This is a genomic window from Burkholderia sp. L-4, assembly GCF_056856535.1.
In genome coordinates this window covers 2,943,318-3,393,870 of record NZ_JBXEOX010000001.1, presented here as the reverse complement: position 1 = coordinate 3,393,870, position 450,553 = coordinate 2,943,318, and the positions used below count along the sequence as shown (strand labels likewise).

Below are 450,553 nucleotides of genomic sequence, written 5' to 3'. Positions count from 1 at the left end.
GAACGGCAGTTCCTGCAGCTGGCGATACGCTGCGTCGGCGAGTTCCTTGCGGCCGTAGCCGACGTTCACGCACCACAGGCCGGCCATCCCGTCGATCACCTTGTTGCCGTCCGAATCCCACAGGTAGACGCCGTCGGCCTTCACGATCACGCGGCTGCCGGCGCGGTTCAGCGCGCCCATGTCCGAGAACGGGTGGATATGGTGCGCGGCGTCGAGCGCGCGGTATTCGGCGGTCGAGCGTGCCTGCGTCGCGCGCGGCGCGGCGGCCGGCGCGGCCGGCTGGATCCAGGCAGATTCGTTGCGGTAAGTCATGTTTCCTCCGTGATTCCGTATTCGGTTGCGCGCACGTTCAGACGTGCAGCAGCAGATGGCGGCGTTCCCACGAGCTGATCACGCGGAAGAACGCTTCGTATTCGGTTTCCTTCAACGCGAAATACGCCTTCAGGAACTTGTGGCCGAGGATCTCGCCGAGCGGTTCGCACGCGGCCATCAGCGTCAGCCCTTCCTCGAGGTTGCGCGGCAGCTGGTACGGCAGGTCGTAGCCGTCGCTGACGAGCGGCTCGGTCGGCTCCAGGCGCTGCGTCATGCCGAGATAGCCGGCCGCGAGCGTCGCGGCGAGCGCGAGGTACGGGTTGCAGTCGACGCCCGGGATGCGGTTCTCGATGCGCCGTGCCGACGGGCCCGAGTGCGGGATGCGGAAGCCGACCGTGCGGTTGTCGTAGCCCCACTGCACGTTGATCGGCGCGGCCATGAAGCGCGACAGGCGGCGGTACGAGTTGATGTACGGCGCGAAGATCGGCATCAGCGCCGGCGTGTACTTCTGCAGGCCCGCGAGGTAGTTGTAGAACATCGACGTCGCGCCGCCGGTTTCCGGCGACGTGAACAGGTTCTGGCCCGTTTCCTCGTCGACGATGCTCTGGTGCACGTGCATCGCCGAACCCGGTTCGTCCTCCATCGGCTTGGCCATGAAGGTCGCGTACATGTTGTGACGCAGCGCGGCCTCGCGCACCGTGCGCTTGAACAGGAACACCTGGTCGGCCAGCGACAGCGCGTCGCCGTGCATGAAGTTGATCTCCATCTGCGCGGCGCCGACTTCGTGGATCAGCGTGTCGATGTCGAGGTTCTGCGATTCGCAGTACTCGTAGATGTCCTCGAACAGCGGATCGAACTCATTGACGGCCTCGATCGAATACGACTGGCGGCCCGTTTCGGGGCGGCCCGTGCGGCCGACCGGCGGACGCAGCGGCAGGTCCGGGTCCTTGTTCATGTCGACGAGATAGAACTCGAGCTCCGGCGCGACGACGGGTTTCCAGCCCTTCGCCTTGTACAGGTCGAGCACGCGGCGCAGCACGTAGCGCGGCGAGATCTCGACCGGCGAGCCGTCGAAGTGCACGCAGTCGTGGATCACCTGCGCGGTCGGGTCGACGGCCCACGGGATCAGGCGGATCGTCGACGTGTCGGGCACGCACACCATGTCGGGGTCGGTCACGCCGGTCAGCGAGCCGTCTTCCGGATATTCGCCGGTGACGGTCTGCACCATCACGGCCTGCGGCAGGCGCATCGATTCGCCGGACGTGAACTTGTTGCGCGGCGTGATCTTGCCGCGCGCGATGCCGGCCATGTCGGGGATGATCGCTTCGATCTCGGTGATCCGGTGCTGCTTCAGGAAATCTTCGATGTCTTGCATGTCTGTTCTCGTGGGTTTGGGGCGGCGCGCTCAGGCGAGCGCGGCGGCGGCCATGGCGCGCGTGCGGGCAGTGCGGCGGGCGCGGCAGGCATCGCCGAAGGCGCGGAAGATCGCGCTCGACAGCGGGTCCTGCGCATGGCGCCATTCGGGGTGCCATTGCACGGCGAGGGCGAAAGCCGGTGCGTCGACGACGCTGACGGCCTCGATCAGGCCGTCCGGCGCGACGGCTTCGACGGCGAGGCCGGAGCCGAGCTGCGCGATGCCCTGCTTGTGCAGCGAGTTCACGTGCACTTCGTCGCGGCCGCCGGCGAGTGCATGCAACCGGCCGCCGGGCGTCAGGCGCACGACGTGCGCGGGGCCGTATTGCGTGTCCATCGGCGCGTCGTCGTCCTCGCGGTGATCGGCGAGGCCCGGCACTTCATGCACGCGCTGGTGCAGCGTGCCGCCGCAGACGACGTTCAGCTCCTGGAAGCCGCGGCAGACGGCGAGCACGGGTACGCCCGCGGCGATCGCCGCGCGCAGCAGCGGCAGCGTCGTCGCGTCGCGTGCCGGGTCGTGCTTCGTGCCGGGCGCGCTCGGTTCGCCGCCGTACCGGTGCGGCTCGACGTTCGAATAGCTGCCGGTAAACAGCAGCCCGTCGACCGTGGCGAGCACGTCGTCGACCGACTGGCGCTCGCCGATTGCAGGCAGCACCATCGCGAACGAGTGCGCGCCGTCGACGATCGCGGCGACGTATTTGTCGCCGACCGTGTGCGACGCGTGTGCGCCGATTTGCGTGAGGTCGGCGGTGATGCCGACGAGGGGTTTCCTTTCCATGACGTCTATCAGCTATCCAGAGGGTTGTTGCGTGCGGCTCGCCGGACGGCGCGAAACGCGGGCGTGCAACAGCCCCGCAGCCTGGCGCAAGGCGCAAGGCCGCTGGTGAATGGGCGCAACGGGATGGCGTGGCGATCCGCGCTGCGCGCGACGATCAGGCCGTCGTTCGTTTCATTGCGACACGCGACGCGGCAACGAATGCGCGAACGCGTTCCGTCACCGCACGGACCATGCGGTTGGCGAATCAGCGGATGAAACGAACGGCGTAAAGAAAGGAGAGGCGCTACGGCAGCAGCGACGCCACTTCGTCGGTATCGACGGCGACGAATGCGCGTGCGGATACGGCGTTGTGGCGCCGAACGGAACGACGAGACAGGATGGTGTAGATCGACAGATGCTGCAGGCGAGGACTATGCCAGCCGCAACTGCCATCGGAAGGGGATGCCGCGCTGCGCGAACTTCGCGCCACGCTACGATCCCACCTCACCAGAGGGCCACGGACTCTCACGATTACACTCGACTGGGTTGTTGAAAGTATTGAACACCCGATCTTTTCAACGCGCTGGGCGTTTAAAATAATCAAGGCGCCGGTTATGCGTCATTTACATTGATGGGCATCAATTTTTGCGTTGCAATAACGCTTTTTGCTGCCTGTGAAAACAAAATGACGCTGACCTGAGAGCCAGCATATACGAGCCAAAAACGGCGTCAAATGTTTTTTAACGGTCCTGCATCAGGGCTTTCCCGAGCAGTGCGAACAAAAGATTCGCAAACGGAATAGTCGGCGAGGTGTTCATTATTTCGAACGCCTTTCAGGGTTTTCCCCGCTGATCTGCGGCATAAAGTGATTAGAATATTCAACGGCTGTCCACTGCGTCGTTTCACTTTGTCATCGCACCTATCGTGTCCGAAACCGAATCGATGTCCACCGAAGTCGCCGAGCGCCTGCGCTTCGTGCGCAACAAGCATGGCCTGTCGCAGCGCGAACTCGCGAAGCGGGCCGGCGTGACCAACGGCACGATCTCGCTGATCGAACAGGGGCGCGTGAGCCCGTCGGTCGGATCGCTGAAGAAGTTGCTCGAATGCATACCGATGAGTCTGGCGGAGTTCTTCACGTTCGAGCTCGTCGAGTCGCGCTCGGTCGTGTCGCGTCGTGACGAGATGCCGAACCTCGGCAACGACACGCTCGCGTTTCATCTGGTCGGCGCGAGCGTGAAGGACCGCAACATGTGCATCCTGCGCGAGATCTATCAGCCGCACGCCGACACGGGCCCCGAGATGCTCGTGCATGCGGGGCACGAGGGCGGTGTCGTCGTGTCGGGCCGGCTCGAGCTGACCGTCGACGGCGCGACGTGGCTGCTCGACCCCGGAGACGGCTACTACTTCGAAAGCCGTTTGCCGCACCGTTTTCGCAATCCCAGCTCGGAACTGATCTGCGAGGTCGTCTCGGCCAATTCGCCGGCGACCTTCTGACCGCGCGTCATCGCATTCGCTGCAGGCCGGCCGCGCGTCAGGTGCGCGGCGCACCGCGAATGTCACAACATTGAGGCATCCTGATGAACAAGTTGACTTTGGCTGACTGGCAGGACAAGGCGGCGTCGCTCCGGATCGAAGGGCGCGCATTCATCGACGGCGCGTCGCGCGACGCGCACGGCGGCAAGACGTTCGACTGCGTGAGCCCGATCGACGGCCGCGTGCTCGCGAAGGTCGCCGACTGCGGCGAAGCCGACGTGAACGCAGCCGTCGCGGCGGCACGCCGGGCGTTCGACGCAGGCGTATGGGCCGGCCTGAACCCGCGCGCACGCAAGGCCGTGCTGCTGCGCTGGGCCGCGCTGATGCGCGAGCATCTCGACGAACTGTCGCTGCTCGAGACGCTCGACGCGGGCAAGCCGATCGGCGACACGACGACGGTCGACGTGCCGGGCGCCGCGTACTGCGTCGAATGGTTCGCGGAAGCGATCGACAAGGTCGGCGGCGAGGTCGCGCCGGCCGATCATCATCTGGTCGGTCTCGTCACGCGCGAGCCGGTCGGCGTGGTGGCGGCCGTCGTGCCGTGGAATTTCCCGATCCTGATGGCCGCGTGGAAATTCGGCCCCGCGCTCGCGGCCGGCAACAGCGTCGTGCTGAAGCCGTCGGAGAAATCGCCGCTGACCGCGATCCGCGTCGCGCAGCTCGCGTTCGAAGCCGGCATCCCGGCCGGCGTGTTCAACGTCGTGCCGGGCGCGGGCGAACCGGGCAAGCTGCTCGCGCTGCATCGCGACGTCGACTGCATCGCGTTCACGGGCTCGACGGCCGTCGGCAAGCTGATCATGCAGTACGCGGCGCAGTCGAACCTGAAGCGCGCATGGCTCGAGCTCGGCGGCAAGTCGCCGAACATCGTGCTGCCCGATTGCCCCGATCTCGACCGTGCCGCGCAAACGGCGGCCGGCGCGATCTTCTACAACATGGGCGAGATGTGTACGGCCGGGTCGCGGCTGCTCGTGCATCGCGACATCAAGGACGCCTTCATCGAGAAGCTCGTCGCGGCCGCCCGCGCGTACGTGCCGGGCAACCCGCTCGACCCGTCGGTGTCGATGGGCGCGATCGTCGACGGCATCCAGCTCGAACGCGTGCTCGGATACATCGAGGCGGGGCGCGGCGAAGGCCGGCTCGTCACGGGCGGGGCGCGCGTGAAGGAGGAGACGGGCGGCTTCTACGTCGAGCCGACGGTGTTCGAGGTGAAGCCCGATGCGAAGATCGCGCGCGAGGAAATCTTCGGGCCCGTGCTGTCGGTGATCGTGTTCGACGACGTCGACGAGGCCGTGCGGATCGCGAACGACACCGAATACGGGCTGGCCGCGGCCGTGTGGACGTCGAACCTGACGACCGCGCACGACGTGTCGCGCCGGCTGCGTGCGGGTACCGTGTGGGTGAACTGCTACGACGAGGGCGGCGACATGAACTTCCCGTTCGGCGGCTACAAGCAGTCGGGCAACGGCCGCGACAAGTCGCTGCACGCGCTCGAGAAATACACCGAGCTGAAGTCGACGCTGATCCGGCTGCGCTGACGCGCTGCCGCGTGCGGGCGCATCGCCGTGCGGCGGTGCGCCCGCCTTTACGAGGGCGCGTCAGGCGGCGCGCAGCGCGGGATGGAAGCCGGCGGCCTCGATGATCGACTGCACGCGCTCGGCGCCTTGCGCCGATTCGACCTTGACGATTTTCGCCGCGACGTCGATGTCGAGCTTCGCGGCGGGATCGGCGGCCGTCACCGCACGCGTGATCGCATTGGCGCAGCCGCCGCAGGTCATGTCCTGCACTTCGAATTCCATCGTGTTCTCCTGAGTGGACGATTGACGAACACCGTCAGCATGAAGTTTGCCATGGTGGGAAGGTCAAGCACTGTGTGCAGGATACCGCGCGGCCGATGGATGACGCGTCGGGCGGTGGTCGGACGAATCGGCGCGGCGCCGCGCATGCCGGTCGGTGTTTGGCCCGATTGACCGTGGCCGCGCGGCGTCGCGCGTCGGGAAAAGCCTTTCCGGACAACATGCCGTGAAACGATACGGAGCATTATTTCCATATTGGAAGCGTGGGCATTCATTGTGGAAATGCGAATCGCTCTTAGTATCGATTCCCCTCAAGATCCGTTCTCCGTTTCCGACCATGAATCGTTTTGCTTTCGGCTTCGCGCTGGCCCTGCTGGGCGCATCGGCAACGTCCGCATTCGCTGCCGACGACGTCGTCAACCTGACCCTGAAGGACCACAAGTTTTCGCCCGATGGCGTGACGATCCCCGCCGGCAAGAAGGTGAAATTCGTCGTGAAGAACCTCGACGCGACGCCCGCGGAATTCGAGAGCGACGACTTCAAGGCGGAGAAGGTCGTGCCGGCCGGCAAGTCGGTCGAGATCCTCGTCGGGCCGCTGAAGGCGGGCACCTACGAGTTCCACGACGAGTATCACGAAGCGCAGTCGAAGACGCACCTGACCGTCAAGTAAGCGGAAACCGACATGTTGTCGACTGCCCTGATCGTCTTTCGTGAAGTGCTCGAGGCCGCGCTGGTGGTCTCGATCGTGATGGCCGCCACGAAGGGCGTGCCGCGGCGCGGCTGGTGGGTGAGCGGCGGGCTGGTCGGCGGCGTGATCGGCGCCGGCCTGATCGCGGCGTTCGCCGACGTGATCTCGCAATGGGCGTCCGGCATGGGGCAGGAAGTCTTCAACGCGGGCGTGATGTTCGTCGCGACGCTGATGCTGGCGTGGCACTGCATCTGGATGAGCCGGCACGGCCGCGAGATGGCGCTGCACATGGGCGAAGTCGGCCGGGCCGTCGCGGCCGGCCGCCGGCCGCTGACGGGTCTCGCCATCGTGGTCGGTGTCGCGGTGCTGCGCGAAGGCTCCGAGGCCGTGCTGTTCCTCTACGGGATCGCGGCGGGCGATCCGGGACAGACGCCGCAGATGATCGTCGGCGGGCTGCTCGGCGTGCTCGGCGGCGCCGGGCTCGGCTATGCGATGTATGCGGGCCTGCTGCAGATTCCGCTGAAGCGCCTGTTCTCCGTCACCAATGCGCTGATCGTGCTGCTCGCGGCGGGGATGGCGAGCCAGTGCGTCGGCTTCCTGCTGGCCGCGGGGCTCGTGCCGTCGTGGGGCGACGCGATCTGGGACACGTCGTGGCTGCTCAAGGAGTCGAGCATCGTCGGCAAGGCGCTGCATACGCTGATCGGCTATACCGCGCGTCCGGCGGGCATCCAGATCGCCGCGTACGTCGCGACGCTGGCGGCGATCCTCGTGCTGGCCCGGCTCGTCGGCCGGCCGCGGCAGGTGGCGAGGCCGCCGCGCGCGACCGCCTGAGCGTTGCTGGTTCGAATGAAAGAAGGGGCGTCGTCGACGCCCCTTCTTTCATGTGCGCTGCGTGAGCGCCGCGACCGTCACGGCACGCGTACGGTGGCGCGGCCGGTCAGCGGTGGCTGTCGATCCAGGCGCGGGCCCATTCGAGCCCCGCTTCGCGCGCCTCGTCCTCGGTATCGAAGACGCCGAGCACGCCGGATGCCTCGACCAGCTTGTTGTTCTGCGTGATCGTGCCGCTCGCCGCGAAGCGGTCGGGCTGCATGATCTCCTCCTGCTGCAGGATCGCATGGCCCCAGATCTGGTAGCCGTGGTAGGTTTGCGCTTCCATTATCGAGTCACCTCCGCGGCGCGGCCCTGCGTGCCGACCTGCAGCACGTTGCCGTCCGGCGTGTATTGACGCGGGATGTTGGAGAAGCCCAGCGCGTGCGTCTCGTCGGAGCCGGCCGGGTGCATCACCGTGAGGCGGCCCGGCGCGGGTTGTGCGACGGGGCGCGGCGCGGCCGGCGTTTCGGTCGCGGTGGCGGCCGGGTGATGCGGGCCGGCTTTCACGGCTTGCGCGACACGGCGCTTGTGCGGCTTCGCGGGGGCTTTCGGCGTGACGCTCGCGTGCTTCTCCGCGCTCTTGCCGGTACGCGCGTCGGCGCCCGTGCGCGCGGCCGGCGTACGGGCCGCCGGATGTCGTGCCTCGGGCGGGTTCCAGACCTCGACGTAATGCTCGGCGGCCCAGCCCGTCGACGCGAACGTCAGCGCCAGCAATCCGCATCCAATCAGTCTTACCATTGTCTCTCCGTCTTCGACCTGGCCGAATGGCCTGCTTCGCACCGCGGCGCGATGGGGGGGCCCGGCGCGGGCCATCCCGGTCGTCCTGCGTTACTCCACCGTCACCGATTTCGCGAGGTTCCGCGGTTTGTCGACGTCGGTGCCGCGCGCGCACGCGGTGTGATATGCGAGCAGCTGCAGCGGCACGACGTGCAGGATCGGCGACAGCTGCCCGTAGTGTTCCGGCATCCGGATCACGTGCAGGCCGTCGTCGTTGACGATCTGCGTATCGGCATCGGCGAACACGTACAGCTCGCCGCCGCGCGCGCGCACTTCCTGCATGTTCGACTTCAGTTTCTCGAGCAGTGTGTCGTTCGGCGCGACCGTGACGACCGGCATCGCTTCCGTGACGAGCGCGAGCGGCCCGTGCTTCAGTTCGCCGGCCGGATAGGCCTCGGCGTGGATGTACGAGATTTCCTTCAGCTTCAGCGCGCCTTCCAGCGCGATCGGGTAGTGCAGCCCGCGGCCGAGGAACAGCGCGTTTTCCTTGCGCGCGAACTCCTCCGACCACGCGATGATCTGCGGCTCGAGCGCGAGCACGCTGTTCAGCGCGGCCGGCAGGTGGCGCAGCTCCTTCAGGAATTGCGCTTCCTGCGCGGCGTCGACGTGCCCGCGGAGCTTGCCGAGCGTCGCGGCCAGCACGAACAGCGCGACGAGCTGCGTCGTGAACGCCTTCGTCGATGCGACGCCGATCTCGGTGCCCGCATGCGTGAGGAACTGCATTTCCGTCAGGCGCACCATCGCGCTCGTCGCGACGTTGCACACCGCGAGCGTGTGCGTGTGGCCGAGCGACTGCGCGTGCTTGAGCGCCGCGAGCGTGTCGGCCGTCTCGCCCGACTGCGAGATCACGAGCACGAGCTGGCGCGGGTTCGGCACCGATTCGCGGTAGCGGTATTCGCTCGCGATCTCGACCTGCGTCGGGATCTTCGCGATCGATTCGAGCCAGTACTTCGCGGTGAGGCCCGAGTAGTAGCTCGTGCCGCAGGCGAGGATCAGCAGGCTGTCGATCTCCGCGAACGCGGCGGGCGCGGCGTCGCCGAACAGCGTCGCGTCGAAGGCTTCCGTCTGCGGCACGGTATCGCCGATCGCGCGCGGCTGCTCGAAGATTTCCTTCTGCATGAAGTGGCGATAGGGGCCGAGCTCGACCGCGCCGCCGTACGCGCTGACCACGCGGATCTCGCGCTGCACGGTGGCGCCGTGACGATCGACGATCGTCACGCCGTCGAGCGACAGCTCGCACACGTCGCCTTCCTCGAGGAAGGTGAAGCGGTCGGTGCTGCCCGCGAGCGCGAGCGCATCGGACGCGAGGAAGTTCTCGCCGTCGCCGTGGCCGACGACGAGCGGCGAACCCTGGCGCGCGCCGACGACGGTATGCGGCTGGTCCTTGTGGATCACGGCGATCGCATACGCGCCGTGCAGCTGCTGCACGGCTTCGCGCACGGCGTCGAACAGGTTGCCGCGATACAGGCTGTGCACGAGGTGCGCGATCACCTCGGTGTCGGTCTGCGACACGAATTCGTAGCCCTTCGCGCGCAGCGCCTCGCGCAGCGGCTCGAAGTTCTCGATGATGCCGTTGTGCACGAGCGCCAGCGCGTTCGACGAGAAGATCGGGTGCGCGTTGTGCGTGACGGGCGCGCCGTGCGTCGCCCAGCGCGTGTGCGCGACGCCCGTCGTGCCTTCGAGATGCGACTCGCGCACCTGCGTGTCGAGATCGGCGACGCGCGCGACGCTGCGCGCGCGCTTCGGCGCGCCCGGCTCGAGCACGGCGACGCCGCACGAGTCGTAGCCACGGTATTCGAGGCGCCGCAATCCTTCGATCAGCACCGGAACGATATTACGCTGCGCAACTGCGCCGACAATGCCGCACATGAATGGTCAATCCTGTAAGTCGACGCGGGCGCCGCCGGGGCACCCGCAAAAGGTTCAGCTCTTCTTCTTGACCGGGCGGACGTAGCCGCTCTTCGCGGTCTGGGTCTTCTCGTTCAACGCGAGCAGGCCGTCGGCCACGTCCTTCCAGATCGTCGTGCCGGCGGCGATCGTCACGCCGCGGCCGACGCGCACGGGCGCGACGAGCTGCGTGTCGGAGCCGACGAACACGTCGTCCTCGATCACGGTGCGGAACTTGTTCGCACCGTCGTAGTTGCAGGTGATCGTGCCCGCGCCGATGTTCACGCGCGCGCCGATGTCGGCGTCGCCGATGTAGGTGAGGTGGTTCGCCTTCGAGCCGTGGCCGATCACCGCGTTCTTCACCTCGACGAAGTTGCCGACGTGCGCTTCGTCCGCGAGCTGCGCGCCGGGGCGCAGCCGCGCGTACGGGCCGATCACGGTGTGCGCGCCGAGCTCGGCGCCGTCGATGTGCGTGAACGCGTCGATGCGCGTGCCGGTGCCGACCGACGCGTTGCGGATCACGCAGTTCGCGCCGATCGTCACGTTGTCGGCGAGCGTCACGTTGCCTTCGAACACGCAGTTCACGTCGATCGACACGTCGCGGCCGCAGCGCAGCGTGCCGCGCACGTCGAGGCGCGCCGGATCGGCGAGCGTGACGCCGTCGGCGAGCAGCGCATCCGCGACGTTGCGCTGGTGGATCCGCTCGAGTTCCGCGAGCTGTGCCTTGCTGTTGACGCCGAGCGTTTCCCAGTCCTCGTCGGGCTGCGACGTGACGACCTCGAAGCCGGCCTCGATCGCGAGTTCGACGACGTCGGTCAGGTAGTACTCGCCCTGCGCGTTCTCGTTCTTCAGCGCGCCGAGCCACATCGACAGCTGGGCCGTCGGCGTGACGATGATGCCCGTGTTGATCTCGGCGATCCTCAGCTCGTCCGGCGAGGCGTCCTTCTGCTCGACGATGCGCGTGACGAAGCCCGACGCATCGCGCACGATGCGGCCATAGCCGGTCGGATCGTCGAGCGTGACGGTCAGAATCCCGTAGCGGCCCTCGCGCGCGGCATCGACGAGGCGCTGCAGCGTCGACGCGCGCGTGAGCGGCACGTCGCCGTACAGCACGAGCGTCGGTTGCGCGGGATCGAGGAGCGGCAGGGCCTGGCGCACCGCGTGGCCGGTGCCGAGCTGCTCGGCCTGCACCGCGAACTGGACATCGGGCGCGGCGACGGCGGCTTCGACCTGCTCGGCACCGTGACCGACGACGACGACCAGCCGGGACGGCTGCAGCGTGCGCGCGGTGTCGATGACGTGGGAGAGAAGCGGCCTGCCGGCCAGGGGGTGAAGCACTTTCGGCAGCGCGGAACGCATGCGCTTGCCGGTGCCTGCCGCCAAAATCACGATATTCATGGCGCCAGCTTGTCTGAGGAGTTCGAAGCCGTCCATTTTAGCATGCGGCCCCCGCCGTTCCGGGCCTGTCGCGGCGGGGCGACAGCGCCGGAACAGGGGCCGCGGGCCCTTGTTCCGGCGGGGTTCGGGCCCTGCTTACAGGTCGTCGAACTGGACGATCGAGATCGGCCGGGCGGCGCCCGGCGCGGCGGTATCGTCGCCCGATGCGCACGGTTCCTCGTCGAACGCGATGTCGCCTTGCGGATCGGCCTCGCCGGTCGCGCGCAGCGACTGGAACGGGTACAGCGTCGTGTCCATCAGGTGCGACGGCACGACCTTCGCGAGCGCGTTGAACATGTTGTCGACGCGGCCCGGGAAGCGCTTGTCCCATTCGCGGATCAGCGCCTTCATTTCCGCGCGCTTCAGGTTCGGCTGGCTGCCGCACAGGTTGCACGGGATGATCGGAAATTCGCGCAACTCCGCGTATTTCTCGAGATCGGTTTCCTTCACGTACGCGAGCGGGCGGATCACGATGTTCTTGCCGTCGTCCGACTGCAGCTTCGGCGGCATCCCCTTCAGCTTGCCGCCGTAGAACATGTTGAGCAGCAGCGTCTGCACGATGTCGTCGCGATGGTGGCCGAGCGCGATCTTGGTCGCGCCGAGCTCGCCGGCCACGCGGTACAGGATCCCGCGGCGCAGCCGCGAGCACAGCGAGCAGGTCGTCTTGCCTTCGGGGACGAGCCGCTTGACGATGCTGTAGGTGTCCTGGTTCTCGATGTGGAACGGCACGCCGACCTGCTTCAGGTACTCGGGCAGCACGTGCTCGGGGAAGCCCGGCTGCTTCTGGTCGAGGTTCACCGCGACGATGTCGAAGTCGATCGGCGCGCGCTCGCGCAGGCGCAGCAGCACGTCGAGCATCGCGTAGCTGTCCTTGCCGCCCGACAGGCACACCATCACCTTGTCGCCGTGCTCGATCATGTTGTAGTCGCCGATCGCCTGGCCGACCTGGCGCACGATCCGCTTGTACAGCTTGTTGTTCTCGTACGCTTCCTTCTGCTCGCGGCGCGTCAGCGCCTGGCGGCCGGCCGGCGCGGCGTCGTCGAGGGTGGCGGCCGCGGCCGCCGTGTCATTCGTGTGGGGGGCGTTCATGCGCGCTCCTCGTCCTTGATGCGAAAGACTTCGACGCCGACGGCGTCGCAGTCCGGATAGGCGTCCGGTTTCTCGGTACAGACGCGTACCGCGCGCACGGTGTCGTGCGCCAGCAGGTGCGCGGCGATCGCGTCGCACAGCGTTTCCTGCAGGTGGATGTGGCCGCGCGCCACGCATTGCGCGACGCTCTGCTTCATCAGATCGTAGTCGACGACTTCATGCAGCCGGTCGTCGACGGGGGTGGACAGCGCGAGCGGCACGAACAGGTCGACGTTGATGACGACGCGCTGCTCGCCGCGCTTCTCGTGTTCGAAGGCCCCGATGTTGATGTGCACCTCGTAGTCGCGCAGGTAGAGCCTGCGGCAATCCGCGAGGCGGGGGTGCAGGAGAGCGGAAAACATGGTCGTCCCAGTCAAATTGGCGTGCGCGCACGCAAAGCGGCGCGGGCGGCGGCGGTCAGGCCGCGCCCGCGCGGTTCATTCATTCGGGCCGGCGGCGGGCGGCACGAGGTGCTCGCCGCCGTCGACGGTCAGCGTCGCGCCCGTGACGCCGGACGCGCTCGCGAGATAGCAGGCGGCCGCCGCGATGTCGTCCGCGTGCGGCGCGTGACCGCGCACGAGCGCCGCGACCCGCACCTTCGGCGCGAGTGCCAGCGCCAGCGCTGACGTCGCGCGGTTCAGCGCGGCCTGCATCAGCGCGTGCGACAGCTGCGCCGGTGCCGGGTGAAACAGGGCCTGATCCAGCACGTGAATCGCGCACGCGCGCAGCGCTTCATGCTCGCGCGCGGCGTCGGGCGTCGCATCGGCGAGCGCGCGGGCCAGCGCGAGCGGCGCCGTCACGTTGCGCGCGAGCGCGCCGGCGAGCGACGCGCCGTCGATCGTCCGCGCGTCGTCGGCGCCCGCGCTGGCGCTGACGAACACCGCGCACGCGGGCCGGCCGAGCGCTTCGCCGCACGCGGCGACGAGCGCGGCCGCATCGGTTTCCAGGGCCAGATCGGCGTCCAGCACGACCGCGCGGCGGCCGAGCGCGGCGACGTCGGCGACAAGCGCATCGGCGGCCGCGCGCGGCGCGCCCTGGCCGCGCTGCAGCGCGACGTCCCAGCCGCGGCGGGCGAACCCCGTCGCGAGCGCGCGGCCGATCGACGCGGCGTCGGCCGCGCTGCCCAGGGCGCCCGTGACGAGCACCACGCGCGGGGTCGACGTATCGGCTGAAACGGTCATTTACAATGCCGGGATGAACCCGAAAGCTCACGAACCCGCTAGTTTACCTGCTCCCGGCCCCGACGCGCTCGCGCAGTCCGAAACCCTTGCCGCGCAACTGCGCGACGAGATCGCGGCGGCCGGCGGCTGGCTGCCGTTCGACCGCTTCATGGAGCGCGCGCTGTATGCGCCCGGCCTCGGCTATTACAGCGGCGGCGCCCGCAAGTTCGGGCGCCGCGCCGACGACGGCAGCGATTTCGTCACCGCGCCGGAGCTGTCGCCGCTGTTCGCGCAAACGCTCGCGCAACCGGTCGCGCAGGCGCTCGCGGCGAGCGACACGCGCCGCGTGATGGAATTCGGCGCGGGCACGGGCAAGCTCGCGGCCGGGCTGCTCGCCGCCCTCGACGCGCAGCGCGTCGAACTCGACGAATACCTGATCGTCGACCTGTCCGGCGAGCTGCGCGAACGGCAGCGCGACACGATCGCGGCCGCCGCGCCGGCGCTGGCCGCGAAGGTGCGCTGGCTCGACGCGCTGCCCGAGCGGTTCGACGGCGTCGTGGTCGGCAACGAGGTGCTCGACGCGATGCCGGTGCGGCTGTTCGCGAAGGCGGGCGGCGCGTGGCACGAGCGCGGCGTCGCGCTCGACGCGCGCCAGGCGTTCGTGTTCGACGACCGGCCCGCCGACGCGGCCGGCCTGCCGCCGGCGCTCGCCGGGCTCGACGTCGGCGACGGCTACGTGACCGAGACGCACGAGGCCGCGCTGGCGTTCACGCGCACCGTCTGCACGATGCTCGCGCGCGGCGCGGTGCTGCTGCTCGACTACGGCTTTCCGGCGCACGAGTACTACCATCCGCAGCGCGACCGCGGCACGCTGATGTGCCACTACCGCCACCAGGCGCACGAGGACCCGTTCCTGTACCCGGGACTGCAGGACATCACCGCGCACGTCGAATTCACCGGCATCTACGACGCGGCCGTCGCGACCGGCGCCGACCTGCTCGGCTACACGTCGCAGGCGCGCTTCCTGCTGAACGCCGGCATCACCGACGCGCTGGCCGCGATCGATCCGTCCGACATCCGCGCGTTCCTGCCGGCCGCGAACGCGGTGCAGAAGCTGATCTCGGAAGCCGAGATGGGCGAGCTGTTCAAGGTGATCGCGTTTTCGCGCGGCATCGACGGCACGCTCGATGCGTTCGCGCGCGGCGACCGCTCGCACGCGCTTTGAGCGAGGGCGGACATGCTGCGCTGGCTGCTGACGACGTTCATCGCGGTGATGATCCTGACGCGCTGCTGGCCGTGGCTCGGCAAGCTCGGCATCGGGCGGATGCCGGGCGACGTCACGCTGACGCTCGGCGGGCGGCGCTACCCGTTCCCGTTCATGTCGACGCTGGTGCTGACGATGCTGCTGTCGATGGTGGCGCGGCTGCTCTGAGCCGCGCCTGAAAGAGGGGGCGCGCGCTACAGCTCGATCTCGCCGAGGATCCGGTGCGCGAGCGCCTTCGCCTCGTCGAACGCTTCTTCCTCGCTGGGGCTCGTCGAGTGGACGTCGTAACGTGTGTTCTCGGTGTCGTCCCCGTCGTCGCGCGAGAGGATCACGTAACCCTGAAACTGCCCGTTGCCCGCATGCTGGGTATGCGCCTTGGCCGTGTAGATGCCTTTCGTGAACGTGTTCGTGTCCATCGTGCTCTCCCGCAAAAGGACACTTCATCGTAGCACTGCGGCGCAGCATGTACAGCGCCGCTTATCGGTGACCGAACGGCGTCCGGTCGCGGCGGCCGGTCACCGTCCCGCTATCAGCGCTCGATCAGCGCGACGACCTCGTCGAGCGTCGGCGCGTGCGCGCCCGTATGCCGGCACGCGGCGGCGCCCGCCGCCAGCGCGAACACGAGATGCTCGCGCCACGACCGCTGCGGGGCGGCCATCAGGCTGAACAGCAGGCCGCCGATCGACGCATCGCCCGCGCCGACGGTATCGGCCACCTCGACACGCGGCGGGCTGGCCTCGAGCACGTCGCCGCCCGCGTAGAGCGTCGCCGCCTGCGCGCCGCGCGTGACGAGCACGGCCGCGCGCGGGTTCAGCGCGCGCACCGCCGCGATCGCATCGGGGCCGTCGCCGCCGAACAGGTGCCGCAGGTCCTCGTCGGATACCTTGATCAGGTCGGCGAGCGCGGCCATCTTCTCGAGCGTCGGCCGGTACGCGTCCGTCATCAGGTTCCGGACGTTCGGATCGAAGCTGATCTTCACGCCGCGCGCGTGCAGCTCGGCTGCCAGCGCGGCCAGCGTGCCCGCGAGCGGTTCGCGCACGAGGCTGATGCAGCCGAAATGCGCCCATTTCACGTGGTCGGCCCAGCCGGCCGGCAGCCGTGCGGGATCGAACGCGAGATCGGCACTCGCTTCGCCGATGAAGAAATAGGCGGGCGGGCGGGTCTCGTGGACGATCGCGAGCAGCGGCGGCCGCGCGACCCGCTGCAGGAAGCGCAGGTCGAGCCCGGCCGCTTCGCTCGTGCGCCACAGTTCGTCGGAGAAGCAGTCTTCGCCGATCGAACCCGCGAGCGCGCTCGGCACGCCGAGCCGCGCGACCGCGCGTGCGACGTTCCAGCCGGCGCCGCCCGGCACCGAGGTCCATTGCGCATCGCCCGCGCGCACCATGTCGGTCAGGATGTCGCCCGCCGACACGAAAGCCGGAAACGTGCCGCCGCTCATTGCGTCGGTTCGCCGCGTTGCGCGCGCGCGAGCGTCGCGAGCACGTCGTAGCACGCGCCCATCGTGTGATAGTCGGTCTTGCCGGCCGGGCTCTTTTCGTCGCTGTACTTGCGGTTGTCGCAGGTGAGGATCCGGTACCACGCGCCGTAGCGGTGATCGACGAAATGGGCCCAGCTGTAGCGCCAGATCTCGTCGTACCAGTCCCAGAAGCGCTCGCTGCCGGTGCGCGCGCCGAGCATCGCGGCCGCCGCGAAGGTTTCGGCCTGCACCCAGAAGTACTTGTTGTGGTCGCAGATCGTGAAGTCGGGGCCGAAACCGTAGTACAGGCCGCCGTGGTCGGCGTCCCACGCATGCGTGAGCGCCGCGTCGAACAGCTCGGCCGCGCGCGGCACGAGCCAGTCGAGCGGGCGGTGACGTTCGAGGATCAGCAGCAGCTTCGCCCATTCGGTCTGGTGTCCGGGCTGGAAGCCCCACGGGCGGAAGATGTTCGAGCTGTCTTCCTTGTTGTAATCCCAGTCGACCGACCAGTCCGCATGGTAGTGCTCCCACACGAGCCCGCCCGACAGCGCGGCCTGGCGCTGCGTGACGTGGCTCGCGAGCTTTTCCGCGCGATCGAGGTATGTGAGGTGGCCGGTCGCCTCGTACGCCGCGAGCAGCGCCTCGGTCATGTGCATGTTCGCGTTCTGGCCGCGGTACGACGACACGATCCAGTTCGGCGTCGCATCGTCCGCGTACAGGCCCGCGGCCGCATCCCAGAAGCGGTGCTCGGCCAGTTCGTAGGTCGCGGCGATCAGCGGGCGCGCCTCGTCGATGCCGGCCATCGTCGCATGCGCGGCCGCGAGCAGCACGAACGCGAGCCCGTAGCAGTGGCGCGCGCCGTCGAGCGTCGCGCGCTTGCCGCCGTCGCGCCAGTCGAGTTCCCAGTCGTAGCCCTGCAGTTCGTCGTCCCAATGCGCGTCGCGCAGGAAGCGCAGCCCGTGGCGCGCGTATTCCAGGTGGCGCGGGTCGCCGAAATGCCGGTACGCCATCGCGTAGTTGAAGACGAACCGGCAGCTGCTGACGAGGTGGCGCGACGTGCGGTTGTAGATGCTGCCGTCGTCGCGGAAGTAATGGTAGAAGCCGCCCGTCGGGTCGAATGCGTTCGTCGCGTAGAAGCGCAGCGTGTCCTCGATGTGCGACAGCAGGAACGACGGATCGCGGAAGCTCGCGACGAACGGTGCGTCTGGCGTGTGGGCGGCCGGTGCGGCCGTGCAGGGTTGGACCGGGGGCATGTTCATGATTCGGTGACCGTTGCGGTATCGAGTGCCGGCGAGCCGGCGGGCTGGCTGCTGGCCCGCACGATCAGCTCGACGGGCAGGGAGATCTCGGTGCGCTCGGGCGACTCGGCGAGCAGCAGCTCGACGCCGCGGCGGCCGAGCGCCTCCTTGTCGACCGACAGCGTCGTGAGCGGCGGGCTTGCGTGCGCGGCGGCCGGGATGTTGTCGAAGCCGACGATCGCGATGTCGTCCGGAATCCGCAGGCCGCGCGCGGTGCACACGCGCTGCGCGGCGAGCGCGGCCGCGTCGTTGTACGCGAACACGGCTTCGGGGCGCGGGCCCGGCGCGTCGAGCAGTTGCTCCATCGCGCGCGCGGCGCCCGTGTCGGGATCGAGCCCCGCGTCGATCGTCACTTCGTACGCGGGGTCGAACAGCCGCCCGGCTTCGAAGAACGCGCGCCGGTAGCCGATCGCGCGCTGCGCGATGCTGTAGTGCGCGGGCGAGCCGCCAATGAACGCGATCCGCGTGCGGCCGGTGGCGAGCAGGTGGCGCATCGCGAGCGCGGCGCCCGTCGCGTTGTCGATGTTGACCGAGCGCAGCCCGGGCGCCCACAGGTCGATCAGCACGAGCGGCCGGCCGGTCGCGGCGAGCGCCTCGATCGTCTCGGGCTCGATGAAGCCGGCCACCGCGATCGCGTCGGGCGCGTGCGGGCGCATCTGGCGCAGCACGTCGTCGTTCGGGCCGACCGTGAGCAGCGTCGGCACGATGCCGCGCTCGCGGCACGCGTCCTCGACGCCGTGCAGCACGTGCGAGAAGAACGGGCTGGCGGGAAAGCGGTTGTGCTGGCGATGCAGCAGGAAGGTGAGCCGGCGGATGCGCGGCCGCAACTGCGCGGGATCGTAGCCGAGCCGCTGCGCGATCTCGACGATCCGCGCCCGCGTGGCTTCGGACAGGCCCGGCTGGTTCTTCAGCGCGCGCGAGACGGTGCCGATCGAGACCTCTGCCGCTCGCGCCACATCGCGAATGGTCGTACCCATCGTTCGTTCGGGTCCGGTTTGTTTAGGGTGGGGGCGATTGTATAGTAAAACCCGATGCGGAATTCGGGCCGGATAACCGGGGAATACCCGCAAATAACGGGTTTTTAAGGGCTAATCTGCGAAAACGCCGTTACTAAAAATACTAAACAAAACGTGCAAAAGGCAAGGCGCGCGTGCGAGGCGCCACGGCCGGGAGGCGGGCCGGAAGCGAACGGGCTTCGCACGTCCGGGCGGCATGCGCGACGGCTTGCACGGCCAGGCCGGCAGCCGGTGCGCCACGGTCGGTGCAGCGGCGGCGGGCGGACCTCCGTCGCCATCGCCCGAGACGCGGCCGTGCCGCCGCGAACCGCCGGCCGCGTGCCGCTCAGCCTGCCGCCGCGGCCGGCGGTTCGCCGCGATGGCGCAGCGCGGCGCGGCCCGCGTCGAGATCGACGACCGCCAGCCCGTCCGGCTGCTGTTTCGCGCGCCGCTTCGCGAGCGCCGCGACCGATGCGATCTCGTCGCTGCCGTACCGTTTGGCGCCATGCGCGCCGGCCGGTACGCCGACCGCGCCGATCGCCATCGTCACGAAGCCGAAGAACGCCGGGTTGCCGTGGCGGTCCTCGCCGTGCAGCCCGCCCGCCTGCCGGTCGGCCTGCGTGTAGAAGAGCCGCGCGCCGTCGTTGAAGCGCGCGATCGCGTCGGCCGCGCGTTCGCGCCAGTCGTCGCGCTGGAACAGCACGAGGAAATCGTCGCCGCCGACGTGGCCCAGAAAGTCGCGCTGCGGATCGCACACGCCGGCCAGCACCGTCGCGGCGAACTTCAGCACCTCGTCGCCCTGCCAGTAGCCGTACTGGTCGTTGAACGGCTTGAACTGGTTCAGGTCGACGTAGCACGCGTGAAAGCCGGCGTCGCGCTGCAGCAGGCGGTCGATGTGCGCGCTGATCGGGATGTTGCCGGGCAGGAATGTCAGCGGATTCGCGTAGCGCGCGGCCTCGATGCGCATCTCGGTCACCGCGCGCACCAGGCTCTCGCCGGTGCCGAGCCCGACGTAGCGGCCGTGTTCGGTGATCACGAAGCCGTCCGCGAGATAGCGCTGGTCGTGGCTCGCGAGCAGACTTGCGAGCTGCTCGAACGTCGTTGCGTTGTCGATCATCAACGGCGCGTCGTTCGCGAACTGCAGGCACGGCTTCTTCCCGAACACCTCGCGGTGATACGGCAACGCGAAGCGGTCGATGAAGCCGCGGCGATTCACGAGCGCGACGGGCCGCCCGCGTTCGACGAGCGCGACCGCGTGCAGGTCGGGCATCCGGTTGAACAGCTCGAGCACGTCGTTGCTGGTCGCGTCGCGCGGCAGCGCCGGCGCGGGCACCAGCATCTTCCCGGCGATCGTGCCGGCCGGCCGCACCGAGCGCGTCGCGCCGGGAAACACCGCGATGTGCGGCGCGCGGATCGCGTCGCGCGCGGCCGGCGCGACGACGCGCGACGGCCGCGCGTTCGGCCGGCCGAGCAGGAAGCCCTGCACGCAGCAGATCCCCATGTCGCGCACGACGATCAGGTCGCATTCGTTCTCGATGCCTTCCGCGATCAGTTGCGCGCCGCTTGCCTGCGCGAAGTGCTGCATCGCCTTCACGGCCTCGAACTTGAGCGGGTCGCGCGCGATGTCGTGGATGAAGAAGCGGTCGATCTTCACGACGTCCGGCTGCAGGCGCAGCCACAGGTTCATGCTCGCGTTCGCGGTGCCGTAGTCGTCGAGCGCGAACTGGACGCCGGCGTCGCGCAGCGACGCGACCGCCGGCCCGATGTGCGCGACATCGGGCATCGCATTCTGCTCGGTCAGCTCGATCACGATGCGCTCGGCGCCGACCCGCGCGCGGCCGAGGAACTGCCGTGCGCGCTCGCGTTTGCTGGCGAGCGCGAGGATCGTCCCGGCGCTGAAATTGAGGAACAGCTTGCCGTCGCAGCCGAGCGCCGCGAACGCGTCGAGGCAGGTGAGCGCGGCGGCCTGCTCGAGCGCGATGGTCTCGCCTTCGCGCGCGGCCTGTGCGAACAGCGCGGCGGGCGGTTCGAGGTCCGTGCCGCGCGGGCCGCGGATCAGCCCTTCGTAACCGACGACCGTCCCCGACCGGAGGTCGACGATCGGCTGGAAGACGGCCGCGAGCGCGCGATCCGCGATCAGGCGCGAGGTGCGGGCGGCAGCGGAGTCGGTGGGGAGCGCGGGCATGGGCGAGGGCAGCCGAATCGACGGGACGTCCGGCTTAACGGCAGCGCTCGCGCGGAATTGAATGAAGATTTCGTGACACGATGGGCGCCGATGGCGCATCGCGCCGCACGCGTGTCGGTGCACGCCCGGAAGGCCGGCAGGAGAAGGGGCGGCGGCCTTCCGGCGGCCGTCCTGCCTTCCCCGCGTCAGCGCTTGCCCGCGCTCAGCGCACCGGACGCGGACGTCGCGTCGCCCTCGTCGTGCTCGCCGCTCATGTCGCGCGCGCCCCAGCGCTGCGCGAGCGCCGCGCACGCCATCAGCTGGATCTGGTGGAACAGCATCAGCGGCAGCACGACCGCGCCGACCGCGTTCGCCGAGAAGATCACCTTCGCCATCGGCACGCCGGCCGCGAGGCTCTTCTTCGATCCGCAGAAGATGATCGTGATCTGGTCGGCGCGGTTGAAGCCGAGCCGCTTGCTGACGAACGCGGTCAGCAGCAGCGCGATCGCGAGCAGCACGAGGTTGACGACGAGCAGGCCGCCGAGCGCGCGCGGCGGGATCTGGTGCCACAGGCCCTCGTTGACGGCCTCGCTGAACGCGACGTAGACGACCAGCAGGATCGAGCCCTGGTCGACGAAGCGCAGCACGCCGCGGTTGCGGTCGATCCAGCCGCCGATCACGGGGCGCAGCAACTGACCGGCGATGAACGGCACGAGCAGCTGCATCACGATGCTGCCGACGGTGCTCCACGGCGACGCGGCGCCGGCCGACTGCGACGTGATCATCAGCCCGACGAGCGCCGGCGTGACGAAGATCCCGAGCAGGCTCGACGCGGATGCCGCGCACACGGCGGCCGGCACGTTGCCCTTCGCGATCGACGTGAACGCGATCGACGACTGGACCGTCGACGGCAGCGTGCACAGGAACAGCACGCCCGCATACAGCGTCGGCGTGACGAGCGGCTGCAGCACGGGTTTCAGCGCGAGGCCGAGCAGCGGGAACAGCGCGAACGTGCTGAGCAGCACGACCGCGTGCAGCCGCCAGTGGGTCGCGCCCGCGACGACGGCTTCGCGCGACAGCTTCGCGCCGTGCAGGAAGAACAGCAGGCCGACGGCGATGTTGGTCGCCCAGTTGAACGCGTGGGCGGCCGGGCCGCGGCAGGGCAGCAGGCTCGCGAGCACGACGGTGCCGACGAGCGCGAGCGTGAAGTTGTCGGGAAGAAAACGGGGACGGGCCATCGGGAACTCGATTCGGAAACGACGGAGGCGTGCGTCGCGCGCGCGGATGGCGTCATTGTCCCGGTTGACGATTCACTACACAAATTCATTGTGGGAATCGATTGATGAACTGATTGCATGTAACGGCGGCTGTCGCAGCGGCCCGGCGACACGCGGGATGGCAGAAGAATGTTCTGTCGCGATCGCGCCCTGAAGTGAAAAAACCTAGCAGTAACATGGTGTTACACCGGTGCCCGCGACATAACACTTTTTGGCTCGACACAGTTTCGGGCCGCTCATAAATTACTGCTGAAAGCCTTGGGTCGGCCGAAAGGAGCCGGCGGCGGGCGTGGACGGGCACTGAACGATGACGGAACGGGTGAAACGGAAGATCGGACGATGGGTGGCAGGCGTGCTCGGCACGTTGCTGATGCCGCTCGCGCTCGCGCAACCGCCCCACGGCGGTCATGGGTTCGGCGGCCACGGCTTCGGTGGCGGCGACATGCGCGCGTACGGTCAGCCGAATGGCGGCGGGCCCGGCGGCGTGCCGGTCTGGCGCCGCGTTCCGTCGCCCGGCGGGATGCGCCCCGGCGGCGTGAGCGGCTCCGGCTCCCGCTGGGGGCTGCGGCCGACGCCGTCGTACGGCCACTACGCCGCGCAAAGCCCGTATCGCCCGATCAGCGCCGAGGCGCGCCAGATGCCGCGCCCGCCGGGCGGCGGCAACGTGCCGCTGCGTGCCGGGTCGATCCGCGCCGACGTTGCGCGCTACAACGAGGAGCGCGGCGGCCGTCCGATGCCGCCGCCCCGCTCGCAGGAAGAACCTTCGCACTCGCCGTTTTTCTCCCCGTTCTACCGAAACTGAGCGCCCCGGCATTCGCCCCCCCGCCGGCTGATGCGAATTCGCCACAGTCGCGCGCAGATTTCCGCTGATTTTCCCGTCGCATTGCGCTATCTTTCGCGCCCGGCACGCGTATGCCACGCCGCCGCTGCGCCGCGCGACCGCGTTCGTGCCGGGCCGCCGCCGTGCATCCGGCCATGTATCGATCCCGCGAAGTTAATGCCGCCGCTATACCCGCAATAAGTGTGCGCAATTTTGACCGGACGAATGATCCGTAAAGATGGCTGCGCCCCATACGACGCAAGCACTCGGCTCCAAAAAACAACGCTCGCGCCACTTATCGACTATTCGACAAAACCTGGAGATCCCATGAAAGGATTCGCTCGCCGTGCCTCGCGCACGTCCGTCAAGCTGATCGCCGCAGCCGCCTGCGTGGCGGCCGCCGCACCCGTCCACGCGCAATCGAGCGTCTCGCTCTACGGCCAGGTCGACGAATGGGTCGGCGCGACCAAGTTCCCGGGCAGCGATCGCGCATGGAACGTGTCGGGCGGCGGGATGTCGACGTCGTACTGGGGCCTGCACGGCGCCGAGGATCTGGGCAGCGGCTACAAGGCGATCTTCACGCTGGAAAGCTTCTTCCGTGCACAGAACGGCCAGTACGGCCGCTTCCAGGGCGACACGTTCTTCGCGCGCAACGCGTACGTCGGCATCAGCTCGCCGTACGGCACGGTGACGGCCGGCCGCCTGACGACGCACCTGTTCCTGTCGACGATCCTGTTCAACCCGTTCTACGACTCGTACACCTTCTCGCCGATGGTGTATCACGTGTTCCTCGGCCTCGGTACGTTCCCGACCTATCCGAGCGACCAGGGCGCGGTCGGCGATTCGGGCTGGAACAACGCGCTGTCGTACACGTCGCCTTCGTTCGGCGGCCTGAACTTCGGCGCGATGTACGCGCTCGGCAACCAGGCCGGCGACAACCGTTCGAAGAAGTGGAGCGCGCAGTTCAACTACGCGAACGGCCCGTTCGCGGCGACCGCGATGTATCAGTACGTGAACTTCAACAACGGCCCGCAGGATCTGAGCGCGCTCGTCGCCGGCATGAAGAGTCAGGGGATCGCGCTGGTCGGCGCGACCTACGACCTGAAGCTCGTGAAGCTGTTCGGCCAGTACATGTATACGAAGAACGACCAGGTCGCGGGAAGCTGGCACGTGAACACCGCGCAGGGCGGCGTGTCCGTGCCGCTCGGCGTGGGCAACGCGATGGCGTCGTACGCGTACTCGCGCGACGCGGGCGGCCTCGACCAGACGCGCCAGACCTGGGCCGTCGGCTACGACTATCCGCTGTCCAAGCGCACGGACGTCTACGCGGCCTACATGAACGACCACATCAGCGGCCTGTCGACCGGCAACACGTTCGGTGCCGGTATCCGCGCGAAGTTCTGACGCGCACGCGCGAACGGTGCGCGGGCCGCGCGTGTAAATCGCGCGTTCCGGCTGCATGTTTTCCCGCCAGAAACGGCGCCGCCACACGCGGCGCCGTTTTGCCTTTCTTGACCTTTCTGTTTCCTCGCCTTTGTTACCCTATCTCGTAATTGGACCATTCCCCCCGTCATTACGAGCTAGTTCGATGGATACCCTCGTCAGCATGAATGTGTTTCGCTACGTCGTCGAAGTGGGCAGCTTCGTCGGCGCGGCCGAGCGCATGCAGATGTCGGCTGCGATGGCGAGCAAGCACGTGATGCATCTCGAGCAGCAGCTCGGCGCGCGCCTGCTGCATCGCACGACACGACGCGTCGCGCCTACCGAGGCGGGACGCGAATACTACGAGCGCCTCGTGCAGGCGCTGTCCGAACTCGACGAAGCCGGGCAGGCCGTCGGCGCCGCGAGCGTGGTGCCGCAGGGCAGGCTGCGCGTGACGTCGCTGTCCGCGTTCGGGCTGCGGCACGTGATGCAGGCCGTCACCGATTACGCGGGCCGCTTCCCGGACGTGACCGTCGACATGACGCTGTCCGATCGCGTGGTCGACCTGATCGAGGAAGGCTACGACGTCGCGGTGCGCGCGGCGCCGAACGGCCTGAAATCGTCGTCGCTGGTCGCGCGGCAGATCGCGACCGCGCACATCCTGCTGGTCGCGTCGCCCGAGTATCTCGAGAAGCACGGCACGCCGCAGACGATCGCCGATCTCGCGCACCACAACTACCTGCGGCGCGATTCGAATTCGACGATGCTCGATTCGCTGGTGATCGACGCGGCCGCCGCGTCGCGCGTGAACCTGAACGGCAACCTGATCGTGAATCATCTCGAAGGGCTGCGCGCAGCCGTGCTCGCCGGCGCGGGCATCGCGCTGCTCGGCACCGAGGTGGTCGGCGACGACATCGAGTCGGGCCGGCTCGTGCCGGTGCTGCTCGATTCGGTGCCGCCGCACGAAGCGCCGATCTATGCGGTGTACGCGAGCCGTCGTCACGTGTCCGCGAAGGTGCGCTCGTTCGTCGATTTCCTCGCGGCGCGTTTCGAAGGGCAGTCGCTGTGCCCGTCGATCGAATCGCGCCTGCGCGTGCTGCCGATCACGCGGATGAAGCGGGTGGTCTGAGCCGCGGATTCCGCCGAGGCGGGGCAACAAAAAAAGCGCGAACCGCAGCGGTTCGCGCTTTTTTTTGTTGCCGACGGTTGGCGTGTCGATCGCGGCGGCGGGGGCCGCCGCATGCGTCAGCGCGGGATGCCGAGCCGCGCCTTCGCGTCGTCGTACTCGCGTTTCAGCCGCTCGACGAGCGCCCCCACGCTCGGCAGGTCGTCCATCAGGCCGACGCCCTGGCCGGCGCCCCAGATGTCCTTCCACGCCTTCGTCTTGTCGCTGCCGAAATTCATCTTGGTCTTGTCGGATTCCGGCAGCGCCTCGGGATCGAGGCCGGCTTTCTCGATGCTCTCGCGGATGTAGTTGCCGTGCACGCCGGTGAAGAGGTTCGTGTAGATGATGTCCGACGATTTCGCGTTGACGATCGCACGCTTGTAGTCCTCGACCGCGTGCGCTTCCTGCGTCGCGATGAAGCGCGTGCCCATGTACGCGAGGTCGGCGCCCATCGCCTGCGCGGCGAGGATCGAGCCGCCGTTCGCGATCGAGCCGGACAGCACGATCGGGCCGTCGAAGATCTTGCGGACTTCGCCGACCAGCGCGAACGGCGACGTCGTGCCCGCGTGGCCGCCGGCGCCGGCCGCGACGAGGATCAACCCGTCGACGCCGGCTTCGAGCGCCTTCTGCGCGTGGCGCAGGTTGATCACGTCGTGCAGCACGATGCCGCCGTAGCTGTGCACCGCGTCGACGATCTCGCGCGCCGGCGCGCGCAGGCTCGTGATGAAGATCGGCACCTTGTGCTCGACGCACACGCGCACGTCGTGCTCGAGCCGCGCGTTCGACTGGTGGACGATCTGGTTGACCGCGATCGGGCCGATCACCGCGTCGGGGTGTTTCGCCTTGTGGTCGGCCAGCTCCGACTGGATCTGCGTGAGCCACGCGTCGAGCTGCTCGGCCGGACGCGCGTTGAGCGCGGGGAACGAACCGACGATGCCCGCCTTGCATTGCGCGAGCACGAGTTCGGGGTAGCTGACGATGAACATCGGCGACGCGATGACGGGCAGCGTCAGGTTCTGCAGGACAGCGGGCAATGCCATGTGATGTCTCCAGTCTCCAGGGGCCGTCGGCGCCCGCGCGGTCGCGTGGCGCCGACACCCATGCTTGGCGTGCGAACGGTGATTCGAGTGTAGCCGCGAACCGCGGTGCGCTCGATGGCGTTCATATTAATACGAACGGTCGTGCGATTCTACGCGAGCTTAACAAAATGCGCGGTGGGGCGGCAATCGAGGGAGTGTTCTCTTTCTACGGTTTCGGGTGGTTACCCCGCTGTGTAGACGCACCGGCGCTCCTAAAATAGCCGCCATAACAAACCAACGAGAAACAAACCATGTCGTTTGAGGCGTTTGCACCGTTTCGCGTGGCGGTGCAGGACACCGACATCTTCGGTGTCAAAGGAGGCGCGGGTCCGCCGCTTCTGTTGCTGCACGGGCATCCGCAAACCCACATGATCTGGCATCGCGTCGCCGCGACGCTTGCGAATCATTTCACGGTGATCGCCACCGACCTGCGCGGCTACGGCGCGTCGGGCCGGCCGCCGAGCGACGCGCGGCACATGCCGTATTCGAAACGGGCGATGGCGGCCGACCAGGTCGCGGTGATGCGGCATTTCGGCTTCGAGCAGTTCCACGTGTGCGCGCACGATCGCGGCGCGCGGGTCGCGCACCGCCTCGCGCTCGATCACGCGGACGCCGTCGAGCGGATGATGCTGCTCGACATCGCGCCGACGCTCGCGATGTACGAGAAAACCGACCGCGCATTCGCGACCGCGTATTTCCACTGGTTCTTCCTGATCCAGCCGGCGCCGCTGCCCGAGACGCTGATCGGCGCCCATACCGATGCCTACATCGAGCGCGTGATGGGCAACCGCTCGGCCGGGCTCGCGCCGTTCGCGCCCGCGGCGCTCGACGCCTATCGCGCGGCGCTCGCGCAGCCGGGCGCCGTGCATGCGATGTGCGAGGACTATCGCGCGTCGGCGACGATCGACCTCGAGCACGACCGTGCCGATCTCGAGCGCGGCAACAAGGTCGCGTGCCCGCTGCGCGTACTGTGGGGCGAGCACGGGATCGTCGGCCGCTGCTTCGATCCGCTCGACGAATGGCGACGCGTCGCGCGCGACGTCAGCGGCCGTGCGCTCGACTGCGGCCACTACATTCCGGAAGAGGCGCCCGTCGCGCTGATCGACGAACTGCTCGCGTTCTTCGAAGCGCGCGACCCGGCTGCGTAGCGGTGCGTGCGGGCAGCGCGCGCGGCCCGCTGCTCAGCGCTGCGCGTGGTCGTCGTCGGCCAGCGGCGGCAGGCGTCGCGGCACCGGTGTCGACTTCACGATCGCGGTGCTCGTCTCCGCGCGCTCGGTCACCTTCGACAGGATGTCGTCGAGGTGCGCGATCGTGCGCAGGTAGAGCCGGCAGATGAAGCAGTCTTCGCCGGTGACCTTGTCGCATTCGACGAATTCGGGAATGCGCCGCAACAACTCCTCGACCAGGTGCAACTGGCCCGGCAGCGGCTTCACGCGGACAATCGCCTGCAACGTGTAGCCGAGCGCGCGCGGGTCGAGCTCGACGGTGAACGCGGCGATCACGCCCTGCGCCTCGAGCCGGCGCACGCGGTCGGCGGTGGCGGGCGCCGACAGCCCGATCTGCCGGGCGAGTTCGCTGGTCGCGATGCGCGCATCGTCGGCGAGCGCCGCGAGGATCGCGCGGTCGGTCGCGTCGAGCGACGCGACGGCGGGAGGGGAAAGGCGTTTCGGCATGATTGCTTTGCTTTCGAAGGTCAATCGGCTGATTCGCTTCAGTTTAGCCGTGGTTTCGGCGAAAGCAAGTTTCTAGAATCGAAGTCATCCAGTCTCTTCAACGGAGTTCATGATGGCCTCGAATGAAATTCGCCGCGGCGGCGCCGAGATGGTCGTCGCGATGCTGATGTCCGGCACGATCGGCTGGCTCGTGATGTCGTCGCAGCAGCCGCTGACGAATGTCGTGTTCTTCCGCTGCCTGTTCGGCGCCGCGACGCTCGCGATCGTCTGCGCGGCGTTCGGCTTCCTGCGCCGCTCGCTGTTCTCGCCGCGCATGCTCGCGCTCGCGACGCTCGGCAGCGTCGCGATCGTCGCGAACTGGCTGCAGCTGTTCGCCGCGTATTCGCGGGCGTCGATCTCGATGGCCACCGCCGTCTACAACACCCAGCCGTTCATGCTCGTCGCGCTCGGCGCGATCGTGTTCCGCGAACGGATCACCGCGTCGACGGTCGCGTGGCTCGCGCTCGCCTTCGCCGGGCTCGTGTTCGTGGTGCGCGTCGAGCCGTCCGTGCTCGCGGTGCCCGGCGAGTATCTCGAGGGCGTGGCGCTGTCGCTCGGCGCGGCGTTCCTGTACGCGATCTCGTCGATCGTCACGAAGCATCTGAAGGGGACGCCGCCGCACCTGCTCGCGTTGCTGCAGGCCGGCATCGGCATCGTGCTGCTCGCGCCGTTCGCGCACTTCGGCACGCTGCCCGCGACGGCCGGGCAGTGGCTCGACCTGATCGTGCTCGGCGTCGTCAACACGGGCCTGATGTACGTGCTGCTGTACGGCGCGATCCAGAAGCTGCCGACCGCGATGACCGGCGCGCTGTCGTTTGTCTACCCGGTCGTCGCGATCGTCGTCGATCACTTCGCGTTCGGGCAGACGCTCGCGTGGTCGCAGGTGCTTGGCGCGCTGCTGATCCTGCTCGCGGCGGCCGGCGTGAACCTCGGCTGGCGCATCGTGCCCGCGCGTCGCGCGGCGATCGGCAACTGAAACGATCGTACGATTCGGCATGGCCGAACGATGCCGCCGCCGCCCGCCGGGCGCCCGTTTCGGGAACGACGATTGCGCGCGAAAGCGGCCCGCGCGCACGCGTGGAAAACGCTGTAAGAAGTTGTAGGGAAACACCCGATGCAATGCGGCCGCGTCGCTCGTATGATGCGGGCTGTGACGTTGATCACGTTCACAGGATTCCGATCTCGACGCCGTTCGCCCGCGAGGCTGAACGGCTTTTTTTTATGTCTCGCTTCCGGCGAGCAGGCGCCGCCGCGCGTCGAGCCGCGCGAGCAGCGCACGCCTCGCGTCGTCGTCCGACGTGCGCCATCCCTTGATCTCGCCGCGCGTGCGCAGGCAGCCCGCGCACCAGTCGGTGCGCGGATCGATCCGGCAGACGTCGGTGCACGGCGACGCGACCGTGCCGACCGGCAGCGGCACGTCGCTCATGCCGGGTCCCGCAACGCGACGTCCGCGACCGGCGCGCCGGTCAACGACACGAGTTCGTGCGGCGACAGGTTGAACACCGCGTGCGGATGGCCGGCGGCCGCCCACAGGCTGTCGAGCGCGAGCAGGTCGGCGTCGATCAGCGTGACGGGTTCGACGAGATGGCCGATCGGGCAGACGCCGCCGATCGCGTAGCCGGTGTTGTCGCGCACGAATTTCGCGTCCGCGCGGCCGACCGCGCCGACCTGCGCGGCAACCTTCTTCTCGTCGACGCGATTGACGCCGCTCGCGACCACCAGCACGGGCGCGCCGTCCGACTGCCGGCGAAACAGGATCGACTTCGCGATCTGCGCGACCGAGCAGCCGAGCCCGGCCGCGGCCTCGGCCGACGTCTTGCCGGTTTCGGCGAGCATCACGATGCCTTTCGCGTGGCCGCGCTCGCGCAGCAACAGCGCGACGCGTCGCGCGGAATCGGGGAGGGAATCGAATGAAGCAGGTGTCGTCATGTTGATGAATCCATGGAGTGCCGTGGTTACACGCAGGCCGTGTCGTCGGCCGCGCTTTGTGCCTTGGCGAGCAATGCGCGACCGGCGCGCGACACGTTCGCGCGGCCGATCGCGTTCGAGATGAAGTCGCCGGCGGCGACGACCTGCGCGAGATCGATGCCGGTGTCGATGCCGAGGCCCTGCAGCAGGTACAGCACGTCCTCGGTCGCGACGTTGCCGGTCGCGCCCTTCGCGTACGGGCAGCCGCCGAGACCCGCGACCGAGGCGTGGAAGATCTCGATCCCTTCGAACAGCGCCGCGTAGATGTTCGCGAGCGCCTGGCCGTAGGTGTCGTGGAAGTGGCCCGACAGGCGCTCGCGCGGAAACACGCGCGTGACGGCCGCGAGCACCTCGCGCGTGCGCTTCGGCGTGCCGACGCCGATCGTGTCGGCGATGTCGATCTCGTCGCAGCCGAGCGCCGCGAAGCGCTCGACGACGTCGACGACCGACGCGACCGGCACCTCGCCCTGGTACGGGCAGCCGAGCGTGCACGACACGCTGCCGCGCAGCCGCAGGCCGGCATCCTTCGCGGCCTTCGCGACGGGCTCGAAGCGCGCGATGCTCTCGGCGATGCTGCAGTTGATGTTCCGCTGCGAGAATGCCTCGCTCGCCGCGCCGAAGATCACGACCTCGTCCGCGCGTGCGGCGAGCGCATTCTCGAAACCCTTCAGGTTCGGCGTGAGCACCGAGTACACGGTGCCCGCGCGGCGTTCGATACCGGCCATCACGTCGGCACCGTCGGCCATTTGGGGCACCCATTTCGGCGACACGAACGACGCGGCCTCGATGTTGCGGAAGCCGGCGCGCGACAGCCGGTCGACGAGCGCGATCTTCACGTCGGTCGGCACGAAGGTCTTCTCGTTCTGCAGCCCGTCGCGCGGGCCGACTTCGACGATCTTGACGGCGGTGGGGAACGTCATGGTTGTCTCCTGGTTTCTCTCGAGGCGGAATTCAGTAGCCGCGCGCGTAGTCGACGACGCCGCTGACGCGTTCGCCGCGCTCGAACGCGCGGATCTTGCCGGCGATCTGCTCGACGGCCTCCGCGCGCAGCGTCTCGGCCGAGCTGTGCGGCGTGATCGTGATGCGCGGCGTATGCCAGAACGGATGGTCTTCCGGCAGCGGTTCGTGCTGGAACACGTCGAGCGTGGCCGCGGCGATCCGGCCGCTCGCGAGCGCGTCGAGCAGGTCGGCCTCGACGAGATGCGCGCCGCGCGCGACGTTGACGACGTACGCGCCGGGCGCGAGCCGCGCGAACGCGCGCGACGACAGGATGCCGTCGGTGTCGGGCGTGCTCGGCAGCAGGTTGACGAGCACCTTCGCGCCGTCGATGCAGGCGTCGAATGCGCCGTCGCCGGCGAAGGTCGTCATGCCGTCGAGCTGCTTCGCGCTGCGGCTGTAGCCGCGCACGGGCAGGCCGAGCGCGGCGAGGGCGCGTGCGACCTGCGTGCCGAGCACGCCGAGGCCGAGCACGGCGACGGTGAAGCTCGCGCGCGGATGCGGGTCGAGCGGCTGCCAGCGGCGCTCGCGCTGCAGCGCGTCGTATTCGTCGAAGCGGCGCAGGTAGCGCAGCACCGCGTGCGTCACGTACTCGACCATCTGCCGTGCCATGCCCGAATCTTCCAGCCGCACCAGCGGCACGTGCGCGGGCAGCGTGCCCGGATGCGCGCGCTCGAGCGCGAGCAGCGCGTCGACGCCCGCGCCGAGATTGAAGATCGCACGCAGGCCGTCGCGCGGCGCGAAGAATTCGCGCGGCGCGCGCCACACGAGCGCATAGTCGGCGGCGGCCGTGTCGCCCGGCTGCCACGCGCGCAGCTCGGCTTCCGGCAGCGCGTGGGCGATCTCGTCGCGCCATGCGCCGGCTTCCTGGTGCGGGGAATAGAACAGGATCTTCATTGCGCGACGGCGTGCGCGCCGGCGGGGCGCGTCACGGGCAAGGCGAGCGGAGCCGGGCGCGGCGCGCCGGCGGGCGTAGCGAACATCGGGCGTCTCCTGGCGAGTGGGCCCGGCGCATCGGCGCCCGGCCCGGCTCGGTGTGAAGCTGACGGGAAGCCCACATTCTACGGTTTCGCGGCACATTGCGCCGTCGCGCGGGCCCGCGCAGGCGGCCGGCACGCGGATGGCCGGCCCACGGATGGCCGCCCCACGCAAAAGCAAAGCACAAAATATTGGTTCGGCCGCCGGGGACGCGGCGCCACAATCGAACCTCGTCTTCAAGCAAGCGAGGGCAATCATGAGCGCATGCAGCAAATCGGCGTGGCCGCCGCGGCTCGTCACCGTTCCGGGCCTGCACGGCAGCGAAGGCGCTCACTGGCAGACCTGGCTCGAGCGGCAATTCCCGCGTTCGCTGCGCGTCGAGCAGGACGACTGGGACGCCCCCGATCTCGCCGGCTGGGCGCACTCGGTGCGCACGCTGCTCGAACGCGAGCGCGGGCCGTTCGTGCTCGCCGCCCACAGCTTCGGCTGCCTCGCGACCGCGCATGCGCTCGCGCAGGGGCCGCATACGGGCGATGTCGCGGGCGTGCTGTTCGTCGCGCCGGCCAGCCCGAAGAAATTCACGTTCGCCGGGCCGTTCGACGCACGCCGGCTCGCGGTGCCGTCGATCGTGATCGGCAGCGAGACCGATCCGTGGATGCCGCTCGCCGACGCGCGCACGCTCGCGCAGCGCCTCGGCAGCGCGTTCGTGAACCTGGGCGACGCCGGGCACATCAACACGGCGGCCGGCTTCGGGCCGTGGCCGCGCGCGAAATACTTCATCGATACGCTGGTGCACTGCGCGGCGCCGCTGCGCTTTCGCGACGCGGACGACGGCTTCGAAGCCGCGCTCGTCGACCGCGCGCTCGCGCACGCGGTCTGACGGCGCGGGCCGTCGCGCTTACGACGCGGCGACGGGCTTGACGGCGGCGGGATCCGAATAACTCGGCCGGCCGTTTTCGACGTGGCCCGCGAAGCGGCGCGAGAACGTGCCGCTCGCGCCGTCGCTGACCGTCACGTCATACCACTGGTGGCTCGACGCGAGCGCCCACTGCTCGACCCGCTCGTCGCCGCCGTGCAGCGTCACCTGCCGCGACGGCGCGCCGTATGCGTTGTCGGTCAGCGTCAGCGTGACATGCGCGCCACCGTGGTTGCGCAGCTTCAGGTACAGGTTCCCGTTCGCGACGTCGTAGCCGGCCTTCACCTCCGGCTGGGCCGGATTGCGGTGCGGCGCGGCCGTGGCCGGCACGTTGCCGGAGAACATCCGCACGAACCCGTTCGGCCCGTACACCGCGAACGCATACACGCCGTGCGTCGCCGTCAGGTCGAAGTCCGCGTGCAGCACGCGGCGCGTGCCGACCGTATAGCGCCACGGGCCGTCGGTGCGGTTCGTCGCGTACACGTGGAAGTGCGCGCCCTGGTTGCCGCGGTTCGCGAATTCGATGCGCAGCTTCGTTCCGCCGTCGAGGCTCGCGTTCACATGCAGTTCGTACGGCAGGGCGCGTGCGGGCCGCACGCCGGGCTCCTGCGGATCGACCGGCGACGGCGTCGCGGGCACGGTGGGCGCGGGCTGCGACGTGCACTGCTGGTCCGCGATCGAACGGTACTGGCTGGTATCCGGCAGCGGCGGGAACGCGGTATCCGACGAGCGGAAGTCGAACGCGGCGGTGAGGTCGCCGCACACCGTGCGGCGCCACGGCGTGATGTTCGGTTCGTCGATGCCGAAGCGCGCGCCGATGAAGCGGATCACCGACGTATGGTCGAACACCTGCGAGCAGACGTAGCCGCCCTTGGTCCACGGCGACACGACCGTCATCGGCACGCGCGGCCCGAGGCCGTACGGCAGGCCGTCGGCCGTGTAGCTGCCGCCGCGGCCGGGGTTCACGACCGTATGCAGCTCGCCGTCGGTCGTCACGGTGGACGCGCCCTGCGCGGCCGACGTCGGCGGCTGCGGCGGCACGATGTGGTCGAAGAAGCCGTCGTTCTCGTCGTACATGATGAACAGCACGGTCTTGCGCCACACGTCCGGGTTCGACGTGAGGGCATCGAGGATCTGCGACGTGTAGTTCGCGCCGTACGCCGGCGTGTATTTCGGATGCTCGGAGAACGCGGCCGGCGGGCACAGCCACGACACCTGCGGCAGCCGGTCGTTGATCACGTCGTCCTTCAGGTGGTCGAGCGTGCGTACCGTCTGCGCGCGCTGGTACAGCGAGGAACCGGGCTTCGCGTTGATGAAGTTCGCGAAGTTCTGCAGCACGTTCGTGCCGTAGTTGCCGTTGTACGGATCGTTGCCCGTCGTGCCCTGCTGGTAGATCTGCCACGACACGCCGTGCGCGTCGAGACGCTCGGGAAAGGTCGTCCACGACAGCAGCTGGTAGGCGGGCGGCCCGTCGCCGTCGACGTAGTCGCTGTTGTCGAGCAGCGGGCCGCCGAACTTGCCGGTCGGGTCGACCGTGCCCGTCATCAGGTAGGAACGGTTCGGATGCGTCGGGCCCGGCAGCGAGCAGAAGTAGTGGTCGCATACGGTGAACGCGTCGGCGAGCGCGTAGTGGAACGGAATGTCCTCGCGCACGTGATAGCCCATCGTCATGTCGGTCTTGTTCGCGGGCCACTGGTCGTAGCGGCCGCCGTCGATCGCCGCGTGCGTCTTGTACCACGAGTGGTCGAGATCGCCGACGCACTGCGCGCTCGTCGTCAGCGTGTTCAGCCGGAACGGCAGCACGGGCTTGCCCGGATCGGCCTTCGACGGCTGATACCACACCGGCTTGCCGTTCGGCAGCGGGATCGGGAAGCGGTCGTTGTAGCCGCGCACGCCGCGCAGGTGTCCGAAGTAATGATCGAACGAGCGGTTCTCCTGCATGAACACGACGATGTGCTCGACATCGCGGATCGTGCCGGTGCCGCGCGCGGCGGGAATCGCGAGCGCGCGGCGGATCGATTCGGGAAAGGCGTTGAGCGCGACGGCGGCGCCCGCGGATTGTGCGACGGTATGCAGGAAACGGCGGCGGCTCGATGACGTCATGTGGTTCACCTCGGTTCTGCGGTCGGGGGACGGAAGCGGCGGGATCAGCCCGGCGACGACGCCGCGGCGCTCGACGCGGCCGCGTTCGACGCCGGCTTCGCGTCGTCGTCGTCATCGGGCGGGTAGTGCACGACGGGCGGCGCGAGCGGCGCGGCATCGGATGCAGCACCGCCCGCGGCTGCCTCGCTGTTGAACGCGCTGGCGGAGCCGGCCGATGCGCTGCCTTGCTGGGAGGCGTCGGTCGCGTGAGCGTCGTGCGGCGCGTCGTCGCTGCAGGCGGCGACGAAAACGGCGGCACAAAGAACGACGGCGACGGAAACGCGGCGCATGACTTTCTCTCCTGGCGGGCTGATCGGGAAACGTTTTCGAGTATGCCGATGCGATGCGACGTTTCGGTGAATCGTTTGCGACCGGCGCATGATCGCGGAATGCTTTCGCGCGCCTGACCAAATACTTTCGCGCGATCGCGGGGCGGCAATATTTCCCGGCGCGCGAGGCGGGCCCGGCACTTTTACGCGGACGCGCAACGCGATACGCGACGGCATGACCGTTCGCGACGGGCGTGCGCGGCCGATCGCGCGGCGTCAGCGCCGCGGCGTCCTGCGTCGCACTTCGCTGCGCAGCCAGTCGAGCCAGGTGCGGATCGCCGCTTCGTGAGGATGGCCGGGGCGCCACACGACGTAATGCGCATACACGTCGGTGATGCGTACCGTCGACACGCGCACGAGCGTGCCGTCCGCGAGTTCGGGCTCGATCAGGGAGCGGCGCGCGAGCGCGACGCCGCGGCCTTGCCGCGTCGCGTCGATCAGCGCGTTCGCGTCGGTGAAGCGTGGCGCGCGCGCGGATTCGGTGAGGTCGAGCCGTGCCGCCTGGAACCACGGTTCCCACGGCTGCGCCGGATGGCGCAGCAGCGTCGCGCGCACGAGATCGGCGGGCGTGCGCGGTGCGATGCCGTCGCGATTGCGGTACGCGGGGCTCGCGACCGGGAAGATCGTCTCGTTCATCAGTTTTTCGGCGACGACGCCCGGCCAGGTGCCGGGTCCGTAACGCAGCGCGACGTCGATGCGGTCGCGCTTGCGCAGCGGCGCGAGCGCCACGTCCGGGTGCAGCGCGATCGCGATGTGCGGATGCGCGGCCGTGAAGCGCGGCAGGCGCGGCGCGAGCCAGCGCTCGGCGACGCTCGGCAGCACGCTGACGTTCAGCGTCACGTCGCAGGTGCGCGGGCGGCGGCGTACCGCGAGTGCCGGCTCGAACGCGCGTTCGAGCACGCTCAGGCCCTGGCGCACCTGCAGCGCGAGGGCATGCGCGGCGTGCGTCGGCGTCGCGCCGTTGCGTTCGCGCGTGAAGAGCGGATAGCCGAGCTGCGCCTCGAGCGCGCGGATGTGCTGGCTGACCGCGCCTTGCGTGAGCGCGAGTTCGTCGGCCGCGCGCGTGAAGCTCTGCAGCCGCACGGCGGTTTCGAACGCGCGCAGCGTCTGCAGCGGAGGGAGGTGGATGCGTCGCATGCGGGTATTAGTAACACTAATGGCCGAGCACGACAATTCATCGTTTGCCGCCCGTCGGTACGCGTTCCTACACTCGGTTCCGTCTTCCACATCCCCGTCGGGGCACACACCATGAACGCCTACCGTCTCTATCTTTCGCCGGGCGCCTGCTCGCTTGCCGCCCACATCGCGCTCGAGGAAACCGGCGCGCCGTTCGACATCGAGATCGTCTCGGTGCAGAAGCAGCAGAACCTCGCGGCGCCCTATCTCGCGATCAACGCGAAGGCGCGCGTGCCCGTGCTCGCGATTCCGGGCGAGCCGCGCGTGCTGACCGAAACGCCGGCGATCCTCACGTATCTCGCGCGCCGCTATCCGGACGCGCAATTGCTGCCGCTCGGCGATCCGCTGCGCGAGGCGCGGTGTCACGAGTGGCTTGCGTGGCTGGTCGGCTGGGTGCACGGCGTCGGTTACGGCGCATTGTGGCGGCCGGGCCGCTTCATCGGCGATCCGGCGCTGCACGGCGCGGTCAGCGCACACGGGCGCGGCACGATCGAAGCGGCGAACGCGTCGATCGAAGCAGCGCTCGCCGATGGCCGCACGTGGGCCGAACCGGGTGCGCATTCGATCGTCGATCCGTTCCTGTTCGTGCTGTATCGCTGGGGCGCCGCGATCGGACTCGACATGACGCGGCATGCGGCGTGGACGGCCCATGCGCAGCGCGAGGCCGAACGGCCGGCCGCGCGGCGTGCGCTGGCGCGCGAGGCCGGCTGACACGTTGGGGATCTCGCGCGGCGCGATACTGGGTCTGTCATTTCGTTCGGATCACGAAATTCGAACGTGTCCAATTGCCATGTTGCAGTCATTTCTTTTGAATGGGAATCATTCTCATCAAAGAAATGGAGTGACCATGACATACCGCATCCGGTCGAGCGCGACACCGCCGCGTCGCGCGACGGCTTCCGTCGCGCTTGCAATGATGACGTGCGCGTCCGCGTCCGCGGATGAAACCGATCCGCGGCCGGCGCCGCATCTCGACCCGATCGTCGTGCAGGGCAGCCGCGACGCCGGCTCGCGCGTCGACCGCTCGGGTTCGGCGAAGTATGCGGCGCCGCTGCTCGACGTGCCGCAGACGATTACCGTCGTGCCGCGCGAGGTGCTCGACGAGCAGCAGGTCACGAGCTTGCGCGACGCGCTGGCCAACGTCGCCGGCATCACGTTCAATGCGGGCGAGGGGGGCGGCGGGTCGGGTGACATGTTCAATATTCGCGGCTTCGGCGCGAATGCGAACCTGCAGCTCGACGGCCTGCGCGACAGCGCGCAGAACAATCGCAGCGATCTGTTCAACGTCGAGGCGGTCGAGGTCATCAAGGGGCCCAACTCGGTGTTCGGCGGCGCGGGCACGACCGGCGGCTCCGTGAACCTGGTCAGCAAGGCGCCGAAGCGCGACGCATTCGTCGAGGCCGGCACGGTGCTCGGCACGTCCGACTACCGGCGCGTGACGCTCGACGCGAACCGGCCGTTGCCGGGCACCGACGGCCGTGCGGCATTCCGGTTGAACGCGATGGCGCACGTCAACGACGTTCCCGGCCGGAACGACATCCGCAAGCGGCGCTGGGGCGTGGCGCCCTCGCTTGCCTTCGGGCTCGGCACGCCCACGCGCGTCACGCTCGGCTACTTCCATCAGTACGACAACAACCTGCCCGACTACGGGTTGCCGGCCCGCGGCGGACAGGTGCTGGCCGGCGTGTCGCGCGACAGCTACTTCGGGTGGCGCAACCTCGATCGCGAGCGCATCGCGTCGGATGCCGTCACGGTGAAGGCCGAGCACGACTTTTCGCCGAACCTGAAGCTGCAGAACCTGAGCCGGTATGCGCACCTGGGCCGCGACACCGCGATCTCCGCATCGCACGTCAATCTCCAGGGGGTGTCGCCCGGGCATTACAGGCCGGCCGGGCCGCAAGGCTACGGCCGCGATTCGTCGACGGCGATGTGGGCCAACCAAACGAACGTCACGGCCGCGTTCGACACACTCGGGCTTGGCCATACACTCGTCGCGGGCTTCGACCTCTCGCGGGAAACCTATGGGCGCACCACATACTCGTACGGGCTCAACCGGTTTTATCCGCCGGGCGGTTTTTCATTGGCCGCGCCGCCGGGCGAATGGCGCGGTCCCGCGCAGCGTCGGGACAGCGGACGCAACGACACGGCGCTCGTCGTCAAGGCGCTCTATGCCTTCGATACGATTGTGGTCGGCCGATACTGGAACATCGACGTGGGGCTGCGCCACGACTGGATCGACGGCTGGTCGCGGAGCACGCCGGCCGGCCAGCCGACCGAACGTGCGGACAGCGCCGGCCGGCACCTGAGCACGCGCGCGGGGCTGGTGTTCAAGCCGACCGAGAACGGGCGCGCGTATTTCGCGTACGGCACGTCGTTCAATCCGTCGGCCGAATACCTGGTCACGACCGGGTCCGGCGTGAGCGCAGCGACCGGCGCACTGGCGCCGGAGAAGAACGAGAGCCTCGAGCTCGGCGCGAAGTGGGAAAGGCCGGCGGGACTCGCGCTGAACGGCGCGTTGTTCCAGACGGAGAAGAAGAACGCGCGCGAACGGATGGCCGACGGCAGCTACGCGCTCGCGGGCAGGCAGCGCGTGCGCGGCATCGAGCTCGGGGCGGCCGGCAAGGTGACGCCGCAATGGGACGTGTTCGCGAACTACACGTATCTGGCGAGCGTGACGCTGAGTTCGCCGGCGTCGCCGCGTCGCGACGGCCAGGCACTCGGCAATACGCCGCGCCATGCGTTCAATGTCTGGACGACCTATCGCCTGCCGGCCGGCTGGACGCTCGGCTACGGCTCGCACTTCGTCGGCCGGCGCAACGTGACGTCGGAGGGGAACGGCACGCTCGGCGCGTACTGGGTGCACAACCTGATGGCCGGCTACGACGTGAACCGCCGGCTGCGCTTTCAGCTGAACATCGACAATCTGTTCGACCGCGCCTATGTCGAGCGTGTGCGCCAGGTGTCGGGGAGCGAGGCGAGATCGTCCGCGGTCGAACTCGGTGACGGCCGCTCGGCGATGCTGTCGGCCGTGTACAAGTTCTGACGGCGTGCGCTGCATAGGTGTCGCGGTTATCGCGCGAACAGCGGATAGGTCGCAGCCGCGATCAGCGCGGTCGCGAGCCACACCACGCCCCACGAGCTGACCGCGAGCAGCGGCGGAATCGCGAGCGGGGTCGCGAACAGCCCGAGGTAGACGATCGTGTTCGCCATCCCGAGCGCGGTGCCCGCGTGGTTCGCGCCCGCGAGCGTCGCGAGCTCCGTGTACGCGACGCCGTGCCACGCCGACACGCAGATGCCCGCGAACACGAGAATCCCGACGATCGCGGCGAACGGCACGTGCGCGCTGCCGGCCGTCGCCGCCGCGAGCAGCGCGAACGAACCGGCCGCGACGAGTACCGACCCGCGCAGATACGCGCGCCGGTTGCCGTGCCGGTCGGTATGGCGGCCGCTCCACACGCGCATCACCATCGCGCCGAGCTGCAGCGCGACCATCGCCGCGCTGATGCCGGCAAGGCCGAGCCGGCCGAAGTCGTGCAGGAACACCGTCGCGAACGTGAGCACCGCGAACTGCGGCGCGCACAGCAGGCCGATGCCGAGCACGATGCGCCACACGGGGCCGCTTGCGAGCGGGGTGCGCGCATGCGGGACGGACGGCTGACGCTCGACGGGGCGATGCGCGACGAGGTGCGCCACGGCCGGCTCGGCCGGCGGCTCGTGCAGCCAGCGCCACGTGAGTACGGCCGAACCCGCGCACAGCAGCATCAGCGCACCGAACACCGCGGCAAAGCCGAGATGCGACGCGAGCGACGGCAGCAACGCCGCGCCGATGCCGCCGCCGAGCGGCACGGCCGTCTGGCGGATGCTCATCGCGAGCCCGCGTTCGCGCTCGCCGAACCAGCGCATCACCGCGCGTCCGCTCGACCCGTTGACGCTGCCGCCGAGCAGGCCGACGCAGCACATCGCCGCGACGACGCGCAGCAGCGGCGGCACCGCGTGCGCGCTCGGGACGATCGTGCACACCATCAGCGCGAGCATCGCGGCCGTCGCGACGAGCCCGGTCAGCAGCACGCGGCGGTCGCCGAAGCGGTCGGCGGCGATCCCCCACGGCAGCTCGGACAGCGCGACGCCGAAGCCGAGCGCGCCGAGCACGAGGCCGAGCGCGCCGTTGTCGAGGTGATAGGCCGTGCGCATCCACACGGCCGTGGTCGGAATGCCGGCCGCGGCCGCCGAAAAGCTCAGGTTCGCGGCGACGCCGGCCGCCAGCACGCGCCAGCGATGAGCCGGGCCGCGCACGTCGCGGGCGGGCGAGGAGGGGGAAGCGATGCACGAGGTGTCCATGACGGCAGGCCCGGTTGGAAATTGACATCCTCAGTCTGGCGGCCTACATTCATCCTGAAAATCGGAAAGTTTTTGATGAATCGTTCGATAAAACAGGATGATTGAGATGTCCGGACAAGACCTTCCGCGCGGCGGCGCGCCGCTCGCCGTGGCCGATGCCGCGCTGGCGCGGCCCAATTTCGACGTGGCCGCGTTGCGCAGCCTGGTCGCGGGCGTGGATCTCGGCAGTTTTGCGAAGGCAGCCGACCGTGTCGCGCGCTCGTCGTCGGCGGTGAGTGCGCAGATCCGCAAGCTCGAGGAGCAGGCCGGCACGCCGCTGTTCGTGAAGGCCGGGCGCGGGCTCGCGCTGACCGATGCCGGCGACGCGATGCTGCGCTATGCGCGGCGCATGATCGCGCTGAACGACGAGGCCGCGGCGGCCGTGCGCGGCGTGAACCTCGACGGCTGGGTGCGTGTCGGGCTGCAGGAAGACTTCGGCGAGGCGATCCTGCCCGATGTGCTCGGGCGATTCGCGCGCGCGCATCCGAAGGTGAGGATCGAGGCGCGCGTGGCGCGCAATGCCGACCTGTTCGACCGGCTCGACGCGAACCAGCTCGATCTGGCGCTCGTGTGGGGCGATCCGGCGTCGGCCGATTTCGGGTCGCGCGCGGGGATCGGCAGCGAAACGATCGCGCAGGTGCCGATGCAATGGATCGGCGCGGTGGGGAGCGGTGGATTCGGGGCACCGGAGGGCGGCGACGCGGCGGCCGACGGTGAGGCGGATGAAACGGGCGGCCGCGCCGGGCACGTGCCCGGCGAGCCGTTGCCGCTCGTCGTGTTCGACCGGCCGTGCCGGTTCTTCGGCGCGGCGGCCGATGCGCTCGACCGCGCCGGCACGCCGTGGCGCGTCGCGTTCACGACGCCGAGCCTCGCCGGGTTGTGGGCCGCGGCGGCGGCCGGCCTCGGGCTCACGGTGCGCTCGCGCTACGGGCTGCCCGCATCGGTGCGCGCGCTCGACGCGGCGTCGTGCGGGTTGCCGGAGCTGCCGAGCCTGCCGCTGATCCTGCTGCGGCGCACGTCGCCGGCGACGCCGACGGTCGACCGGCTCGCGCGGATCGTGACGCAGGCGGTCAGGGAGGCGACGGACGGGGCGGCGGCGCTGGCGGCCTGACGATACCGTCGGTCGCCGCCACGGGCGCGATTCGTTCGCCCCTCTGCCGATCACCTCGCGCCTGCCTCGCTACCCATTCGATCCGGAATCCTGCAAGGGAAGGACCCGAATCGCGGATGACTTCGATACGCCGCTGCGTCGGGCCGGCATTCATCGGCCGGCGGCGCCATGTGCGGTGGTGCGGCTCATGCCGCGGCGGCGTCCGGCTCGCTTGCTTCGAGCGCGGCACGGATCGTTGCCAATCGCTCCCGCAGCGCTTCGCTCGCCGGCACGAACGGCAGCCGCAACCCGTCCTCGCACCACCCCTGCGCGGCGAGCACGGCCTTCACCGGCGCCGGGTTCGGCTCCGCGAACAGCGCTGCGACGAGCGGCTGCAGCGCGACCGACAGGCGCCGCGCGTCGGCGAGCCGCCCGTCGCGCAGTAGCGCATGAATGCGCACGTGCCATTCGGGCAGCACGTGCGCGCTGCTCGCGATCGCGCCGTGCGCGCCGGCGCACATCGCCGCGAAGTTCTGGTTGTCGTCGCCGGACAGGATCGCGAGCGGCGTGTCGTGCACGAGCCGGCTCATCCGGTCGAGCGTGCCGCCGCATTCCTTGATGCCCGCGACGCGCGGGTCGCGCGCGAGCGCCTGCAGCGTGTCCAGTTCGACGTTCACGCCGGTGCGGTACGGGATGTTGTAGACGAGCACCGGCAGGTCGGCCGCGTCGACGATCGCCTCGACATGGCGGCGGATGCCGTCCTGCGTCGGGCGCACGTAGACGGGCGGCGTGACGAGCAGGCCGTCGGGCCGCAGGGCCGCGAGTTCGCGTGCGCGCGCGGCCGCGACATGCGTCGCGCTCGCGGTCAGCCCGACGACGATCGGCCGCCGGGGCGCCGCGTCGCGCAGCGTCGCGAACACCGCGTCCTGTTCGCGCGCGTCGAGCAGGACGCCTTCACCGGTCGTCGCGCCCGCGACGAAGCCCGCGATGCCCGCGGCCGCATAACGACGCGCAAGCCGCGCGAGCGCCGCATGGTCGACTTCGCCGTGGTGAAACGGCGTGATGATCGGCAGCCAGATACCTTCGAAACGTGTGTTCATGCAAAGCCTCATGGTGGAAACGGAGTGGGAAGGAACCGTTCCGCCGGCGGTGTGCCGGAGCGAGGCGTGCGTGCAAGGAGAATGAAACGACCTGCGGGCATCCCGTCCGGCATTCGCCTGACGGGACGCGACGTCCCCGTCAGTCGAGGAGTCGTTTTTTCAGTTTCAGCCCGGCCGCGCGCGTACCTGCCGCGACGGCGGCGAGGATCGAAAGCGAGCGCAGGGGAGCGGACATGGATGAACCGTAAGTGGGCTGAGCGGCGATCTTAACACCGGATCGGCGGCGCGCGCGAGCGCCGGTCGCCGTTTAGCAGGATTCGAGATTTGCTTTCCACGACTGATTGGAAGGCGCGCCGCGCCCGGCCGCTAGAATGCCCGCTTACGTTTCGATGACAGCGCGTACGCGTGCCGTCACGCACATTCACCACCACTGGAAACGGGGCATATCACGATGGCAAGCATCAAGGGGATCGGCCGCTGGCTGCACACGGGCGCGGCGGCGCTGGTCGTGGCGGCGACGGCCGCGCATGCGGACACGTCGATCCTGAACGTGTCGTACGACGTGACGCGCGAGCTGTACAAGGACATCAACACGGGCTTCGCGGCCGCATACAAGCAGAAGACCGGCGAGACCGTCACGATCAAGCAGTCGCACGGCGCGTCCAGCGCGCAGGCGCTGTCGGTGCTGCAGGGGCTGCAGGCCGACGTCGTGACGATGAACCAGCCGAACGACATCGACCTGCTCGCCGAGCGCGGCCAGCTGCTGCCGAAGGACTGGCGCGCACGCTTCCCGGACAACAGCTCGCCGTACTCGACGACGATGGTGTTCCTCGTGCGCAAGGGCAATCCGAAGGCGATCAAGGACTGGAGCGATCTCGCGAAGCCGGGCGTCCAGGTCATCATCGCGAACCCGAAGACGTCGGGCAACGGCCGCTACGCGTATCTCGCCGCATGGGGTTTCGAGAAGCTGAAGGGTGCGACCGACCAGCAGGCGCTCGATTTCGAGAAGGCGATCTTCCGCAACGTGCCGGTGCTCGATTCGGGCGGCCGCGGTGCGACGACGACGTTCACGCAGCGCGGCATCGGCGACGTGCTGGTGACGTTCGAGAACGAGGTCGCGCTGATGGACACCGGCGCATCGGGCGCGCAGTTCGACGCCGTGTATCCGTCGGCGAGCATCCTCGCGGAGCCGCCGGTCGCCGTCGTCGACAAGGTCGTCGACAAGAAGGGCACGCGCAAGGTCGCGCAGGCGTATCTCGACTACCTGTACACGCCGGAAGCGCAGGAGATCATCGCGCAGCACCATCTGCGCCCGCGCGACGCGAACGTGCTGAAGAAGCACGCGGCCGAATTCAAGGCGCTGAAGACGTTCAGCGTCGAGCAGGTTTTCGGCAGCTGGGCGAACGCGCAAAAGACGCATTTCGCCGACGGCGGCACGTTCGACCAGGTGATCGTCGACCGGAAGTGACCGCGGCGCGCCTCGCGCGCGGGTCCGCACGATGACGACGCAGCCGGCCGCCCACGCGGCCGGTTTTTTTTCGGCACGGCGCGGCGGATTTCCGTTTCGCGCCGGTACGCGTTCCCGGCCGCCGCCGCGCATGCTACGCTCATCGCCTCCCTGCAACCGGCGCCGCGCGATGAACGTCGATTCGTCTTCCCCAGCCCCCCGCGGCCGTGGCCGCAAGATCTGGTCGGGCACCCGCCCGGTGATCGCGTACGGGATGCCGCCGCTCGGCTGGCGCGACTTCTACCATCGCGCGCTGACGGTGAGCTGGCCCGTGTTCTTCCTGTCGCTCGCGGTGCTGTTCCTGCTGCTCAACGGCGGCTTTGCGACGCTCTATCTGCTCGGCCATGCGCCGATCGCGAACCAGTCGCCGGCCGGCTTCGGCGGCGCGTTCTTCTTCAGCGTCGAGACGCTCGCGACCGTCGGCTACGGCGACATGCATCCGCAGACCGTTTACGCCCACCTCGTCGCGACGTTCGAGATCTTCGTCGGGATGTCGGGCATCGCGCTGGCCACGGGGCTCGTGTTTGCGCGCTTTTCGCGGCCGCAGGCGAAGATCCTGTTCGCGCGCAACGCGATCGTGCGGCCGCTGAACGGCCGGATGACGCTGATGGTGCGCGCCGCGAATGCGCGCCAGAACGTGATCGCCGAGGCGCAGGCGAAGTTGCGGCTGATGCGCATCGAAGGCACGCACGAGGGTTACTCGCTGCGCAAGATCCACGACCTGCCGCTCGTGCGCAGCGAGCATCCGATCTTCCTGCTCGGCTGGAACCTGATGCACGTGATCGACGAGTCGAGCGCGCTGTTCGGCGAGACGCCCGAATCGCTGGCCGCGCGCGACGCGTCGTTGCTGATCACGATCGAAGGCTCGGACGAGACGACCGCGCAGGTCATGCAGGCGCGTCATTCATGGGCGCATGGCGAGATCCGCTGGCGTCATCGCTACGTCGACCTGATGCACGACGAGGACGGCATCACGCACATCGACTACACGCATTTTCACGAAGTCGTGCCGATCGACGTCGATACCGACGAGCGCGGCTCGCCGGGCGTGGTGATCGACGCCGATGCACCGGCGCAGGGGCCGGCCGCGCAGGCGTGATCGCGGGGCCGGCCCGTCAGCCGTCACGCATGCAGCAACCGCGCCGCTTCGCGCTGTTCGATCGCAACGGCGCGGCGGAATGCGTCGCGATCCTCGGCGCGCGCGACGTAGTCGCCGAGCACGCCTTCGTGCGGCAGCAGATGCGCGTCGAACGCGATCTTCAACGTGCTCGCGAGCAGCAGGTCGGCCGCGGTGAAGCGCTCGCCGACGAGCCACGGGCGATGGGCGAGCGCTTGCGCGAGCGCGCGCTGCACGCGCGTGATGTTGCCCCAGCCGAACGCGACCGGATTGCCCGATGCGCCGGTGAATTTTTCGGCCATCGCCGGTTCGAGGCAGGTCGGCGTGAAGAACATCCATTGCAGGAAGCGGCCGCGCAGCGGATCGTCGGGCGCGATGCCGAGCCCGGCGCCCGGGCAGCGGTCGGCGAGGTAGAGCAGCACGGCGCCCGATTCGGCGAACGGCGCGCTGCCGTCGTCGAGCGCGGGCAGCTTGGCCATCGGGTTGACTTGCACGAACGCGTCGCTGCCCTGTTCGTGCGAGCGCAGGTCGATCGGCACGAGTTCGTACACCACACCGATTTCCTCGAGCATCCACAACGCCCGGAATGCCCGGGTCTTCGGCCAGTAGTAGAGCTTCATCGCGCCTCCGCGTGTGGGTGCAGGTGTCGGTCCGGTCGATGCTCAAGCGTACCCGAGCGCAGGAGGTTCGGACAGGGGCGCCCGGCCAGGGGCGCCCGGCTAGGGGCGCACGGCCAGGGGCCATTCGGTCGAGCGAGCCTGTTCGGGCGTTGTATGGCGAGCGCGGATCGGGCGAAAAATCGGGCAAAGCCTGACGGCACAACGAAGTTTTGCGATAACTAGTTATATATTGACTAGTTAGTAAAATCGAGAGTGATCCTGACGGAAGCGGCGTTACCACCCGGGGTCGCCGCCGGTCCCGCCGCATCCTCGCACACGGCCTCGCAGGCATTCGACCACCACCGCCGACGCATCACGAAACGCGGAAATCACCAGGGACAAGTCACGCATGGCAAACGACGATCGCACCACGATCATTCCGCGAAGAACGCCGGAATCGGCGGCGATGGTGGCCGAGGTCAAACGCGCGATGGCGATCACGGCGCGGCTCAACCGTCTGACGTTCGACGATGCGGCGGCAGTGCGCGCAGTGTTCGGCGAACTGATCGGCACGCAAGTGGACGACGGCTTCGTGCTGATCCCGCCGTTTCACGCGACGGGCGGCACCGGCATGAAGCTCGGGCGCAACGTGTTCGTCAACCAGAACTGCACGTTCTACGACCTGGGCGGACTCGAGATCGGCGACGACGTGATGATCGGCCCGAACGTCAGCCTGATCACGTCCGGTCATCCGGTCGAGCCTTCGCGGCGGCGCGACTGCGTCGTTGCGAAGCCGATCGTGATCGAACGGAATGTGTGGATCGGCGCCGGCGCGACGATCATCGGCGGCGTGACGGTCGGCGAGAATGCGGTCGTCGCGGCCGCGGCGGTCGTCACGCGTGATGTTCCGCCGAATACGCTGGTCGGCGGCAATCCGGCGAAGGTCATCCGGTCGATTGCGGAGTAGCGTTTGCCCGGGCGCCCCTGTCGGGGCGACGGCGCATCGTCGGACGGATGTGGACAACTCGCCCCGCAGCGACTCGAAACGCTGTGCATTTGAATGGTGAGGGTGCCGCCGAGGCCGTCCGGACAAGGCTTTCCGGCTTTTCCGGTTGCGGTGCGCCGGCGCGTGCATGGAGGTCTCGTCGCGCGACCGCTTGTGGATATCCTCGCCCCGAAACGACTCGGCGCGCTGTGGATTTCACCGGTGAGGATCACCGGATGCCGCTCAAGAGGCGAAGCGGGGTGTGGACAACTCGCCGCGAGACGAAGCGAAATGCTGTGAAATCCACTGGTGAGTGTCGCCGCCCGATCGCGCGAGGCGCCCGTTCCGGCAAGGCTTGCCGGCCTCTGCCGTGATTCGGGGCGCCGCGCATTCTAACGGAACGCGCGAAGGCGTGACCGAACCCCGTGTGCGTCGCGATGCCGGCATCCGGGTGCGGATCCCGGTCGCAGGGTCGTGCATTCTAACGGTGAGCGCGGGCGCGTGGCTTCCAACGTGCGATTTTCGTCGCATGCCCGTGCTCTCCCGAGCGACTCGACATGCTGTGGGAATCGATGGTGAGCATGAGCGTCCGGCTGGCCGGCAGCCAGTCCGGACGCGGCTGTCCGGCCGACGTCGCCGCCGGGGGCACGTGCCCGGTCAGGCGCGCCGCGCGCGCTTCAGTGTGGATATCCGGCCATCGGAACGACTCGCGGCACTGTGGTTTTCGACGGTGAGGGTCGGCGTCCGATCGGGTGACAGGCCGCTTCGGGCATGGCTTGCCGCCCGCCGGCGCGCTTTGGAACACGCTTTCGCGATCGATCTGCCGAGGCGCTCCGATGTGGATATCCGGCGTCACAAGCCACTCGAAGCGCTGTGGTTTCCAACGGTGAAGGGGCGTGCATGGCCGGAAGGCAACGCAGGTTCAGGCACGGAAAACGGTCGCCGCGGCCAGTCGAAACCCTGTGCATGTCGACGGTGAGGGAGAAGCGGTGGTCGCGGCGCATGCGTATTCCGGCGTGAGGATCCGACGGACAAAGCCACTCTCGGCCCTGTGTATTCGAACGGTGAGGGTGGACAGCGGATCGACGAAACGAGCAGGCCGAGATGGGGATATCCACCGCCATCAACCACTCGCCGCGCTGTGACTTTCAACGGTGAGGGTCGGCGCCCGAGCGAACCGCGTGCCGGTTCCGGATGTGGATATCCCGGTCCCGACGCCACTCGAAACGCTGTGCAATCGAACGGTGAGCGCGCGAACCCGGTCGGCGAGAAGGGCCCGATGTTGTGGACATCCGGCGCGCCGGACCAATCGGAACGCTGTGCATTGCAACGGTGAGGGGGGCTGCCCGATTCCCGCGAAACCCTTGTCGCGCGGGGTTCGAGCGCCAGTCGACGGGCGCGAGGCGCGCCTTGCGGCACGCGCGGGCTGGTGGGCCGCCCCTTTTGTCGTGCCAGCCGGCCGTCCCGGCGTCCCGCCAACCGCTCGCCCGGTGCTCGCGTGAAAACTCTCTCAAATTCCGGCAAAAACCTGCGCAGTTTTTCTCGCACAAGCGCCGGTCGAGCAAGATGAGAAAAAACATTCTCGGCTGCGCGCGAAAAAATAGAGCCATTCGCTGCCGCCGGTCACCCGCCGCCCGATGGCCCGCCGCGCAGCCCAGAACAGCACAATCCGGAGACTTCCCCCATGACTGCCCGCCTGCCCGTCGACGGCACGCCTACCCTGTCCGACTACCGACTGACCGACAACCTGACCGCGACGCGCGGCCGGATCTTCCTGACCGGCACGCAGGCGCTGATCCGCCTGCTGCTGATGCAGCGCACGGTCGATACCGAACAGGGCCTCAACACGGCCGGCTTCGTCAGCGGCTATCGCGGCTCGCCGCTCGGGATGGTCGACCAGCAGCTGTGGAAGGCGAAGAAACTGCTCGACGCAAGCAGCGTGCGCTTCCTGCCGGCCATCAACGAGGAACTCGGCGGCACGGCCGTGCTCGGCACGCAGCGCGTCGAAGCCGATCCCGAGCGCACGGTCGAGGGCGTGTATGCGATGTGGTACGGCAAGGGCCCGGGCGTCGATCGCGCCGGCGACGCGCTGAAGCACGGCAACGCGTACGGTTCGTCGCCGCACGGCGGCGTGCTGGTCGTCGCGGGCGACGATCACGGCTGCGTGTCGTCGTCGATGCCGCACCAGAGCGACTTCGCGATGATCGCGTGGCACATGCCGGTCGTGAACCCGGCGAATATCGCCGACATGCTCGAGTTCGGCCTGTACGGCTGGGCGCTGTCGCGCTACTCGGGCGCGTGGGTCGGCTTCAAGGCGATCTCGGAAACGGTCGAGTCGGGCTCGACGGTCGACCTCGATGCACTGCAGACGCGGTGGCCGGCGCCGGCCGGCTTCACGCCGCCGGCGGGCGGGCTGCACAACCGCTGGCCCGACCTGCCGAGCCTGACGATCGAGGCGCGTCTCGCCGCGAAGCTCGACGCGGTGCGCCATTTCGCGCGCACCAACAGCATCGACAAGTGGATCGCGCCGAGCGCGCACGCGAACGTCGGCATCGTCACCTGCGGCAAGGCGCACCTCGACCTGATGGAAGCGCTGCGCCGTCTCGACCTGACGGTCGCCGATCTCGACGCGGCCGGCGTGCGGATCTACAAGGTCGGCCTGTCGTATCCGCTCGAGATGACGCGCGTCGAGACCTTCGTCGACGGGCTCGACGAAGTGCTCGTGATCGAGGAGAAAGGCCCGGTCATCGAGCAGCAGATCAAGGACTACCTGTACAACCGCGCCGAAGGCGCGCGCCCGCGCGTGCTCGGCAAGCACGACGCCGCGGGCGCCTGCCTGCTGTCCGAACTCGGCGAGCTGCGCCCGTCGCGCATCCTGCCGGTGTTCGCCGACTGGCTCGCGCGCCACAAGCCGGCGCTCGACCGGCGCGAGCGCGTCGTCGATCTGGTCGCGCCGCAGATCCTGTCGAACGAGGCCGACGCGGTGAAGCGCACGCCGTACTTCTGCTCGGGCTGTCCGCACAACACGTCGACGAAGGTGCCGGAAGGCTCGATCGCGCAGGCCGGCATCGGCTGCCACTTCATGGCGTCGTGGATGGAGCGCGACACGACGGGGCTGATCCAGATGGGCGGCGAGGGCGTCGACTGGGCCGCGCACGCGATGTTCACGAACACGAAGCACGTGTTCCAGAACCTCGGCGACGGCACCTACTTCCACTCGGGCATCCTCGCGATCCGCCAGGCAGTCGCCGCGAAGGCGAACATCACGTACAAGATCCTCTACAACGACGCGGTCGCGATGACGGGCGGCCAGCCGGTCGACGGCAGCATCTCGGTGCCGCAGATCGCGCGCCAGGTCGAGGCCGAAGGCGTGTCGCGCTTCGTCGTCGTGTCCGACGAGCCGGAGAAGTACGACGGCCATCACGGACAGTTCCCGACGGGCACGACCTTCCATCACCGCAGCGAGCTCGACACGGTGCAGCGCGAGCTGCGCGAGACGCCGGGCGTCACCGTGCTGATCTACGACCAGACCTGCGCGGCCGAGAAGCGCCGCCGCCGCAAGAAAGGCGAATTCCCCGACCCGGACAAGCGCCTGTTCATCAACGACGCGGTGTGCGAAGGCTGCGGGGACTGCGGCGTGCAGTCGAACTGCCTGTCGGTCGAGCCGCTCGAGACGCCGCTCGGCCGCAAGCGCCGCATCGACCAGTCGTCGTGCAACAAGGACTATTCGTGCGTGAACGGCTTCTGCCCGAGCTTCGTGACGGTCGAAGGCGCGGCGCTGAAGAAGGCGGCCGGCGCCGCGTTCGACGAAGCGGCGCTCGCCGCGCGCGTCGACGGGCTGCCTGTGCCGGCGACGCATCTCGACGCGGCGCCGTTCGACATGCTCGTGACGGGCGTGGGCGGCACGGGCGTCGTGACGGTCGGCGCGCTGATCAGCATGGCCGCGCACCTCGAAGGCAAGAGCGCATCGGTGCTCGACTTCATGGGCTTCGCGCAGAAGGGCGGCTCGGTGCTGTCGTTCGTGCGGATCGCATCGAGCGACCGGTGGCTGAACCAGGTGCGCATCGACACGCAGCAGGCCGACGTGCTGCTCGCGTGCGACATGGTCGTCGGCGCGAGCGCGGAAGCGCTGCAGACGGTGCGTCACGAGCGCACGCGGATCGTCGTCAACACGCACCGGATCCCGAACGCGTCGTTCGTGCGGAACCCGGATGCGAACCTGCATGCGGATGCGCTGCTCGAGAAGATGCATCACGCGGCCGGCGACGGCTACCTGTCGAGCTGCGACGCGCAGGCGCTCGCCGCGAAGTTCCTCGGCGATTCGATCGGCGCGAACATCCTGATGCTCGGTTATGCGTGGCAGCTCGGCCTCGTGCCGGTGTCGCTCGCCGCGATGATGCGCGCGATCGAGCTGAACAACGTCGCGGTGCCGATGAACAAGCTCGCGTTCTCGATCGGCCGGATGGCGGCCGGCGACGCGGCGGGCCTCGACGCGTTGTGGAACGCGCGTCACACGGTGGCCGTGCATGCGGCGCCCGAGACGCTCGCCGGGCTGATCGCCGATCGCGAAGCGCGTCTCGACGCCTACGGCGGCGCGCGTTACGTCGAGCGCTACCGTGCGCTCGTGAACGCCGCCCGCGCGAAGGGCGACGACGCGCTGACGCGCGCGGTCGCGACGACGTTCTACCGGCTGCTCGCGGTAAAGGACGAATACGAAGTCGCGCGGCTGTACACGGACGATGCGTTCCGTACCGCGCTCGAGGCGCAGTTCGAAGGCGTGCCGGGGCAGGCGTACCGCGTGAAGTTCAACCTCGCGCCGCCGACGGTCGCGAAGGCCGGCCGCGACGGCAGCGCGCCGAGGAAGCGCGTGTTCGGCCAGTGGATGTGGCCGGTGTTCGGCATGCTGGCGCGCGTGCGCAGCCTGCGCGGCACCTGGCTCGACCCGTTTGGCCGCACCGTCGAGCGCAAGATGGAGCGCGCGCTGGCCGACGACTACGAGACGACGCTCGCGCGTGCGTTCGCCGCGATGACGGCCGGCAATGCGGCGCAGGTCGTGCAACTGGCCGACCTGCACGCCCGCGTGCGCGGCTTCGGTCACGTGAAGGTGCGCAACCTGGCCGGCGTGAAGCGCGCGGAGCGCGAGCTCGCGCTGCAGCTCGGCATCGATGCGGCGACGAGCGCGGCCGTGCAGCACGCGCTCGACGAGATGAAGGGCGCGGGGATGCTGAAGGGGATTCCGGTCGTCGTCGCGAAGTAACGCGAACGTGTGGGGAAGTGAAAACGGCGATGCCTGGGCGTCGCCGTTTTTTCATGCGTCCCGACCGTTGTGCGCGGGCCGTTTCCGGCCCGTCAGTCAGAGGATGCCTTTCTTGCGCGTCGACAGCGCGGTTTCCGACAGGTCGATCTCGCGGATCAGCTTCGTCAGCGTCTCGTCGGAAATCTTGCTGTCGCTGCGCAGCCGGTACAGCGCGGAGCGCTCCGCGCGCACGGCCGCGATCCGCATCTGCAGCTCCATCGTTTCGGCCTGCTTCGCTTCCGCGCGCGGCGTGGGGCCGTCCTCGGCCAGCGCGGAGAGCCGGCGGCGGTACTGGTCCATCACGCGTGCGGAGATGTCCGCGCAGCGCGCGGCGCCCGATTCGTCGAGACCGGCCGAGATCGCATCGTGCGACGAATCGATCGCGCGGATCGCGGCCTGCGCGGCGGCCGCGCGCGCGGTGCGCTCCTCGTCGCCGAGCGGGTTGCGCGTCGAGCGCACGCCGCGCAACAGCAGCGGCAGGCCGATCACCGCGACGATCAGCGAGCCGAGGATCACGGCCGACGCGACGAAGATCGCGGTGTCGCGCCCCGGCAGCGGCGCGCCGTCGGACAGCGCGACCGGGATCGACAGCACGCCCGCGAGCGTGACCGCGCCGCGCACGCCGCCGACCGTCATCACCGCGATCGTGCGCACGCCGGCCATCGTGCCCGCGAGGCCCTGGCGCGCGGCGCGGCGGCTCGCGAACCAGCGCAGCAGCCAGACCCACAGGAAGCGGATCGCATACAGCGCGAGCATCATCGCGCACACGTTGAAGATCATCCGGCCGACCAGCGCGTCGCTCGTGTGGTGCGCATCGACGAGCGCGCGGCCGATGATGTGCGGCAACTGCAGCCCGAGCATGATGAACACCATGCCGTTGAACACGAACTCGATCATCGCCCACGTGCTTTCGGCACGCACGCGCGACGCGACCGTGCTTTTGCGCGAGAAGCTCGTGTAATTCATCATCATCCCCGCCGACACGGCCGCGAGCACGCCCGACAGATCGAGATGCTCGGCGAACAGGTAGGCCGCGAACGGCACGAGCAGCGTCATCACGATGCCGGGGGCCGGATCGCCTTCCTGCTCGGCGTTCAGGAAACGCGTCGACAGCGCACTGAACACCCATGACACGATCGCGCCCGTCGCGAGGCCGCCGGCGGCGACGATCACGAACGTGACCGACGCGGCGCGCAGCGAGAACACGCCGGTCAGCGCGGCCGCGATCGCGAACTTCAGCGCGACGAGGCCCGACGCGTCGTTCATCAGCGCCTCGCCTTCGAGGATGTGCATCAGTTGCGGCGGGATCCGGCCCTTGCCGGCGATGCCGGACAACGCGACCGCGTCGGTCGGCGACAGCACGGCCGCGAGCGCGAACGCGATCGGCAGCGGCAACTCGGGAATCAGCCAATGCGCGAAGTAGCCCACTGCGAGTACCGTCATGAACACGAGCCCGAACGCGAGCATCAGGATCGCGCGGCGCTGCAGGTACAGCTCGCGTTTCGGAATCCGCCAGCCGTCCGCGAACAGCAGCGGCGGAATGAACAGCAGCATGAAGATTTCGGGGTCGAACGTGACGTGCAGGTTCAGCTTCGGCCATGCGAGCAGCGCGCCGAACGCGATCTGCATCAGCGGCAGCGGCAGTTGCAAAGGCAGGTTGCGCGTGACGGCGCCGGACAGCGCAACGGTCAGCAGCAGAATCAGGACTGTGAAGACGATTTCCATCGATACGGCGAATACGGGGAATGAAACGATCGTACGGAGTGTAGCGTGCCGACGTGACGGCTGCGCTCGAGCGGCCGGTGCGCGCGCACGAAGATGGTGCGTCGGGCGTGTGCCAAGGTGGTGCGATGGCCCGGCGCAGCCGCATGGCATATGGGTTGTCGGCGCCTTGCACGGAGCTTGCTTGAAGGTGGCAGCCGCCCGGCTTCGATCGGGCAACCGAGGGTCCAACCATGACATTGCACGTACTGTCCGCTTCGCCGGACGGCGCGACCAGGAGGAAGGCATGACGATCGTTCAACAGGAGCGTCCGTCCGCCGCGTCGCCGTACCGGTTCGAGCGGGAGATGAGTTCCGGCTTCGAACGTCTGGCCACGCAGCATCACGACCTGACGCTGACGACCGTATTCCAGCCGATATTCAGCTTGTCGCACCAGCGTGCGGTCGGCTACGAGGCGCTGTTGCGCGCGCACGATGCGCTCGACCGCGCGGTGTCGCCGCTCGACGTGTTCGGCGAAGCCGCCCGCCGGGGCGAGCTGCTGCAGCTCGACCGGCTCGCGCAGGCGCTGCATCTCGAGAACTTCGCGCTGCTCGGCGCCGAGCGCGAATGGCTGTTTCTCAACGTCCATCCGGGCGTGCTGACCGATCCGTTCCAGGCGGCCGCGCTGCTCGCGAACCTGAAACGGCTCGGCATGCCGCCGCGCCGCATCGTGCTCGAAGTGCTCGAGCAGCGCGCGGAAGACGTCGAGCGCCTCGCGGAAGCCGTGCGTGAATTCCGCACGCACGGCTTCCTGATCGCGCTCGACGATTTCGGCGCCGGTCATTCGAACCTCGAACGGATCTGGCAGCTGAACCCGGACATCGTGAAGCTCGACCGGATCATGCTGTCGCACGCGGCACACCGCACCGGGCTCACCGCGATCCTGCACGGGCTCGTCACGTTGCTGCACGAGGCCGGCAAGCTCGTGCTCGTCGAAGGGATCGAGACCGAGCACGAGGCGCAGATCGCGCTGTCGTGCGAGGCCGATTTCGTGCAGGGCTACTACTTCGGGCGCCCGGCGCCGGGGCTGCCGGACAGCGCGACCGCGACGGGCTGCATCGGCGAGCTGACCGAGCGCTTCCGTCAGCAGACCGAAGCGCGCGAGCGGCGCGACGCGCAGCGGCTCGCGCCGTATCTGCGCGCGTTCGAGCGGGCGGCCGAGCGTCTCGCGGCCGGCGAGCCGCTCGACGAGGTGTGCTGGAACTTCCTCGCGCTCGACGCGGCCGCGCGCTGCTTCCTGCTCGACGCGCACGGCCGCCAGTCGGGACGCAACGTCGTGCTGCGCGCCGATCGCGCGCTGAGCGAGGCGCGCTTCTCGCCGCTGGCCGACGCGCAGGGCGCGAACTGGCTGCGTCGCCCGTATTTCCGTTCGGCGATCGCCGAGCCGGGACGCGTGCAGGTTACGCGGCCGTACCTGTCGATCAACGAGGCGCAGCCGTGCGTGACGCTGTCGGTGGCCGTGCGCGTCGGCGATGCGCAGCGCGTGCTGTGCGGCGATATCGACTGGGTCGACGACGAAGCGGACGCCGGCTAGCACCGCCCGGATCGCATGCGGCGATCGGGGCGCGGCGGCGCGGGACGGCCGCCGTCACGCTGGCGTCCGTCCCGCGGCTCGGCTAGGATGCGCGAATTGTCCAGACGATTCGCGGGCCGCCCATGAACCGACATGCCGCTTCTTCCGTGCTTCTCGAAGTGATCGCCACGACCGTCGGCGATGCAAGGGCCGCCGCCCGCGCGGGCGCCGACCGCCTCGAACTCGTGACCGCGATCACCGAAGGCGGGCTGACGCCGAGCGTCGGCCTGATCGAGGCCGTCGTGGCCGCCGTGCCGATTCCCGTCAACGTGATCGTGCGACCGCACAGCCGGTCGTTCGTCTATGACGCCGACGATCTGCGCGTGATCGAGCGCGACGTGCGCGCGGCCGTCGCGGCCGGCGCGAACGGTGTCGTGTTCGGCGCGCTCGACGCGCGCGGCGACGTCGATCTCGAGGCGCTGGCCCGCATCGCGGCCGCCGCGGACGGCCGGGCGCTCACGTTCCACCGTGCCTTCGACGTCGCACGCGATCTCAACGCCGCGTTCGACGCGCTGCTGCGCGTGCCGGCCGTCACGTCCGTGCTGACGTCGGGCGGCCATCCGTCGGTGCTCGATGCCGTCGCGACGATCACGCGGCTGGTGCGGCAGGCCGCCGGTTCGACCTGCACGGTGCTGGCCGGCTCGGGGCTCACGATCGACGCGGTCGGCGATTTCGTTCGCGCGACCGGCGTGCGCGCGGTGCATTTCGGCTCGGGTGTGCGGCCGCGCGGCGAGGTGCTGGCGCCCGTCGACGAACAGCGCGTCGGGCGCGTGCGCGCGGCGCTCGACGGCGCGACGTCGCACGTGTGACGCGCGCGGCGGCACCACGCACCAGAACACGCATCGAGGGCGAGGGCCACATGACCGACGCAACCCACGACACACCGGACGACGCCGCCCCCGGCTGGGACGCGATCGACGGCGCGCTGGCCCGCCTTTATCCGGGCCAGGCGCCGAAGCACTACGGCACGCTGGTCAAGTGGCGGCTCGGCGGCCCCGACCCGCTCGACGGGATCAGCGTGTGGAAGCGCGCGGCGCCCGTGCCGCACTGGCACTTCGTCACGTACGGGCTGAGCGAGCTGTACGAGAAGGCGTCCGACGATCCGGCCGTCAGCGGCTTCGGGTTCGAGCTGACGATGCGCGTCGCGTGCGCGGCCGGCGACGACGAGCCGCCGCGCTGGGTGTTCAGCTTCCTGCAGAATCTCGCGCGCTACGTGTTCGAGAGCGGCAATGCGTTCGACGATGGCCACTGGATGACGGCCAACGGCCCGATCGCGCTCGATACCGGCACGGCGCTCTGCTCGATGGGTTTCGCGTTCGATCCGGAACTGCCGGCGATCGACACGCCGCACGGCCGTCTCGCGTTCCTGCAGGTCGTCGGGCTCACGCTCGACGAAGAGCGCGCCGCGAAGCGCTGGCGCACGCGCGCGCTGCTCGACGCGCTGCTGCCGCACATACCGCTCTGGGTGACCGATCTCGGCCGCGCGTCGCTGCTCGAACGGGCGGACGTGCGCGAGCAGGTCGATGCCGGCACGCAGCGCGACGGCTCGGCGAGCGGCTATCTGTTCACCGACGTGCTCGGATGGGGCACGCGCAAGCGGCTGCTGCGCGCGCCCGTGATCGAGATCACCGTCGGCGCACGGCAGGTCGAGGAACTCGTCGCGTTGCTGCCGTTGCGGTTGCCGTTCGACCGGCCGTTTCGCCTGGTCGGCCATGACGGCGCGGTGCGATTCGTGCGCGCCGACGCGAACGGCGTGACCGACGAAGACGGCACGCTGACGCTGCGCCTGACCGACGCGACGGTGCGGGCGCTGGCGCGCACGCTGAAGCCGCGCGCCGGCGAGTATGCGATCGACGGGCTCGACGGCGTGCGCTGGCGCGTGGAAAAGACGGTGATCCGCGACGCGAACGGCAACCCGGTGCAGACCATCGGATGAAAAAAAACCGGGGCGTGCCCCGGTTGTTTCGTCGGCGAACCCGGCCCGCCGGCCGAGGTCGCTTACGCGCTGGCCGACATCGCGTCCGCGTCGCTCGCGCGGATGCCGAGGCGCTCGAACAGCGCGCGGTCCTTCTGCGATTGCGGATTGCTGGTCGTCAGCAGCTGGTCGCCGTAGAACATCGAGTTCGCGCCGGCGAGGAAGCACAACGCCTGCAGCCCGTCGTCGAGCTGCTCGCGGCCGGCCGACAGGCGCACGACGGCCTTCGGCATCGTGATGCGCGCGACCGCGATGGTCCGCACGAACTCGAACGGATCGAGCGGCGCGGTGCCTTCGAGCGGCGTGCCTTCGATCGCGACGAGGTTGTTGATCGGCACCGAATCCGGATACGGGTTCAGGTTCGCGAGCTGCGAGATCAGGCCCGCGCGCTCGCGGCGCGATTCGCCCATCCCGATGATGCCGCCGCAGCACACGTTGATGCCGGCGTCGCGCACGCGGTCGAGCGTGTCGAGGCGGTCCTGGTACGTGCGCGTCGAGATCACCTGGCCGTAGAACTCCGGCGACGTGTCGAGGTTGTGGTTGTAGTAGTCGAGGCCGGCGTTCGCGAGCTGCTGCGCCTGTTCGTCCTCGAGCATGCCGAGCGTCATGCAGGTCTCGAGGCCGAGTTCCTTCACGCCGCGCACCATCTCGGTCAGCGCCGGCATGTGGCGTTCCTTCGGATTGCGCCATGCGGCGCCCATGCAGAAGCGGCTCGCGCCGTTCGCCTTCGCGGCGCGCGCGGCGTCGAGCACCGCGTCGACGTCCATCAGCTTCTCGGCCTTCAGGCCCGTGTCGTGATGCGACGATTGCGAGCAGTAGCCGCAGTCTTCCTCGCAGCCGCCCGTCTTGATCGACAGCAGCGTCGACAGCTGCACCGCGTTCGCGTCGAAATGTTCGCGATGCACTTGCTGCGCGCGGAAGATCAGGTCGTTGAACGGCAGCGCGAACAGCGCGACGACGTCGGCGACGCGCCAGCGCTGCGGGGCCGGTGCGGCCACGGGAATCGCGTCGGGTTGCACGGCGGCGGTCTGGGCTTGGGTCATTTCGGTTTCCTGTCCTGGGCGGGAATGGGGATTCGGTTGGGTCAACGCCGCGCGGTGCGCAGCGACTCGACGAGCGCGTCGATGTCGAGCATCGCCGCGGCGGATTCGGGCGCGGCCGGCGCCATGTACGGAATGCGGCCGATGAGCGGGGCGCGATGCTCGCGGGCGAGCCAGTCGCGCAGCGTCGCGACGTTCTCGTCCGGGAACGACATCGCCGGGTCGACATGATTCGCGACCCAGCCCGCGAGCGCGAGGCCGCGCTGGCGAATCGCGTCTGCCGTCAGCAGCGCGTGGCTGATGCAGCCGAGCCGCACGCCGACCACCATCACGACCGGTACGCCGAGCGCGACCGCGAGGTCGGCCATGTCGCGTGTGTCGGTGAGCGGCACCCGAAAGCCGCCGGCGCCTTCGACGACGACGATGTCCGCGCGCGTCAGCGCCTCGCGATGGCACGCGACGATCGTGTCGATGTCGAGCGTCACGCCTTCCCGCGCGGCGACGATGTGCGGCGCGGCCGGCGCCTTCAGCAGGAACGGCGTGCGCAGCTCGGGCGGCAGCACGACGTTCGCGGCCGCATCGAGCTGGTCGGCGTCCTCGTTGCGCCAGACGCCGTCGCGTTCGTACGCGCCGGCCGCGACGGGCTTCAGCGCGGCCGCGCGCAGGCCGCGCCGCGCGAAGCCGTGCAGCATCGCGGCCGAGACGAAGGTCTTGCCGATCTCGGTGTCGGTGCCGGTGACGAACAGGGAGAGCGGGGCGGGGTTCATGCGGCTTCCTCGCTGGCCTGGATCAACGCGGCTTCGAGCCGCGCGAGATCGTCGAACGAATGCGCGGCCGACAGCGACACGCGCAGCCGCGACGTGCCGGCCGGCACGGTCGGCGGCCGGATCGCGGGCACCCACAGGCCGTGCGCGTCGAGCGCGCGCATCGCCGTGAGCGTCGCGTCGTTGCTGCCGATCACGAGCGGCTGCACGGCCGTATGCGAATCGACCGGCTGCCAGCGCGTGTTGCGCAGCAGCGCGCGGGTGCGGTCGATCAGCGCGGCGAGGTGCGCGCGTCGCGCGTCGCCTTCGTCGCCCGCGATGACCTTCAGGCTGGCCGATACCGCATGCGCGACGGCCGGCGGCGCGGCCGTCGTGAAGATGTAGCTGCGCGCGCGCTGGATCAGCCATTCGATCACGGTTTCATGCGCGATCACGAACGCGCCCGCGACGCCGGCCGCCTTGCCGAGCGTGCCGACGTACACGAGATGCGGCGAACGCAGCGCGGCGGCGGCCAGGGCGCCGCGGCCCTGCGGGCCGAGCACGCCGAAGCCGTGCGCATCGTCGACGACGAGCCACGCGCCGTGGCGTTCGGCCAGCGCGACGAGTTCGGCGAGCGGCGCGAGATCGCCGTCCATGCTGAACACGGTATCGCTGACGATCAGTTTCGTTTCGGCATCCGAGGCGTCGAGCAGCGCGGCGAGCGCGGCCGTATCCGCGTGCGGATAGACCTGCACGTTCGCGCGCGACAGCCGCATGCCGTCGATCAGCGATGCGTGGTTCAGCGCGTCGGAGAAGATCGTCGCGCCCTGGCCGGCGAGCGCCGTCATCGCGGCGAGGTTCGCCATGTAGCCGGTGCTGAAGTACAGCGCGCGCGGTGCATCCGAGAAGCCGCCCGCGAAGCCCGCGAGTTCGTCCTCGAGCGTCGCGTGCGCGCGCGAATGGCCGCCGAGCAGGTGCGAGCCGCCGCTGCCGGAGCCGTAGCGCCGCGCGCCTTCGGCGAATGCGGCGACGAGCGCCGGATGCGCGGCGAGGCCAAGGTAGTCGTTGCTCGCGAAGCCGACGATCTCGCGGCCGTTCACGGTCATGCGTGCGTCGCACGCGGTGTCGGCGATGCGGCGCACGCGGCGCAGCCCTTGCGCGTCGAGATCGGCGAGGCCGCGTTGCAGGGTGTCGAGCAGGCTCATCGGCCGATGTCCTCCAGCGTCGCGTCGAGCGTGTCGCGCGTGCGCTGCGCGAGCCACGCGATGTCGTCGTCGCTCATCACGTACGGCGGCATCAGGTACACGGTCGTGCCGATCGGGCGCAGCAGCAGCTCGCGCGCCAGCGCGTGTTCGAAGAAGCGCCGCGAGAAGCCGCGCGCCGCGTCGCCGTCGAGCGCGACGTCGAATGCGAACAGCGTGCCGCGCTCGCGCAGGTGGCGCACCCGCGGATGCGCGTCGAGCGGCGCCAGCGCCGCGCGCAGCGCCGCCGATTTGCGGATGTTTTGCGCGAGCACGTCGTCGCGCGTGAACAGGTCGAGCGTCGCGACCGCCGCGCGGCACGCGAGCGGGTTGCCGGTGTACGAGTGCGAGTGCAGGAAGCCGCGGGTCGTGTCGTCGTCGTAGAACGCCGCGTACACGTCGTCGCGCGTGAGCACGAGCGACAGCGGCAGGTAGCCGCCGCTGATGCCTTTCGACAGGCACATGAAATCGGGCCAGACGCCGGCCTGCTCGCACGCGAAGAAGGTGCCCGTGCGGCCGCAGCCGACCGCGATCTCGTCGGCGATCAGGTGCACGCCGAATTCGTCGCAGAGGGCGCGCAGCCCGCGCACGTACGACGGATCGTGCATCGCCATGCCGGCCGCGCACTGCACGAGCGGCTCGACGATCAGCGCGGCGATGCGCTCGCCGCGTTCGACGAACAGGCGCCGCACGTCCGCGAGCGCGCGGCCCGCGACGTCGGCGGCCGTTTCTCCCGGCAGCGCGCCGCGTGCATCGGGCGATGCGACGACGTGCGCATGGCGGATCAGCGGATCGTACGCATCCTTGAACAGCGCGACGTCGGTCACGCCGAGCGCGCCGATCGTCTCGCCGTGATAGCTGTTCGCGACGCAGACGAATTCCTGCTTGTTCGCGCGGCCGCGGTTGCGCCACGCATGGAAGCTCATCTTCAGCGCGATCTCGACGGCCGACGCGCCGTCCGACGCGAAGAATGCATGGCCGAGCGTGCGCGCGGTGAGCGCGTGCAGCCGTTCGGCGAGCTCGATCGCGGGCTCGTGCGTGCAGCCGGCGAGCATCGCGTGCTCGAGCGTGTCGAGCTGGTCCTTCAGCGCCGCGTTGATGTCCGGGTTTGCATGGCCGAACAGGTTGACCCACCACGAGCTGATCGCGTCGAAGTAACGGCGGCCGTCACGGTCGTACAGCCACACGCCCGCGCCGCGCGCGACGGGGACGAGCGGCAGGCGCTCGTGATGCTTCATCTGGGTGCAGGGATGCCAGACCGCGCGCAGGCTGCGCGCGACCCAGTCGTCGGTGGCTGGCGTACTCAAGGCGACTCCGGGGGGTAAAACGGCCGCGCGGCATCGACGGATGCCGCGCGGCGGAACACGAAACGCGGTGAGATTAGCGTGTTCCGCCGGACGTTGCACTAGCGGTTACAAACCCCGCAAAGCCTTGCCGGGCGGGAGTTCGGCGCAGTTCGGGGGGGCTCGGAACCGAACGCGGCGGATGCGGGAAAATGACCGTAGATGACGACGTTCGAGTGAGCCCCCCTGACAGAAAAAAATCGCGGGCCGCGCGCCGGCATGACCGGGAAAAACGGGGATCGAAGACCGGCGCGAGGGGGCGGCGTGACGCCACGCACGCGAGGCGGCGGCCGAATGGTCTACGGAATCAGCGGCGAACAGGGGCGGCCGGCAGGGCAGGCGGGGCGGCATGCCGCATGGCCGCGAGCAGGGGCAACGCGGAAGGAGGTGCCGGATCGGGCGGAACGGGCGCGGCGGACGATCCGCCGCGCGTCAGCGCGAAGCGAGTGCGTGCGTATCGGCGTCGCGCGTGTTGGCGTCGCCGTTGTCGGCCGTCTGCGTCGTGTTCCACACGACCCGGTCGTTGACCGCATACAGCCGGCACGCGCCCGCGCCCTGCTTCGCGCAGTTGTCGAGCGCGAGCGCCATCGGGTCGTCGCCGCCTTCCGCCCACGACCACGCGCCTTCCGACGAGACCGCGAACGCGCGGCTCGGATGCTGGTTCAGGAAGCGGCGATAGCCTTCGCGGCCGGCTTCGTCGACATACGGCACCGCGTTGACCGCATCGATCGACGCATAACCGGTGGCCTTCGGCTCGTGCGGGTTCGCGACCGCGTAGCGCACCGAGGTCGGCAGGTTCAGTTCCGCGAGGAACGCATGCACGGCCGGCCACCACACGGGCACGCCGTCGCGATCGACGATCAGCCGGTGCGCGTCGTCCTTGTAGCGGCCGAAATCGATGAACAGCGCCTGGGTGCCGTGCGACACGTACGCGTCGTGCATCTGCGCGACGAGTGCGGGCGTCCAGACCGAATCGTTGTCGCCGTACAGCCACAGCGAGCGCACGGCCGTGTGCGCGCCGTACTGGTCGAACGCATCGACGAGGTTGCGCTGCCAGCCGTCGCACAGGTCCTGGCGCAGCCCGCCCGAGAAGTTGATGATGCCGCGCACGCCCGGCGCGGCTTCGGTGCCGTACGCGACCGAGGCGAGGCCGCCGTGCGACGTGCCGGCGACGACGATGCGCGACGCATCGACGTACGGCTGGTGCGACATGTAGCGCACCGTCGCGTCGACGTCGGCGGCCTGCGCGAGGCCGTTCTTGCCGACGTTGCAGCCTTCCTGCTGGTACGTGCCGCCCGAGCCGGCGAAGCCCTGGCGGTTCGGCGCGATCACCGCATAGCCGCGGCGCACGAATTCGCGCGCGAACGCGAGCGGCCGGCTGCGCGGCTGCAGATGCAGATCGCCGGTGTTCTTGCCGTGGTTGAAGACGACGAGCGGGAACGGGCCGGGGCCGTCCGGCTTGAAGAGCGTCGCCTCGAGCGTGACGGCGCCCGAAGCGTCGGCCGGGATGCGGAGAATCTGTTCGTTGAGATCGGCCGCGACCTGCGGCAGGTTCGAGTCGCCGTAATCGAAGCGCTCGGCATGGGCGAGCGAGCCGCTCGCGCCCGCACCCGGCGTTGCGTTCGGCAGCGCACCGGCCTGAGCGGCCGACAGCGCGCCGGCCGCCATCCATCCCACCAATACCTTGCTGAACGCCATTCGTAAGCCCTGCCATGCAACATGACCAATTCGAGGTCATCCTAGCCCGACAAAATCGGGTTGTGCAATGCGGGAATTACCCGGCGTCTGACACAGCAACTATTTGTCAGCGATCACTTACTTCGCCGTCGACGTAACGCCAGAAACCGTGCTCGTCGCGCTCGAAACGGCTCGTCTCGTGGAGCCGGTGAGCGCGCCCGCCGACCTTGTAGCGGGCCACGAATTCGACCTCCGCGTGGCGTTCGTCGAGCGGCGCATGGCGTTTGACCGCGAGGCCGAGCCAGCGCGGCGCGTCGGGGGCGTCGGGGTCGGTATCGAGATCGGGCGGGCAGGTGCGCGCGGCCCAGGTTGCGCGCAGGTAGTCGGTCGCGCCGAGTACGTACGCGCTGTACCGCGAGCGCATCAACTCGAGCGCGGTCGGCGCGGCCTCGCCGCCGTCGATGAAGCGGCCGCAGCATGCCGCATAGCGCGGCGCCGGCGCTTTGCCGGCGGGCGCGGGGGACGCGCCGCCGCACGGGCACGCGTCAGGTCGGTTCAAAATCATGCGAAACGGGAATTAACGACGTTCGGTTGTCGGTTCGGCTCACCAGCTCAGCTCGATGCCGTCGTACTGGAAGAAGCGGCCGTTGGCCTGCGACACGTCCGCACCGGATTCCGCGATCACGCGGCGCATGCCGGTCACGCTCGTTTCCGGGTCGATCGCGGCCTGCGCGCCGCCCATGTCGGTGCGCACCCAGCCGGGGTGCAGCGAGATGCACGCGGCATGGCGCGTCTGCAGCGACGCGATGCGCAGCGCATCGTTCAGCGCGGCCTTGCTCGCGCGGTACAGCCAGCCGGTCGTGCCGGTCGCCTCGGCGATGCTGCCCATCCGGCTCGACACGACCGCCAGCACGCCGCGCGCGTCCTCGACGAGCGGCAGCAGGATCGGCAGCAACTGCATCGGCCCGCGCACGTTCGTATGCATCACCGCGTCGAAATCCTCGGCCGTGATCGTCTCGACGCCTTCGGTGCGCGGCCCGTACACGCCCGACACGAGCACGGCCGCATCGAGCCGTTCGCCGTCGAGCTTCCAGCCGAGCGCCGCGATCTGCTCGGGCCGCGCGATGTCGAGCGCATGCGCGTGCGCGCCGAGCGCGCGCAGCGCGTCGAGCGACGCTTCGTCGCGCGCGGTCGCGATCACGTTCCAGCCGTCGCGCCGGTACTGCCGGACGAATTCGCGGCCGAGGCCGCGCGATGCGCCGACGATCAATACGGTTTTCATGCCCGTCGCTCCTTTCCTGGGCGCCGCCTGGGCGGTGCCGGTGTCAGATCCGTTCGAAATGGGTCGCGGCCGCGTGACGGCGGCCGCCACGCGCATGCCGCGTTACTGCGCGTCGTCGCACGGCTTCAGCGTGGCGGCGACCGCCTGCGCGACGCCTTCGAGCCGCCGCGCGGCGTCCGCCGCGATCATGTCGTTGTCCGGCGCATGGTTGCCGCCGGCGGTGAGCGCGGCCACGCAGCGCTTGTAGGTCTCGTCGAGCGCGTCGAAGTTCGACACGGCCATCCCGAGGTTGCGCATCCGGCCGTCGTGCACGCCGTACACGAGCCCGTGCACGGTGAGCGACTGGCCGCGGGCCCACGCGTCGTTGACGATCGTCGTGCGGCATACGTTGACGACCTGCTCGATCGCGTTCAGCTCGATCAGGCGGCGATAGCGCGCTTCGCCGACCGGCCAGTCCTCGAGCAGCGCCGCGTGGCGCTCGCGCACGTCCTGCACGTGATGCAGCCAGTTGTCCGCGAGGCCGACGCGCCGGTTGAGCAGCGCCGCGTTCACGCCGGAGCAGCCGTAGTGGCCGACGACCATGATGTGCTTCACGCGCAGGATGTCGACCGCGAACTGGATCACCGACAGGCAGTTCAGGTCGCTGTGCACGACGACGTTCGCGATGTTGCGGTGCACGAACACTTCGCCCGGCGGCAGGCCGATGATCTGGTTCGCGGGCACGCGCGAATCCGAGCAGCCGATCCACAGGTACTCCGGCGCCTGCTGGTCGGCGAGGCGCGCGAAGAATTGCGGATCGTCCTCGAGCTTGCGCTTGACCCAGGCTTCGTTGTTGTCGAACAGATGTGAGAGCGGATTGTCTGGGGTATTCATCGGTGTGGATTCCGTTGACGGAAATCGGATCGATATCGGATCGATCGGCAGGTTCGGTGTCCGCGGCGTCAGGCGGCGCGCTGCGCGTCGCCTTCGCCGTCGTTCTGGTCCGTCGCGCCGAAGCGCGCGGGGTAGCGCACGTTGAAGCGCAGCGCTGCGTCGTACGGATAAAAATCGGGCAATTCGCCCTGCATCAGGCGGTCCTTGCTCGCCTGCCACAGCGCGGGATCGAAGAAGTCCGCGTGGTGCTTCATGAACACGTCGCGCACGCGCGGGTCGCCGAGCAGGAACGGTCCGTAGGTCTCCGGAAAGATGTCGTGCGGGCCGACGGTATACCACGGTTCGCCGGACAGCTCGTCTTCCTCGTTGCGCGGCGGCGGCACGCGGCGCACGTTGCAGTCGGTCAGGTACTCGATCTCGTCGTAGTCGTAGAACACGACGCGGCCGTGGCGCGTGACGCCGAAGTTCTTGTACAGCATGTCGCCCGGGAAGATGTTCGCCTTCATCAGCTCCTTCACCGCATTGCCGTATTCCTTCACGCCGTGCTCGACGTCCGCGTCGCTGCCGTTCTGCAGGTACAGGTTCAGCGGCGTCATCCGGCGCTCGATGTACAGGTGCTTGATCACGAGGTTGTCGTCCTCGTATTCGAGCAGCGACGGCACTTCCTTCTCGAGCTCGCGCACGAGCGCGTGGTCGAGCCGCGCGAGCGGCAGCGCGACGCTCGAATACTCGAGCGTGTCGGCCATCCGCCCGAGGCGGTCGTGGCGCTTCACGAGCTGGTACTTCTCCATGATCTGCGCGCGCGTCGTTTCCTTCGGCGGCGGGAAGTGGTCCTTGATGATCTTGAACACGTACGGGAACGACGGCAGCGTGAACACGAGCATCACGAGGCCCTTGATCCCGGGCGCGATGATGAAGCGGTCGCTCGAATGCGACAGGTGGTGCAGCAGGTCGCGGTAGAACAGGTTCTTGCCCTGCTTCTGCAGGCCGACCGACGTGTAGATCTCGGCCTTCGGCTTGCCCGGCATGATCGTGCACAGGAAGTCGACGTACGCGGACGGCACGCCCATGTCGACGAGGAAGTACGAGTGCGAGAAGCTGAAGATGATCTGCAGCTGGTCGCGGCGCAGCAGCACCGTGTCGAGCGCGAGCAGGCCCGGCCGCACGTGGCGGATCGGCACCGCGAACGGCAGCACGCGGTCGGCGTTGATGATGCGGCCGATGATGTACGCGCTCTTGTTGCGGAAGAACAGCGACGACAGCACGTGGATCTGGAAATTCGGCGCCGCGTCGAAGTGGCCGAATTCGTCGTCGATCGCCTGCATCACGCAGCCGATGTCGCGCGGGAGATCCTCGAACGCCGGTTCGAGCTGGAAGTTCGTGACGACGCGCTCGAGCGTGGCGGCGAGCCCGTCGGTGCCCGGATAGTACGCGCGGTAGGTCGGTTTCGCGGCCGGCTCGTCGTTCTCGAGATACTCGGTCGAGATCGCCGGGCGCACGAAGATGAAATCGTTGCTGAAGTACGACCGGTGCAGGATCTTGCAGCACACCGAATTGAAGAAGGTTTCCGCGCACTCGGGCTGGCGGTGCGACGTGAGCAGGCCGATGTAGTGCAGCTTGATCTGCTGCCACACTTCGTCGTCGATGTTCTCCGCGTCGTATTCGTCTTCCAGCAGCTCGACGCATTCCTGCACGCGCTCGTCATATGACGTGATCCGCTCGCGTGCGAGCCGCTGCAGCCCGTGCCAGTCGGAATGCTCGAACAGCGTCTTCGCCTCGACCGCCGCTTCGCGGAAGATCCGGTAATGGCGATCGAAGTATTCGAGCATCGTCTGCGCGACGTCGAAACCGATCTGCGACGACAGCAGTTTGGGGAAGTGATTCATCGCGTGCAGGCTCGTTCGGGAGGGGCTGTAAGCACTCGCCATTTTAGCGCCCAAGTCGGCGTTTCAATGACTTTCGGGGTGACGCGCCAACGGCGTCCAATCGGCGCGTTGTTCGCCGTTGCGTGCCGTTCGGTGCATCTTCGCGTAAAGATACGGGTACGGAACCGATTCTGGCACGAACTTTTTTTGACCGCCCGGCCGCCGCCGGGCACGCGTTCCGCACGAGGCGATAGAATCGACGCACCGCCCGCCGTGCCTGCCGCCGGCGGGCATTCGCACCGATAACGACGAGACGCCCCACCGATGAACGCACTGGAACACCAACTCGACTATCCCTTCGCCGACACGCTGCCTGCCGCCGGCGACACGTTCGAGGTCGCGCCCGGCGTGCGCTGGCTGCGCATGCCGCTGCCGTTCTCGCTCGATCACATCAATCTCTGGCTGCTGCGCGACGAGATCGACGGGCAGCAAGGCTGGACGATCGTCGATTGCGGGATCTCGTCGGACGCGATCCGCGCGCACTGGGAGCAGATCTTCGACACGCATCTCGACGGCCTGCCGGTGCTGCGCGTGCTGGTCACGCACTGCCACCCCGATCACTTCGGCCTCGCGAACTGGTTGTGCGAAGGCGGCGACCAGGGCCGCTGGAACGTGCGGCTGTGGATGACGCTCGGCGAATACATGTTCGGCTGCCTGATGGCGGCCGGCAACGGCTCGAACGCGGGCGGCGCGGCCGCCGCCGATCACTTCGCGCGCCACGGGCTGACCGATCCCGCCGCGCTCGACAAGCTGCGCAACCGCCGCAGCTACTACTCGGATCTCGTGCCGGCCGTGCCGCCGCGCTACCGCCGCCTGCGCGAAGGCGACGCGGTCGGGATCGGGGCGCGCACGTGGCGCGTCGTCACCGGCTTCGGCCATTCGCCTGAACATTGCGCGCTGCACAGCGAAGCGGACGGCGTGCTGATTTCCGGCGACATGGTGCTGCCGCGCATCTCGACGAACGTGTCGGTGTTCGACCTCGAGCCGGAAGGGAACCCGCTCGCGCTGTACCTGCAGTCGCTCGGCCGCTACGAGACGATGGCGGCCGACACGCTCGTGCTGCCGTCGCACGGCAAGCCGTTCCGCGGCGTGCGCACGCGCATCGCGCAGCTGCGCGAACACCACGATGCGCGGCTCGCCGAAGTGCGGGTCGCGTGCGCGGAAAAGCCGACGAGCGCGGCCGACATCGTGCCGATCATGTTCCGCCGCCGCGAGCTCGACATCCACCAGATGACGTTCGCGCTCGGCGAGGCGCTCGCGCACCTGAACCTGCTGTGGCTCGCGGGCGAGCTCGTGCGCGAGCAGGGCGACGACGGCGTGCTGCGGTTCCGCACCGCCGGCTGAGTGCGCTTCGTCGTCCTTACACGACGGGTTCGTAGCGCCACCCGTCGCGATGCCATTGCATCGTGTGCGTCGGCTCGAGCGCGGCGAGAAACGCGCCGTCGTGCGACGCCACCACGATCGCGCCGGGGAAACCGGCCAGCGCGGCTTCGATCGCACGCACCGATTCGAGATCGAGGTGATTGGTCGGCTCGTCGAGCAGCAACAACTGCGCGGGCGTGCCGCGCCACAACGCACAGGCGAGCGCGGCCTTCAGCCGTTCGCCGCCGCTCAGCTGCCGGGCGGGCTGCGTCGCGCGCGTTGCATCGAGCTGCAACAACGCGAGACGGCTGCGCAGGTCGCCTTCGGCGAGCGGTGTATCGAGCAGCCCCAACTGCTCGACGATCGAATGCTCGGGGTCGAGCAGCGCGAGCCGCTGGTCGAGATAGGCGGCGCTGACGTGTGTCGTGCAGGCACCTGAGCGCGGTTCGAGTTCGCCCGCGAGCATCCTCAGCAAGGTCGATTTGCCGCAGCCGTTCGGGCCCGTCAGCGCGACGCGCACGGGGCCGCTCGCGGACCACGTGATTTCGCCGGTGCCGCCCGCGACGCGCCACGGCGGTTGCGCTCGGTCGAGCGTGAACAGCTGGCGGCGCGCGCTGACCTCGGTACCCGGCAGCGATACGAGCACGGGGGCATCTTCTTCGACGCGCGCGGCCGCTTCCTGCACGCGTTCGTCGAGCGTCGCCTTGAAGTCGCCCTGTTGACGCCGGACGGCCCCCATGATGTTGCGCGCCGCCCCCTTGCGGCTTTGCTTCGCCCCCGACGACAGGTTCGCCGTCTTCGCGTCGCGCAGCGATGCGGCCGCGTGACGCTGGATCGTGTCGTGTTCCTGTTCGAGCCTGCGCCGTACGCGCCCGCGCTCGGTGCGTGCATGGTCGAGCGCCGCTTGGGCGGCCTGCTGCGCCGCGTCGCGCTGCGCGCGGTAGAGCGCGTAGTTGCCGCCATACGAGCGCGCACCGTGCGGCGTCAGCTCGACGATGCGCTGCACGCCGGCGAGCAGCGCACGATCGTGGCTGACGATGACGACGCCGCCGCGCCAGCCGTCGAGCGCCGCGCGCAGCCACGCGCGGCCCGGCGCGTCGAGATGGTTGGTCGGTTCGTCGAGCACGAGCAGGCCGGCGCCGGACAGCAGCGCGCCGGTCAGCGCGACGCGTGCGCGCTGGCCGCCGCTCAGCGCATGAGCGGGCGTGTCGGGGCGCACGTCGTGCAGGCCCGCCGCATCGAGCGCCGTGCGCAGCCGCTCCGCGAGATCCCAGCGATCGCCGATCAAGTCGAAATCTTGAGGCTCCGCGCGGCCGTGCGCGAGACGCGCGAGCGCGCCGAGCGGCACATCGAGCGCGGCGACCTGCGCGACGGTTCGCGGGCCGGCGGCGGCGAGCGCGTCGTGCTGCTGCGCGACGTAGACGACGGGCGTGTGCCGCTCGATGGTCCCCGCGCTCGGCGCGCGGCGCCCCGCGATCAGTTGCGCGAGCAGGCTCTTGCCGACGCCGTTGCGGCCGACGATGCCGGTCGGCGTGCGATCGATGGTCAGGTCGAGCGAATCGAACAGCGTGACGCCGTCGTCGAAGCGGAAGGAAACGTGATGAAGCGCGACGAGCGCGCCGGCGGGCGTGGCTGCAGCCATGAGCACCTCCAAAAATGCGTGAAGACCTTCGCGCGCGGCGTGCGTGGCACGGGCGGCGAAAACATTTCGGGAAGGCTTAGTGGTTCACTTTGGCTGGCGTCCGGTAGGAGGAACAGGCGCGCAGTGTAGCAAGCGGCGCGCGCGGGTCGCAAGCGAGCGGCGCGGGGCCGTCGCTTGCGCGCCACGCGCGGTTACTGCACGGCCACCGTCGTGAAGTTCTGGCGTCCGAACGGACTCACGTGATAACCGCCCACGTTCGTGCGCGTGAGCGCGGCGGCCGTCGGGTAGCCGAGCGGGATCCACAGCGCCTGGTCGTGGATGATCTTCTGCGCCGATTCGTACAGCTTCGCGCGCTTCGCCTGATCGGCCGTCGACTTGCCGTCGGCGATCAGCTTGTCGAGCTGCGCGTCGCAGAAGCGCGCGAAGTTGATGCCCGACTTCACTGCATTGCAGCTGAACAGCGGCGACAGGTAGTTGTCCGGATCGCCGTTGTCGCCGGCCCAGCCCATGAACAGCATGTCGTGCTGGCCGAGCTTCGCCTGCTTGATCAGCTCGCCCCACTCGATCACCTTCACGTCGGCCTTCACGCCGATCTTCGCGAGGTCGGCCTGCAGCAGTTCCGCGCCGACCTTCGGGTTCGGGTTCAGCACGCTGCCGGTCGGGCGCGTCCAGATCGTCGTCGAGAAGCCGTTCGGGAAGCCGGCCTGCGCGAGCAACTGCTTCGCCTTCGCGGGATCGTACGGATACGGCGCGACATCCTTCGCATAGCTCCACGTGTTCGGCGGGTACGGGTTGTTCGCGGCCGTCGCGGTGTTGTCGAACACGACCTTCAGGTAGGTCGCACGGTCGAACGCGAGGTTCAGCGCCTCGCGCACCTTGTCGTTGTCGAGCGGCTTCTTCTGCGTGTTCAGCGCGACGAACGCGGTCATGAACGCGGGCGTCTGCACGACCTTCAGCGCGCTGTCGCCCTTCGCGGCGAGCACGTCCTGCGGCTTCGGCGACAGCGCGATCTGGCATTCGCCGGCCTTCACCTTCTGCAGCCGCACCGACGGGTCGGGCGTGATCGCATAGATCAGCCGGTCGACCTTCGGCTTCGTGCCCCAGTACGTCGGGTTCACGTCGTAGCGGATCAGCGCGTCCTTCGTATAGCTCTTCAGCACGAACGGGCCGGTGCCGACCGGCTTCGCGTTCAGGTCGGCCTGCTTGCCGGCCTTCAGCAACTGGTCCGCGTATTCGGCCGAATAGATCGACGCGAAGCCCATCGTCAGGATCGGCACGAACGTCGCGTTCGGCTCGTTCAGCACGAACTTCACGGTGCTGTCGTCGACTTTCGTGACCGACTTCACGAGCTTCACGAGGCCCATCGACTGCGCGTGCGGGAAGCCGCTCGCGCCGGCCACCTTGTGCCACGGGTTCGAATCGTCGAGCATCCGCGTGAACGTGAACACGACGTCGTCCGCGTTCAGCGCGCGGCCCGGCTTGAAATAGTCGGTGGTCTGGAACGCGACGTTCGGGCGCAGGTGGAACGTGTACGTGAGGCCGTCGGCGCTCGCTTCCCATTTGTCGGCGAGCGCGGGCACGACCTTCTTCGCGGCTTCGTCGTAGGACACGAGCGTGTTGAAGATCACGTCGGCCGATGCGTTGGTCGTGACGAGCGAGTTGTACTGCACGACGTCGAAGCCGTCCGGGCTCGATTCCGTGCAGACGGTGAGCGGCTTGGCGGCGGCGAGGCCGGGGGCGGCGAGGGCGGCGGCAACGGCGGCCGCCGCGAACAGCTTGACGTGCATAGGATCTCCCACGTGGCTTGTGTTTTTTGCTGGGTGACGGATGCGGGCGCGGCCCGGAAGCGGGCAGGGCCGGCGCGGCTGGCGAATAGCATACCGTCAAAGCGCGCGACGCGTGAAAAAAGGCGCCGGAACGCGGCGAATTGACCGAAAAACGGCTGCGTTCGCGACGGAACGGGTGTTGATGCGGCGCAGGCGCGGTGAGGGGGACGGGCGGACGGCGAAGCGGACGGGCGCGGCGAGGGCGCCTCGGAAGGTGACGCGGAACCGACGCGTCGACGGCGACGATACGGCCCGGCGCACGTCGCGCGGGCCGCGCCGACGCCTCGTCAGTGCGCGCCGGCCTTCGGCTTGCGCGGCGCCTTTTCGAACAGGCGGTCGTACAGCCAGCGCGGCAGCACGTGCAGCACCTTCGCGACGACGCCCATCTGCCACGGAATCACGCGGAACGCGTGCTGCCGCGCGATCGCGCGCGCCGCGCGTGCGGCGAAGCGGTCGGCGTCCATCAGGAACGGCATCCGGTACGGGTTGTGCGCGGTCATCGGCGTGCGGATGTAGCCGGGCGCGATCGTCACGACGCCGACGCCGGCCGGGCGCAATTCGACGCGCAGCGATTCGAGATACTTGATCGCGGCCGATTTCGACGCGCTGTATGCGCCGGAGCCCGGCAGGCCGCGCACGCCGGCGACACTCGCGACGCCGACCAGCGTGCCGTGGCGGGCGGCCGTCATCGGGCCGACGAACGGCTCGAACGTCGCGACCATCCCGTAGTAGTTGATGTCCATCACGTCGCGGAACGTCGCGAGGTCGCCCTGGCCCGTGACGGCGCCCTGGCTGATGCCCGCGTTCGCGATCACGACGTCGGGGCAGCCATGCGTCGCGATGAACGACGCGGCGGCCGTCGCGAGCGCGTCGGCGTCGCGCACGTCGGCGGAATAGACGGAGATGGACAGCGTGGGGAAGCGCCGCGCGAACGCATCGAGGGCATCGGTGCGCCGCGCGACGAGGGCGAGCGTGGCGCCCTGGCGGGCGTATTCCTCGGCCATCGCGAGGCCGAGGCCGCTCGACGCACCGGTGATGAAGACCTTCAGCGGAGTAGTCATGCCGGTGCGCGGACGGGGATCAGAGCTTCTTGTCCTGAACCTGCTTCACGAGGAAGTCGAGCACCTGGGCCGTGCCCGGGATGCTGTTCGTGTAGGCGGGGCCCGTCTTGTACTTGCCCTGGACGACGACCGTCGGCACGCCGTCGATCGCGTAGTCCTTCAACAGCTTGGCCGACTGGTTCACCTCGCCCTGCACGCTGAACGAGTTGTACGCGTCCATGAACTGCTTCTTGTCGACGCCTTGCGTGGCCAGGAAGTCGGCCTGCGCCTGCGGCGTCAGCAGGTAGTTCTTCTGCTTGTGGATCGCGTTGAAGATCGCCGGCGTGACCTTCTCGGCGATGCCGAGCGCGGACACCGCGTAGAACAGTTTCGAGTGCGGAACGAAGTCGTCGCGGAACGCGACCGGCACGCGCTTGAAGTCGATGTTGTTGCCCTGTTTCTTCACCCAGGCCTCGATCGTCGGCTCGAATTCGTAGCAGTGCGGGCAGCCGTACCAGAAGAACTCGATCACCTCGACCTTGCCGGCCGGCGCGGACGCCGGCTGCGGCGACTTCATCACCTCGAAGTCCTTGCCGGCGACCGGCGCGGCGGGCGAAGCGTGGACGAGGCCGGCGGCCAGGCCCAGGGACAGAAGGAGCGTGCTAAGCAGTTTTTTCATGTTGTGAACGTCGAATCAGTTGCTCGGGTTACGGAACGTAACGGGTTCTGCGTGGGCTCGGCCGGTTGGCTTACTGCTTCGTGAAGCGGATCACAGCCGTGTCGACACCTGCGTCGGACAGGCGCTGACGGGCCGAGTTCATATCCTCGAACTTCGAGAACGGGCCGACGCGCACGCGGAAATAGGTCACGCCGCTGACGTCGCGCTTCGACACCTTCGACTCGAAGCCCTGGAAGCCGAGGCGCGCGCGCTGCTGCTCGGCGTCGCCTTCGGTCTTGTACGCGCCCACTTGCAGGAAGTAGCCGGTGTTCGCGTCGTTTGCGGTCGGCGGCTTCGCGGCCGCGGCGGCGGCGGCCGACGACGTCGGCTTCGGCGTGTTCGCGGCCAGCTGCTGTTGCTGCTTTTGCGCGGCGGCCTGCTGCGCCTGCTTCTGCGCGGCGAAGCGTGCGAGGTCATCCTCGCCGCCTTGCTGCTGTTGCTGCGCCTGTTGCGTCTTCTTCGGCGGCGTGGTGTCGGCCGGCTTCGGTGCGACGGCGACGCCGTTGCCCGACGACGTATTGTTCGATGCCGCGGTGTTGTTCGAACCGCTGGTGCCGTTCGGGTTGCCCGACGGCGGCACCTCGACGATCTGCGGCTCGGGCAGCAGGCCGCCCTGGGTCTGGTTCGCGGCCTGGCCGGGCGCGGTGTTCGGCGGTGCGGGCTGCGCGGCCTGCGGCACCGGCTGGCCGGGCGTCTTGCCCTGCAGCGCGCGGTTCGGGTCGAACTGCTGCGGCTGGCTCGCGCCGTTGTCGGCCGGCGGCGGCGCGACCTTCGACACGAACGGAGACGGCGAACGCGTGATGTAGAGCGCCACCACCACGGCGATCGCCAGGCCGACGATCAGGCCCAGCACGATTCCAAGAAATGTCCCTCCGGCTTGTTTCGATTGCTTCGAAGTTCGGCGTGGTTGTGCCATTGCTTGAGTCACCTGCAAAAAGAATCGTGAAAAGGCCGCGGCAGGCGCTGCCGCGGCCATTCGCTGCCCGGATCGGGCTGCTTACATCTTGGCGGGCGCGGACACGCCGAGCACCGCCAGGCCGTTCTCGAGCACCTGCCGGGTCGCGGCGAGCAGCGCGGCGCGCGCATTGCGCGGCGCTTCGTCGTCGACCAGGACGCGCTCCGCATTGTAGAACGAGTGGAATTCGCCAGCGAGATCGCGCAGGTAGAACGCGACCGCGTGCGGCGCCAGCTCGTTCGCCGCGTGCGTGAGCATGTCCGGGTACTCGGCCAGCTTCTGCATCAGCGACGCCGCCTGCGCGCTCGTCAGCTGCGACAGGTCGGCGCCCGGCAGCTGCGCGACGTCGACGTTGTAGCGCGACTTCAGTTCGTTGAGCACCGAGCAGATTCGCGCATGCGCGTACTGGACGTAATAGACCGGGTTTTCGTCGTTCTGTTTCAGCGCGAGGTCGATGTCGAACACGAATTCGGTATCGGCCTTGCGCGAGATCAGGAAGAAGCGCACCGCGTCGCGGCCGCGCGTGATGGTGGCCTCGTCGATCAGGTCGGGTGCCGCTTCCTGGCCCGCCGCCGCGCCGCCCGACCATTCGATCAGGTCGCGCACCGTCACGTAGCTGCCCGCGCGCTTCGAGATCTTCACTTCCTGGCCGTCGCGCATCACGGTGACCATCTTGTGCAGCACGTAGTCGGGATAGCCCTTCGGAATCCCGATGTGCAGCCCCTGCAGGCCGGCGCGCACGCGCGCGATCGTGCCGTGGTGGTCCGAGCCCTGGATGTTGATCACCTTCGTGAAGCCGCGCTCCCACTTCGTCACGTGGTACGCGACGTCCGGCACGAAGTACGTGTACGTGCCGTCCGACTTGCGCATCACGCGATCCTTGTCGTCGCCTTCGTCGGTCGTGCGCAGCCACAGCGCGCCGTCCTGCTCGTAGGTCATGCCGGCCTTGATCAGCGCGTCGACCGTCTTCTCGACGCGGCCTTCGCTGTACAGCGACGACTCGAGGTAGTACTGGTCGAACTTCACGCCGAACGCCTGCAGGTCCATGTCCTGCTCGCGACGCAGGTACGTGACCGCGAACTTGCGGATCGCGTCGAGATCCTCGACGTCGCCCGTGCCCTTGACCGGTTCGCCGTCCGACGCGGCGACCGTCTCGCCGTTCAGGAAGTCGCGTGCGATGTCGGCGATGTATTCGCCGTTGTACGCGGCTTCCGGCCAGCCCGCGTCGCCCGGCTTCAGGCCGCGTGCGCGCGCCTGCGTCGAGATCGCGAGGTTGCCGATCTGCACGCCGGCGTCGTTGTAGTAGAACTCGCGGTGCACCGCGTAGCCCTGGCTCGCGATCACGTTCGCGAGCACGTCGCCGAGCGCGGCCTGGCGGCCGTGGCCGACGTGCAGCGGGCCGGTCGGGTTCGCCGACACGAATTCGAGCAACACTTGCTTGCCTTTTTCGCGATCCGACGTGCCGAACGCGCGGCCCTGGTCGAACACGGCGGCGATCACCGCCTGCTTCGCGGCGGCCGACAGGCGCAGGTTGATGAAGCCGGGGCCGGCGATCTCGGCGGCTTCGACGAGGCCTTGCGCGGCCGGCTGCGCGGTGAGCGCGGCGACGATCTGTTCGGCGAGCTGGCGCGGGTTCGTGCCGAGCGGCTTGGCGAGCTGCATCGCGACGTTGCACGCGACGTCGCCGTGCGCGGCGACCTTCGGACGCTCCAGCGTGATGGTCGGGGCGACGGACGCCGCATCGGCGCCTTTCAGCGCGTGTGCGACCTGCTTGACGCTATCCGCGAGCAGGGCTTCGAGGGTCTGTTTGTGTGCTGGCAGCATGCTGGTAGAAGGCTTCGTTGGTGGCGGCCGGAAACGCCGGCCCGCCGGCGCGCTTTTTAAGCGCGCGTTTCAGGGATCGCAGAATTTTAACAGGTGCTAATATGCCGCTCAGGCGGTCCGCGTCCGCGAGGCCGGACGCCGGTCTGCCAGCGTTCCCCAACCGCGCCGCGCAGGCACAACAAGATGAAAAGGGAATTGTCATGATTACGTTCAAGAGCAAGGCGGCACAGGATCTCGACGTGCTGAAGGATTTCGCCGTGTACGTGCTGGGCCTCGTCGGCAAGCAGCTGGGCGAGCGCGGTGTGATTACGCACGACGAGCTGGACCACGCGATCGCCAAGCTGGAAGGCGCCGTTGCGCAGGCGAAGCAGGAACGCGCCGAGCATGCCGGCCATTTCCACGAGGACGAAGCCGACCACGCGCACCACGAAGTGCCGCCGAGCCTGGCACAGCGCGTCGCGCCGTTCCTCACGATGCTGCGCGAGGCGAAGGCCGGCGAGGCCGACGTGCACTGGGGCTTCTGAGCTTCGTTGCCCGGCAGGTCGAAAGACCGGCAACGCAAGAAAAAGCCCGCTCGAACGCGGGCTTTTTCTTTTGTCTGATCAAACGGGCGGGTGGCCGCCCGTCCGCGTCGATCAGAGCTGCGGCGCGAGCGCGCGGCGCGCGTCGTCGAGCGACAGCGCCATGCGCCGCGCGTAATCCTCGAGCTGATCCTGCCCGATTTTGCCGACCGAGAAATAGCGGCTGTCCGGATGCGCGAGGTAGAAGCCCGACACGCTCGCGGCCGGCAGCATCGCCAGCGAGTCGGTCACGCTCATGCCGATCTCGTCCGCATGCAGCACGTCGAACATGTCGCGCTTCACGAGGTGATCGGGGCAGGCCGGGTAGCCGGGCGCCGGGCGGATGCCCGCGTACTTTTCCGCGATCAGCGCGTCGTTGTCGAGCGTCTCGCCGCTCGCGTAGCCCCACAGCTCGCGGCGCACGCGCGCGTGCATCGCTTCGGCGAACGCTTCCGCGAAGCGGTCGGCGAGCGCCTTCAGCATGATCGCGCTGTAGTCGTCGTGGTCGGCTTCGAACTGCTTTTCCTTCACGTCGACGCCGAGGCCGGCCGTCACCGCGAACATCCCGATGTAGTCGGCCACGCCCGACGCCTTCGGCGCGATGAAGTCGGCGAGCGAACGATTCGGCCGCATCACGCCGTCGACCACCGGCCGCACGCTCTGCTGGCGCAGGTTGCGCCACGTGAGCAGCACTTCCGAGCGCGATTCGTCGCTGTAGATCTCGATGTCGTCGTCATTGACGGTGTTCGCCGGCAGCAGCGCAATCACGCCGCTCGCGGTCAGCCAGCGACCCTGGATCAGGCGCGCGAGCATCGACTTCGCGTCGGAGAACACGCGCCGCGCCGATTCCCCGACGATCTCGTCGTTCAGGATCGCCGGGTATGGACCCGCGAGGTCCCAAGTCTGGAAGAACGGGCCCCAGTCGATGTAGTTCGCGAGCTCGCCCAGGTCGTAGTTCTTGAACACGCGGCGGCCGATGAACTTCGGCTTCACCGGCGTATAGCCGGCCCAGTCGACCTGGGTCTTGTTCGCGCGCGCCTCGGCGAGCGTGACCATCGGCTGCGCCTTGCGGTTCGCGTGCTGGTCGCGGATGCGTTCGTAGTCGGATTTCAGCTCGTCGAGGTACTTCGCCGCGCCTTCGTCGGACAGCAGGTTCGACGCGACCGACACCGAGCGCGATGCGTCCGGCACGTAGACGACCGGGCCTTCGTAGTGCGGCGCGATCTTCACGGCCGTGTGCACGCGCGACGTCGTCGCGCCGCCGATCAGCAGCGGGATCTTCTTCACGCGGAAGTAGTCGTCGCGCTGCATTTCGGACGCGACGTACGCCATTTCCTCGAGGCTCGGCGTGATGAGGCCCGACAGCCCGATGATGTCCGCGCCCTCGACCTTCGCCTTCGCGAGGATCTCGTTGCACGGGACCATCACGCCCATGTTGACCACTTCGAAGTTGTTGCACTGGAGCACGACCGACACGATGTTCTTGCCGATGTCGTGCACGTCGCCCTTCACGGTCGCGATGACGATCTTGCCCTTCGCGCGCACGTCGCCGCCCGCTTCCGCGAGCAGGCGCTTTTCTTCCTCGATGAACGGGATCAGGTGCGCGACGGCCTGCTTCATCACGCGCGCCGACTTCACGACCTGCGGCAGGAACATCTTGCCCTGGCCGAACAGGTCGCCGACGACGTTCATCCCGTCCATCAGCGGCCCTTCGATCACGTTGATTGGACGGCCGCCGGCCGCGGCGATCTTCGCGCGCGCTTCCTCGGTGTCCTCGACGATGAAGTTCGTGATGCCGTGCACGAGCGCGTGCGCGAGGCGCTTCTCGACCGGCTGGTTGCGCCACTCGAGGTTCTCTTCCTTCTTCGCGGCGCCGGTCTTGAACTTGTCGGCGATCTCGAGCAGGCGGTCGGTCGAATCCGCGCGGCGGTTCAGGATCACGTCCTCGACGCGCTCGCGCAGTTCCGCGTCGAGATCGGCGTACACGCCGAGCTGGCCCGCGTTCACGATGCCCATGTCCATCCCGGCCTGGATCGCGTGATACAGGAACACGGTGTGGATCGCCTCGCGCACCGGGTCGTTGCCGCGGAACGAGAACGACACGTTCGACACGCCGCCGCTCACCTTCGCGTACGGCAGGTTCTGCTTGATCCAGCGGGTCGCCTCGATGAAGTCGACCGCGTAGTTGTTGTGCTCCTCGATGCCCGTCGCGACCGCGAAGATGTTCGGGTCGAAGATGATGTCTTCCGGCGGGAAGCCGACTTCGTTCACGAGGAAGTCGTACGAGCGCTTGCAGATCTCGGTCTTGCGCTCGAACGTGTCGGCCTGGCCCGTTTCGTCGAACGCCATCACGACCGCGGCCGCGCCGTAGCGGCGGATCAGGTTCGCGTGGTGGCGGAACGCGTCCTCGCCTTCCTTCAGCGAGATCGAGTTCACGATCGCCTTGCCCTGCACGCACTTGAGGCCGGCCTCGATCACCTCCCACTTCGACGAGTCGATCATGATCGGCACGCGCGCGATGTCCGGCTCCGATGCGATCAGGTTCAGGAAGCGCACCATCGCCGCCTTCGAATCGAGCATCGCCTCGTCCATGTTGATGTCGATCACCTGCGCGCCGTTCTCGACCTGCTGGCGCGCGACGGCGAGCGCCTCGTCGAACTGGCCGTTGAGGATCATCCGGGCGAACGCCTTCGAGCCGGTGACGTTGGTGCGTTCGCCGACGTTGATGAAGAGCGTCCCGGGCGTGACGTTGAACGGCTCGAGGCCGGCAAGGCGCATCATGTGATCGGTCATGGCGGTGCGAATTCTGGTGATGAAGGACGTGGGGGGCGGTCAGGCGTTGTCGCTGTACTGGTTCGGCCAGCGGCGCGGCTTCACGTCGGCGAGCGCCTTCGCGATTTCGGCGATGTGTTCGGGCGTCGTGCCGCAGCAGCCGCCCGCGAGGTTCACGAGCCCGGCCTGCGCGAATTCCTTCAGCAGGCCCGACGTGACGTCCGGCGTTTCGTCGAAGCCCGTGTCGCTCATCGGGTTCGGCAGGCCCGCGTTCGGGTAGCACGACACGTAGGTGTCGCACAGCTTCGCGAGCTCGGCGATGTACGGGCGCATCAGCGCCGCGCCGAGCGCGCAGTTCAGGCCGAACGTGAGCGGCTTCGCATGGCGCAGCGAATTCCAGAACGCCTCGACCGTCTGGCCTGACAGGATCCGGCCCGACGCGTCGGTGACGGTGCCCGAGATCATGATCGGCAGGCGCTCGCCGGTATCCTCGAACAGCTCGTCGAGCGCGAACAGCGCGGCCTTCGCGTTCAGCGTGTCGAAGATCGTCTCGACGAGGAACAGGTCGACGCCGCCGTCGAGCAGCGCCTTCGCCTGCTGGTAGTACGACGTGCGCAGCTCGTCGAACGTGACGTTGCGCGCGCCCGGATCGTTGACGTCGGGCGAGATGCTGGCCGTCTTCGGCGTCGGCCCGATCGCGCCCGCGACGAAGCGCGGCTTGTCCGGCGTCGCGTATTTCGCGGCCGATTCGCGCGCGAGCTTCGCCGACTCGACGTTCATCTCGACGACGAGATCTTCCATCCCGTAGTCGGCCTGCGCGACGGTCGTCGCGCCGAACGTGTTGGTCTCGACGATGTCGGCGCCGGCCGCGAAGTACTGGTCGTGGATCTCGCGGATGATCTGCGGCTGCGTGAGCGACAGCAGCTCGTTGTTGCCCTTGATGTCGCGCGGGAAATCCTTGAAGCGCTCGCCGCGATACGCGGCTTCGTCGAGCTTGTAGCGCTGGATCATCGTGCCCATCGCGCCGTCGAGGATCAGGATGCGCGATTTCAGCAGCGCGGGCAGTGCGGCGCCGCGCGTGTAGGGCGCGTCGAGCGGGACGGAAGCGGCGAGAGGGGTCGCAGACATGGGCGGAAGACCGGCGAAGACGGAAAACCGCCATTGTAGCCGGTGCGCCTGAGCGCCGCCCGGCCTTGCGCCGCGCGGGCGGCCCGCCAAATGAAAACCCCCGCCGGCGAACCGGGCGGGGGCGTGATCGGAGTGCTCGCGGGGGCCGCGCGGCGTGCGCGGCGAATGGCCCGGCCGCACGAGGCGCCGGGCCGCGGGTCGTCAGTGCAGCACGACGGGCATCATCATCAGGCTGTCGAATTGTCCGAGGAATTCGTCGACCTCGTCGAGCGACGGCTCATCCTCGATCAATTGCTTCACGTGTGCGCGGAATCGTTCGGCAAGCTCGCCGTCGATGAAGATTTCGCGCTGCGCGTTCTTGTCGACGATTTCGTATCCGCCGGCATTCATCAGATGATGGCCGGCCTGCGGCGCGAATTCGACGACGCAGTAGTTGGGGCTGTTGTAGATCATTTGCATGGCGGCACTCCTCTTCGCAGTGGCATCTGGCCTTGTTGTCCCCTAGGTGGGGCGAGCCTTGCCGGTTTCAAGGGGCTTGCGCTGCACACCCCGTTCCCGTTTGCGTGGGGTGTATCGGTTAGAAGCCGATATCGATGAAACGTTTCCCATTGTCTGCCGGTGGACGGAAATAGTTGTTAAAGAGTGTCATCGGCCATTTCACGGGAATCTGTAATCGGTCGAAATTGCCGAATCGCGTGCGCTTACGCGCGGGTTCACTGTGTGACAGTCGAAGCAGCCGGCGGCGCAGCCGGTTGGGCGGGCGGTTGCACGGCGGCCGGCGGCACCGGTTGGGCCGGTTCCGCGGCCGGTGTGGGCGAGGCCCCCGGCGCCGGCGCACCGGCGGGCGCGTTCGTTGCGCCGCCCGGCGGCGCGGCGTCGGCCGGCACGCTCGGCGCCGCGAGGCGGCCATGCCACACCAGCTCGATCTGTGCACCGTTCGGCTCGGTCTGCATGAGCCGCGCGGGCAGCCAGCCGAGCGACGGCGCGAGCCACATGTCGATGCGGCGCGTATCGCCGTCCCGGCGCGGCAGGCGCATGAAGTGCCGCGCGTCGATAATGCCGGCCTGCGTCTGCACCTGCTCGTCGCCGATCACGGCGATCGGCCAGGTCTCGCCGCTGTTGTTGTCGATCACGAAGAACTGCTGCGTGACGCCCGGCTTGTACGCGGACGGATTGCCGCGCACGAGCCCCGACAACTGCATCAGCATGCTGAAGCGGTCCTGCACGCCGTCGGGCAGCGGTGCGTTGTTCGGCGTGCGCGTGAACACGACCTGCCGGATCTCGCGGTTGAAGATCGCGATGTCTTCCGGCCGCTTGCCGCGCTTCTCGACGTAACGGTCGGGCGCGATGCCGAACGCGTCGATGCGGCCTTCGCTGCGATAGGTGAACGGGCCGACGAACGGCACGGGCATCGACACCGACAGGTCGTACGTGTGCCCGTCGGTGCGCCAGCGGATCGTGCCGATCATGTTCTGCATCCCGTTGTAGAACGTGTCGTATTGCAGGTCGCCGGACGGCGGCGCGGCGAACTTCACGCCGCTCGTCGCGGGGCCCGGCGTCGCGGCGCTGCCGGCGCCGGCGGCCGATGCGGCTTGCGCGCCCGACGCACCCGGTACGCCGCTCGCCGCCGACGCGGCGGCAGGCGGCGGTTCGCCGTGCTCGGCTGTCTGCGTCGACGTGAGGACCGGCTCGGGCGTCGGCGCGGGTTTCGGCGCGGCAGCCCTGGGCGCGGCGGGGGCCGGGCGTTCGACCGGCTTCGGCGCCGGCGGGGCGGGCTGGCGCTCGATCGGCCGCGGTTTCAGCAGCTCGATCTGCACGGGGATTTCGGCGGGCGGCGGCGTGAACGATTCGCGGCTGCGCATCAGCCAGACGGCGGCGAGCGCATGCAGCACCAGCACGACGACGAGCGCGACGGCCACGCGCAGCCAGCGGCGGGGCAGGGCGTGACTCGGGCGGATGTCGGCGGGCTGAATGGGCATCGGAACAGGATCGGGGCGGTCGCGTGACGTCGGGCGCGCAAGCGCGCCACAGGAATCGGACCGTCGGATGCGCTGCGCGTTCGCGATGCGAGACGTGTAGCGGTGCGTCAGGCGTCGCGTGCGTCGGGACTATAGCCGAGTTCGTAAGACAGTTTCCGCGCGCATGCGCGCAGCGCGGTGTCGATCTCGCCGCCCCACGCGATGTCGAACGAGCCTTCCTGGCCGAGCGCGACGAGCGCGAGCGCGAGTTCGCCGACCGCATCGAATACCGGCATGCAGAACGCGTGGATCGTCGGCAGCAGCATCCCTTCGACGCGCGCGGCTTCGTGCCGGCGCACGTCGGCGAGCACCGCGTCGACCTCGTCGAGCGTGCGCGGGCCGCCGTGGTGCGGCGAGCGGCGCGTATCGGCGAGTTCGCGCTCGAGCATCGCGGCGGTCTTGCCGCGCGGCAGGTACGCGGCGAACAGCAGGCCCGTCGCCGAGCCGAGCAGCGGCATCACGTCGCCGAGCTTCAGCGACGCCTTCGCCGGATGGCTCGATTCCATCCAATGCACGATCGTCGGCCCCTGGTTGCCCCACACCGCGATACCGACCGTCTGGTCGAGGCGGTCGCGGAATTCGGTCAGCGCGATCCGCGCGAGCTTCACGCCGTCGACGCGCGCGAGCCGCGCGAGCCCCATCTGCAGCGCGAAACCGCCCAGCTCGTAGCGGCCGGACACCGGGTCTTGCGACACGACGCCGAGCCGCGAGAAGCTGACGAGGTAGCGATGCGCCTTCGCGGGACTCATGCCCGCGCGCTGCGCGAGATCGCGCAGCATCATCGCGCGCGGCTCGCTCGTCAGCACGTCGAGCAGGCGGAAGCCGACCTCGATCGACTGGATGCCGGAACGGACTTTCTCGCCGTGCTCGCCGGAAGCGGCGTCATCGGTGTCGGAGTCGGCGAGATCGTCGTCGGGAAGCGGGCTGGCGGGCATGGGCAACGGGGGCGCGAAAATGCGGCAGGAATCGGGGCGGAAACGGCAGGCGCGATCGTCGCGCGCCGCATGGATTCACCATCGTAAAATAGATTCCCTCCATCGTCACTACAACGGCAGAGTCCCCCTTATGAAACTTGCTTCGCTGAAGGACGGCACGCGCGACGGCCAGCTGATCGTCGTGTCGCGCGACCTGCACACCGCGGCGATCGCCGACACGATCGCGCCGACGCTGCAGCGCGTCCTCGACGACTGGGCGTTCTACGCGCCGCAGCTGCGCGACCTGTACGACGCGCTGAACCACGGCCGCGCGCGCCATGCATTCGCGTTCGATCCGGCCAACTGCATGGCGCCGCTGCCGCGCGCGTTCCAGTGGGCCGACGGCTCCGCCTACGTGAACCACGTCGAGCTCGTGCGCCGCGCGCGCGGCGCGGAGATGCCGCCCGAATTCTGGACCGATCCGCTGATGTACCAGGGGGGCAGCGACGATTTCCTGGGCCCGCGCGACGACGTCGTGTGCCCGTCGGAGGAATGGGGCATCGATTTCGAGGCGGAAGTCGCGGTGATCACCGGCGACGTGCCGATGAGCGCATCGCCCGACGCCGCGTTGAAGGCCGTGCGCCTCGTCACGCTCGTGAACGACGTGTCGCTGCGCAACCTGATTCCGGCCGAGCTCGCGAAGGGCTTCGGCTTCTTCCAGAGCAAGCCGGCCACCGCGTTCGCGCCGGTCGCCGTGACGCCCGACGAGCTCGGCGACGAATGGCGCGAAGGCCGCGTGCACCGGCCGATGATCGTCCACTGGAACGGCAGGAAGGTCGGCCAGCCCGATGCGGGTACCGACATGGTGTTCCACTTCGGCCAGTTGATCGCGCACGCGGCGAAGACGCGCAACCTGCGTGCCGGCTCGATCGTCGGCTCGGGCACGGTGTCGAACAAGGACGCGAAGCGCGGCTACTGCTGCATCGCCGAGAAGCGCTGCCTGGAGACGATCGAGCACGGCGCGCCGCAGACCGAATTCATGCGCTACGGCGACACCGTGCGCATCGAGATGTTCGACACGGCCGGCAAGTCGATCTTCGGCGCGATCGAGCAGTCGGTCGCCCCGCCCGACGGCGCGGCGTAAGCCGCGTACCGCGACACCCGGCCCCGGTCCGCGCGCCGGGTTTCGCCTGATGTTTGCCCGCGCGGGCTTGGCTACACTCGATTCAAGAGCGTCGAACAAGGAGCGGCACATGGCCGATCTCGCCGCGTACGGCGGTTACGAAGCACTGAAGGTGACGCGCCGCGACCACGGCGTGCTCGACATCGTGATGAGCGGCGAGGGGGCGAACCGCAGCGGCCTCGCGACCGCGAACGCGCGCATGCATCGCGAGCTCGCCGACATCTGGCGCGACGTCGACCGCGATCCCGACACGCGCGTCGCGGTGATCCGCGGCGAAGGCAAGGGCTTTTCGGCGGGCGGCGATCTCGCGCTCGTCGAGGACATGGCCAACGACTTCGACGTGCGCGCCCGCGTGTGGCGCGAGGCGCGCGACCTCGTCTACAACGTGATCAACTGCAGCAAGCCGATCGTGTCGGCGATGCATGGCCCGGCCGTCGGCGCGGGGCTCGTCGCCGGGCTGCTCGCCGACATCTCGATCGCCGCGCGGGATGCGCGCATCATCGACGGCCATACGCGGCTCGGCGTCGCGGCCGGCGACCACGCGGCGATCGTGTGGCCGCTGCTGTGCGGGATGGCGAAGGCGAAGTACTACCTGCTGCTGTGCGAGCCCGTGAGCGGCGCGGAGGCCGAGCGGATCGGGCTGGTCTCGCTCGCGGTCGAGCCGGCCGACCTGCTGCCGAAGGCGTACGAAGTGGCCGAGCGGCTCGCGCAGGGTTCGCAGTCGGCGATCCGCTGGACCAAGTACGCGCTGAACAACTGGCTGCGCTCGGCCGGGCCGACCTTCGATACGTCGCTCGCGCTCGAGTTCATGGGCTTCTCGGGGCCCGACGTGCAGGAGGGCATCCGCTCGCTGCGCGAGCGGCGCCCGCCCGCGTTCCCCGGCGACGCGCCGTTCTGACGCGCGCGCTATGATCGATTCACGCGCGGCCGCGCGACGCATGGCGGCCGCCTCGCTTCCCCAGTCAAACAGGATGCCCGTATGACGACCGATGCCTCCGACGCCAACCCTTTCGCCGGCTTTGCCGGCTTCAAGCCCGCCGACATGATGGACCGCATGTGGGACATGATGCGGATGTCGCCGTTCGGCGGCATGGCGCCGTTTCCCGGCGCGGCGACAGGGCTGCCGCCGTCGCTGTCGAGCATGTCCGACATGATGGCGCCGCTCACGAGCGTCGAGGAACTCGACAAGCGGATCACCGATCTGCGCGCGGTCGAGCAGTGGCTGAAGCTCAACCTCGGGATGCTGCAGTCCGCGATCCAGGCGCTCGAGGTGCAGCGTGCGACGCTCGCGACGCTGCGTGCGTTCGGCGCGTTCGCGCAAAGCTCGATGTCGGCGGCCGAGGACGCGGCCGTTGCCGCCGCGCAGGCGGCGAAGGCCGCACCGTCCGGCGACGCGGCGCCGGCGCCGGATGCCGCCGATGCGCCCGCCGGCGACGCCGGGCAGGCGTTCGACCCGGCCGGCTGGTGGAACCTGCTGCAGTCGCAGTTCAACCAGCTCGCGAGCCTCGCGATGGCGCAGCCGGGCATGCAGCCCGCCGCGCCCGGCGACGCGCCGCCGGATGCGGCCGCCGCGCCGGAACCGGTCGCGAAGCCGGCGCCGGCGGCCGCCGCGCCGCGCAAGCCCGCCGCGAAGCGCGCAAAGCCGTCCGGCTCCGCCGCGGCGCGCGCCGCCGCCGCTTCGTCGCCCGAAACGCGTCCGCCGAAGCGCTCGACGTGACGCGGCGCCGGTAGCAGGTCGATCATGCGGCTCGCGCTCGTTCTGATGGGGGGCGGCGCGCGTGCCGCCTACCAGGTCGGCGTGCTGAAGGCACTGGCCGAGATCGCGCGCGAAGCCGATCCGCAGCGGCACACGCTGCCGTTCGCGGTGGTGTGCGGCTCGTCGGCCGGCGCGATCAACGCGACGTCGCTCGCGAGCCACGCGGACGATTTCTCTCACGGCGTGCGGCGCCTGCTCGAGTTCTGGGAGCCGCTGCGCGCCGATTACGTGTATCGCAGCGACTGGCTCGGCATCGCGGCCGCCGGCGCGCGCTGGCTCGCGACCATGACGTTCGGCTGGGCGGCCCGCCGCTCGCCGCGCGGGTTGCTCGACAACACGCCGCTCGCGCACCTGCTGCAGCGCGAGCTGAGCTTCCACCGGATCGAGCAGATGCTCGAGGCGCGGCTGCTGCATGCGCTTTCGATCACCGCGCTCAGCTATTCGAGCGGCCGGCACCTGACGTTCTACCAGGCGGCGCAGCCGATCCAGGCATGGCGGCGCGCGCAGCGCACCGCGCGACTCGTCGACCTGTCGGCGTCGCACCTGCTCGCGTCGTCGGCCATCCCGTTCGTGTTCCCGGCCGTGCCGCTCGTGCTCGACGGGCAGATCGAATACTTCGGCGACGGGTCGATCCGGCAGATCGCGCCGCTGTCGCCGGCCATCCACTTCGGTGCGGACCGGATCGTCGTCATCGGCGCGGCCGACCCGCGCCCCGAAATCCCGGCCGCGAACGGCGCCGGGCTGGTGCGCGGCTACCCGACGCTCGCGCAGATCGGCCAGCAGGTACTCGCGAGCGTGTTCCTCGACTCGATCGGTTCGGACATCGAACGCATCGAGCACATCAACCGGATGATCGAGCACCTGCCGCACCAGGTCGAGGTCGACAGCGGCTGGCGGCACGTGGACGTGCTCGCGATCGCGCCGTCCGAGCGCATCGAGCTGATCGCCGCGAAGCACCTGAAGCAGATGCCGGCGACGATGCGCGGGCTGCTCGGCGCGATCGGCGGCAGCCAGCCGGCCGGCGCGTCGTTCGCGAGCTACCTGCTGTTCGAGGAGGCATTCACGCGCGAGCTGATCGAGCTCGGCTACGTCGACGGGCGCGCGCAGCGCGACACGCTTGCCGGCTGGATCGCGCAGGCGGACGGCAGCGGCGCGACGGCGGCCGGCACGCCGCCGGCAGGCGGCCAAGCGGCCGGCAAAATACGGGTCTGACACGCACAGGGGAATGTAAGGTTGCGTTTTCGCGACGGTTGCCCGCGACCGATCGCCGCACCGCAGTGGGCGGCGCGCGACCAGGCAAGCGTCTCGGAACCGTCATGCACGCGTGATATCATGGCCGCCGCCGTATACACCATATCGAGCAGCCCGCCGATCCGGCATCCGCACGGGACCCTCCGGGGAACCCGCCTGGGGCAGGGGACGGGCGCGCCAACGAGCCGGCCAGCGCCGGCCCCCAACGCAGGCAAGCGTGGCCGGCTCCGTCCGAACGGAGCGCGGCTGCGGCATGCCCAACGGCGGCGACGCGGCCGCACGGCTGCCGGACGAGGAATCAACGTCCGGCGGGTCGGTTTCCCGCGTAAAATTTGAGTCTTGGCTGCAAAAAGCGCGCGTGGCGCGCCGGCGCGGCAACAGTCACGTTTAGAGAAGTCGCATTGCGCAGAACAGGGGTGGGACCATCATGAACACGATGCTTTATCCGGAACTTTACAGGTCGCTCGAAGCCGTCCGCTGGGACATGGAGAAGGACATTCCGTGGGACAAGTTCGACGCTTCGCTGCTCACCGACGAGCAGGCGAAGACGATCAAGATGAACGCGATCACCGAATGGTCGGCGCTGCCCGCGACCGAAATGTTCCTGCGCGACAACCAGCACGACAGCGATTTTTCCGCGTTCATGAGCGTGTGGTTCTTCGAGGAGCAGAAGCATTCGCTCGTGCTGATGGAATACCTGCGCCGCTTCAAGCCGGACATGGTGCCGACCGAAGAGGAACTGCACGCGGTGCGCTTCCAGTTCGACCCGGCGCCGCCGCTCGAGACGCTGATGCTGCACTTCTGCGGCGAGATCCGCCTGAACCACTGGTACCGCTGCGCGGCCGACTGGCACACCGAGCCCGTCATCAAGCAGATCTACGAAACGATCTCGCGCGACGAAGCGCGTCATGGCGGCGCCTACCTGCGCTACATGAAGAAGGCGCTGAACAACTGCGGCGACGTCGCACGCGCCGCGTTCGCGAAGATCGGCGTGCTGATGGCGTCGGCGCGCCGCACCGAGAAGCCGCTGCATCCGACCAACCTGCACGTGAATCAGGCGCTGTTCCCGCGCGACACCGTGCAGTCGCGCCTGCCCGATCCGGAATGGCTCGAGCGCTGGCTCGACGAGCAGATCCGTTTCGACGGGGAGTGGGAAAAGAAGGTCGTCGAGCGGATCCTGCACAACCTGTCGATCCTGTTCGAGCGTACGTTCGCGACCGCGCAGGAGCTGAACCGCTATCGCAAGGAAGTCACCGGCCGCCTGCAGGCCGAAAGCGGCCCGTCGTCGGCCGCGCAGCCGGCCTGAGGCCGGCAGGTGCCGCCGCCGGCGTGATGCGCGCCGGCCGCACGGCGCCGTCGCGTATTCGTTGCATGAAGCCCGCCTGGCCAGCCCGGCGGGCTTTTTAACTGGCGCCGCCGTTGCGCGGGCCATCGTTCATTCCGTCCGATCTCCACCATGTCCGCTACCTTCGAACGCAAGCTGATCACCCGTGATGCCCTCGTCGCACTGCGCGCGTCGCTGCCGTCGCCCGTCGTGTTCACCAACGGCGTCTTCGACATCCTGCATCGCGGCCACGTCACGTATCTCGCCGACGCGAAAGCGCTCGGCGCGTGCCTGATCGTCGGCGTCAACAGCGATGCGTCGGTGCGCATGCTCGGCAAGGGCGACGACCGGCCGATCAATCGCGAAGAAGACCGCGCGGCACTGCTCGCGGCGCTGGAAAGCGTCGACTGGGTCGTGACGTTCGGGGAAAAGACGCCGGTGTCGCTGATCGAGGCCGTCCGTCCGGACATCCTCGTGAAGGGCGGCGACTACGACATGGATGCGTTGCCGGAATCGGCGCTCGTGCGCGGCTGGGGCGGCCGTGCGTTGGCGATTCCGTTCGAGCACGACCGTTCGACCACCGCGCTGCTGAAGAAGGTGCGCGCGCAGCAGCCCTGAGCGCGGACCGGCGCCGTCAGGGCGCGGACGCGGCGAGCGGTGCGGTCGTGACCGCCGGCGGCGCGATCGGGCCGCCGATGACGGGCTGGTCGGTCGCCTGCGCGAGCGGTGTCACGCGCAGCGCGTCGGGCCGCACCTGCCGCGACAGCACGCCGGGTTCGCGCGGGCCGGCCGCCGGCAGCGGCCCGAACACGCCGCGTGCCACCACGAACGCGAGCATGTTGGCGAGAAAGAGAACAGCGATCAGCCAGCGCAGCATCGTCGAAACTCCTTGTCGTCATCGACGTGGTTCACGTCATTCAGTCGAGCCGGCCGCATGGCCGGCTTTTTCATGGTTCGCGCCGATCGATTGCGCGGGCGGTTGCAGCCGCGCCGCGCGCACTGCATCGTCGGTGTGACGCGGGTCCGTCCGGACCCGCGCCGTCACGTACCGGCGCGCTGCCGGCACCTGTTCCGTCAATCCTGCGCGGCCTCGGCCGCGATCAGCGCGAGCCCGGACAGGATCAATGCATCGTGCCGCGTATGCGGGACCGTCAGCGCGCGCGCGACCTCGTCCGCCGCACCGCCGGCCAGTACGAGCCGCACGGGCGCCTGCCAGGCTTCGGCCAGGTCGCGCCACGCGCGTTCGATCAGCCCGGCCTGCGCATACAGGCACCCGGCCGACAGCGAGCGCGGCGTATCGACCTGGAACGGCTCGGCCTGCGCACCGGCGAGCAGCCCGCTCGCGATATCGGTGGTCAGCGTCGGCAACTGCGCGGTGTGCGTGCCGAGCGCGCGCATCATCAGCGCCCAGCCCGGCGCGATCAGCCCGCCCGTGAAGCGGCCGTCCGCGCGCAGCGCCTCGAGCGTCGTCGCGGTGCCGAACGTCGCGATCAGCAGATGCTCGCCGGGAAACGCCGCATGCGCGCCGATCAGGCCGGCCCAGCGGTCGCTGCCGAGCTGTTCGGGTGTCGTATAGCCGTTCGTCACGCCGCATTGCGCGGGCCGCGCGCGGATCGTCGTGCGCGGCAGGCCCGGCCAGCGCCCGTCGAGCAGCGCGTCGATCCGCGCGGCGACGTCGGTGCCGGCGACGTTCGAGATCCACGCGCCGTGCGGCCGCGCCAGGCGCGACCAGTCGGGATCGGCGCCGCCGTCGCGCGTGTGGCCGAACACGCCCGTATCGACGAGCGTGCGCCGCGTGTCGGCGAGCGCCCACTTGATCCGGCTGTTGCCGGCGTCGATCAGCAGGTGCGGCTCGCTCATTGCGCTTCGCGCAGCGATACGTCGCCGGCCGCGATCGTCTGCACGCCGTCCGGCGTGTCGAGCAGCAGTTGCCCGGTCGAGTCGATGCCCGTCGCGATGCCGCGCGCACGTTCGACACCCTGCTCGAGCAGCACGACTTCGCGGCCCGCATACGCGTGCAGCGCGTGCCAGCGCGGCAGGAACGGCGCGAGGCCGTCGGTGCCGAACTGCGCGAGCGCGGGCGTGAGCGCGTTCAGCGACGCGGTGAGCGTATCGGTGAGGTTGGCCGACGCGCATGCGACCGACAGCGCGGCGGGCGGCAGCCCGCTCGCGAGCGTCGCTTCGCGCGCGCGCAGCGCATCGACCTGCGCGGCGACGGCTTCCGCGCCGCGCACGTTGATGCCGAAGCCGATCACGACGGCGGTGGCGTCGGCGGTGGTCCAGACGGTTTCGATCAGGATCCCGGCGAGCTTGCCGACGATGTGCGGCGCACCGTCGTCGGTCATCAGCAGCAGGTCGTTCGGCCATTTGAGCACGACGCGCGCGCGCGCGTCGAGCGGCAGCGTGGCCAGCCCTTCGGCGAGCGCGACGCCGATCGCGATGCTGAGGCCGCCGAGCGCGTCGACGGGGCGCGGCACGATGCAGCCGACCGAGCACAGCAGCGCATTGCCGGGCTGCGCGAACCACGGGCGGCCCTGCCGGCCGCGGCCGGCCGTCTGCTCGAACGCGACGCGCACGAGCGGCGCGGGCAGGGCCTGGGCGTTGCGCGGCAGCGCCTTGAGCCGCGCCGCGACGTCGGCGTTGGTCGAGCCGGTGGCGGCGACGATGTCGAGCGGCCACGCGCGCGGCGCGGCGTCCAGATGGGCCTCGAGCCGGTTGCGCGCGATGTGCGCGTCGCCGGATTCGGGCGTGTCGGAGGAGGTGGGGGCGTTCATGGCGCCTATTGTAGCGACAGGGGGCGGGGGCGCGTCGGGAAGCGGGGAGGCGGGGAGGCGGGGATGCGCCCCTTGCGGTGCCGGGGCCGGGGCGTCGCTGAATGCTCGACGCCATCGCGTGGCGTTGTCGGCCAATGAGGCGTTGCGCCGCGCGCAACGGACGATCGTTATTCGGGGTTTCGAATTTTCCTGATTGATTCCCGATTTGCGGTCACGCGTTTGGGGGGCTGCGCGATTTTCGCCAATTCGAGATGAAAGAGGACCGCGGATGAGTCGCCGGGCCGCGAGATTGCTCCATCATTTCTCAGGTCCGATATCACGGGTTGCGGCGAGCGTCGCGTCACTGCCTTCCCATGAATTCGAGGATTTCCGCTCCAACTCTCCGCATTGGCCCTGGCAGCGTATCCGATTCCCGGCGCATCCGTTTCATAAACGGGATGCGAACGCCCGGCGAGGACATACGTCACGTTCGGAACGAATGTGCCATGTCAGGCCGCGGTGCCCCGATCTGTCGGACAGTCGTTGTACAGCGCATTTGTGGTCGATGTCTTCAGCGCACGCGTGCCGATCAGCGTGCCCGGTACCAATGCGTCGCGCGACGCGGAGACGCCGGCCGGGGCGATCGGCGCTGCCGCCGCGACTCGGACGTATCCGCAAGCTAGGGCTTCTGCGCGCGATACGCCGGACAGAAGAAGCCGACGAAAAGCATCCTCGCCAACAGCAGGCTTCGGGTGGTCGTTCGCACTCGCGATACCGCAAAAGCATCGAAGAAATCTGACTCGTCCCCAACCTGCACTCCGGTCACAACGGGTCGCGTCTTCCTGGTCGATGACCGGCTTGGCTCGCGGGTCCGCTCATATGGGACATCAAACGAAAAACCTAAATATCGTACTTGTCCTATTTGAAAAGCAAATCAAATCGGTCGCGTCCAATTCGATAAATTGTCCGAAATTTCGATAATGGTCTTCGAATCGCGCTTCGTCATTTTTAGACACGAGCACCGAATGATGCATGCACGTTTCAAATCATCAACCATCGTTTGAGATCAATACCATGAAACTCGCAACCAGCACCAAGATCGTTTCGACCCTTCTGGCCGTGGCAGGCCTCGGCCTGGCATCGGCGGCCCACGCGGCGGACGGCACCATTACGTTCACCGGCAACGTTACCGCGGCGACCTGCAAGATCGACGGTACGGCCGCGGGCGCGACGTCGAACAAGTCGGTCGCCATGCCGACGGTCAGCTCGGGCTCGCTGAACGCCGCGGGCGCGGTCGCCGGCCGCACGGCCTTCGGCTTCAAGCTGACGGGCTGCGCGGTGGATAGCGACAATTCGAAGGGCAACCCGACGAAGGTCCAGGTCATGTTTGAAAACGCAACGAACGTGACGGCCGACGGCAAGCTGTCGCTCGACAAGGGCACGATCGAAGCGCCCGAAGCGAAGAACGTCGTCCTGCAGGTCCTGAACGACCAGCAAGCCCCGATCAAGGTCGGCGCGAACTCGCTGGACCAGAACTCGCAAGTCGTCTCGATCGGCGAGGACGGTACCGCCCAGCTGAACTTCTTCGCCGAATACCTGGCGACGGGCGCGGCGACCGGCGGTTCGGCCAATTCGAAGGTCCAGTACTCGCTCATCTACCAGTAAGTCTCGCGCTTGCTCCGGCCCGCTCGTTCGACGGGCCCGGGGCGGTGTGCCGATGCATGCCGCCCCGCGGGCCATCCCCTTGCCGCCCGTCGACATCAACGACCAGCACCCTTCGAGAGTTCACATGAACGTCATCAGAAAATCGCTCCAAACCGTCGCTCTGGCCACCGTCCTGATTGCTTCGCAAGCCTGCGCGAGCGTCGTGATCTCCGCGACGCGCGTCGTTTTTCCGAGCAACGAGCGCGAGATGACGATCAAGCTGACGAACGATGGTCCGGGGCCGGCGCTGATCCAGGCCTGGATCGACAAAGGTGACGCGCATGCGTCGCCGGAAGCTGTCGACGTGCCGTTCACGCTGACGCCGGCGATGTTCCGCATGGAGCCGAACAAGGGGCAAACCTTGCGGCTGCTGTATGCGAACGAGCCGCTGCCTGCCGACAAGGAATCGCTGTTCTGGCTCAACGTGCTGGAAATCCCCCCGAAGATCGCGAACGCCGAGCGCAACCAGCTTCAGGTCGCGTTCCGGACGCGCATCAAGATCATGTTCCGCCCGCAGAACCTGCCCGGCAGCGCGCAGAACGCGCCGGCGCAGGTCCGCTGGCAAGTCGTGCGCGGCACCGGCGGTCATTACGTGCTCAACGCGACCAATCCGACGCCCTACGTCGTCAACCTGGGCAGCGTGCAGCTTCAATCGAGCGGCCATCAATACGATGCGGGCGCGGGCTACGTCCTGCCGGGCGGCACCCAGGCCTTCCCGGTCCCGGACCTCAAGGCGCCGCCCGCGGCCGATGCGCGTGTCCGGTTCGGCAGCATCAACGACTGGGGCGCCTCGGCCAACCACGAGATGCCCGTTTCGATGCAATGACGCCGAGCCGGCTGCTCGCCGGCAGGGCTGCCTGACACAGCGCCTACTCGTGTAACGCGTCGTGCGTGATTGCGCAGGCGCGCGCCGCTTCATGGCCTTTTTGCCTCTCCCGGAGCGCCCTTGCCATCCGCGCCCATCGGGCGCCCATGTCCCGGCCCGTGTTTTCGATTTCAATCCGACGCAAATAGGAGTCCTCAGGAATGACATCGTCGATCCGACATCTTCGTCCGGATGAGACCCGATTGCCGCGGCTCAAGCCGATGTCCGTGCTGATGCTGTCCGCCCTTGCCGTCTGGTCGATCGACAGCCGCGCAAACACCGACACCGCGGTGCCCGCTGCCCGGGAAGCGTTACAGGTCGCGCAGATCGACGTCGCGCAGGCCCAGTTCGACCCCGACTTCCTGAGCAACGGCGCAGGCCAGGCAGTCGACATCACGCGCTTTGCGCGCGGCAACGTCACCGCGCCGGGTACCTACACCGTCGATCTCGTCGTCGGCGAGGACTGGGTCGGTCGATACGACATCGAATTCAAGGCCGCGCCCGGCACGCCGGACGCGCAGCCTTGCTTCGACGAGAAAACGCTGCGCCGTATCGGCATCGATTTCACGAAACTTCCCGCGCAAACCGTCAAGGCCGTCACGATCGACGGAGAATGCCGGCGTATCGGCCAGCTCGTGTCCGAGGCAAGCGCGTCGTTCGACTTCAGCGAGCAGCGCCTGACGCTCAGCATCCCGCAGGCGTCACTGGTACGCCGTGCGCGAGGCTATGTGAGCCCCGACCAGTGGGACGACGGCGTGCCTGTCGGCATGCTCGATTACAACCTGAACGTCTACAGTTCGAAGGTCAAGGGCAGCCGTGCGGACACGCAGGGTTATCTCGGGCTGAACAGCGGCGTCAATATCGGCAACTGGCACTTCCGCCACAATGGTTCGTACTCGTGGTCCGAGCGCGGCGGCAGCCGCTATCAGAACGTGTCGACCTACGTGCAGCGCGATCTGCCCGCGCTGTCGTCGCAACTCGTACTCGGCGAAACGTTCACGTCCGGCGAGCTGTTCGACTCGGCCCAGTTTCGCGGCGTACGGCTGTCGACGGACGACCGGATGCTGCCCGACTCGATGCGCGGCTACGCGCCCGTCGTACGCGGCGTCGCGAACAGCAACGCGAAGGTGACGATCCGCCAGAACGGCGTGACGCTGTACGAGACGACCGTCTCGGCCGGTCCGTTCGAGATCAACGACCTGTACCCGACCGGTTATGGCGGCGACTTGCGCGTGTCCGTCACCGAGGCGGACGGTTCCGTCCATACGTTCTCCGTCCCTTATGCGGCGGTTCCGCTGTCGCTGCGACCCGGTATCCAGCGCTACAGCTTCGTCGCGGGCGCGCTGCGCAACCAGCAGGGCACGAGCAACCCGCTGTTCGCGCAAGCCACCTATCAGCGCGGCCTGACGAACCTGCTGACCGGATACGGTGGCGTGACGGTTGCGGCCGGTTATACGGCGGCGATGCTGGGTGGCGCCTTCACTACGCGGGTCGGCGCGCTCGGTCTCGACTTCACGCAGGCCGTCACGTCGGTTCCCGGCGTGAAACGCTTCAGCGGCTCGAGCCTGCGGATCAGCTATTCGAAGTCCGTCGCATCGACCGGCACCGACGTATCGATCGCCGCATACCGTTACTCGACGAACGGTTATTTCAACCTCAACGACGCGATGAGCGCCCGCGACTCGGTCCGCAACGGCTATTCGGTCGACACCGTCTGGCGGCAGCGCAATCGCGCATCGCTGATGGTCAGCCAGCGCCTCGGCAAATCGGGCGGGCAATTGAGCCTGACCGCGTCGGCCGCCAGTTACTGGAACCGCTCGGGCTCGGACATCGACTACTCGGTCGGTTACAACAATTCGTTCCGGAATATCTCGTACAGCCTGTCCGCCACGCGCCAGCGCAATGTCGGCGGCAACATGAGCACGCTGTACTACGCCAGCGCGACGATTCCGTTCGGCAAGTCCGGCTCGACGATGCTGACCAGCAACCTGTCGCACGACACGCAAGGCCGCACGCAACTGCAATCGATGCTGTCCGGCTCGCTCGGCGTCGACAACGCGTTGTCGTACAGCGTCGCCGCGAACCACACGAACGGCCAGGGCAGCGCGAGCACCGACGGCAGCGGCAACGTCACATATCGCGCACGCTTCGCCGAGTTCAACGTCAGTGCCGGCGGCAGTTCGAACTACCGGCAGGGTTCGGTCGGCATTCGCGGCGCGGCGGTCGCGCACGGCGGCGGCATCACGCTGTCGCAACCGCTGTCGGAAACGTTCGCCATCGTCGAGGCCAAGGGCGCGGAGGGTGCACGGCTCACGAGCGCGTCGGGCGCGCGGGTCGACCACCGCGGTTACGCGATCGTGCCTTACCTCACGCCGTACAACATGAACACGGTCGAACTCGACCCGAAAGGCATCTCGATGGATGTCGAACTGAAGGAAACGAGTCAGCAGGTCGCGCCGCGCGCCGGCGCCGTGCCGCTGCTCAGGTTCGACACCGATACCGGGCGCGCCGCCGTGATCCAGGCGCGCCGGGCGGACGGCACGCCGCTGCCGTTCGGTGCGGCCGTGACCGACGATACCGGCAAGAGCCTCGGCGTCGTCGGCCAGGCCAGCAAGATCTTCTTGCGCGGCCTGAAGGACCAGGGCGAACTCACGGTGAAGTGGGGAGACGACGCCCGCTCGATCTGCCGCATCGAATACATGTTGCCGGTCAAGCAAGGCAACAACAAGTCGGCTTCCTTCGAGCCGATCAAGGGCGTATGCGGCGCGAAGACGCATGCCGCGGCGCTTTGATTCGCGGGTTACGCCCCCGCACCCTTCTGGAATCGATATGAAACGAGTACCGTTTGCATCGCCTCTCGCGTCGGCCCCCCTTCTGTTGCCGCGTGCAACATTCAATTTCCACGCGCCGGCGCCGCGTTTCATCAAGGCATTCGCTTTCTCGCTGCTCGCGATGCTTGCTCATCCCGCGTTTGCCGCCTGCCAGGCGAACTCGATGATCGTCACGCTTCCGAGTCCTCTCACGTTCAGTGGGCCGGCCGATGCGAACCCGCTCGGCGCGCAGATCGGCGGCTGGAGCGGTCAGGTCACGGACAAGCGGGCGTTCGACATCGCCAACTGTCCCGGCTGGACTGCCAATGCGGTTCCGCAGGATGCGCCGATCAACGGCCTCACGCATCAGTCCGACGGCGAGTCCTATCCGGTTTACCCGACGGGCATTCCCGGGGTCGGCTATGTCATCGGCATCAAGGATCCCAATGCGAGCAACTGGATCAGCGTCGCGCCGCCGCAAACGCAGACCTATCCGGCGCCTGGCACGACGACCGGTGGCGGACAAACGTCGTTGGGATTCACCACGCAGATCAAACTCATTGCGACAGGCCCGGTGCCGTCCGGCACGCATTTTTTCGCACCGCGAGTCGTGGCGAAAATGATCGCGCTGGACGGCAACAAGAAGCCCGTCGCCACACCGCTTTCGCTGACCCTCGGCGCGTTCACAGTCGAAGCCAAGAGCCGCGGATGCAAGGTTGTGCAGGGCGGGAACCAAGCGATCACGCTGCCGACCGTTGCCACCTATGCCTTCAAGGGCGTCGGCTCCACGGTGGGCGCGTCGAACCGGTTCACCATCGGCATTGCATGCGATCAGGACGTCGCGGTCTACGCGACCATGACGGACGTGAGCAATCCGTCCAATACCGGCAATACGCTCAGTCTCGGCCCGGACTCTTCCGCCGCGGGTGTTGGCTTGCGGTTGTACAAGCGCGACGAGACGCAGCCCATCATGTATGGTCCGGATTCGTCGCGGAAGGGCAACGTCAACCAGTGGCTGGTCGGCAATACCGCGTCCGGCGCTCAGATATTCACGATTCCGTTCGAGGTGAAGTACGTGCAGACGGACGCCAAGATCAGCCCCGGCAGCGTGAAGGCCAAGAGCAGCATCACGTTTTCCTATCAGTAAATCGGAACGCGCGGTACGTCGATGCCATGGTTAGTCATGGTGGACGCCTGTTGCCCGGGCGCCGCCCGCCGCAGCGAGTGGTGGCGGGCTCGCCTGCTATGACGTTGCGCTCTTCGGCAAGATCACCTGGCGCCAATGCGAGGGAAATGGACCCGGGGGAAGGGAGATCATGGATTCAACGAGGTGCCTTGGTGAGCGCGCTCGTGGCTGCGCACTGGCTCGCGACGCCATCGATCAGGCCGATATAGGCGGCATTGGTGCTTCGGCAAGAGACCGGCTGGCACCATCGGGCATCGATGGGTAACGTGCCAAGTAACGGAAAGCGACGGAGCTGATGCGTCGCTTTCCGGGTTTTCGTCACGGCGCGACAACCGGATGCTTCAGCGCATGCGCGGTCTCGATCCACTGCGCGTGGAATTCATCCGCATCGGGCTTGAGCCCCAGCTCGCCGTTGCGATAGGCCATCGCGAGCGTCTGCACGGCCTCCGGCAGCTCGTGCTCGGCGGCGCGGCGATAGAGCGCCAGCGCGCGCGCGTCGTCGCGCGGCACGCCGCTGCCGTCGCGGTACGCGTTCGCGAGCATGAAATCCGCGGCCGGGATGTCCGCGCGCGACGCGATCTCGAACCAGTGCGCGGCCTGCACCGGATCGGCGGCGATGCCGTAGCCGCTGCGATAGATCAGCCCGAGGTAATACGCGGCGGCCGGGTCGCCCTGTCCGGCCGCCGCGCCGAGCAGCGCGCGGGCGCGTGCGTAGTCTTTCGGGATGTCGCTGCTGCCGAGCAGCAGCGCCTTGCCGAGCGCGAGCTGCGCGCGCCTCGCGGCCGGCGCGTCGGCCTTGCCGTCGGCCGTCGCGGCCGTTTCCAGCCAGCCGCGCCCCTCGTCGCGCAGCCCCGGTTCGCGCGCGTCGACGAGCGCGATGCCGAGCGCCGCCTGCGCGGCGCCCGAGCCGAGGCGCGCGAGCGTGCGCAATTGCGCCAGCGCGTGCGGCTCGGTGGCCTGCGTGACCATCGCCTGCCACTCGTCGAGCTGCGCGGCGCTCGGCGCGGGGCCGTTGCCGCGCAGGCCGGTCGCCGCGACGACGGCCGCGACGGTCACGGCCGCCGCCGCGAGCAGGGCGGCCGGCGGGAGTTTCGCGCGCAGCACGCGCCGCGCGGCGGCGGTGACGCCGGTTTCGGCAGGCCGCATCGTCCGGATCGGTTGCATCGGATGTCTCATTGCGTGAGGTCGATCTCGTAGGTCGCGAGGTTCTTGCCCGAGCCGTCGTCGGCCGCGACCTGCGTGATGCCGGTCAGGCCGGCCGCCGCTGCGTCGCCCAGGCGGTTCGGCGCGGACGCGAACTGCACGTGCGCGACCGAGCTCGCGAGCTTCGTGAAGCGCCAGCTGCGCTGCGCGCCGTCGGCCGCACGCGTGATCGCGGCGCGTTTCTTGATGAACGCGATCAGCACGTCGCGGTTCGCGTCGGGCGACGCGAAGATCGTCTTGCTGCCGTCGAGGCCCGGGAAGTTGCCGCCGCCGCTTGCGCGGTAGTTGTTGGTCGCGACGATGAACTGCGCGTTCGGATCGATCGGCGCGCCCTTGTACGTCAGGTTCTTGATGCGGCTGCCGACGGCCTGCGTGACGTCGATTTCATACGCGAGGTCGGCCGACGTGAACATGTCGAAGTTGTAGCCGGGGAAGGTGCTGACGAGCGGCTGCACGGTCGCCTTGGTCGGGTCGATCCGGTTGAAGCGCTTCGCGGCCGTCTCGAGCCAGTTCTTCACGTCGGCGCCGCTCACCTTCACCGCGTACACGGTGTTCGGATACAGGTACAGGTCGGCCGCGTTGTTGATCGCGAGCGCGCCCGGCGCGACGTCGGTGTAGTCGGTGCCGCCGCCGAAGCCGCTCTTGAACGGCGCGCTGACCGACAGCACCGGCAGCGACGCGTACTGCGGCAGGTTCGCCTGCACGTAGGTCTTCACGTAGTCGGCCTGCGCCTCGTTGACGATCTGGATCGCGCCCGGATCGCCGACATCCGCGAAGTACGAGTTCATCCGGTAGTCGGTCGAGCCGATCGGCGTCTTCACGTAGTCGATCGTCGCCTGGTGCTCGGCGGCGATCGCGGCGGACACCGACGGATCGGGCGCGACGTAGCTCTTGTCGGCATTCTGGATCGACCGCGCCTCGACGGTCGTCTGCGACGGGTCGACGCTCCATGTCTTGCCGTCGAACTTCAGGCCGAGCTTGATCACGCCGAGGTGCTTGCCCCAGTAGTTGGCCATCACGGTCGGCACGCCGTTGACGGTGCCCTTGACCTTGTCGACGCCCGGCAGGTTGAACTGCGACACGGTGCTGTTCGCGTCCGGGAACACCTGGTGCGAGTGGCCGATCAGCATCGCGTCGATGCCCGTCACCTTCGACAGCCACCAGCTGCCGTTTTCCATCGTCGGCGAGTACGCGGAATTGTCGAGGCCGCCGTGCGAGATCGCGACGACGAGATCGGCGCCCTTCGCGCGCATTTCCGGAATGTACTTCTCGGCGGCTTCCTTCAGGCCGGTCGTGTAGACCTTGCCGTCGAGCCAGCGCTTGTCCCAGTTCATGATCGCGGGCGGCGTGAAGCCGATGATGCCGATCTTCACGGGCGCGCTGACCGTCCTGCCGTCCGGCGTCGTGGCCGTCACCGTCCGCGTCAGGATCGTGTACGGCGTGAACAGCGGCGCGTTGGTCTTCGCGCTGATCACGTTCGCGAGCACCTGCGGGAAGGTCGGGCCCGCGCACTTCTTCTGCTGGGCCGGCGCGGGCAGGCCGTCGACCTCGAACGTGTTGCCGGTCACCTGCGACAGGTACGGCAGCCCGTAGTTGAACTCGTGGTTGCCGATTCCGCCGCCGTCGAATTTGGCGGCGTTCATCACCTTGTAGATCGCGAGCGTCTGGTCGCAGCCGATCGGCTTCACGAGCGCCTGGTAGTCCGACAGCGCGGTGCCCTGGATCGTGTCGCCGTTGTCGAGCAGCAGCGTGTTCGGGTACTGCTTGCGCGCCTGCGCGATCAGCGTCGACACGCGCTCGAAACCGAGCGAATTGTCGGCGGCGAGCTTGAAATAATCGTATGACAGCACGTTGGTGTGCAGGTCGGTCGTCTCGAGCAGCGCGAGCGTGGCCGTCGTGCCGACGGGCGTCTGGGCCTGCGGCTGTGACGGTTGCGTGGCGGTGACGTCGTCGCCGCCGCAGCCGGCGAGGGCGAAGGCGAGGCTGGCGAGCGCGGCGGCGGCCGGTACGTGGCGGCGGGAAAACGGGGGGAAGCGCATCGGTTGTCCTGTTCGGTGTTCTGTTTTATGAAACGCGAGGGATGCAGCGAATGGCGGCGCGGCGCGCCGACGGCCTGATGTGCGGCGCGAGAGAGTATCGAAAGGAAACGTGACGGAAGAATGAAAGGTCACGACGCCGGCAGCGGTCAACCGCCAACCGGCGGCCGGCATCGGGCCGCGGCAGACGGCGGCGCCGGGCTGGCCCGGACCGGGCGGCCGCGGCGGGGCGCCCCCGCCCGGCGCGGTCGCGGAAATCGTCACGTCGCGGCATCGGGCGGTTCGCTACAATGGCCGCTGTCATCCTTTTGCAAACAACCTGCCCTTGGACTTCGAGACTCCTCCCGGCCTCTCGGTCGACGCCGGCGGCCAGGGCCAGACGGTGCGCCTGTACGGCCAGTGGACCGCGCTCGCGCTCGCGCGCAATCGCGGCGCCGTGGCGCGCCGCATCGCGGGCATCGCCACCGGCCGCGTGAGCGAATGGGATCTGTCCGGCATCGAGCGGCTCGACCACGTCGGCGGCCAGGCGCTGTGGCGCGTATGGGGGCGCAAGCTGCCGGCCGGCGTCGCGCTGAGCGCCACGCAGCGCACGATCTTCGAGCGCATCGAACGGCTCGACAGCGGCCGCGAGGCGCCGGAGCGGCTCGTGCGCGTCGATCCCGTCACGCGGCTCGGCCAGGCGATCTTCGCGTTCGGCGAGCACCTGCAGGGCGGCATCGCGATGTTCGGCCTCGTGATCCTCGATGCGCTGTCGGTGCTGCGCCGCCCGCGGACGATGCCGTGGAAGGAAACCTCGGCGAACATCTACAGCGCCGGCGCGCAGGCGCTGCCGATCACCGCGCTCGTCGCGTTCCTGATCGGCATCGTGCTCAGCTACCTGTCCGCGCAGCAGCTGCAGATGTTCGGCGCGAACCGCTACATCGTGAACATCCTCGGGCTGTCGGTGATCCGCGAGCTCGGCCCCGTGCTGTCGGCGATCCTCGTCGCGGGCCGTTCGGGCTCGGCGATCACCGCGCAGATCGGCGTGATGCGCGTGACCGAGGAGCTCGACGCGATGCGCGTGATGGGCATCCCGCACGGGCTGCGGCTGATCCTGCCGCGCGTGCTCGCGCTCGGCATCGCGATGCCGCTGCTCGTGATGTGGACCAACATCATCGCGCTGACGGGCGGCGCGCTGGCCGCGAAGCTCGTGCTCGGGATCGACGTCAACTATTTCGTGCGCTCGCTGCCGGGCGTCGTGCCGATCGCGAACCTGTACATCGGCGTCGGCAAGGGCGTCGTGTTCGGCATGCTGATCGCACTGGTCGCGTGCCATTTCGGCTTCCGGATCAAGGCGAACTCGCAGAGCCTCGGCGAAGGCACGACCACGTCGGTCGTGTCGTCGATCACGGTCGTGATCCTTGCCGACGCGGTGTTCGCGATCCTGTTCCAGAACGTGGGGCTCGGATGAACGCATCGAACGAAACGACCGCGCATGCGGCGGCCATCGGCGCCGGGTCGGTCGGCCCGCGGCCGGCCGGGGAGGCCGACGCCGGCGACCTCGTGATCGAGGTGCGCAACCTGACCAAGCGCTACGGGCGCAACATCATTCACCAGAAGCTCGACTTCGACGTGCGGCGCGGCGAGATCGTGTCGATCGTCGGCGGCTCGGGCTCCGGCAAGACGACGCTCGTGCGGCAGATCCTTGGCCTCGAGCGGCCGACGTCGGGCACGATCAAGGTATTCGGCGAGGATACGGCGACGATCGACGACGCGAGCGCGCGGATGATGCGCACGCGCTCGGGGATGCTGTTCCAGCAGGGCGCGCTGTTCTCGTCGATGACGGTGTTCGACAACGTCGCGCAGCCGCTGCGCGAGCTCGGCCGCGTGCCGCCGGACCTGCTGCACGACATCGTGATGCTGAAGCTCGAGATGGTCGGCCTGCCGTGCAAGCACGCGTCCAAGATGCCGGCCGCGCTGTCGGGCGGGATGGTGAAGCGGGTCGGCATCGCGCGCGCGATCGCGCTCGAGCCCGAGCTGCTGTTCCTCGACGAGCCGACGGCCGGCCTCGATCCGCAGGCGTCGGACGAATTCGTCGAACTGATCGCGACGCTGCACCGCACGCTGGGGCTGACCGTCGTGATGGTGACGCACGATCTCGACACGATGGTCGCGCTGTCGACCCGCGTCGCGGTGCTGGCCGACCGCAAGGTGCTGGTCGCCGCGCCTGTCGAGGAGGCCGCGAACGTCGACCATCCGTTCATTCACGAATATTTCCTGGGGCTGCGCGGGCGCCGCGCATTGCAGGCGCTGCCGCCCGAGCGGCGCGCGAAGCTGCCGAAGGCGGCCCTCGAACCGGCGCTGTCGAGCGTCGAGTTGTAACAGGCAAGGACAAGGAACCCTCTGATGGAAAACAAATCACATGCGTTCTGGGCCGGCCTGTTCACGATCGCGCTGACGCTCGCGATCGCGGGCACCGTGTTCTGGTTCAACGTCGACCGCACCGTGCGCGTGCCGTACGACCTGCTCGCGCGCACCAATGTGACGGGGCTGTTCCCGGACGCGGCCGTGCGTTTTCGCGGCCTCGACGTCGGCAAGGTGCAGTCGATCGGTTTCGATCGCACGCATCCGGGCCAGATCCGGATCCGCATCCTCGTCGACCACGACGCGCCGATCACGCAGTCGACCTACGGCAGCCTCGGCTTCCAGGGGGTGACGGGCATCGCGTTCGTGCAGCTCGAGGATACGGGGCGCGACCTGGCGCCGCTGCCGTCGTCGGCGAAGTCGATCGCGCAGATCCCGATGCGGCCGAGCCTGTTCGACCAGATCCAGGAGCGCGGCGACGTGCTGCTGCGCCAGCTCGAGCTGGCGGCCAAGAGCGCGAACGCGCTGATGTCGCCCGAGATGCGCGAGCAGTTGCGTGCGACGGCAGAGAGCCTGCAGCACGCGGCCGACGGCGCGGCGACGCTGACGAAGCAGCTCGGTCCGGCGGTCACCGCGCTGCCGGAGACGATGCACGAGGTGAATCGCGCGATGGCGTCGGCGAACACGCTGCTGCAGCCGAACGGGCCGCTCGTGTCGAACCTGAACAAGGCCGGTACGGCCGCCGAGCAGGTCGGCGTCGCGCTGAACGACCTGAACGCGCGCGTGCAGTACGACACGCTGCCGCGCTTCAATTCGCTGGCCGGCAGCGTCGGCGACGCGTCGCGGCAATTGAAGGACGTGGCCGGTGAACTCGGCCGCAACCCGCGCAGTCTGTTGTTCGGTTCGCCCGGCGCGGCGCCGGGGCCCGGCGAAGCGGGCTTCGTCTGGCCCGGTGCGACCGCCGGGAAATGAAGCGCGCATCCATCGACCGTCCGGCCGGAAACGGCCGGGCCATGACGCCCATCGAAACCGGAAACCTCATGCAGGAACATGCCATGCCACGAATCCTTGACCGCGCGCTGCGTCCCGCCGCGGCCGCGCTTGCCGTGCTGACGCTCGCGCTGGCGGCCGGCTGCGCCGGCAACAGCGCGGTGCTGTCGAATGTTCGCTACGACCTCGGGCCACCGTCGTCGGTCGTGACGGCCGGTTCGGGCCCCGCGCTGAAGGTGCTCGACGTCGTCGCGCCCGACGCGCTTGACTCGGACAAGTTCGCGTACCGCCTTGCCTACGCGGATGCGCAGCACGTGGCCGCCTATCGCGACAGCCGCTGGACCGCGCCGCCCGCGCAACTGCTCACGCAGCGGCTGCGCGGCGCGCTGTCGTCGCGCGGCGCGGTGCTCGAGGGGGCCGACGGCGTGCGCGCGCCGACCCTCAAGGTCGACCTGAACGAATTCGAACAGGTGTTCGACGGGCAGTCGCAGAGCCACGGCGCGGTGACCGCGCGCGCGACGCTGACGCTCGACGGCAAGGTGCTCGGCCAGCGCACGTTCGTCGCGCGGGCACCGTCGAGCACGCCGGACGCCGCAGGCGGCGCGCGCGCGCTCGCGGCGGCGAGCGACGAGCTCGTGTCGCAGATCGCCGCATGGGCCGGCATGCAGGCGTACGCGGGCACACCGTGACGCGACCCGCGCAGCCGCGATGAACGCGGCCGGCACGCATCGCGCATCGCCGCTCGCGCGGCAGGCCTTCGCCGCTTACGCGGCGCTCATCGTCTACGCGTCGCTGTATCCGTTCGACGGCTGGGTGTCGCTCGGCATCGGGCCGTTCGATTACCTGTTCGCGCCGATGCAGCGCTACGTGACCGCCTTCGACGTGGTCACGAACGTGCTCGGCTATCTGCCGTTCGGCGCGCTCGGCGTGCTCGCGCTGCACCCGCGCTGGCGCGGCGTGGCCGCGACGCTGATCGCGGGTGCGCTCGGCGTGCTGCTGTCCGGTTCGATGGAAGCGCTGCAGACCTACCTGCCGACGCGCGTCGCGTCGAATCTCGATCTCGGCGCCAACGCGCTCGGCGCATTGCTGGGCGCGGCGCTCGTCGCGCCGGCCACGGGCGCGCTGCTCGACCGCGGCGCGCTGCGCCGGCTGCGTTTCGCGTGGTTCGAGGCCGACGGCGCGACACCGCTGCTGCTGGCCGCGCTGTGGCCGTTCGCGATCCTGTTTCCGTCGCCGTTCCTGTTCGGCATCGGCGACTGGCCGGCCGCGCTGTGGGAACGCGCCGACGCGTCGATGCAGGACGCGCTGCTCGCGTGGCTGCCGGCCGCGTGGCGCGTCAGCGAATGGCCGGAGCGGGTCGACGGCTGGCTGTCCGATTCCGCGTGGGAGGCCGTGCTCGGCGGGCTGATGCTGTTCGCCGCGCTGGCGATCGCGTCGCTCGCGATGCGGCCGCGCGCGCCGCGCATCCGGCTGCTGGTCGCGCTGGTCGTCGTCACGCTCGTGCTGAAGGCGGCCGCGACGTTCATGCAGTCGGCCACCGGCCTCGTCGTCGTGTGGGCGACGCCCGGCGCGCGGCTCGGCATCGAGCTCGGCTTCGCCGCCGCGCTCGTCGCGCTGCGCGTGCCGCAGACCTGGCGCGCGGCGCTCGCGGCGCTGGCGCTGCTGGCCGGCGTGGCGCTCGTGAACCTGCTGCCGGTCAACCCGTTTTTCGACTTCACGCTGTCGGGCTGGCGGCAGGGCCGCTACGTGCACTTCAACAGCATCGCGCGCTGGCTCGCATGGATCTGGCCCTACGCGGCGCTGATCTGGCTCGGCCAGCGCGTCGAGCATGCGTGGCTGCCGGGCGCGCTGCGCCGCTGACCGGGCCGCCGGGGTGGGGCGGCAGCGGCGCTTGCGCGGGCAGCCGCGTGCGCCGGTCGCTATAATCGTCCGCATCCTCCGTTGCCTCCCGCGCAACGGCAATCCATCGCCCTTCTTTTCGGCACGGCGTCGCGCCGGGCCGCTCGTCACCACCATGGATTCCTACTACCAGCACCACGTCTTCTTCTGCCTGAACCAGCGCGAACCGGGCGCCGAACGTCCGAGCTGCGCGCAATGCGATGCGCAGACCATGCAGGAGTACGCGAAAAAGCGCGTGAAGGAACTCGGCCTCGCGGGGCCCGGCAAGGTTCGCATCAACAAGGCCGGCTGCCTCGACCGCTGCGAGGAAGGGCCCGTGATGGTCGTGTATCCGGAAGGCACGTGGTACACGTACGTCGACCAGGCCGACATCGACGAGATCGTCGAATCGCACCTGCGCGACGGCAAGGTCGTCGACCGCCTGAAGATCTGAGCGGGCCGGCCGAATGAACGTACATACGCAGAAATCGCTGATCGCGGGTCCGGTCGGGCAGATCGAAATCGCGGTCGACCTGCCGGATGCCGTGCGCGAAAGCGGCGCCGCGCCGCGCGGCATCGCGCTCGTCGCCCATCCGCATCCGCTGTTCGGCGGCACGATGGACAACAAGGTCGCGCAGACGCTCGCGCGCACGCTCGTGCAGCTGAACTACGTCGTCTACCGGTCGAACTTCCGCGGCGTCGGCGCCACCGAAGGCGTGCACGACAACGGCGCCGGCGAAGCCGACGACCTGCTCGCGGTGCTCGCGCACATGCGCGCGCAGCCCGCGTACGCGGACCTGCCGCTCGTGCTCGCGGGCTTCTCGTTCGGCACCTTCGTGCTGTCGCACGTCGCGAAGCGGCTGCGCGACGCGGGCGAGTCGATCGAGCGGATGGTGTTCGTCGGCACGGCCGCGAGCCGCTGGCAGGTGGCCGACGTGCCCGAGAACACGCTCGTGATCCACGGCGAAACCGACGACACGGTGCCGATCGCGTCGGTGTACGACTGGGCGCGGCCGCAGGAGCTGCCGGTCGTCGTGATCCCCGGCGCCGAGCATTTCCTGCATCGCAAGCTGCACGTGCTGAAGCGCATCATCGTCGACGCGTGGCGGTAACCGGCGCCCGCGCGCGGGGGTGACGGCCGCAGGCCGGTACCCGCAGCGCGTGCCCGCGCTTGCCGCGGGCGCGACCCGCCCGCGCGGCATCGCGCCGCACGCGGCGCTCGCTTCGACTTGCACGCCGCCTGCACGCGCCTTTCGAGGGGCTTCACGCGCGATCGCCTACGGCAGCTGCCCGAGGCCGAGGCGCGCTGCCCGCCGACGGGTCGGGGCTCGACTTCCGCCGCCCTCGATGTGCCGTCTTTCCGCATCCGTGGCGGCATCGCCAGGCGCCCCGGCGCGGCCGGGCAGCGCGCCGGTTTGCGCGATGCCGCGAGCGCGAGTCGGCCGGCACATCGACACCGTTTCGCACCGAACGCGACACAAGGTTCGCGAAAACGCCCTGCGCGGCCACGTATAATGGCCGGATTCCGCGTCGCCCGCGGCCCGGCTGGGCCCATGCGGCGCTCGTTTCGCCGCCTGTCCGCCCGCTCGCGACGGCCGCGAACCGAACGCGTCCGCACGAGTCCAACCGGCGCGTTTCGCGCCGCCCGACGCTGTCGGGCGCGTGCCCGGAACGCCCGCCGCCTTGCCGTTCAACCCTGCGCGTTTCGCACCGCACTTTCTGCCATCAGCCTGAATCGATCATGCGTCTGTCTTCCCAAGGCCTCAAGTCCCTCGCTTCCTCCATCGCCTTCGGCACCGCCGCGCGCAACGTCGCGCTCGGCGTGATGCTGCCCGTCGCGCTCGCATCGACGATCGTCGTCGCCGAGGCGAAACCGGCCGCCAAGGCCAAGGCCGCGCATGCGGCGCCGGCCGCCGAGCAGTTCACCGGCGCGCCCGCGACCTACATGCCGGGCGCGGTGCCGCCGCCGGGCGTGAACGCGCGCTCGTGGGTGCTCGTCGACGCGACCAGCAACACGGTGCTTGCATCGGGCAATGCGGACGAACGCGTCGAGCCGGCCTCGCTGACGAAGCTGATGACCGCGTACCTCGTGTTCGAGGCGCTCGACAAGAAGAAGATCTCGATGGAACAGATCGTCACGCCGAGCGACGCCGTGCGCCGCGTCGGCCGCGACGAGTCGCGCATGTTCATCGAGGCGAACAAGCCGGTGTCCGTGCATGACCTCGTGTACGGGATGATCATCCAGTCGGGCAACGACGCCGCGATCGCGCTGGCCGAACTCGTCGGCGGCAGCGAAGGGCAGTTCGTCACGCTGATGAACGACGAAGCGCAGCGCCTCGGCATGAAGGGCACGCACTTCGCCGACGTGAACGGCATGCCCGACCCGAACCACTACACGACGGCCGGCGACCTCGCGAAGCTGTCCGCGCACCTGATCCGCGATTTTCCGCAGTACTACAGCATCTTCTCGGAGAAGGAATTCAAGTACAACAACATCCGCCAGGGCAACCGCAACCGCCTGCTCTGGCTGGATCCGACGGTCGACGGCCTGAAGACGGGCCATACGCAGGCGGCCGGCTACTGCCTGATCGCATCGGCGAAGCGCGCGATTCCGGGCGTCGACGGCCAGCGCCGCCTGGTGTCGGTGATGATGGGCGAGCAGAAGGAAGGCGAGCGCACGCAGGACAGCATGAAGATGCTGAACTACGGCTACAGCGCGTTCGATTCGGTGCGCCTGTTCAAGGGCGGCCAGGCGATCTCGACGCCGCGCCTCTACAAGGGCAAGGAAAACACCGTGCAGGTCGGCGTGAAGAGCGACCAGTGGGCGACCGTGCCGCGCGGCCTCGGCGACAAGGTCAAGACGGAGGTCGACGTCAACGCGCCGCTGATCGCGCCGCTCGCGGAAGGCCAGCAGGTCGGCACCGTGAAGATCGTCGCCGACGGCAAGACGCTGTCCGAATTCCCGGTCGTCGCACTGCAGGCGGTGCCGGAAGCGGGTATCTTCGGGCGTATCTGGGACTCGATCCTGCTGATGTTCAGCAAGAAGAAGTAAGCCCGACGGGCCTTTGTTTTCACGACTTCATCCCCATCTGTCATCACTATGAGCCAAGCCGAATTCGAACCGATCGTCTACCTCAGCGTTGCGTCGCAGGAGGAACTGGTGCCGCTGTCCGAAGCCCGTGTGCCGGTGCTCGACCGCGGGTTCATCTTCGGCGACGGCGTGTATGAAGTCGTGCCCGTTTATGCGCACGACGGCGCGCACGTGCCGTTCCGGATCGATCAGCATCTGGAGCGGCTCGCGCGCAGCCTGAAGAAGATCGGCATCGACGATCCGCACGACGCGGCCGGCTGGCGCGCGCTGATCGAGCGCGTGGTCGCGGCGAATGCCGAAGGCCTCGGCGACGGCAACGCGCTCGTCTACCTGCAGGTGACGCGCGGCGTCGCGAAGCGCGGCCATGCGTTCCCGGCGAACGCGGTGCCGACGGTGTTCGCGATGACGAGCCCGCTGCGCCTGCCGTCGGAAGAGGAGCGCGCGAAGGGCGTGCGCTGCGTGACGGCCGAGGATCGCCGCTGGCTGCATTGCGACATCAAGTCGATCTCGCTGCTCGGCAACGTGCTGATGGCGCAGCATGCGGCGGAGCGCGACGCGTTCGAGACGCTGCAGCTGCGCGACGGCAACCTGACCGAAGGTTCGTCGTCGAACGTGTGGATCGTGAAGAACGGCGAGCTGATCGCACCGCCGCGCAGCAACAAGATCCTCGAAGGGATCCGCTACGCGCTGGTCGAGCAGCTGGCCGACGAATGCAAGATCCCGTTCGTCGCGCGCGAGATCAGCGAAGTGGAGTTGCGCGCGGCCGACGAGATCATGATCACGTCGGCCACGAAGGAAGTGCTGCCCGTCACGTTGCTCGACGACCTGCCTGTCCAGGGCGGCAAGCCGGGCCCCGTGTTCGCGGCGTTGTACGACGCGTACCAGCGTGCGAAGGCACGCGAGTTTGAACAGTTTGACCTAACCCGGAGAAAGTGATGAGCGAACCGACCAAAACCATCGAGGTGACCGGCGCGATCGATACCCGGAAGGAGTCGCTGCTGGAGTTTCCGTGCGATTTCCCGATCAAGATCATGGGCAAGGCGCACCCGGAGTTCAAGGACACGATCTTCAAGGTCGTGGCCGTTCACGACAACGAGATCGATGTCGAGAAGATCGAGGAGCGCGCGTCGAGCGGCGGCAATTACACGGGCCTCACGATCACCGTGCGCGCGACGAGCCAGGAACAGCTCGACAGCATCTACCGCGCACTGACCGGCCATCCGATGGTCAAGGTCGTCCTTTAAGCGCCTTCCAGCCGCCTGAGCGCTTTCCATCCTCCTTCCCGCGCGCACTCGGCGGGGGTCTTCCCCGCCGCGCGCCGCGCGTCCAGCTCGTCGCACAGCCGCTTGTATTCCACGACCTGCTCGAACAGCCAGGTCCTGAACGCCTGCACGCGCGGCGTATTCAGAAGCGGCGGCGGGCACACGAAAAAATAGTGCCACGGGCTTTGCCCGTCGATGTCGAACAGGCGCACGATGCGCCCGTCGAGCAGGTCGTGTACCGCGAGCGAGCGGCGCACCAGCGCGATGCCCTGGCCGTCGATCGCGGCCAGCAGCAGGTTCGACGAATCCTGGTACAGCACCCCCCGTTTCGGCTCGGTCAGCGTATCGAGCCCGGCCGCGTCGAACCACGGCCGCCACAGCTCGTCGTCCGAGCGCAGCAGGTTGTAGTGGACGAGATCGGCGGGCGTTTGCGGCAGCTTGCCGCCGTTCAGCGTCGGCGCACAGGCCGGAAAGAACACCTCCTCGAACAGCGGCTCGACGTGCAGCCCCGGATAGGTGCCGGAGCCGAAGCGGATCGCGAGGTCGACGTCGTCGCGCGCGAAATCGGTGAGCGAGTTGGTCGACTGCAGCTCGACGTCGATTTCCGGATGCCGCTCGATGAACGAGCCGATGCGCGGCGTGATGAAGCGCGCGGCGAACGACGACAGCATCGACACGACGAGCCGCCGGTCGCGGTCGCTCGAGCGCACCTCGCGCGTCGCGTCCGCGATCACCATCAGCGCGGTGCGGATCTGCTGCGCGTAGCGCATGCCGGCGTCGGTCAGGCACAGCCGCTTGCCGTTGCGCGTGAACAGCTGCACGCCGAGCTCCTCCTCGAGTGCGCGAACCTGGTGGCTGACCGCGCCGTGCGTGACGTACAGCTCGTCGGCGGCGCGCGAGAAATTCTCGTGACGGGCGGCGGCTTCGAACGCGCGAATCGCGTTCAGCGCAGGCAGCTGGCGGAGGTCCATTTGCTAATTTTCCTCACATCGACGTGAAAATTGGTCGTTTTGTCGGACGCCTTGAAGTGTCTACGATTGTAGCCATCGAAGCACTTATTGGCGGAGTCGATCATGCAAGAAATCTCTTCAAGCATCACGTTCGAAATCCCGGCGGGCGAAACCGTACCGATGAAGGTACAACGCAGCACGCGGCTGATCGTTCAATGCGGGCCGGTCTGGGCCACGCGCAGCAACGACGTGGACGACTACTTCCTGGTCGACGGCGAGACGCTGAAGCTGCGCCGCGGCGAGCGGCTGTGGCTCAGCGCGGAAGGCCGCGAGGGCGCGTGCGTCGCGTTCTCGGTGTCGCGGCCGCCCCGGGAGGTCGCGCTCGGCGGGCTGGCACGGCTGCGCGAACGCGTGAGCGCACTGTTCCACGACGGCTGGCGCACGGTCTGACCTGCATGTCGTCCGACGGATACCGGCGATCCGTCCCCGTCCCAAGGCCGGCGAGACCCATGGGTTTTCGGTAAACTACCGTCCATGTCCGTTTCGCCGGTTTACATCGTGTCCACCCCTGTCGCCGTTTCCGCATCGCCCGCCGATTCCCCGGCCCAGCCGGTCACCGTGCGCTGGCGGGGCCTCGAGGCCTACGAGACGAGCTTCGACGCGATGCGCGCGTTCACCGACGCGCGTACGGCCGATACCGGCGACGAGATCTGGGTGGTCGAGCATTCGCCCGTCTACACGCTCGGCCAGGCCGGCGACCCGGCCCACCTGCTGGTGGCCGACAGCGGCGTGCCGCTCGTGAAGGTCGACCGCGGCGGACAAATCACCTACCACGGCCCCGGCCAGATCGTCGTCTACCTGCTGCTGGACCTGCGCCGGCGCAAGCTGATGGTGCGCACGCTCGTGACGAAGATCGAGGAGGCCGTGATCGAAACCCTCGCGGCGTATAATCTCGCTTCGGTCCGCAAGGCGGGTGCGCCGGGGATCTACGTGGCATCCGGCGTGCACGAGGGCGCGAAAATCGCGGCCCTCGGCCTGAAGATCCGCAACGGCTGCAGCTATCACGGGCTCAGCCTGAACGTGAAGATGGATCTGCGCCCGTTTCTTGCGATCAACCCGTGCGGCTATGCCGGACTGGAAACCGTCGACATGGCGAGCCTCGAGGTTGCCGCCGACTGGAACGACGTCGCGCACACGCTGGTGCGCCGTCTGATCGCCAACCTCGACGGCGCATCCGCGGCCGCCGACAAGCCGCAGGCACTGGAACAATCGAATGACTGACGTTACCGCTTCTCCCGCACCGGCCGATTCGGCCGCCACCGCTGCGTACGATCCGACCGCCAAGCAGAAGGCGCAGGCGAAGACGGCGCGCATCCCGATCAAGGTCATTCCGATCGAGAAGCTGAAGAAGCCCGAGTGGATCCGCGTGAAGGCGGCCACCGGCAGCTCGCGCTTCAACGAGATCAAGACGATCCTGCGTGAGCACAACCTGCACACCGTGTGCGAGGAAGCGAGCTGCCCGAACATCGGCGAATGCTTCGGCAAGGGCACCGCGACGTTCATGATCATGGGCGACAAGTGCACGCGCCGCTGCCCGTTCTGCGACGTCGGCCACGGCCGCCCCGATCCGCTCGACGCCGACGAACCGAAGAACCTCGCGCGCACGATCGCCGCGCTGAAGCTCAAGTACGTGGTGATCACGAGCGTCGACCGCGACGACCTGCGCGACGGCGGCGCCGCCCACTTCGTCGAGTGCATCCGCGAAGTGCGCGAGCAGTCGCCGGAAACGCGCATCGAGATCCTGACGCCGGACTTCCGCGGCCGTCTCGACCGCGCGATCTCGATCCTGAACGCCGCACCGCCCGACGTGATGAACCACAACCTCGAAACGGTGCCGCGCCTGTACAAGGAAGCGCGCCCGGGTTCTGACTACGCGCACTCGCTGAAGCTCCTGAAGGACTTCAAGGCGCAGCATCCGGACGTCGCGACGAAGTCGGGCCTGATGGTCGGCCTCGGCGAGACGGAGGAGGAAATCCTGCAGGTGATGCGCGACCTGCGCGCGCACGACGTCGACATGCTGACGATCGGCCAGTACCTGCAGCCGTCCGAGCACCACCTGCCGGTGCGCGCGTACGTGCATCCGGACACGTTCAAGATGTACGAGGAAGAGGCGTACAAGATGGGCTTCACGCACGCGGCCGTCGGCGCGATGGTGCGGTCGAGCTATCACGCCGATCTGCAGGCGCACGGGGCCGGCGTGGTCTGAGCGCCGCGTTCGCGCAGCAGTCTCATGCAGTCGAAAAAAGCCCGCAGCGATGCGGGCTTTTTCGTTGCCGCGCCGGCCGTCCGTGCTGCCGCACGGCAATCGCCACCCGACCGGACACGCGATCCGGTCGAACGTGGAAAGCAAAGCCGAAACGGCATCGATAGCTTCGCAGGATAAGTTCGCTCCCGCGGCACACAAAGCTCGTAAAGTCGGCTCTCCCGCAGCAATGCCCGCATTCCGAAGGAGAGCCGCATGTCCCGTTTCAGCTTCATCCGCCGCGCCGTCGTCGCGCTGACCGCCTTTGCCGCGCTCGGCGCGGCCCACGCCGAATCGCGCGAAGTCGTGATCGCGTACCAGGACATGGTCGTGCCGTGGCGTTACGCGCAGGCGAGCGGTGAAGTCGAAAAGGCGACCGGCTACAAGGTCACGTTCCGCAAGCTCGACAGCGGCGCCGACGTGATCCGCGCGCTCGCGTCGGGCTCCGTGCAGCTCGGCGAAGCCGGGTCGAGTCCGATCGCCGCCGGTCTGTCGCAGGGGCTCGACATCTCGCTGTTCTGGGTACTCGACAACATCAACGACGCCGAGGCGCTCGTCGCGCGCAACGGCTCGGGCGTCACGAACGTCGCATCGCTGAAGGGCAAGAAGATCGGTGTGCCGTTCGTATCGACGTCGCACTTCCATACGCTCGTCGCGCTGCAGGCAGCGGGCGTCAATCCGAACGACGTGAAGATCGTCAACCTGCGTCCGCCCGAAGTCGCGGCCGCATGGGCGCGCGGCGACATCGACGCGACCTACATCTGGGATCCGGTGCTCGCGAAGGTCAAGCAGTCGGGCACCGTGCTGACGACGTCGGGCCAGGTTGCGAAAGAAAGTGGCAAGGCGACCTTCGACGGCTTCGTCGTGAGCCGCAAGTTCGCGCGCGAGAATCCCGAGTTCGTCACGCGCTTCGTGAAGGTGCTCGCGGCGGCGGACGCCGACTACCGCACGCATGCGGCGGCATGGAAGGTCGGCTCGCCGCAGGTCGCCGCGGTCGCGAAGGTGTCGGGCGCGAACGCGCAGGACGTGCCGGCGAGCCTCGCGCTCTACGCGTTTCCGACGGCAGCCGAGCAGGCGTCGCCGACGTGGCTCGGCGGCGGCGCGCAATCGGGCGCCGCGAAGTCGCTCGCGGCCACGGCCACGTTCCTCAAATCGCAGGGCACGATCCAGACGGTGTTGTCCGACTATTCGGCCGGCGTCGATCCGCAGTTCGTGCAGAAGGCCGCGCGCTGAGCGCGGCGATCATCGCGGAGTCCCGAGCATGAGCACGCTGGAAGTCCGTCAGGTATCGGTTGCCTATCCGGGCGAGCGTGGCAGGCCGACGACGCAGGCGCTCGCGCGCGTCGACCTGCGTATCGATGCCGGTGAATTCGTCGTCGCGCTTGGCGCCTCCGGGTGCGGGAAGACGACGCTGCTGAACTGCATGGCCGGCTTCGTCGCGCCGACGACGGGCGACGTGCGCGTCGACGGCGTGCCCGTCACGGGCCCGGGCGCCGATCGCGGCGTCGTGTTCCAGAAGTACGCGTTGCTGCCGTGGCTCGACGTGCTCGACAACGTCGCGCTCGGGCTGCGCTTCGCGCGCGTGAAGAAGGCCGAACGCGAGGCGCGGGCGCGACAGATGCTCGCGCTCGTCGGGCTCGACCATCATGCGCATGCGCGCGTGTACGAGCTGTCGGGCGGGATGCAGCAGCGTGTCGGCATCGCGCGTGCGCTCGCGAGCGACCCGCGCGTGCTGCTGATGGACGAGCCGATGGGCGCGCTCGACGCGATGACGCGCGGCTCGATGCAGGCGCTCGTGCTCGACGTGTGGGCGCGTACCGGCAAGACCGTGTTCTTCATCACGCACGATGTCGAGGAGGCGTTGTTTCTCGCGACGCGTCTCGTCGTGATGACACCGGGCCCGGGGCGCATCGCGGAAACCTTCGAGCTGCCGTTCGCGCGTCGCTACGTCGAATCGCGCGATGCGCGCGCGGTGAAGTCGTCGCCGGATTTCATCGCGTGGCGCGAGCGGCTGATCGCGTACCTGCATCGCGACGAGGCCGTCGCGGAGCACGCATGACGAGCGAACTCGCGCGGCACGGCGCGGCCGTCGGGCGCGGCCGGAACAGCACTTTGCACAGGCAGGACAGCATGAGCACGCAGGATTCGTGGGCGGCCGATCGCACGGCCGCGGGTATCGAGCAGGGCGGTCGCACGGAACACGAGGCGGCGGTGCGTCGTGCGCCGTCGTCGCGCCGCTACCGGCTGCCGGGGGAAGGGAAGACCGCGCGACTGAGCGCGGCGACGGTCGCGGCGCTGGCGGTGCTGTGGTGGGTCGCGACGCATCGCCAATGGCTGCCGCCGCTGTTCCTGCCCGCGCCGGAAGCCGTATGGGCGGCGTTCGTCGATGCGTGGCACGGGCGCATCCAGGGCGGCCTGCCGCTGTCCGACCATCTGCTGTGGAGCGCCGCGCGCGTGTTCGGCGCGTTCCTGCTCGCGACCGCGATCGGCGTGCCGGCCGGCATCCTGATGGGCGTGAGCCGCGTCGCGCGCGGCGTGCTCGATCCGCTGCTGGAGTTCTACCGGCCGCTGCCGCCGCTCGCGTACCTGCCGCTCGTCGTGATCTGGTTCGGCATCGACGAGACGGCGAAGCTCGTCGTGATCTTTCTCGCCTGCTTCGCGCCGATCGCGATGGCCGCACGCGCCGGCGTGCGCGCGGCGACGGTCGAGCAGATCAACGCCGCGTATTCGCTCGGCGGCAGCTTCGCGCAGATCGTGCGCCACGTGGTGCTGCCGGCCGCGCTGCCGGAAATCCTCACCGGGCTGCGGATCGCGATCGGCTTCGGCTGGACGACGCTCGTCGCGGCCGAGATGGTCGCCGCGACGGCCGGGCTCGGGCAGATGGTGCTCAATGCGTCGAGCTTCCTGCGCACCGATATCGTCGTGATGGGCATCCTGATCATCGGCGCGATCGCGTGGCTGTTCGATCTCGCGATGCGGTGGGTCGAGCGGCGCGTCGTGCCGTGGAAGGGGCGCGGCTGAAGCAGCGCGCGGCACGCCCGGATCGGCTGGCGCACGACCGTCAGCGGCCGGGCGTAAGCGGCGGTGAATTCGGCGACGAATGCATCGCGCGGCAGTCCGGGCACCGACGCGCATCGCCGTACCGGCGATGCCGGCCGCCTGCAATCACGCGCTCATGTTCTGCGCTTGCGCAGGCGCTGCGTCGAGCGAAGCCGCCGGGTCGATCAGCCACGTGAAGTTGTCGCTCATCGCCCTCACTCGCCCATCGCCACCCCTTCCCGACGCGGATCCGCGCCGCCGAACCACACCGTCTGCCCCTGCACGTTCAGCCGCTGGATACCCTGCAGCCCGGAGTTCATCTCGACGACCTGCACGTCGTGCCCGCGGCCCTTGAGCCCGTCGGCGAGCGCCTCCGACACGCGGCCGCGCTCCAGTTGCGTCGGCCCGTTCATCGACCCGAAGTTCGGCAGCGCGATCGCCTGCTGCATCGTCATGCCCCAGTCGAGCACGCCGACCAGCGTCTTCGCGACGTGGTTGATGATCGCGGGGCCGCCGGCCGAGCCGACGACCATCGTCACCTGTTTCGTCTTCTTGTCGAACACGAGTTCCGGCGACATCGCCGAGCGCGGCCGCTTGCCCGGCTGCACGCGGTTCGCGACCGGCCGGCCGTTGTCGTTCGACACGAACGAGAAATCGGTGAGCTGGTTGTTCAGCATGAAGCCGCGCACCATCAGCCGCGAGCCGAACGCATCCTCGATGCTGGTCGTCATCGACAGCGCCTGGCCGTAGCGGTCGACGATCGCGATGTCGGACGTCGACGGCCGTTCGGGGCTGCGATCGTCGGCCATCGCGAGCGTCGCGCCCTGCGGCGCGCCGGCCTGCGCGACGCCCATGCTGGTGTCGCCGATCAGCCGCGCGCGCTGCGCGAGATAGGTCTTGTCGGTGAGGCTCGCCCAGCTGCCGCCCGGCAGCGGCACGAAATCGGGATCGGCGACGTAACGCGCGCGGTCCGCATACGCGAGGCGGCCGGCCTCGCTGAACAGGTGCGCGGCGAACGGCGTCGGCTCGTAGCCGACATCGTTGCGCACCGGCTTCTGCGCGCCGATCTGCTGCCAGTCGGGCATCGCCTCGAGGATGCCGAGCATCTGCGCGATCGCGAGGCCGCCCGACGACGGCGGCGGCATCCCGCACACCACCGAGCGCCGGTAGTCGGCGCACAGCGGCGTGCGCACCTTCGCCTTGTAGCGCGCGAGATCCTGCAGCGACAGCAGGCCCGGGTTGGTCGGGTGCTTGCGCACCTTCGTGACGATGTCGCGCGCGATCGCGCCGCTGTAGAACGCATTCGCGCCGCGCTCGGCGACCTGGCGCAGCACGGTCGCGAGCGCGGGGTTCTTCAGCACCGTGCCGGCCGCCTTCGGCGTGCCGTCGGCGTTGTAGAAGTACGCGCGCGCGGCCGGGTCGTTCTTCAGGTACCGGTCGTTCGCGATCAGCGTCGCGAGCCGCGGGCTGATCGTGAAGCCGCGCTCGGCGAGCCGGATGGCCGGCTGGAACAGCCGGCGCCACGGCAGCTTGCCGTGCGCGCGGTGCGCGGCGTCGAGCATGCGCAGCACGCCCGGCGTGCCGACCGAGCGGCCGCCGACGACACCTTCGTAGAAGCTCATCGGCTGGCCGGTCGGCCCGTAGAACAGCCGGTCGGTCGCGGCGGCCGGCGCGGTCTCGCGGCCGTCGTACGCCTGCGCCGTCTTGCCGTCGAAGTACAGCATGAACGCGCCGCCGCCGATCCCCGACGATTGCGGCTCGACGAGCGCGAGCACCATCTGCGTCGCGATCGCCGCGTCGATCGCGGTGCCGCCGGCCTTCAGCATGTCGTAGCCGGCCTGCGTCGCAAGCGGGTTCGCGGCCGCGATCATGAAGTGCTGCGAGGTCCAGCCCGGCTTGTCGGTCCATCCCGACGACAGTTCGGGCGCGTGAACGCCGGGCAGCGGGACGGCCGCGCCCGATGCGGCGGCGACCGGGACGACGGCGCCCGACGGCGCGGACGGGGACGTGCAGCCGGCGTTGAACGCGACGAGCGCGACGGCGGCAAGCAGCGTCCAGGGACGCGGGTGCGGGCGAATCCGGTCGAACATTGAACCCTCGGCAGCAGTGAATGCGAATGAGGCGACGGCGCCGGCGCAACGCGGCTGCCGGCCCGGCGCGCTATTGTCGCCGCGCCGCCGGCGGATTGTCATCCGACAGAAAACCCTGACGAATCGCGGCGGGCCCGCCCCGGCCGGTCTTTCCGGCCTGTTCGAGGATGAACTCTATGAACGTCGACGTCGCGCGCGTGTGATGCCGGTTCGGCATGTACAGCATGTACATGTGCGTGCCGAAGATGCTGAGCCGGTACGCGTCGAGCGACGTGACGACGGTGCCGCGCCGCATGTCGTCCTGCATCACGTAGTCGGGCACGATGCCGACGCCGATGCCCGCGAGGATCGCCTGGCGCAGGAACAGGAAGTTCTCCGAAATCAACGTGGGTTCGAGCAGCACCTCGTGGCGCTCGTCGCCGAGATACGCGGCGATCCGGAGCTGCCGGCCCATCACCGTCGCGGTGACGACCGGCGCGGCGGCCAGCGCGCCGAGGCTCGACGGCATCCCGTGCGCGGCCGCGAACGCCGGCGACGCGCACGCGACGTAGCGCACCGCGCCCATGTCGCGTGCGACGAGGTTCTGCGGCGGCTCGGACATCACGCGGATCGCGATGTCGACTTCGTCGCGCATCAGGTCTTCGACGCGATTCTCGAACACGACGTCGAGCACGATGCCCGGGTGCAGCCGCTTGAACGCGAGCAGCCAGTCGGACATCACCATCTGCCCGTAGCCGCTCGGCACCGACAGCCGCACGCGGCCCTGCAGGTCCTGGCCGAGCGTCGTCACCGATTCCTGCGCGGCGAGCAGTTCGTTGCGGATGCGCCGGCCGTGCTCGTACAGCTTCAGCCCGATCTCGGTCGGCTCGATGCGCCGCGTCGTGCGCCGCACCAATTGCTGGCCGATCGAGCGTTCCAGCTGGTTCAGCCGGTAGCTGACGTTCGCGCGGCTCATCTTGAGCCGCTGGGCGGCCTTGCTGAGATTGCCGGCGTCGAGGATCTCGACGAGCAGCGTCAGCGCGTTCAGGTCCATGTTTTCGCTCCTGATCCGTCCCGTTTAACGGTCGGAATGCATCCAGTGTCAAGTCAGACTTGACAGCTTGTAAAGGCAAGAGGGAATTGTCAATGAATCTCGATCAATCGAGAATCGGGTCATGCCTCGTGCACAGACTGGAGACGCCATGAATGCCCCCGCCACCCCCCAAGCCGGCACGGTCACGCGCGAGCGCCGTGACAAGGTGCTCGTCGTCACGATCGACCATCCGCCCGTCAATGCCCTGTCCGCCGACGTGCGGCGCGGCCTGGCCGACGCGATCGACGCCGCGCAGGCCGACGACGCGATCCGCGCGGTGCTGATCGTCGGCGCCGGCCGCAACTTCATCGCGGGCGCCGACATCCGCGAATTCGGCAAGCCGCCGGTGCCGCCGTCGCTCCCCGACGTCTGCGAGCGGATCGAATCGGGCACGAAGCCGGTTGTGGTCGCGCTGCACGGCGCGACGCTCGGCGGCGGCCTCGAAGTCGCGCTCGCCGCGCATTACCGGCTCGCGGTGCCCGGCGCGAAGCTCGGGCTGCCCGAAGTCACGCTCGGCCTGCTGCCCGGCGCGGGCGGCACGCAGCGTGCGCCGCGTCTGATCGGCGCGAAGGCCGCGCTCGACCTGATGCTGACGGGCCGCCATGCGAGCGCCGAGGAAGCGCTCACGCTCGGCCTGGTCGACCGCGTCGCGCACAGCGACGACACGCTCGCCGAAGGGCTCGCCTACGCGCAGGAACTCGTGTCGCTCGGCGCGCCGGTGCGCCGCACGCGCGATGCGCGGGGCCTTGCCGACCGTGCGGCCGCGCAGGCCGCGATCGACGCGGCGCGTGCGGAGTTGCCGAAGAAATCGCGCGGGCTGTTCTCGCCGGCGAAGATCGTCGACGCGGTCGAGGCCGCGCTCACGCAGTCGTTCGACGCGGGGATGAAGTTCGAACGCGGCCTGTTCCTGCAATGCCTCGACAGTCCGCAGCGCGCGGGCCTCGTGCATGCGTTCTTCGCCGAGCGTGAAGCGGCGAAGGCGCCCGAGGCGCGGCGCGCGAGCGCGCGGCCGGTCGAGCGGATCGGCGTGGTCGGCGGCGGCACGATGGGCGCGGGCATCGCGGTCGCGGCGCTCGACGCGGGTTTGCCGGTAACGATGATCGAGCGCGACGAAGCATCGCTCGCGCGCGGCCGTGCGCACGTCGAGAAGGTGTACGACGGCCTCGTCGCGAAAGGGCGCATGACGCCGGCCGCGCACGCGGCGCGGCTCGCGCGCTTCAAGGGCAGCACGTCGTACGACGCGCTCGCGCAGGCCGACGTCGTGATCGAGGCCGTGTTCGAGGACATGGCGGTGAAGCAGGCCGTGTTCGCCGAACTCGCACGCGTGTGCAAGCCGGGCGCGGTGCTCGCGACCAACACGTCGTATCTCGACATCGACGCGCTGGCCGCGAGCATCGACCGGCCGGCCGACGTGATCGGCCTGCATTTCTTCTCGCCGGCCAACGTGATGAAGCTGCTCGAGATCGTCGTGCCGGCGCGCGTGAACGCGGACGTCGTCGCGACCGCGTTCGCGCTGGCGAAGCAACTGAGGAAGACGCCGGTGCGCGCGGGTGTGTGCGACGGCTTCATCGGCAACCGGATCCTCGCCGTCTATCGCACGGCGGCCGACTACCTGATGGAAGACGGTGCGTCGCCGTACCAGATCGATCGCGCGGTGCGCGACTTCGGCTTCCCGATGGGCCCGTTCCAGGTCGTCGACCTCGCGGGCGGCGACATCGGCTGGGCCACCCGCAAGCGCCGCGCGGCGACGCGCGACCCGCGCGCACGCTACGTCGAGATTTCCGACCGGCTGTGCGAGCGCGGCTGGTTCGGGCAGAAGACCGCGCGCGGCTACTACCTGTACCCGGACGGCGCGCGTGTCGGCACGCCGGACCCGGAAGTCGACGCGATCGTCGCGGCCGAGCGTGCGAGGAAGGGCATCACGCCGCGCACGTTCACCGACGACGAAATCCTGCGCCGCTACCTCGCCGCGATGATCAACGAAGGCGCGAACGTCGTGCACGAGAAGATCGCGCTGCGCCCGCTCGACGTCGACGCGGTGTTCCTGTACGGCTACGGCTTCCCGCGCTATCGCGGCGGCCCGATGCACTACGCGGACACGATCGGCCTCGCGAACGTGCTCGCCGATATCCGCGCGTTCGCGAAGGACGATCCGCTGTTCTGGAAGCCGTCGCCGCTGCTCGTCGATCTCGTCGCGCGCGGCGCGGATTTCGCGAGCCTGAACCGCGTCGACTGAACGCCCACCGCATTCGCAACGGAACGAAGATGGACCTCAATTTCACGCCCGAAGAGGAAGCCTTCCGCACGGAAGTGCAGCGCTTCCTGCAAGCCGAACTGCCCGAGCGCATCGCGCGCAAGGTGAAGGGCGGCCTGCATCTCACGCGCGACGACATGCGCGAATGGCACGCGACACTCAACGCGCGCGGCTGGCTCGCGAGCCACTGGCCGCGCGAATACGGCGGCCCCGGCTGGAGCGTCGCGCAGAAGTTCCTGTTCGACAACGAATGCGCGCTCGCGGGCGCGCCCCGTATCGTGCCGTTCGGCGTGAACATGCTCGGCCCCGTGCTGATCAAGTACGGCGACGAAGCGCAGAAACGTCACTGGCTGCCGCGCATTCTCGACGGCACCGACTGGTGGTGCCAGGGCTACTCGGAGCCGGGCGCCGGCTCCGATCTCGCGGCGGTGAAGACGAGCGCGGTACGCCATGGCGATCACTACGTCGTGAACGGCCAGAAGACCTGGACCACGCTCGGCCACTACGCGAACATGATCTTCTGCCTCGTGCGCACCGCGACCGACGTGCGCAAGCAGGAAGGCATCAGCTTCCTGCTGATCGACATGAACACGCCGGGCGTCGAGGTCCGCCCGATCATCACGCTCGACGGCGAGCACGAAGTGAACGAGGTGTTCTTCACCGACGTGCGCGTGCCGGTGGAGAACCTCGTCGGCGAGGAGAACCGCGGCTGGACCTACGCGAAATACCTGCTCACGTACGAGCGCACCAACATCGCGGGGATCGGCTTCTCGACGGCCGCGCTCGACCGGCTCCGCGCGGTTGCCGCGAAGGTCACGAAGAACGGGCGGCCGCTCGCCGACGATCCGTTCTTCGCGGCGCGCGTCGCGCGCGTCGAGATCGAACTCGAGAACATGCGCACGACCAACCTGCGCGTGCTGGCCGCGGTCGCGGGCGGCGGCGTGCCGGGCGCGGAAAGCTCGATGCTGAAGATTCGCGGCACGCAGATCCGCCAGGAAATCACCGCGCTGATGCGGCGTGCGATGGGGCCGTACGCGCTGCCGTTCGTCGACGACGCGCTCGCTGCCGATTACGACGGCGAGCCGGTCGGCCCGGACGAAGCCGCGAGCGCCGCGCAGCAGTACTTCAACAACCGGAAGCTGTCGATCTTCGGCGGCTCGAACGAAATCCAGAAGAACATCATCGCGAAGATGATGCTCGGGCTGTAACGAGGGACGCGACGATGGATTTCCAGCACACAGAAGACCGCCGGATGCTGGCGGACACGTTGAACCGCTTCATCGCCGAACAGTACCCGTTCCCGGTGCGCGACCGCATCGCGCAGTCGGCCGAAGGCTTCGATCGCGCGATGTGGCAGCGCCTTGCCGAACTCGGCACGGTCGGCGCGCTGTTTCCCGAAGCCGACGGCGGTTTCGGCGGCGCGGGCTTCGACATCGCCGTGGTGTTCGAATGCCTGGGGCGCGGGCTCGTCGTCGAGCCGTTCCTCGGCGCGCTGCTCGCGGGCCGCGCGTTGTCGCTCGCCGGCGGCGATACGCATCGCGACAGGCTCGCCGCGCTGATCGACGGCAGCGCGAGCGCCGCGTTCGCGCACGACGAACCGGACTCGCACTACGAGCTGACGACCGTGCGCACGCGCGCCGAACGCACCGGCGACGGCTGGGTGCTGACGGGCGCGAAGGGCGTCGTCGACCAGGCCGCGCAGGCGGCGTTCTTCGTCGTCAGCGCACGCGTGTCCGGGCAGGACGACGACGCGGCCGGCATCGGCCTGTTCGTCGTGCCGGCCGATGCGCCGGGCGTGTCGCTGCGCGACTACCGGAAGATCGACGGCGGCCGCGCGGCCGAGGTGCGCTTCGACCGCGTCGCGCTGGCGGCCGATGCGGCGCTCGGCGCGCACGACGGCGAAGCGGGCGCCGAGCTGCTCGAACGCGTACTCGGCTACGGGCTGCTCGCGCTGTCGGCGGAAGCGCTCGGCGCGATGGATGTCGCGAAGGAGCACACGCTCGACTACCTGCGCACGCGCAAGCAGTTCGGGCTGCCGATCGGCAGCTTCCAGGCGCTGCAGCACCGGATGGCCGACCTGCTGCTCGAGGTCGAGCAGGCGCGCTCGGCCGTGATCAACGCGGCCGCGCAGCTCGACGCGCCGCGCGCGGTGCGCGAACGCGCGCTGGCCGCGGCCAAGTACAGCATCGGCCGGATCGGCGCGCTGGTCGCCGAGGAAAGCATCCAGCTGCACGGCGGGATCGGGATGACCTGGGAGCTGCCGCTGTCGCATTACGCGAAGCGGCTCGTGATGATCGATCACCAGCTCGGCGACGAGGATCACCATCTCGCGCGCTACATCGCGCTGTCGAAACAATAAGGACGAGCACGCGAATGGAGGAGACAAGAATGACGAACGACCCGCGCGCGCTGCCGCTGGCCGGCGTGAAGGTGCTCGATTTCTCGCGCGTGCTGGCCGGCCCGTGGTGCGCGATGGTGCTCGCCGATTTCGGTGCGGAAGTGATCAAGGTCGAGCATCCGGTGCGCGGCGACGACACGCGCGACTGGGGGCTGCGGATCGGCGACACCGAAACCACGTATTTCAACAGCGTGAACCGCAGCAAGCGCTCGATCTGCCTCGACCTGCAGACGGAAGCGGGCCAGCGCATCGCGCGCGACCTGGCCGCGCAGGCCGACGTGGTGATCCACAACTTCAAGTTCGGCGGCGCGGAGAAGCTCGGCCTCGGCTACGACGCGCTGGCCGAACTGAATCCGCGCCTCGTGCATTGCGCGATCTCCGGCTACGACCGGTCGGGCGCCGAGGCCGCGCGGCCGGGCTACGACCTCGTCGTGCAGGGCGAGGCCGGGCTGATGGCGCTGAACGGCGAGGCCGGCCAGCCGCCGCTGAAGTTCGGCGTCGCGGCGGTCGACCTGTTCACCGGCATGTACTCGGCGCAGGCGATCCTCGCCGCGCTCTACGAACGCCATGCGACCGGGCGCGGGCGGCGCATCGAGATGGCGCTGTTCGACTGCGGGTTGATGATCACCGCGTACTACGGGCTCGACGCGCTGTTGATGGGCGAGGACCCGCCGCGCTACGGCAATGCGCATCCGTCGATCGTGCCGTACGGCGTGTTCGACGCGGCCGACGGCCCGCTCGTGATCACGGTCGGCAACAACACGCAGTTCGCACGCTTCTGCGACGCGATCGAGCGCCCCGATCTCGCGGCCGACGCGCGTTACGGGACCAACCTCGGCCGTTCGGAAAACCGCGCCGACCTGCTGCCGGAGATTCGCCGCGAACTCGCTCGACGCTCGCGCGCGACACTGCTCGCCGCGCTCGCCGATGCCGGTATTCCATGTGGCGAAGTGCTCGGGTTGCACGAGGCACTGACGTCCGAACGCGCGACCCGCGCCGGGCTCGTCACGCGGCAGCCGCATCCGGTCGCGGGCGGCGTCGACGTGCTGGCGCCGCCGTACCGCTTCGACGGCGCGCGGCTGCCGGTGCGCGGTGCGCCGCCGGTACTGGGTGCCGATACGGATGCGGTGCTCGGCGGCTGGCTCGGGATGTCGGCCGACGAGGTCGCGCGGCTGCGCGCGGATCGCGTCGTGTAACGCATCGATGTGCCGCCACGGCGCGGGCGGATCGATTGGCGCGCCGGCCATCCACAAGACACTTCTCGCACATCGACGAGAGGACATTGGAGACACCATGGAGCTTTCCGTCATCGAATCGGTCACGGCGCGCCGCGACTACCAGCAGCTCGTGCGCGCACGGCGCCGCTTCAGCTTCACGCTGACGGCGCTGATGATCGCGACCTACTACGGCTTCATCCTGCTCGTCGCGCTCGCGCCGCACGTGCTCGCGGCGCCGCTGTACCGCGGTGCGACGACGACGGTCGGCATCGCCGCGGGCGTCGCGATCATCCTGGTCGCGATCGGCCTGACCGCGTGCTACGTGCTGCGCGCGAACCGTGCGTTCGACCGCCGCGTCGACGCGATCCTGCAGCGTTCGTGACGGAGGCCGACATGCGACGCACTTCGAGCGCGCTCGGCGCGCTGGCCGTTCTCGTTTCCTCCACCGCGCAAGCGGTATCCGTCGCGGGCCCGATGCCCGACAAGGTCGAACTGAACCCGGTCGCGATCGGGATGTTCTTCGCGTTCGTGTTCGCGACGCTCGCGCTCACGCGCTGGGCCGCGCGGCGCACGCGCTCGACGCGTGACTTCTACACGGCCGGCGGCGGCATCACCGGGCTGCAGAACGGGCTCGCGATCGCCGGCGACTACATGTCGGCCGCGTCGTTCCTCGGGCTGTCCGGCATGGTGTTCATGTTCGGCTTCGACGGGCTGATCTACTCGATCGGCTTCCTGGTCGGCTGGCCGTTCGTGATGTTCCTGATCGCCGAGCCCTTGCGCAACCTCGGCAAGTTCACGTTCGTCGATGTCGTCGCGTACCGCTTCGCGCAGCGGCCGATCCGGCTGCTGACGTCCGCGAACGCGCTGACGATCGTCGTGCTGTACCTCGTCGTGCAGATGGTCGGCGCGGGCAAGCTGATCCAGCTGCTGTTCGGGCTGTCGTACGGCACGGCCGAGCTGATCGTCGGCGTGCTGATGGTCGTCTACGTGTTCTTCGGCGGCATGACGGCGACCACCTGGGTGCAGGTGATCAAGGCCGTGCTGCTGCTGTGCGGCGCGACGCTGCTGGCGTTGCTCGCGCTCGGCGAATTCGGCTTCAGCGTCGACGAGATGTTCCGCCGCGCGGTGGCCGTGCATCCAGGTGCGCTGTCGATCATGGGGCCGGGCAAGCTGATCCGCGACCCGGCCAACGCGCTGTCGCTCGGCATCGCGCTGATGTTCGGCACGGCCGGCTTCCCGCACATCCTGATGCGCTTCTTCACGGTGCCGAACGCGAAGGAGGCGCGCAAGTCGGTGCTCTACGCGACCGGCTTCATCGGCTACTTCTACCTGCTGACCTTCGTGATCGGCTTCTCGGCGATCGTGCTGCTCGCGCAGCATCCGGAGTTCTTCAGGCTCGGCGCGAACGGCACGTTCAACCTGACGCACGACCTGCTCGGCGGCTCGAACATGGTCGCGGTGAAGCTCGCGCAGGCGGTCGGCGGGAACTGGTTCTACGGATTCATCGCCGCCGTCACGTTCGCGACGATCCTCGCGGTGGTCGCGGGCCTGACGCTCGCCGGCGCGACGACGATCTCGCACGACCTGTATGCGCAGATGTGGGCGCGCGGCAAGCCCGACGAGCGGCTGGAGATGCGCATCTCGCGCGCGTCGACGATCGTGCTGTCGGCCGTCGCGATCGGGTTGTCGATCCTGTTCGAGCACGTGAACGTCGCGTTCATGGTCGGGCTCGTCGCGGCGGTGGCCGCGAGCGCGAATTTCCCGGTGCTCGCGATGTCGATCTTCTGGCGCGGGATGACGACGCGCGGCGCGGTGCTCGGCGGCGGCCTCGGCCTCGCGTCGGCGGTGGTGCTCACGGTGCTGTCGAAATCGGTGTGGGTCGACGTGCTGCATCACGCGCACGCGCCGGTGTTCCTCGACAACCCGGCGCTCGTGTCGGTGCCGCTCGCGTTCGTCGGGATCGTCGTCGGCTCGCTCGCGGATCGCGGCGAGCGCGCCCGGCGCGAGCGCGACGCGTTCGCGCGGCAGGAGTTCTATGCGCAGACGGGTCTGCTGGCCGGCCGCGCCGTGCAGCACTGATTCGTCTGAAGAATGAGGGAATCCGTCCGGATCGCCGGACGGATATTTTCCGGAAATCCGGAATCCCGGATTTCCTTGCCTGCCGCATTATGGGAAATACAATGAAAACAACGGTTTGAGGGGTTCCGGAAACCTGGCATCGACCTTGCGATATAAAACGCACGGCCATTCCCCCCGGCCGAACTACTACAGCAAGCAAGGAGACAACGATGACCGACGCCTTCCTCCCCCTCCGGATGTCCTGAGGCATCGCTTGTTGCGGCACGGCAGCCGCGCGGGCGAGTGGCCTTTCCCCTGAGACATTCGCCTGCGCGCGTGACGCCGTATCCACCGGCTCATCTACTTCAGCAGGAACCATCGTGAAGAAGAAACCCTTCTACAAAGTGCTCTATGTGCAAGTGATCTTCGCCATCATCGTCGGCGTGATCCTCGGCCACTATTACCCGGCGCTCGCCACCGACATGAAGCCGCTCGGCGACGGCTTCATCAAGCTGATCAAGATGGTGATCGGTCCGATCATCTTCTGTACGGTCGTCACCGGCATTGCCGGCATGGAGGACATGAAGAAGGTGGGCCGCGTCGGCGGCAAGGCGCTGCTGTACTTCGAGATCGTGTCGACCTTCGCGCTGCTGCTGGGCCTCGCGGCCACGCACCTGCTGCGTCCGGGCGTCGGCTTCAACATCGACCCGGCGACGCTCGACGGCAAGGCTGTCGCGTCGTACGCGGCGAAGGCGCACGGGCAGTCGACGGTCGACTTCCTGATGCACATCATCCCGAACACGATGGTCGATGCGTTCGCGCAGGGCGAAATCCTGCAGATCCTGCTGATCGCGCTGCTGTTCGGCAGCGTGCTCGCGCACCTCGGCGAGCGCGGCAAGGTCGTGACCGACTTCATCGACGGGCTCACGCGCGTGCTGTTCGGCATCGTGCACATCGTCACGAAGCTGGCCCCGATCGGCGCGTTCGGCGCGATGGCGTTCACGATCGGCAAGTACGGCGTCGGCTCGCTGGTGCCGCTGCTCAAGCTGATCGGCACGTTCTACCTGACGTCGGTCGTGTTCGTGCTCGTCGTGCTCGGCGCGATCGCCCGCTTCACGGGCTTCTCGATCATCCGCTTCGTGTCCTACATCAAGGAAGAGCTGCTGATCGTGCTCGGCACCAGCTCGTCGGAAGCCGCGCTGCCGCAGCTGATGGAAAAGCTCGAGAAGGCGGGCTGCTCGCGTTCGGTCGTCGGCCTCGTCGTGCCGACCGGCTATTCGTTCAACCTCGACGGCACCAACATCTACATGACGATGGCCGTGCTGTTCATCGCGCAGGCGACCAACATCGAACTGACGTGGATGCAGCAGCTCACGCTGCTGGCCGTCGCGATGCTGACGTCGAAGGGCGCGAGCGGCGTGACGGGCGCGGGCTTCATCACGCTCGCCGCGACGCTGGCCGTCGTGCCGACGATCCCGCTGTCGGGCATGGTGCTGATCCTCGGCATCGACCGCTTCATGAGCGAATGCCGCGCGCTGACCAACATCGTCGGCAACGGCGTCGCGACGATCGTCGTGTCCGCGTGGGAGAAGGAGCTCGACCGCAACAAGCTGCGCCAGGCGCTGAAGGGCGGCGGGGAGGTCACGCCGACCGAGACGGCCGGCGTCTGACGTCATGAAGGAGCAGGCGGCGGCGCCCGCCGCCGGCGGCGCGGGGCGCGGCGCTCGACCCGTGGATGCGGAGGCCTATGACACAATAGGCGATCCGCATCGCCAGGAAGCCTCGACCGTGACGCGCCGCCTGCTCATCCTCGCCGTGCTTGCCGCCGCGCTCGTCGCGGCGTGCGCGCTGACCTGGACGGTCACCTGGCAGCGCGGCGTCGCCGAGCTGCAGCGCAATGCCGCGGTGCGCGTCGATCGCACCACCAACGCGCTCAAGAGCACGCTCGACCGCTACGAGTCGCTGCCCTACCTGCTGGGCAGCCATCCGTACGTGCAGGACCTGCTCGCCGAGCCGAAGCGCGGCGACTACACCGCGCGCGTCAACCGTTATCTCGAAGATCTCAACGAACACGCGCACGCGACCGTCACCTACGTGATCGGCGCGGACGGCCTGTGCGTCGCGGCCAGCAACTGGCGCGCGCCCGACAGCTTCGTCGGGATCGAATACCGCTTCCGCCCGTATTTCGTCGACGCGATGAACGGCCAGGTCGGCCGCTTCTTCGGCATCGGCACGATCTCGCGCGACCCCGGTTACTACATCTCGCAGCCCGTGTGGCGCGACGGCAGGATCGCGGGCGTCGTCGTCGTGAAGCTCAATCTCGAATGGTTCCAGGGCGCCGATGCGTCCGAGCCGCTCGTCGTCGCGGACGATCACGGCGTCGTGTTCCTGTCGTCGGTGCCCGCGTGGAAGTACCACACGCTGCGCCCGCTCACGGGCCCCGTGGCCGCGTCGATCTACGAGACGCGCCAGTACGCGCAGCAACCGGTCACGCCGCTGCCGCTGCGCATCGAGCAGACGCTCGGCGCCGATGCGGAGATCGTGCGCCTCGGCCCCGGCCGGCGCGCGCCGCGTTTCCTTGCCAGCAAGCGCCGGATCGGCGAGCCCGACTGGCTGCTCGTCACGCTCGCGCCGATCGCGCCCGTCGACACCGATGCGCGCAACGCGACGATCGTCACGGGCTTCGGCTTCGTGTCGGTGGCGCTGCTCGCGTTCTACTGGCGGATGCGCCGCGCGCGCGTGCGCGAAATGATCCGCGGCCGCGCGCTGCTGCAGCAGGCGTACGCGGAGCTGAACCGGCGCGTCGAGGAGCGTACGGCCGACCTGTCGGAAGCGAACGCGCAGTTGCAGAAGGAAGTCGGCGACCGGATCCGCGCGGAGCAGGAGCTGCGCGCCGCGCACGACGAACTGATCCAGGCGAGCAAGCTCGCCGCGCTCGGCCAGATGGCGGCCGGCATCACGCACGAACTGAACCAGCCGCTCGCGGCGCTGCGCAGCTTCTCGGACAACACGCGCGTGCTGCTCGATCGCGGCGAGCAGGCGGCCGCGCGCGAGAACCTCGAGGCGATCGCGGCGCTCACCGAGCGAATGGGCAAGATCACGAACCAGCTGAAGCTGTTCGTCGGCCGGGCGAAGCCGCGCAACGAACAGGCGCTCGTCGTGCGCGCACTGCGCAGCGTGCTGTCGCTGCTGGGCGAGCGCCTGAGCGGCGTCGCGCTCACGCTGACGCTGCAGGACGCGACCGTGTCGCCCGCGCACGATGAACCGCTCGACCTGGCGCGCGACTATCCGGCGCTCGTCGCGCGCTGCGAGGATTTGCGCCTCGAACAGGTGCTGATCAACCTGCTCGGCAATGCGCTCGACGCGGTGGCCGGCGTCGCGGCGCCGGCGATCGAGGTGACGATCGCGGTGTCGGCCGCGACGCTCGCGGTCGAAGTGCGCGACAACGGCTCCGGCATCGCGCCTGACCTGCTGCCGCGCCTGTTCGAACCGTTCTTCACGACGAAGGAAATGGGGCGCGGGCTCGGTCTCGGCCTCGCGATCTCGTCGTCGATCGCGAGCGACGCGGGCGGTGCGCTGACCGCGCGCAACGCGCCGTCGGGCGGCGCGCTGTTCGTCTTGACGCTGCGGCGCGCACGCACGCATCATCCGGACTCCGTGTCCGAGCCGGCGGGTTCGCACTAGACCCGTCGCAGGCCCGGTCGGCGCACGACCGGCATCAACGCAGCCGCGCGCGACACAGCCGCGCGGCCTGTCAGGAGCAAGTGAGTACGATGGCCAACCGGCTGCAAGTGATCTATATCGAAGACGATGCGCTCGTTCGCCGGGCGAGCGTGCAGAGCCTCCAGCTGGCGGGCTTCGACGTCGCCGGCTTCGAGTCGGCCGAAGCGGCCGAGAAGGCGATCGTCGCGGACACCGCCGGCGCGATCGTCAGCGACATCCGGCTGCCCGGCGCGAGCGGGCTCGACGTGCTCGCGCAGTGCCGCGAGCGCGTGCCCGACGTGCCGGTGATCCTCGTCACCGGGCACGGCGACATCTCGATGGCCGTGCAGGCGATGCGCGACGGCGCGTACGACTTCATCGAAAAACCGTTCGCGGCCGAGCGCCTGATCGAGACGGTGCGCCGCGCGCTCGAGCGACGCGAGCTCGTGCTCGAGAATCACGCGCTGCGGCGCGAGCTGGCCGGTAAGGACGTCGTCGCGCCGCGCATCATCGGCCGCAGCCCCGCGATCGAGCAGGTGCGCAAGCTGATCGCGAACGTCGCGCCGACCGACGCGTCGGTGCTGATCAACGGCGACACCGGCGCCGGCAAGGAGCTGATCGCGCGCAGCCTGCACGAGCTGTCGCCGCGCCGCGACAAGCCCTTCATCGCGGTGAATTGCGGCGCGCTGCCCGAGCCGATGTTCGAATCGGAGATGTTCGGCTACGAGCCCGGCGCCTTCACGGGCGCTGCGAAGCGCCGCGTCGGCAAGCTCGAATATGCGTCCGGCGGCACGCTGTTTCTCGACGAAATCGAAAGCATGCCGCTCGCGCTGCAGGTGAAGCTGCTGCGCGTGCTGCAGGACGGCGTGCTGGAGCGGCTCGGCTCGAACCAGCCGATCCGCGTGAATTGCCGCGTCGTCGCGGCCGCGAAGGGCGACATGAGCGAGCTCGTCGCGGCCGGCACGTTCCGGCGCGACCTGCTGTACCGGCTCAACGTCGTGACGATCGCGCTGCCGCCGCTCGCCGAGCGCCGCGAGGACATCGTGCCGCTGTTCGAGCACTTCATGCTCGACGCGGCCGTGCGCTACGGGCGGCCCGCGCCGGTGCTGACCGACCGCCAGCGCGCGAGCCTGATGCAGCGCGACTGGCCCGGCAACGTGCGCGAGCTGCGCAACGCGGCCGACCGGTTCGTGCTCGGCGTGGCCGACATGCCGCAGGAAACGGGCGCGGGCGGCGACGGCGCGGACAACGACCAGACGCTGAAGGAGCGCATCGAGCAGTTCGAGCGCGCGGTGATCGCCGAGGCGCTGAACCAGACGGGCGGCGCGGTCGCCGCGACGGCCGACCGGCTGCACGTCGGCAAGGCGACGCTGTACGAGAAGATGAAGCGCTACGGGCTGTCGGCGAAAGGCGAAACCGAGCGCTGAAAAGCAAACGGACCGCAGAACCGGGTTGCCCGGCCGTACGGTCCGTGTAGGCGGGAAGGGCGCTGCGCGCGGCCCGTCGAGCCGGATCTTGCGGCGCTCAGGCCGCGTTGCCGTCGAGCGCCTTCTTGAGCAGCGCGTCGAGCTCCGCGAACTGCGGCGCGCCGACGTAGCGCTTGAGGATCTTGCCGTCCTTGTCGACGACGAAGGTCGTCGGCGTGAGCTGCACGTTGCCGAACTGCTTCGCGACGCTGCCGTCGTCGAGCGCGACCTTGAACGGCAGCTGGCGCGTCTGCGCGTAGTTCGCGACGTACATCGGCGGATCGTAGTTCATCGCGACCGCGACGAATTCCAGACCCTGACCCTTGAAACGGTTGTAGGTATCGACCATCTGCGGCATTTCCTGCATGCAAGTCGCGCAGCTCGTCGCCCAGAAGTTCACCAGATAGACCTTGCCCTTCAGGTCGCCGGCGGTCGAGACCTTCTGGCCCGACAGCAGCGTGAACGTCGCGTCCGGCACGCTGGACTTGCCGTTGAACGCGAAGAAACCGGCGACGGCGATGGCCGCGACGACGGCGGCCGCGACGAGGTAGCGGACGGGGCCGGCACTGCGGCGGGCGGGAGGCGTGGTGTTCATCAGGTGCTCTCGGAGTCGGTCGATGACGCGGGTCGATGCAAAGGACGTCGAAATTCGGCGCCCATTTTAGCGCGAATGCGGCGCGCGCACCGGCGGCCACCACGCATTCCGGTTGTCAGGTTCGGCGGATAATGCCGGTTTTGCCTGTCCCCGATCCACGCCATGCCGAAGGAAGTCATCGATTCGTTGCGCCCCCTTTTTCGCCCGCTGCGACACTTCGCCGCGCTCGCATGCATCAGCGCCGCGCTGGCCGCGTGCTCCCCATCGTTCGACTGGCGCACGCTGCACAACGATGCCGGCTATACGATCGACCTGCCGGCGAAGCCGACCGTCGAGGAGCAGCCGGTGGCGATCGGCGGCACGTCGATGCCGATGCGGATGCAGGCCGCGCACGTCGACGGCGCGGTGTTCGCGGTCGGCACGCTGACGTTGCCGGACGACCGTGACGACACGCGCCGCGCGGCGCTCGACTTCCTGCGCGCCGGGCTGTCGCGCAACCTCGAAGGCGCGCCGCGGACGGCATCGGTGCCGGTGCCGCTCGCGGCCGGCGGCGCGGTGGACGGGATCGAGCTGCGTATCGCGGGGGCCGCCGCCGGCGGGGATCGCGCGCGCAAGACGATCGTCGCCCGGCTCGCCGCGCGCGGCCGGCACGCGTACCAGGCCGTCGTGATCGCCGACCGGCCGCTCGCGCAGGAGCAGCTCGACCAGTTTTTCGGCTCGTTCAAACTCGATTGATCGCGGCCCGCGAGCGGCGCCGACACACCGTGACAACTGAAAGTTCATTCGCAGCTTTCGACGCTAGTGACCGGATTTTGCGAGGTTTTTTCGACTATCCACAGTGCATGTGGATAACTTTGTTGAAAAGTAACCCGGATTTCCCGCCGAGCCTCACCGGACGGCCTTCCGGCTCATTTGGTCGTGCACGTGCCGTTTGGGAAAGATCAATGAAAACAAAGGGATACGGATTCCGTCACGCAACGGCCCCGGCGAGCCGCGATCCGGGGCCGGATTCGCTAAATTGTGCATAAGTCAAGTCTTGACAGCCGGATTTTGTCCTAAGAGGGCGCTTAGAGCGCCGTGAGCGCGCGCCGGTAGCGGATCGCCTCGGCGATCTGCGCGGCCGTCGGCAGCGGGTCGCCGGCCAGGTCGGCGATCGTCCGCGCCACTTTCAGCACGCGGAAATACGCGCGCGCCGACCAGCCGAAGCGCTCGCCGGCCTCGCGCAACAGCCGCTCGCCTTCGTCGGTCGGCCGGCACAGGTCGTCGGTCTCGCGGCCGCTCAGCATGTGATTCGTCTTGCCCTGCCGGTCGAGCTGCAGCGCCCGCGCCTGCGCGACGCGCGCGGCTACCGCCGCGCTCGGCTCGCCGGGCGCCGTCGTGCGCGACGCGAGCTCGGCCGGCGACAGCGCGGGCAGGTCGATCTGGATGTCGATGCGATCGAGCAGCGGCCCCGACAGCTTGCGCAGGTAGCGCGCGGCGACGTCCGGCGAGCAGCGGCAGCGCCCGGACGGATCGCCGTGCCAGCCGCACGGGCACGGATTCATCGCGGCGATCAACTGGCACGCGGCCGGGAAGTCGGCCTGCTGGGCCGCGCGCGAAATCGTGATGCGGCCGGCTTCGAGCGGCTCGCGCAGCATTTCGAGCACGTGCCGGTCGAATTCCGGCAGCTCGTCGAGAAACAGCACGCCGAGATGCGCGAGCGTGATTTCGCCCGGCTGTGGCGGATTGCGGCCGCCGACCAGCGCGGCGGCGCTCGACGAGTGATGTGGCGAACGGAACGGCCGCCGGCGCCACTGCGCGGGCGAGAAGCCGAGGCGGCTCGCGGAAAGCAGCGCGGCCGACGTCAGCGCCTCGTCGTCGGTCAGCGGCGGCAGCAGGCCGGCCAGCCGCGCGGCCAGCATCGACTTGCCGGCCCCCGGCGGCCCGACCATCAGCATGTGATGGCCGCCCGCGGCGGCGACTTCGAGCGCACGCCGCGCCCCGCGCTGGCCGACCACATCCGCGAGGTCGGGCGCGGCCGGCGCCGGCAGGCCGTCGAGGCAGGGCGCCGCGACCGGCGTGAGCCGCCCGTCCGGCGCATCGGCGAGGTGCGCGCACAGCGCGGGCAGGTCGCGCGCGCCGAACACGGTCACGCCCGGCACGAGCGCGGCCTCGGCCGCGCTGTCGAACGGCAGGTACAACTCCGGCGCGCGTGAGGCCGCCGCGGAGCCCGGCGTCGCGACGGCGTCCGGGCCCGAGCCCGGTTCCGATCCGGTTTCGCCCGCCCGCCAGTCCCGCGCGGCACCGCACGCCATCGCGAACGCGCCGCGCATCGGCCGCAGCGCGCCCGTCAGCGACAGTTCGCCGGCGAATTCGCGGCCGGCCAGCGCGTCGGCCGGGATCTGGCCGTTCGCGGCGAGGATGCCGAGCGCGATCGGCAGGTCGAACCGGCCCGACTCCTTGGGCAGGTCGGCCGGCGCGAGATTCACGGTGATGCGGCGCACGGGAAATTCGAAGCCGCAGTTCTGCAGCGCGGCGCGCACGCGCTCGCGGCTCTCGCGGACTTCGAGATCGGGCAGGCCGACGATCGAGAACGACGGCAGCCCGTTGGCGAGATGGACTTCGACGGTAACGTCCGGCGCGCGGCCGGAGGCGGGCGCGCGACTGCGCACCACGGCGAGCGACATGGCGAGGCTCCTGTAAGCAGGCGGACGACGGCCGTTCGGGGCCGCATGCCGCGGGAATCGGAGAAATCGGTGCGCGCGTGCCGGCGTGGCGCGGGGAAAGAACGAGGGGCTGCGAAACGACGAACTGCGAAGAGCGGGGTGCTGCGGAGAACGACGGACGACGAACTACGACGAAAACGGAGGCTCGGCGGTGGCGGGCGCGGGCCGCGCGAGGCGGCCCGCGCCCGGACCTTGCGGCCGGGTGCGGCGTCAGGCCTGCGGTGCGGCGAGCTTCTGCTCGAGTTCCGCGACGCGCTTTTCGAGTTCCTCGAGGCGCACGCGGGTGCGGGCGAGCACCTGGGCCTGCGTGTCGAATTCCTCGCGCGTGACGAGATCGAGCTTCGAGAAGCCTTGCGACAGCATGGCCTTCACGTTGCGCTCGACGTCCTTGGCCGGCGAGTTTTTCAGCAGGTCGCTGACGCGCGACTGCAGATCGTTGAAAACGTCGCTGGGTTGCTTCATGTGATTCCCCTTCCTTGCACAAAAATTGTGCATCTTCAGTTGCGTACGTGCCCATGATGCACGCATGACCGGAAATGGTGCGCCGGGGGCGCGAATTCCGGGCATGGCGCCGGCATGGGTGAATGGCCCGGTAATCCGGGACGTGCGTGCACTCTAGCAACGTTCCTTTCGCCGCGCCAGCAAACCGGCCCGCGTTGGCCATTCGGCCGGGCTTCGGCGCCTTACATCGGGGGATGCGACCCCGTTCCCGAGCCCTTCGAGACGGTGCTCGGATCAACATGGCATGCGAGTTGCTGAGGAGAGTCCGTTACAACATTCCAACCAATTCGACGGGACAACTCAGCGAGAGGACTTCATGAAACTCATTACCGCAATCATCAAGCCGTTCAAGCTCGATGAGACGCGCGAGGCGCTGTCGGCGCTTGGCGTCTCGGGCATCACGGTGACGGAGGTAAAAGGGTTCGGCCGCCAGAAGGGGCATACCGAGCTGTATCGCGGCGCCGAATACGTGGTCGATTTCCTGCCGAAGATGAAGATCGAGGCGGCCGTGTCCGACGATCTCGTCGACCAGGCGGTGGAAGCGATCGAGCGGGCCGCGCGCACCGGGAAAATCGGCGACGGCAAGATTTTCGTCACGCCGATCGAGCAAGTGATCCGGATTCGCACCGGGGAGACCGGCGCCGACGCGCTGTAACAGAACAGACAAGACAAGCGACAAGAGGAAACCCAAGATGCGCAAACTTCTGATGTCCCTGCTGATGGCCGGTTCGCTGATGGCGGCCGGCGTCGGCTCCGCGCTTGCCGACGACGCGGCGTCCGCCGCGGCCGCATCCGCGCCCGCCGCCACGGCTTCCGACGCATCGGCCGCCGCCGCGCCGGCCGCTTCCGCGCCGGCCGCCGACGCATCCGCCACCGCCGCTGCCGCCACACCGGCTTCGGGCGCCGCCGACGCATCGGCCGCCGCCGCCGCGTCCGCGCCGGCCGCACCGGCTGCGCCGACCGCCCCGTTCTCGGTCGATTCGTCGAAGATCAGCGCGGGCGACACCGCGTGGATGCTGACCTCCACCGCGCTCGTGCTGTTCATGACGATCCCGGGCCTCGCGCTGTTCTACGCGGGCATGGTCCGCAAGAAGAACGTGCTCGCGACCGTGATGCAGAGCTTCGCGATCACCGCGGTGATCACGGTGCTGTGGACGGTGGTCGGCTACAGCCTCGCGTTCACGCCGGGCAACGGCTTCATCGGCGGCCTGTCGCGCGCGTTCCTGCACGGCATGAACTACATCAAGGGCGACAAGGCGACGACGCTGACCGTCAGCCATCTCGCGACGACGATTCCGGAATCGGTCTACTTCGTCTACCAGATGACGTTCGCGATCATCACGCCGGCGCTGATCTGCGGCGCGTTCGCCGATCGCATGAAGTTCTCGGCGATGCTCGTGTTCATGACGCTCTGGTCGCTGATCGTCTACGTGCCGATCGCGCACATGGTGTGGGAGCCGACCGGCTGGCTGTCGGCCGACGGCGTGCTCGACTTCGCGGGCGGCACGGTGGTGCACATCAACGCCGGTATCGCGGGCCTGGTGTCGTGCCTCGTGCTCGGCAAGCGTGTCGGCTATGGTCGCGAATCGATGGCGCCGCACAACCTCGTGCTGACGATGATCGGCGGCTCGATGCTGTGGGTCGGCTGGTTCGGCTTCAACGCGGGTTCCGCGGTCGCGGCCGACGGCCGTGCCGGCTTCGCGATGCTGACCACGCAAGTGGCAACCGCCTGCGCGGCGCTCGGCTGGATGTTTGCCGAGTGGATCGCAAAGGGCAAGCCGTCGGTGCTCGGCATCGTGTCGGGCGCGGTCGCGGGTCTCGTGGCGATCACGCCGGCCGCCGGTTTCGTCGGCGTGGCGGGCGCACTGGTGATCGGTATCGCCGCCGGCGTCGTCTGCTTCTGGTCGGCGACCTGGCTCAAGTCGAAGCTCGGCTACGACGATTCGCTCGACGCGTTCGGCGTGCACGGCATCGGCGGGATTCTCGGCGCGCTGCTGACGGGTGTGTTCGCGGTCAAGGACATCGGCGGCGCCGACGGCAGCCTGCTGCTGCAGGCGAAGGGCGTGCTGATCACGCTGGTCTACAGCGGCGTGCTGAGCTTCGTGCTGCTGAAGCTGATCGACCTGACGATGGGCCTGCGCGTGACCGAAGAGGAAGAGCGCGAAGGTCTCGACGTGATCCTGCACGGCGAGCACGTGGAATAAGTCTCACGAATCAACAGCGGGCCGCCGCGACGACGGCGCCCGCTCCGAATGAGCGCAGCGACTTCGGCCCGCCTACCCGGCGGGCTTTTTTTCTCCTGCCACTCACTGCCGTAGCGGATAACCCTTCACTCTATCGGGTCAATAGCCGAAAACTTCCTCCTTATCCTTGTGAAGCCGGGAACAATCCCCAAATGGGCAAGGCAATTGCTCTACAATCTTCATTCTCCCGCTCGCGAGTGATTCATGGTTCCCCACCTCGTTACCGCGTTGAACGGTCCGCTGCTCGAACTCGAGCAGAAGATCCTCGACGCGACGCCTGCGATCGAACGCTGGTTCAGGCTCGAATGGCAGGAACACACCCCGCCGTTCTATTGTTCGGTGGACCTGCGCAATGCCGGCTTCAAGCTGGCGCCCGTCGACGCGAACCTGTTTCCCGGCGCGTTCAACAACCTGCCGTCCGAAGTGCTGCCGCTGGCCGTGCAGGCCGCGATGGCCGCGATCGAGAAGATCTGCCCGGACGCGAAGAACCTGCTCGTGATCCCCGAGCTGCCGACCCGCAACGCGTTCTACCTCGAAAACGTCGCGCGCCTCGCGACGATCATGCGTCAGGCCGGCCTGAACGTGCGCTTCGGCTCGCTCGACCCGAGCATCACCGACATGACGCCGATCACGCTGGCCGACGGCCAGAAGATCGTGCTCGAGCCGCTCGAGCGTTCGCAGCGCCGCCTTGGCCTGAAGAATTTCGATCCGTGCTCGATCCTGCTGAACAACGACCTGTCGGCCGGCATCCCGGCCGTGCTGGAAAACCTGCACGAGCAATACCTGCTGCCGCCGCTGCACGCGGGCTGGGCCGTGCGCCGCAAGTCGACGCACTTCGCGTGCTACGACGACGTCGCGAAGAAGTTCGCGAAGATGGTCGGCGTCGATCCGTGGATGGTGAATCCGTATTTCGCGCACGTGGAAGGCGTCGACTGGCAGGCGCATGAAGGCGAGCAGGCGCTCGCCGACGCGATCGACGGCGTGCTGAAGAAGATCGCGCGCAAGTATCGCGAATACGGGATCAGCGAGAAGCCGTACGTCGTCGTGAAGGCCGACGCTGGCACGGCGGGGCGCGGCGTGATGACCGTGCACGACGCGGCCGAGATCGGCCGGATGTCGAAGGCGGAGCGCGCGCAGATGGCCGAGTCGAAGGCCGGCCTCGCGGTGCGCGACGTGATCGTGCAGGAAGGCGTCTATACGTTCGAGCGGGTCGGCGACGAAGTGGCCGAGCCCGTCGTGTACATGATCGACCGCTACGTGGTCGGCGGCTTCTACCGCACGCACGGCGGCCGCGAGCGCGACCAGAACCTGAACGCGCCCGGCATGCACTACGTGCCGCTCGGCTTCGAGCACACCGCGCTGCCGGATGCCGGCGCGAAGCCCGGCGCCGCGCCGCCGAACCGTTTCTACATGTACGGCGTCGTCGCGCGGCTGTCGCTGATCGCGTCGTCGATCGAACTGGAAAAGACCGATCCCGAAGCCATCCAGGTGTAACGGACCTTCGCTACGTACAGGACCCGCATGGACATTCTTTTTATCGCCGACCCGCTCGAGCATTTCAAGATCTACAAGGATTCGACCTACGCGATGATGGCGGAGGCCGCCCGGCGCGGGCATGCGGTGTACACGTGCCAGCCGCACCAGCTCGCGTGGACGGGCTCGGGCGTCGAGGCGGACGTGCAGCGCGTGACGATCGTCGGCGACACGACCGACCTGCATCGCCGTCCGTGGTACGAGGCGGCCGCGCACGAGTCGCGTCAACTGACGTCGTTCGGCGCGGTGCTGATGCGCAAGGATCCGCCGTTCGACATGGAGTACGTGACGGCCACCTGGATGCTGGAGCTGGCCGAACGCGCGGGCGCACGCGTGTTCAACAAGCCGCAGTCGATCCGCGATCACTCGGAGAAGCTGGCGATCGGCGAGTTTCCGCAGTTCGTCGCGCCGACGCTCGTCACGCGCGACGCGGCGCGCTTGCGTGCATTCCACGCCGAGCATGGCGACGTGATCGTGAAGCCGCTCGACGGGATGGGCGGGATGGGCGTGTTCCGCGTGAAGGCCGACGGGATGAATCTCGGCGCGATCATCGAGATGCTCGGCCATGACGGCACGCGCTCGCTGATGATCCAGAAGTTCATTCCGGAGATCAAGGCGGGCGACAAGCGCATCCTGTTGATCGCCGGCGAGCCCGTGCCGTATTCGCTCGCGCGGATTCCGCAGGGCAGCGAGGTGCGCGGCAATCTCGCCGCGGGCGGGCTCGGCGTCGCGCAGCCGCTGACGGCCCGCGATCGCGAGATCGCGGCCACGCTCGGGCCCGTGCTCGCGTCGCGCGGGCTGCTGCTGGTCGGCCTCGATGCGATCGGCAACTGGCTGACCGAGGTGAACGTCACGAGTCCGACGTGCTTCCGCGAGATCATGGAGCAAACGGGCTTCGACGTCGCCGCGATGTTCATCGACGCGCTGGAGCGTGCGGCCGCGTAGGCCGCTTTCCGCGCAACCCCGGCGGCGGCCGCGCAGGCCCCCCGTCGCCGGAGCAGCTTGACCGGCCTGCTACAATGCCCGCTTGCCAGGTGCCGTTTTCGGCGCACCGAAGGCCCGGCGGTCGGGCCGATACTGTTGCAAGGCTGAACATGAAACGTTTCCCACACTCGCTACGCTCATTGCCCCGCCGCGGGGCGTCGGCCCGCCAGGGGCGGCCGGGAGCGATCTGACATGGCCGGGATCCTGATCATCGCGCACGCTCCGCTCGCCACCGCGCTGCGGGACTGCATCGCGCACATCTATGGCGGCGTGCCTGCCCGCATCGGCTGTATCGACGTGATGGCGGACAGCGACCCGGCCCAGGTGATGGCGTTCGCGCATGCGGAACTCGCGCGGCTCCGGGAAGACAACGGCGTGGTCGTGCTGACCGACATGTACGGCGCGACGCCGGCGAACATCGCCGGCCAGCTCGCGAAGCTCGACAACGTGCGCGTGCTGGCGGGCGTGAACCTGCCGATGCTCGTGCGGGCCGTCTGCTACCGTACCGTGCCGCTCGACAAGCTCGTCGACAAGGCGCTGTCCGGCGGCGCGAAGGGCGTCCACGAGGTGTCGGCCGGCACACCGCCGCCGCCGACGGAAACCGGCTGCGGCCAATGCGCGCCGATTCCGCCGGAACCGCAGCCGCGCACCGAGTCGCACTGATTTCCCGTTTTCCGTTTTAGACCACACCGCCGGCGTGCGCCGCCGGCGGCCTCGACCGACCCGACCGAGAATCATGCTTCAACAAGAAACCACCATCGTCAATAAATTGGGGCTCCATGCGCGCGCATCGGCCAAGCTCACGCAACTGGCCGGCAACTTCCAGTCGGAAGTCTGGATGACGCGCAACGGGCGCAAGATCAATGCGAAGAGCATCATGGGCGTGATGATGCTGGCGGCGGGGATCGGCAGCACCGTGACGATCGAGACCGAAGGGTCCGACGAGCAGGAAGCGATGGACGCGCTGCTGAAGCTGATCGCCGACAAGTTCGGCGAAGGCCAGTGATCGCCACGCGCGATCGTTGCCGTTTCCAGTCAGAATGCCGCGGATTTCGCGGCATTTTTTTCGTCGGCAGCATTGATGCGGAATGCGCAATGCTGCGGTGCATGCAGTCAGCGGGGGGGCGCGGAATTTATAATCGCTAACCGGGGTCATAAGCGCATCGCAGCAGTGTGCCGCGGCTTTACTTGTACAGAGGAGGTGCGCGTGTCCTTCACGCTGCATGGCATTCCCGTCTCACGTGGTATCGCGATCGGGCGAGCGTATCTGATCGCGCCGGCGGCGCTCGACGTCGCCCATTACCTGGTCGAGGCACCCCAGATCGACGCCGAGGTCGAGCGATTCCGCACGGCGCTCGACGTCGTGCATCACGAACTCGAGGCGCTGCGCGCCGACTTGACCGACGACACCCCGAGCGAAGTCGGCGCATTCATCGACGTCCACACGATGATCCTGAGCGACGAGATGCTCGTGCAGGAAACCATCGACCTGATCCGCACGCGCCGCTACAACGTCGAATGGGCGCTGACCGAGCAGCTCGAGCTGCTCACGCGCCACTTCGACGACATCGAGGACGAATACCTGCGCGAGCGCAAGGCCGACATCGAGCAGGTGGTCGAGCGCGTGCTGAAGGCCTTGGCCGGTGCGCCGTCCGCGTCGCAGGCGCTCGACCGCGCGGCCAGGAACGGCACGAACGAGATGATCGTCGTCGCGCACGACATCGCGCCGGCCGACATGATGCAGTTCAAGACGCAGTCGTTCCAGGCGTTCGTCACCGATCTCGGCGGGCGCACGTCGCACACGGCGATCGTCGCGCGCAGTCTCGGCATTCCGGCCGCGGTCGGCGTGCAGCACGCGAGCGCGCTGATCCGCCAGGACGACCTGATCATCGTCGACGGCGACCAGGGCATCGTGATCGTCGATCCCGCGCCGATCGTCCTCGAGGAATATTCGTACCGCCAGTCCGAGAAGCAGCTGGAGCAGCGCAAGCTGCAGCGGCTGAAGTTCTCGCCGACGCAAACGTTGTGCGGCACCAAGATCGAGCTGTACGCGAACATCGAGCTGCCCGACGACGCGAAGGCGGCCGTCGAGGCCGGTGCGGTCGGCGTCGGCCTGTTCCGCTCCGAGTTCCTGTTCATGCATCAGAAGGAGATGCCGGAAGAGGAGGAGCAGTTCGCCGCGTACAAGCGCGCCGTCGAGTGGATGAAGGGCATGCCGGTGACGATCCGCACGATCGACGTCGGCGCGGACAAGCCGCTCGAGGCGCTCGACGAAGGCTACGAAACCGCGCCGAACCCGGCGCTCGGCCTGCGCGCGATCCGCTGGAGCCTGTCCGAGCCGCAGATGTTCCTCACGCAGCTGCGGGCGATCCTGCGCGCGTCCGCGTTCGGCCAGGTGAAGATCCTGATCCCGATGCTCGCGCACGCGCAGGAAATCGACCAGACGCTCGACCTGATCCGCGAGGCGAAGCGCCAGCTCGACGGTGCGGGGCTCGCGTACGACCGGAACGTGCGCATCGGCGCGATGATCGAGATTCCGGCCGCGGCGATCGCGCTGCCGCTGTTCCTGAAGCGGTTCGATTTCCTGTCGATCGGCACGAACGACCTGATCCAGTACACGCTCGCGATCGACCGCGCCGACAACGCGGTCGCGCACCTGTACGACCCGCTGCATCCGGCCGTGCTGCACCTGATCGCCTATACGCTGCGCGAAGCGAAGCGCGCGGGCGTGTCGGTGTCGGTGTGCGGGGAGATGGCGGGCGATCCGGCGCTCACGCGCCTGTTGCTCGGGATGGGGCTCACCGAGTTCTCGATGCACCCGAGCCAGCTGCTCGTCGTGAAGCAGGAGATCCTGCGCGCGCATCTGAAGGCGCTCGAGAAGCCGACGGCCGACGTGCTCGCGGCGTTCGAGCCGGAAGAGGTGCAGGCGGCGTTGCAGCGGTTGTCGGTCGCCGAGCCGCGGGCGGATGCGGCCGCCTAGGCGGCCAGGTCGCCGCTCGCTGTCGCCGTGTCGCGCAGGCGCCGCTCGGCGCCTGCCCGTCGCGCGTCAGTGCCGGCCCCCGCACACGGGGCAGTCGGCCTGGCGCGCGATTTTCATCGTCGTCCACTCCATTCGCAGCGAATCGAGCATCATCAGCCGCCCGTTGAGCGTCTTGCCGATGCCGCCGATCACGCGCAGCGCTTCGGCCGCCTGCATCGCGCCGATGATCCCGACCGTCGGTGCGAACACGCCCATCGTCGCGCACGCGACTTCCTCGAACGGCTGGTCTTCCGGGAACACGCACGCATAGCAGGGCGCGGCCGGATCGCGGAAGTCGAACGTGCTGATCTGGCCGTCGAAACGCAGTGCGGCGCCCGACACGAGCGGCACGCCGTGCGCGACGCACGCGCGGTTGATCGCGTGGCGCGTCGCGAAGTTGTCGGTGCAGTCGAGCACGACGGTCGCCCGCGGGACGTGCGTGTCGAGCCACGCATCGTCGACGCGTGCCGCGACCGCGTTCACCTTCACCTCGGGGTTCAGCTGCGCGAGTGCGTCGCGCCCCGATTCGACCTTGCTGCGGCCGACCGATGCCGTCACGTGCAGGATCTGCCGCTGCAGGTTCGTGAGGTCGACCGTATCGGCGTCGACGAGCGTGATCGTGCCGACACCCGATGCCGCGAGGTACATCGCGGCGGGCGAGCCGAGGCCGCCCGCGCCGACGACGATCGCATGCGCGTCGAGAAAGCGCTGCTGCGCGTCGATGCCGATTTCGTCGACGAGGATGTGTCGGGAGTAGCGCAGGAGTTGATCGTCGTTCATGGGGAGTCGTGGGGCGAGGCGGGCGGACGTTTCGTTATTTTAGGCGCGCATGAAAAACGGGCCATCGCGGTCTTCCCGCGATGGCCCGTCGGATGCCGGCCGGCGCTTACTTCGGCGCCGACGCGGGCTTCGGTGCGGACGCCGGCTTTGCGCTGGCGCCCGATGCCTTCGATACGGCGGCAGCCTTGCCGGTCGGGCTCTTCGTGCTCTCGGCGAGCAGCGACTTCGATTCCTGGACCGGCTTGCCCTCGAGCTTGTTGAGCGCCTGCTGCATCATGAAGTCGTCGGCGCTGCCGAACTCGATCGGCTTGCGATCGCGATCCTTCTGGCGTTGCTCCGGCGTCTTCTTGTCGTTCTGCTCTTCGAGGATGCGCAACTGATCCATCCGGCGCTGCTCGCGCTCTTCCTGTTCCTTCTTCTCGTTCGGGTCCTGCGTGTTCGCGAGGTGGTTCGTGTAGTCGACCTCGCGCGTCACGAGCACGTCGTCGGGATCGCCGTCCGCGTACTGATCGACCGGCACATCCGGCGTGATGCCCTTGTTCTGGATCGAACGGCCGCTCGGCGTGTAGTAGTACGCGGTGGTCAGGCGCAGCGCGGTGTCGGCCGTCATCGGGCGGACCGTCTGCACCGAACCCTTGCCGAACGTCGTCTTGCCCATGATCTGCGCGCGCTTCGAATCCTGCAGCGCACCCGCGACGATTTCCGACGCGGATGCCGAATAGGCGTTCGTCAGCACGATCATCGGCACGGTCTTGAAGACCGGCGGCAGGTTCTTCAGCGGATCGCCGTCGAAGGACGGCAGGCGATAGTTGTCGTACGTATCGCGGTAGACCTGCTTCGAATCGGGGATCTGGCCGTTGGTCGACACGACGACCGAGTCGGGCGGCAGGAACGCGCCGGCCACGCCGACCGCGCTCTGCAGCAGGCCGCCGCCGTTGTTGCGCAGGTCGAGGATGAGGCCCTTCAGGTTCGGCTGCTGGCGCGCGATGTCCTGCAGCTTCTGCGCGAGGTCGGGCGTCGTGCGCTCCTGGAAGCTCGTGATGCGGATATACGCGTAGCCCGGATCGAGGATCTTCATCTTCACGCTCTGGACCTTGATGATCGCGCGCGTGACCGTGACCGGGAACGTGCGGTCGTCGCTCTTGCGGAAGATCGTCAGCGTGACCTTGGTGCCCGGCTCGCCGCGCATCTGCTTGACGGCCTTGTCGAGCGTCATGCCGCGCACCGGCTTGTCGTTGATGCGCGTGATCAGGTCGCCCGGACGGATGCCGGCGCGGAACGCGGGCGTATCCTCGATCGGCGAGATCACCTTGACGAGGCCGTCTTCCTGCGAGATCTCGATGCCGAGACCCGCGAAGCGGCCCTTCGTCTGCTCTTGCAGCTCGTCATAGTCGGTCTTGTCGAGGAACGACGAGTGCGGGTCGAGGCTCGACACCATGCCCTTGATCGCCGCCGTCAGCAGCTTCTTGTCGTCGACCGGTTCGACGTACTCGCGCTTGATCTGGCCGAAGACTTCCGCGAACAGGCGGAGCTGGTCCAGGGGAAGCGGCGCCGTGGCGGTCTGCTCGGCCGATGCGGAAACCTGCAGCGTGGCGAACACGCCCGTGGCGAGGCCCGCGGCAATCAGGCCGATGTTCTTCAATTTCATTCGCATAGAGATCTGGTGCGGTCGGGAAGCGCGTGGCGGTAGCGGGGATGTAGCGGACAAGTATAACTGTTCGTCCGAAGACTCAGTGGAACGGCGCGAAAAGCGCCGCAAACGGCCCGGAGCCGGCCTGGCTGGGCCCCGCCGGACGCGCTGCGGGTTCGAAAGCGGATTCGACAGCAGCGGGGCCGAGAAGGTTCGCGCGGGGTGCGGGCCGCGGCCGGGCACCCCGCGCCGGACGCGGCCCGCCCGGCGCGACGGGCGTCAGCCCGCCTTGCCCTGCTTCGCGACGGCGGCCTGCGCCTGCGCGATCGCGTCCTGGTCGCCGAGGTAATAGTGCTGGATCGGCTTCAGGTTCTCGTCGAGTTCATACACGAGCGGCACGCCGTTCGGGATGTTCAGGCCAACGATGTCGCTGTCCGAGATGCCGTCGAGGTACTTGATCAGCGCGCGCAGCGAGTTGCCGTGCGCGGCGATCAGCACCTGCTTGCCGGCACGGACGGCCGGCGCGATCGATTCGTTCCACAGCGGCAGCACGCGCGCGACCGTGTCCTTCAGGCACTCGGTGAGCGGCAGCTGCTCGCGCGGCACCTTCGCGTAGCGCGGGTCGTTGAACGGCGCGCGCTCGTCGGTCGGCTCGAGCGCGGGCGGCGGCGTGTCATAGCTGCGGCGCCACACGAGCACCTGCTCGTCGCCGAACTTCGCGGCCGTTTCCGCCTTGTTCAGGCCCGACAGCGCACCGTAGTGGCGCTCGTTCAGGCGCCACGAATGGACGACCGGCAGGTACATCAGGTCCATCCGGTCCTGCACGTGCCACAGCGTGCGGATCGCGCGCTTGAGCACCGACGTGTACGCGATGTCGAACGTGTAGCCGGCCTCCTTGAGCAATTCGCCGGCCTGGTAGGCCTCGTTGCGACCCTGTTCGGTCAGGTCGACGTCGACCCAGCCGGTGAAGCGGTTTTCCTTGTTCCACGTCGATTCGCCGTGGCGGATGAGAACGAGTTTGTACATGGATCTTGCGGTCGGTAGTGATAGGGAAGCGGGGCGCGTCGCACGGGACCCGACCGGGGCCCGCCATCGCGCAAGACGGTTATTTTATAATGGCGGGATTGTCCTCATCCGATTTCTCTTTTTCCGGCGGAATTCCGTGACGTTCTTTACTGATTACACGAACCTGGCCCTCATCGCGATCCTGGTGGTCTCCGGCGGCCTGCTGGCCTGGCCCGCACTGCGCCGCGGCCGTGGCGGCCTGTCGGCCGCGGAGGCGACGCAACTCATCAACCGTCGCAACGCGGTCGTGATCGACCTGCGCGCCGCGTCCGATTTCGCCGCCGGCCACCTGCCGTCGGCGCGCCAGGTCGCCGCGGGCGAGATCGGCGCGAAAATTGCGCAAGTCGCGAAGAACAAGAGCACGCCGGTGCTGCTCGTCTGCCAGAACGGCCAGCAGTCGCAGAAGGCGGCGCGCGAGGTCGAGGCGGCCGGTTACGCCGAGGTGCACGTGCTCGAGGGCGGCGTGGCCGCCTGGCAGCAGGCCGGGATGCCGGTCGTCAAACAAGGAGTGGCGAAGTGAACAAGGTTTTGATGTACAGCACGCAGGTGTGTCCGTATTGCATGCAGGCCGAGCGCCTGCTGAAGCTGCGCGGGGTCGAGCAGATCGAGAAGGTGCTGATCGATCGCGATCCGGCCCGCCGCGAGGAAATGATGACGCGCACGGGGCGCCGCACGGTGCCGCAGATCTATATCGGCGACACGCACGTCGGCGGTTACGACGATCTGTCGAAGCTCGACCGCGAAGGCGGGCTCGTGCCGCTTCTGCAAGCGGCCTGATTAGGGCAGAATGGCCGCCGGCCGCGCCGCGGCTTGGGCGCGCAGGATTCATCCGTGGCGGCCGGCGAGAAGCCGGGCCGCCCCGTCACCACTTTTAGGGAAACACCATGTCCGACGTCGAAAACCAACCGTTCTTCAACATCCAGCGCGTCTACCTGAAGGATATGTCGCTCGAGCAGCCGAATTCGCCGGCGATCTTCCTCGAGCAGGACATGCCGTCGGTTGAAGTCGAAGTCGACGTGAAGGCCGACCGTCTCGCGGAAAGCGTGTTCGAAGTCGTCGTGTCCGGTACCGTCACGGCGAAGGTGAAGGACAAGGTCGCGTTCCTGATCGAAGCGAAGCAGGCCGGTATTTTCGACATCCGCAACATTCCGGACGAACAGCTCGACCCGCTCGTCGGCATCGCTTGCCCGACGATCCTGTTCCCGTACCTGCGTTCGAACATCGCCGATGCGATCACGCGCGCGGGCTTCCCGCCGATCCACCTGGCGGAAATCAACTTCCAGGCGCTGTACGAGCAGCGCCTCGCGCAGCTTCAGCAGCAGGCCGGCGCCGCGGCAGGCGCGCCGAACGGCACGACGCTGAACTGACATTGAACGCAGACCGGTGCTGGGTATGAAAGTAGCCGTTCTCGGCGCCGGTGCCTGGGGCACCGCGCTCGCGGGCCATCTGGCCGCGCGGCACGATACGCTTCTGTGGGCGCGCGACGCCGCGCTCATCGCCGGGCTGCAGGCCCGGCACGAAAACGCCCGCTATCTGGACGGCATCGCGCTGCCCGACGCGTTGCGCTACGACGCCGATCTCGGCGCCGCGCTCGCGCACGGCGCCGCGGACGACGCGCTGTGCGTGATCGCCGCGCCCGTGGCCGGGCTGCGCACGCTGTGCCGCGCGATGCGCGACGCAGGCTGCGTGCCCGCGCATATCGTCTGGGTCTGCAAGGGCTTCGAGGCCGACACGCATCTGTTGCCGCACCAGGTGATCGCGGCCGAGCTGCCCGAACAGCAGAGCAACGGCGTGCTGTCGGGCCCGAGCTTCGCGCGCGAGGTCGGCCAGTCGCTGCCCGTCGCGCTGACGGTGGCGAGCACGTCGGCCGCATGCCGCGAGCGCACGCTCGCCGCGTTCCATCACGGCGCCATGCGGATCTACACGGGCGACGACGTGGTCGGCGTCGAGGTCGGCGGCGCGGTGAAGAACGTGCTGGCGATCGCGACCGGCATCTCGGACGGCCTGGGCCTCGGGCTGAACGCGCGCGCCGCGCTGATCACGCGCGGCCTCGCCGAAATGTCGCGGCTCGGCGTCGCGCTCGGCGGCCGCGCGGAAACCTTCACGGGCCTCACGGGCCTCGGCGACCTGATCCTCACCGCGACGGGCGACCTGTCGCGCAACCGTACGGTCGGCCTGCAACTGGCGGCCGGCCGCACGCTGAACGACATCCTCGGCGCGCTCGGCCACGTGGCCGAAGGCGTGCGCTGCGCGCAGGCCGTGCTGGCGCTCGCGCGCGCGCAGTCGATCGAAATGCCGATTACCGAGGCCGTGTGCGGCGTGCTGTTCGACGGCATCGCACCGCGCGACGCGGTCAGCGGCCTGCTGCGGCGCGACGCGCGCGCGGAGTAGCGCGAACCGGCGCTCCCCGGTGCGGTTGCGCCGGGCGCGCGGCACCAAAGCGGACTACGCTTGAACCGTCTCCGGCGTTCCGGGAGGGTGTCATGCTGCAGATCGGTTCCACCACGCTCGACGCGCGGGTCGTCGACATCACGACGCTCGAGGTCGACGCGATCGTCAACGCGGCGAACGGCTCGCTGCTCGGCGGGGGCGGCGTCGACGGCGCCATCCATCGCGCGGCCGGCCCCGGCCTGCTCGCCGAGTGCCGCACGCTCGGCGGCTGCGACACGGGCGACGCAAAGCTCACGCGCGGCCACGGGCTGCCGGCGCGCTACGTGATCCATGCGGTCGGCCCCGTATGGCACGGCGGCGGGCGCGGCGAGGCCGACCTGCTCGCGTCGTGCTACCGGCGGGCGATCGAGCTGGCCGAGGAGGTCGCCGCGACGTCGATCGCGTTTCCGGCAATCAGCTGCGGAATCTATCGTTATCCGGTCGAGGAGGCCGTCGGCATCGCGGTCGGCACCGTCGCCGAAATGCTGCCGCAGGCGCCGAACCTCGCACGCGTGGTGTTCGCGTGCTTTTCCCCCGACATCTACGACCTGTATCGCGTGCGGCTCACGCGGACCTGACGCATCGCGCGCCGCGGGTGGCGTGCCCGGTGGGTCAGGCGCCGCCTTCGAAGCCGGCCTGGCGCCACGCCTCGAACACGACCACCGCGACCGTGTTGGACAGGTTCAGGCTGCGGTTGTCCGGCCGCATCGGCAGGCGGACGCGCTGTTCGTCCGGAAAGCGCTCGAGCAGCTCGGCGGGCAGGCCGCGGGTCTCCGAGCCGAACACGAACCAGTCGCCCGGCAGGAACGCGTGATCGTGGAAGCGGCCCGAGCCGCGGGTCGTGAACGCGAACATCCGCGCGGGATCGGGTGCTTCGGATGCGACGAACGCATCCCAGTCGCGGTGCACGCGCATCTGCGCATACTCGTGATAGTCGAGGCCGGCGCGGCGCATCCGTGCGTCGTCGAGCGGGAAGCCGAGCGGCTCGATCAGGTGCAGGTGCGCGCCCGTATTGGCGCACAGGCGGATCACGTTGCCGGTGTTCGGCGGAATTTCGGGAGCGACGAGGACGACGTTGAACATGTTTCGGTTTGGCTGGGCCGGCCGGGGCCGCGCAACGTGCGCGTTCCCGGCCGGCCGGTTCGTGGCGGCCGCGGCCACGCAGGCGTGGCCGGCCTCTCTATCTAATTAATCCCTGGCGGTGCGCAGCGCAACCAGATTCGTCACGCGCGCGGCGCCCGCCGCCTTCAGCGCGTGCGCGGCGGCCGCGAGCGTCGCGCCGGACGTCATCACGTCGTCGACGAGCGCGATGTGGCGGCCGGCGACGTCACCGGCCACCACGAACGCCGCCATTACGTTGTCGCGCCGCGCCTGCCGGTCGAGCCGCGACTGCGGCGCGGTGTGGGCGACGCGCGCGAGCAGCGCCGCATCCGCGCGCACGCCGAGCCGGCGCGCGAGCGGACGTGCGATCGCCCACGCCTGGTTGTAGCCGCGCGCGACGAGCCGCCGGTGCGACAGCGGCACCGGCGCGACCCGGTCGAAACGGCCCGCGCCGCACGTATCGTCGACCAGCCGCGCGAGCCGCGCCGCGAATTCGGCGCCGAGTGCGAGCCGCGCGTGAAACTTCAGGCCGCGTGCCAGCCCGTCGAGCGGCGCGCGGTAATCCGCGAGCGCGAGCGTCGCATCGAACGGCGGCGGGGCAGTGCGGCACGCATCGCATCGATACGCGGCCGGATGGCCGGCACCGGTGCGGCGGCCGCCGCGCGAACGCGGCTGCCCGACACCCAGCGGCAGCGCGCAGGCGTCGCAGCGCAATCGCGCTTCATTCCAGTACGCGGCGTCGCAAGCGTCGCAGATCACGGCGTGTGACAAATTGCCGCACAGCGCGCAGCGATTCGGCAGCGCGACCGCGGCGACTTTCGCCGCCAGCATGCGAGCCTGCGACAAAACGACGCGCATCGTGCGTCCGGCGGAACTGCGGGTCATCGCAACACTCCTGCCACCCCGTCTCAATGAAGCTTCCGGGGCGAGCGAGTATACTTCGGGCTCTTCGCCAGTGTGCCCGACATGTCCCCAGCTTCGACTCCAACCGGCCGTCCGGCCAATGACGCCAGGCGCCTGCGGCGGATCTTCGACCGCCGTGCCGCCACCTTCGACGCGGTCGCGTTCCTGCCGCGCGAGATCGCGCAGCGGATGAACGAGCGTCTCGAATACATCAAGGTGAGCCCCACGGCCGTGCTCGATGCCGGCTGCGGCCCGGGCGACGATCTGCCGGCACTGCGCGCGCGCTTTCCGGAAGCGCCCGTGTTCGGCGTCGACCTGTCCGGCGCGATGCTCGCGCGGGCCGGTCAGCGCGAGGTCGAACAAACCAACTGGCGCCGCTGGCTGCCGGCGTCGCTCGGCCGCGCGCTGGGCCAGCGCGGGCCGCGCGTCGCGCAGGCCGATTTCGCCGCGTTGCCGTTCCCGGGCGGCGCGTTCGACCTGATCTGGTCGAATCTCGCTCTCCACTGGCATTCGCGTCCCGACGCGGTGCTGCCCGAATGGCAGCGCGTGCTGCGCGTGAACGGCCTGCTGATGTTCAGCACGCTCGGGCCCGACACGCTGCGCGAGCTGCGGGCGGCCTGCGCGGACGCCGAAGCGGCGCTGGGCATGGCGCCGCCCGCCGCGCGCGTGATCGATTTCGTCGACATGCACGACCTCGGCGACATGCTCGTCGAGAGCGGCTTCGAGATTCCCGTGATGGATCAGGAAGTGCTGACCGTCACCTACAAATCCCCCGATTCCCTGCTGGCCGACGTGCGCCGCTGGGGCGCCTATCCGTTCGAGCGCACGGCGCCGCGGCACGCGACGCGGCGCTTTCGCGCGGCGCTCGGCGACGCGCTGGCGGCGCGCCGGCGCGAGGACGGCACGATTCCGCTGACCTTCGAGGTGATCTACGGCCACGCATGGAAGGCCGTCCCGCGCACGACCGCCGAGGGGCACGGGATCGTGCGCATCGAGGATATCGGCAAGGGGCGTCCGAAGAATCGGTAAAGCGGTAAAGAGGGGTTTTGTTATGTCTGAAATTAGCGGCGCAAAGCGGGGTCGAATTGGCGCGAAAAATGGCCGAAAAGCTTGTCGCGCTTGGCTTGGCGGGCGATAGGCGCTTGCTTGTGGATGCCATTGAACCCGCCTATAATGCGTCAGCTTGTCGTCCCGGGGTCCCCGCAATACGGGGCGACGAGTCCGATGCAGGCATGCATCGCATGCCATTCGCGTGAGGCGGCGATGGAAGCAGCGAGGGTTTTGGCGGAGACGACGAACGGCGAGCCGGTCCTCGAAGACTGGCTGATCAAACGCAACTGTTCGGTGTCGCCACGCCAGTTCGTGCTGTTTTATGCGTCGCTCGCGGGCTTCTCGCTGGTGATCGCGTCGTTGCTGATGTGGAGAGGGGCCTGGCTCGTCATGCCCTTTACCGGAATCGAGTTGCTGGCAGTGGGTGTCGCATTTGCGATCCATGCTCGCCATGCGGTCGATTACGAGCGCATCAGGCTGTTTCCGCATCGGCTCGTGATCGAGCGGATGGATGCGGAGCGGCTCACGCAGATCGAATTCAACCCGCGCTGGGTGCGGGTCGAGCCGGGTGCGACGCCACGCGATCCGATTCGACTGGTATCGCGCGGGCAGACCGTCGTGATCGGGCAGCATCTCGCGCAGTACAAGCGTGCGCAGTTCGCCGACGAACTGCGCGTGTCGCTCAGGCGCTGCGGCTGACGAGGCGCGGGCACCGGCCGATACGGGCCGGCGGCTTGCGACGGGGGAGGGTTTGAATGGAAATTTTGGGTAAGGATGCTATGAAAACAATCAAGCGAGCCCTCACGGGCGTGCTGGCATGCAGCGGATTGCTCTTTGCCGGTGCCGCCCTGGCGGTCGGTGATAGCCCGGGCGGCCCCCGCGTCAACGAGATCAACTTTCAGCCGCCGGTCACGAAAATCGCCGAGGAGCTCTATGATCTCCACACGATGATGCTGATCCTGTGTACGGTGATCTTCGTCGGCGTGTTCGGCGTGATGTTCTATTCGATCTTCGCGCACCGCAAATCCAAAGGCCACAAGGCCGCCAATTTCCATGAAAGCACGACCGTCGAGATCATCTGGACGATCGTGCCGTTCGTCATCGTCGTGCTGATGGCGCTGCCGGCGACGAAGGCCGTCGTCGCGATGAAGGACACGACGAACGCCGATCTCACGATCAAGGTCACCGGCTACCAGTGGAAGTGGGGCTACGACTACGTGAAGGGCCCGGGCGAGGGCATCGGCTTCCTGTCGACGCTGACCACCCCGCGCGACGAAGTGATGGGCAAGAAGCCGATCACCGACACCTATCTGCAGGAAGTCGACAACCCGCTCGTCGTGCCGGTCAACAAGAAGATCCGCATCATCACGACCGCGAACGACGTCGTCCACTCGTGGTACGTGCCCGCGTTCGGCGTGAAGCAGGATGCGATCCCCGGCTTCGTGCGCGACACGTGGTTCAAGGCCGACAAGGTCGGCACGTTCCGCGGTTTCTGTACCGAGCTGTGCGGCAAGGAACACGCGTACATGCCGGTCGTCGTCGAAGTGCTGTCGGAGGACGACTACGCGAAGTGGGTCACGGCGCAGAAGGCCAAGCTGGCCAGCGCGTCGGTCGATCCGAACAAGGTCTACACGATGGCTGAACTCGTCGCGCACGGCGAGGAAGTCTACAAGGCGAACTGCGCGGCCTGCCACCAGGTGAGCGGCAAGGGCCTCGGCGCGTTCCCGGCGATGGACGGCAGCCCGATCGTGAACGGCCCGATCGCCGGCCACGTCGAGCGCGTGCTGCACGGCAAGGGCGCGATGCCGTCGTGGGCGTCGCTGTCGGACCTCGACATCGCGTCGGTCATCACGTACGAACGCAACTCGTGGGGCAACCACAAGAACGACCTGCTGCAGCCGAAGCAAGTGGCCGACGCGCGCAACGGCAAGATGCCGGAAGACGCGGCAGGCGCGGCAGCGGCACCGGCGGAAGCGGCATCGGCACCGGCGCAAGCCGCGTCGGGCGCCGCCGAGCAGCCGGCGGCAGCGGCATCGGCCGCGCTGTCGACGATCTACTTCGAAACGGGCAAGAGCGTGCTGCCGGCCGACGCGAAAGCGGCGATCGCCGCCGCGGCCGACTATGCGAAGGCACATCCGGACGCGAAGCTCGCGCTGTCGGGTTTCACCGACAAGACGGGCTCGGCCGACGCGAACGCCGAACTGGCGAAGCATCGTGCACAGGCCGTGCGCGACGCGCTGAAGGCAGCAGGCGTGGCGGAAGACCACATCATCATGAAAAAGCCGGAAACGATCACGGGCGGGGCTGACGCTAAGGAAGCCCGGCGTGTCGAGATCGGCCCGGCGGCTTGACGTGTCGCTGAGTTAGTCGACGTATTCGCATTAGGAGATTCTCATGTCTAGCATCGGGCACGACGTAGCCGCGGACCACGCGCACGACGACCACGCGCACGAAATGCCGCACGGCTGGCGTCGCTGGCTGTTCGCCACCAACCACAAGGACATCGGTACGCTGTACCTGCTGTTCTCGTTCATCATGTTCCTGTCGGGCGGCGTGATGGCGCTCGGCATCCGTGCCGAGCTGTTCGAGCCGGGCCTGCAGATCATGCGTCCGGAGTTCTTCAACGAACTCACGACGATGCACGGCCTGATCATGGTGTTCGGCGCGATCATGCCGGCGTTCGTCGGCTTCGCGAACTGGATGATTCCGCTGCAGATCGGCGCATCCGACATGGCGTTCGCGCGGATGAACAACTTCAGCTTCTGGCTGCTGCCGGTCGCGGCCGTGCTGCTGGTCGGTTCGTTCTTCGCACCGGGCGGCGCGACGGCTGCCGGCTGGACGCTGTACGCACCGCTGTCGACGCAGATGGGCCCGGGCATGGACTTCGCGATCTTCGCGGTCCACATCATGGGCGCGTCGTCGATCATGGGCGGGATCAACATCGTCGTGACGATCCTGAACATGCGCGCACCGGGCATGACGCTGATGAAGATGCCGATGTTCGCATGGACGTGGCTGATCACGGCGTACCTGCTGATCGCGGTGATGCCGGTTCTGGCAGGCGCGATCACGATGGTGCTGTTCGACCGCCACTTCGGCACGTCGTTCTTCAACGCGGCAGGCGGCGGCGACCCGGTGATGTACCAGCACATCTTCTGGTTCTTCGGCCACCCCGAGGTGTACATCATGATTCTGCCGGCGTTCGGGATCGTGTCGCAGGTGATCCCGGCGTTCGCACGCAAGACGCTGTTCGGCTATAGCTCGATGGTGTACGCGACGGCATCGATCGCGATCCTGTCGTTCATGGTCTGGGCGCACCACATGTTCGCGACGGGCATGCCGGTCACCGGTCAGCTGTTCTTCATGTACGCGACGATGCTGATCGCCGTGCCGACGGGCGTGAAGGTGTTCAACTGGCTCGCGACGATGTGGCGCGGCTCGATGACGTTCGAAACCCCGATGCTGTTCGCGATCGGCTTCCTGTTCGTGTTCACGTTCGGCGGCCTGACGGGCCTGATGCTCGCGATGGCGCCGCTCGACATCCAGTATCACGGCACCTACTTCGTGGTGGCGCACTTCCACTACGTGCTGGTGGCCGGCTCGCTGTTCGCGCTGTTCTCGGGCTGGTACTACTGGGCGCCGAAGTGGACGGGCTGGATGTACAACGAGACGCGCGGCAAGATCCACTTCTGGGCGTCGATGATCTTCTTCAACCTGACGTTCTTCCCGATGCACTTCGTCGGTCTGGCCGGCATGCCGCGTCGTTATGCGGACTACCCGGCGCAGTTCACGGACTTCAACCAGGTGGCGACGATCGGCGCATTCGGCTTCGGCCTCGCGCAGGTGTACTTCCTGTTCGCGGTCGCGCTGCCGGCCTACCGTGGCGGCGGCGAGCTGGAAAAGGCGTCGGACAAGCCGTGGGACGGCGCGACGGGCCTCGAGTGGACGGTGCCGAGCCCGGCTCCGTTCCACACGTTCGAGCAACCGCCGCACGTCGAGTAAGTTTCATGGTGCGCCCGGCCGCTGCCTGCCTTGATGGCAGGCGCGGCGGGCGCCGCATTGAGGTTTCAGCGAAGTTTCAGATGAACCGGAATCCACAAGAAAGACGAACGCCCGAGCAGATTCGCGCGGGCAACAAGCGGCTCGGCCTCACCCTGCTCGTCATCGCCGCCGTTTTCTTTGTGGGTGTCGTGATCAAGCAGTGGTGGCTGTCCACTCACTGATGCAGCAACTGACGCAGTAGCGAGGAAGTCGTCGTATGTCGAAGCCGGAAGAGGGCGCCGTCGATCGCGCGTTCAATCGTTCGATGCTGGTGAAGCTCTTCGTCGTGGCCGGACTGATGTTCGGTTTCGGCTTCGCGCTGATCCCGATGTATCGGGCGATCTGCCAGATCACCGGCATCAACAACCTGGTGCAGCGCGACGTCAGCGAGCGCGAGGTGAAGAACTCGCAGGTCGACTACAGCCGCACGGTGTCGGTCGAGTTCGATGCGAACGCGCGCGGGCCGCTCGGTTTCAAGCCGGAGCACAACAGCCTCGACGTGCATCCGGGCGAACTGATGACGATCGTGTACGACGTGACGAACGGGCAGGGCCGGCCGGTCGTGGCGCAGGCGATTCCGAGCTACGCGCCGAAGCAGGCGACGGAGTTCTTCAAGAAGATCGAGTGCTTTTGCTTTACGCAGCAGACGCTGGCCGCGAACGAGTCGCGCAAGATGCCGGTGGTGTTCGTGATCGATCCGAAATTGCCGAAGGACGTGAAGACGATCACGCTGTCGTACACGTTCTTCGAACTGAATACCCCGGCCACGCCGGCACCGGCGCAGCGCAGTACCGCGGCGCAGGGCACGGCGAAGCCGGACGCATGACGACGGAGGCGGGGCGATGACGGAGGTCAAGCGGGGCGGGTCGTTCGGCCAGGCGCTGAAAGCCGTGCTGTGGTCGTTCTTCGGCGTGCGCAAGCGGCGCGATCTGGAGGCCGATGCGACGCAGCTGAATCCGCTGCACGTGCTGATCGTCGCGTTGCTCGCGGCCGGCGTGTTCATCGGCGTGCTGATCCTGATCGTGCGTGCCGTCGTGGGCTGAGGCCCGCGGCCACGAAAGAATGCAGTGCGCGGCGTCACGGCGCGGCGTGCGGGAAAGAGCGGTGGCAGTCGCGCCGCGCAAGAAATAAAGCCGGAGCGGTTTCCGGTACACAAATTGGACTGAAGTGGAGAATCAAGCATGAGCGGTCAAAACCAGACCCCGTACTATTTCGTGCCGCATCCGTCGCAGCATCCGATCAGCGCGGCCATCGGCCTGCTGGTCATGCTCGGCTCGGTAGCGCTGTGGATCAACGGTCACGACTGGGCGCCGTTTACGGCGCTGCTCGGCCTGCTGTGGTTGCTCTTCACGCTGTATCACTGGTTCGGCGACGCGATCGCCGAATCGGAAGGCGGTCATTACGGCAAGAACGTCGACAAGTCGTACCGCTGGAGCATGAGCTGGTTCATCTTCTCGGAAGTGATGTTCTTCGGCGCGTTCTTCGGCGCGCTGTTCTATGCGCGTGAAATCGCGCTGCACCAGCTCGGCAGCCTCGACTACAAGCTGATCTGGCCGGACTTCTCCGCCGTGTGGCCGAACGAAGGCCCCGCCGCGCTCGCCGGGCACTTCAAGACGATGGGCCCGTGGCCGATCCCGACGCTGAACACCGCATTCCTGCTGTCGTCGGGTGTGACGCTGACGATCTCGCACCATGCGCTGCGTGACGATCATCGCAAGAAGGCGATCGCATGGCTGGCCGCGACGCTCGTGTTCGGTATCTGCTTCCTGTTCCTGCAGGGCTTCGAGTACTACCACGCGTACAACGAACTGAACCTGACGCTGAACTCCGGCGTGTACGGCTCGACGTTCTTCCTGCTGACGGGCTTCCACGGTTTCCACGTGTTCCTCGGCGGCACGATGCTCGCGGTGGTGCTGGTGCGGATGATCCGCGGCCACTTCAAGCCCGATCATCACTTCGCATTCGAAGGCGCCGCGTGGTACTGGCACTTCGTCGACGTCGTCTGGCTCGGCCTGTACGTCGTCGTCTACTGGCTGTAAATGGAAAAACGGCCCGCGCAGCAATGCGCGGGCCGTTTTCATTGGTGCCGACCGGGTAGCGCCGCTGCCTGCCGACACCACCCTGGCGCCGCCGCGACTCAGTCAGGCGGCGCTTTTGCTTGGTGGCGCGACCGTGCGGCGAAATGTCACAGCGGCCGCCGCGGCAACGGCATCAACGCCCGATCGGCAGGCCGGTCGAATGGATCCAGCCCATCCAGTTCGCGATCAGGATGAGCAGGAACAGCGACACCGACAGCCCGACACGGGTGGCGAGCGACCAGACCATGCGTTTCGTGTGGCCGCGGTCGTGCATCATGAAGTAGAGCGCCGAGCCCATGCTGGCAATGATGAGGACGAAGGCGATGGGAACGAGGATGTGCATGACACGAACCGGACGACGGCCATTCGAAAGGAAGGGGATAATTATCGCACTTCGCTTTCGCGCATGTGCCCGGCGGGCCGCATGATGAAGATCCGCTGGCTGCCCGCGCTCCTGATCCTCGTCGTCGTCGCCGTGACGATCCGGCTCGGTTTCTGGCAGCGCGATCGCGCGCACCAGAAGGAAGCGCTGCAGGCGAGCATCGCTCGCTACGAGCAGGCGGCGCCCGTCGACGTCGGCGCGCAGCCGATGCCGCTTGCGTCGATCGAGTTCCATCGCGTGCGGGCCAGGGGCCGTTTCCTGCCCGAGCAGGCGGTGTTTCTCGACAATCGGCCGTATAACGACCAGCCGGGTTTTTACGTCGTGATGCCGTTTAAACTCACGGGCGGCGGTGTCGTGCTCGTGAACCGCGGCTGGCTGCCGCGCAATATCGCCGATCGCACCGCGATCGAGCCGTTCGCGACGCCGGCGGGCGACGTCGAGATCGTCGGCATCGCGCGTGCCGACGCATCGCGTGCGTTCGAGCTCGGCGAGGGCGGGTCGGCCGCGCACCAGAAGATCCGGCAGAACCTGGACGTCGCCGAGTATGCGAAGGAAACGGGGCTGCCGCTGCAGCCGTTCGTGATCCAGCAGACGAGCGACGACGGCGACAAACTCGTGCGCGACTGGCCGGCGGCAACGACCGGCGTCGAGCGCAATTACGGTTACATGTTTCAGTGGTGGGCGATGGCGGTGGCCGCGCTCGGCTTCGGCCTGTACGCCGCGCGGCGTGCGGCGAAGAAGTCGGCCGGCGCATGAGCGCCATCCCAGGACGCGGCGCCGGCGCCGCGGGTTCGTTTCGAGAGGTCTGATTTGTCCATGCAATCTTCCCGTCAGGGTCCGGCCGCCGCGCCGATCTCGCCGGCGGCCCGCAAGCGCGGCCGCTGGATGCTCGTGCTGCTGGGTCTCGTGTGCGCCGCGCCGATGATCGCGTCGTACTTCACCTATTATGTGATCAAGCCGAAGGGCGGGTCGACGAACTACGGCACGCTGATCGAGCCGCAGCGCCCGATCCCGGCCGGTCTGCAGGTGACCGACGAAACCGGCAAGACCGTGCCGCTGGCGTCGCTGCGCGGCGTGTGGCTGTTCGTGATGACCGACCGCAGCGCGTGCGACGATGCGTGCGCGCAGAAGCTTTATTTCATGCGCCAGATCCGCGTCACGCAGGCGGGCGAGCGGCACCGGATCACGATGGTGTGGCTGCGCAGCGACGCGGGCGCGATGCCGCAGAAGGTGCTCGACGCGTACCCCGACACGCGCCGGCTCGTCGCCGATCCGGCCGCGGTGGCCGCATGGCTGCCGGCCGATGCCGGCACGAAGGACAGCGACCACATTTACCTGGTCGACCCGAACGGCAACCTGATGATGCGTTTCCCGAAGGACCCGAATCCCAGCAAGATCAAGTCGGACGTGACGAAGCTGCTGAAGTGGTCGAGCATCGGTTAAGGCAAGAGAACGAGGCACCATTCCGATGTCGTATCTACTGCAACTCGGCCTGATCGGCTTGTGCATCGCGCTGCTGCCGCTGTCGTACGTGTGGGTGAAGGCCGACGACGACAAGTTCCGCAAGCTCGTGTGGATCACCACCTTCCTGACGCTCGACCTCGTGATGTTCGGCGGCTTCACGCGGCTGACCGATTCGGGGCTCGGCTGCCCCGACTGGCCCGGCTGTTACGGCACGTCGTCGCCGTTCATCGCGCACGCCGCGATCACGGCCGCGCACCAGGCGATGCCGACGGGCCCCGTCAGCATGACGAAGGCGTGGATCGAGATGATCCACCGCTATTTCGCGATGGCGATCGGCGTGCTGATCATCGCGCAGGTCGTGATCGCGTGGGCCGCGCGGCTGCGCCGCCGCCCGCTGCACGTGTCGCCGTGGTGGCCGACGAGCCTGCTGCTGCTGATTCTCGTGCAGGGCGCGTTCGGCGCGTGGACGGTCACGATGAAGCTGCAGCCGGTGATCGTCACGATCCACCTGCTGCTCGGCCTCACGCTGCTCGGCACGCTCGGCTGGCTCGCGGCGCGGCAGACGCCGCTGCCGTCGTATGACCCCGAGGCCGGACGCTACCGCGCGGCCGCGCTCGCGGCGCTCGTGCTGCTGGTCGTGCAGATCGCGCTCGGCGGCTGGGTGAGCACCAACTACGCGGTGCTCGCCTGCACCGACTTCCCGACCTGCAACGGCCAGTGGATCCCGCCGATGGACTTCCAGCATGGCTTCCACCTGTGGCGCGCGCTCGGGATGACGAAGGACGGCGAGGCGATCACGCAGGACGCGCTGGTCGCGATCCACTGGACGCACCGCACGTTCGCGTTCGTCGTGGTCGCGTACCTCGTCGCGTTCGCGCTGAAGATGCGCCGCTTCGAGTCGCTGCGGCGGCCCGCGAACGGCGTGCTGCTGGTCGTGCTGCTGCAGTTCGTGACGGGCCTGACCAACATCGTGCTGCAGTGGCCGCTGCCGGTCGCCGTCGCGCACAACGGCGGGGCCGCGATCCTGCTGCTGCTCGTCGTCATGTTAAACTTTCGCATCCTTTCAAGCCGCCCCGGCCGTGTCGCGCAGCCTGCGCGCGACGCCGCCCCGGCGTGACCGTCCCCATGCAAAGCACCCTCTCCCAATCGCCCGGTAGCCGCTTTTCCCAGTACATGGCGCTGACGAAGCCGCGTGTCACGCAGCTCGCGGTGTTCTGCGCGGTGATCGGCATGTTCCTCGCGACGCCGGGCATGGTGCCGTGGCATGTGCTGATCGGCGGCACGATCGGCATCTGGCTGCTGGCCGGTGCCGCGTTCGCGATCAACTGCCTCGTCGAACAGAAGATCGACGCGATGATGCGCCGTACCGCGTGGCGCCCGTCCGCGCGCGGCGAGATCACGACGCCGCAGATCCTGCTGTTCTCGGCCGTGCTCGGCAGCGTCGGCGCATGGACGCTCTATACGTTCACGAACCCGCTGACGATGTGGCTGACGATCGCGACGTTCGTCGGCTACGCGGTGATCTACACGCTGCTGCTCAAGCCGATGACGCCGCAGAACATCGTGATCGGCGGCGCGTCGGGCGCGATGCCGCCGGCGCTCGGCTGGGCCGCCGTCACCGGCGCGGTGCCGGGCGACGCGTGGATCCTCGTGCTGATCATCTTCGTGTGGACGCCGCCGCATTTCTGGGTGCTCGCGCTCTATCGCCGCAAGGATTACGAGAACGCGGGGCTGCCGATGCTGCCGGTCACGCACGGCGAGAAGTTCACGCGGCTGCACATCCTGCTGTATACGGTGATCCTGTTCGCGGTCACGCTGATGCCGTTCATCTCCGGGATGAGCGGGGCCGTCTACCTGACGAGCGCGGTGCTGCTCGGCGCGGTGTTCCTCGCGTATGCGTGGAAGATCCATCGCGACTATTCGGACGAACTCGCCCGCAAGGCCTTCCGCTACTCGATCGTCTACCTGTCGCTGCTGTTCGCCGCGCTGCTCGTCGATCACTACGCACGCCCGCTGCTCGGCGTGTAACCGCACGGTTGAACGCAATGCTCCAATCAAGGTTCGGGCGCCGCGCGCGCCAAGGCTGGATGTTCGCGTGCGCATTCGCGGCGGCGCTGCTGCTCGCCGGATGCGACAACGCGCCGAAATTCCAGAATCTCGACATCACCGGCAACACGCAGTTCGGCAGTGATTTCTCGCTGCCCGATACGGCCGGCAAGGTGCGTACGCTCGCCGATTTCAAGGGCAAGGCCGTCGTGATGTTCTTCGGCTATACGCATTGCCCGGACGTGTGCCCCACCACGATGGCCGAGCTGTCCGAAGCATTGAAGCAGCTCGGGCCCGACGCCGCGAAGCGCGTGCAGGTGCTGTTCGTCACCGTCGACCCGGAACGCGACACGCCGGCGCTGCTCGGCCAGTACGTGCCCGCGTTCGATCCGTCGTTCATCGGCCTGCGGCCGGCCGACGAAGCGGCGCTGAAGAAGGTCACGAAGGATTTCCGCGTGTACTACGCGAAGGTGCCCGGCAAGACGCCCGGCAGCTACACGATGGATCACACGGCCGCGAGCTACGTGTTCGACCGCGACGGCAAGCTGCGCCTGTTCGTGCGCGACGGCCAGGGCCCCGGCCCGTGGGTCCACGACCTGAAGCTGCTGGTCGACTGACCGGCCGCCGCCGGGCGTCCTGCCCGGCGATCACGTGACGGCCGTCCCGCGCCGTCACGCTTTTCCTCTTTTCCCGCTGTCCGCCTGCGCTGAGCGCCGGGCGGCGCGCGCGTTACGGCAGCGCCGGCACGTTGAAGCCGGACGCGGCACGCGTGATCCGGAATTCGGTCACGCGATAGGTGGCGAGCCCCTCGGTGACGAACGGATCGGTCTCGAGGATCGCGTCGAGTGCGTCGCGATCGATGCGGGCCGCGAGGATCATGCCTCCTTCGCGCGGCACCTTCGGTCCCGCCGCGATGAAGATGCCCTTGTCGAATTGCGGCTGCAGATACGCGCGATGGCGTTCGAGCGCGTCGTCGATGCGTTCGAGCGACGCGGTGTAGTGGATGTCGATGACGTACATGGATGGCCCTGGAATGGTGCCGGCGCGTTGCGCGCCGGTCAGGCGGTCTTTGTAGCACAGCGGATGCGGGCTGTCGCGCCGGCGCTGCCCGCCGAGCGCCGGCGCGTATTCAAGTTGTAAGCCTCGTTGCCGTAATTGAAGGAGCAACCGTTTGCGCGGGACAGGCCGTTCGCGCGCATCGGCGCATCGACATCGACAAAGGCACGCAGATGAGCAGAATGAGTTTGAACCGCAAGCTGTGGCTCGCGCTTGCGCTGGTATGGGTCGGTCTGCTGGGCGTCGGCGCATGGAGCGCGTACGAGACGCGCGCGACGATGCTGGACGAACGCAAGGCGGGCATCGCGAATCTCGTCGACTCGGCGGCCGGCATCGTGAACGCGTATCACGCGCTCGCGCAGAGCGGCACGCTGCCCGAGGCCGACGCGAAGCGCGACGCGCTCGCGAGCCTCGCCGCGATGCGCTACGGCGATTCGGGCTACGTGTTCGTGATGGACTCGAAGCCGGTCGTGCTGATGCATCCGACGCTGCCGAAGCTCGTCGGCACGCAGGTCGGCGACTATCTCGATCCTGACGGCAAGCCGCTGTTCGTGACGATCCTGAACGCCGCGAAGGCGACCGGCAGCGGCTTCGCCGAATATCGCGGGCGGCTGCCGCACAGCGAGACGGCCGTGCCGAAGATCAGCTACGTCACGCGGTTCGCGCCGTGGGACTGGAACATCTCGAGCGGGGTGTTCCTGAAGGACATCGACACCCTCTATTACCGGACGCTGCTGGGCCACCTCGCGGTGGTGCTCGTGATCGGCTTCGTGATCAGCGCGGCGATGCTGGTGATCATTCGCAACGTGCGCGGCAGCCTGGGCGGCGAGCCCGACGAAGCGGCCGCGCTCGCGGCGCGCATCGCGCGGGGCGACCTGACGCAGCCGGTACCGGTGCGCGCGGGCGACCGCACGAGCATGATGGCCGCGATGCACGACATGCAGGCGCGGCTGCAGGCGACGCTCGGCGGGATCCGCCAGTCGGCGGAGTCGATCGCGTCGGCGAGCCGCCAGATCTCGGCCGGCAACGACGACCTGTCGCAGCGCACCGAGGAGCAGGCCGCGTCGCTCGAGGAAACGGCCGCGAGCATGGAGCAGCTCACCGCGACGGTGAAGCAGAACGCCGACAACGCGCGGCAGGCGAGCGGGCTCGCGAACAACGCGTCGGACATCGCGCGCACCGGGAGCGACGTCGTGAGCCGCGTGATCGGCACGATGGGCGAGATCGACGACAGCTCGCGCAAGATCGCCGACATCATCGGCGTGATCGAGGGCATCGCGTTCCAGACCAACATCCTCGCGCTGAACGCGGCGGTCGAGGCCGCGCGCGCGGGCGAGCAGGGGCGCGGTTTCGCGGTGGTCGCGGGCGAAGTGCGTTCGCTCGCGCAGCGCAGCGCGACGGCCGCGAAGGAAATCCGCGAACTGATCGTCGACTCGGTCGAGCGCGTACGCAACGGCTCGACGCTGGTCGGCCAGGCTGGCACGACGATGGGCGAGATCCTGCAGGCCGTCGCGCGCGTGACCGACATCATGGGCGAGATCGCGGCCGCGTCCGAGGAGCAGGCGAGCGGCATCACGCAGGTCGGCCGCGCGGTCACGCAGATGGACCAGGTGACGCAGCAGAACGCGGCACTCGTCGAGGAAGCCGCCGCGGCTGCCGCGTCGCTGCAGGAACAGGCCGCGCGGCTGCGCGACGCGGTCGGCGCGTTCCGGGTCGGCGACGCCGGCGGGCTGGCGCCGCGCCGGGCCGGCGAGCAGGCGGCCGAGCCGGCGTTCGGGGCGAACACGGCCGGCGAGACGGCGGTGAGGTAAAGCGTGCCGGCCGACGCGCGACGCGTCATGAACGCAACTAACGGCCGAACCCCGCACCTGCCGCCAGCACTGTACCGGTGCATACCCATATGAGCGGGATGTATTTCACTTCCCGCCGATCCTGTGACACCATTTGCCCCTTCCTGCGAGTCGGGGCTTACCCGTATCGCGCCCCATTTTTTAGCAAGCAAGAAAGCGAGAAACAGATGAAGCGTCGCAGTCTCCTGAAGGTATTTTCCGTACTGGCCACCGGTGCCGCGCTGACGCTGTCGGCAGGCGCGCGCGCCGACGACAAGGTGATCAAGGTCGGCACGGTCGCCGGCCCGGATGCGGAAGTGTGGCAAGTCGTGCAGAAGGTCGCGAAGGAGAAGGAAGGCCTGAACGTGAAGGTCATCGAATTCAACGACTACGTGCAGCCGAACGCGGCGCTCGACGCGGGCGACCTCGACGCGAACAGCTTCCAGCACCAGCCCTACCTCGACAGCCAGGTGAAGCAGCGCGGCTACAAGATCGTCAGCGCGGGCCTGACCTACATCTCGCCGATCGGCGTGTACTCGAAGAAGTACAAGTCGCTGAAGGACCTGCCGCAAGGCGCGAAGCTCGCGGTGCCGAACGATCCGTCGAACGAGAACCGCGCGCTGCTGCTGCTGCAGACGCAAGGCGTGATCAAGCTGAAGGCGGGCGCCGGCACGGGCGGCAACAACGCGACGGTGCTCGACATCGCCGAGAACCCGAAGAAGCTGAAGATCTCCGAACTCGACGCCGCGCAACTGCCGCGCGTGCTGTCGGACGTCGATGCCGCCGTGATCAACACGAACTACGCGCTGGCCGCGAACCTGCAGCCGACCAAGGACGCGATCGCGCTCGAATCGCTGACGAGCCCGTACGCGAACCTGATCGCCGTGCGCGCGAAGGACAAGGATCAGCCGTGGGTGAAGAAGCTGGTCAAGGCGTACCAGTCGCAGGAAGTGCGGGAATTCATCAAGAAGCAGTTCAAGGGCTCGATGGTCGCGTCGTTCTGAGCGCCGCACACCGGTCGGACCGCTGAACGAAAAGGGCCTGCATCGCGCAGGCCCTTTTTTCATGGGCGTCCGGCGCGCGGCGCCCGTTCACATCTCGCCGCGCCGCGAGCAGATCGACATGATCTGCTGGATCGCGTAGTTGTCGCGCACGCCCGGCAGTGACTGCACGACGCACTCGTGAAAGCGCCGCTCGCGCGGCAGCAGCATCGCGTTGTTGCGGTACAGCGCGTCGCACGAGCGCTGGATCAGCTGCGCCGCCGCGCCGTTGCGGCTTTCGCGCAGCGCATTGAGCATGCAGTCGTCGTATTGCGCGCTGCCGTCGGTCAGCGCGCATGCGGTACCGGGCAGCGCCAACGCGACGGCCACGCATGCGATGGTTCGGATCCCCCGTTTCATCTGCCCTCCGATGGCGTGGATTGGGTCGGCCGACAGCATAACGTAAAGCCGCGCGCGCGGCTGACGCGTTGGCCGACACCGGCCGGCACCGCCGTCGGCCGGGCTTCGCGCGCATTTTCGGGCTCCGGCGCGTGCCGCGATCCGGCGTACCGGGCGAAAGCGTTCAGTCAGGCGGTGGTCTGCGGAAATGGTATGCTCGTGCGTTCGCCGCTGCACGCTTTCCCGGAGCGTGCGCGGGCCGATCGCCGGCGTGTCGTACGCGCGGCGGCGCCCGCCCGACGGCGGCGGGAATCCATCATCCAGAACCGACACAATACGGGGGAGACTCACCCATGAAGCGATTCAAGACTTTCGCGATCCGTTCGATCGCGGCCGGCGTCGCCGCATTCGCGCTGGCCGGCGCCGCGCATGCGCAGACCGTCAAGGTGCTGTCGATCGTCGATCATCCGGCGCTCGATGCGATCCGCGACGGCGTGCGCGCCGAACTGAAGGCGGAAGGTTACGGCGACGACAAGCTCAAGTGGGAATACCAGAGCGCGCAGGGCAACACGGGCACGGCCGCGCAGATCGCGCGCAAGTTCGTCGGCGACCAGCCGGACGTGATCGTCGCGATCGCGACGCCGGCCGCGCAGGCGGTCGTCGCCGCGACGAAGAGCGTGCCGGTCGTCTATTCGGGCGTCACCGATCCGGTCGCCGCGCAGCTCGTGAAGGGCTGGGGCCCGTCGGGCACCAACGTGACGGGCGTGTCCGACAAGCTGCCGCTCGATCGCCAGGTCGCGCTGATCAAGCGCGTCGTGCCGAATGCGAAGACGGTCGGCATGGTCTACAACCCGGGCGAGGCGAATTCGGTCGTCGTCGTGAAGGCGCTCAAGGAGATCCTCGCGAAGCAGGGGATGGCGCTGAAGGAAGCCGCCGCCCCGCGTACCGTCGACATCGGCCCGGCCGCGAAGAGCCTGGTCGGCAAGGTCGACGTGATCTACACGAATACCGACAACAACGTCGTGTCCGCGTACGAAGCGCTCGTGAAGGTCGCGAACGAAGCGAAGATCCCGCTCGTCGCCGGCGACACCGACAGCGTGAAGCGCGGCGGCATCGCGGCGCTCGGCATCAATTACGGCGATCTCGGCCGGCAGACGGGCAAGGTCGTCGCGCGCATCCTGAAGGGCGAGAAGCCGGGCGCGATCGCGTCGGAGACGAGCAGCAACCTCGAACTGTTCGCGAACACGCGCGCGGCCGCGAAGCAGGGCGTCACGCTGTCGCCGGATCTCGTCAAGGAAGCGAAGACGGTCATCAAGTAAGCCGCGGCACGCGCGCCGCGCTTGCCGGCCCGATCCGGGCCTCGACGACATCGCCGGACGGGCGGCTCCCACCCGGGGCCGCCCGTTCGCTTCGCCCGGCCGTACACGTCCGGCCGGGAAGCAACAGGATTTCCCCACCATGTCTCTGTTCTCGTTTCTGGGCGCACTGGAGATCGGCCTGATCTTCAGCCTCGTCGCCCTCGGGGTGCTGATCTCGTTCCGCATCCTCAACTTCCCCGACCTCACCGTCGACGGCAGCTTTCCGCTCGGCGGCGCCGTCGCCGCGACGCTGATCTCGGCCGGCTACGACCCGTTCACGTCGACGCTGCTCGCGATCGTCGCGGGTGCGCTGGCCGGCTTCGTCACCGGCTGGCTGAACGTGCGCCTGAAGATCATGGATCTGCTCGCCAGCATCCTGATGATGATCGCGCTCTACTCGGTGAACCTGCGGATCATGGGCCGGCCGAACGTGCCGCTGATCACCGAGCCGACGCTGTTCACCGTGCTGCAGCCGGACTGGATGCCCGACTACGTGCTGCGCCCGGCGCTGCTCGCGATCGTCGTCGTGGTCGCGAAGCTCGGCCTCGACTGGTTCTTCTCGTCGCAGCTCGGCCTCGCGATGCGCGCGACCGGCGCGAACCCGCGGATGGCGCGCGCGCAAGGCATCGCGACCGGCCGCGCGACGCTCGCCGGGATGGCGCTGTCGAACGCGCTCGTCGCGCTCGCCGGCGCGCTGTTCGCGCAGACGCAGGGCGGCTCGGACATCTCGATGGGGATCGGCACGATCGTGATCGGGCTGGCCGCCGTGATCATCGGCGAGACGCTGCTGCCCGCGCGCCGGCTCGTGCTGACGACGCTCGCGGTCGTGCTCGGCGCGATCGTCTACCGTTTCTTCATCGCGCTCGCGCTGAACAGCGAATTCATCGGCCTGAAGGCGCAGGACCTGAACCTCGTGACGGCCGCGCTCGTCACGCTCGCGCTGGTGCTGCCGGCGACGCGCAAGAAGCTGTTCGCGCGCAAGAACGGAGGAGCATGACATGCTGTCCGCACACGATCTCAAACTCACGTTCAATCCCGGCACGCCGATCGAGACGCGCGCGCTGCGCGGGCTGTCGCTCGAGATTCCCGACGGCCAGTTCGTCGCGGTGATCGGCTCGAACGGCGCCGGCAAGTCGACCTTCCTCAATGCGGTCAGCGGCGACCAGCCGGTCGATGCGGGGCGCATCGCGATCGACGGCGCGGATGTGACGCGCAAGGCCGCGTGGGACCGCGCGCACCTCGTCGCGCGCGTGTTCCAGGATCCGATGGCCGGCACCTGCGAGGCGCTGACGATCGAGGAGAACATGGCGCTCGCGATGGCGCGCGGCGTGCGGCGCGGCTTTCGCGCCGCGCTCGACCGGCCGTCGCGCGAACTGTTCCGCGACAAGCTGCGGCTCCTGAACCTCGGCCTCGAGAACCGGCTGACCGACCGGATCGGGCTGCTGTCCGGCGGCCAGCGGCAGGCCGTGAGCCTGCTGATGGCGTCGCTGCGGCCGTCGCGGATCCTGCTGCTCGACGAGCACACGGCCGCGCTCGACCCGAAGACGGCCGCGTTCGTGCTGGAGCTGACCGCGCGCATCGTCGCCGAGAGCAAACTGACGACGATGATGGTCACGCACAGCATGCGGCAGGCGCTCGACTACGGCGACCGCACGGTGATGCTGCACCAGGGGCAGGTCGTGCTCGACGTGTCGGGCGATGCGCGCAAGGGGCTCGACGTGCCGGACCTGCTGCAGATGTTCGAGAAGGTGCGTCACGAGCAGCTCGACGACGACGCGCTGCTGCTCGGCTGACGGGCGGGGCCGGCCGGCGTGCGATGACCTGACGCGCGCGCCGGCGTCCTCCCGGCTTTCCTCTGACGAAAACCGGTTTCGCACCGGTGCTGTGCGACGCGGGCGCATTGCCATATACTGTATATCCATACAGTTGTGGGTGGCGTCATGCTCGCATCCTCCATTTCTCCCGAATCCCTTCATCCGTCGCTCTGGCGCGGCTCGCAGCTCGCGCGCGGCGGTCCGCGCACGATCGAGACCGGCTTCGCGCCGCTGTCGGCCGAATTGCCGGGCGGCGGCTGGCCGGTCGGCGGGCTCGTCGAACTGCTGGCCGCGCAGCCGGGCTGCGGCGAGATGCGGCTGCTCGCGCCCGCGCTGGCCCGTACCGTCAGTGCGCGGCGTCCGCTCGCGCTCGTCGCGCCGCCGCAATCGCCGCATGCGACCGCGCTCGCCAGTCTCGGCGTGCCGGCCGACGCGCTGCTGTGGCTGCGCGCCGGCAGCCGCACCGATGCGCTGTGGGCCGCCGAGCAGGCGCTCAGGACGGGGTGCTGCGGCGCGCTGCTGCTCTGGCAGGAGGCGCGGCCCGATGCGCTGCGGCGCCTGCATCTCGCGGCCGCGCGCACGGGCGACACGCTGTTCGTGATGCTGCGCCCGCTGTCGGCCGCGCGGCAGCCGTCGCCGGCCGTGCTGCGCGTCGCGCTGTATCCGGTGCCGGGCGGCGTGTCGCTCGACATCGTCAAGCGTCGCGGCCCGGCGCGCGGCGAGCCGCTCGTGCTCGACCTGCCGTCGCCCATCGTGGAGAGCCGCTATGCGCGTCTTGCTCGGCATCCATCTGCCGCGCCTGCCGCTCGACGTGTGCGTCCCGCCGCCGTCTGACGCAGCGGCCGGCGAGGCAGGCGACGCAGGCTGTGCGGTGCTCGAGCAGGGTGTCGTGCTGATCGCCGATGCGGCCGCGCAGCGGCGGGGCGTGCGCGCGGGCATGAAGCGCGGCGGCGTGCTCACGCTCGCGCCCGAGACGCAGCTCGTCGAACGCGATCCCGCGCGCGAAGCCGATGCGCTGCGCGCGGTCGCGCTCGCATTGCTGCGTTTCTCGCCGTGCGTCGCGCTCGACGACGAAGCCACGCTGATCGTCGACGTCGGCCCGAGCCTGCGGCTGTTCGGCGGCCTGCCGTCGCTGTGCCGCCAGGTGCGCGCGACGCTCGCGGCGCTCGGTTATGCGGCGCGCCTGTCCGCCGCGCCGACCGGGCGCGGCGCGTGGCTGCTCGCGCGCACGTCGGCGCGGGCGCGTCTCCGGCGCCGCGTTGCGCGCCCGGCTTCGCTCGTCCGTTCGCTCGACCGGCTGCCCTGCGTGCTGCTGCCCGATGCGCGCCCGTACGCGGGCTGGTTCGACGGCCTCGGCTGCCGCACGCTCGCCGATCTGCGCGGTCTTCCGCGTGCGGGGTTGCAGCGTCGCTGCGGCCCCGCGCTGCTGGCCGCGCTCGATCGTGCGTACGGCGACGCGGTCGAGCCGCTCGCGTGGATGGCGGTGCCGCCGGTGTTCGACGTGCGGCTCGAATTGCCGGAGCGCGTCGAATACGCGGAAGCCGTGCTGTTCGCCGCGCGGCGGCTCGTCGTGCAGCTGTGCGGCTGGCTGGCCGCGCGGCAACTGTCGCTGGCCGCGATGACGTTCGATCTCGAGCACGAGCGCGGCCGCCAGGCCGTGCCGCCGACGCCGCTCGAACTCGCGTTCGCCGCGCCGGTGCGCGACGAAGCGCACTTCATGCGGCTGCTCGGCGAGCGGCTCGCGCGCGTCGAGTTGCCGGCCGCGGTGATCGCGGTGCGTCTGAAGGCCACGCGCGTCGAGTCGGTCGCGCCGCCGGCCGACGATCTTTTTCCCGAACCGGGCGGTACGCGGGAAACCCGCGAGCGGTTGTTCGAACTGCTGGTCGCGCGGCTCGGCGCGGAGAACGTGCTGCGCGCGGCGCCCGTCGCCGATCACCGACCCGAGGCCGCGAACCGCTGGCTGCCGCTCGATGTGCAGGCGGGCAAGCCGGCCGGCGGGCCGCCGGCGGTGCCGCCGAGGCCCGCGTGGCTGCTCGCCGAGCCGCTGCCGTTGCTGGTGCGCGAGAACCGGCCGGTATTTCATACGCCGCTGAAAATGATGTCGTCGGTGGAGCGGATCGAGGCCGGCTGGTTCGACGGTCAGTTCGCCGCGCGCGATTACCACGTCGCGCAGGACGAAGCCGGTGCGTGCTACTGGGTGTTCAAGGAGCGGGCGGGGAGCGAGGCCGAGCCGCGCTGGTTCCTGCACGGCTTGTTCGGGTGAACGGAGATGGTTGCGGATTTCAGTGGGTTGCCCGATTACGCGGAGTTGTTCTGCCGCTCGAACTTTTCGTTTCTGCATGGCGCGTCGCATGCGGAAGAACTGGTCGAGCGTGCGGCGGAACTCGGCTATCGCGGGATCGCGATCACCGACGAGTGCTCGCTCGCCGGCGCGCCGCGCATGCATGTCGCCGCGCAAGCGAAAGGGCTGCCGCTCGTCATCGGTTCGTACTTCGACGTCACGCCGGACGACGTCGCGCCCGGTCACGATCCGGGCCCCGGTGCGTTCGGGCTCGTGTTGCTCGCGCAGAACCGCGAGGGGTACGGCAATCTTTCGGAGCTGATTTCGTGGCGGCGGATGGCGTCGCCGAAGGGGACTTACACGCTGACGTCGCGGATGCTGTCGGCGCCGCCTGCGGAGTTTGCCCATTTGCGCGGGATGCCCGACTGCTTCGCGATTCTCGTACCCCTGTATCCGGTACGCGCGGACGTGCTCGATGTGCAGGTCGCGTGGTTTCACGTGACGTTCGGCGCGCGCGCGCGGCTCGGGCTCGTGCAGTTGCAGCGTGCGCTGGACGGCGCGCAGCGCGACGAGATTCGCGAGGCGGGCGAGCGGCGGGGCGTGCGTATCGTCGCGCTGGGCGACGTGACGATGCACCGGCGCTCGTGCAAGGCATTGCAGGACGTGATGACGGCGATTCGCGTCGGGATGCCGGTGTCGGAATGCGGTTATGCGCTGGCGCCGAATGCGGAACAGCATTTGCGTTCGCGCGGGCGGATCGCGAAGCTGTTTTCGCCGGACGAGATCGCGGAGACATGCGCGATGCTCGATGCGTGCGATTTCGAACTCGATTCGCTGCGCTATGAATATCCGGACGAGATCGTGCCTGAAGGGCATACGCCGACGAGTTATCTGGAGCAGGAAACCCGGGCGGGCGCGCGCCGTCGCTATTCCGGGGAACCGCCGGAGCACGTCCGGGAACGGATCGACTACGAGTTGGCGCTGATCGCGACACTGAGTTACGAGCCGTTCTTCCTGACTGTCTACGACATCGTCAAGTTTGCACGTAGCCAGAACATCCTGTGCCAGGGGCGTGGTTCCGCGGCGAACTCGGTTGTTTGCTATTGCCTCGAGATCACCGAAGTCAGTCCCGATCAGAGCACGATGCTGTTCGAGCGTTTCATCAGCGCGGAGCGCGGCGAGCCGCCCGACATCGACGTCGATTTCGAGCATCAGCGCCGCGAGGAAGTCATTCAGCATATCTATCGGAAATACGGCGAGAATCGCGCCGCGCTCGCGGCAGCCGTGTCGACCTATCGCCCGCGCGGCGTGCTGCGCGAAACCGGCAAGGCACTCGGCATCGATCCGATGTTGATCGATCGCGTCGCGAAGGGGCATCGCTGGTTCGACGGCAGCCGCGACCTGTTGCAGCAATTCGCGACGACCGGACTCGATCCCGAAACGCCGCTGATTCGCACATGGGCCGAACTGGCGGGGCGATTGCTCAACTTTCCGCGTCATCTGTCGCAGCATTCGGGCGGCTTCGTGATCAGCCGCGGCAAGCTCACGCGGCTCGTGCCGGTCGAGAACGCGGCGATGGACGGGCGGCGCGTGATTCAGTGGGACAAGGACGATCTCGAATCGCTCAAGCTGATGAAGGTCGACGTGCTCGCGCTCGGCATGCTGTCGGCGTTGCATCGGGCGTTCGACCTGCGCACCGCATGGCGCGGGCCGGCGGAGGACGGCGAGCCGTTCACGCTGAAACACATTCCGCCGGACGATAAGGAAACCTACGACATGATCTGCCGTGCCGACACGGTCGGCGTGTTCCAGATCGAATCACGTGCGCAGATGTCGATGCTGCCGCGTTTGCGACCGCGTGATTACTACGATCTGGTGGTTGAGGTCTCCATCGTGCGACCAGGGCCGATCCAGGGCGGTGCCGTCCATCCGTACCTCAAGCGGCGCAAGATCAAGGCGGGGGAGGAAAAAGGGGAAATTACCTATCCGAGCGACGCGCTCAAGGAGGTGCTCGAACGCACGCTCGGTATTCCGATCTTCCAGGAACAGGTGATGCAGATCGCGATCGTTGCGGCGGGTTTTACACCCGGCGAAGCCGATCGACTGCGTCGTGCGATGGCCGCGTGGAAGCGCAGGGGCGATCTCGGCCCCTACCACGACAAGATCGTCCAGGGCATGCTCGCACGCGGCTACACGCGCGAATTCGCCGAGCAGATCTTCGAGCAGATCAAGGGCTTCGGCGAATACGGCTTCCCCGAAAGCCATGCGGCCAGCTTCGCGAAACTGGCGTACGCGAGCAGCTGGCTCAAATGCCACGAACCGGCGATCTTTCTCGCCGCGCTGCTGAACAGTCAGCCGATGGGGTTCTATCCGCCGTCGCAACTCGTGCAGGACGCGAAGCGTCATCGCGTGAAGGTGCTGCCGATCGACGTGACGCAAAGCAACTGGGAGGCGTCGCTCGAAGCGCTCCCCGGCCAGCTGCCGCCGCACGGCCAGCCGGCCGTGCGGCTCGGCCTGTCGCTCGTGCGCGGCCTTGGCGAAGCCGCCGCGCGCCGGATCGAAGCCGCGCGCGCCGCCGGCCCGATCGACAACGTCGATACGCTCGCGCGCCGCGCGCAGCTCGAACGCCGCGACCTCGAAGCGCTCGCCGCGGCGAACGCGCTCGCGACGCTCGCCGGCCATCGCCGCGACGCGCTGTGGCAGGCTGTCGCCGCGGCGCCCGAGCGCGACCTGCTCGCCGCCGCACCGATCGACGAAGCGGAGCGGCCCGCGCTCGGCGCGCCGTCGGAAGCCGACGACATCCTCGCCGACTATCACACCACCGGCCTCACGCTGAACCGCCACCCGGTCGCGCTGCTGCGGCCCGCGCTGCGTGCGCGGCGGCTGTCGTCCGCGGCCGAGCTGCACGACCGTCCCGACGGCCGGCTCGCGCGCGCGTGCGGGCTCGTGACCGCGCGGCAGATGCCGGGTACCGCGAAAGGCGTGATGTTCATGACGCTCGAGGACGAAACCGGCTGCGTGAACCTGATCGTCCGGCCCGAGCTGCTCGCGCGGCAGCGCCGCGAAACCCTCGATTCGCGGCTGCTCGCGGCGTCCGGCGTGTGGCAGGTCGCGAGCGACGTGCGGCACCTCGTCGTGCAGCATTTCGAGGATCTGACGCCGCTGCTCGGCGGCCTGCGCACGTCGAGCCGCGAATTCCACTGAGGCCGGCATGCCCCGCCGGCACGCGCGCCACGACCCACGCCACGCCGCACTGGCGCCGAAGGCGGCAAGCCGGCCCCGATGCACGTTACGGCATCACCGGCGGATGGTAGGCGAGCGTACCCGCGAGCGCCCACAGCATGAAGATCACGAGCGGCAGGTGCACCACCAGTTGCGTGAACGTGAAGCCGACGATGTCGCGGGCCCGCAAGCCGAGCACGCCGAGAAGCGGCAGCATCCAGAACGGGTTGATCAGGTTCGGCAATGCCTCGGCTGCGTTGTAGACCGTCACGGCCCAGCCCAGATGAACCTGCAGCAGTTTTGCCGCTTCGATCACGTACGGCGCCTCGATGATCCACTTGCCGCCGCCGGAGGGCACGAAGAATCCGAGCACGGCCGAATACACGCCCATCACCGCGGGAAACGACGAATGCGACGACATCGCGACGAAGAAGTGGGCCAGGTGATCGGAGAGCGGCAGTCCGGCGGGCGCCGCCGCCTTGGTCAGGATGTACGCGATCCCGCCGTACAGCGGAAACTGGATCAGCACACCCGCGACCGACGGCACCGAACGCGCGACGGCATTGAGGAATCGCCGCGGCCGCCAGTTCAGCAGCATGCCCAGCAGCAGGAACACGAAGTTGTACGTGTTCAGGTTCGAGATCGCGATCAGCGGATTTTTCGTCGTGAACTCGTGCCAGGCCCAGATCGCGCCGATCGCCACGATCACGACGGTGACGAGCGGGCTGTATTCGAGCCAGTCCCCGGGGCGGGTCGGGCGGGCGAGCGTGGCATGGTTTTCGTCGAGCGGAATGCCGAGTTCCGTCGCGGTCTTCGCCCGCGCGCCGTCGGGCGCGGACAGATACGCGATCAGCAGCGACGCGACGGTCAGCACCGCGGCCATCAGCATCGACTGCGGAAGAAAGATGGTCTCGGTGAACGGGATGACGCCGGAGATCGACAGCAGCGCCTTGGGCAGACTGTCCGGATTCGCCTGCAGTTGCGACGCGGATGAACTCAAGCCCAGCGCCCACGTCGCGCCCATTCCGAGATAAGCGGCCGCACCCGCCGCGCGGTAATCCATGCGCAGCGCGGTACGGCGCGCGAGCGCACGCACCAGCAGGCCGCTGAAGATCAGGCTGATCGCCCAGTTGAACAACGACGCGACGATGCTGACGAGCGCGACGAACGTCACCGCGGCGCGCCCGGACGACGGCACGCGCGCGAGCGCATCGATCAGCCTCGACGCAGGCGGTGACACCGCGACGACATAACCCGAGATGGCGACGATCGCCATCTGCATCGTGAACGGGATGAGGCTCCAGAAGCCGTCGCCGAACGCCACGCCGACCCGCGTGATCGGCGCCCCGGCCGCCACTGCGCCCGCCGCCACGATCATCACCGCGAGCGCGGCGAAGATATAGGCGTCCGGAAACCACTTCTCCGACCAGCGCGCCATGCCCGCGGCCATCCGTTCCAGCACGCGTTCGCGCTCGACCGCCGGTGCGTCGCCGCGCGGCACGTCCATCAGCTCTTTCATCTCGATCTCCTTGCCCGTCACGGGTTCAGTGCGTTTTTTCAACGATTTGAATGGCCGCGGCCAGATCCTCCAGCGCGGTGCCGACGGCCTTGAACACGGTGCACTGAAGGTCGTTCGTGCGGCCCTGCGCTTCGCCGCGGCACAGCGCCGTCAGCGTCCGGCTCAGGCGGTCGGGCGCAATGACGTTGCGCGCCAGCGGGCCCAGCAGGTCGCCGGATTTTTGCGCGGCCTCGTCCGTATCGACATAAATCTTCGCCTGCCGGAAGCAGTCGTCGTCCGCTTCGCGCATGCGCGGCGTAAAACTGCCGATCAGGTCCAGATGCGAGCCTGGGGCGAGCCACCGGCCGCGGACGATCGGCTCCGTCGCGAGCGTCGCGCAGGTGACGACGTCCGCGCGCCGGACGCTGTCCTCGAGATGCGTGACGGGCGCGGCATCGAAACCGTCGCGCGTCAGCCGGTCGACCAGTCGCGCCACCGCTTCGGGATCCTTGTCCCAGACCTCGACGTGCGAGATCGGCAACTGGCTGCGATACGCAAGCGGCACCAGGCTGCCGACCCGGCCGGCACCCAGCAGCACGAGGCGCGATGCATCGGGGCGGGCCAGATAGGTAGCGGCCAGCGCCGATGCCGCCGCGGTGCGGCGCGACGTGATTTCGTTGCCGTCCAGTTGCGCGAGCGGGTTGCCCGTCCGCCCGTCGTAAAGCACGTAGGTCGAGTGCAAACCGGGCATGCCGTGTTCCGCATTGCCGGGGAAGATGTTGACCGTCTTGATGCCCAGATAGCCGTGGTCTTCCCACGCGGGCATGATGAGCACCGTGCCTTCGTCCGCGCTGCCGGCATTGAGGACGTGCGAATGCCGCAGCGGCACGTGGCAGCCGTCGACGAACGCTTGCCTCAGGCGTGCGACCAGCGATTCGAAATCCAGCGCGTCGCGTGTCGCGACGGCATCGAAATGTTTCATGGTGAACCTTTCGTTGACGGGGTTATGCGTCGATGCTGACGTCGGTGGCCGGAATGGCCTGGCAGGCGAGGCACATGTCGGCTTCGTCAGGCCCGTGTCCGCTCGGATGCGTGACCTCGCCCGCCACGACCTTGACCGCGCAGCTCTCGCACTGTCCGACCCGGCAGCCGCTCGGCAACACGATGCCGAGACTTTCCGCGAACGACAGCAGGCTGCCGTCGTCGGGCGTCCAGGTGGCCGTCCTGCGCGACCGCGTGAACCGCACCGCGTATCGCTTCGACGGGTCGAGCGTCGGCCGGGCCGGCGATCTGAACGCTTCCTTGAAGATGTCGAAAGGCGGCACGCCGCGCGCGATCAGTCCCGCCGTGATCGCTTCCATCATCGGCTCGGGGCCGCACAGATAAAACCGCGCGCGCCGCCGGATCAGGTCGTCGGCGACCACGTCGGCCGACAGGTAGCCGTGCAGCTGATAGTCCCGTCCCGGCGTCTCGCCGTGCGGCTGGTTGTAGCAGTTGACGACCTCGAGCGTCGGCAGGCGCTGCTTCAGGGTCTCGATACGGTCCCGGAACGCGTGCGTGCTGCTGTTCAGGTTTGCATGGAAGAGCAGCGATTCCGGCGCCCGGTCCGCCTGATCGCGGATCGATTCCAGGTACGAGATGAACGGCGTGATGCCGATGCCGCCCGCGAACATCACGACGGGCTGGCGCGACGTCGGCGGCACGACGAACGTCCCGCCGGGCGCGCCGAGCAACACGGGATCGCCGACCCGGAGCGTGCCGTGAATGTAGGACGACATCACGCCTTCGAACGCCGTGCCGTCGCGGGTGCGGCCTTTCTGGTGACGCACCGAGATCGTGTAACTGCGGCGCGCGTCTTCGCGGGCGGCGCCCGTCAGCGAATAGGCGCGTGTCGTCCCGCCGTCGCCGAGCGACGGGATGTGCAGCGTCACGTGCTGACCGGGCAAGTAGTCCGGCAGCGCGCCGCCGTCCGCGGCGCGAAACGTGACCGTGCGTACGCCGCTCGCTTCCTCTCGGATGGCTGACACGACGAAATCCCGCAGGCCTTTCCACGCTCGGCGCGCCGGATCGACCGACGGGTCGCGCCGGATGCGGCAGCGCACGGAACGCAACGGCGACGAGCCGCTGACGGGATCGAGTTGCGCCGCCGACACGAGCGAGTTGAAATTGCTGTTGTCGCGGCCGCTTGCGGGGAACGCATCGAGGCCGACCTCGTCGCATGCCTGCCACCAGCCGTATTCGGCCACGATCACGTTGCGCGCCAGTTCCGGTACGACGCGCGCCTTGAAGCGCGCCGTGCCGTTCGTGGTTTCGATCACGCACCAGTCGCCGTCGACGATGTCGTGCTCCGCCGCCAGTGCGTCGTTGAGTTCCGCCACGGGGTACGGCGCGCGCCGCCGCAGGCTCGGCAGCCCGCGATGCTGGCTGTGGCAGTAGTAGCCGTTCTTCATCGAGGTCAACGTGCAGGGAAAGCGACGGCGGTTGTCCGCGCGCGCATCGTCGCCATGACGCGGCGGCACGTACTGCGGGACGGGCGGGTAGCCGTGACGATGCAATTTCTCGGAATACAGCTCGACGCGCCGCGTCTCCGTGTCGAAACCGCGCACGCCGTCGGGTGTCGCCGCCGCGTATTGCCGTTCGCGTTGCGGCAGCGGCCGGTAGATGCCTTCCGGATGGGCGCGCAGCGACGCGACGTCCAGCCCGAGCGGCGCGAGCACGTGATTCCAGCCGGCTTCGATGCTGCCGCCGAAGAACGCGTCCTGCATGCCGAGCCGCACGGCCAGGTCGAAGACGATGTCGTAGTCGGCGCGGCTCTCGCCGCGCGGCGGCACCATGCGTTGCCTGAGCTGCACCAGTTCGACCGCGCGCGCGTCGATCTCGAAACCGAGCCGCAGCCCTTCGCGCTCCCACGGCGTGTTCACCGGAAGCAGGATGTCCGCATAGCGTGACGACGGTGTCTCGAAGAGATCGCAGTGAACATGGAAATCGAGCGCGCGGAGCGCATCGTGCGCGAGGCCGCCATCCGCCTGCGACATCACCATGTTCGTGCCGAACGCGAACAGCGCGCGTACGCGGTAGGGTTCGCCGTCGAGGATCGCGCGGTAGACGTCGCGCGCCGTGACCCAGCCTTGCGCCGGCGGGCCGAGCGGCCGCTCCGCGAGGCCGAGCGCTTTCGCGCGTTGCCGCGGGTCGAGCATCGCGTAGCGGCTGACCGCGTTGGCCGGCTGCTTCGTCCATTCCCGGTTCGAGCCGCGCGTGTCGAACGCACCCGTCAACGCATACAACGTCGCGATGGCGCGCTCGGTCTGCGTCGCATTGGTGTGCATGCCGACGCCCGACCAGGCGTGATAGGCAATGGCCTGATGCGGCCGCAGCAGCTGCGCGGCCTTCACGATGTCGGCCGCGTCGACGCCGGTGATCGCGGCCGCATGTTCCGGCGTATAGGCGTCGAGCGCCTTCGAATAGGGGTCGAAGGCCGGCGTGCAGTCCACGTCCACGCAACGGCCCGCCGCATCCCGGATCGTCACGCGGCGCACGCCGGTCATCAACAGGTCGGCAGGCCGCGTCGCGGTTTCCTCGCCGGCGAGTTCCAGCCGGTCGAGCGTCTTGTTCCAGCGCACATGACGGTTGTCGGGCGCATTGCAGTCGAGATCCCGCTCGCGCAGAAACCGCCCGGTGTCGGTCCGCACGAGCAACGGACCGTTGGTCCATTCCCGCACGAAGGCGTCGTCGATGTTGCCGGTCGCGATCATCTGCCGCGCGATCGCCATCGCGAGCGCGCCGTCGGTCCCGGGAGCGACGCGCAGCCACAGGTCGGCTTCCCGTGCGAGCGCGGTCGGCCGTGGATCGACGACGATCAGCCGGGCTCCGTTGCGGCGGCCTTCCGCGATCGCGTCGGCCTGCGCGAGCCAGGTGTTGGCGGGGTTGTTGCCCCACAGCACGATGAGCTCGGCATGCCGGTAATCCGCGACGGGAATGCCGCAGCCGAACGTGAACGCATGCGCGCTGTCCTTGTGCCAGTTGCAGATCTCGGTCGCATAGCAAATATTCGGACTCCCGAACAACCAGACGAATCGCTCGACCCAGTCGATGCTGTCGCTCATCGGCGTGCCGCTGGGCGTGGTCACGCCGAAGGCGACCGACTCGGCGCCGTTTTCCCGCTTGAAATACGCGAGACGCTCCGCGATCTCGGACAGCGCTTCGTCCCAACCGATGCGTTGCCAGCCGGGATCGGCGGCATCCTTCGGACGCGTGCGCCGCATCGGGTACAGCACGCGGTTCGGGTGATGCAGGAGTTCCGGCGCCGCTTTTCCCTTCATGCACATCGCGTGGCCGGTCGGGTGCGTATCGTCGGGCCGGACCTTGATCATCATGTCGCCGCGCACGACGTTGATCGTGCCGCAGCGCGACCGGCACAACGTGCAATAGCCCTTCTTTTCCTGCGTTTCCATCGGTTTGCATCGTCCGCTTCATGTTTGCGACTATGCTAGGAAGCGGCGGCAGCGATGACAAATTCATCCTTTCGATGGTCCGGTATATATTGAATCAATATCGCGCCCATCGATCTGCCGTACTGTTCGGGCCTTTCGGGCCGTGCCGATCCGGCGCTGCCCGGCCTTCTCGGATCCTTTCCCGTGAACACGCACATCACCCTGCGCCAGATCGAATACTTCGTGTCCGTTGCCGATACGGGGCAAATTTCGAAGTCGGCCAATCTCTGTTCGGTGTCTCAATCGTCGATGACGATCGCGTTGAAGAACCTCGAGGAGGCGGTCGGCGTCACGCTGCTGCTGCGTCATCCGAAAGGCGTGCGCCTGACACCGGCCGGCGAGCGGTTCCTGCGTCACGTGCAGCACGCGACGACGTCGATCGATCGCGCCGTCACGGCCGCGCAGGAGGACCCGGAGCAGGTCTCCGGGCATGTCCGGATCGGGATGACCGAAACCATCTCGACCTATCTGATGCCGTCGCTGATGTCCGCCATTTCCCGGCGCTTCGGCGACCTGAGCGTGAGCATCGTCGAAAGCGAACGCGAAACGATCGAGACGATGCTCGTCGACGACCGCCTCGATATCGCGCTGCTGCTGGTGTCGAATACCGCGGAAGTCGGCGACCTGAAATACGAGACGATGCTGCGCTCGCCGCGCCGGCTGTGGACCCACCCCGGTCATCCGCTGCAGGACGCCCGTCGCGTCACCCTCGAGGACGTCGCGCGCGAGAACTATCTGCTGCTGGACATGGACGAGCACCTGCGAACGGTCGGCAAGTACTGGGGCAGCTACGGCATCGCGCCGAACGTCTGGATGCAGAGCAAGTCGATCGAAGCGGTGAGAAGCCTCGTCGCGCTCGGGCACGGGGTGACGATACTCTCGGATCTCGTTTATCGGCCGTGGTCGCTGGAAGGCAACCGGATCAGCCGCCGGAACCTGAGCGTGACCGTGCCGACGATGGACGTCGGCGCGGTGTGGCGGCGGGGCGGCGCGACGTCCACACCGTGCCGCGCGCTGCTCGAGCTGTTCCGGTCGTGGAGAAAGACGGCCGGATAGCGCGTCCGGCCGCCGTGCCGAAGCGCGGGATTCGGCGGCCGTGAGCCGCACGCCTGGACGTCATTCGCGAGCGCGCCTGCTTGCGTTCCCGTCGGTACCGCCCGGCCCGCATGCCCCCGTCGCGCGATGCATACCAGTCGCTCAAATTGGTTCTATCCTGGTCTGCTTCCGCAGCCCGAAAACGCGGTAAATCCACTCCTCGAACTGTCCCCTTGCATACCACCTCGGGTAAATCCCTATCCCGCACTGCTTTGTAAACAAAGGTTTTGCCGGCACTAAAACGCTTGCCGGGCAAGGCTTCCGGCGATTTCCGCGATGCTAATACCAGTTCGTTGACTGGTATTATGGTGGTTATATAATGCGTTCACTTTCGACGGTCCGAGATCGTCGTCCGACACCCGGAGGCACATGGAAACCGGCTGGTCCGAACTGGCGCCCGATCCCCTCGACGACACGCCGCTCTATCTGCAGCTCGCCCGCAACCTGGCGAGCGCGATCCACGGCGGCGCGTGGCGGGCCGGCGAGGCGCTGCCGTCGGAGCGGTTGCTGTCGGTGTCGGTCGGCGTATCGCGCATCACGGCGCGTCGCGCATTGGCGCTGCTGGTCGAGCAGGGGCTGATCAAGCGGGCGCGCGGGGCGGGCAGTTTCATCACGCCGCGCGTGGCCGATCCGCTGTCGCGTCTGGTCGGCTTCACCGCGAAGATGCAGCAGCGCGGCTTCGTGCCCGATTCGGTGTGGCTGTCGCGCAGGCTGCGCGCCGCGAGCCGCGACGAGATCACGCATCTCGGCCTCGCGCCGGGTGCGACCGTGGCGCGGCTCGAACGGCTGCGCCGCGCGGACGGCATCGTGATGGCCGTCGAGCACTCGACGCTGCCGGCCGCGGTGGTGCCCGATCCGCAGGCGCTCGGCGCGTCGCTGTACGAATACCTCGAAGCGCGCGGCATGATCGTCGTGCGCGCGCTGCAGCACTTTCGCGCGGTGAACGCGACGCGCGAGATCGCGAAATGGATGGCGGTAAAGCCCGGCGCGGCGCTCCTCGTGATCACGCGCATCGGCTACGGTGCCGACCAGCGCGCGATCGAAGTGACCGAAACGTATTGCCGCGACGACTATTACGACTTCGTCGCCGAACTGAAACGCTGACGCGCGAGACTGCGCGCTGACGCGCGCGATCGCGATGGAACGCAATCGCGCGCGATGAATCGCAACGAATTGGCAAATCGCGACGCGGACGCCCGCGTCACCAGATCATCAAGAGAAACGTCATGCTGACTGGCAACATCCTCACCCCCGACGGCTGGATTCACGGTTCGCTCGATAGCGAGAACGGCCGCATCACCACGCTCGACGGCGCGCCCGTCGATCCCGCGACGAACGACGCGCCGTACATCCTGCCCGGCTTCATCGACCTGCACGTGCACGGCGGCGGCGGCGCCGACGTGATGGAAGGCGGCGACGCGATCGAGACGATCGCGCGCACGCACGCGCAATTCGGCACGACGAGCCTGCTCGCGACGACGATGACCGCGCCGCGCGACGAACTGATGCAGGTCGTCGCGAACCTCGGCACCGTCGCGCGTACCCGCACGCCGGGCGGCGCGCGCGTGCTCGGCGTGCACCTCGAAGGGCCGTACATCAACCCCGGCAAGCTCGGCGCGCAGCCCGACGCGGCCGTGTCGGCGGTGCTCGACGAAGTGCTGAAGTACCTGTCGATCGCGCCGATCCGCGTGGTCACGCTGGCACCGGAAATCGCGGGCCACATCGAGATCATCGGCGAGATGGCCGCACGCGGCGTGCGCGTGCAGCTCGGCCACTCGCTCGCGACCTACGACGACGCGGTCGCCGCGCTCAAGCACGGCGCGTGCGGTTTCACGCACCTGTTCAACGCGATGTCGCCGCTGCACCACCGCAACCCGGGCCTCGTGGGCGCGGCGCTTGCGCACGCCGAATACGCGGAAATCATCCCCGACCTGCTGCACGTTCACCCGGGCGCGATTCGGGCCGCGCTGCGCGCGATTCCGCGCCTGTACGTCGTGACCGACAGCACGTCGGCCACCGGCATGCCCGACGGCGAATACCGGCTCGGCAGCCAGCACGTGACGAAGTGCCTCGGCGGCGTGCGGCTCGCCGACGGCACGCTCGCCGGCAGCACGCTGACGATGGACCAGGCGCTGCGCAACCTCGTGTCGCTCGGCCTGCCGATCGCCGACGTGTCGAACCGGATGTCGCGCTACGCGGCCGATTACCTCGGCGTCGCCGATCGCGGCCGCCTCGAGCGCGGCGCATGGGCCGATCTCGCGGTGTTCGACCGCGACCTGAACCTCACCGCGACCTACGTCGAAGGAGAATCGATTGTCGAATATGCTTAAGGAAGCGCGCGAGTCCGCCCAGGTCGTCGCCGCGCAGATCGCCGACACCACGCGCGTCGAAGCGCTCGCCGGCCAATTGCTCGATCACCCGCCGGCCGTCGCGCTGACGGTCGCGCGCGGCAGCTCGGATCACGCCGCGAGCTATTTCGCGAGCCTGACGATGAGCCGCCTCGGCGTGCCGGTCGCGTCGCTGCCGATGTCGGTCGCGACGCTGCAGCAGGCGCCGCTGAAGGTGCAGGACCAACTCGCGATCGCGTTCTCCCAGTCGGGCAAGAGCCCCGACCTCGTCAACACGATGGCCGCGCTGCGCGAAGCCGGCGCACGCACCGTCGCCGCCGTGAACGTGCTGCCGTCGCCGCTCGCCGACGCATGCGAGCACCAGTTGCCGTTGCTTGCCGGCCCCGAACTGTCGGTCGCCGCGACCAAGAGCTATATCGCGATGCTGTCGCTGTCCGCGCAGATCGTCGCCTACTGGCAGCGCGACGCCGCGCTGATGACCGCGCTGCGCGGGCTGCCCGACGTGCTCGCGCAGGCCGGCCGGCTCGACTGGTCGCAGGCCGTCGCCGCGCTCGCCGGTATCGAGCGGATGATCGTCATCGGCCGCGGCCTTGGCCTCGCCATCGCGCAGGAAGCCGCGTTGAAACTGAAGGAAACCTCCGGCATCCAGGCCGAGGCATTCTCGAGCGCCGAAGTCCGGCACGGCCCGATGGAGCTGATCGACCGCGATTATCCGCTGCTCGTGTTCGCCCCGCCCGGGCCCGAGCAGGCCGGCCTGCTGCAGCTCGCCGACGACATGCGCGCCCGCGGCGCCGCCGTGCTGCTCGCGGCGCCCGCCGGCACGCCCGGCGCGACGCTGCCGCTCGCGCAGTCCGCCCATTCGGCGCTCGACCCGATCGCCGCCATTCTTTCGTTCTACGTGATGGCGGCGGATCTCGCCGTCGCGCGCGGCCGCAATCCCGACACGCCGCGCCACCTGAACAAAGTCACCGAAACGCACTGATAGCCGAGACAGCCGATGAGACGCGCCGAGGAGTCCCAGTTGAAGAGCCCCACCCCCGATCAGATCGTCCTGCTTAGCCCCTTGACGGGGCCGATCGTCGCGCTGGCCGACGTGCCCGATCCGGTGTTCTCCGGCGGGATGTTCGGCGACGGCATCGGCATCGACCCGCTCGCGGGCCGGCTCGTCGCGCCGTGCGCGGGCGTCGTGTCGCATCTCGCGCGCACGGGCCACGCGGTGACGATCACGACGCCGCAAGGCGCCGAAGTGCTGCTGCACATCGGCATCGACACCGTCGAGCTGAACGGGCAGGGCTTCATCGCGCACGTCGAGGCCGGCGCGCGCGTCGAAGCGGGCACCCTGCTGATCGAATTCGACCAGGATGCGGTGGCGCGCAGCGCGCATTCGCTCGTGTCGGTGATCGCGATCGCGAACTCCGACGCGTTCGAGGTCGTCGAGCGCGCGAGCGGCTTCGCGACGGCCGGCGAGACGCCGCTGCTCACGTTGCGCGGCAAGGGCGACGCGGCCGTGCAGGCCGCGCAGACCGGTGCGGCGGCGCAGAACGAAGTGCGCCGCGAGATCGTGCTGGCGCAGCCGGGCGGCCTGCATGCGCGGCCGGCCGCGCGGGCGCGCGAAGCCGTGCGCGGGTTCGACGCGACCGTCGACGTGCTGTTCGACGGCCGCAAGGCATCGATCGCGAGCGTCGTCGGCCTGCTCGGCCTCGGCGCCGGCGAAGGCGCGACGGTCGAACTGGTCGGCCGCGGCGCGCATGCGCAGCAGGCGGTCGACGCGGTCGAGCACGAGCTGCTGCGCGAAGCGCACGGCGAAGTGGAGGAAAAGCCGGCGCGGATGACGTCGCCCGTGCCGCGGACGATTGCGCGCAGCACTGGCGCACCGCTGGACCCGAACACGCTCGCGGGCGTGTGCGCGGCGCCCGGCATCGCGGTCGGCGCGCTGGTGCGCCTGGACGATGCGGACATCGTGCCGCCCGAACAGGCCGCCGGCACGCCGGCCGCCGAAAGCCGCCAGCTCGACCAGGCGCTGAAGGCGGTCGACGCCGAACTCGACGAAACGGTGCGCAATGCGTCGGCGCGCGGCGCGGTCGGCGAAGCGGGCATCTTCGCGGTGCATCGCGTGCTGCTGGAAGATCCGACGCTGATCGACGCGGCGCGCGACCTGATCAGCCTAGGCAAGAGCGCGGGCTTCGCGTGGCGCGCGACGATCCGCACGCAGATCGACACGCTGTCGAAGCTCGACGACGCGCTGCTCGCCGAACGCGCGGCCGACCTGCGCGACATCGAGAAGCGCGTGCTGCGCGCGCTCGGCCACACGAACGGCGCCGCGCGTACGCTGCCCGACGAGGCCGTGCTCGCGGCCGAGGAATTCACGCCGTCCGACCTGTCGTCGCTCGATCGCCAGCGCGTGACCGCACTCGTGATGGCGCGCGGCGGCGCGACGTCGCACGCGGCGATCATCGCGCGGCAGCTCGGCATTCCGGCGCTGGTCGCGGTCGGCGATGCGCTGTACGCGATCCCGGACGGCACGCAGGTCGTCGTCGATGCGAGCGCGGGCCGGCTCGAACACGCGCCGACCGCACTCGACGTCGAGCGCGCGCGGCACGAACGCCAGCGCCTGGACGGCGTGCGCGAGGCGAACCGGCAACTGGCCGGTGCGGCCGCCGCGACGGTCGACGGCCGCGCGATCGAGGTCGCCGCGAACATCGCGACGCTCGACGATGCGAACACCGCGGTCGACAACGGCGCCGACGCGGTCGGCCTGCTGCGCACCGAGCTGATGTTCATCCATCGCCAGGCCGCGCCGACGGTCGTCGAACACCAGCAGAGCTACCAGTCGATCGTCGACGCGCTGCAGGGCCGCACCGCGATCATCCGCACGCTCGACGTCGGCGCGGACAAGGAAGTCGACTACCTGACGCTGCCGCCCGAACCGAACCCGGCACTCGGCCTGCGCGGCATCCGCCTCGCGCAGGTGCGCCCCGACCTGCTCGACGATCAATTGCAGGGCCTGCTCGCGGTGAAGCCGTTCGGCGCGGTGCGCATCCTGCTGCCGATGGTTACCGACGCCGGCGAACTCGTGCGGCTGCGCAAGCGCATCGACGAATTCGCGCGCGCGCAGGGCCGCACCGAGCCGATCGAGGTCGGCGTGATGATCGAGGTGCCGTCGGCCGCGCTGCTGGCCGACCAGCTCGCGCAGCACGCGGATTTCCTGTCGATCGGCACCAACGACCTGACCCAGTACACGCTCGCGATGGACCGCTGCCAGGCCGACCTGGCCGCGCAATCCGACGGCCTGCATCCGGCCGTGCTGCGCCTGATCGACATCGCGGTGCGCGGCGCGGCGAAGCACGGCAAGTGGGTCGGCGTGTGCGGCGCGCTCGGCGGCGATCCGCTCGCGGTGCCGATCCTGGTGGGCCTCGGCGTGACCGAACTGTCGGTCGACCCCGTATCGGTGCCGGGCATCAAGGCGCGTGTGCGCCGTCTCGATTACCAGTTGTGCCGTCAGCGCGCGCAGGACCTGCTCGCGCTCGATTCGGCACAGGCGGTAAGGGCAGCAAGCCGCGAGGTCTGGCCGCTCGACTGAACGTCGGCGGCAGGTTCGTGGCCCGTATGACGACGAAAGCAATCAGCGCAACGACGATTAACGAAGAGACAAGGATTGGAGGACTGAATGAACGGGAATCCGTTTCTGAAAATACAGGGCCTGGGCCGGGCACTGATGCTGCCGATCGCGGTACTGCCGGTCGCCGGCATCCTGCTGCGACTCGGCCAGCCGGACGTGTTCAACATCAAGATGATCGCCGACGCCGGCGGCGCGATCTTCGACAACCTGCCGCTGCTGTTCGCGATCGGCGTGGCGGTCGGGTTCGCGAAGGACAACAACGGCGTGGCGGCGCTCGCGGGCGCGATCGGCTACCTGATCGAAACCGCGATCATGAAGGACATCGATCCCAAGCTGAACATGGGCGTGCTGTCCGGGATCATCGCGGGTGTCGTCGCGGGCCTGCTGTACAACCGCTACAAGGACATCAAGCTGCCGGACTACCTCGCGTTCTTCGGCGGCAAACGGTTCGTGCCGATCATCACGGGGCTGGTGTGCGTGGTGCTCGGCATCGTGTTCGGGTACGTGTGGCAGCCGGTCCAGCACCTGATCGACGCGGCCGGCCAGTGGCTGACGACGGCGGGCGCGATCGGTGCGTTCGTGTTCGGCTTCCTGAACCGCCTGCTGCTCGTCACGGGCCTGCATCACATCATCAACTCGCTGGCGTGGTTCGTGTTCGGCAACTTCACGCCGCCGGCCGGCGGCGAGATCGTGCACGGCGACCTGCACCGCTTCTTCGCGGGCGACCCGACCGCGGGCACCTTCATGGCCGGCTTCTTCCCGATCATGATGTTCGGCCTGCCGGCGGCGTGTCTCGCGATGCTGCACGAAGCGCCCAAGGAGCGCCGCGCGATGGTCGGCGGCCTGCTGTTCTCGATGGCGCTGACGTCGTTCCTGACCGGCGTGACCGAGCCGATCGAGTTCAGCTTCATGTTCCTCGCGCCGGTGCTGTACGTGATCCACGCGGTCCTGACGGGGCTGTCGCTCGCGATCTGCCAGATTCTCGGCGTGAAGCTCGGCTTCACGTTCTCGGCCGGCGCGATCGACTACGTGCTGAACTACGGGCTGTCGACGAAGGGCTGGATCGCGATCCCGCTCGGCATTGCGTACGGCGTCGCGTACTACGGGCTGTTCCGCTTCTTCATCCGCAAGTTCAACATGGCCACGCCGGGCCGCGAGCCGGCATCGGCCGATGCGGCTGCCGAATCGTACGCGTCGGGCGGCTTCGTCGCGCCGGCTGCGGGCGCCGCCGCGACGGCCGCCGCATCGCGCGCGCAACGCTACATCGCCGCGCTCGGCGGCGCGGGCAACCTGTCGGTCGTCGACGCCTGCACGACGCGCCTGCGCCTGACCGTCGTCGATCCGGAGAAGGTCTCGGAACCTGAACTGAAGTCGATCGGCGCGCGCGGCGTGCTCAAGCGCGGCGGCAACAGCGTGCAGGTGATCATCGGGCCGGAGGCCGACATCATCGCCGACGAAATGCGTGCCGCGATCGGCAGCGGCGCGACCGGTGCCGCGTCGGCCGCGCCGGCCGCCGCCGCGCAGCCCGTCACGGGCGCGGCCGCCGGCCCGCTCGATCCGGAGCCGACGCGCTGGCTCGCGGTGTTCGGCGGCGCGACCAACGTCGCGTCGCTCGATGCGGTGGCGACCACGCGCCTGCGCGTCGTCGTGCGCGATCCGTCGGCGGTCGATCGCGATCGCCTCGGTGCGCTCGACGTCGCGTGGGTGTCGCTCGACACGTTCCACATCGTCTGCGGCAACGCGGCCGCACGTTATGCCGAACAGCTCGGCGCGCGCCTGCCGCCGTCGGCCGGCGGGGCGGCCGCGCAGCCGGCCTGATGCGATGAAACCGGCCCGACCCGCGATGCGGGTTCGGCCGGGCGGTAAAACGAAAAACGGCTTGCGATGCGTCGCAAGCCGTTTTTCGTTGGAGCGGGGCGACGGCGCGTGGCAGTCGACTGCCGCGCGCTGCGCCCGACGGCTCAGCCGGTCACGGATTCGTCAGCGTGAAGGTCGGCTTCCGGTAGCCGACACCGGCGCGGTCGAGCTTCGGCAATTCGCGTTGCGTGAGCAGCGTCGCGAAACCGGCCCAGTCGCGCTGCAGCGCGGCCGTGTCGACGTGATGCGTGTCGCCGCGCTTGAAGCGCACGCCGGCCGCATACGGCAGCTCCCAGTCGGCCCGGTGCCACGCGCGCTCGGCGAGCGCGAGCAGCCGCGGATAGGCCATGTATTCGAGGAAGGTGTCGTTGCGCATCACCTCGCCCCATGCCTGGCCCTGCATGCCTTCGATGCGCGGCGCGGGGCCCGTGCCGGTCGCCTCGAACGGGTTGCCGTCACGGTCGCCCATCACTTCGGCGTTCTGCGGCAGGTTCTCCGGCGCGAGCGAGAACACCTTGTACTCGTCGGTCGCGTGCGAGCCCCAGTAGTAGCCGCGCTCGCGCGGGTTGAGCGTGTACGGGAAGTCGAAGTACAGGTAGTCGGGCAGCGCGAGCACCGTCAGGTAGCCCTTGCCGCTCAGGTCGCGCGCGCTGTCCGACGCCCCCCAGAAGATCGTGTCCCACAGCGACACCATCACGTGGCGCGTGCTGAAGTCCTGCGGCCCGTTCGCATGCTTGATGCCGTCCTGCCACGCGGCCATCGTGTCGATCCCGTTCGCGCTGACGGCCGCGCTCACCTGTTTCGCGAAACGCGTCGGCAGCTCGTCGATCGACTTGATCTCGCCGCGCTGGAGCAGCGCCGTGCACGCGGGCGAGCGCGCCCACGGCTTGTCCTGCGCGGCGAGATCGATACGCCCCTTGTTCGGGTCGGTGCCGTTCAGCGGCTGGAAGCCCCCGCCGAGGAAGATGTTCTTCGCTTCGTCACCGCCGTAGTGCCAGGTGCGCAGCGGCGCCTGCGCGTCCGCATGCATCGCCGCGATCTCGCGGATTACCTTCGACGCGAAATTGAGCGCGCCCGGCACGCACGGGTTCAGGTCGCTGCGCCGGTCGTAGAACTGCACCGTCGTCAGGTTCGTCGTGTCCTGCGGATCGAGCAGCCGGTACGCGTTCGCTTCCTGGTCCCGGCCGGCCGCATGCAGCCGCCGGTAGCGCGCCTCCATCGTCACGACGGCCGCGCGCGCATGCGCGGGCATGTCGATCTCGGGGATGACCTGCACGAAGTGCGCGGCCGCGTAGCGCACGAGCGCCACGTAGTCGTCGCGCGTCAGGTAGCCGCCGCCCGAGCGGTTGTCGGGGCCCGAGCCGAGCTGCGGCAGCAGGCAGCGCGTCTCGTCCGGGTCGTGGCAGCGGCGCCCGCCGATTTCGGTCAGCTCCGGCAGGCCGGGAATCTCGATGCGCCAGCCTTCGTCGTCGGACAGGTGCAGGTGCAGGCGGTTGAGCTTGTACGCGCTCATCTGGTCGATCAGGCGGCGCAGCGTCGCCGGGTGCTTGAAGTTGCGCGCGAGGTCGACGTGCATCCCGCGGTGCGTGAAGCGCGGCGCATCCTCGACGAGCATCGCCGGGACCGGGCCGCCGCCGGCCGGCACGAGCGAGTAGAGCGTTTGCACGCCGTAGTAGAGGCCCGCGCGATCGTAGCCTTCGATCAGCACGCCGCGCGGCCCGATCGCGAGCCGGTAACCGCCCGGCGTCGCGATGTCGGCCGGCAGCCGGCGCGGCGCGACGGCGCCGCGAACCGGCGTGCGCGCGCCGTCGAGCCCGAGTGTCGCCGCGCGTTCGCGCAGTGCCGCGACCTGCGCGTCCGCCAGGTCCGGCAGCGCGAGTTCGACGCCGCGCAGCTCGAGCGTGCCGGGCAGCGGCTGTGCGCGTTTCACGCTCGGCAGCGCGCGGCTCGCGTCGGGCCGTGCAGCCACCGGCGGTGCATTGCCGGTCGAGTTGTTCTGCGCGTCGGCCGGCAGCGATTCGACGTAGCGCAGCTCGTCGTCGGTGTCGTTGTAGCGCAGCACGACCGGCGGCGCGCCGTCGACCACGACATACGGGCGCGGAATCACGTCGCTGTAGCGCAGCAGCCAGTACTCGGCGACGAACGGCACCTCGATGCGCTCGCCGGGCGCGAGCCGCACCGAGCCCGGCTGCGGCGTCAGTTCGTACAGGTCGCCGGTGAGCCGCCGCAGCGCGAAGCCCGGGCGGTCGATCCGCAGCAGCCGGCGGATGCTGTGCAGATAGAGCTTCCAGCCGCCGTCGGCGATTGCCTGGTGGCCACGGTTCTGCAGGATCAGGCGGCCCGTCGCGCAGGCCGCGCCGTCCGCGCCGAGATCGGCGCACGGCACGCCGGCCGTGGCCGCGTGATTGTTGTCGACGGCGACGCGCAGCGCGAGGCCGTTCGACAGCAGCGTCGCGAGACTGGCCGCTCGCGCGGCGGCTGGCGCGGTGCCGACGGTCGTGCCGGCGGTGGCCGGCGCCGGTTGAGCCGCGATCGCGGCCGGCGACAGCACCGCGATCGGCAGGCTCGCAAGAAGGGACGACAAGATGTTTTTCATTCGAACTCCTAAAAAGTGGGCGTAGCGGCGTCGTGGGACGACGTCGCTGCGATCGGGTCTTTCAGTGGAGCTGCGGGCGATACCAGCACGCGGGGCGATGCGGCCGCACCACGCGCAATCTGCACGCGGGGGCGTGCGTTACGGAACGGGAGGCGGGCACGCGTGCCGATCGGATCGGCGCGGCGGTGTGCGTGGGGTCATCGGCGGCGCGCCGCCATTGCCACGGCGGCGAGTCGAGCGCGGCCGGCCGGATTCGGGCCGCCGCGCGCGAGCACGACGGGCGCCGCCGCCGCACGCGGACGTCGACACGGCGCGCGCGCGCGCCCCACACGGGATTCGCATGTCTCCCCCACCCAAGAAGGAATCGGCCTGTCAGCGGCCGTGTCCAACGATCTTATGAAACCTTTTATTGGTATTCAAGTGGTATCAATCTGGCGCTAAATTGGCATCGACGCACGGCGCCCGTCCGGCGGGGGCGGGACGAAAAAAAACCTCGCGTGATGCGAGGTTCGTTCCGGACGGCGGCGGCGCGATCGGCCGCACGCGGGTCAGGCGGGCATCAGTCGCGGCGGGTGCGCGCGGGTGCTTCCTGCGCCTTCTGCCGTGCTTCGAGCCACATCGCGTTGACGATGCCGAACGACAGCGCGACGCCGATACCGAGAATCCAGCTGAAATACCACATGATCCGACTCCTTGCGAAACGATGAGCGAGGGCGCGGCGCGCCCCGGCCCGGTTCTTCAATACATCGAGTGCTTGTTCTCTTCGAGCGTCTGGCGCGTGACCTTGCCGCGCATCACGCGATACACCCAGCTCGTGTAGAGCAGGATGATCGGCAGGAACACGATCACCGCGAACAGCATCACCTGCAGCGTCAGGTGGCTCGATGTCGAATCCCACACGGTCAGGCTGCTGCGCGGGTCGAGCGACGACGGCATGATGAACGGGAACATCGAGAAGCCCGCGGTCAGGATCACGCCGGTGATCATCAGCCCCGTGCAGAAGAAGGCCGTCTTCTCCTGCTTCGAGCCGGCGAGCAGCAGCGCGAGCAGGCCGCCCGCGATGCCGACCACGGGGGCGGCGATCATCCACGGGAATTCGCCGTAGTTCGCGAGCCACAGGCCCGAGCCGGCGGCGACATCCTTGAGCAGCGGGTTCGCGACGGTGTCGGTCGGCGCGGCATGCGTGATGTGGAAGCCGCCGATGGTCGACGCGACCAGCACGCCGGCCAGCACGAACAGCACGACCGCGAGCAACGACGCCACGCGCAGCGCGATCGAGGCGCGGCGCGCGATCACGCCGTCGGTCTTCATCTTGATGAACGCGGCGCCGTGCGCGACGAGCATCGTGAGGCTGACGAGCCCGCACAACAGCGCGAACGGGTTCAGCAGCGCCCAGAAGCCGCCGTAGTAGGTCACGCGCAGGTCGCTGTCGAACTTGAACGGCACGCCCTGCAGCAGGTTGCCGAACGCGACGCCGAACACGAGCGCCGGCACGAAGCCGCCGACGAACAGGCCCCAGTCCCAGCCGGCACGCCAGCGCGGGTCGGGCCGCTTGCTGCGGTAGTCGAAGCCCACCGGCCGGAAGAACAGCGCGAACAGCACGAGCAGCATCGCGAAGTAGAAGCCGGAGAACGACGCCGCGTAGACGAGCGGCCAGGCGGCGAACATCGCGCCGCCCGCCGTGATCAGCCACACCTGGTTGCCTTCCCAGGTCGCGCCGACGGTGTTGACGATGATGCGGCGCTCGTCGTCGGTCTTGCCGAGGAACGGCAGCAGCGCGGTCGCGCCCATGTCGAAGCCGTCGGTGACGGCGAAGCCGATCAGCAGCACGCCGACGAGCAGCCACCAGATCAGCTTGAGAGTTGCATAGTCCATAGCGATTCCTTGTTCCGTTTCGGGTGCGTGCTCACGCCGGGGCGCGCTCGCTGGCGGCCGCGAGTTCGTGGTGATAACGGCCGGTATGCAGCGACGACGGGCCGAGGCGCGCGTACTTGAACATCAGCGTGATCTCGATGACGAACAGGACGGTGTAGAACAGGATGAAACCCGCGAGACTCAGGTACAGGTCGCTCGGCTGCAGGCTCGACGCGGACAGGTGCGTCGGCAGGATGCCCGCGATCGTCCACGGCTGGCGGCCGAGCTCGGCGACCACCCAGCCGAATTCCGCGGCCAGCCACGGCAGCGGGATCGCCCACACCGCATAGCGGAGGAACCAGCGGCGGTTGTCCTGCAGCAGTTCGCGGCGCGCGCAGAACCAGAACGCGGCGACGAAGGTCGCGAGGAACAGGAAGCCGAGGAACACCATGATCCGGAACGAGAAGAACACGGGCGCGACCGGCGGAATCGTCTTCTTCGCGGCGGCCTTGATCTGCTCCGGCGTCGCATCGACGACGTTCGGCGTGAACTGCTTGAGCATCAGCCCGTAGCCGAGATACTGCTTGTGCTGGTCGAACAACGCGCGCGTGGCCGCGCTCGTGTCGCCTTCCTTCAGCTTCTGCAGCGCGCCGTACGCGATCATCCCGCTCTGGATGTGCTCCTCGCTGTGCTTGGCGAGATCGCGCAGGCCGATCACGGGCTCGTCGATCGAGCGCGTCGCGATCAGGCCGAGCGCGTACGGGATCTTGATCGCGTAGTCGGTGCGCTGTTCTTCCTGGTTCGGAATGCCGATCAGCGTGAACGACGCGGGCGCCGGCTGCGTTTCCCATTCGGATTCGATCGCGGCGAGCTTCATCTTCTGCACTTCGCCGGTCGTGTAGCCCGATTCGTCACCGAGCACGATCACGCACAGCGTCGCCGCGAGGCCGAAGCCGGCCGCGACCGCGAACGAGCGCAGCGCGAAGTCGACGTCGCGCTTCTTCAGCAGGTACCACGACGACACGCCGAGCACGAACATCGCGGCCGTCACGTAGCCGGCCGACACCGTATGCACGAACTTCACCTGCGCGACCGGGTTGAACAGCACGTCGAACAGGCTGGTCAGCTCCATGCGCATCGTCTGGTAGTTGAACTCGGCGCCGACCGGGTTGTTCATCCAGCCGTTCGCGACGAGGATCCACAGCGCGGACAGGTTCGAGCCCAGCGCGACGAGGAACGTGACGATCAGGTGCTTGACCTTCGACAGGCGGTTCCAGCCGAAGAAGAACAGGCCGACGAACGTCGATTCGAGGAAGAACGCCATCAGCCCCTCGACCGCGAGCGGCACGCCGAAGATGTCGCCGACGTAGTGCGAGTAGTACGACCAGTTCGTGCCGAACTGGAATTCGAGCGTGATGCCGGTCGTCACGCCCATCGCGAAGTTGATCCCGAACAGCTTGCCCCAGAACTGCGTCATGTCCTTGTAGACCTGCTTGCCGGTCATCACGTAGACCGCTTCCATGATGACGAGCAGCCAGGACAGGCCGAGCGTCAGCGGCACGAACAGGAAGTGGTAGAGCGCCGTGATGCCGAACTGCAGACGTGACAGATCGACGACATCGCTACTTATCATGGTGGTCTCCCTCGGTAGATGCAGGCGCCGGTACCGAGAGCAGCTTCTCGGCGACGGCGGCAGGCGGAAGCGACATGTGCTCGGCCTGCGGATGATTGAAGAATGCGTATTTGAGCGACATCAGGAGGATCAGCTTGACGATCAGCACCAGGGTGATGTCGCGGGCGAGGGTCGGTCCGCGTGCCCACGCGGCGATGCGCGCGCGCCAGCCGATCGTGCCGGGCGGCCGCGGGGAAGGCGGCGCAGGCTCTTTATTGATCGAGATCAAGGTGATTATCCTGAATCGATTTACGTCGGATTTGGGGCGACTTTACGTCGGATTTATGACGGCCGTGAAGCTGTTTTAATCCTTTTGCGCCTGACATGCCAATTTTAAAAGGACTGCTTTCCGATGCCGAGTGCTGCGCTGCGGCAGACCGTCGCGAAACGGGGGGCAAAAGTTGAGGCAGATCAAGGTTATGCGGAAGGGGCCCGCAAATGGCCGAATACCTGATGAATCAGCTCAATTAATCGGCGGAGAAACGGGAAGAGAAACGAGCGGAGAAACGGGAAGAGAAGCGGGAAGAGAAGCGCATGCGGAAGCGCGTGAAAATCCGCGAAAAAGACGGGCGAAAAAAAACCGCTGCCGGTCGGGCAGCGGTTTTCGACGAGGCGCGCTCGAGCGCCGGGGATTTACGCGTATTCGGCGAGGGCCGTGCGCATCTTTTTCATTGCGCTCGCTTCGATCTGGCGGATGCGTTCCGCGGACACGCCGAATTCGGCGGCGAGATCGTGCAGCGTCGAGCCGCCCGAGCCGTCGTCGTCGACGTGCAGCCAGCGCGCCTCGATGATGCGGCGGCTGCGCGCGTCGAGTGCCTCGAGCGCCTGCGCGATGCCGTCCGTCTGCAGCATGTCGCGCTGACGCGCGGCGAGCACGGCGGTCGGCTCGTTGTGCGAGTCGGCCAGGTAGGCGATCGGCGCGTACGATTCCTCGCCGTCTTCCACCTGCCCTTCGAGCGCGATATCGCCGCCCGACAGGCGCGTTTCCATCTCGGTCACGTCTTCGCGCTTGACGTTGAGTTCCTGCGCGAGACCGTCGATTTCCTCGGGCGTCATCGCCTGCATGGACTTCTTGTGGCTGCGCAGGTTGAAGAACAGCTTGCGCTGCGCCTTCGTCGTCGCGACCTTCACCATGCGCCAGTTGCGCAGGATGTACTCGTGGATCTCGGCCTTGATCCAGTGGATCGCGTACGACACCAGGCGCACGTTTTGCGCCGGGTCGAAACGCTTCACCGCCTTCATCAGGCCGATGTTGCCTTCCTGGATCAGGTCGCCGTGCGGCAGGCCGTAGCCGAGATAGTTGCGTGCGACCGACACGACCAGACGCAGGTGCGACAGCACGAGGCGGCGCGCCGAGTCGAGGTTGTTGTCCTCGCGGAATTCGGTTGCGTACCGGCGTTCCTCTTCGGCGGTCAGCAGCGGAATGCGGTTGACGGCCTGGATGTACGCGTCGATGTTGCCGAGCTGGCCGGGCAACATCGATTGGGCTGCGAGCGCCAGCGAGCCTGCCGATTCGGCCTTGGCCGGCGTCGGGCTCAGGGTGTTCGGGAGGGTCAGGGCGTTGCTCACTAAAAACTCCTTTGGAATCAGGGACAAACCCCCGGTCTCGAATGAGATTCCGTGGGCCATCTTAGCACTCCCGGAAGACGAGTGCTAATCCTTAGAGCGGACGTGGGCATCCGAGTTCCCGTTTTTCTATCGAAGAAGTCGAATCGATAGTCTAATCTGCGACCCGGGGCGCGACGCGAAGTTCCGTAAACCGTTGTTTCTGATGGTAATCAGTAGACGATTTCGATTTTTGCCGTTTTGGAAGCAAGCCATTTCGCTTCGTGATGCCGATCCGAAAAGTCCTTTACCATACCATTCAGTTCGCTCGGGCCAGGCCGTCGCGGCAGGCTCCATTCAACCCAAAAAGTTGGAGTGTCAGATGAACAATAAGAAGAATCGCCGGCCCCGCAGCCGGCTTGCGCTGCATGCGTTGCTGGCGGCGTCCCTGCTGGGCGGATCGTGTGCGGCGTTCGCGGATCGATGGGGGATCCAGGCGGGCGGCGGGTTTTCGGATCGGCGCGGGATCGACAAGGGCGACCTGGGCGTCGTGTGGGATCCGGGCTGGAACTGGTGGCAGGTCGGCGGCTGGCACTTCGCGTTCGTCGTCGAAGGGCACGCCGGATACTGGCACACGGGCGGCAACGTCCACGGCAGCATCGGCGAATTCGGCGTGACGCCGTTGTTCCGCTTCATCAAGAGCACGGGCGAGATTCGCCCGTTCATCGAGGCGGGCGGCGGGGTCCGGCTCCTGACCCATCCGACGATCTCGAACAACTTCTCGCTGTCGACCGCGTTCCAGTTCGCGCCGACCGGGGGCGTCGGCGTGCAGTTCGGCCAACGGCAACAGTATCAGGTCGGCTACCGTTTTGAACATGTGTCTAACGCGGGTATCAAAGAGCCGAATCCTGGTATAAATTTCCACCAGTTCTACGTGCAGTACAACTTCTGATCCGCACGCCCGCGCACGGCGGGCGCGTTGCCGAGGAGTCAGGCGATGGCGAAGGTGATCGATGCGATCCGCGCGCTCGAGCGCGATCGGTTCCGGGCGATGGTGGACGGGGACGGCGAGGCGCTCGGCGCGCTGCTGTCGGACAAGGTGTTCTTCGTGCACACCAACGGCAAACGCGAAACCAAGCAGCAGTTCATCGATGCCATCGTCGCCGGCCGCCGCCGCTATCGCCAGATCGAAATCCAGTCGCAGGACGTGCTGCCGGTCGGCGGCGAAACCTGCGTCGTCACCGGGCGCGCGTTGATCGAGATGGAAACGAACAACGGCGGCCTGGTCTTCCCGATCGCCTATACGTCCGTCCACACCGAGGAACAGGGGCGCTGGTGCCTGCTCGCGTGGCAGGCGACGCGGTGCGCGACCGAGACATGAGCGCGCGTCGCGCTCCTTTTCATGCCCCCGAATCGAGCGGCCTTCTGGGCCGCTTTTTGCTGGCCCGTGCGGCGCGGATCGCGCGGCGCACGGGCGGTCGTTCCGCTCGCTGACGTTTGAACGCTCGGTCGATGCGCGGCCGTCAGGCCGCCGCGCGGTGGTCCGTGCAGTGCCACGCCGATCGGTTGATCGCACTGACGACCGCGTCGAGCGCGGCGCTCGCCGCATCGGCATGCAGGCCGACGCCGTGCCGCAGCGGTGCGTCGCCGACCCGGCAGCCGACCGATACCGCGAACCGTCCGTCCGTCGCGCGCACCGATTCGCACGACGCGACGTCGATCGCGGCGCCGGCCGCCGCCGCGAAGGCCGCGGCGAATCGTCGCACGGCGTCCTCCGGCGCCGACTCGGTCGCGGCCGCGGGCGCCGCCGCGATCTCGCGGTTCTGCCAGCGCGCGCTGCCGCCGTGGCGCGCGGCCGGGCCGTCGGTCTCGAAGAATTCGCGCGTGAACAGCGCGCAGATCGCGTCGCCCGTCACTTCCTCGCCGGATGCGTCCGCGAGCGTCTGCACCGCGTGGCTGAATTCGATCTGCACGCGCCGCGTCGGCGTGAAGCCCATCCCGCGTTCGAGCAGGAACGTCGCGCCGCCCTTGCCGGACTGGCTGTTCACGCGGATCACCGCGTCATAGCTGCGGCCGAGGTCGGCCGGGTCGATCGGCAGGTACGGCACTTCCCAGACCGCGTCGGGGCGTTGCTGCGCGAAACCCTTGCGGATCGCGTCCTGGTGCGAGCCCGAGAACGCGGTGAACACGAGGTCGCCCGCGTACGGGTGGCGCGGGTGCACGGGAATCTGGTTGCAGCGTTCGACGACGCGGCGCACCGCGTCGATGTCGGAGAAGTCGAGGCCCGGGTCGATGCCTTGTGTGTAGAGGTTCAGCGCGAGCGTGACGAGATCGACGTTGCCGGTGCGTTCGCCGTTGCCGAACAGGCAGCCCTCGATGCGGTCGGCGCCCGCGAGCAGCGCGAGTTCGGCCGCCGCCACCGCGGTGCCGCGGTCGTTGTGCGGATGCACCGACAGCACGATGCTGTCGCGATACGCGAGGTTGCGGTCCATCCATTCGATCTGGTCGGCGAACACGTTCGGGCTCGCGGCTTCGACGGTGGCCGGCAGGTTGACGATCATCTTGTGGTCGCGGGTCGGGCGCCACGTCTGCGCGACCGCGTCGCAGATCTCGCGTGCAAACGTCAGCTCGGTCATGCTGAAGGTTTCCGGCGAGTACTGGAAGGTCCACTGCGTGTCGGGGCGCGCGTCGGCGTGTGCCTTGATGATGCGCGTGCCGTCGATCGCGAGCGCCTTCACGTCGTTTTTCGACATCCCGAACACGATGCGGCGGAACGACGGGCACACCGCGTTGTACAGGTGCACGATCGCGCGCGGCACGCCTTCGAGCGCGTCGAACGTGCGGGCGATCAGGTCCTCGCGCGACTGCACGAGCACCTCGATCGTCACGTCGTCGGGAATCCGCTGGTCGTCGATCAGCTTGCGGACGAAATCGAAGTCGGTTTGCGACGCCGACGGAAAACCGACTTCGATCTCCTTGAACCCGATCGCCACCAGCATCTCGAAGAATTCGAGCTTCTGCTCGATGCTCATCGGCTCGATCAGCGACTGGTTGCCGTCGCGCAGGTCGGTGCTCATCCACACGGGCGCGCGCTCGATGGTGCGGGACGGCCAGCGGCGGCCATTGAGGCGGACGGGTTCGAACGGACGGTACTTGTCTTGCGGATTGCGCTGCATCTTCTGGACCTCGGGTCTCAAGTCGCGAGCGAAGACGGGCGGCATGAGCGACGGTTGGCGCTGCCTCGCATCGCCGCGCGCCATTGCGCCGCGGATGCGGATGATCTTCGCGAATCGGCCGACGGATAGACGGACGAATGCTGACGACTTCGGTTGTAAAAACTGCGAGAGGGGTACTGCGAGGAACTGCTGGGAGGGACCGTGCGGACAGCACACGGCGCTACGACAGCCTTAGGCTAGTCGTAGCGATAGCGGCCGCGCTAGGCGGCCGGAGGTAATTCGGAGGGTGTTCGGAAAGGAACGCATGGCAGTCACTCTATGCCAGGATGCGGGCGCGTGTCAAATGGTCGGGACAAAGGGGCCGGTCGCGGCCGCGTCGTCAGCGTGCGATGCGCGCGATCTCCACGATCGTCGCGACCTGCCGCGCCACCGTGTCCGGCACCGGCACCTCGCCGCGCAGCACGGCGTCCGTCCACGCGGCCGTGGTCGCCGCATCGCGCGCTTCGGGCAGCGCGACGGGCGGCGCATCGGTCGACGAACGCTCGGCCTCGATCAGTGTGTCGCACACGCCGTCGTGCAGCCAGTCGACCTGCACCTGGCGCCGCGTGTCGGCGACGGCTTCGCCCTCGGTGCCGCGCGCGAGCAGCGCGCCGCCCAGCGCGGCGTCCGGATGATCGCGAAACAGCTGCGCGAGGCTGTCGCGGTACGGCGGATGCGTGTAGTTGACGAGCCGCAGCCCGGCCGGCGCGAACGGCTGCAGGATCTTCACGAGCGTGTGCGTCGAGTTGCGTACGCCGAGCACGCTGCGCATCGACAGCAGGCGGGCGATGCGCGGCGCCAGGACGCCGATCGGTGCGAACGCGACGCGGCGCTCGGCCAGCATGTCCTCGATCGCATCGTGCGACGCCGACGGCGCGAGCGACAGCGCGGAGAAGATCTCCGCGCTCGTCACGCGACCGGGATCGCGCTCCACGCCGTGCACGAGCGCCGGTACGCCTTCGCGCGCGAGCAGCAGCGCGAGCAGCGGCACGAGGTTCGGCTGCTTGCGCGCACCGTTGTAGCTCGGGATCGCGACCGGGCGGAACGCGGCGTCCTGCACGTGCACGGGCTCGAACGACGCCTGCGCGGCGGCGAGCATCGCGGCCAGTTCGTCGGCGGTTTCGCCCTTCAGCCGATAGGCGATCAGGATCGCGCCGAGTTCGACGTCCGACACGCGTGCGTCGAGCATCGCGCGGTAGAGCGCGAACGTGTCCTCGGCGGACAGCGCGCGCGCGCCGTTCGGGCCGCGGCCGATTTCCTTGATGAAGCGAGCGCAAGGGAACGGAGCGGCGGCGGTGTCGGGGGAAGCGGTCATCGGGGCGTGGGGCGGGCGGCCGGCATCGGGCCGCGCGGTGAGCGGTGAGGAATGCCCGAGTATCGCACGGGCGCGGCCGCGCATCGTGCCGCGCTACACTCTGGGTCCCGGCGGTGCGGGCGCCGGTTGCGCCGCGCCCGTGCCGTTGCCGGCCGAATACGACCAACAGAGACATCCCATGAAGCTCTACAGCTATTTCCGCAGTTCCGCGTCGTACCGCGTGCGGATTGCCCTGAACCTGAAGCGGCTGCCGTTCGACTATGTTCCCGTGCACATGCTGCGCGACGGCGGCGAGCAACTGAAGGACGCGTACCGCGCAGTGAATCCGGACGCGGTCGTGCCGACGCTGGTCGACGGCGACGCGACGCTGCAGCAGTCGCTCGCGATCATCGAGTATCTCGAGGAAATCCATCCCGAGCCCGCGCTGCTGCCGAAGCAGCCGGTCGATCGCGCATACGTGCGCGCGATCGCGCTGCAGATCGCGTGCGAAATCCATCCGCTGAACAACCTGCGCGTGCTGAAGTACCTGAAGCACACGATGAAGGTGCCCGAGGAGGCGAAGAGCGCGTGGTACCGGCACTGGATCGAGGCCGGCTTCGAGACGCTCGAGACGCGTCTCGCGAGCGATCCGCGCACCGGCAAGCTGTGCTTCGGCGACACGCCGACGCTCGCCGACGTGTGCCTCGTGCCGCAGGTGTTCAACGCGAACCGCTTCTCGATCGATACCACGCGCTTCCCGACGATCCAGCGGATCGCCGACCACGCCGCGGCGCTCGACGCGTTCAAGGCCGCCGAGCCGGGCGCGCAGCCCGACGCGGAATGAGCGCGCCGCGCCGCCGGTGACGAGCGGGCGCGCATGAAAAAGGGCGCCCGAAGGCGCCCCGTGCGATGCGTGCCGGCGAGGGTCAGCCGAGCAGCGCGTCCGCGAATTCCACCGCGCTGAACGGCTGCAGGTCCTCGACCTTTTCGCCGACGCCGATGAAGTAGACGGGCACCGGGCGTTGCCGCGCGATCGCGGCGAGAATCCCGCCCTTCGCGGTGCCGTCGAGCTTCGTGACGATCAGGCCCGTGAGGCCGAGCGCGTCGTCGAATGCCTTCACCTGCGTGAGCGCATTCTGGCCGGTATTCGCGTCAATCACCAGCAGCACTTCGTGCGGCGCGCCGTCGTGCGCCTTCGCAATCACGCGCTTTACCTTCTTCAGCTCTTCCATCAGGTGGAGCTGCGTCGGCAGGCGGCCGGCCGTATCGGCCATCATTACGTCGATCTTGCGCGCGCGCGCGGCGCTGACCGCGTCGAAGATCACCGCGGCCGGATCGCCGCTTTCCTGCTGCACGACCGTCACGTTGTTGCGTTCGCCCCAGACCGCGAGCTGCTCGCGCGCGGCCGCGCGAAACGTATCGCCCGCGGCCAGCAGTACCGACTGGTCGAAGCTCTGCAGATGCTTCGCGAGCTTGCCGATGCTGGTCGTCTTGCCCGCGCCGTTCACGCCGGCGATCATCATCACGAGCGGCTGCGCGCGGCCGAGCATCAGCGATTTCTCGAGCGGCGTCAGCAGTTCGACGAGCAGGTCGTGCAGCGCGCCCTTCACCTGCTGCGGGTCGGTCAGCCGGCCCGTGCGCACCTTTTCGCGCAGCGCGCCGAGCAGGTACTCGGTCGCATCGACGCCCGCGTCGGACATCAGCAGCGCGGTTTCGAGCTCCTCGTACAGATCCTCGTCGATCTTCGTGTTGACGAAGACGCCGGTGATGCTCGAGCCCGTCTTCGCGAGCCCCGTTTTCAGGCGCGCGAGCCACGACTTCTTCGCGGACGCGTCCTGCAGCGGCGGCGGGACGATCTCGACCGTCTCGACGACCTCGTCGCGGCCGTCGTTGGTCGGCGTGACCGTCATCACGACGGCCGGCGCGGCCGGTTGCGCGGGTGCCTGCGGCACGTCGGCCGCGGGCGGGGCCACGGGCGCGGGCGCATCGGACGGCTCGTCCGCTTGCTGCGCGTCGGCCGATTGCGATTCCGCCGGATCGGGCTCCTGCGATTTCTTGAATCGTTTGAAGAAACTGAACATGGTCTGACGTCGGGAAGAGGGCAGGCCCGCCGAGAGAGGCGGGGCGCTGGGCGGGCCGTTCTGCGTTCGCGCGGGCGCGGCGCACGGCGGCCGAAACCGTGCATTTTATCAGTGCGGCGTGGCGCTCGCGTCAGCGCGCGCCGCCGCTGTGGTAACGTGCGCCTGTTTGGCGGTGCGCCCCTGCGCGCGCCCGGTCCCTCCGTCGTCGATATCCCGTATGTCCCGTTCCTCTTCCGGCCGCCCGGCGGCCCCTCCTGCCCGCGGCAAGCCGCACACGATCCGCATCATCGGCGGCGACTGGAAGCGCACGCCGCTCGCGGTGCTCGATCTCGACGGCCTGCGGCCGACGCCCGACCGCGTGCGCGAGACGCTGTTCAACTGGCTCGGCCAGGATCTCGAAGGCCGCCGCTGCCTCGACCTGTTCGCGGGCACCGGCGCGCTCGGCTTCGAGGCCGCGTCGCGCGGCGCGGCGGGCGTCGTGATGGTCGAGCGTCACCCGCGCGCCGCGCAGCAGCTGCGGGCGATCAAGGACAAGCTCGGCGCCCGTTCGGTCGAGGTTGCCGAGGCCGATGCGCTGCGGCTCGCAGCCGGGCTCACGCCGGGCGCGTTCGACGTCGTGTTTCTCGATCCGCCGTTCGGCGAACCGGCCGTGCTCGATCGCGCGATCGCGCTGGCGGCGCCGCTCGTCGCGGCGGGCGGCGCGCTGTACGTCGAAACGGGGGCGGAACTCGACCCGGCCGCGCACGAGGCGCTCGCGGGCTGGGAGGTGGTGAAGCACGGCAAGGCCGGCGCGGTTCACTATCATTTGCTGCGGCGCGAAAATGATGAATAATGCGCGTTCCATACGAGGCGGCGCGCCGCAAAGGCGACGCATGCCCATCTCGGCAGTGGCGTGCGCATCGCGCGGCTGCCATCCCGTTTGCGTGATGACAGGAGGAGCGACATGGTAGTCGCCGTGTATCCCGGTACGTTCGATCCGCTGACGCGCGGGCACGAAGACCTCGTGCGGCGTGCGTCGAGCATTTTTGATACGCTGGTCGTGGGCGTCGCCGACAGCCGCGCGAAAAAGCCGTTTTTCTCGCTCGAAGAACGTCTGACGATTGCGAACGAGGTGCTCGGCCATTACCCGAACGTGAAGGTGATGAGTTTCACCGGCCTCCTGAAGGATTTCGTCCGGACCAACAACGCACGCGTGATCGTGCGCGGCCTGCGTGCCGTGTCCGATTTCGAATATGAGTTCCAGATGGCGGGGATGAACCGCTACCTGTTGCCCGACGTCGAGACGATGTTCATGACGCCGTCCGATCAGTACCAGTTCATCTCGGGGACGATCGTGCGCGAAATCGCGCAGTTGGGCGGCGATGTCAGCAAGTTCGTGTTCCCGTCCGTCGAGAAGTGGCTGACCGAGAAAGTGACGGCGATGGGAGGCCCTGCCGCGTGATGCGGCGCCGGCCGGTTTCGTCGCGAAGCCGGCCGCCGGCCTGAGGAAGTGAGATCAGTATGGCTTTGATGATTACCGACGAGTGCATCAATTGCGACGTGTGCGAGCCCGAGTGCCCGAACGGCGCGATTTCGATGGGCCCGGACATCTACGTGATCGACCCGAACAAGTGCACCGAGTGCGTCGGCCATTTCGACGAACCGCAGTGCCAGCAGGTGTGTCCGGTCGAATGCATTCCGCGCGATCCGCAGCATGACGAATCGCACGCGCAATTGATGGAGAAGTATCACGCGCTGATCGCCGTGAAGGGCGACGACGCATCGTGATCCGGCAGTGACGCGCGCCCGTTGATGGGCGAGCGCGCGTCCTGCGTTCAGAGCGCCACCACCCGGCGCCGGTTCTTCCGTATCAGGCCAGCCACTCGCGCAACGCCGCGACGAGCGCGTCGCATTCGGCGTCGGTGCCGACCGTGATGCGCAGGTGCTGGTCGATCCTCGGCAGCCGGAAGTGCCGCACGAAAATTTCCCGTTCCTTCAGTTTCGCCGCGATCGTGCCCGCATCGTGCGCGGGATGGCGCGCGAACACGAAATTCGCCGCCGACGGCACGATGTCGAAGCCGAGCGCGTCGAGCGCGTGCGTGAGCCGCGTCCGGCTGTCGACCACGCGCCGGCAGGTCGCGTCGAAATAGTCGGTGTCTTCATACGCGGCCTGCGCGGCGACCTGCGCGAGCCGGTCGAGCGGATAGGAGTTGAAGCTGTCCTTCACGCGGTTCAGTGCGTCGATCAGCGCCGCATCGCCGAACGCGAAGCCGACGCGCATGCCGGCGAGCGAGCGCGCCTTCGACGTCGTGTGCACGACGAGCAGGTTCGGATGACGGTCGATCAGCGTAATCGCCGACTGCGCGCCGAAATCGACATACGCCTCGTCGATCACGACGACCGATGACGGGTTCGCGGCCGCGATCCGCTCGACATCCGCGAGCGGCAGCGCGCGCCCGGTCGGCGCATTCGGGTTCGGAAACAGCACGCCGCCGGCATCGTCGAGGTAGTCGTCGACACGGATCGAGAAGTCGTCCGCGAGCGGCACGATCGCGGTCTCGACACCGTACAGACGCGCGTAGGTCGGATAGAAGCTGTACGTGATGTCCGGAAAGCGCAGCGGCCGGTCGTGCTTCAGCAGCGCCTGGAACGTGTGCGCGAGCACCTCGTCGGAGCCGTTGCCGACGAACACCTGCTCGGGCTTGATGCGGTGATGGGCCGCGACCGTCTCGCGCAGCGCGCGCGCGACCGGGTCGGGATAACGACGCAGCGTGTCGCCGGTCGTGCCGAGTTCGCGTGCGATCGCCGCGACGACGCGCGGCGACGGCGGATAGGGATTCTCGTTGGTGTTCAGCTTGACGGGGTGCGCGAGCGCGGGCTGCTCGCCCGGCACGTAAGGCACGAGTTGCTGAACGACGTCGCTCCAGTAACGGCTCACCGCTTGGCTCCTGTCGGGCAAAACGTCGAGATTACCGCATGTGCGCGTCGTAGTGGGGCGGGCGCAGCCGCCCGGCGACGCCGGACGGCCCGATGCACCGGGCCGGTGCGAGCGGCGATCAGTTGCGATGCAGTTGCATCGTCGCGCGGTCGAGTTCGCCCTTGACGACCATCGGCATCACGGCGAGCGCGCGTTCGATCGACGCGTCGATCACGTCCTGCTCCTCGCGGCGCGGCGGCTTCAGCACGAAGTTCGCGACGTCGGGCTTCGCGCCGGCGCGTGCGCTTTCCGGAATCAGGTCGCGCGGATGGCCGATGCCGATCCGCAGCCGCCAGTACTGCTGCGACGACAGGTGCGCGGAGATGTCCTTCAGGCCGTTGTGGCCGCCGCTGCCGCCGCCGAGCTTCAGCTTCACGGTGCCGGGTGGCAGGTCGAGCTCGTCGTGCGCGACGAGGATCTCGTCGGGCAGGATCTTGAAGAATTGCGCGAGCGCGACGACCGACTGGCCGGAGCGGTTCATGTAGGTCTGCGGCTCGAGCAGATGGACTTCCTCGCCGTGCAGGCGCGCTTTCGCGTAGAAGCCGTGGAAGCGGCGTTCGTCGCGCAGCGTCGTGCCGGCTTCGCGGGCGAGCTGGTCGATCAGCCAGAAGCCGGCGTTGTGGCGCGTCGCGGTGTATTCCGCCCCGGGATTGCCGAGGCCGACGATCAGTTTGATCATGACGTTTCGAAGGCGGCAGCGGCCGCCTGGGCGCAGAAAAAGAAAAACCCGCCGGGCAAGCCGCGGCGGGTTGCGTCGACCGTTTCGTGAAACGGATCGAGGGGGCGCGTAGGCAGCCGTTTAGGCAGCCGGCGTTTCGCCTTCGGCTGCGTCCGACACGGCACCAGCCGGGACCGTCGCCGAAGCGATGACCGGGTTTTCCGCGTCGATGTGCGCGACCAGCGCGACGCCCTTCGGCAGCGTGATGTCCTTCGCGTGCAGCGATTGACCGGCTTCGATCTTCGACAGGTCGACTTCGAGGAACTCCGGCAGGTCGGCCGGCAGGCACTCGATTTCGATTTCCGTCGCGACGTGCGAAACGATCGCGCTCGACAGCTTCACGGCCGGGCTGACTTCCGCGTTCAGGAAGTGCAGCGGTGCCTTCGTGTGCAGCTTCTTCTTCGCGTCAACGCGCTGGAAGTCCACGTGCAGCACCAGTTGCTTGAACGGGTGGTATTGCACGTCGCGCAGCAGAACCTGTTGCGACTGGCCAGCCACTTCGAGGTCGAGGATCGACGAGTGGAAAGCTTCCTTCTTCAGGGCGTGCCACAGGGCGTTGTGATCCAGTTCGATCTTTTGCGGGGCGGCTTCGCCACCGTAAACGATACCCGTGGTCTTGCCAGCGTTGCGCAGGCGGCGGCTCGCACCCGTACCTTGCTGTTGGCGCTCGAAAGCGACGACTTTCATATGATTCTCCAATAGCTGCCCGCGACCAGGCAGTAAAACGGGGCCGTCAAACGGCGGCCCCTGATGAAACGGCCGGGGTTTCGTCTATCCCGTCCGATTGTGCAAAAAGCGAAGCGTTGCCGCTTCGCTTTCCGCGCATGCTTTGTTCCGTCGATTCGCGATCAGGATTCCGCGAACAGCGACATCACCGAATCGCCGCGGCGGATCCGCGAGAACGTCTCGGCCAGCAGGCTCGCGCTCGTCAGCGAGCGGATCTTCGAGCAGGCCAGCGATTCGGCCGACAGCGGGATCGTGTCGGTGACGACCAGCTCGTCGAGTGCCGAGGCGGCGATGCGATCCGCGGCGCCGCCCGACAGCACGGGGTGCGTCGCGTACGCGAACACCTGCTTCGCACCGCGGTCCTTCAGCACTTGTGCGGCCTTGCAGAGCGTGCCGGCCGTATCGACCATGTCGTCCATGATCACGCAGGTGCGGCCTTCGACTTCACCGATGATGTTCATCACTTCGGCGACGTTCGCCTTCGGGCGACGCTTGTCGATGATCGCGAGATCGCAGTTGAGCTGCTTCGCGAGTGCCCGGGCACGCACCACGCCGCCGACGTCCGGCGACACGACGAGCAGATCCGAGTAGTTCTGCTTGCGCAGGTCGCCCAGCAGGATCGGCGTTGCGTAGATGTTGTCGACCGGGATGTCGAAGAAGCCCTGAATCTGGTCGGCGTGCAGATCCATCGTGATGATCCGCTCGACGCCGGCGATTTCCAGCATGTTCGCGACGATCTTCGCCGAGATCGCGACCCGCGCCGAACGCGGGCGGCGATCCTGACGAGCGTAGCCGAAGTAGGGGATGGCTGCGGTGATCCGGCCGGCGGATGCGCGCTTGAGCGCATCGACCATGATCATCAGTTCCATCAGGTTGTCGTTCGCCGGTGCGCACGTGGATTGCAGGACGAAGACGTCCTTGCCACGCACGTTTTCCTGGATCTCGACCTGGATCTCGCCGTCGGAGAAACGGCTGACCATTGCTTTGCCGAGGGGGATACCAAGGATATTGACGACTTCCTGGGCAAGCGCGGGATTCGCGTTGCCAGTAAAGACCATCAGGCCATCATGGCTGTGGCTGCTCATCGTGCACCTGCTTCAGGCTTGGGGCGGGAAATGCGGGAAAATTTTTGGCAGGGGAGGAAGGACTCGAACCCTCGCATGCCGGAATCAAAATCCGGTGCCTTGACCAACTTGGCGACTCCCCTACACTTAACTGACTGCTTCACCGAACTCGTGTAGGCCGTTCGGCAAAGTAAAACTTCATGACGCGAAAGCGAAGAGCGGATGCTCGTTCAGACTCTCGGCAACTGCGCCCTTCCAGCTGGCGGGCAGCTTGGCTTTCGCCGCTTCTGCCTCGTGCTTGCTGTGAAACGCTGCAAACACGCTTGCTCCGGAGCCGGTCATCCTCGCGGGGGTCACATCATACAACCATTTGACCGCCTGCGCAACTTCCGCGTACTTCCTTGTTACAACTTCCTGCATGTCGTTCCGGCCGAAGCTATCTGGCCATCCCGCATCGCTGGTTTGCTGTGCAAGAAAGTCAGCAATTGTGACGGGCTTCGTATCTCTTGTCAACAACTCATCTGAAAATATTTCAGCGGTCGGGACATGAACGCTTGGCGTCACAACCAAGAACCAGCGAGTCGGCAATTCTACCTCAGCTAATTCTTCTCCGATACCCTCTGCGAACGCATTTTTTCCAAAAATAAAAAACGGGACGTCGGCGCCGAGTTTGACCGCGAGCGACTGGAGCTCGGCACGCGGCAGGTCGAGCTGCCACAGGCGGTTCAGCGCGAGCAGCGTCGTCGCCGCGTCGGAGCTGCCGCCGCCGAGACCGGCGCCCATCGGCAGGCACTTGTCGATCTCGATGTCGACGCCGTGCGTGGTGCCCGTATGCGTTTTCAGCAGGTTGGCCGCGCGCACGACGAGATCGCTTTCCTCGGGCACGCCGGGCACGTCGGTGACGCGTGCGACGCGACCGTCGTCGCGCAGCGTGAAGTGCAGCGTATCGCCCCAGTTCAGCAGCTGGAACACGCTCTGCAGGTCGTGATAGCCGTTCGGGCGACGGCCGGTGATGTGCAGGAACAGGTTGAGTTTCGCGGGCGCAAGGCAGTTGCGCAGCGAGCGGGTCGAATCGGTCATGCGTATGTCTGGGCTGGGCCGGTGCTCACTGGTCGAGCACGAGCTTGATGTCGAGCGGCGGTGTCGCGCGCACGAGGTTGACGCGTTTGACGCCCGTGGCCGGGGCATCCGCGTAGGCAAGGTAGTCGATCGTCCAGCCGTCCTGGCGGATCTGCTTGACGCGCGTGCCGTCGGCCGGGTCGCGCACGGTTTCCGCCTGTGTCGCGGGCGCGGCCGTCGGCAGCAGCCAGTAGCGCAGGCCGGCGAGCGGCAGTTCGAAGCCGAGCGTCTTCTGCATCAGGTCGCCGACGTCCGGCGCGTATTGCGTCGGACGGTTCGGCAGTTCGAGCGAGGCTGCCTGCGGCGTCGATTTCACGATCGCGAGCGTCTGGCCGAGCGGGCTGCGCAGCTCGAGCGACACGTCGTCGCCGTGTTCCTGCCAGTCGAAGTTGCCGTACACGTGCTGCTGCTTGCCGAGACGGTCGTCGTACTGCACCGCGAAGCGGCCGTGGTAAGCATGCGACGCGGCCGTTTGCAGCACCGCGCCGGTCGCCGGCGCGCTGGCCGACGGCGGCGTGCTCGCGCAGCCGGCGAGCGCGAGCGCCGCACCGGCCGCGGCCAGCGTGCGCTGCGCGCGGGAGAACGGGGAAAGCGTCGGGAACATCCGCATCAGAGGCCGTTGATCTGGAGGCGCTTCAGCGTCTGCACGAGCGTCTCGTTGTCGGGTTCGAGCTTCTGCGCGTCGCGCCATGCGGAACGCGCGTCGTCCTGCGCGCCGCTCTTCCACAGCACTTCGCCGAGGTGCGCGCCGATTTCGGCGTTCGGCTGCAGTTCGTACGCGCGCCGCAGGACCTTCGTCGCGCCGGCCGTGTCGCCCATCCGGTACTTCACCCAGCCGAGGCTGTCCATGATGTACGCGTCGTTCGGCGCGAGCGCCATCGCCTTGTCGATCAGCTTGCTGGCTTCGGGCAGGCGCTGGTTGCGGTCGGCCAGCGAATAGCCGAGCGCGTTGTACGCCTGCGGGTTGTCGGGCTGCGTGCGGATCAGCTCGCGCAACTGCTTTTCCATCGTCGTGTAGTGGCCGGTCTTTTCGGCCGCCATCGCGTAGTCGTAGCGCAGGTCGGGATCGTCGGGGAAGTCCTGGACCGCTTGGCCGAGCCGCGCCTCGGCTTCCGGATAGCGTTTCGCTGTGAACAGGATCGACGCGTCGGTGCGCGCGACCACGGCCGCGTCGCGCGGATCGGTGATCGGCAGGTCGTCGAGCACCTTGCGCGCCTCGTCGGTCTTGCCCTGTTTCTGCAGCAGCTGCGCGCGCGTGATTTGCGCGGGCAGGTAGTGCTGGCTCGTCTGGTCGACCTTGTCGAGCCATTGCGACGCCTGCGCGTCGTTGTTCTGGTCGATCGCGATCTGCGCGAGGTAGATGTAGCCCTGGCCGACGTCGAGGTTCGGCTGCTTGTTGCCGAGCTGCACGTACTGCTTCAGGTAGGCGGTCGCTTCGTCGAGCTTCTTCTGCTGGATCTTGATCAGCGCGAGTGCCATCAGCGGCGTCGGATCCTTCGCGTCGAGCTTGCGCATCGTCTCGAACTGCTTCTGCGCGTCGTCGAGGCGGTCGTCGGCGAGATACAGCTGCGACAGCGCGAGCCGCGCATCGCGCGACTTCGGATTCTGCTGAACATACTTCTCGAACGAGGCGATGCCGGCCGCGCGTTCCGCCGGGCCCATCTGCGACAGCATCAGCGCCGCCGGCAGGTAGTCGGGGCGCAGCGCCAGCGCCTGCTTCAGCGACTGCGCGGCGCCGTCCTTGTCGTCGACCGCGAGCTGCTGCCGTGCGATCGCGAGCTGGGCCTCGGGGCGGTTCATGTCGTTCTTCAGCATGTCCTTCAGCACCGCGAGGCCGCCGACGCGGTCGGGGCCGCGCACGAGCAGCGCCTGCAGCGCGAGGATCGCCGGACCGCGCGTCTCGCCGGTCGCGCGGGCCAGCTCGCGCGCGAGCATCGGCTGCGCGTCGGCCGGCTTGCCGGCGAGCACCAGCAGCGCGGCATCGACCTGCGACGCCCGGTTCGAATCCGGCGCGTACTGGCGCCACAGATTCGCGGCGGACAGCGCGTCGGCCGGGCTCTGCGCGCCGAGCGCGATCTCGGTCGCGCGCTGCGCCATGCGCGGATCGCGCGTGTCGCGGGCAAGTGCGAGGTAGGTCTGGTAGGCGGGCGCCGGCTGGTTGCGCTGGAGCGCGACCTCGGCGGCGAGCACCTGGTAGACGATCTGGCTCGTCAGCGGCACGCCGGGGAGATTCTTCTGCTCGTCCGGCATCACATGCTCGAACGCACCCTGCGGCTCCGCGTCGTCCGATGCCGGATCCTGCGCGTGGGCCGGGAAGGCGGTGAGGGTCCAGGCGGCAAACAGCGCGGCGCCGAGTGCACGGCGGACCGGGAAGGCGCGCACGCCGCGCACGGCGGCGGGGCGCTTCTGAAGCAGCTTCGAGGGCAGAGTCATGGAAATCCGTTCGATGTTTCAACCGATTGTAACGCGCTCGCTACAATACACGCACGATCGTGAATCCAGCCTCAGACCCGTAAAACATGCCAGAGTTGCCAGAAGTCGAAGTCACGCGCCGGGGCATCGAGCCCTTTGTCGCGGGCCGCCGCGTCGAGCGTGTCGACGTCCGTACCGAGATGCTGCGCTGGCCCGTGCCGGCGGGGCTCGCCGAGCAGTTGCGCGCGCGCGAGGTGCTCGCCGTCGAGCGTCGCGGCAAGTATCTGCTGTTCGAGGTCGACGCCGGCTGGTTCATCGTCCATCTCGGCATGACGGGCACGCTGCGCGTGCTGCCCGCGGCCGGCGTGCCGGTCGCCGCGAAGCACGACCATATCGACTGGATCTTCGACGAATTCGTGTTGCGGTTCCGCGACCCGCGCCGCTTCGGCGCCGTGTTGTGGCACCCGCGCGAAGCAGGCGACGTGCACGCGCATCCGCTTCTCGCGAGCCTCGGCGTCGAGCCGTTCTCGCCGGCGTTCACCGGCGCGCTGCTGCACGCGCGCACGCGCGGCCGCACGGTGTCGGTCAAGCAGGCGCTGCTCGCGGGCGACATGGTCGTCGGCGTCGGCAACATCTATGCGTCGGAGAGCCTGTTTCGCGCCGGCATCCGGCCGACGACGGCCGCCGGCAAGGTCTCGCTGCCGCGCTACGAGCGGCTGGCCGACGCGGTGCGCGCGACACTCGCCGACGCGATCGAGCGCGGCGGCAGCACGTTGCGCGATTTTGTCGGCAGCAACGGCGAAAGCGGCTACTTCCAGCTCGACTGCTTCGTCTACGACCGGGCGGGCCAGCCGTGCCGCGTATGCGGCACGCCGATCCGCCAGATCGTGCAGGGCCAGCGGTCGACCTATTTCTGCCCGACCTGCCAGCGTTGAAACCTTTTTTCACGATTAGATAATTAGATAACTTGAAGCCGCCCCGCATCGCCCCCGCTCCGTTCCCCGTCACGCCGCTGCACCGCACGTTCGCCACGCGCCTGGTCGCGTGGCAGCGCGAGCACGGCCGCCACGACCTGCCGTGGCAGAACACCCGCGATCCGTACCGGATCTGGCTGTCGGAAATCATGCTGCAGCAGACGCAGGTGTCGACCGTGATTCCGTACTACACGCGCTTTCTCGAACGCTACCCCGACGTCGCGGCGCTCGCCGCCGCCCCGGCCGACGACGTGATGGCGCTGTGGGCGGGGCTCGGCTACTACTCGCGTGCGCGCAACCTGCATCGCTGCGCGCAGGTCGTCGTCGCCGAACACGGCGGTGCGTTTCCGGCGACGCCCGACGCGCTGGCCGAACTGCCGGGCATCGGCCGCTCGACGGCCGCCGCGATCGCGTCGTTCGCCTACGGCGCGCGTGCGACGATTCTCGACGGCAACGTGAAGCGCGTGCTCGCGCGCGTGTTCGGCGTCGAGGGGTTTCCGGGCGAGAAGCGGGTCGAGAACGACATGTGGGCGCTCGCCGAATCGCTATTGCCCGATGCCGCGAACGCGGCCGACGTGAGTGCCTACACGCAGGGGCTGATGGATCTCGGCGCGACGCTGTGCGTGCGCGGCAAGCCCGATTGCGCGCGCTGCCCGTTCGCGGGCGACTGCGTCGCGCAATCGACGGGCCGCCAGCGCGAACTGCCGGCCGCGCGGCCGAAGAAGGCCGTGCCGACGCGCAGGACCTGGATGCTCGTGCTGCGCGATGGCGATGCCGTGCTGCTGGAGCGCCGCCCGCCGACCGGGATCTGGGGCGGACTGTGGAGCCTGCCGCAAGCGGACGGCGACGCCGCGCTCGCGGAACTCGCGCGCGGTTTCGGCGGCGGCGGCACGGTGCCGCTCGCCCCGCTCACGCACACCTTCACGCATTTCCGGCTCGAGATCGAACCGCGGCTGAGCGACATCGCGGACGGCGGTGGATTGCCTTCGTCCGCGCGCGACGCGGATACCGCCTGGGTGCCGTTGAGCCGGCTCGATGCGTACGGCGTCCCGGCGCCCGTGCGCAAGCTGCTCGACGCACTGAGCGGGCCGCTGCTGTAACGAAAGGGAAAGGGCGCCGCGCGCCCGGGAATGCGCCGGGTCGGCGCCGCCTAAAGCCAGCCGTGCCGGTCGAGCACGTGGTGCACGGCGTCGATGCGTGCGCCGACGTCCGGAAACTCCATCAGCTTCTGCCGCGCCCGCAGGTCGAGCGGCAGCAGTTCCGCGAGGCGGTTCGACACCCAGCTCGGATCGTCGAGGCGGAACGGTTCGCCGAACGGCATCTTCTCCGGATCGGACTTCTTCAGCGCGTTGATGATGCGCTCGAGCACCTCGGCGCACGAGCCGAACTGCGCGAGCGTCTGCTCGCCTTCGAGCGGGATGTCGTCGGGCAGCGGCTCCGCGATGCCGACCAGCAGCCCGTTGCCTTCGACGCGATACGACAGCAGCTCGAAACGCTGCGTGCCGACCGCCTGCAGATACAGCATCCCGAATTCACCGGTATCGCACTCGGTGATGCGCGCCATGCAGCCGATGGTCTCGGGCACCGACACGGCGCCGTCCTGCGCGACTTCGGGCCCGCTCTTCAGCAGGCACACGCCGAACGGCGAGTTATCGCGCAGGCACGCGCGGGACATGTCGAGATAGCGCGCCTCGAACACCTTGAGCGGGAGCAGGCCTCCCGGAAACAGTACCGTGTGCAGTGGAAACAGCGGCAGGTCGATCAGGGTGGTCGATAGGGAGGACATGGCGCGCTGACAAGGGAGCGGGTGTCGCTAGGGTCGGGCGACCTCGGAGACGAGCCGCGACGACGCGTCGACATCCACTGGCGCGTCACGATGCCGCACGATCACGTTCGCCTCGTGCGCGAGGCGCGCGGCGAGCGTTTCCGCGATGAACACCGAGCGATGCTGGCCGCCCGTGCAGCCGATGGCGACGGTCAGGTAGCTGCGGTTGTCATCACGGAAGTGCGGCAGCCATTTCATCAGGAACGCATGGATGTCGTCGATCATCTGGTGGACGATCGGCAGTGCGTCGAGAAAGGCGATGACCGGCCGGTCGAGCCCGGTGAGCGGGCGCAACTCGTGGTCGTAGTACGGGTTCGGCAGCGCGCGTACGTCGAACATCAGGTCGGCGTCGAGCGGCACGCCGCGCTTGAAGCCGAACGACTCGAACATCACCATCAGGTCGTTGTCTTTCTGCTCGATGAAGCGCTTGACCCACGTGCGCAGCACGTTCGCGCGCAGCGTGCTCGTATCGATCTGGTGGCCGAATTCGGCGAGCGGCGCGACGAGGTCGCGCTCGCGCTCGATCGCTTCCTCGAGCGACGACAGCAGGCCGACGTCCGCATCGTGCGACAGCGAGCCGGACAGCGGATGGCGGCGGCGCGTTTCGGAGAAGCGCTGGATCAGCGCCTGGGTGCTGGCGTTGAGGAACAGCACGCGCACGTCGTGCTCGCCCGACAGTTCGCGGATCAGGCCGGGCATTTCGTCGAGCGACGCGCTCGAGCGCGCGTCGATCGCGACCGCGAGCCGGCGCTGGCCGTTCTGGCCGAGGTAGCGGGCGAGTTCGGGCAGCACGTGCGGCGGCAGGTTGTCGACGCAGTAATAGCCTGCGTCTTCGAGCGCGTTCAGCGCGACGGACTTGCCTGAGCCGGAGATGCCGGTGATAAGGACGATGCGCATGGGAAGCAGTGAATCCTGACGTTTCATCATAGCACCGGCTCGACGCGTCGGCGTTGCGCGGCCGGCGCGTGCGGGTTACACCAGTTTGCCGGGGAACTGACTGTCGGGATCCTGCATCGCGAGTCGTTGCCGATCCATGAAATCGCGCAAGGTGTCGATTCCGCGCAACTGCAGGATCGTGTTCCGGACGGCCGCCTCGACCAGCACCGCGAGGTTGCGGCCGGCCGCGACCTGGATCGTGACCTTGCTGATCGGCAGGCCGAGCACGTCGACGGTCTGGCTTTCGAGCGGCAGGCGCTGGAATTCGCCGTCGGGGCGCCGTACGAGCTGGACGATCAGCTTCAGCTTCATTTTCCGCCGCACGGCGGTTTCGCCGAAGATCGTCTTGATGTCGAGCAGGCCGAGGCCGCGCACTTCGAGCAGGTTCTGCAGCAGCGGCGGGCAGCGCCCTTCGACGAAATCGGGGCCAAGTCTGACGAAATCGACCGCGTCGTCGGCGACGAGGCCGTGGCCGCGGCTGATCAGCTCGAGGCCGAGTTCGCTCTTGCCGAGGCCCGAATCGCCGGTCAGGAGCACGCCCATCCCGAGGATGTCGATGAACACGCCGTGCAGCGTCGCGCGCGGCGCGAGGATGCGCGACATGTAGAGCCGCAGGCTGTCGATCACGGCGGCGGCCGACATCGGCGTCGTGAACAGCGGGGTGGACGAGCGCGTGCAGCGCAGCACGAGTTCGGGCGGGGCCGCGGCGCCGCCGGCGACGACGAGGAACGGCGGCTCGAGCGCGATCAGCTCGGCCATGTGGCGCGAGCGGTCTTCGTCGGTCTGCCGCTGGTAGTAGTCGATTTCGGCCTCGCCGAGCACCTGGATCCGGTTCGGGTGGATCAGGTTCAGGTGGCCGACGAGGTCGGCGCTCGAGGTCGCATTGCCGACCGTGTCGGCGGAAAAGCCGCGCTCCCAGCCTTCATGCCCCGTCAGCCAGCTCAGTTTCAGCGTGGCCGCGTTGTCGTCGAAGATGCTCTGGGCGTTGATGCTGGACGTATCCATGACTCTCGTCACTCCAATGAGCCGGTGCATGCGCGCGGCGACGGGCGTCGCCATGCCGAGCCGGCGCCGGGCGGCCCTGGACGGCGGCGTGTGCCGCCGCGTACCGGAAAATATTCCGCCCGGATCAACTCAAGGTTGCCACTGAGTGAGCAGGCGATGCAACTCGGCGATATCCGTTTCGTTGTGCAGACGCTCGCGCGCGTCGCGATCGGATAGCAGTTGCGCGATTTCCGACAGGATCTCGAGGTGCTGCTGGGTGGCTTGCTCGGGGACGAGCAGGAAGATCAGGAGGCCGACCGGCTGGCCGTCGGGCGCTTCGAACGGGATCGCATCGGCGAGGCGGACGAACGCGGCGAGCGGGTGCTTGAGACCCTTGATGCGGCCGTGCGGAATCGCGACCCCTTCGCCGAGCCCGGTCGAACCGAGGCGCTCGCGCGCGAACAGGTTGTCCGTGACGATGCTGCGGGCGATGCCGTTCTGATTCTCGAACATCAGCCCGGCTTGTTCGAAGACGCGTTTCTTGCTGGTGACTGAGAGGTCGATGACGACGTTCTCTATGGGCAGGATTTTGGCTAGGCGATTCATGTTGGCAGGCGATTGGGCGGCCTGGGGTCTCCTTGCTGCGGCAGACTGATTTTCCATGTTCGGCGATATCAAGGCATGTGGCATCGGCAACCTGCAACGCAGCTACCGCACCCAGCGCCCCCCGGCGATAACCGAAACATTATAGAGCACAGCCGCGTGCGTGGCGCAGCCCGGACCGACCGGTTGCACCCCTGCGCGGAGTCGCAAAAAAAACGCCCGGCGAACCGGGCGGCGTGCGTGTTGCGGTAAGGTTATTGCGGCGGCAGTTCGATCTGGTCGATCGACGGTTGAAGCTTGATCGGGTCGTGCGCGTGCGTTTGCAGGCGCTCCATGTGCTTGACGACCTGGCGATCCAGCTTGTCGATCAGCAAATCGATCGCAGCGTACAGATTGCCGTTCGCGCTTTCGACGAAGATGTCCTTGCCCTTCAGGTGCAGGTTGATTTCCGCGCGCTGCTGCTTGTCCTTTTCCTTGTGGTTGTCGACCGAGAGGATCACAGTGCCATCGATCACCTGATCGCTATGCCGTAGCACCCGGTCCAGCTTGGTGATCACGTATTCGCGAATGGCAGGCGTGACTTCGAGATGATGTCCACTGATCTTCAGGTTCATAGTGCTTCTCCAAGCGAGTGACCACCCGGCCGCATCGAGGCGGCGCTCCGGTCGACTTGCCCCTGCCGCACGAGGCGGCATATCGCGGACAAGTCGCCCGGCCTGTTCCCCGTGTGCGCGGTGGCCGGAACACGCCTGCCGCCGGGCAGGCAGCAGGCTTAAAGAGACTTGCGCAGATTCACTGCCGGGATCTTGAGGGCTTCGCGATATTTCGCAACCGTGCGGCGCGCGACCACGAAACCCTGTTCTGCCAGCAGCTCGGCAATGCGGCTGTCCGAAAGTGGCGATTTTGGGTCTTCAGCTCCTATCAGTTGCTTGATGAGGGCTCGGATGGCGGTCGACGAGGCGGCGCCACCGGTGTCGGTCGAAACGTGAGATCCGAAGAAGTACTTAAATTCCAGCGTCCCGAACGGGGTCAGCATGTACTTCCCGGTTGTCACACGGCTGACAGTCGACTCGTGTAGGCCCAGCGTATCAGCTATTTCCCGCAAAACCAAGGGGCGCATGGCAATTTCACCGTGCGCAAAGAAATTCTTCTGACGCTCGACAATAGCCTGCGCGACTCGCAGGATCGTGTCGAAACGCTGCTGGATATTCTTGATCAGCCAGCGCGCTTCCTGGAGCTGCTGCTTCAGCGAACCGGCCGACGGATCGCCGCGGCTGTTGCGCAGGATGTTCGCGTACAGGTTGTTGATCCGCAGGCGCGGCACGACCTCCGGATTGAGTTCCGCGAGCCACCCCTGGCCGGCCTTCTTCACGATGATGTCGGGCACGACGTAGTCGGCCTCGGCCTTGCCGTACGCGGCGCCGGGGAACGGCTCCAGCGAGCGGATCAGCGCATGCGCGTCGCGCAGCGCGTCGTCGCTCGCCTTCAGGTGCTTGCGCAACCGTGTGAAATCGCGGGCCGCGAGCAGTTCGAGGTGCTGCGACACGATCTCGAGCGCGAGCGTGCGCGTCGGGGACGGATCGAGGCGCAGCAGCTGCAGCTTCAGGCATTCGGACGCCGAGCGTGCGCCGACCCCGGGCGGGTCGAAGCTGTGCAGCAGCGCGAGCGCCGCGTTCAGTTCGTCGCAGTCGATCTCCAGCTCGGGCGGCAGGTCGGCGAGCACCTCGTCGAGCGTCGCGGTCAGGTAGCCGTCGTCGTCGAGCGACTCGATCAGGAACATCACGAGCGCGCGATCGCGCGGGCCGGCCTGCGTGACGCGCAACTGCGCGGACAGGTGGTCGCGCAGCGACGTCGCGGCTTCCTGCACCTGCAGCGGCGGGAGGTCGTCGTCGTCGGACGCGCCGCTCGCGCGGCCGAATTCGTCGAGATTCCATTGCGGGCCGTCGTTGCCGTCGCCGGAACCGTAACCGTCGTAGTCGTCGGCGCCGGCCGGCTCGTCGCGCTCCGCGCGATCGCTGGACGTGCTGCTGCCGTTTGCCGAGGCCGGCTCGGTGTTCTGCGCGGGCGGCGTCTGCGCGATCAGCGATCCGTCCGCCGCGACACGCAGCGGGCTCGCGATCCATTCGTCGTCGTTCTCGAGCAGCGGGTTCTGCGCGACGGCCATCGCGACTTCCTGCTGCAATTCGAGCGTGGACAACTGCAGGAGCCGGATCGACTGCTGCAGCTGCGGCGTCAGCGCCAGGTGTTGCGACAGGCGGAGTTGAAGGCTGGCTTTCATGGCAAGGAGGGAGTCATACCGGCAGTTTGCCACGACCCAGGCGCATTGAGCCATCCGCGATTACGCGCGGCGCGCCGCCCGGCCGCGGGCATGCCCGCGGGGCGTGGATGCAAAGCAGGGCGCGGCCCCGCGCGGCGATGCCGGGCGGGGTGCAGCCAGCCACGAGGGGAGTTACATGCGGAAGTGTTCGCCGAGGTACACGCGGCGCACGCTTTCGTTTTCGATGATTTCGCTCGGCGCGCCGGCGGCGAGCACCGAGCCGTCGCTGATGATGTACGCGTGATCGCAGATGCCGAGCGTTTCGCGGACGTTGTGGTCGGTGATCAGCACGCCGATGTTGCGTTGCTTCAGGAACTTGACGATCTTCTGGATCTCGAGCACCGCGATCGGGTCGACGCCGGCGAACGGTTCGTCGAGCAGGATGAAGTTCGGGTTGGTCGCGAGCGCGCGGGCGATCTCGACGCGGCGCCGTTCGCCGCCCGACAGCGACAGCGCGGGGTTCTCGCGCAGATGGCCGATCTGCAGCTCGTCGAGCAGCGCCTCGGTGCGCGACGAGATCGCGTCCTTCGACAGCCGCTTGCCGTCTTCGCCGTGCTGCAGTTCGAGCACCGCGCGGATGTTTTCCTCGACGGTCAGCTTGCGGAACACGGACGCTTCCTGCGGCAGGTACGACAGGCCGAGCGACGCGCGCTTGTGGATCGGCAGCAGGCTGATCGAGCTGCCGTTCAGCGAGATCTCGCCCGCGTCGAGCGGCACGAGGCCGACGATCATGTAGAACGACGTGGTCTTGCCGGCGCCGTTCGGGCCGAGCAGGCCGACGACCTCGCCGCTCTTCACGTCGAGCGACACGTCCTTGACGACCGTGCGCGAGCCGTAGCGCTTCTTCAGGTTGCGGACGACGAGCGAGCTCGTGGTGCCGGCAGGCTGGCGGTTCGGTAGCGCGTTCATTGGCCCGGCGCTCCCTGGATCGTGGTCGACGGCGACAGCTTCGCCGGCGCGCCGTTCAGCGGCGCGGGGCCGCCGTTCTTCGGCGACAGCATCGCGCGCACGCGGCCGTTCGGGTTGCCCGGCGCGGCCACGTCCTTGCCGCCCTTCGCGGTGTAGAAGTCGCGCTGGCCGTCGTACGTGATCACGCTGCCGTGCACGGTATCGGCGACGGTCGACGTGCCCTGCAGGCGGCGCACGGTCGCGGCCGTCGTGAGCGTGGTCAGGTCCTGCTTGCCGTCGTAGTCGATGCGCTCGGCGTCGCCGTCGATGTATTCGTCGAGGCCTTCGCGCTTCTGGCGGAACGTCGCGTGCTTCTTGCCGCTGCCGAACGAGGTGGCGTACTGATAGCCTTCCGGGTCCTGGCGCACTTCGACGCGATCGCCCTTGATGATGATCGTGCCCTTCGTGATCACGACGTTGCCGGTCGCGACCGTGACCTGCTTCAGGTCGTCATAGGTCAGGTTGTCGGCCTCGACGTTGATCGGCTTGTTCTGGTCGGCCTTCTCGGCATGGGCGAGCGGCGCCAGCCCGACCAGCGGGAGCGCCACGAGCGTCGCGGCAAGCGCGGCGCGGACGGCGCGCGCAGCGCCGCCGGAAATCTGTCGAGGGAACGGTTCGTTCATGCAGTCACGTGAGGGATGCGTCACTTGGGTTGACCTTTCGAGCCGCCGGACGTGTCCGCGGCGGCAATCGTGCCGCGCACGTTGCCGTAGAGCTCGATGACCCGGGTGACGTTGTTGTACTTCATGCCGTCGGTCGCGTTGACGAGCGACAGGCCGCGCTGAAGTTTAACCGGCTTTTCGGTCTGGATCACATCGTCATTGACGAAGATCCGGAAATGCTGGGAATCGGCCTGCATCTGCGGATCGCCGCCGCCGGCCGCGCGCAGGATGCGGGCATCATCGTACAAATCGACGATCGACACGTCGCCGTTGACGGTGCCGCGCTTCGCGGTGGTCGTGACGACCGGCTTGCCGGGCTGGAACGCGCGCATGGCCGGATCGGTCAGGTCGCTGCTTTCGGTGTCTTCGTAGTGGATCAGCTTCGCGGCCGTCAGCCGGTACTGGGTCGAGCCGGACTGGTCGAGCTCGGTGACCGAGAAGTTGTCCGCGAAATAGTCGGGCGTGTGGCGCTTCGGCTGCACGGTGCCCTCGCCGGGCGGCGGCAGCGTGGCCTGCAGCAGCCACCACGTGACGCCCGCGAGCGCGGCGACCGCGCCGAGCGGCAGCAGCTGGGTCCAGCGGAAATGCGTATTCATCCGTCAGGCTCCGCAGGCCGCCGCGAGCAGCGCGTCGTAGCGGCGCTGCGCGCGCAGGATCGCGTCGCAGACTTCGCGCACGGCGCCCTGGCCGCCACGGGCCTCGGCCACCCAGTGCGCGCGGGCGATCACCTCGGGGTGCGCATTCGCGGGGGCCGTCGCGAAGCCGCAGCGCAGCATCACCGGCAGGTCGGGCCAGTCGTCGCCCATGTAGCCGCATGCGTCGGCGGCGAGGCCGAGCGAGGCGATCAGGTCGGCGAACACGGCGAGCTTGTTCTCGACGCCCTGGAACAGGTGCGCGATCTTCATTTCCTTCGCGCGCGCCGCGACGATCTCCGAGCGGCGGCCCGTGATGATCGCGGTCGCGATACCGGCTTCGCCGAGCAGCTTCACGCCGTGGCCGTCGAGCGAATTGAACGACTTCATCGTGTCGCCGGCCGCGGTAAACAGCAGGCCGCCGTCGGTCAGCACGCCGTCGACGTCGAAAATCATCAGCTTCACGCGGCTGGCGCGTTCGGCCGCAGTCAGCGCTGCGCTCATCAGATCACCTTCTTCGAAAACAGGTCGTGCATGTTCAGCGCGCCGATCAGCGCGCCGTCGGCATCGACCACCAGCATCTGGTTGATCCGGTGGCGCTCCATCAGTTCCACGGCCTCGACCGCCAGATGATCCGGCGCGATCGTGCGCGGGTCGCGCGTCATCACGTCGGTGATCGGCAGCGTGCGGAAATCGCCGTCGCGTGCGAGCACGCGGCGCAGGTCGCCGTCCGTGAAGATGCCGACGACCTTGCCGGCGGCGTCGACCACGGCCGTCATGCCGAGGCGTTTCGCGGTGATCTGGAACAGCGCGTCCGACAGCGTCGCGTCGAGCCCGACGGACGGGACGTCGTCGCCCGAGCGCATCACGTCGCGCACGTAGGTGAGCAGGCGCCGGCCGAGCGCGCCGCCCGGGTGCGAGCGCGCGAAATCCTCCGAGCCGAAGCCGCGCGCGTCGAGCACGGCGACGGCGAGCGCATCGCCGAGCGCGAGCGCGGCGGTCGTGCTCGCGGTGGGCGCGAGGTTCAGCGGGCACGCTTCCTTCGAGACGGCGGCGTTCAGGTTCACGTCGGCGAGTGTGCCGAGGCTCGACTCCGCGCGGCCCGTGATCGCGATCAGCTTCGCGCCGATCCGCTTCACGAGCGGCAGGATCGCGACGAGTTCTTCCGACTCGCCGGAATAGGAGATGCCGATGAAGACGTCGTCGGAGGTGACCATCCCGAGGTCGCCGTGGCTGGCTTCGGCGGGGTGGACGAAGAAGGCCGGCGTACCGGTGCTGGCCAGCGTGGCCGCGATCTTGCGGGCGATATGCCCCGATTTGCCGATACCGGACACCACCACGCGGCCGCGGCAGCCGAGCAGCAGCGCGACGGCCTGGACGAAGCCGCCGTCGAGCTGGTCGCGCAGCGCGCGCACGGCGTCCGCCTCGATGTCGAGTACGTCGCGGGCGAGCGCGAGCGCCCGATCATCATTGATTTTCGCTATCATGCGCGGAGTATAGCAAAGGCGTTTGTTCGCCGCGCCGGGCCCTCGGACTCGTCCGAGGTCGCCTGTCCACCGCCACCACCCGCGCCCGCATTGCCGTGGCCCCGACGAACGAGGACGCTTCGCCTGTGATTTCCCCGCTCGAAATGACCCTGCTGCTGCTGCTGGCCTCGGTGGTGGGCGTCGTCGTATTCCGTTCGCTGAACCTGCCGCCGATGCTCGGCTATCTGACCGTCGGCATCCTGGTCGGCCCGCATTCGTTCGGCGTTGCCGCGGATCTCGAACGGGCCGAGCACCTCGCGGAATTCGGCGTGGTGTTCCTGATGTTCTCGATCGGCCTCGAATTCTCGCTCGCGAAGCTGAGGGCGATGCAGCGGCTCGTGTTCGGGCTCGGGTTGCTGCAGGTCGTCGCGACGCTCGTGCTCGCGCTCGTGCTCGGCGCGCTGTTCGAGCGCTGGGTGCACATCACGTGGCAGGGCAGCATCGCGCTCGGCGGCGCGCTCGCGATGTCGTCGACGGCGATCGTGTCGAAGATGCTCGCCGAGCGCCTCGAGATCGAGACCGAGCACGGCCGCAACATCTTCGGCGTGCTGCTGTTCCAGGATCTCGCGGTCGTGCCGCTGCTGATCGTGATCGCGGCGTTCGGCGCCGAATCGTCGAAGGACCTCGCGATCACGCTCGGCTTCGCGGCGGTCAAGATCGTGATCGCGCTGACGCTGCTGCTGGTCATCGGCCAGCGTTTCATGACGCGCTGGCTGAACGTCGTCGCGCGGCGGCGCTCGCAGGAACTGTTCGTGCTGAACCTGCTGCTCGTCACGCTCGGCGCCGCGTTCGTCACCGACCGTTTCGGCCTGTCGCTCGCGCTCGGCGCGTTCATCGCGGGGATGCTCATCTCCGAGACGCCGTTCCGTCACCAGGTGGAAGAGGACATCAAGCCGTTCCGCGACGTGCTGCTCGGCCTGTTCTTCGTGACGACGGGGATGCTGCTCGATCCGCGCGTGATCTGGGAGCACCCGCTCCTCGTGCTCGGCTTCTTCGTCGGCCAGATCCTGTTCAAGGCGACGATGATCGCGGGGCTCGCGCGGCTGTTCGGCGCGACGCCGGGCGTCGCGATGCGCACCGGCATCGGCCTCGCGCAGGCCGGCGAGTTCGGCTTCGTGCTGCTGAACCTGATCCTCGACCGGCATCTCGTCGATTCGACGCTGCTGCAGGCGATCCTCGCGTCGATGCTGCTGTCGATGCTCGCCGCGCCGTTCCTGATCCAGAACGCCGACCGGATCGTGATGCGGCTGTCGTCGACCGAATGGATGCAGCAGTCGCTGCAGATGACGCGGATCGCGACGCAAAGCCTGAAGCAGCGCGGCCACGTGATCATCTGCGGCTACGGCCGTGCCGGGCAGAACCTCGCGCGGATGCTCGAGCAGGAAGGCATTTCGTACGTCGCGCTCGACCTCGACCCCGATCGCGTGAGCGCGGCCGCGGCGGCCGGCGAGTCGGTGGTATTCGGCGACGCGGCGCGCCGCGAGTCGCTGCTCGCGGCCGGTATCCACCGCGCGGCGGCCGTCGCGATCACCTATGCGAACACGCCGTCGGCGCTGCGCGTGCTGCACCACGTGCACGAGCTCGAGCCGACGCTGCCGGCGATCGTGCGTACCGTCGACGATGCCGATCTCGAGAAGCTGCTCGCGGCCGGCGCGACCGAGGTGATTCCCGAGATCGTCGAGGGCAGCCTGATGCTCGCGTCGCACACGCTGGTGCTGGTCGGCGTGCCGATGCGCAAGGTCGTGCGGCGCGTCGAGGAAATGCGCGACGAGCGTTACAGCCTGCTGCGCGGCTATTTCCGCGGGGCGGACGATGCGGACGACGACGACCACGAGCAGGTGCGGCTACAATCGGTGCCGGTCGACGCGCGCGCGGACGCGGTCGGGCGTTCGCTGGAAGAACTCGGGCTGTATGCGCTGGGGCTGGAAGTCACGGCGATCCGCCGCCATGGCATCCGCGGCGTCGAACCCGACCCGCAGACCAAGCTGCGCGCGAGCGACATCGTCGTGCTGCGCGGGCTGCCCGAGGCGCTCGCGCTCGCGGAGGAGCGGCTGTCGCGCCATCGGCGCGATCCGCCGGCCGCCGCCGCCTGAGTCGCGATTCACAACCTGACCCGTATTTATTCGAAACGGTGCCCGATCTTCGCGCACCGTTTTTTTCGGAGAGTTTCATGCCGCACTCGTCGCCGGGCGCACCGCTCGATCCGGTCGCCTTCATCCACAGCCAGATCCGTACGGTGCCCGACTGGCCCCAGCCGGGCGTGCAGTTCCGCGACATCACGACGCTGCTGCAGAGCCCGAAGGCGCTGCGCATCCTCGTCGACCTGTTCGTCGAACGTTATGTCGACGCGAAGCTCGACTATGTCGCGGGCCTCGACGCGCGCGGCTTCATCATCGCGCCGATCGTCGCGTACGAGCTGAGCGTCGGCTTCGTGCCGATCCGCAAGGTCGGCAAGCTGCCGTACAAGACGCGCTCGGAATCGTACGATCTCGAATACGGCAGCGCGACGGTCGAGATCCACGAAGACGCGTGCCGTCCCGGCGATCGCGTGATCATCATGGACGACCTGATCGCGACCGGCGGCACGATGATGGCGGGGCGCAACCTGCTGCAGCGGCTCGGCGCGGTGGTCGTCGAAGGCGCGGCGATCATCGACCTGCCCGATCTCGGCGGCTCGACGCTGCTGCGCAATGCCGGGTTGCCCGTCTATACCGTCACCGAATTCGGCGGCCACTGAGCGTCTGCGTCCGTCATCCCGCGAGGTCACGATGCCCAACTTCATGCTGTTTCTCGCCACGTCGATCGCGATCACGTTCGCGCCCGGTCCCGACAACCTGCAGGTGCTCGCGCGCGGCATCTCCCAGGGCCGCGCGGCCGGCTTCGTCGCCGCGCTCGGCTTCACCGCCGGGATCCTGTTCCACACGACGCTCGCGGCGCTCGGCGTCGCGGCCGTGCTGCGTTCGTCGCCCGTCGCGTTCCAGATCCTGAAGCTCGCGGGCGCCGCGTACCTCGTGTGGATCGGCATCAAGGCGCTGCGCAGCCAGGGGCTCGCGAATGCGCATGCGCGTCCGCCGCAGCCGCTCGGCACGATCTTCCGGCAGAGCGTGATCGGCAACCTGATGAACCCGAAGGTCACGCTGTTCTTCGTCGTGTTCCTGCCGCAGTTCGTCGATCCGCACGGCGCGCAGGGCGTGACGCTGCAGATGTTCGAGCTCGGCGCGCTGTTCATGCTGCAGACGGCCGTGGTCTTCTCGCTGTTCGGCGTCGGCGCGGGCATGATCGGCACGTGGCTGAAGCGCCGCCCGAAGGCCGGCGTGTGGCTTGACCGCATTGCCGGCGCGACGTTCATCGCGATCGGCATCCGCGTCGCGCTGAAGGACTGATCGCGATGACGTTTCCGTGCATCGCGGCCGCGCGCCGTTTCGATCCGGCCGCGCACCTGCGTTTCGAGATCGCCGGCCAGGCGGTCGGCTGGGTGCGCCGCCAGGACGTCGCGAAGCTCGCGCGCTGGCCCGACGTGTTCGAGCTGACCGGCGAGCGCGTCGTGCTGTCGGCGCGCTACGACTCGGTCGACGCGCGCAGCATGGCGCTCGCAAGCGCGATCGGCGCACTGGCGGCCGACGGCGCGATTCCCGGCTGGCGCGACGAGATCTACGCGATCCGCAACCGCTTCGACGACCCGCCGCTCGCGTACATCGAGCGCGCGGCGTCGCGCTTCTTCGGCACGCAGACCTATGCGGTGCATCTGAACGGCATCGTAGAATATGCGGTTGCGCCGGGCGCGCCGCGCGCCGCGGCCGTGCCGCAGATGTGGCTCGGCCGCCGCAGCGCGACCAAGGCCACCGACCCCGGCATGCTCGACAACGTCGTCGCGGGCGGCATCGGCTGGGGGCTGGGCGTTCACGAGACGCTCGCGAAGGAGTGCTGGGAAGAAGCCGGCATTCCGCCCGAACTGGCCGCGCGCGCGATCGCGGGCCGCGCGGTGCAGGTGCTGAACTCGCTGCCGGAAGGCACCCAGTCCGAACTGATCTTCGTGTACGACCTGCCGTTGCCGCCCGACTTCGCGCCGCGCAACCAGGACGGCGAAGTGGCCGAACACCTGCTGGCCGGCGTGCCCGAGGTGATCGGCTGGCTGCGCGAAGGCCGCGCGACGATGGATGCGAGCCTTGCGACGCTCGACACGCTGCTGCGCCACCGCTGGATCCCGGCGGCCGACGCGGCCGGCATCGACGCGCTGTTCGTACCGGCCGCATGACGCACGCCGCGGCGCGCGGTCAGGCGGGGCGAACGGGCAATTTGACGAATACGGAAACAAAGGGAGTAGCGGTCATGCCGACCGATCACAGCTTTATCTTGAAACTGTCGTGCCCCGACCGGCACGGCATCGTCCACGCGGTCTCGGGCTTCCTGTTCGAGCGCAGCAACAACATCCTCGATTCGGCGCAGTTCGGCGACAGCCGCACCAGCGAGTTCTTCATGCGCGTGCACTTCGAGCAGGACGGCGACGGCACGGATGCCGCGACGGCGCTCGACACGCTGCGCAAGGAATTCGCGCCGCTCGCCGAGCAGTTCTCGATGCGCTGGGAGCTGCACGACGCGGCCGTGAAGCCGCGCGTCGTGATCATGGTGTCGAAGATCGGCCATTGCCTGAACGACCTGCTGTTCCGCTATCGCACCGGCCAGCTGCCGATCGAGATCCCGGCGATCGTGTCGAACCACAAGGAGTTCTACCAGCTCGCCGCGAGCTACAACATCCCGTTCCATCACTTCCCGCTGATCGGCGGTTCGTCCGATGCCGCGAAGGCCGCGCAGGAAGCGCGCGTGCTGGAAGTGATCGACGAGCACCAGGCCGATCTCGTCGTGCTCGCGCGCTACATGCAGATCCTGTCGCCGAACATGTGCGAGCAGCTCGCCGGGCGTGCGATCAACATCCACCATTCGTTCCTGCCGAGCTTCAAGGGCGCGAAGCCGTACTACCAGGCGTTCGACCGCGGCGTGAAGCTGATCGGCGCGACCGCGCACTACGTGACGACCGATCTCGACGAAGGCCCGATCATCGAGCAGGAAGTCGAGCGCGTCGACCACAGCATGACGCCCGACCAGCTGACCGCGATCGGCCGCGACGTCGAGTGCGTGACGCTCGCGCGTGCGGTGAAGTGGCACGTCGAGCACCGGATTGTGCTGAACGGGACGAAGACGGTCGTGTTCCGCTGATCGGCCGGGCACCGGACGGCCTCGAAACGAAAACGCCGCACCCTTTCCGGGGTGCGGCGTTTTTTGTTGCCCGAGCGGGCGGCGCCGCGTCAGATCAGCCGCAGCAGGTACAGCTCGCGCTTCAGATACGCGTAGAAGATCGGCGCGGCGATCACGCCGGGCAGCCCGAACGCGGCTTCCATGATCAGCATCGCGAGCAGCAGCTCCCACGCGCGCGACTCGATCTGGCCGCCGATGATCTTCGCGTTCAGGAAGTATTCGAGCTTGTGGATGACCACCAGGAACGCGAGCGATGCGATCGCCGTGCCCATGCTGACCGACAGCGACACGGCGACGATCAGCGTGTTCGAGATCAGGTTGCCGATCACGGGCAGCAGGCCGACGATGAACGTGACGAGCACGAGTGTCTTCGACAACGGCAGCCGCTGGTGGAAGATCGGCAGCGCGACGAGCAGGTAGATGCCCGTGAACGCCGCGTTGATCGCCGAGATCTTGATCTGCGCGAACACGATCCGGCGGAATGCATCGGCGAAGCGCGACACGCGCGTGACGAGCGCGGTCGACAGCGGCCGGCGCACCTTGCCGTGCTCGACGCCGATCGCGATCATCGCGCCGATGATCATCCCGAACAGCACGTGGCCGAAGCCGCGCGCGACGCTCTTGCCGCTCTGCTGGAGCTGGTCCATGTGCGAGTGCATCAGCACGGCGGCCTTGGTCTTCATCTGCTCGACGTCGACGGGCAGCAGGTTCGCGATCCAGGCCGGCGTGCGCGCGCGGGTCTGCTCGACGATCTGCATCAGTTGATCGAGCAGGCTTTGCAGGTTCGGCACCGTGCGCTCGAAGTGTTCGATGATGCCGATCGTCAGGCCCGTCAACGCGCCGACGATCGCGATCGACAGCAGCACGACGGCGACCCAGCGCGCGCGCATGCTCGTGGTGTGGCGTTCGATCGCGGGCGCGATCGTGTGGATCAGCTGGTAGACGAGCAGGCCGGCCAGCAGCCCGCCGAGCAGCTTGAGCTCGATCACGAGCCACATGGAAAGGATCGCGAACGCATAGCTGCCGATCTCGAGTGCCGACAGCTTCGGCAGGCTGAAGTCACTCGTCAGCCGCACGCTGCGCAGGTGCGGTTCGCGATTGTGCGTATCGCGAGACGAGTCGGGTTGCTTCTCCATTGTGGATTCCTGTCGTTCGTGTGTCATGCCGCGGAATGCGAGGCAGAGCCGTGTTCGCCCGGTTCTGCACCGGATTGGTGCGGGTGGCGAACCTTACGACCGTAAAGTATAGCTGCCATTATGGTCCGCAACGGGACGGTTTGGCGCGTGGTGTAAACGCAGAAGGGAAAACGAGGGGAAGCGGGTTGCGCGGGGCGCCGGGACGCGCGCGCGGCCGGGCGGCCGCGCGCGGGAAGGGGGCCGGCGTCAGCCGGCCGCGACCTTGCGGGTCGGGCGCTTGAGCAGCGGCGCGAGGTACTTGCCGGTGAAGCTCGCCTTGGTTTTCGCGACCTGCTCGGGCGTGCCCTGCGCGATGATCTGGCCGCCGCCGGCACCGCCTTCGGGGCCGAGGTCGATCACCCAGTCGGCCGTCTTGATCACGTCGAGGTTGTGCTCGATGATCACGACCGTGTTGCCCTGGTCGCGCAGCCGGTGGATCACTTCCAGCAGCAGCGCGATGTCGTGGAAGTGCAGGCCGGTGGTCGGCTCGTCGAGGATGTACAGCGTGCGGCCCGTGTCGCGCTTCGACAGCTCGAGCGACAGCTTCACGCGCTGCGCCTCGCCGCCCGACAGCGTCGTGGCCGACTGGCCGAGGCGGATGTAGCCGAGGCCGACGTCGAGCAGCGTCTTCAGCTTGCGCGCGATGACCGGCACCGCGCTGAAGAACTCGTACGCGTGCTCGACCGTCATGTCGAGCACTTCGCTGATGTTCTTGCCCTTGTACTGCACTTCAAGCGTTTCGCGGTTGTAGCGCTTGCCGTGACACACGTCGCACGGCACGTAGACGTCCGGCAGGAAGTGCATCTCGACCTTCAGCACGCCGTCGCCCTGGCACGACTCGCAGCGGCCGCCCTTCACGTTGAACGAGAAGCGGCCCGGATCGTAGCCGCGCTCCTTCGAGGTCGGCACACCCGAGAACAGCTCGCGGATCGGCGTGAACAGGCCCGTGTACGTGGCCGGGTTCGAGCGCGGCGTGCGTCCGATCGGCGACTGGTCGACATTGATCACCTTGTCGAAGTGCTCGAGCCCCTCGATCGCCTCGTGCGGCGCCGGCTCGGCCGACGAGCCGTACAGGTGGCGGGCGACCGCGTGATACAGCGTGTCGTTGATCAGCGTCGACTTGCCGGAGCCCGACACGCCGGTGATGCAGGTCAGCAGGCCGACCGGCAGGTCGAGATCGACGTGCTTCAGGTTGTTGCCGTGCGCGTCGACGATGCGCAGCATCCTTTCGGGATCGGGCGCGAGCCGCTCGTCCGGATACTCGATCGTGCGCTTGCCGACCAGGTACTGGCCCGTCAGCGACTGCGGGTTCGACTGCACCTGCTTCGGCGTGCCTTCGGCCACGATCACGCCGCCGTGCTCGCCCGCGCCGGGGCCCATGTCGACGACGTAGTCGGCCGTGCGGATCATGTCCTCGTCGTGCTCGACGACGATCACCGAGTTGCCGAGATCGCGCAGGTGCTTGAGCGTCGCGATCAGGCGGTCGTTGTCGCGCTGGTGCAGGCCGATCGACGGCTCGTCGAGCACGTACATCACGCCCGTCAGGCCCGAGCCGATCTGCGACGCGAGCCGGATGCGCTGCGCCTCGCCGCCCGACAGGGTCTCGGCGCTGCGCTCGAGCGACAGGTAGTCGAGGCCGACGTTGTTCAGGAACGTCAGGCGTGCGACGATTTCCTTGATCACCTTGTCGGCGATCTCGCGCTTCGCGCCTTCGAGCGTCAGGCCGTCGAAATAGCCGAGCGCGTCGCGCAGCGGCCAGCCGCTGATTTCATAGATGCCGCGCGCGTAGTCGCCGGTGCCGATCCGCACGTGGCGCGCCTCGCGGCGCAGCCGCGTGCCGTCGCACGACGGGCACGGCTGGTTGTTCTGGTACTTCGACAGCTCTTCGCGCACCGCGACCGAATCGGTCTCGCGGTAGCGGCGCTCGAGATTCGGGATGATCCCCTCGAACACGTGCTCGCGGATCGTCGTGCGGCCGCGCTCGTTGATGTACGAGAACGGGATCGTCTGCTTGCCGGAGCCGAACAGCAGCACCTTCCGGATCTTTTCCGGCAGATCCTCGAACGCGGCGTCGATGTCGAATTCGTAGAATGCCGCGAGACTCTGCAGCATCTGGAAGTAGAACTGGTTGCGGCGGTCCCAGCCCTTCACGGCGCCGGCGGCGAGCGACAGCGACGGGTGCGCGACGACCCGCTTCGGGTCGAAGAACGTGATCTGGCCGAGGCCGTCGCATTCCGGGCACGCGCCCATCGGGTTGTTGAACGAGAACAGGCGCGGCTCGAGCTCCTGCAGCGAGTACGAGCAGATCGGGCACGCGAACTTCGAGCTGAACAGGTGCTCGCGGTCGGTATCCATCTCGAGCGCGATCGCGCGGCCGTCGGCGAGGCGCAGCGCCGTCTCGAACGATTCGGCGAGCCGCTGCTTCATGTCCGGACGCACCTTGAGGCGATCGACGACGACGTCGATCGTGTGCTTGTCGTTCTTCTTCAGCTTCGGCAGCGACTCGACCTCGTAGATCTTCGCGACGCCTTCGTTCGCGGTGCCGCCGCCCGAGCGCACGCGAAAGCGCACGAAGCCCTGCGCCTGCATGTCCTCGAACAGCTCGGCGTGCTCGCCCTTGCGGTCGGCGACGACGGGCGCGAGGATCATCAGCTTGGTTTCCTCGGGCAGCGCGAGCGCCGCGTCGACCATCTGCGACACGCTCTGCGCCTCGAGCGGGATGTCGTGGTCGGGGCAGTACGGCGTGCCGACACGTGCGTACAAAAGTCGCAGGTAGTCGTGGATCTCGGTGACCGTGCCGACGGTCGAACGCGGGTTGTGGGACGTCGCCTTCTGCTCGATCGAGATCGCGGGCGACAGGCCCTCGATCAGGTCGACGTCGGGTTTCTCCATCAACTGCAGGAACTGGCGGGCATACGCGGACAGGCTTTCGACGTAGCGGCGCTGGCCCTCGGCATAAAGGGTGTCGAACGCGAGCGACGACTTGCCCGACCCGGACAACCCGGTAATCACGATCAGCTTGTGGCGCGGCAGGTCGAGATTGACGTTTTTCAGGTTGTGGGTGCGTGCCCCACGGATACGGATCTGTTCCATGAACCTGGCGAAAATGGAGGGAACCAAACCTGCTACTATAACGGCTTTTCGAGACCGTCGTTTACGGCCCCCCAGCCTTTACAGCAGGTGGCAGCAAGGCGACACCCGCACCGGGGAAAGCGGTCGCGCCGCACGGTTCCGGGCGGCCCGCGGGCTGCCGGCATCGCGCCCCGACGCGTCGTCCGCCAGGCCTCCCGGGCCGCCGGTCCTGATCTTCCGCCGCCCGCCGCCGGGCGGACACCCCGATCATTCGAAATTCATTCCCGATGTCCAATCCGTCCGCCACGTCTTCCCGCATGACCGCGCCCGAACTGCGCGCGACCACGTCGCTCGCGGCGATCTTCGCGCTGCGCATGCTCGGCCTGTTCATGATCATGCCGGTGTTCTCGGTCTACGCGAAAACCATCCCGGGCGGCGACAACGTGCTGCTCGTCGGTATCGCGCTCGGGGCCTACGGCGTCACGCAGTCGCTGTTCTACATCTTCTACGGCTGGGCGTCCGACAAGTTCGGCCGCAAGCCGGTGATCGCCACGGGCCTCGTGATCTTCGCGATCGGCAGCTTCGTCGCCGCGTTCGCGCACGACATCACGTGGATCATCGTCGGCCGCGTGATCCAGGGGATGGGCGCCGTGTCGTCCGCAGTGCTCGCGTTCATTGCCGACCTGACCTCCGAGCAGAACCGCACGAAGGCGATGGCGATGGTCGGCGGGTCGATCGGCGTGTCGTTCGCAGTCGCGATCGTCGGCGCGCCGATCGTGTTCCACTGGGTCGGGATGAGCGGCTTGTTCGCGATCGTCGGCGTGCTGTCTATCGTCGCGATCGGCGTCGTGCTGTGGATCGTGCCCGACGCCGCGAAACCCGTGCACGTGCCCGCGCCGTTCGCCGAGGTGCTGCACAACGTCGAGCTGCTGCGCCTGAACTTCGGCGTGCTGGTGCTGCACGCGACGCAGACGGCGCTGTTCCTCGTCGTGCCGCGCCTGCTGGTCGACGGCGGGCTGCCGGTCGCCGCGCACTGGAAGGTCTACCTGCCGGTGATGGGGCTCGCGTTCGTGATGATGGTCCCGGCGATCATCGTCGCGGAAAAACGGGGCAAGATGAAGCCGGTGCTGCTCGGCGGCATTCTGGCTATCCTGATCGGCCAATTGTTGCTCGGCAGCGCGCCGCATACCATCCTGATTGTGGCGGCGATCCTGTTCGTCTACTTCCTCGGGTTCAACATCCTGGAAGCGTCGCAGCCGTCGCTCGTGTCGAAGCTCGCGCCGGGTTCGCGCAAGGGCGCGGCCACGGGTGTTTACAACACCACGCAGTCGATCGGGCTCGCGCTCGGCGGCATCGTAGGCGGCTGGCTGTTGAAGCACGGCGGCGCGAACACGGTGTTCTATACGTGCTCGGGGCTCGTGGCTGCGTGGCTTATAATCGCGGCCAGCATGAAAGCGCCGCCGCGCAAGGCCTGAACCTTATTTCGGGCAGGCACCGGCCGCGTGCCGGCTTGCCCGGCGGGCCGTTCCGGCGACAGGCGCGGGCGGCCCGGCATCGAATTTACTGGAGAAACACATGGCATCCGTCAACAAGGTCATCCTCGTCGGCAATCTCGGCGCCGATCCTGAAGTCCGTTACCTGCCGAGCGGTGACGCGGTTGCGAACATCCGTCTCGCGACGACCGACCGTTACAAGGACAAGGCGAGCGGCGATTTCAAGGAAATGACCGAGTGGCATCGCGTCGCGTTCTTCGGCCGTCTGGCGGAAATCGTCAGCGAATACCTGAAGAAGGGTTCGTCGGTCTATATCGAAGGCCGCATCCGCACGCGCAAGTGGCAGGGCCAGGACGGCCAGGACCGCTACTCGACCGAAATCGTGGCCGACCAGATGCAGATGCTCGGCGGCCGCGGCGGTTCGGGCGGCGGCGGTGGCGGTGACGAAGGCGGTTACGGCGGCGGCTACGGTGGTGGTGGTGGCGGCGGTCGCGGCGAGCAGGCGGAACGCGGTGGCGGCGGCGGCGGTCGTGCCGGCGGCGCGGCGCGCGGCGGTGCAGGCGGCGGCGCGCAAAGCCGTCCGAGCGCACCGGCCGGCGGCGGCTTCGACGAGATGGACGACGATATTCCGTTCTGATCGCCAAGTCGTCATCCCGCATCACGACGGGCCCGAATGTCCGAGTCAAGCCGCTTGCTTGGCCCGGGTCTTCGGGCCTTTCTTCGTTTGACGTCGTTCCTGCACTTTTTCCGTATGTCGTGCTCCGGGTAAAACGTGGCTGACGAACTTCCCGACCTCATCGCCGAACATCTCGACGTGCTGTTCTGCGGGATCAATCCGGGCCTGACCGCGGCCGCGACCGGGCATCACTTCGCGGGAAGAAACAACCGCTTCTGGCGCGTGATCCATCTCGCGGGCTTCACGCCGACGGAATTTTCACCGCAGGACGATCACATGCTGCTCCGGTACGGCTGCGGCCTGACGGCGGTCGTGAAGCGGCCGACGGCGAGTGCCGAGCAACTGTCGCGTGCCGAATTCATCGCCGCGGCGGCGGCGTTCGAGCAGAAGGTCGTGCGTTACGGGCCGTGCTTCGTCGCCTTTCTCGGCAAGGCCGCGTATGCGGCGCTGTCGGGGCAACGCGAAGTCGCGTGGGGGCTGCAACCGGTCCGCATGCAGGGCGCGAACGTCTGGGTGCTCCCCAATCCGAGCGGGAGAAATCTCGCGTTCGGTCTCGGCGACCTGGTCGACGCGTACCGTCCGCTTTATCTGGCCGCGACGACGGCGACACGACATGCGGCGCGATAAGACCGCTTTCGTCTGGCCGGGCACCGTGTTGCCGCGGGCGTTCTTCGATCGCGCGGCCACCGACGTCGCACCGCTCCTGCTCAACAAGATCCTCGCGGCCGCCGACGGCCGCGCCGGCCGCATCGTCGAAGTGGAGGCGTATGCCGGCGCGATCGACCCGGCGGCGCACACCTATCGCGGCAGGACGCCGCGCAATGCGACGATGTTCGGGCCGCCGGGGCATCTGTACGTCTATTTCACGTACGGCATGCACTGGTGCTGCAACTGCGTGTGCGGTCCTGACGGTGCGGAAACGGGCGTGCTGATCCGCGCGCTGGAACCGCTGCACGGAATCGAGCGCATGCGTGCGGCCCGGCCGCCGCAGACGCGCGATCGCGACCTGTGCCGCGGGCCGGCGCGGCTGACGCAGGCGATGGGCATCGATGGCGCGCAGGATGGCGCCGATCTCGTCGCTGCGCGCGAAGGGTTCGCGATCGTCGACGACGGCACGACGCCGCCCGCGAACCTGGCGGGCGGGCCGCGCATCGGCATTCGCGTCGGCATGGACTTCCCGTGGCGGTGGTGCGTGCCCGGCAACCGCTACGTGTCGGGGACGCCGCCGCGCACCTGATGCGTGCCGGACACAAGCCGCACGCCATTCGACCTGCGTCATGCGGTCGCCATTATTGACCGGCTAAGCTGCTCTTTTCGACGTTTGATCGAGGGGGCACCATGCGGCGGGTCGTGTTCAACCAGAAGGGCGGCGTAGGCAAGTCGACGATCGTCTGCAACCTGGCGGCGATCAGCGCGAGCGAAGGATTGCGCACGCTCGTCATCGACCTCGACGCACAGGCGAACTCCACGCGCTACCTGCTCGGCGATGCGGCCGCCGACGCGCAACCGGGCGTTGCCGGGTTCTTCGAAACCGCGCTGACCTTCAACTTCCGGCCGATCGACGTCGCATCGTTCATCCATCCGACCCCGTTCGAAGGGCTCGACGTGATGCCCGCGCATCCGGATCTCGACACGCTGCACGGCAAGCTCGAATCGCGCTACAAGATCTACAAGCTGCGCGACGCGCTAAACGAACTCGACGCCTACGACGCCGTGTACATCGACACGCCGCCCGCGCTGAATTTCTATACGCGCTCGGCGCTGATCGCGGTCGAGCGCTGCCTGATCCCGTTCGACTGCGACGATTTCTCGCGCCGCGCGCTGTACACGCTGCTCGAGAACGTGAAGGAAATCCAGCAGGACCACAACGCGGCGCTCGAGGTCGAAGGGATCGTCATCAATCAGTTCCAGCCGCGCGCGAGCCTGCCGCAACGGCTGGTCGACGAGCTCGTCGACGAAGGGCTGCCGGTGCTCGCGTCGAGGCTGTCGGCATCGGTGAAGATTCGCGAGTCGCATCAGCAGTCGAAGCCGGTGATCCATCTCGAGCCGGGGCACAAGCTCGCGCAGGAATTCCGCGCGCTGCATCGCGAGCTGGCCGGCTGATTCCGCATTCACCCGTGTCGACCGCGGCCGCTTCATGCGGCCGTATTTTCATTTCGACTCTCAATTCATCAGATCATTGATTTATTCAATAGTAATTCAGAAAACGATTTCATAATAATCCAGAAAAAACGATTACATCAGTGACCGCTCCATTTTCAATCGGCGTCGGTTTTCTAATAAACGGAATAATGGATTGGTAAATGTTGCGCGATGTCACGGCGCGCTATCCTGCAGAAAGGTAAAAAGGCATTGCGGGACCCGCGCCCCGGTGGAATCTTCTCCGTGATACCGGCGTGTGGTGGGTTCCAGCAGCTGCCTGAAATGATAATAAGGGTTTACACCTACCATTAATGCCATTTAATTGACAATTAATCGATCTAGAATGACCTCCTTCAACTTCCCGTACTCAAATAAGTGGCGGGTTGTCAATAAGGAGGCCGTTTGAGATCGAGCTTCCATTTTTACGTCGTCTCTCGCATTGCTAACAGGAGCGTGCCCGATGTCCGTATTTGCCCCCGAAAAACTCACCGCCGATTATCAGTCCGGTATTGCCGCGTGGTTTGCGATTGCCCGTCCGGCGATTCACGGCTTCGAGGCTGTCGTCGAACTCAACCTGCAAGCGGCCCGGACGGCGCTGGAAGAGTACGAGGACAAGCTGAAAAACGCCTTCAACGGCAACAATCCGGCCGCCGGCTTCGCGCAGCAGATTGCCGCACCGCAAGAAGCGGCCGGCAAGGTCGTGTCGTACGGCCGCCATCTGTTCGACATCGCGGTGTCGACGCAGTCCGAATGGGCGAAGGTCGCGCAGGCGCAGTACGAACAGAACGACAAGCGCCTGAAGGACGTGCTCGGCGAGCTGTCGAAGCACGCGCCGGCGGGTTCGGCACCGGTGGTGGCTGCGCTGAATTCGGCGCTGTCGGCGGCGACGGCCGCGGCCGACTCGGTGCGAGCGGCGACGGGGCAGGCGATCGAGGCCGCACAGAGCGGTTTCGATGCGGTCAGCGAAACGGCCACGCGCGGCGCCAAGCAGACGGCTGCCGCCGCGCGCAAGGACGCTGCCGCGCGCGAATCGGCTGCGTAACCGCACGACGGCGTGCCGCGTGAAAGCGCGACACGCTCGATCGGCGCCGGACGGCGTCGGGCGCCGCGTGTGCCATGCGGGGTCCGGCCGTCGTCCGGTTCGCCGCAAGGCGCCCGTACCGGTGTGCCGCCGGTGTGCGCGAGCGCCGTCCGCCCCCATGGCGGCGTGCGACCGTGATCGCGCCGGATGGCGCGACGGGTGCCATCGCCCGTTGCAGCCGGCGCGTGCCGGTGTCGGAACGACGAACTGATTTCGATGCAGGAATTGAACATGACGGACGTAGTGATCGTATCGGCCGCGCGAACCGCGGTCGGCAAATTCGGCGGCTCGCTTGCGAAGATTGCAGCGCCGGAGCTGGGCGCGACGGTGATCCGCGCGGTGCTGGAGCGTGCGGGCGTGAAGCCCGATCAGGTCAGCGAAGTGATCATGGGCCAGGTGCTGACGGCCGGATCGGGGCAGAACCCGGCGCGGCAGTCGCTGATCAAGGCGGGGCTGCCGAACGCGGTGCCGGGGATGACGATCAACAAGGTGTGCGGCTCGGGCCTGAAGGCCGTGATGCTGGCGGCGAACGCGATCGTCGCGGGCGACGCGGACATCGTGATCGCGGGCGGCCAGGAGAACATGAGCGCGTCGCCGCACGTGCTGCCGGGCTCGCGCGACGGGTTCCGGATGGGCGACGCGAAGCTGGTCGACACGATGATCGTCGACGGCCTGTGGGACGTGTACAACCAGTACCACATGGGCATCACGGCGGAGAACGTCGCGAAGGAATACGGGATCACGCGCGAGGAGCAGGACGCGTTCGCGGCGCTGTCGCAGAACAAGGCGGAAGCCGCGCAGAAGGCCGGCCGTTTCGACGATGAAATCGTGCCGGTATCGATTCCGCAACGCAAGGGCGAGCCGCTGCAGTTCGCCACCGACGAATTCGTGCGTCACGGCGTGACGGCGGAATCGCTGGCCGGTCTGAAGCCGGCGTTCTCGAAGGACGGCTCGGTGACGGCGGCGAACGCGTCGGGGCTGAACGACGGGGCGGCGGCGGTGCTGGTGATGTCGGCGCAGAAGGCGGCGGCGCTCGGCCTGACGCCGCTGGCGCGGATCAAGGCGTACGCGAACGCGGGCGTGGATCCGAGCGTGATGGGCATGGGCCCGGTGCCGGCGTCGCGCCGGTGCCTGGAGCGCGCGGGCTGGACGCCGGGCGACCTGGACCTGATGGAAATCAACGAGGCGTTCGCGGCGCAGGCGCTGGCGGTGCACAAGCAGATGGGCTGGGACACGTCGAAGGTGAACGTGAACGGCGGGGCGATCGCGATCGGCCATCCGATCGGCGCGTCGGGCTGCCGGATCCTGGTGACGCTGCTGCACGAGATGGCCAAGCGCGACGCGAAGCGCGGGCTGGCGTCGCTGTGCATCGGCGGCGGGATGGGTGTCGCGCTCGCGGTCGAGCGCGTCTGAGCAGGGCTTGGCGACACGGTTCGCCGCGGCGCCGGCTGGCGCCGCAGCGAACCAGACGGGTTTCGCGCATGACAAGCAGCCAATAATACGCGCGAAGGTTCCGGTGCGTACCGCACCCGCGACGCGGGCGGTGGCGTATCGAAGCGGTGGGGCGGCAGCAGGTACGATGCCGCCGCCCCGCATTCATCGATTACTTTTTTGTCGGTAATTTATAGGATGACTAAGCGAATTGCAGTTGTGACTGGTGGAATGGGCGGTCTTGGCGAAGCGGTCAGCATCAGGTTGAACGACGCGGGCCACCGGGTAGTCGTCACGTATTCGCCGAACAACGCCGGCGCGGACCGCTGGCTGACCGAGATGCATGCGGCCGGCCGGGCGTTCCATGCGTACCCGGTGGACGTGGCCGATCACGATTCGTGCCAGCAATGCATCGAGAAGATCGTGCGGGAGGTCGGCCCGGTCGACATTCTCGTGAACAACGCGGGCATCACGCGCGACATGACGTTGCGCAAGCTCGACAAGGTCAACTGGGATGCCGTGATCCGCACCAACCTCGACTCCGTGTTCAACATGACGAAGCCCGTCTGCGAAGGCATGGTCGAGCGCGGCTGGGGGCGCATCGTCAACATCTCGTCGGTGAACGGCTCGAAGGGTTCGGTCGGCCAGACCAACTATGCGGCCGCGAAGGCCGGCATGCACGGCTTCACGAAATCGCTCGCGCTGGAGATCGCGCGCAAGGGCGTGACGGTGAACACCGTGTCGCCGGGCTACCTCGCGACGAAGATGGTGACGGCGATCCCGCAGGACATCCTCGACTCGAAGATCCTCCCGCAGATTCCGGCGGGCCGGCTCGGCAAGCCCGAGGAAGTCGCGGCGCTGGTCGCTTATCTGTGCTCGGAGGAGGCCGGCTTCGTGACGGGCTCCAACATCGCGATCAACGGCGGCCAGCACATGCACTGACGCGCGGCGGCCCGCACGGCAGTCGCGCACGTGACGGGCCGCGTTCTGCACTATCCAGTGCCGGAGCGGCGGCAGGCGCGCCGCTTCGGCCTCGCATTCCGGAGAACGCATGGGCGACACCTGGATCGGAATCGCGATCGGCGGCACGGCGCTCGCCGTCGCGCTGACAGTGGCGGTCTCGCTCTACTGGCTCGAGCGGCGCCGCGCGCGGCTGCTGCGGAACTTCGATCATCGCGACGGCGGGCTCGTCGCGTACGGCAGGTGCTTTGCGCGCAGGCCGGTACGACAGGCACGCCGCATGCGCGGGACGCGTTGACGGCGGCAGCCTCGCGGCCGTGACGCGTCGCGATCGATGAATGGTCATTCGTTGATCGCGGTCCGTCCGCGCGCGACGCGCGTGATTAATCGTTCGTGCCGCTCTTTCCGGACGACTCGCCCGAGTCGCTCTTGTGGAAGATCCGCTTCGTCGTGCGCTTGGTAGCATCCCAGCCTTCGCGCGACGCGTGTGCGACGCCGTGCCCGACCGCCTTCGCGGCGCTCGCGGTCGCATGGCCGAAGCTGCGTGCCGCCTCGCCGGTCTTGTGCGCGGCTTCCTTCGAATCGCGCTTGATGTCCTGCTTCACTTCCGACATGTCCGCGTGCGCGATCGGGCTGATCAGCGCCAGAACGAGCGCGGTACCTATGAACTGACGAACTTTCACGACCTGGTTTCCTTGGGATTGGTTTCTTCAGCGAGGATTCGGGGTGCCGGCAGGCGCCGGTTGAAACGTGCCCGCGGCCGACGCGTCGAGCATCACCGCGGCGCGGCCGGACAGCAGCACGCGGTCGCCGCAGCGCAGCGCGAAGCCGTACAGCACCGAGCGGTCATCGCCGCTCACGCGTTCCGCCTCGACGACGAGCGGCTGATCGAACGTGTCCAGCCGGTCGACGAACGCGTCGACGTTGCGCACGCTCGCGAGATAACCGACGCGCGGGCGGGCTTCGTGCGCCCCGAGCAGCGCGCCGTGCACGGCCATCGCCTGCGCCGCGTATTCGATGCCGCAGACCGACGCGAGCCGGCCGTGCGAGCGCAGCGGGTTGTGCGGATCGCGATGGCTCGTCGCCGTGCAGCGGATCCGTTCGGCGTCCCATGCATCGACCGTATCGAGCATGCACATCGCGCCGGCGTGCGGAATGTGCGCGGCGATCCAGGCGCGATCGAGCGGCGGCGCAAGCGGACGCGCGGCGGTCATCACGCCCGCTCCGCGAAGCGCTTGGGGATCGCGATGTCGATCTGCACGCGCGTATCGTCGAGATAATCGAGCACGACACGCGTCGACCGCCGCGTGGCCAGTGCGTCGAGCAACGGCAGCACGCGCGCGGCCGGATTGCCGGCGCGCAACGCATCGAGTTGGGCATGCGCGAGTGTCGTCGCGGGCGCGTCGGTGAGCCGCACGTCGATACGGGCGAGCGTGCGCTCACGCTCATCGGGTGCGAGCACGAGTGCGACGCCGAACGCGTCGTCGATCGGCCGCACCGCGCGCAGCGGTTCCGGATAGTCGGTGTCGTACGCGATCAGCAGCGTCGGCGTGCGATCGACCACGACCTGGCACAGGCTCTCGAGCAGGCCGGCGGCAAAGCTGCCGTCGTGCGCGCACAGCACGTTCGACGTCGCCATCGCACGGGTCGCGATGCTCCAGTAACCGGCCGGCGCGTTGTGCACGGAGTTGTGAAAGCGCGTCGGCGACAGCTGGCGATCGTCGCCGGCCAGCGTCTCGCAGATCGCGTGGCAATTCTGGCCGTCGCCGCCGGATGCGCTGAAGACGGTCGCGAGCGTCGCGGCATCGCGGTCGCTCGCGGCCACGGCTTCGTGGCCGACCGCGAGCGCCGTGCGCACGACGGGGCCCGTGCGGCGCCGCTCGGCCGACGGCAGCCCGGCCGGCGGCGGCAGCGCGGTGCGCGCGGGCGCATAGGGTGCGCGGCCCGCGAGCACGTCGGCCGCGTGTGGCCAGTCGTTCAATCCGGGCCCGACGAGGCCGATGCTTTCGATGAAGGCGGTGAGTGTCATGGCGGGCCTCAACGGCGTGCGTGATCGGCGCGGCCGAGGATCAGGCTGCAATTGGTGCCGCCGAAGCCGAATGAATTGGACAGGACGGCGCGCACACGCGTGTCGCGGCTCGCGAGCACGTAGTCGGCCGCGAGCGCCGGGTCGGGTTGCGTCGTGTTGATGCCGGCCGGCACGAACTGCTCGCGCAGCGCGAGCGCGGCGACGACGGCTTCAAGCGCGCCGGCCGCGCCGAGCGTGTGGCCGGTCGCGCCCTTCGTCGAACTGGACGGCGTGCTGGCGAACAGCGCGCCGACCGCGCGGCTTTCGGCCGCATCGTTGCTCGGCGTCGCGGTGCCGTGCAGGTTCACGTAGTCGATATCGCGTGCGCCGAGGCCGGCGGACGCGAGCGCCTGCTCGATCGCGGTGCGCGCGCCGAGCCCTTCCGGATGCGGCGACGACATGTGATGCGCATCGCTCGATTCGCCGATGCCGAGCAGCAGGATCGCGTCGCCGTCGAGCGCGGCGGGCGGGCCGGGCACGCGCTCGACGAGCGCGAACGCGGCGGCCTCGCCGATCGAGATGCCGTCGCGCGCGACGTCGAACGGCCGGCACGGCCGACGCGACAGCAGCTCGAGCGAATTGAAGCCGTACAGCGTCGTCAGGCACAGCGAATCGACGCCGCCGACGACGGCCGCGTCGATCAGCCCGGCCTCGATCATGCGGCGCGCGGAGCCGAACACCTTCGCGCCGGACGAGCACGCGGACGAGATCGCCATCGCCGGCCCGCGCAGCGCGAAATACGCGCGCACGAATGCCGCCGGCGAATACGGGTTGTGCGTTTGCGCATAGCGGAAGCCGGCCGGCAGTGCGCCGTTCGCCGGGTCGCGGTGCCGGTATGCGTGTTCGGTCTCGAGGATGCCGGCCGTGCTCGTGCCGACGAACACGCCGACGCGTGCCGCACCGTAGCGCGCGACGGCCGCCGCAACGCTTGCGTCGAAGCCGTCCTGCATGAGGCCGAGCTGCGCGAGGCGGTTGTTGCGGCATTCGAAGTCGGCGAGATCCGCGCGCACGGGGTGTGCATCGACCCCGTCCACCGCGCCGATCCACGTGTCGAGGTTCGCGCGCTCGAAGTCGCACGGCGTGAGCCCGCCACGAGCGTGGCGCAGCGCATCGAGGGTCGCGCCGAGGCCGCGGCCGATGCAGCTGGTGGCGGTGAAGTGCGAGAGCAGGAGAGGTTTCACGAGGGTCGCATCCGGTGGCCGGAACGGGCGCCGCAGCACGGCTGGCAGGCGCGCCGTTCGAGGTCAGATTTTATCAAACGGGGGGGCCGGAACGCCGGGCTGGCCGGACGGTTCGGGCGCGAGCGCCGCGCGCAGCGTGGTCCAGTGCAACTGCGCATCGGCGGCGGCGTGCAGTACCGCCTGCAGCACGTCGAGCACGACCGGTTCGCCGCGCGCATCGCGTGCCGCGTGACCGTCGTGCACCAGCAGGATGTCGCGCGCATCGAGCCCGTGCAGCAGGCGCTGTGTGACGATCGCGGCATCGCGGGTGCGCGTGTCGAAACCGCGCCGCGTCCAGCTGGCGAGCTGCAGGCCGAGTTCGCACAGCACCGGTTCGAGAAACGGATTGCGCAGGCCGGCCGGCGCGCGGAAGAACAGCGGGCGCGTGCCGGCGATCTCGGTCAGCGTCCGTTGCGCGGCCGAGATCTCGCGCCGCAGTGCGGCGGGCCCCGACAGCGAGAACGTATGCCGGTGCCGCTGGCTATGGTTCTCGACCGCATGGCCGCGCGCGACGATCGCCTCGATCCACCGCGGATGACGGCGCGCGAGATCGCCGATGCAGAAGAACGTCGCGCGCGCGTCGTAACGGTCGAGCAGGTCGAGCACGCGCGGCGTGACGTCCGGGTCCGGGCCGTCGTCGATCGTCAGCGCGATCCGGCGGCCGGCACCCGTCGGCAGACGCGTCCAGTTCGGGCCGAGCAGCGCGCTGCGCGGCCACAGGCCGGCGGCCGTCAGCGCGAGATGCGACGCGACCACGCCACCGACGGCCCACGGCCACGCGGCCGGCTGCGCGATGACGGCGGCCGCCGCACCCGCGTGCAACGCGGCCGCGCCGGCGATCAGCGGCGTCGGTTTCCAGCGGCGCGCATCGCCGGCCCGATGCGATGGAACGGACGGCGGCGCGTTCATGCCGGACTCCGTTGACGACGATCGCCGGCCGCCGCGGCGCGCGGCGCGAGAATCGCCGCGAAGGCGAGCGCGAGCATCGCGCCGGGGCCGACGGTCAGCCCGAAGGTTTCGAGCAGCGGCACGCGCGACAGCGCGAGCAACCCGAAGCCGGCGACCGTCGCGAGGTTCGCGATCAGCAGCGACACGAGCGTGTACGGCGTCACGGGCTGCGCGTCGTCGCGCTTGCAGAAGAACAGCGCGTAGTTCGAGCCGACCGCGACGATCAGCAGCATTCCGACGAGATGCAGGATCGTCAGTTGCACGCCGGCCAGCGCGAAGCCGGCCGTCACGACCAGCACGGCCGCGACGAGCGGTGCGAGCGCGCGCGCGGCAACGCGCGGCGAGCGCAGCGCGATCAGCATCAGCACGGCGATCGCGGCGAAACCCGCGAGCGACAGCCGGATGTCCTCGCGCACGTAGCTCACGTAGAGGCGATCGGCTTCGGCCTTCATGTCGACGAACAGCGCGTCGGGCACGCCCGCGCGCGCGACGGCCGCGCGAATCGGCGTCGCGTCGAGGCCGGCCGCCGGTTGCGCGGCGCGTGCGGCGTCCGGCGCGCGCAGCGGCAACATCGCGTTCCAGCGGCCGTCACGTTCGGTCAGCAGCGCATCGACGGCCAGCGCCATCGACGTGCCGCGCAGGTCCGCGCGGGTCAACAGCGGCGCGTGGCGTGCGGCGTCGACGTCGGCGATGAACGGTGCGAACAGCTCGGGCTTCACGGCGATCGGCTGGTTCGCGACGGCGTCGCGCATCCGGGCGGCGAGCACGTCCGTATCCGGCAGGCTCGCGAGGCGCGCGCGCTGCGCGGCATCGCTCGGCAGGTAGCGCGCGGGGCTTTCGAAACCGGCGAGCGCGCCTTGGTCGACGAGCGGCTGCAATTGCGCGGCGACTTTCTCCGCGCCTTCGAGCGCGGCCTGTTCGTTCGGCGCGGCGATCACGACGAGGTAGCGCACGTCGGGCGCGCCGACGTCGGCGCGCAGTCGCGCGTCGAGTGCCTGCGCCGGCGCCGGCACGGGGCTGAGCGCGGCGAGTTCGCGGCTCCACAGGCCGTCGCGATGCAGCACGAGCGTCGCGGTCGCGGCGACCACGAGCGCGGCGAGCGGCCAGCGCAGCCGCGGCGCGGCATCGGCCGCCAGTGCGAGCGCCGCGCCGATGCGCGATACGTCGCGGATCGCGACGTGCTCGCCGCGCAGGTGCGGCAGCACGAAGCGCGTGACAAGCGCGGCGGCCGTCAGCCCGACGATCGAATACAGCCCGAGCTGCACGAGGCCCGGGAATCCGGAGAACAGCATCGACGCGAATCCGCACACGGACGTCAGCACGCCGAGCCGGATCGTCGGCCAGTACGCGGCGCCCCATGCGCGTGTCGCGTCGCCCGGGCGCGCGGCGCCGCGCGTGCCGGCCTGCGCCGATTGCACGAACAGGTAGATCGAGTAGTCGACGGCTTCGCCGATCAGCGTCGTGCCGAAACCGAGCGTGAGCCCGTGGACCGTGCCGAACGCGACGCTGACCGCCGCGATCCCGGCCGCGACGCCGGTCAGCACCGGCAGCAGCCCGAGCGCGAGCGTGCGCGGCGAACGGTACAGCGTGAGCAGCAGCGCGACGATCAGCACGACGCTCGCCGTCGACAGGCGCTCGACGTCATGCCGGATCGTGTCGCGCGTGTCGACCGAGAACACGCCGGGGCCCGTCATCGCCAGCGTGTTCGCCGCTGCATTCGGGACGGCCTGTTGCGCGGCGGCGAACGCGCGGCGCACCGTGTCGATCGCGCGTGCCTGCGCGTCGGTATCGGCGCCGGCGGCGGCCGTCTGCACGACGAGCACCGCGCGCGTGCCGTCGCGCGATGCCCACACGCCGTCGCGGCTCGCCGGTTCGGCCGCACTGTCGAGCTGGTCGACGAGCGCGGTGACTTCGCCGGTCGGGTCGCGCGGCAGCATCGCCTTGGCGACGAGGCCGGCCGACGAGCTCAGCAGGTCGAGGCTGTCGCCGAGCGCGCGGTGCAGGCCGTCGGCGCTGAAGCGCTGCGGCGTGACGGCCGGGCTCAGCAGGTAGCGGTGATCGAAGACGAACTGCCGGTCGCGCGCGTCGTTCGCGGCCTCGCCGTTGTGCACGGCCGCGAATTGCGGATCGGCGCGCAGCGCGCCGGCGACGCGCCGCGACAGTGCGGCACGCGTGGCCGCATCGCCGCCGTCGATCGCGACGAGGATCAGCCGCGACACGATGCCGTCGCGCAACTGGTCGACGAGCACGCGCTGTCCGGCGCTCGGCGAACTCGGCAGGAACGCGGACAGGTCGGCCGTGAAGTGCGCACGCCCGATCGCGACGCCGCATGCGGCGAGCGCGAGCAGCCACACGAGCACCGCGCGCTGCCGCCACACGTGCAGGCGGCGCGCGACGGGGGAGGGGCGCGTGCGTTCGTCCATCAGTTCGCGGTCGCCGCAACGGGTTGCAGGCGCATCACCGACCGGTCGCCGTCGGCCTGCCGGATCGCGACGCCGCGCAATTCGTCGCGCGTGCCGTCGAGCGTGATCGTGCTGACGACCTTCAGCATCCGCGCGTCGAGCGGCGTGAGCGTCAGCGTCCAGTCGTCGCCGCGCCCGGAAAGGGCGACCTTGTACACCTGTTCGAGCGCGAAGCGGTTGCCGGCGAGCGTCGCGCGGATGCTGTCGATGAACGCGCCGAGTTCCGGATAGCGCGCGAGCGCGAGCGTGAACGTGCGGTTGTTGCGCTCGACCGTGAGCATGTCGCCGTCGACCACGAGATGTTCGGGCTTCGGGCTCAGCGTGTGCTTTTCCAGATGATCGGGGGCGACGAACACGAGCTCGCCGGACGATTCGACCGGCTGCGTGGCGATCGACAGGTACTTCGTCTCGGTGAACGTCGCGCGTCCCGACTTGTGCCGCGCGAGCGTCGACATCAGCTGGTCGAGGTTCCACGCAGGCGTCGTGTCGGCCGCGCGCGCGGGCATGGCCAGCGCGAGCGCCGCGGCCGCGGTGGCGAGCAGGCGCGCGGCGCGGCGCGCCGCGAACGGAAGCGGAAAGCGGCGAACGGCGGTCATGCGTCGGAATCCCTCGTGGCGGGCAGGTCGGCACCGGCGTGCGCGGTGTCGCGGCGCGCGGCCGCGGCGTCGCCGTCTTGCCAGAAATCGAAAAAGTTGAACCAGTTGTACGGCGCCGCGCGGCAGTACTTGTCGAGTAGCGCGACGTAGCGCGCGAGTGCCGTGTCGACGGCCGCCGCGCGCGTGTCGCGCCGCACGTCGGAGAAATCGGCGAGCGTCTCGAAGTGCACGTCGTAGCGGTTGCCGTCGCGATAGAGGCCCGTCATGAAGATCACCGGGCGCTTGAGCATCGCGGCCATGTACAGCGGCCCGCGCGGGAACGCGGCCGGCGTGCCGAGCAGCGGCAGCCGCCGCAGCGACGCGGCCGCGTCGTCGAGCAGCGTGCGATCGGCGAGCATGCCGACCATGCAGTTCGCGTCGAGGCGCTCGCGCACCTTCAGCATCGAGTCGACCTGCCCGAGCGGAATCACTTCGGGCTTCGCGGCCGGGTTCACCGCGGCGAGCGTCGCGTTGATCCTGCGCGCATTCGTCTCGTACATCGTGACGACGACGCGCAGGTCCGGATGCGTGCGGCCGATCGCGCGCACGACCTCGAAGCTGCCGAGGTGCGCGCCCATCAGGAACGCGCCGCGGCCGCCCGCGAGCGCATCGTCGACGAGCGTCTCGCCGTGCAGCCGGATGTCGAACAGGTCGAAGCGTCCGTTCATCAGGTAGATGCGGTCGTGAATCGTCGCCGCGAACGTGAACACGTGCCGGTACACGTCGCGCCAGCGCGCGGGGCGGCCGAGCACGCGGCGCAGGTAATCGCGCGACGCGGCGCACGCGGCCGGCGAGAACAGCACGAAGTACGTCGCGATCAGGTGCAGCACGAGGCGCGCGCGCTGCCGGCCGAAGCGCAGCGAGATCCACGTCATCGTGCGCAGCAAACCGGCGTTGCTGCGTTCCTGGCGTTCGGCCCACGCGGTGCGCTTCATGGCTGCGCGCCATCCCGCGCGGCCGGCGGCGCGGACAGCACGCCGGTCGCGACTTCGCGCGACCCGACGCGCAGCGTGAAGCGGATCGCGCCGCCGGCCGCGGTGTCGTATGCGAGATCGAGCGGTTCGCCCGGGGCGACCGGGCTCAGGAATTTCGCGGAACCGAGCCGCCATGCGTGCAGCGGGCGGTTCAGCGCCGTGCCGATCGCGCGGATCGCGTGATCGAGCAGCACGACGCCCGGCACGACCGGATGGCCGGGGAAGTGGCCGGGCAGCGCCGGATGATCGGCGGGAATCGTGAACGCGAGTGCGGAGGCGGCGGCGGCGCGTTCGGGCGCCGGCGCCGCCGTCGCGCGCGCATGTTGCGCGACGAGCGCGGCGAGCACGTCGCGCGGCAGCTTGCCCGTTTCGTTGCGCGGCAGCGCGTCGACGAACACGAGCGGGCGCGGCATGAATGCAGGATCGATCCGCTCGCGCAGCGCGCGCTGCAGATCGGCGGCCGTGAGCGTCGGCGCGACGACGAGCGCGACGAGGCGCGTGACCGGTTCGAGGCCGGTATCGCCGTGCGCCGGCGCGGCTTCGTCGGGCATGAAGAACACGCCGTCGACTACCTGCGCAATCGCGTTGAGCTGATGATTCAGGTAGGCGAGCGACGTACGCTTGCCGGCGATGTTCACGAGGTCGGCCTTGCGGCCGTGCAGCAGGAACCGGCCGTCGCCGAGCAGTTCGAGCGCATCGCCCATCGGCACGGGCGCCTCGACGTGCCCGCCCGATACCCACACGGTCGGCCCGCTGTCGTCGCCGTCCGGTTCGGCGCGCGCGTCGAGGCGGATGTCCGGGAACGGTTCCCACGCCGCGCCCCGCGACGTGCGGCGCGTCGCGATCTGGCCGGTTTCCGTGCTGCCGTAAATCTCGACGAGCGGCGCGTCGAGCGCGGCTTCTGCTTCGCACGCGAGTTTTTCCGACAGCGGCGCGGTGGCCGACAGCACGAGCGCCGCCGGCGGCAGCGCATGGCCGGCGGACAGCAGCGCCCGCAGGTGGATCGGCGACGTGACGAGCACGCGCGGCTGCGGGATCGCGTCGAGCTCGTCGCGGATGTCGACCGGGTAGAACGGCTGGCGGTTGCTGAACGCGAGGCCGCCGATCAGCGCGAGCAGCACCGTCGACTCGAAGCCGTACATGTGCTGCGCGGGCACCGTGCCGATCAGCGTGGCCGCGCGCCCGTCGAGCAGCCCGAGGCGCTCGGCCGCCGCGCGCACGCAGCCGACCAGGAAACCCCAGGTCTTGCGGTGCGGCACCGGCGTGCCGGTCGAGCCGGACGTGAACACGTAGGCCATGATTCGCGCCGCGTCGATCCGCGGTACGGCGAACGGCGCGTCGTCCGCAAGCGCGCCGGGCGCGGCATCGGGATAGGCGAAGCGCGGCAGGTCGATCGTGCAGTCGGGCGCGTCGTGCAGGCAGAACGCGTCGGGTGCGAACGAGGCGAGCTGGCGGACCATTTCCGGCGTGTGCGTCGACGGCAGCAGGCTGATCTTGCCGGCGACGAGCGCCGCGCACAGGCTGACCGCGAAACGGTAGCGGTCGCGGCACACGTTGAACACGTGGCCGCCGGCGGGCAGCGCGGCGGCCACGCGCGCGACGTCGGCGACGAACGCGCGCACGGTGACGGGCGTACCGTCGCGCCAGGCGATCGTCTGGTCCGGCGAGGAATGGAATACCAGCGGGTGAGTCGGCATAAATCGGTCAAAACGGGGCGAAGGCCGGCGCGGCGGCGCGCCGGTCATGAATTCATCGTGACGCCTGCGACGCGTGTGTCGTCGCGCGGTACGCGCGCACCGCGTCGGCCATCCGGGGCCGCGGTTCGTGCGGCAGCGCGAAGCGCCGGCACGCATGCTCGGCGGCGAACATCACGGCGACGAGCGGCAGCGACAGGTAGTTCGCGAACGTCGACCACGTGACGATCGGCGCGGTCGCGAACAGCAGCGTCGACACGGCGGCGGTCGCGACGAAGAACAGCGTCCACGCGAGCGTGATCCGCCGCGTGTAACGCGCGACGGCCGGCGTGACCGTGCCGTGGATCATCGCCGCGAAGCGCGTGCACAGCGGCACCTGGCCGGCCGCGAGCGTGCGGCCGAACAGCAGCGCCATCGCGAGGTTGAAGCTCGCGTGTTCCAGATACAGGCCCCATTCGAAGTGCCGCGCGAGCGGCGCGCGAGCCCCCCACAGCGCGGCGGCGGCCAGCAGCCACGCCGGCACGAGCCATGCGCGCCGCGGCGAACGCAGCGCCGCGCCGAGCGCGAGCAGCAGCGGCGGCACGAGCGCCATCGCGAGCCCGAAGCCGTGCGCGCCCGGCGTCGCGCTCGCGTAGTGCGCGCCGGCCTGGTAGGCCGCCACGGCACCGACCGCTGCCGCGCCGCGCAGGACCGACAGCAGCCGGCTCATCGGCCGCCTCCGTGCGCACGGCGCGGGCACCGGGCCGCGGCCGCGGCACGGCGGCGGACGGGCAGGCGAACCGGAACGGAGCGGAAGGGCGGACGCGGCATGACTGGAGACATCGGGCGGATCGTGGCCGGACACGGTGGTCGGGCCGTCAAACATCATATGAATGGCGGCCGGGACGCGGGTCCGGGCCGGTGGTCGGGCACGCTCATTTTAGGGCCGCGGCGCCGCGCGTTCGGGGCCGGTGCGACCGGGTTTTGTAACCGATTGTATGGCACCGGGCGAACGGTTTCGCGGGGTCGGTCCATTTCCATCCAAAGCGGCTCAAGCGTCTCGTGCATTCGCGTCGCGAAACGGGCCGCGGCGCCGGCTCGCCAGTCTGTAACCATTCACGGTATACGCCCCGATACCCTTCGTCTAGAATCCGCGTAACTTTTACAAACCATCCCCAGACAACGCAGGCGGGGAAGCCGGCAGACGCCGGAGGGACGGAGATTGGCACGCGCCGGGCGTGCACGACGGTTGCCTTTTCCGGGCGCCTTCCGCTGCCATGGGCCGCCTGCCCGCACGCATGATGAACGCACTGGAACAAGAGCTCGCCACGCTGATCATCGGCGAACTGAATCTCGAAGACGTCCCGCTCGACACAGTGACGGCCGACACTCCGCTGTATGGCGAAGGTTTCGGGCTCGACTCCATCGACATCCTGGAAATCGCGCTGCTGATCTCGAAGAAATTCGGCTTCGAACTGCGCTCGGACAATCCGGACAACCAGACGATCTTCGCGACGCTCGGCGCGCTGGCCGCGTACGTCGCCGCGCATCGCACGAAGTAACGGTGGCGCGCAGTGCATGACGGGATGCGGCGGCGATCGGCGTACGGTTCGCCGTCGCGTCGATCGAGGTGAAACGCGATGAACGGAGCAATTCGATGCGGGCGCTCGTGACGGGCGGCAGCGGCGCACTCGGGCAGGCGATCTGCACGGCGCTCGCGCAGGCCGGCCATGAAGTATGGGTGCATGCGAACCGCCATCTCGCGCAGGCGGAGGCGGTCGCGCAGCAGATCGTCGCGGCCGGCGGCAGCGCGCATGCGATCGCATTCGACGTGACCGACGCCGAAGCGACGCTCGCCGCGCTGAAGCCTTTCATCGACACGTCGCCGGTGCAGATCCTCGTCAACAACGCAGGCATTCACGACGACGCGCCGATGGCCGGCATGTCGCAACGGCAATGGCACAGCGTGATCGACGTGACGCTCAATGGCTTTTTCAACGTCACGCAGCCGTTGCTGCTGCCGATGATCCGCACGCGCCGCGGGCGGATCGTCAACATCGCGTCGGTGGCCGGCGTGACCGGCAATCGCGGGCAGGTCAACTACGCGGCCGCGAAGGCGGGGCTGATCGGCGCGACGAAGTCGCTGTCGCTGGAGCTCGCGTCGCGCGGCATCACCGTCAACGCGGTGGCGCCCGGCATCATCGAATCGCCGATGGCCGAACAGGCGTTTCCCGCCGAACGCATCAAGCAGCTCGTGCCCGCGCAACGCGCGGGCCGGCCCGACGAAGTCGCGGCGATGGTCGCGTATCTGGTGTCCGACGCCGCGGCTTATGTGACGGGACAGGTGCTGTCCGTCAACGGCGGTCTCGCGTGACGACGCGCGCCGCGTCCGTCGCGTAACGCAACGCGGCGCAGGGCCGTGTTGCCGCGCGGCCCGCGCCGCATAGTGAGGAAATCGAAGTGTCCGTGCATCCCGTCGACGCCGAACGGCGCTCGTGTTCGCCGCCGTCCGCCACCGCGCCGTTCGCGCATGGCGGCGACCGCGCGCTGCGGCTCGTCCAGATGAGCCATGCGCGGCTCGTCGCGTTGCTGCATGCCGCGCGGCTCGACCACGTCGTGCCGGGCGCGCTGGGCGCGGTGTGCATCGGCGCGGCCGGCTCGCATGCCGATGCCGCGCAACGGATCCTTGCCGATACCGCGCCCGACCTGCCGGTCGCACCGGTGCGGATGGCGCTGCTCGGCGCCGATGCCGCGCCGCACGACGCCGTCTGCGAAATCTGGCAATGCGATGCGCGCGACCTGCGCAGCGAACGGCGCGGCGCACTGCACTACCGCTACAGCGAAACGGCCGGGCTCGTGTTCGGCAGCCTCGTCGTGCAGGAGACGCATGTCACGCACAATGCGTATGACGGCGGTACGCCGCTCGAGCGCGCGACGTTCGATGCATACCGCATGCTGTTCGGCCTGCTCGATGCGCTCGACATGCCGCATCCGCTGCGCATCTGGAACACGGTGCCGGCGATCAACGCGGTGCAGTTCGGGATCGAGCGCTATCGTCAGTTCAATATCGGTCGCCAGCAAGCGTTCGACGCGTGCCATCGCGCGCTGACGGGCGGCGTGCCGGCCGCGTGTGCGCTCGGGTCGGTCGTGCCGGTCGCGGGCGATGCCCCGCCGGCCGCGCCGCTCGCGGTTCATTTCCTCGCGAGCCGCACGCCGGCCGATCCGGTCGAGAATCCGCGCCAGGTGAGCGCGTACCACTACCCGGCGCAGTACGGCCCGCGTGCGCCGACGTTCGCGCGCGCCGCCGCGTGGGCCGCTGGGGCCGCGGCGCCGGTGCTGTTCGTATCGGGTACCGCGAGCATCGTCGGGCATCGCACCGTGCATCACGGCGACGTCGTCGCGCAGACGCGCGAGACGGTCGCGAATCTCGCGGCCGTGCTCGAGCAGGCCGCGCGGCAGGGGCATGGCCCGTTCTCGCTCGCCGACCTGAGCTATCGCGTCTACGTGCGCGACGCCGGCGATGCCGCGGCGCTCGCCGCGATCGGGCGCGTGCTGCGCGACGCGGCCGGGCCACGCGTGCGGCCGCTGTTCGTGCACGCGGACGTGTGCCGCGACGACCTGCTGGTCGAGATCGAGGCCAGTGCGGGACATGCAATGGAGTGGCTGTCATGAAGCGCGAGAACCTCACGATCCGGCAACCGGCGAATGGCGTCGACGATGTCCTCGACGAAGCCTGCCGACGTTCGCCGGCAAGTCATAAAATTTTGTCAGGATCCCCGTCTTCGCAATCGGCTGTTTCCATGTCCAAGCTGCACGCCTCGTCCACCCATCTCGTGCTGATCCCGAGCTACAACCCGGGTGTCAAGGTCGACACGACCGTGCGCCAGGCGCGCGCGCGGTGGAACCCGGTGTGGGTCGTCGTCGACGGCAGCACCGACGGCAGCGCCGAACGGCTGCAGGCGATGGCGAAGCGCGATCCCGGATTGCGCGTGATCGTGCTGCCGGAGAATCGCGGCAAGGGCGCCGCGGTGCTCGCGGGGCTCGACGCGGCGGCCGCGAGCGGCTTCACGCACGTGCTGACGATGGATTCCGACGGCCAGCATCCGGCCGACCTGATTCCCGCCTTCATGGCCGCGTCGCAGGCCGAGCCCGACGCGATGGTGCTCGGCGTGCCGAAGTTCGACGCGAGCGCGCCGCAGCTGCGCGTGCAGGGCCGCCGGCTGTCGAACGCCTGGGCCGACCTCGAGACGCTGTGGGCCGGTATCGGCGATTCGCTGTACGGGTTTCGCGTGTATCCGGTCGCGCCGCTCGCGGCGATCATGCGGCGCCAGCCGTGGATGCGCGGTTTCGACTTCGATCCCGAAGCGGCCGTGCGGCTGTGCTGGGCCGGCGTGCGCCCGATCCGCATCGACGCGCCGGTGCGCTATTTCGGCCGGCACGAGGGCGGCGTCTCGCACTTCCACTATGGCCGCGACAACGCGCTGCTCGCGTGGATGCACCTGCGCCTGTTCGCCGGTTTCGCGGTGCGCCTGCCGATGCTGGTCGCGCGGCGGTTGACGCGGCGCAGCAACCAGACCGCCTGAGCGGCGGCCGGCCCGGTTTCCGTCCCGAACGTCGCCCGGGGGCGACGATTGCTCCGTTTTTTGTCGTCAATTCGGTGACGAATCGCGTCTTCATTTCAATTCATCGAGTAATGAAGGTGTCATCCGATGTAAACATCTGGTAATTTTCTGCCGGATTATGCAAAATCGCCGCTCTCAAATACAACTATCGAGGGATTCCGGGATGCAACTCAAGAAAGCGGTGGCGGCGTGTGGCGTGGCGTTCCTGTTGAGCGCATGCGGTGGGGTACAGAGCCTGGACGCGAACAGCCTGACGTCGGCGGGGACGAACCTGTACAAGGCGGCGACGCTGTCGGACAGCGACATCGCGGCACTGTCGAACGAATCGTGCAAGTCCAGCGACGCCGAGTCGAAGATCGCGCCGGCGAACAGCGCATACGCGAAGCGCCTGACGAAGGTGATGAAGGGCTTCGGCGACATGACGCTGAACGGCCAGAAGATCAACTACAAGGTCTACATGACCAAGGACGTCAACGCGTGGGCGATGGGCAACGGCTGCGTGCGCGTGTACAGCGGCCTGATGGACATGATGAACGACGACGAGCTGCGCGGCGTGATCGGCCATGAAATGGGCCACGTCGCACTGGGTCACTCGAAGAAGGCGATGCAGACGGCGTACGCGGTGAGCGCGGCGCGCAGCGCGGCCGGCGCGGCATCGCCGGGCGTCGCGGCGCTGTCGAGCTCGCAGCTCGGCGACATCACCGAGAAGTTCATCAACGCGCAGTTCTCGCAATCGCAGGAAAGCGCGGCGGACGACTACTCGTTCGACCTGATGAAGCAGAAGGGCATGAGCCAGAAGGGCCTCGTCACCGGCTTCCAGAAGCTCGCGCAGCTGGACGGCGGCCAGAGCTCGATGATGAGCTCGCACCCGTCGTCGGCGAGCCGCGCGCAGCACATCCAGGATCGCATCGCGAAGGGCAGCTGATCGCGCGACGCGCATGACGAATCGCCGGCCCGCGCCGGCGATCGGCACGCGAAACGAAAAACCCCACGCCCGTTCGGGCGTGGGGTTTTTGTCTTGTGGGGCCGCCGGTGCGCCGCTTACGGCACCATTCCCGGCAGCACGTACGCCTGTACGAGCGTGATCAGCCCGACGATCACCGCGAACAGCAGGCTGTGCCGCACCGTGAAGCGGAACAGCTCGGACTCCTTGCCGACGAGGCCCGTCGCCGCGCATGCGACCGCGATCGACTGCGGCGAGATCATCTTCGCGGTCACGCCGCCCGTCGTGTTCGCGGCGACCGCGAGTGTCTCGGGCACGCCGAGCTGGTGCGCGGTGGCCTGCTGCAGCGAGCAGAACAGGGCGTTCGAGGAGGTATCGGAGCCCGTCAGGAACACGCCGAGCCAGCCGAGGAACGGCGAGAAGAACGGGAACGCGGCGCCGGTCGCGGCCAGCATCAGCGCGAGCGTCGACGACATCCCCGAGTAGTTCGCGACGAACGCGAACGCGAGCACGAGGCCGATCGACAGGATCGGGCGCGTCAGCTCCTTCAGCGTCTCGCCGAACGTGACGAGCGCGTCGCGCGGCTTCATCTTCAACAGCGCCATCGAGATCAGCGCGGTCACGAGGATCGCGCTGCCGACCGCCGACACCAGATCGATCTTCAGCACCGCGTCGAGCGCCTTCGGCGTCGCGGCGATCGGGGCGGTCTTCACGACGAGCTGGTCGAGCCCGGCCACGTGGAACTTCAGCACCGTCGACGCGAGTGCGCCGTGTGCGGCGAACAGCGCCTTGAACGGCGCGAGGCTCCAGACGGTGACGACGGCCGTGAGAATCAGGAACGGCGACCACGCGCGCACCGTCTGCGCGAGCGTGTACGGCGACGCCCGACGGCTCGTGCCGGTGCCGAAGCCGGTGCCGCTCGCGCCGAACCCGGCCAGCGCCGCGCCGCCGCCGGACGCGACGAGACCGCCGGCCGGAAGCCGCGCGGTGCGCGGCTGCCACACCTTCAGGAACGCCGCGAGCGCGACGAGGCTGACGAGCGACGACGTGATGTCCGGCAGCTCGGGCCCGATGTGGTTCGACGTGAAGTACTGCGTGACCGCGAAGCTGCCGCCCGCGACGAGCGCGGCCGGCCAGGTCTGCCGCACGCCGCGCAGTCCGTCCATCATGAACACGAGCCAGAACGGCACCGCGAGCGACAGCAGCGGTAGCTGGCGGCCGGCCATCGCGCCGATGTGGAACGGATCGATGCCCGTCACCTGCCCGGCGACGATGATCGGAATGCCCATCGCGCCGAACGCGACCGGCGCGGTATTTGCAATCAGACACAGTCCTGCCGCATGCAGCGGCTTGAAGCCGAGACCGACGAGCAGCGCGGCCGTGATCGCGACGGGTGCGCCGAAGCCGGCGGCGCCTTCGAGGAATGCGCCGAACGAGAAGCCGATCAGCAGCATCTGCAGGCGCTGGTCGTCGGTGATCGACAGCACGGACGCGCGGATGATGTCGAACTGGCCGGTCTTCACGACGATCTTGTACAGGAACACGGCCGCGACGATGATCCATGCGATCGGCCACAGGCCGTAGGCGAAGCCGAAGCCGGCGGCCGCGAGCGCCTGCGGCACGGGCATCCCGTACGCGAGGATCGCGACGCCGAGCGACAGCAGCAGCGTGATCGCGGCGGCGACATGGCCTTTCATCCGCAGTGCGGCCAGCGCGACGAAAAAGAAGATGATCGGAATCGCGGCGACGAACGCCGACAGCCCGAGGCTGCCGAGCGGCGTATAGATCTGATGCCAAACCTGCATGGGTGTCTCCTCCATGGATTTATCGGGGTACGGGTTTGAAAGCGGGGGCGCTATTCGGGCTGGCCGCGGGCGCGCAGCAGGTCGGACAGGCTGCGCGGCGCCGGTTCGAGCGGCGTGCGGTGCTGCGTCCAGCCCATCTGTTGCGCGGGCGTCAGCGCATGCAGGCGCGTCGCGGCCCAGCGGAACGCGCGGTACGCGCGCGGATGCGCGAACGCGCCCGACCAGAAGCGCCACACGAGGTCTTCCGCGCGGTTGTAGTTCGCGCCCTGGCCGCGCAGCGGATGCGCGACGGGTTCGTCGGGCTTGCGGTTCGCCTCGGTGCGCAGCCGCACGAGCAGTTGCGGGATCGGGATCCGCACCGGGCACACCTCGCCGCATGCGCCGCACAGCGTCGACGCGGTCGGCAGGTCGGCCGTCGCATCGAGGCCGAGCAGGTGCGGCGAAATGATCTTGCCGATCGGGCCCGGGTAGGTCGTGCCGTACGCGTGGCCGCCGATGCGCGTGTAGACGGGGCAGTGGTTCATGCACGCGCCGCAGCGGATGCATTGCAGCGTCGCGCGCAGCTGGTCGTCCGCGTACGCCTGCGTGCGGCCGTTGTCGAGCAGCACGAGATGCAGCTCGCGCGGGCCGTCGCGTTCGCCGTCGCGCCGCGGGCCCGAGATCAGGTTGAAGTAGGTCGTGATCGCCTGGCCGGTGGCCGAGCGCGTGAGCAGGCTCGACAGCGGCACGATGTGCTCGAGCTTCTCGACGACCTTCTCGATCCCCATGATCGCGATGTGCGTGTCGGGCACCGTCGTCGACAGGCGGCCGTTGCCTTCGTTCTCGACGAGCCACAGCGTGCCCGTGTCGGCCGCCGCGAAGTTCACGCCGGACAGGCCGATGTCGGCTTCGGCGAATGCGCGGCGCAGCGCGCGACGGCCGGTCTGGATCAGCTCGTCGACGTCCTCCGTGTAGCGCGTGCCGGGGATGTGTGCCTCGAACAGCTCGGCGATGTCGCCGCGCGTCTTGTGGATCGCCGGCATCACGATGTGCGACGGCTTCTCGCCCGCGAGCTGCACGATGAATTCGCCCATGTCGGATTCGATGCAGTCGACGCCGTGCTCCGCGAGGTAATGGTTCAGCTCGATTTCCTCGCTCGCCATCGACTTGCCCTTGATCACGCGGCGCGCCTTCCTCGCCTGCGCGATGCCGAGCACGATCGCGTTCGCGTCGGCGGCCGTCTCGGCCCAGTGCACGTGCACGCCGGCCTCGGTGAGCTTCGTCTCCAGCCGTTCGAGCAGCGCGGGCAGTTGCGCGAGCGCGTGCTGCCGCACGGCTTCGCCGAGATCGCGCAGCTGCTGCAGTTCGTCGTCATCGGGGAATTGCGTCGCACGCTTGCCCTGCAGGAAGTCCATCGCACCGCGAAAGCTCCGGCGCAACGCGGGATCGTCGAGCGCGGCGCGCGCGCGGCTCTTGAAGTCGCCGGGGGCGACGAATTGCAGCGTGTGGTCGCTCATCGCGGCGGCTCCTCGCAAGCGGGTGCGGCCGACGAGGCGGCCGAATCGGTGACGATCACGACCCACAGGCGGCGCGGGCCGTGTGCGCCGTAGGCGAGCGTCTGCTGGATGTCGGAGGTCTTGGACGGGCCCGACACCAGCACGAGGTTGGTCGGCATGCCGGCGTGCCAGCGTTCCGCCTGGACGGCCGCGTGCAGGTCGGCATGCAGCGTGTTCGCGTGGACGAGCGCGACATGCAGCGGCGGCACCAGCGATACCGTGCGCGGCGTGCCGGCATCGGGCGCGAGCACGACGGTGCCGGTGGCCGCGATACCGGAGCGCGCGACGGTGAAGCCCGCATCGATCGTGTCGAACAGCTCGGCCTTCCATGCGTCGATCGGCCGGTCGAACGGCACCGGGGCGACTGCGTCGGGCAGTGCACGGGCGAGCGCCGCGGATTCGGCGCGCGCCGGGTCGAGCAGCAGGCGGCGCACGCCAGCGTCGGCGAGGCGCGCGGCAAGCTGCGCGGGCCATGCGTCGGCGCTCGCGCACCAGACGTCCGCGTGCGATGCGGCAAGCGCGGCCTGCATCGCCTGTGCGAGTGCCTGCGGGTCGCGTCCGGTCGAGGTGCGGCGCCTGTCGTAATGCGTGTCGATGCGCGCGTCCAGCGCGGGGGCGGCCGTTGCGGCGACGCCCGGCGAGGCGGCGCGCAGGCGCGCGAGAATCGCGGCGCGCGCGCTCATCGCTTGTCTCCGCGCAACGAGGCGGCGCCGGACGTACGGCGCCACAGGAAGCTCGCGAGATGCTCGACCGGCAGCGGCGCGCCGGCCTTGGCCGCGGCGTGGCCGATGTTCAGCAGGCAGCCGCAGTCCGCGGACACGAGCCGGTCGCAGCCCGTCGCGCAGGCCGACGCGACCTTGTCGCGCACCATCGCGCCGGAGATGTCCGGATGCTTCAGCGAGAACGTGCCGCCGAAGCCGCAGCACTCGGATTCGCGTTCGTGCTCGATCCGGGTCACGCCGGGCAGCGCGTCGACGAGCGCGACGCCATGGACGCGCGTGCCCATCTCGCGGCGGGCCGCGCACGACGTGTGCAGCACGACGCGCTCGTCGGGCCCGGCGCCGGCCGTGGCCGCGTCGAGCCGTACATCGAGTACGTGGACGAGGAATTCCGCGAGTTCGTAGGTCCGTTCCGCGATCGCGCGGGCCTTCGGGCCGTTGACGGGATCGTCCGCGAACAGCGCTGGCCAATGGTGCCGGATCATGCCTGCGCACGAGCCGGACGGCACGATCACGGGCCACGGCTCGGCGAACAGGTCGAGCTGCGCGGCCGCGACGCGGCGCGCTTCGTCGGGATTGCCGCTGCTGTAGGCCGGCTGCCCGCAGCAGCTCTGGCGGCGCGGATAGTGGACGGTCAGACTTTCGCGCTCCAGCAGGCGGACCGCGTCGAGCCCCGCTTCGGGGACGAACAGGTCGACCAGGCAGGTCGCGAACAGATAGACGTGCGCGGGGACGGCGGCGGGGTACTGCCTTTCGTTCATGTCTCGCTCCAGGGGCGACGGCCCGGCATGCGGGTCGACGATTTCGCTGCATAATTCCCGCGACGGCGCCGCGGCTCAAATTGGTTGGGCCAATCGGCGTGACAGGCAATGAGCGGGGAGAGGCGGCGATGGCAGCGATGACGGCACGGGGCCGGACCGAAGTGGTGATGCGCAAGATCGAGACGGCGCTGCTCGACGGCACCTGGCCGGCCGGTGCGCGGCTGCCGGCCGAGCGCGTGCTCGCGCAGCAGTACGGCGTCGCGCGCAATACCGTGCGCGAGGCGACCCAGCGGCTCGTCGCGCGCGGGCTGCTGCAGAGCCGGCGCGGCGCGGGGGTCTACGTGACCGACCAGTTGCGCGCGGGCATCGCGTCGCCGTGGGGCCAGCTGGTCGCCGATCATCCGGCGCTGCGCGACGACATCCTCGAATTCCGCCGCGTGCTCGAAGGCGCGACCGCTTATTTCGCCGCGCTGCGGGCCGATGCGAACGACCGGCGCCGGATCCGCGCGCTGCTGCGCGAACTCGAAACCGCGCACGCGAACGACGACGCGGCCGTCGAGGCCGCGACCGACGCGAAGCTGCACGAGGCGATCGCGCTCGCGTCGCACAACACGATGTTCCTGCACCTGCATACGAGCGTGATCGGGATGCTGCGCGAGCACATCTCGATCAACGTGGCGGGCATGACGATGGAGGACGAGCAGGCGTCCGAGCTGCTGTTGCAACAGCACCGCGTCGTGTGCGACGCGATCTGCGCGCAGCGGCCCGAAGAAGCGCGCACCGCGATGCAGACGCACATCGACTATGTGCGCAGCCATTTCGAGCGCAGCGGCGACGGGCGGTGAGATTGGTCGGACCACATCCGCTCGAGGCGCGTCCAGCCGGCGGATTGGGCATGTCCGGGCGTCGCCCGCCGGCAGCCGGCCGCGCGCGGGCCGCCGTGCGCCGCCCGCGCGATTGACCGGGTCGTCGGCCGCCCACTAGAATCGGCCGGAGCGGCGCGCCAGCCGCGCGCCGCGGCGAATGCGGACCGTCGTTCCGCCAGTCGAGGAAGCTCCCGTGCTCACGTCCTTCATCCGGCGCGCGCCGGCCGCGCCGTCATGGCGTGCCGCATGCCGCCCGGCCCGTGCGCTGGCCGTCTGCGCACTGCTGTCGCTCGTCGCCGCGTGCGCGACGCATCCACCCGCCACCACCCTCGATCGCCCGGTTTCGCATGCGTTGCCGCCCGACACCGCGACGCCGCTGGGCGACGCGCTGGCGGCACCCGAGGCCGCGCATCCCGGCCAGTCGGGCTTCCGGCTGCTGGCCGATGGCGCGCAGGCGCTGCAGATGCGCATCGCGCTCGCCCGCGCGGCGACGAAGACGCTCGACATGCAGTACTACATCGCGACCGAGGACACGACGGGCAAGCTGCTGCTCGCCGCGGCGCTGTACGCGGCCGATCGCGGCGTGCGCGTGCGGATGCTGGTCGACGACCTGAACTTCCGCGACATCGACCGCGTGATGGCCGCGCTGAACACGCACCCGAACATCGAGATCCGCGTATTCAACCCGTTCGGCGCGTCGCGGCAGGGGATGGTCGAGCGCACGACCAACTTCTTCACGCGCATCGACAGCTTCACGCGCCGGATGCACAACAAGGCGATGATCGCGGACAACCAGCTCGCGATCGTCGGCGGCCGCAATCTCGGCGACGAATACTTCAGCGCGAGCCCGACGCTGCAGTTCCGCGATCTCGACGTGCTCGCCGCCGGCCCGGTGACGAACGACGTGTCGGCGAGCTTCGACACGTACTGGTCGAGCGCGAGCAGCTATCCGCTGCGCGTGCTGAATCACCAGTCGTTCGATCCGAAGGAACTCGACGCGATGCGCGACGGGCTGCGCAGCCACTGGCGCGAGAACGCCGAGCCGTACAACGCGAAGCCGCTGAACGCGACGCCGCTCGCGCAGCAGATCGCGCGCGACGAGCTCGGGCTCGTGTGGGCGCCGGCCGAGTTCAAGGTCGATGCACCCGACAAGGTCGCTCGGCCGACCGACGCGTACGTCAGCCCGCCGATGCAGCGCCTCGTCGAACTGACGCGCGGCGCGCAGCAGGAATTCCTCGCGTTTTCGCCCTATTTCGTGCCGCACGACGCGGGCGTGAAGATTCTCGGCGACACGACCGCGCGCGGCGTGCGCGTCGCGATCCTGACGAATTCGCTCGCCGCGACCGACGCGGTCGCCGTGCAGGCCGGCTACGCGCCGTACCGCGTGCCGCTGCTGCGGCACGGCGTCGAGCTGTACGAGTTCAAGGCGCAGCCGGGCCGCCAGCGCCCGCGCCTGTTCGGGTCGCGCTCGCGCGCGAGCCTGCACGCGAAGGCGTACGTGATCGACCGGAAGATCCTCGTGATCGGCTCGATGAACCTCGACCCGCGTTCCGCGCACCTGAATACCGAACTGGCGCTGGTGATCCACAGCCCGGCGCTTGCCGAGCAGGTCGCGACGATCTTCGCGCGCGTGACGCAGCCGGACGAAAGCTACCGCGTGAGCCTCGCCGCGCCGGCGGGCGGCGGGTCGTCCGAACTCGAATGGACGGGCGTCGACGACGGCCAGCCGGCGACCTATCGCGTCGATCCGCACGCGGGGCTGATGCGCAACCTGATGACGGGCATCTTCACCCTGCTGCCGGTCGACGATCAGCTTTGAGCGCCCCGGCAAACAGGGGGCGGAAGCGCTCCGGCTAAACCCGCGTTACCGGGGCGCGGGGAAGGTGATATGGTTGTGTGCGCAACTATATGGGCGTGCGTGACGATGCCGCGGACGGCCCGTGCCGTGCGCGCCGCGCGCACCCGCAACCGGAGTTCCTCCATGCAACGTGTACCGAACCAGCCGTTCACGCGTCCCGCCCGCTTCTCCGAAGCCGAATGGCAGGCGCGCGTGCAGCTCGCGGCCGCTTACCGCATCTTCGACCACCTCGGCTGGACCGAGCTGATCTACAACCATATCTCGCTGCGCGTGCCGGGCGAGGACGGGCATTTCCTGATCAATCCGTTCGGGCTCCATTACCGCGAGGTGTGCGCATCGAACCTCGTGAAGATCGACATCGACGGCAACCTGATCGGGCATTCCGACTGGCCGATCAATCCGGCCGGCTTCACGTTCCACAGCGCGATCCATGCGGCGCTGCCCGATGCGCATTGCGTGATGCACGTGCACACGACGCCGACGATGGCCGTGTGCTGCTCGCGCGACGGGCTGTCGTTTTCCAATTTCTATTCGGCGCAGCTGTACGGGAAGATCGCGTATCACGACTTCGAGGGCATCACCGTGCATCTGGAGGAGGGCCGGCGCATCGTCGAGAGCGCGGGCGGGCGGCCCGTGCTGCTGCTGCGCAACCACGGACCGGTGACGATCGGCGCGACGCTCGCGCAGACGTTCTCGCTGATGTGGCTGCTCAACCGCGCGTGCGAGGTGCAGGTCGCGACGCATGCGATCGGCGGCCCGCTGCCGATCGCGCCGCCCGTGCTCGAGGGGTGCGTGCGCGATTCGCTGAATTTCGATCCGAAGCACGGCGCGGGGCAGGATGCGTTCGACGCGCTGCAGCGTATCGTCGATCGGATCGATCCCGGCTATCGCGCGTGACTCGACCTGGCGCGGCTGCCGGCGGCGCATGCAAAAAAAACGCGGCCGGGTGGCCGCGTGAATACTCGCAGACTCCTTCGGACGAAGGAAACAAGCAACTGTGAGACGAAGTGTAGCGAAAGCCCGCGCGCGGATTCAGCCGTCGGGTTGCAAAGGTCCGTTCCAGGTTGACGCAGACTGACGCGACGCTGCCGGTCGCGGCGCCGCGACGATTCGCTGCCTGGCCGTTCGGCGGACTCCCGCAACGGCGGCGATCGACTACCATCCTATCTGGCGCCCCCGTCCGGGCGGCGTACAACGTCGTACAAGGAGAGTCCATGCTCAAGCTGCGTTTGCTCCAGGTCGCGTTACTCGCGGGCGTGCTGGCCGCCGGCAGCGCCGCTGCCGAAACGGTGCGCCTGTCCGCCAGTCTCCAGCCGTCGAGCGAAGTCCCGCCCACGGCGACCAAGGGTTCGGGCAAGGTCGACGCCACGTACGACACGGCCACCCATACGCTGCAGTGGACGGTCACTTACGACCACCTCACGGGGCCGGCCACCGCCGCGCATTTCCACGGGCCCGCGCCGGTCGGCCAGAATGCGGGCGTGCAGGTGCCGATCCCGAAGGACGAGCTGGCGAGCCCGATCAAGGGTTCGAAGGAGCTCACCGACGCGCAGGTTACCGACCTGATGGGCGGCAAGTGGTACTTCAACGTCCATACGAAGGAGCACCCGGCCGGCGAGATCCGCGGCCAGGTGATGCCGGCGAACTGAGCGCCGGCGTTTGATATAGAGGCACCTGTCGAGCGGGGCGGGAACGTTCGCACGTACCATCGTCACACTGCGATGACGGAGTGCATTCGATGAGTTGGCAAAGCAAGCTCGCCTGCTGGCTGCTGCGCTGGCAGTTTCGTCCCGAGACCACGCGCGAGGTGCTCGACCCCGCGCGTGCGCGGCGCTTTACCGATCTGCGGATGATCGTGCCGCGCCGCGCGCCGTCGGGCTACCGGCTGCGCCAGTGCCATGGCGCGGGCGATGCGCCGCTGCGCGGCGAGTGGCTCGAGCGCACCGACGCGAGCGCGGGGCGCGGGCCCGGCCGCACGCTGCTGTACTTCCACGGCGGCGGTTATTACTTCTGTTCGACGAGAACGCACCGGCCGCTGGTGTTCGGCCTGACGAAGCGTGCGGGTGTGCGCTCGTTCTCGCTCGACTACCGGCTCGCGCCCGAAAACCGTTTCCCGGCCGCGCTCGACGATGCGCTCGCGGCCTACCGGCAACTGCTGGCGCTCGGCACGCCGCCCGAGTCGATCGTGCTCGGCGGCGATTCGGCGGGCGGCGGCCTCGCGCTCGCGACGCTCGTCGCGCTGCGCGATCGCGGCGAACCGTTGCCGGCCGGCGCGATCCTGTTCTCGCCGTGGACCGATCTCGCGGCCACCGGCGCGACGCTGCGCACCAACGACGGCGCCGATCCGATGTTTGCCGGCTCGGCGCTGCCGAAGGCCGCGAAGCTGTACCTCGGCGACACGCCGGCAACGCATCCGTACGCATCGCCACTCTACGCGGATTTCACGGGCCTGCCGCCGCTGTATATCCAGGTCGGCAGCACCGAGGTGCTGCTCGACGATTCGCGCCGTGTTGCCGAGAAGGCTGCGGCGGCCGGCGTGGCGGTGGAGATCGAGGTGTGGCCCGACATGCCGCACGTGTGGCAGCTGTACGCGCCGATGATGCCGGAAGCGCGCGACGCGCTCGACCGCGCGGCCGCGTTCCTGCGCCGCGTCGCGGTCGAACGCGCGGTTCAGCGCGTCGGCGAGGCGTCGATCGCCTGATAGGCGGCCTTGACGGCCGCCGCGCCGTACTTGCGCTCGAGCCGGCGCACGGTGAAATGGCCGTGCGCCATCTGCTGGAAGTGGTCGATGAACAGCGTATTGACGGTCGCCCCCAGCACGGCGCCGATCGCCGGGATCGACTTCGCGGCCATCTGCTCGGTCACCTGCACCGAGAAGCGCGACGCGACCGTCTGCACGAGCTTGAACACGGCCGCCGAGCTGTGCGCGGCGATGCCTTTCGTCGTGATGTCCGACGACGCCTTCGAGATCGCTTGCGCAAGCGCGCCGCGCAGCACGAAATAACCGAGATCGGCGTCCTCTTCCTGCTTGTCCGGGTTGCCGCCCATGCCGAGCACGGCCAGGCATTGCAGCTGCGTATCGACCGACGTCAGGTCCTCGCCTTCGCTGCGCGCGATGTCGCATACCGAGCGGAAGATCAGCGTGGTCGTCACCGGCAGCTCGACCGGCAGCGCGAGAAAGCCGAACGCGCCGCCCGCCGCGCCGGTCGTCGCGACCGCGAGCTTGTGCAGCAGGTTGCTCGGCTTGTCGGGCTCGGCGTCCGGCGCCGGCGGCATGCCGAGCGTGCGCAGCGCGATGTTCAGGCACTTGCGCAGCGCGAGCTGCGTCGCGTCGTTGATCTTGCCGGTCGCGAAATCCGGCAGCCGCGCGATCATTTTCTCGACCGGCGCGCCGAGCATCCCGGTCAGCTTCATCGTCAGCGACGGACTTTCCAGTACCTGCTTCGCGCGCCCCAGCGCGTCCCGATCCTCCGGCGACAGCGTCGTCGCGGGGTTGATTGAAATCGGTTCCATTTCTCTCCTTGGCGTGAACAGGCCCCAAACCGTCGCCAGCCTAGATTACTCCGGCATGCTAGAATTTTGAGATTGTTTGACTCGTCAAAAGTTGCATCAACAAAAAAATGGCTGTCCATACTGCCGCCCACCATTCGAGCGGGCAAGTCCTGCCGTTCCGCGAATCGCTGCTGGCGATGATCGGCATCTCGTTCGTCACCATGCTGGTCGCGCTCGACCAGACGGTCGTCGGCACCGCGCTGCCGACCATCGTCGCCGAACTCAGGGGCTTCGACCTGTACGCGTGGGTCGCGACCTCGTATCTCCTCAGTTCCGTGATCACCGTGCCGATCTTCGGCCGGCTCGGCGACTATTACGGCCGCAAGCCGTTCGTGATCGTGTCGATCGTCGTGTTCACCGGCGCGTCGGTGCTGTGCGGGATGGCCAACGACATGCTGTACCTCGTGCTCGCGCGCGGCCTGCAGGGAATCGGCGGCGGGATGCTGGTCGGTACCGCGTTCGCGTGCATCCCCGACCTGTTCCCCGATTCCGTCGTGCGGCTGCGCTGGCAGGTGCTGATGAGCTCCGCGTTCGGCATCGCGAACGCGGTCGGCCCGTCGCTCGGCGGCGTGCTGACCCAGTCGTTCGGCTGGCGCTCGGTGTTCTACGTGAACCTGCCGGTCGGCCTGCTGTCGCTGTTCTTCGTGTGGCGCTACCTGCCGCACCTGCGCCACGTCGTGCACGATCGCAAGATGCGGCTCGACTGGCCGGGCGCGCTGCTGATCGCGCTGTCGCTCGGCGCGCTGCAGCTGTTCGTCGAATGGCTGCCGAAGTACGGCGTCGCGAGCTGGGCGTCGCTGCTGCTCGTCGTCGCGGTCGCGGCCGGCGTCGGCCTGTGGCACTGGGAGAAGCGCTGCGCACAGCCCATTTTGCCGTTCGACATGTTCGGCAACCGCGCGCTGTCCGCGCTGTTCGTGCTCGCGATCCTCGCCGGCTTCTCGATGTTCTCGCTGCTGTTCTACGCGCCGCTGCTGTTCCAGGGCGGCTTCGGGATGTCGCCGAAGGAAGCCGGGCTCGTGATCACGCCGCTCGTCGTGTTCATCACGATCGGCAGCATCATGAACGGACGCGTCGTCACGCGCATCCGCCATCCGAACGCGATGCTGCACGTCGGCTTCGTGCTGTTCGCGATCGCGTGCGCGGGCATCGTCGTCTCGACGCACACGACGCCGGCCTGGATGCTGATGGCGCTGATGGTCGCGGGCGGCATCGGGCTCGGTTTCGTGCTGCCGAACCTCACCGTATTCGCGCAGCAGGCAGCCGGACGCGAGCACCTCGGGATCGCGACGGCGCTGCTGCAATCGCTGCGGATGGTCGGCGGGATGCTCGGCACCGCGCTGACGGGCACGCTCGTCAACCAGATGTATTCGAGCGGCGTGCGCGACGCGCTGTCGGCCGATCACGCGATGCAGTGGCATGCACAGCTCGCCGATCCGCAGATCCTGATCGATCGCGCGGCACAGGGCGGTCTCGTCGCGGCGCTCACGCGCGCCGGGCATAATGGCGCGCTGCTGCTGGAAGCGGCCCGCGAATCGCTGGTCGGCGCGATCCACCTGGGCGTCGCGATGGCGGCCGTCGTGGCCGTGGTGTCGGTGTGGCAGTGCCGCCGCGTGCCGCCGATTGCGTTGCGGCGCAAGATCGAGCCGCACGTCGCGGCCGATTGACCGATCGGGCGATTCAACGATTCAACGATTCAACGATTTACCGGAACGACATCAGCGCATGGAAGAACAGGACCGCGTCGCGATCTTGCAGCAATTCGGACGCACGTATCGCGCGTTCATGACCGCGTTCGAAGCGCACGTCGGGCAGCCGATGCCGCGCTGGCGCATCATGGTCGCGCTGCACACGATGGGCGGGCATTCGTCGCAGAAGAAGCTCGTCGAAGTGCTGCGCATCGATCCGGGCGCGCTCACGCGCCAGTTGAAGTCGCTCGATGCGCTCGGCTGGATCGAGCGCGAATCCGATGCGCGCGACAACCGCGTGACCAACGTGACGCTGACGGACGAAGGCCGCGCGGCGTTCGACGCGTGCCTGCCGCGCCGCAAGGCGTTCATCGAACAGACGATGGCGCAGTTGCCGGACGACGTGCTCAATGCGCTGTCGGGTGCGCTCGCGATGCTGGAAGCGCGGATCGCGGACGTCGGCTCGACGCCGGCCGCGCGCTGACGCGCGGGGCAGGGCGGCACGCCGGCGCCGCCGGCCGCCGCTTCATGTCATCCCGATCCGCTTCGGGCTTACAGCTCGATGCGCGTGCCGAGCAGCGCGAGGAATTGCGCGAGCCAGGCCGGATGCGCGGGCCACGCAGGCGCGGTGACGAACGGCGCGTCGGTCACGGCCGCGTCGACCGGAATATCCGCGTATTCGCCGCCCGCGAGCTTCACCTCGGGGGCGCAGGCCGGGTACGCCGAAATGCGCTTGCCGCGGATCACGTCGGCGGCCGCCAGCAACTGTGCCGCATGGCAGATCGCGGCGATCGGCTTGCCGGCTTCGGCGAACGCGCGCACGAGCGCAATCACCTTCGGATCGAGTCGCAGGTATTCGGGCGCGCGGCCGCCCGCGATCGCGAGCGCGTCGTAGCGCGCCGCATCGACGTCGTCGAACGCGGCATTCAGCGTGAACTGGTGGCCGGGTTTCTCGGTGTAGGTCTGGTCGCCTTCGAAGTCGTGGATCGCGGTCTTGATCTTGTCGCCCGCGCGCTTGCCCGGACACACGGCATCGACATGGTGGCCGACGGCCTGCAGTGCCTGGAACGGCACCATCGTTTCGTAGTCTTCGGCGAAATCGCCGGTCAGGAACAGGATCTTCTTCGCGGCCATGGCTTTCTCCCGTAAAGCAGCGTTGAAGGCCCGTTCGCGCCGTGCGCGACGGGCCCCGAGGACGAAAGCGCAGTGTACTCCGGCGGATTGAAGCGCGCGTGACGGCCGCCCCCGCGCGAGCGGCGGGGCGGTGCGCGCAATGGACGTCAGAAGAACGTTTCGACGACTTCCGTCACGCGGAACTGCGGATCGAGCACGAGCACCTGGCGCCACTTGTCGAACGTCAGGCACGGGTGCGAGATGTCGAACGCGACCATGTCGCCGACTTTCACGTCCGCGCCCGGCGGGATCTGCAGGTACGCGTGCTGGTCCATCATCCCGGTCACGGCCCAGCCTTCGGTCGCCGCGACGTCGCGCGGCGCGGTGTCGCGGCCCGGACGGAAGTGGCGCGCCGGCTCGGGCAGGCCCGCGTCGAACGCCGCGTCGCGCTTGCCGAGCGCGACGATCGCCCGATCGGCCTCCGGCACCGACTGCACGTACGCCCACAGCTGCAATGCCGGCAGCAGCCCCTCGCCCATCGAGCGCGCGATCGGGTTGCGCGCGAACACGTCGGTCTGCGCCTTCTTGTAGATGCCGACGTCGTGCGTCAGATAGCAGCCCGGTCGCAGCACGACTTCCGCGAAGCCCGCATCCGACGCCTTCCTGAATTCTTCCGCGACCACGTCGTACCACGCCGAGCCGGCGCCGGACAGGATCGCCGGCGTGCGCGCGAAGCGGCCTGCCTCGGCGAGCACGCGCGTGAGCGCGACGGCTTCCTGCAGGAACGTGCGGATCTCGCCTTCCTCTTTCAGCACGCCTTCATAGAGTTCGATGCCGGCCAGCTTCAGCGTGTCCGGATAGCGCGCGATCGCGGCCAGCACGGCCTCGCGCTGCGCGGCATCGCGCACGCCCGCGCGGCCGCCCGGCACGCCGAGCTCGATCAGCACGTTCAGCGGTTTCTTCGCGTCGCCGAAGAAGCGGCCGAGCTGGTCGACGCTTTCCGCAGAGTCGACGAGACAGAAGAATTCGAAATCGGGATCCGACAGCAGCCCGGCGATGATCGTCATGTTCTGGCGGCCGACCAGCTGGTTCGCGAGCAGCACGCGCCGCACGCCGCCGTGATACGCGGCCTGGGTCTGGTGCGCGGTCGCGAGCGTGATGCCCCACGCGCCGGCGTCGAGCTGGCGGCGGAACAGTTGCGGCGCCATCGTCGTCTTGCCGTGCGGCGCGAACTTGACGCCGTATTTCCGGACGAACGCCTGCATCCAGTTCAGGTTGTGTTCGACGCGATCCTCGTAAAGCACGGCGGCCGGCAGGCTGACGTCTTCCGCGAGCAGGTTCCACTCGAGGCGGCCTGCGTCGTCGAGCGGCACGCTCGCGCTCGGCACGTTGCCGAGCCCCTTGCCCAACGGATTGATTGTCGGTTCCTGATAGTTTGTAACTTTCATGTCATCCCGCTCCATCATCACTATGCATTGCACTGAAGTTGACACGCAGATGGTACAGAAAGTAGCATCTGCGCGGTGATGTTATTTAGTAACATCGAGCTTCACACCCTTATCCGCAGATGAATACGCCCGCCTCCCCGTCCGCTCCGCTCGCGGCCGAGCCTCATCCGGCTCCGGCCGCCCCGCCGGTCCTCGACATCGTCGCGCGGATCGCCGAATGCGCGCCCGAGCTGCGCGAAGCCGAGCGCAAGGTCGCCGCGTTCATCCTCGCCGATCTGGCGCGCGCCGCGCATGCGAGCATCGGCGCGCTCGCGCGCGACGCGGAGGTCAGCGTCGCGACGGTCACGCGTTTCGCGAAGGCCGTCGGCTGCCGCGACGTGCGCGAACTGAAGGTGCTCGTCGCACAGGCGGCGGCCGTCGGCCAGCGCTTCCTGGTGCCGTCCGGCGACGCGCCGGCCGACGACACGAGCCCCGCGTCGATGGTCTACGACGAGATTCGCGTGGCGCTCGCGCACAACCACCAGCTGCTGCGCAACACGTCGTTCGACGCGGCGGCCGACCTGCTCGCCGGCGCGAAGATGACCTACGTGTACGGGCAGGGCGGCGGCTCGACCGCGCTCGCCGACGAGCTGCGCTTCCGGCTCGTGCGCTTCGGCCGGCCGGTCGCGAGCTACCAGGACAGCGTGCTGCAGCGAATGGTGGCCGCGACGCTGTCGCGCGACACCGTGGTCGTCGCGCTGTCGGTGAGCGGGCGCGTGCCCGAGCTGCTCGAGAGCTGCCGGCTCGCGAAGCGCTACGGCGCGAAGCTGATCGCGATCACCGCGCCGGCGTCGCCGCTCGCGAAGCTCGCCGACCACCTGATCCCGGTCGTCGCATTCGAAACCGATTTCATCTACAAGCCTTCGACGTCGCGTTACGCGATGATGATGGCGATCGACGTGCTCGTTACCGGCGTCGCATTGCGGCTCGGCGATGCGGGCCGGGAATCGCTGCGCCGCATCAAGCACGCGCTCGATGCGCACCGCGGCGGCGGAGACCGTCAACCGGTAGGAGACTGACCATGCATTCGCATCCCGAAGCCGCCGATACGCTGATCGTCGGCGCGCAACTGTACGACGGCACCGGCGCGCCGCCCGTCACGCGCGACGTCGCGATCCGCAACGGCCTGATCGCCGCGATCGGCAACCTGTCGAACTGGCTGGCCGAGAACGTCGTGGAGGCGAACGGCCGCGCGCTCGCGCCGGGTTTCGTCGACGTGCACACGCACGACGACACGCACGTGATCCGCGCGCCGGAGATGATCCCGAAGATCTCGCAGGGCGTGACGACCGTGATCGTCGGCAACTGCGGGATCAGCGCGTCGCCCGTGACGCTCGCGGGCGATCCGCCCGACCCGATGAACCTGCTCGGCGAGCGCGGCGCGTTCCGGTACCCGACCTTCGCCGACTACGTCGCGGCCGTGAACGAGGCGCGCCCGGCCGTGAACGTCGCGGCGCTCGTCGGTCATACGGCGCTGCGCAACAACCAGATGGACCGTCTCGACCGCGCGGCGACCGACGGCGAGATCGCCGGGATGCGCGCGCAGCTCGAGGAGGCGCTCGCGAACGGCGCGCTCGGCCTGTCGTCGGGCCTCGCGTACGGTTCCGCGTTCGCGGCGCCGGCCGAGGAAGTGATGGCGCTCGCCGAGCCGCTCGCGAAGGCCGGCGCGCTGTATACGACGCACATGCGCACCGAATTCGACGCGATCCTCGACGCGATGGACGAGGCGTATCGCGTCGGCCGCCATGCGCAGGTGCCGGTCGTGATCTCGCACCTGAAGTGCGCGGGCCCGTCGAACTGGGGGCGCAGCACCGAAGTGCTCGCGTCGCTCGAGGGCGCGCGCCGCTACCAGCCGGTCGGCTGCGACTGCTATCCGTACAGTCGCAGCTCGTCGACGCTGGACCTGAAGCAGGTGACGGGCGATATCGACATCACGATCACGTGGTCGGAGCCGCACCCGGAAGTCGCGGGCAAGCTGCTCAAGGCGATCGCGGCCGACTGGGGCGTGACCGAGCAGGAAGCCGCGCAGCGCATCCGCCCGGCCGGCGCCGTGTACCACAACATGTCCGAGGACGACGTGCGCCGGATCCTGTCGCACCCCGCGACGATGATCGGCTCGGACGGGCTGCCGAACGATCCGCTGCCGCATCCGCGGCTGTGGGGCGCGTTCCCGCGCGTGCTCGGCCATTACGTGCGCGACACGAACCTGCTGCCGCTCGAGGAGGCGATCCGCAAGATGACGTCGCTGTCCGCGCGCCGCTACGGGATCGCGAAGCGCGGCGAGGTGCATGTCGGCTACCACGCCGATCTCGTGCTGTTCGACCCGGCGCGCGTGATCGACGCCGCGACGTTCGAGAAGCCGCAGCAGCCCGCGCACGGGATCGATGCCGTGTGGGTGAACGGCGTGCTGACTTACGAAAACGGCCAGCCGACCGGCGAGCGCGCCGGCGGGTTCGTCGCGCGCGGCGAGCGCGTGGCGGCGAGTGCCGACGCCGCGTTCTGAACGCGGCGGCCGTTCCGATCTTCCGCGCGTGCCGCAGCCGGCGCGCGCATCCGCAACCGAGATGTGAGGAGTGAAACGATGAAGCGATATGGCGTGGGCGAAGCGAAGGGGACCGGCGGCCAGGTGATGCCGTTCGCGCGTGCGGTCGAGGCCGACGGCTGGCTGTATGTGTCCGGCCAGACGCCGATGGTGAACGGCGAGGTCGTCGAGGGCGGCATCGTCACGCAGTCGAAGCAGACGATCGAGAACGTGATCGCGATCCTGAAGGAAGCCGGCTACGGCCTCGAGCACGTCGTGCGCTGCGGCGTGTGGCTCGACGACGCGCGCGATTTCGCGTCGTTCAACAAGGTGTTCGTGTCGTACTTCGGCGAGCATCCGCCGGCACGCGCGTGCGTGCAGTCGAGCATGGTCATCGACTGCAAGGTCGAGGTCGACTGCATCGCGTACAAGGCGCCGGCGAAGTAACGCGGCCGCGCTTTTCCGCGCACGGTAAACAGCCCGGTCGGTGGAAGCCGACCGGGCTGTCTCGTCTGGCGCCCGCCGCGGGCCGTCCTTACTGCCGCGCCGTGCGCGCGTTGTCCGGCATCGGCTGGTTGTAGTTGGTGCGGAACGGGTTGATGTCGAGCCCGCCGCGCCGCGTATAGCGCGCGTACACCGCGAGCTTCACCGGTTTGCACGCGTGCATGATGTCGAGGAAGATCCGCTCGACGCACTGCTCGTGAAAGCCCGTGTGATTGCGGAACGAGATGATGTAGCGCAGCAGGCCCGCGTGGTCGATCTGCGGCCCGACGTAGTGGATCTGCACGCTGCCCCAGTCGGGCTGGCCCGTGACCGGGCAGTTCGAGCGCAGCAGGTCGGACACGAGCGTCTCCTCGACCGGCGCTTCGTCCTCGGCGGCCGACAGCAGCGACGGATCGGGTTCGTAGATGTCGGTGTCGAGGTCGAGGCGGTCGAGCGACAGCCCGTCTAGCTCGTCCATCTCGAGCTTGCCGAAATCGTGCGCCGACACCAGCTGCACCGACACGGTCGCGCCGCACGCGGCCGATACGTCGCGCTTCAGCACGTCGCGCACCGCGTCGATCGAGTCGAATTTCGACTGCGCGAACGAGCCGAGATACAGCTTGAACGACTTCGATTCGACGATGTTCGGCGATTCGGCCGGCACGTAGAACGTCGCGACCGCGACCTGCGGCTTGCCGCGCGCGTTGAGCCACGACAGCTCGTACGCGTTCCAGATGTCGGTGCCGAAGAACGGCAGCGCCGACGTGATGCCCAGCTGCTCGCGCGCGCCGGCGCGCGGGATCGGGAACAGCAGCGACGCGTCGTACTGCGCCGCGTAGACGGTGGCCTTGCCGAGCGGGGAATGTTCGGGGTTCATCGTGTGACGCCTTTACGACAGGAAGAGGCGGTAAGCCGGGTTGGCGCTCTCTTCGACATACGGATAGCCGAGTGCCGCGAGGAAGCGTTCGAATTCGGCGCGATCGGCCTGCGGCACCTGCAGCCCGACGAGGATCGAGCTGTAGTCCGCGCCCTGGTTGCGGTAGTGGAACAGGCTGATGTTCCAGTCCGGCGCCATCGACGACAGGAACTTCATCAGCGCGCCCGGCCGCTCGGGGAATTCGAAGCGGAACAGGCGTTCGTCGAGCGCGAGCGGCGAGCGGCCGCCGACCATGTAGCGGATGTGTTCCTTCGACAGTTCGTCGTGCGTCAGGTCGACGCTCTTGAAGCCGTGCGACTCGAAGTTCGCGGCGATCTCCGCCGATTCGCCGCGGCGCTTGATCTGCACGCCGACGAAGATGTGCGCGGATTGCGCATCGGCGATCCGGTAGTTGAACTCGGTGACGTTGCGGTCGCCGACGAGCGAACAGAAGCGCCTGAAGCTGCCGCGCTCCTCGGGGATCGTGACCGCGAACACCGCTTCGCGCGCCTCGCCGACCTCCGCGCGCTCGGCGACGAAGCGCATCCGGTCGAAGTTCATGTTCGCGCCGGAGGTGACCGCGACGAGCGTCTGGTTCTCGACGCCTTCGCGTTCCGCGTACAGCTTCGCGCCGGCCACCGCGAGCGCGCCGGACGGTTCGAGCACGCTGCGCGTGTCCTGGAACACGTCCTTGATCGCCGCGCACAGCGCGTCGGTGTTGACCGTCACGACGCCGTCGAGGAATGCGCGGCACAGCCGGAAGGTTTCCTCGCCGACGAGCTTCACCGCGGTGCCGTCGGCGAACAGGCCGACCTCGCTGAGCTCGATGCGCTCGCCGGCGTCCAGCGACTGCGCCATCGCGCACGAATCCTCGGCCTGCACGCCGATGACCTTGATCTCCGGGCGCACGGCCTTCACGTACGCGGCGACGCCGGACGCGAGCCCGCCGCCGCCGATCGGCACGAAGATCGCGTGGATCGGGCCCTGGTGCTGGCGCAGGATCTCCATCGCGATGGTGCCTTGGCCGGCGATCACGTACGGATCGTCGAACGGGTGGACGAACGTGAGGTCGCGTTCCTGCTGCACCTTGACCGCGTGCGCATAGGCATCGCTGTACGATTCGCCCGCCTGGATCACCTCGACGCTCGGGCCGCCGTGCGCGCGCACGGCATCGACCTTCACCTGCGGGGTCGTGACCGGCACGACGATCACGGCCTTGACGCCCATCCGGGCCGCCGAGAACGCGACGCCCTGCGCGTGGTTGCCGGCCGACGCCGTAATCACGCCGCGCGCGAGCGCGTCCGCCGGAATGTGCGCCATCTTGTTGTACGCGCCGCGCAGCTTGAACGAGAACACCGGCTGGTTGTCCTCGCGCTTCAGGTAAACGGCATTGCGCAGCCGGGCCGACAGGTTGCGGGCGGGTTCGAGTTCCGTCTCGATCGCGACGTCGTAGACGCGCGCGGTGAGGATTTTCTTCAGGTAATCGTGGGATGCCATGGACGCTCGCGTGCAGTGCGGATGCAGACGGTAAAGGATCAATGATAGCGCCAAGGGTCCGCCCGCACGCAAGCGGCATGCCGGGCGGGCGGCCGCGAAGGGGGCGGGCCGGGCGTTCGCGGCGCCGGGCGCGCCTTTTCTGCCGGCTTAACCGCACGGTTACCGACCGGACGGACGGCGAATGATCGAGCCAAACCGTGCCGAGCCCCGTCCGGTGCGGCTCGCGGCGATAGCCCCACGACCTGTCCGGCGTGCCACGGACGGGCCGATCATGGGTTAGAATTCCGTTTTGAATCAAGGATCGGAAGATGCAGAGGCACCCTCGGATCGCACCGTTGAAGCCGACGCCGCGCGCAGCCAGCCCCGCGGCCGAACGGCATGCGCGCCGCGCGCGATCGTGCTGATCGTTCCGAGTGCCGCCAGGCCCTGTCGCCGGCCAGGAGGGGCGAACCGCCCGCTCCGGCCCCATGAAGGACAGCCGCGCGCCTGGTAACAGAACAGATTTCCCCAAGATTGCGCCCACGCGCTTGCCGACGCCCGTGCACGGTGTATCGGCCCTCCGAGTCGTCCGAACATGAACGCACCACAAGTTTTCGATCCGCATGGCGCGGCCGCCGCCGTCGCCGCCGACCCCGCGCCCCGCTTGCGCGAGATTCCCTATAACTACACGTCCTTCTCGGATCGCGAGATCGTGATCCGCCTGCTCGGCGAAGAGGCGTGGTCGGTGCTCGACGAACTGCGTGCCGAGCGCCGCACGGGCCGCTCGGCACGGATGCTGTACGAAGTGCTCGGCGACATCTGGGTCGTGCGCCGCAACCCCTACCTGCAGGACGACCTGCTCGACAATCCGAAGCGCCGCGCGCTGCTGATCGAGGCGCTGAACCACCGCCTGACCGAGATCGGCAAGCGCCGCAGCGCGGATCTCACCGAGCACCGCGACGAGGCGGGCCGCGAGCGCGCATCGCGCGTCGAGATGCTCGAAACCGCCGCGCAGCGGGCGGTCAACGAGTTCGCCGACGAATTCGAGAAGATGGCCGACCTGCGCCGCCGCGCGACCAAGGCGCTCGGCCGCTGCACGGAGAAGGACAATATCCGCTTCGACGGGCTGTCGCGCGTGTCGCACGTGACCGACGCGACCGACTGGCGCGTCGAATACCCGTTCGTCGTGCTGACGCCCGATACCGAGGCCGAGATCGCGGCACTGATCAAGGCCTGCTTCGAGCTCGGCCTGACCGTGATCCCGCGCGGCGGCGGCACCGGCTACACGGGCGGCGCGGTGCCGCTCACGCCGTTCTCGGCCGTCATCAATACCGAAAAGCTCGAACAGCTCGGCGCGGTCGAGCTGACCGAACTGCCGGGCGTCGCGCACAAGGTGCCGACGATCTTCTCCGGCGCGGGCGTCGTCACGCGCCGCGTGACCGAGGCGGCCGAGGCGGCCGGCTACGTGTTCGCGGTCGATCCGACGTCGCTCGATGCGTCGTGCATCGGCGGCAACGTCGCGATGAACGCGGGCGGCAAGAAAGCTGTGCTGTGGGGCACCGCGCTCGACAACCTGGCCTGGTGGCGGATGGTCGACCCGGACGGCAACTGGCTCGAAGTCACGCGCCACGAGCACAACCAGGGCAAGATCCACGACATCGCGGTCGCGCGCTTCGAGCTGAAGTGGTTCGACGGCGCGTACGCGCCGGGCGAGAAGCTGCTCAAGACCGAAATGCTCGAGATCGAGGGGCGCCGGTTCCGCAAGGAAGGGCTCGGCAAGGACGTGACCGACAAGTTCCTCGCCGGCCTGCCGGGCGTGCAGAAGGAAGGCTGCGACGGGCTCATCACGTCCGCGCGCTGGGTGCTGCACAAGATGCCCGCGCACACGCGCACCGTCTGCCTCGAGTTCTTCGGCCAGGCGCGCGAGGCGATCCCGAGCATCGTCGAGATCAAGGACTACCTGTTCGAAACGTCGAAGCAGGGCGGTGCGATCCTCGCGGGCCTCGAGCACCTCGACGAGCGCTACCTGCGCGCGGTCGGCTACGCGACCAAGAGCAAGCGCAACGCATTCCCGAAGATGGTGCTGATCGGCGACATCGTCGGCGATGACGCCGACGCCGTGGCGCACGCGACGTCCGAAGTGATCCGGATGGCGAACGGCAAGAGCGGCGAAGGCTTCGTCGCGATCAGCGCGGAGGCGCGCAAGCGCTTCTGGCTCGACCGCAGCCGCACGGCCGCGATCGCGAAGCACACCAACGCGTTCAAGATCAACGAAGACGTCGTGATCCCGCTGAACCGGATGGGCGAGTACACCGACGGCATCGAGCGGATCAACATCGAGCTGTCGCTGAAGAACAAGCTGCAGCTCGTCGACGCGCTCGAGACGTTCTTCCGCGGCGGCAACCTGCCGCTCGGCAAGACCGACGACGCGAACGAGATCCCGAGCGCGGAGCTGCTGGAAGACCGCGTGCAGCAGGCGCTGGAGCTGCTCAAGCGCGTGCGCGCGCGCTGGGAATTCGTGCGCGACCGGCTCGACCAGCCGCTGCGCGAGGCGCAGCACTACCTCGTGCAGCTCGGCTACGAGGCGCTTGCCGAGAAGTTCGCGGATCGCGCGGACGAACAGCCGGGCGCGACCGTGTTCCACGTCACGCAGGACCGCACGGTCCGCATCTCGTGGAAGCAGGAGATCCGCGCGGAACTGCGCGCGATCTTCAACGGCGGCGCGTTCAAGCAGATCCTCGACGAGGCGCAGGCGATCCACAAGCGCGTGCTGCGCGGCCGCGTGTTCGTCGCGCTGCACATGCACGCGGGCGACGGCAACGTCCACACGAACCTCCCGGTCAACTCCGACAACTACGAGATGCTGCAGGACGCGCACGCGGCGGTCGCGCGCATCATGAAGCTCGCGCGCTCGCTCGACGGCGTGATCTCCGGCGAGCACGGGATCGGCATCACGAAGCTCGAGTTCCTGACCGACGACGAGATCGCCGAATTCCGCGCATACAAGCAGCGCGTCGACCCGAACGGCCGCTTCAACAAGGGCAAGCTGCTCGACGGCGCCGACCTGCGCAACGCGTACACGCCCAGCTTCGGGCTGATGGGCTACGAATCGCTGATCATGCAGCAGTCCGACATCGGCGCGATCGCCGATTCGGTGAAGGACTGCCTGCGCTGCGGCAAGTGCAAGCCGGTGTGCGCGACCCACGTGCCGCGCGCGAACCTGCTGTACAGCCCGCGCAACAAGATCCTCGCGACGTCGCTGCTGGTCGAGGCATTCCTGTACGAGGAGCAGACGCGCCGCGGCGTGTCGATCAAGCACTGGGACGAGTTCAACGACGTGGCCGACCACTGCACGGTGTGCCACAAGTGCGCGACGCCGTGCCCGGTGAAGATCGACTTCGGCGACGTCACGATGAACATGCGCAACCTGTTGCGCAAGATGGGCAAGAAGAAGTTCAACGCCGGCAACGCGGCGGGCATGTTCTTCCTGAACGCGACCAATCCGCAGACGATCAACGCCGCGCGCACCGTGATGATGGGCGTCGGCTACAAGGTGCAGCGCTTCGCGAACGACATGCTGAAGAAGGTCGTGACGAAGCAGACGCAGCACCCGCCCGCGACGACCGGCAAGCCGCCCGTCGTCGAGCAGGTGATCCACTTCGTCAACAAGAAGATGCCGGGCAACCTGCCGAAGAAGACGGCGCGCGCGCTGCTCGACATCGAGGACAACAAGATCGTGCCGATCATCCGCAACCCGAAGTCGACGACCGTCGATTCGGAAGCGGTGTTCTACTTCCCGGGCTGCGGCTCCGAGCGCTTGTTCTCGCAGGTCGGCCTCGCGACGCAGGCGATGCTGTGGGAAGCGGGCGTGCAGACGGTGCTGCCGCCGGGCTACCTGTGCTGCGGTTATCCGCAGCGCGGCTCGGGCCAGTACGACAAGGCCGAGAAGATCGTCACCGACAACCGCGTGCTGTTCCACCGGGTCGCGAACACGCTGAACTACCTCGACATCAAGACGGTCGTCGTGTCGTGCGGCACCTGCTACGACCAGCTTGCCGGGTATGAATTCGACAAGATTTTCCCGGGCTGCCGGATCATCGACATCCACGAATTCCTGCTCGAGAAGGGGATGAAGCTCGACGGCGTGTCGGGTACGCGTTACATGTATCACGACCCGTGCCACACGCCGATCAAGACGATGGACCCGGTGAAGCTCGTCAACGAGCTGATGGGCTCGGAGAAGGACGGCTACAGGATCGAGAAGAACGACCGTTGCTGCGGCGAATCGGGCACGCTCGCGGTCACGCGCCCGGACGTGTCGACGCAGGTGCGCTTCCGCAAGGAAGAGGAGATCCGCAAGGGCGCCGCGAAGCTGCGTGCGATTCCCGTGGTGGCCGGCGCTGCGCCGGCGCCGGCCGCCGCGGCCGCGAACGGGCCGGACGTGAAGATCCTGACGAGCTGCCCGTCGTGCCTGCAGGGCCTGTCGCGCTACAGCGAGGACGCGAATCTCGAGGCCGACTACATCGTGGTCGAAATCGCGCGCCAGGTGCTCGGCGAGAACTGGATGGCCGATTATGTCGCACGTGCGAACAATGGCGGGATCGAGCGCGTGCTGGTCTAATGCGGGCATGACGACCGCCCGACCGGGCCGGAAATGAGCGGGCGCCGGCGCAGTCATGCCGGCGCCTGTCCACATGGGAGCGACGATGGAATGCGTGTTTTGCCGTGAAGACGGCGGCGAGGTGCTCTGGCAGGACGACGTGCTGCGCGTCGTCCTCGCGACGGGCGAGCACGACTATCCGGGCTTCTGCCGGGTGATCTGGGGCACGCACGTGGCCGAGTTCTCCGATCTCGGCGAGCCCGAGCGGGCACATCTGATGCGCGTGGTCTACGCGGTCGAACGGGCCGTGCGCCGCGTGATGCAGCCGAACAAGGTGAATCTCGCGAGCCTCGGCAACATGGTGCCGCACGTGCACTGGCACGTGATCCCGCGCTTTTCCAACGACGCCCATTTCCCGCAGCCCGTCTGGGCGCCGCGCCAGCGCAGCGTGTCAGAGGCGCTGTTGCGCACGCGCGCCGCGCAGGCCTCGCTGCTGCACAATGCGGTGCGCGAGGAAATTCAACGCATGACCGATTCGAGGCAGCCATGAGCGGTTTGACTTCCACGACGCCGATTCCGTCCGGCGTCGTCGTGCACGCGGTATCGCGCGTGCTCGAATTGCAGTACCCGAACGGCGACAGCTACCGGATTCCGTTCGAGCTGATGCGCGTCTATTCGCCGTCGGCCGAGGTGCGCGGCCACGGGCCCGGCCAGGAGACGCTGCAGACCGGCAAGCGCGAGGTGACGATCACGGCGCTCGAGGGCGTCGGCAACTACGCGCTGCAGCCGACGTTCTCCGACGGCCATTCGACCGGCATCTACTCGTGGGACCTGCTGTACGAGCTGGCGACGCAGCAGGACGCGCTGTGGCGCGACTATTTCGACAAACTGAAGGCGGCAGGCGTCGAGCGCGACGCCCCGATGCAGGCGGCCTCCGCGTCGCACGGCCACTGCCACTGAAATCGACGGCGCCCGCTCGGCGCCGTCCTGCCATTTACTGAGGATCAACGCGATGAGCAAAACCCACTTCGGCTTCGAAAGCGTCGAGGAAAACGAAAAAGCGAAGAAAGTGGCGGGCGTGTTCCATTCGGTCGCGAGCAACTACGATCTGATGAACGACCTGATGTCGGCGGGCATGCACCGCGCGTGGAAGGCGTTCACGATCGCGCAGGCGAACGTGCGCCCCGGTTTCAAGGTGCTCGACATCGCGGCCGGCACCGGCGACCTGACGAAGTCGTTCAAGAAGGCGGCCGGCCCGACGGGCGAGGTGTGGCATACGGACATCAACGAATCGATGCTGCGCGTGGGCCGCGACCGGCTGCTCGACAAGGGGATCGTGACGCCGTCGCTGCTGTGCGACGCGGAGAAGATTCCCTTTCCGGACAACTATTTCGATGTGGTCACGGTCGCATTCGGGCTGCGCAACATGACGCACAAGGACGTCGCGCTGGCCGAGATGCGTCGCGTGACGAAGCCTGGCGGCCGCGTGATGGTGCTGGAATTCTCGAAAGTCTGGGATCCGCTGAAAAAAGCGTACGATCTGTATTCTTTCAAAGTATTACCGTGGCTTGGCGACAAGTTCGCGAAAGATGCTGAAAGTTATCGGTATCTTGCTGAATCTATCCGGATGCACCCCGATCAGGACACGCTGAAGACGATGATGGAACAAGCGGGCCTCGATGCCGTCAAATATTACAATTTGTCAGGTGGCGTGGTAGCTTTACACCTAGGAACCAAGTACTAAGGGGTTCTTTCCATACATTCGCCTTACATCTGGAGAAGCTGATGTCCGAAACGCGTCCGTTGTTCAACCGTAGCAAGCCGTCGAAGCCGTGGGCTCGACGGGTCGGCACGCTGCTGATGGTCGGCCTGCTCACGGCCGGCACGTTCGCATCGCTCGACGCTGAAGCCAAGCGCATGGGCGGCGGGCGCAGCATCGGCCGCCAGAACTCCACCGTCACGCAGCGCCAGGCCACGCCGCCCGCGCAGCAGCCGATGCAGCAGGCCGCGCCGTCGCAGGCGCAGCGTGCGAACCCGGCCGCGCCCACGCCGGCTGCGCAGCCCAACCGCTCGCGCTGGCTCGGGCCGATCGCCGGCCTCGCGGCCGGTCTCGGCATCGCGGCGCTGCTGTCGCACTTCGGCCTCGGCGGCGCGTTCGCGAGCATGATGGCGAACGTCATCGTGATCGCGCTGCTTGCGGCGATCGGCATCTGGCTGATCCGCAAGTTCATGAACCGCCGTCGCCCGCAAGAGCCGGCGTACTCGGTCGGCGGCTCGGCGTCGTCGTCGGGCGGCTACTCGCAAAGCCCGTCGTTCCAGCAGGGCAATGCCGGCGGCAGCTACGCGGGCAGCGGCAGCAGCTATGCGAACGAAGCGCAGGGCGTGTTCGGCGGCGGCGCGGCGGCCGCCGGCGCGGCAGCGGCTGCGGCGGCGCCGCTCCAGGTGCCGGCCGGTTTCGATACCGAAGCGTTCCTGCGCAGCGCGAAGGTCTACTTCGTGCGCCTGCAGGCGGCGTGGGACCAGGGCAACCTGGCCGACATCCGCGAGTTCACGACGCCCGAAATGTTCGCGGAGATCAAGATCGACCTCGATTCGCGCGGTAACGAGGCGAACCAGACCGACGTCGTGCAGCTCGACGCGGAGCTGGTCGCGATCGAGGATCGCGGCATCGAGCAGTCGGCGAGCGTGCGCTTCCACGGCCTGATCCGCGAATCGGCGAGCGCGTCGGCCGCCCCGTTCGACGAGGTGTGGAACCTGTCGAAGTCGGGCAGCCAGGGCTGGCTGCTCGCGGGTATCCAGCAGATCAACACGCTCTGAGCGTGACCGGCGGCCCGCGCCGCCGGGCACCCGGGCGACGGCCGCCGCACTGCGACCGCTTGCCGCCCGGGTGTACGGTCGGGCACGGTCTGCCGACGATCCGACGTTACAATAGAAACCCGCGTGGGCGCCCGGCCTGCGCGGGTTTTTTCTTTCCCAGCCCGATGACCTTTGCCGCCAAGCCTTTTGCTGCTGCCGTCAATCACCTGCTCGCGCGCGAATCATGGGCGCGCGATCGCCTGATTCCCTATGCGGGCAAGACTGCCCGGATCGACGTGCCTCCCGTCACGCTCACGCTGCTGGTGCAGCCCGACGGTTATCTGTCGGCCGTCGACGCGCACGATGCGCAACAGGTCGACGTGTCGATCGCGCTCGCGGGCGACACCGTCGCCGCGTTCCTGCAGGGCGGCCAGGCGGCCGTGATGAAGCACGTGAAGATCGAGGGCGACGCGGAGTTCGCGACGCAGATCGTGAAGCTGGCCGAGCACCTGCGCTGGGAACCTGAAGAAGATCTCGCGAAGCTGGTCGGCGACGCGGCGGCATACCGGATCGCGACGGTCGTGCGCGATGCCGGCGCCCGCGCGCGACGCACCGGCCGCAACGTGCTCGAATCCGTCGCCGAATACTGGCTCGACGAAAACCCGCAAGTCGTCCGGCGCGCGTCGCTCGGCGGCTTCGACGCCGATCTGGCGCGCGCACGCGATGCGCTCGCGCGGGTCGAAAAGCGGGTCGAGCGACTCGAACAAAAAATCGGCGCGCGCACGGGCCCAGGCCCGCGCGGCGCGCACTGAGGGCCGCAGGGCATGCGCATTTTCCGTTTCATCAAGATTGTCTACACCGTCATCCGCTTTGGCCTCGACGAAGTGATGCTGTCCCGGATCGACGACCGGCGCGTGAAGCTGCTGCTGCGGATCACGACGATCGGCCGCCGCTATTCCGATCCGCCCGCCGTGCGGCTGCGTCACGCGCTCGAGAGCCTCGGCCCGATCTTCGTGAAGTTCGGCCAGGTGCTGTCGACGCGCCGCGACCTGCTGTCGGTCGATTTCGCGAACGAACTCGCGAAGCTGCAGGACCAGGTACCGCCGTTCGATTCGGCCGTCGCGATCGCGATCATCGAGAAGTCGCTCGGGGCGCCGGTCGACGAGCTGTTCGACGAATTCGAGCGCGAGCCGATCGCGAGCGCGTCGATCGCGCAGGTGCATTTCGCGAAGCTGAAGCAGGGCGTGCACGCGGGCAAGGCCGTCGCGGTGAAGGTGCTGCGCCCGAACATGCTGCCGGTGATCGATTCCGACCTCGCGCTGATGCGCGACATCGCGACATGGACCGAGCGCATGTGGGCCGACGGCCGCCGCCTGAAGCCGCGCGAGGTCGTCGCCGAATTCGACAAGTACCTGCACGACGAGCTCGACCTGATGCGCGAGGCCGCGAACGGCAGCCAGCTGCGCCGCAACTTCGCGGGCCTCGACCTGCTGCTCGTGCCCGAGATGTTCTGGGATTTCTCGACGTCGCAGGTGCTCGTGATGGAGCGCATGACCGGCGTGCCGATCAGCCAGGTCGAGACGCTGCGCTCGGCCGGCGTCGACATCAAGAAGCTCGCGCGCGAAGGCGTCGAGATCTTCTTCACGCAGGTGTTCCGCGACGGCTTCTTCCATGCGGACATGCACCCCGGCAACATCCAGGTGAGCCTCGACCCGAACACGTTCGGCCGCTATATCGCGCTCGATTTCGGGATCGTCGGCGCGCTGTCCGATTTCGACAAGAACTACCTCGCGCAGAACTTCCTCGCGTTCTTCAAGCGCGACTACCACCGCGTCGCGACGCTGCACCTCGAATCGGGCTGGGTGCCGCCCGAGACGCGTGTCGAGGAGCTCGAAAGCGCGATCCGCGCGGTGTGCGAGCCGTATTTCGACCGTGCGCTGAAGGACATCTCGCTCGGCCAGGTGCTGATGCGCCTGTTCTCGACGTCGCGCCGCTTCAACGTCGAGATCCAGCCTCAGCTCGTGCTGCTGCAGAAGACGATGCTGAACGTCGAAGGGCTCGGCCGCTCGCTCGACCCGGAACTCGACCTGTGGAAGACCGCGAAACCGTACCTCGAGCGCTGGATGACCGAGCAGATCGGCCTGCGCGGCTGGTATGAGCGTTTCAAGGTCGAGGCGCCGCAGTGGAGCAAGACGCTGCCGCAACTGCCGCGGCTGATCCATCACGCGATGGCGGCGCGTCACGACGCACCCCGCGCCGCCAGCGAGGAACTGATGCGCCAGATCCTCGTCGAGCAGAAACGGACCAACCGGCTGCTGCAGGCGCTGCTGATCTTCGGCCTGTCGGTCGGTGTCGGGGCGCTGGTCGCGCGGGTGCTGTTCGCGCTCGCATACGGCGCCTAGACCGAAAGGAGCACCGCGATGTCCGATCCGAAGCAACCGCCTGTCCCGACCGCCGCCGAGTTCGCGACGCGCGACCCCGGCCACGCGTCGTTCTGGGACGAGCGCTTCGAGCGCGGCGTGACGCCGTGGGAATTCGGCGGCGTGCCCGGCGGCTTTCGCGCGTTCGCGCACCGGCTCGAGCCGTGCACGGTGCTGATTCCCGGCTGCGGCAGCGCGCAGGAGGCGGGGTGGCTCGCGCAGGCCGGCTGGCCGGTGCGCGCGATCGATTTCGCCGCGCAGGCGGTGGCCGCCGCGAAGGCGCAGCTCGGCGCGCATGCGGACGTCGTCGAGCAGGCCGATTTCTTTACGTACCGACCGCCGTTCGACGTGCAGTGGGTGTACGAGCGCGCGTTCCTGTGCGCGTTGCCGCCGGCCATGCGCGCCGACTATGCGGCACGCATGGCCGAGCTGCTGCCCGCGGACGGTTTGCTGGCCGGCTATTTCTTCGTGACGGCGAAGCCGAAGGGGCCGCCGTTCGGGATCGAGCGCGCGGAACTCGACGCGTTGCTCACGCCGTACTTCGAGCTGATCGAGGATTTGCCCGTGACCGATTCGCTGGCCGTGTTCGAAGGACACGAGCGCTGGCTCACGTGGCGCCGCCGCTGATGCGCGGGCGTCGCTGCGATTGCCGGAGCGCGCCGGGGTTTCAGCTATAATTCAAGGTTTTGCAAGCCGTTTCCAGTTTCTGCGGGAAAAATATCATGCCGATCTACGCCTATCGATGCGAAGCGTGCGGTTTCGCGAAGGACGTGCTCCAGAAGATGAGCGACGCGCCGCTGTCGCAATGCCCTGAATGCGGGAAGGATGCTTTTCGCAAGCAGGTGACCGCCGCCGGGTTCCAGCTGAAGGGCTCGGGGTGGTATGTCACCGATTTTCGCGGCGGCTCGGGCGGCACCAGCGCACCGGCGACGGCGTCGGGCGACGCGGCGCCGGCAGCACCGGCGGAAGCCGCGCCGGCCGCCGCCGCACCGGCTGCGGCAAGCCCTTCCGCCAGTACGACGACGAGCGCGGCGCCGGCACCGGCTGCAGCGCCCGCCGCCAGCAGTTGACCGTCGCGGCCCGGCCGGGTCGCGACCAACCCGCGCCGCTGGCGCGGTTCATTGACGGCAGATGATGAAAAAGACGACCCTGAAAACGGTGTTTCTGACCGGCCTGCTGGTCCTCGTCCCGCTCGCGATCACGCTGTGGGTGCTCGGCCTCATCATCGGCACGATGGACCAGACGCTGCTCCTGCTGCCCGAATCGTGGCAGCCCGAGCGGATGCTCGGCTTCCATCTGCCGGGAATCGGCGCGGTGCTGACGATCGCGTTCATCTTCGTGGTCGGGCTGGCCACGCAGAATTTCATCGGCCAGAAGCTCGTCACGTGGTGGAATGCGGTCGTGCGTCACATCCCGGTCGTCGGGCCGATCTACACGAGCGTCAAGCAGGTGTCGGACACGCTGCTGTCGAGCAGCGGCAACGCGTTCCGCAAGGCGCTGCTGATCGAATACCCGCGCCGCGGCTCGTATACGATCGCGTTTCTGACCGGTACACCCGGCGGCGACGTGGTCAACCATCTGACGGAAGAGTACGTGAGCGTGTACGTGCCCACGACGCCGAACCCGACGTCGGGCTTCTTCCTGATGCTGCCGAAGAGCGAAGTCGTCGAACTCGACATGTCGGTCGATGCCGCGCTCAAGTACATCGTCTCGATGGGCGTCGTGGCGCCTCCGGCGCCGGTACCGGCGCCCGCCCGCCGCCCCGTCGAGCCGCCGCTGTAAGTAAAGAATCATCGCCCGGGCCGCGCGTTGCGGCGCCCGTTGATCAAACCGAACGAAAGCAAACATCATGTCGATGCGTACTGAATACTGCGGTCTCGTGACCGAACACCTGCTGGGCCAAACCGTGTCGCTGTGCGGCTGGGTGCAGCGCCGCCGCGATCACGGCGGTGTGATCTTCATCGACCTGCGCGATCGTGAAGGCCTCGTGCAGGTGGTGTGCGACCCGGATCGCGCCGAGATGTTCGCGACCGCCGAAGGCGTGCGCAACGAGTTCTGCGTGCAGATCAAGGGCCTCGTGCGCAATCGTCCGGAAGGCACGGTCAACGCCGGCCTGAAGAGCGGCAAGATCGAAGTGCTGTGCCACGAACTGAACGTGCTGAACGCGTCGGTCACGCCGCCGTTCCAGCTCGACGACGACAACCTGTCGGAAACGACCCGCCTCACGCACCGCGTGCTCGACTTGCGCCGTCCGCAGATGCAGCACAATCTGCGCCTGCGCTACCGCGTCGCGATCGAGGCGCGCAAGTACCTCGACGAGCAGGGTTTCATCGACATCGAAACGCCGATGCTGACGAAGAGCACGCCGGAAGGCGCACGCGACTACCTCGTGCCGTCGCGCGTGAACGCGGGCCAGTTCTTCGCGCTGCCGCAGTCGCCGCAGCTGTTCAAGCAGCTGCTGATGGTCGCGAACTTCGACCGTTACTACCAGATCACCAAGTGCTTCCGCGACGAAGACCTCCGCGCCGACCGTCAGCCGGAATTCACGCAGATCGACTGCGAAACGTCGTTCCTCGGCGAGCAGGAAATCCGCGACCTGTTCGAAGACATGATCCGTCATATCTTCAAGACGACGATCGACGTCGAGCTCGACGCGAAATTCCCGGTGATGCCGTATTCGGAAGCGATGGCGCGTTTCGGTTCGGACAAGCCGGACCTGCGCGTGCAGCTCGAGTTCACCGAGCTGACCGACGCGATGAAGGACGTCGATTTCAAGGTGTTCAGCACGCCGGCCAACGCGAAGGACGGCCGTGTCGCGGCGCTGCGCGTGCCGAAGGGCGGCGAGCTGTCGCGCGGCGACATCGACGGCTACACGGAATTCGTGCGCATCTACGGCGCGAAGGGCCTCGCCTGGATCAAGGTCAACGAGAAGGCGAAGGGCCGCGACGGCCTGCAAAGCCCGATCGTCAAGAACCTGCACGACGCATCGATCGCGGCGATCCTCGAGCGCACCGGCGCTGAAGACGGCGACATCATCTTCTTCGCGGCCGACCGCGCGAAGGTCGTCAACGACAGCCTCGGCGCGCTGCGCCTGAAGATCGGCCACTCGGAGTTCGGCAAGGCGAACGGCCTCGTCCAGGCCGGCTGGAAGCCGCTGTGGGTCGTCGACTTCCCGATGTTCGAATACGACGACGAAGACGCCCGCTACGTCGCCGCGCATCACCCGTTCACCAGCCCGAAGGACGAGCACCTCGAGTACCTCGAGACCGACCCGGGCCGCTGCCTCGCGAAGGCGTACGACATGGTGCTGAACGGCTGGGAAATCGGCGGCGGCTCGGTGCGTATCTACCAGGAAGAAGTGCAGAGCAAGGTGTTCCGCGCGCTGAAGATCGGCGCGGAAGAAGCGCAACTGAAGTTCGGCTTCCTGCTCGACGCGCTGCAGTACGGCGCGCCGCCGCACGGCGGTATCGCGTTCGGTCTCGACCGCATCGTCACGATGATGGCCGGCGCCGATTCGATCCGCGACGTGATCGCGTTCCCGAAGACGCAGCGTGCGCAGGATCTGCTCACGCAAGCGCCGAGCCCGGTCGACGAGCGTCAGCTGCGCGAACTGCATATCCGCCTGCGCCAGCCGGAGCAGCCGAAGGCATAACGCGTTCGGCATCCGGTCGCGTGTGCGGTCATGCCCACACGACGCAGATGAAAAAGGCGCAGCGATGCGCCTTTTTCGTTTTTTGCGGTACAGTCGCAGCACTTGCCGTACGTTCGGAGCACATGGCCGTCGCACGGCCCCGTGCCGCATGAAACAACGATGACGAAGCCGCCGAAAATCCCCGAATCCGTTCTTGTCGTGATCTACACGCCCGACCTCGATGTGCTCGTGATCAAGCGTGCCGACCAGCCCGATTTCTGGCAATCGGTCACCGGCTCGAAGGACGCACTCGACGAACCGCTCGCGGTGACGGCCGCGCGCGAAGTGGCCGAGGAAACCGGCATCGCCGTCGGCACGCCCGACGTGCCGGCCGCCGCGCTCGTCGACTGGCGTCACCGGATCGAATACGCGATCTATCCGCAATACCTGCACCGCTATGCACCGGGCGTCACGCGCAACGTCGAGCACTGGTTCGGCCTGTGCGTGCCGGGGCGCGTCGACGTCACGCTGTCGCCGCGCGAGCATGTCGACCATGCGTGGTTGCCGTTCCGCGAGGCGGCCGCGCGCTGTTTCTCGCCGTCGAACGCCGAGGCGATCCTGCAGCTGCCCGCGCGCGTGGCCCTGTCGCGCGCGCCGCACGGCTCGTCCGCATGACGGCGGAGGCCCGCAAGCGCTTCGCGCAATTGCGGCAGATGTTCCTGCAGGAACGCGGCTCCGCATCGCGGCTCGCGTTCACGACCGGCAATACCGTGCGGCTGTGCGAAACCGGCGGCGAATTCTTCCACGCGCTGATCGAGCGGATCGATGCGGCGCGCGAGCAGGTGATGCTCGAAACCTACATCTTCTGCGACGACGCGGCCGGCCGGCCGGTGTCGGACGCGCTGATCCGCGCGGCGCAGCGAGGCGTACGTGTGCGCGTGATCACCGACGGCGTCGGCACCGCGCGCCTGCCGCTGTTCGACACGTGGGCCGAGGCCGGTGTCGAGCACTGCATCTACAACCGCTTCCTGTTCGGCCGTTTCGGCTTCTCGCGCACGCACCGCAAGCTCGCGGTGATCGATCATGCGGCCGCGTTCTGCGGCGGCATCAACATCGTCGACGACTACACGCAGGGCAGCGCGACGCTGCCGTTTCCGCGCTGGGATTTCGCGGTCGAGATGGCCGGGCCGGCGGTGTCCGACGTGCGCGCCGCGTTCGAGCTGCAGTGGCACCGGATCCAGTTCGGCCACAAGCCGTATGCGCAGTACGCGGCCGGCCTGCACGGCGGCGAGGCGTTTCCCGACATGTTCCGGCGCTGGATGCGCAGCCACCGGTGGATCAAGGCCGGCGCGCTCAGGGTCGTGACGGAGCCGAGCGTCGCGTTCGTCGCGCGCGACAACGTCGTGAACCGCCGCGCGATCGAAAAGGCGTATCTCGCGGCGATCGGCCAGGCGCGCCAGCGGATCCTGCTCGCGAATCCGTACTTCATGCCGGGCCGCAAGCTGCGCCGCGCGCTGACGGGCGCGGCGCGGCGTGGCGTCGACGTGCGGATCCTGATCGGCCGCAAGGAGTTCGCGGCGCTCGACACGGCCGTGCCGTTCCTCTATCACGCGCTGCTGCGCGCGGGCGTGCGGGTGGCCGAATACGACAAGACGATGCTGCACGGCAAGGTCGCCGTGATCGACGACAACTGGGCGACGGTCGGCTCGTCGAACCTGGACGCGCTGAGCCTGATGCTGAACAATGAAGCGAACGTCGTGCTGGTGCGCTACGATGCAGTCACGAACGAATTGCGCGACGCGATCGCCGCCGCGTTCGCCGATGGCCGGGAAATCGACGCCGCGCGTTTCGCGGCGCGCCCGCGCCTCGAGCGTCTGCTGAACTGGCTCGCGTACACCGCGTATCGTCTCGTGATGAAGGCGCTGACGGTCGGCGGTTACGACTGACGCAGACTAAGCATTCGCTTCAAAATATCTGTCCGCACGTTCGTGCGGAAAAGCCGCTCCGGTCCCGCCGGAATCGCGCAAAATAGCGGCTCGGTTAGACACCGGTTTCTAATAATTTCCTTGTTTCGCGAGCGGCCGCACTCAATAATAGTACGGCCGTTCGATTTTATTCGAACCCCCGAACGGTTACAGAAATAGCTATGCGAAAAGGCGAACAGACGCGTGCCGCGATACTTGAAGCTGCTTTGGACCTCGCCAGCCGTGACGGGCTGGAGGGGCTGACGATCGGCCTGCTGGCCGAGCGCATGCAGATGAGCAAGAGCGGTGTGTTCGCGCACTTCGGATCGCGCGAGGACCTGCAGGTCGAGGTCGTCCGCGAGTATCACCATCGTTTCGAAAACGAGGTGTTCTTTCCGAGCCTGCGCGAGCCGCGAGGCTTGCCGCGCCTTCGGGCGATGCTGGCCCGCTGGACGGAGAAGCGCATCCAGGAGGTGACGACGGGATGCATCTACATCAGCGGTGCCGTCGAGTACGACGACCGGCCTGACAGCCCCGTGCGCGAGCAGTTGATCGCGAGCGTGACGGCCTGGCGTGCCGCGATGCTGCGTGCCATTTCGCAGGCGAAGGAAGAAGGCCATCTGCGTGCGGATACCGATCCGGACCTGATGCTCTTCGAGTTGTACAGCTTCACGCTCGGCCTGCATCACGACGCGCGCTTCCTGCATTCGCCGGACGCCGTGCGCCTCACGTGGGCCGCGCTGGAAAAGACGATTGTTTCGTATCAGAGCGAGAGCCGTTAGCGGCGCGTGACCCGCCCGCCAGGAGCTCGAGCCGTTTTGCCCACCTTTGGAGAGAGTCATGGGACAGTACGCCGCGCCGCTGCGCGACATGCAATTCGTGTTGCACGAGCTTCTGAACGTCGAAGCCGAAGTCAAGCAAATGCCCAAGCATGCGGACCTCGACGCCGACACGATCAACCAGGTCCTCGAGGAAGCGGGCAAGTTCTGCTCCGAGGTACTGTTCCCGCTGAACCAGGTCGGCGACCGCGAAGGCTGCACGTATGAAGGCGACGGCGTCGTGAAGACGCCGACCGGCTTCAAGGAGGCCTACCAGCAATACGTCGAGGCCGGCTGGCCGGCGCTCGGCTGCGATCCGGACTACGGCGGCCAGGGCCTGCCCGCGTTCGTGAACAACGCGCTCTACGAAATGCTGAACTCGGCGAACCAGGCATGGACGATGTATCCGGGCCTGTCGCACGGCGCGTACGAATGCCTGCACGCGCACGGCGCGCCGGAACTCCAGAAGCAATACCTGCCGAAGCTCGTGTCGGGCGAATGGACGGGCACGATGTGCCTGACCGAGCCGCACTGCGGCACCGACCTCGGCATCCTGCGCACCAAGGCCGAACCGAACGGCGACGGCTCGTACTCGATCAGCGGCACGAAGATCTTCATCTCGAGCGGCGAGCACGACATGTCGAAGAACATCGTCCACCTCGTGCTCGCGCGCCTGCCGGACGCGCCGCAAGGCACGAAGGGGATCTCGCTGTTCATCGTGCCGAAGTTCATCCCCGACGCGGCGGGCGAGCCGGGCGAGCGCAACGGCATCAAGTGCGGCTCGATCGAGCACAAGATGGGCATCCACGGCAACTCGACGTGCGTGATGAACCTCGACGGCGCGAAGGGCTGGATGGTCGGCGAGCCGAACAAGGGCTTGAACGCGATGTTCGTGATGATGAATGCGGCGCGCCTCGGCGTCGGCATGCAGGGCCTCGGCCTCACGGAGGTCGCGTACCAGAACTCGCTCACGTACGCGAAGGAACGCCTGCAGATGCGTTCGCTGACGGGCCCGAAGGCACCGGACAAGCCGGCCGACCCGATCATCGTGCACCCGGACGTGCGCCGCATGCTGCTCACGCAGAAGGCCTACGCGGAAGGCGCGCGCGCGTTCACGTACTGGTCCGCGCTGCAGATCGACAAGGAACTGTCGCACGCCGACGAAGCGGTGCGCAAGGAAGCGGCCGACCTCGTCGCGCTGCTCACGCCGATCATCAAGGCGTTCCTGACCGACAACGCGTTCGAGTCGACCAACCACGCGATGCAGATCTACGGCGGCCACGGCTTCATCTCCGAGTGGGGCATGGAGCAGTACGTGCGCGACGCGCGGATCAACATGATCTACGAAGGCACGAACTCGATCCAGTCGCTCGACCTGCTGGGCCGCAAGGTGCTCGGCGACATGGGCGCGAAGCTGAAGAAGTTCGGCAAGCTCGTGACGGAATTCGCGGAAGCCGAAGGCGTGAAGCCGGAAATGGCCGAGTTCATCAACCCGCTCGCCGACATCGGTGACAAGGTGCAGAAGCTGACGATGGAAATCGGCATGAAGGCGATGCAGAACCCCGACGAAGTCGGTGCCGCCGCCGTGCCGTACCTGCGTACCGTCGGCCACCTGGTGTTCTCGTACTTCTGGGCGCGCATGGCACGCCTCGCGCTCGACAACGAAGCGTCGGGCGACCCGTTCTACAAGTCGAAGCTCGCGACGGCCCGCTTCTACTTCGCGCGCCTGCTGCCCGAGACGGCGTCGACGATCCGCGCGGCGCGCGCCGGCTCGAAGACGCTGATGGAAGTCGACGAATCGCTGTTCTGACGCGAGTCCGGGCGGGGCGCGCCGCGCGCCGCCCGAACGCAACGGTTCCTGGTACTCACTTCGCCGTGCAGCCCTCACATCCCGCGCTGCACGACACTATCCGGAGACATCCCGTGAGCAATTTCCTGATTCGCAAGGTCGCCGTGCTGGGCGCCGGCGTGATGGGCGCGCAGATCGCCGCGCACCTCGTCAACGCGCGCGTGCCGGTGCTGCTGTTCGACCTGCCGGCCAAGGAAGGCCCGAAAAACGCGATCGCGCTGAAGGCGATCGAGAACCTGAAGAAGCTGTCGCCCGCGCCGTTCGGCGTGAAGGACGACGCGAAATACCTCGAAGCGGCGAACTACGAGGACGACATCGCGAAGCTGGCCGAATGCGACGTCGTGATCGAGGCGATCGCCGAGCGGATGGACTGGAAGCACGACCTGTACAAGAAGGTCGCGCCGCACATCGCGCCGAACGCGATCTTCGCGACCAACACGTCGGGCCTGTCGATCACGAAGCTGTCCGAAGGGTTCTCGGACGAGCTGAAGTCGCGCTTCTGCGGCGTGCACTTCTTCAACCCGCCGCGCTACATGCACCTCGTCGAACTGATCCCGACCGCGCACACGCGCCCGGAGATCCTCGACCAGCTCGAGACGTTCCTGACGAGCGTCGTCGGCAAGGGCGTCGTGCGCGCGAAGGACACGCCGAACTTCATCGCGAACCGCGTCGGCATCTTCTCGATCCTCGCGGTGATCACCGAGGCCGCGAAGTTCGGCCTGCGCTTCGACGAAGTCGACGACCTGACGGGCAGCCGCCTCGGCCGCGCGAAGTCGGCGACGTTCCGCACCGCGGACGTGGTCGGCCTCGACACGATGGCGCACGTGATCAAGACGATGCAGGACAACCTCGCCGACGATCCGTTCTTCCCGGTCTACCAGACGCCCGCCGTGCTCGCCGAACTGGTGAAGCAGGGCGCGCTCGGCCAGAAGACGGGCGGCGGCTTCTACAAGAAGGAAGGCAAGGCGATCAAGGTGCTCGACGCGAAGACCGGCACCTACGTCGACTCGGGCGCGAAGGCGGACGAAACCGTCGGCCGCATCCTGAAGCGTCCGCCGGCGGAACGCCTGAAGCTGCTGCGCGAAACGGATCATCCGCATGCGCAGTTCCTGTGGTCGATCTTCCGCGACGTGTTCCACTACATCGGCGTGCATCTCGAATCGATCGCCGACAACGCGCGCGACGTCGACCTCGCGATCCGCTGGGGCTTCGGCTGGAACGAAGGCCCGTTCGAAGGCTGGCAGGCCGCCGGCTGGAAGCAGGTCGCCGAGTGGGTGCAGGAAGACATCGCGGCCGGCAAGGCGCTGGCAAACGTGCCGCTGCCGTCGTGGGTGCTCGAAGGCCCGGTCGCCGAGAAGGGCGGCGTGCACACGGCCGAAGGCTCGTGGGCGCCCGCCGCGAAGCGCTTCGTGCCGCGTTCGGACCTCGCGGTCTATGACAAGCAGGTGTTCCGCGCGCCGCTCATCGGCGAAGCCGGCGCCGATCCGAAGACCTACGGCAAGACCCTGTTCGAGACCGATGCCGTGCGCGCATGGGTCGACGACCGTGCGGGTGAGGACGACGTCGTGATCGTGTCGTTCAAGTCGAAGATGAACACGATCGGACCGAGCGTGATCGACGGCCTCGTGCAGGCGATCGAGCTCGCGGAGAAGGACTACAAGGGCGTGGTGATCTGGCAGCCGACGTCGCTGAAGCTCGGCACGCCGGGCGGCCCGTTCTCGGCCGGCGCGAACCTCGAGGAGGCGATGCCGGCGTTCATGATGGGCGGCGCGAAGGGTATCGAGCCGTTCGTGAAGAAGTTCCAGGAAGGCATGCTGCGCGTGAAGTACGCGAACGTGCCGGTCGTCGCGGCCGTATCGGGCATCGCGCTCGGTGGCGGGTGCGAGCTGATGCTGCACAGCGCGAAGCGCGTCGTGCACGTCGAGAGCTACATCGGTCTCGTCGAAGTGGGCGTCGGCCTGGTGCCGGCGGGCGGCGGCCTGAAGGAAGCGGCGCTGCGCGCGGCGGATGCCGCGACGGCCGCCAACGCGACCACCGACATCCTGAAGTTCGTCACGAAGTCGTTCGAGAACGCGGCGATGGCGAAGGTCTCGGCGTCCGCGCACGACGCACGCGCGATGGGCTACGTGAAGCCGTCCGACACGATCGTCTTCAACGTGTTCGAACTGCTCGACACCGCGAAGAAGGAAGCGCGCGCGCTGGCCGCCACCGGCTACCGCGCACCGCTGCGCGCGAAGGACGTGCCGGTGGCGGGCCGCTCGGCGATCGCGACGATCAAGGCATCGCTCGTCAACATGCGTGACGGCCGCTTCATCAGCGACCACGACTACCTGATCGCGAGCCGCATCGCCGAAGCCGTGTGCGGCGGCGACGTCGAAGCCGGCAGCCTCGTCGACGAGCAGTGGCTGCTCGCGCTGGAGCGCCGCGCGTTCGTCGAGCTGCTCGGCACGCAGAAGACGCAGGAACGGATCATGGGCATGTTGCAGACCGGCAAGCCGGTGCGTAACTGAGCGAGCAGACAAGGAGTCTGAAATGAGCAAACAACTGCAAGACGCATACATCGTCGCCGCCAGCCGCACCCCGATCGGCAAGGCTCCGCGCGGTGTCTTCAAGAACACGCGCCCCGACGAGCTGCTGGTTCACGCGATCAGGTCGGCGGTCGCGCAGGTGCCGGGCCTCGACACGAAGGTGATCGAGGACGCGATCATCGGCTGCGCGATTCCCGAAGCCGAGCAGGGCCTGAACGTCGCGCGCATGGGCGCGCTGCTCGCGGGCCTGCCGCAGACGGTCGGCGGCGTGACGGTCAACCGCTTCTGCGCGTCGGGCATCACCGCGCTCGCGATGGCGGCCGACCGCATCCGCGTCGGCGAGTCGGACGCGCTGCTCGCGGGCGGCTGCGAATCGATGAGCATGGTGCCGATGATGGGCAACAAGCCGTCGATGTCGCCGCACATCTTCGATCGCAGCGAAGACTTCGGCATCGCGTACGGGATGGGCCTGACGGCCGAGCGCGTCGCCGAGCAGTGGAAGGTGAGCCGCGACGACCAGGACGCGTTCTCGGTCGAGTCGCACCGCAAGGCACTGGCCGCGCAGCAGGCCGGCGAGTTCAACGACGAGATCGCCGCGTACACGATCAGCGAGCGTTTCCCGAACCTCGCGACCGGCGAAGTCGACGTGAAGACGCGCGAGATCAAGCTCGACGAAGGTCCGCGCGCGGACACGTCGCTCGAAGGCCTCGCGAAGCTGCGCACGGTGTTCGCGAACAAGGGCTCGGTCACGGCCGGCAACAGCTCGCAGACGTCGGACGGCGCGGGCGCGCTGCTCGTCGTGTCGGAGAAGGTGCTGAAGGAATTCAACCTGACGCCGCTCGCGCGCTTCGTGAGCTTCGCGGTGCGCGGCGTGCCGCCGGAAATCATGGGGATCGGCCCGAAGGAAGCGATTCCGGCCGCGCTGAAGGCCGCCGGCCTGAAGCAGGACGATCTCGACTGGATCGAGCTGAACGAGGCATTCGCCGCGCAGTCGCTGGCGGTGATGCGCGATCTCGGTCTCGACCCGTCGAAGGTCAACCCGATGGGCGGCGCGATCGCGCTCGGCCACCCGCTCGGCGCGACCGGCGCGATCCGCGCGGCGACCGTCGTGCACGGCCTGCGCCGCCGCAACCTGAAGTACGGGATGGTCACGATGTGCGTCGGCACCGGCATGGGCGCCGCGGGCATCATCGAACGCCTGTAAGCGGGACGCGACGAAAGGCGACGACGGTGCGCGGGCCACGAGCTCGCGCACCGTTTTTTCATTCCGATAGAGGAAAGTCAAGGAGACGGTTGTGGCCGAAATTCAAGTGGAACGCGCCGAAGGCGTGATGACGATCACGATCGCGCGCCCGGCGAAGAAGAACGCGCTGACGGCGGCGATGTACCAGACGATGGCCGATGCGCTCGCCGACGCGCAGGAAGACAAGGCGATCCGCGTGATCCTGCTGCGCGGCAGCGACGGCAATTTCAGCGCGGGGAACGATCTCGAGGATTTCCTGAAGTCGCCGCCGAAGGACGACACCGCATCGGTGTTCCAGTTTCTCGCGCGGATCAGCAGCGCGAGCAAGCCGATCGTGGCCGCGGTGCCGGGCCTCGCGATCGGCGTCGGCGTGACGATGCTGCTGCACTGCGATCTGGTCTACGCGGCCGACACCGCGACGTTCTCGCTGCCGTTCGCGCAGCTCGGGCTGTGCCCGGAAGCCGCGTCGAGCGTGCTGCTGCCGCGCCTGGCCGGCCATCAGATCGCCGCCGAGAAGCTGCTGCTCGGCGAGGCGTTCGACGCGCTGGAAGCGCACCGGATCGGCATCGTCAACCGCGTGCTGCCGGCGGCCGAGCTCGACGCGTTCGCGGCGAAGCAGGCGGCCAAGCTCGCGGCGCTGCCGGCGTCGTCGCTGCGGGTGACGAAGGCGCTGCTGAAGGAGACGGGCGGCGTGGCGACGTCGGCGCGGATGGCCGAGGAAGCGGGCCACTTCGCCGCGATGCTGCGCGCGCCGGAAGCGCGCGAGGCGATGACGGCATTCTTCGAGAAGCGCAAGCCGGATTTTCGTCAGTTCGACTGACGGAGCAGGCCGTGCCGGCGGCGGATCGCCGGCCCGCGCCCGCGCTTGCGGTCACGCCGTGCCGTAGTCGACGTAGCCGGTTTCGCGGCAGAAGCTGACGAGCCGCAGGCCGGCCGCCTTCGCGATCTCGATCGCGAGCGACGACGGCGCGGAGATCGTCGCGACCAGCGGGATGCCTACTCGCGCGGCCTTGCGCACCAGCTCGTAGCTCGCGCGGCTCGACAGGAACACGAAACCGTCGGTGGCGTCGGCGCGCGACAGCACGAGCGAGCCGATCAGCTTGTCGAGCGCGTTGTGGCGGCCGACATCCTCGAATGCCATCCGGATCGCGCCTGTTGCATCGCACCACGCGGCCGCGTGCAGGCCGCCGGTCAGTTTCGTGAGCGCCTGGTGCGACGGCAGCCCGTGCGCCGCGCGCGCGAGCGCGTCGGGCGCGAGGCGTGCCAGAAAGCCGGTGTCGGGCACGCGCTCCGGCGCGAGGTCGAGCAGGTCGATGCTTTCGATCCCGCATACGCCGCAGCCGGTGCGCCCGGCGAGCGCGCGGCGCCGGTCCTTCAGCGCGGCGAATGCCTGCTGGACGACCTCCAGATGCACTTCCGCATGCGGCAGCGGTGCATCGGCGTGCAGGATCACCTCGATGTCCTTGATGTCGCTGCCGCGCGCGACGATCCCTTCCGAGATCGCGAAGCCGACCGCGAACGCCTCGAGGTCGCACGGCGTACACATCATCACCGCGTGCGAAATACCGTTGAACACGAGCGCGACCGGCCATTCCTGGCCCACGTGGTCGTGCGCGGTTTCCACGGTGCCGCCGCGCGTGCGGCGCACGGGCAGTTCGATCGCGCCGCGCGGTTCGTCGCGCAGCGCGTCGCGCGGTTGATCGATCTTGGTCGGATTCACGAGCACTCCCGTTGATTCGAGGCACGTCCGGCGACAATCGTGCCGCCGCCCGCGCGCAGAGGTTCTAAAATACCCCAGGCAGGCCGGCCGCGCCGGCATCCGCCACGTCAGGTAACGACCATGGGACTCAGCGACGCTCCGTTGCTCTTCAACTTCGAACACGATTCGTCGGAAAACTTCACGTACATCCCGATGATCGTGCGTTTCAATCTCGACCGCTTCGGTCTGCGGATTTCGCTCGAACAGTGGCAATTGTTGCCGCTCGAGGACCGCAAGCTGCTCGCGCGCTTCCCGGCCGACGACGACACCGCGATCGAGCCCAACTTCGATCATGCGCTGTTCGAAATGCTGCGCACGCATGCGGATCTGGAACCGTCATGGTTCCAGCCGGACGAGCAGCCGGCCTGGCGCACCGTCGACGCGGTGCCGGAATCGCTCGTGCAGCAGAGCGCGCTGGCCGGGCTGACCGCGCCCGCGCTCGCGCAGTGGCAGCGGCTCGCGCCGTTCCAGCGCTACGTGCTGGTGAAGCTGTCGCGCAAGCCGAAGCTGAATCACGATTTCCTGCCCGCGATGCGGGAGTTCGGGCTGACGGCCACGCACTGACGCGGCCGTGCGCCGCGCGGCCGCGGCGCGCGCCGGTCAGAGCGGCGGCAGTGGCCGCGGCTTGCGGTCCGTGCCGGTCGCGACGTACGTGAGCGTCGCTTCGGTGACCTTCACGACTTCGCCCATCAGGCGCATGCGCTGCGCGTACACCTCGACGTCGACCGTGATCGACGTGTTGCCGGTGCGCATGATGGTGGCGTAGAAGCTCAGCAGGTCGCCGACGAACACCGGCTGCTTGAACACGAACGAGTTGACCGCGACCGTCGCGACGCGGCCGTTCGCGCGCTGGCTCGCGGGGATCGAGCCGGCGATGTCGACCTGCGACATGATCCATCCGCCGAACACGTCGCCGTGGACGTTCGCGTCGTGCGGCTGCGGGACGACGCGCAGCGCGGGCTGCTTCTGCGGGAGTTCGAGGGTCGAATCGGTCATGGCGGGGGCTTTCATCCTGTAATAAATGGGCCGCCGCGCGCAGGCGGGCCGGCGAGGCCGCCGGCAGCGGCGCGAAGCGGCTTCTGCGACAATACAACGTTCGCAAATTGTACGAGAAAGCGCGCGAGCCGGCCGTCGAACCACGTGCCGTGCCTCGCCACAGAGACTCCCCCATGCGCCGATTTCCTGCTTCCGGCGAGCCCGCGCCGGCTTCGACCGAGCCTCGCAACGACTGGCAGACCATCCGGTCGCTGCTGCCGTACCTGGCCACCTACAAATGGCGCGTCGCGCTCGCGCTCGGCTGCCTGATCGGCGCGAAGGTCGCGAACCTCGGCGTGCCGATCGTGATGAAGCGCATCGTCGACCACCTGTCCTACGTGCAGCAGATCACCGCGCTCGGGCGCGCCGAGCAGTCGGCCGGCATCGTGCTCGCGGGCGGCGTCGGGCTGCTGGTCGTCGCGTATGCACTCGTGCGGCTGTCGACGTCGCTGTTCACCGAGCTGCGCGAGATCCTGTTTTCGAAGGTCACCGAAAGCGCGGTGCGCCAGCTCGCGCTGCAGGTGTTCCGGCACCTGCACGGGCTGTCGCTGCGGTTCCATCTCGAACGCCAGACGGGCGGCATGTCGCGCGACATCGAACGCGGCACGCGCGGCATCCAGCAACTCATTTCGTATTCGCTGTACAGCATCCTGCCGACGCTCGTCGAGGTCGGGCTCGTACTCGGCTTCTTCGTGGTCAAGTACGAGGCCTATTACGCGTACGTGACGTTCGCGGCGCTGGTCACGTACATCGTGTTTACCGTGAAGGTCACCAACTGGCGCACGCATTTCCGCCGCACGATGAACGAACTCGATTCGCGCGCGAACTCGCGGGCGATCGATTCGCTGATCAACTACGAGACGGTGAAGTACTTCGGCAACGAGGAGTGGGAGGCGCAGCGCTACGACGAGAATCTCAAGCGCTACCGCAAGGCCGCGATCCGCTCGCAGAACTCGCTGTCGGTGCTGAACTTCGGCCAGCAGGCGATCATCGGCACCGGGCTGGTGTTCATCCTGTGGCGCGCGACGCAGGGCGTGCTCGCGGGCAAGCTGACGCTCGGCGATCTCGTGCTGATCAACACGTTCATGCTGCAGCTGTACATTCCGCTGAACTTCCTCGGGGTCGTGTATCGCGAGCTGAAGCAGAGCCTCACCGACATGGACCGGATGTTCGGGCTGTTGTCGGCCGCGAAGGAAGTGGCCGACCGGCCCGAGGCGCGGCCGCTCGCGGTGGCCGGCGCGCAGGTGCGCTTCGAGCACGTGAACTTCGCGTACGAGCCGGCGCGGCCGATCCTGCACGACGTGACGTTCACGATCGATGCGGGCACGACGACCGCGGTGGTCGGCCACAGCGGTTCGGGGAAATCGACGCTGTCGCGCCTGCTGTTCCGTTTCTACGATCTCGACCGCCAGGCGGGCGGCGCGATCCGGATCGACGGCCAGGACATCCGCGACGTCACGCAGGATTCGCTGCGCGCGTCGATCGGGATCGTGCCGCAGGACACCGTGCTGTTCAACGACTCGATCTACTACAACATCGCGTACGGCCGGCCGACCGCGACGCGCGACGAGGTGGTCGCGGCGGCGCGCGCCGCGCACATCCACGATTTCATCGAAAGCCTGCCGAAGGGCTATGACACGCCGGTTGGCGAGCGCGGGCTGAAGCTGTCGGGCGGCGAGAAGCAGCGCGTCGCGATCGCGCGCACGCTGCTGAAGGATCCGCCGGTGCTGCTGTTCGACGAGGCGACGTCGGCGCTCGATTCGCGCTCGGAGCGCGCGATCCAGCACGAACTCGACCAGATCGCGCGGCATCGCACGACGCTCGTGATCGCGCACCGGCTGTCGACGGTCGTGCACGCGCAGCAGATCCTCGTGATGGATCACGGCCGGATCGTCGAGCGCGGCACGCACGACGAACTGGTGCGCGCGGACGGGTTGTATGCGCAGATGTGGGCGCTGCAGCAGCAGCGCGCGGCGGCCGGCGGCGAGGAGGCCGAGGCCGTGTAACAACGGGCGGCGCTGCACGACGCGCTGTCGTGCGGGGCGGCCCGCCGTCCGGTCAGCCCGCGGCGCGCAGCCGCGCGTCGAGCTCGCCGAGCTGCGCGGGCGTGCCGACGTTCTCCCAGATACCTTCGTACAATTCGCCGGTCGCAAGTCCGGCCTCGATCGCCGCGCGGTAGTACGGCGTCAGCGCGCGCCGCGTGCCGGGCGCGAGATCGCGGAACATCCGCGTGTCGTACAGGCCGATGTTGCCGAACGTGACGCGCGCGGCGCCGTCGAGCGCGAGGCGGCCATCGCCGCCGAGCGCGAAATCGCCGGCCGGGTGGAACGGCGGGTTCGGCACCATCACGAGGTGCATCGCGGGCGTATCGAGCGTGGCCATCCGCGCGGCGTGCGGCGCGAGCGTCCGGTAGTCGAACGCGCAGTACACGTCGCCGCTGACCGCCGCGAACACGGCCGGCTGCCCGTCGCGCTCGATGAGCGGCAGCGCCTGCGCGATGCCGCCGGCCGTTTCCAGCGCGTCGCCCTCGGCGGAATACGCGAGCCGCACGCCCCAGCGCGAACCGTCGCCGAGCGCGGCTTCGATCTGCTCGCCGAGCCACGCGTGGTTGATCACGATCGTCTCGATGCCCGCGCGTGCGAGCGCCTCGATCTGCCACACGATCAGCGGCTTGCCGCCGGCTTCGAGCAGCGGTTTCGGGCGGGTGTCGGTCAGCGGGCGCATCCGTTCGCCGCGCCCGGCGGCGAAGATCATCGCCGTGGTCAGGGTAGTGCTCATGTTCGACTGGGCGTGAGGACGGTCAGAACGTATAGCCGACGTCGGCCGGCGCGTTGCCCTCGAGCTCGTCGAGCAGCTTCGCGAACGGCACGAGCGGGCGGTAGCGCAGCGCAACCTTGCGCGCATAGGTCAGGAAGCGCGGCAGGTCGTTCAGGTAGTGCGGCTTGCCGTCGCGGTAGTTGATGCGCGCGAACAGGCCGAGCACCTTGATGTGGCGCTGCAGCCCCATCCATTCGAGCTGGCGGTAGAACTCGCCGAAATCGGGATCGACCGGCAGGCCGGCCTTTTTCGCCTTTTCCCAGTAGTACGCGAAGCAGTCGAGCTCGAACTCCTCGTCCCAGCTGACGAACGCGTCGCGCAGCAGCGACACGACGTCGTACGTCAGCGGCCCGTAGACGGCGTCCTGGAAGTCGAGCACCCCCGGATTCGGCTCGCAGACCATCAGGTTGCGCGGCATGAAATCGCGCAGCATGAAACCCTGCGGCTGCGCATGGGCGCTCGCGACCAGCAGCGCGAACGTGCGGTCGAGCGTGCCGCGCATCGCGTCGGTGACGGGCTTGCCGAGATGACGGCCGACGAACCATTCGGGCAGCAGCTCCATTTCGCGGCGCAGGAACGCTTCGTCGAACGGCGGCAGCACGTCGGGTTTCGACGTGAGCTGGAAGCGGATCAGCGCGTCGAGCGCGTCGCGCATCAGCGGCCGCGCGGCGACCGGGTCGGCCGGGTCGAGCACCGAGATGTACGACGTGCGGCCGAGGTCCGTCACGAGCATGAAGCCCGCGTCGAAATCGTGGGCCAGCACGTCCGGTACGTGGTCGCCGGCCGCGGCGAGCAGCTGCGCGACCTGGACGAATTCCCGGCACTTCTCGGGCGGCGGCGCGTCGACGGCGATCAGCGTGCCGCCGGGGCTCGCGGCCGAGGCGACACGGAAATAGCGGCGGAAACTGGCGTCCGACGACGCGGGCGCGAGGGTCGACAGGTCGAGGGCATAGCGCTCGGCGAGCGGTTGCAGCCACGCGGTCAGGGCGTCGAGGCGGGCGTCGGGCTGGGATGCGGCGGATGGGGGCGTCATGAAACTCGGCGGAGGGGGGAACGTCTTGCCATATAATACCCCACGACTTTTTTGACGCGCCCCGCGTCAGCTTCCGCCGTGCAGGCCCGCTGCCTGTCGCGCCGCCCGCCCGATCGCCTCCCCGGTTTGCGCTCAGCCGCAGTCGCGGTGCGACGGCGCGGCCCGCCGTGCGCGCATGTGCCGTGAAGGCGCGGTTGACAAGGGGCGATTCGCCAAACGATAGATGCCGCCCAAACCGCTATTCCCGAATGTTTTCCCCGGTGACGGGGCGCCGCGCAAACGGCGGCTCGCGCTCGCGCTCCTGGCCGTGCCCGGCCTCGTGCCGGCCGTGTCGTACGCGCAGCTGTCGGGTGCGGCCGCGCAGCCGCAGCCGCTCGACTCGCCGTGGGATCTGCGCCTCGCGCCCCAGCTCGAGGATCATCCGCTGAAGGACGGCGCGAAGCCGGCCGCCTTCGTGATCGCCGACCACACGAGCGGCACCGCCGAGCAGGACCTCGCCGCCAAGGGCTCCGCCGAGCTGCGGCGCGGCGACGCCGTCGTGAAGGCCGACGCGCTCCACTACGATCAGGATACCGACATGGCCGATGCGTACGGCCAGGTCAAGGTGATCAATGGCGGTACGTCGTTCGCGGGCCCCGAGGCGCACCTGAAGATCGAGGCGAACCAGGGCTTCATGACGGCGCCGAAGTACCACTTCAACATGACGGGCGGCTCGGGCAGCGCCGAGCGCGTCGACATGGTCGACAACGAGCGCTCGGTGTTCGTCAACGGCACCTACACCGCGTGCCAGTGCTCGACGAACCCCGCGTGGTACATCAAGGGCAGCCGCTTCGACTTCGACACGGGCGCCGACGAAGGCACCGCGCGCAACGGCGTGCTGTTCTTCCAGGGCGTGCCGATCTTCGCGAGCCCGTGGATGACGTTCCCGCTGTCGGGCGAGCGGCGCAGCGGCCTGCTGCCGCCGACGTTCTCGGTGAACTCGAGTAACGGCTTCGAGCTGACGCTGCCGTACTACTTCAACATCGCGCCGAACCGCGACCTGACGCTCACGCCGCGCATCATCTCGCGGCGCGGCGTGATGACCGAGGCGACGTTCCGCTACCTGTCGCCGTCGTATTCGGGCACCTTCACGGCCAACTACCTGCCGGACGACCGGCTCGAGCACCGCAACCGCTACGCGATCTACTGGCAGCACCAGCAGAACTTCGGCGGCGGTTTCGGCGGCTACGTCTACTACAACAAGGTCTCGGACAACACGTATCCCGAACAACTGGGTTCGATGAACCAGTTCATCAACGGGACGCAGACGTTGTACCAGCAGGAGGCGGGCCTCACGTACAACAACGGTCCGTGGTCGGTGCTCGCGCGCTACCAGCACTGGCAGACGCTGCCGCCGTCGATCGCGCCGTACAGCCGCGAGCCGCAGTTGAACGTGAAGTACACGAAGTACAACGTCGGCGGCTTCGACTTCGGCGCGGAAGCCGATTATTCGCGGTTCCGCATCACGACGGCCGATGCGACCGAAGGCGATCGCATCGTCTTCAACCCGTATATCGCGTACGGCGTATACGGCCCCGGCTACTTCGTCGTGCCGAAGGTCCAGTACCACTTCGCGTCGTACGACCTGAACTACCTGTCGTCGACCACGCCGAACAACCCGAAGCGCTTCACCGAGTCGATCCCGACCGTGACCTTCGATTCGGGCCTGATCTTCGATCGTTCGGTGCGCCTGTTCGGCCAGGACTTCATCCAGACCCTCGAGCCGCGCCTGTACTACGTGTACACGCCGTATCGCAACCAGTCGAACGCGCCGCTGTTCGACACCGCGGAATCGGATTTCGGCCTCGCGGAGATCTACCAGCCGAACACGTTCGTCGGCAACGACCGGATCGCCGACGCGAACCGGATCACGGCCGGCCTGACGTCGCGCTTCATCGATCCGCGCACCGGCGACGAGCGCGCGCGTTTCGTGATCGCGCAGCAGTACTACTTCGCCGATCAGCGCGTCACGCTGAACCCCGGGCAGAGCGCCGTGCTGGCGCGCCATTCGGACCTGATCGTCGGCGCCGCGCTGAAGCTCGGCTCGGGCTTCATGTCGGAGACGGCGTTCCAGTACAACCAGAACAACAACCAGCTCGTGAAGTCGAGCGTCGGTTTCGGCTACAGCCCGGGCGAGCGCCGCGTGATCAACGTCGGCTATCGCTACACGCGTACGAACACCACGCTCGACAACCAGCCGATCAACCAGTTCCTGGTGTCCGCGCAATGGCCGCTCACGCGCCGCCTGTATGCGATCGGCCGCTTCAACTATGATCTGGCCGGCGATCGCGTGGTCGACGGTCTGGTCGGCTTACAATACGACGCGGATTGCTGGGCGCTCGGGGTCGGGGTGCAACGGGCGGCGAACGGCATCAATTCGTCGGGACAGCAGAACTCGTCGACGCGATTCATGATGCAGCTGACGCTCAAGGGCCTGTCGACCGTCGACAACGGCCTCGTGTCGGCATTCCGCGCCGGGGTACCGGGCTACACGCCGCTGCCGCCGCCGCCGCCGCCGATGTCCCGCTTCAGCAACTACGAGTAACGCCGGCTTGTCTGCACCGGTCAGCACGATTTCAATGGAGTTTCAGTGGCAATGAAGAAAAACCTTCGTTTCGCGGCAGTCGTGTCCAGCCTCGCCGCGTCCGCCGCGCTGCTCGCCGCCGCGCCGGCCGCGGCGCAGGCGCTCGGTTCGCCAGGTGCGCAGCTCGCCGACGAAGTCGTCGCGGTCGTCAACAACGACGTGATCACGGGCCGCGAACTCGACCAGCGTGCCGGCCTGATCGCCCGCCGGCTGCAGCAGCAGAACGCGCCCGTGCCGCCGACCGACCAGCTGCGCGCGCAGGTGCTGAACCAGATGGTGCTCGAGCGTATCCAGGTGCAGAAGGCGAAGGACGACGGCATCCGCATCGACGACGCGACCGTGCAGTCCACGCTGCAGCGTCTCGCGCAGGCGAACGGGATGACGCTCGAGCAGTACCGTGCGCGTCTCGAGGCGCAAGGCGTGCCCTGGAGCATCTTCACGAGCGATGCACGCACCGAGCTGATGCTGTCGAAGCTGCGCGAGCGCGAGGTCGACGGCAAGATCACCGTGTCGGACGCCGAAGTCGCGAACTACATCGCGAGCCAGCGCGGGCCGAACGCGTCGCAGCAGCAGGATCTGCGCTTCCAGCACATCTTCATCAAGGCGCCGACCAACGCGCCGCAGGCCGACATCGAGGCCGCGCAGAAGAAGGCCGAGGCGCTGCTGCAGCAGGCGAAGTCCGGCGCCGACTTCGAGCGCCTCGCGAAGAACAACTCGGAAGCGAACGACGCGAAGAAGGGCGGCGACCTCGGTTTCAAGGCGCCGAGCGCGCTGCCGGCCGACGTCGTCGACGCCGCCTCGAAGCTGCGCCCGGGCCAGGTCAACCCGACGCTGATCCGCGTGCCGGACGGCTTCGAGATCGTGCGTCTCGTCGACCGCCGCCAGAGCCAGGGTGCGACCGCCGCCGCGCCGAAGATCGTCCAGACGCACGTGCGCCACATCCTGCTGCGCGTCGGTGAAGGCAAATCGGAAGGCCAGGCGCGCCAGCAACTGGTCGACATCCGCAACCAGATCGAGGCCGGCGGCGATTTCGCGAAGTTCGCGCGCACCTACTCGCAGGACGGTTCGGCGTCGCAGGGCGGCGATCTCGGCTGGATCAGCCCGGGCGAGACCGTGCCGGAATTCGAGCGGGCGATGAACAGCCTGCAGGACGGCCAGGTCAGCCAGCCGATCCGCACCGAGTACGGTTACCACCTGATCCAGGTGCTGAACCGCCGCGAAGCGGAAGGGTCGGTGCAGCAGCAGATGGACATCGCCCGCCAGGCGATCGGCCAGCGCAAGGCCGAGCAGGCCTACGCCGACTGGCTGCGCGAACTGCGCGATTCGTCGTACGTTCAGTACAAGATCGGCGGCGTCGCCCCGGCGAACTGAGCGAGCTTCGGATGACCACGCCCGCGCTGCAGATCGCGATCACGACCGGCGAACCCGCGGGGGTCGGCCCGGAGCTGACCGTGCAGGCGCTGCGTGACGCCGCGCAGCGCTGGCCCGACGCGCATTTCACCGTGCTCGGCGATGCGGCGCTGCTCGACGCGCGTGCGGCGGCCATCGGCGCCGAGCGCACCGTGCTGGCCGGCGGCGCACCGGTATCGGTCGCGCACCACGCGCTGGCCGTTCCCGCGCGGGCAGGTACGCTGGACGCGGCGAACGGCCGGTACGTGCTCGGGCTGCTCGACGCGGCGATCGACGGCGCGCTGGCCGGCCGGTACGACGCGATCGTGACCGCGCCGCTGCAGAAGAGCACGATCAACGATGCGGGCGTGCCGTTTACCGGCCATACCGAATACCTGGCGGAGCGCACGCATACGCCGCGCGTCGTGATGATGCTGGCGGGCACCGGCGACAAGCCGCTGCGCGTCGCGCTCGCGACGACGCACCTGCCGCTGAAGGATGTGTCCGCCGCGCTGACGATCGACGGTCTCGTCGAGACGCTCGCGATCATCGACCGCGACCTGCGGCGCGACTTCGGCCTCGCCGCGCCGCGCATCCTGGTGACGGGCCTGAACCCGCACGCGGGCGAGAACGGTTATCTCGGCCGCGAGGAGATCGACGTGATCGCGCCGGCGCTGGCCCGTGCGAACGCGCTGCGCATCGACGCGCGCGGCCCGTATCCGGCCGACACGCTGTTCCAGCCGCGCCATCTGGCCGATGCCGATTGCGTGCTCGCGATGTTCCATGACCAGGGCCTGCCCGTGCTGAAGTATGCGACCTTCGGCGAGGGCATCAACGTGACGCTCGGGCTGCCGATCATCCGTACGTCGGTCGATCACGGTACCGCGCTCGATCTGGCCGGCACGGGTCGCGCCGATCCGGGCAGCATGATCGCCGCGCTCGATACGGCCGTCACGATGGCGCGCCATCGCCGCGCGGCCTGACGCGGCCTCACCTCTTTCGTCGTATTTTTCGTCTTACTCAGTCGATGTCGAACAGCAGACAGCACCAAGGCCATTTCGCGCGCAAGCGCTTCGGGCAGAACTTCCTCGTCGATCACGGCGTGATCGATTCGATCGTGGCGACGATCGGCCCCGCGCGCGGCCAGCGCATGGTCGAGATCGGCCCCGGGCTCGGCGCGCTGACCGAGCCGCTGATCGAGCGCCTCGCGACGCCCGAGTCGCCGCTGCACGCGGTCGAGCTCGACCGCGACCTGATCGGCCGCCTGCAGCAGCGCTTCGGCGCGCTGCTCGAGCTGCATGCGGGCGACGCGCTCGCGTTCGACTTCCGTTCGCTGGCGGCGCCCGGCGACCAGCCGTCGCTGCGCATCGTCGGCAACCTGCCGTACAACATTTCCAGCCCGCTGCTGTTCCACCTGATGACGTTCGCCGATGCGGTCATCGACCAGCATTTCATGCTGCAGAACGAAGTCGTCGAACGGATGGTCGCGGAGCCCGGCACGAAGGCGTTCTCGCGCCTGTCGGTGATGCTGCAGTACCGCTACGTGATGGAAAAGATGCTCGACGTGCCGCCGGAATCGTTCCAGCCGCCGCCGAAGGTCGATTCGGCGATCGTCCGGATGATTCCGTACGAGCCGCACGAACTGCCGGACGTCGATCCCGTGCTGCTCGGCGAAATCGTCACCGCCGCGTTCTCGCAGCGCCGCAAGATGCTGCGCAACACGCTCGGCGACTATCGCCAGACGATCGATTTCGATGCGCTCGGTTTCGATCTCGCGCGTCGTGCCGAGGACGTGAGCGTGGCCGAATACGTCGGCGTCGCGCAGGCGCTCGCGGCAGTGCGCAAGGCCGGCTGACGCGCGGCGCGCGAAGCCGGACCGCAGGTGACGAAAGGGCTGCCCGACGGGCAGCCCTTTTCATTGCACGCGTGTATGTGGCCGGTCGCCTACGCCCGCCTGCGCGGCGGCGCGTTGACGAGCGCGATGCCGGCCAGCACGAGCGCGGCCGCGGACATGAAGCGCCAGCCGACCGACTCGCCGAGCAGCAGCACGCCGAACGCGACGCCGAACAGCGGCGACAGGAACGTGAAGACGGACAGCCGCGACGCACTGTAGCGCGTCAGCAGCCAGAACCACGACAGGTAGCTGACGAACGCGACGATCACCGACTGGTACGCGAGGCTCGCCACCGCGATCGGCGTCACGTGCGCGAACGACACCTGGCCGAACAGCGCGGCGAGCGCGACCAGCACGACCGCCGACACCGCGAGCTGGTAGAACAGCGTCTTGCTCGCGCTCGCCCGCGCGAGCGCCGTCGAGCGCACGACGACCGTCGTCGCGGCCCACATCGCGCCGCCGAGAATCCCGAGCGCGTCGCCGGCCAGCCCGGCCAGCACCGAAGCGCCGGGCGCGCGCGGCGTCAGGAAGCCGTCCGCGAACGCGAGCGCGATGCCGGCGAACGCGAGGCCGACGCCGGCCCATTGCGTGCGCTGCAGCCGCTCGCCCGGTGCGAACAGGTGCAGGCCGAGCGCGGTGAAGCACGGCGCCGTGTACAGGAAGATCGCCATGTGCGATGCGCTCGTCAGCGTGAGCCCGAAGAACACGCAGATGAATTCGCCGGCGAACAGCGCGCCGGCCGCGAGGCCCGCGCCGAACGTGCCGTCGGCCCGGAACAGCGGTGTGCCGCGCGCGCGGGCCCAGCCCCACAGCAGCGCGGCGGCGATCACCGAGCGCAGCCCGGCCTGGAACATCGGCGCGATCGCGGCGTTCGTGTACTTGATCGCGACCTGCTGGAAACCCCAGATCGCGCACAGCAGCAACATCAGGCCGGCGGCGCGCAGGTCGAGCGCGCGGCGCACGGGGGCGGCGGCGAGTGGGGTCATCGGCGCGCCTCGCTCGATCGGGACGGCGGCAGCGAGGCCGGGCGGGCGGCGCGTCGGGCGCGCTCGAATTGGCGGTTTCGCACGGCAGTGTGGCGTCAGGGAAGGGTGGGTGGTCGCGTTCGGGTGGTGCGTGGCATGCCCGCTTTTGGTGCGAAGTGGAGGGATGTTACCCGATCGGCACGATCGACGGGGCGAGCCGGACCGTGCCGTTTTCCGCCATTGCGCGCGCGCCCCGATGCGCGGTATCGGCCGCCCGGTCTAGGCGCCCCCGGCTAGGCGCCCCCGGCGAGTTTCACCCGACTCTGGTAGAGTTTCCGGTTCTGGAAAGTCCCCACAGGAGTACAAGACATGCGTTTGCTGCATACGATGCTGCGAGTTGGCGATCTCGACCGCTCGATCAAGTTCTACACCGAATTGCTCGGCATGAAGCTGCTGCGTCGCGAGGATTATCCGGAAGGCAAGTTCACGCTTGCGTTCGTCGGCTACGAAGACGAACGCACCGGCACCGTGATCGAGCTGACCCACAACTGGGATACGCCGTCCTACGATCTCGGCAACGGCTTCGGCCACCTGGCCGTGGCGGTCGAGGATGCGTACGCCGCGTGCGAGAAGATCAAGGCGCAAGGCGGCAAGGTCACGCGCGAAGCAGGCCCGATGAAGCACGGCACGACCGTGATCGCGTTCGTCGAGGATCCGGACGGCTACAAGATCGAGTTCATCCAGAAGAAGTAAGCGCCGGACGAACGGGCCGCCGCGTGCGATGCGCATGGCGGCAAAAAGGGCGATGCGGGGTGACCCGCATCGCCCTTTTGCATCGACGGCGCTACCGCGCGCGTCATGTCAAAGCGACGGCAGCAGCTCGGGCGGGTGGTGCTTGAGCGTGTGCCGCGCTTCGCGGAACTCGGGGAAGATCGATTCGACGGTCTGCCAGAACGCCGGGCTGTGGTTCATCTCGCGCAGGTGCGACAGCTCGTGCGCGACGACGTAGTCGATGATCGACATCGGGAAATGGATCAGCCGCCAGTTCAGGCGGATCTTGCCGTCGCTCGAGCAGCTGCCCCAGCGCGTCGCGGCCGACGACAGCGCGTACATCGAATACGTGACGCCGAGTTTTTCCGCGTAGACCGGCAGGCGTTCGCCGAAGATGCGTTTCGCCTCGCCCTGCAGCCAGCCCTGCACGCGATCCTTGATCTGCTGCATGTCGGCCTGCACGGGCAGTGGCAGCGACAGCCGCAGCGCATCGGCGTCGAATGCGACGGCGCCCGCGCCGAGCGCGATCGTCACCGTCTTGCCGAGATACGGCAGCTGCGCGCCATCGCGCCAGTCGATCTGCGGCAGCGCGCGCTGTTCGGTGCGCGTCTTCCACTCCGCGAGCTTCGCGAAGATCCAGCGCTGCTTCTCCGAGATCGCCGCTTCGATGTCGGCGAGCGTGACCCAGCGCGGCGCGGTGATCGACAGCCCGCTGCCGTCGATCGTGAAGCCGATCGTACGGCGTGCCGACCGCTTCAGCCGGTATTCGAGCACGCGGCTGTCGAGCGCGAACGTGCGCACGCGCGAGCGGTCGGGTGCCGCGCCCGGAGCGGGCGGGGCGGTGGGAGCGGCTTCAGGCGGCGCCGGCGGCGTGGCGGGCGCCGACGGTGCGGCGGCCGGCCCGTCGAAGAGCGGCAGATCCATCTGGCGATGATCGAGGGCCACGACGGCAGGCCGTGGCCGCGGACGCTGTTTCATCAGTTCGCTTCTTTTTGTCGTACGCAACGGCTGCAATCCGGGGGCTTCAGGCACGCGCGGCATCGCGCGTGCCGGCATTGCCCGCCTGGCGATAGGAATCGGGATCGATGCGGCGCATTTCCGCTTCGATCCATGCTTCGACCTGCGAGTTCAATGCATCGGGCGTCAACCCGTCGCTGGGGATCGGCTTGCCGATCGACACGGTGACGATACCCGGAAATTTCGTGAACGAGTTGCGCGGCCAGACCCGACCTGCATTGTGCGCGATCGGCACGACCGGCGTGCCGGTTTCGATCGCGAAGCGTGCGCCGCCCGTCTTGTACTTGCCCTGCTTGCCGACCGGCGTGCGCGTGCCTTCGGGGAACATGATCATCCAGGCGCCTTCCGACAGGCGCTTCTTGCCCTGGCGGATCACCGACGCGAACGCGTTCTTGCCTTCCTTGCGGTTGATGTTGACCATGTGCAACATGCCGAGCGCCCAGCCGAAGAACGGCACGTACAGCAGCTCGCGCTTGAACACGTAGCAGAGCGGCTTCGGCATCAGCGCCGGAAACGCGAGCGTCTCCCACGCCGACTGATGCTTCGACAGCAGCACGGCCGGGCCGTCGGGCAGGTTTTCCATCCCCTCGATCCGGTAGCGGATGCCGTTCAGCCAGCGCACGACCCACAGGGTCGACTTGCACCAGCCGGCGGCCATCCAGTAGCGCGCGTCGGGGCGCATGAACGGGAACGCGATGAAGCACGCGGTGGCGTACGGCACCGTGTACAGGATGAAGTAGATCAGCAGCAGCAGGGAGCGGACGAAGCGCATCGGCGTGAGTCTGGTGTGAGGGAGGATGCGCGCGGCTGCCGCATCACTCGTGTTCGTGTGAAAGGAAGTCGAGCGCGAACGCGCGCAGGTCGTCATGGACCTTCGTGCCGGGCGGCAGGTTGCCCGCGGCGAGCGTCTTCTTGCCCTTGCCGGTCAGCACGAGGTGCGGCTGGAAGCCGACCGCGACGCCGGCCTGCAGGTCGCGCAGCGAATCGCCGACCACCGGCGTGTGACCGGGATCGATCTCGAAGCGCTCGGCGACCATCTGCATCATGCCGGGTTTCGGCTTGCGGCAGTCGCAGTGATCCTCGGCCGTGTGCGGGCAGAAGAACACCGCGTCGATGCGCGCGCCGACCGCGGCCGCCGCGCGATGCATCTTCAGGTGCATCTCGTTGAGCGCGGCCATGTCGAACAGCCCGCGACCGATGCCGGACTGGTTGGTCGCGACGACCACGCGATACCCCGCGTGGTTGAGCCGGGCGATCGCCTCGAGGCTGCCGGGCAGCGCGATCCATTCGTCGGGCGTCTTGATGAACGCATCCGAATCGACGTTGATCACGCCGTCGCGGTCGAGGACGACGAGCTTTCGGTTGGGGCTGATCGGCATCGTGCGGCCCTTATGCGGCGAGCTTCGAGATGTCGGCGACGCAGTTCATCTGCTGGTGCAGCGCGGACAGCAGCGCGAGACGGTTGGCTCGCAGTGCCGGATCTTCCGCATTGACCATCACGTCGTTGAAGAACGTGTCGACCGGCGCGCGCAGCGCGGCGAGCGCCGACAGCGCGCCCGTGTACGCGCGTGCCTCGAGCTGCGACTGCACGTGCGGCGTGACGGCCGCGAGCTGTTCGTGCAGCGCCTTCTCGGCGGCCTCGACGAGCAGCGCCGGCTGCACCGTGCCGTTCGCGCCGCCTTCCGACTTCTTCAGGATGTTCGAGATCCGCTTGTTCGCGGCCGCGAGCGCTTCGGCTTCCGCGAGGCGCGTGAATTCGCGCACCGCGTCGAGGCGCGCGACGAGATCGTCGACGCGCGTCGGGTTCAGGCTCAGCACCGCGTCGATTTCGCCGGCCGAATAACCGCGCTCGCGCAACAGGCCGCGCAGGCGATCCATGAAGAACGCGAGGATCGCGTCGGTCGATTCGGCGACGCCCGGCACGCCTTCGAAGCGCGCGTGGGCCGTGCGCAGCAGCGACACGAGATCGAGCGGCAGCTGCTTCTCGAGCAGCAGGCGCAGCACGCCGAGCGCGTGGCGGCGCAGCGCGAACGGGTCCTTCTCGCCGGTCGGCGCGAGGCCGATGCCCCAGATGCCGACGATCGTCTCGAGCTTGTCGGCCAGCGCGACGGCCGTCGACACGGGCGTGGTCGGCAGCGCGTCGCCGGAGAAGCGCGGCTGGTAGTGCTCGGCGCACGCGAGCGCGACGTCGTCGGCTTCGCCGTCGTGGCGCGCGTAGTACGTGCCCATCGTGCCCTGCAGTTCGGGGAACTCGCCGACCATGTCGGTCAGCAGGTCGGCCTTCGCGAGGCGCGCGGCGCGCTTCGCGTGCGCGGCGTCGGCGCCGATCGCGGGCGCGATCTCGCCGGCCAGCGCCTCGAGGCGCTCGACGCGCGCGAGCGCCGAGCCGAGCTTGTTGTGATACACGACGTTCGCGAGTTGCGGCACGCGGTCGGCGAGCGGCTTCTTCTTGTCCTGCTCGAAGAAGAACTTCGCGTCGGCGAGGCGCGGGCGCACGACGCGCTCGTTGCCTTCGATGATCTCGCCCGGCGTCTTCGTCTCGATGTTCGACACGATCAGGAAGCGCGAGCGCAGCTTGCCGGCGACGTCGGTCAGCGCGAAATACTTCTGGTTCGTCTGCATCGTGAGGATCAGGCATTCCTGCGGAACCTGCAGGAATTCGTCCTCGAAGCGGCACGGGTAGACGACCGGCCATTCGACCAGCGACGTCACTTCGTCGAGCAGCGATTCGGGCATCACGACGGTATCGCCGTTCGCGTGTTCGTTCAGTTGCGTGCGGATCGTTTCGCGGCGATCGGCGAAGTGCGCGATCACGCGGCCCTTGTCGCGCAGCGTGTCGGCGTACGCGCGCGCATGCTGGATCGCGACGAGGCCGTCGGACAGGAAGCGGTGGCCGAGCGTGGTGTCGCCGGCATCGACGCCGAACGCGGTGACGGGCACGATGCGGTCGTCGTGCAGCACGGTCAGGCGATGGACCGGGCGCACGAACTTCACGTCGGAGCCGTCCGGGCGCTGGTACGTCATGAACTTCGGGATCGGCAGCTTCGCGAGCGCTTCGTCGAGCGCGGCCTGCAGGCCGTCGGCGAGCGTCGCGCCGGCCGCAGAGTAGTTGATGAAGAACGCTTCGGCCTTGCCGTCCTGCGCGCGCTCGAGATCGGCGATCGACAGGTTCGGGTGGCCGAGTGCCGCGAGCTTCTTCGCGAGCGGCGCCGTCGGCTTGCCGTCGGCGTCGAGTGCGACCGACACCGGCAGGACTTTTTCGCGGACCTGCTTGTCAGGCGCGACGGCGCGCACGTTCTGCACGACGACGGCGAGGCGGCGCGGCGTGGCGTAGCGTTCGAACACGAGTTCGCCTTCGACGAGGTCGCGCGCCGCGAGGCGTTGCGCGAGACCTTCCGCGAATGCGTCGCCGAGGCGCGCGAGGGCCTTCGGCGGCAGCTCTTCGGTCAGCAGTTCGACGAGCAGGGGGGCGGGATGATTGTGCGTCATGGTTGGAATGATTCTCGTCTCGTCAGTCCTGATCGATCTTGCGTTCGACCTTGAGCGGCGGCGCCCATGCCGGCTGCGCGGCGTCCTGGGCGTCGGTGGTGAGGCCCGGCACGCCCGGCGGGTTGCCGAGCATCGGGAAGCCGAGCTTCTCGCGCGAGTCGTAGTAAGCCTGCGCGACGAGACGCGACAGTGCGCGGATGCGGCCGATGTACGCCGCGCGCTCGGTGACCGAGATCGCGCCGCGGGCGTCGAGCAGGTTGAACGTGTGGCCGGCCTTCAGCACGAGCTCGTACGCGGGCAGCGCGAGCTGCGCGTCGATCATCTTCTTCGCTTCCGCTTCGTAGCTGTTGAAGAACGTGAACAGCAGGTCGACGTTCGCGTGCTCGAAGTTGTAGGTCGACTGCTCGACCTCGTTCTGGTGGTACACGTCGCCATACGACAGGCGGCGCAGCTCGGGGCCGTTCGGGCCCTGCTCTTCCCACTCGGTCCACACGAGGTCGTACACGTTCTCGACCTTCTGCAGGTACATCGCGAGGCGTTCGAGGCCGTACGTGATCTCGCCGAGCACCGGCTTGCATTCGAGGCCGCCGACTTCCTGGAAATACGTGAACTGCGTGACTTCCATCCCGTTCAGCCACACTTCCCAGCCGAGCCCCCACGCGCCGAGCGTCGGGTTTTCCCAGTCGTCCTCGACGAAGCGCACGTCGTTCTGCTTCAGGTCGAAGCCGAGCGCTTCGAGCGAGCCGAGGTACAGGTCGAGGATGTTTTCCGGCGCCGGCTTGAGCACGACCTGGTACTGGTAGTAGTGCTGCAGGCGGTTCGGGTTCTCGCCGTAGCGGCCGTCCTTCGGGCGGCGCGACGGCTGCACGTACGCGGCGCGCCACGGCTCGGGGCCGACCGCGCGCAGGAACGTGTGGACGTGCGACGTGCCCGCGCCGACTTCCATGTCGATGGGCTGGAGCAGGGCGCAACCCTGCTTGTCCCAGTAGGACTGCAGCGTCAGGATGATTTGCTGAAACGTAAGCATGAAGAGCCTTCGTGGCGCTGGCGCTCCGTTGCGGGCGGCGCTCCGGGCGGGGCCCGGAGGGTCGGCTCGCGCGGCGGCGCGGCTTGTTAGTGTGCTGAAACGCGTAATTTTACCGGATCGGCGAGCGGATGCGGCCGGAACGCGGGCGAGGCCGCCGCCGGCGCGCTTCCGGAAGGGCCGCACGAGCGGGCGGCGCGGTCCGTGCGGCCGCCCGCGGGGTTGTCGCGACGCGCATGCCGTGCCGCTTCGCGCGGGCGTTAAGATGCGCATATTGCGGCGCGCGCCACGCGTGCCGCGTCACCGCTTGCCGACGCCGATCGCATGGACGACCCGACCGACCTCCTCATTCCGCTGCTTCCGCCGCTGCTCGCGCTGCTCGGCCAGGCCGCCGACGCGCAGGCGCGCGGCGAGCGCGCCGCGCACGATCTGTGGCTCGCCGCTGCCGCCCATCTGCACGCGGTCGACGCCGATGCGCTCGCGCAGCTCACGACGACGCTCGTCGCGCGGCAGCGCACGGCCGATGCGCTCGCGCTCGCCGAATGCGCGGCGCGCGTGCGGCCGGGCGCGACCGCGTACTTCAATCACGGTTACGCGCTGCAGATGGCCGACCGCCACGCGGATGCCGTCGCGCCGTACCGCGCGGCGCTGGCGATCGATGCGGGCCGGCCGTCGTTGCGCAACAACCTCGCGATCGCGCTGCGGTTGTCGGGCGGCGACCGCGCGGAGGAGATCGCGCTGCTCGACGCGGCCGTGAAGCACGATCCGCAAGACGTGCAGGCGTGGATCAATCTGGTCGTCGCGCGGATCGCGGCGCACGACCTCGACGGCGCGCTCGCGTGCGCCGCGCGGCTGGCCGACCTCGCGCCCGGCAACGCGCTCGCGATGAACAACGTCGCGATGGCGATGAAGGAGGCGCAGCGCTGGGACGATGCCGAGCGTTACGCGGCGCGTGCATGCGAGCTGGCGCCCGACGACGCGTCGTTCCGTTTCAACCTCGCGATCATCCAGCTCGTGCGCGGCAACTACGCGGCCGGCTGGCGCGGCCACGAGGCGCGCTGGGACGGCGCGGGCGAACTGCGCGGCCGCCGGCCGGCGCTGCCGGGTCCGCGCTGGCAGGGCGAGCCGCTGGCGGGAAAAACGCTGCTGGTATGGGGCGAACAGGGGCTCGGCGACGTGCTGCAGTTCTGCCGCTACGTCGCGCCGCTCGCCGAGCGCGTGCATCGCGAAGGCGGCCGGCTCGCGTGGAATACGTTCCCGCAGGTCGGCACGCTGATGCAGCGCAGTCTTGGCGCGCACGTGGACGTATTCGGTGCGGGCGGCGGCGTCGACGCGCTGCCGGCATTCGATTACGAGGTGCCGCTGATCGGCCTGCCGCTGATGCTCGGCATGGAGAACGAGACGCTCGGATCGTCGGTGCCTTACCTGCGGGCCGATCCGCACGCGCGCGATGCGTGGCGCGCGCGGCTTGCGGGCGAGCGCCGGCTGAAGGTCGGGCTCGTGTGGACGGGCAGTGCGGGCCACCAGCGCAACCCGTTTCGGCGCGTCGGGCTCGAGCGCTATGCGGACGCGTTTCGCGGGATCGACGGCGTCGCGTTTTATTCGCTGCAGCCGGGCGCGCACGCGGATGTCGCGGCGGCGCGCGCGGCCGGTTTCGCGATCGAGGATTTCACGGCGGAGCTGACGAGCTTCGACGATACGGCCGCATTCATCGGCGCGCTGGATCTGGTGATGACCGTGTGCACGTCGGTCGCGCACCTGGCGGGCGCGCTCGGGGCGCGCACGTGGGTGCTGCTCGACGTGAATCCGCACTGGCCGTGGATGCTCGAACGCACGGACAGCCCGTGGTATCCGAGCGCGACGTTGTACCGGCAGCCGGCGTTCGACGCGTGGCTGCCGGTGATGGAGGCGGTGAGTCGCGACCTGCGCAGCCTCGCCGCGCAGCCGGATCGACCGGGTCAGCCGGTCCGGCAGGCCTGAACGGCCGGCTAGCGGTCACCGGCCGCCGCTTGCGTCATTCGGGTTGATCGCCGCCGTTGTTGCGGCCATTGCGCCGGCGCAGCCCCGGCCCGAACGTGAAGCCGAACGCGAGCAGCACGAACGACACCGCGAGCACGATGTTGTTGCCGCTCGTCACGTAAGGCGTGAAGCCGCTCGTGCCTTCGATCCGCACGTCGAGCGAGCCGATCGTGAACGGCTTCAATTGGCCGAGCACGCGCCCGTGCGCGTCGATCGCGGCGGTCATCCCCGTGTTGGTCGAGCGCAGCATCGGCCGGCCCGTTTCGAGCGAGCGCATCCGCGCGATCTGCAGGTGCTGGTCGAGCGCGATCGTGTCGCCGAACCACGCGAGGTTCGTCACGTTGACGAGCACGCCGGGCGGCTGCGGGTTGTCGCGGATCGTCGCGGCGATTTCCTCGCCGAACAAGTCCTCGTAGCAGATGTCGGCCATCACGGGCTGGTTGTGCACGAGGAACGGCTTCTGCACCGGCGCGCCGCGCGCGAAATCGCCGAGCGGCATCTTCATCAGGTCGACGAACCACCGGAAGCCCCACGGGATGAATTCGCCGAAGGGCACGAGATGGTGCTTGTCGTAGTGATAGATGTCGCGCGAGTTCGGCGTCACGCCGTACAGGCTGTTCGTATAGTCGACGTAGTGGCCGTCCTCGGTCACCGACGCGCCGACCGCGCCGAACAGCACGGCCGAGCCCGTCGTGTCGCTGAACTTGCGGATCGCGACGGCGAACGGCTCGGGCAGCTCCTGGATCATCACGGCGATCGCGGTCTCCGGCGTGACGATCAGGTCGGCCGGCTTCTCGATGATCATCCGCTGGTACATCTTGATCGCCGCGTCGATGCCTTCCTGCTCGAACTTGATGTCCTGCTTCACGTTGCCCTGCAGCAGCCGCACGGTGAGCGGCGCATTCGCGGGCACCGTCCACGTGACCTGCGACAGCCCGAGGCCGGCCGCGACGAGCGCGACCGCCGCGCCGGCCGGCGCGGCGATGCGCACGCGCGGGTTGCCGCCGGCACTCCCGGCGCCGTTGTCACGCGCGGGCGCCGGGCGCGCGGCGACGAGCGCCTGCACGACCAGCGCCGCGAACAGCGCGAGTACCCACGCGATCCCGTATACGCCGACCACCGGCGCGAAGCCCGCGAACGGGCCGTCGACCTGCGGGTAGCCGCTGGCGAGCCACGGAAAGCCGGTAAACAGCGTGCCGCGCAGCCATTCGCCGAAGGCCCACGCGCTCGCGAACGCGAACGCGCCGTGCCAGGTCGGCGAGAACGGACGTGGATCGGGGGTACGGCGATGCCACGCATGGCCCGCGCAGAACGACCACAGCCCGGCCGAGAACGCCGGGTACAGCGACAGGTACAGCGCGAACAGCACGAGCGCGCCGCCCGCGAGCGGCGCGGCCATCTCGCCGTACACGTGCATGCTGATGTAGAGCCACCAGATGCCGCTGATGAAGTTGCCGAAGCCGAATGCGCCGCCGGTGAGCGCGGCGCCGCGCCAGCTCGACGTGCGCGTCAGTTGCGCGAAAAACCAGACGAATACGACGAGTTGCAGCCAGCCGCCGTGCGGCGTCGGTGCGAAGCTGAGCGTATTGGCCGCGCCCGCGAGCAGCGCGGCCGGGTAGTGCCAGCGCGGCAGCGCGCGGCCGGGCGCCGGCGCGAGGAGGCCGCCAGCCGGGCGGGACGGGATCGGATCGTCCATGTGAAGCGGAAGTGGGCGAGCGGTTGAAGGAAACGCGGCTGGCGCGGAACGGTCAGTCTTCGTGCGAGGTTTCGGCGCGACGGCTGGCGAGCGGGTTGCGGCGCACCAGCAGCACATGCACCTGGCGTGCATCGCCGCGCTGGATCTCGAACACGAGGTTGCCGAGCTGCAGCTTCTCGCCGCGATGCGGCACGCGTCCGAAATGATGGGTGATCAGGCCGCCGATCGTGTCGACTTCGTCGTCGGGGAAATCGGTGCCGAACGCCTCGTTGAACTGTTCGATCTCGGTGAGCGCACGCACGCGGAAGCGGCCGTCCGGCCCCGAGATGATGTTGCCGGCTTCCTCGTCGAAGTCGTATTCGTCCTCGATGTCGCCGACGATCTGTTCGAGCACGTCCTCGATCGTGATCAGGCCCGCCACGCCGCCGTATTCGTCGACGACGATCGCGAGGTGGTTGCGGTTCACGCGGAAGTCGTGCAGCAGCACGTTCAGGCGCTTCGATTCCGGAATGAACACGGCCGGGCGCAGCATCCCGCGCACGTCGAACTCTTCTTCGGCATAGAAGCGCAGCAGATCCTTCGCGAGCAGCACGCCGATGACGTTGTCGCGGTTCTCCTCGTACACGGGGTAGCGCGAGTGCGCCTTTTCGAGGACGAACGGGATGAAATCCTCGGGCTTGTCGGCGATGTTGATCGCGTCCATCTGCGCGCGCGGCACCATGATGTCGCGGGCGCACAGATCGGAGACCTGGAACACGCCTTCGATCATCGACAGCGAGTCGGCGTCGATCAGGTTGCGTTCGTGGGCGTCCTGGAGGATTTCCAGCAGCTCGCCGCGGGATTCGGGCTCGGGCGAGATGAAGTCGGTCAGGCGCTCGAGCAGCGAGCGCTTTTCTTGCGGTTTGTCGGTTGGCTTACGACTGGGATACGAATCGTTCATGGTGGTGCGCCCGGGTCATGCCGGGGCGCGCTGTCACGGAGTAGGCAAGGATACACCAAGGGCACGACGCGACCGTGTCACCCCGGCCGCACGGCCAGGGCGGGCGGCTCGCGGGCCCCGCTCGTGGACGGCCGCGCCGGGCGCGACCTCGTCCTCGGGTCCATCCTATCCCAGAAAAGGGCGAAGGCGCAGCAGCGCAAAAAACAGGTTCGGGCAGGACGGGGCGGCGCAACGGGGAAAACGACCGGCCGGCCGGTTGGCATCGGCGGCAATCCGCCGCATGCGATCGCGGTCGAAGACGGGGGCGAAAGGGGGCTCGGCAGCGGAAGGGGGGCTCAGAAGCGCATGCCGGCCGAGCAGCCGCCGGCGGCCGCTCCGTTGGTCGCGGCGCCGCCGCAGCCCAGGATCCCGCAGCCGGACAAGGCGACGCTCGCGGCGACGAGCAGCGCGGCGACCTTGCTGCGCGACCAGCGTGACGGTTTCATCGGTGGGCGCCTCGTTCGAATGCGCGGGCGGTGCGGGATCGCGTCACTTGCATCGCGCGAGCAACCCTTCCAGCGCGCGATCGGGAATGCCGCTCGCGCGCAGCGCGTCGACCGTGCGGCTCACGTAGTCGAGCGTCGTGCCGTAGCGGCCGGCCGCGCAGCTGAACACTTCCTTCACGACGGTGTCGGACAGCTTGCCCGTATAGGTCGGTACGTCGCGGCGCATCACGAACGCGAGCGCGTTCACGCGTTCGCCGCTCTCGAGCGTGCAGGGCAGCCACGCGGGCCGGTACGACCCCATCGGCATCTCGCGCTTCCACAGTGTCTCGAGGTGCGGTTGCGCGGTCGGGCCGGACAGCCGGAACGCGATGCCCGAGCACGAGCCGCCGCGATCGAGCGCGAGCACGAGGCCCGGGCGTTCGGGCGTGCCGCGGTTCACGCGCGACCACAGGTAGAGCCCGCGGTGGTAGCCGTGTACCTTGCCGCGCACGGCGGCGACGGTCGGGAGACCGGGGTTCCAGATCAGCGAGCCATAGCCGAACAGCCAGAGATCCTGCCGGCCGTCCCAGTCGCGCATCGTGTGCGCGAGCGAGGCCGCGAGCTCGTCTTCCGTCAGCAGGCGCCCGTCGCCGATCGACGGCGGGTAGGCGGGCGGGAGCATCGCGGCGTTGCGCATCGTGCGAAAGGCTTACTGGTACGGGTTCGGGAAGCCCAGCTTCGCGAGGATGTCGACTTCGAGCGCTTCCATTTCGGCCGCGTCCTCGTCGCTCGTCTCGTGGTCGTAGCCCTGCGCGTGCAGCGCGCCGTGCACCAGCAGGTGCGCGTAGTGGGCCAGGAGCGGCTTGCCCTGCTCGTGCGCTTCCTTCTCGACGACCGGGCAGCACAGCACGAGGTCGCCGATCACGGTGCCGTCGGGCGCCGCGTCGTACGCGAAGGTCAGCACGTTGGTCGGATAGTCCTTGTGGCGGTAGCCGGCGTTCAGCGTGCGCCCTTCGCCTTCGCCGACGAAGCGCACGGTGAGCTGCGCGCTCGCGAACAGCGCCGGCTCGATCCATTCGGCGATCAGCTTGCGCTTGGGCAGCGTCTTGCGCACGTCGCTCGTGATTTCGTCGCCATACTGTACGGACAGGTCGAGTTCCAGCGCGCGCGGTGCGTCGTCGTGGTCGTCCTCGCGCGGCGCGAGCTCGGCCCCCACGTGCAGCGTTACGCTGTCGTAGTGCTCCGGCTGCAGCGCGAGCTTCGCGCGCATCGCCGGATCGTTGTGCTGCGCGACGATCGCGACGGCCGCGTCGCCGGAGCTGCCCGACAGGTCGAACATCAGGCTGCGGCCGTCCGGGAAGTCGATCCGCAGGCCCTGTGCGTTGACGGTGCGGGCCTTGCCCTTCGCGTCGAACAGCGAAAGACGGGGGGATTCGGGCGCGGCGGACTGGGCGCGACCGGACTTGCGGGAACGGGAAGATTTCATGACGCGTACGGCGATTGGGACGCGTCGAGGATACACCAAACGGCCGATCCCACCCGAATTCGACCGGGCAAAAAAAGCCCGGCGCGCCGTGTGGCGGGCCGGGCCGGCAGGGTGGGGGCAGGGCAGGCTGCCGCTCAGCCGTCCTGATGCTGTGCGTGGAACTCGTCGTACGCCTCGACGATGCGGGCGACGAGCGGATGACGCACGACGTCCGCGCTCGTGAAGCGCGTGAGCGCGATGCCGCGCACGCCGCCGAGCACCTGCTGCGCCTCGACGAGGCCGCTCTTGTGGCCGCGCGGCAGGTCGACCTGGCTCGTGTCGCCGGTCACGACGGCCTTCGAGCCGAAGCCGATCCGCGTGAGGAACATCTTCATCTGCTCGGGCGTCGTGTTCTGCGCCTCGTCGAGGATGATGAACGCGTGGTTCAGCGTGCGGCCGCGCATGTAGGCGAGCGGTGCGATCTCGATCATCTGGCGCTCGAACATCTTCGCGGTCTTGTCGAAGCCGAGCAGGTCGTACAGCGCGTCGTACAGCGGGCGCAGGTACGGGTCGACCTTCTGCGCGAGATCGCCCGGCAGGAAGCCGAGCCGCTCGCCGGCCTCGACGGCCGGGCGCGTCAGCACGATCCGCTTGACCTGGTCGCGCTCGAGCGCATCGACCGCGCACGCGACCGCGAGGTAGGTCTTGCCGGTGCCGGCCGGCCCGATGCCGAACGTCACGTCGTGCGACAGGATCTGCTTCAGGTACTCGCGCTGCGCGGGCGTGCGGCCGCGCAGGTCGGCGCGCCGCGTGTACAGCTTCGGCGCGGGTTCCTCGTCCGGCTCGCTGGCGTCGAGCTGCACGACGGGCTCGTCGAACGGATGGTCGGGGTCGCCGCGGAAGCGCACGTCGAGCGTGTCCTGGCGGCCGTTGCCGGTCGTGTGGCGCACCTCGACCAGCGCGAGCTGGATGTCGTCGACCGACAGCGGATCGCGCGCGCGGTTGTAGAAGTTCTCGAGCGCGGCGAGCGCGAGCTTCGCGCCGCGCCCGCGGATCGTGATCCGGTGGCCGCGCCGCGCGAGCGTGACGTCGAGCGCCTGTTCGATCTGCCGCAGGTTCTCGTCGAGCGGGCCGCAGAGGTTGGCGAGGCGCGCGTTGTCGTCGCGCGGGGCAGTGAATTCCAGTGCTTGGACGGTCTTCAAAGTAGCGTCGGGCTCCTGTTGAGCGTCAATCAGTGGGTGGCCGCGCTCGCATCGCCGCTGACGAGCACGAGCTCGCCGCGCAGCGAATGCGGGTACGCATGGTTGATCCGCACGTCGATCATCTGGCCGATCAGGCGCGGGTGCGCGGCGAGCGGCGCCGGGAAATTCACGACCCGGTTGTTCTCGGTGCGGCCCGCGAGTTCGTTCGGGTCCTTGCGCGACGGGCCCTCGACGAGGATCCGCTCGACCTTCCCGACCATCGACTGGCTGATGCGTGCGACGTTCTCCTCGATGGTCGCCTGCAGATGTTGCAGGCGTTTGAGCTTCACGTCGCGCGGCGTGTCGTCGTGCAGGTTCGCGGCCGGCGTGCCGGGGCGCGGGCTGTAGATGAACGAGAAGCTCGTGTCGTAGCTCATCTCGTGCACCAGGGCCATCATCTTGTCGAAATCGTCCTCGGTCTCGCCGGGGAAACCGACGATCATGTCGGTCGACAGCGACAGGTCGGGGCGGATCGCGCGCAGCTTGCGGATCACCGACTTGTATTCGAGCACCGTGTAGCCGCGCTTCATCGCCATCAGGATGCGGTCGGAGCCGTGCTGGACCGGCAGGTGCAGGTGGCTCACGAGCTTCGGCACCTTCGCGTAGGTGTCGATCAGGCGCTGCGTGAATTCCTTCGGGTGCGACGTCGTGTAGCGGATCCGCTCGATGCCCGGGATGTCGGCGACGTATTCGATCAGCGTCGCGAAATCGGCGATGTCGGACGAGCCGGCCACCAGCGCGCCGCGGTACGCGTTCACGTTCTGGCCGAGCAGCGTGACTTCGCGCACGCCCTGGTCGGCGAGGCCGGCCACTTCGGTCAGCACGTCGTCGAGCGGGCGCGACACTTCATCGCCGCGCGTGTACGGCACCACGCAGTAGCTGCAGTACTTCGAGCACCCTTCCATGATCGACACGAACGCGCTCGGCCCCTCGACGCGCGCGGGCGGCAGGTGGTCGAACTTCTCGATTTCCGGGAACGTGATGTCGACCTGCGCGCGGCCGCTCGCGCGGCGCGCGTCGATCATCTGCGGCAGGCGGTGCAGGGTCTGCGGGCCGAACACGAGGTCGACGTACGGCGCGCGCGACACGATCGACGCGCCTTCCTGGCTCGCGACGCAGCCGCCGACGCCGATCAGCAGGCCGGGCTTCGCTTCCTTCAGCTCGCGCACGCGGCCGAGGTCGGAGAACACCTTCTCCTGCGCCTTTTCACGCACCGAGCAGGTATTGAACAGGATGATGTCCGCGTCTTCGGGCGTATCGGTCTTCTCGAGGCCTTCGGCGGCGTTGAGCACGTCCACCATCTTGTCCGAGTCGTACTCGTTCATCTGGCAGCCGAAGGTCTTTACGTAAACTTTCTTGGTCATGGGGATTCGCCGTTCGCAGTGGTTGACCTGGGGGCGTCGTCAAGGGTGAATCGGGACGGCCGTGCGCGGCACGCGGATGCGCGCGGCGAGCAGGAAAGGCCGTCGGAAAAGCCTTCCATTATAGCTTTTCGCGCCGCCCCGGACGGGCGGCGGGTTGCGGCCGCGCGACGCCGGGTGTCAGGTTCCGACCCCTGAAAGGCCGGGTACCGGCCGTCAGCGGCACGCGTTCAGCAGGTCGTCGAGCGCGGTTTCCTCGCGCGCGAAGCGTTCGGCGAGGAAGTCGAGCAGCACGCGCACGCGCGGCGCCATGTAGCGCTTGCTGTGATAGATCGCGTGCAGCGGCGCGTCCTGGTGCCGCCAGTCGGGCAGCAGCACGCGCAGGCGGCCCGCGCGGACGTCGTCGGCGATGTCCCACAGCGACTTCAGCGCAATGCCGTGGCCGCGCAGCGTCCATTCGCGCGTGAGGCCGCCGTCGTTGGTCTCGAACGCGGTCGACACGGGCACCGTATGGATCTGCACCTCGTCGCCGCGCGTGAAATGCCAGGTGTTCATCGGCCCGGACGCGATCGTGATCACGTTGCATGGAAAACGGGCCAGATCGTGCGGATCGGCCGGCGAGCCGTGACGCTCGACGAACGACGGCGCCGCGCACAGCACGCGCCGGTTGGTGGCGAGCCGGCGGGCGATCAGCGCGCCGTCCGGCGGCGCGGCGAAGCGGATCGCGAGGTCGATCTCGTCCTGCCACAGGTTCGACGACGAATCGGATGCCGTCAGCGCGAACGTGACGTCGGGGTGCAGCGTCGTGAATTCGTCGAGCCAGTCGAGCAGCTGGTTGCGGCCGAAATCGGACGTCGACGACAGCCGCACCTTGCCGCCGACGACGTTGCGGCCTTCCTGCAGCATGGCGTCCGCGTCGTCGAGCGCCTGCAGCGCCTGGCGGCAGCAGTTCAGGTACAGCCTGCCCTCGTCGGTGAGCCGCAACTGCCGCGTCGAGCGTTCGAACAGCCGCGTCGCGATCTTCGCCTCGAGCTTCGCGAGGCGCGCGCTCGCGGCGGCCGGCGTGAGGTTCAGCTTGCGCCCGGCGGCCGACAGGCTGCCTAGCTCCGCGGCTTCGACGAACAGCCGGATATCGCCCAGTCGGTCCATGCGATTTTCCAGAAATTTTTGAAAATGGTTCAAATGCCACGCCAATTATCAAATATAGGCGTCTTCGGGACAATGCGCGCACATCCCGCTTCTTGTGCGGTGCGGCACCGATCGGGCGCCGCGGCCGCCGCCTTCCGGAGAACGTCATGCCCATCCCGTTACTGGCGCTCGCGATCAGCGCCTTCGCCATCGGCACCACCGAATTCATCATCATGGGCCTGCTGCCCGAAGTCGCGCACGACCTCGCCGTGTCGCTGCCGTCGGCCGGCCTGCTCGTCACGGGCTACGCGCTCGGCGTGGCGGTCGGCGCGCCGCTGCTCGCGGTGCTCACGAGCCGCATGCCGCGCAAGGCCGCGCTGCAACTGCTGATGGCGATCTTCATCGTCGGCAACGTGCTGTGCGCGACCGCATCCGGCTACGCGATGCTGATGGTCGCGCGCGTCGTCACGTCGTTCGCGCACGGCTCGTTCTTCGGGATCGGCGCGGTGGTCGCCGCGTCGCTCGTGCCGGCCGACAAGCGCGCGAGCGCGATCGCGCTGATGTTCACGGGGCTCACGCTGTCGAACGTGCTCGGCGTGCCGTTCGGCACCTTCGTCGGCCAGCTGCTCGGCTGGCGCGCGTCGTTCTGGATCGTCGCCGCGCTCGGCGTGCTGTCGCTCGGCGGCGTGGCCGCGCTGGTGCCGAACCGTCACGACAGCGGGCCGGTCGGCCTCGGCCACGAAGTGCGCGTGCTGAAGGAGCCGCAGGTATGGCTCGCGCTGCTGATGACGGTGCTCGGCTTCGGCGGCGTGTTCGTCGTGTTCACGTACATCGCGCCGATTCTTGAAACCGTGTCGGGCTACGCGCCGCGTTCGGTCGCGCTGATCCTCGTGCTGTTCGGCGCCGGGCTGACGATCGGCAACACGCTCGGCGGCAAGCTCGCCGACCGCGCGCTGATGCCGTCGCTGATCGCGATCCTCGTCGCGCTGATGGCCGTGATGGCCGTGTTCGCGAAGACGAGCCACCTGCCGGTCGCGGCCGCCGTCACCATATTCGTGTGGGGGATCGCCGCGTTCGCGACGGTGCCGCCGCTGCAGGCGCGCGTGGTCGAGAAGGCCGCGAGCGCGCCGCATCTCGCGTCGACGCTGAACATCGGCGCGTTCAACGTCGGCAACGCCGGCGGCGCGTGGCTCGGCGGCCTCGCGCTGGAGCACGGCCTCGCGCTCGACGCGCTGCCGTGGGTCGCCGTCGCGGTCACGTTCGCGGCGCTGGTCGTCACGTGGCTCGCGATGCGGCTCGACGCGCGCGGCCCGGCACGCGGCGCGGCGCCGGCAGCGCAGTGAGCGCGTCACGGGGCCGGGCGGCGACGCGATAGCGGCAGGAAAAGGTTCGCGAGAAACGCATTCCTCCGCAATGGTGATAACGGTGTGAAGATAACTTCGTTTGCCCGTGCCAGGCCGGGTGATAGCGTCTCGATACGCGCCATGGCTGGCGCAACCCGATTCCGATCCCGGCTTACCCCCTACGCAGGGCCGCACGGCGGCCCGGAGGCAATGCTATGTCTTCATCCCTGGCGCTCGTGCGCGACGTGTCTTCCTTCGAGTCCGGCAACGCGGCCGACCTGCACGCGTCCGCGTCGCTCGACGCCCTCGAGCAGGTCGTCGGCGTGAACCTCGCGCGTTTGCGCGCCGAGCGGCAATTGTCGCTCGATGCGCTCGCGCGGCTGTCCGGCGTATCCCGCGCGATGCTCGCGCAGATCGAGTCGGCGCGCAGCGTGCCGTCGATCAAGGTGCTTTGCAAGATCGCCGCGGCGCTGAAGGTGTCGGTCGCCGCGTTCCTGCGCCGCCACGCGGTAAACGGCTTCGAGCACCTGGCGGCGGAGCGCGCGTCGCGCGTCGTCAGTTCGAACGGGCGTTTCTCGGCACGCGCGCTGTATCCGGAAGGCGAGCCGGCCGCGGCCGAATTCCACGAACTGCGGATCGCGCCGCTGCATACGGAGCCCGGCGCGCGCCGTGCCCCCGGCACGACGATCAACCTCGTCGTCAGCGAAGGCACGCTCGAAGTCAGCGTGCATGACCGCCGTCAGTTGCTGGCGACCGGCGACGCGATCGTGTTCGATGCCGACCAGCCGTACAGCCTGCGCAACCCCGGCGACAGCGAAGCGCGCGCGTTTCGCGTGACGGTGAGCCCCGAGGTGCCGCCGCGCTGGCTCGTGCCCGATGCGGCGCATGCGGCCCACTGACCGCGCGGGCGCGACGCAACGGCCGCTGTCGCGCTGTGTCGCGGGCGTGCGGCCGGAGAGTCGGCCGTTCGGACGATGCCGTTAGACGGAGTCGTCAGTAAGGTTTTAGGTGTGGTGCGCTGCGCTTCGTGCGCAGCTGTTGTATGCTTGGCCCGCCGTTGACGGGGAACCCCCGTCCGGCAATCAGTGCGTCTTCAGGGCGGGGCGAAAATCCCCACCGGCGGTAGGCTGGCGTAAGCCGGCGAGCCCGCGAGCGCCCGCGCATCCGCGCGGGGTCAGCAGATCTGGTCGAATGCCAGAGCCGACGGTCATAGTCCGGATGAGAGAAGATGTGCAGATAGTCATGTCCGTCAGGGCCGCTTCGCGATGCGTGCGAAGCGGGTTGTCGTTCTGTCTGTTTGCAATGCCCTGGAACGTTTTTCGCCCAAATCGTATTTGCGAGGAGCGTTTCACATGTCCTTGATGTCCCGTTCGTCGGCACCGGCCGACGCCTTTGCCGATCTCCCGTTGCTGGATTCCGAACCGGTGCCGCCGCGCATCGCCGCTGCGCTCGACGCGATGCGCGCCGGCCGCGCGGTCGTGCTGCAGGACGACCACGACCGCGAGAACGAAGCCGACCTGATCGTCGCCGCCGAGCGCATCACGCCCGAGACGATGGCGCTGCTGATCCGCGAGTGCAGCGGCATCGTGTGCCTGTGCCTGACCGACGACACGGTGCGCGCGCTCGAGCTGCCGCCGATGGTGCAGACCAACGAGAGCCGCAACGGCACCGCGTTCACGGTGTCGATCGAAGCGCGCGAAGGCGTGCATACCGGTGTGTCGGCGGCCGACCGCGTGACGACGATCCGCGCGGCGATCGCGGAAGGCGCGAAGCCGCACGACATCGTGCGCCCCGGCCACGTGTTTCCGTTGCGTGCGCAACCGGGCGGCGTGCTCGCGCGCCGCGGTCACACCGAAGGCACGGTCGACCTGTCGATCCTCGCGGGCCTGAAGCCGGCCGGCGTGCTGTGCGAGCTGATGAATCCGGACGGCACGATGACGCGCGGCGACGACGTCGAGCGTTTCGCGCAACGGCACGGGCTGCCGATGCTGACGATCGCGGAACTCGTCGAGTTCCGCGAGGCGCTGGCGGCCGCGCGCGAGCGCTGCTGCGAGCCGGCCTGAGTGACGGGAAAGCGGGTGCGTTCGCGCACCCGTAGCGGGCCGGATCGACCTGATCCGGCCTGCATGAATCTCAGGACTGCACGTCGCCGAATTCCCCGCGCATGCCGGCCTCGACAAGCGACGGCAGTTCGTCCATCTTGCGCATGATCCGTGTGATGCCCATCGCGCGCAGCGCGTCCGCGTAATTGTCGGGGATGTGGCTCGCACCGACGAACGCGATCGTCTTCATCCCGGCCGCCCGCGCGGCATTCAACCCCGATACGCTGTCCTCGACGACGATGCAGCGCGCCGGCGCGACGCCGAGCGTCTGCGCCGCGTGCAGGTAGACGTCGGGGTAGGGTTTCGGTCGTGCCACCTGTTCCGAGCTGAACACGCGCTCGCCGAAGATCTCGGTGAGCGACGCGCGCTTCAGCGAATTGCGCACCCGCACGAGCCGGCTGTTCGAGACCACCGCCGCCGGCAGCGTGACCTTCAGCAGCGCATCGCGCACGCCGGAGATCGGTGCGAGCGATTGCGCGAGCGCGACCTCGATGTTGTGTTCGATGGTCTCGATGAAGTTCGCGGGCATCTCGATGCCGAAGCGGGATTCGATCCCGGTGAGGAAGCGCGACGTCTGCTGGCCGAATGCCGACTTCGCGGCGGCTTCGAAATCGAGGTTCGGGAACGTGGCGGACAGCGTGTCGAGCAGCACGCGGTCGGCAATGACTTCGCTGTCGACGAGCACGCCGTCGCAGTCGCAGATGAGGTGATCGAGCATGATGGTGAACAAGCGGACAATCGGCGACGCCGATCAATTCGCCATCATACGTGCTTTCATGCGCGCGCCGCGTGACGTTTCGGCAAATTTGCCCGATGCGGCCGGGCCGTGCCGATCGGTGCGGAGGCCCGCCTGTCAGGCGCGCGGCCGCCGTTGTCGAAGGGCGTGCCGACGGGCGGGCGCGTGCTCGACGAGGACGCGGAAATCCACTCCCATCCGATGCGCATCGCGCGGCTCGCCGCCGCAAGCGGCTTCGGGCGTGCATCGGGATTCGTCTGGGAAATGCGGCTGGAGAGAATGCCGGTCGAGCGCGTGATCGACGTGACGCCGGCCGTCGTCATGGAGACGAACGTGAAGCGGAAATCGCGGGTGACGGCCGCGAGCGACCGGTAGCGAAAAGGGGGCGGGGCAAGAGAAGGACGAAGCGCGCGGCGCCGAACGCCACGCGCTTCGTTCAGGCCGCGATCAGATCGTGGCGTGCAGGTGCAGATACAGGCCGGCTGCGGCGGCGCCGCCGAGCAGCGGGCCGACGACGGGCACCCACGCATAGCGCCAGTCGCTGTCGCGCTTGCCGGGGATCGGCAGCAGCGCGTGCATGATGCGCGGCGACAGGTCGCGCGCGGGGCTCATCGCATAGCCGGTCGGGCCGCCGAGCGAGATGCCGATGCCCAGCACGAGCAGGCCGACGGGCAGCGCGTCGAGTGCGCCGAGGCCGACCTGCGGCGACGCGAGGTACAGCACGCCGAGGATCAGCACGAACGTGCAGATCGCTTCGGTCAGTACGTTGTGCGTGACGCTGCGGATCGCCGGCGCCGTGCAGAACACCGCGAGCTTCAGGTCCGCATCGGCTTCCTTCGCGAAGTGCTGGCGATACGCGAGCCACACGAGCAGCGCGCCGGCCATCCCGCCGAGCATCTGCGCGAGGACGTAACCGCCGACTTTCGACCACGCGAACTTGCCCGCGAGCGCGAGGCTGATCGTGACGATCGGGTTCAGGTGCGCGCCGCTGAACGACGCGGTCACGTACACGGCGACGAACACGGCCATCGCCCAGCCCATCACGATCACGATCAGGTCCGCGCCCTTGCCCTTGGTCTTTGCAAGCAGCACGTTTGCGACCGCGCCGTTGCCGAGCAGCACGAGGATCGCCGTGCCGATGAATTCTGCAATATAAGGTGACATGTTGTCTCTCGTATGTCGCGGCGGACTCGCGCGTGGCGCGGTCCGCCGGTGTTGTTGTATTTCGTTGGGATACCGGAGGATTACTGGGCGTCGTCGGCCCATGCCTTCGCGGCGCGCACCGCGCGTTGCCAGCCGGACATGCAGCGATCGACCTGCTCCTTCGGCATCGACGGCGAGAAGCGGCGATCGAGCTGCCACTGGTCGCGCACTTCGTCGAGGTTCTTCCAGTAGCCGATCGCGAGGCCCGCGAGGTAGGCCGCGCCGAGCGCGGTCGTCTCGGTGATCTGCGGGCGCACCGCATCGACGCCGAGCAGGTCGGCCTGGAACTGCATCAGCAGGTTGTTCGCGCTTGCGCCGCCGTCGACGCGCAGCTCGCCGATGCTGATGCCCGAATCGGCTTCCATCGCGGCCAGCACGTCGAGCGACTGGTACGCGATCGCGTCGAGCGCCGCGCGCGCGAGATGCGCGGAGGTCGTGCCGCGCGTGACGCCGAATACCGAACCGCGCGCCCGTGCGTTCCAGTGCGGCGCGCCGAGGCCGGCGAAGGCCGGCACGAGGTAGACGCCGTCGGTATGCGGCACGCTCGCGGCGAGCGCTTCGATTTCCGCGGCCGTCTTGATGATGCCGACGCCGTCGCGCAGCCACTGCACGACCGCGCCCGCGATGAAGATGCTGCCTTCGAGCGCGTACTGCACGTCGTCGCCGATCTGCCACGCGATCGTCGTGACGAGGTTGTTCTTCGACTCGATCGGCTTGTTGCCGGTGTTCATCATCAGGAAGCAGCCGGTGCCGTAGGTGTTCTTCACCATGCCCGACGTCGTGCACATCTGGCCGAACAGCGCCGCGTGCTGGTCGCCGGCGATGCCCGCGAGCGGGATCTTCGACGCGAACACGGTGGTCTTCGTGTGGCCGTAGATTTCCGACGACGCCTTCACTTCCGGCAGCATGCTGCGCGGGATGTCGAGCAGCTCGAGCAGCTCGCTGTCCCACTCGCGCGTGTGGATGTTGAACAGCATCGTGCGCGATGCGTTCGTCACGTCGGTCACGTGCAGTTCGTGCTTCGTGAAGTTCCACACGAGCCAGCTGTCGACGGTGCCGAACGCGAGCTTGCCCTGGCGTGCCTTCTCGCGTGCGCCCGGCACGTTGTCGAGGATCCAGCGGATCTTCGTCGCGGAGAAGTACGAGTCGATCGGCAGGCCGGTCTTCGCGCGCACCTTCGCCTCGAGCCCCTGCTTCTTCAGCGAGTCGCAGAAGTCGGCCGTGCGGCGGTCCTGCCAGACGATCGCGTTGTAGACGGGCTGGCCCGTCTCGCGATCCCAGACGATGGTCGTCTCGCGCTGGTTGGTGATGCCGATCGCGGCGATCGACGTGCCGTTCAGGCCCGTGCGCGTGACGGCTTCCGCGGCGACGCCGGCTTGCGTCGACCAGATTTCCTGCGGGTCGTGCTCGACCCAGCCGGGTTGCGGGTAGATCTGTTCGAATTCCTTCTGGGCGATCGAAACGATATTGCCCTGGCGATCGAACAGCATCGCGCGGGAACTCGTGGTGCCCTGGTCAAGCGCGAGGATGTACTGGTCCTGCATGTCTCTCATCTCCATCCGTGGATTGGCGTAGTTGTGATGCGCGCCGCATGTGGGGCGGCGCGTCGGTGAATCAACGTCGGTACGGCAACTGCAACAGCATCCGGATCACGCGTGCGGCGCGTGCGCGGCGGCGAACCATGCGTCGACCGCGGCCGTCACCGCGTCGAGCGTGCCCGGCGTCACGTGCAGGCCGAGCTTCGAGCGGCGCCACAGCACGTCCTGCGCGCAGGTCGCCCATTCGGCGTCGCGCAGGTAGCGCAGTTCGGCTTCGTGGATGCCCGGCGCGATTTCGGCGCCGAGGTCGGCGAGCGACTTCGCGCCGTCGACCACGCGCTCGGCGCGCGTGCCGTACGCCCGCGCATAGCGGCGGGCGAGCGCGGCGGGCAGCCACGGATGGCGTTTTGCGAACGCGTCGGCGAATACGTCGAACTTCGCGTCCGCGATGTCGCCGCCCGGCAGCGCGACGCCGGCGGTCCAGGTTTTCGCGTCGCGGCCGAGCGCGCGGCACAGCATGTCGCCGGCTTCTTCCGCGAGCTTGCGGAACGTCGTGATCTTGCCGCCGAACACCGACAGCAGCGGGGCGCCCGCGCCGTCGTCCAGCTCGAGGCGATAGTCGCGCGTGACGGCCGACGCGTTCGCCGCGTTCTCGTCCTCGAGTAGCGGGCGCACGCCCGAGTAGGTCCAGTGCACGTCGGCCGGCGAGATCTTGCGCTTGAAGTAGCGGTTGATCGAATCGCACAGGTACTGCGTCTCGTCGCGATCGATCGCGACCTTCGCGGGATCGTTCGTGTACTCGACGTCGGTCGTGCCGATCAGCGTGAAGTCGTGCTCGTACGGAATCGCGAAGATGATCCGCTTGTCCGGGTTCTGAAAGATATATGCGTGATCGTGATCGAACAGGCGGCGCGTGATGATGTGGCTGCCCTTCACGAGCCGCACGCTGTGATGCGCGCCGCGGCCGAGCGCGCCGTGCAGCACTTCGCCGACCCACGGGCCGGCCGCGTTCGCGATCGCGCGCGCATGCACGACCTGGATCGAGCCGTCGGCGTGCTGCAGCCGCGCTTCCCATTCGTCGCCGCGGCGTTCGGCGGAGACGAGCCGGGTGCGAGTCAGGATCTCGGCGCCGCGCTCCTTCGCATCCATCGCGTTCAGCACGACGAGGCGCGCATCGTCGACCCAGCCGTCGGAATAGACGAAACCGCGCTTGATCGAGTCGATCAGCGGCGCGCCGGCCGCGTGGCGGCGCATGTCGATGCCGCGCGAGCCGGGCAGCAGTTCGCGTTTCGCGAGGTGATCGTAGAGGAACAGGCCGATGCGGATCAGCCAGGCCGGGCGCAGGTTCGGCATGTGCGGCATCACGAAGCGCAGCGGCCACATGATGTGCGGCGCCGCGCGCAGCAGCGTTTCGCGCTCCTGCAGCGCCTTGCGCACCAGCCCGAACTCGTTGTACTCGAGGTAACGCAGGCCGCCGTGAATCAGCTTCGTGCTGGACGACGACGTGTGCGACGCGAGGTCGTCCTGCTCGCAGAGCAGGACCGACAGGCCGCGGCCGGCCGCATCGCGCGCGATGCCCGCGCCGTTGATGCCGCCGCCGACGACGAGCAGATCGTAGCGATTCGGTTGGATCACCTGCTGTCCTTATCGTCTGTTGAAATAGAGTGAACACAAAAATGTTCGAATTCGAAATTTAACGAACGAAATCGAAAAAGTAAAGTTCGAAAAAGCGGGGCCAGTAGCGCGTGGCGCGATCCCGGACGATACTGGCGGAATCGACCGTTTCGCGAGGTGAATCATGCGTATTGGGATGTGGACCGGCGTGTGCGCCGTCCTTCTGGCGGGCTGCAGCGCCGGCACGCCGCCGCTCGCCGGCAACTGGCGGGCGCCGTCGTTCGTCGACCTGCAGACGTCGTGCGGCGGTCCGGCGCGCGACTGGGGCGCGGACGCGCAGCCGGTCTACTCGACGCTGTACGACGCGTATGTGGCGAAACGGTATCGCGGGCTGACCGAGGCGAACTATTGTGCGTTCGTAAACGAACTTTCGACCCACTATGTGGCGCCTGACGCGGCGGCGCGCGCCGGCTGGATCGCATATTTCAACGGGGCGCGCGCGCAGGCCATCAGCTGGCGGGCGGCGGTCGATCCGACGCTGCGCGGCGGTTGAAGCCGGCCGCGGCGAACGGGCGGGGCAAGCGGAAACGACCGCGCGGCCGGAGTCGGCCGCGCGGACGGGTCAGGTCAGGAACAGCGGAATGTCACGAATAGCGGTACTTGATGGATCGCAGCGCGGCGTCGCCGGTCTCGGTCACGCAGTATTTGCGTCCCGAGCCGAGCCCTTCCAGGCGAACGAGCTGCTGTTCGAGCAGGATGTCCAGTTCATCCCGATCCATATCGCGCTGATCAGGCGCGTCCTTCACAAGCAATAGCGTGGCGAATTCATGCGGACTCAGCATCGTTCTCTCCATGGCAATCGGACTGCCCGCGCAGCCGGCGCAAACGCCGGCGCGCGATACCCCGCGGGGTATGGCTTGGGGGGAAAAGCTGCATTCGCCGGCCCTGCAGTTCGCACCGCCCTGGCACAGGCGGATCAGGCGAACGGGCCGGGGAACTGGAGTCTAGTCGAGCGCGCGGGCAACGACAAATCGTGCCCCGTTAATTTTCCGTTTGACAGGAACGGGGGCCGCAAGCGGTTCGCGCGCGGCGCCAACTTCTTGATTTCACTTGAAGTTTCAGGTGCGGTGCAGCATCGCGATCGTCATTCCGCGACGTACACCTGGGTGCCGGCCGCGGCCACCGTGTCGGCCATCTCGGGCGGCAGCGGCTTGTCGGTGAAGAGCGCGTGCACCTGGCTCAGGTGGCCCTGGCGCACGAGCGCCGGGCGGCCGACCTTCGAATGATCGGTCACGAGGTAGACCGTGCGCGCATGCTGCATGATCGCCTCGGCCACGCGCACCTCGCGCGTGTCGAAGTCGCGCAGCGTGCCGTCGGCCTCGATCGCCGACGTGCCGATGATCGCGTAGTCGACCTTGAACTGCCGGATGAAGTCGATCGCGAGCTCACCGACGATGCCCTTGTCCCACGGCCGCACGATGCCGCCCGTGATCAGTACCTCGCAGTCGGGATAGCCGCTCATCATCGACGCGACGTTCAGGTTGTTCGTGATCACGTGCAGCCCGTGATGGCGATTCAGCGCGCGGGCGACTTCCTCGGTCGTCGTGCCGAGGTTGATGAACAACGACGCCTGGTCGGGAATGTGCGACGCCGCGAGCGCCGCGATGCGCCGCTTCTCGTCGTGGAACATCCGCTGGCGCGCGGTGTATGACACGTTCTCCGAACTGGTCGGCAGGCTCGCGCCGCCGTGGTAGCGGCGCAGCAGGTTCAGGTCGGCGAGCCAGTTCACATCGCGGCGGATCGTCTGCGGCGTCACGGCGAAGTGCGCGGCGAGATCGTCGACGGTCACGAAGCCGTCGCGCTGCACCCATTCGAGCAATTCCTGCTGGCGCGCGTTGAGGGTGAGGCGGGGATCTCGGGTCATGGCTCGATGGTCGTGTCGTGAGACGGAGCGGGTATTGTAAGGGCGGCAACGGCATTCGGCCGGCGCGGCGGGCGTCGCGGCGCGTAATTCATGCGGAAATGGCATGGATTCATGTGACAAATGAATTTGTGCGATCGCGCTGATCGCGCTGCAATGGCGGATTGCCTGCGCACGCGGGCGCGCGTTCACTCAGCTTTCGACGAGGTGGCATCGATGACTGGCTTCAACTGGCACAACCCGTATCCGACGACCCGCATTCCGGTATTCGCGCGCAACGTCGTGTCGACGTCGCACCCGCTGGCCGCGCAGGCCGGCCTGCGGATGCTGTGGAAGGGCGGCAATGCGGTCGACGCGGCGCTGGCCGCCGCGGCCGCGATCACCGTCGTCGAACCGGTGTCGTGCGGCCTCGGCGGCGACGCGTTCGCGCTCGTGTGGGACGGCGAGCGGCTGTCCGGGCTGAATGCGTCGGGCGTCGCGCCGGCCGCATGGAACGTCGACTACTTCCGCAAGCGCCACGGCGAGAACGCGCACGGCTTCGCGAACAAGCCGACGCGCGGCTGGGATACCGTGACCGTGCCGGGCGTGATCGCGGGCTGGGAAGCGCTGCATGCGAAATTCGGCTCGCTGCCGTTCGCGGACCTGCTCGAACCGGCGATCGAGATCGCGGAGCGCGGTTATGCGGTGCCGCCGATCGTCGCGCACAAGTGGGCCGCGGCCGTGCCCGAACTGCAGGGCCTGCCGGGCTTCGCGGACACTTTCATGCCGCACGGCCGCGCGCCGCACGTCGGCGAACGCGTGTGCCTGCCCGGTCATGCGCAGACGCTGCGCACGCTGGCGAAGGACGGCGCCCGGGCGTTCTACGAAGGCGCGCTCGCCGAGCGCATCGCCGCGTTCGCGCGCGAAGGCGGCGGCGCGATGACCGAAGCCGACCTGCGTGCGTACCGGCCGGAATGGGTCGAGCCGATCGGCAAGCGCTTCGGCCGCCACACGATTCACGAGATCCCGCCGAACGGGCAGGGCATCGCCGCGCTGATCGCGCTCGGGATCGCCGAGCAGGTGGGCGTGACCGAATGGCCGCTCGATTCGGTCGACTCGCAGCATCTGCAGATCGAGGCGATGAAGCTCGCGTTCGCCGACGTCTATCGTTACGTCGCCGATCCGCGCGCGATGGACGTCACGCCCGAGCAGATGCTCGACGAGGCGTATCTCGCCGAACGCGCGAAGCTGATCGATCCCGCGCGCGCGACGCACTTCGGCGCCGGCCGGCCGCATTCGGGCGGCACGATCTACCTGTCGGCCGCCGACGAGCGCGGGATGATGGTGAGCTTTATCCAGTCGAACTACATGGGCTTCGGTTCGGGGCTCGTCGTGCCGGGCACCGGCATCGCGCTGCAGAACCGCGGGCACGGCTTCTCGATGGATCCGGCGTCGCCGAACGTCGTCGCGGGCGGCAAGCGGCCGTTCCACACGATCATCCCGGCGTTCGTCACGGAGGAAGTCGACGGCCGCACCGAGGCCGTGATGAGCTTCGGCGTGATGGGCGGCGACATGCAGCCGCAAGGCCATCTGCAGACCGTCGTGCGGATGCTCGGCTACGGGCAGCAGCCGCAGGCCGCGTGCGATGCGCCGCGCTGGAAGGTCAACCGCGACTTCACGCTCGACGTCGAATCGACGATGAACCGCGCGACCGTCGACGCCCTGGCCGCACGCGGCCATACGATCCAGTCGATCGACGATCCTTACATGGATTTCGGTTCGGGGCAGTTCATCTGGCGTCTCGACCGCGACGATCGCGAGCGCGGCTACGTGGCGGCGAGCGACAGCCGGCGCGACGGCCTGGCGGCCGGTTTCTGACGGATCGCCGCCGTTTTGCGTGCTCGACGGGCGGCCGAACGGCCGCCCGTTTCGTTTGGCGCGGCCCCGTACCGTCGACCGGGCGCAAGCGGTTTGAAGGACTCATCTAACGAACGGCAACGGACGTCGCGGAACTGCGCCTGTCGGGTATGGTCAGTGCTCTGGAGCACGAACCGCAAAGTCCGGCTAAGATGCCAGCATGGTTCGGCCGGACCAATTCACTATAAACGACGTAAAACGCCGCCTGCGGGAAGGCGGGCGCCTGTGCCGAAGGCATGGGCCGGCCCCCGCGCGACGACTGGGAGCGCACCACCATGGACACGAAAACGACGCATGTCATGCCGTGGCGTATCGAGGACATCGACCTGAACCGGATCGATCGTCAGCGTGCCGCCGCGAACGAGGATCTGCTGCTGCTGCTGTGCGCGTCGTCGTTCATCGAAAGCGGCTCGGATCTCTACACGAGCAATCTGAGCACCTTCTTCAATGACGATCCGGAAGTCTCCGCATGGCTCAACAATGCATGGGAGCACGAAGAATTGCAGCACGGCCGCGCGCTGAAGGCGTACATCGCGCACGTGTGGCCCGAGTTCGACTGGGATACCGCGTTCGCGAATTTCTTCGCCGAGTATTCGAAGACCTGCTCGGTCGAGGCGTTCGAGAAGACCCGCGCGCTCGAGATGGTCGCGCGCTGCGTCGTCGAGACGGGTACCGCCACGCTGTATCGCGCGATCAACGAGTGCTCGGACGAGCCGGTGCTGAAGGAAATCACCGACAACATCCGCACCGACGAAGTGCGTCACTACAAGCACTTCTTCAAGTTCTTCAAGAAGTACAACCAGGTCGAGGGCAACGGCCGGCTCGCCGTGCTCGGCGCGCTGGCGCGCCGCGTGATGGAAATCAAGAACGAGGATTCCGAGATCGCGCTGCGCCACGTGTTCGCGATCCGCTATCCCGATCGCGTCGGCGACAATCAGTACAACCGCGAGCGTGCCGCGCGCATCAATTCGCTCGTGCGTCGCAACCTGTCGGCCGACATGTGCGTGAAGATGCTGCTCAAGCCGCTCGACCTGCCCGCGAAGATCCAGCCGGGCGTCCACTATCCGCTCACGAAGATCACGCGGCACGTTTTCCTGCGTTGATCGACGCGGTACGGCCCGTCGCGCGTACGCTGGCGCCTCCTCGTCCGATCCGCTCCAGGGCCACGCCATCATGACCGATACCCCTCGCCACGCACTCGAACAATGGACGTTCGATGCGTGGCCGTCCGCCATCGTGGCGCTGTTCGACGGCACCGCGCTCGAGCGTCATGCCGACCTCGCCGCGTCGCTGATCGTCGCGACCGACGACGGCCAGTTGCGCACGACGCTGCTCGGCGTCGGCGAGATCTATGCGCACGATGCGCGTACGCTGCTGATCGCGCTTTGGCCGCAGTCGCGGGCCGCGCGCGCGATCGCGCAGCGGCGCACGGCCGCGTTGACGCTCGTCGCGGACGGAGCGTTCTTTCAGGCGCAATTGAAGATGACGCCGCTCGAAGGAGACTTCGGCGGCCTCGCCGGATTCGCCGCGACGATCGCGCGGGGCGATGCGCAGCGGGTCGGCTATGCGCGACTCGCGACGGGTGTCACGTTCACGCTGGAAGGAGAGCGCGCCGCGGTGCTCGCACGCTGGCAACGCCAGGTCGAGCACCTGCGGCGCGCAGCCGCGCGGCTTCAGTGACCGCGCTGGCCGCTGCGCGACGAACGATTGCGGTTCGGGTGCGCGGCGTTGCCGTTCGCCGGGCGGGCGCTGTTGCCGCCGCCCGCCGGACGTCCGCCGGTACCGCCGGCGGCGCCTTGCGTGCGCGGCTTCGCGGCCTTCTGCTGCGAGGCTTTCGGTTGCGCGTTGCCGTCGCGTTTCGCGGCCGGCTGGCCTGAGCCGCCCGCCCGCGGCTGGCGATTGCCGCCGCCACCGCCGCCGCCATTACCACCACCGCGCGGCTGTTGCCCGCGACGCTGCTGGATCGGCTCCGGCTTCGCGTTCGGATCGGGTTCGAAGCCCGCGATCACTTCCTGCGGAATCTCGCGCTTGATCAGCCGCTCGATGTCGCGCAGCAACTGCTTCTCGTCGACGCACACGAGCGACACGGCTTCGCCGGTCGCGCCCGCGCGGCCCGTGCGGCCGATCCGGTGCACGTAATCCTCGGGCACGTTCGGCAGGTCGAAGTTGACGACGTGCGGCAACTGGTCGATGTCGATCCCGCGCGCGGCGATATCGGTCGCGACGAGCACCTGCAGCGTGCTGTTCTTGAACTCGGCCAGCGCGCGCGTGCGGGCCGACTGGCTCTTGTTGCCGTGGATCGCCATCGCGCTGATGCCGTCCTTCGTCAACTGCTCGGCGAGCCGGTTCGCGCCGTGCTTGGTGCGCGTGAACACGAGTACCTGGAACCAGTTGTGTTCGCGGATCAGGTGCGTGAGCAGCTCGCGCTTGCGATCGCGGTCGACCGGGTGGATCTTCTGCGCGACGCTTTCGGCCGTCGTGTTGCGGCGTGCGACCTCGATCAGCGCGGGCGAATCGAGCAGGTTGTCCGCGAGCGCCTTGATTTCGTCGGAGAAGGTAGCGGAGAACAGCAGGTTCTGGCGCTCCGGCGGCAGCTTCGCGAGCACGCGCTTGATGTCGTGGATGAAGCCCATGTCGAGCATCCGGTCGGCTTCGTCGAGCACGAGGATGTCGAGATCCGACAGGTCGATGGTCTTCTGCTGCATGTGGTCGAGCAGGCGGCCCGGCGTCGCGACGACGATGTCGACGCCGCGCTTGAGCGCATCGATCTGCGGATTGATGCTGACGCCGCCGAACATCACGGTCGAGCGCAGCTTCAGGTACTTGCTGTACGCACGGACGCTTTCCTCGACCTGCGCGGCGAGTTCGCGCGTCGGCGTGAGGATCAGCGCGCGCACCGCGCGCTTCGCCCCGCGATTGTCCGCGTAGAACGTATGCAGGCGTTGCAGGATCGGCAGCGTGAAGCCGGCGGTCTTGCCGGTGCCCGTTTGCGCGCCGGCGAGCAGGTCGCCGCCGCCGAGGACGGCAGGGATCGCCTGCTGCTGGATCGGGGTAGGCGATGTGTAGCCGAGCTCGTTGACCGCCTTGACCAGCGGTTCGGCCAAGCCGAGAGATTCGAAAGACATAGATACCACTCTTGAGTTTTATGATCGGCGACACCTCGCGCGGCCCGCGCGGGGACTGGCGTCGCAAAAAGCAAAGGGGCGCGGAACGCAGGTCACTCACCTGTTGCGGCGAGATCGGCGTACCGTTGTTGCCCCACGACATCCGGATGTACGTTACTACAGCTGCGACTTCCTGGTTCGACAGCGACTGCGCGAACGGCGGCATGCCGTACGGACGCGGGTTCTTGAACGTGCTCGGCGGATAGCCGCCATTCAGCACCATGCGGATCGGGTTGACCGCCGATTCCATCATGATCGAGTGGTTGCCCGCGAGCGGCGGATAAGCAGGCGGCTTGCCCGCGCCGGTTTCGGCGTGGCAGGTCGCGCAGTTGTCTGCGTAGATCTTCTTGCCCTGGTCGAACAGCGCGTTGCCGAATTGCTTCGACGGCTCGTACTGCATGTTCTTCGGCGCTTCAGCCTTCTGCGGGATCGACTTCAGGTACGTCGACATCGCGCGCGTATCTTCGTCGGTCATGTACTGCAGGCTGTTGTGGACCACGTCCGCCATCGGGCCGAACACCGCGCCCTTCTGCGACACGCCGGCCTGCAGCAGGTCGGACAGCTCCTGCACGTGCCAGTCGCCGAGGCCGAGTTCCTTGTCGTTCGTCAGCGACGGCGCATACCAGTTCTGCAGCGGGATCAGGCCGCCGGCGAACGCCGACGAACTCACCGGGCCGCCCATCATGTTGATCGACGTGTGGCACATCGAGCAGTGGCCGAGGCCTTCGACGAGGTACGCGCCGCGGTTCCATTCGACCGACTTCGTCGGATCCGGCTTGTATTCGCCTTCCTTGAAGAACAGCGTGCGCCAGCCGATCAGCAGGTTGCGGTTGTTGAACGGGAACTTCAGTTCGTGCGGACGGCTCGGCACCGACACCGGCGCGACCGAGCGCAGGTACGCGTAGATCGCGTCCGAATCCGCGCGCGTGACCTTCGTGTAGCTCGCGAACGGGAAGCCCGGGTAGAGCAGGCTGCCGTCCTTCGAGCGACCCGTGTGCATCGCGCGGTAGAAGTCGTCCGACGTCCACTTGCCGATACCGTTCTGGTCGTCCGGCGTGATGTTCGGCGTGTACATGGTGCCGAACGGCGTCGCCATCGGCAGGCCGCCCGCGAACGACTTGCCGCCGCGCACGGTGTGGCACGCGATACAGTCGCCGACGCGCGCGAGGTATTCGCCCTTCTTGATCAGCGCGGCCTGGTCGGCCGGCGTGGCCGCGACGGCGGAAGCGCCGTGCAGCGTGTCGTTGCCCGGCCACAGGACCGGCACGAGGGCGGCGGCCGCGACGATCGCGGCGGCCGAGAGTGCAAACAGGGACTTGCGTTTCATTGTGTCTGTCTCCCTTGCCTTATTGCGGTTCGCTGCCGCAGGCGAGCGGAGTCTTCATCGAACGCGCCGGGGCCGGCACGGGGTTGGCGGGCGCCGGTTGCGCGGCGAGCCATGCGGTCACGGCCGTCACGTCTTCGTCGGAAAGCTTCGACGCGATGTCGTGCATGCAATCCGGTGCCTTCGCGTGACGGTTGCCCGAGCGCCAGGCGCCGAGCTGCGCGCTCAGGTAATCGGCGTGCAGGCCGACGAGGCCCGGGATCGCCGGCTGCATGCCGGTCAGCCCTGCGCCGTGGCAGGCCACGCAGGCCGGCAGCTTGCGGGACGGATCGCCCTGCGTGACGAGCTGCTTGCCGCGTGCGAGCGTCGCAGCCGGCAGCGTCGGCTTCGCCGGCGTCGGATACGGCGGACGTTCGGCCGAGAAGTGCTCGGCGATTTCGCGCAGGTAGTCGTCGTTCAGGTACGTCAGCAGGTAGTTCATCGGCGGGTACTTGCGCCGGCCGTCACGGAAGTTGACGAGCTGGTTGTACAGGTACTCGGCCGGCTTGCCGGCAAGACGCGGGAAATAGTCGTTGTCGGTGCCCTGGCCGTGGACGCCGTGGCATGCAGTACAGCCGCGCACACGCTCGGCCATGGTATCGGGTGCCTTGAGCGGCGCCTGCTGGGCGTGCGCTTGCTCCGTGGGCTTGGTCTGCGCTTGGGCAGCGCTCATAAGGCCCGCGCCGCCGATCATCAGAACGGCGAGCAGCGGACGGAAGAGGCGTCTTGAAGACACACGAGACTCCATGATTATTCGTCGGGGACCTTGTCCGGGCTACGATCGGCTCGGCGCATGGACGGCAGGACAGCCGGGCTGCTGCGACGCGGCATTCTATCATCGATGGGTAATGACGGCTATTTGGCAAAAGGACATCGGTTCCTGTCTGTTTGCGACTTGCGACAATTTGACGCGTATTGCGACGCCGCTGTGTGAACCGGCGTGCGTTTTCCCCATCGAAGACCGTACACTCGCGGGTCGCGCGGCGCCGCCTCCGCCGCTGGTCCAGTCATTTCTCCCGTTTCCGGATTCATCAATGACGTTTTCTACCGTGCCGTTGCCTTCCTCACGCCGTCCGTCCCGTTGCCGCCTCGCCGGCCCGTCGCTTTCGGGAGGGTGCGCGCGATGAAGTTCGACAGCTTGTGGATCGGTCAGGTCGCGCTCGCGGCGCTGATGGACGCCGCGTTCGCGATGGCGGTCGGCTCGGCGCTGCTCAAGGCGTGGCTCGGCAAGGACGGCGCACGGCCGGTCATCTCGCCGTCGCATCCGGCGTGGCTGCGCGCGCAACATTCGCTGGTCGCGGCGGCGCTGGCGCTGGTGCTCGCGGATCTCGGCTGGCTCGTCTACGAGGCCGCGACGATGAGCGGCGCGGGGCTTGGCGGCGCGTTCGCCGCGATCCCGGTCATGCTGATGCAGACGCATACGGGCTTTGCGTGGAGCGTCGCGTTCGCCGGCGCCCTGGTGCTCGCGATCGTCGCGCTCGCGAAGCCGGACGGCCCCGTCGCACACGCGGTGCTGTGGTTCGCGGTGATCGTGATCGCGGCCGGCAAGGCTTCCCTCGGCCATGCGGCCGATACGGGCGCACTGTCCGCGGCGGTCGGCGTACAGACGCTGCACCTGCTCGCGACGGCGGTGTGGGGCGGCCTCGTGCTCGCGGGCGGGCTCGCGGTGCTGCCGGCACTCGGCTCGTCGGTCGCGCGCGGCGCGCTGATCCGCATCGGCCAGCACCTGTCGCGCACGTCGATCGCCGCGGTCGTGTTCGTGCTCGGCACGGGCGCGCTCAACGCGATCCGCGGGCTCGGCGGCTCGCTCGCGCCGCTCGACGGCAGCACGTGGGGGCGCGTGCTGTTGCTGAAGCTGCTGCTCGTCGCGCTCGCGCTCGTGCTCGGCGGCCTGAACCGCTTCTCGGCGCTGCCGCGCCTGCGCCGCACCGCGTCGACCGAGGACGCGCACACGTTCCGCAATATCCTGCATCTCGAGGGGATGACGATGATCGGCGTGTTCGTCGCGGCAGCCGTGCTGTCGTTCAGCGTGCCGGGCTTCGCGGCGCTCGGCTGACGGCCCGTTGCGCGCGGCGCCACGCAACGGTGCCGCGCATGCAGGCACGGCCGCCTGTCGGGCGGCCGTGCCGACATCGGGGCGTACCGCGCGGGCCTCGGCCGCGCGCGATGCGCGTCGCGCTTACCACTCGGCGACACTGCCGTCCGCATGGCGCCATACCGGATTGCGCCAGCGGTGGCCGGTCTTCGCCATCTCGCGCACCTTCTCCTCGTTCACGTCGATGCCGAGCCCCGGGCCCTGCGGGATCGCGACGAAGCCGTCCTCGTAGCGGAACACCTCGGGGTTGCGCAGGTAGTCGAGCAGGTCGTTGCCCTGGTTGTAGTGGATGCCGAGGCTTTGTTCCTGGATGAATGCGTTGTAGCTGACCGCGTCGAGCTGCAGGCACGCGGCGAGCGCGATCGGGCCGAGCGGGCAGTGCAGCGCGAGCGCGACGTCGTAGCTTTCCGCGAGCGTCGCGATCTTGCGGCACTCGGTGATGCCGCCCGCGTGCGATGCGTCGGGCTGGATGATGTCCACGTAGCCGCCCGCGAGGATGTGCTTGAAGTCCCAGCGCGAGTACAGCCGTTCGCCGAGCGCGATCGGCGTGTTGGTCTGGTTGACGATGTCGCGCAGTGCCTCGGCGTTCTCCGACAGCACCGGCTCCTCGATGAACATCAGCTTGTACGGGTCGAGCTCCTTCGCGAGCACCTTCGCCATCGGCTTGTGCACGCGGCCGTGGAAGTCGACGCCGATCCCGACGTGCGGGCCGACCGCGTCGCGCACGGCCGAGACGTTCGCGATCACCTGCTCGACCTTGTCGTAGGTATCGACGATCTGCAGTTCCTCGGAACCGTTCATCTTGACGGCCTTGAAGCCGCGCTCGACGACCGCGCGCGCATTGTTCGCGACGTCGCTCGGCCGGTCGCCGCCGATCCACGAATACACCTTGATGCGATCGCGCACCTGGCCGCCCAGCAGCGCGTGCACCGGCACGCCGTGATGCTTGCCCTTGATGTCCCACAGCGCCTGGTCGACGCCGGCGATCGCGCTCATCGTGATCGGGCCGCCGCGGTAGAAGCCCGCGCGGTACATCACCTGCCAGTGGTCTTCGATCAGCAGCGGGTCGCGGCCGACGAGGTAGTCGGCCAGCTCCTGCACGGCGGCCTCGACCGTGTGCGCGCGGCCTTCGACGACCGGCTCGCCCCAGCCGACGATGCCCTCGTCGGTTTCGATCTTGAGGAACAGCCAGCGCGGCGGGACGACAAAGGTTTCGAGGCGGGTGATTTTCATGACGCGAGTCTCCATGGTTGACCGGCGCGGCCGCTCGGGCGCGGCGCACGGTCGCGTGCTTTCGCGGTTATCCTAGCGTAGCCCGATAAAAAATAGTATTAATAGCATTATTGTGCAGATAGTGGGCAGCCGGCCTGCCGGATCAACGGAGAACGACCATTCAACGCGACCTGCATGGACAGACGGCCTTCCAGCTGGCGACGGCGATCCTGCGCGGCGACCATCCGCCCGAATCGCTGCTGCCGAGGGAGCCCGACCTGATGGAGAGGTACGGCGTGAGCCGCACGGTGATGCGCGAGGCGTTGCGCACGCTGACGTCGAAGGGGCTCGTCGAGTCGCGGCCGAAGGTCGGCACGCGCGTGCGGCCGCGCCGTGCGTGGAACCTGCTCGATGCCGACCTGCTCGACTGGTATGCGCGCGTCGCGCCGCCGCTCGCCTTCGCGCTGAAGCTGCAGGAGATGCGCGAGATGATCGAGCCGTACGCGGCCGCGCTGGCCGCGCGCGCGCATACGCCGGAAGCGTTCGCCGCGATCGACGGCGCGGCGTGCGCGATGGCCGCCGCACGCACCGTCGACGAATGGGTGCGCGCCGACCTGCGCTTTCACCTGAGCGTGCTCGAGGCCGGCGGCAACGAACTGCTGGTGCCGCTCGGCACGCTGATCGACCGCACGCTCGAGGCGCAACTGCACCTGAATGCGCGCCGGGCCGACGTCTACAACGCGTCGCTCGCCGAGCACCTGGCCGTCAGCGACGCGATCCGCGCGCGCGACGAGGACGGTGCGCGCCGCGCGATGGCGTCGCTGCTCGCGGTGACGCGCGCGCGGATCGAGATGTCGTGACGGAAAGAGGCGGGCGGCGCGGCGCCGTCAGGCGTTCGCGCAGCCGCCCGGCTTGACGACGCGTTCCGTCGACGCCGGGTATTTCGCGAGCAGGCTCGCCGGCCGGCGCGGGCGCGCGACCAGGTCGCCGCCGCAGTTCGGGCAGCGACCCTTCAGCACGTCGTCGGCGCAGGTCGCGCAGAACGTACATTCGAACGTACAGATGCGCGCCTCCGCCGAATCGGGCGGCAGGTCCTTGTCGCAGCATTCGCAGCCGGGACGCAGTTCGAGCATGATGGTTTTTCCTGGGTCGACGAGGGGCGGGACGCGTGCCGCCCGACGTCGCGGGCGGCACATGCGAACGCTACTGTACGCGTTTGGATCGGCCTGGCCAACGGTGTTCGCCCGGATGCCGTGCGAGGCGCGCGCCGCTCCGGGAGACGGACGTGCTGGATCGCGGAAACCGCCGTCGTACGGCGGCGGCCAACGTCTGCCGTCTCGAGAATGTCTACCTCGACGCGCCGCCCGCCGGGCACGACGATGGCCGCCCGCGCCGAGCGGCGCGCGGCGGCGCGACCGGTCGTGCAGTCATCGGGAATCAGGACGGTTGCGCCGACGCGGCGTCCGGCGCGGGCGTTTCCGCTTGCGGCGCCGGGCCGGCCGTCCGCGTGCCGGTGCCGGCCGGGCGCTCGATCAGCGGCGCGAGCGCCGGCGCCATCGACTTCAGCAACTGCACGGCCATCGCGCTCGTGAAGTCGTAGCGGGCCGCGTAGGGTTCGTGCGCGGTTGCCGTCAGGACCCCGAAGAACCGGTCGCCGATCACGAACACGAACGTGCCGCTGCGGTTGACCTTGCGCGACTCGATCAGCCGCGCGCCGCGCGCGTAGACGTTGAAGCGCTGGTCGCCCGTCCCCGTCTTGCCGTACACCGGGAGCGTCTTGCCGTCGGGTAGCGTGAGGCCGCCCGCGAGGCGGCGCGCGGTGCCGTTCAGCACGACGTCGCGCAGCAGCGTGTGCGCCACGTTGACGACCTCCGGCGGCAGCATCGGCTGCGGTTGCGCGGCCGCGCGCACGAAGCGCGTTTCGTACGGCGTGCCCTTCGCGAAGTCGAGCCGCGTGATCGTCTCGGTCGGCGCCTTCTGGCCGCCGTTCGCGATCAGGCCGATCAGTTTCGCGAGTGCGTCGGGCTGGTCGCCCGACGCGCCGATCGCCGCCGCATAGGACGGCGTGACTTCCGCGAACGGGTAGCCGAGGGCGCGCCACGACTTCGTGATCTCCGCGTACGCGCGCAGCTCGACCATGCGGCGGATGCGCCGGTCCTGCGTCGCGTGGTAGCGCGTCTTGTACAGCCACGAGTACGTGTAGAAACGCGCATCGCGGCTGTCGCGCTGGACCTCGGCGAGCGACGCCGTCGGGTGCGCGCGCAGGTAGTTGAGCGTCCACAGCGCGAGCGGATGCACGCTTGCGATATAACCGCGGTCGTTGAGGTTGAAGCGACCGATCGCGTACTTCGCGTAGAGCGCGGCAAGATCGTCGTCGGACAGCGTCGCGGCCGGCGTGCCCTTCAGCTGCGCGCGCATCTGCGCATCGAACCAGGCGAGCGATTCGTTCGGCGCGACGCTGCGCAGCACGGTCGCGATCTTCGGCGGCGACTTGCGCACGTCGCGCAGCAGCAGCGCGAGCGCATCGTCGGGTGCCTTGCCCGCGTAGCGCGTGTAATAGCGCCTCACGTAGACCTGGCTTTCGCCGTCGACGAACTGCTGCAGGTAACGCCGGCGCTGGTCGGGATCGCCGAGCCACGACGACGAGGGGCCGGCCGCCTGCAGCATCTCGTAGTGGACGATGTCGCGCATCAGCCGCACGAACACGAGGTTGACCGAGTGCTCGAACGCCGCGTGCAGCGTCAGGATGCGGCCGTTGTCCGACTTTTCGAAGTTCGAGAACACCTGCGCGCCGCCGCCCGTGTAGAAAACGTCGGGGCTCGCCGAGTACTTGCGTTCGACGGCCGCGTCGAGCATCGCCTGCAGCGAGCGGTCGCGCGTATGCGACAGGTAGTCGAGCGCCCAGCGCGACAACTGGTCGATCGGGTCGGGCTTCACGCGCGCGAGCTCGGCGTTCGACAGGCTCGCGTAACGCGCATGCAGGTCGGACACGATCTGCAGGTACGTGATCAGCGTGCGCAGCTTCGCGGTCGAGCCGAGGTTGATACGGCCGCCGCGATTCACGTCGAACGGCTGGTTCACGCTGTCGGTCTGCACGCGCAGCAGGTTCGCGCCGTTGCGGTGTTCGTACAGCGTGAAGCTGTACGTGAGGTGCGATGGGTCGTCCTTCGGCGCGAGCATCTCGAAACCGTACAGGCCGGCGGCCTGCGCGCCGTCGCGCGTCGACGCCTGCGCGAGCCGTTCGGCGACGGCCTGCTGCACGCCGTTGTCGAGCGTGCTGGTCGCCTGCAGGTCGAGCTGGTCGAGCTGGTACAGGTCGCTGATGCCGAGCGCCGACAGCAGCGATGCGCGCGCGGACGTCACGGCCTTGCGCGACACGAACGACTGCACGTGCGCGGCGGCGGGCGGCGCGCTGCGCTCGATCTGCGCGGCGAGCGCGGCATCGCGCAGCGCGGGAGAAATCACGCCGCCGTTCGACAGCAGCCGCAGATAGCTGTCGGTCAGCTTCTGCAGCGCCGGATAACCGCGGTTGAGGAAATACGACGGCGCGCGCTGCGCGATGATCAGCGACAGCACCTCGCGGAACGTCTTGCCCTGTTCGTCGATGTTGTCGCCGGTCGTCGGCGCGGACAGGATCCGGTTCACGTCGTTGAAGTCGCGGCCGTACCACGCGGCGAGACCGTCGCCGATGCCGGTGATTTCGCCGACATGCGGCCGGGCGGCGAGCGGCACCGAGTTCAGGTAGCGCACGACGATCGTGCGGCGCGCGAGCATCGTCTGCGGGCCGTTCAGGTACGCGCGCACCGACGCGGACGCGATCTGCCGCAGCTTTTCGGGCGGCGTCGCGGTGCGGCCTTCGGGCGAATGGCGGAACTTCTCGATCTGCGTCGCGAGCGTGCTGCCGCCCGGGCGCGCCTGGTGACGGTTGACGACGTGCAGCGCCTGGTCGGCGAGCGCGCGGCTGAAGCGACCCCAGTCGATCGCCGGGTTGCGGTTCGGCTCGTTCGCGTCGAGCAGATAGCGATCCTCGATGAACAGCAGCGAATCGACGACCACACGCGGCACCGTGTCGAAGTCGGCGTACACGCGCTGCGGGAACACGGTCGCGAACAGCGGTGCGCCGGTCGAATCGAACAGTATCAGGCCGGCCTGGTCCTTCTCTTCGTAAGGGAGGAACAACCCGCGATCGCCGAGCGACAGCATCCGCTGCGAATCGCGCGCCTGCTTGCCGACGACGAAACCGCGCGCGAGCAGCCGCTGCTGGAATGCCGGAAGCAGCGCGTAGCCGAGGCGCTGGTCGTAGGGGCCGTTCGCGGGGAAGCGGATGTGATCGCTCGGGCCCGTTTCGATCGTGTAGCCGACGTCGCGGGTGAGTTCGGACAGGTAATGCGCCTGCATCCGGGACGTTTCGATCTCGGTCTGCACGAGCCGCGCAACGATCGCCACCGCGATCAGCAGTGCGGCGAGCAAAGACCACTTGACCCACGTCCAGACCGATGCGGGACCGGTCACGCGCGGCAGGATACGATTCAGCGGCCGATTCATGGCGGCGTCTCCCTGAGGGCGCGGTTGTCCGGCCGCACCCCATTAAGGATTAGTGTAGTCCTCCGCAGCGGGCTGCCAAGGGCGTCGACTACCGAGATGCGCCGATGCAACGCGCGTGCCCGTGAGGCGCGGCAACGGGCGCCGCGCCGCGATGGTGCGCGCCGTCGCGGCGTAACGTTTGCGCGTGGCGCGCGGCGCAGCCCGCGCGGCAGGAAGCGGCGGCGGGCAGGCCCGCGTGGCCGGGCCGCCGGACGATGCACGGATTTCGTGCGTCGCGGTGCCGCTGCAATTCGGGCCGGAACCCGCGCGTGGAACGCGCGCCGTCGCCCGGCGACGCTACGGGTTTCCGCGATAGCCGCGCGCGCCGGCGGCGAGTACGATCGCCGGAGGTACGGCGCATTTCCGCTTACGCCCGGCGTCCCATGACGATCCATCCTGTCCGCCCGTGTGCGCGGCCATCCTCGGGCTGCTGCCGTTCGGCGGGCTCGGGCTCGTCGTGTCCGTCACGCGCTTTCGGCACACCATCGGAGCCGGGTATGCGCCCGACCCGACGAACGGGCTCCACAAGGTCGCGCGCGCATGGCAAGACAGCCGAATATGCGCCGTTTCTCGCCGTGCTGTTTCTCCATGTCGGCGCGCATGATCCTCGCGCTGATCGTCGCGGCAACCGTGTGCCGCTGCCTGCTGGTCGTCTTATTGCTCGTCTGGCCGACGATGGCCGACCCGAATCCCGTGCGGTTCACCGGCGCGCTCGGCACCTATCCGTGCGGAGCCGCGCCGTGCATCGCGCTGTTCGCCTGAGCGGCGCCGCTAACGCCACAGCAGCGCCGCGCGATCGTGCCGGCGCACGGCTTCGACGAAGCAGTGGATCAGGTAGTCGCAGGCCAGCGTGTTCAGCGCATCGCGGCGCGTGAGCACGCCGACCGACACGGACGGAATCGTTTCCGCCACGTCGATCGCGACCATCCGCTCGCGGATCCAGTCGACTTCCATGAAGCGCTTCGGCACGCACGACACGGTGTCGGTGTGGACGGACAGCGAAAACGCCGCGCTGAACGACGTGCATTCGACGATCGGCCGCGGCGCCGGATAGCCGTGCGCGACGAACACGTCCTGCAGCAGCCGGCCGATGCTTTCCGGCGACGTGTTGAGGATCCATTGCGCGTCCTGCAACTGCGCGAGCGACGTGCAGTGACGCAGCGGATTGCTCGCGCGCGTCATCAGGATCAGTTCCGATTCGAGCAGCGGCCGGAACGTGAATTCCGGCGACAGCCGTGCCGCATCGACGATCGCGATCACGAAGTCGAGCGAGCCGTCGCGCAGCCGCGGCAGCGCGGTGTCGAGAAACCCTTCCCGCACGTCGAGGCGGATCGTCGGCATCCGCTGGCGAAAGGCGTCGAGCGCGGCCGGCAGGAAGCCGAGCGACACCAGCGGCGTCAGCGCGCATGCGAGCGCGCCTTCCTTGCCGCCCGACAGCTGGATCACGTCGTCGCGCGCGTGCTGCATCTCCGCGAGGATCAGCCGCGCGCGTGCGTAGACGGCCTGCCCGAAACGCGTGAGCTGCGCGCCGCGCGCATTGCGCGTGACGAGCGGCACGCCGAGATCGAGTTCGAGTTCGCGAATCGCCTTCGTCAGCGCGGGCTGAGACAGATGGATCGCGCGCGCGGCCGCGCGCAGGCTGCCGTGTTCGGCGATGGCGGCAAGCGCCCGGAGCTGGTGGTGTTTCACGGCGAGGCGGGGCGCGGCGGCAGTGGCGACGTTCGTATCCTACACCGCGTCGCGGCGGGGAAAGCACGCGATAACCGTGCGTTATCACGATCGAAAAATGTCGCTCCGGGCTGCGTATTTTGAATGCCTAGACTGCGTGCGCAGGCCGTCGAACGGGCCGGGCACACGACACGCGTAACCAGTACGGAGACATACCTTCATGAAGGCGCCCCGAGCAGACAGCATGTTCGGCGGGCATGTCGGCGACGTTGCCGCATCCCCGTCCAATCGTCAGCTGATTGTCGCGATCACGATCGGCAACGGCCTCGAATTCTTCGATCTCACCGTGTTCAGCTTCTTCGCGGTGCTGCTCGGCAAACTGTTCTTTCCCGCGGTCTCCGCGCAGCAGCAATTGCTGATGTCGGTCGCGACCTTCGGCGTCGGCTTCATCGCGCGGCCGGTCGGCGGCGTCGTGATCGGGCTCGTCGCCGACCGCTTCGGCCGCGTGCCCGCGATGAACCTCACGCTCGTCACGATGGCGATCGGCACCGGGATGATCGGCGTGCTGCCGACCCATGCGCAGATCGGCCTCGCGGCGCCCGTGCTGGTCGTCGTCGCGCAGCTGCTGCAGGGCTTTTCGGCCGGCGGCGAGGTCGGCGTGTCGACGTCGCTGCTCGCCGAGCGCGCGCCGGCCGGCGAACGCGGCTACTACACGAGCTGGCAGTTCGCGAGCCAGGGTGCCGCGGCGCTCGCCGGCTCGTTCGTCGGTTTCCTGCTGTCGCATTTCCTCGATACCGCCTCGCTCGAAACGTGGGGCTGGCGCGTGCCGTTCCTGCTGGGCGTGCTGATCGCGCCGATCGGCCTCTACCTGCGCGCACGCTTCAGCGCGATCGAGCAGCACGCGCCGGCCGCGGCCGCGCGGCGTTCGTCGGCGGTGCTCGGCACCGTGCTGCGGCGCGACGGCGGTGCCGTGCTGACCGCGCTCGGCCTCGTGGTCGGCGGCACGGCCGCGCACTTCATCGTGCTGTATTACATGTCGACGTACGCGATCAAGGTGCTGCACCTGCCGATGGATACCGCGCTGTGGTGCGGGATCCTCTCCGGCGCGGTGATGTTCGTCGCCGCGCCGATCGGTGGGCGGCTGTCCGACCGCACCGGCAGCAAGCGCGTCGCGCTGTGGTCGCGCGTTGCGCTGACCGTGCTGATCCTGCCGGGCTTCTGGCTGATCCGCGCCGTGCCGTCGATCGCGACGATGTATGCGGTCGTGATGCTGCTCGCCGCACTGCACTCGATCAACGCCGGCGCGAACGGCGTGATCCTCGCCGAGCTGTTCCCGAAGAGCACGCGCGCCACCGCGCTGTCGATCGCGTATGCGGGCGGCGTGTCGATCTTCGGCGGCTTCGCGCAGTTCATCGTCACGTGGATGATCGGCGCGACCGGCAATCCGGCTGCGCCCGCGTGGTACGTGATCGTCTGCGGCGTGCTGTCGCTCGTCGCGCTCGCGTTCGCGTCGGATCGCAGCGAACACGATGCGTGATTGCCGCCGTCTCCTTCTTTCCTCCTCGCGCCGAACCGTATGACCGCCACCGTTTCGCTTTCCTCACCGCCCGCCGACGTCACGGCCGGCGAACTGTGCGACCTGTCCGCCCGCACGATGCTCGACCTGCTGATGACCCGGCAGATCAGCGCGTGCGACCTGCTCGACGCGCATCTCGCCCGGATCGCGACGGCGAACCCTCGGGTGAACGCGCTCGTGACCGTCGTCGATCCCGACCTGCTGCGTGCTCGTGCGCGCGACATCGACGCCGGCTGGATGCGCGGCGCATGGCAGGGGCCGCTGCACGGTCTGCCGGTGTCGCAGAAGGATCTCACCGCGACGCGCGGCGTGCGCACGACGTACGGCTCGGCGTTGTTCGCCGCTCACGTGCCGCAGCATGACGCGCTCGTCGCGCGCCGCTGCGCGAGCGCCGGCGCGTTGATGATCGGCAAGTCGAACACGCCCGAATTCGGCGCCGGGTCGCACACGTTCAACGACGTGTTCGGCGCGACGCGCAACCCGTGGGACCTGACGCGTTCGGCGGGCGGCAGCAGCGGCGGCGCGGCCGCCGCGCTCGCGTGCGGGATGAATCCGCTCGCGTGCGGCAGCGACATGGGCGGGTCGCTGCGCAATCCGGCCGCGTGGAACAACGTGGTCGGATTGCGGCCGTCGCCGGGCCGCGTGCCGCGCGCGCCGGACCTGAACGGCTGGGCGACGCTCGGCGTCGACGGGCCGATGGCGCGCGACGTGGCCGATACCGCGCTGCTGCTGTCGGCGATCGCCGGGCCGAGCGGCGAGACCGCGACCGAACTCGCGGAACCGGGCGTACGCTTCGCGCAGCCGCTCGAACGCGACTTCCGCGGCACTCGCATCGCGATGTCGCGCGGCTTGCCTGGCGTGCCGGTCGATCCGGAGATCGGTCGGGCGGTCGATGCGCAGGCGCGTGTGTTCGCGGCGCTTGGCTGCGAAGTCGAATTCGACGATCCCGACCTGTCCGATGCGGAGGACGTGTTCCGCATCGAGCGCGCATGGATGATCGGCACGCTGGTCGACGGATTCGACGAAGCGCAGCGTGCGGCGCTGAAGCCCGAGATTCACGATGAATACCGGCTGCATCGGTCGCTGACGGCCGCCGATCTCGGCCGCATGTTCGTGTGCAAGACGCGGCTGTTCGAGCGGATGCGCGCGTTCATGCAGCGCTACGCGTTCTACGTGCTGCCGGCCACGCAGATGATGCCGTTCGACGTCGACCTGCGCTCGCCTGCGCACGTGCAGGGTGTCGCGAGCACGTCGTACATCGACTGGATGCGCGTGTGCTGGTACCTGTCATCGACCGAGGCGCCGATCCTGTCGGTGCCGTGCGGCTTCGGCGCGACCGGTTTGCCGATCGGCATGCAGATCGTCGGCCGCTACCGCGACGACTGGGGCGTGCTGCAGTTCGGTCACGCGTACGAAGTCGCGGCCGGCCGCCGCCAGGTTTCGCCCGCCGTCGTCGCCGACGCGATGCGCTAGCCGTCTTCCCCGATTCACCGCTGACCGTTCCGGTATGCACCGGAGCAGGCCGCGCGCCTGCGGGGGACGCGCACGCCTGCGTTTTGCCATTCGACCCGCGCAATGGAGACCTTCCGATGAAAAAACGGCTGTTGGCAGGCGCGGGCGTCGCGCTGATCGCGGGTGCGGCGCATGCACAGAGCAGCGTGACGCTGTACGGCATTATCGACGAGGGGCTGACCTACACGAGCAATCTCGCGGTCGCCGGCCCGAACGGTGCCGTGAGCGGCAAGCCGGCCTGGCGGATGCTCGGTGGCGTGCAGCAGGCGAGCCGCTGGGGGCTGCGCGGCGTCGAGGATCTCGGCGGCGGGCTGGCGGCCGTCTTCACGCTCGAGAACGGCTTCGACCCGAGCACTGGCAAGCTCGGGCAGGGCGGGCTGATCTTCGGCAAGAAGGCGTTCGTCGGGCTGTCGGGGCCGTTCGGCACCGTCACGCTCGGGCGTCAGTACGACACCAACGTCGATTTCCTCGGGCCGCTCGAGGCCGCCGCGCTGTTCGGCGGCTACATGGTTGCGCACCCCGGCGATCTCGATAACGTAAACAACGCGAACTCGACCAACAACGCGATCAAGTTCACGAGCCGCGACTACGGCGGATTCCGCTTCGCGGCCATGTACGGCGTGGGCGGCATCGCGGGCGCGGCGACGCGCAACCAGGTGTGGTCGATGACGGCCGGCTACGCGCGCGGGCCGCTCGTGGTCGCGGCCGGTTACCTGAATGCGCGCAATCCGAACGTGTCGTTCTTCGGCACGACCGGCAGCCCCGCGCCGGTCGTCGGCGGCGTGCCGGGCAACAACATGCTGTCGCCCGTGTATGCCGGTTATGCGTCGGCGCGCACGCTGCAGGTGGCGGCGGCGGGCGGCACCTACGCGATCGGCGCGGTGACGCTCGGCGCGATGTACACGAACACGTCGTTCCGTCGACTCGGCGACCTGTCGTCCGGGCCGAACCCCGGCGGCGTGTCCGGCAACGCGGTGTTCAACAACGTCGAGGCCAGCGTGCGCTACCAGTTCACGCCTTACCTGTTCGGCGGCGTCGCGTACGACTACACGCGCGGCGGTGGCGTGAACGGCCGCGACGGTGCGACGTACCACCAGGTCGCGGCCGGGCTCGACTACTTCCTGTCGAAGCGCACCGACGTGTACCTGACCGCCGTTTATCAGCGCGCATCGGGCACCGACTCGACGGGGCGCGCGGCGGTCGCCGCGATCAACGGCCCCGGCGCGTCGGCGAACGACCGCCAGTTCGAGGCGCGGATCGGCATCCGGCACAAGTTCTGACGGGGGCGGGCGCGGCAACCGGCAGGCGGCCGCCGCGCGCGGTGATATGCTCGCGGAACGCCCGCGACCGACGGGCGGATTCCGATTGCCCGCATGCGGCCGCGTTGCCGCGCCGCGCGGCGTTTCCGAGGGAAGAACCGACACATGAGCCGCAAATTCATTCTGAAAGGCGACACGACCGACCACGGTGGCGTGGTGCTCGAAGGGATCGCCAACTCGTCGTTCGACGGACGCGAACTCGCCTATCTCGGCGCACCGGTGCTCTGCGCCGCGTGCAAGACCACCGGCGTGATCGTGTCGGACGGCGGCGAGCGGACGATGACCGTGATGGGCAAGGTCGTCGCGCTCGAACACGACCTGTGCCAGTGTCTGTGCACGCCGCAGCCGAAGCTGATTCCGTCGCAGGCAACGGGGACGATCACCGGCTGAAGCCCGCCTTCGTCGTACGTCGTCGTCGCGCGGCTGCAGGCCGCCGTCAGACGCTGCCTTCCGTTTCGATCACGAGGATGCGCGCTTCGCCGAGCGGGTGCGCGACATGCTCCATGCCGGCCGTCGCGTGGAAGACATCGCCCGTTTCCAGCACCGCCGCATGCTCGACGCCCGCTTCGCGATAGCGCATCTCGACGCGGCCGTCGAGTACCGCGAACACCTCCTCGCCGTCGTTCACGTGCCATCGATAGGGCGCGTCGGTCCAGTGCAGCCGGACCGTGATGCCGTTCAGTTTCGCGATGTCGAGCGCGCCCCATGCGCGGTCCGCCGTGTAGTCGGCACTCCGGACAATGTTCATCGATGCGTGCTCCGGCGCGAATGCGCGTCGTGTTTCCGTCATTTCATTGGTATCCGCATTCAGCGCGACGTCGCGCGCAGCGCTTGCTCGACGATCCCCTTGCGCTTCGCGAAGCCGGCGGCCGACCGTTCGGTGACGCGCTTCACGACCGCTGCCGGCGCGGTGTCGGGCGAGCCGGCAGCGAACGGCGGCGCGGGCGCGTATTCGAGCTGCAACTGGATCGCCTGCGCTTCTTCGTCGCCCACCAGCTCGGCGGCGATCGTCAGCGCGAAGTCGATGCCGGCCGTCACGCCGCCGCCCGTGATCAGGTTGCCGTCGCGCACCACGCGCTCGCGCACGGGCACCGCACCCAGCGGTTCGAGCAGCGCGTGGAACGCCCAGTGCGTCGTCGCGCGCCGCCCGTGCAGCAGGCCGGCCACGCCGAGCAGCAGCGCACCCGTACAGACCGACGTCACATAGCGTGCGGCGGCCGCGCGCTGTTGCACGAACGCGATCGTTTCGGCGTCGAGCAGCAGTTCGTTGATCCCGATGCCGCCCGGAATGCAGATCACGTCGAGCGGCGGACAGTCGTCGAACGTGCAGGTCGGCGTGAGGGCGAGGCCGCTGCTCGACGCGACGGCGTCGCGCGACTTCCAGACCAGGTGGACGGCTGCGTCGGGCAGCGACGCGAGCACGTCGTGCGGGCCGGTGAGGTCGAGTTGCTGGACGCCCGGAAATACGAGAAGGCCGATATGCAGGGTCATGCGAAGACTCCGAGTGGAAGTGGAGCGCGCCGTTGCCGGCACGGGATGGACAGATCGATTCTAGGCGCGTAGTGTTTGGCGAAATTGCCATATCACCCACGTTTTCAGCCAATCGCCATGCCTGCCGCTCCGCGTTCGATCCTGGTCCTCGCGTTCCCGCGCGCGCAACTGCTCGACGTGTCGGGGCCGCTGCAGGTGTTCGCCTCCGTCAACGAGCTCGCGCTGGAGCGCGGGCAGCCGGCGCCGTATGCGCCGCGCGTCGTGGCGGTCGACGCGGGGCCCGTCGAGACGTCGTCGGGCCTTGTCGTGATGGCCGAGTCGCTGCGCTCGGCTGCCCGCCCTCCCGATACGCTGATCGTCGCCGGCGGCAAGGGTGTGCATGCGGCGTCGAAGGATGCGCGGCTGGTGCGCTGGGTGCGGCAGCAGGCCGGGCGCGCGCGGCGTGTGGCGTCGGTCTGTACCGGCGCATTCCTGCTCGCCGAGGCCGGGCTGCTCGACGGGCGGCGCGCGGTCACGCACTGGGCGCGCTGCGACGAATTCGCGGCGCGCTACCCGAACGTGCGCGTCGAGTCCGATCCGATCTTCATCCGCGAAGGCGCGCTGTGGACGTCGGCCGGCGTGACGGCCGGCATCGATCTCGCGCTCGCGCTGGTCGAGGAGGATCTCGGGCGCGCGACCGCGCTCGACGTCGCACGCGAACTCGTCGTGTTCCTGAAGCGTCCGGGCGGGCAGGCGCAGTTCAGCGCGATGCTGTCGATGCAGCGCACCGACGACCGGTTCGGCGAACTGCATGCATGGATGGCCGAGCACCTGACGGCCGACCTGTCGGTGCCCGCGCTGGCCGAGCGCGTACGCATGAGCGAGCGCAGCTTCGTACGCCACTATCGCGCGGGAACGGGCCGTACGCCCGCACGCGCGGTCGAGCAGATCCGCGTCGAGGCCGCGCAGCGCCTGCTCGGCGAAACGGCGTGGCCCGTCAAGCGGATCGCCGCGCGCTGCGGCTTCGGTTCGGAGGAGACGCTGCGGCGCAGTTTCGTGCGCGTGCTCGGTGTGTCGCCGCAGGGCTATCGCGAACGCTTCGTGCGATGACGTGCGGGGCGTGATCGAGGACGGAGCGGCTGCTGTCCGGAACTGAACGGAAACCGGTCGGTTTCGAATCCGAAATGCCAAAACTATTCAGGATCGGAGAACAATAGGCGGGGGCTTGTGCCGCGCCCGTCGCGCGCTCTATTCTGTTCTGTTGGCGATTCGAAGGGGGAAGCAGGATGGACCGAATCCAGGCAATGGAAGTTTTTACCCGTGTGGTCGACGCGAACAGCTTCACGCGCGCGGCCGATACGCTCGCGATGCCGCGCGCGTCGGTGACGACCATCATCCAGAATCTCGAGGCGCTGCTCGGCGTGCGCCTGATGCACCGGACGACGCGCCGGCTGTCGCTGACGCCGGAGGGCGCCGCGTACTACGAGCATTGCACGAAGATCATCTCGGAGATCGCGGAAGCCGACGCGAGTTTCCAGGCCGGCAACCGCAAGCCGAGCGGCGTGTTGCGCGTTCACATGCCGAGCTCGCTCGGGCGGCGCATCGTGCTGCCGTCGCTGTCGATTTTCCGGCAGCGCTATCCGGACATCACGCTCGAGCTGGGGCTGTCCGATCGCTATGTGGATCCGGTCGAGGAAGGCATCGACTGCATGATCCGCGTCGGGCCGCTCGAGGATTCGTCGATGGTCGCGCGGCGCATCGGCATGCTCAAACGCGTGACCTGTGCGTCGCCGGCGTATCTGGAGCGTCACGGCGAGCCGCACGAGATCGCCGATCTCGCCGAGCACCATGCGGTGAATTTCCGTTCGAGCCACGGCGCGCGGGCGATTCCGTGGGTGTTCATGATCGACGGCAAGCCGTTCGAGGTGCGGATGAACGGCAGCGTGACGGTCAACGATTCGGATGCCTACGTGACGTGCGGGCTCGAAGGGTTCGGGATGATCCAGCCGACGCTGTTCATGGTGCTGCCGAACCTGCTCGACGGTTCGCTGGTCGAGGTGCTGCCGGACTGCAATCCGAAGCCGAAGCCGATTTCGATCGTTTATCCGCACAACCGGCATCTGTCGCAGAAGGTGCGGGTGTTCGCCGACTGGATCGCGGAGGTGTTCGAGTCGACGCCGGCGCTGGAGGGCGGGGAGAACTGGCGGGGGCGGGTGGGGGCGCAGGCGGCGAAGCAGCAGAGAGGGGCGGTAGCGGCGTAAGGCGACGGCCTGGTATCGAGGAAGGCGACGAGACTTGCCGTGAATGCCTCATCCGTCGGCCGTCGGCCGTCGGGCAGCCGAGCCGTCACGCCCTGGGGCGGGCCTACCAGCGGATCGCGTACGGATTTTCTCCGAGCGCCCAGTGCCCGTTGTCGTCCCGTTCGAGGAGAATGCCCTTGTGCGCCCAGCCGTCCTCTTCGGGATAAAACGTCAGCGAGCCCAGCAGGTCCGGGTCGGTCAGCCACGCCGTGGCTGGCCGACCCGGCTTCCACAGGAAATTGACCCACGAGACCAGGTGCGGATTGTCGTCGAACGGATTCTTGGACGGCTCCATGAATTTTTCGACGCCACCATAGGTCACGTGCGCGCAGAACAGGTTCACCATGAGCAGCGCCCGTCCACCGGGAACCGACCCGTCGGTCGTCTCGAGTTCCTCGTACCGATAGAACGACTTTCCGACGGGGGTGAGCGCGATGTGGCTCAACGGGACATGGGTGTCGCGTGATTCGTAGTCCGGATTTCTCACGGTCGGTCGTCCTTTGCCTGCATTGAATTTCACGGTAATCAGTCCGCGGTTGATCAATGCCTGCACGTCTGATCTCACTACGCCGTCGACCCTCGGCAAATCCTTCGCATTGACGTCCGCAGGAAGTTCGGCGCCGGCCAGGCTGACGCAGGCGTCGGTCGGAGCGGTGTTCTTGTCCGCGAGCGCGGCCTTCAGGATTTCGTCGATCTTGCTTTTGTCCAGGTCGTCTCGTGGCGAAACGACGCATATGCCAACCAGCACGGCCACCACGCCTGCCACACCGGCTATCAGCCAGCGTCGTCTCGCGCGTCCACGGCGCTGGTCGCTTGTCGATTCATTACGGTCCATCATCTTGCCCTCGGAATTGTTATTGTCGATCCGGCCGCGGCGGATTCGGCCATGGGGAAGCCAGCGGCGGCCCTGTCGGTCGAAGTCGATACCGATTTTCGCAGATGGCGGAAGCCGGGTGCCAGTCGGGACCGTCACCTCAATTGCGGGATTGATCCGGCACGGCGCCGCGCGTCGCGCGATCGCGCAGCGCGGCGGGCAATTGCCACAGCAACAGTTCATGCGGGCCAAGCGCCCACAGTGCCGAACCGTCTCACGAAAAGGCCAACGCGCGGATCGGCGAGTCAGTCGTACATCGACCTCGACCGGATTTCGTCGTGTTCGGTTCGCGATCTTGCCTACAGCCAGCGGACGCTGGCGGAGACCGGTACGGTCGACGCGATGTGATTTCGCCGCGGGAGCGACGAACGTCGGGGAAAAACGGGATGGGCGGACGGTCGCGACACGCCGGAACGGGTCATGCTGGCGGACGCCAATAAGCGCATGACGGATTCCGATTGCGGAACCCGCTGGACCGGGCGTACGCGATGTTTATCGGCGGGGGCTGCTGCCGGGAGCACGCAGCAATGAAAAAAAGCCGCTGTTTCTTTCGAAACAGCGGCTTTTCGCATTTGGTGGCGAATCAGGGAGGGGAAACCGCTCCCTGATATTCCATAAAAAATCAACGCATTGGTGCGAGGCAAGCCAAGTTTTTGTATGAAGAACGATGGCTCATTGATAGTATCACGCTCACCGTCGGCCCGGGAAGCGAGCGTCGCAGCCCGCCCAAAGTACTGAACAACTGCAGGTGACTAATAAAAATGAACTGGCAAACTGAAGCTCAGGCTCTCTCAGTGGTGCAGAAGATCATTTTGGATAATCTCTTGTTTAGCGCGATTTTCGCATACATCATTATGGAGCTTGTGATGATAGTCGCGGGCAAGATATTGAGTTTTGTTGATATGATAAGAGCCAAAATCAAACAGGAAAAAATCCCAAAACAGGTTGCATGGTATGCCGTCAATCTCGCGATTTAGGCAGCATATGGAGTCTTTGCAACCTTGGCGCTGATGATAGCTCTCAACAGAGGGCTTTTCGGTTTGGCGCCGATCACGTGTCTTTTGTTGTCCACGGGTGCGTATTTCCGTTTTTTGCTCATTTTAGAGAGAAAGTTGCAATAGCCGCCTTATTTGGAGTGTGTAAGTTGAAGGGGCGTTTGTGCACGATTTCTTGTTTAGTTGGTTGCGAGATTCAATGCAATACCGCTTGTCTGAAAGCAGGCGTGATTTTGGGGCGGCGCTTGTGGAGAAGCGTTTGATAGAAGATCGGAGGCACCGGAAAGAGCGCAACGCATTGAAATTAAATTGTAAGTTGCACTGCTTTTCCGGTAGGCCGAATCTGGGCCTAGTTTATTCGTCAAATCCCAAACCGCGGGGCACCGGCGCGTCTGTCTCCCACGGCTTTTCTCGCGCGTAGGCCTCCCACGCCCCCGGCATGCCTAGATCGCCTGCGAAGCTGTATGTCGGATGTTTTCGCACGATGTGTAGATAGACGAGAAAGATTTCGTCTCGCTCGAAAGTCAAGCCGCCATCACCGCGCAGCTCGCGAGCGTAGTTCCCCCATGCGACCTGAAAGTCGGTGATGCTCCAATGATGAAGTTCCGGATATTGCTCGCGCAAGCGCGAGGCGGTTGTGTCGGAGATTGCAACCGCGCCAGTGACGATTTCACCTCGGATTCTTGCAACGATGGGGTCCAACCACGGGATCGGAACCAGATGGACCGCCAGCGAGAAAGCTTGCAACACGTTGTTGGAAATGGAGAGGTTGTCGACAATTTGAGGCGGCCGATCTCTGGGGCGGTCGATGGGCAGATTCGCGGCGAGCATTAACGCCTGCAATTTGTCAGATGTGATGCCCGCGTCGGAACACGATTGCCCTGGTCGCGGGTAGCGCTCTGAACGCGTCGCCCATCCGGCCAAATACAGGGCACGCAGGGTCTCCCGATTTGACTCGTTAAATCGGCTGTCGTTGACGCAAACCATGCCATGGGGCAGGACGTCTTGTTGCTGTTGCTCCATCATATAATCACACTCCTCTTGGATTCGGCCGCAACCACTTGTGCGCGCCAAAAAGAAATAGAACAGCAATGGCGATTCTCTGTCGTCGACCTAGGTTGTGTCGGGAAATGTAGCACATGAGCATTCAGACACTGGCAACGCAAGCCGACGCTTTACATGTGCCCCAGAATATCGGGACAAATTGTACCGGCCGCTCGCGTTGAAAGCGGTGGAGCATGCGACCTTAGTTGGGAATCTGGTTTTTGAAAACGTCGCTCAATCGATATTTTGCGACGCGCGCCCTATCACCAATTTGCCTGGCGGCTTCGTGCGTTTGGCTTAGCACATGCTGAAGCTCGTTTGGAGTTTTTCCTTTTTCCGTTTGGTAAAGAAGGTTTTTAAAATTGCCCCAAAACATGTTCATCTGGCCGTAGAGTTCGTGGGCAACCTCTGATGCTGCCGGAGCGTGAAAGTCGACAATCATTAACAGCTCGTCGGCTTTTTCGCAAAGCAAAAGATATTTTTTGTTGAACTCGTCGACGGGCATCGACGCCGTCCACATGATATCAAGCCCAGTCACCGAAAACTCTCTGGCGATTTGGCTGAGGATCTTATGCGCAACGGCCAGATTGCTTAATGTTGTCTCTCGCTGGGCTGTTAGTGCGTCGTTCCTTGCTTTGTCTTGCGCAAGTTTGGCTTGGGTCTGATTATTGAGCTTCTGATTTGCAGTTTGAGTGCGAGCGGTGATCAAGACGCCTAGAAGAGCCGGGATTGATCCAAGGAGAGCAGCGAGGGCCGTGATGTATGGTGCGATCATGTCGGGTCAAAGACTGGGATGGAGAACGCGAAATTAGCGGATGGCTTTCGCCTTGCATGAGAACGATGAAAAACTTTTCGTCGCGCCGAGTGCAGTATATGTCGCTCGCTCCCAACGGTTTCGAAAGCGGCGTGGGGCGTCGAGGCTGTGTCGTGGCTTCAAACCTGTGCCGTGGATTGTTCGACTCAATCTCGTTTTCGATATCTTTTGTTGGTTATACACCCGACGCACCGCTGCGCGGCCAAGTGCGCTGCGCAGATTTCGGCGCCCGAAAACTTCGACCAAGTGCGGTGTGGCGCCGCGCGGGGGAGGCGCCGCTGTCGTGTTGGATGGTGGCGATTTTTTGAGCGCTAGATTTTGGTCGTGATCCCCTTTCGTTTGGCAGATTTGAATGATTTCGTTTTCAAAAGGGTTGGCTCGACCTCGATTTTTGCTATCGCGACCTTGAAGTTCAAGGCGTCCAGAGTCATGAAGGAGTTTTTCAACGTTATTTTGGAGAAAAATGGCAAATCCAGCGGCAAGTTTTTTGATGTCGCGATCGCGAAAATCACGCGATAATTTTGAGCGTTTGGTTTTTTCGAGGGGTCCGCAAGGCGGATGCTCTCGGGAAGCTTGGCGTTGAGCTTGTTTCTAAAATCTTCATCTTTGATGAAAGTTTCCCCAGACACCTCCCCTTGCGAAAACAAATGGCTGAGGGTTGCGGAACTTCTGTAGTATTTGACGTGTATCAAGTCTTTGCCGGATCGGATCAAGTCGCAAAACTCGATTTTGTCGTGCGGTCCGCCGATTTGAATATTCTTCTTGTCAAGCAGTTCGATATTGCTTTCCGTCTTGGCCGAAAACGAATTGTATTCACCCTCGTTGGCATGGTTGTAGATTGGCAGCTTCTCAGTGTCGACTTCGAGCCTTGCCAAGAACGCGTCGACTCGATCAATGAAGTTTTTGTTGATCTCGTGCCATTGGCCATCGCGCAGGACGTAGGTTTTTTCCGATTCCTTGATCTCGGCGTACAGGCAACGATAGGCGCGCCACGTTTGGATCACCTCACCGTTCGCGTCGACTGAATGGACAACGTGGGTTTTCATTGCCGCCACGCCAGGGGATAGTTTTCTCTCCCTGAGAAACCCGAGAAAATCTTCCAACTGCAAGGTGGGGTGGCTCGCCGAGCTGGCGCGGCGCTCGAAGGAGTATCCGGCCTGTCGCTCCCAGTCGACAATTTCTGGCTCCCCCATCCAAAAATTGCCGTTCTCGGGATCTGTTTTGATCAGGTCATCGAGCACCGAGTCAAGCAATTCGATCATTTCCCTCTCTTTGATTCGGTGAACATTGTCCACCCACGCGAATCGGTCGGGGAGTTTCTTGTCGCAGGCTTCTTGGGCCAATTGAAAAATGGCGTGCAAGTCATTGAGTTTGGCCGTCGGGTGGATGGTCAGCGCGTCGCGGCCGGTCGCCACCGGACCAAACTCCCCAATTTGGCATGCGCCGGTCAGGGACTGAACCATGTCAATTTCCCAGTCTATCGCCAAATCAAAAATGTCTGAATCTCTCGGGCTCTGGTTTCTGGTGTTGAGCCAATTGTCTTGGTAGCTGGCTTTGTCGAGGCTGCGCAGGCGTTCCGGATTGACGGAGTTGAGCGTCACACGCAGCCCGAAGTCGCGCTCGACCAAGTCCAAGTTGACGAGATGAAACCCCATGCCGAAGCAAAGGACAAAGGTGTCGCCCAAGTCGCGCACGACGAGCGCGGCGCCTTCGGACCGATTCCCGCCGAACAGGTCCGGCTCGATCTTCTGGCCGTCAATTAGAAAATTGGTCCAAGCGGGAAGCTTGGGCGGCGGTGTATTTTTTACGTACAAGGTTGCGGAGCCGTGCGAAATCTCAAGCTCGACGCGCGGTTTGGCTTTGTCGGTCTTGATGATTAGCCCTTCTGGCGTTGCCTGCCCCCGAACTCTATAAATGGTGAGACGCTCCCTTCTCTCCTGCGACCGCTTTCTGCCCATGCATGGCCCCGTTTATCGCTATAGAGTGCGCGTGCGCATTGTTGATTTTTGCGCATGCAAAATATCCTCCGGGCGGCTTCGCGGCGTCAATTGGAGGATTCGGCATCGTGGCCTTGGCGCGACACGCTTTCCTGATTTGCGCTCAGAGGAGGCGCTTATGGCGCAAAAAACGCCGATTCAGCTAAAAGCAGATGGGCAAAATCAAATCGAATCGATCAAGAGTGGATTTCAGCTCGGCAAGCGGCTTGGCATGCTGATAGTTCGCAAAGCGGGGGCTGCTGAAATCGTAGTGTCCAACCAGCGCCGTCAACATTGCGGGATGCGTGTGCAGCTTGGTCATCCTGTTGATGGAGGAGGTGTGCTGAAACGAGTGAAAGACCTTGCGGGTCGTCCACGATCTTGCGCTCGTCCAGGTAGTCGGCGAAGCGCCGAGTCACGTTTTTCCCGTACCCGTTTGCGCCGGGTTTGAGCTCGGGAAAGAGCTGCGTCGCGCCTCGCTCGCGCAGGCCGTCCACATACGCCATAAACCCGGATTTCAGAATCGTGCGGTGCAAGGGGATGCGGCGCTGGGAGGCTGCGTTTTTCGCTTTCTGGATGCCGAAAAACCAAACATCGCCTTCGCGCTGGACCTGCGCCAGCGACAGGCTGGCAAGCTCTTCGAGCCGTGCCCCGGAGTAAAGAGCCAAGAAAGGAAGCCAGCGATAGGCGGGCCTGTTCATCTTCGCCGCGTAAGGGGCCGGGTCAAAGATCGCTGCGATGTCGTCCGCGCTGAACGGTTTGTAGGAGCGCTTTTGCTGTTGAAGCTTCGACCTCGTCGACACCTTCGACATTTCAAAGGGGTTGGGGCCTTCGCGGTGGCCGTTGGCGACCGCGTAGCCAAACAGGTCTCGCAGGAACGACAGCTTGGCGTTGATCCGGCTCGCGCTGCCGCCTTCGTCGATCAAGGCGTTCTTGTAGTCCACGGCGTCGCCGATCGCGTAGGCGTCGATCGGCTTGGAGCCGATCCGCTTCGCAAAGTCGTCAAACGTCCGATTCTTGGCCACGATCGTGCGCGCGACGTTTGTCGAGCGTCTTTTCTTTCTTGTAGCGCGCGCCACGACTTCGGCGAAAGGCTTGCCCTTGCGGGCCTTCGCTTGCGTTTGGGCTGCGTTTTGGGCGGCAATGGCGAACGCGACGGAATCGGACAGGACCGGCAGCGATCGAAGAGGCGGGGGCGAAGCGGTCGCCGAAAAGCTCCTTGGCTCGGCGCACGTCGTCGTCGGTGTTGATGTCCTTGACTTGCGTGCCGTCGGGAAAATCACGTCGAGCCGCTTGGCTTCGTCAGCGGTCAGGGCGAAATCGGCGGCCTTCGGCTTGTCGGCGGGCGTCTTCATTGCGAGTTCGAGGTTGAGCGCGAGCGCAAGAAGTTTAGCTTGCCGGAAGTCTTTCGTGCGCAGCGAGCGCTTGCTCTCTTTGCCGGCGCGAACGAGCCGGAGGTAAAACATGCCGTGGCGCGATTTGAACAGGTGCGGCAGCTTGTGCATCGGCGGATGGCTCACCGTGCGCGCAAAGACAAAGGCCCGCGTCTCTTTCGAGAGCGGGCCTTCGCGTAATGATGGTGGCGAATCAGGGATTCGAACCCCGGACCTGCGGATTATGATTCCGTCGCTCTAACCGACTGAGCTAATTCGCCGTGAAGAATTGAATTATGTCGGTCGGCCGCCTGGCTGTCAACAGCTTTTTCCATCTCCCGTGAAAAAAGTTGCCGGATGACCCACGACGCCCTTGCGGCAGGGCGGTTTGCCGGTCGCCGGAACACCCGTCCGGCAACCCGCATCCGCCCGCCCGGACAACCTCAATCCTGCGCGTAGATGTTCGAGTCCTTCGTCTCCTTGACGAACAGCAGGCCGATCACGAAGGTGGCCAGCGCGATCACGATCGGATACCAGAGGCCCGAATAGATGTCGCCCTTCGCCGCGACGATCGCGAACGCGGTCGCCGGCAGGAAGCCGCCGAACCAGCCGTTGCCGATGTGATAGGGCAGCGACATCGACGTGTAGCGGATCCGCGTCGGGAACATCTCGACCAGCATCGCGGCGATCGGGCCGTACACCATCGTCACGTAGATCACGAGGATCGTCAGGATCACGATCGTCATCGGCCAGTTGAGCTGCGCCGGGTCGGCCTTTGCCGGGTAGCCGGCCCCCTTCAGCGTCGATGCGAGCGTCTTGTCGAACGCCGCGCCCTGCGCCTTCGCGTCGGCCGCCTTGCCGTCGTAGGTCTGGATCACCGTGTCGCCGACCTTGATCTGGGCCAGCGTGCCGGCCGGTGCCGCGACGTTCTCGTAGTTCAGGCCGGCCTTCGAGAGCGCGCTCTTCGCGATGTCGCACGAGCTGGTGAACTTCGACGTGCCCACCGGGTTGAACTGGAACGAGCAGGTGGCCGGGTCGGCCAGGACCGTGATCGGCGCCTTCTGCGTCGCGAGCTCGAGCTGCGGGTTCGCGTAGTGCGTGAGCGCCTTGAACAGCGGGAAGTAGGTCAGCGCCGCGATCAGGCAGCCCGCGAGGATGATCGGCTTGCGGCCGATCTTGTCCGACAGCGAACCGAAGAACAGGAAGAACGGCGTGCCGATCAGCAGGGCGATCGCGATCAGGATGTTCGCGCTGGCCCCGTCGACCTTCAGCGTCTGCGTCAGGAAGAACAGCGCGTAGAACTGGCCCGTGTACCACACGACGGCCTGGCCGGCCGTCAGGCCGATCAGCGCGAGGATCACGATCTTCAGGTTCTTCCACTGGCCGAATGCTTCGGTCAGCGGCGCCTTCGACGTCTTGCCTTCCGCCTTGATGCGCAGGAACACCGGCGATTCGTTCAGCTGCATCCGGATCCACACCGACACGGCGAGCAGCAGGATCGACGCGACGAACGGCACGCGCCAGCCCCAGCTGCCGAACGCTTCCTCGCCGATGAACGTACGCACGCCGAGGATCACGAGCAGCGACAGGAACAGGCCGAGCGTGGCGGTCGTCTGGATCCACGCGGTGTAGAAGCCGCGACGGTTCGCCGGCGCATGTTCGGCGACGTAGGTCGCCGCGCCGCCGTACTCGCCGCCGAGCGCGAGGCCCTGCAACAGCCGCATCGCGATGAAGATCACGGGCGCGGCGATGCCGATCGACGCGTAGCCGGGCAGGAAGCCGACCACGAACGTCGAGACGCCCATGATCACGATCGTCACGAGGAACGTGTGCTTGCGGCCGACGAGGTCGCCGAGCCGGCCGAACACGATCGCGCCGAACGGCCGCACCGCGAAGCCGGCTGCAAAGCCGAGCAGCGTGAAGATGAACGCGGCGGTCGGATTGACGCCGGAGAAGAAGCTCTTGCTGATGTAGGCCGCGAGCGAGCCGGCCAGGTAAAAGTCGTACCACTCGAACACGGTGCCGAGCGACGACGCGAAGATCACCTTCTTTTCTTCGCCCGTCATCGGCGAGTGCGAAATTTGCCCGCCTAACGTTGCCATGAATCGTCTCCAAGTCCCTTGATATAGATATGCGGCCGCCTTGGGAGGGGCGGGCCTGACGACGATTATTGGCACGGAAACTTACGGCGGACTGACTCGCGCGCACAAAACGACTGCACGTTAACCCGTGCCGAATCGGCCGCTACACGCGTCGATTGTGGTGCGATCGTCCGGTAAATCGCCGGTTTCGACGCATTTGCGCCGGCCGCCGGCGGCGCGCGTCAGGGTTAATCCGGGGCCGTGCCGGTCAGCGGCAGGCTGACACGCACGAGCGTGCCGGCCAGGCGCGGCGCCTGCTGGTAGACGTGATCGTCGAGCGTCAGCGTGCCGCCGTGCTGGGTGGCGATCTCGCGCACGATCGCGAGCCCCAGGCCGCTGCCGTCGCCTTCGCGGCCGAGGATCCGGTAGAAGCGCTCGACGACGCGTTCGCGTTCGGTGGCCGGGATGCCGGGGCCCGTATCCTCGACTTCGAGATGCACGAGCCGCGCCGCCGGGTCGGCATGCACGCGTACGGTGATGCGGCCGCCTTCGGGCGTGTAGCGGATCGCGTTGTCGATCAGGTTGCCGAGCATCTCGCGCAGCATGACCGGATTGCCGTCGACGTCGAGCGGCGCGTCGTCCGGCGGCCCTTCGTAGCCGAGATCCATCCGCTTCGCGAGCGCGGCCTGCACCCAGTCGCGCACCGCGCGCCGCGCGAGCGCGGCGATCTCGACCGGCTCGAACGTGAGGCCGCTCGCGCGGTTCTCGGCGCGCGCGAGCGCCAGCAGCTGCGTGACGAGCCGCGCGGCCTGCTCGGAACTCGTCGCGATCTGTTCGAGCGAGCGCTGCACGTCGGGCGGGACCGGGTGGCGCAGCGCGAACTCGGCCTGCGTGCGCAGGCCCGCGAGCGGCGTCTTCATCTGGTGCGCGGCGTCGGCGATGAAGCGCTTTTGCAGCGCCATGTTCTGTTCGAGGCGCGCGAGCAGGTCGTTGAACGACGTGACGAGCGGTTCGATCTCGGGCGGCGCGCGCTGCGCCTCGACGGGCGACAGGTCGTCGGGCCGCCGCGCGCGGATGTGCGCCTGCAGTGCGTTGAGCGGCGCGAGCCCGCGCGACAGCCCGAACCACACGAGCAGGATCGCGAGCGGCAGGATCACGAACTGCGGCAGGATCACGCCCTTGATGATGTCGTTCGCGAGCGCGTTGCGCTTGTCGAGCGTCTCGCCGACCTGCACGAGCACGGGCTGCGCGCCGCTGGATTGCGGCAGGGCGACCGTCGTATAGGCGACGCGTACGTCGTTGCCGCGCAGCAGGTCGTCGCGAAACACGACGACGCCGGGCGGCGGGCGGTCCTCGTCGCGCGGCAGCGGCATGTCGGCTTCACCGGCGACCAGTTCGCCGCGCGTGCCGAGCACCTGGAAGTAAACGCTGTCGACGTTGTCCGCGCGCAGGAAGTCGCGCGTCTGCTCCGGCAGCGTCAGCTCGGCGACGCCGTTGACCGGATGAATCTGCCGGGCGAGCACGTACGCGTTGGTTTCGAGCGCACGGTCGAACGGGCCGTTCGCGATCGTCTTCGCGACGAGGTAGGTGACGGCGATGCTCATCGGCCACAGCAGCAGCAGCGGCGCGAGCATCCAGTCGAGGATCTCGCCGAACAGCGAGCGCGGGCGCGGCGCCTCGGGCGATTCGGTTTCGTCGGGCGGCGCGAACGGGTTCTCGTAGCGCGCGTCGCGCGCCTCGTCGGCGGCCGACGACGGCGCGCCGGTCGGATGGCGGGAATGGGCCGGCGTGGCCATCGCGGCGCCGCCCGCCGTCAGCGCAGCGGCGTGCCGGCCGTCGCGGGCTGGGGCGCTGCCGTATCGGCCGGCGCGGCGGGCGCGGCCTTCTCGAGGCAATAGCCGAGGCCGCGCACGGTCGAGATCCGCACGCCGCTCGGTTCGATCTTCTTGCGCAGCCGGTGCACGTAGACTTCGATCGCGTTGTTGCTGACTTCCTCGCCCCATTCGCACAGGTGATCGACGAGCTGCTCCTTCGACACGAGCCGGCCGATCCGCTGCAGCAGCACTTCGAGCAGGCCGAGTTCGCGCGCGGAGAGATCGAGCACGTGATCGTTCGCGTACGCGATGCGGCCGACCTGGTCGAACGCGAGCGAGCCGTGGCGCACGACGGTCGGGCCGCCGCCCGCGCCGCGCCGGGTCAGCGCGCGCACGCGCGCCTCGAGCTCGTTGAGCGCGAACGGCTTGGCCATGTAGTCGTCGGCGCCGAGGTCGAGCCCCTTCACGCGTTCGTCGACGCTGTCGGCGGCCGTCAGGATCAGCACGGGGAGGTTGGAGTTGCGCGCGCGCAGGCGCTTGAGCACTTCGAGCCCGGACATTTTCGGGAGTCCGAGATCGAGGATCAGCAGGTCGAAAGTCTGCATCGACAGCGCGGTGTCGGCATCGACGCCGCTCTTCACGTGATCGACCGCATAGCCCGATTGGCGGAGTGACCGGGTGAGGCCGTCCGCGAGTATGCTGTCATCTTCGGCGATGAGGATTCGCATGTTGCTGACCGATGGCCGGCGAGGCGTTCGCGCCGACGCGGCTGTCTCCGGAGTTATTCGTGTACAACGCCCCGCATTGCGGGCTTGCATAAACTACTGTTTTTTTATACAGTGTCTGCATTCGTGGGCGGCGCTTGAAAGCGGGCGCGCCTTTAACAGACGCTGCTCATCATAGCAAAGGACGATTCATGGAAGATAGCAAGAAGGGCTCCGGGATGACCGCCGAGAAGAGCAAGGCGCTGGCGGCCGCACTCGCGCAGATCGAGAAGCAGTTCGGCAAGGGGTCGATCATGCGGATGGGCGACGGCGAAGCGGCCGAGGACATCCAGGTCGTCTCCACGGGCTCGCTGGGTCTCGACATCGCGCTGGGCGTCGGCGGCCTGCCGCGCGGCCGGGTGGTCGAGATCTACGGTCCGGAATCGTCGGGTAAAACCACGCTCACGCTGCAGGTCATCGCCGAACTGCAGAAGCTGGGCGGCACCGCGGCGTTCATCGACGCCGAGCACGCGCTCGACGTCCAATACGCGTCGAAGCTCGGCGTGAACGTGCCGGAACTGCTGATCTCGCAGCCGGACACCGGCGAGCAGGCGCTCGAAATCACCGACGCGCTGGTGCGCTCGGGCTCGATCGACATGATCGTCATCGACTCGGTCGCGGCGCTCGTGCCGAAGGCCGAAATCGAAGGCGAGATGGGCGATTCGCTGCCGGGTCTGCAGGCCCGCCTGATGTCGCAGGCGTTGCGCAAGCTGACCGGCACGATCAAGCGCACGAACTGCCTCGTGATCTTCATCAACCAGATCCGGATGAAGATCGGCGTGATGTTCGGCAACCCGGAAACCACGACGGGCGGCAACGCGCTGAAGTTCTATGCGTCGGTGCGTCTCGACATCCGCCGGATCGGCTCGATCAAGAAGAACGACGAGGTGATCGGCAACGAAACCCGCGTGAAGGTCGTCAAGAACAAGGTGTCGCCGCCGTTCCGCGAAGCGATTTTCGACATCCTGTATGGCGAAGGCATTTCGCGCCAGGGCGAGATCATCGATCTCGGCGTGCAGGCGAAGATCGTCGACAAGGCGGGCGCCTGGTACAGCTACAACGGCGAGAAGATCGGCCAGGGCAAGGACAACGCGCGTGAATTCCTGCGTGAAAATCCGGAAATCGCACGCGAGATCGAGAACCGCATCCGTGAATCGCTCGGTGTCGCCAGCATGCCCGATGGCGTAGTCGGCAACGAAGCCGAGGCGGTGGACGAAGAAGAGTGATGGTTGCGCGCCGAGGTCAGGCTGGCGAGCCGGCGGAGAGCGACGCGCCCGAAGCGGCGGGTCGCTCCGGCCGGCGAGCCGGATCCTCGGGCGCCGACCGGCGGGCCGCGGGCAGCGATGCCGCGAACCGCACCGTGACGAGGGCATCCGGCGATGCCCTCGTTTCGTTTGAGATTGCCGCGCCCGACGATCCGTTCGACGACGACGAATCGTTCGACGCGCACGACCGGTCACGCCGTCGCGTGTCCGGTGTCCGCTTCCCGGGCGATCGCGCAGCCGATGCGTCGGCGCCGGCACGGGAAGACGTCTATACCCGCAGCAGCCAGCATCCGCGCCGCACGCGCCGTGCGTCCGGTGCGTCTTCCGGTACTTCATCCGGCGACACGCCCGGGACCGCCGAACGCAAGTCGTCGAAACCGCCACGTTCATTGAAGGGCCGTGCGCTCGGCTATTTGTCGAGGCGTGAATACAGTCGCGCGGAACTCGCGCGCAAGCTCGCGCCTTACGTCGGCGAAGAAGAATCCGTCGAGCCGGTGCTCGATGCGCTGGAAAAGGACGGCTGGTTGTCCGATGCGCGCTTCGCCGAGAGCCTCGTGCATCGCCGCGCATCGCGCGTCGGCGTCGCGCGCATCGTCAGCGAGCTGAAGCGTCACGCAGTCGGCGACACGCTCGTCGAGGAAGTGAACGCGCAGTTGCGCGAGACCGAATGGGCCCGTGCGCAGGCCGTCTGGCGCAAGAAATTCGGTGCACTGCCGCAAACGCCGGCCGAGCGTGCGAAGCAGGCCCGCTTTCTTGCCGCGCGCGGCTTCTCGAGTGCGACCATCGTGAAGTTGCTGAAGGTCGGCGACGATTTCCCGATCGACGACTGACCGGCCGGTCGCGCGCGTGGCGCGCGATTTTGCTGCAATGCAACCGCCTCCGGACAGGCGGGAATACCCGCCGTCGCGTCAAACTGTCTCAAATACCCAATATGCTAAAATCCATGGGTTTTCCTCTTCGGCCTCAACCTCCAGCATGCCGCTATCCGAGCCCGTGCCCCGTCAGTTGCGACATCGACGCGCAATCCGAGCGGAAGCTTACGAGCGCGGCGACGGCTTGTGGGACATCGAAGCCTGCCTGACCGACCACAAGCCGCGCGATGTCGCGCTTGCGTCGGGCATCCGGCCCCAAGGCCTGCCGATCCACGAACTCTGGCTGCGCGTGACTATCGATCGTGAACTCAATGTCGTCGACGCCGAAGCGTCTTCGGAATGGGTGCCGTATCCCGGTCACTGTCAATCCGCCCCGCCTGCCTACCGGGCCCTCATCGGGCTCAATCTCTTCCGCAATTTCCGCCGCAACGCGAACCGGCTGCTCGCCGGCGTCGCAGGCTGCTCCCATCTCACCGAACTGTGCGCCGTGCTGCCGACGGCGGCGATCCAGGCGTTCGCCGGTGACGTGTGGAACGTGCGCGAGGAGGGCGGCGAAGGGCCGGATCACGACGGCGCGCCCGCCGAACCGCCGTTCCAGCTCGGCCGCTGCCGTGCGCTGCGGTTCGACGGCGAGGTCGTGCGGCAGTACTACCCGCGCTGGTACGGCCCGATTCGGCCGGATATGCCCGGTGACGGCAGCACGAAGGAATGAACGGAAATCATTCGAAGAAGCGTCTTAAGCGACTTTTCATCCAACTCTCAGACTGAAGGGAATCACGCATGAAGATTCACGAGTACCAGGGTAAGGAAATCCTGCGGAAATTCGGAGTCGCGGTACCGCGCGGCAAGCCGGCGTTCTCGGTTGACGAAGCCGTCAAGGTGGCGGAAGAGCTCGGCGGCCCGGTATGGGTCGTGAAGGCTCAGATCCACGCGGGTGGCCGCGGCAAGGGCGGCGGCGTGAAGGTGGCGAAGTCGATCGAGCAGGTGCGCGAATACGCGAACCAGATCCTCGGCATGCAGCTCGTCACGCACCAGACCGGTCCGGAAGGCCAGAAGGTCAACCGTCTGATGATCGAAGAAGGCGCCGACATCAAGCAGGAACTGTATGTCAGCCTCGTCGTCGACCGCATCTCGCAAAAGATCGTGCTGATGGGTTCGAGCGAAGGCGGCATGGACATCGAGGAAGTTGCCGAGAAGCACCCGGAACTGATCCACAAGGTCATCGTCGAGCCGTCGACGGGCCTGCTCGACGCCCAGGCCGACGATCTCGCCGCGAAGATCGGCGTGCCGGCTGCTTCGATCCCGCAAGCGCGCGCGATCCTGCAAGGCCTGTACAAGGCATTCTGGGAAACCGACGCATCGCTGGCTGAAATCAACCCGCTGAACGTCTCCGGCGACGGCAAGGTCACCGCACTCGACGCGAAGTTCAACTTCGACTCGAACGCGCTGTTCCGCCACCCGGAAATCGTCGCGTACCGCGATCTGGACGAAGAAGATCCGGCTGAAATCGAAGCGTCGAAGTTCGACCTCGCGTACATCTCGCTCGACGGCAACATCGGCTGCCTCGTGAACGGCGCAGGCCTCGCGATGGCCACGATGGACACCATCAAGCTGTTCGGCGGCGAGCCGGCGAACTTCCTGGACGTCGGCGGTGGCGCGACGACTGAGAAGGTCACGGAAGCATTCAAGCTGATGCTGAAGAACCCGGACCTGAAGGCGATCCTCGTGAACATCTTCGGCGGCATCATGCGCTGCGACGTGATCGCGGAAGGCGTGATCGCCGGTTCGAAGGCCGTGAACCTGAACGTGCCGCTCGTCGTGCGCATGAAGGGCACGAACGAAGACCTCGGCAAGAAGATGCTGGCCGATTCGGGCCTGCCGATCATCTCGGCCGACAGCATGGAAGAGGCTGCGCAGAAGGTCGTCGCGGCTGCCGCAGGCAAGTAAGCACGCGCTAATGAACACGTAGGGCGGCGCGGTTTGCACGCGACGCCCATCGAACAGAGGTCAAAATACATGTCGATTCTGATCAACAAGGACACGAAGGTCATCACGCAGGGCATTACCGGCAAAACCGGTCAGTTCCATACGCGCGCCTGCCGTGAATACGCAAACGGCCGCGAAGCATTCGTCGCGGGCGTGAACCCGAAGAAGGCCGGTGAAGACTTCGAAGGCATTCCGATCTACGCGAGCGTCAAGGAAGCGAAGGCGGAAACCGGCGCGACCGTGTCGGTCATCTACGTTCCGCCGGCAGGCGCGGCGGCCGCGATCTGGGAAGCGGTCGAAGCCGACCTCGATCTCGCGATCTGCATCACGGAAGGCATCCCCGTGCGCGACATGATCGAAGTGAAGGACCGCATGCGTCGCGAAGGCCGCAAGACGCTGCTGCTCGGGCCGAACTGCCCGGGCACGATCACGCCGGACGAGCTGAAGATCGGCATCATGCCGGGCCACATCCACCGCAAGGGCCGCATCGGCGTCGTGTCGCGTTCGGGCACGCTGACGTATGAAGCGGTCGCGCAGCTGACGGCACTGGGCCTCGGCCAGTCGTCGGCGGTCGGTATCGGCGGCGACCCGATCAACGGTCTGAAGCACATCGACGTGATGAAGATGTTCAACGACGATCCGGACACGGATGCGGTCGTGATGATCGGCGAAATCGGCGGTCCGGACGAAGCCAATGCGGCGGAGTGGATCAAGGACAACATGAAGAAGCCGGTCGTCGGCTTCATCGCGGGCGTCACGGCGCCTCCGGGCAAGCGCATGGGCCACGCCGGCGCGCTGATCTCGGGCGGTGCGGATACGGCCGAAGCGAAGCTGGAAATCATGGAAGCGTGTGGCATCACCGTCACGCGCAACCCGTCGGAAATGGGCCGTCTGTTGAAGAAGGCGCTGTAATATTTCCCCGGGGTTCGTCCTGCAGAAAACGCCGGCTTTGCCGGCGTTTTTTGTTATGCTCGCGCAATGAATTCGTAAGCACCGGGCATGCGTCGCGCATGTGCCGGCGATGAACCGGGCCGCCTGCGACGCGGCCGCTGTCCTGTCCTCACCGCCATGCTCGAATTCCTGACATCGCTGCACTGGGGCGCCATTCTCCAGATCATCGTCATCGACATCCTCCTCGGCGGCGACAACGCGGTCGTGATCGCGCTCGCCTGCCGCAACTTGCCGGCCAACCAGCGGTTGCGCGGCGTCGTCTGGGGTACCGCCGGCGCGATCCTGCTGCGCGTCGCGCTGATCACCTTCGCGGTCGCGCTGCTCGACGTGCCGTTCCTGAAGCTCGGCGGCGGGCTGCTGCTGCTGTGGATCGGCATCAAGCTGATGGCGCCGGCCGCCGACGCGCACGACGACATCAAGCCGGCCAGCCGGCTGTGGGACGCCGTGAAGACGATCGTGATCGCCGATGCGGTGATGAGCCTCGACAACGTGATCGCGATCGCCGGCGCGGCCGAGCAGGCCGATCCGTCGCACCGGATCGCGCTGGTGATCTTCGGGCTCGTCGTCAGCGTGCCGATCATCGTGTGGGGCAGCACGCTGGTGCTGAAGCTGCTCGACCGTTTCCCGATCGTCGTGGCGTTCGGCGCCGGGCTGCTCGGCTGGATCGCGGGCGGGTTGATCGTCAACGACCCGGTCGGCGACCGCTGGGCGGTGCTGGATACACAGCCGGTGCTCTACGGCGCGAGCATCGCGGGCGCGCTGTTCGTCGTGGCGATCGGCTACGCACTCAGGAAGCGCCACGGCGCGCCGCACGCGCGCTGACTGGCCGTCCGGCCGACTGCCGGCTTCACGGCCCGCTGGCTACGATCGAAACGCCTGCCTTGATCGGCAGGCGTTTTTCGTTTCCGGAGCCTGCCATGTTCGAAGCCTTTTCCGTTTCCCTGTTCCGTCGCGTGGCCGCCGATCTGCGGCGCGCGAACCGGCCCGCGCCGCGCTGGCGGCCGGCCGGCTTCACGCTGATCGAATTGATGATCGTGCTGGCGATCGTCGGCGTCGTCGCGGCCTATGCGATTCCCGCGTATCAGGATTACCTCGCGCGTTCCCGGGTCGGCGAGGGGCTTGCGCTTGCGTCGTCCGCTCGGCTCGCGGTGGCCGACAACGCGGCGAGCGGCGCGAGCCTCGATGGCGGTTACGGCCCGCCGGCCGCGACCCGCAACGTCGAATCGGTGGCCATCGACGGCAACACCGGCCAGATCACCGTCGCGTTTACCCCCCGCGTCGCCGCGGCCGGCGCGAATACGCTGGTGCTCGTGCCGTCCGTACCCGACAAGGCCGATGCGCCCACCGCGCGCGTGGCGCTTAAAAAGGGTGCGATGCAGGCCGGTGCGATTGCGTGGGAGTGCTTCGCCGCCGGCAAGGACGCGTCGTCGCTGCCGGCGCCGGGGGCCGGGCCGTTGCCGAGCGCCACCGCGACGCTGCCCGCGAAATTCGCGCCCGCGGAGTGCCGCGCATAGCGCCGGAGGCGGCGGTCGGCGGCGCGTACGGCGCGCGGGCCGCCGCTTCGGCCGGCCGGGGGCGTCGTTTCGCGCCCGGCTGCGGCGCGACGGCCCCGCACAGAGGGGGGAAAGTTTTGTATAGTGCGCCGGTTGCTGACATCCGGTTCGCTCATGCCTTCTACTTTTTCCCGTTCGTTGTCGCTCGTTGCGCTGGCTGTCGCCCTGATCGTGCCGTACGCGATCACGAATCACACGTATCCGATCCCGACCTTCTATTCCGAGTTTTCCGCGCTGGTGCTGTATCTGCTGGTGGGGCTGTCCGTCGTGCTGCTCACGCGCACCGACCGGCCGGCCGAGCCGTTTGCCGCGCCGGCCGCGTTCGTCGTGCCGCTCGGGTTTGCCGCCGTGCTGATCGCGCAGACCGCGCTGATCCCGCTCAAGGTGCCGTCGATGAACTGGCTGGCGGTCGGCTACCTCGCGGCCGCGCTGGTCGCGATGCAGGCCGGGTATGCGCTCGCGCGCGACGGGCTGGCCGAAGCGGTGTCGCGGATGATGGCCGGCGCGTTGATCGTCGGCGGCGTGTTCGCGGTCGGCACCCAGATCGTGCAGCTGTTTCACCTCGAATCGTCCGTTTCGCCGTTCGTCGTGATGTACAACATCGCGGTCGACCGCCGTCCGTACGGCAACATGGCGCAGGCGAACCACCTGGCCAGCTACATCGCGTTCGCGCTCGCGGGTGCGCTGTACCTCGTGCAGACGCGCCGGCTCGCGGTATGGGCATGGCTCGCGCTGTCGCTGGTGCTGTCGGTCGGCCTCGCGCTGACGGTGTCGCGCGGGCCGTGGCTGCAGGTCGCGGTGATGGTCGTCGCGGGCTTCTGGATGGCGTGGCTCGAATCGCGCCGCGCGCCGGGCAATGCGCGAGCGTGGCTGATCCCGGTCGTGCTCGCGGTCGCGTTCATCGCGGTGAACGTCGCGGTGCGCTGGGCGAACGTGCACTATCACCTGAATCTCGCGGAATCGGCGGCCGACCGCATGCGCGACGCGGGGCAGATCGCGCCGCGCCTCGCGCTGTGGAAGTACGGGCTTGCGATGTTCCGCGAGCATCCGCTGCTCGGCGTCGGCTGGGGCGAATTCCCGTCGCACCAGTTCGCGCTCGTGCGCACGCTCGGCGGCGTCGAGATCGCGAACAACTCGCACGACATCTTCATCGATCTGCTCGCGAAGTCCGGCCTCGTCGGCCTCGGCATCCTCGTCGTCACGCTCGTGGCGTGGTTCGTGCGCGCGGTGCGCGCGCCGCAGTCGAGCATGCGCGTGTTCGGCTTCGCGCTGATTGGCATCCTGCTGATGCACGCGCTGGTCGAGTATCCGCAGCAGTACATGTTTTTCCTGCTGCCGGCGATGTTCGTGATCGGGCTGCTCGACGTGAAGCCGTTGCGTATCCTGCCGGGCCGCGCCGCGTTCGGGCTGTTCGCGGTGCTGTCGTTCGGCGGCGTGCTGGCGGCGGTGCCCGTGCTGCGCGACTACCAGCGCGCGGAAGTGCTCTATTACGGCAGCGATCCGGCCGCGCAGTACCGCGAGGCGCCGTCGCGGCTGTTCGGCGCGTGGGGCGAGTACGGTGCGGCCACGCTGCTGCCGATTTCGGCGGATGACCTGCCGGCCAAGCTCGCGGCGCACGAGCGCGCGATCGCGCTGCTGCCCGGCGAGACGGTGCTGCGTCGCTACGCGGCGCTGCAGGCGCTGGCGGGCCGCGAAGCCGACGCGCTCGATACCGTCGCACGCCTGCACGTGTTCGCGAAGGAACTGAAGGACTGGCCGCAGCAACTGGCGCTCTTGTACAAGCTTTGCGACCAGCAGCCGACGCTGAAGACGTTCAAGGCGGCCGTCGTCGCGAAGTACGGGGAAGTGCCGGCCGATGCGGCCGACGATTCGGACGACGACGATTCGGATTGAGGTGCGCGGCGCACGCCGGCGCGTGCCGCAGTGTGATGCGGCGGCGGGCATCGGGCGGGGCGGCCCGGGGAAACGGGATGAACGGGGCGAAGCCCGCCGCATGTCGATTACGTCGCGAATCGTGTGGATTCCGGCTGCATGCGCGCCGATTCGCGTCAACCATTGTCAAATTGCCGCCGTTGACCGGGCGGCGCGTGCACAATGCGCGGAAGCGCTCGCGTGCCCGCGGCCGTCGGGGTTGGCCGGCGGGAAGACAGGCAGCATCCCGGTCATCCGGGAGCGCCGCCGGACAGGATCGCGGCCGAGAATCGTCGGCCGCGCGGCCGTAACGGGGCGCCGGTCCGCTGGCCGTGGCGCAGTGTGACGCACGTGATGCGGCCCGGGGCACGCTTGCGCGGGAAGGCGCGTTCGTCCGGAACGGAACAATACCCAGAACGATATTCGACCATGGCTATTCGCTCGACCTACCTGATCCTGCCCGCCGTCGCAATGCTGTTGTCCGGCTGCGCGATGCTGTCGTCGTCGCAGGAGAGCAAGCTGACCTGTCACATCCCGCGCGCCGTCTATCCGGATACCGCGAAGCCGCTCACCCGCCCGGCGACCGTGCTCGTGCGCGCGCTGATGACGACGTCCGGCGAAGCGCAGAACGTCACCGTGACGACGAGCAGCCGCAACGCGGCGGCCGATCGCGCGGCCGTCGACGCGATGACGCACGCGACCTGCGTGCAGACGGGCGCGACCGCGAATCCGTTCCTGCTGACCCAACCGTTCGTGTTCGAGCCGTCACGCGGCCAGTGAAGCGCGGGCAGTGCACGTCGTGCGTCGGCGGCTGCACCGGTTATGCGTGGCTATCGAAAGTCGATATACGCGGTAGGGGTGCCGAGCGCTCGCGGTTCGTGTGCGCAGCATCTCGGGCGAGCCGTAGCGGGCCGGCTCGCCGTATCGGCGCAGACTGGCCGGCAACGCCCCCAGCACGCGCTCAGAAGGTCCGCTTCTTCAGCGTGAATCCGTGCAGCCAGTACAGCGTGTTGGTCTGTGCGTCGAAGTAGCCGCCCTGTGCGGACTTGTCGGTCGTTTTATTCCAAGTCTTGCCGGCGTCGGTGCTGCTGAACGTCAGGTCGATCGGTGCGCCGCCGCCGGTACCGCCGCTTCCGGAGTTCGGATCGGTTGCGTGGACGAGCAGGAGGCCGTTGCGACCGATGCTCATACTGGCGAGCGTCAGCTTGTCGTCAAACGTATGCAACTGCTGAACCTGCTCGGGTGCACTGTTCGTCCACGTGGAAATGGCACCGACGCGTTGTCCTTTGTCGGCGGGATTGCCGGAATTGAGCGGTTCACCGAGGCGCGACAGGGCGTAGAGCGCATAGCGATTCGACGCGACCGGTGACGAGGACAGGTTGACGATCACCTGTTCAGGCAAAACGGCATCCAGGGCGAACGCGGATTGCTCCCAACCGAGCCGATAGACGACGCTTCCGGCGGAAGCGTGCGCGGATTTCTCGACGTGGTATGCCACGCGCAAGGTACCGTCCGGGCCGAGGTCGATGCCGTCCAATGTGCGGCGAGGTTGACCGGCCTCCGCGGCGCCCGGCGGCAGTTCGACTTCCCGCCACGATTGACCGCCGTCGGACGTGCGCCACACGTGCGGGCCCCAGCCGATCGCATAGCCGCGCTGCGGATCGAGAAACAGCAGGCGACCGATGTTCCGGTCTTCTGGCCACGCGAGCTGCATCCAGTCGCGTCCGCCGTTGGATGACTTCCAGAGCTTGGTCACTTGCGGCGTCAGGCCGTCGGCAGGCTGAGGGGACTTGTAGTCCATCCAGCCGGTGCTGATGAATTCGACCGTCCAATCCTTCGCGTGCCACCAGGCGGCGTTCTGGCCTGCCTGGGCGAAATGGCGCGTCATGTCACCGTTTACCGGGCCCCGCCAGAATTCGACCGACGTCCGGTTCAGCGTTTCACGGCTGTCGTTCATCCAGGCTTCGGTCGGCTCGGCCTTTTCCTTGTCCTTCCATTCGGCGTATGGCTTGAAGGTGATTTCAGGGTCGCTGATCTTCAGCGTGATCGCCTCGTTTCCCGATATCGCGAAATCGCCCCCGCCATAGGGCTTGCTGTTCTTCATGAAAGTGTTGGAAACGACCTGCCAGTCATTCGACATATATGAGTACCCGACAATCAATACAATGAGCGCGACTGCCGCACCCAGCGACAGCTTCAGGAGTTTTCTCGTCATTTGATTTCGGCATCAGTTTTTCGATTGTCTGTGCAACAGGGTCGATGACATGCTCGTTGACCGCGTCACCTGCTTTTTTCGCGTATTCCACGGTATTGTCGACGTATTGTTTGCCCACGCCGACACCACTGTCGAATGCTTGGTAGAGCCGGTCCCGCCGCCGGCGGTTCGGCCGCCCGACACGCCTCCGCTCACGCTGTTCCGCGTCGCATCGATGAACTGCTTGAGCGCAGAGTGGCCGGGGGCGAGCGACTCGCCCTGATGATGTGCGCTGACTTCCGGCATGGCCTCCATCAGGCCTTCCGCCCTGAGCTGCTGCTGCGTCTCCTGGACGTCGAGTGGCTGGCCCGCCGGTGGTTTCGGATACGTCGTGACGTACAGGCCGCGGTTCGCACGAACCGAACCAAATGCGTCCGAGCGCAGGTCGAAGCCGCTGCCGAGATAACTGCGGCGGTTGTTGCCCGTGTGGTCGATCAGGTAGCCGAGATGCAGATACGCGTTGGTCTGGCTGCTGTACAGGTGCACGCGGTTCTGCGGGCTCGTCGCGCCGTTGTACAGCTTGCCGACGACGATCGGGCGATCGCAGTCGCCGCCGAGAAAACGACCAGCACTTCCTCGCCGGCGCGGTGCGGGTGGACGGCGCCGTAACCGCTGCCCGAGTCCGACGTCGCGGCGCGCAGCCAGCACGACGCTTGCTCGTCGCCGTCGTTGAGGCGGTCTCAGGGGAAGCGGACCTTGACCCGGTTGAGCTAGTCGATGTGGATTTCCTCGCAATAACGGGCAGGCGGCGCCCGGGCGCTCAGTCCGCCGCGTCTCCCGCCTTCCAGTCCCCCGACTTCCCGCCGCGCTTCTCGCGCACGCTCACCTCCGTGATCACCATCCCGCGATCCACCGCCTTGCACATGTCGTAGACGGTCAGCAGCCCGACCTGCACGGCGGTCAGCGCTTCCATCTCGACCCCGGTGCGGCCGAACGTCTCGACCTGCACGACGCAGTGGACGCCCGGCAGCGCGTCGTCGAGTTCGAAGTCGACGGCCACGCGCGTCAGCGCGAGCGGGTGGCACAGCGGGATGAGGTCGGCCGTGCGCTTGGCGCCCTGGATCGCCGCGATGCGTGCGACGCCGAGTACGTCGCCTTTCTTGGCCTTGCCGTCGCGGATCAGCGCGAACGTGGCCGGCAGCATCCGGATCGTGCCGCGCGCGATCGCGATGCGCCGGGTTTCCTGCTTGTCGCCGACATCGACCATGTGCGCATGGCCGGCGGCGTCGAAATGGGTGAGTCCTGACATGTCATGCTCCGTCTCAACGGGCGCTTATCATAGCAGCGGCGTTCGCGTCCTCGGGGGCGCAGATGGCGCATGCGCGGCACGGGACAGTGGCCGCCGCGCCGGTACAATGACCCGAATATTCAGACCAGACGCCGCGATGCGCGCCGGGCGCGCGGGACGGCGTCGTTTTCATCCTGCCATGCGTGTCAAACAGTTGCTTGCCGTGTCGCTGTCGGCCGCGCTCGCGCTGCCGCCGGGCGGCCATGCGCAGAGCACGCCCGCGCCCCCGCTCGAGCCGGCGACGGGCGGCTCCCCGGCGATTTCCACCGTGCCGTCCGGCATCGCGACCGGCGTGTTCGGCACGTACGGCGGCGCGGAGAGCCGGTTCTCGGGCGCCGGCGGCGCGTCGGCGCCGGTCGCGAGCCTGCGCGCGCCGCTTCGTGCGCTGGAGCTGCCCGACCTCGGCGACGGTTCCGGCGGTTCGCTGACGCCGCAGGCCGAGCGCCGGCTCGGCGAGCGCGTGATGCGCGAAGTGCGGCGCGATCCCGACTATCTCGACGACTGGCTCGTGCGCGACTACCTGAACGCGATGGCGGCACGGCTCGCGGCGGCCGCCGCCGCGCGCTTCATCGGCGGCTACACGCCGGATTTCGACCTGTTCCCGGTGCGCGATCCGCAGATCAACGCGTTCTCGATGCCGGGCGGCTTCATCGGAATCAACAGCGGGCTCGTGGTCACGACGCAGACGGAGTCGGAGCTCGCGTCGGTGGTCGGCCACGAGATGGGTCACGTACTGCAGCGGCACATCGCGCGGATGATCGGCGCGAGCGAGAAGAGCGGCTACACGGCGCTCGCGACGATGCTGCTCGGCGTGCTGGCCGGCGTGCTCGCGCGCAGCGGCGATCTCGGCAGCGCGATCGCGATGGGCGGGCAGGCGTACGCGGTCGACAACCAGCTGCGCTTCTCGCGTTCGGCCGAGCGCGAGGCCGATCGCGTCGGTTTCCAGCTGCTCGCGGGCGCGGGTTATGACCCGTACGGGATGCCGGGCTTCTTCGAACGGCTCAACCGCGCGTCGACGGGCGACGCGGGCGTGCCGGCCTACGCGCGTACGCACCCGCTGACCGGCGAGCGGATCGCGGACATGGAGGATCGCGCGCGCCGCGCGCCGTACCGGCAACCGCGCCAGTCGGCCGAATACGGGTTCGTGCGCGCGCGGCTGCGCATCCTGCAGAACCGCGCGCCGACCGACATCTCGGCCGAGGCCCGCCGGATGCAGCTCGAGATCGACGACCGGACGGCGCCGAACGTCGCGGCGAACTGGTACGGCATCGCGCTCGCGGACCTGTTGCTCGGCGAATATGACGCGGCCGGCAACGCACTCGCGTCGGCGCGCGCGGCGTTCGATGCACGCGAGCGGCGCGAGAACGATCCGGACACGAGTTCGCCGAGCCTCGACGTGCTGGCCGCCGAGATCGCGCGCCGCGCGGGCCGGACCGACGACGCGGTGCGGCTCGCGGCGCTCGCGCAGCGGCGCTGGCCGGCGTCGCACGCGGCGATCGTCGCGCATCTGCAGGCGCTGATCGCCGCGCGCCGCTTTGCCGACGCGCAGACGCTCGCGCGGGCGCAGGCGAAGGCCGATCCCGAGCAGCCCGACTGGTGGGACTATCTCGCGAAGGCGAGCGACGGCAAGGGGGACGTGCTCGCGCGGCGCCGCGCGCTCGCGGAGAAACTGGCGCTCGACGGCGCGTGGCCGTCGGCGATCCGGCAGTTGAAGGAAGCGCGCGACGCGAAGGACGTGTCGTTCTACGAGCAGTCGATCATCGGCGCGCGGTTGCTGGAGTTCGAGGCGCGCTACAAGGAAGAGCGCGAGGACGAGAAGAACGGCCGCGGATAGCGGCCGTCGCGCGGCTTGTGCGGCTTGTGCGGCTTGCGTGGGCGAGGCGGCGGTGCGTCAGTTGCCGCTGCCGGCCGCCTGTCCTGCGTCATGCGCGGGGCTCGCGACATAGCCGAACCGGGCGGGCACGTCCGCGCAGGCGATGCTGCCGAGCGGCAGCGTGCGGCCGTCGCGCCAGCGCAGCACGGGCGGCTCCGCATCGAAATCCGCGTGATCGGCGAACAGCCCGAGGTCGTGATCGTGCAGCGCCGCGATGCGCCGCGTGCCGCCGTCGCGAAACAGCACGCCGCCCGCATCGTCGAGCCACGCTTCGTCCGGCTCGAACGGCGCACCCGTCTGGTCGGCGAGCACGAGTTGTCCGTCGCGCTCGGCGAGCCGGACGACCCACGGCGTATAGGCGAGCTCGACGTAGACGCGCTGCGGGCCGTTCTGGAAGAACCACCGGCCCTGCGCGTCGCATTCGTAGTTGCGGCCGATGAACGCGTTCAGCGCCGCATGCCGGATCGGCGAGCCGAGCTCGCCGGCCGCCTGGGCCGCGTCGTCGCGCAGCCGCCATTCGCCGCGCCGGTCGAGCAGCAGCCAGCCGGTACAGTGCGGCACGTTGGGCCATTTGGCGAGCGCCTGCCGGACGATGTCATCCATGGTCGACGAATTTCGCGCAATAGCCGAACACCCGCGCCGACAGCCAGTCGAGGCGGCCGGGGAACGGCCCGGTCATGAAGCCCGCGTGCCCGCCGTCCGCCGGCTGGTCGAGCTCGACGGCCGGCGACACGTCGGCCGGGCCGGGCAGCGCCGATTCCGGCAGGAACGGGTCGTTGCGGGCGTTGAGGATCAGCGTCGGCACGTCGATCGCGGGGAGCAGCGGCCGTGTGGTCGCCTTCGTCCAGTAATCGTCGGCGTCCGCGAAGCCGTGCAGCGGCGCGGTCACGACCTCGTCGAAGTCGCGCATCGTCACGGCCTGCAGCATCGCTTCGCGGTCGAACAGCCCCGGGTACTGGTCGAGCTTCGCCAGCGCCTTGCGCTTGAGCGTCTTCAGGAAGCTGCGCGTGTAGACCATCGCGAACCCCTGCGACAGCGCGCGGCCGCCGGCGTGCACGTCGATCGGCGTCGAGATCGCGGCGGCGGCGCGCAGGATCGACGTGTCGCTGCGATGCTCGCCGAGCCAGCGCAGCAGCACGTTGCCGCCGAGCGACACGCCGGCGGCGACCAGCGGCCCGCGATGCTGCGCGGCGAGCCGGCGCAGGATCCAGTCGACTTCGGCGCTGTCCGCGAGATGGTAGAAGCGCGGCTGGCGGTTGAGCTCGCCGCTGCAGCTGCGGAAGTGCGGCACGACGGCGTGCCAGCCCTTCGCGCGCGCGGCGGCCATCATCGCGAGCGCGTAGTGCGAGCCGGAACTGCCTTCGAGGCCGTGGAACAGTACGAACAGCGGCGCGTCGGGCGCGGGCGCCGCGCTGTCGAGATGGGCGACCCAGTCGAGATCGATGAAGTCGTGGTCGGGGGTTTCCCATCGCTCTCGTCGGTAGGCGACGACCGGACGCCGCGCGAACAGCGCGGGCACGATGGTTTGCGCATGGCTGTTCGGCAGCCAGCGCGGTGCGCGATAGCGCAGTGTGTCGTTGTCCGGAGCCGGAGCCCCGGTCAGCGGCGAGGTGGGCGGAGAAGCCGTACTCATGATCGCCCCGCGTATGCGTTGCTTCGTCTTTTCGTCAGTGCAGCGGACCCTGACCGTGACGGATCTTGGCGGCGAACTGCCCGGCCGCCTGTTCGGGAATCGGGCTCGCGTGGATGTGCGCGATGCGCCATTCGCCGCGTTCGTGAATCATCACGTACGTCGCGAAAACCATGTCGGGTTCGGCTGTCAGGTCGGCCTGCTGATGCGCTTCGGCGATCGTATAGACGACCGTGCCGAGGCTGTCGTACACGCGGATGTCGAGCGGCTCGATCGTCACGGGGCGCGTGGCGAGCCGGTTCGCGAGCCCGCTGCGGATCTGGTCGAGGCCGTGCAGATGCTCGCCGTCCGCCCATACGCAGCTGGCGAAATCCTCGTCGATCCACAACGCCAGCAGCGCGTCGAGATTGGCATCGGCGACGGCCTGGTAGTAGGCGTTGAGCGTATCGGCAGCGGCTTCGAAAAGGCGGGCAAAACGTGGCATCGGGGTTATCTCTCGCGCGCGTCGCGCGCCGTATTCAGCACGGCGGCCCGGATGGAGCCGCCGTACACCGGTGAATCGGATTGCCCGGCGCGCCGTGCGACGCTGCCGGTCAGGGTCAGCGCTGCCCGACGAGCATGCCGCGCAAATCGCCGAATACCTGCTCGGGACCGAGTTCGCGCAGGCACTTCAGGTGGCCGAGCGGGCACTCGCGTTCGAAGCAGGGACTGCATTCGAGATGCAGCCATTGTACCTTCGCCAGGTCCGACAGCGGAGGGGTGTGGCGCGGATCGGTCGATCCGTACAGCGCGACGAGCGGCCGGCGCAGCGCGGCCGCGACGTGCATCAGCCCCGAATCGTTGGTGACGACCGCGTTCGCGCGCGCGATCAGCGCGCACGCCTCGGACAGCGACGTCTGTCCGCACAGGTTGCGCACGTTCGGCGCGTGGTCGGCGATCGCCTGCGCGGCGGCCGCGTCCTTCTGCGAGCCGAGCGCGACGATCTGCGTATACGGGAACGACTGGTGGACGATCGTCGCGAGCGTCGCGAAGTGCTCGGGCGGCCAGCGCTTGGCCGGGCCGTATTCGGCGCCCGGGCAGAACACGACGAGCGGCTTGCGCGTATCGAGATTGAAACGCGCGGACACGCGCGCCGTCTCGTTCAGGTCCGCGTCGAGGCGCGGCGCGGGCAGCGTCTTCATCGACTCGGGCAGCTTCGCGCCCGGCGCGTACGCGAGCGCCGCGTAGTGGGTCGTCATCGGCGGGCGTTCGCCCGACTTGGCCGGATTCGCGTGCCGCACGTTCAGCAGCCCGTAGCGGTGCTCGCCCGTATAGCCGATCCGCAGCGGAATGTTCGCGAGCCACGGGATCACCGCGGATTTCAGCGAATTTGGCAGCACGTACGCCGCGTCGTAGCCGACGTCGCGCAGGTCGCTCGCGAGCTGCCAGCGGCGCAGCAGCTGCAGCTTGCCGTGGGCGAGATCGGTCGCGTAGACATCGTGGATCTCGGGCATCCGCTCGAGCACGGGCGCGACCCATGAGGGTGCGACCGCATCGATCGCGATGCGGGGATGGAGTTTCTTCAGCAGCGCAAAAAGCGGCTGCGCCATCAATGCGTCACCGATCCAGTTCGGTGCGATAACCAGCGCTCGACGCATCAGGTGGACTTCCGATGTCGTAATGAAGCACGGCGCGCGTCGCGCCGCGTTCGGGTTGCCAGAATGGGGAAGGGCGGCGCGCCGGCTGTCCGGCTGCGCCGCCTTGCGGTCGGCGGGCCCGCGGGCCCGGCCGGCCGGGCTCAGTGGCCCTTGACGACTTCGCCGTCGCGCAGCTTGTAGCGCGTGCCGCAGTACGGGCAGCGCGCCTCGCCGTGCGACACGTCGATGAAGACGCGCGGGTGCGCGCTCCAGCGTGCCATCGCCGGGTTCGGGCAGTAGGCGGGAAGATCCTTGGCCGTCAGCTCGACCAGCGGCATTTCCTTGATTTCACTCATGAGACTTTCTCTTATCACTCTTGTGTGGGGCGGTCGGTGGCGCGGCGCGCTCAGACCTTCGTCAGCCAGTGCGCGTACTTCGCGTTCTTGCCCGACACGATATCGAAAAACGCCGACTGGAGCTTTTCCGTGACGGGGCCGCGCGCGCCGCTGCCGATCGTGCGGTTGTCGAGTTCGCGGATCGGCGTGACTTCGGCGGCCGTGCCGGTGAAGAACGCTTCGTCGGCCGTGTAGACCTCGTCGCGCGTGATGCGCTTCTCGATGACCTCGATGCCGGCGTCCCGCGCGAGCGTGATGATCGTGTCGCGCGTGATGCCGTCGAGGCACGACGCCAGGTCGGGCGTGTACAGCTTGCCGTTGTTCACGAGGAAGAAGTTCTCGCCCGAGCCTTCCGACACGTAGCCGTCGACGTCGAGCAGCAGCGCTTCGTCGTAGCCGTCGGCCGTCGCTTCCTGGTTCGCCAGGATCGAGTTCACGTACCAGCCCGACGCCTTCGCGCGGACCATCGACACGTTCACGTGGTGGCGCGTGAACGACGACGTCTTCACGCGGATGCCCTTCGCGAGGCCGTCCTCGCCGAGGTACGCGCCCCACGGCCACGCGGCGATCGCGACGTGGATCGTGTTGCCCTTCGCGGCCACGCCGAGCTTTTCCGAGCCGACCCAGATGATCGGGCGCAGGTAGCACGACTCGAGCTTGTTCTCGCGCACGACCGCGAGCTGCGCGGCTTCGAGCGTTTCCCGGTCGAACGGCACGTCCATCTGGAAGATCTTCGCCGAATTCAGCAGACGTTTCGTGTGCTCGGGCAGGCGGAAGATCGCGGTGCTGCCGTCGGCCGTCTTGTACGCGCGCACGCCCTCGAAGACACCCATGCCGTAGTGCAGCGTATGGGTCAGGACGTGGATCTTGGCGTCGCGCCAGTCGATCAGCTTGCCGTCCATCCAGATCTTGCCGTCGCGGTCGGCCATTGACATAGATTTCTCCTGGGATGCGGTTGTATGCAGCGTTGAGCCGGAAAGACGCATATTTTAGCGTCATTTGAAGGCGATCCGGTCGGTCGGCGCGGGGCCGGCGCTATAATCGGCCGGTACCGATTCCAATAATGACGGGATGCATCGGCAGGAGGCGCCGGCGTCCCGACGAACCGCCCGCTGCGGCCCGTTTTCCCATGCTCGCTCGATTGTCCGCCACCGACCGCTTCGCGCTGATCCAGGGCGCGCGCGACTATTCCCCGACACTGATGGCGATCCTGTCCTGGGGCCTCGTCACCGGCATCGCGATGAGCAAGTCGGTCATGACGCTCGGGCAGGCGAGCGCGATGTCGCTGCTGGTCTACGCGGGCTCGTCGCAGCTCGCGGTGCTGCCGCTCCTCGCGGCGAAGCTGCCGATCTGGACCGTGCTGCTCACGGCCGCGATGGTCAACACGCGCTTCGTGATCTTCAGCGCCGGGCTGGCGCCCCATTTTTCCTACCTGCCGCTGTGGCGGCGTCTCGCGATCGGCTATTTCAACGGCGACGTGATCTACCTGCTGTTCCAGAAACAGGGTTTCGCCTACGGCCACGTGCCGGGCAAGGAAGCGTATTTCTGGGGGATGGCGCTCGCGAGCTGGGTGTCGTGGCAGGTGTCGTCGCTCGCCGGCATCCTGCTCGCGAGCTTCTTTCCCGCGAGCTGGGGGCTGGAGCTGGCCGGCACGCTCGCGCTGATCCCTATCATGGTGTCGGCGGTCGCGAACCGCTCGACGCTCGCGGCCGTCGCGGTCGCGGGCATCGTGTCGCTGATCGCGTTCGACCTGCCGTACCGGCTCGCGCTGCCGCTCGCGGTGCTCGCCGCGCTGGCGGCCGGCTGCACGGCCGACTTCTTCGTCGAACGGGCCGACTGGCGGCGCATCCGCACCGAAACCGTGCACGAGAAGGAGATCGAATGAGCGCGACGGAGATCTGGATCGTCATCATCGGGATGACGATCGTCACGGCGGTCACGCGCGCGCTGTTCCTGATCGGCGGCGAGCGCACCGTGCTGCCCGAACGCGCGCAGCGCGCGCTGCGCTACGCGCCGGCCGCCGCGCTCGTCGCCGTCGTGCTGCCCGACGTGCTCGAAACGCCGGCCGGGCTGTCGTTCGCACTGTCCAACCATCCGTTCTACGCGGCGCTCGCCGGCCTCGGCTGGTTTTTGTGGCGCCGCAGCATGCTCGGCACGATCGTGGTCGGCATGGTCGTGTTCACCGTGCTGCGCCTGATCTTCTGATGAATCGTCGTTCCGGCCTGCCGGGCACGGGCCGCCCGCGGGCGGCCATTGCTGCGTCGCGGCAATGTGCCGGTTTGCGCGCGCGATCCCAAATAGGCGGAATTCGCCGCCCGCGGGTCAGTCTGCCGGGTGGATCGGCTAGAATGCCCGTTCGAGATTTTTTACCCGTGCGCGTCATGCGAACCGCCAGCCACGGCCGCATCCGGCGCCCTTTCGCGGCAGCCCGCGCACGTCCAGCGTGAACCCCCTTTCCCCATCCACTACTTCAATCTGTTCAACATGAGCCAAGTCAAGCGTCTTACCGACCTGATCGCCGCCGGCCAGCTCGCCGGCAAGCGGGTGTTCATCCGCGCCGACCTGAACGTCCCGCAGGACGACCAGGGCAACATCACCGAAGACACCCGCGTGCGCGCGTCCGTGCCGGCCATCCAGGCCGCGCTCGACGCCGGCGCGGCCGTGATGGTCACGTCGCACCTCGGCCGTCCGACCGAAGGCGAATTCAAGCCGGAAGACTCGCTCGCGCCGGTCGCGAAGCGCCTCGCCGAGCTGCTCGGCCGCGACGTGCCGCTGGTGTCGAACTGGGTCGAGAACGGCGTGAACGTCGCGCCGGGTCAGGTCGTGCTGCTCGAGAACTGCCGCGTCAACAAGGGCGAGAAGAAGAATTCGGACGAGCTCGCCCAGAAGATGGCGAAGCTCTGCGACGTGTACGTGAACGACGCGTTCGGCACCGCGCACCGCGCGGAAGCGACCACGCACGGGATCGCGAAGTACGCGCCGGTCGCGTGCGCGGGCCCGCTGCTGGCCGCCGAGCTCGACGCGCTCGGCAAGGCGCTCGGCAACCCGGCCCGCCCGCTGGTGGCGATCGTCGCCGGCTCGAAGGTATCGACCAAGCTCACCATCCTGAAGTCGCTGGCCGGCAAGGTCGACCAGCTGATCGTCGGCGGCGGCATCGCGAATACGTTCATGCTCGCGGCCGGCCTGTCGATCGGCAAGTCGCTCGCGGAAGCCGATCTCGTCGCCGAGGCGAAGGCGATCATCGACGAGGCGCGCGAGCGCGGCGCGTCGGTGCCGATCCCGACCGACGTCGTCACCGCGAAGGAATTCTCGCCGACGGCCGCGGCCACGGTGAAGCAGGTCGCCGACATCGAAGCGGACGACATGATCCTCGACATCGGCCCCGATACGGCCAAGGCGCTCGCGAGCCAGCTCGAGAAGGCCGGCACGATCGTGTGGAACGGCCCGGTCGGCGTGTTCGAGTTCGACCAGTTCGGCAACGGCACCAAGACGCTCGCCGAAGCGATCGCCAAATCGTCCGCGTTCTCGATCGCGGGCGGCGGCGACACGCTCGCGGCCATCGCGAAGTACGGCATCCACGACCAGGTCAGCTACATCTCGACGGGCGGCGGCGCCTTCCTCGAGTTCCTCGAGGGGAAGAAGCTGCCGGCGGTGGAAGTGCTCGAAACGCGGGCGGCCTGAGCGTGGCGGCGCGCGCAGGGGTGACGAAGGCCGCGCGCTCCGCGAAAGCGGAGCCGCCGGCCGGCGCGGGCAAGCGCAAACGCGCGCCCGCGCGGGCGAACACCGCCCCGCGCGCACCGGCGGCCGCCGGCGACGCGGCCGACCAGCACCACGAGATTCAGAACAAAGCGATGCCGGGCGCAAGCACCGGCACGCCCCCCGGAACGGCCGCCGCTGGGCCCGCCGCTTCCGGCTCTCGCAGCGTTTCACCCAGCGCATCCACCTTGATCCAGATGAGGAGTTTCATGCAGCGCGCCACCAAGATAGTCGCCACGATCGGCCCGGCTTCCAGTTCGCCGGAGATTCTGCTGCAGATGATGCAGGCGGGCCTCGACGTCGTGCGGCTCAATTTTTCGCACGGCACGGCCGACGATCACCGCCAGCGCGCCGAGATGGTGCGCGAGGCCGCCCGCAAGGTTGGCCGCGAGATCGCGATCATGGCCGACCTCCAGGGTCCGAAGATCCGCGTCGGCAAGTTCGAGAACGGCAAGACCACGCTCGTGCCGGGGCAGCCGTTCATCCTTGACGCCGCCTGCGAGCTCGGCAACGACGAGCGCGTCGGCCTCGACTACAAGGAACTGCCGCGCGACCTGCGTCCGGGCGACCTGCTGCTGCTGAACGACGGCCTGATCGTGCTGACCGTCGAGCGCGTGCTCGGCGACGAGATCCACACGATCGTCAAGGTGGGCGGCGAGCTGTCGAACAACAAGGGCATCAACCGCCAGGGCGGCGGCCTGTCGGCGCCGGCGCTGACCGCGAAGGACATGGAAGACATCCGCACGGCGATGTCGCTCGGTGCGGACCTCGTCGCGGTGTCGTTCCCGAAGAACGCGACCGACATGGAAATGGCGCGCCAGCTCGCGAACATCGCGGGCGCGCCGTACGGCATCAAGCCGAAGATGATCGCGAAGATCGAGCGCGCGGAAGCGATTCCGGCGCTGCAGAGCATCCTCGACGCGTCCGACGGCATCATGGTCGCGCGCGGCGACCTCGCTGTGGAAGTGGGCAACGCGGCCGTGCCGGCGCTGCAGAAGCGCATGATCCGGATGGCGCGCGAGTCGAACAAGCTCGTGATCACCGCGACGCAGATGATGGAATCGATGATCCATGCGCCCGTGCCGACCCGCGCGGAAGTGTCGGACGTCGCGAACGCGGTGCTCGACGGCACCGACGCGGTGATGCTGTCGGCCGAGACGGCCGCCGGCAAGTACCCGGTCGTCACGATCGAGACGATGGCGGCCGTGTGCGTCGAAGCGGAAAAGTCGGAACATGTCGAGCTCGACAAGGATTTCCTCGACCGCACGTTCACGCGGATCGACCAGTCGATCGCGATGGGCGCGCTGTTCACCGCGTACCACCTCGGCGCGAAGGCGATCATCGCGCTGACCGAGTCGGGCGCGACCGCGCTGTGGATGTCGCGTCACTACACGCACGTGCCGATCTTCGCGCTGACGCCGCGCGTCGGCAGCGAGCGCACGATGGCGCTGTACCGCAACGTGACGCCGCTGCACGTCGACTTCAACAGCGACCGCGATTCGGCGCTGCAGGCGGCGCTCGAGATCGTCGTCAAGCAGGGCTACGTGCAGCACGGCGACATGGTCGTGCTGACGGTCGGCGAGCCGATGGGGCAGGCGGGCGGCACCAACACGCTGAAGATCGTGCGGGTCGGCGAACACTACTGAGCGCCCGCTGAGCATCGGGCCGGCCTGGCGGGCCGGCCGCCGGGATCGGCTGGAAGCTGGTCTGGCACCGTTTTTCACGCGAAAGCCGCGTGGGGTTCGAAGCCCCGCGCGGCTTTTTTTCTCTTTTTTGCCCGCATTGTGCCGTGCGAACGTAACAAATTGCGAGTGAGCGCCACCGGGCGGTCGGAATCGGAGGCGCTTCGCGATAAAATGCGGCTATTCGACGCTCAGCCGCGCCGCCTCGCCCCGGGTCGAACGGGGGCGGATGCCGCGCCGGCGTCAGGGCGCACCGGTTTTCATTCCAAGGAGTTCCACAATGCCTCTCGTATCAATGCGTCAATTGCTGGACCACGCGGCGGAGCACGGTTACGGCCTGCCGGCCTTCAACGTGAACAACCTGGAGCAGGTCCAGGCGATCATGGCGGCGGCGGACCAGGTCGGCGCGCCCGTGATCATGCAGGCATCGGCCGGCGCGCGTAAGTACGCGGGCGAGCCGTTCCTGCGCCACCTGATCGAAGCAGCCGTCGAGTCCTACCCGCACATCCCGGTCGTGATGCACCAGGATCACGGCCAGTCGCCGGCGGTCTGCATGGCGGCGATCCGCAGCGGCTTCACGAGCGTGATGATGGACGGTTCGCTCGAGGCCGACGGCAAGACGGTCGCGTCGTACGAGTACAACGTCGACGTGTCGCGCAAGGTCGTCGAGATGGCGCACTCGATCGGCGTGACGGTCGAAGCGGAACTCGGCGTGCTCGGCTCACTCGAGACGATGAAGGGCGACAAGGAAGACGGCCACGGCGCGGAAGGCACGATGACCCGCGAGCAGCTGCTGACCGATCCGGAGCAGGCCGCCGACTTCGTGAAGCTCACGCAGTGCGATGCGCTCGCGATCGCGATCGGCACGTCGCACGGCGCGTACAAGTTCTCGAAGAAGCCGACGGGCGACATCCTGTCGATCCAGCGCATCAAGGAAATCCACGCGCGCATCCCGAACACGCACCTCGTGATGCACGGTTCGTCGTCGGTGCCGCAGGAGCTGCTCGCCGAGATCCGCGAATTCGGCGGCGACATGAAGGAAACCTACGGCGTGCCGGTCGAGGAAATCCAGGAAGGCATCAAGCACGGCGTGCGCAAGATCAACATCGACACCGACCTGCGTCTCGCGATCACGGGCGCGATCCGCCGCTACCTGTTCGAGAACCCGGGCAAGTTCGATCCGCGCGACTACTTGAAGCCCGCGCGCGAAGCGGCGAAGCAGGTCTGCGTCGACCGCTACCTCGCGTTCGGCTGCGAAGGCCAGGCCGGCAAGATCAAGCCGGTGGCGCTCGACAAGATCGCCGAGCAGTACAAGTCCGGCGCGCTCGCGCAGGTCGTGCGCTGAGACTGTAGTACGATTGCCCCCGCCCGGTACTGCCGCCGGGCAAGGGCTGGCCGCCCGGTTGCCGGATCCGATCCGGCCCCGGTAGCCGCTCCGTCCGGCCGAACAAGGGCCGGCCGGCAACCGCCGGGCGCCGTCGCCCGCCGGTTCGCCGACGCATTGCAAGACCGCCGTTCCCGCCTGCCGCGGGGAACGGCGTTTCCCTTTTTGTTTGGCTCCTTATCTGCGAAAAGACGATGTCTACCCTTTACGAATCCACGCTCCGCTCGCTGCCGCTCCTCGGTCGCGGCAAGGTCCGCGACAACTACGCGGTCGGCAACGACAAGCTCCTGATCGTCACGACCGACCGCCTGTCGGCGTTCGACGTGGTGATGGGCGAGCCGATTCCGAACAAGGGCCGCGTGCTGAACCAGATGGCGAACTTCTGGTTCGACAAGCTCGCGCACATCGTGCCGAACCACCTGACGGGCGACGCGCCGGAAGCGGTCGTCGCGGCCGACGAGGTCGAGCAGGTGCAGGGCCGCGGCGTGGTCGTCAAGCGCCTCGAGCCGATCATGATCGAAGCGGTCGTGCGCGGCTACCTGGCCGGCAGCGGCTGGAAGGAATACCACGCATCGGGCGCCGTGTGCGGCGTGCAGCTGCCGGCAGGCCTGCAGAACGCGCAGAAGCTGCCCGAGCCGATCTTCACGCCGGCCGCGAAGGCCGAGATGGGCGAGCACGACGAGAACATCACGTTCGAGGAAACCGAGCGCCGTATCGGCACCGAGCTGGCCGCGACGATCCGCGACATCTCGATCAAGCTGTACAAGGAAGCGGCCGACTACGCGGCGACGCGCGGCATCATCATCGCCGACACGAAGTTCGAATTCGGCCTCGACAACCACGGCAAGCTGTACCTGATGGACGAAGTGCTGACGGCCGATTCGTCGCGCTTCTGGCCGGCCGACCAGTACGAAGTCGGCACGAACCCGCCGTCGTTCGACAAGCAGTTCGTGCGCGACTGGCTCGAGGCGCAGCCGTGGGGCAAGACGGCGCCGGCGCCGGCGCTGCCGGCCGACGTCGTCGAGAAGACGGCCGCGAAGTACCAGGAAGCGCTCGAGCGCATCACGGGCCAGTCGCTCGTCTGAGAGAAGGAAGGAATGCACGACATGAGTGAAGTCCAGACTGCCCACACGCACGGCGCGCCGCTCGTCGGCGTGCTGATGGGTTCGAGTTCCGACTGGGACGTGATGAAGCACGCGGTCGCGATCCTGCAGGAATTCGGCGTACCGTACGAAGCGAAGGTCGTGTCCGCGCACCGGATGCCCGACGAGATGTTCGATTACGCGGAGAAGGCGCGCGAGCGCGGGCTGCGCGCGATCATCGCGGGCGCCGGCGGTGCCGCGCACCTGCCCGGCATGCTGGCCGCGAAGACCACGGTGCCGGTGCTCGGCGTGCCGGTCGCGAGCAAGTACCTGAAGGGCGTCGATTCGCTGCACTCGATCGTGCAGATGCCGAAGGGCGTGCCGGTCGCGACGTTCGCGATCGGCGAGGCCGGCGCCGCGAATGCCGCGCTGTTCGCGGTGTCGATCCTGTCCGGCAACTCGGTCGACTACGCGAACCGGCTCGCCGCGTTCCGCGTGCGCCAGAACGAAGCCGCGCACGCGATGGTGCTGCCGCCGCTCGAATGACGGCGCACCGGCGGCCGCGCGTCGCGGCTGCCTGACTTTCCCACTGCGGCGGGCAGCGCCCGCCGCGACCGACCACTGACATGACCGCAACTCCTGATTCCGTTTCCCCGATCCTGCCCGGCGCGTGGCTGGGCATGGTCGGCGGTGGCCAGCTCGGCCGCATGTTCTGCTTTGCCGCCCAGTCGATGGGCTATCGCGTCGCCGTGCTCGATCCCGATCCGACGAGCCCCGCCGGCACGGTCGCCGACCGCCACCTGCGCGCGGCGTACGACGACGAAGCCGCGCTCGCGGAACTGGCCGACCTGTGCGACGCCGTATCGACGGAGTTCGAGAACGTGCCGGCCGCGAGCCTCGATTTCCTCGCACGCACGACGTTCGTCGCGCCGGCCGGCCGCTGCGTCGCGGTCGCGCAGGACCGGATCGCGGAGAAGCGCTTCATCGAGGCGTCGGGCGTGCCGGTCGCGCCGCACGTCGTGATCGAATCGCCGGCGGCGCTCGCCGCGCTCGACGATGCCGCGCTCGGCGCGGTGCTGCCGGGCATCCTGAAGACGGCGCGCCTCGGCTACGACGGCAAGGGCCAGGTGCGTGTGAGCACCGCGCGGGAAGCGCGCGACGCCCATGCGGCGCTCGGCGGCGTGCCGTGCGTGCTCGAGAAGCGCCTGCCGCTGAAATACGAAGTGTCGGCGCTGATCGCGCGCGGCGCGGACGGCCGCTCGGCCGCGTTCCCGCTCGCCCAGAACGTGCACCACAACGGCATCCTCGCGCTGACGGTCGTGCCGGCGCCGGCCGCCGATGCCGCGCGCGTCGCGGAGGCGCAGCAGGCCGCCGTGCGGATCGCCGATACGCTCGGTTACGTCGGCGTGCTGTGCGTCGAATTCTTCGTGCTGGAAGACGGCTCGTTCGTCGCGAACGAAATGGCGCCGCGCCCGCACAACTCCGGCCACTACACGGTCGATGCGTGCGCAACGAGCCAGTTCGAGCAGCAGGTGCGCACGATGACGCGCATGCCGCTCGGCAATCCGCGCCAGCATTCGCCGGCCGCGATGCTGAACATCCTCGGCGACGTGTGGTTTCCGCACGGTGCGGCGGCCGATGCCGTCACGCCGCCGTGGGACACGGTCGCCGCGATGCCGGCCGCGCACCTGCACCTGTACGGCAAGGAAGAAGCGCGCGTCGGCCGCAAGATGGGCCACGTGAACTTCACGGCCGAGACGCGCGACGAGGCCGTTGCCGCGGCCACCGCGTGCGCGCAGCTGCTGCGCGTGCCGCTCGACTGAGGCGCCGGCCGATGTCCATCGATCTTCCGACCTCCGTGACGCTCGCGCAGATCGACGCGGCCGCCGCGCTGCTCGACGCGGGGCAGCTCGTCGCGTTCCCGACCGAGACCGTCTACGGGCTCGGCGGCGACGCGGCCAATCCCGAAGCCGTCGCGCGCATCTACGCGGCGAAAGGGCGGCCCGCGAACCATCCGGTGATCGTGCACCTGCCGCCGGGCGGTGACCCCGGCTACTGGGCCGACGACGTACCGGCCGACGCGCACGCGTTGATCGATGCATTCTGGCCGGGCCCGCTGACGCTGATCCTGAAGCGCCACGCCCGCATTCCGGATGCCGTGAGCGGCGGACAGGATTCGGTCGGGCTGCGCTGCCCGTCCCATCCGGTCGCGCAGGCGCTGCTGGCCGCGTTCAGCGCGCGGCGCGGCGGCCACGGCGGTGTGGCGGCGCCGTCCGCGAACCGGTTCGGCCACGTGAGCCCGACGACCGCGCAGCACGTGCGCGACGAATTCGGCGACACCGTGCACGTGCTCGACGGCGGCGCATCCGAAGTCGGCATCGAATCGACGATTCTCGATCTGTCGCGCGGCTTCCCGGCGCTGCTGCGCCCGGGCCACGTGACGCCGCAACAGATCGCCGACGTGCTCGGCCGCGCGCCGAAGCTGCCGGACGGCAGCGACGCGACCGCGCCGCGCGCGTCGGGCACGCTGAAAGCGCATTACGCACCGCGCACGCCGCTCGCGCTGCTGCCGTTCGACGCGCTCGAGCCGCTGCTCGCGGCCGCGCAAACCGATGGCGAACGGGTCGCGCTCGTCGCCCGTGCGTCGCGCGCGGGGCGCTGGGCGCAAGCCGACGGCGTGCATTTCGTCGCGGCGCCGGAAGATCCGCGGGCCTATGCGCGCGACCTGTACGGGATGCTGCGCGCGCTCGACCGTGCGCAAGTCGCGCGTATCCTCGTCGAGAAGCTGCCCGAGACCGTCGAATGGATCGCGGTCAACGATCGCCTCGGCCGCGCGGCTGCCGCGTTCGAGGCGCGCGACTGACGTTCATCGCGCTTCACGCATGAAAAAAACGCCCGACCGGCGAACCGGTCGGGCGTTTTCGTTTGGGCGCGTGGCCGGCGGCTTACTTGCCGACGCCGGACTTCGCGATCTGCTGCTCGACGTACTGCGCGAACAGCGCATGCAGGCGCGTCGTCGGGTGGACCGTGTCGGCGAACATGTAGGTCTGGTCCGCGTTCGCGACCGTGTAGGTCTGCGGCGAGCAGAACAGCGACGAGCCGAAGGCGGTTGCGTTCGCGACGCCGTACTGCGTGGCGGCCTGGACCATCGCCTTCAGGTTGCAGGCGGTGTCGGTGTTCGACACGCTGAAGCCGTTCGCCTGGTAGTTGGCCGCGATGCCGTCCTGCCACGTGAACGAATCGACCACCGCATACTTCGTCGTATCGACCTTCAGCGCGGCGAGCGTGCCGACGAGCGTCTTGTTGAAGAGGCCCGACAGTTGCGTGAACGCGGCCTGCGCGCCGCCTTGCAGCGCGAGCGGCGTGCCGCCGATGTCCGGCACGTTCGCGACGAACACGTGCGTCGCGCCTGCCGCGACGATCTGCTGGACGATCCCGCCGAGCTGCTGCGCGGCCAGGCCGATCGCCTGCGCGGCCGCGAGCTGCGCGGCCGGCGTGTTGCCTTGCGCCTGCGCGACCTGCGCCTGATAGAAGATGTCGTTCGCGCCGCCGTTGATCAGCACGATCTGGCCGGCGTTGAAGCTGCCGTGCTGCGACAGGTACTGCTTGACCTGGTCGGCGATCGGCGTCGTCGTTGCCTGCGCGTAGTCGGCGTTCGGCACGCTGGCGTCCGCGTGGCCGATGCCCGGCTGCAGCGTCACGCGCGAGCCGCCTTGTGCGTAGCCGAGGCCGCCGGTGGCCTGCAGCGGGATGCCGAAGCCGCCCTGGTTCGCGGGCTGCAGCGTGTCGCCGTAGTACTGCGCGACGTTCTGCGTCCACACCTGGCCCGGGTTGGTCGTGAAGCGGCCGCCGCCGAAGCCGAGCTTGATCTGCGAGTAGGTGCCCGCGTCGGACAGGCTGTCGCCGAACGACACGACCTGCATCTTCACGCCCGACGGCGGCGTGTTCGACGAACTGCTGCCGTTGTTGTCGTCACCGCCGCCGCACGCGGCGAGCAGCGCGAGCGCGGCGCCGGCGATCGCGACCTGCGCGGTGCGCAGCATGCGCTGACGGGTGCGGGAAGGTGCGTGTTGTTGTGTCTGCATCGTTCGATCTCCTCGTAGATATGGCCTGATGTGTTTCTCATCTGCCGCGTGCCTGCTCGGTTCCGGGCTGCGCGGCGGCCGTTGGCTGAAACGGTTTATCGGTCACGCGCAGCCGCCAGCGGCACGGTGCGTGGATCCTGGTTCGCGGCCTCGGCAATCTGCGCATGATAAGCGCTCGCCCATTCGGGCGGGCCGAAAATCGCGCGCAGCTTGTTGCCCCATCCGTCGACGCGCAACGCGTCGGACGCCATCGACACCCATTCGTGGAACGTCGCGACGAGCGGGTTGTTCGAGCCGAGCCGCTCGACGATTCCGTACTGCGGCGGGTCGTCGGGCGTTTCCTCGACATAGCTGCCGAACAGGCGATCCCAGATCACCAGGACGCCTGCGTAATTGCGGTCGATGTAGCGCGCGTTGCGCGCATGGTGCGCGCGATGGATCGACGGCGTATTCAGCACGTATTCGAGCCAGCCGAGCTTGCCGATCGCCTGCGTGTGCACGAAGAACTGGAACGCGAGGTTGATCAGCACGATGCCGACGACCTGTTGCGGCGGAAAGCCGGCGAACGCGAGCGGCAGCCAGAACACCCACATGCCCGCGACGGGGTACATCAGGCTCTGGCGGAACGCGGTCGAGAAATTCATCCGCTCGGACGAGTGGTGCACGACGTGCGCGGCCCACAGCCAGCGCACGCGATGGCTCGCGCGATGAAACACGTAGTAGAGGAAGTCCTGCGCGACGAACAGCACCGCGAACGACAGCCAGCCGTCGTGCCACGTGTAAAGACGATAGTGCCGGTAGCAGTACGCATAGACGGGAATCACGAACAGCCACGCGATCTTGTCGGCGCCCTGGTGCATCAGCGCGAGCGCCGCGTTGCACAGCGTGTCGCGCCACGCATAGACAGGGTCTTGCGCACGTGTGCGGGCGAGGTGCCAGGCCTCCCATGCGATGCAGAGCAGGAAGACGGGCGCCAGCGCGAGCAGAAGCAATTCGACGTCGAATCGCATGGGCGTGTCTCCTTCTTTCCCCTGCAAGCCATGAGGCCGGGCGTGTGGCCCGTTGTAGATATCGGTCAGGCCAACAGCCTACGCAATCGCCACGCGCTAGGCGAGGGGGCAGCGTAGAGGGTTCCCTCTGAGGACAGGGTTTCTACGGAAGCCGCGCGGCACGGGGCCGGGCGGTGCGGCCCTGTTTTACGGGCGCGGCCGGCGCGCGGTGCGGCGCGCGCCGGCGGCGGCGGCGTTTCAAACCGGGCAATGCGAAAGGCGAGCGCGGGCGCGGCGGAAAAACGGCACGGGCCGCCCGCGAGGGCGGCCCGTTGCGCGATGTGCGGTGCGTCAACGCGTCAGTGCGCGCCCGCGTAGATCCACTCGAGCAGCGTGTCGTGCGCGGCGCGCGCGGCTTCCGCGTGATCGTTGTTGATGAAGCTGACGACGATGTAGCTCTGGCCGTCGGCGCCGCCGACGTAGCCCGCGATCGCGCGCACGTCGCGCAGCGTGCCGGTCTTGATGTGCGCGTTGCCGAGCACGCCAGCGTTGGTGAGGCGGTTCTTCATCGTGCCGTCGATGCCGGCGATCGGCAGCGAATCGATGAAGGCCTGCGCGACGGGGCTCGCGTTCGCGGCCTGCAGCAGCGCGGCGAGTGACTGCGCGCTCACGTGCTCTTCGCGCGACAGGCCCGAGCCGTTCTCGAGCACGAGGTCGGGCATCGCGATGCCGTTCTTCTGCAGGAATGCCTGGATCACGCGGCTCGACTGTTCGGGCGTCGCGGGCGGCTTGCCGCCGACCGCGCCGATCGTCAGGAACAGGTTGCGCGCCATCACGTTGTTGCTGAACTTGTTGATGTCGTAGACGATGCTGCCGAGCACCGGGCTGTGGTGCACCGCGAGCGGCCGCGCGGTGGTCGGCACCTTGCCTTCGCTCACGGGGCCGGCGATCGTGCCGCCGTCCTGCTGCCACAGCGCGAGGAAGCCGCGCGCGAAGAACGTCGTGTGATCGAGGATCGCGAGGTTGGTCGTGTGCGCGCCGCAGCGCAGCGGGTAGTCGCCGGCGAACGACGCCGTCATGATCCCGCCGCCGGCCGACAGCGTCGGGCGCGCGGCCGCGGCGGCCGCGCTGCACGAGCCCGAGCCTTCGACGAGCTGGTTGTCGATCGACAGGTTCGCGAGCGGCGGCAGCACGTCGACGGCCACCTTGCCGTCGTCGCCCGGCGTGACCGTGAACGACACGGCCTTGAACGCGTACAGCAGCGGATCGGGGCCGACGTTGTACGGCGCGCTGGCATCGTCGTCGAACGACGGCAGGTCGCGCGTCGACGCCGCGAAATAGCTCTTGTCGAGCACGAGGCCGCCGGCCACGCGCTTGACGCCGGCCTTGCGGAGCTTGTCGACGAGGTCGATCAGCTCCTCGGGCACGAGCTTCGGATCGCCGGTGCCCTTGATGTACAGGTTGCCTTGCAGCGTGCCGTCGGGATCGACCGTGCCGTCCGTGTACGCGGTCGTGCGCCAGCGGTAGTCGGGGCCGAGGATCGACAGGCCCGAGAAGGTCGTCACGAGCTTCATCGTCGAGGCCGGCAGCATCGGCCGGCTCGCATTCCACGCGATCAGCGGCTCGGGATCGCCGACGCGCTCGACGACGACGCTCATCGCCGAGGCCGGCACCTTCGCGCGCTGCAGCGCGACGAGCACGGACGCCGGCAGGCCGGCCGCGCGCGCGGCCGGCGACACGACGGCGGTCTTGCGCGCGTCCTTGTGGGATTTCTTGCGGGCCTGCGCGGGCGGTGCGAACGCGAGGGCCGTGCAGGTGGCGACGACGGCGGCCGCGCGCAGGCACAGGCGGGCGCGGGGGGCGAACCGGGCGGAAAGATCGGAAATCGGCATGGGCGAATACGGGAAAAGCAGGGGCTCGGGCAGGGCGCGCGGCGGCGCCAAAGCGCACATTGTAGAGACAAGTCCGCGCGGGCCCCTTGCAATCCGCCTTACTGTTGCATTGCACGGTGCCGCGCACGCGATTCGCGGCGCTACAATGGTCGGCGTGTTTGACTCGCCCCATGGATACCTGTCCCGATGCGGATACTGCTCGTCGAAGATGATCGAATGATTGCGGAGGGCGTGCGCAAGGCGCTGCGCTCGGACGGCTTTGCGGTCGACTGGGTGCAGGACGGCGACGCGGCGCTCACGGCGCTCGGCGGCGAGACGTACGACCTGCTGCTGCTCGATCTCGGCCTGCCGAAGCGCGACGGCGTCGACGTGCTGCGCACGCTGCGCGCGCGCGGGCTGTCGCTGCCGGTGCTGATCGTCACCGCGCGCGACGCGATCGCCGACCGCGTGAAGGGGCTCGACGCGGGCGCCGACGACTACCTCGTCAAGCCGTTCGACCTCGACGAGCTCGGCGCGCGGATGCGCGCGCTGATCCGCCGCCAGGCCGGGCGCAGCGAGTCGCTGATCCGCCACGGCGCGCTGACGCTCGACCCCGCTTCGCACCAGGTGACGCTCGACGGCGCGCCCGTCGCGCTGTCCGCGCGCGAGTTCGCGCTGCTCGAGGCGCTGCTCGCGCGGCCCGGTGCGGTGCTGTCGAAGAGCCAGCTCGAGGAAAAGATGTACGGCTGGGGCGAGGAGATCGGCAGCAACACCGTCGAGGTCTACATCCACGCGCTGCGCAAGAAGCTCGGCTCGGACCTGATCCGCAACGTGCGCGGGCTCGGCTACATGGTCGTCAAGGAAAGCTGACGCGTGAGGTCGATTCGTCATCAATTGCTGATCTGGCTGCTCGCGATCGTCGTCGCGGGCGTGGGCATCGCGGGCTGGCTCATCTACCGGCAGGCGCTCGCGGAGGCGAACGAGCTGTTCGACTACCAGCTGCAGGAAATCGCCGCGGCGCTGCCGTCGGAGCCGTTCTCGCAGGTGTTCGGCTCGCGCACCAACGGCGACGAAGGCATCGTGATCCAGATCTGGAACCGCAACGGCGTGCTGATGTACTTCTCGCATCCGCGTGCGCCGATCGCGCCGCGCGCGGAACTCGGCTTCTCGACCGAGCGCACCGATCGCGGCGAATGGCGCGTGTACGGTGCGATCGTCGGCGACAACGTCGTGCAGCTCGCGCAGCCGTTGTCGGTGCGCAACCGGCTCGCGGCGAACGTCGCGCTGCGCACGCTGTGGCCGCTGATCGTGCTGCTGCCGTTCCTCGGCGCGGCCGTCTGGGTGATCGTCGGGCGCGGCCTCGCGCCGCTCGGCCGCGTGACGCGCGCGGTCGAGGCGCGCCGGCCGGAAGCGCTCGATCCGCTGCCCGACGCGCGCCTGCCGCTCGAGGTGCAGCCGCTCGTGCGCGCGCTGAACGGGCTGCTCGCGCGGCTGTCGGCCGCGCTCGACACGCAGAAGGCGTTCGTCGCCGACGCCGCGCACGAGTTGCGCACGCCGCTCGCGGCCGTGCAGATCCAGGCGCAGCTCGTCGCCCGCGCGAAGGACGACGCATCGCGCCGCGAGGCGGTCGCGGATCTCCAGGACGGCGTGTCGCGCGCGACGCGCCTCACGGAGCAACTGCTCGCGCTCGCGCGTGCCGAGCCGGACGGCGCGACGATGCGCGAACCGGTCGACCTGCAGGCGCTGCTTGCCGAATGCGTGACCGCGCATGCGCCGCTCGCGCAGCGGCGCGACATCGATCTCGGCTTCGAGGAGACGCGCGCGGCGAGCGTCGTCGCGGACATTGGCGCGCTGCGCGTGATGTTCGGCAACCTGCTCGACAACGCGGTGAAGTACACGCCGGACGGCGGCCGCATCGACGTGTCGCTGACCCGCGACGCGGCTGGCCGCGCGTGCGTCCAGATCGGCGACAGCGGGCCCGGCATCCCGGCCGACGAACGCGAGCGCGTGTTCGACCGCTTCTACCGCGACAGCTCCGCGCGGGCGCGCACCGACGTGGCGGGCAGCGGGCTCGGGCTCGCGATCGTCAAGCGCGTGGCGGCCCAGCAGGGCGCGACGGTGTCGCTCGGCGACGCGGCCGCGGGCGGCCTGCTCGTCAGCGTCGTGTTCCGCGACGCCGAGATGCCGGCCGAGGCGCCGCAGCCTTCCGAATCCGCGTGACGCGTGCCGCCGGGCGGCCGCCGGCGGCCGCTTAAGCCCCGCTTAAGGCTGATTAAGCCTCCTTTAAGTCAGGGTCGTTACGCTGCGTCCTAACAAAGAGGAGGTCCTACGATGAATACCCGATTCCTTGCGCGCGGCACCGTCGCGGTCGCCGTGGCGGCCGCCCTGTCAGCCGGCTATTTCGCCGGTACGCGCCGCGCCGATCCGCAGATCATCACGCCCGCGCAGGCCGCGCTGATGCCGGCCGAAGCGGCCGCCAAGACCGGCATTCCCGATTTCTCCGGGCTCGTCGAGACCTACGGGCCGGCGGTCGTGAACATCAGCGCGAAGCACGTCGTGAAGCAGGTGTCGCGGCGCGTGCCGCAGCCGCAACTGCCGATCGACCCGAGCGACCCGTTCTACCAGTTCTTCAAGCACTTCTACGGCCAGGTGCCGGGCATGGGTGGCGACGCGCAGCCCGACGACCAGCCGAGCGCGAGCCTCGGTTCCGGGTTCATCATCAGCTCCGACGGGTACATCCTCACCAATGCGCACGTGATCGACGGCGCGAACGTCGTCACGGTCAAGCTGACCGACAAGCGCGAATACAAGGCGAAGGTCGTCGGCGCCGACAAGCAGTCCGACGTCGCGGTGCTGAAGATCGACGCGAGCGGCCTGCCGACCGTGAAGATCGGCGATCCGGCGCAGAGCAAGGTCGGCCAGTGGGTCGTCGCGATCGGCTCGCCGTACGGCTTCGACAACACGGTCACGTCGGGCATCATCAGCGCGAAGTCGCGCGCGCTGCCGGACGAGAACTACACGCCGTTCATCCAGACCGACGTGCCGGTGAACCCCGGCAACTCGGGCGGCCCGCTGTTCAACCTGCAGGGCGAGGTGATCGGCATCAACTCGATGATTTACTCGCAGACGGGCGGCTTCCAGGGCCTGTCGTTCGCGATCCCGATCAACGAGGCGATCAAGGTCAAGGACGAGCTCGTGAAGACCGGCCACGTGAGCCGCGGCCGCCTCGGCGTCGCCGTGCAGGGGCTGAACCAGACGCTCGCCAGTTCGTTCGGGCTGCCGAAGCCGGACGGCGCGCTGGTCAGCTCGGTCGACCCGAACGGCCCGGCCGCGAAGGCCGGCCTGCAGCCGGGCGACGTGATCCTGTCGGTCAACGGTTCGCCGGTCGCCGATTCGACGTCGCTGCCCGCGCAGATCGCGAACCTGAAGCCCGGTTCGAAGGCCGACCTGCAGATCTGGCGCGACAAGTCGAAGAAGTCGATCAGCGTGACGCTCGGCGCGATGGCCGATGCGAAGCTCGCGTCGAACGACGGCGGGCCGGTCGAGCAGGGCCGCCTGGGTGTCGCGGTGCGTCCGCTGTCGCCGCAGGAGCGCAGTGCCGACAACCTGTCGCACGGGCTGATCGTGCAGCAGGCCGGCGGTCCGGCCGCCAATGCGGGTATCCAGCCCGGCGACGTGATCCTCGCGGTCAACGGCCGCCCGGTCACGAGCCCCGAGCAGTTGCGCGACGCGGTCAAGGGCGCGGGCAACAGTCTTGCTCTTCTGATCCAGCGCGATAATGCGCAGATCTTCGTGCCGGTCGACCTGAGCTGACCGGCATGGCCGACGGCCGGCTCGGCCGGCCGCGGCGGGCGCCGCCGCTCGACCGCGTGACGCGGCGCCCCGTATGTGTTCCGACCCCAAGGAGAGAGCCATGCAATATCCACGCAACGTGTCCCGATTTGCCGTCGCCGTGGCGTTGGCCGCCGGCCTCGCAGCCGGTGCGACCGGCGCGTACGCGCAGTCCGACGGCTTGCCGGCCGCGCGCCAGCAGGGTGACGTCACCTTCGTGTCCGGCGGCGTCGGGCAGGACGAATCGACGGCGTTCCAGCACAACGAGGCGAAGTGGCCGCTGGCGCTGCGCTTCACCGGCAAGGGCGGCGAGTTCCTGGCCGACGTCCACGTGCGGATCGTCGACGGCAAGGGCACGGAGGTGCTGAAGACCGACGCGCGCGGGCCGTACATGCTCGTGAAGGTGCCGCCGGGACGCTATACGGTGCATGCGTCGTACCAGGGCAACGAGGAATCGCGCGCCGTCACGGTCGGCGCGAAGGGCGGCGCGAAAACCGCGTTCCAGTGGAGCGCGCAGTAGCCCGCCGCGCGCGGCCGCGCCCAGGTCGCGCAATCGGACGAAGTTTCGCCCATAATGAAAGCCACGGCACGCGTGCCGTGGCTTTTTTTCGTTTCCTGCGCCCGGTTTGCCTGCCGGGGCGCCCGAAGGAGAAACGATGTCCGATGCAGCCGACCCTCGACTCGAAATCGTGCCGAACCGCCATCGCGTTCGCGTGATCCATCGCGGCATCACGTATGCCGATTCGCATCGCGCGCTGACCGTGCGCGAAACGGGACTGCCGGACATCCATTACCTGCCGCGCGGCGACGTCAACATGCGCCGGCTCGTGAAGTCGGGTTTCACGACCGCGTGCCCGTTCAGGGGGCCGGCCGTGCATTTCGACTTGCAGACGGAAGACGGCGTGATCGAGAACGCCGCATGGAGTTACGAGGAACCGACGGAGGCGGCGTCCGTGCTTGCGCACTACGTCGCCTTCGATGTCGCGCGGATCGACAGTCTCGTCGAGACGTCCTGATGCGGCGCGGGTTCATCGGGGAGGCGTCATGGAACTGAACGACACGTTACGCGTTGCGCTCGCGCCGCCTGTCGTGCGGGAGGCGTTCGAGGATCTCGCGTTGCTGCGGGCGAGCTTCGACCATTGCGAATCGTTCGTGAAGCTCGCGCACGGCGAGTTCGCGCTGACGATCACGGTGCCGCTCGGCCCGCTGCGCGCGCGCTACGACGTGCGCGCACACGCGGCCGCCGAGCAGGGCGACGCGCAAGGGCGGCCGCGCCGTGTGCTGAGTTTCAAGGCGCGCGCCGACGGCCTCGGCGCGCTGCGCGGCCAGGTCGAACTCGTGCTGATGCCGGATGACGACGCGAACGCGACGCGCATCGAGTACGTGGTCTGGGCGACGGCGAGCGGGCCGCTTGCCGAGCTGCCGGGGCGGCAGATCGACAACGCATTGCGCGAGTGGACCGATGATTTCTTCCAAGAGTTCTGCGCGGTCGTGCAGGCGAAGCACGGCCTCGCGCCGAATCGCGCGCGCTCGGCCGCGCCGCGCCGCCAGCATGTGTTCCTGCGGCCCGCGTCGCTGATGGCCGCGACGAAGCGTGCGCTGCCGCCGCACCTGGGCGGCGCGCTGACCGGGCGCGCGGCCAGCGCGCTCCCGCATCGCGGCTCCGGCACGGTGCCGGTTTGGGCCTGGGCGGCGATGATCGTGTTCGTCGCGCTGCTGCTCTACGCGGCACGCTGGATCAACGGCGGCTGAGCGGCCTTACCGCGCGTCGGCGCCGGTTCAGGCGCCGGCGCCGCGAAATTCCCTTCGATAGGCCGACGGCGACGTGCCGAGCGCGCCCGCGAAATGCTGGCGCAGCGACACGCTCGACCCGTAGCCGGCAGCCTGTGCGATCGCGTCGATTGATTGTCCGGTGGTTTCCAGCAGGTGCTGCGCGCGTGCGAGCCGCTCGGCCTGCAGCCATGCGGTGACGGTCGTACCCGTCGCCTGGCGGAAGTGGCGCGTGAACGTGCGCCGGCTCATCAGCACGCGTTCGGCGAGCGAATCGACGCCATGCGCGGCGTCGAGATGCGCGCGCACCCAGTCGAGCAGGCCCGCGAGCCGCGCATCGCGCGGGTGCGCGGCGACCGGCTGCGGAACGTACTGGGCCTGCCCGCCCTGGCGGTGCGGCGGAATCACGAGGCGGCGCGCGATCCGGTTCGCGGCATCCGAGCCGAAGCGCCGCCGCACCACGTGCAGGCAGCAGTCGAGCCCCGCGGCCGTGCCGGCCGACGTCGTCAGATTGCCGTCGTCGACGTACAGCACGTCGGGATCGAGCTTCACGCGCGGAAAGCGCCGGGCGAAATCGTCGGCCCATGCCCAGTGCGTGGTGGCCGGACGGCCGTCGAGCAGGCCGGCCGCGGCGAGCACGTACGCGCCGAGGCACAGGCCGACGAGTTGCGCGCCGCGGGCGGCGACCGCGCGGACGGCGTCGAGCAGTTCATCGGGCGGCACTTCGTCCGGATCGCGCCAGGAGGGCACGACGACGATGTCCGCGTCGTCGAGCGCATCGAGCCCGTACGGCGCCGCGATCGTGAAGCCGCCCGTCGTCGCGAGCGCGCCGCGCTCGGCCGAGCAGACGCGAAACTCGAACGCGGGCGACGCGGCCGCGTCGCGTTCCTTGCCGAACACGACGGACGGTACCGACAGGTGGAACGGGCTGATGCCGTCGTATGCGATCACGGCGACGACGGTCGGCGCGGGCGGGGCGGGCAACGCGGCAGCGGCCATGACGGGCTCCGGAATGGGGATGGCCCGATTTTATCGAAGAATGGCTATCGGGCCACTGTCCGGGCAAACGCCGTGGCCCGACAATGCATCCCATCGCGCTGCCGGCCGGCCCCTTCCGGGCGGGGTAGCGCTCCCGGACCAGGAGCCCGCCATGTCGAATTCGAACGCCGTCCCGTCTTCCGCTGCTCATCCCGCTGCCCGCCGCGCCCTGATCGTCATCGACGTCCAGAACGAATACGTGACGGGCAACCTGCCGATCGAGTATCCGCCGCTCGACGTGTCGCTCGCGAACATCGGCCGCGCGATCGACGCCGCGCACGCGGCCGGCGTGCCCGTGATCGTGGTCCAGCACGTCGCGCCGGCCGGCGCGCCGATCTTCGCGCCCGGCTCCGACGGCGTCGCGCTGCACGCGGTGGTCGCCAGCCGGCCGTACGCGCATCTGGTCGAGAAGACGCAGGCGAGCTCGTTCGCCGGGACCGATCTTGGCACGTGGCTCGACGCGCACGGGATCGACACGCTCGCGGTGGCCGGCTACATGACCCACAACTGCAATGCGTCGACCGTCTATCACGCCGCGCATGCGGGGCTGAAGATCGAGTACCTGAACGACGCGACGGGCGCGCTGCCTTACGAGAACGAAGCGGGCACGGCGAGCGCCGAGGAGATTCACCGCGCGTACACGGTGGTGTTCCAGTCGAATTTCGCGGCGGTGATGTCGACCGATGCGTGGATCGCGGGACTGGCCGGCGCGGCGATGCCGGCGGGCGATTCGGTGGCCGCGTCGAACCGGCGAGCCCGCGCGCAACGCGCGAAGGCGGCCTGACGCGGCAGCAACCGGACGATGCGGCGACCGCCGCGCGTCAGCCGCCGTCCTTCAGCATCGCGGGGCTGTAGCGCAGCATGTCGAAACAGCCGTCGACGAGCTTTTCCGCATGCTGCTCGGCGTCGATCTCGTCGGGCAGCATCAGCATGTCGCGCACGAAGCCGCTGACGAGGGTGTGCAGCATCAGCGTCGCGCGCCACGTATCGAGCCGCTCGGGCAGCAGCTTGAGCCGCACGGCCATCGCGAGATCGGCGTCGATCGCGTGCAGCGCCTCGCTCATCCCGGCGCGGTTGCGCTGCAGCAGCGGCCCCATGTCCGCGACGTACTCGCACTTCATGAAGAGGATGCTGAACACGCGCCGCAGCTGCGCATCGCGCTGCACGCCGAGCACGCACCAGATCAGGATCTTGCGCACCTTCTCGAGCGGATCGCCGCCCGGTGCGTCGAGCGGCATCCGCTTCAGTTCGTCGATCGGCAGGAACACGCGGTCGAACATCGCGTCGAACAGCTCGCTTTTATTCGCGAAGTGCCAGTAGATCGCGCCGCGCGTCACGCCGGCGTGCTGGGCGATGTCCGCGAGCGACGTGTGCGACACGCCCTTCTCGAAGAACACGTGCTCGGCGGCGTCGAGAATGCGGTTGCGCGTCTCGAGCGCCTCCTCCTTGGTACGTCTGACCATGTGCAGGCCTGATTGGATCGATCGTAGGTGAATTTAGGGTCCGCAACCCCTCGCGGCCATCATTGAGACGGGCTATGCTTGCGACGGGTAACAATCTGTAAGACTGGACAGTCGGCGGAGTACAAACGGGCTTTTTACATACATCCATGAATGTATATACAATACCACCCTACGATCGAATGACCCAAGTGGCAATCAGTTAATATCCCACTCTGCTGATTCCCGCCAAAGTACCAGTCCGCAGTTCGCGGCATCCCGTCGGCATGGAGGTTTCGTGCCGACGTGCTGTATCCAGCAGTCCAGTAATTCAGGTGTTCGATCTGCGCCGCGAGGCGCATCCGTGTTGCGCTCCCGCCGGGTGCTGCACTTATTCCATTGGTTACACACAGAGGTCGCTCCATGCGCGTCGAACGGGTTCCATACCGCTTGATCACTGTCGCGGCAGCCGCGGTTTTCCTGGCTGCCTGCGGAAAAAAAGAATCGGCACCGCCGCCGCAAACACCTGAAGTCGGCGTCGTCACCGTCCAGCCGCAGGCCGTACCGGTCTTCACCGACCTGCCGGGCCGCACCAGCGCGTTCCTCGTCGCGCAGGTGCGCGCGCGGGTCGACGGCATCGTGCTGCGCCGTGAATTCACCGAAGGCAGCGACGTCAAGGCCGGTCAGCGTCTGTACAAGATCGACCCGGCGCCGTACGTCGCCGCGCTGAACAGCGCGAAGGCGACGCTCGCGAAGGCGCAGGCGAACCTCGTCACGCAGAACGCGCTGGTCGCGCGCTACAAGGTGCTGGTGGCCGCGAACGCGGTCAGCAAGCAGGACTACGACAACGCGGTGGCCACGCAGGGCCAGGCCGCGGCGGACGTCGCGGCCGGCAAGGCGGCGGTCGACACCGCGCAGATCAACCTCGGCTATACGGATGTCGTGTCGCCGATCACGGGCCGCGTCGGCATCTCGCAAGTGACGCCGGGTGCGTACGTGCAGGCGAGCCAGGCGACGCTGATGTCGACCGTGCAGCAGCTCGATCCGGTGTACGTGGACCTCACGCAGTCGAGCCTCGAAGGGCTGAAGCTGCGCCAGGACGTGCAGAGCGGGCGCCTGAAGACGAGCGGCCCGGGCGCGGCGAAGGTGTCGCTGATCCTGGAAGACGGCAAGACCTATTCGGAAGCGGGCAAGCTGCAGTTCTCGGACGTGACGGTCGACCAGACCACCGGCTCGGTGACGATCCGCGCGGTGTTTCCGAACCCGGGCCGCGTGCTGCTGCCGGGGATGTTCGTGCGCGCGCGGATCGAGGAAGGCGTGAACGAGAACGCGTTCCTGGTGCCGCAGATCGGCGTCACGCACGACCAGAAGGGGCAGGCGATCGCGCTGGTGGTGAACGCCAGCAACAAGGTCGAGCCGCGTCCGCTGAAGACGACCGGCATGCAGGGTCAGAACTGGATCGTCGAAGGCGGTCTGCAGGCGGGCGATCACGTGATCGTGCAGGGCGGCGAAAAGGTGCGCCCGGGTGCGACCGTGAAGTCGGTCCCCGCGCAGCTCGCACCGGCGGCCGATGCCGCGTCGGGTGCCGCTGCCTCCGCCGCGCCGGCTGCCGCCGGTTCCGGCACCGCTGCCGCATCCGGCGCCGCTGCATCGGGCGCCGCGCCGGCGAGTGCTGCCGCTGCTTCGAGCGCGCAATAACAGGGAGCCTGTTTCATGGCAAAGTTTTTTATCGATCGCCCGATCTTCGCGTGGGTGATCGCCATCATCCTGATGCTGGCCGGGGTTGCGGCGATCTTCACGCTACCGATCTCGCAGTATCCGACGATCGCGCCGCCATCGATCCAGATCACCGCGAACTATCCGGGCGCTTCCGCGAAGACGGTGGAAGACACGGTGACGCAGGTGATCGAGCAGCAGATGAGCGGTCTCGACAACTTCCTGTACATGTCGTCGACAAGCGACGACTCGGGTAACGCGACGATCACGCTGACCTTCGCGCCGGGTACCAACGCCGACATCGCGCAGGTGCAGGTGCAGAACAAGCTGTCGCTCGCGACGCCGGTTCTGCCGCAGGTCGTGCAGCAGCTCGGCCTGTCGGTGACGAAGTCGAGCAGCAGCTTCCTGCTGGTGCTCGCCTTCAACTCCGAAGACGGCAGCATGAACAAGTACGACCTCGCGAACTTCGTGGCGTCGCACGTGAAGGATCCGATCAGCCGGTTGAATGGCGTCGGTACCGTCACGCTGTTCGGCTCGCAGTACGCGATGCGGATCTGGCTCGACCCGACCCGCCTGACCAACTACGGCCTCACGCCGGTCGACGTCAGCTCGGCGATCACCGCGCAGAACGTGCAGATCGCGGGCGGTCAGCTCGGCGGCACGCCGGCGAAGCCGGGCACCGTGCTGCAGGCGACGATCACCGAATCGACGCTGCTGCAGACGCCCGAGCAGTTCGGCAACATCCTGCTGAAGGTCAACCAGGACGGCTCGCAGGTGCGCCTGAAGGACGTCGCGCAGATCGGCCTCGGCGGCGAAAACTACAACTTCGACACGAAGTACAACGGTCAGCCGACCGCGGCACTCGGTATCCAGCTCGCGACCAACGCGAACGCGCTCGCGACCGCGAAGGCCGTGCGCGCGAAGATCGACGAGCTCTCGCCGTTCTTCCCGCACGGCCTCGTCGTGAAGTATCCGTACGACACGACGCCGTTCGTGAAGCTGTCGATCGAGGAAGTGGTCAAGACGCTGCTCGAAGGTATCGTGCTCGTGTTCCTCGTGATGTACCTGTTCCTGCAGAACCTGCGGGCGACGATCATCCCGACGATCGCGGTGCCGGTCGTGCTGCTCGGCACGTTCGCGATCATGTCGATGGTGGGCTTCTCGATCAACACGCTGTCGATGTTCGGCCTCGTGCTCGCGATCGGCCTGCTGGTCGACGATGCGATCGTGGTGGTGGAGAACGTCGAGCGCGTGATGGCGGAAGAAGGCTTGTCGCCGAAGGAGGCGACCCGCAAGGCGATGGGCCAGATCACCGGCGCACTGGTCGGCGTGGCGCTCGTGCTGTCGGCGGTGTTCGTGCCGGTGGCGTTCTCGGGCGGCTCGGTCGGCGCGATCTATCGTCAGTTCTCGCTGACGATCGTGTCGGCGATGGTGCTGTCGGTGCTCGTCGCGTTGATTCTGACGCCGGCACTGTGCGCGACGATCCTCAAGCCGATCCCGCAAGGGCATCACGAAGAGAAGAAGGGCTTCTTCGGCTGGTTCAACCGCACGTTCAACAACAGCCGCGACAAGTACCACGTCGGCGTGCACCACGTGATCAAGCGCTCGGGCCGCTGGCTCATCATCTATCTGGTCGTGATCGTCGCGGTCGGGCTGCTGTTCGTGCGCCTGCCGAAGTCGTTCCTGCCCGATGAAGACCAGGGCCTGATGTTCGTGATCGTGCAGACGCCGTCGGGTTCGACGCAGGAAACGACCGCGAAGACGCTGGCGAACATTTCCGACTACCTGCTGAAGGACGAGAAGGAAATCGTCGAGTCGGCGTTCACGGTCAACGGCTTCAGCTTCGCGGGCCGCGGCCAGAACTCCGGTCTCGTGTTCGTGCGCCTGAAGGATTACTCGCAGCGTCAGCACGCGAACCAGAAGGTGCAGGCGCTGATCGGCCGGATGTTCGGGCGCTACGCGGGCTACAAGGACGCGATCGTGATCCCGTTCAACCCGCCGTCGATTCCCGAACTCGGCACGGCGGCCGGCTTCGACTTCGAGCTGACGGACAACGCCGGTCTCGGCCACGATGCGCTGATGGCCGCGCGTAACCAGTTGCTCGGGATGGCTTCGAAGGATCCGACGCTGCAGGGCGTGCGCCCGAACGGCCTGAACGACACGCCGCAGTACAAGGTCGACATCGACCGCGAGAAGGCGAATGCGCTGGGCGTGACGGCGGATGCGATCGACCAGACGTTCTCGATCGCATGGGCGTCGAAGTACGTGAACAACTTCCTCGACACCGACGGCCGGATCAAGAAGGTGTACGTGCAGGCAGATGCGCCGTTCCGGATGACGCCGGAAGACATGAACGTCTGGTACGTGCGCAACGGGTCGGGCGGGATGGTGCCGTTCAGTTCGTTCGCGACCGGCCACTGGACGTACGGTTCGCCGAAGCTCGAGCGCTACAACGGCGTGTCGGCGATGGAAATCCAGGGTCAGGCCGCACCGGGCAAGTCGACCGGCCAGGCGATGGCCGCGATGGAAGGGCTCGCGAAGAAGCTGCCGGTCGGTATCGGCTATTCGTGGACCGGCCTGTCGTTCCAGGAAATCCAGTCCGGTTCGCAGGCGCCGATCCTGTACGCGATCTCGATCCTCGTCGTGTTCCTGTGTCTCGCGGCGCTGTATGAAAGCTGGTCGATCCCGTTCTCGGTGATCATGGTGGTGCCGCTCGGCGTGATCGGTGCGCTGCTCGCGGCCACGATGCGCGGTCTGGAAAACGACGTGTTCTTCCAGGTCGGCCTGCTGACCACCGTGGGCTTGTCCGCGAAGAACGCGATCCTGATCGTGGAATTCGCGCGCGAGTTGCAGATGACGGAGAAGATGGGGCCGATCGAGGCCGCGCTGGAAGCGGCGCGCCTGCGGCTGCGCCCGATCCTGATGACGTCGCTCGCGTTCATTCTCGGCGTGATGCCGCTCGCGATCAGCAACGGCGCGGGTTCGGCCAGCCAGCATGCGATCGGTACGGGCGTGATCGGCGGGATGATCACGGCGACGTTCCTCGCGATCTTCATGATCCCGATGTTCTTCGTGAAGATCCGCGCGATCTTCAGCGGCGAGAAGGAAGACGTCGACGAGGCGCTGCGCCTGGCTCAGGAGCACTCGCACCACGAAGAGAAGCCGGGCAACGGCGACGAAGGCAACAAGGGACAGTGATGATGCAAAAACACGCTTTGACTGCAATCGCGGTCGCGCTCTTTGCCACGGGCTGCACGATGGCGCCGCATTACAAGCGGCCCGATGCGCCCGTCGCGCAGGCGTACCCGGCCGGCGGCGTCTACGCGACGCAGCCGGGTGCGGCCGGCGCGCGCAGCGCGAACGGCCAGGCGGCGACGACCATCGGCTGGCGCGAATTCTTCGTCGATCCGCGCCTGCAGCGGCTGATCGAGATCGCGCTGAAGAACAACCGCGACCTGCGCGTGTCGGTGCTGAACATCGAGGCGGCGCGCGCGCAGTACCAGATCACGCGCGCGGGCCTGTTCCCGACGCTCGACGGTACGGGCACGGGCAACGTCCAGCGCGTGCCGCAGGGCTTGTCGACGACCGGTGCGCCGTATATCTCGCGTGCCTACAACGTCGGGCTGTCGGCGTCGTGGGAGCTCGACCTGTTCGGCCGCGTGCAGAGCCTGAAGGACCAGGCGCTCGCGCAGTACCTGTCGACGTCGTACGCGCGGCAGGCGTCGGAGATCTCGCTGGTGTCGCAGGTGGCCGATCAATACCTGACGCTGCTGTCGACCGACGACCTGCTGAAGGTCACGGAGAACACGCTGAAGTCCGCCCAGGCATCGTACGATCTGACCAAACTGCAGTTCGACAACGGCACGGGCTCCGAGCTCGAGCTGCGTCAGGCGCAGACGGTGGTCGAGACGGCGCTCGCGAACCAGCAGGCGCAGGCGCGTGCGCGAGCGCAGGCGCTGAACGCACTGGTGCTGCTGATCGGCGAACCGCTGCCGGACGACCTGCCGGCGGGCATGCCGCTGGACGCGCAGAACCTGCTGACGGACGTGCCGGCCGGGCTGCCGTCGGATCTGCTGACGCGTCGTCCGGACGTGATGCAGGCCGAGCAGACGCTGCTGGCCGCGAACGCGAACATCGGCGCGGCACGTGCGGCGTTCTTCCCGCGCATCTCGCTGACGGGCGCATTCGGCACCGGCAGCCCGACGCTCGGCGGCCTGTTCAAGGCCGGCACGGCGGCGTGGTCGTTCGCGCCGCAGATCACGATGCCGATCTTCGAAGGCGGACAGAACATCGCGAACCTGAACCTCGCGAACGTGCAGAAGCGCATCGAGATCGCGAACTACGAGAAGGCGATCCAGTCGGCGTTCCGCGAAGTGGCGGATGGTCTCGCCGCACGCGGCACGTACGACCAGCAGATCGCGGCGCTGGAGCGCAACGAGCACGCGCAGCAGCGCCGTTTCGATCTGTCGGACCTGCGTTACAAGAACGGCGTCGACAGCTACCTGTCGGTGCTGACGGCGCAGACGGACCTGTACTCGGCCCAGCAGACGCTGATCAGCGCACGTCTGGCGCGCTGGACGAACCTGGTCGACCTGTACCGCGCGCTGGGCGGCGGCTGGATCCAGCACGCAGGCGAAACGCCGCGCGCGCCGGATGCGCCGGTCGATTACGACAAGGCGGCTGCTCCGGTCGCTGCGTCGGCGGCCGCGACGAACGGGTAAGTGCAACGAAGGGCAGGGGCGGCCAGCCGCGCCTGTCCCTGGAACCGGCTGTATGCGGAAACGAGAACGCCACGGGCCACAATCCGTGGCGTTTTCTTTTTTGTGTCCGCGCCGACGTGCCGGCAATCGCATCGGCGTTCCGCCCACCCGTCCGGCGTCGTTCAACACGCGCAGGTACACTCGCTGCATGAAAACGACCCGGATCATCCTGCTCAACGGCGCGGGCAGTTCAGGCAAGACGTCGCTCGCGCATGCGCTCCAGGCGCTGCTGGCCAGCCCGTACCTGCACGTCCGGATGGATGCGTTTCTCGACATGCTGCCCGCGCGCTATCTGAACGACGCGGCCGGATTCACGTTTTCGTCGTTCGTCGAGGACGGCAGGAACGTGGTGTCGATCAGCAGCGGGCCGGTTGCCCGGCGAGCGATGCAGGGGATGCGCCACGCGATCGTCGCGCTGGCGGAGCAGGGCAACAACCTGATCGTCGACGAGGTGCTGCTGGGCGACGAGAAGGCCGAGTACGCCCGTTTGCTGGCGCCGTTTACGGTCAGCCTGGTCGGCGTCCACTGTCCGCTGGAGGTGCTCGAGGAACGGGAGCGGCGACGGGGCGATCGTCTCGCGGGGCTCGCGCGCTGGCAGTACGACAGGGTGCATGCGGGCATGACCTACGATGTGAGCGTCGATACCAGCACGGCCACGCCGGAGGCCTGCGCGCGAAACATCATGCGGGCGCTGGCGTTGCACGGAGGCTGACGCGCGGCGCCTCGCGGGGGCGCGTACGTGGCGTCCACGGCGCCACGGCCGCGTGGGCCCAGCCGGGAACAAGCAAAACGCCACGGCATGCCGTGGCGTTTTGCGTTATCGCGTCGCGCCGTCGTCCGGCGCGGGGCGATCAGTGGTGCACGTCGGCGGGACGTCCGTCGAAGTCGTGTCCGGCGCGGCGGATCTCGCAGCGCGCATCCTTCTCGCCTTTCACGCCGTTGAACACGATGTTCAGGATCACGGCCGATGCCGACGCCAGCAGGATGCCGCTGTGCAGGATCGGCGCGAGCGCGGGCGGCAGCTTCGAGAAGAAGTGCGGCGACACGACCGGCACGAGGCCCATGCCGACGCTCACGGCGACGATGAACAGGTTGTGCGCGTTGTTCACGAAGTCGACCTTGGACAGTACCTTGATGCCGTTCGCGGCCACCATCCCGAACATCACGATGCCCGCGCCGCCGAGCACGAACGGCGGCACCGACGCGACGACCTGCGCCATCTTCGGGAACAGGCCGAGCAGCACGAGGATCACGCCGCCCGTCGCACACACGAACCGGCTCTTCACGCCCGTCACGCCGATCAGGCCGACGTTCTGCGAGAACGACGTATGCGGGAACGAGTTGAAGATGCCGCCGATCAGCGTGCCGAGGCCGTCGACGCGCAGGCCGCGCACCAGGCGCTCCTGGTTGACCGGGCGGTCGACCATGTCGCCGACCGCGAGGAACATGCCGGTCGATTCGATGAACGTGACGAACATCACCGTGACCATCGTCACGATCGACAGCGGGTCGAAGTGCGGCAGGCCGAAGTGGAACGGCATCACGAAGCCGACCCACGGCGCGTGTGCGACGCCGTCGGTATTCACGCGGCCGATCGCGAACGCGATCGCGAAGCCGGCGACGATGCCGAGCAGCACCGAGATGTTCGCGACGAAGCCGCGGCCGTACTTGTTGATCAGCAGGATCAGCGTCAACACGAGCAGCGACAGGCCGAGATAGACCGGGCTGCCGTACTCCGGGTTGCCGACGCCGCCGGCCGCCCAGTTGATGCCGACTTCCATCAGCGACAGCCCGATCACCGCGATCACGGTGCCGACGACCACCGGCGGGAAGAACCGCAACAGCTTGCCGATCATCGGCGCGAGCACGATGCCGATGATGCCGGCCGCGATCGTCGAACCGAAGATGTCGAGAATGCCGAGGCCGGGGTTCGTGCCGATCGCGATCATCGGGCCGACCGCCGCGAACGTGCAGCCCATGATGACGGGCAGGCGGATCCCGAAGATCCACAGGCCCAGCGTCTGGATCAGCGTGGCGATACCGCACGAAAACAGGTCGGCGCTGATCAGGAACGCGATCTGGTCTTTCGGCAGCTTGAGTGCGGCGCCAACGATAAGCGGCACGGCAACGGCGCCGGCGTACATGACGAGGACGTGCTGCAGGCCAAGCGTTACCAGCTTGCCGGTCGGCAGCACCTCATCGCACGGATGGACCGTGTTCGATTGCATCTGTCTCACTCCATGATCTTGTTTTCGGGGTGATACGAAGTTATGCGGAATGAATCCACGCAACAAGAGCGCTGGGTACTATTCCGTTCTTTGCTGGTTCGATATGCCGTTTCGGCATGGAGCAGGGTGTCGATCATCGGGAAACTGCCGCAGGAGTGAGGTTCCCCGGTTTTATAGCCCTTCAAAATAGCGCTGACCCCCGTGCCAAATATGCGCTGCTTTATGGTCTGTATCGGGCGGGCCGCATAGTGGCAAAAAGGACCGATGCAAATTCGTGCCGGGTTAACCCGCGAACGCCCGCTTTTGCGTGCGGGTTGCGGCCCGGTGAAACCGGTCGGCCGGCCGCATGTCCGGCGCGCCGGCGTGGCGGCAAAAGCCGGGGCGCACATCGCGATCCCGTTATCATCGACATCCGTTCATTCGAATTCGCCTACCCGTCATGCGCCTGCTCGGAATCGACCTCGGCACCGGCTCCATCAAACTCGTCACGCTCGATGCAGATGGCGTCGAGCGGGCAGTCGCGAGCGAACCTTATGCGCTGTCGTCGCCGCAGCCCGGCTGGGCCGAGATCGCGCCCGATACGTGGTGGCAGGCGCTCGTGCGCGCGGCCGCGCGGCTGCCGGCCGGCGAGCGTGCGCAGGTCGCGGCGATCGGCTTCTCGGGCCAGATGCACGGCGTCGTGCTGATCGACGCGGCCGGACAACCGGTGCGGCCCGCGCTGCTGTGGCCCGACACGCGCGCGGCGCGCGAAGCGGACGCGGCTGGCTGGCCCGTCACCGGAGTGCCCGTCGCCGGATTGCCCGTCGCTCCGAACCCCGTCGCGCCCGGCATGGCCGGCCCGCTGCTGCGCTGGCTGGCCGCGCACGAACCCGATGCGCTGCGCGCCGCCCGTCGGGCCGTGCAGCCGAAGGACTGGCTGCGCATCGCGCTGGGCGGCGACGTCGCGGCCGACCCGAGCGACGCGTGCGCGACCGCGCTCGCGACGCCCGATGGCGCGTGGGATCGGGCATTGATCGAGGCGCTCGGCTTGCCGGCCGACTGCTTCGCGCCGGTGCGCGCGTCGACCGCGCGCGGCGGTACGCTCGGCGCGCAGGCCGCCGCGGCGCTCGGCCTGCCCGCCGGCGTGCCGCTGGCGACGGGCGCGGCCGACACGGCGTGCGCGGCGCTCGGCAGCGGATTGGTTGCCGCGGGCGACGCGCTGCTGACGACCGGCAGCGGCGGCCAGATCGTCGTGCTCGCGGATACGCTGCCGCCCGCGCGGCGCGGGCTGCACCGCTATCGCACCGCGGCCGGCGGCGGCTACTACACGATGGCCGCGATGCAGAACGTCGGGCTCGCGCTCGAAGCCGTTCGCGGCTGGCTGGGTTATGCGGGATGGACCGACGCGTATGACGATGCATTCGCGCGGCCGGCGTCCGAACGGCTGTGCTTCCTGCCGTACCTGACGGGCGAGCGTTCGCCGTGGATGAACCCCGACGCGCGCGGCGGCTGGCTCGGCCTCGGGCTCGGCGACACGCGTGGCGCGATGATGCGCGCGGCGTTCGAAGGCGTCGCGTTCGCGTTGCGTGCGGGGCTCGATGCGATCCGCGATGCCGACCGCCGCGACCCGGTGACGACGCTGCGTCTCGCGGGCGGCGGCTCGGTCGATCCGCGCTGGCGCCAGCTGCTCGCCGACGCGCTCGGCGCGTCGCTGCACGCGATCGACTGCCCGAATGCCGCGACGCGCGGTGCGGCGCTGCTCGCGGGCGTCGCGATCGGGCACTGGCGGGAAGACGCGTTGCGCGCGCTGGCGCCCGCCGCGTCGCCCGTCGCCGCGCCGCGCGAGGACCGCTCGCTGGCCGCGCGTCACGCGCGCTTCATCGATCTGTACGCGCGCACGGATGCATGGTTCACGACGGGCGTTTAAACTCGAACACTTGTTCTTTTGCGTCAGCCATGACGCATCGTGGCAAGCCGACGACCGTTTCCCGCACGCGGTGCGTGCCGGGAGCGGCGATCATGGCGAGCACGGGATTCCGTTGCGGTGCCGCGCACGATGCCGCGCGGCACGGCTTCGACAGCTTTGCATGGAACCCGGCGGGCGCCGCAGCGCGCACCCGGGCCGACCTCACAGACAGACAGGAGTGACACGATGAAAACGAAAGCCGCGATTGCATGGAAGGCGGGTGCGCCGCTGACGATCGAGGAAGTCGATCTCGAAGGGCCGCGCGCCGGCGAAGTGCTGATCGAGGTGAAGGCCACCGGCATCTGCCACACCGACTACTACACGCTGTCGGGCGCCGATCCGGAAGGGATCTTCCCCGCGATCCTCGGCCATGAAGGCGCGGGCGTGGTGGTCGACGTCGGCCCCGGCGTCGGCACCGTGCGCAAGGGCGATCACGTGATTCCGCTCTATACGCCCGAATGCCGCGAGTGCAAGTTCTGCCTGTCGCGCAAGACCAACCTGTGCCAGAAGATCCGCGCGACGCAGGGCAAGGGCCTGATGCCCGACGCGACGTCGCGCTTCTCGCTCGACGGCAAGCCGCTGTTCCACTACATGGGGACGTCGACGTTCTCGAACTACATCGTCGTGCCGGAAATCGCGGTGGCGAAGGTGCGCGAGGACGCGCCGTTCGACAAGATCTGCTACATCGGCTGCGGCGTGACGACGGGCGTCGGCGCGGTCGTGTACTCGGCGAAGGTCGAGGCGGGGGCGAACGTCGTCGTGTTCGGTCTCGGCGGGATCGGCCTGAACGTGATCCAGGGCGCGAAGATGGTCGGCGCGGACAAGATCATCGGCGTCGACATCAACCCGAAGCGCGTGGAGCTCGCGAAGAAGTTCGGGATGACGCACTTCATCAACCCGAACGAAGTCGAGAACGTCGTCGACCACATCGTGCAGCTGACCGACGGCGGCGCCGACTACTCGTTCGAATGCGTGGGCAACGTGAAGCTGATGCGCCAGGCGCTCGAGTGCACGCACAAGGGCTGGGGCCAGTCGTTCATCATCGGCGTGGCCGCGGCGGGCGAGGAAATCAGCACGCGTCCGTTCCAGCTGGTGACGGGCCGCGAGTGGAAGGGCTCGGCGTTCGGCGGCGCGCGCGGCCGCACCGACGTGCCGAAGATCGTCGACTGGTACATGGAAGGCAAGATCAACATCGACGACCTGATCACGCATACGCTGCCGCTCGAGCGGATCAACGAAGGTTTCGACCTGATGAAGGCCGGCGAGTCGATCCGTTCGGTCGTGCTGTACTGAGCGGGAGCGCACCGTCATGCTCGAACTCGTTTCCTCGCATGCGTGCCACGGCGGCGAGCAGCGCTTCTACCGTCACGATTCGGCGGCCATCGGCCTGCCGATGAAGTTCTCGGTGTACCTGCCGCCGCAGGCGGCGCACGGCCGCGTGCCGGCGCTGTTCTACCTCGCGGGCCTCACGTGTACCGACGAGACGTTCGCGATCAAGGGCGGCGCGCAGCAGTACGCGGCGCAGCACGGCATCGCGCTCGTGATGCCCGATACGAGCCCGCGCGGCGCGGGCGTGCCGGGCGAGACCGATGCGTGGGATTTCGGCGTCGGCGCGGGCTTCTACGTCGATGCGACCGAGGCGCCGTGGTCCGCGCATTACCGGATGGAGTCGTACGTGACGGGCGAGCTGCGCGCGCTCGTCGCGGCCGAGCTGCCGATCGACGGCGCGCGGCTCGGGATCTTCGGCCACTCGATGGGCGGGCACGGCGCGCTGACGCTCGCATTGCGCCATCCGGGCCTGTACCGGTCGGTGTCGGCGTTCGCGCCGATCGCCGCGCCGACGCGCTGCCCGTGGGGCGAAAAGGCGTTCTCGGGCTACCTCGGCGACGATCGCGACGCCTGGAAGGCGCACGATGCGAGCGAGCTCGTCGCGCGCGCCGATGCGCCGAAGTTCGCGGAAGGCATCCTCGTCGACCAGGGGCTGGCCGATCAATTCCTCGCGAACCAGCTGAATCCCGACGTGTTCGAGGCCGCCTGCGCGAAGGCCGGCCAGCCGCTGACGCTGCGCCGTCATCCGGGCTACGACCACGGCTACTACTTCATCTCGACGTTCATCGCTGATCACATTGCGCATCATGCGCGTGTGCTGGTTGGGTGAGCGGAGAGGGAAGCCGGTCGCGCACGGGGCGCGCCGCACGAATTCGCGGGCAATAAAAAACGCCGGCGCTGCCTTCGGGCACGCCGGCGTTTTGATTTCGCGTCGGGCGGCGGTCAGTTGCGCCGCAACAGGCTCGCGCCGTACACGAGCGCCGACAGCGCGGTGATCCAGAAGCTCGTCGGCCAGTCGGTGTGATACGCGAGCACGATGCCGGCCCACGCCTCGAACAGTGCGAACAGCGCGGCGAGCAGCACGCCCGTCGACAAGCGCGTCGACACGTTCTGCGCGGCCGCGGCCGGCCCGACCAGCAGCGTGAACACGAGCAGCACGCCGACGATCTGCGTCGCCGCGGCCACCGCGAGCGCGCACACCGCGAGGAACAGCATCGACACCGTGCGCAGCGACACGCCCTTCGCTTCGGCCAGCTCGGGCTGCAGCGACGCGAACAGCAGCGGGCGCGCGATCAGCGCGAGCGCGGCGAGGCTCACCGCGCCGATGCCCGCGAGCACCGCGAGCGTGTCGTGGCTGACCGCGAGCACGTTGCCGAACAGCAGCGCGGTGACCTGCGTCGCGAACGACGTATAGAAATGCAGGAACAGCAAGCCGAAGCCGAGCGCGCCCGACAGGATCACGCCGATCGCGACGTCGCGGCCCGCGAGCTTTTCGCCGAGCGCGCCCATCCCGATCCCGGCCGCGAGCGTGAAGCCGACCATTCCCCAGATCGGCGAGATGCCGAGCAGCACCGCGCCGGTCGCGCCGGTGAAGCCGACGTGCGACAGCGCGTGGCCGGCGAAGGTCTGCCCGCGCAGCACCAGGAAGTAGCCGACGATGCCCGCGAGCACCGCGACGATCCCCGACGCCGCGAAGGCGTTGATCATGAAGTCGTAGTCAAACATCGTGCGAATGCCCGGGATGGGCGTGTCCGTGGTGGTGGTGGCCGTGGCCGCCGCCGTGCGAGTGGCCGTCGTCGTCCTCGTGTTCGTGGTCGTGCTTCTCGATCTCGACGTCGCCCGACATCACGAAGATCTTGCCGTTCACGCGCATCACGTCGATCGGCGACCCGTAGAGCCGCGACAGCACGGGCTTCGTGATCACCTCGTCGACGGTGCCGAGCGCCGCGACGCCGTTGCCGAGATACAGCACGCGATCGAGCGCGTTCAGCAGCGGATTCAGTTCGTGCGCGGAGAACAGCACGGTGATGCCGAGCTCGCGCTGCACGGTGCGCACGAGCTCGACGACGCCGCGCTGGTGGTTCGGGTCGAGGCTGATCAGCGGCTCGTCGAGCAGCAGCAGCTTCGGATTGCCGAGCAGGCATTGCGCGAGCAGCAGGCGCTGCCGTTCGCCGCCCGACAGCTCGGACAGCGGCCGGCGCGCGAGCGTCGGGCCGCCGACGAGATCGAGCACGCGGTCGACGTCGCGGCGCGTGGCCGCGTTCGTGTGCGGCAGCCCCCAGCGGTGGCCGTCGGCGGCCATCGCGACGAAGTCGTAGCCGCGCATCCGGCGGTTCGCGAGGCCGCTCCTGATCTGCGGCATGTAGCCGATCGACGGGTTGCCGCGCACGACCGGCACGCCGCCGACGGACAGCGTGCCGGCCGACACGGGCACGAGCCCGAGCACCGCGCGCATCAGCGTCGTCTTGCCCGCGCCGTTCGGCCCGAGCACGCCGACGAATTCGCCGGGCTCGATCGAGAAGCTGACGTCGCGCAGGATCGTGCGTCCGCCCAGTTCGAGCGTGACGCGATCGACGGCGAGTGCATGGGGAGTGGCGGTCATGTCGTTACGGTCGTTTATGGCTTGCCGGCGGAAAGCGCGGCGCCGAGCGCGTCGAGCTGGCCGGCCATCCATTGCTGGAAGGTCTTGCCGGCCGGCTGCGTCTCGGTGACGCTGACGGTCGGCACGCCGCCGTCGCGCGCGATCTTCAGCATGCGTTTGGTCATCGGTTCTTCGGCCTGGCTGTTGTAGATCAGCACGCGCACCTGCTTCTTGCGCAGGTCGTTCTCGAACGCGGCGACGTCCTGCGCGCTGGCCTCGGTGTCGTTCATCGTCGCGAGCTGGAACCGCTGGTTGCGCATGTCGAGACCGATCGCGTCGGACATGTAGCCGAATACCGGCTCGGTGGCCGTCACGGGCACGCCCTTGTACTTCGCGCGCAGCGCGGCGACCTGGTCGTCGACGGGCTTCAGCGACGCGACGAACTTCTGCAGGTTCGCATCGTATTCGGCCTTGTGCGCCGGATCGGCACGGCCGAGCTCGGCGGCGATCGCGCGCGCGGCGGCGGGCATCGTCGCCGGGTCGTACCACAGGTGCGGGTTGTCGCCGGCCTTCTTGCCGACGAGGTCGGCGACGACGATCGTCGCGCGCTTCGCCTGTTTCGACGCACCAAGCAGCTTGGCCATCCACGGGTCGTAGTCGGCGCCGTTGTAGATCACGACCTGCGCGTGCTGCAGCGCGCGAGCCGTCTTCGGGCTCGCTTCGAACAGGTGCGGATCCTGGTCGGGATTGCTGAGGATGCTCGTGACCGCGACGCGGCTGCCGCCGATCTGCGTCGCGACGTCGCCGTAGAAATTCTCGGCGGCGACGACGTTGACGGTCGCGGCCTGCGCGAACGCGGGCGCCGCGAGCGACAGCGCGGCGAGCGTGGCGAACGCGGCGGCGACGCGGCGAACAGGCGACAGGGCACGCCGCGGCGTGCGGCGCTTCAGGGCAATGGACATGGAACTCCTCGTTGGAAGGGCGGCGCGTGCGCCGCGCGATTCGGCGTCAGCGCTGCGCGGGCTTGCGCTTGCAGTGTCCGCACAGGCCGCTCAGCTCGACGACCTGGTGGTGAACTTCGAAACCGTGCGCGGGTTCGCTCGCGGACAACTGCTTCGCGAGGTCGCCGCCGGGAATCTCGACGGTGTCGCCGCACGAATCGCAGATCAGAAACTGGCCTTCGTGCGGCACGCCGATCTCGCAGCATGCGAAGAACGCGTTCTTCGATTCGATCCGGTGGATGAAGCCGTGCTCGACGAGGAAATCCAGCGCGCGATAGACGGTCGTCGGCGGCACGCGGCCGCGTTGCGGTTCGAGTTCGGCGAGCAGGTCGTACGCGCCGATCGGGCGCTGCGCGGCCAGCACGCGCTCGTAGACCTGGCGGCGCAGCGGCGTCCACGCGAGCCCGTGCTCGGCGGCGAATGCGTCGGCCCGGGACAGCCGGGCGTCAATGGACGATGAGGTAGCCATGGCGTAAAGCAGGGCGATGAAACACAGTATCGCGATGATATAACGTATCGTCGCGCCGTGCAGCGTGAATTCCCCGTTTCCTGCCTCGCTCCGTCCCCTTCACCGTCGATCCCACTGCGCCGCACCGCGTGCGCGGCGCCTTGCCGGGCGTGCGCGACGGGCCGCCGTCGTGCGCGGTTGTGCCGCAGCGCGTCATAGAAAGCCGTCGCGTCGCCTTGACAGCGTGAATCGCGTATCCGATCATTCGATCACAAACAGAGCAATTGATCGGTTTGCGAGCGTTCGCTCACCTCGCGACCGTCGTACAGCAGAACAAACCGGAGACAGCCAGTGAGACTGGAAGACAAGGTCGCGATCCTGACGGGCGCCGCAAGCGGCATCGGCGAGGCGGTCGCGCAACGCTATCTGGACGAGGGCGCGCGCTGCGTGCTGGTCGATCTGAAGCCCGCCGGCGGCTCGCTCGCGCGGTTGATCGAGGCGAACCCCGGCCGCGCGGTGGCCGTCACCGCGGACGTCACGCGCCGCGACGACATCGAGCGGATCGTCGCCACGGCGGTCGAGCGCTTCGGCGGCGTCGACATCCTGTTCAACAATGCGGCGCTGTTCGACATGCGGCCGCTCCTCGACGAATCGTGGGACGTGTTCGACCGGTTGTTCTCGGTCAACGTGAAGGGGCTGTTCTTCCTGATGCAGGCCGTCGCGCAGCGAATGGTCGAGCAGGGCCGCGGCGGCAAGATCGTCAACATGTCGTCGCAGGCCGGCCGTCGCGGCGAGGCACTCGTTTCGCACTACTGCGCGACCAAGGCCGCGGTGATCAGCTATACGCAGTCGGCCGCGCTCGCGCTCGCGCCGCACCGGATCAACGTGAACGGGATTGCGCCGGGCGTGGTGGACACGCCGATGTGGGAGCAGGTCGATGCGCTGTTCGCGCGCTACGAGAACCGGCCGCTCGGCGAGAAGAAGCGGCTCGTCGGCGAAGCCGTGCCGCTCGGCCGCATGGGCGTGCCGGGCGACCTGACGGGCGCCGCGCTGTTCCTCGCATCGGCCGACGCCGATTACGTCACCGCCCAGACGCTGAACGTCGACGGCGGCAACTGGATGAGCTGACGTGATGTCGCTCGCACGCGCAACCTGCCGGCCGGCCCGCGACGACGCGGCCGCGGTCGGACGAGGAGGGCACGCCTGATGGCCGAGATCGTCGTGGCCGGCGAACTGCTCGCCGAATTCGTCGCCGCCGAGCGCGGCCAGGGCTTCGATACGCCGGGCCTGTTCGCGGGGCCGTTCCCGAGCGGCGCGCCGGCGATCTTCGCCGACCAGGCCGCGCGGCTCGGCGCGCGCGTCGCGTATGCGGGCTGCGTCGGCCGCGACGCGTTCGGCGACGCGATCGTCGCGCGGCTCGAACGCGACGGCGTCGAGGTCGCGCGCATCCGCCGCGTCGCGCGCCCGACCGGCACCGCGTTCGTCGCGTATCGCGACGACGGCTCGCGCAGCTTCGTCTTCACGCTGTCCACCAGCGCGGCCGCGTGCGTCGATGCGTCCGACGTCGATGCCGCGATGTTCGACGGCTGCCGTTACTTCCACGTGATGGGCTCGTCGCTGACGAGCGAATCGGCGATCGCGGCCGTGCAGCGCGGCGTGATCGAGGCCGCGCGCGCCGGCGCGAAGGTGTCGTTCGATCCGAACGTGCGCCCCGAGATGCTGAGCTTTCGCCCGATGCGCGCGGCGCTCGACGAGATGCTCGCCGCGTGCCACCTGTTCCTGCCGAGCGAGGCCGACCTGCCGTTCTTCTGCGGGCCGCAACCGGCCGAGCGCGCGATCGCGGGCCTGCTCGCCACGCACCCGTTGCTCGAGCGCGTCGTGCTGAAGCGCGGCGCGCAAGGCAGCGTCGCGTTCGATCGCGCGAACCGCGTCGACGCGCCGGCCTTTCCGGTCGACGAAGTCGACCCGACCGGTGCCGGTGACTGCTTCGGCGGCACGCTCGTCGCGAGCCTCGTCGCGGGCGTGCCGATCGATGCCGCGTTGCGCCGCGCGAACGCGGCCGGCGCGATCGCGGTGACGCGGCGCGGCCCGATGGAGGGCAACAGCGACGCGGCCGAGATCGACCGTTTCCTGACCGAACGAGGTATCGCATGTCCGGCCTGACGACCCTTGCCGACCGTCCGCGCACCGCGCACGCGGACGCGGTGCTGCGGATGATCTTCGACGCGAACCGCGCCGACGCGCAGCGCGGCATCTATTCGATCTGCAGCGCGCACCGGCTCGTGCTGGAGGCCGCGTGCGAAGCCGCGCGCGCGGACGGCTCGCCGCTCCTGATCGAGGCGACCTGCAACCAGGTGAACCATCTCGGCGGCTATACGGGCATGACGCCCGCCGATTTTCGCCGCGACGTCGATGCGATCGCCGCGCGTTGCGGGCTCGCGCCGTCGGCGCTCGTGCTCGGCGGCGACCATCTCGGCCCGAACCCGTGGCGGCACCGCCGCGCGGCCGACGCGATGCGCGAGGCGGTCGCGATGGTCGCCGCGTATGTCGAAGCCGGCTTCGAGAAGATCCACCTCGATGCGAGCATGGCGTGCGCGGACGATCCGGTGCGGCTCGACGATCGCACGATCGCCGCGCGCGCGGCCGAGCTGTGCCGCGCGGCGGAAGACGCGGCGGCGCGTGCCGGTCTCGCGCCCGTCTACGTGATCGGCACCGAGGTGCCGACGCCGGGCGGCGAAGTGAGCGGCGGCGCGAACGAAGCGGACGATGCGGCGATCGCGCGGATCTCGGTCACGCGCAGCGACAGCGTCGCGGCGACGCTCGACGCGCACCGCCGCGCGTTCGCGGCGGCCGGGCTCGACGACGCATGGACACGCGTGGTCGCGGTCGTCGCGCAGCCGGGCGTCGACTTCGACGATCGCCACGTGCTCGACTACGACAGCGCGAAGGCGGCGTCGCTCGGCGCGAGTATCCTGCAGACACCGCGCCTCGTGTTCGAGGCGCACTCGACCGATTACCAGACCGAAGGCGCGCTCGCCGCGCTCGTGCGCGACCACTTCGCGGTGCTGAAGGTCGGCCCGGCGCTGACGTTCGCGCTGCGCGAGGCGCTGTTCGCGCTGACGTTCATCGAGGAGGCACTGATCGACGACGTCGCGCAGCGCTCGCGGCTGCGGGAGGTCGTCGACGCCGCGATGCGCGCGCAGCCCGAGCACTGGGTGCCGTACTACCGCGGCGACGAGGCCGAGCAGCGGCTCGCGCGCCAGTTCAGCTACAGCGACCGGATCCGCTACTACTGGCTGCAGCCGGCCGTCGCGGCCGCGGTCGAGCAGCTGTTCGGCAACCTCGCGCGGCAGCCGGTGCCGGAGACGCTCGTCGCGCAGTGGCTGCCGGACGTCTATGCGGCGTGCCGCGCGGGCGGCCTCGCGCAGGAGCCGCGCGCCTGGGTGCGCCACCGGATACGCGACGTGATCGCGCACTATGCGCGCGCGTGCGGGATGCAGCGGCCGGCATGACGGGCCGCGAAGGAAACGACGCAACACGCAACACCGACGACACTTCGAACAAACACAGGAGACATGCCATGCAACGAAAGATGCTCGACGCCGCCGCACGCTGCCTTGCCGGAGCCGCGCTCGCGACGGCGGCCTGCGCCGCGTCCGCCGGCACGCTGACGATCGCGACGCTGAACAACCCCGACATGATCGAGCTGAAGAAGCTGTCGCCGGCGTTCGAGAAGGCGAACCCCGACATCAAGCTGAACTGGGTGATCCTCGAGGAGAACGTGCTGCGCCAGCGCGCGACGACCGACATCACGACCGGCAGCGGCCAGTTCGACGTGATGGCGATCGGCACCTACGAGACGCCGCAGTGGGGCAAGCGCGGCTGGCTCGCGCCGATCACCGGGCTGCCCGCCGACTACGACCTGAACGACATCGTGAAGACCGCGCGCGACAGCCTGTCGTACAACGGCCAGCTCTACGCGCTGCCGTTCTACGTCGAAAGCTCGATGACGTTCTACCGCAAGGACCTGTTCGCGGCGAAGGGGCTGAAGATGCCCGACCAGCCGACCTACGACCAGATCGCCGAATTCGCGGACAAGCTCACCGACAAGGCGAAGGGCACCTACGGGATCTGCCTGCGCGGCAAGGCCGGCTGGGGCGAGAACATGGCGTACGTGTCGACGGTGGTGAACACGTTCGGCGGGCGCTGGTTCGACGAGAACTGGAACGCGCAGCTCACGTCGCCCGAATGGAAGAAGGCGATCTCGTTCTACGTGAACCTGCTGAAGAAGGACGGCCCGCCGGGAGCGAGCTCGAACGGCTTCAACGAGAACCTGACGCTGACCGCCTCGGGCAAGTGCGCGATGTGGATCGACGCGACGGTCGCGGCCGGCATGCTCTACAACAAGCAGCAGTCGCAGGTGGCCGACAAGATCGGTTTCGCGGCCGCGCCGGTGGCCGCCACGCCGAAGGGTTCGCACTGGCTGTGGGCATGGGCGCTGGCCGTGCCGAAGACGTCGAAGCAGCAGGACGCCGCGCGCAAGTTCATCGCGTGGGCGACGTCGAAGCAGTACATCGAGATGGTCGGCAAGGACGAGGGCTGGGCATCGGTGCCGCCGGGCACGCGCGCGTCGACGTACCAGCGCCCCGAGTACAAGGCCGCCGCGCCGTTCTCCGACTTCGTGCTGAAGGCGATCGAGACGGCCGACCCGAACGATCCGTCGCTTAAGAAGGTGCCGTACACGGGCGTGCAGTACGTCGGGATTCCTGAATTCCAGTCGTTCGGCACGGTGGTCGGCCAGTCGATCGCGGGCGCGGTCGCGGGCCAGATGACGGTCGACCAGGCGCTCGCCGCCGGGCAGGCCGCCGCCGACCGCGCGGTGCGGCAGGCCGGCTACAAGAAGTAACGCGCCGGCAGTCACGCGGCCCGCGGCGTGCGCCGTTGCACACCGCGGGCTGGCGAAGCCGAAAGGCGGGCAGGCCGTTCGCGCCCGCGCATCAACCGGAGGGACTCCGATCATGCGTCACCTGCGTCTTCCCCTGAGTCACGCCCACGCGCCGTCGGTCGGCGACGCGTCGTCGCCGCCGGGCGCGCCGCGCCGTGCGCGCGGCGGCGCGAGCTGGCTCGTGTCGCCGTCCGTCGCGGTGCTGCTGCTGTGGATGTCGATTCCGCTCGCGATGACGATCTGGTATTCGTTCTCGCGCTACAACCTGCTGAACCCGGACGTGAAAGGTTTTGCCGGGTTCGACAACTACCGCTTCCTCGCGACCGATCCGTCGTTCCTGCCCGCGATCTGGCACACGCTCGTGCTGATCGGCGCGGTGCTCGCGATCACGGTGGTCGGCGGCGTGCTGATGGCCGTGCTGTTCGACCGCAAGTTCTACGGGCAGGGCGTCGCGCGGCTGCTCGCGATCGCGCCGTTCTTCGTGATGCCGACGGTCTCCGCGCTGATCTGGAAGAACATGATCCTGCACCCGGTGTACGGGCTCGTCGCGAACGCGATGCGCGCGCTCGGGATGACGCCGATCGACTGGTTCGCCGACTACCCGCTCACCGCGGTGATCATCATCGTCGCGTGGCAGTGGCTGCCGTTCGCGTTCCTGATCCTGTTCACCGCGATCCAGTCGCTCGACCAGGAGCAGAAGGAAGCCGCGCGCATCGACGGCGCGGGCCCGATCGCGATGTTCTTCTACATCACGCTGCCGCACCTGAAGCGTGCGATCGCCGTGGTCGTGATGATGGAGACGATCTTCCTGCTGTCGATCTTCGCGGAAATCTATACGACGACGGGCGGCGGCCCGGGCGACGCGACGACCAACCTGTCCTACCTGATCTACGCGCTGGGCCTGCAGCAGTTCGACGTCGGCCTCGCGTCCGCGGGCGGCATCATCGCCGTGGTGGTCGCGAACGTCGTGTCGTTCTTCCTCGTGCGGATGCTCGCGCGCAACCTGAAGGGAGAGTACGAGAAATGAGCGACCTGACCTTCGAAGGCCGGCGCGGGCCGGCCGTGTTCGACCTCGTGCGGCGCGCGTTGCCCGGCACGCTCGCGTGGCTGATCGCGCTGCTGCTGTTCTTCCCGATCTTCTGGATGGCGATCACCGCGTTCAAGACCGAGCAGCAGGCCTACGCGTCGACGCTGTTCTTCATGCCGACGCTCGACAGCTTCCGCGAGGTGTTCGCGCGCAGCAACTACTTCGCGTTCGCGTGGAATTCGGTGCTGATCTCTGCCGGCGTCACGGTGATCTCGCTGCTGTTCGCGGTGCCGGCCGCCTACGCGATGGCGTTCTTTCCGAACCATCGCACGCAGAAGGTGCTGCTGTGGATGCTGTCGACGAAGATGATGCCGTCGGTCGGCGTGCTCGTGCCGATCTATCTGCTGTGGAAGAACGCGGGGCTGCTCGATACGGTATCGGGGCTCGTGATCGTCTACACGCTGATCAACCTGCCGATCGCGGTGTGGATGACCTTCACGTACTTCAACGAAATCCCGAAGGACATCCTGGAGGCCGGGCGCATCGACGGCGCGTCGACGTGGCAGGAGATCGTCTACCTGCTGATGCCGATGGCGCTGCCGGGGCTCGCGTCCACCGCGCTGCTGCTCGTGATCCTGTCGTGGAACGAGGCGTTCTGGAGCATCAACCTGTCGAGTTCGAACGCCGCGCCGCTGACGGTGTTCATCGCGTCGTACTCGAGCCCCGAAGGGTTGTTCTGGGCGAAGCTGTCCGCCGCTTCCCTGCTCGCGGTCGCGCCGATCCTGATCGTCGGCTGGCTGTCGCAGAAGCAGCTCGTGCGCGGGCTCACGTTCGGGGCGGTCAAATGAGCGCGGCCGGCGAGGGGGCTGCCGGCCACGGCGCGAACGTCCTGATCTGCGATTGCGACGGCGTGCTGATCGACAGCGAGGCCGTGGCCGCCGACGTGATCGTGCGCGAACTCGATGCGCGCTGGCCGGGCGTCGACGCGCGGCCGGCCGTGATGCCGCTGCTCGGGCTGCGCATCGAGCGCGTGCTGGCCGGTGCCGGCGAGGCCGTCGGCCGCACGCTGTCGGCCGCCGACGTCGACGCGATCCGCCGCGCGGTCGAGGCGGCGGCCGTCAATGCGCCGATGGTCGACGGCATCGACACCGCGCTGGCCGCGATCCCGTTGACGACGGCCTGCGCGAGCAACAGCTACCGCGCATACGTCGAGGCGGCGCTCGCGCGCACGGGCCTCGCGCGCTTCTTCGGCGACCGGCTGTTCTGCGCGGATGCCGTCGCGCGGCCCAAGCCCGCGCCCGACGTGTACCTCGCGGCCGCGCACTCGCTCGGCGCGGCGCCCGCGCACTGCCTCGTGGTCGAGGACAGCGTGACGGGCATCACCGCGGCGGCCGCGGCCGGCATGACCGTGCTCGGCTTCGTCGGCGGCGGGCACGCGTCGGCGGCCCAGATCGACGCGCTGCGCGGGATCGGCGCGCGTCACGTATTCGACGACATGCACGAGTTGCCCGGCTACGTCGCGCGCTGGCAGGCGACGGGCGCGGTGCTGCCGAACTAGCAACGATTGCGCGCCGCCGGCGAGGCGGCGCATCACGAACGAACGGAGACAGATCATGGCAAGCGTGCTCCTGCGCAACATCGCGAAGCGCTACGACGACACCGAAGTGCTGCGCAACGTCAACCTCGACATCGCCGACGGCGAATTCGTCGTGTTCGTCGGGCCGAGCGGCTGCGGCAAATCCACGCTGATGCGGATGATCGCGGGCCTCGAGGATATTTCGAACGGCGACCTGCTGATCGACGGCGCGAAGGTCAACGACGTGCCGAGCGCGAAGCGCGGCATCGCGATGGTGTTCCAGTCGTATGCGCTGTACCCGCACATGACGCTGTACGACAACATGGCGTTCGGCCTGAAGCTCGCGGGCGCGAAGAAGCCCGAGATCGACCAGGCCGTGAAGCAGGCCGCGAAGATCCTGCACATCGATCACCTGCTCGACCGCAAGCCGAAGCAGCTGTCGGGCGGCCAGCGGCAGCGCGTCGCGATCGGCCGCGCGATCACGCGCAAGCCCAAGGTGTTCCTGTTCGACGAACCGCTGTCGAACCTCGACGCCGCCTTGCGCGTGAAGATGCGGCTGGAATTCGCGCGGCTGCACGACGAGCTGAAGACGACGATGATCTACGTGACGCACGACCAGGTCGAGGCGATGACGCTCGCGGACAAGATCGTCGTGCTGTCGGGCGGCGCGGTGCAGCAGGTCGGCACGCCGAACACGTTGTATCACGCGCCGGCGAACCAGTTCGTCGCGGGCTTCATCGGCTCGCCGAAGATGAACTTCCTGAAGGGCACGGTCGAATCGGCCGACGCGGGCGGCGTGCTCGTGCGCTTCGACAGCGGCGAGACGCAGCGCGTGGCGGTGGACGCGAGCGCGCTGCAGCGCGGCGCCGCGGTGACCGTCGGCGTGCGGCCCGAGCACCTGCTGGTCGACGCCGCCGCGGACGGGGTGGCCGCGCGGACGATGGCGGTCGAGTCGCTCGGCGATGCCGCCTATCTGTATGCGGAGTCGGCCGCCGCGCCGGACGGGCTGATCGCGCGGATTCCGCCGCTCGACACGTACCGCACCGGCGAGGCGCTGCGCGTGCATGCGCAGGCCGAGCACTGCCACCTGTTCGACGAGCAAGGCCACGCGTTCCGTCGGCTGAGCGCGCACGCGAAGGCCGCGTGACGACCGGCGGCCGCGCCGCTCAGATGCGCAGGTGGTCGGCCAGGTAGTCGACGAACGCGCGCAGCTTCGGCGTCGGGTGCCGGCCCGACGGCCACAGCACGTGGAACGGCGTGCGGCTCGCGACGTGCTCGTCGAGCACCGTGCGCAGCGTGCCGTCGGCCAGCGCGTCGTGCACGAAGAACTCCGGCAGGCACGCGATGCCGTGCCCACGCAGCACGAAGCACAGGCGCGCTTCCGCGCTGTTGCTGACCATCGTGACCGGCACCTCGGGCGGCGGGCCGTGACGCGGCACGCGCAGCGGCCAGGTCTGGAGCCGGCCGCTGCTCGGGAAGCGGTAGTGCAGGCAGCGGTGACGCGCGAGATCGGCCGGCGTGCGCGGCGTGCCGTGCCGGTCGAGATAGGCGGGCGACGCGACGAGGTGCTGGCGGAAATGGCCGAGCAGCCGCGACGACAGCCGCGAGTCCGACGGCTGGCCGGTGCGCAGCACCGCGTCGAATCCTTCGTCGACGACGTCGACGAGCCGGTCGCTGAAATCGATGTCGAGCTCGATCTCCGGATACGCGGCCATGAAATCGGCGAGCACCGGCAGCAGCAGCGTGCCGATCGTCGGCAGGCTCACGCGCAGCCGCCCGCGCGGCGCTTCGGCACTGTGCGTCAGTTCCTGTTCGGCCGCGTCGAGCTCGGCGATCACGCGCCGGCACCGTTCGAGAAAACGCGCGCCTTCGGCCGTCAGCGTGATGCTGCGCGTGCTGCGGTGAAAGAGCCGCACGTTCAGGCGCGCCTCGAGCCGCGCGATGCGCTTGCCGATCGCCGATGCCGACAGCCCGAGCGCGCGGCCGGCCGCGACGAAGCTGCGCGTTTCCGCGACCTGAACGAACACGACGAAGCCGCCCAGATTTTCCATGCCGGTTCCCGATTGCGGACATCGATGTCCGGATTGTCCGGAACTCTACCCCGGTTTTTCTTCCCGCGCCGGCTCCCTACGATGGGCGTTCCTTCACCGTTCGAGGTCACGCCATGTCATTCCTGCCTGTCACCGCCCGTCGCGTCGAAACCGGGAGCGCGTCATGAGCGATTGCCCGTCGATGGACAGCCGCGTTGCCGGCCTGCCGGCACAGGCGGCCGAACGCCTGCCGGTCGCGAACCTGCTGGCGCTCGCCACCGCCGCCTTCATCACGGTCCTCACCGAAGCGCTGCCGGCCGGCCTGCTGCCGTTGATGAGCGCCGACCTGCGCGTGCCCGAGGCGCTGATCGGCCAGCTCGTGACCGTGTATGCGCTCGGCTCGATCGTCGCGGCGATCCCGCTTGTCGCCGCGACGCGCGCGATGCGCCGGCGCCGCCTGCTGCTCGCGGCGCTCGCCGGCTTCGTCGTGTCGAACGCGCTGACGGCCGTGTCGCCGTACTACGCGCTCACGCTCGTGGCGCGCTTCGTCGCCGGCATGGCGGCGGGGCTGCTGTGGGCGCTGCTGGCCGGCTACGCGAGCCGGATGGTCGATGCGTCGCTGCGCGGCCGTGCGATCGCGGTGGCGATGCTCGGCGCGCCGGTCGCGATGTCGGTCGGCATTCCGGCCGGTACCGCGCTGGGCGCGGCGCTCGGCTGGCGCGTCGCGTTCGCGCTGATCACGCTGGCGGCGCTCGCGTTGATCGGCTGGATCCGCCTGCGCGTGCCCGATTACGCGGGGCAGCCCGCCGGCGTGCGCGAGCCCGTGCTTGGCGTGATGATGCTGCCCGGCGTGCGGCCGGTGCTGACCGTGATGTTCGCGTACGTGCTCGCGCACAACATGCTGTACACGTATGTCGCGCCGTTCCTGGCAGGGGTGCGGATGGGCACGCAGGTCGATGTGGTGCTGTTCGTGTTCGGCCTCGCGTCGCTGGCGGGCATCGCGCTGACGGGCGCATGGATCGGCGCCGCGCAACGACGGCTGACGCTCGCCAGCATCGCGCTGTTCGCGCTCGCGGCGCTGATGCTCGGCGCCGGGTCCGGGATGGCGATCGTCTATGCGGGCGTCGCGCTGTGGGGGCTCGCGTTCGGCGGCGCGCCGACGCTGTTCCAGACGGCCGCCGCGAACGCGGCGGGGGAATCGGCCGACGTCGCGCAGTCGATGCTCGTGACGGTGTGGAACCTCGCGATCGCCGGCGGCGGCATCGCGGGCGGGATGCTGCTCGGCGCGACGGGCGCCGGCGCGATTCCGTGGGTGCTCGTCGCGCTGCTGGCGGCCGCGTGGATCGGCGCGTGGCGCGCGCGCCGGCACGCGTTCCCGGCGCCGCGCGCGGCCTGAGCGGGCGGCACCGGCGGCGTCAGGCCGCCTTCGCGGCGAGCGCGGCGCGCGCGCAGGTTTCGTCGGTGACGAGCCCCGACAGCCAGCCGCCGCGCAGCGCGGCGATCACCGCGTCATGTTTCTTCGGGCCGCCGGCGAACGCGATCGTCGGCAGCTTCGGCGGCGTCGCGAGCGCGACGCTCGTCACGCGCGCGCTGGTCGACACCGTGATCTGCGTACCCTGCGCGTCGATCGGCACGCCGAGCAGCTCGGCCACCGCGCCGAGCGCGGTCATCTCGTCGCGTTCCTGTTCGGTGATGAAGCCGTCTTCGTAGAGCGGGCAGTGCGGCCCGATGTTGCCGATCCCGACGAACGCGACGTCGGCCTGGCCCGACAGCGCCTCGACGATCCGGTACAGCCGGTGATTGCACCACTGCGCGCGCTCGGCGTCGCTGTCGGCGAACAGTGGCGCGGGCAGCAGGAAATGCTTGCTGCCGGTTTTCTCGGAGATGTACTGCGCGACGTCGTAGCGGTTCGACGAACCGTCGGCCGCGATCGCGCCGACCATCGACACGAGCCGGTGCTGCGGGCGGTCGATCTGCGCGATCTGCGCGACCGCGGCCTTTAGCGTGCGGCCGCTGCTGACCGCGATCACCATCGGCCGCGTTTCGTTCAGGTAGCGCTCCATTACCTGCGCGCCGGCGACCGCGAGCTTGCGGTCGATCGCGTCGGGCGCATCGGCATCGACGGGCACGACTTCGCACATCGCGAGGCCGTAGCGTTTCGACAGCTGCGCGCCGAGATCGAGGCAGTCGGCGAGCCGGTGATCGACGCGCACGCGGATCAGGTTCTTCTCGACCGCGAACGCGACGAGGCGCTGCGCGACCGGGCGCGAGACCTGCAGCTTCTCGGCGATTTCGTTCTGCGTGTCGCCCGCGACGTAGTAGAGCCACGCGGCACGGGTGGCGAGATCGAGTTTTTCTGAGGACTTGGACACGATAGCGATTCGGTTTGGATCAGGGGGCCGCCCCGCGGGCCGGCCGGCAGGCCGCACGACGGCGTCCACTGTAACGCATGTCGTGCGCCGCCCCGCGGTCGCGCCTACGCGAGCCGCGTGCGCGACGGTTCGTACAGCGGTTGCACGTGACGGTACAGCGAGCGGAATGCGTCGAGGCGTTCGCGCAGCCGTGCATGGCGGGCGGCGTCCGGCGCGTATTCGGCACGCACCGGCGGCTTGGTCAGCACCGTGTGCGGATCGCCGCCGACGGCCAGCCAGCCGAGCCGCGCCGCACCGAGCGCCGCGCCCGTTTCGCCGCCGCCGATCTGGCGCGTGCGCACGTTCAGCGCGTCGGCGAGCAATTGCGCCCAGAACGCGCTGCGCGCGCCGCCGCCGATCAGCGACAGCTGGTCGGTTTCGACGCCGGCCGCATGCAATGCGTCCAGGCCGTCGGCGAGGCCGAGCGTCACGCCTTCGAGCACCGCGTAGCCGAGATGCGCGCGCTCGGTCGCATGCGTCATGCCGAAGAACACGCCCTGCGCATACGGGTCGTTGTGCGGCGTGCGTTCGCCGGACAGGTAGGGCAGGAACAGCGGCGCCGTCGCGAGCGCGTCGGCGTCGAGCGCTTCGACTTCGGCGAGCAGCGCGGGCTCGTCGGTGCCCGTCAGCTTGCAGACCCAGCGCAGGCAGCTCGCGGCCGACAGCACGACGCTCATCAATTGCCAGCGATCGGGAATCGCGTGGCAGAACGCATGGACGGCGGACGCGGGGTTCGGCATGAAACGGTCGCCGACCACGCTCAGTACGCCCGACGTGCCGAGCGACACGAAGCCGTCGCCCGCGTGGATCGCGCCGATGCCGAGCGCGCTCGTCGCGTTGTCGCCGCCGCCGCCCGCGACCACGACAGCCTCCGACAGCCCGAGCGTGCGTGCGACGTCCGCGCGCAGCGTGCCGGACGGCGCGTTGCCCTCGACGATGCGCGGCATCTGGTCGCGCGTCATGTCGCAGGCGGCGAGCAATGCGTCGGACCAGTCGCGGCGCGCGACGTCGAGCCACAGCGTGCCGGCCGCGTCCGACGGGTCGGACACTTTCGCGCCGGTCATCCGGAACCGCAGGTAGTCCTTCGGCATCAGCACGCACGCGGTGGCGGCGAACACGTCGGGTTCGTGCTTCGCGACCCACAGCAGTTTCGGTGCGGTGAAGCCCGGCATCGCGAGATTGCCGGCCAGTGCATGGAGATCGGGCGCGCGCTCGGTGAGCAGCGCGCATTCGTCGGCGCTGCGCATGTCGTTCCACAGGATCGCCGGGCGCAGCACGCGATCGTCGCGGCCGAGCAGCACGGCGCCGTGCATCTGCCCCGACAGGCCGATGCCGCGCACCTGCGCGAACGCGTGCGGGTGCCGCTCGCGCAACGTGGCGAGCGCGGCGAGCGTGCCTTGCCACCAGTCGTCAGGATGCTGTTCCGCCCAGCGCGGATGCGGCCGCGACACGGTGAACGGCGTGCCGGCCGTGCCGACGACCGTGCCGTCGGGGGCCAGCAGCAATACCTTCACTTCCGAGGTGCCGAGGTCGATGCCGAGATACATGAGCGATCCGTTCCGTCAGTGGGGAGTCGCTACTTTAGCCGCGCGGCAGCGCACGTGCCAAGGCAGGTTCGCCCGGATGCGCGTCAGCGCTGCGCCAGCCATGCGTCGACCCGCGCGAGCGCGCCGCGCAGTGCCTCGAA

General features: G+C 68.3%; 405 protein-coding genes, 2 tRNA genes, 3 pseudogenes and 1 riboswitch (2 of these 411 only partly in view). Of the genes and pseudogenes, 222 read left to right on the top strand and 188 right to left on the bottom strand.

What is annotated here, in order from left to right; translation table 11 throughout:
• The 4 genes from AC1VVG_RS15795 to AC1VVG_RS15780 all read right to left on the bottom strand — a co-directional run.
• Window positions 1–312 carry the 5' portion of an aspartate aminotransferase family protein gene (locus tag AC1VVG_RS15795; protein WP_226229404.1) on the bottom strand. 1,122 nt of this gene lie to the left of the window's left edge, so 312 of the gene's 1,434 nt are visible here — the first part of the coding sequence; its start codon is at window positions 310–312; the stop codon falls past the left edge of the window.
• 37 nt (window positions 313–349) lie between these two features.
• Window positions 350–1,687, bottom strand: coding sequence for a glutamine synthetase family protein (locus AC1VVG_RS15790; protein ID WP_034189111.1), 1,338 nt, complete (start codon window positions 1,685–1,687; stop codon window positions 350–352).
• 30 nt (window positions 1,688–1,717) lie between these two features.
• Window positions 1,718–2,503, bottom strand: coding sequence for a gamma-glutamyl-gamma-aminobutyrate hydrolase family protein (locus AC1VVG_RS15785; RefSeq protein WP_482835831.1), 786 nt, complete (start codon window positions 2,501–2,503; stop codon window positions 1,718–1,720).
• A gap of 283 nt (window positions 2,504–2,786) precedes the next feature.
• The gene (locus AC1VVG_RS15780; RefSeq protein WP_072437498.1) at window positions 2,787–3,011 is read right to left on the bottom strand and encodes a hypothetical protein; all 225 of its coding nucleotides are present in this window, start codon (window positions 3,009–3,011) and stop codon (window positions 2,787–2,789) included.
• A gap of 413 nt (window positions 3,012–3,424) precedes the next feature.
• On the opposite strand from AC1VVG_RS15780, the gene AC1VVG_RS15775 reads away from it, so the two are divergent.
• Entirely contained in the window at window positions 3,425–3,976 is a 552-nt protein-coding gene (locus tag AC1VVG_RS15775; RefSeq protein ID WP_482835830.1) for a cupin domain-containing protein, read from the top strand.
• 83 nt (window positions 3,977–4,059) lie between these two features.
• Window positions 4,060–5,550: an aldehyde dehydrogenase gene (locus AC1VVG_RS15770; RefSeq protein WP_069707075.1), complete on the top strand. Its 1,491-nt coding sequence runs from the start codon at window positions 4,060–4,062 to the stop codon at window positions 5,548–5,550.
• Between the two features lie 60 nt (window positions 5,551–5,610).
• Here AC1VVG_RS15770 and AC1VVG_RS15765 read toward each other — a convergent pair whose 3' ends face one another.
• Window positions 5,611–5,811, bottom strand: a complete 201-nt coding sequence (locus AC1VVG_RS15765; protein WP_011353438.1) for a heavy-metal-associated domain-containing protein — start codon at window positions 5,809–5,811, stop codon at window positions 5,611–5,613.
• Between the two features lie 334 nt (window positions 5,812–6,145).
• Between AC1VVG_RS15765 and AC1VVG_RS15760 the strand changes: the two genes are divergently transcribed.
• Both AC1VVG_RS15760 and AC1VVG_RS15755 read left to right on the top strand, forming a co-directional pair.
• A complete protein-coding gene (locus tag AC1VVG_RS15760; protein WP_011353437.1) occupies window positions 6,146–6,478 on the top strand; it encodes a cupredoxin domain-containing protein in 333 nt (110 codons plus the stop codon).
• A 12-nt stretch (window positions 6,479–6,490) separates the two neighbouring features.
• A complete protein-coding gene (locus AC1VVG_RS15755) occupies window positions 6,491–7,327 on the top strand; it encodes an FTR1 family iron permease (RefSeq protein WP_034189114.1) in 837 nt (278 codons plus the stop codon).
• Between the two features lie 106 nt (window positions 7,328–7,433).
• On the opposite strand, the gene AC1VVG_RS15750 is transcribed toward AC1VVG_RS15755, so the two are convergent.
• From AC1VVG_RS15750 to AC1VVG_RS15720, 7 genes are all read right to left on the bottom strand, one after another.
• Window positions 7,434–7,652, bottom strand: a complete 219-nt coding sequence (locus tag AC1VVG_RS15750) for a hypothetical protein (protein ID WP_034189115.1) — start codon at window positions 7,650–7,652, stop codon at window positions 7,434–7,436.
• A complete protein-coding gene (locus tag AC1VVG_RS15745) occupies window positions 7,652–8,104 on the bottom strand; it encodes an NADH-quinone oxidoreductase subunit E (protein WP_034189116.1) in 453 nt (150 codons plus the stop codon). The genes AC1VVG_RS15750 and AC1VVG_RS15745 overlap by 1 nt, the downstream gene beginning before the upstream one ends.
• 90 nt (window positions 8,105–8,194) lie before the next feature.
• Window positions 8,195–10,012 (bottom strand): glutamine--fructose-6-phosphate transaminase (isomerizing), encoded by a 1,818-nt coding sequence (glmS, locus tag AC1VVG_RS15740; protein ID WP_069707077.1) that lies wholly within the window; start codon window positions 10,010–10,012, stop codon window positions 8,195–8,197.
• A 54-nt stretch (window positions 10,013–10,066) separates the two neighbouring features.
• Complete coding sequence (glmU, locus tag AC1VVG_RS15735) at window positions 10,067–11,428, bottom strand: bifunctional UDP-N-acetylglucosamine diphosphorylase/glucosamine-1-phosphate N-acetyltransferase GlmU (RefSeq protein ID WP_124609004.1); 1,362 nt, start codon at window positions 11,426–11,428, stop codon at window positions 10,067–10,069.
• Window positions 11,429–11,563: 135 nt separating this feature from the next.
• Complete coding sequence (ttcA, locus tag AC1VVG_RS15730) at window positions 11,564–12,556, bottom strand: tRNA 2-thiocytidine(32) synthetase TtcA (RefSeq protein ID WP_034189119.1); 993 nt, start codon at window positions 12,554–12,556, stop codon at window positions 11,564–11,566.
• Entirely contained in the window at window positions 12,553–12,957 is a 405-nt protein-coding gene (locus AC1VVG_RS15725) for a dihydroneopterin aldolase (RefSeq protein ID WP_034189120.1), read from the bottom strand. Before AC1VVG_RS15725 ends, ttcA begins: the two co-directional genes overlap by 4 nt.
• A gap of 75 nt (window positions 12,958–13,032) precedes the next feature.
• Window positions 13,033–13,776: an SDR family oxidoreductase gene (locus AC1VVG_RS15720; RefSeq protein ID WP_175868161.1), complete on the bottom strand. Its 744-nt coding sequence runs from the start codon at window positions 13,774–13,776 to the stop codon at window positions 13,033–13,035.
• 13 nt (window positions 13,777–13,789) lie between these two features.
• Here AC1VVG_RS15720 and AC1VVG_RS15715 point away from each other — a divergent pair, with 13 nt between their 5' ends.
• Entirely contained in the window at window positions 13,790–14,980 is a 1,191-nt protein-coding gene (locus AC1VVG_RS15715) for a class I SAM-dependent methyltransferase (RefSeq protein WP_482835829.1), read from the top strand.
• A gap of 12 nt (window positions 14,981–14,992) precedes the next feature.
• Window positions 14,993–15,187: a DUF2905 domain-containing protein gene (locus AC1VVG_RS15710; protein ID WP_006477606.1), complete on the top strand. Its 195-nt coding sequence runs from the start codon at window positions 14,993–14,995 to the stop codon at window positions 15,185–15,187.
• Between the two features lie 26 nt (window positions 15,188–15,213).
• On the opposite strand, the gene AC1VVG_RS15705 is transcribed toward AC1VVG_RS15710, so the two are convergent.
• From AC1VVG_RS15705 to AC1VVG_RS15680, 6 genes are all read right to left on the bottom strand, one after another.
• On the bottom strand, window positions 15,214–15,435 hold the full coding sequence (locus tag AC1VVG_RS15705; RefSeq protein ID WP_021163760.1) for a hypothetical protein: 222 nt from the start codon (window positions 15,433–15,435) through the stop codon (window positions 15,214–15,216).
• A gap of 113 nt (window positions 15,436–15,548) precedes the next feature.
• On the bottom strand, window positions 15,549–16,457 hold the full coding sequence (locus AC1VVG_RS15700) for a carbohydrate kinase family protein (RefSeq protein WP_049031811.1): 909 nt from the start codon (window positions 16,455–16,457) through the stop codon (window positions 15,549–15,551).
• A complete protein-coding gene (locus AC1VVG_RS15695; protein ID WP_069706962.1) occupies window positions 16,454–17,734 on the bottom strand; it encodes an AGE family epimerase/isomerase in 1,281 nt (426 codons plus the stop codon). Before AC1VVG_RS15695 ends, AC1VVG_RS15700 begins: the two co-directional genes overlap by 4 nt.
• Window positions 17,731–18,750, bottom strand: coding sequence for a LacI family DNA-binding transcriptional regulator (locus AC1VVG_RS15690; RefSeq protein WP_034189125.1), 1,020 nt, complete (start codon window positions 18,748–18,750; stop codon window positions 17,731–17,733). The genes AC1VVG_RS15695 and AC1VVG_RS15690 overlap by 4 nt, the downstream gene beginning before the upstream one ends.
• Window positions 18,751–19,114: 364 nt before the next feature.
• The gene (locus AC1VVG_RS15685; RefSeq protein WP_069706963.1) at window positions 19,115–20,953 is read right to left on the bottom strand and encodes an EAL domain-containing protein; all 1,839 of its coding nucleotides are present in this window, start codon (window positions 20,951–20,953) and stop codon (window positions 19,115–19,117) included.
• 185 nt (window positions 20,954–21,138) lie between these two features.
• Window positions 21,139–22,170: a bile acid:sodium symporter family protein gene (locus AC1VVG_RS15680; RefSeq protein ID WP_034189127.1), complete on the bottom strand. Its 1,032-nt coding sequence runs from the start codon at window positions 22,168–22,170 to the stop codon at window positions 21,139–21,141.
• 346 nt (window positions 22,171–22,516) lie between these two features.
• Here AC1VVG_RS15680 and AC1VVG_RS15675 point away from each other — a divergent pair, with 346 nt between their 5' ends.
• The 3 genes from AC1VVG_RS15675 to AC1VVG_RS15665 all read left to right on the top strand — a co-directional run bounded on the left by AC1VVG_RS15675 (window position 22,517) and on the right by AC1VVG_RS15665 (window position 25,580).
• Window positions 22,517–23,011, top strand: a complete 495-nt coding sequence (locus AC1VVG_RS15675; RefSeq protein WP_482835828.1) for a peptide-binding protein — start codon at window positions 22,517–22,519, stop codon at window positions 23,009–23,011.
• A 345-nt stretch (window positions 23,012–23,356) separates the two neighbouring features.
• Window positions 23,357–24,433 carry a porin gene (locus tag AC1VVG_RS15670; protein WP_034189129.1) on the top strand — a complete coding sequence of 359 codons (1,077 nt, stop codon included), beginning with the start codon at window positions 23,357–23,359 and terminating at the stop codon, window positions 24,431–24,433.
• A 184-nt stretch (window positions 24,434–24,617) separates the two neighbouring features.
• Window positions 24,618–25,580 (top strand): LysR family transcriptional regulator, encoded by a 963-nt coding sequence (locus AC1VVG_RS15665; RefSeq protein WP_059558877.1) that lies wholly within the window; start codon window positions 24,618–24,620, stop codon window positions 25,578–25,580.
• 116 nt (window positions 25,581–25,696) lie between these two features.
• Here the strand turns inward: AC1VVG_RS15665 and AC1VVG_RS15660 are convergent, their stop codons facing one another.
• Window positions 25,697–26,656 carry an NAD(P)H-dependent flavin oxidoreductase gene (locus tag AC1VVG_RS15660; protein ID WP_200086544.1) on the bottom strand — a complete coding sequence of 320 codons (960 nt, stop codon included), beginning with the start codon at window positions 26,654–26,656 and terminating at the stop codon, window positions 25,697–25,699.
• A gap of 290 nt (window positions 26,657–26,946) precedes the next feature.
• On the opposite strand from AC1VVG_RS15660, the gene AC1VVG_RS15655 reads away from it, so the two are divergent.
• Window positions 26,947–27,843 (top strand): alpha/beta fold hydrolase, encoded by an 897-nt coding sequence (locus tag AC1VVG_RS15655; protein WP_482835827.1) that lies wholly within the window; start codon window positions 26,947–26,949, stop codon window positions 27,841–27,843.
• Window positions 27,844–27,876: 33 nt separating this feature from the next.
• Here AC1VVG_RS15655 and AC1VVG_RS15650 read toward each other — a convergent pair whose 3' ends face one another.
• Window positions 27,877–28,368, bottom strand: coding sequence for an Lrp/AsnC family transcriptional regulator (locus AC1VVG_RS15650; RefSeq protein ID WP_034189293.1), 492 nt, complete (start codon window positions 28,366–28,368; stop codon window positions 27,877–27,879).
• Window positions 28,369–28,480: 112 nt separating this feature from the next.
• Between AC1VVG_RS15650 and AC1VVG_RS15645 the strand changes: the two genes are divergently transcribed.
• Entirely contained in the window at window positions 28,481–29,383 is a 903-nt protein-coding gene (locus AC1VVG_RS15645) for a DMT family transporter (protein ID WP_482835826.1), read from the top strand.
• 243 nt (window positions 29,384–29,626) lie between these two features.
• Here the strand turns inward: AC1VVG_RS15645 and AC1VVG_RS15640 are convergent, their stop codons facing one another.
• The 4 genes from AC1VVG_RS15640 to AC1VVG_RS15625 are packed head-to-tail and all read right to left on the bottom strand — an operon-like array spanning window position 29,627 to window position 32,268.
• Window positions 29,627–29,833, bottom strand: a complete 207-nt coding sequence (locus tag AC1VVG_RS15640; protein ID WP_034189134.1) for a DUF1289 domain-containing protein — start codon at window positions 29,831–29,833, stop codon at window positions 29,627–29,629.
• A complete protein-coding gene (locus AC1VVG_RS15635; RefSeq protein ID WP_034189135.1) occupies window positions 29,830–30,336 on the bottom strand; it encodes a YbaK/EbsC family protein in 507 nt (168 codons plus the stop codon). The genes AC1VVG_RS15640 and AC1VVG_RS15635 overlap by 4 nt, the downstream gene beginning before the upstream one ends.
• 26 nt (window positions 30,337–30,362) lie before the next feature.
• Window positions 30,363–31,295, bottom strand: coding sequence for a hydroxymethylglutaryl-CoA lyase (locus AC1VVG_RS15630; protein ID WP_482835825.1), 933 nt, complete (start codon window positions 31,293–31,295; stop codon window positions 30,363–30,365).
• Between the two features lie 31 nt (window positions 31,296–31,326).
• Window positions 31,327–32,268, bottom strand: a complete 942-nt coding sequence (locus AC1VVG_RS15625; protein WP_059558870.1) for a 2-hydroxyacid dehydrogenase — start codon at window positions 32,266–32,268, stop codon at window positions 31,327–31,329.
• A gap of 337 nt (window positions 32,269–32,605) precedes the next feature.
• Between AC1VVG_RS15625 and AC1VVG_RS15620 the strand changes: the two genes are divergently transcribed.
• On the top strand, window positions 32,606–33,229 hold the full coding sequence (locus AC1VVG_RS15620) for an RBBP9/YdeN family alpha/beta hydrolase (protein ID WP_034189138.1): 624 nt from the start codon (window positions 32,606–32,608) through the stop codon (window positions 33,227–33,229).
• 18 nt (window positions 33,230–33,247) lie between these two features.
• On the opposite strand, the gene AC1VVG_RS15615 is transcribed toward AC1VVG_RS15620, so the two are convergent.
• The 3 genes from AC1VVG_RS15615 to AC1VVG_RS15605 all read right to left on the bottom strand — a co-directional run bounded on the left by AC1VVG_RS15615 (window position 33,248) and on the right by AC1VVG_RS15605 (window position 36,873).
• Window positions 33,248–35,368 carry a phosphocholine-specific phospholipase C gene (locus AC1VVG_RS15615; RefSeq protein WP_124608998.1) on the bottom strand — a complete coding sequence of 707 codons (2,121 nt, stop codon included), beginning with the start codon at window positions 35,366–35,368 and terminating at the stop codon, window positions 33,248–33,250.
• Window positions 35,369–35,412: 44 nt separating this feature from the next.
• The gene (locus AC1VVG_RS15610) at window positions 35,413–35,697 is read right to left on the bottom strand and encodes a hypothetical protein (protein ID WP_034189140.1); all 285 of its coding nucleotides are present in this window, start codon (window positions 35,695–35,697) and stop codon (window positions 35,413–35,415) included.
• Between the two features lie 255 nt (window positions 35,698–35,952).
• Entirely contained in the window at window positions 35,953–36,873 is a 921-nt protein-coding gene (locus tag AC1VVG_RS15605) for a LysR substrate-binding domain-containing protein (RefSeq protein ID WP_069706966.1), read from the bottom strand.
• A 111-nt stretch (window positions 36,874–36,984) separates the two neighbouring features.
• Between AC1VVG_RS15605 and AC1VVG_RS15600 the strand changes: the two genes are divergently transcribed.
• Both AC1VVG_RS15600 and AC1VVG_RS15595 read left to right on the top strand, forming a co-directional pair.
• Window positions 36,985–37,623, top strand: a complete 639-nt coding sequence (locus AC1VVG_RS15600) for a glutathione S-transferase family protein (RefSeq protein ID WP_049031439.1) — start codon at window positions 36,985–36,987, stop codon at window positions 37,621–37,623.
• A 136-nt stretch (window positions 37,624–37,759) separates the two neighbouring features.
• Window positions 37,760–39,955 carry a TonB-dependent receptor gene (locus AC1VVG_RS15595; protein ID WP_482835824.1) on the top strand — a complete coding sequence of 732 codons (2,196 nt, stop codon included), beginning with the start codon at window positions 37,760–37,762 and terminating at the stop codon, window positions 39,953–39,955.
• Window positions 39,956–39,981: 26 nt separating this feature from the next.
• Here AC1VVG_RS15595 and AC1VVG_RS15590 read toward each other — a convergent pair whose 3' ends face one another.
• A complete protein-coding gene (locus AC1VVG_RS15590) occupies window positions 39,982–41,250 on the bottom strand; it encodes an MFS transporter (protein WP_226229386.1) in 1,269 nt (422 codons plus the stop codon).
• Between the two features lie 106 nt (window positions 41,251–41,356).
• Between AC1VVG_RS15590 and AC1VVG_RS15585 the strand changes: the two genes are divergently transcribed.
• Window positions 41,357–42,400, top strand: a complete 1,044-nt coding sequence (locus AC1VVG_RS15585) for a LysR substrate-binding domain-containing protein (RefSeq protein ID WP_034189145.1) — start codon at window positions 41,357–41,359, stop codon at window positions 42,398–42,400.
• Window positions 42,401–42,585: 185 nt separating this feature from the next.
• Here AC1VVG_RS15585 and dapA read toward each other — a convergent pair whose 3' ends face one another.
• A complete protein-coding gene (dapA, locus tag AC1VVG_RS15580) occupies window positions 42,586–43,479 on the bottom strand; it encodes a 4-hydroxy-tetrahydrodipicolinate synthase (protein WP_482835823.1) in 894 nt (297 codons plus the stop codon).
• A 451-nt stretch (window positions 43,480–43,930) separates the two neighbouring features.
• On the opposite strand from dapA, the gene AC1VVG_RS15575 reads away from it, so the two are divergent.
• Both AC1VVG_RS15575 and AC1VVG_RS15570 read left to right on the top strand, forming a co-directional pair.
• On the top strand, window positions 43,931–44,947 hold the full coding sequence (locus AC1VVG_RS15575) for a sulfate ABC transporter substrate-binding protein (RefSeq protein WP_473376185.1): 1,017 nt from the start codon (window positions 43,931–43,933) through the stop codon (window positions 44,945–44,947).
• Between the two features lie 169 nt (window positions 44,948–45,116).
• Window positions 45,117–46,085, top strand: a complete 969-nt coding sequence (locus AC1VVG_RS15570) for an ion channel (protein WP_059558857.1) — start codon at window positions 45,117–45,119, stop codon at window positions 46,083–46,085.
• A 23-nt stretch (window positions 46,086–46,108) separates the two neighbouring features.
• Here AC1VVG_RS15570 and AC1VVG_RS15565 read toward each other — a convergent pair whose 3' ends face one another.
• Window positions 46,109–46,723 carry a glutathione S-transferase family protein gene (locus AC1VVG_RS15565; RefSeq protein WP_034189149.1) on the bottom strand — a complete coding sequence of 205 codons (615 nt, stop codon included), beginning with the start codon at window positions 46,721–46,723 and terminating at the stop codon, window positions 46,109–46,111.
• A gap of 388 nt (window positions 46,724–47,111) precedes the next feature.
• Between AC1VVG_RS15565 and AC1VVG_RS15560 the strand changes: the two genes are divergently transcribed.
• Window positions 47,112–47,669 (top strand): DapH/DapD/GlmU-related protein, encoded by a 558-nt coding sequence (locus AC1VVG_RS15560; protein WP_069245716.1) that lies wholly within the window; start codon window positions 47,112–47,114, stop codon window positions 47,667–47,669.
• 1,702 nt (window positions 47,670–49,371) lie between these two features.
• Complete coding sequence (locus tag AC1VVG_RS15555; RefSeq protein ID WP_059558854.1) at window positions 49,372–52,944, top strand: indolepyruvate ferredoxin oxidoreductase family protein; 3,573 nt, start codon at window positions 49,372–49,374, stop codon at window positions 52,942–52,944.
• A gap of 96 nt (window positions 52,945–53,040) precedes the next feature.
• Here AC1VVG_RS15555 and AC1VVG_RS15550 read toward each other — a convergent pair whose 3' ends face one another.
• The gene (locus AC1VVG_RS15550; RefSeq protein ID WP_034189152.1) at window positions 53,041–54,708 is read right to left on the bottom strand and encodes a Na+/H+ antiporter; all 1,668 of its coding nucleotides are present in this window, start codon (window positions 54,706–54,708) and stop codon (window positions 53,041–53,043) included.
• A gap of 283 nt (window positions 54,709–54,991) precedes the next feature.
• On the opposite strand from AC1VVG_RS15550, the gene AC1VVG_RS15545 reads away from it, so the two are divergent.
• From AC1VVG_RS15545 to AC1VVG_RS15535, 3 genes are all read left to right on the top strand, one after another.
• On the top strand, window positions 54,992–56,278 hold the full coding sequence (locus tag AC1VVG_RS15545) for a sensor domain-containing phosphodiesterase (protein WP_034189153.1): 1,287 nt from the start codon (window positions 54,992–54,994) through the stop codon (window positions 56,276–56,278).
• 122 nt (window positions 56,279–56,400) lie between these two features.
• Window positions 56,401–57,126: a copper homeostasis protein CutC gene (locus AC1VVG_RS15540; protein ID WP_059558851.1), complete on the top strand. Its 726-nt coding sequence runs from the start codon at window positions 56,401–56,403 to the stop codon at window positions 57,124–57,126.
• Window positions 57,127–57,176: 50 nt separating this feature from the next.
• The gene (locus AC1VVG_RS15535; protein ID WP_059558849.1) at window positions 57,177–58,253 is read left to right on the top strand and encodes a suppressor of fused domain protein; all 1,077 of its coding nucleotides are present in this window, start codon (window positions 57,177–57,179) and stop codon (window positions 58,251–58,253) included.
• Window positions 58,254–58,315: 62 nt separating this feature from the next.
• Here the strand turns inward: AC1VVG_RS15535 and bioB are convergent, their stop codons facing one another.
• The 9 genes from bioB to aceK form a co-directional block, all read right to left on the bottom strand.
• Complete coding sequence (gene bioB / locus AC1VVG_RS15530) at window positions 58,316–59,335, bottom strand: biotin synthase BioB (RefSeq protein ID WP_034189156.1); 1,020 nt, start codon at window positions 59,333–59,335, stop codon at window positions 58,316–58,318.
• Between the two features lie 41 nt (window positions 59,336–59,376).
• A complete protein-coding gene (gene bioD / locus AC1VVG_RS15525) occupies window positions 59,377–60,099 on the bottom strand; it encodes a dethiobiotin synthase (RefSeq protein WP_034189157.1) in 723 nt (240 codons plus the stop codon).
• Window positions 60,096–61,280, bottom strand: coding sequence for an 8-amino-7-oxononanoate synthase (gene bioF / locus AC1VVG_RS15520; protein WP_034189158.1), 1,185 nt, complete (start codon window positions 61,278–61,280; stop codon window positions 60,096–60,098). Before bioF ends, bioD begins: the two co-directional genes overlap by 4 nt.
• Entirely contained in the window at window positions 61,277–62,623 is a 1,347-nt protein-coding gene (gene bioA / locus AC1VVG_RS15515) for an adenosylmethionine--8-amino-7-oxononanoate transaminase (RefSeq protein WP_473376182.1), read from the bottom strand. The genes bioF and bioA overlap by 4 nt, the downstream gene beginning before the upstream one ends.
• 468 nt (window positions 62,624–63,091) lie before the next feature.
• A complete protein-coding gene (locus AC1VVG_RS15510; RefSeq protein ID WP_034189160.1) occupies window positions 63,092–64,357 on the bottom strand; it encodes a dienelactone hydrolase family protein in 1,266 nt (421 codons plus the stop codon).
• 106 nt (window positions 64,358–64,463) lie between these two features.
• A complete protein-coding gene (locus AC1VVG_RS15505; protein WP_034189161.1) occupies window positions 64,464–64,901 on the bottom strand; it encodes a YchJ family protein in 438 nt (145 codons plus the stop codon).
• Window positions 64,902–64,940: 39 nt separating this feature from the next.
• Entirely contained in the window at window positions 64,941–65,618 is a 678-nt protein-coding gene (locus tag AC1VVG_RS15500; protein ID WP_034189162.1) for an SDR family oxidoreductase, read from the bottom strand.
• A gap of 102 nt (window positions 65,619–65,720) precedes the next feature.
• Window positions 65,721–66,491, bottom strand: coding sequence for a carbonate dehydratase (gene can / locus AC1VVG_RS15495; RefSeq protein WP_034189163.1), 771 nt, complete (start codon window positions 66,489–66,491; stop codon window positions 65,721–65,723).
• Between the two features lie 68 nt (window positions 66,492–66,559).
• Window positions 66,560–68,377 (bottom strand): bifunctional isocitrate dehydrogenase kinase/phosphatase, encoded by a 1,818-nt coding sequence (gene aceK / locus AC1VVG_RS15490; protein ID WP_034189164.1) that lies wholly within the window; start codon window positions 68,375–68,377, stop codon window positions 66,560–66,562.
• A gap of 303 nt (window positions 68,378–68,680) precedes the next feature.
• On the opposite strand from aceK, the gene AC1VVG_RS15485 reads away from it, so the two are divergent.
• Window positions 68,681–69,760, top strand: coding sequence for an MBL fold metallo-hydrolase (locus AC1VVG_RS15485; protein ID WP_482835822.1), 1,080 nt, complete (start codon window positions 68,681–68,683; stop codon window positions 69,758–69,760).
• A 16-nt stretch (window positions 69,761–69,776) separates the two neighbouring features.
• Here the strand turns inward: AC1VVG_RS15485 and AC1VVG_RS15480 are convergent, their stop codons facing one another.
• The 6 genes from AC1VVG_RS15480 to argS form a co-directional block, all read right to left on the bottom strand.
• A complete protein-coding gene (locus AC1VVG_RS15480; protein WP_200086525.1) occupies window positions 69,777–71,420 on the bottom strand; it encodes an ABC-F family ATP-binding cassette domain-containing protein in 1,644 nt (547 codons plus the stop codon).
• 191 nt (window positions 71,421–71,611) lie between these two features.
• Entirely contained in the window at window positions 71,612–73,207 is a 1,596-nt protein-coding gene (locus AC1VVG_RS15475; RefSeq protein WP_034189167.1) for an ABC transporter substrate-binding protein, read from the bottom strand.
• A gap of 326 nt (window positions 73,208–73,533) precedes the next feature.
• On the bottom strand, window positions 73,534–74,307 hold the full coding sequence (locus AC1VVG_RS15470; protein WP_034189168.1) for an SDR family oxidoreductase: 774 nt from the start codon (window positions 74,305–74,307) through the stop codon (window positions 73,534–73,536).
• A 19-nt stretch (window positions 74,308–74,326) separates the two neighbouring features.
• Window positions 74,327–74,965, bottom strand: coding sequence for a thiol:disulfide interchange protein DsbA/DsbL (locus tag AC1VVG_RS15465; protein ID WP_034189169.1), 639 nt, complete (start codon window positions 74,963–74,965; stop codon window positions 74,327–74,329).
• Between the two features lie 70 nt (window positions 74,966–75,035).
• Window positions 75,036–75,920 (bottom strand): SPOR domain-containing protein, encoded by an 885-nt coding sequence (locus AC1VVG_RS15460; RefSeq protein ID WP_059558836.1) that lies wholly within the window; start codon window positions 75,918–75,920, stop codon window positions 75,036–75,038.
• Window positions 75,921–76,001: 81 nt separating this feature from the next.
• Window positions 76,002–77,783: an arginine--tRNA ligase gene (gene argS, locus AC1VVG_RS15455; RefSeq protein WP_034189171.1), complete on the bottom strand. Its 1,782-nt coding sequence runs from the start codon at window positions 77,781–77,783 to the stop codon at window positions 76,002–76,004.
• A 200-nt stretch (window positions 77,784–77,983) separates the two neighbouring features.
• On the opposite strand from argS, the gene AC1VVG_RS15450 reads away from it, so the two are divergent.
• Window positions 77,984–78,307, top strand: coding sequence for a DUF1840 domain-containing protein (locus AC1VVG_RS15450; protein ID WP_011353361.1), 324 nt, complete (start codon window positions 77,984–77,986; stop codon window positions 78,305–78,307).
• Window positions 78,308–78,418: 111 nt separating this feature from the next.
• On the opposite strand, the gene metH is transcribed toward AC1VVG_RS15450, so the two are convergent.
• The 5 genes from metH to AC1VVG_RS15425 all read right to left on the bottom strand — a co-directional run bounded on the left by metH (window position 78,419) and on the right by AC1VVG_RS15425 (window position 85,196).
• The gene (metH, locus tag AC1VVG_RS15445; RefSeq protein WP_049030054.1) at window positions 78,419–81,136 is read right to left on the bottom strand and encodes a methionine synthase; all 2,718 of its coding nucleotides are present in this window, start codon (window positions 81,134–81,136) and stop codon (window positions 78,419–78,421) included.
• Between the two features lie 39 nt (window positions 81,137–81,175).
• Window positions 81,176–82,243 (bottom strand): homocysteine S-methyltransferase family protein, encoded by a 1,068-nt coding sequence (locus tag AC1VVG_RS15440; RefSeq protein WP_034189174.1) that lies wholly within the window; start codon window positions 82,241–82,243, stop codon window positions 81,176–81,178.
• Window positions 82,244–82,444: 201 nt separating this feature from the next.
• Entirely contained in the window at window positions 82,445–82,702 is a 258-nt protein-coding gene (locus AC1VVG_RS15435; RefSeq protein ID WP_006477667.1) for a BTH_I0359 family protein, read from the bottom strand.
• Window positions 82,703–82,956: 254 nt separating this feature from the next.
• Window positions 82,957–84,222, bottom strand: a complete 1,266-nt coding sequence (locus AC1VVG_RS15430; RefSeq protein ID WP_482835821.1) for a DUF3108 domain-containing protein — start codon at window positions 84,220–84,222, stop codon at window positions 82,957–82,959.
• A 107-nt stretch (window positions 84,223–84,329) separates the two neighbouring features.
• Window positions 84,330–85,196, bottom strand: coding sequence for an IclR family transcriptional regulator (locus tag AC1VVG_RS15425; protein WP_034189176.1), 867 nt, complete (start codon window positions 85,194–85,196; stop codon window positions 84,330–84,332).
• 130 nt (window positions 85,197–85,326) lie between these two features.
• Here AC1VVG_RS15425 and AC1VVG_RS15420 point away from each other — a divergent pair, with 130 nt between their 5' ends.
• The 6 genes from AC1VVG_RS15420 to rfaE2 all read left to right on the top strand — a co-directional run bounded on the left by AC1VVG_RS15420 (window position 85,327) and on the right by rfaE2 (window position 91,307).
• Window positions 85,327–86,319, top strand: a complete 993-nt coding sequence (locus AC1VVG_RS15420) for a fumarylacetoacetate hydrolase family protein (RefSeq protein WP_034189177.1) — start codon at window positions 85,327–85,329, stop codon at window positions 86,317–86,319.
• Between the two features lie 109 nt (window positions 86,320–86,428).
• Entirely contained in the window at window positions 86,429–87,256 is an 828-nt protein-coding gene (locus AC1VVG_RS15415) for an enoyl-CoA hydratase/isomerase family protein (RefSeq protein ID WP_034189178.1), read from the top strand.
• An 81-nt stretch (window positions 87,257–87,337) separates the two neighbouring features.
• Window positions 87,338–88,075 (top strand): PhaM family polyhydroxyalkanoate granule multifunctional regulatory protein, encoded by a 738-nt coding sequence (locus AC1VVG_RS15410; protein ID WP_034189179.1) that lies wholly within the window; start codon window positions 87,338–87,340, stop codon window positions 88,073–88,075.
• A 24-nt stretch (window positions 88,076–88,099) separates the two neighbouring features.
• Entirely contained in the window at window positions 88,100–89,326 is a 1,227-nt protein-coding gene (locus tag AC1VVG_RS15405; protein ID WP_482835820.1) for a patatin-like phospholipase family protein, read from the top strand.
• A 466-nt stretch (window positions 89,327–89,792) separates the two neighbouring features.
• Complete coding sequence (locus tag AC1VVG_RS15400; RefSeq protein ID WP_034189181.1) at window positions 89,793–90,671, top strand: ferritin family protein; 879 nt, start codon at window positions 89,793–89,795, stop codon at window positions 90,669–90,671.
• A 150-nt stretch (window positions 90,672–90,821) separates the two neighbouring features.
• Complete coding sequence (gene rfaE2 / locus AC1VVG_RS15395; RefSeq protein ID WP_006477674.1) at window positions 90,822–91,307, top strand: D-glycero-beta-D-manno-heptose 1-phosphate adenylyltransferase; 486 nt, start codon at window positions 90,822–90,824, stop codon at window positions 91,305–91,307.
• Window positions 91,308–91,323: 16 nt separating this feature from the next.
• Here rfaE2 and AC1VVG_RS15390 read toward each other — a convergent pair whose 3' ends face one another.
• From AC1VVG_RS15390 to AC1VVG_RS15380, 3 genes are all read right to left on the bottom strand, one after another.
• A complete protein-coding gene (locus AC1VVG_RS15390; RefSeq protein ID WP_034189182.1) occupies window positions 91,324–91,566 on the bottom strand; it encodes a hypothetical protein in 243 nt (80 codons plus the stop codon).
• Between the two features lie 197 nt (window positions 91,567–91,763).
• Complete coding sequence (locus AC1VVG_RS15385) at window positions 91,764–92,549, bottom strand: type III pantothenate kinase (protein ID WP_482835819.1); 786 nt, start codon at window positions 92,547–92,549, stop codon at window positions 91,764–91,766.
• Window positions 92,546–93,463 (bottom strand): biotin--[acetyl-CoA-carboxylase] ligase, encoded by a 918-nt coding sequence (locus AC1VVG_RS15380; RefSeq protein ID WP_482835818.1) that lies wholly within the window; start codon window positions 93,461–93,463, stop codon window positions 92,546–92,548. The genes AC1VVG_RS15385 and AC1VVG_RS15380 overlap by 4 nt, the downstream gene beginning before the upstream one ends.
• 1,053 nt (window positions 93,464–94,516) lie before the next feature.
• Here AC1VVG_RS15380 and AC1VVG_RS15375 point away from each other — a divergent pair.
• The 4 genes from AC1VVG_RS15375 (at window position 94,517) to AC1VVG_RS15360 (ending at window position 99,968) form a co-directional block, all read left to right on the top strand.
• Window positions 94,517–95,107 (top strand): fimbrial protein, encoded by a 591-nt coding sequence (locus AC1VVG_RS15375; RefSeq protein ID WP_034189185.1) that lies wholly within the window; start codon window positions 94,517–94,519, stop codon window positions 95,105–95,107.
• Window positions 95,108–95,231: 124 nt separating this feature from the next.
• Complete coding sequence (locus AC1VVG_RS15370; protein ID WP_124670252.1) at window positions 95,232–95,972, top strand: fimbrial biogenesis chaperone; 741 nt, start codon at window positions 95,232–95,234, stop codon at window positions 95,970–95,972.
• A 260-nt stretch (window positions 95,973–96,232) separates the two neighbouring features.
• On the top strand, window positions 96,233–98,803 hold the full coding sequence (locus tag AC1VVG_RS15365) for a fimbria/pilus outer membrane usher protein (RefSeq protein WP_482835817.1): 2,571 nt from the start codon (window positions 96,233–96,235) through the stop codon (window positions 98,801–98,803).
• A 37-nt stretch (window positions 98,804–98,840) separates the two neighbouring features.
• Complete coding sequence (locus tag AC1VVG_RS15360) at window positions 98,841–99,968, top strand: fimbrial protein (protein ID WP_167361878.1); 1,128 nt, start codon at window positions 98,841–98,843, stop codon at window positions 99,966–99,968.
• Between the two features lie 357 nt (window positions 99,969–100,325).
• Here AC1VVG_RS15360 and AC1VVG_RS15355 read toward each other — a convergent pair whose 3' ends face one another.
• Together AC1VVG_RS15355 and AC1VVG_RS15350 are read right to left on the bottom strand one after the other, a co-directional pair.
• Window positions 100,326–101,171, bottom strand: a complete 846-nt coding sequence (locus AC1VVG_RS15355) for a tetratricopeptide repeat protein (protein WP_482835816.1) — start codon at window positions 101,169–101,171, stop codon at window positions 100,326–100,328.
• Between the two features lie 8 nt (window positions 101,172–101,179).
• Window positions 101,180–103,249, bottom strand: coding sequence for a bifunctional 2',3'-cyclic-nucleotide 2'-phosphodiesterase/3'-nucleotidase (locus AC1VVG_RS15350; protein ID WP_034189190.1), 2,070 nt, complete (start codon window positions 103,247–103,249; stop codon window positions 101,180–101,182).
• Window positions 103,250–103,571: 322 nt separating this feature from the next.
• On the opposite strand from AC1VVG_RS15350, the gene AC1VVG_RS15345 reads away from it, so the two are divergent.
• From AC1VVG_RS15345 to AC1VVG_RS15300, 10 genes are all read left to right on the top strand, one after another.
• Window positions 103,572–104,696: an MlaE family ABC transporter permease gene (locus AC1VVG_RS15345; protein ID WP_034189191.1), complete on the top strand. Its 1,125-nt coding sequence runs from the start codon at window positions 103,572–103,574 to the stop codon at window positions 104,694–104,696.
• Window positions 104,693–105,607 carry an ABC transporter ATP-binding protein gene (locus AC1VVG_RS15340; RefSeq protein WP_034189192.1) on the top strand — a complete coding sequence of 305 codons (915 nt, stop codon included), beginning with the start codon at window positions 104,693–104,695 and terminating at the stop codon, window positions 105,605–105,607. Before AC1VVG_RS15345 ends, AC1VVG_RS15340 begins: the two co-directional genes overlap by 4 nt.
• A 24-nt stretch (window positions 105,608–105,631) precedes the next feature.
• A complete protein-coding gene (locus AC1VVG_RS15335; RefSeq protein ID WP_034189193.1) occupies window positions 105,632–106,561 on the top strand; it encodes an MlaD family protein in 930 nt (309 codons plus the stop codon).
• Window positions 106,562–106,629: 68 nt separating this feature from the next.
• On the top strand, window positions 106,630–107,268 hold the full coding sequence (locus AC1VVG_RS15330; protein ID WP_407056605.1) for an ABC-type transport auxiliary lipoprotein family protein: 639 nt from the start codon (window positions 106,630–106,632) through the stop codon (window positions 107,266–107,268).
• 19 nt (window positions 107,269–107,287) lie between these two features.
• Window positions 107,288–108,439 carry a VanZ family protein gene (locus tag AC1VVG_RS15325; RefSeq protein ID WP_301742847.1) on the top strand — a complete coding sequence of 384 codons (1,152 nt, stop codon included), beginning with the start codon at window positions 107,288–107,290 and terminating at the stop codon, window positions 108,437–108,439.
• A gap of 154 nt (window positions 108,440–108,593) precedes the next feature.
• Entirely contained in the window at window positions 108,594–108,911 is a 318-nt protein-coding gene (locus tag AC1VVG_RS15320) for a (2Fe-2S) ferredoxin domain-containing protein (RefSeq protein ID WP_011694422.1), read from the top strand.
• Window positions 108,912–108,924: 13 nt separating this feature from the next.
• Entirely contained in the window at window positions 108,925–109,569 is a 645-nt protein-coding gene (locus tag AC1VVG_RS15315) for an alpha/beta hydrolase (RefSeq protein ID WP_049032355.1), read from the top strand.
• A gap of 629 nt (window positions 109,570–110,198) precedes the next feature.
• Window positions 110,199–111,509 (top strand): D-alanyl-D-alanine carboxypeptidase family protein, encoded by a 1,311-nt coding sequence (locus AC1VVG_RS15310; RefSeq protein WP_034189196.1) that lies wholly within the window; start codon window positions 110,199–110,201, stop codon window positions 111,507–111,509.
• A 48-nt stretch (window positions 111,510–111,557) separates the two neighbouring features.
• The gene (locus AC1VVG_RS15305) at window positions 111,558–112,484 is read left to right on the top strand and encodes a D-amino acid aminotransferase (protein WP_034189197.1); all 927 of its coding nucleotides are present in this window, start codon (window positions 111,558–111,560) and stop codon (window positions 112,482–112,484) included.
• Complete coding sequence (locus AC1VVG_RS15300; RefSeq protein WP_034189198.1) at window positions 112,484–112,792, top strand: HP0495 family protein; 309 nt, start codon at window positions 112,484–112,486, stop codon at window positions 112,790–112,792. Before AC1VVG_RS15305 ends, AC1VVG_RS15300 begins: the two co-directional genes overlap by 1 nt.
• Here AC1VVG_RS15300 and AC1VVG_RS15295 read toward each other — a convergent pair.
• Window positions 112,789–113,781: a transcriptional regulator GcvA gene (locus AC1VVG_RS15295; protein WP_034189199.1), complete on the bottom strand. Its 993-nt coding sequence runs from the start codon at window positions 113,779–113,781 to the stop codon at window positions 112,789–112,791. The two genes, AC1VVG_RS15300 and AC1VVG_RS15295, sit on opposite strands and share 4 nt — an antisense overlap.
• 102 nt (window positions 113,782–113,883) lie before the next feature.
• Here AC1VVG_RS15295 and AC1VVG_RS15290 point away from each other — a divergent pair, with 102 nt between their 5' ends.
• From AC1VVG_RS15290 to AC1VVG_RS15265, 6 genes are all read left to right on the top strand, one after another.
• A complete protein-coding gene (locus tag AC1VVG_RS15290) occupies window positions 113,884–114,210 on the top strand; it encodes a DUF2917 domain-containing protein (protein ID WP_034189295.1) in 327 nt (108 codons plus the stop codon).
• 84 nt (window positions 114,211–114,294) lie between these two features.
• Complete coding sequence (gene lipB / locus AC1VVG_RS15285; protein ID WP_124608983.1) at window positions 114,295–115,041, top strand: lipoyl(octanoyl) transferase LipB; 747 nt, start codon at window positions 114,295–114,297, stop codon at window positions 115,039–115,041.
• Entirely contained in the window at window positions 115,034–116,026 is a 993-nt protein-coding gene (gene lipA / locus AC1VVG_RS15280; RefSeq protein ID WP_034189201.1) for a lipoyl synthase, read from the top strand. Before lipB ends, lipA begins: the two co-directional genes overlap by 8 nt.
• Before the next feature lie 252 nt (window positions 116,027–116,278).
• Complete coding sequence (gene tauA, locus AC1VVG_RS15275) at window positions 116,279–117,295, top strand: taurine ABC transporter substrate-binding protein (protein WP_034189202.1); 1,017 nt, start codon at window positions 116,279–116,281, stop codon at window positions 117,293–117,295.
• A gap of 28 nt (window positions 117,296–117,323) precedes the next feature.
• Entirely contained in the window at window positions 117,324–118,121 is a 798-nt protein-coding gene (locus AC1VVG_RS15270; RefSeq protein ID WP_034189203.1) for a taurine ABC transporter ATP-binding protein, read from the top strand.
• On the top strand, window positions 118,118–119,083 hold the full coding sequence (locus AC1VVG_RS15265) for an ABC transporter permease subunit (RefSeq protein ID WP_049028830.1): 966 nt from the start codon (window positions 118,118–118,120) through the stop codon (window positions 119,081–119,083). The genes AC1VVG_RS15270 and AC1VVG_RS15265 overlap by 4 nt, the downstream gene beginning before the upstream one ends.
• A gap of 233 nt (window positions 119,084–119,316) precedes the next feature.
• Here AC1VVG_RS15265 and ggt read toward each other — a convergent pair whose 3' ends face one another.
• Window positions 119,317–121,191, bottom strand: a complete 1,875-nt coding sequence (ggt, locus tag AC1VVG_RS15260) for a gamma-glutamyltransferase (RefSeq protein ID WP_069706682.1) — start codon at window positions 121,189–121,191, stop codon at window positions 119,317–119,319.
• A 70-nt stretch (window positions 121,192–121,261) separates the two neighbouring features.
• A complete protein-coding gene (locus tag AC1VVG_RS15255) occupies window positions 121,262–122,224 on the bottom strand; it encodes a LysR family transcriptional regulator (RefSeq protein ID WP_049030921.1) in 963 nt (320 codons plus the stop codon).
• A 148-nt stretch (window positions 122,225–122,372) separates the two neighbouring features.
• Between AC1VVG_RS15255 and AC1VVG_RS15250 the strand changes: the two genes are divergently transcribed.
• The 9 genes from AC1VVG_RS15250 (at window position 122,373) to AC1VVG_RS15210 (ending at window position 135,319) form a co-directional block, all read left to right on the top strand.
• Window positions 122,373–124,499, top strand: a complete 2,127-nt coding sequence (locus AC1VVG_RS15250) for a 3-hydroxyacyl-CoA dehydrogenase NAD-binding domain-containing protein (RefSeq protein ID WP_482835815.1) — start codon at window positions 122,373–122,375, stop codon at window positions 124,497–124,499.
• A gap of 29 nt (window positions 124,500–124,528) precedes the next feature.
• The gene (locus AC1VVG_RS15245; RefSeq protein WP_059558793.1) at window positions 124,529–125,725 is read left to right on the top strand and encodes an acyl-CoA dehydrogenase family protein; all 1,197 of its coding nucleotides are present in this window, start codon (window positions 124,529–124,531) and stop codon (window positions 125,723–125,725) included.
• A 14-nt stretch (window positions 125,726–125,739) separates the two neighbouring features.
• Window positions 125,740–126,876: an acyl-CoA dehydrogenase family protein gene (locus AC1VVG_RS15240; protein ID WP_482835814.1), complete on the top strand. Its 1,137-nt coding sequence runs from the start codon at window positions 125,740–125,742 to the stop codon at window positions 126,874–126,876.
• A gap of 29 nt (window positions 126,877–126,905) precedes the next feature.
• Window positions 126,906–128,111 carry a CaiB/BaiF CoA transferase family protein gene (locus AC1VVG_RS15235; protein WP_124608978.1) on the top strand — a complete coding sequence of 402 codons (1,206 nt, stop codon included), beginning with the start codon at window positions 126,906–126,908 and terminating at the stop codon, window positions 128,109–128,111.
• A gap of 97 nt (window positions 128,112–128,208) precedes the next feature.
• Entirely contained in the window at window positions 128,209–128,514 is a 306-nt protein-coding gene (locus AC1VVG_RS15230; RefSeq protein ID WP_014895931.1) for a DUF485 domain-containing protein, read from the top strand.
• Between the two features lie 11 nt (window positions 128,515–128,525).
• Complete coding sequence (locus AC1VVG_RS15225) at window positions 128,526–130,211, top strand: cation acetate symporter (protein ID WP_034189296.1); 1,686 nt, start codon at window positions 128,526–128,528, stop codon at window positions 130,209–130,211.
• A 359-nt stretch (window positions 130,212–130,570) separates the two neighbouring features.
• Window positions 130,571–131,860, top strand: coding sequence for a dicarboxylate/amino acid:cation symporter (locus AC1VVG_RS15220; RefSeq protein ID WP_034189211.1), 1,290 nt, complete (start codon window positions 130,571–130,573; stop codon window positions 131,858–131,860).
• 4 nt (window positions 131,861–131,864) lie between these two features.
• Complete coding sequence (locus tag AC1VVG_RS15215; protein ID WP_175029274.1) at window positions 131,865–133,874, top strand: sensor histidine kinase; 2,010 nt, start codon at window positions 131,865–131,867, stop codon at window positions 133,872–133,874.
• A gap of 89 nt (window positions 133,875–133,963) precedes the next feature.
• The gene (locus AC1VVG_RS15210; protein WP_034189213.1) at window positions 133,964–135,319 is read left to right on the top strand and encodes a sigma-54-dependent transcriptional regulator; all 1,356 of its coding nucleotides are present in this window, start codon (window positions 133,964–133,966) and stop codon (window positions 135,317–135,319) included.
• Between the two features lie 97 nt (window positions 135,320–135,416).
• Here AC1VVG_RS15210 and AC1VVG_RS15205 read toward each other — a convergent pair whose 3' ends face one another.
• On the bottom strand, window positions 135,417–135,953 hold the full coding sequence (locus AC1VVG_RS15205; RefSeq protein ID WP_034189214.1) for a peroxiredoxin family protein: 537 nt from the start codon (window positions 135,951–135,953) through the stop codon (window positions 135,417–135,419).
• A gap of 162 nt (window positions 135,954–136,115) precedes the next feature.
• On the opposite strand from AC1VVG_RS15205, the gene AC1VVG_RS15200 reads away from it, so the two are divergent.
• The gene (locus AC1VVG_RS15200; protein ID WP_367189959.1) at window positions 136,116–136,688 is read left to right on the top strand and encodes a hypothetical protein; all 573 of its coding nucleotides are present in this window, start codon (window positions 136,116–136,118) and stop codon (window positions 136,686–136,688) included.
• A 332-nt stretch (window positions 136,689–137,020) separates the two neighbouring features.
• On the opposite strand, the gene AC1VVG_RS15195 is transcribed toward AC1VVG_RS15200, so the two are convergent.
• Together AC1VVG_RS15195 and AC1VVG_RS15190 are read right to left on the bottom strand one after the other, a co-directional pair.
• The gene (locus AC1VVG_RS15195) at window positions 137,021–138,619 is read right to left on the bottom strand and encodes a YifB family Mg chelatase-like AAA ATPase (RefSeq protein ID WP_034189216.1); all 1,599 of its coding nucleotides are present in this window, start codon (window positions 138,617–138,619) and stop codon (window positions 137,021–137,023) included.
• A gap of 249 nt (window positions 138,620–138,868) precedes the next feature.
• Window positions 138,869–139,120: an accessory factor UbiK family protein gene (locus AC1VVG_RS15190; RefSeq protein ID WP_006489451.1), complete on the bottom strand. Its 252-nt coding sequence runs from the start codon at window positions 139,118–139,120 to the stop codon at window positions 138,869–138,871.
• Between the two features lie 355 nt (window positions 139,121–139,475).
• Here AC1VVG_RS15190 and AC1VVG_RS15185 point away from each other — a divergent pair, with 355 nt between their 5' ends.
• From AC1VVG_RS15185 to ptsP (AC1VVG_RS15155), 7 genes are all read left to right on the top strand, one after another.
• A complete protein-coding gene (locus AC1VVG_RS15185) occupies window positions 139,476–139,814 on the top strand; it encodes a P-II family nitrogen regulator (protein WP_006398175.1) in 339 nt (112 codons plus the stop codon).
• Window positions 139,815–139,851: 37 nt separating this feature from the next.
• On the top strand, window positions 139,852–141,363 hold the full coding sequence (locus tag AC1VVG_RS15180) for an ammonium transporter (protein ID WP_124608974.1): 1,512 nt from the start codon (window positions 139,852–139,854) through the stop codon (window positions 141,361–141,363).
• 243 nt (window positions 141,364–141,606) lie between these two features.
• A complete protein-coding gene (gene gshA / locus AC1VVG_RS15175; RefSeq protein WP_069257657.1) occupies window positions 141,607–142,896 on the top strand; it encodes a glutamate--cysteine ligase in 1,290 nt (429 codons plus the stop codon).
• Between the two features lie 27 nt (window positions 142,897–142,923).
• Entirely contained in the window at window positions 142,924–143,880 is a 957-nt protein-coding gene (gene gshB, locus AC1VVG_RS15170) for a glutathione synthase (protein ID WP_482835813.1), read from the top strand.
• A gap of 231 nt (window positions 143,881–144,111) precedes the next feature.
• Window positions 144,112–144,582, top strand: coding sequence for a PTS sugar transporter subunit IIA (locus AC1VVG_RS15165; RefSeq protein WP_021163157.1), 471 nt, complete (start codon window positions 144,112–144,114; stop codon window positions 144,580–144,582).
• A 73-nt stretch (window positions 144,583–144,655) separates the two neighbouring features.
• Window positions 144,656–144,925: an HPr family phosphocarrier protein gene (locus tag AC1VVG_RS15160; RefSeq protein WP_011353292.1), complete on the top strand. Its 270-nt coding sequence runs from the start codon at window positions 144,656–144,658 to the stop codon at window positions 144,923–144,925.
• Between the two features lie 201 nt (window positions 144,926–145,126).
• Entirely contained in the window at window positions 145,127–146,899 is a 1,773-nt protein-coding gene (gene ptsP / locus AC1VVG_RS15155) for a phosphoenolpyruvate--protein phosphotransferase (RefSeq protein ID WP_482835812.1), read from the top strand.
• Window positions 146,900–146,965: 66 nt separating this feature from the next.
• Here the strand turns inward: ptsP (AC1VVG_RS15155) and AC1VVG_RS15150 are convergent, their stop codons facing one another.
• The 3 genes from AC1VVG_RS15150 to gpmA form a co-directional block, all read right to left on the bottom strand.
• Window positions 146,966–147,718, bottom strand: coding sequence for a HesA/MoeB/ThiF family protein (locus AC1VVG_RS15150; protein ID WP_034189220.1), 753 nt, complete (start codon window positions 147,716–147,718; stop codon window positions 146,966–146,968).
• Between the two features lie 106 nt (window positions 147,719–147,824).
• Window positions 147,825–149,372, bottom strand: coding sequence for a S41 family peptidase (locus AC1VVG_RS15145; RefSeq protein ID WP_482835811.1), 1,548 nt, complete (start codon window positions 149,370–149,372; stop codon window positions 147,825–147,827).
• Between the two features lie 255 nt (window positions 149,373–149,627).
• Window positions 149,628–150,374, bottom strand: coding sequence for a 2,3-diphosphoglycerate-dependent phosphoglycerate mutase (gene gpmA / locus AC1VVG_RS15140; protein ID WP_034189222.1), 747 nt, complete (start codon window positions 150,372–150,374; stop codon window positions 149,628–149,630).
• A 136-nt stretch (window positions 150,375–150,510) separates the two neighbouring features.
• On the opposite strand from gpmA, the gene AC1VVG_RS15135 reads away from it, so the two are divergent.
• From AC1VVG_RS15135 to AC1VVG_RS15115, 5 genes are all read left to right on the top strand, one after another.
• The gene (locus AC1VVG_RS15135; RefSeq protein ID WP_034189223.1) at window positions 150,511–150,933 is read left to right on the top strand and encodes a rhodanese-like domain-containing protein; all 423 of its coding nucleotides are present in this window, start codon (window positions 150,511–150,513) and stop codon (window positions 150,931–150,933) included.
• Window positions 150,930–151,190, top strand: a complete 261-nt coding sequence (gene grxC / locus AC1VVG_RS15130) for a glutaredoxin 3 (RefSeq protein ID WP_006477722.1) — start codon at window positions 150,930–150,932, stop codon at window positions 151,188–151,190. The genes AC1VVG_RS15135 and grxC overlap by 4 nt, the downstream gene beginning before the upstream one ends.
• A gap of 107 nt (window positions 151,191–151,297) precedes the next feature.
• Window positions 151,298–151,780 (top strand): protein-export chaperone SecB, encoded by a 483-nt coding sequence (secB, locus tag AC1VVG_RS15125; RefSeq protein ID WP_011353285.1) that lies wholly within the window; start codon window positions 151,298–151,300, stop codon window positions 151,778–151,780.
• A 25-nt stretch (window positions 151,781–151,805) separates the two neighbouring features.
• On the top strand, window positions 151,806–152,804 hold the full coding sequence (locus tag AC1VVG_RS15120) for an NAD(P)H-dependent glycerol-3-phosphate dehydrogenase (RefSeq protein ID WP_034189224.1): 999 nt from the start codon (window positions 151,806–151,808) through the stop codon (window positions 152,802–152,804).
• A gap of 92 nt (window positions 152,805–152,896) precedes the next feature.
• Entirely contained in the window at window positions 152,897–153,421 is a 525-nt protein-coding gene (locus AC1VVG_RS15115) for an O-acetyl-ADP-ribose deacetylase (protein ID WP_034189225.1), read from the top strand.
• Window positions 153,422–153,455: 34 nt separating this feature from the next.
• On the opposite strand, the gene trmL is transcribed toward AC1VVG_RS15115, so the two are convergent.
• Both trmL and AC1VVG_RS15105 read right to left on the bottom strand, forming a co-directional pair.
• Entirely contained in the window at window positions 153,456–153,926 is a 471-nt protein-coding gene (gene trmL, locus AC1VVG_RS15110; protein ID WP_034189226.1) for a tRNA (uridine(34)/cytosine(34)/5-carboxymethylaminomethyluridine(34)-2'-O)-methyltransferase TrmL, read from the bottom strand.
• Window positions 153,927–154,031: 105 nt separating this feature from the next.
• The gene (locus tag AC1VVG_RS15105; protein ID WP_482835810.1) at window positions 154,032–154,829 is read right to left on the bottom strand and encodes a ComF family protein; all 798 of its coding nucleotides are present in this window, start codon (window positions 154,827–154,829) and stop codon (window positions 154,032–154,034) included.
• A gap of 81 nt (window positions 154,830–154,910) precedes the next feature.
• Here AC1VVG_RS15105 and AC1VVG_RS15100 point away from each other — a divergent pair, with 81 nt between their 5' ends.
• From AC1VVG_RS15100 to AC1VVG_RS15065, 8 genes are all read left to right on the top strand, one after another.
• Window positions 154,911–155,876, top strand: coding sequence for a methyltransferase domain-containing protein (locus tag AC1VVG_RS15100; protein ID WP_034189228.1), 966 nt, complete (start codon window positions 154,911–154,913; stop codon window positions 155,874–155,876).
• Between the two features lie 195 nt (window positions 155,877–156,071).
• Window positions 156,072–156,596, top strand: coding sequence for a DUF2244 domain-containing protein (locus tag AC1VVG_RS15095; protein ID WP_049030539.1), 525 nt, complete (start codon window positions 156,072–156,074; stop codon window positions 156,594–156,596).
• Between the two features lie 56 nt (window positions 156,597–156,652).
• Window positions 156,653–158,248, top strand: coding sequence for a cytochrome c oxidase subunit II (gene coxB / locus AC1VVG_RS15090; protein WP_034189230.1), 1,596 nt, complete (start codon window positions 156,653–156,655; stop codon window positions 158,246–158,248).
• A 43-nt stretch (window positions 158,249–158,291) separates the two neighbouring features.
• Window positions 158,292–159,899 carry a cytochrome c oxidase subunit I gene (gene ctaD / locus AC1VVG_RS15085; RefSeq protein WP_021163746.1) on the top strand — a complete coding sequence of 536 codons (1,608 nt, stop codon included), beginning with the start codon at window positions 158,292–158,294 and terminating at the stop codon, window positions 159,897–159,899.
• Window positions 159,900–159,979: 80 nt separating this feature from the next.
• Entirely contained in the window at window positions 159,980–160,120 is a 141-nt protein-coding gene (locus AC1VVG_RS15080; protein ID WP_006752059.1) for a cytochrome oxidase small assembly protein, read from the top strand.
• A gap of 35 nt (window positions 160,121–160,155) precedes the next feature.
• Complete coding sequence (locus AC1VVG_RS15075; protein WP_034189231.1) at window positions 160,156–160,764, top strand: cytochrome c oxidase assembly protein; 609 nt, start codon at window positions 160,156–160,158, stop codon at window positions 160,762–160,764.
• Between the two features lie 16 nt (window positions 160,765–160,780).
• Window positions 160,781–160,981 carry a DUF2970 domain-containing protein gene (locus AC1VVG_RS15070; protein WP_021163748.1) on the top strand — a complete coding sequence of 67 codons (201 nt, stop codon included), beginning with the start codon at window positions 160,781–160,783 and terminating at the stop codon, window positions 160,979–160,981.
• Between the two features lie 138 nt (window positions 160,982–161,119).
• Window positions 161,120–161,977, top strand: coding sequence for a cytochrome c oxidase subunit 3 (locus AC1VVG_RS15065; RefSeq protein ID WP_027785504.1), 858 nt, complete (start codon window positions 161,120–161,122; stop codon window positions 161,975–161,977).
• Between the two features lie 172 nt (window positions 161,978–162,149).
• On the opposite strand, the gene AC1VVG_RS15060 is transcribed toward AC1VVG_RS15065, so the two are convergent.
• Window positions 162,150–162,359 (bottom strand): twin transmembrane helix small protein, encoded by a 210-nt coding sequence (locus tag AC1VVG_RS15060; RefSeq protein WP_011353273.1) that lies wholly within the window; start codon window positions 162,357–162,359, stop codon window positions 162,150–162,152.
• Window positions 162,360–162,443: 84 nt separating this feature from the next.
• Between AC1VVG_RS15060 and AC1VVG_RS15055 the strand changes: the two genes are divergently transcribed.
• Genes AC1VVG_RS15055 through AC1VVG_RS15035 form a run of 5 tightly spaced genes read left to right on the top strand, consistent with a single transcriptional unit; the run spans window position 162,444 to window position 166,525 of the window.
• Window positions 162,444–163,154, top strand: a complete 711-nt coding sequence (locus AC1VVG_RS15055) for an SURF1 family protein (RefSeq protein WP_226253551.1) — start codon at window positions 162,444–162,446, stop codon at window positions 163,152–163,154.
• A gap of 60 nt (window positions 163,155–163,214) precedes the next feature.
• Window positions 163,215–163,841 (top strand): SCO family protein, encoded by a 627-nt coding sequence (locus tag AC1VVG_RS15050; protein WP_034189232.1) that lies wholly within the window; start codon window positions 163,215–163,217, stop codon window positions 163,839–163,841.
• A gap of 25 nt (window positions 163,842–163,866) precedes the next feature.
• Window positions 163,867–164,979, top strand: a complete 1,113-nt coding sequence (locus AC1VVG_RS15045) for a COX15/CtaA family protein (protein ID WP_034189233.1) — start codon at window positions 163,867–163,869, stop codon at window positions 164,977–164,979.
• Between the two features lie 8 nt (window positions 164,980–164,987).
• Window positions 164,988–165,890 (top strand): heme o synthase, encoded by a 903-nt coding sequence (gene cyoE, locus AC1VVG_RS15040; protein WP_034189234.1) that lies wholly within the window; start codon window positions 164,988–164,990, stop codon window positions 165,888–165,890.
• 17 nt (window positions 165,891–165,907) lie between these two features.
• Window positions 165,908–166,525, top strand: a complete 618-nt coding sequence (locus tag AC1VVG_RS15035) for an SCO family protein (protein ID WP_049030543.1) — start codon at window positions 165,908–165,910, stop codon at window positions 166,523–166,525.
• A gap of 112 nt (window positions 166,526–166,637) precedes the next feature.
• Here AC1VVG_RS15035 and AC1VVG_RS15030 read toward each other — a convergent pair whose 3' ends face one another.
• Window positions 166,638–166,928 carry a YciI family protein gene (locus AC1VVG_RS15030; protein WP_034189236.1) on the bottom strand — a complete coding sequence of 97 codons (291 nt, stop codon included), beginning with the start codon at window positions 166,926–166,928 and terminating at the stop codon, window positions 166,638–166,640.
• A gap of 209 nt (window positions 166,929–167,137) precedes the next feature.
• On the opposite strand from AC1VVG_RS15030, the gene AC1VVG_RS15025 reads away from it, so the two are divergent.
• Together AC1VVG_RS15025 and AC1VVG_RS15020 are read left to right on the top strand one after the other, a co-directional pair.
• Window positions 167,138–168,775 (top strand): methyl-accepting chemotaxis protein, encoded by a 1,638-nt coding sequence (locus AC1VVG_RS15025; protein WP_034189237.1) that lies wholly within the window; start codon window positions 167,138–167,140, stop codon window positions 168,773–168,775.
• A gap of 206 nt (window positions 168,776–168,981) precedes the next feature.
• Window positions 168,982–169,797, top strand: a complete 816-nt coding sequence (locus AC1VVG_RS15020; protein ID WP_034189238.1) for a MetQ/NlpA family ABC transporter substrate-binding protein — start codon at window positions 168,982–168,984, stop codon at window positions 169,795–169,797.
• A gap of 87 nt (window positions 169,798–169,884) precedes the next feature.
• On the opposite strand, the gene AC1VVG_RS15015 is transcribed toward AC1VVG_RS15020, so the two are convergent.
• Entirely contained in the window at window positions 169,885–170,193 is a 309-nt protein-coding gene (locus AC1VVG_RS15015) for a VF_A0006 family four-cysteine protein (protein ID WP_034189239.1), read from the bottom strand.
• Window positions 170,194–170,525: 332 nt separating this feature from the next.
• Here AC1VVG_RS15015 and AC1VVG_RS15010 point away from each other — a divergent pair, with 332 nt between their 5' ends.
• The 6 genes from AC1VVG_RS15010 to AC1VVG_RS14985 all read left to right on the top strand — a co-directional run bounded on the left by AC1VVG_RS15010 (window position 170,526) and on the right by AC1VVG_RS14985 (window position 178,829).
• Window positions 170,526–171,491, top strand: coding sequence for an ABC transporter substrate-binding protein (locus tag AC1VVG_RS15010; protein WP_482835809.1), 966 nt, complete (start codon window positions 170,526–170,528; stop codon window positions 171,489–171,491).
• Window positions 171,492–171,630: 139 nt separating this feature from the next.
• A complete protein-coding gene (locus AC1VVG_RS15005) occupies window positions 171,631–172,527 on the top strand; it encodes an ABC transporter permease (protein ID WP_034189241.1) in 897 nt (298 codons plus the stop codon).
• A gap of 1 nt (window position 172,528) precedes the next feature.
• Window positions 172,529–173,323 carry an ABC transporter ATP-binding protein gene (locus tag AC1VVG_RS15000; protein ID WP_059558759.1) on the top strand — a complete coding sequence of 265 codons (795 nt, stop codon included), beginning with the start codon at window positions 172,529–172,531 and terminating at the stop codon, window positions 173,321–173,323.
• Window positions 173,324–173,470: 147 nt separating this feature from the next.
• Complete coding sequence (imuA, locus tag AC1VVG_RS14995; RefSeq protein ID WP_034189243.1) at window positions 173,471–174,178, top strand: translesion DNA synthesis-associated protein ImuA; 708 nt, start codon at window positions 173,471–173,473, stop codon at window positions 174,176–174,178.
• Window positions 174,111–175,607 (top strand): Y-family DNA polymerase, encoded by a 1,497-nt coding sequence (locus tag AC1VVG_RS14990; RefSeq protein WP_482835808.1) that lies wholly within the window; start codon window positions 174,111–174,113, stop codon window positions 175,605–175,607. The genes imuA and AC1VVG_RS14990 overlap by 68 nt, the downstream gene beginning before the upstream one ends.
• A gap of 6 nt (window positions 175,608–175,613) precedes the next feature.
• The gene (locus AC1VVG_RS14985; RefSeq protein WP_482835807.1) at window positions 175,614–178,829 is read left to right on the top strand and encodes an error-prone DNA polymerase; all 3,216 of its coding nucleotides are present in this window, start codon (window positions 175,614–175,616) and stop codon (window positions 178,827–178,829) included.
• 85 nt (window positions 178,830–178,914) lie between these two features.
• Here the strand turns inward: AC1VVG_RS14985 and AC1VVG_RS14980 are convergent, their stop codons facing one another.
• From AC1VVG_RS14980 to AC1VVG_RS14970, 3 genes are read right to left on the bottom strand one after another with little or no spacing between them, the layout of a single operon-like run.
• Entirely contained in the window at window positions 178,915–180,366 is a 1,452-nt protein-coding gene (locus AC1VVG_RS14980) for a short-chain fatty acid transporter (protein WP_124670213.1), read from the bottom strand.
• Between the two features lie 25 nt (window positions 180,367–180,391).
• On the bottom strand, window positions 180,392–181,327 hold the full coding sequence (gene lhpI / locus AC1VVG_RS14975) for a bifunctional Delta(1)-pyrroline-2-carboxylate/Delta(1)-piperideine-2-carboxylate reductase (protein WP_482835806.1): 936 nt from the start codon (window positions 181,325–181,327) through the stop codon (window positions 180,392–180,394).
• Between the two features lie 22 nt (window positions 181,328–181,349).
• Complete coding sequence (locus AC1VVG_RS14970; protein WP_482835805.1) at window positions 181,350–184,796, bottom strand: molybdopterin-dependent oxidoreductase; 3,447 nt, start codon at window positions 184,794–184,796, stop codon at window positions 181,350–181,352.
• Window positions 184,797–184,979: 183 nt separating this feature from the next.
• Here AC1VVG_RS14970 and AC1VVG_RS14965 point away from each other — a divergent pair, with 183 nt between their 5' ends.
• From AC1VVG_RS14965 to nagE, 6 genes are all read left to right on the top strand, one after another.
• Window positions 184,980–185,891, top strand: coding sequence for a LysR family transcriptional regulator (locus tag AC1VVG_RS14965; RefSeq protein ID WP_049028411.1), 912 nt, complete (start codon window positions 184,980–184,982; stop codon window positions 185,889–185,891).
• A gap of 408 nt (window positions 185,892–186,299) precedes the next feature.
• Complete coding sequence (locus tag AC1VVG_RS14960) at window positions 186,300–187,034, top strand: GntR family transcriptional regulator (RefSeq protein ID WP_034189246.1); 735 nt, start codon at window positions 186,300–186,302, stop codon at window positions 187,032–187,034.
• Between the two features lie 122 nt (window positions 187,035–187,156).
• A complete protein-coding gene (nagA, locus tag AC1VVG_RS14955; protein ID WP_034189247.1) occupies window positions 187,157–188,260 on the top strand; it encodes an N-acetylglucosamine-6-phosphate deacetylase in 1,104 nt (367 codons plus the stop codon).
• A complete protein-coding gene (locus AC1VVG_RS14950; RefSeq protein ID WP_049032194.1) occupies window positions 188,253–189,260 on the top strand; it encodes an SIS domain-containing protein in 1,008 nt (335 codons plus the stop codon). The genes nagA and AC1VVG_RS14950 overlap by 8 nt, the downstream gene beginning before the upstream one ends.
• 15 nt (window positions 189,261–189,275) lie before the next feature.
• Window positions 189,276–191,858: a phosphoenolpyruvate--protein phosphotransferase gene (gene ptsP / locus AC1VVG_RS14945; RefSeq protein WP_124608964.1), complete on the top strand. Its 2,583-nt coding sequence runs from the start codon at window positions 189,276–189,278 to the stop codon at window positions 191,856–191,858.
• 87 nt (window positions 191,859–191,945) lie between these two features.
• Window positions 191,946–193,715 carry an N-acetylglucosamine-specific PTS transporter subunit IIBC gene (gene nagE / locus AC1VVG_RS14940; protein ID WP_482835804.1) on the top strand — a complete coding sequence of 590 codons (1,770 nt, stop codon included), beginning with the start codon at window positions 191,946–191,948 and terminating at the stop codon, window positions 193,713–193,715.
• 151 nt (window positions 193,716–193,866) lie between these two features.
• Here nagE and AC1VVG_RS14935 read toward each other — a convergent pair whose 3' ends face one another.
• The 6 genes from AC1VVG_RS14935 to rpoH form a co-directional block, all read right to left on the bottom strand.
• Window positions 193,867–196,350, bottom strand: a complete 2,484-nt coding sequence (locus tag AC1VVG_RS14935; RefSeq protein ID WP_124608963.1) for a family 20 glycosylhydrolase — start codon at window positions 196,348–196,350, stop codon at window positions 193,867–193,869.
• 559 nt (window positions 196,351–196,909) lie between these two features.
• Window positions 196,910–197,032: a cytochrome bd-I oxidase subunit CydX gene (gene cydX, locus AC1VVG_RS14930; protein ID WP_175028681.1), complete on the bottom strand. Its 123-nt coding sequence runs from the start codon at window positions 197,030–197,032 to the stop codon at window positions 196,910–196,912.
• Between the two features lie 56 nt (window positions 197,033–197,088).
• Window positions 197,089–198,225 (bottom strand): cytochrome d ubiquinol oxidase subunit II, encoded by a 1,137-nt coding sequence (gene cydB / locus AC1VVG_RS14925; RefSeq protein WP_034189253.1) that lies wholly within the window; start codon window positions 198,223–198,225, stop codon window positions 197,089–197,091.
• 31 nt (window positions 198,226–198,256) lie between these two features.
• Entirely contained in the window at window positions 198,257–199,837 is a 1,581-nt protein-coding gene (locus tag AC1VVG_RS14920; RefSeq protein WP_034189254.1) for a cytochrome ubiquinol oxidase subunit I, read from the bottom strand.
• On the bottom strand, window positions 199,827–200,105 hold the full coding sequence (gene cydP, locus AC1VVG_RS14915) for a cytochrome oxidase putative small subunit CydP (RefSeq protein ID WP_034189255.1): 279 nt from the start codon (window positions 200,103–200,105) through the stop codon (window positions 199,827–199,829). The genes AC1VVG_RS14920 and cydP overlap by 11 nt, the downstream gene beginning before the upstream one ends.
• A gap of 404 nt (window positions 200,106–200,509) precedes the next feature.
• The gene (gene rpoH, locus AC1VVG_RS14910; protein WP_034189256.1) at window positions 200,510–201,445 is read right to left on the bottom strand and encodes an RNA polymerase sigma factor RpoH; all 936 of its coding nucleotides are present in this window, start codon (window positions 201,443–201,445) and stop codon (window positions 200,510–200,512) included.
• Between the two features lie 358 nt (window positions 201,446–201,803).
• Here rpoH and AC1VVG_RS14905 point away from each other — a divergent pair, with 358 nt between their 5' ends.
• Window positions 201,804–202,373 carry an acyloxyacyl hydrolase gene (locus tag AC1VVG_RS14905; protein WP_482835803.1) on the top strand — a complete coding sequence of 190 codons (570 nt, stop codon included), beginning with the start codon at window positions 201,804–201,806 and terminating at the stop codon, window positions 202,371–202,373.
• Window positions 202,374–202,418: 45 nt separating this feature from the next.
• Window positions 202,419–202,802 (top strand): nuclear transport factor 2 family protein, encoded by a 384-nt coding sequence (locus AC1VVG_RS14900; protein ID WP_034189258.1) that lies wholly within the window; start codon window positions 202,419–202,421, stop codon window positions 202,800–202,802.
• A 142-nt stretch (window positions 202,803–202,944) separates the two neighbouring features.
• Here the strand turns inward: AC1VVG_RS14900 and leuA are convergent, their stop codons facing one another.
• Window positions 202,945–204,597, bottom strand: a complete 1,653-nt coding sequence (leuA, locus tag AC1VVG_RS14895) for a 2-isopropylmalate synthase (protein WP_034189299.1) — start codon at window positions 204,595–204,597, stop codon at window positions 202,945–202,947.
• Window positions 204,598–204,976: 379 nt separating this feature from the next.
• Window positions 204,977–205,951: a DNA-binding protein YbiB gene (gene ybiB / locus AC1VVG_RS14890; protein WP_034189259.1), complete on the bottom strand. Its 975-nt coding sequence runs from the start codon at window positions 205,949–205,951 to the stop codon at window positions 204,977–204,979.
• 178 nt (window positions 205,952–206,129) lie between these two features.
• Between ybiB and maiA the strand changes: the two genes are divergently transcribed.
• Window positions 206,130–206,774: a maleylacetoacetate isomerase gene (maiA, locus tag AC1VVG_RS14885; protein ID WP_034189260.1), complete on the top strand. Its 645-nt coding sequence runs from the start codon at window positions 206,130–206,132 to the stop codon at window positions 206,772–206,774.
• Window positions 206,775–206,856: 82 nt separating this feature from the next.
• On the opposite strand, the gene ftsY is transcribed toward maiA, so the two are convergent.
• Window positions 206,857–208,011, bottom strand: coding sequence for a signal recognition particle-docking protein FtsY (gene ftsY, locus AC1VVG_RS14880; RefSeq protein ID WP_034189261.1), 1,155 nt, complete (start codon window positions 208,009–208,011; stop codon window positions 206,857–206,859).
• 217 nt (window positions 208,012–208,228) lie between these two features.
• Here ftsY and rsmD point away from each other — a divergent pair, with 217 nt between their 5' ends.
• The 3 genes from rsmD to AC1VVG_RS14865 all read left to right on the top strand — a co-directional run bounded on the left by rsmD (window position 208,229) and on the right by AC1VVG_RS14865 (window position 209,778).
• Window positions 208,229–208,843, top strand: a complete 615-nt coding sequence (gene rsmD, locus AC1VVG_RS14875; protein WP_049034320.1) for a 16S rRNA (guanine(966)-N(2))-methyltransferase RsmD — start codon at window positions 208,229–208,231, stop codon at window positions 208,841–208,843.
• A 111-nt stretch (window positions 208,844–208,954) separates the two neighbouring features.
• Window positions 208,955–209,452 carry a pantetheine-phosphate adenylyltransferase gene (gene coaD, locus AC1VVG_RS14870; RefSeq protein ID WP_021163047.1) on the top strand — a complete coding sequence of 166 codons (498 nt, stop codon included), beginning with the start codon at window positions 208,955–208,957 and terminating at the stop codon, window positions 209,450–209,452.
• Window positions 209,453–209,511: 59 nt separating this feature from the next.
• Entirely contained in the window at window positions 209,512–209,778 is a 267-nt protein-coding gene (locus AC1VVG_RS14865; RefSeq protein ID WP_006477774.1) for a YfhL family 4Fe-4S dicluster ferredoxin, read from the top strand.
• Window positions 209,779–209,860: 82 nt separating this feature from the next.
• Here the strand turns inward: AC1VVG_RS14865 and hisC are convergent, their stop codons facing one another.
• The 8 genes from hisC to AC1VVG_RS14825 form a co-directional block, all read right to left on the bottom strand.
• Entirely contained in the window at window positions 209,861–210,928 is a 1,068-nt protein-coding gene (hisC, locus tag AC1VVG_RS14860; protein WP_034189263.1) for a histidinol-phosphate transaminase, read from the bottom strand.
• A gap of 118 nt (window positions 210,929–211,046) precedes the next feature.
• Window positions 211,047–211,646, bottom strand: a complete 600-nt coding sequence (gene pth / locus AC1VVG_RS14855; RefSeq protein WP_034189264.1) for an aminoacyl-tRNA hydrolase — start codon at window positions 211,644–211,646, stop codon at window positions 211,047–211,049.
• Window positions 211,647–211,766: 120 nt separating this feature from the next.
• A complete protein-coding gene (locus tag AC1VVG_RS14850) occupies window positions 211,767–212,372 on the bottom strand; it encodes a 50S ribosomal protein L25/general stress protein Ctc (protein ID WP_034189265.1) in 606 nt (201 codons plus the stop codon).
• 161 nt (window positions 212,373–212,533) lie between these two features.
• On the bottom strand, window positions 212,534–213,496 hold the full coding sequence (locus AC1VVG_RS14845) for a ribose-phosphate pyrophosphokinase (RefSeq protein ID WP_034189266.1): 963 nt from the start codon (window positions 213,494–213,496) through the stop codon (window positions 212,534–212,536).
• Between the two features lie 45 nt (window positions 213,497–213,541).
• Window positions 213,542–213,618: transfer RNA gene (locus tag AC1VVG_RS14840), tRNA-Gln, on the bottom strand.
• Between the two features lie 55 nt (window positions 213,619–213,673).
• On the bottom strand, window positions 213,674–214,555 hold the full coding sequence (ispE, locus tag AC1VVG_RS14835; protein ID WP_059558736.1) for a 4-(cytidine 5'-diphospho)-2-C-methyl-D-erythritol kinase: 882 nt from the start codon (window positions 214,553–214,555) through the stop codon (window positions 213,674–213,676).
• A gap of 25 nt (window positions 214,556–214,580) precedes the next feature.
• Window positions 214,581–215,204 (bottom strand): lipoprotein insertase outer membrane protein LolB, encoded by a 624-nt coding sequence (lolB, locus tag AC1VVG_RS14830; protein WP_059558733.1) that lies wholly within the window; start codon window positions 215,202–215,204, stop codon window positions 214,581–214,583.
• Window positions 215,204–217,027, bottom strand: a complete 1,824-nt coding sequence (locus AC1VVG_RS14825; protein ID WP_059558731.1) for a tetratricopeptide repeat protein — start codon at window positions 217,025–217,027, stop codon at window positions 215,204–215,206. Before AC1VVG_RS14825 ends, lolB begins: the two co-directional genes overlap by 1 nt.
• A gap of 86 nt (window positions 217,028–217,113) precedes the next feature.
• On the opposite strand from AC1VVG_RS14825, the gene mutM reads away from it, so the two are divergent.
• On the top strand, window positions 217,114–217,941 hold the full coding sequence (mutM, locus tag AC1VVG_RS14820) for a bifunctional DNA-formamidopyrimidine glycosylase/DNA-(apurinic or apyrimidinic site) lyase (RefSeq protein ID WP_034189270.1): 828 nt from the start codon (window positions 217,114–217,116) through the stop codon (window positions 217,939–217,941).
• A gap of 32 nt (window positions 217,942–217,973) precedes the next feature.
• Window positions 217,974–219,080 (top strand): A/G-specific adenine glycosylase, encoded by a 1,107-nt coding sequence (mutY, locus tag AC1VVG_RS14815; protein ID WP_034189271.1) that lies wholly within the window; start codon window positions 217,974–217,976, stop codon window positions 219,078–219,080.
• A 50-nt stretch (window positions 219,081–219,130) separates the two neighbouring features.
• On the opposite strand, the gene AC1VVG_RS14810 is transcribed toward mutY, so the two are convergent.
• The 11 genes from AC1VVG_RS14810 to kdsD all read right to left on the bottom strand — a co-directional run bounded on the left by AC1VVG_RS14810 (window position 219,131) and on the right by kdsD (window position 228,374).
• A complete protein-coding gene (locus AC1VVG_RS14810; RefSeq protein WP_034189272.1) occupies window positions 219,131–219,766 on the bottom strand; it encodes an LON peptidase substrate-binding domain-containing protein in 636 nt (211 codons plus the stop codon).
• Window positions 219,767–219,793: 27 nt separating this feature from the next.
• Window positions 219,794–220,702, bottom strand: coding sequence for an RNase adapter RapZ (rapZ, locus tag AC1VVG_RS14805; RefSeq protein WP_034189273.1), 909 nt, complete (start codon window positions 220,700–220,702; stop codon window positions 219,794–219,796).
• A gap of 75 nt (window positions 220,703–220,777) precedes the next feature.
• Window positions 220,778–221,746, bottom strand: a complete 969-nt coding sequence (gene hprK / locus AC1VVG_RS14800) for an HPr(Ser) kinase/phosphatase (protein ID WP_011353227.1) — start codon at window positions 221,744–221,746, stop codon at window positions 220,778–220,780.
• A gap of 129 nt (window positions 221,747–221,875) precedes the next feature.
• Window positions 221,876–222,388 carry a PTS sugar transporter subunit IIA gene (locus AC1VVG_RS14795; protein WP_049034209.1) on the bottom strand — a complete coding sequence of 171 codons (513 nt, stop codon included), beginning with the start codon at window positions 222,386–222,388 and terminating at the stop codon, window positions 221,876–221,878.
• A 194-nt stretch (window positions 222,389–222,582) separates the two neighbouring features.
• Window positions 222,583–222,942, bottom strand: a complete 360-nt coding sequence (gene hpf, locus AC1VVG_RS14790) for a ribosome hibernation-promoting factor, HPF/YfiA family (protein WP_006477786.1) — start codon at window positions 222,940–222,942, stop codon at window positions 222,583–222,585.
• Window positions 222,943–223,100: 158 nt separating this feature from the next.
• Window positions 223,101–224,606, bottom strand: a complete 1,506-nt coding sequence (locus tag AC1VVG_RS14785) for an RNA polymerase factor sigma-54 (RefSeq protein ID WP_034189274.1) — start codon at window positions 224,604–224,606, stop codon at window positions 223,101–223,103.
• A 171-nt stretch (window positions 224,607–224,777) separates the two neighbouring features.
• On the bottom strand, window positions 224,778–225,554 hold the full coding sequence (gene lptB / locus AC1VVG_RS14780; protein WP_034189275.1) for an LPS export ABC transporter ATP-binding protein: 777 nt from the start codon (window positions 225,552–225,554) through the stop codon (window positions 224,778–224,780).
• Window positions 225,551–226,216, bottom strand: coding sequence for a lipopolysaccharide transport periplasmic protein LptA (gene lptA / locus AC1VVG_RS14775; RefSeq protein ID WP_006483139.1), 666 nt, complete (start codon window positions 226,214–226,216; stop codon window positions 225,551–225,553). Before lptA ends, lptB begins: the two co-directional genes overlap by 4 nt.
• A gap of 20 nt (window positions 226,217–226,236) precedes the next feature.
• Complete coding sequence (lptC, locus tag AC1VVG_RS14770; protein ID WP_034189276.1) at window positions 226,237–226,851, bottom strand: LPS export ABC transporter periplasmic protein LptC; 615 nt, start codon at window positions 226,849–226,851, stop codon at window positions 226,237–226,239.
• A gap of 3 nt (window positions 226,852–226,854) precedes the next feature.
• On the bottom strand, window positions 226,855–227,391 hold the full coding sequence (locus tag AC1VVG_RS14765) for a KdsC family phosphatase (protein ID WP_034189277.1): 537 nt from the start codon (window positions 227,389–227,391) through the stop codon (window positions 226,855–226,857).
• Entirely contained in the window at window positions 227,391–228,374 is a 984-nt protein-coding gene (gene kdsD, locus AC1VVG_RS14760) for an arabinose 5-phosphate isomerase KdsD (protein WP_034189278.1), read from the bottom strand. Before kdsD ends, AC1VVG_RS14765 begins: the two co-directional genes overlap by 1 nt.
• Window positions 228,375–228,499: 125 nt before the next feature.
• Between kdsD and AC1VVG_RS14755 the strand changes: the two genes are divergently transcribed.
• The 5 genes from AC1VVG_RS14755 to purU all read left to right on the top strand — a co-directional run bounded on the left by AC1VVG_RS14755 (window position 228,500) and on the right by purU (window position 233,627).
• Window positions 228,500–230,506, top strand: coding sequence for a monovalent cation:proton antiporter family protein (locus tag AC1VVG_RS14755; protein WP_034189279.1), 2,007 nt, complete (start codon window positions 228,500–228,502; stop codon window positions 230,504–230,506).
• A 77-nt stretch (window positions 230,507–230,583) separates the two neighbouring features.
• Window positions 230,584–231,150 carry an adenine phosphoribosyltransferase gene (locus AC1VVG_RS14750; RefSeq protein WP_034189280.1) on the top strand — a complete coding sequence of 189 codons (567 nt, stop codon included), beginning with the start codon at window positions 230,584–230,586 and terminating at the stop codon, window positions 231,148–231,150.
• 31 nt (window positions 231,151–231,181) lie between these two features.
• Window positions 231,182–231,796, top strand: coding sequence for a LysE family translocator (locus AC1VVG_RS14745; protein WP_034189281.1), 615 nt, complete (start codon window positions 231,182–231,184; stop codon window positions 231,794–231,796).
• A 5-nt stretch (window positions 231,797–231,801) separates the two neighbouring features.
• The gene (locus AC1VVG_RS14740; RefSeq protein ID WP_034189282.1) at window positions 231,802–232,668 is read left to right on the top strand and encodes an NUDIX hydrolase; all 867 of its coding nucleotides are present in this window, start codon (window positions 231,802–231,804) and stop codon (window positions 232,666–232,668) included.
• A 74-nt stretch (window positions 232,669–232,742) separates the two neighbouring features.
• The gene (gene purU / locus AC1VVG_RS14735; RefSeq protein WP_034189283.1) at window positions 232,743–233,627 is read left to right on the top strand and encodes a formyltetrahydrofolate deformylase; all 885 of its coding nucleotides are present in this window, start codon (window positions 232,743–232,745) and stop codon (window positions 233,625–233,627) included.
• Window positions 233,628–233,716: 89 nt separating this feature from the next.
• Here purU and AC1VVG_RS14730 read toward each other — a convergent pair whose 3' ends face one another.
• Both AC1VVG_RS14730 and uvrA read right to left on the bottom strand, forming a co-directional pair.
• The gene (locus tag AC1VVG_RS14730) at window positions 233,717–234,802 is read right to left on the bottom strand and encodes an AI-2E family transporter (protein ID WP_034189284.1); all 1,086 of its coding nucleotides are present in this window, start codon (window positions 234,800–234,802) and stop codon (window positions 233,717–233,719) included.
• A 246-nt stretch (window positions 234,803–235,048) separates the two neighbouring features.
• On the bottom strand, window positions 235,049–237,934 hold the full coding sequence (gene uvrA, locus AC1VVG_RS14725) for an excinuclease ABC subunit UvrA (RefSeq protein WP_034189285.1): 2,886 nt from the start codon (window positions 237,932–237,934) through the stop codon (window positions 235,049–235,051).
• A 266-nt stretch (window positions 237,935–238,200) separates the two neighbouring features.
• On the opposite strand from uvrA, the gene AC1VVG_RS14720 reads away from it, so the two are divergent.
• The 9 genes from AC1VVG_RS14720 to AC1VVG_RS14680 all read left to right on the top strand — a co-directional run bounded on the left by AC1VVG_RS14720 (window position 238,201) and on the right by AC1VVG_RS14680 (window position 245,994).
• Window positions 238,201–239,388, top strand: a complete 1,188-nt coding sequence (locus AC1VVG_RS14720) for an MFS transporter (protein ID WP_034189286.1) — start codon at window positions 238,201–238,203, stop codon at window positions 239,386–239,388.
• Window positions 239,389–239,488: 100 nt separating this feature from the next.
• Window positions 239,489–240,043 (top strand): single-stranded DNA-binding protein, encoded by a 555-nt coding sequence (locus AC1VVG_RS14715; RefSeq protein ID WP_482835802.1) that lies wholly within the window; start codon window positions 239,489–239,491, stop codon window positions 240,041–240,043.
• A 135-nt stretch (window positions 240,044–240,178) separates the two neighbouring features.
• Complete coding sequence (mug, locus tag AC1VVG_RS14710) at window positions 240,179–240,709, top strand: G/U mismatch-specific DNA glycosylase (protein ID WP_059558716.1); 531 nt, start codon at window positions 240,179–240,181, stop codon at window positions 240,707–240,709.
• Complete coding sequence (locus AC1VVG_RS14705; protein ID WP_059558714.1) at window positions 240,696–241,319, top strand: DNA-3-methyladenine glycosylase; 624 nt, start codon at window positions 240,696–240,698, stop codon at window positions 241,317–241,319. The genes mug and AC1VVG_RS14705 overlap by 14 nt, the downstream gene beginning before the upstream one ends.
• A 101-nt stretch (window positions 241,320–241,420) precedes the next feature.
• Window positions 241,421–242,185: a ParA family protein gene (locus AC1VVG_RS14700; RefSeq protein ID WP_034189290.1), complete on the top strand. Its 765-nt coding sequence runs from the start codon at window positions 241,421–241,423 to the stop codon at window positions 242,183–242,185.
• Window positions 242,186–242,684: 499 nt separating this feature from the next.
• Window positions 242,685–243,266, top strand: a complete 582-nt coding sequence (gene phaP / locus AC1VVG_RS14695) for a TIGR01841 family phasin (protein WP_034189291.1) — start codon at window positions 242,685–242,687, stop codon at window positions 243,264–243,266.
• Between the two features lie 270 nt (window positions 243,267–243,536).
• On the top strand, window positions 243,537–244,718 hold the full coding sequence (locus AC1VVG_RS14690) for an acetyl-CoA C-acetyltransferase (protein ID WP_226194141.1): 1,182 nt from the start codon (window positions 243,537–243,539) through the stop codon (window positions 244,716–244,718).
• A gap of 216 nt (window positions 244,719–244,934) precedes the next feature.
• Entirely contained in the window at window positions 244,935–245,678 is a 744-nt protein-coding gene (gene phbB, locus AC1VVG_RS14685) for an acetoacetyl-CoA reductase (RefSeq protein WP_034189605.1), read from the top strand.
• Window positions 245,679–245,787: 109 nt separating this feature from the next.
• The gene (locus tag AC1VVG_RS14680; protein ID WP_034189604.1) at window positions 245,788–245,994 is read left to right on the top strand and encodes a hypothetical protein; all 207 of its coding nucleotides are present in this window, start codon (window positions 245,788–245,790) and stop codon (window positions 245,992–245,994) included.
• Window positions 245,995–246,079: 85 nt separating this feature from the next.
• Here the strand turns inward: AC1VVG_RS14680 and AC1VVG_RS14675 are convergent, their stop codons facing one another.
• The 10 genes from AC1VVG_RS14675 to AC1VVG_RS14630 form a co-directional block, all read right to left on the bottom strand.
• Window positions 246,080–246,379 (bottom strand): hypothetical protein, encoded by a 300-nt coding sequence (locus AC1VVG_RS14675; protein ID WP_059557098.1) that lies wholly within the window; start codon window positions 246,377–246,379, stop codon window positions 246,080–246,082.
• Between the two features lie 27 nt (window positions 246,380–246,406).
• Window positions 246,407–246,910, bottom strand: coding sequence for a hotdog family protein (locus AC1VVG_RS14670; protein WP_034189602.1), 504 nt, complete (start codon window positions 246,908–246,910; stop codon window positions 246,407–246,409).
• On the bottom strand, window positions 246,910–247,725 hold the full coding sequence (locus AC1VVG_RS14665) for a beta-ketoacyl synthase chain length factor (RefSeq protein ID WP_482835801.1): 816 nt from the start codon (window positions 247,723–247,725) through the stop codon (window positions 246,910–246,912). The genes AC1VVG_RS14670 and AC1VVG_RS14665 overlap by 1 nt, the downstream gene beginning before the upstream one ends.
• Window positions 247,726–247,733: 8 nt before the next feature.
• Complete coding sequence (locus tag AC1VVG_RS14660) at window positions 247,734–248,945, bottom strand: beta-ketoacyl-[acyl-carrier-protein] synthase family protein (protein ID WP_482835800.1); 1,212 nt, start codon at window positions 248,943–248,945, stop codon at window positions 247,734–247,736.
• A gap of 63 nt (window positions 248,946–249,008) precedes the next feature.
• Window positions 249,009–249,893, bottom strand: coding sequence for a polysaccharide deacetylase family protein (locus AC1VVG_RS14655; RefSeq protein WP_124671248.1), 885 nt, complete (start codon window positions 249,891–249,893; stop codon window positions 249,009–249,011).
• A complete protein-coding gene (locus AC1VVG_RS14650; RefSeq protein WP_482835799.1) occupies window positions 249,890–252,355 on the bottom strand; it encodes an MMPL family transporter in 2,466 nt (821 codons plus the stop codon). The genes AC1VVG_RS14655 and AC1VVG_RS14650 overlap by 4 nt, the downstream gene beginning before the upstream one ends.
• Entirely contained in the window at window positions 252,355–252,990 is a 636-nt protein-coding gene (locus tag AC1VVG_RS14645) for a LolA-related protein (protein ID WP_482835798.1), read from the bottom strand. Before AC1VVG_RS14645 ends, AC1VVG_RS14650 begins: the two co-directional genes overlap by 1 nt.
• Window positions 252,987–253,964 (bottom strand): LpxL/LpxP family acyltransferase, encoded by a 978-nt coding sequence (locus AC1VVG_RS14640; protein WP_482835797.1) that lies wholly within the window; start codon window positions 253,962–253,964, stop codon window positions 252,987–252,989. Before AC1VVG_RS14640 ends, AC1VVG_RS14645 begins: the two co-directional genes overlap by 4 nt.
• Window positions 253,961–255,700: an AMP-binding protein gene (locus tag AC1VVG_RS14635; protein WP_482835796.1), complete on the bottom strand. Its 1,740-nt coding sequence runs from the start codon at window positions 255,698–255,700 to the stop codon at window positions 253,961–253,963. The genes AC1VVG_RS14640 and AC1VVG_RS14635 overlap by 4 nt, the downstream gene beginning before the upstream one ends.
• A gap of 52 nt (window positions 255,701–255,752) precedes the next feature.
• On the bottom strand, window positions 255,753–256,406 hold the full coding sequence (locus tag AC1VVG_RS14630) for a COG4648 family protein (RefSeq protein WP_226230483.1): 654 nt from the start codon (window positions 256,404–256,406) through the stop codon (window positions 255,753–255,755).
• Between the two features lie 547 nt (window positions 256,407–256,953).
• Here AC1VVG_RS14630 and AC1VVG_RS14625 point away from each other — a divergent pair.
• From AC1VVG_RS14625 to loiP, 5 genes are all read left to right on the top strand, one after another.
• Window positions 256,954–257,238, top strand: coding sequence for a phosphopantetheine-binding protein (locus tag AC1VVG_RS14625; RefSeq protein WP_080287884.1), 285 nt, complete (start codon window positions 256,954–256,956; stop codon window positions 257,236–257,238).
• Window positions 257,239–257,333: 95 nt separating this feature from the next.
• Window positions 257,334–258,050, top strand: coding sequence for a 3-oxoacyl-ACP reductase FabG (gene fabG, locus AC1VVG_RS14620; protein WP_034189595.1), 717 nt, complete (start codon window positions 257,334–257,336; stop codon window positions 258,048–258,050).
• Between the two features lie 86 nt (window positions 258,051–258,136).
• A complete protein-coding gene (locus AC1VVG_RS14615) occupies window positions 258,137–259,348 on the top strand; it encodes a chorismate transformation FkbO/Hyg5 family protein (RefSeq protein ID WP_482835795.1) in 1,212 nt (403 codons plus the stop codon).
• 128 nt (window positions 259,349–259,476) lie between these two features.
• Window positions 259,477–260,259 carry a glycosyltransferase family 2 protein gene (locus AC1VVG_RS14610; RefSeq protein WP_034189593.1) on the top strand — a complete coding sequence of 261 codons (783 nt, stop codon included), beginning with the start codon at window positions 259,477–259,479 and terminating at the stop codon, window positions 260,257–260,259.
• Between the two features lie 202 nt (window positions 260,260–260,461).
• Window positions 260,462–261,223: a metalloprotease LoiP gene (loiP, locus tag AC1VVG_RS14605; RefSeq protein ID WP_034189592.1), complete on the top strand. Its 762-nt coding sequence runs from the start codon at window positions 260,462–260,464 to the stop codon at window positions 261,221–261,223.
• A gap of 116 nt (window positions 261,224–261,339) precedes the next feature.
• Here loiP and AC1VVG_RS14600 read toward each other — a convergent pair whose 3' ends face one another.
• From AC1VVG_RS14600 to AC1VVG_RS14585, 4 genes are read right to left on the bottom strand one after another with little or no spacing between them, the layout of a single operon-like run.
• Window positions 261,340–263,046: a lactate permease LctP family transporter gene (locus tag AC1VVG_RS14600; RefSeq protein WP_226253445.1), complete on the bottom strand. Its 1,707-nt coding sequence runs from the start codon at window positions 263,044–263,046 to the stop codon at window positions 261,340–261,342.
• 50 nt (window positions 263,047–263,096) lie between these two features.
• Window positions 263,097–264,542 carry a LutB/LldF family L-lactate oxidation iron-sulfur protein gene (locus AC1VVG_RS14595; protein WP_049034765.1) on the bottom strand — a complete coding sequence of 482 codons (1,446 nt, stop codon included), beginning with the start codon at window positions 264,540–264,542 and terminating at the stop codon, window positions 263,097–263,099.
• On the bottom strand, window positions 264,539–265,264 hold the full coding sequence (locus tag AC1VVG_RS14590; RefSeq protein WP_200086410.1) for a LutC/YkgG family protein: 726 nt from the start codon (window positions 265,262–265,264) through the stop codon (window positions 264,539–264,541). Before AC1VVG_RS14590 ends, AC1VVG_RS14595 begins: the two co-directional genes overlap by 4 nt.
• A complete protein-coding gene (locus AC1VVG_RS14585) occupies window positions 265,261–266,061 on the bottom strand; it encodes a (Fe-S)-binding protein (RefSeq protein ID WP_069706855.1) in 801 nt (266 codons plus the stop codon). The genes AC1VVG_RS14590 and AC1VVG_RS14585 overlap by 4 nt, the downstream gene beginning before the upstream one ends.
• 128 nt (window positions 266,062–266,189) lie before the next feature.
• Here AC1VVG_RS14585 and AC1VVG_RS14580 point away from each other — a divergent pair, with 128 nt between their 5' ends.
• From AC1VVG_RS14580 to AC1VVG_RS14560, 5 genes are all read left to right on the top strand, one after another.
• Window positions 266,190–266,906 (top strand): FadR/GntR family transcriptional regulator, encoded by a 717-nt coding sequence (locus AC1VVG_RS14580; RefSeq protein WP_124610134.1) that lies wholly within the window; start codon window positions 266,190–266,192, stop codon window positions 266,904–266,906.
• A gap of 214 nt (window positions 266,907–267,120) precedes the next feature.
• Window positions 267,121–268,746 (top strand): phospholipase D family protein, encoded by a 1,626-nt coding sequence (locus AC1VVG_RS14575; protein WP_482835794.1) that lies wholly within the window; start codon window positions 267,121–267,123, stop codon window positions 268,744–268,746.
• Between the two features lie 162 nt (window positions 268,747–268,908).
• Window positions 268,909–269,682, top strand: a complete 774-nt coding sequence (locus AC1VVG_RS14570) for a class II aldolase/adducin family protein (RefSeq protein WP_482835793.1) — start codon at window positions 268,909–268,911, stop codon at window positions 269,680–269,682.
• A gap of 317 nt (window positions 269,683–269,999) precedes the next feature.
• Window positions 270,000–270,434, top strand: coding sequence for a CHRD domain-containing protein (locus tag AC1VVG_RS14565; RefSeq protein WP_175906028.1), 435 nt, complete (start codon window positions 270,000–270,002; stop codon window positions 270,432–270,434).
• Between the two features lie 89 nt (window positions 270,435–270,523).
• Window positions 270,524–271,486, top strand: a complete 963-nt coding sequence (locus AC1VVG_RS14560; RefSeq protein WP_482835792.1) for an alpha/beta hydrolase — start codon at window positions 270,524–270,526, stop codon at window positions 271,484–271,486.
• Here the strand turns inward: AC1VVG_RS14560 and AC1VVG_RS14555 are convergent.
• Window positions 271,456–272,298: an EcsC family protein gene (locus tag AC1VVG_RS14555; protein ID WP_482835791.1), complete on the bottom strand. Its 843-nt coding sequence runs from the start codon at window positions 272,296–272,298 to the stop codon at window positions 271,456–271,458. The genes AC1VVG_RS14560 and AC1VVG_RS14555 overlap by 31 nt on opposite strands.
• 107 nt (window positions 272,299–272,405) lie before the next feature.
• Between AC1VVG_RS14555 and AC1VVG_RS14550 the strand changes: the two genes are divergently transcribed.
• Both AC1VVG_RS14550 and AC1VVG_RS14545 read left to right on the top strand, forming a co-directional pair.
• Window positions 272,406–274,001 (top strand): MDR family MFS transporter, encoded by a 1,596-nt coding sequence (locus AC1VVG_RS14550; RefSeq protein WP_049030229.1) that lies wholly within the window; start codon window positions 272,406–272,408, stop codon window positions 273,999–274,001.
• Between the two features lie 58 nt (window positions 274,002–274,059).
• Window positions 274,060–274,506, top strand: coding sequence for a MarR family winged helix-turn-helix transcriptional regulator (locus tag AC1VVG_RS14545; RefSeq protein WP_049030230.1), 447 nt, complete (start codon window positions 274,060–274,062; stop codon window positions 274,504–274,506).
• 68 nt (window positions 274,507–274,574) lie between these two features.
• Here AC1VVG_RS14545 and AC1VVG_RS14540 read toward each other — a convergent pair whose 3' ends face one another.
• Both AC1VVG_RS14540 and AC1VVG_RS14535 read right to left on the bottom strand, forming a co-directional pair.
• Window positions 274,575–275,156 (bottom strand): DJ-1/PfpI family protein, encoded by a 582-nt coding sequence (locus tag AC1VVG_RS14540; protein ID WP_034189580.1) that lies wholly within the window; start codon window positions 275,154–275,156, stop codon window positions 274,575–274,577.
• A 146-nt stretch (window positions 275,157–275,302) separates the two neighbouring features.
• Window positions 275,303–276,583, bottom strand: coding sequence for an amino acid deaminase (locus tag AC1VVG_RS14535; RefSeq protein WP_034189579.1), 1,281 nt, complete (start codon window positions 276,581–276,583; stop codon window positions 275,303–275,305).
• Between the two features lie 119 nt (window positions 276,584–276,702).
• On the opposite strand from AC1VVG_RS14535, the gene AC1VVG_RS14530 reads away from it, so the two are divergent.
• From AC1VVG_RS14530 to AC1VVG_RS14520, 3 genes are all read left to right on the top strand, one after another.
• On the top strand, window positions 276,703–277,641 hold the full coding sequence (locus AC1VVG_RS14530; RefSeq protein ID WP_124610139.1) for a MurR/RpiR family transcriptional regulator: 939 nt from the start codon (window positions 276,703–276,705) through the stop codon (window positions 277,639–277,641).
• 2 nt (window positions 277,642–277,643) lie between these two features.
• Window positions 277,644–279,125, top strand: coding sequence for an N-acyl-D-amino-acid deacylase family protein (locus AC1VVG_RS14525; protein ID WP_482835790.1), 1,482 nt, complete (start codon window positions 277,644–277,646; stop codon window positions 279,123–279,125).
• Window positions 279,126–279,203: 78 nt separating this feature from the next.
• Window positions 279,204–279,590, top strand: coding sequence for a RidA family protein (locus AC1VVG_RS14520; RefSeq protein ID WP_006751946.1), 387 nt, complete (start codon window positions 279,204–279,206; stop codon window positions 279,588–279,590).
• An 88-nt stretch (window positions 279,591–279,678) separates the two neighbouring features.
• Here AC1VVG_RS14520 and queF read toward each other — a convergent pair whose 3' ends face one another.
• Window positions 279,679–280,503 carry an NADPH-dependent 7-cyano-7-deazaguanine reductase QueF gene (queF, locus tag AC1VVG_RS14515; RefSeq protein WP_049030108.1) on the bottom strand — a complete coding sequence of 275 codons (825 nt, stop codon included), beginning with the start codon at window positions 280,501–280,503 and terminating at the stop codon, window positions 279,679–279,681.
• A 12-nt stretch (window positions 280,504–280,515) separates the two neighbouring features.
• Window positions 280,516–282,039 (bottom strand): threonine ammonia-lyase, biosynthetic, encoded by a 1,524-nt coding sequence (ilvA, locus tag AC1VVG_RS14510; protein ID WP_482835789.1) that lies wholly within the window; start codon window positions 282,037–282,039, stop codon window positions 280,516–280,518.
• Between the two features lie 574 nt (window positions 282,040–282,613).
• Here ilvA and AC1VVG_RS14505 point away from each other — a divergent pair.
• From AC1VVG_RS14505 to AC1VVG_RS14420, 18 genes are all read left to right on the top strand, one after another.
• Window positions 282,614–286,639, top strand: a complete 4,026-nt coding sequence (locus AC1VVG_RS14505; protein WP_049030827.1) for a DUF3683 domain-containing protein — start codon at window positions 282,614–282,616, stop codon at window positions 286,637–286,639.
• Window positions 286,640–286,724: 85 nt separating this feature from the next.
• On the top strand, window positions 286,725–287,168 hold the full coding sequence (locus AC1VVG_RS14500; protein WP_049030829.1) for an HIT family protein: 444 nt from the start codon (window positions 286,725–286,727) through the stop codon (window positions 287,166–287,168).
• Entirely contained in the window at window positions 287,165–287,578 is a 414-nt protein-coding gene (locus tag AC1VVG_RS14495; RefSeq protein ID WP_034188995.1) for a gamma-butyrobetaine hydroxylase family protein, read from the top strand. Before AC1VVG_RS14500 ends, AC1VVG_RS14495 begins: the two co-directional genes overlap by 4 nt.
• A 52-nt stretch (window positions 287,579–287,630) precedes the next feature.
• The gene (gene ubiE, locus AC1VVG_RS14490) at window positions 287,631–288,362 is read left to right on the top strand and encodes a bifunctional demethylmenaquinone methyltransferase/2-methoxy-6-polyprenyl-1,4-benzoquinol methylase UbiE (protein ID WP_049030826.1); all 732 of its coding nucleotides are present in this window, start codon (window positions 287,631–287,633) and stop codon (window positions 288,360–288,362) included.
• 41 nt (window positions 288,363–288,403) lie between these two features.
• Entirely contained in the window at window positions 288,404–289,435 is a 1,032-nt protein-coding gene (locus AC1VVG_RS14485; RefSeq protein WP_482835788.1) for a Tim44 domain-containing protein, read from the top strand.
• A gap of 164 nt (window positions 289,436–289,599) precedes the next feature.
• A complete protein-coding gene (locus tag AC1VVG_RS14480) occupies window positions 289,600–290,226 on the top strand; it encodes a ubiquinone biosynthesis accessory factor UbiJ (protein WP_482835787.1) in 627 nt (208 codons plus the stop codon).
• Window positions 290,227–290,238: 12 nt separating this feature from the next.
• Window positions 290,239–291,816 (top strand): ubiquinone biosynthesis regulatory protein kinase UbiB, encoded by a 1,578-nt coding sequence (gene ubiB / locus AC1VVG_RS14475; RefSeq protein WP_034188999.1) that lies wholly within the window; start codon window positions 290,239–290,241, stop codon window positions 291,814–291,816.
• A gap of 18 nt (window positions 291,817–291,834) precedes the next feature.
• Window positions 291,835–292,461 carry a class I SAM-dependent methyltransferase gene (locus AC1VVG_RS14470; protein WP_069706264.1) on the top strand — a complete coding sequence of 209 codons (627 nt, stop codon included), beginning with the start codon at window positions 291,835–291,837 and terminating at the stop codon, window positions 292,459–292,461.
• Between the two features lie 95 nt (window positions 292,462–292,556).
• Complete coding sequence (locus AC1VVG_RS14465) at window positions 292,557–292,904, top strand: FmdB family zinc ribbon protein (protein ID WP_034189001.1); 348 nt, start codon at window positions 292,557–292,559, stop codon at window positions 292,902–292,904.
• Window positions 292,905–292,965: 61 nt separating this feature from the next.
• Window positions 292,966–293,616: a DUF502 domain-containing protein gene (locus tag AC1VVG_RS14460; protein ID WP_034189002.1), complete on the top strand. Its 651-nt coding sequence runs from the start codon at window positions 292,966–292,968 to the stop codon at window positions 293,614–293,616.
• 67 nt (window positions 293,617–293,683) lie between these two features.
• Window positions 293,684–295,486, top strand: a complete 1,803-nt coding sequence (aspS, locus tag AC1VVG_RS14455) for an aspartate--tRNA ligase (RefSeq protein ID WP_034189003.1) — start codon at window positions 293,684–293,686, stop codon at window positions 295,484–295,486.
• A gap of 159 nt (window positions 295,487–295,645) precedes the next feature.
• Window positions 295,646–296,140, top strand: a complete 495-nt coding sequence (nudB, locus tag AC1VVG_RS14450) for a dihydroneopterin triphosphate diphosphatase (protein ID WP_049028255.1) — start codon at window positions 295,646–295,648, stop codon at window positions 296,138–296,140.
• Window positions 296,137–297,411 carry a cardiolipin synthase ClsB gene (clsB, locus tag AC1VVG_RS14445; RefSeq protein ID WP_034189005.1) on the top strand — a complete coding sequence of 425 codons (1,275 nt, stop codon included), beginning with the start codon at window positions 296,137–296,139 and terminating at the stop codon, window positions 297,409–297,411. The genes nudB and clsB overlap by 4 nt, the downstream gene beginning before the upstream one ends.
• A 200-nt stretch (window positions 297,412–297,611) precedes the next feature.
• Window positions 297,612–298,211 (top strand): TetR/AcrR family transcriptional regulator, encoded by a 600-nt coding sequence (locus AC1VVG_RS14440; protein ID WP_006751498.1) that lies wholly within the window; start codon window positions 297,612–297,614, stop codon window positions 298,209–298,211.
• Between the two features lie 58 nt (window positions 298,212–298,269).
• A complete protein-coding gene (locus AC1VVG_RS14435; RefSeq protein ID WP_034189006.1) occupies window positions 298,270–300,057 on the top strand; it encodes an acyl-CoA dehydrogenase C-terminal domain-containing protein in 1,788 nt (595 codons plus the stop codon).
• Window positions 300,058–300,170: 113 nt separating this feature from the next.
• A complete protein-coding gene (locus tag AC1VVG_RS14430; RefSeq protein ID WP_069706266.1) occupies window positions 300,171–302,606 on the top strand; it encodes a 3-hydroxyacyl-CoA dehydrogenase/enoyl-CoA hydratase family protein in 2,436 nt (811 codons plus the stop codon).
• A 22-nt stretch (window positions 302,607–302,628) separates the two neighbouring features.
• The gene (locus AC1VVG_RS14425) at window positions 302,629–303,828 is read left to right on the top strand and encodes an acetyl-CoA C-acyltransferase (RefSeq protein WP_034189008.1); all 1,200 of its coding nucleotides are present in this window, start codon (window positions 302,629–302,631) and stop codon (window positions 303,826–303,828) included.
• A gap of 91 nt (window positions 303,829–303,919) precedes the next feature.
• Window positions 303,920–304,687: an enoyl-CoA hydratase gene (locus AC1VVG_RS14420; protein ID WP_034189009.1), complete on the top strand. Its 768-nt coding sequence runs from the start codon at window positions 303,920–303,922 to the stop codon at window positions 304,685–304,687.
• A 51-nt stretch (window positions 304,688–304,738) separates the two neighbouring features.
• Here AC1VVG_RS14420 and fdhD read toward each other — a convergent pair whose 3' ends face one another.
• Complete coding sequence (gene fdhD / locus AC1VVG_RS14415; RefSeq protein WP_059560508.1) at window positions 304,739–305,593, bottom strand: formate dehydrogenase accessory sulfurtransferase FdhD; 855 nt, start codon at window positions 305,591–305,593, stop codon at window positions 304,739–304,741.
• A 114-nt stretch (window positions 305,594–305,707) separates the two neighbouring features.
• Here fdhD and AC1VVG_RS14410 point away from each other — a divergent pair, with 114 nt between their 5' ends.
• Complete coding sequence (locus tag AC1VVG_RS14410) at window positions 305,708–306,190, top strand: nitrate reductase associated protein (RefSeq protein ID WP_034189010.1); 483 nt, start codon at window positions 305,708–305,710, stop codon at window positions 306,188–306,190.
• Between the two features lie 36 nt (window positions 306,191–306,226).
• Here the strand turns inward: AC1VVG_RS14410 and AC1VVG_RS14405 are convergent, their stop codons facing one another.
• A complete protein-coding gene (locus tag AC1VVG_RS14405) occupies window positions 306,227–306,622 on the bottom strand; it encodes an acyl-CoA thioesterase (RefSeq protein ID WP_049032057.1) in 396 nt (131 codons plus the stop codon).
• A 173-nt stretch (window positions 306,623–306,795) separates the two neighbouring features.
• Here AC1VVG_RS14405 and AC1VVG_RS14400 point away from each other — a divergent pair, with 173 nt between their 5' ends.
• Complete coding sequence (locus AC1VVG_RS14400) at window positions 306,796–308,667, top strand: ABCB family ABC transporter ATP-binding protein/permease (protein WP_482835786.1); 1,872 nt, start codon at window positions 306,796–306,798, stop codon at window positions 308,665–308,667.
• A gap of 52 nt (window positions 308,668–308,719) precedes the next feature.
• Here the strand turns inward: AC1VVG_RS14400 and murU are convergent, their stop codons facing one another.
• Together murU and AC1VVG_RS14390 are read right to left on the bottom strand one after the other, a co-directional pair.
• Window positions 308,720–309,439, bottom strand: a complete 720-nt coding sequence (gene murU, locus AC1VVG_RS14395; RefSeq protein WP_034189013.1) for an N-acetylmuramate alpha-1-phosphate uridylyltransferase MurU — start codon at window positions 309,437–309,439, stop codon at window positions 308,720–308,722.
• A 22-nt stretch (window positions 309,440–309,461) separates the two neighbouring features.
• Complete coding sequence (locus AC1VVG_RS14390; protein ID WP_059560502.1) at window positions 309,462–310,511, bottom strand: aminoglycoside phosphotransferase family protein; 1,050 nt, start codon at window positions 310,509–310,511, stop codon at window positions 309,462–309,464.
• 223 nt (window positions 310,512–310,734) lie between these two features.
• On the opposite strand from AC1VVG_RS14390, the gene AC1VVG_RS14385 reads away from it, so the two are divergent.
• The 4 genes from AC1VVG_RS14385 to rsmA are packed head-to-tail and all read left to right on the top strand — an operon-like array spanning window position 310,735 to window position 316,378.
• Window positions 310,735–313,095: an LPS-assembly protein LptD gene (locus AC1VVG_RS14385; protein WP_034189015.1), complete on the top strand. Its 2,361-nt coding sequence runs from the start codon at window positions 310,735–310,737 to the stop codon at window positions 313,093–313,095.
• A 51-nt stretch (window positions 313,096–313,146) separates the two neighbouring features.
• A complete protein-coding gene (locus AC1VVG_RS14380) occupies window positions 313,147–314,505 on the top strand; it encodes a peptidylprolyl isomerase (protein ID WP_069706270.1) in 1,359 nt (452 codons plus the stop codon).
• Between the two features lie 11 nt (window positions 314,506–314,516).
• Window positions 314,517–315,506, top strand: a complete 990-nt coding sequence (gene pdxA, locus AC1VVG_RS14375) for a 4-hydroxythreonine-4-phosphate dehydrogenase PdxA (protein WP_482835785.1) — start codon at window positions 314,517–314,519, stop codon at window positions 315,504–315,506.
• Window positions 315,507–315,550: 44 nt separating this feature from the next.
• The gene (gene rsmA / locus AC1VVG_RS14370) at window positions 315,551–316,378 is read left to right on the top strand and encodes a 16S rRNA (adenine(1518)-N(6)/adenine(1519)-N(6))-dimethyltransferase RsmA (RefSeq protein ID WP_034189018.1); all 828 of its coding nucleotides are present in this window, start codon (window positions 315,551–315,553) and stop codon (window positions 316,376–316,378) included.
• Window positions 316,379–316,467: 89 nt separating this feature from the next.
• On the opposite strand, the gene AC1VVG_RS14365 is transcribed toward rsmA, so the two are convergent.
• Complete coding sequence (locus tag AC1VVG_RS14365) at window positions 316,468–317,403, bottom strand: DMT family transporter (protein ID WP_069706271.1); 936 nt, start codon at window positions 317,401–317,403, stop codon at window positions 316,468–316,470.
• A 348-nt stretch (window positions 317,404–317,751) separates the two neighbouring features.
• On the opposite strand from AC1VVG_RS14365, the gene gloA reads away from it, so the two are divergent.
• On the top strand, window positions 317,752–318,135 hold the full coding sequence (gene gloA, locus AC1VVG_RS14360) for a lactoylglutathione lyase (RefSeq protein WP_034189019.1): 384 nt from the start codon (window positions 317,752–317,754) through the stop codon (window positions 318,133–318,135).
• A gap of 108 nt (window positions 318,136–318,243) precedes the next feature.
• Here gloA and AC1VVG_RS14355 read toward each other — a convergent pair whose 3' ends face one another.
• From AC1VVG_RS14355 to glyQ, 5 genes are read right to left on the bottom strand one after another with little or no spacing between them, the layout of a single operon-like run.
• The gene (locus tag AC1VVG_RS14355) at window positions 318,244–319,131 is read right to left on the bottom strand and encodes a M48 family metallopeptidase (RefSeq protein ID WP_034189020.1); all 888 of its coding nucleotides are present in this window, start codon (window positions 319,129–319,131) and stop codon (window positions 318,244–318,246) included.
• 46 nt (window positions 319,132–319,177) lie between these two features.
• Window positions 319,178–319,942 (bottom strand): lysophospholipid acyltransferase family protein, encoded by a 765-nt coding sequence (locus AC1VVG_RS14350; RefSeq protein WP_034189021.1) that lies wholly within the window; start codon window positions 319,940–319,942, stop codon window positions 319,178–319,180.
• A gap of 43 nt (window positions 319,943–319,985) precedes the next feature.
• Window positions 319,986–320,549 (bottom strand): D-glycero-beta-D-manno-heptose 1,7-bisphosphate 7-phosphatase, encoded by a 564-nt coding sequence (gmhB, locus tag AC1VVG_RS14345; RefSeq protein ID WP_034189022.1) that lies wholly within the window; start codon window positions 320,547–320,549, stop codon window positions 319,986–319,988.
• 10 nt (window positions 320,550–320,559) lie between these two features.
• A complete protein-coding gene (glyS, locus tag AC1VVG_RS14340) occupies window positions 320,560–322,659 on the bottom strand; it encodes a glycine--tRNA ligase subunit beta (protein ID WP_034189023.1) in 2,100 nt (699 codons plus the stop codon).
• Window positions 322,660–322,681: 22 nt separating this feature from the next.
• Complete coding sequence (glyQ, locus tag AC1VVG_RS14335) at window positions 322,682–323,686, bottom strand: glycine--tRNA ligase subunit alpha (protein WP_006477868.1); 1,005 nt, start codon at window positions 323,684–323,686, stop codon at window positions 322,682–322,684.
• 321 nt (window positions 323,687–324,007) lie between these two features.
• On the opposite strand from glyQ, the gene AC1VVG_RS14330 reads away from it, so the two are divergent.
• Window positions 324,008–325,663 (top strand): hypothetical protein, encoded by a 1,656-nt coding sequence (locus tag AC1VVG_RS14330; protein ID WP_482835784.1) that lies wholly within the window; start codon window positions 324,008–324,010, stop codon window positions 325,661–325,663.
• A 34-nt stretch (window positions 325,664–325,697) separates the two neighbouring features.
• Here AC1VVG_RS14330 and lnt read toward each other — a convergent pair whose 3' ends face one another.
• The 8 genes from lnt to AC1VVG_RS14290 all read right to left on the bottom strand — a co-directional run bounded on the left by lnt (window position 325,698) and on the right by AC1VVG_RS14290 (window position 334,018).
• Window positions 325,698–327,398, bottom strand: coding sequence for an apolipoprotein N-acyltransferase (gene lnt, locus AC1VVG_RS14325; RefSeq protein ID WP_124671110.1), 1,701 nt, complete (start codon window positions 327,396–327,398; stop codon window positions 325,698–325,700).
• 52 nt (window positions 327,399–327,450) lie between these two features.
• The gene (locus AC1VVG_RS14320; RefSeq protein ID WP_034189026.1) at window positions 327,451–328,338 is read right to left on the bottom strand and encodes an HlyC/CorC family transporter; all 888 of its coding nucleotides are present in this window, start codon (window positions 328,336–328,338) and stop codon (window positions 327,451–327,453) included.
• 335 nt (window positions 328,339–328,673) lie between these two features.
• On the bottom strand, window positions 328,674–328,823 hold the full coding sequence (locus tag AC1VVG_RS14315) for a hypothetical protein (protein ID WP_226228211.1): 150 nt from the start codon (window positions 328,821–328,823) through the stop codon (window positions 328,674–328,676).
• A gap of 43 nt (window positions 328,824–328,866) precedes the next feature.
• Window positions 328,867–329,499, bottom strand: a complete 633-nt coding sequence (locus tag AC1VVG_RS14310) for a gamma-glutamylcyclotransferase (protein ID WP_034189027.1) — start codon at window positions 329,497–329,499, stop codon at window positions 328,867–328,869.
• Between the two features lie 12 nt (window positions 329,500–329,511).
• Window positions 329,512–330,288: an rRNA maturation RNase YbeY gene (gene ybeY, locus AC1VVG_RS14305; protein WP_034189028.1), complete on the bottom strand. Its 777-nt coding sequence runs from the start codon at window positions 330,286–330,288 to the stop codon at window positions 329,512–329,514.
• 134 nt (window positions 330,289–330,422) lie between these two features.
• Window positions 330,423–331,469 carry a PhoH family protein gene (locus AC1VVG_RS14300; RefSeq protein ID WP_034189029.1) on the bottom strand — a complete coding sequence of 349 codons (1,047 nt, stop codon included), beginning with the start codon at window positions 331,467–331,469 and terminating at the stop codon, window positions 330,423–330,425.
• A 29-nt stretch (window positions 331,470–331,498) separates the two neighbouring features.
• On the bottom strand, window positions 331,499–332,872 hold the full coding sequence (gene miaB / locus AC1VVG_RS14295; protein WP_482835783.1) for a tRNA (N6-isopentenyl adenosine(37)-C2)-methylthiotransferase MiaB: 1,374 nt from the start codon (window positions 332,870–332,872) through the stop codon (window positions 331,499–331,501).
• Between the two features lie 213 nt (window positions 332,873–333,085).
• The gene (locus AC1VVG_RS14290) at window positions 333,086–334,018 is read right to left on the bottom strand and encodes a LysR family transcriptional regulator (protein WP_034189031.1); all 933 of its coding nucleotides are present in this window, start codon (window positions 334,016–334,018) and stop codon (window positions 333,086–333,088) included.
• A 146-nt stretch (window positions 334,019–334,164) separates the two neighbouring features.
• Between AC1VVG_RS14290 and AC1VVG_RS14285 the strand changes: the two genes are divergently transcribed.
• From AC1VVG_RS14285 to ribB, 3 genes are all read left to right on the top strand, one after another.
• Window positions 334,165–335,340 carry an MFS transporter gene (locus tag AC1VVG_RS14285; protein ID WP_059560535.1) on the top strand — a complete coding sequence of 392 codons (1,176 nt, stop codon included), beginning with the start codon at window positions 334,165–334,167 and terminating at the stop codon, window positions 335,338–335,340.
• A gap of 215 nt (window positions 335,341–335,555) precedes the next feature.
• Complete coding sequence (locus AC1VVG_RS14280; protein WP_049031911.1) at window positions 335,556–336,239, top strand: helix-turn-helix domain-containing protein; 684 nt, start codon at window positions 335,556–335,558, stop codon at window positions 336,237–336,239.
• A gap of 186 nt (window positions 336,240–336,425) precedes the next feature.
• A riboswitch (FMN riboswitch) is annotated at window positions 336,426–336,574 on the top strand.
• A gap of 118 nt (window positions 336,575–336,692) precedes the next feature.
• Entirely contained in the window at window positions 336,693–337,403 is a 711-nt protein-coding gene (ribB, locus tag AC1VVG_RS14275; protein WP_034189033.1) for a 3,4-dihydroxy-2-butanone-4-phosphate synthase, read from the top strand.
• 70 nt (window positions 337,404–337,473) lie between these two features.
• Here the strand turns inward: ribB and AC1VVG_RS14270 are convergent, their stop codons facing one another.
• Window positions 337,474–338,160 (bottom strand): HAD family hydrolase, encoded by a 687-nt coding sequence (locus AC1VVG_RS14270; protein WP_034189103.1) that lies wholly within the window; start codon window positions 338,158–338,160, stop codon window positions 337,474–337,476.
• A 108-nt stretch (window positions 338,161–338,268) separates the two neighbouring features.
• Here AC1VVG_RS14270 and AC1VVG_RS14265 point away from each other — a divergent pair, with 108 nt between their 5' ends.
• The gene (locus AC1VVG_RS14265; RefSeq protein ID WP_124671113.1) at window positions 338,269–338,553 is read left to right on the top strand and encodes a hypothetical protein; all 285 of its coding nucleotides are present in this window, start codon (window positions 338,269–338,271) and stop codon (window positions 338,551–338,553) included.
• A gap of 72 nt (window positions 338,554–338,625) precedes the next feature.
• Here the strand turns inward: AC1VVG_RS14265 and AC1VVG_RS14260 are convergent, their stop codons facing one another.
• The 3 genes from AC1VVG_RS14260 to glpD all read right to left on the bottom strand — a co-directional run bounded on the left by AC1VVG_RS14260 (window position 338,626) and on the right by glpD (window position 342,554).
• On the bottom strand, window positions 338,626–339,342 hold the full coding sequence (locus AC1VVG_RS14260; RefSeq protein WP_027785355.1) for an MIP/aquaporin family protein: 717 nt from the start codon (window positions 339,340–339,342) through the stop codon (window positions 338,626–338,628).
• Between the two features lie 80 nt (window positions 339,343–339,422).
• On the bottom strand, window positions 339,423–340,925 hold the full coding sequence (gene glpK, locus AC1VVG_RS14255) for a glycerol kinase GlpK (protein ID WP_034189035.1): 1,503 nt from the start codon (window positions 340,923–340,925) through the stop codon (window positions 339,423–339,425).
• A 105-nt stretch (window positions 340,926–341,030) separates the two neighbouring features.
• A complete protein-coding gene (glpD, locus tag AC1VVG_RS14250; RefSeq protein ID WP_069706276.1) occupies window positions 341,031–342,554 on the bottom strand; it encodes a glycerol-3-phosphate dehydrogenase in 1,524 nt (507 codons plus the stop codon).
• Between the two features lie 163 nt (window positions 342,555–342,717).
• On the opposite strand from glpD, the gene AC1VVG_RS14245 reads away from it, so the two are divergent.
• A complete protein-coding gene (locus tag AC1VVG_RS14245) occupies window positions 342,718–343,086 on the top strand; it encodes a hypothetical protein (RefSeq protein ID WP_034189037.1) in 369 nt (122 codons plus the stop codon).
• A 91-nt stretch (window positions 343,087–343,177) separates the two neighbouring features.
• On the opposite strand, the gene AC1VVG_RS14240 is transcribed toward AC1VVG_RS14245, so the two are convergent.
• The gene (locus AC1VVG_RS14240) at window positions 343,178–343,375 is read right to left on the bottom strand and encodes a hypothetical protein (protein ID WP_006477892.1); all 198 of its coding nucleotides are present in this window, start codon (window positions 343,373–343,375) and stop codon (window positions 343,178–343,180) included.
• A gap of 302 nt (window positions 343,376–343,677) precedes the next feature.
• Window positions 343,678–344,457 (bottom strand): DeoR/GlpR family DNA-binding transcription regulator, encoded by a 780-nt coding sequence (locus AC1VVG_RS14235; protein ID WP_006493999.1) that lies wholly within the window; start codon window positions 344,455–344,457, stop codon window positions 343,678–343,680.
• Window positions 344,458–344,670: 213 nt separating this feature from the next.
• Between AC1VVG_RS14235 and AC1VVG_RS14230 the strand changes: the two genes are divergently transcribed.
• The 3 genes from AC1VVG_RS14230 (at window position 344,671) to AC1VVG_RS14220 (ending at window position 348,030) form a co-directional block, all read left to right on the top strand.
• Window positions 344,671–346,311 carry a gamma-glutamyltransferase family protein gene (locus AC1VVG_RS14230; RefSeq protein WP_482835782.1) on the top strand — a complete coding sequence of 547 codons (1,641 nt, stop codon included), beginning with the start codon at window positions 344,671–344,673 and terminating at the stop codon, window positions 346,309–346,311.
• A gap of 314 nt (window positions 346,312–346,625) precedes the next feature.
• Complete coding sequence (locus AC1VVG_RS14225) at window positions 346,626–347,453, top strand: ferritin-like domain-containing protein (RefSeq protein ID WP_034189104.1); 828 nt, start codon at window positions 346,626–346,628, stop codon at window positions 347,451–347,453.
• A 70-nt stretch (window positions 347,454–347,523) separates the two neighbouring features.
• Window positions 347,524–348,030 carry a hypothetical protein gene (locus AC1VVG_RS14220; RefSeq protein WP_034189039.1) on the top strand — a complete coding sequence of 169 codons (507 nt, stop codon included), beginning with the start codon at window positions 347,524–347,526 and terminating at the stop codon, window positions 348,028–348,030.
• Here the strand turns inward: AC1VVG_RS14220 and AC1VVG_RS14215 are convergent.
• From AC1VVG_RS14215 to AC1VVG_RS14205, 3 genes and pseudogenes are all read right to left on the bottom strand, one after another.
• Window positions 348,024–349,475: a DEAD/DEAH box helicase gene (locus AC1VVG_RS14215; protein ID WP_069706278.1), complete on the bottom strand. Its 1,452-nt coding sequence runs from the start codon at window positions 349,473–349,475 to the stop codon at window positions 348,024–348,026. The genes AC1VVG_RS14220 and AC1VVG_RS14215 overlap by 7 nt on opposite strands.
• A 73-nt stretch (window positions 349,476–349,548) precedes the next feature.
• Window positions 349,549–350,841, bottom strand: a pseudogene (locus AC1VVG_RS14210) (c-type cytochrome); the annotation flags it as partial.
• Between the two features lie 19 nt (window positions 350,842–350,860).
• The gene (locus AC1VVG_RS14205; protein ID WP_034189042.1) at window positions 350,861–351,625 is read right to left on the bottom strand and encodes a c-type cytochrome; all 765 of its coding nucleotides are present in this window, start codon (window positions 351,623–351,625) and stop codon (window positions 350,861–350,863) included.
• A 375-nt stretch (window positions 351,626–352,000) separates the two neighbouring features.
• On the opposite strand from AC1VVG_RS14205, the gene AC1VVG_RS14200 reads away from it, so the two are divergent.
• Window positions 352,001–352,933, top strand: coding sequence for a CopD family protein (locus AC1VVG_RS14200; protein WP_034189043.1), 933 nt, complete (start codon window positions 352,001–352,003; stop codon window positions 352,931–352,933).
• 123 nt (window positions 352,934–353,056) lie between these two features.
• Here the strand turns inward: AC1VVG_RS14200 and dgoD are convergent, their stop codons facing one another.
• Complete coding sequence (gene dgoD, locus AC1VVG_RS14195) at window positions 353,057–354,205, bottom strand: galactonate dehydratase (RefSeq protein WP_034189044.1); 1,149 nt, start codon at window positions 354,203–354,205, stop codon at window positions 353,057–353,059.
• Between the two features lie 134 nt (window positions 354,206–354,339).
• On the opposite strand from dgoD, the gene AC1VVG_RS14190 reads away from it, so the two are divergent.
• Complete coding sequence (locus AC1VVG_RS14190; protein ID WP_482835904.1) at window positions 354,340–355,044, top strand: FadR/GntR family transcriptional regulator; 705 nt, start codon at window positions 354,340–354,342, stop codon at window positions 355,042–355,044.
• 27 nt (window positions 355,045–355,071) lie between these two features.
• On the opposite strand, the gene AC1VVG_RS14185 is transcribed toward AC1VVG_RS14190, so the two are convergent.
• Together AC1VVG_RS14185 and AC1VVG_RS14180 are read right to left on the bottom strand one after the other, a co-directional pair.
• Window positions 355,072–355,317, bottom strand: coding sequence for a DUF1272 domain-containing protein (locus tag AC1VVG_RS14185; protein WP_034189046.1), 246 nt, complete (start codon window positions 355,315–355,317; stop codon window positions 355,072–355,074).
• A 304-nt stretch (window positions 355,318–355,621) separates the two neighbouring features.
• Window positions 355,622–358,729, bottom strand: coding sequence for a transglycosylase domain-containing protein (locus AC1VVG_RS14180; protein ID WP_482835781.1), 3,108 nt, complete (start codon window positions 358,727–358,729; stop codon window positions 355,622–355,624).
• 445 nt (window positions 358,730–359,174) lie between these two features.
• Here AC1VVG_RS14180 and AC1VVG_RS14175 point away from each other — a divergent pair.
• A pseudogene (locus AC1VVG_RS14175) lies at window positions 359,175–359,530 on the top strand (MAPEG family protein).
• A gap of 9 nt (window positions 359,531–359,539) precedes the next feature.
• Here the strand turns inward: AC1VVG_RS14175 and AC1VVG_RS14170 are convergent.
• The gene (locus AC1VVG_RS14170) at window positions 359,540–360,457 is read right to left on the bottom strand and encodes a LysR substrate-binding domain-containing protein (RefSeq protein WP_049029828.1); all 918 of its coding nucleotides are present in this window, start codon (window positions 360,455–360,457) and stop codon (window positions 359,540–359,542) included.
• Window positions 360,458–360,656: 199 nt separating this feature from the next.
• Here AC1VVG_RS14170 and AC1VVG_RS14165 point away from each other — a divergent pair, with 199 nt between their 5' ends.
• The 4 genes from AC1VVG_RS14165 to AC1VVG_RS14150 all read left to right on the top strand — a co-directional run bounded on the left by AC1VVG_RS14165 (window position 360,657) and on the right by AC1VVG_RS14150 (window position 365,233).
• A complete protein-coding gene (locus AC1VVG_RS14165) occupies window positions 360,657–361,973 on the top strand; it encodes an MFS transporter (RefSeq protein WP_482835780.1) in 1,317 nt (438 codons plus the stop codon).
• A gap of 39 nt (window positions 361,974–362,012) precedes the next feature.
• Window positions 362,013–363,485, top strand: coding sequence for an amidase (locus AC1VVG_RS14160; protein WP_482835779.1), 1,473 nt, complete (start codon window positions 362,013–362,015; stop codon window positions 363,483–363,485).
• A 116-nt stretch (window positions 363,486–363,601) separates the two neighbouring features.
• Window positions 363,602–364,804, top strand: a complete 1,203-nt coding sequence (locus AC1VVG_RS14155) for a porin (protein ID WP_034189050.1) — start codon at window positions 363,602–363,604, stop codon at window positions 364,802–364,804.
• 144 nt (window positions 364,805–364,948) lie between these two features.
• Entirely contained in the window at window positions 364,949–365,233 is a 285-nt protein-coding gene (locus AC1VVG_RS14150) for a PAAR domain-containing protein (protein ID WP_034189051.1), read from the top strand.
• A 46-nt stretch (window positions 365,234–365,279) separates the two neighbouring features.
• Here AC1VVG_RS14150 and AC1VVG_RS14145 read toward each other — a convergent pair whose 3' ends face one another.
• A complete protein-coding gene (locus AC1VVG_RS14145) occupies window positions 365,280–365,591 on the bottom strand; it encodes a cupin domain-containing protein (protein ID WP_034189052.1) in 312 nt (103 codons plus the stop codon).
• A 59-nt stretch (window positions 365,592–365,650) separates the two neighbouring features.
• Window positions 365,651–366,334 carry a DJ-1/PfpI family protein gene (locus tag AC1VVG_RS14140; RefSeq protein WP_034189053.1) on the bottom strand — a complete coding sequence of 228 codons (684 nt, stop codon included), beginning with the start codon at window positions 366,332–366,334 and terminating at the stop codon, window positions 365,651–365,653.
• A gap of 117 nt (window positions 366,335–366,451) precedes the next feature.
• Here AC1VVG_RS14140 and AC1VVG_RS14135 point away from each other — a divergent pair, with 117 nt between their 5' ends.
• Both AC1VVG_RS14135 and AC1VVG_RS14130 read left to right on the top strand, forming a co-directional pair.
• Window positions 366,452–367,423 carry a GlxA family transcriptional regulator gene (locus tag AC1VVG_RS14135; RefSeq protein ID WP_049034671.1) on the top strand — a complete coding sequence of 324 codons (972 nt, stop codon included), beginning with the start codon at window positions 366,452–366,454 and terminating at the stop codon, window positions 367,421–367,423.
• A gap of 176 nt (window positions 367,424–367,599) precedes the next feature.
• Entirely contained in the window at window positions 367,600–368,574 is a 975-nt protein-coding gene (locus AC1VVG_RS14130) for a LysR family transcriptional regulator (protein ID WP_473376890.1), read from the top strand.
• A gap of 103 nt (window positions 368,575–368,677) precedes the next feature.
• Here AC1VVG_RS14130 and AC1VVG_RS14125 read toward each other — a convergent pair whose 3' ends face one another.
• Window positions 368,678–369,679: a hypothetical protein gene (locus AC1VVG_RS14125; protein ID WP_482835778.1), complete on the bottom strand. Its 1,002-nt coding sequence runs from the start codon at window positions 369,677–369,679 to the stop codon at window positions 368,678–368,680.
• Between the two features lie 569 nt (window positions 369,680–370,248).
• Here AC1VVG_RS14125 and AC1VVG_RS14120 point away from each other — a divergent pair.
• Window positions 370,249–370,464, top strand: a complete 216-nt coding sequence (locus AC1VVG_RS14120; RefSeq protein ID WP_482835777.1) for a hypothetical protein — start codon at window positions 370,249–370,251, stop codon at window positions 370,462–370,464.
• Window positions 370,465–370,836: 372 nt separating this feature from the next.
• Here the strand turns inward: AC1VVG_RS14120 and AC1VVG_RS14115 are convergent, their stop codons facing one another.
• From AC1VVG_RS14115 to AC1VVG_RS14080, 8 genes are all read right to left on the bottom strand, one after another.
• Window positions 370,837–371,508 carry a hypothetical protein gene (locus AC1VVG_RS14115; protein WP_482835776.1) on the bottom strand — a complete coding sequence of 224 codons (672 nt, stop codon included), beginning with the start codon at window positions 371,506–371,508 and terminating at the stop codon, window positions 370,837–370,839.
• Between the two features lie 220 nt (window positions 371,509–371,728).
• Window positions 371,729–372,301, bottom strand: a complete 573-nt coding sequence (locus AC1VVG_RS14110; RefSeq protein ID WP_482835775.1) for a hypothetical protein — start codon at window positions 372,299–372,301, stop codon at window positions 371,729–371,731.
• Between the two features lie 350 nt (window positions 372,302–372,651).
• Complete coding sequence (locus tag AC1VVG_RS14105) at window positions 372,652–374,298, bottom strand: TIGR04141 family sporadically distributed protein (protein ID WP_482835774.1); 1,647 nt, start codon at window positions 374,296–374,298, stop codon at window positions 372,652–372,654.
• A gap of 215 nt (window positions 374,299–374,513) precedes the next feature.
• Entirely contained in the window at window positions 374,514–375,821 is a 1,308-nt protein-coding gene (locus AC1VVG_RS14100; protein WP_482835773.1) for a site-specific integrase, read from the bottom strand.
• Between the two features lie 72 nt (window positions 375,822–375,893).
• Window positions 375,894–375,970, bottom strand: a tRNA-Met gene (locus AC1VVG_RS14095).
• A 162-nt stretch (window positions 375,971–376,132) separates the two neighbouring features.
• The gene (locus AC1VVG_RS14090) at window positions 376,133–377,791 is read right to left on the bottom strand and encodes an MFS transporter (protein WP_049029339.1); all 1,659 of its coding nucleotides are present in this window, start codon (window positions 377,789–377,791) and stop codon (window positions 376,133–376,135) included.
• 227 nt (window positions 377,792–378,018) lie between these two features.
• Window positions 378,019–379,566 (bottom strand): sensor histidine kinase N-terminal domain-containing protein, encoded by a 1,548-nt coding sequence (locus AC1VVG_RS14085; RefSeq protein ID WP_482835772.1) that lies wholly within the window; start codon window positions 379,564–379,566, stop codon window positions 378,019–378,021.
• A gap of 17 nt (window positions 379,567–379,583) precedes the next feature.
• A complete protein-coding gene (locus tag AC1VVG_RS14080; protein WP_034189063.1) occupies window positions 379,584–380,312 on the bottom strand; it encodes a response regulator transcription factor in 729 nt (242 codons plus the stop codon).
• 188 nt (window positions 380,313–380,500) lie between these two features.
• Between AC1VVG_RS14080 and recA the strand changes: the two genes are divergently transcribed.
• The 9 genes from recA to AC1VVG_RS14035 all read left to right on the top strand — a co-directional run bounded on the left by recA (window position 380,501) and on the right by AC1VVG_RS14035 (window position 389,666).
• Window positions 380,501–381,574 (top strand): recombinase RecA, encoded by a 1,074-nt coding sequence (gene recA, locus AC1VVG_RS14075; protein ID WP_034189064.1) that lies wholly within the window; start codon window positions 380,501–380,503, stop codon window positions 381,572–381,574.
• Window positions 381,574–382,443 (top strand): recombination regulator RecX, encoded by an 870-nt coding sequence (gene recX / locus AC1VVG_RS14070; RefSeq protein ID WP_482835771.1) that lies wholly within the window; start codon window positions 381,574–381,576, stop codon window positions 382,441–382,443. Before recA ends, recX begins: the two co-directional genes overlap by 1 nt.
• A 145-nt stretch (window positions 382,444–382,588) precedes the next feature.
• The gene (locus tag AC1VVG_RS14065; RefSeq protein ID WP_034189066.1) at window positions 382,589–383,197 is read left to right on the top strand and encodes a DUF2889 domain-containing protein; all 609 of its coding nucleotides are present in this window, start codon (window positions 382,589–382,591) and stop codon (window positions 383,195–383,197) included.
• Window positions 383,198–383,265: 68 nt separating this feature from the next.
• Complete coding sequence (sucC, locus tag AC1VVG_RS14060; RefSeq protein ID WP_006477915.1) at window positions 383,266–384,432, top strand: ADP-forming succinate--CoA ligase subunit beta; 1,167 nt, start codon at window positions 383,266–383,268, stop codon at window positions 384,430–384,432.
• Between the two features lie 69 nt (window positions 384,433–384,501).
• Window positions 384,502–385,383: a succinate--CoA ligase subunit alpha gene (gene sucD / locus AC1VVG_RS14055; RefSeq protein ID WP_006477916.1), complete on the top strand. Its 882-nt coding sequence runs from the start codon at window positions 384,502–384,504 to the stop codon at window positions 385,381–385,383.
• Window positions 385,384–385,539: 156 nt separating this feature from the next.
• Window positions 385,540–386,244: a TerC family protein gene (locus AC1VVG_RS14050; RefSeq protein WP_034189067.1), complete on the top strand. Its 705-nt coding sequence runs from the start codon at window positions 385,540–385,542 to the stop codon at window positions 386,242–386,244.
• Window positions 386,245–386,339: 95 nt separating this feature from the next.
• Window positions 386,340–386,936, top strand: a complete 597-nt coding sequence (locus tag AC1VVG_RS14045; RefSeq protein WP_034189068.1) for a pilin — start codon at window positions 386,340–386,342, stop codon at window positions 386,934–386,936.
• Window positions 386,937–387,089: 153 nt separating this feature from the next.
• Window positions 387,090–388,868, top strand: coding sequence for a PglL family O-oligosaccharyltransferase (locus AC1VVG_RS14040; protein WP_482835770.1), 1,779 nt, complete (start codon window positions 387,090–387,092; stop codon window positions 388,866–388,868).
• Between the two features lie 447 nt (window positions 388,869–389,315).
• Window positions 389,316–389,666, top strand: coding sequence for a TonB family protein (locus tag AC1VVG_RS14035; RefSeq protein ID WP_034189070.1), 351 nt, complete (start codon window positions 389,316–389,318; stop codon window positions 389,664–389,666).
• Between the two features lie 181 nt (window positions 389,667–389,847).
• Here the strand turns inward: AC1VVG_RS14035 and AC1VVG_RS14030 are convergent, their stop codons facing one another.
• The 3 genes and pseudogenes from AC1VVG_RS14030 to moaC all read right to left on the bottom strand — a co-directional run bounded on the left by AC1VVG_RS14030 (window position 389,848) and on the right by moaC (window position 392,389).
• Window positions 389,848–391,026 carry a WD40/YVTN/BNR-like repeat-containing protein gene (locus tag AC1VVG_RS14030; protein WP_482835903.1) on the bottom strand — a complete coding sequence of 393 codons (1,179 nt, stop codon included), beginning with the start codon at window positions 391,024–391,026 and terminating at the stop codon, window positions 389,848–389,850.
• A 219-nt stretch (window positions 391,027–391,245) separates the two neighbouring features.
• A pseudogene (locus tag AC1VVG_RS14025) lies at window positions 391,246–391,871 on the bottom strand (type VI secretion system Vgr family protein); the annotation flags it as partial.
• Window positions 391,872–391,900: 29 nt separating this feature from the next.
• Complete coding sequence (gene moaC, locus AC1VVG_RS14020; protein WP_226228195.1) at window positions 391,901–392,389, bottom strand: cyclic pyranopterin monophosphate synthase MoaC; 489 nt, start codon at window positions 392,387–392,389, stop codon at window positions 391,901–391,903.
• Between the two features lie 178 nt (window positions 392,390–392,567).
• On the opposite strand from moaC, the gene AC1VVG_RS14015 reads away from it, so the two are divergent.
• Window positions 392,568–394,262: a M48 family metalloprotease gene (locus AC1VVG_RS14015; protein ID WP_482835769.1), complete on the top strand. Its 1,695-nt coding sequence runs from the start codon at window positions 392,568–392,570 to the stop codon at window positions 394,260–394,262.
• A gap of 57 nt (window positions 394,263–394,319) precedes the next feature.
• Here AC1VVG_RS14015 and AC1VVG_RS14010 read toward each other — a convergent pair whose 3' ends face one another.
• From AC1VVG_RS14010 to AC1VVG_RS13985, 6 genes are all read right to left on the bottom strand, one after another.
• Entirely contained in the window at window positions 394,320–394,904 is a 585-nt protein-coding gene (locus AC1VVG_RS14010; RefSeq protein ID WP_059560438.1) for a DUF2946 family protein, read from the bottom strand.
• Window positions 394,897–395,934 (bottom strand): hydrolase, encoded by a 1,038-nt coding sequence (locus tag AC1VVG_RS14005; protein ID WP_034189076.1) that lies wholly within the window; start codon window positions 395,932–395,934, stop codon window positions 394,897–394,899. The genes AC1VVG_RS14010 and AC1VVG_RS14005 overlap by 8 nt, the downstream gene beginning before the upstream one ends.
• 34 nt (window positions 395,935–395,968) lie before the next feature.
• Window positions 395,969–396,415, bottom strand: a complete 447-nt coding sequence (locus AC1VVG_RS14000; protein ID WP_034178922.1) for a nuclear transport factor 2 family protein — start codon at window positions 396,413–396,415, stop codon at window positions 395,969–395,971.
• A gap of 115 nt (window positions 396,416–396,530) precedes the next feature.
• Window positions 396,531–397,568 (bottom strand): lipopolysaccharide heptosyltransferase II, encoded by a 1,038-nt coding sequence (gene waaF, locus AC1VVG_RS13995; protein WP_049029287.1) that lies wholly within the window; start codon window positions 397,566–397,568, stop codon window positions 396,531–396,533.
• 140 nt (window positions 397,569–397,708) lie between these two features.
• A complete protein-coding gene (locus AC1VVG_RS13990) occupies window positions 397,709–397,903 on the bottom strand; it encodes a zinc-finger domain-containing protein (RefSeq protein WP_006749970.1) in 195 nt (64 codons plus the stop codon).
• 50 nt (window positions 397,904–397,953) lie between these two features.
• Complete coding sequence (locus tag AC1VVG_RS13985; RefSeq protein WP_034189078.1) at window positions 397,954–398,877, bottom strand: branched-chain amino acid transaminase; 924 nt, start codon at window positions 398,875–398,877, stop codon at window positions 397,954–397,956.
• Window positions 398,878–399,071: 194 nt separating this feature from the next.
• Between AC1VVG_RS13985 and AC1VVG_RS13980 the strand changes: the two genes are divergently transcribed.
• From AC1VVG_RS13980 to AC1VVG_RS13970, 3 genes are all read left to right on the top strand, one after another.
• Entirely contained in the window at window positions 399,072–399,827 is a 756-nt protein-coding gene (locus AC1VVG_RS13980; RefSeq protein ID WP_059560435.1) for an AzlC family ABC transporter permease, read from the top strand.
• Window positions 399,824–400,147: an AzlD domain-containing protein gene (locus AC1VVG_RS13975; protein ID WP_034189080.1), complete on the top strand. Its 324-nt coding sequence runs from the start codon at window positions 399,824–399,826 to the stop codon at window positions 400,145–400,147. Before AC1VVG_RS13980 ends, AC1VVG_RS13975 begins: the two co-directional genes overlap by 4 nt.
• A gap of 279 nt (window positions 400,148–400,426) precedes the next feature.
• Window positions 400,427–401,623 (top strand): phosphoglycerate kinase, encoded by a 1,197-nt coding sequence (locus AC1VVG_RS13970; RefSeq protein WP_034189081.1) that lies wholly within the window; start codon window positions 400,427–400,429, stop codon window positions 401,621–401,623.
• Window positions 401,624–401,780: 157 nt separating this feature from the next.
• Here the strand turns inward: AC1VVG_RS13970 and AC1VVG_RS13965 are convergent, their stop codons facing one another.
• Window positions 401,781–401,909: a hypothetical protein gene (locus tag AC1VVG_RS13965; RefSeq protein ID WP_021164118.1), complete on the bottom strand. Its 129-nt coding sequence runs from the start codon at window positions 401,907–401,909 to the stop codon at window positions 401,781–401,783.
• Between AC1VVG_RS13965 and pyk the strand changes: the two genes are divergently transcribed.
• The 6 genes from pyk to AC1VVG_RS13935 all read left to right on the top strand — a co-directional run bounded on the left by pyk (window position 401,908) and on the right by AC1VVG_RS13935 (window position 408,709).
• Complete coding sequence (gene pyk / locus AC1VVG_RS13960) at window positions 401,908–403,344, top strand: pyruvate kinase (RefSeq protein ID WP_034189082.1); 1,437 nt, start codon at window positions 401,908–401,910, stop codon at window positions 403,342–403,344. The two genes, AC1VVG_RS13965 and pyk, sit on opposite strands and share 2 nt — an antisense overlap.
• Before the next feature lie 316 nt (window positions 403,345–403,660).
• Window positions 403,661–404,725, top strand: a complete 1,065-nt coding sequence (fba, locus tag AC1VVG_RS13955; protein WP_034189083.1) for a class II fructose-bisphosphate aldolase — start codon at window positions 403,661–403,663, stop codon at window positions 404,723–404,725.
• Between the two features lie 233 nt (window positions 404,726–404,958).
• A complete protein-coding gene (locus AC1VVG_RS13950; RefSeq protein ID WP_482835768.1) occupies window positions 404,959–405,849 on the top strand; it encodes a phosphoribosylaminoimidazolesuccinocarboxamide synthase in 891 nt (296 codons plus the stop codon).
• A gap of 21 nt (window positions 405,850–405,870) precedes the next feature.
• A complete protein-coding gene (purE, locus tag AC1VVG_RS13945; protein ID WP_034189110.1) occupies window positions 405,871–406,392 on the top strand; it encodes a 5-(carboxyamino)imidazole ribonucleotide mutase in 522 nt (173 codons plus the stop codon).
• A gap of 80 nt (window positions 406,393–406,472) precedes the next feature.
• Window positions 406,473–407,669 (top strand): 5-(carboxyamino)imidazole ribonucleotide synthase, encoded by a 1,197-nt coding sequence (locus tag AC1VVG_RS13940; RefSeq protein ID WP_034189085.1) that lies wholly within the window; start codon window positions 406,473–406,475, stop codon window positions 407,667–407,669.
• Window positions 407,670–407,680: 11 nt separating this feature from the next.
• On the top strand, window positions 407,681–408,709 hold the full coding sequence (locus AC1VVG_RS13935; protein WP_069706288.1) for an L-threonylcarbamoyladenylate synthase: 1,029 nt from the start codon (window positions 407,681–407,683) through the stop codon (window positions 408,707–408,709).
• Window positions 408,710–408,791: 82 nt separating this feature from the next.
• Here AC1VVG_RS13935 and AC1VVG_RS13930 read toward each other — a convergent pair whose 3' ends face one another.
• The 3 genes from AC1VVG_RS13930 to dacB all read right to left on the bottom strand — a co-directional run bounded on the left by AC1VVG_RS13930 (window position 408,792) and on the right by dacB (window position 412,812).
• Window positions 408,792–409,931 (bottom strand): SGNH/GDSL hydrolase family protein, encoded by a 1,140-nt coding sequence (locus AC1VVG_RS13930; protein ID WP_482835767.1) that lies wholly within the window; start codon window positions 409,929–409,931, stop codon window positions 408,792–408,794.
• A 95-nt stretch (window positions 409,932–410,026) separates the two neighbouring features.
• Complete coding sequence (locus AC1VVG_RS13925; protein ID WP_034189088.1) at window positions 410,027–410,941, bottom strand: sterol desaturase family protein; 915 nt, start codon at window positions 410,939–410,941, stop codon at window positions 410,027–410,029.
• 338 nt (window positions 410,942–411,279) lie between these two features.
• Window positions 411,280–412,812: a D-alanyl-D-alanine carboxypeptidase/D-alanyl-D-alanine endopeptidase gene (gene dacB / locus AC1VVG_RS13920; RefSeq protein WP_034189089.1), complete on the bottom strand. Its 1,533-nt coding sequence runs from the start codon at window positions 412,810–412,812 to the stop codon at window positions 411,280–411,282.
• Window positions 412,813–412,998: 186 nt separating this feature from the next.
• Here dacB and AC1VVG_RS13915 point away from each other — a divergent pair, with 186 nt between their 5' ends.
• The 6 genes from AC1VVG_RS13915 to AC1VVG_RS13890 all read left to right on the top strand — a co-directional run bounded on the left by AC1VVG_RS13915 (window position 412,999) and on the right by AC1VVG_RS13890 (window position 418,374).
• Window positions 412,999–413,661, top strand: coding sequence for a response regulator (locus AC1VVG_RS13915; RefSeq protein ID WP_034189090.1), 663 nt, complete (start codon window positions 412,999–413,001; stop codon window positions 413,659–413,661).
• 3 nt (window positions 413,662–413,664) lie between these two features.
• Complete coding sequence (locus tag AC1VVG_RS13910) at window positions 413,665–415,011, top strand: ATP-binding protein (protein WP_034189091.1); 1,347 nt, start codon at window positions 413,665–413,667, stop codon at window positions 415,009–415,011.
• A 111-nt stretch (window positions 415,012–415,122) separates the two neighbouring features.
• Complete coding sequence (locus AC1VVG_RS13905) at window positions 415,123–416,604, top strand: DegQ family serine endoprotease (RefSeq protein ID WP_034189092.1); 1,482 nt, start codon at window positions 415,123–415,125, stop codon at window positions 416,602–416,604.
• 100 nt (window positions 416,605–416,704) lie between these two features.
• Window positions 416,705–417,142: a carboxypeptidase-like regulatory domain-containing protein gene (locus AC1VVG_RS13900; protein WP_034189093.1), complete on the top strand. Its 438-nt coding sequence runs from the start codon at window positions 416,705–416,707 to the stop codon at window positions 417,140–417,142.
• Between the two features lie 136 nt (window positions 417,143–417,278).
• Window positions 417,279–417,638, top strand: a complete 360-nt coding sequence (locus AC1VVG_RS13895; protein WP_034189094.1) for a DUF427 domain-containing protein — start codon at window positions 417,279–417,281, stop codon at window positions 417,636–417,638.
• A 28-nt stretch (window positions 417,639–417,666) separates the two neighbouring features.
• The gene (locus tag AC1VVG_RS13890; protein WP_034189095.1) at window positions 417,667–418,374 is read left to right on the top strand and encodes an SRPBCC family protein; all 708 of its coding nucleotides are present in this window, start codon (window positions 417,667–417,669) and stop codon (window positions 418,372–418,374) included.
• A gap of 27 nt (window positions 418,375–418,401) precedes the next feature.
• On the opposite strand, the gene AC1VVG_RS13885 is transcribed toward AC1VVG_RS13890, so the two are convergent.
• Window positions 418,402–419,391 (bottom strand): helix-turn-helix domain-containing protein, encoded by a 990-nt coding sequence (locus AC1VVG_RS13885; protein WP_034189096.1) that lies wholly within the window; start codon window positions 419,389–419,391, stop codon window positions 418,402–418,404.
• A gap of 151 nt (window positions 419,392–419,542) precedes the next feature.
• Between AC1VVG_RS13885 and AC1VVG_RS13880 the strand changes: the two genes are divergently transcribed.
• Window positions 419,543–420,214: a cysteine hydrolase family protein gene (locus tag AC1VVG_RS13880; RefSeq protein WP_482835766.1), complete on the top strand. Its 672-nt coding sequence runs from the start codon at window positions 419,543–419,545 to the stop codon at window positions 420,212–420,214.
• Window positions 420,215–420,251: 37 nt separating this feature from the next.
• Here the strand turns inward: AC1VVG_RS13880 and AC1VVG_RS13875 are convergent, their stop codons facing one another.
• Window positions 420,252–420,893 carry a TetR family transcriptional regulator gene (locus AC1VVG_RS13875; RefSeq protein WP_034189098.1) on the bottom strand — a complete coding sequence of 214 codons (642 nt, stop codon included), beginning with the start codon at window positions 420,891–420,893 and terminating at the stop codon, window positions 420,252–420,254.
• 399 nt (window positions 420,894–421,292) lie between these two features.
• On the opposite strand from AC1VVG_RS13875, the gene AC1VVG_RS13870 reads away from it, so the two are divergent.
• The 4 genes from AC1VVG_RS13870 (at window position 421,293) to AC1VVG_RS13855 (ending at window position 428,057) form a co-directional block, all read left to right on the top strand.
• Window positions 421,293–422,567, top strand: coding sequence for an efflux RND transporter periplasmic adaptor subunit (locus AC1VVG_RS13870; protein WP_069245697.1), 1,275 nt, complete (start codon window positions 421,293–421,295; stop codon window positions 422,565–422,567).
• Between the two features lie 15 nt (window positions 422,568–422,582).
• Window positions 422,583–425,783 carry an efflux RND transporter permease BpeB gene (gene bpeB, locus AC1VVG_RS13865; protein ID WP_034191218.1) on the top strand — a complete coding sequence of 1,067 codons (3,201 nt, stop codon included), beginning with the start codon at window positions 422,583–422,585 and terminating at the stop codon, window positions 425,781–425,783.
• Window positions 425,783–427,306 (top strand): efflux transporter outer membrane subunit, encoded by a 1,524-nt coding sequence (locus tag AC1VVG_RS13860; protein WP_482835765.1) that lies wholly within the window; start codon window positions 425,783–425,785, stop codon window positions 427,304–427,306. Before bpeB ends, AC1VVG_RS13860 begins: the two co-directional genes overlap by 1 nt.
• Window positions 427,307–427,493: 187 nt before the next feature.
• Entirely contained in the window at window positions 427,494–428,057 is a 564-nt protein-coding gene (locus AC1VVG_RS13855) for a chloramphenicol phosphotransferase CPT family protein (protein ID WP_226228171.1), read from the top strand.
• Between the two features lie 139 nt (window positions 428,058–428,196).
• Here the strand turns inward: AC1VVG_RS13855 and AC1VVG_RS13850 are convergent, their stop codons facing one another.
• Entirely contained in the window at window positions 428,197–429,573 is a 1,377-nt protein-coding gene (locus AC1VVG_RS13850) for a nucleobase:cation symporter-2 family protein (protein WP_034190516.1), read from the bottom strand.
• Window positions 429,574–430,012: 439 nt separating this feature from the next.
• On the opposite strand from AC1VVG_RS13850, the gene AC1VVG_RS13845 reads away from it, so the two are divergent.
• From AC1VVG_RS13845 to fghA, 3 genes are all read left to right on the top strand, one after another.
• A complete protein-coding gene (locus tag AC1VVG_RS13845) occupies window positions 430,013–431,479 on the top strand; it encodes a xylulokinase (RefSeq protein WP_482835764.1) in 1,467 nt (488 codons plus the stop codon).
• 225 nt (window positions 431,480–431,704) lie between these two features.
• A complete protein-coding gene (locus AC1VVG_RS13840; RefSeq protein WP_006483756.1) occupies window positions 431,705–432,811 on the top strand; it encodes an S-(hydroxymethyl)glutathione dehydrogenase/class III alcohol dehydrogenase in 1,107 nt (368 codons plus the stop codon).
• Window positions 432,812–432,827: 16 nt separating this feature from the next.
• Window positions 432,828–433,676 carry an S-formylglutathione hydrolase gene (gene fghA / locus AC1VVG_RS13835; RefSeq protein ID WP_034190518.1) on the top strand — a complete coding sequence of 283 codons (849 nt, stop codon included), beginning with the start codon at window positions 432,828–432,830 and terminating at the stop codon, window positions 433,674–433,676.
• 113 nt (window positions 433,677–433,789) lie between these two features.
• Here the strand turns inward: fghA and AC1VVG_RS13830 are convergent, their stop codons facing one another.
• The 4 genes from AC1VVG_RS13830 to AC1VVG_RS13815 are packed head-to-tail and all read right to left on the bottom strand — an operon-like array spanning window position 433,790 to window position 436,898.
• On the bottom strand, window positions 433,790–434,572 hold the full coding sequence (locus AC1VVG_RS13830) for a metal ABC transporter permease (protein WP_034190519.1): 783 nt from the start codon (window positions 434,570–434,572) through the stop codon (window positions 433,790–433,792).
• Window positions 434,565–435,449: an ABC transporter ATP-binding protein gene (locus AC1VVG_RS13825; protein WP_049033512.1), complete on the bottom strand. Its 885-nt coding sequence runs from the start codon at window positions 435,447–435,449 to the stop codon at window positions 434,565–434,567. The genes AC1VVG_RS13830 and AC1VVG_RS13825 overlap by 8 nt, the downstream gene beginning before the upstream one ends.
• A 14-nt stretch (window positions 435,450–435,463) precedes the next feature.
• A complete protein-coding gene (locus tag AC1VVG_RS13820; RefSeq protein ID WP_049033514.1) occupies window positions 435,464–436,390 on the bottom strand; it encodes a metal ABC transporter solute-binding protein in 927 nt (308 codons plus the stop codon).
• A 46-nt stretch (window positions 436,391–436,436) separates the two neighbouring features.
• Complete coding sequence (locus AC1VVG_RS13815) at window positions 436,437–436,898, bottom strand: Fur family transcriptional regulator (protein WP_011546084.1); 462 nt, start codon at window positions 436,896–436,898, stop codon at window positions 436,437–436,439.
• Window positions 436,899–437,228: 330 nt separating this feature from the next.
• Between AC1VVG_RS13815 and AC1VVG_RS13810 the strand changes: the two genes are divergently transcribed.
• From AC1VVG_RS13810 to AC1VVG_RS13775, 8 genes are all read left to right on the top strand, one after another.
• Complete coding sequence (locus tag AC1VVG_RS13810) at window positions 437,229–438,005, top strand: L-iditol 2-dehydrogenase (protein WP_034190522.1); 777 nt, start codon at window positions 437,229–437,231, stop codon at window positions 438,003–438,005.
• Between the two features lie 78 nt (window positions 438,006–438,083).
• Complete coding sequence (locus AC1VVG_RS13805; RefSeq protein ID WP_034190523.1) at window positions 438,084–439,040, top strand: sugar kinase; 957 nt, start codon at window positions 438,084–438,086, stop codon at window positions 439,038–439,040.
• Complete coding sequence (locus AC1VVG_RS13800) at window positions 439,028–440,389, top strand: D-tagatose-bisphosphate aldolase, class II, non-catalytic subunit (RefSeq protein ID WP_482835763.1); 1,362 nt, start codon at window positions 439,028–439,030, stop codon at window positions 440,387–440,389. The genes AC1VVG_RS13805 and AC1VVG_RS13800 overlap by 13 nt, the downstream gene beginning before the upstream one ends.
• A 68-nt stretch (window positions 440,390–440,457) precedes the next feature.
• Window positions 440,458–441,783: an ABC transporter substrate-binding protein gene (locus AC1VVG_RS13795; protein ID WP_034190525.1), complete on the top strand. Its 1,326-nt coding sequence runs from the start codon at window positions 440,458–440,460 to the stop codon at window positions 441,781–441,783.
• A 112-nt stretch (window positions 441,784–441,895) separates the two neighbouring features.
• Entirely contained in the window at window positions 441,896–442,849 is a 954-nt protein-coding gene (locus AC1VVG_RS13790) for a carbohydrate ABC transporter permease (protein ID WP_006496497.1), read from the top strand.
• Complete coding sequence (locus AC1VVG_RS13785) at window positions 442,846–443,697, top strand: carbohydrate ABC transporter permease (RefSeq protein ID WP_034190527.1); 852 nt, start codon at window positions 442,846–442,848, stop codon at window positions 443,695–443,697. The genes AC1VVG_RS13790 and AC1VVG_RS13785 overlap by 4 nt, the downstream gene beginning before the upstream one ends.
• A complete protein-coding gene (locus AC1VVG_RS13780; RefSeq protein WP_124609878.1) occupies window positions 443,694–444,407 on the top strand; it encodes an HAD family hydrolase in 714 nt (237 codons plus the stop codon). Before AC1VVG_RS13785 ends, AC1VVG_RS13780 begins: the two co-directional genes overlap by 4 nt.
• A gap of 55 nt (window positions 444,408–444,462) precedes the next feature.
• Complete coding sequence (locus AC1VVG_RS13775; RefSeq protein WP_034190529.1) at window positions 444,463–445,572, top strand: ABC transporter ATP-binding protein; 1,110 nt, start codon at window positions 444,463–444,465, stop codon at window positions 445,570–445,572.
• Window positions 445,573–445,591: 19 nt separating this feature from the next.
• Here the strand turns inward: AC1VVG_RS13775 and AC1VVG_RS13770 are convergent, their stop codons facing one another.
• Complete coding sequence (locus AC1VVG_RS13770) at window positions 445,592–446,476, bottom strand: LysR family transcriptional regulator (protein ID WP_301742173.1); 885 nt, start codon at window positions 446,474–446,476, stop codon at window positions 445,592–445,594.
• 163 nt (window positions 446,477–446,639) lie between these two features.
• Between AC1VVG_RS13770 and AC1VVG_RS13765 the strand changes: the two genes are divergently transcribed.
• Entirely contained in the window at window positions 446,640–447,851 is a 1,212-nt protein-coding gene (locus AC1VVG_RS13765; protein ID WP_482835762.1) for an MFS transporter, read from the top strand.
• 19 nt (window positions 447,852–447,870) lie between these two features.
• Here AC1VVG_RS13765 and AC1VVG_RS13760 read toward each other — a convergent pair whose 3' ends face one another.
• The 3 genes from AC1VVG_RS13760 to dalD form a co-directional block, all read right to left on the bottom strand.
• Window positions 447,871–448,884, bottom strand: a complete 1,014-nt coding sequence (locus AC1VVG_RS13760) for a sugar-binding transcriptional regulator (RefSeq protein ID WP_080287921.1) — start codon at window positions 448,882–448,884, stop codon at window positions 447,871–447,873.
• 47 nt (window positions 448,885–448,931) lie between these two features.
• Window positions 448,932–450,413 (bottom strand): xylulokinase, encoded by a 1,482-nt coding sequence (xylB, locus tag AC1VVG_RS13755; RefSeq protein ID WP_367189879.1) that lies wholly within the window; start codon window positions 450,411–450,413, stop codon window positions 448,932–448,934.
• A gap of 83 nt (window positions 450,414–450,496) precedes the next feature.
• Window positions 450,497–450,553, bottom strand: the 3' end of a protein-coding gene (gene dalD, locus AC1VVG_RS13750; protein ID WP_482835761.1) for a D-arabinitol 4-dehydrogenase. The gene runs 1,338 nt beyond the window's last position; only the last 57 of its 1,395 coding nucleotides appear in the window; the start codon falls outside the window, past its right edge; its stop codon occupies window positions 450,497–450,499.

Bases quoted from the DNA above. Each gene is read 5' to 3' on its own strand.
- bioB (WP_034189156.1), bottom strand. From the start codon at position 59,335: ATGACCCAAGCCCAGACCGCCGCCGTGCAACCCGACGCGATTCCCGTG.
- AC1VVG_RS15715 (WP_482835829.1), top strand. From the start codon at position 13,790: ATGAACCCGAAAGCTCACGAACCCGCTAGTTTACCTGCTCCCGGCCCC.
- AC1VVG_RS14050 (WP_034189067.1), top strand. From the start codon at position 385,540: ATGCTCGAATTCCTGACATCGCTGCACTGGGGCGCCATTCTCCAGATC.
- clsB (WP_034189005.1), top strand. From the start codon at position 296,137: ATGACGGCGGAGGCCCGCAAGCGCTTCGCGCAATTGCGGCAGATGTTC.
- AC1VVG_RS15615 (WP_124608998.1), bottom strand. From the start codon at position 35,368: ATGACGTCATCGAGCCGCCGCCGTTTCCTGCATACCGTCGCACAATCC.
- AC1VVG_RS15250 (WP_482835815.1), top strand. From the start codon at position 122,373: ATGAATGCCCCCGCCACCCCCCAAGCCGGCACGGTCACGCGCGAGCGC.
- AC1VVG_RS15065 (WP_027785504.1), top strand. From the start codon at position 161,120: ATGAGCGGTCAAAACCAGACCCCGTACTATTTCGTGCCGCATCCGTCG.
- AC1VVG_RS13965 (WP_021164118.1), bottom strand. From the start codon at position 401,909: ATGAAACTCCTCATCTGGATCAAGGTGGATGCGCTGGGTGAAACGCTG.
- dgoD (WP_034189044.1), bottom strand. From the start codon at position 354,205: ATGAAAATCACCCGCCTCGAAACCTTTGTCGTCCCGCCGCGCTGGCTG.
- AC1VVG_RS15080 (WP_006752059.1), top strand. From the start codon at position 159,980: ATGAACCGGAATCCACAAGAAAGACGAACGCCCGAGCAGATTCGCGCG.
- AC1VVG_RS15475 (WP_034189167.1), bottom strand. From the start codon at position 73,207: ATGCACGTCAAGCTGTTCGCGGCGGCCGCCGTTGCCGCCGCCCTCGCC.
- AC1VVG_RS13855 (WP_226228171.1), top strand. From the start codon at position 427,494: ATGAAAACGACCCGGATCATCCTGCTCAACGGCGCGGGCAGTTCAGGC.
- AC1VVG_RS14650 (WP_482835799.1), bottom strand. From the start codon at position 252,355: ATGGACGAACGCACGCGCCCCTCCCCCGTCGCGCGCCGCCTGCACGTG.
- dacB (WP_034189089.1), bottom strand. From the start codon at position 412,812: ATGCCGATTTCCGATCTTTCCGCCCGGTTCGCCCCCCGCGCCCGCCTG.
- AC1VVG_RS15115 (WP_034189225.1), top strand. From the start codon at position 152,897: ATGCTGCAGATCGGTTCCACCACGCTCGACGCGCGGGTCGTCGACATC.
- AC1VVG_RS14355 (WP_034189020.1), bottom strand. From the start codon at position 319,131: ATGAAACAGCGTCCGCGGCCACGGCCTGCCGTCGTGGCCCTCGATCAT.
- ftsY (WP_034189261.1), bottom strand. From the start codon at position 208,011: ATGTTCAGTTTCTTCAAACGATTCAAGAAATCGCAGGAGCCCGATCCG.
- AC1VVG_RS14065 (WP_034189066.1), top strand. From the start codon at position 382,589: ATGCCGCTATCCGAGCCCGTGCCCCGTCAGTTGCGACATCGACGCGCA.
- AC1VVG_RS13890 (WP_034189095.1), top strand. From the start codon at position 417,667: ATGGAACTGAACGACACGTTACGCGTTGCGCTCGCGCCGCCTGTCGTG.
- coxB (WP_034189230.1), top strand. From the start codon at position 156,653: ATGGAAATTTTGGGTAAGGATGCTATGAAAACAATCAAGCGAGCCCTC.
- recA (WP_034189064.1), top strand. From the start codon at position 380,501: ATGGAAGATAGCAAGAAGGGCTCCGGGATGACCGCCGAGAAGAGCAAG.
- AC1VVG_RS14280 (WP_049031911.1), top strand. From the start codon at position 335,556: ATGTCTTCATCCCTGGCGCTCGTGCGCGACGTGTCTTCCTTCGAGTCC.
- AC1VVG_RS14865 (WP_006477774.1), top strand. From the start codon at position 209,512: ATGGCTTTGATGATTACCGACGAGTGCATCAATTGCGACGTGTGCGAG.
- AC1VVG_RS15070 (WP_021163748.1), top strand. From the start codon at position 160,781: ATGACGGAGGTCAAGCGGGGCGGGTCGTTCGGCCAGGCGCTGAAAGCC.
- AC1VVG_RS15570 (WP_059558857.1), top strand. From the start codon at position 45,117: ATGAACGTCGATTCGTCTTCCCCAGCCCCCCGCGGCCGTGGCCGCAAG.
- AC1VVG_RS15700 (WP_049031811.1), bottom strand. From the start codon at position 16,457: ATGAGCGGCGGCACGTTTCCGGCTTTCGTGTCGGCGGGCGACATCCTG.
- AC1VVG_RS15350 (WP_034189190.1), bottom strand. From the start codon at position 103,249: ATGCGCTTCCCCCCGTTTTCCCGCCGCCACGTACCGGCCGCCGCCGCG.
- glyQ (WP_006477868.1), bottom strand. From the start codon at position 323,686: ATGCTTACGTTTCAGCAAATCATCCTGACGCTGCAGTCCTACTGGGAC.
- gmhB (WP_034189022.1), bottom strand. From the start codon at position 320,549: ATGCCGATCAGCCCCAACCGAAAGCTCGTCGTCCTCGACCGCGACGGC.
- glmS (WP_069707077.1), bottom strand. From the start codon at position 10,012: ATGTGCGGCATTGTCGGCGCAGTTGCGCAGCGTAATATCGTTCCGGTG.
- AC1VVG_RS14970 (WP_482835805.1), bottom strand. From the start codon at position 184,796: ATGGAAACGCAGGAAAAGAAGGGCTATTGCACGTTGTGCCGGTCGCGC.
- AC1VVG_RS14000 (WP_034178922.1), bottom strand. From the start codon at position 396,415: ATGCCACGTTTTGCCCGCCTTTTCGAAGCCGCTGCCGATACGCTCAAC.
- fba (WP_034189083.1), top strand. From the start codon at position 403,661: ATGCCTCTCGTATCAATGCGTCAATTGCTGGACCACGCGGCGGAGCAC.
- AC1VVG_RS15055 (WP_226253551.1), top strand. From the start codon at position 162,444: ATGAAGATCCGCTGGCTGCCCGCGCTCCTGATCCTCGTCGTCGTCGCC.
- fghA (WP_034190518.1), top strand. From the start codon at position 432,828: ATGCTCGAACTCGTTTCCTCGCATGCGTGCCACGGCGGCGAGCAGCGC.
- AC1VVG_RS14570 (WP_482835793.1), top strand. From the start codon at position 268,909: ATGCAACGTGTACCGAACCAGCCGTTCACGCGTCCCGCCCGCTTCTCC.
- AC1VVG_RS15550 (WP_034189152.1), bottom strand. From the start codon at position 54,708: ATGGAAATCGTCTTCACAGTCCTGATTCTGCTGCTGACCGTTGCGCTG.
- AC1VVG_RS14565 (WP_175906028.1), top strand. From the start codon at position 270,000: ATGCTCAAGCTGCGTTTGCTCCAGGTCGCGTTACTCGCGGGCGTGCTG.
- AC1VVG_RS15295 (WP_034189199.1), bottom strand. From the start codon at position 113,781: ATGGACCTCCGCCAGCTGCCTGCGCTGAACGCGATTCGCGCGTTCGAA.
- AC1VVG_RS13765 (WP_482835762.1), top strand. From the start codon at position 446,640: ATGAGCGATTGCCCGTCGATGGACAGCCGCGTTGCCGGCCTGCCGGCA.
- AC1VVG_RS15015 (WP_034189239.1), bottom strand. From the start codon at position 170,193: ATGAAACGGGGGATCCGAACCATCGCATGCGTGGCCGTCGCGTTGGCG.
- AC1VVG_RS15305 (WP_034189197.1), top strand. From the start codon at position 111,558: ATGAGCCAAGCCGAATTCGAACCGATCGTCTACCTCAGCGTTGCGTCG.
- AC1VVG_RS14240 (WP_006477892.1), bottom strand. From the start codon at position 343,375: ATGCTGAGTCCGCATGAATTCGCCACGCTATTGCTTGTGAAGGACGCG.
- AC1VVG_RS15555 (WP_059558854.1), top strand. From the start codon at position 49,372: ATGACTGCCCGCCTGCCCGTCGACGGCACGCCTACCCTGTCCGACTAC.
- AC1VVG_RS13795 (WP_034190525.1), top strand. From the start codon at position 440,458: ATGCAACGAAAGATGCTCGACGCCGCCGCACGCTGCCTTGCCGGAGCC.
- hprK (WP_011353227.1), bottom strand. From the start codon at position 221,746: ATGGATACGTCCAGCATCAACGCCCAGAGCATCTTCGACGACAACGCG.
- AC1VVG_RS15150 (WP_034189220.1), bottom strand. From the start codon at position 147,718: ATGAACGACGATCAACTCCTGCGCTACTCCCGACACATCCTCGTCGAC.
- ttcA (WP_034189119.1), bottom strand. From the start codon at position 12,556: ATGAACGCCCCCCACACGAATGACACGGCGGCCGCGGCCGCCACCCTC.
- rsmA (WP_034189018.1), top strand. From the start codon at position 315,551: ATGTCGAACAGCAGACAGCACCAAGGCCATTTCGCGCGCAAGCGCTTC.
- AC1VVG_RS15035 (WP_049030543.1), top strand. From the start codon at position 165,908: ATGCTCCAATCAAGGTTCGGGCGCCGCGCGCGCCAAGGCTGGATGTTC.
- lptC (WP_034189276.1), bottom strand. From the start codon at position 226,851: ATGAATACGCATTTCCGCTGGACCCAGCTGCTGCCGCTCGGCGCGGTC.
- lolB (WP_059558733.1), bottom strand. From the start codon at position 215,204: ATGCGGATGTTCCCGACGCTTTCCCCGTTCTCCCGCGCGCAGCGCACG.
- AC1VVG_RS15215 (WP_175029274.1), top strand. From the start codon at position 131,865: ATGAAGGAGCAGGCGGCGGCGCCCGCCGCCGGCGGCGCGGGGCGCGGC.
- AC1VVG_RS15380 (WP_482835818.1), bottom strand. From the start codon at position 93,463: ATGAACGCCCCCACCTCCTCCGACACGCCCGAATCCGGCGACGCGCAC.
- AC1VVG_RS15025 (WP_034189237.1), top strand. From the start codon at position 167,138: ATGAGCAGAATGAGTTTGAACCGCAAGCTGTGGCTCGCGCTTGCGCTG.
- AC1VVG_RS14550 (WP_049030229.1), top strand. From the start codon at position 272,406: ATGGCTGTCCATACTGCCGCCCACCATTCGAGCGGGCAAGTCCTGCCG.
- argS (WP_034189171.1), bottom strand. From the start codon at position 77,783: ATGCTGCCAGCACACAAACAGACCCTCGAAGCCCTGCTCGCGGATAGC.
- AC1VVG_RS14035 (WP_034189070.1), top strand. From the start codon at position 389,316: ATGGCTATTCGCTCGACCTACCTGATCCTGCCCGCCGTCGCAATGCTG.
- fabG (WP_034189595.1), top strand. From the start codon at position 257,334: ATGCGGGCGCTCGTGACGGGCGGCAGCGGCGCACTCGGGCAGGCGATC.
- AC1VVG_RS15510 (WP_034189160.1), bottom strand. From the start codon at position 64,357: ATGGCGTTCAGCAAGGTATTGGTGGGATGGATGGCGGCCGGCGCGCTG.
- waaF (WP_049029287.1), bottom strand. From the start codon at position 397,568: ATGCGTCGAGCGCTGGTTATCGCACCGAACTGGATCGGTGACGCATTG.
- AC1VVG_RS14200 (WP_034189043.1), top strand. From the start codon at position 352,001: ATGAAGTTCGACAGCTTGTGGATCGGTCAGGTCGCGCTCGCGGCGCTG.
- sucD (WP_006477916.1), top strand. From the start codon at position 384,502: ATGTCGATTCTGATCAACAAGGACACGAAGGTCATCACGCAGGGCATT.
- AC1VVG_RS14690 (WP_226194141.1), top strand. From the start codon at position 243,537: ATGACGGACGTAGTGATCGTATCGGCCGCGCGAACCGCGGTCGGCAAA.
- glpK (WP_034189035.1), bottom strand. From the start codon at position 340,925: ATGCAGGACCAGTACATCCTCGCGCTTGACCAGGGCACCACGAGTTCC.
- AC1VVG_RS15785 (WP_482835831.1), bottom strand. From the start codon at position 2,503: ATGGAAAGGAAACCCCTCGTCGGCATCACCGCCGACCTCACGCAAATC.
- AC1VVG_RS15095 (WP_049030539.1), top strand. From the start codon at position 156,072: ATGCAGGCATGCATCGCATGCCATTCGCGTGAGGCGGCGATGGAAGCA.
- AC1VVG_RS15195 (WP_034189216.1), bottom strand. From the start codon at position 138,619: ATGTCGCTCGCCGTGGTGCGCAGTCGCGCGCCCGCCTCCGGCCGCGCG.
- AC1VVG_RS15100 (WP_034189228.1), top strand. From the start codon at position 154,911: ATGTCCCCAGCTTCGACTCCAACCGGCCGTCCGGCCAATGACGCCAGG.
- bioF (WP_034189158.1), bottom strand. From the start codon at position 61,280: ATGAGCCTGCTCGACACCCTGCAACGCGGCCTCGCCGATCTCGACGCG.
- AC1VVG_RS15505 (WP_034189161.1), bottom strand. From the start codon at position 64,901: ATGATTTTGAACCGACCTGACGCGTGCCCGTGCGGCGGCGCGTCCCCC.
- AC1VVG_RS15190 (WP_006489451.1), bottom strand. From the start codon at position 139,120: ATGAAGCAACCCAGCGACGTTTTCAACGATCTGCAGTCGCGCGTCAGC.
- AC1VVG_RS13985 (WP_034189078.1), bottom strand. From the start codon at position 398,877: ATGTCAATGGCCGACCGCGACGGCAAGATCTGGATGGACGGCAAGCTG.
- AC1VVG_RS15030 (WP_034189236.1), bottom strand. From the start codon at position 166,928: ATGTACGTCATCGACATCCACTACACCGCGTCGCTCGAACGCATCGAC.
- AC1VVG_RS14235 (WP_006493999.1), bottom strand. From the start codon at position 344,457: ATGACCCGAGATCCCCGCCTCACCCTCAACGCGCGCCAGCAGGAATTG.
- bpeB (WP_034191218.1), top strand. From the start codon at position 422,583: ATGGCAAAGTTTTTTATCGATCGCCCGATCTTCGCGTGGGTGATCGCC.
- AC1VVG_RS14595 (WP_049034765.1), bottom strand. From the start codon at position 264,542: ATGAGCGACCACACGCTGCAATTCGTCGCCCCCGGCGACTTCAAGAGC.
- AC1VVG_RS14045 (WP_034189068.1), top strand. From the start codon at position 386,340: ATGTTCGAAGCCTTTTCCGTTTCCCTGTTCCGTCGCGTGGCCGCCGAT.
- AC1VVG_RS15480 (WP_200086525.1), bottom strand. From the start codon at position 71,420: ATGGCTGCAGCCACGCCCGCCGGCGCGCTCGTCGCGCTTCATCACGTT.
- AC1VVG_RS14465 (WP_034189001.1), top strand. From the start codon at position 292,557: ATGCCGATCTACGCCTATCGATGCGAAGCGTGCGGTTTCGCGAAGGAC.
- AC1VVG_RS14525 (WP_482835790.1), top strand. From the start codon at position 277,644: ATGCATTCGCATCCCGAAGCCGCCGATACGCTGATCGTCGGCGCGCAA.
- AC1VVG_RS15410 (WP_034189179.1), top strand. From the start codon at position 87,338: ATGACGACCGATGCCTCCGACGCCAACCCTTTCGCCGGCTTTGCCGGC.
- AC1VVG_RS14645 (WP_482835798.1), bottom strand. From the start codon at position 252,990: ATGACCGCCGTTCGCCGCTTTCCGCTTCCGTTCGCGGCGCGCCGCGCC.
- AC1VVG_RS14960 (WP_034189246.1), top strand. From the start codon at position 186,300: ATGGAAACCGGCTGGTCCGAACTGGCGCCCGATCCCCTCGACGACACG.
- sucC (WP_006477915.1), top strand. From the start codon at position 383,266: ATGAAGATTCACGAGTACCAGGGTAAGGAAATCCTGCGGAAATTCGGA.
- AC1VVG_RS15680 (WP_034189127.1), bottom strand. From the start codon at position 22,170: ATGGCCCGTCCCCGTTTTCTTCCCGACAACTTCACGCTCGCGCTCGTC.
- AC1VVG_RS14270 (WP_034189103.1), bottom strand. From the start codon at position 338,160: ATGCTCGATCACCTCATCTGCGACTGCGACGGCGTGCTCGTCGACAGC.
- AC1VVG_RS15000 (WP_059558759.1), top strand. From the start codon at position 172,529: ATGCTGTCCGCACACGATCTCAAACTCACGTTCAATCCCGGCACGCCG.
- AC1VVG_RS14985 (WP_482835807.1), top strand. From the start codon at position 175,614: ATGGTTGCGGATTTCAGTGGGTTGCCCGATTACGCGGAGTTGTTCTGC.
- AC1VVG_RS15710 (WP_006477606.1), top strand. From the start codon at position 14,993: ATGCTGCGCTGGCTGCTGACGACGTTCATCGCGGTGATGATCCTGACG.
- AC1VVG_RS15210 (WP_034189213.1), top strand. From the start codon at position 133,964: ATGGCCAACCGGCTGCAAGTGATCTATATCGAAGACGATGCGCTCGTT.
- AC1VVG_RS13975 (WP_034189080.1), top strand. From the start codon at position 399,824: ATGAGCGCGACGGAGATCTGGATCGTCATCATCGGGATGACGATCGTC.
- AC1VVG_RS15565 (WP_034189149.1), bottom strand. From the start codon at position 46,723: ATGAAGCTCTACTACTGGCCGAAGACCCGGGCATTCCGGGCGTTGTGG.
- AC1VVG_RS15610 (WP_034189140.1), bottom strand. From the start codon at position 35,697: ATGCGCCGCGTTTCCGTCGCCGTCGTTCTTTGTGCCGCCGTTTTCGTC.
- AC1VVG_RS14380 (WP_069706270.1), top strand. From the start codon at position 313,147: ATGAAGAAAAACCTTCGTTTCGCGGCAGTCGTGTCCAGCCTCGCCGCG.
- leuA (WP_034189299.1), bottom strand. From the start codon at position 204,597: ATGCAGCGCAATCCGCAAGACAAGTACCGTCCGTTCGAACCCGTCCGC.
- AC1VVG_RS13885 (WP_034189096.1), bottom strand. From the start codon at position 419,391: ATGGCCGCTGCCGCGTTGCCCGCCCCGCCCGCGCCGACCGTCGTCGCC.
- rfaE2 (WP_006477674.1), top strand. From the start codon at position 90,822: ATGTCCGCTACCTTCGAACGCAAGCTGATCACCCGTGATGCCCTCGTC.
- AC1VVG_RS13805 (WP_034190523.1), top strand. From the start codon at position 438,084: ATGGCCGAGATCGTCGTGGCCGGCGAACTGCTCGCCGAATTCGTCGCC.
- AC1VVG_RS15750 (WP_034189115.1), bottom strand. From the start codon at position 7,652: ATGGAAGCGCAAACCTACCACGGCTACCAGATCTGGGGCCATGCGATC.
- AC1VVG_RS14540 (WP_034189580.1), bottom strand. From the start codon at position 275,156: ATGGCCGCGAAGAAGATCCTGTTCCTGACCGGCGATTTCGCCGAAGAC.
- pth (WP_034189264.1), bottom strand. From the start codon at position 211,646: ATGATCAAACTGATCGTCGGCCTCGGCAATCCCGGGGCGGAATACACC.
- AC1VVG_RS14950 (WP_049032194.1), top strand. From the start codon at position 188,253: ATGCTTAAGGAAGCGCGCGAGTCCGCCCAGGTCGTCGCCGCGCAGATC.
- loiP (WP_034189592.1), top strand. From the start codon at position 260,462: ATGCAACTCAAGAAAGCGGTGGCGGCGTGTGGCGTGGCGTTCCTGTTG.
- AC1VVG_RS14330 (WP_482835784.1), top strand. From the start codon at position 324,008: ATGGACGACCCGACCGACCTCCTCATTCCGCTGCTTCCGCCGCTGCTC.
- AC1VVG_RS14245 (WP_034189037.1), top strand. From the start codon at position 342,718: ATGCGTATTGGGATGTGGACCGGCGTGTGCGCCGTCCTTCTGGCGGGC.
- AC1VVG_RS15205 (WP_034189214.1), bottom strand. From the start codon at position 135,953: ATGAACACCACGCCTCCCGCCCGCCGCAGTGCCGGCCCCGTCCGCTAC.
- AC1VVG_RS15360 (WP_167361878.1), top strand. From the start codon at position 98,841: ATGAAACGAGTACCGTTTGCATCGCCTCTCGCGTCGGCCCCCCTTCTG.
- AC1VVG_RS14745 (WP_034189281.1), top strand. From the start codon at position 231,182: ATGCCCAACTTCATGCTGTTTCTCGCCACGTCGATCGCGATCACGTTC.
- imuA (WP_034189243.1), top strand. From the start codon at position 173,471: ATGCTCGCATCCTCCATTTCTCCCGAATCCCTTCATCCGTCGCTCTGG.
- AC1VVG_RS14705 (WP_059558714.1), top strand. From the start codon at position 240,696: ATGCGGCGCGATAAGACCGCTTTCGTCTGGCCGGGCACCGTGTTGCCG.
- AC1VVG_RS15105 (WP_482835810.1), bottom strand. From the start codon at position 154,829: ATGACCCGCAGTTCCGCCGGACGCACGATGCGCGTCGTTTTGTCGCAG.
- AC1VVG_RS15370 (WP_124670252.1), top strand. From the start codon at position 95,232: ATGAACGTCATCAGAAAATCGCTCCAAACCGTCGCTCTGGCCACCGTC.
- AC1VVG_RS13935 (WP_069706288.1), top strand. From the start codon at position 407,681: ATGTCCATCGATCTTCCGACCTCCGTGACGCTCGCGCAGATCGACGCG.
- AC1VVG_RS14260 (WP_027785355.1), bottom strand. From the start codon at position 339,342: ATGTCACCTTATATTGCAGAATTCATCGGCACGGCGATCCTCGTGCTG.
- AC1VVG_RS14935 (WP_124608963.1), bottom strand. From the start codon at position 196,350: ATGAAAAACATCTTGTCGTCCCTTCTTGCGAGCCTGCCGATCGCGGTG.
- lhpI (WP_482835806.1), bottom strand. From the start codon at position 181,327: ATGAAACATTTCGATGCCGTCGCGACACGCGACGCGCTGGATTTCGAA.
- AC1VVG_RS15120 (WP_034189224.1), top strand. From the start codon at position 151,806: ATGAAAGTAGCCGTTCTCGGCGCCGGTGCCTGGGGCACCGCGCTCGCG.
- AC1VVG_RS15755 (WP_034189114.1), top strand. From the start codon at position 6,491: ATGTTGTCGACTGCCCTGATCGTCTTTCGTGAAGTGCTCGAGGCCGCG.
- AC1VVG_RS14920 (WP_034189254.1), bottom strand. From the start codon at position 199,837: ATGATAAGTAGCGATGTCGTCGATCTGTCACGTCTGCAGTTCGGCATC.
- AC1VVG_RS15320 (WP_011694422.1), top strand. From the start codon at position 108,594: ATGGATTCCTACTACCAGCACCACGTCTTCTTCTGCCTGAACCAGCGC.
- AC1VVG_RS14390 (WP_059560502.1), bottom strand. From the start codon at position 310,511: ATGACGCCCCCATCCGCCGCATCCCAGCCCGACGCCCGCCTCGACGCC.
- AC1VVG_RS13950 (WP_482835768.1), top strand. From the start codon at position 404,959: ATGTCTACCCTTTACGAATCCACGCTCCGCTCGCTGCCGCTCCTCGGT.
- bioD (WP_034189157.1), bottom strand. From the start codon at position 60,099: ATGAACCCCGCCCCGCTCTCCCTGTTCGTCACCGGCACCGACACCGAG.
- AC1VVG_RS14160 (WP_482835779.1), top strand. From the start codon at position 362,013: ATGACCGCCACCGTTTCGCTTTCCTCACCGCCCGCCGACGTCACGGCC.
- AC1VVG_RS15330 (WP_407056605.1), top strand. From the start codon at position 106,630: ATGCAGGAACATGCCATGCCACGAATCCTTGACCGCGCGCTGCGTCCC.
- gshA (WP_069257657.1), top strand. From the start codon at position 141,607: ATGGTTCCCCACCTCGTTACCGCGTTGAACGGTCCGCTGCTCGAACTC.
- AC1VVG_RS13925 (WP_034189088.1), bottom strand. From the start codon at position 410,941: ATGCGATTCGACGTCGAATTGCTTCTGCTCGCGCTGGCGCCCGTCTTC.
- AC1VVG_RS14655 (WP_124671248.1), bottom strand. From the start codon at position 249,893: ATGAACGCGCCGCCGTCCGTTCCATCGCATCGGGCCGGCGATGCGCGC.
- AC1VVG_RS14720 (WP_034189286.1), top strand. From the start codon at position 238,201: ATGTCCAATCCGTCCGCCACGTCTTCCCGCATGACCGCGCCCGAACTG.
- AC1VVG_RS15290 (WP_034189295.1), top strand. From the start codon at position 113,884: ATGCAAGAAATCTCTTCAAGCATCACGTTCGAAATCCCGGCGGGCGAA.
- AC1VVG_RS15760 (WP_011353437.1), top strand. From the start codon at position 6,146: ATGAATCGTTTTGCTTTCGGCTTCGCGCTGGCCCTGCTGGGCGCATCG.
- AC1VVG_RS14120 (WP_482835777.1), top strand. From the start codon at position 370,249: ATGAACTGGCAAACTGAAGCTCAGGCTCTCTCAGTGGTGCAGAAGATC.
- AC1VVG_RS14110 (WP_482835775.1), bottom strand. From the start codon at position 372,301: ATGATCGCACCATACATCACGGCCCTCGCTGCTCTCCTTGGATCAATC.
- AC1VVG_RS13990 (WP_006749970.1), bottom strand. From the start codon at position 397,903: ATGAGTGAAATCAAGGAAATGCCGCTGGTCGAGCTGACGGCCAAGGAT.
- AC1VVG_RS14350 (WP_034189021.1), bottom strand. From the start codon at position 319,942: ATGCGCTTCGTCCGCTCCCTGCTGCTGCTGATCTACTTCATCCTGTAC.
- AC1VVG_RS15400 (WP_034189181.1), top strand. From the start codon at position 89,793: ATGAACACGATGCTTTATCCGGAACTTTACAGGTCGCTCGAAGCCGTC.
- AC1VVG_RS15325 (WP_301742847.1), top strand. From the start codon at position 107,288: ATGAACGCGGCCGGCACGCATCGCGCATCGCCGCTCGCGCGGCAGGCC.
- AC1VVG_RS13870 (WP_069245697.1), top strand. From the start codon at position 421,293: ATGCGCGTCGAACGGGTTCCATACCGCTTGATCACTGTCGCGGCAGCC.
- AC1VVG_RS14470 (WP_069706264.1), top strand. From the start codon at position 291,835: ATGTCCGATCCGAAGCAACCGCCTGTCCCGACCGCCGCCGAGTTCGCG.
- AC1VVG_RS14315 (WP_226228211.1), bottom strand. From the start codon at position 328,823: ATGAAACCGTCACGCTGGTCGCGCAGCAAGGTCGCCGCGCTGCTCGTC.
- AC1VVG_RS14990 (WP_482835808.1), top strand. From the start codon at position 174,111: ATGCGCGTCTTGCTCGGCATCCATCTGCCGCGCCTGCCGCTCGACGTG.
- AC1VVG_RS15535 (WP_059558849.1), top strand. From the start codon at position 57,177: ATGACCGACGCAACCCACGACACACCGGACGACGCCGCCCCCGGCTGG.
- AC1VVG_RS14500 (WP_049030829.1), top strand. From the start codon at position 286,725: ATGGAATGCGTGTTTTGCCGTGAAGACGGCGGCGAGGTGCTCTGGCAG.
- AC1VVG_RS15335 (WP_034189193.1), top strand. From the start codon at position 105,632: ATGGAAAACAAATCACATGCGTTCTGGGCCGGCCTGTTCACGATCGCG.
- AC1VVG_RS13895 (WP_034189094.1), top strand. From the start codon at position 417,279: ATGTCCGATGCAGCCGACCCTCGACTCGAAATCGTGCCGAACCGCCAT.
- AC1VVG_RS15685 (WP_069706963.1), bottom strand. From the start codon at position 20,953: ATGCCCGCGCTCCCCACCGACTCCGCTGCCGCCCGCACCTCGCGCCTG.
- AC1VVG_RS14610 (WP_034189593.1), top strand. From the start codon at position 259,477: ATGTCCAAGCTGCACGCCTCGTCCACCCATCTCGTGCTGATCCCGAGC.
- AC1VVG_RS14630 (WP_226230483.1), bottom strand. From the start codon at position 256,406: ATGAGCCGGCTGCTGTCGGTCCTGCGCGGCGCGGCAGCGGTCGGTGCC.
- AC1VVG_RS14180 (WP_482835781.1), bottom strand. From the start codon at position 358,729: ATGAATCGGCCGCTGAATCGTATCCTGCCGCGCGTGACCGGTCCCGCA.
- AC1VVG_RS14795 (WP_049034209.1), bottom strand. From the start codon at position 222,388: ATGGAAAATCAGTCTGCCGCAGCAAGGAGACCCCAGGCCGCCCAATCG.
- AC1VVG_RS14635 (WP_482835796.1), bottom strand. From the start codon at position 255,700: ATGCCGACTCACCCGCTGGTATTCCATTCCTCGCCGGACCAGACGATC.
- AC1VVG_RS14600 (WP_226253445.1), bottom strand. From the start codon at position 263,046: ATGCAGGTTTGGCATCAGATCTATACGCCGCTCGGCAGCCTCGGGCTG.
- AC1VVG_RS13880 (WP_482835766.1), top strand. From the start codon at position 419,543: ATGTCGAATTCGAACGCCGTCCCGTCTTCCGCTGCTCATCCCGCTGCC.
- AC1VVG_RS14115 (WP_482835776.1), bottom strand. From the start codon at position 371,508: ATGATGGAGCAACAGCAACAAGACGTCCTGCCCCATGGCATGGTTTGC.
- AC1VVG_RS15775 (WP_482835830.1), top strand. From the start codon at position 3,425: ATGTCCACCGAAGTCGCCGAGCGCCTGCGCTTCGTGCGCAACAAGCAT.
- AC1VVG_RS15420 (WP_034189177.1), top strand. From the start codon at position 85,327: ATGAAACTTGCTTCGCTGAAGGACGGCACGCGCGACGGCCAGCTGATC.
- AC1VVG_RS15240 (WP_482835814.1), top strand. From the start codon at position 125,740: ATGGATTTCCAGCACACAGAAGACCGCCGGATGCTGGCGGACACGTTG.
- ribB (WP_034189033.1), top strand. From the start codon at position 336,693: ATGTCCTTGATGTCCCGTTCGTCGGCACCGGCCGACGCCTTTGCCGAT.
- AC1VVG_RS13915 (WP_034189090.1), top strand. From the start codon at position 412,999: ATGCGGATACTGCTCGTCGAAGATGATCGAATGATTGCGGAGGGCGTG.
- lipA (WP_034189201.1), top strand. From the start codon at position 115,034: ATGACTGACGTTACCGCTTCTCCCGCACCGGCCGATTCGGCCGCCACC.
- AC1VVG_RS15430 (WP_482835821.1), bottom strand. From the start codon at position 84,222: ATGCCCATTCAGCCCGCCGACATCCGCCCGAGTCACGCCCTGCCCCGC.
- miaB (WP_482835783.1), bottom strand. From the start codon at position 332,872: ATGACCAAGAAAGTTTACGTAAAGACCTTCGGCTGCCAGATGAACGAG.
- murU (WP_034189013.1), bottom strand. From the start codon at position 309,439: ATGAGCACTACCCTGACCACGGCGATGATCTTCGCCGCCGGGCGCGGC.
- lipB (WP_124608983.1), top strand. From the start codon at position 114,295: ATGTCCGTTTCGCCGGTTTACATCGTGTCCACCCCTGTCGCCGTTTCC.
- AC1VVG_RS15590 (WP_226229386.1), bottom strand. From the start codon at position 41,250: ATGGACACCTCGTGCATCGCTTCCCCCTCCTCGCCCGCCCGCGACGTG.
- AC1VVG_RS13770 (WP_301742173.1), bottom strand. From the start codon at position 446,476: ATGGAAAATCTGGGCGGCTTCGTCGTGTTCGTTCAGGTCGCGGAAACG.
- AC1VVG_RS15235 (WP_124608978.1), top strand. From the start codon at position 126,906: ATGACGAACGACCCGCGCGCGCTGCCGCTGGCCGGCGTGAAGGTGCTC.
- AC1VVG_RS13860 (WP_482835765.1), top strand. From the start codon at position 425,783: ATGATGCAAAAACACGCTTTGACTGCAATCGCGGTCGCGCTCTTTGCC.
- AC1VVG_RS13785 (WP_034190527.1), top strand. From the start codon at position 442,846: ATGAGCGACCTGACCTTCGAAGGCCGGCGCGGGCCGGCCGTGTTCGAC.
- AC1VVG_RS15405 (WP_482835820.1), top strand. From the start codon at position 88,100: ATGCGGCTCGCGCTCGTTCTGATGGGGGGCGGCGCGCGTGCCGCCTAC.
- pdxA (WP_482835785.1), top strand. From the start codon at position 314,517: ATGACCACGCCCGCGCTGCAGATCGCGATCACGACCGGCGAACCCGCG.
- AC1VVG_RS14185 (WP_034189046.1), bottom strand. From the start codon at position 355,317: ATGCTCGAACTGCGTCCCGGCTGCGAATGCTGCGACAAGGACCTGCCG.
- AC1VVG_RS14900 (WP_034189258.1), top strand. From the start codon at position 202,419: ATGGCGAAGGTGATCGATGCGATCCGCGCGCTCGAGCGCGATCGGTTC.
- AC1VVG_RS15655 (WP_482835827.1), top strand. From the start codon at position 26,947: ATGTCGTTTGAGGCGTTTGCACCGTTTCGCGTGGCGGTGCAGGACACC.
- metH (WP_049030054.1), bottom strand. From the start codon at position 81,136: ATGACCGATCACATGATGCGCCTTGCCGGCCTCGAGCCGTTCAACGTC.
- phaP (WP_034189291.1), top strand. From the start codon at position 242,685: ATGTCCGTATTTGCCCCCGAAAAACTCACCGCCGATTATCAGTCCGGT.
- glyS (WP_034189023.1), bottom strand. From the start codon at position 322,659: ATGACGCACAATCATCCCGCCCCCCTGCTCGTCGAACTGCTGACCGAA.
- AC1VVG_RS15765 (WP_011353438.1), bottom strand. From the start codon at position 5,811: ATGGAATTCGAAGTGCAGGACATGACCTGCGGCGGCTGCGCCAATGCG.
- gshB (WP_482835813.1), top strand. From the start codon at position 142,924: ATGGACATTCTTTTTATCGCCGACCCGCTCGAGCATTTCAAGATCTAC.
- AC1VVG_RS15560 (WP_069245716.1), top strand. From the start codon at position 47,112: ATGGCAAACGACGATCGCACCACGATCATTCCGCGAAGAACGCCGGAA.
- AC1VVG_RS15315 (WP_049032355.1), top strand. From the start codon at position 108,925: ATGAACGTACATACGCAGAAATCGCTGATCGCGGGTCCGGTCGGGCAG.
- nagE (WP_482835804.1), top strand. From the start codon at position 191,946: ATGAACGGGAATCCGTTTCTGAAAATACAGGGCCTGGGCCGGGCACTG.
- AC1VVG_RS14560 (WP_482835792.1), top strand. From the start codon at position 270,524: ATGAGTTGGCAAAGCAAGCTCGCCTGCTGGCTGCTGCGCTGGCAGTTT.
- xylB (WP_367189879.1), bottom strand. From the start codon at position 450,413: ATGTATCTCGGCATCGACCTCGGCACCTCGGAAGTGAAGGTATTGCTG.
- hpf (WP_006477786.1), bottom strand. From the start codon at position 222,942: ATGAACCTGAAGATCAGTGGACATCATCTCGAAGTCACGCCTGCCATT.
- AC1VVG_RS13930 (WP_482835767.1), bottom strand. From the start codon at position 409,931: ATGCAGACACAACAACACGCACCTTCCCGCACCCGTCAGCGCATGCTG.
- AC1VVG_RS14040 (WP_482835770.1), top strand. From the start codon at position 387,090: ATGCCTTCTACTTTTTCCCGTTCGTTGTCGCTCGTTGCGCTGGCTGTC.
- AC1VVG_RS15440 (WP_034189174.1), bottom strand. From the start codon at position 82,243: ATGTCTGCGACCCCTCTCGCCGCTTCCGTCCCGCTCGACGCGCCCTAC.
- AC1VVG_RS15470 (WP_034189168.1), bottom strand. From the start codon at position 74,307: ATGACTACTCCGCTGAAGGTCTTCATCACCGGTGCGTCGAGCGGCCTC.
- AC1VVG_RS13820 (WP_049033514.1), bottom strand. From the start codon at position 436,390: ATGTCCATTGCCCTGAAGCGCCGCACGCCGCGGCGTGCCCTGTCGCCT.
- AC1VVG_RS14750 (WP_034189280.1), top strand. From the start codon at position 230,584: ATGCCGCACTCGTCGCCGGGCGCACCGCTCGATCCGGTCGCCTTCATC.
- AC1VVG_RS15595 (WP_482835824.1), top strand. From the start codon at position 37,760: ATGACATACCGCATCCGGTCGAGCGCGACACCGCCGCGTCGCGCGACG.
- AC1VVG_RS13900 (WP_034189093.1), top strand. From the start codon at position 416,705: ATGCAATATCCACGCAACGTGTCCCGATTTGCCGTCGCCGTGGCGTTG.
- tauA (WP_034189202.1), top strand. From the start codon at position 116,279: ATGTCCCGTTTCAGCTTCATCCGCCGCGCCGTCGTCGCGCTGACCGCC.
- AC1VVG_RS14715 (WP_482835802.1), top strand. From the start codon at position 239,489: ATGGCATCCGTCAACAAGGTCATCCTCGTCGGCAATCTCGGCGCCGAT.
- cyoE (WP_034189234.1), top strand. From the start codon at position 164,988: ATGCAAAGCACCCTCTCCCAATCGCCCGGTAGCCGCTTTTCCCAGTAC.
- AC1VVG_RS14670 (WP_034189602.1), bottom strand. From the start codon at position 246,910: ATGACCGCCGCGCGTCCGCTTGCGCCGCCGCTCGATCGCGCCTGGATC.
- AC1VVG_RS13825 (WP_049033512.1), bottom strand. From the start codon at position 435,449: ATGACCGCCACTCCCCATGCACTCGCCGTCGATCGCGTCACGCTCGAA.
- uvrA (WP_034189285.1), bottom strand. From the start codon at position 237,934: ATGGAACAGATCCGTATCCGTGGGGCACGCACCCACAACCTGAAAAAC.
- AC1VVG_RS14785 (WP_034189274.1), bottom strand. From the start codon at position 224,606: ATGAAAGCCAGCCTTCAACTCCGCCTGTCGCAACACCTGGCGCTGACG.
- aceK (WP_034189164.1), bottom strand. From the start codon at position 68,377: ATGAATCACTTCCCCAAACTGCTGTCGTCGCAGATCGGTTTCGACGTC.
- AC1VVG_RS14225 (WP_034189104.1), top strand. From the start codon at position 346,626: ATGGACACGAAAACGACGCATGTCATGCCGTGGCGTATCGAGGACATC.
- AC1VVG_RS14100 (WP_482835773.1), bottom strand. From the start codon at position 375,821: ATGCACAAGCTGCCGCACCTGTTCAAATCGCGCCACGGCATGTTTTAC.
- AC1VVG_RS15270 (WP_034189203.1), top strand. From the start codon at position 117,324: ATGAGCACGCTGGAAGTCCGTCAGGTATCGGTTGCCTATCCGGGCGAG.
- AC1VVG_RS15265 (WP_049028830.1), top strand. From the start codon at position 118,118: ATGACGAGCGAACTCGCGCGGCACGGCGCGGCCGTCGGGCGCGGCCGG.
- AC1VVG_RS14010 (WP_059560438.1), bottom strand. From the start codon at position 394,904: ATGGATGACATCGTCCGGCAGGCGCTCGCCAAATGGCCCAACGTGCCG.
- AC1VVG_RS15600 (WP_049031439.1), top strand. From the start codon at position 36,985: ATGAACGCCTACCGTCTCTATCTTTCGCCGGGCGCCTGCTCGCTTGCC.
- AC1VVG_RS13980 (WP_059560435.1), top strand. From the start codon at position 399,072: ATGCTCGCTCGATTGTCCGCCACCGACCGCTTCGCGCTGATCCAGGGC.
- dapA (WP_482835823.1), bottom strand. From the start codon at position 43,479: ATGAACACACGTTTCGAAGGTATCTGGCTGCCGATCATCACGCCGTTT.
- AC1VVG_RS13840 (WP_006483756.1), top strand. From the start codon at position 431,705: ATGAAAACGAAAGCCGCGATTGCATGGAAGGCGGGTGCGCCGCTGACG.
- AC1VVG_RS15625 (WP_059558870.1), bottom strand. From the start codon at position 32,268: ATGAAGATCCTGTTCTATTCCCCGCACCAGGAAGCCGGCGCATGGCGC.
- AC1VVG_RS15185 (WP_006398175.1), top strand. From the start codon at position 139,476: ATGAAACTCATTACCGCAATCATCAAGCCGTTCAAGCTCGATGAGACG.
- AC1VVG_RS14080 (WP_034189063.1), bottom strand. From the start codon at position 380,312: ATGCGAATCCTCATCGCCGAAGATGACAGCATACTCGCGGACGGCCTC.
- AC1VVG_RS14400 (WP_482835786.1), top strand. From the start codon at position 306,796: ATGCGCCGATTTCCTGCTTCCGGCGAGCCCGCGCCGGCTTCGACCGAG.
- rsmD (WP_049034320.1), top strand. From the start codon at position 208,229: ATGTCCCGTTCCTCTTCCGGCCGCCCGGCGGCCCCTCCTGCCCGCGGC.
- ubiB (WP_034188999.1), top strand. From the start codon at position 290,239: ATGCGCATTTTCCGTTTCATCAAGATTGTCTACACCGTCATCCGCTTT.
- ubiE (WP_049030826.1), top strand. From the start codon at position 287,631: ATGAGCAAAACCCACTTCGGCTTCGAAAGCGTCGAGGAAAACGAAAAA.
- AC1VVG_RS15540 (WP_059558851.1), top strand. From the start codon at position 56,401: ATGAACCGACATGCCGCTTCTTCCGTGCTTCTCGAAGTGATCGCCACG.
- AC1VVG_RS14850 (WP_034189265.1), bottom strand. From the start codon at position 212,372: ATGAAAGTCGTCGCTTTCGAGCGCCAACAGCAAGGTACGGGTGCGAGC.
- AC1VVG_RS15165 (WP_021163157.1), top strand. From the start codon at position 144,112: ATGGCCGGGATCCTGATCATCGCGCACGCTCCGCTCGCCACCGCGCTG.
- AC1VVG_RS14090 (WP_049029339.1), bottom strand. From the start codon at position 377,791: ATGGCAACGTTAGGCGGGCAAATTTCGCACTCGCCGATGACGGGCGAA.
- AC1VVG_RS15200 (WP_367189959.1), top strand. From the start codon at position 136,116: ATGCCGAAGGAAGTCATCGATTCGTTGCGCCCCCTTTTTCGCCCGCTG.
- coaD (WP_021163047.1), top strand. From the start codon at position 208,955: ATGGTAGTCGCCGTGTATCCCGGTACGTTCGATCCGCTGACGCGCGGG.
- ggt (WP_069706682.1), bottom strand. From the start codon at position 121,191: ATGTTCGACCGGATTCGCCCGCACCCGCGTCCCTGGACGCTGCTTGCC.
- AC1VVG_RS15770 (WP_069707075.1), top strand. From the start codon at position 4,060: ATGAACAAGTTGACTTTGGCTGACTGGCAGGACAAGGCGGCGTCGCTC.
- AC1VVG_RS14845 (WP_034189266.1), bottom strand. From the start codon at position 213,496: ATGAGCAGCCACAGCCATGATGGCCTGATGGTCTTTACTGGCAACGCG.
- mutM (WP_034189270.1), top strand. From the start codon at position 217,114: ATGCCAGAGTTGCCAGAAGTCGAAGTCACGCGCCGGGGCATCGAGCCC.
- AC1VVG_RS13875 (WP_034189098.1), bottom strand. From the start codon at position 420,893: ATGGTCAGACGTACCAAGGAGGAGGCGCTCGAGACGCGCAACCGCATT.
- AC1VVG_RS15650 (WP_034189293.1), bottom strand. From the start codon at position 28,368: ATGCCGAAACGCCTTTCCCCTCCCGCCGTCGCGTCGCTCGACGCGACC.
- AC1VVG_RS13780 (WP_124609878.1), top strand. From the start codon at position 443,694: ATGAGCGCGGCCGGCGAGGGGGCTGCCGGCCACGGCGCGAACGTCCTG.
- ilvA (WP_482835789.1), bottom strand. From the start codon at position 282,039: ATGGCATCCCACGATTACCTGAAGAAAATCCTCACCGCGCGCGTCTAC.
- recX (WP_482835771.1), top strand. From the start codon at position 381,574: ATGGTTGCGCGCCGAGGTCAGGCTGGCGAGCCGGCGGAGAGCGACGCG.
- AC1VVG_RS14105 (WP_482835774.1), bottom strand. From the start codon at position 374,298: ATGGGCAGAAAGCGGTCGCAGGAGAGAAGGGAGCGTCTCACCATTTAT.
- AC1VVG_RS14460 (WP_034189002.1), top strand. From the start codon at position 292,966: ATGATGAAAAAGACGACCCTGAAAACGGTGTTTCTGACCGGCCTGCTG.
- AC1VVG_RS14030 (WP_482835903.1), bottom strand. From the start codon at position 391,026: ATGTCGAATGACTGGCAGGTCGTTTCCAACACTTTCATGAAGAACAGC.
- AC1VVG_RS15010 (WP_482835809.1), top strand. From the start codon at position 170,526: ATGAAGCGATTCAAGACTTTCGCGATCCGTTCGATCGCGGCCGGCGTC.
- AC1VVG_RS15375 (WP_034189185.1), top strand. From the start codon at position 94,517: ATGAAACTCGCAACCAGCACCAAGATCGTTTCGACCCTTCTGGCCGTG.
- AC1VVG_RS15720 (WP_175868161.1), bottom strand. From the start codon at position 13,776: ATGACCGTTTCAGCCGATACGTCGACCCCGCGCGTGGTGCTCGTCACG.
- queF (WP_049030108.1), bottom strand. From the start codon at position 280,503: ATGAACCCCGAACATTCCCCGCTCGGCAAGGCCACCGTCTACGCGGCG.
- AC1VVG_RS14165 (WP_482835780.1), top strand. From the start codon at position 360,657: ATGAAGGCGCCCCGAGCAGACAGCATGTTCGGCGGGCATGTCGGCGAC.
- AC1VVG_RS14640 (WP_482835797.1), bottom strand. From the start codon at position 253,964: ATGAAGCGCACCGCGTGGGCCGAACGCCAGGAACGCAGCAACGCCGGT.
- AC1VVG_RS13845 (WP_482835764.1), top strand. From the start codon at position 430,013: ATGCGCCTGCTCGGAATCGACCTCGGCACCGGCTCCATCAAACTCGTC.
- AC1VVG_RS15690 (WP_034189125.1), bottom strand. From the start codon at position 18,750: ATGGGTACGACCATTCGCGATGTGGCGCGAGCGGCAGAGGTCTCGATC.
- AC1VVG_RS14220 (WP_034189039.1), top strand. From the start codon at position 347,524: ATGACCGATACCCCTCGCCACGCACTCGAACAATGGACGTTCGATGCG.
- AC1VVG_RS14425 (WP_034189008.1), top strand. From the start codon at position 302,629: ATGAGCAAACAACTGCAAGACGCATACATCGTCGCCGCCAGCCGCACC.
- AC1VVG_RS15005 (WP_034189241.1), top strand. From the start codon at position 171,631: ATGTCTCTGTTCTCGTTTCTGGGCGCACTGGAGATCGGCCTGATCTTC.
- AC1VVG_RS14665 (WP_482835801.1), bottom strand. From the start codon at position 247,725: ATGACACTCACCGCCTTCATCGAAAGCATCGGCCTCGTCGGGCCCGGA.
- AC1VVG_RS14140 (WP_034189053.1), bottom strand. From the start codon at position 366,334: ATGACCCTGCATATCGGCCTTCTCGTATTTCCGGGCGTCCAGCAACTC.
- AC1VVG_RS15245 (WP_059558793.1), top strand. From the start codon at position 124,529: ATGGACCTCAATTTCACGCCCGAAGAGGAAGCCTTCCGCACGGAAGTG.
- AC1VVG_RS14740 (WP_034189282.1), top strand. From the start codon at position 231,802: ATGACGTTTCCGTGCATCGCGGCCGCGCGCCGTTTCGATCCGGCCGCG.
- AC1VVG_RS15485 (WP_482835822.1), top strand. From the start codon at position 68,681: ATGAACGCACTGGAACACCAACTCGACTATCCCTTCGCCGACACGCTG.
- glmU (WP_124609004.1), bottom strand. From the start codon at position 11,428: ATGAATATCGTGATTTTGGCGGCAGGCACCGGCAAGCGCATGCGTTCC.
- AC1VVG_RS14440 (WP_006751498.1), top strand. From the start codon at position 297,612: ATGCGAAAAGGCGAACAGACGCGTGCCGCGATACTTGAAGCTGCTTTG.
- AC1VVG_RS14285 (WP_059560535.1), top strand. From the start codon at position 334,165: ATGCCCATCCCGTTACTGGCGCTCGCGATCAGCGCCTTCGCCATCGGC.
- AC1VVG_RS15435 (WP_006477667.1), bottom strand. From the start codon at position 82,702: ATGCAAATGATCTACAACAGCCCCAACTACTGCGTCGTCGAATTCGCG.
- moaC (WP_226228195.1), bottom strand. From the start codon at position 392,389: ATGTCAGGACTCACCCATTTCGACGCCGCCGGCCATGCGCACATGGTC.
- purE (WP_034189110.1), top strand. From the start codon at position 405,871: ATGAGTGAAGTCCAGACTGCCCACACGCACGGCGCGCCGCTCGTCGGC.
- AC1VVG_RS15465 (WP_034189169.1), bottom strand. From the start codon at position 74,965: ATGAAAAAACTGCTTAGCACGCTCCTTCTGTCCCTGGGCCTGGCCGCC.
- AC1VVG_RS14810 (WP_034189272.1), bottom strand. From the start codon at position 219,766: ATGTCCTCCCTATCGACCACCCTGATCGACCTGCCGCTGTTTCCACTG.
- AC1VVG_RS14410 (WP_034189010.1), top strand. From the start codon at position 305,708: ATGGGACTCAGCGACGCTCCGTTGCTCTTCAACTTCGAACACGATTCG.
- AC1VVG_RS15675 (WP_482835828.1), top strand. From the start codon at position 22,517: ATGACGGAACGGGTGAAACGGAAGATCGGACGATGGGTGGCAGGCGTG.
- AC1VVG_RS14310 (WP_034189027.1), bottom strand. From the start codon at position 329,499: ATGCGCAACGCCGCGATGCTCCCGCCCGCCTACCCGCCGTCGATCGGC.
- cydX (WP_175028681.1), bottom strand. From the start codon at position 197,032: ATGTGGTATTTCAGCTGGATTCTCGGTATCGGCGTCGCGCTGTCGTTC.
- AC1VVG_RS14555 (WP_482835791.1), bottom strand. From the start codon at position 272,298: ATGGAACCGATTTCAATCAACCCCGCGACGACGCTGTCGCCGGAGGAT.
- AC1VVG_RS15225 (WP_034189296.1), top strand. From the start codon at position 128,526: ATGCGACGCACTTCGAGCGCGCTCGGCGCGCTGGCCGTTCTCGTTTCC.
- AC1VVG_RS15575 (WP_473376185.1), top strand. From the start codon at position 43,931: ATGGCAAGCATCAAGGGGATCGGCCGCTGGCTGCACACGGGCGCGGCG.
- gpmA (WP_034189222.1), bottom strand. From the start codon at position 150,374: ATGTACAAACTCGTTCTCATCCGCCACGGCGAATCGACGTGGAACAAG.
- AC1VVG_RS14580 (WP_124610134.1), top strand. From the start codon at position 266,190: ATGGCAGCGATGACGGCACGGGGCCGGACCGAAGTGGTGATGCGCAAG.
- AC1VVG_RS15145 (WP_482835811.1), bottom strand. From the start codon at position 149,372: ATGCGAATGAAATTGAAGAACATCGGCCTGATTGCCGCGGGCCTCGCC.
- lptB (WP_034189275.1), bottom strand. From the start codon at position 225,554: ATGAACGCGCTACCGAACCGCCAGCCTGCCGGCACCACGAGCTCGCTC.
- AC1VVG_RS15605 (WP_069706966.1), bottom strand. From the start codon at position 36,873: ATGCGACGCATCCACCTCCCTCCGCTGCAGACGCTGCGCGCGTTCGAA.
- lnt (WP_124671110.1), bottom strand. From the start codon at position 327,398: ATGGACGATCCGATCCCGTCCCGCCCGGCTGGCGGCCTCCTCGCGCCG.
- AC1VVG_RS14905 (WP_482835803.1), top strand. From the start codon at position 201,804: ATGAACAATAAGAAGAATCGCCGGCCCCGCAGCCGGCTTGCGCTGCAT.
- kdsD (WP_034189278.1), bottom strand. From the start codon at position 228,374: ATGATAGCGAAAATCAATGATGATCGGGCGCTCGCGCTCGCCCGCGAC.
- ispE (WP_059558736.1), bottom strand. From the start codon at position 214,555: ATGACCGATTCGACCCGCTCGCTGCGCAACTGCCTTGCGCCCGCGAAA.
- AC1VVG_RS13940 (WP_034189085.1), top strand. From the start codon at position 406,473: ATGACCGCAACTCCTGATTCCGTTTCCCCGATCCTGCCCGGCGCGTGG.
- AC1VVG_RS13815 (WP_011546084.1), bottom strand. From the start codon at position 436,898: ATGGCTACCTCATCGTCCATTGACGCCCGGCTGTCCCGGGCCGACGCA.
- AC1VVG_RS15050 (WP_034189232.1), top strand. From the start codon at position 163,215: ATGCAATCTTCCCGTCAGGGTCCGGCCGCCGCGCCGATCTCGCCGGCG.
- AC1VVG_RS15670 (WP_034189129.1), top strand. From the start codon at position 23,357: ATGAAAGGATTCGCTCGCCGTGCCTCGCGCACGTCCGTCAAGCTGATC.
- ctaD (WP_021163746.1), top strand. From the start codon at position 158,292: ATGTCTAGCATCGGGCACGACGTAGCCGCGGACCACGCGCACGACGAC.
- AC1VVG_RS15745 (WP_034189116.1), bottom strand. From the start codon at position 8,104: ATGGTAAGACTGATTGGATGCGGATTGCTGGCGCTGACGTTCGCGTCG.
- AC1VVG_RS14505 (WP_049030827.1), top strand. From the start codon at position 282,614: ATGAACGCACCACAAGTTTTCGATCCGCATGGCGCGGCCGCCGCCGTC.
- AC1VVG_RS14005 (WP_034189076.1), bottom strand. From the start codon at position 395,934: ATGAGTACGGCTTCTCCGCCCACCTCGCCGCTGACCGGGGCTCCGGCT.
- AC1VVG_RS14215 (WP_069706278.1), bottom strand. From the start codon at position 349,475: ATGTCTTTCGAATCTCTCGGCTTGGCCGAACCGCTGGTCAAGGCGGTC.
- AC1VVG_RS14625 (WP_080287884.1), top strand. From the start codon at position 256,954: ATGGGCCGCCTGCCCGCACGCATGATGAACGCACTGGAACAAGAGCTC.
- AC1VVG_RS15230 (WP_014895931.1), top strand. From the start codon at position 128,209: ATGGAGCTTTCCGTCATCGAATCGGTCACGGCGCGCCGCGACTACCAG.
- AC1VVG_RS14405 (WP_049032057.1), bottom strand. From the start codon at position 306,622: ATGACCGATTCGACCCTCGAACTCCCGCAGAAGCAGCCCGCGCTGCGC.
- AC1VVG_RS14150 (WP_034189051.1), top strand. From the start codon at position 364,949: ATGAGCCGCAAATTCATTCTGAAAGGCGACACGACCGACCACGGTGGC.
- AC1VVG_RS14365 (WP_069706271.1), bottom strand. From the start codon at position 317,403: ATGACCCCACTCGCCGCCGCCCCCGTGCGCCGCGCGCTCGACCTGCGC.
- AC1VVG_RS13905 (WP_034189092.1), top strand. From the start codon at position 415,123: ATGAATACCCGATTCCTTGCGCGCGGCACCGTCGCGGTCGCCGTGGCG.
- ptsP (WP_124608964.1), top strand. From the start codon at position 189,276: ATGAGACGCGCCGAGGAGTCCCAGTTGAAGAGCCCCACCCCCGATCAG.
- AC1VVG_RS15790 (WP_034189111.1), bottom strand. From the start codon at position 1,687: ATGCAAGACATCGAAGATTTCCTGAAGCAGCACCGGATCACCGAGATC.
- secB (WP_011353285.1), top strand. From the start codon at position 151,298: ATGTCCGACGTCGAAAACCAACCGTTCTTCAACATCCAGCGCGTCTAC.
- AC1VVG_RS14730 (WP_034189284.1), bottom strand. From the start codon at position 234,802: ATGGAGAAGCAACCCGACTCGTCTCGCGATACGCACAATCGCGAACCG.
- AC1VVG_RS14290 (WP_034189031.1), bottom strand. From the start codon at position 334,018: ATGGACCGACTGGGCGATATCCGGCTGTTCGTCGAAGCCGCGGAGCTA.
- AC1VVG_RS15415 (WP_034189178.1), top strand. From the start codon at position 86,429: ATGGCCGATCTCGCCGCGTACGGCGGTTACGAAGCACTGAAGGTGACG.
- AC1VVG_RS14680 (WP_034189604.1), top strand. From the start codon at position 245,788: ATGGGCGACACCTGGATCGGAATCGCGATCGGCGGCACGGCGCTCGCC.
- AC1VVG_RS15640 (WP_034189134.1), bottom strand. From the start codon at position 29,833: ATGAGCGACGTGCCGCTGCCGGTCGGCACGGTCGCGTCGCCGTGCACC.
- AC1VVG_RS14485 (WP_482835788.1), top strand. From the start codon at position 288,404: ATGTCCGAAACGCGTCCGTTGTTCAACCGTAGCAAGCCGTCGAAGCCG.
- AC1VVG_RS15665 (WP_059558877.1), top strand. From the start codon at position 24,618: ATGGATACCCTCGTCAGCATGAATGTGTTTCGCTACGTCGTCGAAGTG.
- trmL (WP_034189226.1), bottom strand. From the start codon at position 153,926: ATGTTCAACGTCGTCCTCGTCGCTCCCGAAATTCCGCCGAACACCGGC.
- AC1VVG_RS13850 (WP_034190516.1), bottom strand. From the start codon at position 429,573: ATGCAATCGAACACGGTCCATCCGTGCGATGAGGTGCTGCCGACCGGC.
- cydB (WP_034189253.1), bottom strand. From the start codon at position 198,225: ATGGACTATGCAACTCTCAAGCTGATCTGGTGGCTGCTCGTCGGCGTG.
- AC1VVG_RS15365 (WP_482835817.1), top strand. From the start codon at position 96,233: ATGTCCGTGCTGATGCTGTCCGCCCTTGCCGTCTGGTCGATCGACAGC.
- AC1VVG_RS14155 (WP_034189050.1), top strand. From the start codon at position 363,602: ATGAAAAAACGGCTGTTGGCAGGCGCGGGCGTCGCGCTGATCGCGGGT.
- AC1VVG_RS15390 (WP_034189182.1), bottom strand. From the start codon at position 91,566: ATGCTGCGCTGGCTGATCGCTGTTCTCTTTCTCGCCAACATGCTCGCG.
- AC1VVG_RS15450 (WP_011353361.1), top strand. From the start codon at position 77,984: ATGATTACGTTCAAGAGCAAGGCGGCACAGGATCTCGACGTGCTGAAG.
- AC1VVG_RS15020 (WP_034189238.1), top strand. From the start codon at position 168,982: ATGAAGCGTCGCAGTCTCCTGAAGGTATTTTCCGTACTGGCCACCGGT.
- purU (WP_034189283.1), top strand. From the start codon at position 232,743: ATGCCGACCGATCACAGCTTTATCTTGAAACTGTCGTGCCCCGACCGG.
- AC1VVG_RS14825 (WP_059558731.1), bottom strand. From the start codon at position 217,027: ATGACTCTGCCCTCGAAGCTGCTTCAGAAGCGCCCCGCCGCCGTGCGC.
- AC1VVG_RS15160 (WP_011353292.1), top strand. From the start codon at position 144,656: ATGCTTCAACAAGAAACCACCATCGTCAATAAATTGGGGCTCCATGCG.
- AC1VVG_RS14765 (WP_034189277.1), bottom strand. From the start codon at position 227,391: ATGAGCGCAGCGCTGACTGCGGCCGAACGCGCCAGCCGCGTGAAGCTG.
- AC1VVG_RS14585 (WP_069706855.1), bottom strand. From the start codon at position 266,061: ATGAACGAAAGGCAGTACCCCGCCGCCGTCCCCGCGCACGTCTATCTG.
- AC1VVG_RS15645 (WP_482835826.1), top strand. From the start codon at position 28,481: ATGGCCTCGAATGAAATTCGCCGCGGCGGCGCCGAGATGGTCGTCGCG.
- AC1VVG_RS15585 (WP_034189145.1), top strand. From the start codon at position 41,357: ATGTCCGGACAAGACCTTCCGCGCGGCGGCGCGCCGCTCGCCGTGGCC.
- AC1VVG_RS13800 (WP_482835763.1), top strand. From the start codon at position 439,028: ATGTCCGGCCTGACGACCCTTGCCGACCGTCCGCGCACCGCGCACGCG.
- AC1VVG_RS13970 (WP_034189081.1), top strand. From the start codon at position 400,427: ATGAGCCAAGTCAAGCGTCTTACCGACCTGATCGCCGCCGGCCAGCTC.
- rapZ (WP_034189273.1), bottom strand. From the start codon at position 220,702: ATGCGCATCGTCCTTATCACCGGCATCTCCGGCTCAGGCAAGTCCGTC.
- maiA (WP_034189260.1), top strand. From the start codon at position 206,130: ATGAAGCTCTACAGCTATTTCCGCAGTTCCGCGTCGTACCGCGTGCGG.
- AC1VVG_RS14435 (WP_034189006.1), top strand. From the start codon at position 298,270: ATGGGACAGTACGCCGCGCCGCTGCGCGACATGCAATTCGTGTTGCAC.
- AC1VVG_RS15545 (WP_034189153.1), top strand. From the start codon at position 54,992: ATGACGATCGTTCAACAGGAGCGTCCGTCCGCCGCGTCGCCGTACCGG.
- AC1VVG_RS15660 (WP_200086544.1), bottom strand. From the start codon at position 26,656: ATGGCATTGCCCGCTGTCCTGCAGAACCTGACGCTGCCCGTCATCGCG.
- AC1VVG_RS14205 (WP_034189042.1), bottom strand. From the start codon at position 351,625: ATGGAGTCTCGTGTGTCTTCAAGACGCCTCTTCCGTCCGCTGCTCGCC.
- AC1VVG_RS14085 (WP_482835772.1), bottom strand. From the start codon at position 379,566: ATGGCCACGCCGGCCCATTCCCGCCATCCGACCGGCGCGCCGTCGTCG.
- AC1VVG_RS15630 (WP_482835825.1), bottom strand. From the start codon at position 31,295: ATGACGTTCCCCACCGCCGTCAAGATCGTCGAAGTCGGCCCGCGCGAC.
- AC1VVG_RS15695 (WP_069706962.1), bottom strand. From the start codon at position 17,734: ATGAACATGCCCCCGGTCCAACCCTGCACGGCCGCACCGGCCGCCCAC.
- nudB (WP_049028255.1), top strand. From the start codon at position 295,646: ATGACGAAGCCGCCGAAAATCCCCGAATCCGTTCTTGTCGTGATCTAC.
- AC1VVG_RS15045 (WP_034189233.1), top strand. From the start codon at position 163,867: ATGTCGTATCTACTGCAACTCGGCCTGATCGGCTTGTGCATCGCGCTG.
- AC1VVG_RS15460 (WP_059558836.1), bottom strand. From the start codon at position 75,920: ATGGCACAACCACGCCGAACTTCGAAGCAATCGAAACAAGCCGGAGGG.
- AC1VVG_RS14320 (WP_034189026.1), bottom strand. From the start codon at position 328,338: ATGAACGATTCGTATCCCAGTCGTAAGCCAACCGACAAACCGCAAGAA.
- pyk (WP_034189082.1), top strand. From the start codon at position 401,908: ATGCAGCGCGCCACCAAGATAGTCGCCACGATCGGCCCGGCTTCCAGT.
- ybiB (WP_034189259.1), bottom strand. From the start codon at position 205,951: ATGACCGCTTCCCCCGACACCGCCGCCGCTCCGTTCCCTTGCGCTCGC.
- AC1VVG_RS15310 (WP_034189196.1), top strand. From the start codon at position 110,199: ATGCGTCTGTCTTCCCAAGGCCTCAAGTCCCTCGCTTCCTCCATCGCC.
- AC1VVG_RS15500 (WP_034189162.1), bottom strand. From the start codon at position 65,618: ATGAAAACCGTATTGATCGTCGGCGCATCGCGCGGCCTCGGCCGCGAA.
- lptA (WP_006483139.1), bottom strand. From the start codon at position 226,216: ATGAACGAACCGTTCCCTCGACAGATTTCCGGCGGCGCTGCGCGCGCC.
- AC1VVG_RS14385 (WP_034189015.1), top strand. From the start codon at position 310,735: ATGCCGCCCAAACCGCTATTCCCGAATGTTTTCCCCGGTGACGGGGCG.
- AC1VVG_RS15635 (WP_034189135.1), bottom strand. From the start codon at position 30,336: ATGACGACACCTGCTTCATTCGATTCCCTCCCCGATTCCGCGCGACGC.
- AC1VVG_RS14145 (WP_034189052.1), bottom strand. From the start codon at position 365,591: ATGAACATTGTCCGGAGTGCCGACTACACGGCGGACCGCGCATGGGGC.
- AC1VVG_RS13775 (WP_034190529.1), top strand. From the start codon at position 444,463: ATGGCAAGCGTGCTCCTGCGCAACATCGCGAAGCGCTACGACGACACC.
- ybeY (WP_034189028.1), bottom strand. From the start codon at position 330,288: ATGAAATCTTCCCGTTCCCGCAAGTCCGGTCGCGCCCAGTCCGCCGCG.
- AC1VVG_RS14480 (WP_482835787.1), top strand. From the start codon at position 289,600: ATGACCTTTGCCGCCAAGCCTTTTGCTGCTGCCGTCAATCACCTGCTC.
- AC1VVG_RS14590 (WP_200086410.1), bottom strand. From the start codon at position 265,264: ATGAGCGCGCGCGCCGCGATTCTCGCGCGCCTGCGCGCCGCCTCGCCG.
- phbB (WP_034189605.1), top strand. From the start codon at position 244,935: ATGACTAAGCGAATTGCAGTTGTGACTGGTGGAATGGGCGGTCTTGGC.
- nagA (WP_034189247.1), top strand. From the start codon at position 187,157: ATGCTGACTGGCAACATCCTCACCCCCGACGGCTGGATTCACGGTTCG.
- AC1VVG_RS13830 (WP_034190519.1), bottom strand. From the start codon at position 434,572: ATGTTTGACTACGACTTCATGATCAACGCCTTCGCGGCGTCGGGGATC.
- AC1VVG_RS15355 (WP_482835816.1), bottom strand. From the start codon at position 101,171: ATGCAACCGATCCGGACGATGCGGCCTGCCGAAACCGGCGTCACCGCC.
- AC1VVG_RS15425 (WP_034189176.1), bottom strand. From the start codon at position 85,196: ATGCCCGCCAGCCCGCTTCCCGACGACGATCTCGCCGACTCCGACACC.
- AC1VVG_RS15075 (WP_034189231.1), top strand. From the start codon at position 160,156: ATGTCGAAGCCGGAAGAGGGCGCCGTCGATCGCGCGTTCAATCGTTCG.
- AC1VVG_RS14230 (WP_482835782.1), top strand. From the start codon at position 344,671: ATGACTGGCTTCAACTGGCACAACCCGTATCCGACGACCCGCATTCCG.
- AC1VVG_RS13790 (WP_006496497.1), top strand. From the start codon at position 441,896: ATGCGTCACCTGCGTCTTCCCCTGAGTCACGCCCACGCGCCGTCGGTC.
- AC1VVG_RS15060 (WP_011353273.1), bottom strand. From the start codon at position 162,359: ATGCACATCCTCGTTCCCATCGCCTTCGTCCTCATCATTGCCAGCATG.
- AC1VVG_RS15300 (WP_034189198.1), top strand. From the start codon at position 112,484: ATGAGCGAACCGACCAAAACCATCGAGGTGACCGGCGCGATCGATACC.
- AC1VVG_RS15620 (WP_034189138.1), top strand. From the start codon at position 32,606: ATGAGCGCATGCAGCAAATCGGCGTGGCCGCCGCGGCTCGTCACCGTT.
- AC1VVG_RS14130 (WP_473376890.1), top strand. From the start codon at position 367,600: ATGGACCGAATCCAGGCAATGGAAGTTTTTACCCGTGTGGTCGACGCG.
- AC1VVG_RS14520 (WP_006751946.1), top strand. From the start codon at position 279,204: ATGAAGCGATATGGCGTGGGCGAAGCGAAGGGGACCGGCGGCCAGGTG.
- AC1VVG_RS14545 (WP_049030230.1), top strand. From the start codon at position 274,060: ATGGAAGAACAGGACCGCGTCGCGATCTTGCAGCAATTCGGACGCACG.
- AC1VVG_RS14535 (WP_034189579.1), bottom strand. From the start codon at position 276,583: ATGAAAGTTACAAACTATCAGGAACCGACAATCAATCCGTTGGGCAAG.
- AC1VVG_RS14980 (WP_124670213.1), bottom strand. From the start codon at position 180,366: ATGAAAGAGCTGATGGACGTGCCGCGCGGCGACGCACCGGCGGTCGAG.
- AC1VVG_RS14530 (WP_124610139.1), top strand. From the start codon at position 276,703: ATGAATACGCCCGCCTCCCCGTCCGCTCCGCTCGCGGCCGAGCCTCAT.
- AC1VVG_RS15180 (WP_124608974.1), top strand. From the start codon at position 139,852: ATGCGCAAACTTCTGATGTCCCTGCTGATGGCCGGTTCGCTGATGGCG.
- AC1VVG_RS15705 (WP_021163760.1), bottom strand. From the start codon at position 15,435: ATGGACACGAACACGTTCACGAAAGGCATCTACACGGCCAAGGCGCAT.
- AC1VVG_RS15340 (WP_034189192.1), top strand. From the start codon at position 104,693: ATGAACGCATCGAACGAAACGACCGCGCATGCGGCGGCCATCGGCGCC.
- AC1VVG_RS14135 (WP_049034671.1), top strand. From the start codon at position 366,452: ATGCCTGCCGCTCCGCGTTCGATCCTGGTCCTCGCGTTCCCGCGCGCG.
- AC1VVG_RS15725 (WP_034189120.1), bottom strand. From the start codon at position 12,957: ATGTTTTCCGCTCTCCTGCACCCCCGCCTCGCGGATTGCCGCAGGCTC.
- AC1VVG_RS14700 (WP_034189290.1), top strand. From the start codon at position 241,421: ATGCGGCGGGTCGTGTTCAACCAGAAGGGCGGCGTAGGCAAGTCGACG.
- AC1VVG_RS15385 (WP_482835819.1), bottom strand. From the start codon at position 92,549: ATGAGCGAGCCGCACCTGCTGATCGACGCCGGCAACAGCCGGATCAAG.
- AC1VVG_RS14015 (WP_482835769.1), top strand. From the start codon at position 392,568: ATGCGTGTCAAACAGTTGCTTGCCGTGTCGCTGTCGGCCGCGCTCGCG.
- AC1VVG_RS15255 (WP_049030921.1), bottom strand. From the start codon at position 122,224: ATGGACCTGAACGCGCTGACGCTGCTCGTCGAGATCCTCGACGCCGGC.
- gloA (WP_034189019.1), top strand. From the start codon at position 317,752: ATGCGTTTGCTGCATACGATGCTGCGAGTTGGCGATCTCGACCGCTCG.
- can (WP_034189163.1), bottom strand. From the start codon at position 66,491: ATGAATACCCCAGACAATCCGCTCTCACATCTGTTCGACAACAACGAA.
- aspS (WP_034189003.1), top strand. From the start codon at position 293,684: ATGTCGATGCGTACTGAATACTGCGGTCTCGTGACCGAACACCTGCTG.
- AC1VVG_RS14495 (WP_034188995.1), top strand. From the start codon at position 287,165: ATGAGCGGTTTGACTTCCACGACGCCGATTCCGTCCGGCGTCGTCGTG.